At 47.7% G+C, this 461,373-nt stretch carries 348 protein-coding genes, 3 tRNA genes, 3 rRNA genes, 1 pseudogene and 1 riboswitch (2 of these 356 cut by a window edge); of the genes and pseudogenes, 161 read left to right on the forward strand and 194 right to left on the reverse strand.

Translation table 11 applies throughout. From position 1 onward, the window contains the following. Positions 1–3,368, reverse strand: partial view of a hypothetical protein gene (locus ACOJUN_RS01990; protein WP_422135006.1) — the 5' portion only. The gene continues 913 nt to the left of window position 1, outside the view; 3,368 of the gene's 4,281 nt are visible here — the first part of the coding sequence; its start codon is at positions 3,366–3,368; its stop codon lies beyond the left edge, outside the window. A 380-nt stretch (positions 3,369–3,748) separates the two neighbouring features. Continuing rightward, entirely contained in the window at positions 3,749–7,645 is a 3,897-nt protein-coding gene (locus ACOJUN_RS01995) for a hypothetical protein (RefSeq protein WP_422135007.1), read from the reverse strand. A gap of 394 nt (positions 7,646–8,039) precedes the next feature. Between ACOJUN_RS01995 and ACOJUN_RS02000 the strand changes: the two genes are divergently transcribed. Further along, positions 8,040–8,477, forward strand: coding sequence for a hypothetical protein (locus ACOJUN_RS02000; protein WP_422135008.1), 438 nt, complete (start codon positions 8,040–8,042; stop codon positions 8,475–8,477). Here ACOJUN_RS02000 and metE read toward each other — a convergent pair. After that, positions 8,458–10,743, reverse strand: coding sequence for a 5-methyltetrahydropteroyltriglutamate--homocysteine S-methyltransferase (gene metE, locus ACOJUN_RS02005; protein ID WP_422135009.1), 2,286 nt, complete (start codon positions 10,741–10,743; stop codon positions 8,458–8,460). The two genes, ACOJUN_RS02000 and metE, sit on opposite strands and share 20 nt — an antisense overlap. 269 nt (positions 10,744–11,012) lie before the next feature. Between metE and ACOJUN_RS02010 the strand changes: the two genes are divergently transcribed. Next, on the forward strand, positions 11,013–11,966 hold the full coding sequence (locus ACOJUN_RS02010; protein WP_422135010.1) for a LysR family transcriptional regulator: 954 nt from the start codon (positions 11,013–11,015) through the stop codon (positions 11,964–11,966). Positions 11,967–11,987: 21 nt separating this feature from the next. Here ACOJUN_RS02010 and ACOJUN_RS02015 read toward each other — a convergent pair whose 3' ends face one another. Then, positions 11,988–13,577, reverse strand: coding sequence for an ATP-binding protein (locus tag ACOJUN_RS02015; protein WP_422135011.1), 1,590 nt, complete (start codon positions 13,575–13,577; stop codon positions 11,988–11,990). A gap of 30 nt (positions 13,578–13,607) precedes the next feature. Then, complete coding sequence (locus ACOJUN_RS02020; RefSeq protein WP_422135012.1) at positions 13,608–14,327, reverse strand: winged helix-turn-helix domain-containing protein; 720 nt, start codon at positions 14,325–14,327, stop codon at positions 13,608–13,610. Positions 14,328–14,782: 455 nt separating this feature from the next. Between ACOJUN_RS02020 and ACOJUN_RS02025 the strand changes: the two genes are divergently transcribed. From ACOJUN_RS02025 to yaaA, 12 genes are all read left to right on the forward strand, one after another. Continuing rightward, positions 14,783–16,579, forward strand: coding sequence for a hypothetical protein (locus ACOJUN_RS02025; protein WP_422135013.1), 1,797 nt, complete (start codon positions 14,783–14,785; stop codon positions 16,577–16,579). A gap of 920 nt (positions 16,580–17,499) precedes the next feature. After that, the gene (gene nrdA / locus ACOJUN_RS02030; protein WP_422135014.1) at positions 17,500–19,770 is read left to right on the forward strand and encodes a class 1a ribonucleoside-diphosphate reductase subunit alpha; all 2,271 of its coding nucleotides are present in this window, start codon (positions 17,500–17,502) and stop codon (positions 19,768–19,770) included. 100 nt (positions 19,771–19,870) lie between these two features. Continuing rightward, on the forward strand, positions 19,871–21,001 hold the full coding sequence (gene nrdB, locus ACOJUN_RS02035; RefSeq protein ID WP_422135015.1) for a class Ia ribonucleoside-diphosphate reductase subunit beta: 1,131 nt from the start codon (positions 19,871–19,873) through the stop codon (positions 20,999–21,001). Then, positions 20,976–21,332 carry a class I ribonucleotide reductase maintenance protein YfaE gene (yfaE, locus tag ACOJUN_RS02040; RefSeq protein WP_422135016.1) on the forward strand — a complete coding sequence of 119 codons (357 nt, stop codon included), beginning with the start codon at positions 20,976–20,978 and terminating at the stop codon, positions 21,330–21,332. Before nrdB ends, yfaE begins: the two co-directional genes overlap by 26 nt. 181 nt (positions 21,333–21,513) lie before the next feature. Continuing rightward, entirely contained in the window at positions 21,514–22,776 is a 1,263-nt protein-coding gene (locus tag ACOJUN_RS02045; protein ID WP_422135017.1) for a hypothetical protein, read from the forward strand. Between the two features lie 92 nt (positions 22,777–22,868). Beyond that, positions 22,869–24,713 (forward strand): extracellular solute-binding protein, encoded by a 1,845-nt coding sequence (locus tag ACOJUN_RS02050; protein ID WP_422135018.1) that lies wholly within the window; start codon positions 22,869–22,871, stop codon positions 24,711–24,713. Positions 24,714–25,092: 379 nt separating this feature from the next. Next, positions 25,093–26,013 carry an aspartate carbamoyltransferase gene (gene pyrB, locus ACOJUN_RS02055; protein WP_422135019.1) on the forward strand — a complete coding sequence of 307 codons (921 nt, stop codon included), beginning with the start codon at positions 25,093–25,095 and terminating at the stop codon, positions 26,011–26,013. A gap of 14 nt (positions 26,014–26,027) precedes the next feature. Next, entirely contained in the window at positions 26,028–26,483 is a 456-nt protein-coding gene (pyrI, locus tag ACOJUN_RS02060) for an aspartate carbamoyltransferase regulatory subunit (protein WP_422135020.1), read from the forward strand. Positions 26,484–26,791: 308 nt separating this feature from the next. Beyond that, entirely contained in the window at positions 26,792–27,079 is a 288-nt protein-coding gene (locus tag ACOJUN_RS02065) for a hypothetical protein (protein WP_422135021.1), read from the forward strand. Positions 27,080–27,581: 502 nt separating this feature from the next. After that, a complete protein-coding gene (gene rhlB / locus ACOJUN_RS02070) occupies positions 27,582–28,769 on the forward strand; it encodes an ATP-dependent RNA helicase RhlB (protein ID WP_422137137.1) in 1,188 nt (395 codons plus the stop codon). Positions 28,770–29,054: 285 nt separating this feature from the next. Beyond that, positions 29,055–30,458 carry a PhoH family protein gene (locus ACOJUN_RS02075; RefSeq protein ID WP_422135022.1) on the forward strand — a complete coding sequence of 468 codons (1,404 nt, stop codon included), beginning with the start codon at positions 29,055–29,057 and terminating at the stop codon, positions 30,456–30,458. 650 nt (positions 30,459–31,108) lie between these two features. After that, positions 31,109–31,882, forward strand: a complete 774-nt coding sequence (gene yaaA / locus ACOJUN_RS02080; RefSeq protein ID WP_422135023.1) for a peroxide stress protein YaaA — start codon at positions 31,109–31,111, stop codon at positions 31,880–31,882. 74 nt (positions 31,883–31,956) lie between these two features. On the opposite strand, the gene ACOJUN_RS02085 is transcribed toward yaaA, so the two are convergent. The 6 genes from ACOJUN_RS02085 to ACOJUN_RS02110 all read right to left on the reverse strand — a co-directional run bounded on the left by ACOJUN_RS02085 (position 31,957) and on the right by ACOJUN_RS02110 (position 38,756). Beyond that, positions 31,957–32,649: an MlaA family lipoprotein gene (locus ACOJUN_RS02085; RefSeq protein WP_422135024.1), complete on the reverse strand. Its 693-nt coding sequence runs from the start codon at positions 32,647–32,649 to the stop codon at positions 31,957–31,959. A gap of 79 nt (positions 32,650–32,728) precedes the next feature. Continuing rightward, complete coding sequence (locus tag ACOJUN_RS02090) at positions 32,729–34,135, reverse strand: hypothetical protein (RefSeq protein WP_422135025.1); 1,407 nt, start codon at positions 34,133–34,135, stop codon at positions 32,729–32,731. 7 nt (positions 34,136–34,142) lie between these two features. After that, entirely contained in the window at positions 34,143–34,715 is a 573-nt protein-coding gene (locus ACOJUN_RS02095; protein ID WP_422135026.1) for a hypothetical protein, read from the reverse strand. A gap of 78 nt (positions 34,716–34,793) precedes the next feature. Then, complete coding sequence (locus tag ACOJUN_RS02100) at positions 34,794–36,098, reverse strand: OmpP1/FadL family transporter (protein WP_422135027.1); 1,305 nt, start codon at positions 36,096–36,098, stop codon at positions 34,794–34,796. A 155-nt stretch (positions 36,099–36,253) separates the two neighbouring features. Beyond that, the gene (locus ACOJUN_RS02105; protein WP_422135028.1) at positions 36,254–36,970 is read right to left on the reverse strand and encodes a trimeric intracellular cation channel family protein; all 717 of its coding nucleotides are present in this window, start codon (positions 36,968–36,970) and stop codon (positions 36,254–36,256) included. Between the two features lie 151 nt (positions 36,971–37,121). Further along, on the reverse strand, positions 37,122–38,756 hold the full coding sequence (locus ACOJUN_RS02110) for an IS1634 family transposase (RefSeq protein ID WP_422135029.1): 1,635 nt from the start codon (positions 38,754–38,756) through the stop codon (positions 37,122–37,124). Positions 38,757–39,279: 523 nt separating this feature from the next. On the opposite strand from ACOJUN_RS02110, the gene ACOJUN_RS02115 reads away from it, so the two are divergent. Next, on the forward strand, positions 39,280–40,605 hold the full coding sequence (locus ACOJUN_RS02115) for an OmpP1/FadL family transporter (protein ID WP_422135030.1): 1,326 nt from the start codon (positions 39,280–39,282) through the stop codon (positions 40,603–40,605). 131 nt (positions 40,606–40,736) lie between these two features. On the opposite strand, the gene ACOJUN_RS02120 is transcribed toward ACOJUN_RS02115, so the two are convergent. Continuing rightward, entirely contained in the window at positions 40,737–41,042 is a 306-nt protein-coding gene (locus ACOJUN_RS02120) for a hypothetical protein (RefSeq protein ID WP_422135031.1), read from the reverse strand. A 648-nt stretch (positions 41,043–41,690) separates the two neighbouring features. Here ACOJUN_RS02120 and ACOJUN_RS02125 point away from each other — a divergent pair. Beyond that, a complete protein-coding gene (locus tag ACOJUN_RS02125; RefSeq protein WP_422135032.1) occupies positions 41,691–42,965 on the forward strand; it encodes an OmpP1/FadL family transporter in 1,275 nt (424 codons plus the stop codon). A 90-nt stretch (positions 42,966–43,055) separates the two neighbouring features. Here the strand turns inward: ACOJUN_RS02125 and ACOJUN_RS02130 are convergent, their stop codons facing one another. The 4 genes from ACOJUN_RS02130 to ACOJUN_RS02145 all read right to left on the reverse strand — a co-directional run bounded on the left by ACOJUN_RS02130 (position 43,056) and on the right by ACOJUN_RS02145 (position 47,311). Then, on the reverse strand, positions 43,056–43,817 hold the full coding sequence (locus ACOJUN_RS02130; protein ID WP_410493919.1) for an amino acid ABC transporter ATP-binding protein: 762 nt from the start codon (positions 43,815–43,817) through the stop codon (positions 43,056–43,058). Between the two features lie 39 nt (positions 43,818–43,856). Continuing rightward, on the reverse strand, positions 43,857–44,945 hold the full coding sequence (locus ACOJUN_RS02135) for an amino acid ABC transporter permease (protein WP_422135033.1): 1,089 nt from the start codon (positions 44,943–44,945) through the stop codon (positions 43,857–43,859). Positions 44,946–44,956: 11 nt separating this feature from the next. After that, positions 44,957–46,135: an amino acid ABC transporter permease gene (locus ACOJUN_RS02140; protein ID WP_422135034.1), complete on the reverse strand. Its 1,179-nt coding sequence runs from the start codon at positions 46,133–46,135 to the stop codon at positions 44,957–44,959. Positions 46,136–46,285: 150 nt separating this feature from the next. Next, positions 46,286–47,311, reverse strand: a complete 1,026-nt coding sequence (locus ACOJUN_RS02145; RefSeq protein WP_422135035.1) for an amino acid ABC transporter substrate-binding protein — start codon at positions 47,309–47,311, stop codon at positions 46,286–46,288. A 250-nt stretch (positions 47,312–47,561) separates the two neighbouring features. On the opposite strand from ACOJUN_RS02145, the gene folE reads away from it, so the two are divergent. Beyond that, the gene (gene folE / locus ACOJUN_RS02150; protein ID WP_317145386.1) at positions 47,562–48,119 is read left to right on the forward strand and encodes a GTP cyclohydrolase I FolE; all 558 of its coding nucleotides are present in this window, start codon (positions 47,562–47,564) and stop codon (positions 48,117–48,119) included. Positions 48,120–48,157: 38 nt separating this feature from the next. Here folE and ACOJUN_RS02155 read toward each other — a convergent pair whose 3' ends face one another. After that, positions 48,158–49,615 carry an RING finger protein gene (locus ACOJUN_RS02155; protein ID WP_422135036.1) on the reverse strand — a complete coding sequence of 486 codons (1,458 nt, stop codon included), beginning with the start codon at positions 49,613–49,615 and terminating at the stop codon, positions 48,158–48,160. Positions 49,616–49,847: 232 nt separating this feature from the next. Between ACOJUN_RS02155 and ACOJUN_RS02160 the strand changes: the two genes are divergently transcribed. Beyond that, positions 49,848–49,964, forward strand: a complete 117-nt coding sequence (locus ACOJUN_RS02160) for a hypothetical protein (protein ID WP_422135037.1) — start codon at positions 49,848–49,850, stop codon at positions 49,962–49,964. On the opposite strand, the gene ACOJUN_RS02165 is transcribed toward ACOJUN_RS02160, so the two are convergent. The 8 genes from ACOJUN_RS02165 to ACOJUN_RS02200 all read right to left on the reverse strand — a co-directional run bounded on the left by ACOJUN_RS02165 (position 49,942) and on the right by ACOJUN_RS02200 (position 62,605). Next, a complete protein-coding gene (locus ACOJUN_RS02165; protein ID WP_422135038.1) occupies positions 49,942–51,357 on the reverse strand; it encodes an RING finger protein in 1,416 nt (471 codons plus the stop codon). The two genes, ACOJUN_RS02160 and ACOJUN_RS02165, sit on opposite strands and share 23 nt — an antisense overlap. A 159-nt stretch (positions 51,358–51,516) precedes the next feature. After that, positions 51,517–52,791 (reverse strand): RING finger protein, encoded by a 1,275-nt coding sequence (locus tag ACOJUN_RS02170; RefSeq protein ID WP_422135039.1) that lies wholly within the window; start codon positions 52,789–52,791, stop codon positions 51,517–51,519. Between the two features lie 305 nt (positions 52,792–53,096). After that, a complete protein-coding gene (locus tag ACOJUN_RS02175; RefSeq protein ID WP_422135040.1) occupies positions 53,097–54,518 on the reverse strand; it encodes an RING finger protein in 1,422 nt (473 codons plus the stop codon). 333 nt (positions 54,519–54,851) lie between these two features. Then, complete coding sequence (locus tag ACOJUN_RS02180) at positions 54,852–56,279, reverse strand: RING finger protein (RefSeq protein WP_422135041.1); 1,428 nt, start codon at positions 56,277–56,279, stop codon at positions 54,852–54,854. Between the two features lie 326 nt (positions 56,280–56,605). Then, positions 56,606–57,889 carry an RING finger protein gene (locus tag ACOJUN_RS02185; protein WP_422135042.1) on the reverse strand — a complete coding sequence of 428 codons (1,284 nt, stop codon included), beginning with the start codon at positions 57,887–57,889 and terminating at the stop codon, positions 56,606–56,608. A gap of 390 nt (positions 57,890–58,279) precedes the next feature. Continuing rightward, positions 58,280–59,728 carry a hypothetical protein gene (locus ACOJUN_RS02190; RefSeq protein WP_422135043.1) on the reverse strand — a complete coding sequence of 483 codons (1,449 nt, stop codon included), beginning with the start codon at positions 59,726–59,728 and terminating at the stop codon, positions 58,280–58,282. A gap of 71 nt (positions 59,729–59,799) precedes the next feature. Further along, on the reverse strand, positions 59,800–61,263 hold the full coding sequence (locus ACOJUN_RS02195) for an RING finger protein (RefSeq protein ID WP_422135044.1): 1,464 nt from the start codon (positions 61,261–61,263) through the stop codon (positions 59,800–59,802). Between the two features lie 358 nt (positions 61,264–61,621). Continuing rightward, positions 61,622–62,605: a transposase gene (locus ACOJUN_RS02200; protein WP_422135045.1), complete on the reverse strand. Its 984-nt coding sequence runs from the start codon at positions 62,603–62,605 to the stop codon at positions 61,622–61,624. A gap of 316 nt (positions 62,606–62,921) precedes the next feature. Between ACOJUN_RS02200 and pstS the strand changes: the two genes are divergently transcribed. From pstS to pstB, 4 genes are all read left to right on the forward strand, one after another. Then, complete coding sequence (gene pstS / locus ACOJUN_RS02205) at positions 62,922–63,971, forward strand: phosphate ABC transporter substrate-binding protein PstS (RefSeq protein WP_422135046.1); 1,050 nt, start codon at positions 62,922–62,924, stop codon at positions 63,969–63,971. Positions 63,972–64,052: 81 nt separating this feature from the next. Continuing rightward, a complete protein-coding gene (pstC, locus tag ACOJUN_RS02210) occupies positions 64,053–64,979 on the forward strand; it encodes a phosphate ABC transporter permease subunit PstC (protein ID WP_422135047.1) in 927 nt (308 codons plus the stop codon). Continuing rightward, a complete protein-coding gene (gene pstA / locus ACOJUN_RS02215) occupies positions 64,979–65,821 on the forward strand; it encodes a phosphate ABC transporter permease PstA (protein WP_422135048.1) in 843 nt (280 codons plus the stop codon). The genes pstC and pstA overlap by 1 nt, the downstream gene beginning before the upstream one ends. Positions 65,822–65,913: 92 nt before the next feature. Beyond that, positions 65,914–66,663 (forward strand): phosphate ABC transporter ATP-binding protein PstB, encoded by a 750-nt coding sequence (gene pstB / locus ACOJUN_RS02220; protein ID WP_422137138.1) that lies wholly within the window; start codon positions 65,914–65,916, stop codon positions 66,661–66,663. Positions 66,664–66,798: 135 nt separating this feature from the next. On the opposite strand, the gene tdh is transcribed toward pstB, so the two are convergent. From tdh to ACOJUN_RS02245, 5 genes are all read right to left on the reverse strand, one after another. After that, on the reverse strand, positions 66,799–67,824 hold the full coding sequence (gene tdh / locus ACOJUN_RS02225; RefSeq protein ID WP_422135049.1) for an L-threonine 3-dehydrogenase: 1,026 nt from the start codon (positions 67,822–67,824) through the stop codon (positions 66,799–66,801). A 34-nt stretch (positions 67,825–67,858) separates the two neighbouring features. Further along, positions 67,859–69,058 (reverse strand): glycine C-acetyltransferase, encoded by a 1,200-nt coding sequence (locus ACOJUN_RS02230; RefSeq protein WP_422135050.1) that lies wholly within the window; start codon positions 69,056–69,058, stop codon positions 67,859–67,861. A 318-nt stretch (positions 69,059–69,376) separates the two neighbouring features. Continuing rightward, the gene (gene cysN, locus ACOJUN_RS02235; protein ID WP_422135051.1) at positions 69,377–70,996 is read right to left on the reverse strand and encodes a sulfate adenylyltransferase subunit CysN; all 1,620 of its coding nucleotides are present in this window, start codon (positions 70,994–70,996) and stop codon (positions 69,377–69,379) included. Further along, positions 70,996–71,952, reverse strand: a complete 957-nt coding sequence (gene cysD / locus ACOJUN_RS02240) for a sulfate adenylyltransferase subunit CysD (protein WP_422135052.1) — start codon at positions 71,950–71,952, stop codon at positions 70,996–70,998. The genes cysN and cysD overlap by 1 nt, the downstream gene beginning before the upstream one ends. A 154-nt stretch (positions 71,953–72,106) precedes the next feature. After that, on the reverse strand, positions 72,107–72,868 hold the full coding sequence (locus ACOJUN_RS02245) for a Nif3-like dinuclear metal center hexameric protein (RefSeq protein ID WP_422135053.1): 762 nt from the start codon (positions 72,866–72,868) through the stop codon (positions 72,107–72,109). 207 nt (positions 72,869–73,075) lie between these two features. Here ACOJUN_RS02245 and ACOJUN_RS02250 point away from each other — a divergent pair, with 207 nt between their 5' ends. Further along, a complete protein-coding gene (locus ACOJUN_RS02250) occupies positions 73,076–74,203 on the forward strand; it encodes a S1C family serine protease (RefSeq protein ID WP_422135054.1) in 1,128 nt (375 codons plus the stop codon). A 7-nt stretch (positions 74,204–74,210) separates the two neighbouring features. Here ACOJUN_RS02250 and ACOJUN_RS02255 read toward each other — a convergent pair whose 3' ends face one another. From ACOJUN_RS02255 to ACOJUN_RS02305, 11 genes are all read right to left on the reverse strand, one after another. Next, the gene (locus ACOJUN_RS02255; RefSeq protein WP_422135055.1) at positions 74,211–74,786 is read right to left on the reverse strand and encodes a hypothetical protein; all 576 of its coding nucleotides are present in this window, start codon (positions 74,784–74,786) and stop codon (positions 74,211–74,213) included. Between the two features lie 74 nt (positions 74,787–74,860). Beyond that, positions 74,861–75,604: a TVP38/TMEM64 family protein gene (locus ACOJUN_RS02260; RefSeq protein ID WP_422135056.1), complete on the reverse strand. Its 744-nt coding sequence runs from the start codon at positions 75,602–75,604 to the stop codon at positions 74,861–74,863. Then, the gene (hisD, locus tag ACOJUN_RS02265) at positions 75,570–76,874 is read right to left on the reverse strand and encodes a histidinol dehydrogenase (protein ID WP_422135057.1); all 1,305 of its coding nucleotides are present in this window, start codon (positions 76,872–76,874) and stop codon (positions 75,570–75,572) included. Before hisD ends, ACOJUN_RS02260 begins: the two co-directional genes overlap by 35 nt. 78 nt (positions 76,875–76,952) lie before the next feature. Next, positions 76,953–77,597 (reverse strand): ATP phosphoribosyltransferase, encoded by a 645-nt coding sequence (gene hisG, locus ACOJUN_RS02270; protein WP_422135058.1) that lies wholly within the window; start codon positions 77,595–77,597, stop codon positions 76,953–76,955. A gap of 194 nt (positions 77,598–77,791) precedes the next feature. Further along, entirely contained in the window at positions 77,792–79,054 is a 1,263-nt protein-coding gene (murA, locus tag ACOJUN_RS02275) for a UDP-N-acetylglucosamine 1-carboxyvinyltransferase (protein ID WP_422137139.1), read from the reverse strand. Positions 79,055–79,079: 25 nt separating this feature from the next. Then, positions 79,080–79,319 carry a BolA family protein gene (locus ACOJUN_RS02280; protein WP_317145347.1) on the reverse strand — a complete coding sequence of 80 codons (240 nt, stop codon included), beginning with the start codon at positions 79,317–79,319 and terminating at the stop codon, positions 79,080–79,082. Positions 79,320–79,566: 247 nt separating this feature from the next. After that, the gene (locus ACOJUN_RS02285) at positions 79,567–79,887 is read right to left on the reverse strand and encodes an STAS domain-containing protein (protein WP_422135059.1); all 321 of its coding nucleotides are present in this window, start codon (positions 79,885–79,887) and stop codon (positions 79,567–79,569) included. A 41-nt stretch (positions 79,888–79,928) separates the two neighbouring features. Further along, positions 79,929–80,600: an MlaC/ttg2D family ABC transporter substrate-binding protein gene (locus ACOJUN_RS02290; protein ID WP_422135060.1), complete on the reverse strand. Its 672-nt coding sequence runs from the start codon at positions 80,598–80,600 to the stop codon at positions 79,929–79,931. A gap of 47 nt (positions 80,601–80,647) precedes the next feature. Further along, complete coding sequence (mlaD, locus tag ACOJUN_RS02295; protein WP_422135061.1) at positions 80,648–81,109, reverse strand: outer membrane lipid asymmetry maintenance protein MlaD; 462 nt, start codon at positions 81,107–81,109, stop codon at positions 80,648–80,650. A gap of 1 nt (position 81,110) precedes the next feature. Next, positions 81,111–81,905 carry a lipid asymmetry maintenance ABC transporter permease subunit MlaE gene (gene mlaE, locus ACOJUN_RS02300; protein WP_422135062.1) on the reverse strand — a complete coding sequence of 265 codons (795 nt, stop codon included), beginning with the start codon at positions 81,903–81,905 and terminating at the stop codon, positions 81,111–81,113. Next, positions 81,902–82,717, reverse strand: coding sequence for an ATP-binding cassette domain-containing protein (locus ACOJUN_RS02305; protein WP_422135063.1), 816 nt, complete (start codon positions 82,715–82,717; stop codon positions 81,902–81,904). The genes mlaE and ACOJUN_RS02305 overlap by 4 nt, the downstream gene beginning before the upstream one ends. Before the next feature lie 395 nt (positions 82,718–83,112). Between ACOJUN_RS02305 and ACOJUN_RS02310 the strand changes: the two genes are divergently transcribed. From ACOJUN_RS02310 to mgtE, 12 genes are all read left to right on the forward strand, one after another. Continuing rightward, positions 83,113–84,063 (forward strand): calcium/sodium antiporter, encoded by a 951-nt coding sequence (locus ACOJUN_RS02310; protein WP_422135064.1) that lies wholly within the window; start codon positions 83,113–83,115, stop codon positions 84,061–84,063. Between the two features lie 245 nt (positions 84,064–84,308). Next, positions 84,309–85,283 (forward strand): KpsF/GutQ family sugar-phosphate isomerase, encoded by a 975-nt coding sequence (locus ACOJUN_RS02315; protein WP_422135065.1) that lies wholly within the window; start codon positions 84,309–84,311, stop codon positions 85,281–85,283. After that, positions 85,283–85,816 carry a KdsC family phosphatase gene (locus tag ACOJUN_RS02320; protein WP_422137140.1) on the forward strand — a complete coding sequence of 178 codons (534 nt, stop codon included), beginning with the start codon at positions 85,283–85,285 and terminating at the stop codon, positions 85,814–85,816. Before ACOJUN_RS02315 ends, ACOJUN_RS02320 begins: the two co-directional genes overlap by 1 nt. Positions 85,817–86,134: 318 nt before the next feature. Beyond that, positions 86,135–86,707, forward strand: coding sequence for an LPS export ABC transporter periplasmic protein LptC (lptC, locus tag ACOJUN_RS02325; protein ID WP_422135066.1), 573 nt, complete (start codon positions 86,135–86,137; stop codon positions 86,705–86,707). Beyond that, complete coding sequence (gene lptA, locus ACOJUN_RS02330) at positions 86,691–87,278, forward strand: lipopolysaccharide transport periplasmic protein LptA (RefSeq protein ID WP_422135067.1); 588 nt, start codon at positions 86,691–86,693, stop codon at positions 87,276–87,278. The genes lptC and lptA overlap by 17 nt, the downstream gene beginning before the upstream one ends. A gap of 100 nt (positions 87,279–87,378) precedes the next feature. After that, positions 87,379–88,104: an LPS export ABC transporter ATP-binding protein gene (gene lptB / locus ACOJUN_RS02335; protein ID WP_422135068.1), complete on the forward strand. Its 726-nt coding sequence runs from the start codon at positions 87,379–87,381 to the stop codon at positions 88,102–88,104. 257 nt (positions 88,105–88,361) lie between these two features. Next, positions 88,362–89,816, forward strand: coding sequence for an RNA polymerase factor sigma-54 (locus tag ACOJUN_RS02340; protein WP_422135069.1), 1,455 nt, complete (start codon positions 88,362–88,364; stop codon positions 89,814–89,816). Between the two features lie 170 nt (positions 89,817–89,986). Next, positions 89,987–90,298, forward strand: a complete 312-nt coding sequence (hpf, locus tag ACOJUN_RS02345) for a ribosome hibernation-promoting factor, HPF/YfiA family (RefSeq protein WP_422135070.1) — start codon at positions 89,987–89,989, stop codon at positions 90,296–90,298. Between the two features lie 14 nt (positions 90,299–90,312). Then, complete coding sequence (locus tag ACOJUN_RS02350) at positions 90,313–90,765, forward strand: PTS sugar transporter subunit IIA (protein WP_422135071.1); 453 nt, start codon at positions 90,313–90,315, stop codon at positions 90,763–90,765. 265 nt (positions 90,766–91,030) lie between these two features. Continuing rightward, on the forward strand, positions 91,031–91,888 hold the full coding sequence (gene rapZ / locus ACOJUN_RS02355; protein WP_422135072.1) for an RNase adapter RapZ: 858 nt from the start codon (positions 91,031–91,033) through the stop codon (positions 91,886–91,888). Continuing rightward, the gene (locus ACOJUN_RS02360) at positions 91,888–92,157 is read left to right on the forward strand and encodes an HPr family phosphocarrier protein (RefSeq protein ID WP_422135073.1); all 270 of its coding nucleotides are present in this window, start codon (positions 91,888–91,890) and stop codon (positions 92,155–92,157) included. The genes rapZ and ACOJUN_RS02360 overlap by 1 nt, the downstream gene beginning before the upstream one ends. Before the next feature lie 188 nt (positions 92,158–92,345). Further along, complete coding sequence (gene mgtE, locus ACOJUN_RS02365; protein WP_422137141.1) at positions 92,346–93,704, forward strand: magnesium transporter; 1,359 nt, start codon at positions 92,346–92,348, stop codon at positions 93,702–93,704. 74 nt (positions 93,705–93,778) lie between these two features. Here mgtE and ACOJUN_RS02370 read toward each other — a convergent pair whose 3' ends face one another. Genes ACOJUN_RS02370 through pmbA form a run of 3 tightly spaced genes read right to left on the reverse strand, consistent with a single transcriptional unit; the run spans position 93,779 to position 95,675 of the window. Next, on the reverse strand, positions 93,779–94,036 hold the full coding sequence (locus tag ACOJUN_RS02370) for a hypothetical protein (RefSeq protein ID WP_422135074.1): 258 nt from the start codon (positions 94,034–94,036) through the stop codon (positions 93,779–93,781). Continuing rightward, entirely contained in the window at positions 94,029–94,271 is a 243-nt protein-coding gene (locus ACOJUN_RS02375) for an AAA family ATPase (protein ID WP_422135075.1), read from the reverse strand. Before ACOJUN_RS02375 ends, ACOJUN_RS02370 begins: the two co-directional genes overlap by 8 nt. A gap of 48 nt (positions 94,272–94,319) precedes the next feature. After that, a complete protein-coding gene (pmbA, locus tag ACOJUN_RS02380; RefSeq protein WP_422137142.1) occupies positions 94,320–95,675 on the reverse strand; it encodes a metalloprotease PmbA in 1,356 nt (451 codons plus the stop codon). Between the two features lie 207 nt (positions 95,676–95,882). On the opposite strand from pmbA, the gene yjgA reads away from it, so the two are divergent. Next, positions 95,883–96,410: a ribosome biogenesis factor YjgA gene (gene yjgA, locus ACOJUN_RS02385; RefSeq protein WP_422135076.1), complete on the forward strand. Its 528-nt coding sequence runs from the start codon at positions 95,883–95,885 to the stop codon at positions 96,408–96,410. Positions 96,411–96,446: 36 nt separating this feature from the next. Here the strand turns inward: yjgA and ACOJUN_RS02390 are convergent, their stop codons facing one another. The 6 genes from ACOJUN_RS02390 to dacB all read right to left on the reverse strand — a co-directional run bounded on the left by ACOJUN_RS02390 (position 96,447) and on the right by dacB (position 105,934). Further along, the gene (locus tag ACOJUN_RS02390) at positions 96,447–97,160 is read right to left on the reverse strand and encodes a glycerophosphoryl diester phosphodiesterase (protein ID WP_422135077.1); all 714 of its coding nucleotides are present in this window, start codon (positions 97,158–97,160) and stop codon (positions 96,447–96,449) included. Positions 97,161–97,565: 405 nt separating this feature from the next. Beyond that, positions 97,566–97,641 (reverse strand) — tRNA-His (locus tag ACOJUN_RS02395). A gap of 584 nt (positions 97,642–98,225) precedes the next feature. Next, positions 98,226–98,341, reverse strand: a 5S ribosomal RNA gene (gene rrf, locus ACOJUN_RS02400). A gap of 196 nt (positions 98,342–98,537) precedes the next feature. Then, a 23S ribosomal RNA gene (locus tag ACOJUN_RS02405) occupies positions 98,538–102,020 on the reverse strand. Between the two features lie 345 nt (positions 102,021–102,365). After that, positions 102,366–103,922, reverse strand: a 16S ribosomal RNA gene (locus tag ACOJUN_RS02410). The 16S, 23S and 5S rRNA genes sit together here, the layout of an rRNA operon. A gap of 605 nt (positions 103,923–104,527) precedes the next feature. Beyond that, on the reverse strand, positions 104,528–105,934 hold the full coding sequence (dacB, locus tag ACOJUN_RS02415; RefSeq protein ID WP_422135078.1) for a D-alanyl-D-alanine carboxypeptidase/D-alanyl-D-alanine endopeptidase: 1,407 nt from the start codon (positions 105,932–105,934) through the stop codon (positions 104,528–104,530). 447 nt (positions 105,935–106,381) lie between these two features. On the opposite strand from dacB, the gene ACOJUN_RS02420 reads away from it, so the two are divergent. The 3 genes from ACOJUN_RS02420 to ACOJUN_RS02430 all read left to right on the forward strand — a co-directional run bounded on the left by ACOJUN_RS02420 (position 106,382) and on the right by ACOJUN_RS02430 (position 111,460). Further along, on the forward strand, positions 106,382–108,760 hold the full coding sequence (locus tag ACOJUN_RS02420; RefSeq protein ID WP_422135079.1) for a Lon protease family protein: 2,379 nt from the start codon (positions 106,382–106,384) through the stop codon (positions 108,758–108,760). A gap of 143 nt (positions 108,761–108,903) precedes the next feature. Further along, entirely contained in the window at positions 108,904–110,562 is a 1,659-nt protein-coding gene (locus ACOJUN_RS02425) for a hypothetical protein (protein ID WP_422135080.1), read from the forward strand. Between the two features lie 259 nt (positions 110,563–110,821). Continuing rightward, on the forward strand, positions 110,822–111,460 hold the full coding sequence (locus tag ACOJUN_RS02430; RefSeq protein ID WP_422135081.1) for a histidine phosphatase family protein: 639 nt from the start codon (positions 110,822–110,824) through the stop codon (positions 111,458–111,460). A gap of 40 nt (positions 111,461–111,500) precedes the next feature. Here ACOJUN_RS02430 and ACOJUN_RS02435 read toward each other — a convergent pair whose 3' ends face one another. Continuing rightward, entirely contained in the window at positions 111,501–111,668 is a 168-nt protein-coding gene (locus ACOJUN_RS02435; protein WP_422135082.1) for a DM13 domain-containing protein, read from the reverse strand. A 158-nt stretch (positions 111,669–111,826) separates the two neighbouring features. Continuing rightward, positions 111,827–112,327, reverse strand: coding sequence for a cupin domain-containing protein (locus ACOJUN_RS02440; RefSeq protein WP_422135083.1), 501 nt, complete (start codon positions 112,325–112,327; stop codon positions 111,827–111,829). A 435-nt stretch (positions 112,328–112,762) separates the two neighbouring features. On the opposite strand from ACOJUN_RS02440, the gene ACOJUN_RS02445 reads away from it, so the two are divergent. Beyond that, the gene (locus ACOJUN_RS02445; protein ID WP_422135084.1) at positions 112,763–113,371 is read left to right on the forward strand and encodes a hypothetical protein; all 609 of its coding nucleotides are present in this window, start codon (positions 112,763–112,765) and stop codon (positions 113,369–113,371) included. A 344-nt stretch (positions 113,372–113,715) separates the two neighbouring features. On the opposite strand, the gene ACOJUN_RS02450 is transcribed toward ACOJUN_RS02445, so the two are convergent. Next, a complete protein-coding gene (locus tag ACOJUN_RS02450) occupies positions 113,716–115,026 on the reverse strand; it encodes a WD40 repeat domain-containing protein (RefSeq protein ID WP_422135085.1) in 1,311 nt (436 codons plus the stop codon). A gap of 364 nt (positions 115,027–115,390) precedes the next feature. On the opposite strand from ACOJUN_RS02450, the gene ACOJUN_RS02455 reads away from it, so the two are divergent. Together ACOJUN_RS02455 and ACOJUN_RS02460 are read left to right on the forward strand one after the other, a co-directional pair. Continuing rightward, the gene (locus tag ACOJUN_RS02455; protein ID WP_422135086.1) at positions 115,391–116,212 is read left to right on the forward strand and encodes an HpcH/HpaI aldolase family protein; all 822 of its coding nucleotides are present in this window, start codon (positions 115,391–115,393) and stop codon (positions 116,210–116,212) included. Further along, positions 116,169–117,503 carry an FAD-dependent oxidoreductase gene (locus ACOJUN_RS02460; RefSeq protein ID WP_422135087.1) on the forward strand — a complete coding sequence of 445 codons (1,335 nt, stop codon included), beginning with the start codon at positions 116,169–116,171 and terminating at the stop codon, positions 117,501–117,503. The genes ACOJUN_RS02455 and ACOJUN_RS02460 overlap by 44 nt, the downstream gene beginning before the upstream one ends. Before the next feature lie 75 nt (positions 117,504–117,578). Here ACOJUN_RS02460 and amrS read toward each other — a convergent pair whose 3' ends face one another. Then, positions 117,579–118,673: an AmmeMemoRadiSam system radical SAM enzyme gene (gene amrS / locus ACOJUN_RS02465; RefSeq protein WP_422135088.1), complete on the reverse strand. Its 1,095-nt coding sequence runs from the start codon at positions 118,671–118,673 to the stop codon at positions 117,579–117,581. 63 nt (positions 118,674–118,736) lie between these two features. Between amrS and amrB the strand changes: the two genes are divergently transcribed. Beyond that, positions 118,737–119,516: an AmmeMemoRadiSam system protein B gene (amrB, locus tag ACOJUN_RS02470; protein ID WP_422135089.1), complete on the forward strand. Its 780-nt coding sequence runs from the start codon at positions 118,737–118,739 to the stop codon at positions 119,514–119,516. 63 nt (positions 119,517–119,579) lie between these two features. Next, complete coding sequence (gene amrA / locus ACOJUN_RS02475) at positions 119,580–120,167, forward strand: AmmeMemoRadiSam system protein A (protein WP_422135090.1); 588 nt, start codon at positions 119,580–119,582, stop codon at positions 120,165–120,167. A gap of 72 nt (positions 120,168–120,239) precedes the next feature. Here amrA and glgX read toward each other — a convergent pair whose 3' ends face one another. From glgX to ACOJUN_RS02490, 3 genes are all read right to left on the reverse strand, one after another. Beyond that, a complete protein-coding gene (glgX, locus tag ACOJUN_RS02480; protein WP_422135091.1) occupies positions 120,240–122,405 on the reverse strand; it encodes a glycogen debranching protein GlgX in 2,166 nt (721 codons plus the stop codon). A 15-nt stretch (positions 122,406–122,420) separates the two neighbouring features. Beyond that, complete coding sequence (gene glgB, locus ACOJUN_RS02485; protein ID WP_422135092.1) at positions 122,421–124,631, reverse strand: 1,4-alpha-glucan branching protein GlgB; 2,211 nt, start codon at positions 124,629–124,631, stop codon at positions 122,421–122,423. A 140-nt stretch (positions 124,632–124,771) separates the two neighbouring features. Next, positions 124,772–127,234: a glycogen/starch/alpha-glucan phosphorylase gene (locus ACOJUN_RS02490; protein WP_422135093.1), complete on the reverse strand. Its 2,463-nt coding sequence runs from the start codon at positions 127,232–127,234 to the stop codon at positions 124,772–124,774. 305 nt (positions 127,235–127,539) lie between these two features. Here ACOJUN_RS02490 and ACOJUN_RS02495 point away from each other — a divergent pair, with 305 nt between their 5' ends. Together ACOJUN_RS02495 and ACOJUN_RS02500 are read left to right on the forward strand one after the other, a co-directional pair. Then, the gene (locus tag ACOJUN_RS02495; protein ID WP_422135094.1) at positions 127,540–128,439 is read left to right on the forward strand and encodes an ROK family protein; all 900 of its coding nucleotides are present in this window, start codon (positions 127,540–127,542) and stop codon (positions 128,437–128,439) included. Positions 128,440–128,559: 120 nt separating this feature from the next. After that, positions 128,560–131,832: a hypothetical protein gene (locus ACOJUN_RS02500; protein WP_422135095.1), complete on the forward strand. Its 3,273-nt coding sequence runs from the start codon at positions 128,560–128,562 to the stop codon at positions 131,830–131,832. On the opposite strand, the gene ACOJUN_RS02505 is transcribed toward ACOJUN_RS02500, so the two are convergent. After that, positions 131,752–131,979: a hypothetical protein gene (locus ACOJUN_RS02505; RefSeq protein WP_422135096.1), complete on the reverse strand. Its 228-nt coding sequence runs from the start codon at positions 131,977–131,979 to the stop codon at positions 131,752–131,754. The genes ACOJUN_RS02500 and ACOJUN_RS02505 overlap by 81 nt on opposite strands. A gap of 235 nt (positions 131,980–132,214) precedes the next feature. Between ACOJUN_RS02505 and ACOJUN_RS02510 the strand changes: the two genes are divergently transcribed. Beyond that, entirely contained in the window at positions 132,215–135,157 is a 2,943-nt protein-coding gene (locus ACOJUN_RS02510; RefSeq protein WP_422135097.1) for a hypothetical protein, read from the forward strand. Between the two features lie 86 nt (positions 135,158–135,243). After that, positions 135,244–138,351 (forward strand): hypothetical protein, encoded by a 3,108-nt coding sequence (locus ACOJUN_RS02515; RefSeq protein WP_422135098.1) that lies wholly within the window; start codon positions 135,244–135,246, stop codon positions 138,349–138,351. 55 nt (positions 138,352–138,406) lie between these two features. On the opposite strand, the gene ACOJUN_RS02520 is transcribed toward ACOJUN_RS02515, so the two are convergent. Beyond that, the gene (locus tag ACOJUN_RS02520; protein WP_422135096.1) at positions 138,407–138,634 is read right to left on the reverse strand and encodes a hypothetical protein; all 228 of its coding nucleotides are present in this window, start codon (positions 138,632–138,634) and stop codon (positions 138,407–138,409) included. A 77-nt stretch (positions 138,635–138,711) separates the two neighbouring features. Here ACOJUN_RS02520 and ACOJUN_RS02525 point away from each other — a divergent pair, with 77 nt between their 5' ends. Continuing rightward, positions 138,712–141,804, forward strand: a complete 3,093-nt coding sequence (locus ACOJUN_RS02525; protein ID WP_422135099.1) for a hypothetical protein — start codon at positions 138,712–138,714, stop codon at positions 141,802–141,804. A gap of 77 nt (positions 141,805–141,881) precedes the next feature. Here the strand turns inward: ACOJUN_RS02525 and ACOJUN_RS02530 are convergent, their stop codons facing one another. Further along, positions 141,882–142,151, reverse strand: coding sequence for a hypothetical protein (locus ACOJUN_RS02530; RefSeq protein ID WP_422135100.1), 270 nt, complete (start codon positions 142,149–142,151; stop codon positions 141,882–141,884). 77 nt (positions 142,152–142,228) lie between these two features. On the opposite strand from ACOJUN_RS02530, the gene ACOJUN_RS02535 reads away from it, so the two are divergent. Next, complete coding sequence (locus ACOJUN_RS02535; protein WP_422135101.1) at positions 142,229–145,285, forward strand: hypothetical protein; 3,057 nt, start codon at positions 142,229–142,231, stop codon at positions 145,283–145,285. 501 nt (positions 145,286–145,786) lie between these two features. Here the strand turns inward: ACOJUN_RS02535 and ACOJUN_RS02540 are convergent. Further along, a complete protein-coding gene (locus ACOJUN_RS02540; protein ID WP_422135102.1) occupies positions 145,787–146,134 on the reverse strand; it encodes a hypothetical protein in 348 nt (115 codons plus the stop codon). A 194-nt stretch (positions 146,135–146,328) separates the two neighbouring features. Between ACOJUN_RS02540 and ACOJUN_RS02545 the strand changes: the two genes are divergently transcribed. The 8 genes from ACOJUN_RS02545 to ACOJUN_RS02580 all read left to right on the forward strand — a co-directional run bounded on the left by ACOJUN_RS02545 (position 146,329) and on the right by ACOJUN_RS02580 (position 159,589). Then, entirely contained in the window at positions 146,329–146,550 is a 222-nt protein-coding gene (locus ACOJUN_RS02545; protein ID WP_422135103.1) for a hypothetical protein, read from the forward strand. Between the two features lie 238 nt (positions 146,551–146,788). Then, on the forward strand, positions 146,789–149,932 hold the full coding sequence (locus ACOJUN_RS02550; RefSeq protein WP_422135104.1) for a hypothetical protein: 3,144 nt from the start codon (positions 146,789–146,791) through the stop codon (positions 149,930–149,932). A gap of 125 nt (positions 149,933–150,057) precedes the next feature. After that, positions 150,058–153,156, forward strand: a complete 3,099-nt coding sequence (locus ACOJUN_RS02555; RefSeq protein WP_422135105.1) for a hypothetical protein — start codon at positions 150,058–150,060, stop codon at positions 153,154–153,156. Positions 153,157–153,322: 166 nt separating this feature from the next. Then, a complete protein-coding gene (locus ACOJUN_RS02560) occupies positions 153,323–153,544 on the forward strand; it encodes a type II toxin-antitoxin system CcdA family antitoxin (protein WP_422135106.1) in 222 nt (73 codons plus the stop codon). Next, positions 153,545–153,856: a CcdB family protein gene (locus ACOJUN_RS02565; protein ID WP_422135107.1), complete on the forward strand. Its 312-nt coding sequence runs from the start codon at positions 153,545–153,547 to the stop codon at positions 153,854–153,856. Positions 153,857–154,025: 169 nt separating this feature from the next. Then, entirely contained in the window at positions 154,026–154,436 is a 411-nt protein-coding gene (locus tag ACOJUN_RS02570; RefSeq protein WP_422135108.1) for a hypothetical protein, read from the forward strand. Between the two features lie 85 nt (positions 154,437–154,521). Then, positions 154,522–156,369 carry a hypothetical protein gene (locus ACOJUN_RS02575; RefSeq protein ID WP_422135109.1) on the forward strand — a complete coding sequence of 616 codons (1,848 nt, stop codon included), beginning with the start codon at positions 154,522–154,524 and terminating at the stop codon, positions 156,367–156,369. Between the two features lie 157 nt (positions 156,370–156,526). Next, positions 156,527–159,589: a hypothetical protein gene (locus ACOJUN_RS02580; RefSeq protein ID WP_422135110.1), complete on the forward strand. Its 3,063-nt coding sequence runs from the start codon at positions 156,527–156,529 to the stop codon at positions 159,587–159,589. A gap of 127 nt (positions 159,590–159,716) precedes the next feature. Here the strand turns inward: ACOJUN_RS02580 and ACOJUN_RS02585 are convergent, their stop codons facing one another. Continuing rightward, the gene (locus ACOJUN_RS02585; RefSeq protein WP_422135111.1) at positions 159,717–161,519 is read right to left on the reverse strand and encodes a hypothetical protein; all 1,803 of its coding nucleotides are present in this window, start codon (positions 161,517–161,519) and stop codon (positions 159,717–159,719) included. A gap of 295 nt (positions 161,520–161,814) precedes the next feature. Between ACOJUN_RS02585 and ACOJUN_RS02590 the strand changes: the two genes are divergently transcribed. From ACOJUN_RS02590 to malQ, 18 genes are all read left to right on the forward strand, one after another. Next, positions 161,815–164,898: a hypothetical protein gene (locus tag ACOJUN_RS02590; protein WP_422135112.1), complete on the forward strand. Its 3,084-nt coding sequence runs from the start codon at positions 161,815–161,817 to the stop codon at positions 164,896–164,898. A 116-nt stretch (positions 164,899–165,014) separates the two neighbouring features. After that, positions 165,015–168,134, forward strand: coding sequence for a hypothetical protein (locus ACOJUN_RS02595; RefSeq protein WP_422135113.1), 3,120 nt, complete (start codon positions 165,015–165,017; stop codon positions 168,132–168,134). Further along, positions 168,131–171,166 (forward strand): hypothetical protein, encoded by a 3,036-nt coding sequence (locus ACOJUN_RS02600; RefSeq protein WP_422135114.1) that lies wholly within the window; start codon positions 168,131–168,133, stop codon positions 171,164–171,166. The genes ACOJUN_RS02595 and ACOJUN_RS02600 overlap by 4 nt, the downstream gene beginning before the upstream one ends. 91 nt (positions 171,167–171,257) lie before the next feature. Next, positions 171,258–174,311, forward strand: coding sequence for a hypothetical protein (locus ACOJUN_RS02605; RefSeq protein WP_422135115.1), 3,054 nt, complete (start codon positions 171,258–171,260; stop codon positions 174,309–174,311). A gap of 345 nt (positions 174,312–174,656) precedes the next feature. Further along, entirely contained in the window at positions 174,657–174,851 is a 195-nt protein-coding gene (locus tag ACOJUN_RS02610; RefSeq protein WP_422135116.1) for a hypothetical protein, read from the forward strand. Continuing rightward, complete coding sequence (locus ACOJUN_RS02615) at positions 174,848–177,877, forward strand: hypothetical protein (RefSeq protein WP_422135117.1); 3,030 nt, start codon at positions 174,848–174,850, stop codon at positions 177,875–177,877. Before ACOJUN_RS02610 ends, ACOJUN_RS02615 begins: the two co-directional genes overlap by 4 nt. A gap of 323 nt (positions 177,878–178,200) precedes the next feature. Further along, positions 178,201–178,332, forward strand: coding sequence for a hypothetical protein (locus tag ACOJUN_RS02620; RefSeq protein WP_422135118.1), 132 nt, complete (start codon positions 178,201–178,203; stop codon positions 178,330–178,332). Next, positions 178,329–181,382, forward strand: a complete 3,054-nt coding sequence (locus ACOJUN_RS02625) for a hypothetical protein (RefSeq protein ID WP_422135119.1) — start codon at positions 178,329–178,331, stop codon at positions 181,380–181,382. Before ACOJUN_RS02620 ends, ACOJUN_RS02625 begins: the two co-directional genes overlap by 4 nt. Before the next feature lie 141 nt (positions 181,383–181,523). Next, positions 181,524–184,610, forward strand: coding sequence for a hypothetical protein (locus tag ACOJUN_RS02630; RefSeq protein WP_422135120.1), 3,087 nt, complete (start codon positions 181,524–181,526; stop codon positions 184,608–184,610). 131 nt (positions 184,611–184,741) lie between these two features. After that, the gene (locus ACOJUN_RS02635) at positions 184,742–187,873 is read left to right on the forward strand and encodes a hypothetical protein (RefSeq protein WP_422135121.1); all 3,132 of its coding nucleotides are present in this window, start codon (positions 184,742–184,744) and stop codon (positions 187,871–187,873) included. A 128-nt stretch (positions 187,874–188,001) separates the two neighbouring features. After that, the gene (locus ACOJUN_RS02640) at positions 188,002–191,058 is read left to right on the forward strand and encodes a hypothetical protein (protein WP_422135122.1); all 3,057 of its coding nucleotides are present in this window, start codon (positions 188,002–188,004) and stop codon (positions 191,056–191,058) included. 177 nt (positions 191,059–191,235) lie between these two features. After that, complete coding sequence (locus ACOJUN_RS02645; RefSeq protein WP_422135123.1) at positions 191,236–191,403, forward strand: hypothetical protein; 168 nt, start codon at positions 191,236–191,238, stop codon at positions 191,401–191,403. A gap of 18 nt (positions 191,404–191,421) precedes the next feature. Further along, entirely contained in the window at positions 191,422–192,141 is a 720-nt protein-coding gene (locus tag ACOJUN_RS02650; protein WP_422135124.1) for a papain-like cysteine protease family protein, read from the forward strand. A 693-nt stretch (positions 192,142–192,834) separates the two neighbouring features. Further along, positions 192,835–194,052 carry a maltose/maltodextrin ABC transporter substrate-binding protein MalE gene (gene malE, locus ACOJUN_RS02655; RefSeq protein ID WP_422135125.1) on the forward strand — a complete coding sequence of 406 codons (1,218 nt, stop codon included), beginning with the start codon at positions 192,835–192,837 and terminating at the stop codon, positions 194,050–194,052. 129 nt (positions 194,053–194,181) lie between these two features. Continuing rightward, positions 194,182–195,732, forward strand: a complete 1,551-nt coding sequence (gene malF, locus ACOJUN_RS02660) for a maltose ABC transporter permease MalF (protein ID WP_422135126.1) — start codon at positions 194,182–194,184, stop codon at positions 195,730–195,732. A 6-nt stretch (positions 195,733–195,738) separates the two neighbouring features. After that, on the forward strand, positions 195,739–196,626 hold the full coding sequence (gene malG / locus ACOJUN_RS02665) for a maltose ABC transporter permease MalG (RefSeq protein WP_422135127.1): 888 nt from the start codon (positions 195,739–195,741) through the stop codon (positions 196,624–196,626). Between the two features lie 34 nt (positions 196,627–196,660). Then, complete coding sequence (locus tag ACOJUN_RS02670; RefSeq protein ID WP_422135128.1) at positions 196,661–197,794, forward strand: ABC transporter ATP-binding protein; 1,134 nt, start codon at positions 196,661–196,663, stop codon at positions 197,792–197,794. Between the two features lie 14 nt (positions 197,795–197,808). After that, entirely contained in the window at positions 197,809–199,998 is a 2,190-nt protein-coding gene (gene malQ / locus ACOJUN_RS02675) for a 4-alpha-glucanotransferase (RefSeq protein WP_422135129.1), read from the forward strand. A gap of 66 nt (positions 199,999–200,064) precedes the next feature. Here malQ and ACOJUN_RS02680 read toward each other — a convergent pair whose 3' ends face one another. Beyond that, entirely contained in the window at positions 200,065–201,141 is a 1,077-nt protein-coding gene (locus ACOJUN_RS02680; RefSeq protein WP_422135130.1) for a MalM family protein, read from the reverse strand. A gap of 465 nt (positions 201,142–201,606) precedes the next feature. Between ACOJUN_RS02680 and lamB the strand changes: the two genes are divergently transcribed. After that, positions 201,607–203,103: a maltoporin LamB gene (gene lamB / locus ACOJUN_RS02685; protein WP_422135131.1), complete on the forward strand. Its 1,497-nt coding sequence runs from the start codon at positions 201,607–201,609 to the stop codon at positions 203,101–203,103. Positions 203,104–203,655: 552 nt separating this feature from the next. Here the strand turns inward: lamB and ACOJUN_RS02690 are convergent. Further along, positions 203,656–204,639, reverse strand: coding sequence for a transposase (locus ACOJUN_RS02690; protein ID WP_422135132.1), 984 nt, complete (start codon positions 204,637–204,639; stop codon positions 203,656–203,658). A gap of 125 nt (positions 204,640–204,764) precedes the next feature. Next, entirely contained in the window at positions 204,765–206,546 is a 1,782-nt protein-coding gene (locus ACOJUN_RS02695; RefSeq protein ID WP_422135133.1) for a hypothetical protein, read from the reverse strand. A 354-nt stretch (positions 206,547–206,900) separates the two neighbouring features. On the opposite strand from ACOJUN_RS02695, the gene ACOJUN_RS02700 reads away from it, so the two are divergent. Continuing rightward, positions 206,901–207,041, forward strand: coding sequence for a hypothetical protein (locus ACOJUN_RS02700; RefSeq protein ID WP_422135134.1), 141 nt, complete (start codon positions 206,901–206,903; stop codon positions 207,039–207,041). Between the two features lie 50 nt (positions 207,042–207,091). On the opposite strand, the gene glk is transcribed toward ACOJUN_RS02700, so the two are convergent. Then, on the reverse strand, positions 207,092–208,063 hold the full coding sequence (gene glk, locus ACOJUN_RS02705; protein WP_422135135.1) for a glucokinase: 972 nt from the start codon (positions 208,061–208,063) through the stop codon (positions 207,092–207,094). Between the two features lie 107 nt (positions 208,064–208,170). Here glk and tcdA point away from each other — a divergent pair, with 107 nt between their 5' ends. Continuing rightward, a complete protein-coding gene (gene tcdA, locus ACOJUN_RS02710; protein ID WP_422135136.1) occupies positions 208,171–208,977 on the forward strand; it encodes a tRNA cyclic N6-threonylcarbamoyladenosine(37) synthase TcdA in 807 nt (268 codons plus the stop codon). A gap of 16 nt (positions 208,978–208,993) precedes the next feature. Here the strand turns inward: tcdA and ACOJUN_RS02715 are convergent, their stop codons facing one another. The 8 genes from ACOJUN_RS02715 to ACOJUN_RS02750 all read right to left on the reverse strand — a co-directional run bounded on the left by ACOJUN_RS02715 (position 208,994) and on the right by ACOJUN_RS02750 (position 216,109). After that, positions 208,994–209,980: a flagellar motor protein MotB gene (locus ACOJUN_RS02715; protein ID WP_422135137.1), complete on the reverse strand. Its 987-nt coding sequence runs from the start codon at positions 209,978–209,980 to the stop codon at positions 208,994–208,996. Then, the gene (motA, locus tag ACOJUN_RS02720; protein WP_317145266.1) at positions 209,977–210,828 is read right to left on the reverse strand and encodes a flagellar motor stator protein MotA; all 852 of its coding nucleotides are present in this window, start codon (positions 210,826–210,828) and stop codon (positions 209,977–209,979) included. The genes ACOJUN_RS02715 and motA overlap by 4 nt, the downstream gene beginning before the upstream one ends. A 4-nt stretch (positions 210,829–210,832) precedes the next feature. After that, a complete protein-coding gene (locus ACOJUN_RS02725) occupies positions 210,833–211,567 on the reverse strand; it encodes a sigma-70 family RNA polymerase sigma factor (RefSeq protein ID WP_422135138.1) in 735 nt (244 codons plus the stop codon). A gap of 16 nt (positions 211,568–211,583) precedes the next feature. Then, complete coding sequence (locus ACOJUN_RS02730; RefSeq protein WP_422135139.1) at positions 211,584–212,096, reverse strand: flagellar basal body-associated FliL family protein; 513 nt, start codon at positions 212,094–212,096, stop codon at positions 211,584–211,586. Between the two features lie 30 nt (positions 212,097–212,126). Beyond that, the gene (locus tag ACOJUN_RS02735) at positions 212,127–213,374 is read right to left on the reverse strand and encodes a flagellar hook-length control protein FliK (RefSeq protein ID WP_422135140.1); all 1,248 of its coding nucleotides are present in this window, start codon (positions 213,372–213,374) and stop codon (positions 212,127–212,129) included. A 13-nt stretch (positions 213,375–213,387) separates the two neighbouring features. Then, on the reverse strand, positions 213,388–213,789 hold the full coding sequence (fliS, locus tag ACOJUN_RS02740) for a flagellar export chaperone FliS (RefSeq protein ID WP_422135141.1): 402 nt from the start codon (positions 213,787–213,789) through the stop codon (positions 213,388–213,390). Positions 213,790–213,803: 14 nt separating this feature from the next. Further along, positions 213,804–215,153 carry a flagellar filament capping protein FliD gene (gene fliD / locus ACOJUN_RS02745; protein WP_422135142.1) on the reverse strand — a complete coding sequence of 450 codons (1,350 nt, stop codon included), beginning with the start codon at positions 215,151–215,153 and terminating at the stop codon, positions 213,804–213,806. 152 nt (positions 215,154–215,305) lie between these two features. Beyond that, the gene (locus ACOJUN_RS02750; protein ID WP_422135143.1) at positions 215,306–216,109 is read right to left on the reverse strand and encodes a flagellin; all 804 of its coding nucleotides are present in this window, start codon (positions 216,107–216,109) and stop codon (positions 215,306–215,308) included. A gap of 254 nt (positions 216,110–216,363) precedes the next feature. On the opposite strand from ACOJUN_RS02750, the gene ACOJUN_RS02755 reads away from it, so the two are divergent. The 7 genes from ACOJUN_RS02755 (at position 216,364) to fliP (ending at position 222,884) form a co-directional block, all read left to right on the forward strand. Beyond that, positions 216,364–216,633 carry a flagellar biosynthetic protein FliQ gene (locus tag ACOJUN_RS02755; RefSeq protein ID WP_422135144.1) on the forward strand — a complete coding sequence of 90 codons (270 nt, stop codon included), beginning with the start codon at positions 216,364–216,366 and terminating at the stop codon, positions 216,631–216,633. Further along, positions 216,633–217,406 (forward strand): flagellar biosynthetic protein FliR, encoded by a 774-nt coding sequence (fliR, locus tag ACOJUN_RS02760; protein WP_422135145.1) that lies wholly within the window; start codon positions 216,633–216,635, stop codon positions 217,404–217,406. Before ACOJUN_RS02755 ends, fliR begins: the two co-directional genes overlap by 1 nt. A gap of 10 nt (positions 217,407–217,416) precedes the next feature. Further along, positions 217,417–218,568, forward strand: a complete 1,152-nt coding sequence (gene flhB, locus ACOJUN_RS02765) for a flagellar biosynthesis protein FlhB (RefSeq protein WP_422135146.1) — start codon at positions 217,417–217,419, stop codon at positions 218,566–218,568. Further along, positions 218,565–220,670 carry a flagellar biosynthesis protein FlhA gene (flhA, locus tag ACOJUN_RS02770; RefSeq protein ID WP_422135147.1) on the forward strand — a complete coding sequence of 702 codons (2,106 nt, stop codon included), beginning with the start codon at positions 218,565–218,567 and terminating at the stop codon, positions 220,668–220,670. The genes flhB and flhA overlap by 4 nt, the downstream gene beginning before the upstream one ends. A 79-nt stretch (positions 220,671–220,749) precedes the next feature. Beyond that, positions 220,750–221,709 carry a flagellar motor switch protein FliM gene (locus tag ACOJUN_RS02775; protein WP_422135148.1) on the forward strand — a complete coding sequence of 320 codons (960 nt, stop codon included), beginning with the start codon at positions 220,750–220,752 and terminating at the stop codon, positions 221,707–221,709. 29 nt (positions 221,710–221,738) lie between these two features. Next, entirely contained in the window at positions 221,739–222,140 is a 402-nt protein-coding gene (gene fliN, locus ACOJUN_RS02780; RefSeq protein WP_422135149.1) for a flagellar motor switch protein FliN, read from the forward strand. 3 nt (positions 222,141–222,143) lie between these two features. Continuing rightward, the gene (gene fliP / locus ACOJUN_RS02785) at positions 222,144–222,884 is read left to right on the forward strand and encodes a flagellar type III secretion system pore protein FliP (RefSeq protein ID WP_422135150.1); all 741 of its coding nucleotides are present in this window, start codon (positions 222,144–222,146) and stop codon (positions 222,882–222,884) included. On the opposite strand, the gene ACOJUN_RS02790 is transcribed toward fliP, so the two are convergent. The 22 genes from ACOJUN_RS02790 to flgB form a co-directional block, all read right to left on the reverse strand. After that, positions 222,870–224,648 carry an N-6 DNA methylase gene (locus ACOJUN_RS02790; RefSeq protein ID WP_422135151.1) on the reverse strand — a complete coding sequence of 593 codons (1,779 nt, stop codon included), beginning with the start codon at positions 224,646–224,648 and terminating at the stop codon, positions 222,870–222,872. The genes fliP and ACOJUN_RS02790 overlap by 15 nt on opposite strands. A 114-nt stretch (positions 224,649–224,762) precedes the next feature. Then, the gene (gene flgA / locus ACOJUN_RS02795) at positions 224,763–225,491 is read right to left on the reverse strand and encodes a flagellar basal body P-ring formation chaperone FlgA (protein WP_422135152.1); all 729 of its coding nucleotides are present in this window, start codon (positions 225,489–225,491) and stop codon (positions 224,763–224,765) included. 59 nt (positions 225,492–225,550) lie between these two features. After that, positions 225,551–225,970, reverse strand: coding sequence for a hypothetical protein (locus tag ACOJUN_RS02800; RefSeq protein ID WP_422135153.1), 420 nt, complete (start codon positions 225,968–225,970; stop codon positions 225,551–225,553). Further along, entirely contained in the window at positions 225,967–227,295 is a 1,329-nt protein-coding gene (locus tag ACOJUN_RS02805) for a FliI/YscN family ATPase (RefSeq protein ID WP_422135154.1), read from the reverse strand. Before ACOJUN_RS02805 ends, ACOJUN_RS02800 begins: the two co-directional genes overlap by 4 nt. After that, positions 227,295–228,059, reverse strand: a complete 765-nt coding sequence (locus ACOJUN_RS02810; protein ID WP_422135155.1) for a FliH/SctL family protein — start codon at positions 228,057–228,059, stop codon at positions 227,295–227,297. The genes ACOJUN_RS02805 and ACOJUN_RS02810 overlap by 1 nt, the downstream gene beginning before the upstream one ends. Positions 228,060–228,110: 51 nt before the next feature. Further along, positions 228,111–229,133 (reverse strand): flagellar motor switch protein FliG, encoded by a 1,023-nt coding sequence (fliG, locus tag ACOJUN_RS02815; protein WP_422135156.1) that lies wholly within the window; start codon positions 229,131–229,133, stop codon positions 228,111–228,113. Beyond that, the gene (gene fliF / locus ACOJUN_RS02820) at positions 229,126–230,778 is read right to left on the reverse strand and encodes a flagellar basal-body MS-ring/collar protein FliF (RefSeq protein WP_422135157.1); all 1,653 of its coding nucleotides are present in this window, start codon (positions 230,776–230,778) and stop codon (positions 229,126–229,128) included. The genes fliG and fliF overlap by 8 nt, the downstream gene beginning before the upstream one ends. Before the next feature lie 14 nt (positions 230,779–230,792). Continuing rightward, positions 230,793–231,113 carry a flagellar hook-basal body complex protein FliE gene (fliE, locus tag ACOJUN_RS02825; RefSeq protein WP_422135158.1) on the reverse strand — a complete coding sequence of 107 codons (321 nt, stop codon included), beginning with the start codon at positions 231,111–231,113 and terminating at the stop codon, positions 230,793–230,795. A 98-nt stretch (positions 231,114–231,211) separates the two neighbouring features. After that, the gene (locus ACOJUN_RS02830; protein ID WP_422135159.1) at positions 231,212–232,105 is read right to left on the reverse strand and encodes an OmpA family protein; all 894 of its coding nucleotides are present in this window, start codon (positions 232,103–232,105) and stop codon (positions 231,212–231,214) included. 5 nt (positions 232,106–232,110) lie between these two features. Then, complete coding sequence (flgN, locus tag ACOJUN_RS02835; protein WP_422135160.1) at positions 232,111–232,620, reverse strand: flagellar export chaperone FlgN; 510 nt, start codon at positions 232,618–232,620, stop codon at positions 232,111–232,113. After that, the gene (flgM, locus tag ACOJUN_RS02840) at positions 232,592–232,900 is read right to left on the reverse strand and encodes a flagellar biosynthesis anti-sigma factor FlgM (RefSeq protein ID WP_422135161.1); all 309 of its coding nucleotides are present in this window, start codon (positions 232,898–232,900) and stop codon (positions 232,592–232,594) included. Before flgM ends, flgN begins: the two co-directional genes overlap by 29 nt. A 103-nt stretch (positions 232,901–233,003) precedes the next feature. Further along, positions 233,004–233,912: a flagellar hook-associated protein FlgL gene (flgL, locus tag ACOJUN_RS02845; protein WP_422135162.1), complete on the reverse strand. Its 909-nt coding sequence runs from the start codon at positions 233,910–233,912 to the stop codon at positions 233,004–233,006. A gap of 21 nt (positions 233,913–233,933) precedes the next feature. Then, positions 233,934–235,565 carry a flagellar hook-associated protein FlgK gene (gene flgK / locus ACOJUN_RS02850; protein WP_422135163.1) on the reverse strand — a complete coding sequence of 544 codons (1,632 nt, stop codon included), beginning with the start codon at positions 235,563–235,565 and terminating at the stop codon, positions 233,934–233,936. A 14-nt stretch (positions 235,566–235,579) separates the two neighbouring features. After that, positions 235,580–235,912 carry a rod-binding protein gene (locus ACOJUN_RS02855; protein ID WP_422135164.1) on the reverse strand — a complete coding sequence of 111 codons (333 nt, stop codon included), beginning with the start codon at positions 235,910–235,912 and terminating at the stop codon, positions 235,580–235,582. A gap of 27 nt (positions 235,913–235,939) precedes the next feature. Continuing rightward, a complete protein-coding gene (locus ACOJUN_RS02860; protein ID WP_422135165.1) occupies positions 235,940–237,058 on the reverse strand; it encodes a flagellar basal body P-ring protein FlgI in 1,119 nt (372 codons plus the stop codon). 11 nt (positions 237,059–237,069) lie between these two features. Then, complete coding sequence (locus tag ACOJUN_RS02865; RefSeq protein WP_422135166.1) at positions 237,070–237,810, reverse strand: flagellar basal body L-ring protein FlgH; 741 nt, start codon at positions 237,808–237,810, stop codon at positions 237,070–237,072. Positions 237,811–237,833: 23 nt separating this feature from the next. Further along, positions 237,834–238,619, reverse strand: a complete 786-nt coding sequence (gene flgG / locus ACOJUN_RS02870) for a flagellar basal-body rod protein FlgG (RefSeq protein WP_422135167.1) — start codon at positions 238,617–238,619, stop codon at positions 237,834–237,836. A 40-nt stretch (positions 238,620–238,659) separates the two neighbouring features. Next, the gene (gene flgF, locus ACOJUN_RS02875) at positions 238,660–239,394 is read right to left on the reverse strand and encodes a flagellar basal-body rod protein FlgF (protein WP_422135168.1); all 735 of its coding nucleotides are present in this window, start codon (positions 239,392–239,394) and stop codon (positions 238,660–238,662) included. Next, positions 239,394–240,614: a flagellar hook protein FlgE gene (flgE, locus tag ACOJUN_RS02880; RefSeq protein WP_422135169.1), complete on the reverse strand. Its 1,221-nt coding sequence runs from the start codon at positions 240,612–240,614 to the stop codon at positions 239,394–239,396. The genes flgF and flgE overlap by 1 nt, the downstream gene beginning before the upstream one ends. A gap of 21 nt (positions 240,615–240,635) precedes the next feature. Next, positions 240,636–241,277 (reverse strand): flagellar hook assembly protein FlgD, encoded by a 642-nt coding sequence (locus ACOJUN_RS02885; RefSeq protein WP_422135170.1) that lies wholly within the window; start codon positions 241,275–241,277, stop codon positions 240,636–240,638. An 11-nt stretch (positions 241,278–241,288) separates the two neighbouring features. Continuing rightward, positions 241,289–241,708, reverse strand: a complete 420-nt coding sequence (gene flgC, locus ACOJUN_RS02890) for a flagellar basal body rod protein FlgC (protein WP_422135171.1) — start codon at positions 241,706–241,708, stop codon at positions 241,289–241,291. Further along, positions 241,709–242,095 carry a flagellar basal body rod protein FlgB gene (flgB, locus tag ACOJUN_RS02895; protein WP_422135172.1) on the reverse strand — a complete coding sequence of 129 codons (387 nt, stop codon included), beginning with the start codon at positions 242,093–242,095 and terminating at the stop codon, positions 241,709–241,711. Between the two features lie 242 nt (positions 242,096–242,337). Between flgB and ACOJUN_RS02900 the strand changes: the two genes are divergently transcribed. Next, on the forward strand, positions 242,338–243,270 hold the full coding sequence (locus ACOJUN_RS02900) for a bile acid:sodium symporter family protein (protein WP_422135173.1): 933 nt from the start codon (positions 242,338–242,340) through the stop codon (positions 243,268–243,270). Here the strand turns inward: ACOJUN_RS02900 and ACOJUN_RS02905 are convergent. Beyond that, entirely contained in the window at positions 243,248–244,936 is a 1,689-nt protein-coding gene (locus ACOJUN_RS02905; RefSeq protein WP_422135174.1) for a SufS family cysteine desulfurase, read from the reverse strand. The two genes, ACOJUN_RS02900 and ACOJUN_RS02905, sit on opposite strands and share 23 nt — an antisense overlap. A gap of 667 nt (positions 244,937–245,603) precedes the next feature. Here ACOJUN_RS02905 and ACOJUN_RS02910 point away from each other — a divergent pair. From ACOJUN_RS02910 to ilvM, 5 genes are all read left to right on the forward strand, one after another. Next, positions 245,604–246,071 carry a hypothetical protein gene (locus ACOJUN_RS02910; protein WP_422135175.1) on the forward strand — a complete coding sequence of 156 codons (468 nt, stop codon included), beginning with the start codon at positions 245,604–245,606 and terminating at the stop codon, positions 246,069–246,071. A gap of 265 nt (positions 246,072–246,336) precedes the next feature. Next, on the forward strand, positions 246,337–247,563 hold the full coding sequence (locus ACOJUN_RS02915) for a BamA/TamA family outer membrane protein (protein WP_422135176.1): 1,227 nt from the start codon (positions 246,337–246,339) through the stop codon (positions 247,561–247,563). A 334-nt stretch (positions 247,564–247,897) separates the two neighbouring features. After that, on the forward strand, positions 247,898–248,104 hold the full coding sequence (locus ACOJUN_RS02920) for a hypothetical protein (RefSeq protein ID WP_422135177.1): 207 nt from the start codon (positions 247,898–247,900) through the stop codon (positions 248,102–248,104). Further along, positions 248,091–249,737, forward strand: a complete 1,647-nt coding sequence (gene ilvG, locus ACOJUN_RS02925) for an acetolactate synthase 2 catalytic subunit (protein WP_422135178.1) — start codon at positions 248,091–248,093, stop codon at positions 249,735–249,737. The genes ACOJUN_RS02920 and ilvG overlap by 14 nt, the downstream gene beginning before the upstream one ends. Continuing rightward, positions 249,734–250,012: an acetolactate synthase 2 small subunit gene (gene ilvM / locus ACOJUN_RS02930; RefSeq protein ID WP_422135179.1), complete on the forward strand. Its 279-nt coding sequence runs from the start codon at positions 249,734–249,736 to the stop codon at positions 250,010–250,012. The genes ilvG and ilvM overlap by 4 nt, the downstream gene beginning before the upstream one ends. A gap of 8 nt (positions 250,013–250,020) precedes the next feature. Here ilvM and ACOJUN_RS02935 read toward each other — a convergent pair whose 3' ends face one another. Further along, positions 250,021–250,983, reverse strand: a complete 963-nt coding sequence (locus ACOJUN_RS02935; RefSeq protein WP_422135180.1) for a LysR family transcriptional regulator — start codon at positions 250,981–250,983, stop codon at positions 250,021–250,023. A 278-nt stretch (positions 250,984–251,261) separates the two neighbouring features. Between ACOJUN_RS02935 and ACOJUN_RS02940 the strand changes: the two genes are divergently transcribed. Next, the gene (locus ACOJUN_RS02940) at positions 251,262–251,720 is read left to right on the forward strand and encodes a hypothetical protein (protein WP_317145220.1); all 459 of its coding nucleotides are present in this window, start codon (positions 251,262–251,264) and stop codon (positions 251,718–251,720) included. Positions 251,721–251,871: 151 nt separating this feature from the next. Here ACOJUN_RS02940 and ACOJUN_RS02945 read toward each other — a convergent pair whose 3' ends face one another. Together ACOJUN_RS02945 and ACOJUN_RS02950 are read right to left on the reverse strand one after the other, a co-directional pair. Continuing rightward, positions 251,872–252,678, reverse strand: coding sequence for a PTS sugar transporter subunit IIA (locus ACOJUN_RS02945; protein ID WP_422135181.1), 807 nt, complete (start codon positions 252,676–252,678; stop codon positions 251,872–251,874). 164 nt (positions 252,679–252,842) lie between these two features. Then, a complete protein-coding gene (locus ACOJUN_RS02950) occupies positions 252,843–255,641 on the reverse strand; it encodes a hypothetical protein (RefSeq protein ID WP_422135182.1) in 2,799 nt (932 codons plus the stop codon). Between the two features lie 229 nt (positions 255,642–255,870). Here ACOJUN_RS02950 and ACOJUN_RS02955 point away from each other — a divergent pair. Beyond that, positions 255,871–257,039 (forward strand): annotated as a pseudogene (locus ACOJUN_RS02955) (IS3 family transposase). Between the two features lie 260 nt (positions 257,040–257,299). On the opposite strand, the gene ACOJUN_RS02960 reads toward ACOJUN_RS02955, so the two are convergent. Both ACOJUN_RS02960 and ACOJUN_RS02965 read right to left on the reverse strand, forming a co-directional pair. Then, complete coding sequence (locus ACOJUN_RS02960) at positions 257,300–260,257, reverse strand: hypothetical protein (RefSeq protein WP_422135183.1); 2,958 nt, start codon at positions 260,255–260,257, stop codon at positions 257,300–257,302. Between the two features lie 283 nt (positions 260,258–260,540). After that, positions 260,541–261,185, reverse strand: a complete 645-nt coding sequence (locus ACOJUN_RS02965) for a WD40 repeat domain-containing protein (RefSeq protein WP_422135184.1) — start codon at positions 261,183–261,185, stop codon at positions 260,541–260,543. 488 nt (positions 261,186–261,673) lie between these two features. Between ACOJUN_RS02965 and ACOJUN_RS02970 the strand changes: the two genes are divergently transcribed. Then, on the forward strand, positions 261,674–262,801 hold the full coding sequence (locus tag ACOJUN_RS02970) for a linear amide C-N hydrolase (RefSeq protein ID WP_422135185.1): 1,128 nt from the start codon (positions 261,674–261,676) through the stop codon (positions 262,799–262,801). A 97-nt stretch (positions 262,802–262,898) separates the two neighbouring features. Here ACOJUN_RS02970 and ACOJUN_RS02975 read toward each other — a convergent pair whose 3' ends face one another. Continuing rightward, positions 262,899–263,573 carry a class I SAM-dependent methyltransferase gene (locus ACOJUN_RS02975; RefSeq protein WP_422135186.1) on the reverse strand — a complete coding sequence of 225 codons (675 nt, stop codon included), beginning with the start codon at positions 263,571–263,573 and terminating at the stop codon, positions 262,899–262,901. A 199-nt stretch (positions 263,574–263,772) separates the two neighbouring features. Here ACOJUN_RS02975 and ACOJUN_RS02980 point away from each other — a divergent pair, with 199 nt between their 5' ends. Then, complete coding sequence (locus ACOJUN_RS02980) at positions 263,773–264,531, forward strand: SDR family oxidoreductase (RefSeq protein WP_422137034.1); 759 nt, start codon at positions 263,773–263,775, stop codon at positions 264,529–264,531. A 411-nt stretch (positions 264,532–264,942) separates the two neighbouring features. Here ACOJUN_RS02980 and ACOJUN_RS02985 read toward each other — a convergent pair whose 3' ends face one another. Beyond that, entirely contained in the window at positions 264,943–265,158 is a 216-nt protein-coding gene (locus ACOJUN_RS02985) for a hypothetical protein (protein WP_422135187.1), read from the reverse strand. A 441-nt stretch (positions 265,159–265,599) separates the two neighbouring features. On the opposite strand from ACOJUN_RS02985, the gene ACOJUN_RS02990 reads away from it, so the two are divergent. Beyond that, positions 265,600–267,621: a protein-disulfide reductase DsbD family protein gene (locus ACOJUN_RS02990; protein WP_422135188.1), complete on the forward strand. Its 2,022-nt coding sequence runs from the start codon at positions 265,600–265,602 to the stop codon at positions 267,619–267,621. A 258-nt stretch (positions 267,622–267,879) separates the two neighbouring features. Continuing rightward, a complete protein-coding gene (locus tag ACOJUN_RS02995; RefSeq protein WP_422135189.1) occupies positions 267,880–268,599 on the forward strand; it encodes a DsbA family protein in 720 nt (239 codons plus the stop codon). 106 nt (positions 268,600–268,705) lie between these two features. On the opposite strand, the gene ACOJUN_RS03000 is transcribed toward ACOJUN_RS02995, so the two are convergent. Both ACOJUN_RS03000 and ACOJUN_RS03005 read right to left on the reverse strand, forming a co-directional pair. After that, entirely contained in the window at positions 268,706–269,131 is a 426-nt protein-coding gene (locus ACOJUN_RS03000) for a hypothetical protein (RefSeq protein WP_422135190.1), read from the reverse strand. Between the two features lie 270 nt (positions 269,132–269,401). Further along, positions 269,402–271,114, reverse strand: coding sequence for an AMP-binding protein (locus ACOJUN_RS03005; protein ID WP_422135191.1), 1,713 nt, complete (start codon positions 271,112–271,114; stop codon positions 269,402–269,404). 380 nt (positions 271,115–271,494) lie between these two features. Between ACOJUN_RS03005 and ACOJUN_RS03010 the strand changes: the two genes are divergently transcribed. The 4 genes from ACOJUN_RS03010 (at position 271,495) to ACOJUN_RS03025 (ending at position 277,106) form a co-directional block, all read left to right on the forward strand. Beyond that, positions 271,495–273,195 (forward strand): hypothetical protein, encoded by a 1,701-nt coding sequence (locus tag ACOJUN_RS03010; RefSeq protein WP_422135192.1) that lies wholly within the window; start codon positions 271,495–271,497, stop codon positions 273,193–273,195. Between the two features lie 169 nt (positions 273,196–273,364). After that, on the forward strand, positions 273,365–274,540 hold the full coding sequence (locus ACOJUN_RS03015) for a hypothetical protein (RefSeq protein ID WP_422135193.1): 1,176 nt from the start codon (positions 273,365–273,367) through the stop codon (positions 274,538–274,540). A 314-nt stretch (positions 274,541–274,854) separates the two neighbouring features. Beyond that, positions 274,855–275,847, forward strand: a complete 993-nt coding sequence (locus tag ACOJUN_RS03020; RefSeq protein WP_422135194.1) for a hypothetical protein — start codon at positions 274,855–274,857, stop codon at positions 275,845–275,847. 278 nt (positions 275,848–276,125) lie between these two features. Continuing rightward, the gene (locus tag ACOJUN_RS03025) at positions 276,126–277,106 is read left to right on the forward strand and encodes a hypothetical protein (protein ID WP_422135195.1); all 981 of its coding nucleotides are present in this window, start codon (positions 276,126–276,128) and stop codon (positions 277,104–277,106) included. Between the two features lie 22 nt (positions 277,107–277,128). Here ACOJUN_RS03025 and ACOJUN_RS03030 read toward each other — a convergent pair whose 3' ends face one another. Then, positions 277,129–277,431, reverse strand: a complete 303-nt coding sequence (locus tag ACOJUN_RS03030) for a GIY-YIG nuclease family protein (protein ID WP_422135196.1) — start codon at positions 277,429–277,431, stop codon at positions 277,129–277,131. A 425-nt stretch (positions 277,432–277,856) separates the two neighbouring features. Between ACOJUN_RS03030 and pgtP the strand changes: the two genes are divergently transcribed. After that, a complete protein-coding gene (pgtP, locus tag ACOJUN_RS03035; RefSeq protein ID WP_422135197.1) occupies positions 277,857–279,212 on the forward strand; it encodes a phosphoglycerate transporter protein PgtP in 1,356 nt (451 codons plus the stop codon). Between the two features lie 67 nt (positions 279,213–279,279). On the opposite strand, the gene ACOJUN_RS03040 is transcribed toward pgtP, so the two are convergent. From ACOJUN_RS03040 to ACOJUN_RS03055, 4 genes are all read right to left on the reverse strand, one after another. After that, positions 279,280–279,711 (reverse strand): DUF2147 domain-containing protein, encoded by a 432-nt coding sequence (locus tag ACOJUN_RS03040; protein ID WP_422135198.1) that lies wholly within the window; start codon positions 279,709–279,711, stop codon positions 279,280–279,282. A gap of 108 nt (positions 279,712–279,819) precedes the next feature. After that, complete coding sequence (locus ACOJUN_RS03045; protein WP_422135199.1) at positions 279,820–281,031, reverse strand: aromatic amino acid transport family protein; 1,212 nt, start codon at positions 281,029–281,031, stop codon at positions 279,820–279,822. Positions 281,032–281,268: 237 nt separating this feature from the next. Continuing rightward, a complete protein-coding gene (hisA, locus tag ACOJUN_RS03050; RefSeq protein WP_422135200.1) occupies positions 281,269–282,027 on the reverse strand; it encodes a phosphoribosylformimino-5-aminoimidazole carboxamide ribotide isomerase in 759 nt (252 codons plus the stop codon). Between the two features lie 408 nt (positions 282,028–282,435). Continuing rightward, the gene (locus ACOJUN_RS03055; protein WP_422135201.1) at positions 282,436–283,182 is read right to left on the reverse strand and encodes an META domain-containing protein; all 747 of its coding nucleotides are present in this window, start codon (positions 283,180–283,182) and stop codon (positions 282,436–282,438) included. Positions 283,183–283,370: 188 nt separating this feature from the next. Here ACOJUN_RS03055 and ACOJUN_RS03060 point away from each other — a divergent pair, with 188 nt between their 5' ends. Then, positions 283,371–283,502, forward strand: coding sequence for a hypothetical protein (locus ACOJUN_RS03060; RefSeq protein ID WP_422135202.1), 132 nt, complete (start codon positions 283,371–283,373; stop codon positions 283,500–283,502). A gap of 183 nt (positions 283,503–283,685) precedes the next feature. Here ACOJUN_RS03060 and ACOJUN_RS03065 read toward each other — a convergent pair whose 3' ends face one another. The 3 genes from ACOJUN_RS03065 to ACOJUN_RS03075 form a co-directional block, all read right to left on the reverse strand. After that, positions 283,686–284,066 carry an SET domain-containing protein gene (locus ACOJUN_RS03065; RefSeq protein ID WP_422135203.1) on the reverse strand — a complete coding sequence of 127 codons (381 nt, stop codon included), beginning with the start codon at positions 284,064–284,066 and terminating at the stop codon, positions 283,686–283,688. A gap of 143 nt (positions 284,067–284,209) precedes the next feature. After that, positions 284,210–286,012, reverse strand: a complete 1,803-nt coding sequence (locus ACOJUN_RS03070) for a DEAD/DEAH box helicase (RefSeq protein WP_422135204.1) — start codon at positions 286,010–286,012, stop codon at positions 284,210–284,212. A 720-nt stretch (positions 286,013–286,732) separates the two neighbouring features. Then, the gene (locus ACOJUN_RS03075; RefSeq protein ID WP_422135205.1) at positions 286,733–287,308 is read right to left on the reverse strand and encodes a lysophospholipid acyltransferase family protein; all 576 of its coding nucleotides are present in this window, start codon (positions 287,306–287,308) and stop codon (positions 286,733–286,735) included. Between the two features lie 755 nt (positions 287,309–288,063). Here ACOJUN_RS03075 and ACOJUN_RS03080 point away from each other — a divergent pair. Together ACOJUN_RS03080 and ACOJUN_RS03085 are read left to right on the forward strand one after the other, a co-directional pair. Then, on the forward strand, positions 288,064–288,243 hold the full coding sequence (locus ACOJUN_RS03080; protein ID WP_422137035.1) for an RING finger domain-containing protein: 180 nt from the start codon (positions 288,064–288,066) through the stop codon (positions 288,241–288,243). Positions 288,244–288,791: 548 nt separating this feature from the next. Further along, positions 288,792–289,076 carry an RING finger domain-containing protein gene (locus ACOJUN_RS03085; protein WP_422137036.1) on the forward strand — a complete coding sequence of 95 codons (285 nt, stop codon included), beginning with the start codon at positions 288,792–288,794 and terminating at the stop codon, positions 289,074–289,076. On the opposite strand, the gene ACOJUN_RS03090 is transcribed toward ACOJUN_RS03085, so the two are convergent. After that, a complete protein-coding gene (locus tag ACOJUN_RS03090; RefSeq protein ID WP_422137149.1) occupies positions 289,031–289,159 on the reverse strand; it encodes a hypothetical protein in 129 nt (42 codons plus the stop codon). The two genes, ACOJUN_RS03085 and ACOJUN_RS03090, sit on opposite strands and share 46 nt — an antisense overlap. A gap of 906 nt (positions 289,160–290,065) precedes the next feature. Here ACOJUN_RS03090 and ACOJUN_RS03095 point away from each other — a divergent pair. Beyond that, positions 290,066–290,665 (forward strand): RING finger domain-containing protein, encoded by a 600-nt coding sequence (locus ACOJUN_RS03095; protein ID WP_422135206.1) that lies wholly within the window; start codon positions 290,066–290,068, stop codon positions 290,663–290,665. Positions 290,666–290,698: 33 nt separating this feature from the next. Here ACOJUN_RS03095 and moaA read toward each other — a convergent pair whose 3' ends face one another. After that, complete coding sequence (gene moaA, locus ACOJUN_RS03100) at positions 290,699–291,679, reverse strand: GTP 3',8-cyclase MoaA (RefSeq protein ID WP_422135207.1); 981 nt, start codon at positions 291,677–291,679, stop codon at positions 290,699–290,701. Next, positions 291,668–291,822: riboswitch (molybdenum cofactor riboswitch) on the reverse strand. (Overlaps the previous gene by 12 nt.) 154 nt (positions 291,823–291,976) lie before the next feature. Between moaA and moeA the strand changes: the two genes are divergently transcribed. Further along, positions 291,977–293,215: a molybdopterin molybdotransferase MoeA gene (gene moeA / locus ACOJUN_RS03105; RefSeq protein ID WP_422135208.1), complete on the forward strand. Its 1,239-nt coding sequence runs from the start codon at positions 291,977–291,979 to the stop codon at positions 293,213–293,215. 408 nt (positions 293,216–293,623) lie between these two features. Here the strand turns inward: moeA and ACOJUN_RS03110 are convergent, their stop codons facing one another. The 5 genes from ACOJUN_RS03110 to ACOJUN_RS03130 all read right to left on the reverse strand — a co-directional run bounded on the left by ACOJUN_RS03110 (position 293,624) and on the right by ACOJUN_RS03130 (position 299,344). Next, positions 293,624–294,178: a recombinase family protein gene (locus ACOJUN_RS03110; RefSeq protein ID WP_422135209.1), complete on the reverse strand. Its 555-nt coding sequence runs from the start codon at positions 294,176–294,178 to the stop codon at positions 293,624–293,626. A gap of 574 nt (positions 294,179–294,752) precedes the next feature. Beyond that, positions 294,753–295,085, reverse strand: coding sequence for a Rha family transcriptional regulator (locus ACOJUN_RS03115; RefSeq protein WP_422135210.1), 333 nt, complete (start codon positions 295,083–295,085; stop codon positions 294,753–294,755). Between the two features lie 686 nt (positions 295,086–295,771). Next, positions 295,772–296,509 carry a ParB N-terminal domain-containing protein gene (locus ACOJUN_RS03120; RefSeq protein WP_422135211.1) on the reverse strand — a complete coding sequence of 246 codons (738 nt, stop codon included), beginning with the start codon at positions 296,507–296,509 and terminating at the stop codon, positions 295,772–295,774. Then, entirely contained in the window at positions 296,506–297,405 is a 900-nt protein-coding gene (locus ACOJUN_RS03125; protein ID WP_422135212.1) for a hypothetical protein, read from the reverse strand. Before ACOJUN_RS03125 ends, ACOJUN_RS03120 begins: the two co-directional genes overlap by 4 nt. Before the next feature lie 376 nt (positions 297,406–297,781). Further along, positions 297,782–299,344 carry a recombinase family protein gene (locus ACOJUN_RS03130; protein WP_422135213.1) on the reverse strand — a complete coding sequence of 521 codons (1,563 nt, stop codon included), beginning with the start codon at positions 299,342–299,344 and terminating at the stop codon, positions 297,782–297,784. Between the two features lie 114 nt (positions 299,345–299,458). Here ACOJUN_RS03130 and ACOJUN_RS03135 point away from each other — a divergent pair, with 114 nt between their 5' ends. The 6 genes from ACOJUN_RS03135 (at position 299,459) to ACOJUN_RS03160 (ending at position 306,899) form a co-directional block, all read left to right on the forward strand. After that, a complete protein-coding gene (locus ACOJUN_RS03135; RefSeq protein ID WP_422135214.1) occupies positions 299,459–300,628 on the forward strand; it encodes a Na/Pi symporter in 1,170 nt (389 codons plus the stop codon). A 105-nt stretch (positions 300,629–300,733) separates the two neighbouring features. Then, a complete protein-coding gene (locus ACOJUN_RS03140) occupies positions 300,734–301,480 on the forward strand; it encodes a TonB family protein (RefSeq protein WP_422135215.1) in 747 nt (248 codons plus the stop codon). A gap of 237 nt (positions 301,481–301,717) precedes the next feature. Then, positions 301,718–302,473 carry a hypothetical protein gene (locus ACOJUN_RS03145; protein WP_422135216.1) on the forward strand — a complete coding sequence of 252 codons (756 nt, stop codon included), beginning with the start codon at positions 301,718–301,720 and terminating at the stop codon, positions 302,471–302,473. Positions 302,474–302,664: 191 nt separating this feature from the next. After that, positions 302,665–304,677, forward strand: coding sequence for an esterase-like activity of phytase family protein (locus tag ACOJUN_RS03150; protein WP_422135217.1), 2,013 nt, complete (start codon positions 302,665–302,667; stop codon positions 304,675–304,677). A 260-nt stretch (positions 304,678–304,937) separates the two neighbouring features. Continuing rightward, positions 304,938–306,641: a type IV-A pilus assembly ATPase PilB gene (gene pilB, locus ACOJUN_RS03155; protein WP_422135218.1), complete on the forward strand. Its 1,704-nt coding sequence runs from the start codon at positions 304,938–304,940 to the stop codon at positions 306,639–306,641. A 78-nt stretch (positions 306,642–306,719) separates the two neighbouring features. Next, positions 306,720–306,899 (forward strand): hypothetical protein, encoded by a 180-nt coding sequence (locus tag ACOJUN_RS03160; protein WP_422135219.1) that lies wholly within the window; start codon positions 306,720–306,722, stop codon positions 306,897–306,899. Positions 306,900–306,971: 72 nt separating this feature from the next. Here the strand turns inward: ACOJUN_RS03160 and putA are convergent, their stop codons facing one another. The 7 genes from putA to ACOJUN_RS03195 form a co-directional block, all read right to left on the reverse strand. Next, positions 306,972–310,142, reverse strand: a complete 3,171-nt coding sequence (gene putA / locus ACOJUN_RS03165) for a bifunctional proline dehydrogenase/L-glutamate gamma-semialdehyde dehydrogenase PutA (RefSeq protein ID WP_422135220.1) — start codon at positions 310,140–310,142, stop codon at positions 306,972–306,974. A 276-nt stretch (positions 310,143–310,418) separates the two neighbouring features. Continuing rightward, complete coding sequence (locus ACOJUN_RS03170; protein WP_422135221.1) at positions 310,419–312,911, reverse strand: hypothetical protein; 2,493 nt, start codon at positions 312,909–312,911, stop codon at positions 310,419–310,421. Continuing rightward, positions 312,904–315,150 carry a hypothetical protein gene (locus tag ACOJUN_RS03175; protein ID WP_422135222.1) on the reverse strand — a complete coding sequence of 749 codons (2,247 nt, stop codon included), beginning with the start codon at positions 315,148–315,150 and terminating at the stop codon, positions 312,904–312,906. Before ACOJUN_RS03175 ends, ACOJUN_RS03170 begins: the two co-directional genes overlap by 8 nt. Positions 315,151–315,324: 174 nt before the next feature. Next, entirely contained in the window at positions 315,325–317,469 is a 2,145-nt protein-coding gene (locus ACOJUN_RS03180) for a hypothetical protein (RefSeq protein ID WP_422135223.1), read from the reverse strand. Between the two features lie 100 nt (positions 317,470–317,569). Continuing rightward, positions 317,570–319,936, reverse strand: a complete 2,367-nt coding sequence (locus ACOJUN_RS03185; RefSeq protein WP_422135224.1) for a hypothetical protein — start codon at positions 319,934–319,936, stop codon at positions 317,570–317,572. Positions 319,937–320,041: 105 nt separating this feature from the next. Continuing rightward, positions 320,042–321,949, reverse strand: a complete 1,908-nt coding sequence (locus ACOJUN_RS03190) for a hypothetical protein (RefSeq protein ID WP_422135225.1) — start codon at positions 321,947–321,949, stop codon at positions 320,042–320,044. 108 nt (positions 321,950–322,057) lie between these two features. Further along, complete coding sequence (locus ACOJUN_RS03195) at positions 322,058–324,001, reverse strand: hypothetical protein (RefSeq protein ID WP_422135226.1); 1,944 nt, start codon at positions 323,999–324,001, stop codon at positions 322,058–322,060. Positions 324,002–324,307: 306 nt separating this feature from the next. On the opposite strand from ACOJUN_RS03195, the gene ACOJUN_RS03200 reads away from it, so the two are divergent. Then, complete coding sequence (locus ACOJUN_RS03200) at positions 324,308–324,451, forward strand: hypothetical protein (protein ID WP_422135227.1); 144 nt, start codon at positions 324,308–324,310, stop codon at positions 324,449–324,451. Here the strand turns inward: ACOJUN_RS03200 and ACOJUN_RS03205 are convergent. Then, a complete protein-coding gene (locus ACOJUN_RS03205; protein ID WP_422135228.1) occupies positions 324,436–326,178 on the reverse strand; it encodes a hypothetical protein in 1,743 nt (580 codons plus the stop codon). The two genes, ACOJUN_RS03200 and ACOJUN_RS03205, sit on opposite strands and share 16 nt — an antisense overlap. A 112-nt stretch (positions 326,179–326,290) precedes the next feature. After that, positions 326,291–328,036, reverse strand: coding sequence for a hypothetical protein (locus tag ACOJUN_RS03210; protein WP_422135229.1), 1,746 nt, complete (start codon positions 328,034–328,036; stop codon positions 326,291–326,293). Positions 328,037–328,186: 150 nt separating this feature from the next. Between ACOJUN_RS03210 and ACOJUN_RS03215 the strand changes: the two genes are divergently transcribed. Further along, the gene (locus tag ACOJUN_RS03215; protein WP_422135230.1) at positions 328,187–329,320 is read left to right on the forward strand and encodes a hypothetical protein; all 1,134 of its coding nucleotides are present in this window, start codon (positions 328,187–328,189) and stop codon (positions 329,318–329,320) included. 29 nt (positions 329,321–329,349) lie between these two features. On the opposite strand, the gene ACOJUN_RS03220 is transcribed toward ACOJUN_RS03215, so the two are convergent. Genes ACOJUN_RS03220 through tsaD form a run of 3 tightly spaced genes read right to left on the reverse strand, consistent with a single transcriptional unit; the run spans position 329,350 to position 331,257 of the window. After that, positions 329,350–329,847: a 2-amino-4-hydroxy-6-hydroxymethyldihydropteridine diphosphokinase gene (locus ACOJUN_RS03220; RefSeq protein ID WP_422135231.1), complete on the reverse strand. Its 498-nt coding sequence runs from the start codon at positions 329,845–329,847 to the stop codon at positions 329,350–329,352. Then, positions 329,844–330,209 carry a dihydroneopterin aldolase gene (gene folB, locus ACOJUN_RS03225; protein ID WP_422135232.1) on the reverse strand — a complete coding sequence of 122 codons (366 nt, stop codon included), beginning with the start codon at positions 330,207–330,209 and terminating at the stop codon, positions 329,844–329,846. The genes ACOJUN_RS03220 and folB overlap by 4 nt, the downstream gene beginning before the upstream one ends. Continuing rightward, positions 330,202–331,257, reverse strand: coding sequence for a tRNA (adenosine(37)-N6)-threonylcarbamoyltransferase complex transferase subunit TsaD (gene tsaD / locus ACOJUN_RS03230; protein ID WP_422135233.1), 1,056 nt, complete (start codon positions 331,255–331,257; stop codon positions 330,202–330,204). Before tsaD ends, folB begins: the two co-directional genes overlap by 8 nt. Positions 331,258–331,941: 684 nt before the next feature. Here tsaD and rpsU point away from each other — a divergent pair. From rpsU to ACOJUN_RS03270, 8 genes are all read left to right on the forward strand, one after another. Further along, positions 331,942–332,157: a 30S ribosomal protein S21 gene (gene rpsU, locus ACOJUN_RS03235; protein ID WP_034839300.1), complete on the forward strand. Its 216-nt coding sequence runs from the start codon at positions 331,942–331,944 to the stop codon at positions 332,155–332,157. Between the two features lie 86 nt (positions 332,158–332,243). Further along, a complete protein-coding gene (locus ACOJUN_RS03240; RefSeq protein WP_422135234.1) occupies positions 332,244–332,693 on the forward strand; it encodes a GatB/YqeY domain-containing protein in 450 nt (149 codons plus the stop codon). A 143-nt stretch (positions 332,694–332,836) separates the two neighbouring features. Then, positions 332,837–334,786, forward strand: a complete 1,950-nt coding sequence (gene dnaG, locus ACOJUN_RS03245) for a DNA primase (RefSeq protein ID WP_422135235.1) — start codon at positions 332,837–332,839, stop codon at positions 334,784–334,786. Positions 334,787–335,248: 462 nt separating this feature from the next. Continuing rightward, on the forward strand, positions 335,249–337,072 hold the full coding sequence (gene rpoD, locus ACOJUN_RS03250; protein WP_422135236.1) for an RNA polymerase sigma factor RpoD: 1,824 nt from the start codon (positions 335,249–335,251) through the stop codon (positions 337,070–337,072). A 266-nt stretch (positions 337,073–337,338) separates the two neighbouring features. Further along, the gene (locus ACOJUN_RS03255; RefSeq protein WP_422135237.1) at positions 337,339–338,748 is read left to right on the forward strand and encodes a hypothetical protein; all 1,410 of its coding nucleotides are present in this window, start codon (positions 337,339–337,341) and stop codon (positions 338,746–338,748) included. A gap of 203 nt (positions 338,749–338,951) precedes the next feature. Beyond that, complete coding sequence (locus ACOJUN_RS03260) at positions 338,952–340,346, forward strand: cytochrome P450 (protein ID WP_422135238.1); 1,395 nt, start codon at positions 338,952–338,954, stop codon at positions 340,344–340,346. A gap of 51 nt (positions 340,347–340,397) precedes the next feature. Beyond that, positions 340,398–341,789 (forward strand): hypothetical protein, encoded by a 1,392-nt coding sequence (locus tag ACOJUN_RS03265; protein ID WP_422135239.1) that lies wholly within the window; start codon positions 340,398–340,400, stop codon positions 341,787–341,789. Positions 341,790–341,977: 188 nt separating this feature from the next. Then, a complete protein-coding gene (locus ACOJUN_RS03270; RefSeq protein ID WP_422135240.1) occupies positions 341,978–343,369 on the forward strand; it encodes a hypothetical protein in 1,392 nt (463 codons plus the stop codon). A 32-nt stretch (positions 343,370–343,401) separates the two neighbouring features. Here ACOJUN_RS03270 and ACOJUN_RS03275 read toward each other — a convergent pair whose 3' ends face one another. From ACOJUN_RS03275 to rlmE, 21 genes are all read right to left on the reverse strand, one after another. After that, positions 343,402–344,943: a hypothetical protein gene (locus tag ACOJUN_RS03275; RefSeq protein ID WP_422135241.1), complete on the reverse strand. Its 1,542-nt coding sequence runs from the start codon at positions 344,941–344,943 to the stop codon at positions 343,402–343,404. Between the two features lie 308 nt (positions 344,944–345,251). After that, positions 345,252–347,351 carry a polyribonucleotide nucleotidyltransferase gene (pnp, locus tag ACOJUN_RS03280; protein WP_422135242.1) on the reverse strand — a complete coding sequence of 700 codons (2,100 nt, stop codon included), beginning with the start codon at positions 347,349–347,351 and terminating at the stop codon, positions 345,252–345,254. 688 nt (positions 347,352–348,039) lie between these two features. Beyond that, a complete protein-coding gene (rpsO, locus tag ACOJUN_RS03285; RefSeq protein ID WP_422135243.1) occupies positions 348,040–348,309 on the reverse strand; it encodes a 30S ribosomal protein S15 in 270 nt (89 codons plus the stop codon). Between the two features lie 166 nt (positions 348,310–348,475). Beyond that, positions 348,476–349,420 (reverse strand): tRNA pseudouridine(55) synthase TruB, encoded by a 945-nt coding sequence (truB, locus tag ACOJUN_RS03290; RefSeq protein ID WP_422135244.1) that lies wholly within the window; start codon positions 349,418–349,420, stop codon positions 348,476–348,478. A 3-nt stretch (positions 349,421–349,423) separates the two neighbouring features. Further along, positions 349,424–349,828: a 30S ribosome-binding factor RbfA gene (rbfA, locus tag ACOJUN_RS03295; protein WP_422135245.1), complete on the reverse strand. Its 405-nt coding sequence runs from the start codon at positions 349,826–349,828 to the stop codon at positions 349,424–349,426. 90 nt (positions 349,829–349,918) lie between these two features. Continuing rightward, positions 349,919–352,495, reverse strand: a complete 2,577-nt coding sequence (infB, locus tag ACOJUN_RS03300) for a translation initiation factor IF-2 (protein WP_422135246.1) — start codon at positions 352,493–352,495, stop codon at positions 349,919–349,921. Positions 352,496–352,521: 26 nt separating this feature from the next. Then, positions 352,522–354,015, reverse strand: a complete 1,494-nt coding sequence (gene nusA / locus ACOJUN_RS03305) for a transcription termination factor NusA (RefSeq protein ID WP_422135247.1) — start codon at positions 354,013–354,015, stop codon at positions 352,522–352,524. A gap of 173 nt (positions 354,016–354,188) precedes the next feature. Then, complete coding sequence (gene rimP / locus ACOJUN_RS03310) at positions 354,189–354,656, reverse strand: ribosome maturation factor RimP (RefSeq protein WP_422135248.1); 468 nt, start codon at positions 354,654–354,656, stop codon at positions 354,189–354,191. A 220-nt stretch (positions 354,657–354,876) separates the two neighbouring features. After that, positions 354,877–354,953 (reverse strand) — tRNA-Met (locus ACOJUN_RS03315). Positions 354,954–355,083: 130 nt separating this feature from the next. Then, positions 355,084–355,170, reverse strand: a tRNA-Leu gene (locus ACOJUN_RS03320). A 35-nt stretch (positions 355,171–355,205) separates the two neighbouring features. After that, a complete protein-coding gene (gene secG, locus ACOJUN_RS03325) occupies positions 355,206–355,649 on the reverse strand; it encodes a preprotein translocase subunit SecG (protein ID WP_422135249.1) in 444 nt (147 codons plus the stop codon). 2 nt (positions 355,650–355,651) lie between these two features. Then, complete coding sequence (gene tpiA, locus ACOJUN_RS03330) at positions 355,652–356,398, reverse strand: triose-phosphate isomerase (protein WP_422135250.1); 747 nt, start codon at positions 356,396–356,398, stop codon at positions 355,652–355,654. 250 nt (positions 356,399–356,648) lie between these two features. Continuing rightward, positions 356,649–358,526 carry a TRAP transporter permease gene (locus tag ACOJUN_RS03335; protein WP_422135251.1) on the reverse strand — a complete coding sequence of 626 codons (1,878 nt, stop codon included), beginning with the start codon at positions 358,524–358,526 and terminating at the stop codon, positions 356,649–356,651. 16 nt (positions 358,527–358,542) lie between these two features. Further along, on the reverse strand, positions 358,543–359,460 hold the full coding sequence (locus ACOJUN_RS03340) for a TAXI family TRAP transporter solute-binding subunit (protein WP_422135252.1): 918 nt from the start codon (positions 359,458–359,460) through the stop codon (positions 358,543–358,545). Positions 359,461–359,679: 219 nt separating this feature from the next. Beyond that, a complete protein-coding gene (gene glmM, locus ACOJUN_RS03345; protein WP_422135253.1) occupies positions 359,680–361,017 on the reverse strand; it encodes a phosphoglucosamine mutase in 1,338 nt (445 codons plus the stop codon). A gap of 314 nt (positions 361,018–361,331) precedes the next feature. Then, positions 361,332–362,174: a dihydropteroate synthase gene (gene folP, locus ACOJUN_RS03350; protein ID WP_422135254.1), complete on the reverse strand. Its 843-nt coding sequence runs from the start codon at positions 362,172–362,174 to the stop codon at positions 361,332–361,334. 302 nt (positions 362,175–362,476) lie between these two features. Further along, positions 362,477–365,725 (reverse strand): CHY zinc finger protein, encoded by a 3,249-nt coding sequence (locus ACOJUN_RS03355; RefSeq protein ID WP_422135255.1) that lies wholly within the window; start codon positions 365,723–365,725, stop codon positions 362,477–362,479. Between the two features lie 572 nt (positions 365,726–366,297). Continuing rightward, entirely contained in the window at positions 366,298–367,653 is a 1,356-nt protein-coding gene (locus ACOJUN_RS03360) for an AAA family ATPase (RefSeq protein ID WP_422135256.1), read from the reverse strand. Continuing rightward, complete coding sequence (locus ACOJUN_RS03365; protein ID WP_422135257.1) at positions 367,646–368,599, reverse strand: reverse transcriptase domain-containing protein; 954 nt, start codon at positions 368,597–368,599, stop codon at positions 367,646–367,648. The genes ACOJUN_RS03360 and ACOJUN_RS03365 overlap by 8 nt, the downstream gene beginning before the upstream one ends. A gap of 439 nt (positions 368,600–369,038) precedes the next feature. Then, positions 369,039–371,027, reverse strand: a complete 1,989-nt coding sequence (ftsH, locus tag ACOJUN_RS03370; protein ID WP_422137037.1) for an ATP-dependent zinc metalloprotease FtsH — start codon at positions 371,025–371,027, stop codon at positions 369,039–369,041. Positions 371,028–371,351: 324 nt separating this feature from the next. Beyond that, positions 371,352–371,972, reverse strand: coding sequence for a 23S rRNA (uridine(2552)-2'-O)-methyltransferase RlmE (gene rlmE, locus ACOJUN_RS03375; protein ID WP_422135258.1), 621 nt, complete (start codon positions 371,970–371,972; stop codon positions 371,352–371,354). A 262-nt stretch (positions 371,973–372,234) separates the two neighbouring features. Between rlmE and yhbY the strand changes: the two genes are divergently transcribed. After that, entirely contained in the window at positions 372,235–372,540 is a 306-nt protein-coding gene (gene yhbY / locus ACOJUN_RS03380) for a ribosome assembly RNA-binding protein YhbY (protein WP_422135259.1), read from the forward strand. A 35-nt stretch (positions 372,541–372,575) separates the two neighbouring features. On the opposite strand, the gene ACOJUN_RS03385 is transcribed toward yhbY, so the two are convergent. Further along, positions 372,576–373,217, reverse strand: a complete 642-nt coding sequence (locus tag ACOJUN_RS03385; protein ID WP_422135260.1) for a hypothetical protein — start codon at positions 373,215–373,217, stop codon at positions 372,576–372,578. Between the two features lie 394 nt (positions 373,218–373,611). Between ACOJUN_RS03385 and ACOJUN_RS03390 the strand changes: the two genes are divergently transcribed. Beyond that, on the forward strand, positions 373,612–374,496 hold the full coding sequence (locus tag ACOJUN_RS03390; protein ID WP_422135261.1) for a trypsin-like serine protease: 885 nt from the start codon (positions 373,612–373,614) through the stop codon (positions 374,494–374,496). Positions 374,497–374,737: 241 nt separating this feature from the next. Here ACOJUN_RS03390 and ACOJUN_RS03395 read toward each other — a convergent pair whose 3' ends face one another. Further along, positions 374,738–375,334, reverse strand: coding sequence for a CPBP family intramembrane glutamic endopeptidase (locus ACOJUN_RS03395; RefSeq protein ID WP_422135262.1), 597 nt, complete (start codon positions 375,332–375,334; stop codon positions 374,738–374,740). A gap of 430 nt (positions 375,335–375,764) precedes the next feature. Here ACOJUN_RS03395 and ACOJUN_RS03400 point away from each other — a divergent pair, with 430 nt between their 5' ends. Further along, positions 375,765–376,997, forward strand: a complete 1,233-nt coding sequence (locus tag ACOJUN_RS03400; protein ID WP_422135263.1) for a hypothetical protein — start codon at positions 375,765–375,767, stop codon at positions 376,995–376,997. Between the two features lie 120 nt (positions 376,998–377,117). On the opposite strand, the gene ACOJUN_RS03405 is transcribed toward ACOJUN_RS03400, so the two are convergent. From ACOJUN_RS03405 to ACOJUN_RS03455, 11 genes are all read right to left on the reverse strand, one after another. Further along, a complete protein-coding gene (locus ACOJUN_RS03405; protein WP_422135264.1) occupies positions 377,118–378,176 on the reverse strand; it encodes a hypothetical protein in 1,059 nt (352 codons plus the stop codon). Positions 378,177–378,340: 164 nt separating this feature from the next. Beyond that, on the reverse strand, positions 378,341–379,399 hold the full coding sequence (locus ACOJUN_RS03410) for a hypothetical protein (RefSeq protein WP_422135265.1): 1,059 nt from the start codon (positions 379,397–379,399) through the stop codon (positions 378,341–378,343). A 174-nt stretch (positions 379,400–379,573) separates the two neighbouring features. Beyond that, a complete protein-coding gene (locus tag ACOJUN_RS03415) occupies positions 379,574–380,140 on the reverse strand; it encodes a hypothetical protein (protein ID WP_422135266.1) in 567 nt (188 codons plus the stop codon). A 292-nt stretch (positions 380,141–380,432) separates the two neighbouring features. Further along, positions 380,433–381,503 (reverse strand): SPFH domain-containing protein, encoded by a 1,071-nt coding sequence (locus ACOJUN_RS03420; protein WP_422135267.1) that lies wholly within the window; start codon positions 381,501–381,503, stop codon positions 380,433–380,435. A 445-nt stretch (positions 381,504–381,948) separates the two neighbouring features. Then, a complete protein-coding gene (locus ACOJUN_RS03425) occupies positions 381,949–382,794 on the reverse strand; it encodes a hypothetical protein (RefSeq protein WP_422135268.1) in 846 nt (281 codons plus the stop codon). A 218-nt stretch (positions 382,795–383,012) separates the two neighbouring features. Beyond that, on the reverse strand, positions 383,013–383,489 hold the full coding sequence (gene greA, locus ACOJUN_RS03430; RefSeq protein ID WP_422135269.1) for a transcription elongation factor GreA: 477 nt from the start codon (positions 383,487–383,489) through the stop codon (positions 383,013–383,015). Next, positions 383,486–386,707: a carbamoyl-phosphate synthase large subunit gene (carB, locus tag ACOJUN_RS03435; RefSeq protein ID WP_422135270.1), complete on the reverse strand. Its 3,222-nt coding sequence runs from the start codon at positions 386,705–386,707 to the stop codon at positions 383,486–383,488. The genes greA and carB overlap by 4 nt, the downstream gene beginning before the upstream one ends. Before the next feature lie 94 nt (positions 386,708–386,801). Further along, positions 386,802–387,956 (reverse strand): glutamine-hydrolyzing carbamoyl-phosphate synthase small subunit, encoded by a 1,155-nt coding sequence (carA, locus tag ACOJUN_RS03440; RefSeq protein WP_422135271.1) that lies wholly within the window; start codon positions 387,954–387,956, stop codon positions 386,802–386,804. Positions 387,957–388,579: 623 nt separating this feature from the next. After that, complete coding sequence (locus tag ACOJUN_RS03445; RefSeq protein WP_422135272.1) at positions 388,580–389,584, reverse strand: calcium:proton antiporter; 1,005 nt, start codon at positions 389,582–389,584, stop codon at positions 388,580–388,582. A gap of 378 nt (positions 389,585–389,962) precedes the next feature. Continuing rightward, positions 389,963–390,394: a hypothetical protein gene (locus tag ACOJUN_RS03450; protein WP_422135273.1), complete on the reverse strand. Its 432-nt coding sequence runs from the start codon at positions 390,392–390,394 to the stop codon at positions 389,963–389,965. Positions 390,395–390,418: 24 nt separating this feature from the next. Further along, positions 390,419–390,886, reverse strand: a complete 468-nt coding sequence (locus ACOJUN_RS03455; RefSeq protein WP_422135274.1) for a hypothetical protein — start codon at positions 390,884–390,886, stop codon at positions 390,419–390,421. A gap of 429 nt (positions 390,887–391,315) precedes the next feature. On the opposite strand from ACOJUN_RS03455, the gene ACOJUN_RS03460 reads away from it, so the two are divergent. The 5 genes from ACOJUN_RS03460 (at position 391,316) to ACOJUN_RS03480 (ending at position 398,438) form a co-directional block, all read left to right on the forward strand. After that, the gene (locus tag ACOJUN_RS03460) at positions 391,316–392,821 is read left to right on the forward strand and encodes a hypothetical protein (RefSeq protein WP_422135275.1); all 1,506 of its coding nucleotides are present in this window, start codon (positions 391,316–391,318) and stop codon (positions 392,819–392,821) included. A 143-nt stretch (positions 392,822–392,964) separates the two neighbouring features. Further along, positions 392,965–393,225 carry a hypothetical protein gene (locus tag ACOJUN_RS03465; RefSeq protein WP_422135276.1) on the forward strand — a complete coding sequence of 87 codons (261 nt, stop codon included), beginning with the start codon at positions 392,965–392,967 and terminating at the stop codon, positions 393,223–393,225. Between the two features lie 150 nt (positions 393,226–393,375). Then, positions 393,376–395,427: a hypothetical protein gene (locus ACOJUN_RS03470; protein ID WP_422135277.1), complete on the forward strand. Its 2,052-nt coding sequence runs from the start codon at positions 393,376–393,378 to the stop codon at positions 395,425–395,427. A 25-nt stretch (positions 395,428–395,452) separates the two neighbouring features. Further along, complete coding sequence (locus ACOJUN_RS03475) at positions 395,453–396,889, forward strand: hypothetical protein (protein ID WP_422135278.1); 1,437 nt, start codon at positions 395,453–395,455, stop codon at positions 396,887–396,889. Positions 396,890–397,022: 133 nt separating this feature from the next. Beyond that, on the forward strand, positions 397,023–398,438 hold the full coding sequence (locus ACOJUN_RS03480) for a hypothetical protein (protein WP_422135279.1): 1,416 nt from the start codon (positions 397,023–397,025) through the stop codon (positions 398,436–398,438). A gap of 70 nt (positions 398,439–398,508) precedes the next feature. Here ACOJUN_RS03480 and dnaJ read toward each other — a convergent pair whose 3' ends face one another. The 3 genes from dnaJ to grpE form a co-directional block, all read right to left on the reverse strand. After that, positions 398,509–399,648 carry a molecular chaperone DnaJ gene (gene dnaJ, locus ACOJUN_RS03485; protein WP_422135280.1) on the reverse strand — a complete coding sequence of 380 codons (1,140 nt, stop codon included), beginning with the start codon at positions 399,646–399,648 and terminating at the stop codon, positions 398,509–398,511. 205 nt (positions 399,649–399,853) lie between these two features. After that, the gene (gene dnaK / locus ACOJUN_RS03490) at positions 399,854–401,776 is read right to left on the reverse strand and encodes a molecular chaperone DnaK (protein ID WP_422135281.1); all 1,923 of its coding nucleotides are present in this window, start codon (positions 401,774–401,776) and stop codon (positions 399,854–399,856) included. 191 nt (positions 401,777–401,967) lie between these two features. Continuing rightward, positions 401,968–402,552 (reverse strand): nucleotide exchange factor GrpE, encoded by a 585-nt coding sequence (gene grpE, locus ACOJUN_RS03495; RefSeq protein WP_422135282.1) that lies wholly within the window; start codon positions 402,550–402,552, stop codon positions 401,968–401,970. Positions 402,553–402,810: 258 nt separating this feature from the next. Here grpE and recN point away from each other — a divergent pair, with 258 nt between their 5' ends. Further along, the gene (recN, locus tag ACOJUN_RS03500; RefSeq protein ID WP_422135283.1) at positions 402,811–404,496 is read left to right on the forward strand and encodes a DNA repair protein RecN; all 1,686 of its coding nucleotides are present in this window, start codon (positions 402,811–402,813) and stop codon (positions 404,494–404,496) included. A 2-nt stretch (positions 404,497–404,498) separates the two neighbouring features. On the opposite strand, the gene ACOJUN_RS03505 is transcribed toward recN, so the two are convergent. Continuing rightward, positions 404,499–404,981: a hypothetical protein gene (locus ACOJUN_RS03505; protein ID WP_422135284.1), complete on the reverse strand. Its 483-nt coding sequence runs from the start codon at positions 404,979–404,981 to the stop codon at positions 404,499–404,501. Between the two features lie 89 nt (positions 404,982–405,070). Then, positions 405,071–406,798 (reverse strand): GspE/PulE family protein, encoded by a 1,728-nt coding sequence (locus ACOJUN_RS03510; RefSeq protein ID WP_422137038.1) that lies wholly within the window; start codon positions 406,796–406,798, stop codon positions 405,071–405,073. 328 nt (positions 406,799–407,126) lie between these two features. On the opposite strand from ACOJUN_RS03510, the gene ACOJUN_RS03515 reads away from it, so the two are divergent. Further along, complete coding sequence (locus tag ACOJUN_RS03515) at positions 407,127–408,443, forward strand: GntP family permease (RefSeq protein ID WP_422135285.1); 1,317 nt, start codon at positions 407,127–407,129, stop codon at positions 408,441–408,443. Here ACOJUN_RS03515 and ACOJUN_RS03520 read toward each other — a convergent pair. Continuing rightward, complete coding sequence (locus ACOJUN_RS03520; protein ID WP_422135286.1) at positions 408,386–409,045, reverse strand: inorganic triphosphatase; 660 nt, start codon at positions 409,043–409,045, stop codon at positions 408,386–408,388. The two genes, ACOJUN_RS03515 and ACOJUN_RS03520, sit on opposite strands and share 58 nt — an antisense overlap. A 256-nt stretch (positions 409,046–409,301) precedes the next feature. On the opposite strand from ACOJUN_RS03520, the gene ACOJUN_RS03525 reads away from it, so the two are divergent. The 6 genes from ACOJUN_RS03525 (at position 409,302) to argA (ending at position 414,582) form a co-directional block, all read left to right on the forward strand. After that, on the forward strand, positions 409,302–409,982 hold the full coding sequence (locus ACOJUN_RS03525; protein ID WP_317145111.1) for a TIGR00153 family protein: 681 nt from the start codon (positions 409,302–409,304) through the stop codon (positions 409,980–409,982). Positions 409,983–410,006: 24 nt separating this feature from the next. After that, a complete protein-coding gene (locus ACOJUN_RS03530; RefSeq protein WP_422135287.1) occupies positions 410,007–411,278 on the forward strand; it encodes an inorganic phosphate transporter in 1,272 nt (423 codons plus the stop codon). 190 nt (positions 411,279–411,468) lie between these two features. Beyond that, positions 411,469–412,623 (forward strand): acetylornithine deacetylase, encoded by a 1,155-nt coding sequence (gene argE / locus ACOJUN_RS03535; RefSeq protein ID WP_422135288.1) that lies wholly within the window; start codon positions 411,469–411,471, stop codon positions 412,621–412,623. Positions 412,624–412,728: 105 nt separating this feature from the next. Beyond that, the gene (gene yefM / locus ACOJUN_RS03540; protein ID WP_422135289.1) at positions 412,729–412,980 is read left to right on the forward strand and encodes a YoeB-YefM toxin-antitoxin system antitoxin YefM; all 252 of its coding nucleotides are present in this window, start codon (positions 412,729–412,731) and stop codon (positions 412,978–412,980) included. Then, positions 412,977–413,231, forward strand: coding sequence for a Txe/YoeB family addiction module toxin (locus tag ACOJUN_RS03545; protein WP_422135290.1), 255 nt, complete (start codon positions 412,977–412,979; stop codon positions 413,229–413,231). Before yefM ends, ACOJUN_RS03545 begins: the two co-directional genes overlap by 4 nt. Positions 413,232–413,277: 46 nt before the next feature. Next, complete coding sequence (gene argA, locus ACOJUN_RS03550) at positions 413,278–414,582, forward strand: amino-acid N-acetyltransferase (RefSeq protein ID WP_422135291.1); 1,305 nt, start codon at positions 413,278–413,280, stop codon at positions 414,580–414,582. A 22-nt stretch (positions 414,583–414,604) separates the two neighbouring features. On the opposite strand, the gene ACOJUN_RS03555 is transcribed toward argA, so the two are convergent. The 3 genes from ACOJUN_RS03555 to thiI all read right to left on the reverse strand — a co-directional run bounded on the left by ACOJUN_RS03555 (position 414,605) and on the right by thiI (position 419,168). Beyond that, entirely contained in the window at positions 414,605–416,980 is a 2,376-nt protein-coding gene (locus ACOJUN_RS03555) for a hypothetical protein (protein ID WP_422135292.1), read from the reverse strand. 206 nt (positions 416,981–417,186) lie between these two features. After that, the gene (locus tag ACOJUN_RS03560; protein ID WP_422135293.1) at positions 417,187–417,699 is read right to left on the reverse strand and encodes a dihydrofolate reductase; all 513 of its coding nucleotides are present in this window, start codon (positions 417,697–417,699) and stop codon (positions 417,187–417,189) included. 8 nt (positions 417,700–417,707) lie between these two features. Next, positions 417,708–419,168: a tRNA uracil 4-sulfurtransferase ThiI gene (gene thiI / locus ACOJUN_RS03565; protein ID WP_422135294.1), complete on the reverse strand. Its 1,461-nt coding sequence runs from the start codon at positions 419,166–419,168 to the stop codon at positions 417,708–417,710. Positions 419,169–419,912: 744 nt separating this feature from the next. On the opposite strand from thiI, the gene glnA reads away from it, so the two are divergent. The 6 genes from glnA (at position 419,913) to ACOJUN_RS03595 (ending at position 426,438) form a co-directional block, all read left to right on the forward strand. Beyond that, entirely contained in the window at positions 419,913–421,316 is a 1,404-nt protein-coding gene (glnA, locus tag ACOJUN_RS03570) for a glutamate--ammonia ligase (RefSeq protein WP_422135295.1), read from the forward strand. Between the two features lie 245 nt (positions 421,317–421,561). After that, positions 421,562–422,083, forward strand: a complete 522-nt coding sequence (locus ACOJUN_RS03575) for a DUF4124 domain-containing protein (RefSeq protein WP_422135296.1) — start codon at positions 421,562–421,564, stop codon at positions 422,081–422,083. A 194-nt stretch (positions 422,084–422,277) separates the two neighbouring features. Next, positions 422,278–423,384 (forward strand): nitrogen regulation protein NR(II), encoded by a 1,107-nt coding sequence (gene glnL, locus ACOJUN_RS03580; RefSeq protein ID WP_422135297.1) that lies wholly within the window; start codon positions 422,278–422,280, stop codon positions 423,382–423,384. Between the two features lie 3 nt (positions 423,385–423,387). Beyond that, positions 423,388–424,815, forward strand: a complete 1,428-nt coding sequence (gene ntrC / locus ACOJUN_RS03585; protein ID WP_422135298.1) for a nitrogen regulation protein NR(I) — start codon at positions 423,388–423,390, stop codon at positions 424,813–424,815. A gap of 166 nt (positions 424,816–424,981) precedes the next feature. Continuing rightward, positions 424,982–425,536, forward strand: coding sequence for a hypothetical protein (locus ACOJUN_RS03590; RefSeq protein WP_422135299.1), 555 nt, complete (start codon positions 424,982–424,984; stop codon positions 425,534–425,536). Between the two features lie 191 nt (positions 425,537–425,727). Continuing rightward, positions 425,728–426,438 carry a molecular chaperone gene (locus tag ACOJUN_RS03595; RefSeq protein ID WP_422135300.1) on the forward strand — a complete coding sequence of 237 codons (711 nt, stop codon included), beginning with the start codon at positions 425,728–425,730 and terminating at the stop codon, positions 426,436–426,438. A gap of 1 nt (position 426,439) precedes the next feature. Here ACOJUN_RS03595 and ACOJUN_RS03600 read toward each other — a convergent pair whose 3' ends face one another. After that, on the reverse strand, positions 426,440–427,318 hold the full coding sequence (locus ACOJUN_RS03600) for a hypothetical protein (protein ID WP_422135301.1): 879 nt from the start codon (positions 427,316–427,318) through the stop codon (positions 426,440–426,442). Positions 427,319–427,452: 134 nt separating this feature from the next. Continuing rightward, the gene (locus ACOJUN_RS03605; RefSeq protein WP_422135302.1) at positions 427,453–429,870 is read right to left on the reverse strand and encodes a TcfC E-set like domain-containing protein; all 2,418 of its coding nucleotides are present in this window, start codon (positions 429,868–429,870) and stop codon (positions 427,453–427,455) included. On the opposite strand from ACOJUN_RS03605, the gene ACOJUN_RS03610 reads away from it, so the two are divergent. Continuing rightward, positions 429,869–430,078, forward strand: coding sequence for a hypothetical protein (locus ACOJUN_RS03610; RefSeq protein ID WP_422135303.1), 210 nt, complete (start codon positions 429,869–429,871; stop codon positions 430,076–430,078). The genes ACOJUN_RS03605 and ACOJUN_RS03610 overlap by 2 nt on opposite strands. On the opposite strand, the gene ACOJUN_RS03615 is transcribed toward ACOJUN_RS03610, so the two are convergent. The 10 genes from ACOJUN_RS03615 to ACOJUN_RS03660 form a co-directional block, all read right to left on the reverse strand. Next, positions 430,067–430,603 (reverse strand): hypothetical protein, encoded by a 537-nt coding sequence (locus tag ACOJUN_RS03615; protein WP_422135304.1) that lies wholly within the window; start codon positions 430,601–430,603, stop codon positions 430,067–430,069. The genes ACOJUN_RS03610 and ACOJUN_RS03615 overlap by 12 nt on opposite strands. Positions 430,604–430,977: 374 nt before the next feature. Continuing rightward, complete coding sequence (locus tag ACOJUN_RS03620) at positions 430,978–431,385, reverse strand: hypothetical protein (protein WP_422135305.1); 408 nt, start codon at positions 431,383–431,385, stop codon at positions 430,978–430,980. A gap of 495 nt (positions 431,386–431,880) precedes the next feature. Continuing rightward, on the reverse strand, positions 431,881–432,417 hold the full coding sequence (locus tag ACOJUN_RS03625; protein WP_422135306.1) for a hypothetical protein: 537 nt from the start codon (positions 432,415–432,417) through the stop codon (positions 431,881–431,883). A 384-nt stretch (positions 432,418–432,801) separates the two neighbouring features. Next, positions 432,802–433,704 (reverse strand): hypothetical protein, encoded by a 903-nt coding sequence (locus ACOJUN_RS03630; RefSeq protein ID WP_422135307.1) that lies wholly within the window; start codon positions 433,702–433,704, stop codon positions 432,802–432,804. A 25-nt stretch (positions 433,705–433,729) separates the two neighbouring features. Next, the gene (locus ACOJUN_RS03635) at positions 433,730–434,689 is read right to left on the reverse strand and encodes a hypothetical protein (RefSeq protein WP_422135308.1); all 960 of its coding nucleotides are present in this window, start codon (positions 434,687–434,689) and stop codon (positions 433,730–433,732) included. Between the two features lie 106 nt (positions 434,690–434,795). After that, on the reverse strand, positions 434,796–437,135 hold the full coding sequence (locus tag ACOJUN_RS03640) for a TcfC E-set like domain-containing protein (protein ID WP_422135309.1): 2,340 nt from the start codon (positions 437,133–437,135) through the stop codon (positions 434,796–434,798). A gap of 286 nt (positions 437,136–437,421) precedes the next feature. Beyond that, on the reverse strand, positions 437,422–437,970 hold the full coding sequence (locus ACOJUN_RS03645) for a hypothetical protein (protein ID WP_422135310.1): 549 nt from the start codon (positions 437,968–437,970) through the stop codon (positions 437,422–437,424). Positions 437,971–438,675: 705 nt separating this feature from the next. Further along, positions 438,676–438,843: a type II toxin-antitoxin system RelE/ParE family toxin gene (locus ACOJUN_RS03650; protein ID WP_422137039.1), complete on the reverse strand. Its 168-nt coding sequence runs from the start codon at positions 438,841–438,843 to the stop codon at positions 438,676–438,678. Further along, a complete protein-coding gene (locus ACOJUN_RS03655; protein ID WP_422135311.1) occupies positions 438,844–438,975 on the reverse strand; it encodes a type II toxin-antitoxin system RelE/ParE family toxin in 132 nt (43 codons plus the stop codon). It lies immediately after the preceding gene. Continuing rightward, positions 438,965–439,225 carry a type II toxin-antitoxin system ParD family antitoxin gene (locus ACOJUN_RS03660; protein WP_422135312.1) on the reverse strand — a complete coding sequence of 87 codons (261 nt, stop codon included), beginning with the start codon at positions 439,223–439,225 and terminating at the stop codon, positions 438,965–438,967. Before ACOJUN_RS03660 ends, ACOJUN_RS03655 begins: the two co-directional genes overlap by 11 nt. 264 nt (positions 439,226–439,489) lie before the next feature. Between ACOJUN_RS03660 and ACOJUN_RS03665 the strand changes: the two genes are divergently transcribed. After that, positions 439,490–440,512 carry a hypothetical protein gene (locus ACOJUN_RS03665; RefSeq protein WP_422135313.1) on the forward strand — a complete coding sequence of 341 codons (1,023 nt, stop codon included), beginning with the start codon at positions 439,490–439,492 and terminating at the stop codon, positions 440,510–440,512. Between the two features lie 510 nt (positions 440,513–441,022). Continuing rightward, positions 441,023–441,487, forward strand: coding sequence for a tRNA (uridine(34)/cytosine(34)/5-carboxymethylaminomethyluridine(34)-2'-O)-methyltransferase TrmL (gene trmL / locus ACOJUN_RS03670; protein ID WP_422135314.1), 465 nt, complete (start codon positions 441,023–441,025; stop codon positions 441,485–441,487). An 85-nt stretch (positions 441,488–441,572) separates the two neighbouring features. On the opposite strand, the gene secB is transcribed toward trmL, so the two are convergent. The 3 genes from secB to ACOJUN_RS03685 all read right to left on the reverse strand — a co-directional run bounded on the left by secB (position 441,573) and on the right by ACOJUN_RS03685 (position 442,909). Beyond that, complete coding sequence (gene secB / locus ACOJUN_RS03675; protein WP_422135315.1) at positions 441,573–442,037, reverse strand: protein-export chaperone SecB; 465 nt, start codon at positions 442,035–442,037, stop codon at positions 441,573–441,575. 138 nt (positions 442,038–442,175) lie between these two features. Further along, positions 442,176–442,427, reverse strand: coding sequence for a glutaredoxin 3 (grxC, locus tag ACOJUN_RS03680; protein WP_422135316.1), 252 nt, complete (start codon positions 442,425–442,427; stop codon positions 442,176–442,178). Positions 442,428–442,492: 65 nt separating this feature from the next. After that, a complete protein-coding gene (locus tag ACOJUN_RS03685; RefSeq protein WP_422135317.1) occupies positions 442,493–442,909 on the reverse strand; it encodes a rhodanese-like domain-containing protein in 417 nt (138 codons plus the stop codon). Between the two features lie 445 nt (positions 442,910–443,354). On the opposite strand from ACOJUN_RS03685, the gene gpmM reads away from it, so the two are divergent. Continuing rightward, positions 443,355–444,884 (forward strand): 2,3-bisphosphoglycerate-independent phosphoglycerate mutase, encoded by a 1,530-nt coding sequence (gpmM, locus tag ACOJUN_RS03690; RefSeq protein ID WP_422135318.1) that lies wholly within the window; start codon positions 443,355–443,357, stop codon positions 444,882–444,884. 61 nt (positions 444,885–444,945) lie between these two features. Here the strand turns inward: gpmM and ACOJUN_RS03695 are convergent, their stop codons facing one another. After that, complete coding sequence (locus ACOJUN_RS03695; protein ID WP_422135319.1) at positions 444,946–445,566, reverse strand: FKBP-type peptidyl-prolyl cis-trans isomerase; 621 nt, start codon at positions 445,564–445,566, stop codon at positions 444,946–444,948. Positions 445,567–445,805: 239 nt separating this feature from the next. On the opposite strand from ACOJUN_RS03695, the gene ACOJUN_RS03700 reads away from it, so the two are divergent. The 4 genes from ACOJUN_RS03700 (at position 445,806) to ACOJUN_RS03715 (ending at position 451,204) form a co-directional block, all read left to right on the forward strand. Then, the gene (locus ACOJUN_RS03700) at positions 445,806–447,269 is read left to right on the forward strand and encodes a hypothetical protein (protein ID WP_422135320.1); all 1,464 of its coding nucleotides are present in this window, start codon (positions 445,806–445,808) and stop codon (positions 447,267–447,269) included. Between the two features lie 197 nt (positions 447,270–447,466). Beyond that, on the forward strand, positions 447,467–447,772 hold the full coding sequence (locus ACOJUN_RS03705) for a HigA family addiction module antitoxin (RefSeq protein ID WP_422135321.1): 306 nt from the start codon (positions 447,467–447,469) through the stop codon (positions 447,770–447,772). A 286-nt stretch (positions 447,773–448,058) separates the two neighbouring features. Beyond that, positions 448,059–449,498 carry a hypothetical protein gene (locus ACOJUN_RS03710; RefSeq protein WP_422135322.1) on the forward strand — a complete coding sequence of 480 codons (1,440 nt, stop codon included), beginning with the start codon at positions 448,059–448,061 and terminating at the stop codon, positions 449,496–449,498. A 260-nt stretch (positions 449,499–449,758) separates the two neighbouring features. Then, the gene (locus ACOJUN_RS03715; protein ID WP_422135323.1) at positions 449,759–451,204 is read left to right on the forward strand and encodes a hypothetical protein; all 1,446 of its coding nucleotides are present in this window, start codon (positions 449,759–449,761) and stop codon (positions 451,202–451,204) included. 39 nt (positions 451,205–451,243) lie between these two features. Here ACOJUN_RS03715 and ACOJUN_RS03720 read toward each other — a convergent pair whose 3' ends face one another. Next, positions 451,244–452,191, reverse strand: a complete 948-nt coding sequence (locus tag ACOJUN_RS03720; protein WP_422137040.1) for an MBL fold metallo-hydrolase — start codon at positions 452,189–452,191, stop codon at positions 451,244–451,246. A gap of 246 nt (positions 452,192–452,437) precedes the next feature. Between ACOJUN_RS03720 and ACOJUN_RS03725 the strand changes: the two genes are divergently transcribed. Next, complete coding sequence (locus ACOJUN_RS03725; protein ID WP_422135324.1) at positions 452,438–453,586, forward strand: murein hydrolase activator EnvC family protein; 1,149 nt, start codon at positions 452,438–452,440, stop codon at positions 453,584–453,586. A 371-nt stretch (positions 453,587–453,957) separates the two neighbouring features. After that, positions 453,958–455,442 (forward strand): S41 family peptidase, encoded by a 1,485-nt coding sequence (locus ACOJUN_RS03730; protein WP_422135325.1) that lies wholly within the window; start codon positions 453,958–453,960, stop codon positions 455,440–455,442. Positions 455,443–455,528: 86 nt separating this feature from the next. Here ACOJUN_RS03730 and ACOJUN_RS03735 read toward each other — a convergent pair whose 3' ends face one another. Then, on the reverse strand, positions 455,529–456,023 hold the full coding sequence (locus ACOJUN_RS03735; protein ID WP_422135326.1) for a hypothetical protein: 495 nt from the start codon (positions 456,021–456,023) through the stop codon (positions 455,529–455,531). Between the two features lie 346 nt (positions 456,024–456,369). Between ACOJUN_RS03735 and focA the strand changes: the two genes are divergently transcribed. From focA to ACOJUN_RS03760, 5 genes are all read left to right on the forward strand, one after another. Then, positions 456,370–457,257, forward strand: coding sequence for a formate transporter FocA (gene focA / locus ACOJUN_RS03740; RefSeq protein ID WP_422135327.1), 888 nt, complete (start codon positions 456,370–456,372; stop codon positions 457,255–457,257). Positions 457,258–457,555: 298 nt separating this feature from the next. Beyond that, on the forward strand, positions 457,556–458,935 hold the full coding sequence (locus ACOJUN_RS03745; protein ID WP_422135328.1) for an MFS transporter: 1,380 nt from the start codon (positions 457,556–457,558) through the stop codon (positions 458,933–458,935). A gap of 133 nt (positions 458,936–459,068) precedes the next feature. Then, positions 459,069–460,958, forward strand: coding sequence for a DNA topoisomerase IV subunit B (parE, locus tag ACOJUN_RS03750; RefSeq protein ID WP_422135329.1), 1,890 nt, complete (start codon positions 459,069–459,071; stop codon positions 460,956–460,958). 145 nt (positions 460,959–461,103) lie between these two features. After that, entirely contained in the window at positions 461,104–461,226 is a 123-nt protein-coding gene (locus ACOJUN_RS03755; protein ID WP_422135330.1) for a hypothetical protein, read from the forward strand. Positions 461,227–461,315: 89 nt separating this feature from the next. Further along, positions 461,316–461,373: the beginning of a transposase gene (locus ACOJUN_RS03760; protein WP_422135331.1), read on the forward strand. Its footprint extends 926 nt past the window's final position; only the first 58 of its 984 coding nucleotides appear in the window; the start codon lies at positions 461,316–461,318; the stop codon falls past the right edge of the window.

Genomic DNA, 461,373 nt, shown 5'->3' on the forward strand with positions numbered 1-461,373 from the left:
CGCAACTGATGATCCTTTGTTAAGGGTTGCAGGATTTCCAGATAGAGCCCTTGCATATATTCGAATTTCAGCACTCCTGACAATGGTTGCAACAGGGCTGAGTATTGCTCCCATAATCTTTTATCTGGCAATGACTTCAGCCGCTTGGCAAAATAGACAAAACGCTCCCTGTCTTCATCGGAAGAACACAGGAACATTGCTCTATTTAACACGCGCAAAGGCACGGTTTTCATTGAATGACGCCACAAAAAATGCCGCTCCAGTTGATTAGCCTGAAGGTAGCGTTTGACGCTTTTCCCTCCGGAAGAAGATAAAAGTCCTATCAATGATCCCAGCATCAGAACCGTTTTAGTCTGTTCATGAAATTGGCAGAACTGTTTTAAAACCGTCCATTTTAGCGACCAGTCTGCCTTGGGGGTGGAAAGATAAAGGGCGACTGTTTTTATCTGGTGATTGTATTTATCCTCTCCTTCATTATCCGAGTTGCTGTGTTCTCCGGTAAGTTCTGCAGGCAGTAACTGTTTCAGTTGTGTTTCCCAGTGTTGCAACAGCTTGATAGCAGGAAGCCCTGCCGATGCCCAAAGCCTGGGCATGATTTGCAGTAGCCTGTGATTGGGCGCCCCCCGGCAATCTATCCAGTCCAGCACCTCTTTTACTTTCTCTTGTTTGAGCATTCCTTTACCATTGTTCATGGATGAGAAGGAGCGGAATAGCTCAATGTTGAACTCGCCATCCCTGTCTTTCCATTCCGACCAGGCCAGCACCTCTTTCACTTCCTCATGTTTAAGCACGCCCTTGCCATGACTCATAGATGAGAAGGCGCGGAACAGCTCCATATTGAACTCACCATGCCTGTCTTTCCATTCCGGCCAGCCCAGCACCTCTCTCACTTCCTCATGTTTGAGCATGCCTTTGCCACCATTCATGGATGAGAAGGCGCGGAACAGCTCAATGTTGAACTCGCCATGCTTGTCTTTCCATTCCGACCAGGCCAGCAGCTCTTTCACATACTCATGTTTGAGGATGCCTTTGCAATGATTCATAGATGAGAAGGCGCGGAACAGCACCATATTGAACTCGCCATCCTTGTCTTTCCATTCCAGCCAGCCCAGCACCTCTTTCACTTCCTCATGTTTGAGCATGCCTTTTCCACTGTTCATGGATGAGAAGGCGCGGAACAGCTCCATATTGAACTCGTCATCCTTGTCTTTCCATTCCGGCCAGCCCAGCACCTCTTTCACTTCCTCATGTTTAAGGATGCCCTTACCATGATTCATAGATGAGAAGGCGCGGAACAGCTCTATACTGAACTCACCATCCTTGTTTCTCCATTCCAGCCAGCCCAGCACTTCTTTCACTTGCTCATGTTTGAGCATGCCTTTGTCATGATTCCTGGACGAGAAGGCGCGGAACAGCTCAATGTTGAACTCGCCATCCTTGTCTTTCCATTCCGGCCAGCCCAGCACCTCTTTCACTTGCTCATGTTTGAGGATGCCTTTGCCATGATTCATAGATGAGAAGGCGCGGAACAGCTCCATACTGAACTCGCCATCCTTGTCCTTCCATTCCGGCCAGCACAGCACCTCTTTCACTTGCTCATGTTTGAGTACACCCTTGCAATGACTCATAGATGAGAAGGAGCGGAACAGCTCCATATTGAACTCGCCATCCTTGTCCTTCCATTCCGGCCAGCCCAGCGCCTCTCTCACTTCCTCATGTTTGAGGATGCCTTTGCCATGATTCATAGATGAGAAGGAGCGGAACAGTTCCATACTGAACTTGCCATCCTTGTCTTTCCATTCCGGCCAGCTCAGTACCTCTTTCACTTGCTCATGTTTGAGCATGCCTTTTCCATTGTTCATGGATGAGAAGGAGCGGAACAGCTCCATACTGAACTCGCCATCCTTGTCTTTCCATTCCAGCCAGCCCAGCACCTCTTTCACTTGTTCATGTTTGAGCAAGCCTTTGCAACTATTCATTGACGAGAAGGAACGGAACAACTTCGTATTAAACTCGCCATCCCTGTCTTTCCATTCTGGCCAGCCCAGTGTTGCTTTCACTTGCTCATGTGTGGGCACGCCTTTCCTACTATTCATGGACGAGAAGGAATTCAATACATCCAGACTTGCTAAATATTCGAGTTCACTCAGGCTACGTTCTGCGAAACTACGGATATGTTTTTTTTTATTACCCAGCATGCCGGTCAGCATGCCTGTATTTTTGACGTTTTCAGAAAGATGCCCAAAAAAAGCGGTGGCATTATCGAAGAAGCCATTAAAAGAATCTCTATCCACGAAACCAAGCAGCTTATAAAAAGTGTTTTTTACAGTGACGTTTTTTTTCTTGAATACCGCCATCAGGGTTTGCACTTTTTTCAGCTCTTCCTGACTTAATTCGTACTTGATATTTGCTTTTATTTTTTCTAACGGATCATCGGGAATTTGAGTGTCTGGCAGTTTCTTTTTTTTGGCCGGTGATTCAGCAACAGCTGTTGAACTACTTCTTTTTCTACCCGGGCCTTTCTTTTTTTTCGGAGCGGGTTCTGGTGGATCCGATTCTGCTTCTTCCCGGATTCGTCTTACCCTTTCGTAACCTTGAATGCCCGACAGGCACTTGTTGCACAACAACGCTGAAGCTGTTGTCTGATTTGCTACACGTCCTAATTCCTGTGGATTCAATACCTTGTCACACTTCGAACAAGCTACATGCGAATGTCCGGCATCCTGCCCAGCTGAGGGTTTCAGTGGGTCATCGCCTCCACGACCATTGGCGCCTGTCGAACCGGTTCCCCTTTTACGGGCAGCAGGTCTCCTTGTCTGGCCAGTCTGACCTGTTGCTGCGGTCGTTGATGTTTTGGTCGTTCGGGAGGATGAATTCTTTTTCCCGTTACTCACCTGCCGACCAGAATATTTGCCAGAAACTATCTCACGGTAAACTCTGAGTTCCTGACCATTCTCTGCCAGCCATGTTTGAACCAGCCCCGGTTGAATCGTGCCTGGGTCTAACCTTTCCAGATCAAGAAGATCGGCTTCAATCACCATGATCCGGTCTGACAAAATCCGGGCCAGCGTGGTCTGGCCAGCCATAATAGCCCATAGTCGTTTGATTTGTAATATTATAAGCAGTTGCTTTTTTTGCTGCAGACAAGTTTGGACAGGATCAGGAATAGCTCTGAGGTCGTCATTCCCGCGAAGGCGGGAATCCAGCGCCAACGGTGGCTCCCTGCCTTCTCGGGGATGACAAGGCCAGGGGGGCACCGGGCAGTATGGTTCTGGTGGTGAGTCAGTGTGGATTCCCGCCTTCGCGGGAATGACGAGAATGAAGCCGGGAATGAAGCCGGGAATGAAGCCGGGAATGACGGGAGTCAACTCGTGACACCCTCGAAGAGGATCGGGCCGTTCAGGTTCAGCCAACTTATTGGAAGACAGGAAATCAGCTGGTAGCGGGCTTGAGCCAACTAATTCCAATGCCTGCAGCGAATCTCCAAACAACATCGTCACTAGCACAAGCAGTGATCGGACCATCGAGCAGGCAGCTTTTTTTTGTTGTGAGCGTCTCATAGATCCAGGCTAATAAAATCAGCTTCTGTGAATCCATTCGCTAGTGGAAAAAATTCGTACGTCATCCGGCTTGGGCATGCGGATTCAGGTTTGCGCTAGATTTTATAGCACCGCACTGGCAAGCTTGCCATGAACGGAGTTGGCAGACAGTTTGTTTTTAGAAGCTTCATCAGACGACACAAGTCTTTTTAGAAAATACTCCCGCATCCATCAAGCAGCTCCAGTTCCTGACAACCCTGATAAACAACAGGATCAACATCGGATAATAAAGGGTCTTGCTTTTTTAACTGTTCTATTTTGTTGCACGCCCGTTGCCGCCATGCTTCCAGTATGTGGGTAGCGCTATCGATTCTGGCTTTTTTAAGGAGGGTCACTGTATGCATAAGCTCCATTTCACTCTCATACTCCTCCAGTAAATTCAGTATTTCGCTGCCAAAAATTTCTGTCTGGTTGAGCTTTAACCATAAACTGCCAAACGCCTGTTTTTGCGGTTCCAATTCATTCTCTGGTTGACATGCTACAGCTTGCCTGGATTGAACGTTATCCACTTTCTGCCATTGATCTGCAGTCAAATAATAGTGTTCAGATATCCCGGTGATTTTCAAAAAAGTCCGGAACTGCTCCTCTGACCAGTTGCTGATGGCCATTTTTTCATCCTGTATTTCCAGAAGTGGCATTGGAAAGCGGTAGTTTTGAACTCTGCCACTTGGTACTTCAACCTCAAGCCATTGCCCTTTGACGGAAAAAGACATCTCATTGAGGTTCTGCATCAATACAGCAATATAGCTCAGGGCCAACTGTTCTCCTGTTTGGATAAGACCGGAGACAGATATCTCAACATGGTTATTGTCGTTTGTTCGCATCCCGGACAAAAAGTGATCGGGAATATCGTTATCCCAGGGTAGAAGACTATGGGTTTTGAGCAGCGCTTCAAACAGTATCTGGATGCCTTCTTTGGTGATGTCATGGGTTTTTAGTTGCAGGCAGGCTTCAAGCAGCTTGCTTAACCAATGGGAAGAATGCTCTTTGCTGAGTTTTTGCAGGGCGCTTAACGAGGGAAACAGGTCGAACACAACGCGGGCGTGGCTGGCATCCAGAAAACGCAGCTGATCATCCTTTGTTAAGGGTTGCAGGATTTCCAGATAGAGCCCTTGCATATATTCGAATTTCAGCACTCCTGACAATGGTTGCAACAGAGCTGAATACTGCTCCCATAATCTTTTATCTGGCAATGACTTCAGCCGCTTGGCAAAATAGACAAAACGCTCCCTGTCTTCATCGGAAGAACACAGGAACATTGCTTTATTTAACACACGCAAAGGCACGGCTTCCATTAAATGACGCCACAAAAAATGCCGATCCAGTTGATTAGCCTGAAGGTAACGTTTGACGCTTTTTCCTCCAGAAGAAGATAAAAGCCCTATCAATGATCCCAGCATCAGAACCGTTTTAGTCTGTTCATGAAATTGGCAGAACTGTTTTAAAACCGTCCATTTTAGCGACCAGTCTGCCTTGGGGGTGGAAAGATAAAGAGCGACTGCTTTTATCTGGCGATTGTATTTATCCTCTCCTTCATTATCCGAGTTGCTGTGTTCTCCGGTAAGTTCTGCAGGCAGTAACTGTTTCAGTTGTGTTTCCCAGTGCTGCAGCAGCTTAATAGCAGGAAGCCCTGCCGATGCCCAAAGCCTGGGCATGATTTGCAGTAACCTGTGATTGGGTGCCCCCCGGCAATCTATCCAGTCCAGCACCTCTTTTACTTTCTCTTGTTTGAGCATGCCTTTACCATTGTTCATGGATGAGAAGAAGCGGAATAGCTCAATGTTGAACTCGCCATCCCTGTCTTTCCATTCCGACCAGGCCAGCACCTCTTTCACTTCCTCATGTTTATGCACGCCCTTGCCATGACTCATGGATGAGAAGGCGCGGAACAGCTCCATACTGAACTCACCATGCCTGTCTTTCCATTCCGGCCAGCCCAGGACCTCTTTCACTTGCTCATGTTTGAGCACTCCTTTGCCATTATTCATGGATGAGAAGGAGCGGAACAGCTCAATGTTGAACTCGCCATGCTTGTCTTTCCATTCCGACCAGGCCAGCAGCTCTTTCACATGCTCATGTTTGAGGATGCCTTTGCAATGATTCATAGATGAGAAGGCGCGGAACAGCACCATATTGAACTCGCCATCCTTGTCTTTCCATTCCAGCCAGCCCAGCACCTCTTTCACTTCCTCATGTTTGAGCATGCCTTTTCCACTGTTCATGGATGAGAAGGCGCGGAACAGCTCCATATTGAACTCGTCATCCTTGTCTTTCCATTCCGGCCAGCCCAGCACCTCTTTCACTTCCTCATGTTTGAGGATGCCCTTGCCATGATTCATAGATGAGAAGGCGCGGAACAGCTCTATACTGAACTCGCCATCCTTGTTTCTCCATTCCAGCCAGCCCAGCACTTCTTTCACTTGCTCATGTTTGAGCATGCCTTTGTCATGATTCCTGGACGAGAAGGCGCGGAACAGCTCAATGTTGAACTCGCCATCCTTGTCTTTCCATTCCGGCCAGCCCAGCAGCTCTTTCACTTGCTCATGTTTGAGAATGCCTTTGCCATGATTCATAGATGAGAAGGCGCGGAACAGCTCCATACTGAACTCGCCATCTTTGTCTTTCCATTCCGGCCAGCCCAGCACCTCTCTCACTTCCTCATGCCTGGGTACGCCGTGGCCATTATTCATGGACGAGAAAGAGCGGAACAGTTCGATATTGAACTCGCCATCTTTGTGTTTCCATTCAGACCAGCCCAGTATTGCTTTCACTTGCTCATGTGTGGGCACGCCTTTGCGATTATTCATGGACGAGAAAGAAGTCACTGCATCTAACCTCGCTAAATATTCGAGTTCATCCTGGCTACGCTCTGCAAAACTACGGATATGTTTTTTTCTACTATGCAGCATGCCGGTCAGCATACCTGTATTTTTGACGTTTTCAGAAAGGTGCCCAAAAAAGGCGGTGGCATTATCGAAGAAGCCATTAAAAGAATCTCTATCTACGAAACCAAGCAACTTATAAAAAGTGTTTTTTACAGTGATGTTTTTTTTCTTGAATACCGCCAACAGGGTTTGCACTTTTTCCAGCTCTTCCTGACTTAATTCGTACTGGATATTGGCTTTTACTTTTTGTAACGGATCATCGGGAATTTGAGTGTCTGGCGGTTTCTTTTTTTTAGCCGGTGGTTCAGCAACAGCGGTTGAATTATTTCTTTTTCTACCCGGGCCCTTCTTTTTTTTCGGAGCGGGTTCTGATGAATCCGATTCTGCTTCTTCCCTGATTCGTCTTACCCTTTCGTAACCTTGAATGCCCGACAGGCACTTGTTGCACAACAACGCTGAAGCTGTTGTCTGATTTGCTACACGTCCTAATTCCTGTGGATTCAATACCTTGTCACACTTCGAACAAGCTACATGCGAATGTCCGGCATCCTGCCCAGCTGACGGTTTCAGTGGGTCATCGCCTCCACGACCATTGCCGCCTGTCGAACCGGCTCCCAAGTTTCGGGCAGAAGGTCCGCTTGTCTGGCCGGTCTGACCTGTTGTTGTGGTCGTAGATGCTTTGGTCGTTCGGGAGGATGAATTCTTTTTCCCGTTAGCTGTCTGTCGGCCAGAATATTTGCCAGAAACCATCTCACGGTAAACTCTGAGTTCCTGACTATTCTCTGCCATCCATGTCTGAACCAGCCCCAGTTGAATCGTGCCAGGGTCTGACCTTTCCAGATCAAGAAGATCGGCTTCAATCACCATGATCCGATCTGACAAAATCCGGGCCAGCGTGGTCTGGCCTGTCATAATTGCCCAATGTCGTTTGATTCGTAATATTAGAAGCAGTTGCTTTTTTTGCCGCAGACAAGTTTGGACAGGATCAGGAATAAGGGTAAGGTCAGGTTGGGGTTCTGGGTCAGGACTCCCGCTGTTTCCGTCAGGTGGCTTATCGCCGCCACCTCCCCCGCCAGCGCCCGTGGCGATCAGCATATTGGAATTATTCACCAGGACTTCAAGGGGCTCAGCAACAAGATCAATGCGGTGTGTTGGCTTCATTGATAACACCGGGGAGAGAGGCCGCTTGAGAGACTGAAGAGGTCTGTTATTCGGCAGCAACTGCAGCAAACTGAGAGTGAACTGCATAAAATCAAACGGAAGAGGAATGGGCTGTTCAGGATCAAACAACTTATCAGTATACAAGAAATGTGCTGGCATCGGGCCTGAGCCGACTAGTTCCACGGCAGGCAGCGACTCCCCAAACATTATTGTCATTAGCAGAAGCAGTGATCGTACCCTCGAGAAGGCAGTTTTGCTTTTTTGTGAACGTTTCATAGATTCAAGCTTAAAATTTCAGAGATTAGTTTCTCTGAAGCGTCTATCTTTAGGCATGAATATATGTCACGAACAATGTCTCAGAGACAAAAACACTAAAGCTAAGGACTTTTATTTGATGTCGAACAAAAATGCTCAACACTTGGATAGCCTGTATAAGAAGTTCCTGATCATCCCCCTTATACTGCTGTTATCAGGGTGTTCAATGCCGGGCCGTAACAAAGAAGCTACCCAAACCCAATACCGGTTGGATACAAACCTGATCGTTGACGAGCGCCCCCTGGAGCCCCGGAGCCTTATCATTTCGGCGGACCAGGGAGCCACTCTCTATTTCGAGGATGCGGAAAAGAGCCGAGTCTATAAAGTTTTCTACCTTGTCAAGCCTGGAGAGCAAGAGGGAGAGGTAGAAATTCTCACCGGTGTCCATGCCGAAGTGATGGCTCCCTCATTCCTGACTTATGAAGGGCAAGAGGCTTCCTACACCGCTTCCCCTCCAGAACTTCCCATTATTGAAGTCCAGGTCAAGGCATCACCGGTTAAGCCAGCTCATCCCTGAGTTCGTTAGCCACCTGCACCATATTGCTCAGAGCCGCTTCTACTTCGGGCCAATCACGGGTTTTAAGACCACAGTCCGGATTGACCCATAAACGTTGCGGCGGGATTTTTTCGGCGGCTTTCTTCATCAACTGTTTCATCCACTGTGACTCCGGAACATTAGGCGAGTGGATATCATAAACCCCCGGGCCGATCTCATTGGGGTATTCAAACTGTTCAAAAGCATCCAGTAACTCCATGTCAGATCTGGAGGTCTCAATGGTAATAACATCAGCATCCATTGCCGCGATGTATTCAATGATGTCATTGAACTCGCTATAACACATGTGGGTATGAATCTGGGTTTCATCCTGAACGCCACTGGCAGCAATCCTGAAGCTTTTTACTGCCCAGTTCAGATAGTCAGGCCAGTCTTCTTTGCGCAAGGGTAAACCTTCGCGAATCGCCGGCTCATCAATCTGGATGATGCCAATGCCCGCCTTTTCCAGATCCACGACTTCATCTCTGAGCGCCAGAGCAAGTTGCAGGCAGGAAACACTTCGATCGACATCTTCCCGCAGGAAAGACCAGCAGAGTATTGTTACCGGACCTGTGAGCATACCCTTCATCCACTTACTGGTCTGGTCTTGGGCAAAGCGACTCCAGTTCACGGTCATGGGCTCTGGTCTGGAAACATCACCAATGATGATGGGAGGTTTTACACAGCGACTGCCATAGCTTTGAACCCAGCCATTGCTGGTAAAGGCAAAACCATTGAGCTGCTCTCCAAAATACTCGACCATGTCATTACGTTCGGCTTCGCCATGAACCAGAACATCGAGTCCCAGCGCCTCCTGTCTGGCAACAGTGTCCAGAATCTCCTTCTGCATGGCTGCTACGTAGTCACGCTTACTCAACTCACCTTTTCTGAATAAACGACGCTGCTTTCTGATAGCAACCGTCTGAGGAAAAGAGCCGATTGTGGTAGTTGGAAACAACGGTAATTTAAGTCTGGATGCCTGAACGACAGCTCTTTTTTCATAAGGCAGGTTTCGCTGGTCATCGCCACTGCTGATTCCGGCAACCCGCTTCTGAACAGCCTTATTGTGTATCCTTGATGACTGACTCCGGGTTTCAATCGCTCGATCCGAAGTAGCCAGAGCAGCCTGAACCTCGGGGCTCTGATTGCCTGAAAGCAAGCTGGCTATGGTTGCTACTTCCTGACACTTCTGAACGGCAAAGGCAAACCAGGATTTCAACTCATCATCCAGATCTGTTTCACATTCAAGATCAACCGGCGTATGCAGAAGTGAACAACTGGGGGCAACCCAGAGACGGTTACCCAGACGCTCACTGGCTTCCTGAAGTTTACTGACTATAGAACGGATATCCGCTTTCCAGATATTTCTGCCGTTCACGACACCAGCTGAAAGCACTTTGTAGGAAGGCAGCCTGTCAAGGATTGCTGTCAGTTGCTCAGCATCACGAACCAGATCAATATGCAGCCCCTCAACGGGTAGATTGACTACAGTCGTCGTTGTGCCATTAAGACCTCCAAAATAGGTCGCCAGCAGGATCTTCAGATCTTTGCCTTGCAGCCTGTTGTAGGTGGACTCAAAAGCCTGATGCCACTCGGTAGGAAGATCCAGTACCAGGATAGGCTCATCAATTTGAACCCACTCAACACCCAGTTTGGCCAGCTCATTGAGTACCTGTCCATAGACCTCTATAACATCATCCAGCAGTTCCAGACGATTAAACGCTTCTCCTTTTACCTTCCCAAGCCACAGCCAGGTAAGTGGACCTATCAGTGTTGGCTTGACCTTAAATCCTGCGTCCAATGCTTCGCGGGTCTCGCGAATAATTTCTGTAGACGACAGCTTTAAGGTCTGGCCTTTGTGCAACTCCGGAACAATATAGTGATAGTTGGTATCAAACCACTTGGTCATCTCACACGCTGCTGCCGGAGTCCCGCCAGGTGCCCTGCCCCGGGCCATGCGAAACAGGGTGTCAACATCTTCACAGTCAGAATCTGCACCAAACCGTGCCGGAACAGCGCCCAGCATGAGTGAGTGATTTAACATCTGGTCGTACCAGGCAAAATCCCCAACCGGGATCAGATCCAGTCCGGCTTCCTTTTGCACAGCCCAGTGTTGCAACCTGAGGCGTTTACCTTCCTCTAAAAGCCTTTCTTTACTCAGTTCACCCTTCCAGTAGGCTTCCTGCGCTTTTTTCAACTCGCGATTGGCACCGATGCGTGGAAAGCCACCGCTGTGTGAAATTGCCATAACCGGATTCTCCAGAGCATCCACTCTTGTTGATTTAGAGAGATTTGTTCATCCCATGGCGACGACAAACTACCCTGCCGCTCATGGCTTCCTGTTGTTTATGCGAAAACTGCCGTAGTTGCGAAGTCATTGTCAACACACCCGGCTGCTCATGGAGTATGAGTCTGGCTCACAAAAGAAGTTGAATCAAACTCATTTTACTAATGATAAAAGTGAAAAAAATTGATAATCTTTTGGAAAATCAACCTCCGTACGAAACATTGCTTATCATGACAACCAACATAGGATTGGAACTGAGGCACCTGAAAACACTGCTTGCTCTAAAGCAGACCGGGAGCCTGGTTGAAGCAGCCAGAAGCCTGCATCTGACTCAGTCAGCCCTGTCTCACCAGATCAAGGAACTTGAAGCCCGGATTGGCATGGAGTTATTCATCCGTAAAACCCGTCCTCCCAGATTTACATCAGCCGGTCTGCGTATCCTGCAGTTGGCAGATGAACTTCTTCCCCAGCTAAGGCACGCTGAGCAAGACCTGTTCAGGTTGGCAGGAGGTGAGTCCGGACGCCTCAACATTGCCATTGAGTGTCACAGCTGTTACCAATGGCTGATGCCAACCATTGACGCCTATCGCCAGCAATGGCCGGAAGTCGAAATGGACTTTGCCACCGGCTTCAACTTTGCCCCCTTACCCGCTTTATCCAGAGGAGAGCTCGATCTGGTGGTTACCTCTGACCCGATAGGCGTTCCTGGTCTGACGTATATCTCGTTATTTCGCTATGAGATGTTACTGGCTCTCTCCAGACAACATTACTTGCTGGAAAAGGAGTGGATTGAGCCTGCTGATCTCGAAGCAGAAACACTGATTATCTACCCCATTGATCACAACCGGCTTGATATCTTCAATCGCTTTCTGGATCCGGATGACATAGAACCCAGCCAGGTCAGAACCGTTGAGTTGACCCTGATGATGTTGCAGCTGGTTGCCAGTCAGCGCGGCGTTTGTGCACTGCCTAACTGGGCTTTGGCGGAATATCTTGAAAAAGATCATGTAGCAGCGAGAAAGCTGGGCAGTGGAGGGCTCTGGTCAACACTCTATGCGGGTATCCGGGTGGAACAGAAAGAACAACCCTACATCGCCGACTTTCTGGAAACAGCCAGGGAAACCTGCTTCAAAACGTTATCGGGAATTCTTCCAGCCATATCGGAAAAAACCTTAAAGCCGTGATGGAAGGAAACAAACAGTCGGTTAGCGTCTTTGTTTACGAGGCAAAACCAGACTGAACCGGGCACCACCCAGAGGGCTGTGACTGACCATTGCCCGACCGTTATGCCAGTACATAATTCGCCTCACAATAGAAAGTCCAAGGCCGTAGCCACCTGATTTTCTGGTACGACTGTCATCCAATCTTGAAAACGCTGAAAAGACTCGATCCCATTGATCCTCTGGAATACCGGGACCATCATCATCCACATCAACCCGACAGGTGTCCTGTGTTGCGGAAAACCTGACCTCCAGTTTACTGTCTGCGTAGCGACAGGCATTACCCACCAGATTCTGGATGGCCCGGTGCATGTAGCGACGATCAATGTCTGCAAAACGACGTGGATCCAGTATATTGCAGGGAACATGCTCAATCGCCACACGATCCTGAAGACGCTTGTGCTCACCAACGACCTGACCAATGACCTTATCGACATCATGCCGCTTGAAACGCACCTCGGGCGCACCCTGTTCAAGATTGGCATAGGTCAGAATCTCATCCACCAGGTTATCCAGTTCCTGAATATCCTTATCCATACCTTCTAACTGATGATCTCTTTCTTCAGGCGTTCTGGCATCGGCCACCAGGTCCAGACCAAACCTGAGTCGGGCGACAGGTGTCCTTAACTCGTGTGAGACGCCTCTGATCATTTCTTTTTGCAGGCTCAACAGTCTCTGGATATGACCTGCCATGGCATTAAATGCCTGAGCCAGACGACCAATGGAGTCAGCACCGTACAGAGAGACCCGGACATCAAAGTCGCCATGACTGAAACGTGTCGCTGCTCTCTCAAGCTTGCGCAGACGTTTCTCCATTCCCCGAACCAGGATGTAAATGGCCAAACTCAGGGAAGTCAACACGAACAAACCAATGGTCAGCATCAGCTTGAAAGGATAAGGGTTCAGCAACCCTAATGGTCCCATTCTGAGCAGTCGGGTTTCATCCGGCAGGCTTGTGTAGATAGAGACCGTCTGAGCCTCGTCATCCAGCAGCATCATCACGCTGCCTTCACGGAGCTGCTCCTGCTGCACAGGGAGCAATCGAGTCTGAGAAGGTTCCACCAGATGGACAGGATAACTGAAGCTATTGACAGACAACTCTTTCAGTTTGTCTGCTCTACTTGCGACAGGAAAACGCATCAATTTAGCTTTCAGAAGACTGAGAGTACCACTGGCTGTTTGTTCTGATATAGACGACACCACACCTTCCAGAAGGATATCTCCCTCCAGAGGTGTCAGAACCAGAGCTCTGTTCTGATCCAACATGCGAACCCAGATGCCATCAGGCTTCAAAGATTTGAACTGTTCCTGATCCAGCCCTGAATCTTTCACGCTCACCAGCTCGAAGGGAATAGCAAGACGCTCTCCCCAGTCTTCCAGCCAGGAGTTACGTTCAGCTTCAGGCAAGGTTTCAACCGTCTCTGCGATCAGACGAAAGGTGCCCCTGACCATATCTTCTCGATAGTCAGCCTGTCTCATCCCATTGATCAGCGTGACGGAAATACCTGACAGAACAGCGACGAGCACCAGCGTAAACAGGAGCCCTCCGTATATGCGTAAGAAAATACTACTCACAGGTTTCTCTACTTAAATAGCTCAGAGCACTTATTCACTTTTAACGAAGAGGTAACCTTTACTGCGAACGGTTTTGATCAAACGGGGATGCATGGGATCATCGCCAATCTTGGGTCGAATACGGGACACCCGAACATCAATGGAGCGATCCTGCCCGTCGTACTCTATACCACGCAGCTGAGAGAAAATTTCTTCCCGGCTCAAAACCCGACCCGCATTGGAGCAAAGCAACCACAGCAGATCAAACTCGGCACTGGTTAACTCTACACTCACATCCTTCAGCCAGGCTTCTCGCATAGAGTTATCCACAACCAATGGACCAAACGTCAGGCGGCTGCTGCCTTGCTCTTCCTGTTCTTCCATGGGGCCCTGATTTCGGCGCAGCAAAGCCCGGATTCTGGCCAACAGCACTCTTGGACGTACCGGTTTGGCAACATAATCGTCTGCCCCCATTTCCAGCCCCAGAACTTCATCCAGGTCATCGGTCCGTGCGGTCAGCATCAAAATTTGTCCAGCATAATGCCCACGAACACGGCGGCAGATGGAAACACCATCTTCTCCTGGCAGCATCAAATCCAACACCACCAGATCGGGACGCTCTTCAAGAATACGATCAACCGCTTTACCACCATCACCTTCTATTGAGACCGAGAGTCCATTGTTCTCGAGATAGTCCCTGGTGAGTGTGGCCAACCGCTCATCGTCCTCAACTATCAGGATTCGACCTGTTTCTGAATTCTCCACAGCCAAACTTCCAAAGATTATAAAAATGAAGACTACAAGCCCGACGTGAATGGTCGGGCTCAGGTAACGGATACTACTACAGCATTGCGTTAGAGTCCCTAGGTGACCTGAAAATTCCCCAAAAGGTCATTTTCCTGCCCTGAACGCTGATGACCGGCAGCGTCAGTCATGAGCCTTTAACATGCGTTTTTTTTCGGTTACTCACATCATGGAAATCCTGTCGTGGTTCTCATTCGGCTCGTTCAGAAAAGATCACGAGGAATTGTGTCAAAGCCTCCAGTCATTACCCTCGTAGATAGTCTATAGAGGAAGACTCAGGCCTAATGGTTGCAATGATTACCTGGAGCGAAATTATCGTGGCAGATAAGTGAAACACCTCTGCTGATTTGCAGCTATTCTTGCTGAGGCTTACAAACATCAGAAAATGGTAGAAAGCAGAATGAGCTTGGGAGAACTTAAAAATGAGCAACATAGCCAGATCGATGGCATTGATTTTATTTTTGATGGCACTGTCACTAGCTGCAAGTGGTAATAGGACACTCACTAATATCGATGAAAATCCGGTCTGCACTACTATTTCGAGCCAGAGAGTACTTTATTTATTGAAAGCAAAGACCCACACTCTTGCTCATTCAGCCAAAATGGTAAAAAGTCAGGAACTGGTATCACTTGGCATAGACCAACAACTTGCTGCCAGTATTGCTGAAGACGAAAAATCAACTCACTATCAAGGTACTACATGGGCCCGTGATGACAACATGATGGCTGTTGATCGGGTGCTCACACAGCCAGAGGTTCTGGAGGTCGTTGGTAAGATCCTGCTTGCATTTGCCAACCGCCAGGTAAACAAACTGGAACCCGACAGTAACGAGAGCTTTCCGGGTTTCCAGCACAATAATCTGGGAGCACTCCCAATCGTTCTGGTAAACAATCCCACTCACTTTATCATTGAACGGGTTATCAGGCGAAGATATCTCACACAAGTACAGGAATTCTTTGATCAACACCCCCACTTGTTATTCGGGATGCAATTACCCGAATTATTTACTCTGGATGTCGAAAGGGCAATTACTTATGTCAAGATAACAGCTCCCGAAAAACTGAAAGCGCAAGTCACTTCGGTATATCGGCATATTGAAAACTTGAAAACAACAACGCCGAACGCATCGCAATTCAAGTTTCCAAAACCCAGTTTCCTGTTGGATAACTATGTAAAAGAAAATTTGGACAGGTTGACACCAGGCACCACTGACCCGGAAATCAATATACTCGCGCTCTGTGGCAGATACCTCAAAACGCTGGCAACTTACGACCCGTCGGAGGCACAAGCCAGGGGTCATCAGTTAACACCCATGATTGCAAGAGCACTTATCTACGTTTACACCAATGTTATGGATGAGCAGGGACTGCCTGTCGGGGCTGACTACCTTGATATTTTTAATGACTTCCTCGCCGACAGCTGTCTGCTGACCAATGCGTCAATTCTTCTTGATGGCCTGAAAAGTCTCCAGAGTGCTTCGAGCTATCTTGATAATGCTGCGTTCAAGCAGGAATTGATCAGGGCTAGCCCATATCTGCCACCCTTGCTTAAGTCGCTGACAGATTCAGTGACCAGTGTTGAAACAATGCTTGTCAGTTTAAGTCAGCAGCTACAAAATAATCTGAGAACCCATTTACTCTTTGATGCCAACCAACAATTTAGCCCCCGCTGGTTTGTGCGCAGCAAGCATAAGGCTAGCAACCCTACACAACCAGGCTTGATCATTAAAGATATGATTGCTCAAAGAGAAGCGCTACCGGACGCACAAAAATTCAAAGATGGCAGTATCACAGACCCCTTCGGTCTGGCCTGGGCCATCATTTCCGGTGCGGTACCTCAGGAAAATTATCCGGATGTCGCCGATCTATTTGAGGAATTCTACAACAATGATGGTCAGTTATTTATTCCTATGGGCAACAGCGGTCCGAATGAGCACTTAATGAGAGCAAATAACGGCTACACATTATGGCCCGATAAAATACTGCGCTGCGGCATTGCCCTTATGGATATGTACAATACCACCGATGATGCGCGCTACCTCTCTCTGGCGCAGAAGATACACGACAAAGTGTCAAGGCTTGAGAATTTCAATGAGTATTACCTGAAGGATCCAGCAACAGGATTGTTCGTGCCTTCCGGCGCTGAAAACCAGGGATGGCATGTGTTCACTTACTATCAGCTATCAGATATGCTCGAAAACAGTTCTATTGAAAAATGAGCGGATAGGGAATAATCCCTAAACGCTCATGACTGGCAGAGCCTGGGGTGTGGCCGCAGATTTTCAGTGCTTGCCATTGAGCCTAAACTGACTTGGGAGTGATCATCCGTATCCTCGCTTATCCAGAGACGCCTGGTTACCGGTGGTCAGGCAAGAAGTCCCAGAGTTAATCAGCTAAACAAAGCAAATCGCGCCCTGCAACGGAGCAGGGATGGTATTCTTCGACTTGATTCCGGGGATTTTCACGGTAAACCTGGCATTTGTAAAACACTCAATGTTGTGGGTTACACCGTTTTGGTGCGTCTTTTCGAATACTACCTATTTCTTATTGATTTATACTTATTTATGACTTTTTATTATATATAGAGTCTGGCCTGTGTCGGCAGATCTGTAGAATACTGAAAGCCGTGTCAGCAAAAGCAGTCAGGCCGTTTGCAAGTACTAACACTGCAAAAAACTCACAAGTTATACACAATTTTTCCACTAAATTTCCAACTTGAACTTCTGCTAATAGCGCATTATCTTGTGTATATAAAAGGTCGCCACACAACATATTGTGTTGTTTAGTCGGGCAGTTAACCAGATAGTTAAATGAAATGGCTGGTGCGTGCTTATTACATATTAGATAGTGTGCCGAACTGAAAGACAGAATCTGTGAAGCCGCTAACGAAAGGGATTTGTGGCGCAGGCGCTGCGGTATCAGGGAAGAAAAGCTGACAGGTCACTCAGGACAGCATCTGACTCCTGAACACACCTCTTCGAGACGTTTTTACTGCGGGATCAGTGAACTGCAGATTTTTCTCGGCTCAACCCTCTGCGACACAACTCCTGCACCCAAGACAGGGGCTGGCATTCAGTAGTAGCCGAAACATAAAAATACAATATCTTGAGTTTTATTTTTTTACTGGTAAGGACTTTTAATGAACAAAGATATCCTGGTCACCAAGCGCGATGGAGACAAGGAGCAGCTGGATCTGGAGAAGATCCACAAGGTTATCACCTGGGCTGCTGAAGGACTGAACAACGTTTCCGTTTCCGAAGTTGAACTTAAATCACAAATCCAGTTCTACGATGGCATACAGACCACAGATATCCACGAAACACTGATCAAGTCAGCCGCTGACCTGATCTCCGAACAGGCTCCTGACTACCAGTATCTGGCAGCTCGTCTGGCCATCTTCCATCTGCGCAAAAAAGCCTACGGCCAGTTCGAGCCACCTGGACTCTACGACCACGTTGTCAAACTGGCAGAAATGAAGAAGTACGACGCTCATCTTCTCCATGATTACAGTGAAGCTGACTTCAATGCCATGAATGGCTTTATCGATCACAGGCGTGACATGGACTTCAGCTACGCTGCCGTTAAACAGCTGGAAGGCAAATATCTGGTTCAGAACCGGGTCACTGGTGAATACTATGAAAGCCCCCAGATGCTTTACATGCTGATCGGTGCCTGCCTGTTTGCCAGCTACCCTGAAGAGACCCGGCTGGATTACATTGAGCGTTTCTACAAGGCTGTCTCTACATTCAAGCTTTCTCTGCCAACACCAATTATGGCCGGTGTTCGCACACCTACCCGCCAGTTCAGTTCCTGTGTATTGATTGAGTGCGGTGACTCGCTGGATTCTATCAATGCGACATCCAGCGCCATCGTTAAGTATGTTTCCCAACGTGCAGGCATTGGCATCAATGCCGGCGGTATTCGTGCCATTGGCAGCCCGATCCGTAACGGTGAAGCTTTCCATACAGGCTGTATTCCTTTTTACAAGCACTTCCAGACAGCCGTTAAGTCCTGCTCACAGGGGGGGGTTCGTGGCGGCGCAGCGACTCTTTTCTACCCGATCTGGCACTATGAAGTTGAGAATCTGCTGGTTCTGAAGAATAACCGGGGTGTTGAAGAAAATCGTGTTCGTCATCTGGATTACGGCGTTCAGTTCAACCGCCTGATGTATCAGCGCCTGATCACAGGTGGCAACATCTCTCTGTTTTCTCCGATTGATGTTCCGGGATTGTACGATGCTTTTTTTGAGGATCAGGAAAAGTTCGAAGCCCTCTACGTCAGGTACGAACAGGATCCTGACATCCGCAAAAAGACTCTGAAAGCAGTAGAGCTTTTCTCCCTGTTTGCATCCGAGCGTGCCAGTACCGGTCGTATTTACCTGCAGAATGTTGACCACTGCAACACTCACAGCCCATTCGACCCGACAGTAGCTCCGGTTCGCCAGAGCAACCTCTGCCTGGAAATTGCACTGCCTACCAAACCTCTCGAGCACGTAATGGATGAGGAAGGTGAAATCGCACTGTGCACCCTGGCTGCTTTCAATCTGGGTAAGCTTGATAGCCTGGACGAACTGGAAGAGATGAGTAACCTTCTGGTTCGTGCGCTGGATAACCTGCTGGACTATCAGGATTATCCTCTGCCAGCGGCTTACAATGCCACCATGGCACGCCGCCCTCTGGGAATTGGCGTGATCAACTTTGCCAACTACCTGGCTAAAAACGGTGTTCGCTATTCTGATGGCTCAGCCAACGGTCTGACTCATAAAACCTTTGAAGCTATTCAGTACTATTTGCTGAAAGCTTCTAACCAGCTGGCAAAAGAGAAAGGCACCTGCACCAAGTTCCATGAGACCACTTATTCCCAGGGCATACTGCCTGTAGATACCTACAAGAAGGACCTGGACGAAGTCTGCAGCGAAGCACTTCACCTGGACTGGGAAGCTCTGCGTAGCGAGATCAGGAATCACGGTCTGCGTAACTCAACATTGACTGCCCTGATGCCTTCCGAGACTTCATCTCAGATCAGTAACGCCACCAACGGCATTGAACCGCCACGTGGCTATGTCAGCGTCAAGGCCAGTAAGGACGGTATCCTGAAGCAGGTGGTACCAGACTTCGAAGAGCTGCGTAACAGCTATGAACTGCTATGGGATATCAACAGTAACGACGGTTACCTGCAGCTGGTTGCGATCATGCAGAAGTTTGTTGACCAGACCATTTCGGCCAACACCAACTACGATCCTGCTCGTTTCGAAGGTGGCAAGGTACCTATGAAACTCCTTCTTAAAGACCTTCTGACAGCCTATAAGCTGGGTGTGAAGACCCTTTACTATCACAACACCCGTGATGGTGCGTCGGACGGCCAGGAAGAAACAGATGACGGCTGTGCAGGCGGCGCTTGTAAAATTTGACGAAAGTCGGAACCGGGACACTGAAACAGTGTCCCACTTATAACAGAGTTAACAGCAACTGGACGAGGCCGGCCCTTCCTGGCCCAGAAGCAGAGAGAACATGAGCTACTCGACTTTCAACCAAGAAAAGTTCAATGCCACTCAGGAACCTATGTTTTTTGGACGGGGTGTTAACGTCTCCCGTTATGATGTCCAGAAACACCCGATCTTTGAAAAGCTGATCGAAAAACAGCTTTCATTCTTCTGGCGCCCGGAAGAGGTGGACTTATCAACCGACCGCAGTGACTTCGCTCATCTGCCAGAACATGAAAAACACATCTTCCTGAGCAACCTTAAATATCAGACCCTGCTGGACTCTGTACAAGGTCGCTCACCCAATGTCGCCCTGCTGCCCATTGTTTCCCTGCCTGAGCTGGAAACCTGGATTGAGACCTGGGCCTTTAGTGAGACGATTCACTCTCGTTCTTACACCCATATTATTCGTAACATCATCACCGAACCTTCCGTGGTTTTTGATGATATTGTGAATAACGAGGCCATTGTCAAAAGGGCAGCAGACATCACCCGTTACTACGATGACCTGATCGAAGGAATCTGCCAGCTCAACATGCTGGGTGAAGGCACTCACCAGATCAAAGGTAAGGAAGTACTGGTTTCCGTCAGGGATCTGAAGCGAAAACTTTACCTGACCCTGGTATCAGTCAACGTTCTCGAAGCCATTCGTTTCTACGTCAGCTTTGCCTGCAGCTTTGCTTTTGCTGAGCGCTCCACTATGGAAGGCAATGCAAAAATCATCAAACTGATCGCCCGTGACGAAGCCCTGCACCTGACCGGCACCCAGCACATCCTGCAAATCATGGCCGAAGGTAAAGACGATCCGGAAATGGCTGAGATTGCTATTGAGCTTCAGGCAGAAGCCAGACAAATCTTTATTGCTGCTGCTGAACAGGAAAAAGAATGGGCTGAATACCTGTTCCAGAATGGCTCAATGATTGGTCTGAACAAAGACATTCTCAGTCAGTACGTGGAATACATCACCAATCAGAGAATGGTAGCCCTGGGCTTTGAACCCGCTTTCCCATCCCGTCAAAACCCCCTGCCCTGGATGAATAGCTGGCTCAATAGCGACGCTGTTCAGGTAGCACCTCAGGAAGTGGAAGTCAGCTCTTACCTGGTGGGCCAGATTGATAACGAAGTCCAGACCGATGACTTCAGCAACTTCTCACTGTAAGAGAGATAACAAGGTGGCCGGAAGACTGGCCACCTTTCACCGGGAGACCCTCATGGCCAACATCGTCAAGATACTGGATGGCTTCAGCTTTATTTCCAGAAGTGATCTCAACTTGCTGGAAGCGCTTGAATCACAGAAGGTGGATATTGAATACCAATGTCGTGAGGGATTCTGTGGTAGTTGTCAGGTTGAACTGGTGGCTGGTGAAGTGGAATACTTTGCTGAGCCCGTCGCTTTTGTCCCCGATGGAAAAATCCTGCCCTGTTGCTGCCATGCCAAAAGCGACCTCACTATTGAGATCCCCGGTGGCTGTCATATCAAAAAAGAGTAATGACCGGAAAAAAGCAGACCTCTTTTTAATAAAAAGAATTTAAACTTAATTTTATATAACTATTAAAAATAAAAAACGTTTTGCCTTACCCCCAATCAACCAGTCGCCTCCCTGAACTAAAGCACTCTTGCTCTGTCTAATACTTTATAAGCGGCAGAGTTTTCAGGGAGGAATCGTAACTATGACAGGAAAATTGGCATCACTGCACCCTCGTTTTATGCTGCTTATTCTTCTGGTCAGCGTATTGCCAACGCCTGGATTAAGCCATAACGCATTCGCTGTGGGCGACAGTCCTGAGGATTATCAGGCAGGAGTTCTCAAAACAGACGCCCCTTTGTCTGTTCTCAACCTGAAATATCCTCGCCCGGCAGACAGCATTCCTTACGTTGGGTCTTTTGATCCTGAAAAGCTCAATTTCAACAAGATCCCGGAATCCGACCCCATTCGACGTTACATCCATTCTCCTGCCGAAAGAGAAAACGTTGAGCGCTGGTATCGCGACAATGTTCAGTTTATGGATGAAGAAGTGGCCAGGATGGCTGAGTTCAGGCAGCGCCTGAAAGCACTCTATCCCTATGCATTTGCCAGTTACCTGTCTTATCGCTACAAAGTTAGCAGTGACAAAGCGGGTACCAAAGAGGCTCTTGAAGATCGCCTGACTTACATTCAGTATCGCAACGCAGTCAAGACAGATGTCCCTGAAAAATGGCTGACACAGGGAGTATTTGACACCCGACGCGAAACAAACCGAATCCATGACCACAAGGATTCCGGGCTGAAAGCCAGAGTTCTACTCCACACCTCACAAAAGAAGATTCTCATAGCTTTCACCGGGACAGAATTTGACAGCCTTAACTCTCTGGCTAACGCAGTCTGGACACAGGGTGGCTACGGATATGGCTATCTGGCTCAGATCACCTCCAGCTTATACCGCTTCATCACTGGCAGCGGTTATTTTCCATTGGAAGTCCCCATGCTGAGAAGAGCCCTGGAACTCACTGTCGATCTTTATGAGCACTACCCTGACCATGAGTTTGAGCTGACGGGTTCTTCTCTGGGTGGCGCAATCGCCCAATATGTTTCGTTTAAAACTCGATTCAAGGCAGTGGTATTTAACAGTCTTGCCCTGAACTCAGCCATCTACTGGCAAGTTCAAAACGAAGAACCTGACCTGAGACCCGAAGCTCTGATCACTCATGCTTATCTGGACGGGGAGCTCTTGAACGATACCCTTCAGGGACATTTTATCCAGGGTCCGGCTCACGCAATCTATGCCCAGGGCAGCCTTCCTGTTGAAGGGCTGGAGATCCCCGTACCCGCTTCTGAGAAGTCGCTGCATGGATTAGCTCAGTTCTGGTCTCGACACCTTGCCAGTGGACTGCTCACAGCGCTTGAAGCCAACATCCAGCTTAACCTTCCACCACTGCAGCCGGGTCAGTCATAGGCCTGAGCAAAGAGCAGAGCAGCTGAGCTATAGTTCCCCCAAACGTTCTTACCCCGTGAATCCACCTCGACACAAAAAAGGCTGAAGATATTGTGAGCAGAGTTGTTTCCAGCAACCATTTATACAAGATTTATGGCTCCAGAATCAGAATAATAAAAAGCCTTCTCTTCAGTCTCTGCCTGACAAGCTCTCTGTCGGCCCAATGTCAGGTACATATTCAAAAGTCCTTTACCCTGATCGGTACCCACAAATATCCGGACAGCTTTACTCATTTTGCTTACACAAACCCCAATGCACCTAAAGGTGGTGTCCTGAGACTGGCCAGGACAGGATCATTCGATACCCTGAACCCGTTTAACGGCAAAGGAACTGTTCCCGATTACGTTTACCACACCTACGGCTCATTAATGACCCGGTCAGCCGACGAACCCCACTCGCTTTATCCCTTTCTGGCCGAAGCCATCGAATACCCTGACGACTTCAGCTGGGTCGCCTTTCATATCAACCCGGCAGCAAAGTTCAGCGACAACCACCCTCTCACTTCAAAAGATGTTGTATTTACCTTTGAATTATTCAAAAAGGAAGGCTCACCCTTTTTGAAGAACCTTTATAAAGACGTAGTCAGAGTTGAAAAAACGTCACCCTACCGAGTCGTTTTTTATCTGGACAAACCCGGCAGAAAACAGCTTGCCCTGCTGGCTTATCTGCGCGTACTTCCGCATCATTACTGGCACACCAGAAACTTTCAGGACAAACACCTGGACAGCCCGGTGACCAGTGGCCCCCTGAAGATCAAGCAGGTCAGATTAGGTCAAAACATCACTTTTGAGCGAGTCCGGAATTACTGGGCAGTCAATCTTCCGAGCCAGAAGGGGAGATACAATTTTGATGAAATCAGGGTGGACTATTATCGTGACCATCAGGCTGTAACCGAAGGTTTCAGAGCGGGGCTTTACGATGTTCATCAGGAGACAGACACTCAAAAGTGGCATCGGTCATTCAGTTTCCCGGCGGTAAAGGAAGGTCGCGTGCTGAAACAAGACATTGCCATACTCTATCCACCTGGCATGAGTGCCCTGGCCTTTAACCTTCGCAGGGATAAGTTCAAAAGCCCGGCTCTTCGTCAGGCTTTAATCATGGCCTTCGATTTCGAATGGATTAACAGAACTCTGATGAATTGTGATTTTCAGCGTACCAGGAGTTTTTTCTCCAACTCGCCTCTTGCAGCCAATGGCTTGCCTACGGAAGAAGAACTCAAGCTGCTGGAACCGTTTCAGGAGCAGTTACCCGATGAACTTTTCAAGCAAGCTGTCAGTGTCCCTGTTTCAGACGGAAGCGGTACAAACAGGGAGAATGTCAGAAAAGCTCTGGCGCTCTTTAAAAAAGCAGGATACCGGCTGGAAAACGGTCGAATGATAGAAACAGAATCAGGCAGACCTCTCACTCTCAGCCTCCTGACCGAGGACCCTAGACAGGAGCGTCTATTACTTTCTTATCGCAAAAGTCTTGCTGACCTTGGCATAACATTGAATATAAATACGCTCGACAAAAGCCTGTTCCGAAAAAGAGTCAGGGCTTTCGATTTCGAACTGGTGGACTGGTATTTCTGGCAATCCACTTACCCGGGCAACGAGCTTTATCACATGTGGAGCAGCAGAGTCGTAATGGAAAAACACAGTGGTAACATTGTCGGCATCACCAACCCGGTCATTGACCACTTGCTGGCCGCAACTACAAAAGCGGACAGTTACGAAAAACTGACACCCATTATCAGGGCTATGGACCGGGTGCTGATGTGGGGTCATTATGTCATTCCCAAATGGCATACTCAAAAGACTCACCTGGCCTACTGGCATTATCTTGATCATCCACCACAAGACCAGCTTTACTGGCTCGACCTGAATAACTGGTGGTACAGACCAAACCAGAGTCTATAGCCAAACAGAAAAACACTGCCAACATGTTCTTGATTTGGGGGTTGGCATCGGTAGAATACGTGGCAACTTGCTTAAGAAGGCTTGCCTGAAAACAGGAGCTTCTTTAACTTAGGTTTAATGGTGCTTTAATGCACAGAGGCTGTTAAAGCTGAAACGTATACTGTTACGGACACACGCTAATGACATCCGAAACTGGCTGTTATGCTTCAGACTCACTTCTGAGCTGGATGCCAGGCGACATCAGCAGTGATCCGTTTTTCAGAAAAAAAAGCCCCTTTATCAGGGGCTTTTTTTTGGCTTGTGCTGTCCATATAGCTCCAAAGGCTATTTGGCACCAGCGCCCAACTCTACACCCTTACTCAGGAACAGGTAATTCTTGATGGAAAACCAGCTCTATCTGAGGGACATCATTTCCATAGCAGACCTGAATCGTTCAGACCTTGAACAAATTCTGAAGACTGCCGCCCAGCTTAAAACAAAGCCACGTCCTGATCTTTTGAAGGGCAAGGTGATCGCCAGTTGCTTCTTCGAGGCTTCTACCCGCACCCGTCTCTCATTCGAAACCGCTGTTCAGAGGCTGGGAGGAACCCTGATTGGTTTCTCTGACAGCAGTAACACTTCTGCCAGAAAAGGCGAAACACTGGCCGACTCAGTGAAAATCATCAGCTCCTATACCGATGCCTGCATCATGCGTCACCCTCAGGAAGGCGCAGCACGACTAGCCTCTGAATTCGCTAATGTCCCCATCATTAATGGCGGTGACGGTGCCAACCAGCACCCGACACAGACATTGCTGGACCTGTTCAGCATTAAAGAATGTCAGGGGACGCTGGACGAACTGACCATTACCTTTGTCGGTGACCTTAAATACGGCAGAACCGTTCATTCCCTGGTTCAGGCTATGTCACTGTTCGGTGCCAAATTTAACTTTATCGCACCCGAAGCCCTTTCAATGCCCGATTACCTGCTTGAAGAGCTGGACGAAAAAGGCATTCACTACCGCAAAACCGAGACTATTGAAGAAGTGGTACCAGAGTCTGACATTATCTATATGACTCGGGTTCAAAAAGAGCGCTTTGATGAAACTGAATACATGCACATGGCCTCTAAATATATTCTGGGTGTCGAAAGTCTGAAGGGAGCCAGAGACAACCTGAAAATTCTTCACCCCCTGCCACGGGTCGACGAGATAGAAATGGCTGTCGATAGCACACCTCATGCCTACTATTTTCAACAGGCCGAGAATGGGGTCTATGCCCGTCAGGCGCTCCTGGCTCTGGTTTTGAACGAAAGTATCTGAAGGGAGACACAGCAATGACCAACAAGCTTCAGGTTGAAGCCATTCGCAAAGGCACCGTCATTGACCATATACCCGCAGGTCAGGGTGTTAAAATTCTGGATCGCCTGCAATTGCTGGACTCCAATGTCAGCATTACCGTGGGCTTTAACCTGCCCAGCAAGGCTCAGGGTCGCAAAGATATTATTAAAGTGACTGGCCTGAAGTTCACTGAACAAGAAGCCAGTCAGCTGGCCCTGTTCGCACAGGGAGCCACCATTAATGTCATCGACGAATACCAGGTCGTTGATAAATTCAAAATGACGGTTCCCGAGACGCTCAGAGGCGCTTTTCCCTGCCCTAACTCAAATTGCATCACTCACAATGAGCCTGTGAGCAGCTATTTCTACCTGCGGGAAAAAGACGACGATATTCGACTGAAGTGTCATTATTGCGAGAAGTCATTCAGCAAGGATATTGTTTCCGAGCTCTGACTATTGACAAGGAATCCCCCTCTGGTTTCTTGTGAATTATTAAGGGATTCCCTGTCAATTCGATAAGTCTGCCCTGCCCCGACAGAACTTCCGATTATCATTTGTTCCGCTATTCCGGGCGGTTCCTGAGGAACCATTTCCCCAAGACCTATGTCTAATGGTTGTATGAGAGAAAATTGCGTATCTTTAGAATTGTTCTTCATGAAAAAGAGGTTACCCGGTCACCATTAGCGGATTTTCTTGGGTAACAGAGCATACAGTTCCTAACATTGAGGTGCCCTATGGAAATAGCGCCAGTGCAATACATTATGAACATACTTAATCAGGGTTATGAGAAGAGCCCGGAGACCGAGACCGAAACGCTGGCTGCCAAAATCCAGAAGTTCGCCGAAGAAGTGAGCTTTTTTTTCAAGGGACGTCCCCTGAAACCTATGCCTGATCAACCTCTGATGTTAATACTCTATAAATCGAAGCTCCGCAGAAAAAACAGAAAAATCAGCAAAAAAGGTAAGCTGGACAGACTCTTCATGCGTAAAAGAAAGCACGAAGAGCAGGACAGCCCGGATTATAGCGACGTGGATGAGCAATCATTTTAGCAATCACCCGCCAGATACCTTAGAATCCCTCTGGAATGCCGCAGCCTTGCAAATCCAGTTTCCTGCGGCGCGTTGCTGCTGAGTAGGTAACTGACTATTAACAGCTAGTTACCTGAAGGCCTCTTTCTCTTTCTGTTTGCCCGACTCTTTAACACCAGGGCGGAGATACCCGTCGTCAGCAGATTCAATCCCCGGTTCCGAGACACTCTCAGGACACGGCAGCCCAACGCTGCAGACCGGGATACCGATATCGTATTGGAACGAGATTAAAGCATTGAGCGGTTTACTAGGTCTTTTCAGAAAGAAAAAAGCACCTTCATCCGGTGGACAAAAGCCTTCACCGGCACCAAAAAACCCTTCTTCCAAGCCCCGGGGCGGGAAGAAAAACAGCAAAGCTGTCGGAGCCCAATCCAGAAACCCCAAGACTCAGAACACTGCTCGACGTAGCCACTCTCACAGCTCTCATCGCTCAGCCAACAAGAGTTCCGAGCCTTCCTGGCATATCAGCCAGTTCCAGGTAGAGCCAGAGCAGGGTAAAACCCGCTTTCATGACTTTGATCTGCCTGATCAACTGATGCGAGCCATTCAGGAACTGGGCTACAAGTACTGCACCCCCATTCAGGCAGAAGTACTGGGCAGCACGCTGGCAGGTAGAGACGCTATTGGTAAAGCTCAAACCGGCACGGGTAAAACGGCCGCCTTTCTTGTCAGCACCATCAAACAACTGATCGATATCCCACCACCGGATCAACGCTACCTCGGCGAACCCCGTGCCGTCATCATTGCCCCTACACGGGAACTGGCATTACAGATTGGTCAGGATGCTGAAGCCCTGACCAAATACCTGCCCCTGAATGTGCTGACGGTTGTTGGTGGAATGGATTATGAGAAGCAGCGCAGCCGCATGAGTAATGGCTTTATCGATATCCTGGTGGCTACCCCTGGCCGACTTCTGGATTACTGCGAACGCAAAGACCTGCATCTGGACCTCACCGAAACACTGGTCATTGACGAAGCCGACCGAATGCTGGATATGGGCTTCATTCCCCAGGTTCGACGCATTATCCGCATGACACCCCGTCCTGGCGATCGCCAGACCCTGCTGTTTTCAGCCACCTTCACGGATGAGGTACTAAGACTCGGTGCACAGTGGACCTGGAAGCCTGTGAAAGTTGAAATCGAACCAGAAAGCGTTGCCACAGAGACCGTCGATCAGAAGGTTTACATTGTCACCAATGAACAGAAAGTTCCTCTTTTGATCAACCTGATCAATCAAAACAACCTGGAGCGGGTGATTGTGTTCACCAACCGTCGGGATGAAACCCGTCGACTGACCGAGAAGCTACAAAAGAAAGGCCTCAAAGCTGATCAAATTTCCGGTGAAGTACCTCAGAAGAAGCGCCTGAAGACGATGGATAACTTCAAGAATGGCAGGCTGACGGTTCTGGTAGCTACCGATGTTGCGGGCCGTGGCATTCACATCGACGGAATAAGTCATGTGATCAACTACAACTTGCCTGAAGACCCGGAAGATTATGTCCACCGCATTGGCCGGACAGGCCGGGCTGGAGCCAGTGGTACCAGCATCAGCTTTGCCTGTGAAGAAGACTCTTTCCTGATCCCCGACCTGGAAGAAATGCTGGGTGCAAAGCTCAACCTGGAATACCCACCCGCAGATCTGTTGAAATAATCATTAACGTGCTACTCACCACCAGCGAGTGTTCGATAGAAGGTTCGCTGGCGAAAGCCTCTAAAAAGCGATGTAAACGGAAAAGTTCAGGACAGTTTCTGGACGAAGTATTTGGCAGAAATAAGAATGCAATCCTCTAATACTAGAATCAAACTTCACTTAATAAAACAATAAAATCAGTATTTAAATTTTTTTAATCCTATCTGAAATTTAAACTTGCCGACTTGCTTCTTTTCGATAAAAATCAACTATGAGAGCCCCAAAAAAAGGACGAGGAAGCCGCCTATGGGAAACGCCTTGGAAGCCAGGCCGATCATCTCAACCCAAACAACCACCTACATTCTCGACAGCAATGTTCTGATACACGACCCTAACTCAATCCTCAACTTTGAAGAGCATCAAGTGCTCATCCCCATGACCGTTCTGGAGGAACTGGACAAGCTTAAGAACGGAAAGCAAACCATCGCTGCTGACTGCCGACAGGCCATCAGACTGATTGACCAGATATTGGGTACCGCCTCACCCTCGGAGATCGAAGCAGGCGTTCCTATCAGACGTGGTAATAAATCAGAGCCTCAGGGTACTCTCTCAATCCTGAGCTCTCATTATGTAGAGAACATTACCACACTGCCCACCAGCAATAACGATAACCGCATCATCAACGATATCTGTCATTTTCAGGAAACCCACCCGGGTGCACCGGTTGTTCTGGTGACTAAAGATATCAATATGCGTCTGAAAGCCAGGGGATGCGGAATTCCAACGGAGGATTACCACAGCGATCAACTGGTTTCAGATATTGGTTTGCTCAGTAAAGGTTACCGACTGTTCGAAGGCAACTTCTGGGACCGCGTTTCCCAGGTTCAGACAGAGCAGCTGGAGGGTATTACCTACCATCGACTGTTGAAAGAAGAACTTGGTGACGATATCTATCTGAACCAGTTTTTCCTGGACGACACTGGATTTGTAGCCCGGGTGAACGCCATCACTCCGGACGAAGTCCAGTTGCAACACTTCTGTCGTGAAGCATTAATGAGTCAGGAAGCCTGGGGGCTTCAGCCTCTCGATATTCATCAGGCCATAGCCCTGAATCTTTTAATGGACCCCGATATTCACCTGGTCAACCTGACCGGTGCTGCGGGCTCAGGTAAAACCATTCTGGCTCTGGCCGCCGCAATAGAGATGACAGTCGCCACCAAACAGTTCCGTCGAATCATAGCGACCCGCTCAACCCGGGGGCTGGATGAAGACATTGGCTTCCTGCCGGGCACGGAAGCTGAGAAAATGGAGCCCTGGCTGGGTGCCATTACTGACAACCTAGAAGCCCTGCACTATGACGATGAATCCACCAACAGCAGTGTGGACTACATTCTTAAGCAGGTCCCACTCCATTTCAAATCCCTGAACTATATCAGGGGACGAAGCTTTCAACAGAGCCTGATCATCATTGATGAATGTCAGAACCTGACACCGCACCAGATAAAAACCATTATCACCCGTGCGGGTTCAGGCAGTAAGGTCATCTGCCTGGGCAACCTGGCCCAGATTGATACCCCTTACCTGGCACCGACCAGTTCAGGACTGACTTACATGACTGAACGATTTAAAAACTTTCCACACGGTGGCGCAGTCCAGTTACAGGGGGTCCCACGCTCGCCGCTGGCCGCATACGCTGAAGAAAACCTTTAATTTTCACTGACCTCAGAGAGATAGCCAGACTTGATCGTCTGGCTATCAAAAATTGACAACCATGGATCACCAACCTCTCCCTGAAGCCCTATCCTCCTGATTAACGACTTACCTCAACCGCACAACTAAACCCCCTGGCAGCCTGTCGGACTTAAGCGTCCGTAGCGAGGATTGCAAGAAATTGAGGATAAAAATCTCTGTTTCTGAGGAGAATAGCGAGCTATTTGACGAAGAAACAGGGATTTTTAGACCAATTTATTGCAACCGCACGACTGCATGGATGCAGGAGCTAGAGCAACGCAGGAGCAGTTGCCGTGTAGGACAGTCTTAAGTCCGACAGGCTGCTAGGAGCCTGACCGAGAATAGACTGCCCTACTGCGGCGGCAGCAAATTGGTCTGAAAATCCGCTTTTGTTCGTCAAATAGCTCGCTATTCTCCTCACAAAACCGAATTTTCATCCTCAATTTTCTGCCGTCCTCGCTACGGGCGCTATTCTCGGTCAGGCTCCTAGCCTGACCGGTCTATCAACATAATAGAGATAATTCACTACCAAACACCTCCTCCCTCTACTAGGATGTGTTCCATAGTGCTAAAGCTGAACACTTCAGCTTGTTAGGGGTAGAACCGGAATTCAGAAGGAAGAAAAAACCATGCTTTTTGTCGTGTCACCTGCCAAAACCCTGGACTATGACACCGCTGTGGTGACGAAAAAGTTCAGTCAGCCAGAATTTCTGGACCAATCCCAGAACCTGATTGATCAACTGCGTGAGCTGAGTCCGGCGGATATCAGCAGCCTGATGAGCATCAGCGATAAACTGTCACAGCTGAATGCTGCCCGTTACCAGGCCTGGCAACAGCCTTTTACCCAGGAAAATGCCAAACAGGCAGTCCTGGCCTTTAAAGGTGATGTTTACACGGGGCTTGATGCTGAGACCATGAATGCCAAACAGTTTGATTATGCCCAGAAACACCTGCGCATTCTCTCAGGACTCTACGGTCTGTTGAAACCTCTCGACCTGATGCAGGCATACCGTCTGGAGATGGGCACCAAATTTGCCAATAATGCCGGAAAAGACCTTTATGCATTCTGGGGCGAACAGATCACCGACAAACTGAACGAAGAAATGGCCGCTCAAAAAGATGATATTCTGGTTAACCTGGCCTCCAATGAATACTTCAAGGCCGTTAAGCCCAAACTTTTGAAAGGTCAGATCATCACCCCGGTCTTCAAGGATTGGAAAGGTGACAAATACAAAATCATCAGCTTCTACGCTAAAAAAGCCAGGGGCCTGATGTGTCGTTACGCCATTGATAACAACCTGAAAAAAGTCGATGACCTGAAAGGTTTTGATTACGAGGGCTACAGCTACAACGAAGCCATGTCGAATGACAAGGAATGGGTGTTTATTCGCAAAGAAGCCTGAGTTATTTTCTTCCAGCTCCGACATTGCCTGCGAGCTGGAAGACATCTCCCTTCTATTGCAGACACATTGGAGCTTTACTTGTTAACGCCCACTTCCAACTCCCGCCTTTTGGTATACAAAAAGCGAATGATGTCGTAGCTAAAGGGCGAACTGAAGTCATCATAGCTCATGGGAACGGTATAGCGATAGTTAATTCCATAGATGGCAAACAGGTCAGGCTCGGAAAACACCTGTGAAGGCACCCCGAGAAAATCAATATAATCTTCTGCGGCCAGATCAACGACCAGACCACTCACATCCCTCAAACTGAATGGACCAACGACCGGAACCACCAGATAGGGTCCGGGCGCCACCCCATATTTTGCCAGTGTATTGCCAAATACATTGCGCTGATGGGGCAAGCCCATACTTTCAGCAGGATCAAAAAAGCCTAAAATACCCAGAGTAGTGTTGATGAATAACCGACCGACCGACTTAACGGCTCGCTCACCTTCAAACTGAAGCAGGTTGTTCATAAGGGTGGAAACTTCTTTCAGATTCTGAAAAAAATGGGCTATTCCGATCCGAACAAAAAATGGAGTCACCGTTTCATAAAGCTGCATTACGGGCTCAAGAAAATAGCGATCCAACTGCCGGTTGAAAGCAAACACCTCGCGATTAAAGGGCTCCAGTGGGTCATAAACATCCATAAACGACATTGAATTCATATTGTGATGCCAGTCTTCCAATAACTCATCATCAGGGTCTCGGTACTTCAAAGTATCCATAGGATCTGAATAAGGGATACTATGATCAGCCGGGAGACTGCAGACTGTTAGAGAAAACAACAAGAGCAGGCATCCGGCTCTAAGCATCGGGAAAGCCCTTACCTTTGATAAAGCTGAGCATATCCTCCACGTTTTGTGGATACTTCAGATTGCCCATATGCCCACCCCGAGGGTAAATTTTTATTCGCCCATCGAAGGTATCATAAAGAAAGTCGAGCCCTTTCTTGTCAATAATAAAGTCATCCACATTGTGCATCACACCTATATGCCGGGCTTTCTTCAACCACAACTTAAGGCGAGGCAAACCGTTCTGCTCAAATATAAGAGCACGCTGCGCAGCGAGGGATTTTTTCTGATCAAAGTAGATTCCCTTCTGCTTCTCTTCATAAGGAATCAGTACCTTATCTATATAGCATTCAAAGCTGCAAAACATAGCCCGCTTAAAATAAGGAGTTCGGCTATCACTCAGGGTGAATTTAAAAAACCTGGGAATCAGGCTGATGTTCCAGGTCATGACAGCAGAAGTGAAATACAGGGACGCTACTACCAACCTGAAATTGACGCCTATCAGCAGTGCCAGCTCTTCCCTGCTCAGGGCATAAGCGCTTTTTGCCACCTGAACCAACATGGATTCATCGATATCAATACTTTTATGCGTCCGAAAATAAGCAGCCAGCTTGTCAAAGAAATGATTAAAAAGCGTTTTTGCATTATCAACGCCCCGCACGTCGACCAGCAGTAAGCGATCAAGACTATCGACGGTGCGCCGCAGGTCAACAGGAGGATTCACTAACAACACACGATTAAAGCCAAAGGCGTTCTTTTCGCTGTCTATTCTGGCGATATAAGCAGCGTTCAGCGCACCAAGGCTGTAACCTGTCAGATACCAGCCTTTAATCTGAATTTTTTTAAAGGAGCGAACCCGCCTGACAGACGCTTTCATCAGACGATAAAGATCTTCTGAATCCTGCTGCGTCAGACCGGGTCGATGGGATCGGGAGCCGGAAACAACAAAGTCGTAGCTGGTGGGAGATGAGATCTGAATGACATGAAAGCCTGCCTGATAGTAAACCTTTTTCAGGAACTCGACCTTGCTGGTATCGAAACGACCACCGGTGCCGGCAATAATAAAAATCAGTGGAGCAGGTTTCTCCTGCCAGGCCAACTTGAAACGGGGTTTGATCACATCCCAGAATATACCCGGTGCACCCTTAACGGTTTCGTCAGCCAATCCTAAAATCGCCTCGCGGACAATACCTTGCCGAAGCTTCACCTGTTGCCCGGGCGGGGTGCCAACGACGGTCGCAAGGAATGGGTCCTTAATAGGGAAGCCATAAGCCCACAGAGTGCCCTGATAGAGAAGAAGCACTAATAACGGAAGCTTTTTCAGGATGGAGATTAAACGACCACGGCCTTTCGAAAAACATTTTGCCCACGCCACAGTGTCCGTGAGTATTTCCGGACAAAATGCCTTTCTTTTACCCATAACATTGCTACTGAGTATTTTCCGGTGATGAAATCAACAGGTAAACTGTCCAGTCATGGGTAAACAGTCCGCCTGTACTCACATTTTCCAGAGAACCCCTGACCTGCCCATTGAAGGAATACTGAATTTTTTCACCTTTGTTGTCAGGCAATGCCACCTGCTTTTGCGCCCAACTCTTCGGCAGACATTGACCAATGACGCGGTTGGCTTCGTCAAAAGCCTGAGCCGCAGTCTGTTCATCAGGCAGAACACGACTGCATACATAGCTGTAACGATTCGACCACTGCCAGACCTCACAGCCACCGTTCAGTGGTTGATAGTCTGTCTGCCATATGGTGATCTTGTTGTAAAAAGAAGGTTGCTTACGTATGTCCGAAAAACCATTCTGACTTTTGGTGAAAATATGCCCGAGATCCTGACAGATCTTGTCCTGATCAACAGTAGGCTTTTCGGTAATCACTTCATCTTTGTTGCTGGCTGGCTGGTCTGCATACCCCGAAACCGGAGCACCTCCTGTCGCCATTAACGCGGACATCACAAGACTAATTTTAATCGTTTTTTTGTTAAAGACTGATTTCATCGACTTATTCCCTGGTTCTGAAAAACCTCTACCAAGACCTTGCCTGTAAAAACAGGCAAGGTCTCAGACTCAACAAGTCTAGAAAATATAATTCAATTGTGCAGCCACAATACTGGAGCAGTTGTCATATTCCCCTGTTATTACGCCGAAACTATCAATAGGAGTGCCTTGATTTGGCGGTTTGTTGTACTTGGCTTCATCTATTTTTCCTTCTTTCAAACTCACGTACGCATAGGAAATGTCGATGGAGAGATTGGTATCAGGCCTCCAGTTTGCTCCCACAGTAAACCAATTGCGATCGGAATCCGGTGTACGCACAGTACGATTGTCATCATCGACAGGAGACTCATCAAACATATAACCTGCCCTTAGCTTCCACTCTGGTAGCACTTGCCATGTCGCACCAAAACTCCAGGCCCAAGCATCTTTCCAGTTGATTGGGACATAACTGGACAGATCAGAATTATCCGCTCTGACATAAAACTCCTCGAAACGGCTCCAACGAGTCCAAGTGGCCTCAGCCATCAAAGTCCATTCATCGTTGAGCTGATGAGTCAGGCTCAGAGCTGCTCTCTCAGGCATAGTAATTTCGAGCTTTGCATCTGATTTCCTATTAACAGGACCTGATAGCTTTACATCTCCCTCGAGTTCAAAATCAATCTCAGAGAAGTAAGCAAGGCCGACATAGGTTCTATCATAAACATTCCACAGTGCTCCCAGAGTCCAAGCCAATGTTTTATCATCACCTTCAATCTTTGCTTCAGCAGCAGGAAGACCTTCCCTCAGGAAGTTAGTGACATCTGTATTCTGGGTTAATTCCCCTTCTACATAAGAACCTATCAACCCAAAACCAATAGAGAAGTCTTCCTGGAATTTATAGGAAACCGTCCCCTGCAAGTTAACGGTTTTAAAGCTGGTTTTAATGCCAAAGTAACGACCCGCCCAATCATCGTCATACTCCAGCTCAATACCATTAGGAGCATATCCACTTATACCAAAGCTGATTTGATCATTCAGCGGCATAACAAAATGCCCAAAAGGCACCCCGCTTGTTGACACGAAATCTTCCGTTTTACCTTGAGCAACCACCGTTCCAGTAGGAAGAGTATGCTGCCCCTCAAACTCACCTCCCTCAAGAATGATGGCGGAGCCCACTGAAACCTGAGTACCCTCAACATAAGCTATACCCGCCGGGTTATTGGCTGCAATGGAAGCATCCTGAGGGTTGGACGCTCTGCCCGCATAGGCTGTACCCATGTAGCTGGCTGAGTTTTCATTAATACCGTAACCTGCAGAGAAAGCATTACTGGAATGAAAGGAAACTGCCATGGCGGCAAGAAGAGGTGACAGAACAGCCAACCTCTGTCGTAAACACAAAGTCATCTTCAAACCTCATTGTGTGTGTTGTTCTGAAAGGTATAGACGCAGAAACGCTTCCATGCTTTTTTTTTAGAGGCATTAACGACGATTAGTAATCAAGAGATATTAAAAACACGAGAGCTCTGAGCAAATAGCTATATCTCAAAGCTCCTTTCAAGTCAGCGGGCGGTGGGAGGCAGGTCAAAACGGGGGAGAGATAATTTCTTGTAAAGAGCCAAAAGTCTGAGTAACAGAACCAAACCTGCAGACAGCAGTGTTGCCATATTGACTCCAATATAAGATTCCAATACAACAAAAAGAGCACCACCCGCCATAGCGGCAAAGGCGTAGACCTCTTTTTTTAGCACCAGCGGCACTTCACCGGAAAGCAGATCACGGATAGCCCCTCCACCACAACCGGTAAGCACCCCCATCATGACAGAGACAATAGCCGAAGCACCGAAATCCAGAGCTTTGGTGACACCAATCACGGTAAATACAGCCAGACCCAGCGCATCAGAAAGCAACATCATATGATGGGTTTTCTGATGCCAGCGCCTTACCAGAATCGCCAACAACGTTGAGGCAAGAGTGACCAGAACATAATCATGATTCTGTACCCAGAAAACCGGCGTTGCTCCCAGAAGAACATCGCGAATCGTGCCACCCCCCACGGCAGTGGCAAACGCCAGAACCATTGCCCCAAAGATATCCATATCCTTGCGACAGGCGAGCCAGGCACCGCTGATGGCAAACACTGCAGTACCAAATAAATCCAGAATATAGAGCAGCATGAAAGAGAGAATGAATCCGATGAATGAATACCCAAAGTATACGTTCCAAATCGCATAGGCCACATCAGGGCGCTTACTTAATTCAACAGGAACTTTCGTCAAACTCCGAAGCCTTATGCAGGTTCAGATGACACCATGAGTGCCTGTCTTTCAGTTTATATAAAAAACATCTTAAGTATTCAACATGGCCCGATTACTGACGCCTACACAGCAATCAGAGACTCGATTGTATATCCGCCTTTCACCACCCCTATCAGGAATACATGGACTCGTAAAAAATGCCCAAAATTTGAATGATCGTCCACTGCCTTTCCTTCAAGCCAATCACATGTTCCTCCTGATTATTGACCGTTAATACACTAAGCCCCTGGAAACAGAAAAATACCCATCTTGCTGTTGGGTTCTGGCAGGGCTTTTTTTTCTGGTCTGGAAATACACGACTTTGCTTTTTCAGTTCCTGCCTGATTCTGTGCTGGATAGCAGCATAGACCATCAGGCATAGAGTCATCACCATTAACAGGGCTTCAATACGTTCCGCTTTCTTCAGATAGAGCGAAGAGACCAGAAAGTCCGGGCTCTTCAGGAACCGAAAGCCGCCTTCAACTTTTTGTTGCGACTTATAAGTAGACAGCAGCTCAGAGGCATTCAAACTATTTTTATCCAGTTCATTGGTGCTTAGGATAAAACAACCCAGTGAGGCTTCTGCATGCTCCCTTTTCTCGCAGGAAACAAAGCATTCAGCCTGCACAAAGTACTCGAAGTGATCAGGCTTGCTATCCGGCGATGGTCTTCCTTTGCCCGAATAGCAGGGTTTACGGATAACCTCTGGCTCTGTTTCGCTTTGGCAAAGTTTCGATTGTTTCTGCCACAAGGCAAAAGCCTTCAATGCATCGTCCCGGCACAAAAAGGCCTTTTTGCTCAGCTTCTCCAGATCACGGGCCTCTTTCAGTGACTGCTTTTGCATCTTCCGGGTCAATGTTTTCCGTTCACTAAGCCCGCGCTTTTTGTTGAGAAACAGGAACCATCGTTGCTGAACCCCTCCGTAGCAGGAAGGCACTTCAGCTGAGTAGTAATCTTCATAGCCTTCAACAGGCACCAGCGACATGGTTGGCGCTTTGCAGACCAGCTCCTTTGCCTCCTTGATGTTCAGGGGCACCCGGGAGATAAACAGCTGCTTTTGCTCATCAAGCAACTGAAGGGTTTCTGCAACATACATGGCAGCATCAGCAACCAGATAGCGGCTATTCAAAGCGGCCTTAAAACATGACAGATGATTTTTGATAATTTCCTGAAAACAGGTTTTGTCGTTTACATTACCGCTGGCAGGGGCCATAAACACAGGGATGCCCGCCTGATTTTCAGTCATTAACTGCAAGACTACCTGATTCAGGTCAGGCCGGTGGTCACGGCTGTAACCTTGGCAGATATGAATACAATTTAAGTCGTCTGGATTGTCATGACTGTTATAGACTCCATCCACATGAAAGCTGGTGCCATCCAGATTTAATGCCTTGCAAGGAAGTTTCAGATGATTGACGACCTTGACGGCCAGATTGAGATACAAGTCGCTAACACCAGCGTCGTACAAACTGTCGAGAGCCCGACCAAGTACCTTGTCGTTCAAGTGTTCGGCCTGTATATCTTCCCCGATAAGGCGGTCAATCGGCTTATCCTCAAAAAACTCAGGGAGCATGTACAGAGTTTGCCCCGTAAAGCCCAAGCCATTGATGATCATTGCGACTACAGCTTGTCCAATAGTGACATTACGAACATCGGAGTCATTTGTGATACGGGCATCAATGTATTCGGCTATCTTTAACTCCCGACACATAGCGGCAACCAAGCCAAGGTGGTTGAGGTTCTTAGACTGGTATTGAGCTTGAGGCATGTTGGTGCACCTGAATGTCTGTTTATTTCTTTGACAACAGATTTTAGGCAAATATCAATCGGGGTGGTGAAAGGCAGGTATATTTTTTTAAAATTTTTTTTCTTCTTTTCTCGATACTGTTCCGGATCTCAACCTTCCAGAAAAACCATTAAATATCATTGAGTTAGTTATAAAAAGCGGCATCAAAATACCTTAAATTCATTAAAATAAAAATCGAATACTATTCGAATTACAATTAACACCCACCCCTGTCTTGACTCGACACCTCTAAACAGAGATATTTCGTACTGTCGTTTCAAACATCCATTGCAGAGCACGTTTAAAACGGCAACAAAAACTAATAATAAGCATAAATAGACCAGCGGTCTTTCGACCAGCGAACCGGAAAAGACTCAAAAAAGAGCAAACAAAGTTCGCAATCAGGCAGCCTCACATCACTTGTTAATAAAAAAAGAAGCCATTTCTTAGTGGCATTCTTTGCAACAAGCAGCCGCCTCAGGTCTTGCCACCGCCAGGAGTTATAATGAAAAGCCACACTCGTTCCTCGCATTTTTCTCTCTCTCCATTAGCTGTAGCCTCCTCCCTGGCTGTTGCACTTTCAGCAGGTCAGGCGGTAGCCGGTGGATTTGAAAAAGCGACTCTCTGGGATGCCGAATACAGTGCACTGGCAGGTGCTGCTGTGTCTTCTGTTAATGATTCCAGTGCCATCTTCTTTAACCCGGCCGGTCTGGCTTTTGCGGAGTCTAATGATATTGCTCTGCATGTGTCTCCTACCATTACCCATACGAAAGGTCCTGCGGGTGGTGAAGGTACCTTTATCGATGGTGAGAAAAACTTTTCTCCTGTTGGAGGTCTGACAGGTCTGTTCAGACTGGATGACAAGTTCACCATGGGTTACGGTATTTATGCTTCTGGTGGTGCTGCTGCCAGTTATGAAGATGTAACGGTTGGCAGTACATTTACTATTCCAGGTGCCGGTATACCAGTTACACCAGTCACAGGCGACTACTCTACTGACATCAAAATTATTGAAGCTGGTCTGGGCTTAGCTTACCGCATCAACAACAACTGGTCCGTTGGGGGTACTTATCGCCTGACCTACGCCACTGCTGATATCAACTTGCTTTCGAGTGTATCGGGGGTAGGTGCTTCGGTGGGCTACAACGACCTGAGCGGTTTCAACACCTTCGGTGTGCGTCTGGGTGCCATGTATCGCTCAGATGACGATCGTTGGGGCTGGGGTATCAACTACCGTTCTGAAGTAGATATAGAAGCAGATGGTGATTACAAATACCGAAACGGCACACCCGCAGCCACCGTTACTGGTGATGCAACCGCAGAAACCGCACTGCCCATGCAGATCTCTACCGGTATCGACTACAAGGTAGATCCACACTGGACTCTGTTTGGTGAAATCACATACACCGACTACAGCAACAATGAACAGATCGACTTTTCCGTCAAAGACACCAGCGATGGCTCCAGTGCGGCTGTACCTGCAATCTATTCCAACTGGGAAGATCAATACAACTACCGCATCGCTGCCGAGTACACTGGTATCGAAAACTGGGCTCTGAGAGCCGGTTACATTTATACAACAGCTGTTGTACCCGAAGAGTATGCTGCGCCTACCTTCTCTGCTCCAGCCGATGCCCACAGCTTTACTCTGGGTGCTGGCACCAGCATTCTTGATGGACAGGTGGATCTGGACTTCGCTGCTGTATACGACACAGTTAAGAATGACGACGTGAAAGGTGGTGGTCAGCTGACCGATACTACCCAATCCTACGCGGGTAAGTATGAAGGCACTTCATACTCCCTCCATGCTTCTGCAACCTACCGCTTCTAAGCCGGTTTGTTAGTCGCATAATAAACAAGGCCGCTGATCAAAAGATCTGCGGCCTTGTTTTTTTCTGAGATCATTATTTAACCCCCTTCCGTCCAATAGATGTTTAACCTCTCATAAATACAGTTAATGTATTAACCACCCGGTCCGACCTCATTATCGAATGAGCGTAAAACCCCGTACTTTGAGAGGATGTCGCAAAACTCCAATAGCTCGTTCCCATGCTCTGAGGTCGTCATTCCCGCGAAGGCGGGAATCCAGCGCCAACGGTGGATCTCTGCCTTCTCGGGGATGACAAGGCCAGGGGGCACCGGGCAGTATGGTTCTGGTGGTGAGTCAGTGTGGATTCCCGCCTTCGCGGGAATGACGAGAATGAAGTCGGGAATGACGAGAATGAAGTCGGGAATGACGAGAATGAAGTCGGGAATGACGAGAGTCAACTCGATCGCACGTTGGAGAGAGTTTTGCGACACCCTCTGGAGCATGGGAACCAGAGTTTTACGACACCCTCTTGAGGACGGGGATGAAAGCTCGGCTTGCAGAGCAAGCCTCTTGTGCTATTTTGCCATCCGTCAGGCGTTTCTAGCGATTACGCTACCTGACAGGAAAAGTAAAATACCTTCCGCTTTCTGCCCGTGTTTCTTGACGGGGTCGCCTAGACGGGGTCGCCCAGACGGGGTCGCCCCGGGTCTTCCGGAGAAGAATTCCAGTAACGCATCTTAATCAAGGTGCATGGAATTAATTGCAACAATAACTCGAATAATATTCAAATTATTATTAACAAAAAAATTCACCTTGAATTAGAAAGTTAGAAATAGAGTTACTGCTCACAATAATTTCAAAGCTTGTTTTGAAGCACTTTTAAAAGTTTTTTTAATAGCTAATTATTTACAAAAAAATAACATTAATTTCGATTAAGAATAAATAAAATAGCCCTCGTTCGACCAGCGAACCAGCAAAAATCCACAAGAGCTCACAAGGTTCGCAATCAGGCAGATTGATGTCACTTGTTACGACTTGTTAATAAAAAGAAATCCTTTTTTAAAACAGGGAGCTGCCTGAGGTCTTGCCACCATTAAGGAGTAATAATGAAAAGCCCTACACGTTCCTCGCCTTTTTTCCTCGTTTCAACTCTCGCTGTTGCTGTTTCTTCAGGTCACGCGGTAGCCGGTGGTTTTGAGAAAGCGACTCTCTGGGATGCCGAATACAGTGCACTGGCAGGTGCAGCCGTTTCTTCTGTCGACGATTCCAGTGCCATCTTCTTCAACCCGGCCGGTATGGCTTTTGCGGAGTCCAATGATATTGCTCTGCATGTGTCTCCTACCTTTACTCAGGTAAATGGTCCTGCGGATGGAAATACTTTTATTGAAGGTGAAACCAACTTTTCCCCTGCGGGCGGCCTGACAGGTCTGTACAAACTGAACGACAAGTTCACTATGGGTTATGGTGTTTATGCTTCTGGTGGTGCTGCTGCCAAGTATGAAGATGTAACGGTTGGCAACGATCACTCCATCACAGATGAATACTCTACTGACATAAAGATTATTGAAGCGGGTCTGGGGTTATCTTATCGCATCAATAACAACTGGTCCGTTGGGGGCACTTATCGCCTGACTTATGCCACGGCCGATATCAACATGGTGTCAGCAGCTCAAAAACCACCTTTTGGAGAGGTTGGAGCTGCCGTGGGTTACAACGACATGAGCGGCTTCAATACCTTCGGTGTCCGTCTGGGTGCAATGTACCGCTCAGACGACAACCGTTGGGGCTGGGGTATCAACTACCGTTCTGAAGTAGATATTGAAGCGGATGGTGATTACAACGAGCGAACCGGCCTCACTCCAAGTAGGTCAGCAGACGCGACTGCAAAAACAGCACTGCCTATGCAGATCTCTAGTGGTATCGATTACCAGGTAGCTCCAAACTGGACCCTGTTTGGTGAAGTCACATACACCGAGTACAGCAACAACGAGCAGATCGAGTTTACCTCCGACGACAGCCTGCTTGTACCAGCAATCAACACCAACTGGGAAGACCAATACAACTACCGCATTGCAGCCGAGTATACCGGCATTGAAAACTGGGCCCTGAGAGCCGGTTATATTTATACAACAGCTGTTGTACCCGAAGAATATGCTGCGCCTACCTTCTCTACTCCAGCCAATGCCCACAGCTTCACTCTGGGTGCCGGAACCAGCATTCTTGATGGACAGGTGGATCTGGACTTCGCGGCTGTCTACGACACCGTTGAGAATGACGATGTAAAAGGTGGTGGTCAACTAACTGAGGACACTACATCTTACAGTGGCAAGTATGAATCCAGCTCATACTCCCTCCATGCATCTGCAACTTACCGTTTCTAAGCCGGTTTTTCAGTAGAAACATAACAAGGCCGCTAATCTTTCGATCAGCGGCCTTGTTGTTTGGAATTCACACTGAATTCAAACAGGCAATTAGTGATTAAGAATCTGCCCCAAAAACTCCCTGCTACGCTCGGACTTCGGATTATTAAAGAAGACTTCCGGTGTCGCCTCTTCCACGATTTGCCCCTGATCCATAAAGATCATGCGATCCGCTACCGTTTTGGCAAAGCCCATTTCATGGGTCACGCAGAGCATGGTCATGCCTTCATTGGCCAGCTCGATCATGACGTCCAGTACTTCCTTGATCATTTCCGGGTCCAGCGCCGAAGTCGGCTCATCAAACAACATGATTTCCGGGTTCATGCACAGGCTTCGGGCAATTGCCACACGCTGCTGCTGACCTCCCGAGAGTTGTCCGGGATATTTATCCGCCTGATCGGGAATACGGACGCGCTCCAGGTATTCCATCGCTGTTTTTTCCGCTTCTTTTTTAGCGGTTTTTCTGACCCAGAGCGGCGCCAGCGTGCAGTTTTCAAGCACCGTCAGATGAGGGAACAGATTAAACTGCTGAAACACCATACCGACTTCACGACGGACCTTCTCTATATTTTTCAGGTCCCGGGTCAGCTCTGTGCCATCAACAATAATCTGGCCTTCCTGATGCTCTTCCAGCGCATTGATGCAGCGAATCAACGTCGACTTACCCGAGCCGGAAGGCCCGCAGATCACGATCTTTTCGCCACGCACCACATCCAGATTAATATCTCTGAGGACATGAAAGCTGTCGTACCATTTATTAACCCCATTCAACCTGATGACAGGACTTGCAGGGTCTTTAACTTCCCGGACCATCTTATCCATGAAGACCTCTCATTTTCATTATTCTTGAATTCAATTCTTTTCCAGGCGCTGGCTGTATTTGGACATACCAAAACAGAACAACCAGAACACAAATCCGGCAAACAGATAACCTTCTACGGCACTGCCCAGCCACTCGGGGTCATTCAGGGCCGCCTGAACAATCGAAAGCAGATCAAACAGACCAATTACCAATACCAGACTGGTGTCTTTGAACAGGGCAATAAAGGTATTCACAATGCCGGGAATCACCAGACGAACAGCCTGGGGCAGCACCACCAGCAACATACTCTGCCAGTAGCCCATTCCGAGACTCTGACAGGCTTCTACCTGGCCTCTTGGAATCGCCTGCAATCCACCCCGCACTACTTCTGCCATATAAGCTGACTGGAACATAACGATGCCAATCAGGGCCCGAACCAGTTTGTCGAAAACAATTTCTTCCGGAACAAACAGAGGCAGCATAACCGACGCCATAAACAGGACAGTAATCAGCGGAACGCCACGCCAAAGTTCAATATAGGCGGTACAGAAAGTTCTGATAACCGGCATGGAAGATCGTCTGCCAAGGGCCAGCAAAACGCCTACCGGTAGTGATGCCAACATGCCATAAAGCGCCAGCACCAGTGTCACCATCAAGCCACCCCACTTGTGGGTTTCAACCTCGGGCAGACCGAAGTAGCCTCCGGACAGCACCAGCCAGGAGGTCACAGGCAACACCAGCAGTCCCAACCCCAATGCCAGCTTCTTGCCGGGTATGGCCGGAATCATCAGCCAACCCAGAATCAGTGCCAACTGCGCAAAAAACAGATTCACCCGCCAGATTTCACTCTCGGGATAGAAGCCGTAAATAAACTGATCCAGTCGTGCAGTAACAAAAGCCCAGCAGGCACCGTCGACATTACAGGCCGAGCGACTTTCGCCCGTCCAGGTGGCGTCCATGACCGCCCACTGCCAAAAGGGAGGAAGGATCAGATAGAGCCCGTAAATAATGGTCAGTGTCATCAGTGACTGTAAGGGCGTCGCAAACAGCTTCTCCCGCATCCAGCCTAAAACACCCCTCGAGTTGACCGGGGGCTCTCTTGCAGGAATCATTTTTTCTTCCATCTTCGTGCTCTTCATAAAGAGAGTCCTTATCGCTCTATCAGCGATACCCAGCGGTTATACAAGTTCATCAAGACGGAGACGGTCAGACTGATCGTGAGATAAACGACCATGGTCATAGCAATCACCTCAACGGCCTGACCGGTCTGGTTCAGTGTGGTTCCCGCAAATACACTAACCAGATCCGGATAACCTATAGCCGTCGCCAGTGAAGAGTTCTTGATCAGGTTCAGATACTGATTGGTCAGGGGCGGAATAATCACCCGCATGGCCTGGGGAATCACCACCAGACTCAAAACTCTGCGGGGCTTGAGACCCAGAGCCGCAGCGGCTTCCTTCTGACCTTTGCTGACGGACTCAATACCAGAACGAACGACTTCAGCAATAAAAGCCGCAGTATAAATACTCAGAGCAAACCAGAGCGCAGCCAGTTCGGGGATTAAAACCAGACCACCAGAGAAATTAAAACCTTTTAATTCCGGTATCTCCCATTGCAACTGTGCATCTACCAGAAAGCTGGTCACCAGTGGAATCAGCACAACGAATGAAGCCATTGCCAGCTTGATAAAAAGAATCGTTCGCCCGTTGTTTTCGCCATGTTGACGGTTAGACAACCATGGGCGCATAAAGAATCTCAACGTCAGAACAACAGCCAGACAAGCGACGAACACCCAGACAACCGTCACCATGCCAGCATTGAATTCGGGCCAGGGAAGAGAGATACCACGGACATTAAGAAAGACGGCATCAAACAGGCTGATGCTTTGACGGGGGTTGGGCAGAATGCCCAGAACCGCAAAGTACCAGAAGAAAATCTGCAGCAGCAGGGGAATATTCCGGAAAACCTCAATATAAATACTGGCCATTTTTGACAGCAGCCAGTTAGAGGAGAGGCGGGCGACACCGATCAGGAATCCAAGAACGGTGGCAAAGATAACGCCCAGCAATGAGACCAGCAGAGTATTGAGCAAACCCACCAGAAAGGTTCTGCCAAAGGTGTGGCTTTCGTCGTACTCCACCAGCGTCTGGATAATGCCAAAACCTGCGGATTGGGATAAAAAATCAAAGCCGGTACTGATACCGCGATGCTCTAAATTCGACAGGGTATTGTTCACTACCCAGGCGACCATTGCCACGACGGCAAGGATCAACAGAACCTGAAAAAGAACAGCCCGCCAGACCGGGTCTCGCCAGAGTCTTACTAACATAGGGTGCCTTTTTTATTAGCCATGAAGAATCCTTTCATGGCTTTACTTTTATTTTGCTAAAGGTATTTTGCCAGAGGTATTTTACTATAGGCATCTGATAGCAGAAGGCTGACAACCCTCTTTATTGGGGCTGTCGGCCTTTCAGAACTCTTAGCGGAAAGGAGGTGCGTAGAGAATACCGCCCTGGTTCCACTGGGCATTGAGGCCACGCTCAATCTTCAGAGGAGAGGATGCACCGATATTACGCTCAAAGACTTCACCGTAGTTACCCACTTGCTTCACTACCTGGTAAGCCCAGTCGTCCTTGAGACCCATGCCTTTGCCTTTTGGACCTTCAATGCCCAACAAACGGCGAACGGAAGGATCGGTTGAGGACTTGCTCTTATCGATATTGGCTGAAGTCAGACCCAGTTCTTCGGCATTGATCATAGCGAACAGAGACCACTTCACAATGTTAAACCATTGATCATCACCCTGACGAACCAGTGGCCCCAGAGGCTCTTTCGAAATCACTTCGGGAAGAACGACAGCCTGATCCGGCTTGGACAGACGCAGTCTCAGGGCATAAAGCTGGGATTGGTCAGAAGTCAGGACATCACAACGACCTGAATCAAAACCTTTGGCCGTACCGTCGGAGGTATCAAAGACAACAGGCTGGTATTTCATGCCATTGGTGCGGAAATAATCGGCCAGGTTCAGCTCGGTAGTCGTACCGGACTGAATGCAGATCGCAGCACCATCCAGTTGTTTGGCACTGGTCACACCCAGCTCTTTTTTCACCAGAAAACCCTGACCATCGTAATAACTGACACCGGCAAAGTTGAGACCCAGCGACGCGTCACGGGTGAGTGTCCAGGTGGTATTACGGGAAAGCATGTCAATTTCACCAGACTGCAGAGCGGTAAAACGCTCTTTGGCGGTCAGGGGAATGAATTTAACCTTGGAGGCGTCACCCAGTACCGCAGCGGCTACGCCACGACAGACATCGACATCAATGCCGGACCACTTGCCTTTCTCATCAGGTGTCGCAAAACCCGGCAGACCGGTGTTTACACCACAACTCAGGTAACCTTTGCTTAACACGGTTTCCAGGGTACCGCTATCGGTCTCAGCCTGAGCACCGGTAGCTGCCAGCATAAGAACAGGTGCAACCCATTTTTTGAGTTTTCTTATCATAATCGATCCCGTTTGTTATTTTTTTACTACTTTACAGTAGGCATCTGATACTCGCTGTAACTTACCTAGATTGAGCAGAGCTGACAAGTCCGCCAACAAATAAATCTCTCAGAGACTCAAACCGTTCCACATGGCCCCCTTTATGTTAAACTCTGGCCAATTTTTTACATGAACTACCCATGAAGGACAGACAGTATCCGCCCCCTGCCCTCTTCATGCCACTACTTTTCATGTCACTATTGAGCGATCCATGACCGAACATCTGAGCGAACATTACAAAGCCATTCTCGAATCCCTGGGAGAAGATATTCACCGTGATGGCCTGAGAGAAACCCCGAAACGTGCCGCCAAGGCCATGCAGTTCCTGACACGCGGTTATGAGCAAAGCCTTGAGGATATTGTCAATAACGCGGTGTTCGAGTCCGATATCAGCGAAATGGTGGTCGTCAGGGATATTGAACTCTACTCCATGTGCGAACACCACATGCTGCCCTTTATTGGCAAGTGCCACATTGGTTACATCCCTGATGGCAAAGTGCTGGGCTTGTCCAAGTTCGCCCGCATCGTGGATATGTTTGCCCGTCGTCTACAGATTCAGGAAAACATGACCAGGCAGATTGCCGACGCAATTGTTGAAGCTACGGGTGCAAAAGGGGTGGGTGTTGTCATTGAAGCCAAACACATGTGTATGATGATGCGTGGTGTCGAAAAGCAGAACTCTTCCATGACCTCCTCTGTCATGCTGGGCCTGATGCGTGAAAACCAGCCTTCCCGTCAGGAATTCCTGCAGTTTATCCGTAACAAATAATCCGCTGTCGTATAAGGGAGCCTTAACGGCTCCCCTTTTCAGGGCCGTGGCACGAGGTATATATTCCTGTAAGATTGCGTTATTTTCCGACAAATGGGACACCCCCGCTGCTCCCGTATAAATCGCTCAGCACAATTCTTGCACAAACCAGCGTGTCCACAAGGCTCTAGTGCCGTCATTTCATGCGGTGGTTCGAAACAAACTGGACATTTAGCGGTTTCACCTGGAGTGCCCCCAACGGCTCCAGCTTCCTCAGTTAGAGTTTGGCTTGCTAATTCCTGTCTCAGCTGGGCTATCAGTTCATTTTGTTGTTGAATGACTACAGCCGGGTTTTGCTGCGCAGAATCTGGATCCTCACCAGAAGCCTCAAACTCAACTTCAAACTCCCTGCTGTCGTCTGAACCTCGAAAATAATTCGATAGATAGTCCAGATTTTCTGACGATTCTGCCTGCACTGGCACAGAGGGTGTGGTGCAAATACCCATAATAGCCTCTGTAAACTCTTGCATACCCTCCATGGTAAACATGACCTGAGGTACAGGGCGTAAATGCCCAGTGGGGCAAAAACCAGCCAAGTTCCAGTAGATAGTAGCCATAATCTCGTAGGGTAAGTACCCTCGCAGCAATGCTTCCAGTGTCCCCGGCCATTCCCGCCCTGAGTTGATGCTGTGGAAAGCTGCTGATGCCATTGCAGTCAGACCAATTAGAAGTGCTATTTCCGTGTCGAATCCGGCTGCCATAAATTGACCGGCAATGCTGCTCGGTGAACTGTATTCATTAATATTTTCAGAAAGCCAACCAAGGAAAAATGCCCGATTGTAGGTTATTCCGGTATATCTCTTACGCAGCACGGTAAAATAGTTAGTAAAGTCATTGCCAGAAAGAAAATGAGGACCAAGAAAAGCCAGAAGCATCAGGACTAAATTGTTATTAAGTCCAACATGATTGGACTGACTTGCTCCCCAATCTGAAGAGAAATAATGAAAATAAGGATTTCTCCAGCCACCTCTCATTACAGACGAAAAAAAATGTTCAAAGAGGCTTTGTGCTATTGCTTTAATTAGCGCTTTCTTGTCAGGACTTTGTACATTGGTCTGATTTATATTTATAGCGAACATATAATGTATTAGTCTCAGCACTCTTTGAATGCGAGTTTTTTGATCATATCCATCGTGAGTCCTGTTCACATAATGAAAATAAAATCTGATCAGACGTCCAAAATCTTGCTCATCAACCTCGTAATTTCCGCTGATTTCAAATCGCTCATCTCCAGACAGGTCGTCAGAGGTTAAATTAAGTCCGACAAAACCAATGCGGATGTTTTCAAATAGGCTTTGATCAGCGTGCCTTTGTTGTTCGTTTAAAGGTGGATTTGTGTTTGCCTTACGATACCTGCGAAATTCTTCAAGGCCGTAGGTGTCGTTTGCCAGCACCTGCTGATAAAAAAACAAAAATACTGAAAACAAAAGTGTCTTTAAGGCACATCCTATGGTCATACTCTCACCTGCATTCGTTAAAACAGCTGCACAACTATTAATGAGCTTTACGTGAGCCCCCCCTCAGTGCCTATTTATATAGGCCATGGAGACCCATAGAAAAAGCTGACCCGGATGTTGCCATTACAGCAATCGCCTCAAGCCTGCTCTCGGGTGTATCCCGATGGAGAGAAAGCAGTGACTTTTTAGCCGGACAGAAGATGGGGCAAACAGCATTAGTCTGCTCCAGACATTGATCGTCAGTTGTCTTCTTGCAGGCATTGATCCATACAACTACTTCGTAGATTTGCTCCAGCGCATCAGGCAATCTGGCACTGTGCACACATTCAAGGAAGAGACATGTCGATAACTCTAATGACTGATAAGCTAGCTTCCCGACAAAAGGGACAGTCCCTCTGCTCGTTTATAATTCGCTCAGCACAATTCTTGCAGAAACCAGCATGCCCGCAACTTTGTAACAGCATAATGTCTTCCAGTGGTGTGCGACATAGTGGGCATTTTTTGACTGCTCCTGAGGCTCCTCCAACTGCACCAGCTTCCCCCCTCTCGGACTGGATTGCTAATTCCCGTCGCAGTTCGGCTATCAGTTCATTTTGTTGTTGAATGACTTTTGACGCATCCTCATGCTCCGTATCTGTTTCCTCAATATGACCATCACTGTCCGAGCTCTCAGAAGAATCCACTGAGTGGCCCCGCCTTTCTGGCGGTGATACAGGTGTGGGGTCAATACCCAAAATACTGTGTGTAAACTCATGCATACCATTCACGGTAAACATAACGATAGGTACTGGATACGATCGTCCAGCGTGGCAATGAATGACTATATTTCTGTAGACAACATCCAGAAGATCGTATGGCAAGTAATTTATCAACAAGGTTTCCAGAGTCTCTTGCCATTCCCGTCCTGAATTAATGCGCTGGATAGCCGCTGATGCCATTGCAGTTAATCCGATTAAAAGTGCTGTTCCTGCGTCCAATTCAGCTGTATCTAATTGATTGGCAAGACTTTGCGGAGAATGATATTCATTAATATTTACAGAAAGTAATTCACGTTCAAATGCATGATAGTAGCTTGTTCTGGTGTAACTGTTATGCAGCACTTTAAAGTGGTCATATAATTCATTCTGTAAAAGAAAATGGGGACCAAGAAAAGTCATCAGAAATAAATCTTTATTAACATCGTCATAACTGTAATGACTCGCTGTAAATTCAAAATCATAATAATGGAAATAATGTTCACTCCCGCCATTTATACTTTCAGACAAAAAGTTTTTCTCAAAGAGGCTTTCTGCTATTGCATTTATTCTTCGTTTATCTTCGGGGTTTTTCCCATTAGTCCTATTTATATTTATAGTGAATATAAAATTCATTAGTCTCAGCATTCTTTGAATGCGAAGTTTTCGAGATTGTTCAGTCACGTTCACATAATCAAAATAAAAGTTATTCAAACGATTAAAGTCTTGCTCAGAAATCTCGTAATCATCACAGATTTCCAGTCGCTCATCTCCCGATACAGTGTCAGAAGCTAAATTAAGCCTGACAAAACCAATACGAATGTTTTCAAGAGGGGGTATGGCGGGCTGACCTGTGCAACTTTGTTGTTTTTCTGAAGGCGGTTTCCAGTTTTTCTTTTGATGCTGGCGGAATTCTTCAAGGTCATAGGTGTCGTTTGCCAGCCCCTGCTGATAAAAAAACAAAAATACTGAAAACACAAGCATCTTTAAGGCACATTCTATCGTCATACTTCCACCTGAATTCCTTGAAACAGCTGCCATCCGATCTCGACAAATAGCGGGGTCTGAACCCCGCTCGAACGCTTTCTCTTGATAATGGGTACAAACTGACTCTATCGTTCCCATGGAGTCAGAGTATCAGGCAATAAACTTGCACTGCATACACATTCAATGAGGGGGCATTAAGAATATCTTTCTAAATGATTCAGGTTCTTTCCGACAAACAGGACATCCCCTCTGCTCCCGAACAAATCGCTCAGCACAAACCCTGCATAAACCCGCGTGTCCACAAGTTTCTAATAACGTTATTTCTTGCAGTGGTTCGAAGCAAACCGGACATTCTATGACTTTTTCTGGGGCTCCTCCCACTGCACCGGCTTCCTCCGCTCTGTGTTGGCTTGCTATTTCCTGTCGTAATTGGGCTATCAGTTCATTTTGTTGCTGAATGACTATTGACTGATCCTGATGCCCGGAATCCAGCTCCTCACCAGGCTCCTCAACCTCATTGTCTGAACCCAGTGAATAATCCGATTGATAGTCCAGGCTTTCTGACGATGATGCCGATGATATTGCAGGTTCAGGGTTAATAGCCAAAATACTATGCGTAAAATCTTGCCTGCCACTCAAGGTGTACATAACCGTAGGGACAGGGAAGATGCGTCCGTTGTGGCAAAGGCTGGCTAAATTGTTGTAGATAATGGCCAGAAGTTCGTCTGGCAAGTGACTCATCAACAAGGTTTCCAGTGTCTCTGGCCATAACTGTTCTGAATTTAAGCACCGGGAAGCGGCTGGTGCCATTGCGGTTAAGCCAATTAGAAGTGCTGTTTCTGTGTCCAGTGCGGCTGCAGTCAATTGATTGGCAATGCTTTGCGGAGAATTATATTCATTGACATCTCCAGCAAGCAGCTCACAGGAGAATGCTCGACCGTAGCTTTTTTTGGTATAGCGTCTTTGAAGCACGCTAAACCATTCAGACAAGTCAAACCGGGAAAGATAATGGGGACCAAGAAAAGCAAGAAACATCAAGATTAAACCGTTATTAACACCTGCATTATAAGACCTATCGTCTGCTGAAACTGAATGAAAATAAAGGAAATAAGGATTGCTTCGCCCGTTTACATTGTCAGATAAAAACATTTGCACAAAGAGGCTTTTTGCCATTGTATTTATTAATTCTTTCTCTGCCGGGCTTTCTCCCATGAACGTATTCATATTGATATCGAACATACGGTGTATGAGTCTCAGTGCCGTTAGAATATGTGTTTTTCGATAGTTAGGATCACCTATGTTCATATAGTTAAAAAAAAAGTTTAGCAGTCGTTGAAAGTCCTGTTCAGAAACCTCGTAATTTTCACAGATTTCCAGTCGCACATCTCCAAACAAATCGTCAGATTCTAAATTAAGCCTGACAAAGCCAATGCGTATGTTTTCAAGTGGGCCCATGACAGGTCGGCCTGATTGCCTCTGTTTTTTCTTTGAAGGCGGTTTCCAGTTTGTTTTTTGATACTCGCGAAATCTTTCAAGATCATAACTATCGTTTGCCAGCCCCTGGTGAGAAAAAAACAACAACATTGAAAACAAAAGTGTCTTTAAGGAACATGGTCTTACCATACTTTCACCTGTATTCGTTATAACAGCTGCACTGCTATTAATGAGTTTTGTATGAGCGTCCCTGGCAACTACTTATGGTCATAATGACCAATAAAGAAAGCTTATTCTGATGCAGCCGGAGAGATGACAACCCATTTTCAATGAGAAGACATATCTAAAACCCTCTTGTATGATTCCGATTTTACCCGACAAAAGGGACAGCCGGTCTGCTCCCGTATAATTCGCTCAATACAAATCTGGCACAAACCAGCGTGTTCACAACTTTTAAAACCCATTACTTCTTGCAGTGGCTCGTGACAAACTCCACATTTTTTGGTGACTCCTGCTGCTCCTCCAATTGCACCCGCTTCCTCCGTTGCAGTTTGGCTTGACAACTCACTTCGTAACTGGGCTATCAGTTCATTTTGTTGTTGAATGACTATTGATTGATCCTGATGCTCAGGATCCGATACCTCAAGAAAAAACTCAGTCTCTGAACTCTCAGAATAATCCGATCGATTGTCCGGGCTTTCTGACGATAATGCGTGGGGGTCAATACCTATAATACTGTGTGTAAACTCTTGCATACCGCCCGCTGTAAACATAACCATAGGTATAGTGTACGATGACACAGGATGACAATGGTCGTCTATATTGCTGTAGATAACGGCCAAAAGTTCGTCTGGCAAGTGTCTTCGTAACAAAGCTTCCAGTGTCTCATGCCATTCCAGTCCTAAATGCATGTGCCGAAAAGCTGATGCTGCCATTACAGTCAAACCGATTAAAAGTGCTATACCTGCGTCCAATTCAGCTGCTTTTAATTGATTGGCAAGACTTTGCGGAGAGTCATATTCATTGATATTTTCAGAAAGCAATTCACGGTCGAATGCTTGCTCGCAGCTTTTTTCGCTATAGCTATTATGAAGTACGTCAAAGTAGGCATATAAGTCATTCTGAAAAAGAAAGTGGGGCCCAAGAAAAGCAAGATACATCAGGACTAAATCATTATTAACACCGAGAAAATTCGACTGATTTTCTATCGAATCCGGATAGAAATAATGGAAATAAGGATTGATTCTGTCGTTTACCCTGACAGACAAAAACTTTTTTTCAAAAAGTCTTGTTGCTTTTGCATTTGCCAACGGTTTCTTTTCCGGGCTTTGTTTATTGATCATATTTATGTTCATAGCGAATATACGATTCAACAGTCTAAGTACTCTTTGAATGCGATCTTTTCGATGCTGAAGCTCACCCATATTCACATAATCAAAATAAAAGTTGTTCAGCCGATTAAAGTCTTGCTCATCAACTTCGTAATCTTCACAGATTTCCAGCCGTCTATCTCCAGATACATCGTCAGATTCCAGATCGAGTCTTACATAACCAATACGGATGTTTTCAAGTGTGCTCACTGCGGGTTGACCTGTAAGCCTTTGTTGTTTTTTTGAAGGCGGCTGGCAGTTTGTCATATGATGCTGGCGAAATTCTTCAAGGTTATAGGTATCATTTGCCACCCCCTGCTGATAAAAAAACAAAAACACTAAAAACAAAAGCGTCTTTAAGGCGCATAGCATGGCCATACTTTCTCCTTCACTGATTGAAACAGATGTACCACTACCAATAATGAGCCTTGTGTGAGCGTCCTCGGCACATATTTATACTGGCTACGGAGAGCAATAGAAAAAGCTGATCCGGATGTGACCATTGACGCTAATCATATGTAGTCTAGCCTCTGATGTATCCCGATGGGGAGAAAGAACTGACTTTTTTGGCTGAACAAAAAGAACGTTCAGATAACCCTGCCCTGTTCCAGACATTATTTGTCAGCTGTCTTCTTTAAGGCATTAATCCTTACAAGTACTTCGTCGATGTGCTTCAAAGCGCCGGGCAATAGACCGGCACTGTTCACACATTCAGGGTAAAGACATGTCGAGAATCTTCATGCATGACAAGGGTACGTTCCGACAAAAAGGACATTCCCTCTCCTCACGTATGAGTCGCTCAGCACAATTCCTGCAAAAACCAGCGTGTCCACAACTATGTAACGCTACAAGGTCTGTCAGGCGGTCGGTACAAAGTGGGCATTTTTTGGTTTCTGCTGAGGCTCCCCCGACAGCACCCGCTTCCTCCGTTGCGGATTGGCTTGCCAATTCCTGTCGAAGTTGGCCTATCAGTTCATTTTGTTGCTGAACGACGATTGACTGATCCTCGAAATCCGATTCCTCAAGAGAAGAATCACTGTCTGAAAGCTCATGATAATCCACTAAAAATTCCAGACTTTCTAACGATGCTGCCTCCGATAAAGGCACGGGGTTAATACCCACAATGCTGTGTGTAAATATTTGCATACCATACACGGAGTACATAAGCGCAGGTTCAGGGCGTGAGTTTCCAGAGCGGCAATGCCTGGCTATATTGCTGTAGACAATCGACAGAAGCTCGAACGGCAAGCATCTTATCAATACGGTTTCCAGTGTTTGCAGCAATTCCAGTCCTGAATTCATGCGCTGGAAAGCGGCTGATGCCATTGTAGTTAAACCGATTAGAAGCGCTGTGCCTGCGTCCAATCCGGCTGCATTTAATTGACTGGCAAGGCTTTCTGGAGAATGATACTCATCGATATTTTCTGAAAGCAATGCACAATCAAATGCTTGATTGCAGCTTACTCCGGTATATATGTTTTGCATTATCCTAATGCCGGTATACAAGTCATTCTTGGAAAGAAATTGAGGACCAAGAAAAGCAAAAAACATCAGGGCCAGACCGTTGTCAACATCAGCATAACTGGATGAATGTTCGTCAAGAAATATATAGAAATAATTCAAATATGGATTGCTTCTGCCATTTATGTTGACAGACATAAACAGTTGGTCAAAAAGGCTTTTTGCCATTGCATTGATTGACATTTGCTCTGCTCGACTTTGAACAGTAAATCTATTTATATTAATAGCGAATATACGATGTATGAGTCTCAATACACTTTGAATGCGAACTTTTCGACGTTGAGGTTCACCCATATTCACATAATCAAAATAAAAGCTCTCCAGACGTTTAAAGTCTTGCTCAGCAACCTCGTAATTTTCAAAAATTTCCAGTCGCTCATCTCCAGATACATCGTCAGAAGCTAAATTAAGCCTTACAAAGCCAAGACGCATGTTTTCAAGTGGTTTCATGGCCGGTTGACCTGTACTGTTTTGTTGTTTTTCCGAAGGCTGTTTCCCGTTTGTCTTTTTATGATGGCGATATTCTTCAAGGTTGTAAGTATCGTTTGCCAGGCTCTGTTGAAAAAAAAACAAAAATACTAAAAACAAAAGTATCCTTAAGGCGCATAGCATGGTCATATTTTCACCTTCACTCGTTGAAGCTGTACTACTGTTAACGTTCTTTTTGTGAGTTCCCAGGCACATATTTACACAGGCTATGAAGAGCAATTGAAAAAGCGGATCCGTATGTTGCCATTGACAACAATCACATGCAGTCTAGTCCCCAATGTATCCCGATGGGGAGAAAAAACTGGCCTTTTTAGCTGAAGAAAAAGAACGTTCAGATAACCCTGCCCTGTTCCAGACGTTACTTGACAGTTGTCTTCTTTCAGGCATTGATTCTTATAAGTACTTCGTCGATGTGTTTCAAAACATCAGGCAATAGACTGGTGCTGTGCAGAGATTCAGCGTAAAGACATGTCGAGAATCTTCATGTATGACAAGGGCACGCTCCGACAAAAGGGACATTCCCTCTCCTCACGTATGAGTCGCTCAACACAATTCTTGCAAAAACCAGCGTGTCCACAGCTTTGTAACGCTATAACGTTTGTCAAGCGGTCGGTACAAAGTGGACATTTTTTGGTTTCTGCTGAGGCACCTCCAACAGCACACGCTTCCTCCTTTTCAGTTTGGTTTGCTAATTCTTGCCTCAGCTCGGCTATCAGTTCATTTTGTTGTTGAACGACTATTGACAGATCCTGATCCCCTGAATCCGAATCATCAACAGAACCCTCGCTGTCTGAACCTTCATTATCTGAAAGCACAATATAATCCACGAGAAAGTTCAGACTTTCTGCCGATGATGCCAATGATAATGTAGATGTAGGGTCAAAACCCAAAATACTGTTTGTAAACTCTTGCATGCTATATAAGGTATACATAACCCCAGGTACAGGGCACGAGCGTCCAGGGCGGCAATGGCAGGCTATATTGCTGTAGATAATGGGCAGAAGCTCGAATGGCGAGCATCTTATCAACAAGTTTTCCAGTGTCTCCTGCGATTCCAGTTCTGAATTCATGCGCTGAAAAGCAGCTGATGCCATTGCAGTTAAACCGATTAGAAGCGCTGTTCCTGCGTCCAGCCCAGCTGCATTTAATTGATTGGCAAGGCTTTGCGGAGAATTATATTCATTGATATTTTCACAGAGCAGCGCACTGTCGAATGCTTGATCGAAGCTTTGCCCGGTATATATGCCAGCCAACATAATAAAGCTGGTAAAAAGTTGTTCCTTGTAAAGAAAGTGAGGACCAAGAAAAGCAAGAACTATCAGAACCAGATCGTTATTAACATCAGCATAATCAGACAGAGGGGCCTCCGGAATTGAATAGAAATAATTGAAATAAGGATTGCTTTTGCCATTTATGTTGACAGTCGAAAAAAACTGTTCAAAAAGGCTTTGTGCCGTTGTAATGATTATCTTTTTCTCTTCCCGGCTTTGTTCATTGGTCATATTTATATTCATAGCGAATATACGATGTAATAGTCTCAGCATTCTTTGAATGCGAACTTTTCGATATTGAGGATCACCCATTTCCACATAATCGAAATAAAAGTTGTGCAGACGTTTAAAGTCTTGCTCAGCAACCTCGTAATTTTCACAAATTTGCACTCGCTCATCTCCAGACACATCGTCAGAGACTAAATTAAGCTTGACAAAGCCTATGCGGATATTTTCAATAGGGCTCATGCCGAGCTGACCCGTGCATTTTTGTTGCTCTTTTGAAAGCTCTTTCCAGTTTTTTATTTGATGATCGCGAAATTTTTCAAGGCGATAGGTGTCGTTTGCCAGCCCCTGCTGATAAAAAAAAACACTGAAAACAAAAGCGTTTTTAAGGCAAATGATATGGCCATACTTTCACCTGCATTCGTCAAAACAGCTGCACTACTATTAATGATCTTTCTGTGATCTTCCTTAGCACATACTTTTATAGGACATGGAAAGCAATAGAAAAAGCTGATCCGGATGTTGCCATTGATACCAGTCACCTGCAGCCTGGTCTCAGGTGTATATGCCGGGGAAAAGTGCTGACCGCACTGAACAGGAAGGAGAAGCATCAGACTGGCACTGCGCGTACATTCAAGGTAAAGACATCTCAGGAGCCTTCATGTATGACAAAGGTACGTTCCGACAAAAGAGACATTCGCTCTGCTCATATATAAGTCGATCAGCACAAGTATTGCAAAAGCCGGAGTCTTCACAACAATCCAACACGATAATATCTGTCAGTGGGTCTGCACAAAGTGGACATTTTTTGGTTCCTGCCGTGGTTCCTCCGACAGCACCCGTTTCCTCCGTAGCAGGTTGGTCTGCTGATTCCTCCCGTAGTTCGGTTATCAGTTCATTTTGTTGCTTTATGACTATTAGCTGATCCTGATGCTCAGAATGCGGCTCCCCGTCAGGGTCCTCAGCCTGATTGTCTGAACCCTGAGAATAATCCGATTGACAGTCCGGACTTTGAGAAGATTCTGCTTGCAATAATGCAGACTCAGCCGTGTCGTCAATACCCAAAATAACCTGTGTAAACTCTTGCATACCCTCTACGGTAAACATGACCTCAGGTACAGGCCATGAACGTCCTGCAGGAAAAAGGCCAACCAAACTCCAGTAGACAGTGCCCAGAATCTCGCAGGGTAAGTATCTTTGCAACAAAGTTTCCAGTGTCTCTGGCCATTCCTGCCCTGAGTTGAGGCTCTGGAAAGCTGCAGATGCCATTGCAGTTAAACCAATTAGAAGTGCTGTTTCTGTGTCCAATCCGGCTGCAGTGAAATAACTGGCAATGCTATGTGGAGAATTTTCATTGATATTTTCATAAAGCGATCCACGGGATAATGCCCGATCGTAGCTTTTTTCAGTATAACTGTTACGCAGCACGGTAAAGTAGTTATCAAAATCATTGCTGAAAAGAAAATGAGGACCAAGAAAAGTCAGAAGCATCAGGACTAAACCATTATTTAAACCGACATAATCGGACTGACTTGCTAGCGAATCTAAAGAGAAATAATGGAAATAAGGATTTTTCCCGCCATTTCTCATTTCAGAAGAAAAAAAACATTCGAAGAGGCTTTGTGCTGCAACTCTGATTAGCTCTTTTTTGTCAGGGCTTGCTCCATTGATCTGGTTTATATTTATAGCGAATATATGATGTATCAGTCTCAGTACTCTTTGAGTGCGCATTTTTCGATCATTTTGAGTATCAGTACTGTTCACATAGTTAAAATAAAAGTTGACCAGAAGCCTAAAGTCTTGCTCAGTAACCTCGTAATTTTCACAGATTTCCAGTCGGCCATCTCCAGATACATCGTCAGATTCCATATTAAGTCTGACAAAACCAATACAGATGTTTTCAAGTGGACTCATGGCGGGTTGACCTGTGCAACTTTGTTGTTCTTTTGAAAGCGGTTTCCAGTTTTTCATTTGATACTTGCGAAACTCTTCAAGATCATAGGTGTCATTTGCCAGCCCCTGCTGATAAAAAAACAAAATTACTGAAAACAAAAGCGTCTTTAAGGCATATTGTGGGATCATACTTTAACCTGCACTCGTTAAAAAAGCTTCCTGTTGTTAATGGGCTATGTATCAGCATCCTTGGCACACATTCAGGGCAAAGACATATCGATAAACTTCATGTATGACAAGGGTATTTCCCGACAATAGGGACATTCTCTCTGCTCATTTATAAACCGCTCAGCACAAGTCTTGCAAAAACCGGCATGTCCACAACGATTTAACACTGTAATGTCTGTTAATGGGTCGGTACAAATTGGACATTTTTTAGTTCCTGCTAAAGCGCCTCCGACAGCACCCACTTCTTCCGTTGCTGATTGGTTTGCCAATTCCTGTCGTAATTGACCTATCAGTTCATTTTGTTGCCGAACGACTACTGACTGATCCTGATCCTCAGAATCCGACTCCTCAAGAGCAAACTCATTGTTTGAACCTAAACTATCTGAGCCTTCACTATCTGAAAGCTCAATATAATCCATTAGAAATTTCAGACTTTCGAACGATGATGCCTCCGTTAAAGGTGTGAGGTTAATACCCATAATACTGGATATAAATTCTTGCATGCCATTCACGGTATGCATAAACGCAGGTACAGGGCATGAGCGTCCCGGGCGACAATGCCTGGCTGCATTACTGTAGATAATCGGCAGAAGCTCGTAGGGCAAGCATCTTATCAACAAGTTTTCCAGTGTCTCCTCTGACTCCAGTCCTGAATCAATGCGCTGGAAAGCCGCTGATGCCATTGCAGTTAAACCGATCAGAAGCGCTATTCCTGCGTCCAATTCGGCTGCTTTCAACTGACTTGAAAGGGACTGCGGACAATCATATGCATTGATATTTTCACAAAGCAATGCACGGTCGAATGCTTGATCGCAGCTTTCTCCGGTGTATATGTCAGCCAAGATACAAAAGTAGGTATAAAGTCGATCCCTGGAAAGAAAGTTGGGTGCAAGAAAAGCAAGAAACATCAGGACCAGACCGTTATTAACCCCAACATAATTGCACTGTTTTTCCCCCTGAACTAAATGAAAATAATTGAAATAGGGATTACTTCTGCCATTTATGTTGACAGACAAAAACAGTTGATCAAAAAGGCTTCTTGCCGTTGTATAGACCACCCCTTTCTCTAAGCGGCTTTGACTATTGAACCTGTTTATATTAATAGCGAATATACGATGTATGAGTCTCAATACTCTTTGAATGCGATTTTTTCGAAATTCAGGATTACCCGTGTTCACATAATTAAAATAAAAGTTGGTCATACGATTAAAGTCTTGCTCATCAACTTCGTAAGTTTCACAGGTTTCCAGTCGCTCATCTCCGGATAGGTCATCAGATTCTAAGTTAAGCCTGACAAAGCCAATACGAATATTTTCAAGTGGGCTTATGTCGGGTTGATCTCTGCAGTTTTGTTGCTCTTTTGAAAGGGGTTTCCAGTTTTTCATTTGATAGTTACGAAATTTTTCAAGACGATAGGTGTCGTTTGCAAGCCCCTGCTGATAAAAAAACAAAAACATTGAAAACAAAAGTGTCTTTAAGACACATGTTATAGCCATACTTTCACCTGTATTCGTTAAAAAAGCTACATTGCTATCAGTGAGCCTTATGTGAGCTTCCTTAGCACATATATTTATAGGCTATGAAGACCCATAGAAAAAGCAGGTCTGGATGTTGCCATTGAGGCCAGCCACAGAAAAAAATAAGACACCCATAAAAATAAAAACAAGACCTTCAAAAACTGTATTCCCAAAAAGGATCAGAAAATCTATCTTCAAGTAGCGTATCATTGAGCCACACATCGCCATCCAACGAACAGAGGCTGTTCAAGCCATAATTCAGACAATGCAAATTCATTCCGACATGAGTCGAAGAGAGATAAAGAGAGGGTCTTTGACGTCTTAACTGACTTCTACGCTAACCTATCATATACAAACGACTACAGACATTTAAACCTCGAAGCCACTTCTGTCCGGCTTCAAGTGCATAAGCCTTCATCGCCTCCAGACGGCCAACTGCCCGATAAAAACGATTATTCCATTGCATGGTTTTCAGCCACTCATCCGGATCAATTTCCAGTCTTTCAAGAATACGAGGGATATGCGACGGGATGGAACCTTTCTTATCTGTCCTGACAATGCGGCCACTCCAGTCAACCAGTTCCAGATAGTCGTGAAGAAGGTAGGGAAGGGCAACGTCCGTTTCCTGTCCCTGCAAACAGAAAGGTTTCAGGGTCAGCGGCTGTTTTTTAGTCTCAGAATGTGTAACCTGCTCCACCCGTTCCTGAATCGACGTGTAGTTCGACTCTTCCGGTATTTCTGCCTTTCCAGCCCGAATCGGATTCAAGTCAACGTAGGTCATGCAGGTCAGTAACGCTGCTTCGTCCAGCAATGCCTGGCTTTTAAAGCGACCTTCCCAGAAGCGTCCTTTACACTCGTCTTCTTTATTAGCCTCACGAGCAAGATGTTCATTCAGGCAGCGCATAAACCAGCTGATATCCGCTAAACGACGCCGGTATTCCTCAGCATATTCATCAATACGGGCCAATTCAGCGCTGCCCAGTTTGTCAGCGGCCAGATGCCTTTGCACCAGAAGTGGACCTCTGAACAAGGTCGTCCAACGATGCAGCACTTCATTCCGTGACCAGCTCCTGGCAGATGACTGATTGATGTGCAAAACCACATGATAATGATTCGACATGACAGCGTAAGCGCAAACTTCGATAGCAAAGACTGAAACCAGTTCCTGAAGTTTATCCACCACCCATTGGCGGCGATGCTCGTAATTCTTGCCAGTCAGGTGGTTCTCTCCACAGAGGTAAGCCTGACGAACACATCTTGCCATGCAGTGGTAATAAGGCGTTGAGCCGGGGTCAATCAGAGTATTGCGGGCCTGAGCCATGAACTCACCTGTCTGGGTAAAAAATCAGTGATGGGTGAAAAAGTAGACCAGGTGGATGGGGAAGCAAATTTATGGGTGTCTTTTTTTTCTGCCAAAAAGACAGGACAGACACCCTGGAGTCAAAAACTGTCATTTTCATAAAATCCAAACAAACCTGTAACATTACTGAAATATTCACCCCCTATCCTTGCACCCATCAAATTTTGAGGTAACAGAAAAATATTTTGCACAACCCACTGACAGATTAAGGCACGGCAAAAGATTTTTCTTTGTAAACGCAAGTACACTCCAAGCGAGTTTCTCGGGGAGAATAGAAGTGAAGTTTCTGAAGTCTATTGTAATGTCCTCCATGTTGGCTGCAGCGTCCTTCTCTGCATCTGCCAAGACAGAAGTTATCAACGGTGCGGGAGCCAGTTTCCCACATCCGATCTATGCCAAATGGGCTGAGGAATACCAGAAAGAAACCGGTATTCGCATCAACTACCAGGCCATCGGTTCCGGCGGTGGTATCCGTCAGATCACTGCCAAGACCGTCGACTTTGGCGCCAGCGACGCACCTCTGAATGAAGAGCGACTGGATAAAGAAGAGATGATCCAGTTCCCAATGGTGATGGGCGCTATTGTTCCAGTGATCAACGTACCTGGCATTGAGTCCGGTGCTCTGAAGCTGACCGGTGAAGTTCTGGCAGACATCTACCTGGGTAAAATCAAGAAGTGGAATGACGAGCGCATCACTGCTCTGAACCCAGATCTTGAGATTCCTGCCCAGGCTATCTATGTCGTCCATCGTTCCGATGGTTCCGGTACCACCTACAACTTCACCGATTACCTGAGCCAGATCAGCTCGGAGTGGAGTGAGAATATCGGCAGAAACACCGACATCACCTGGCCAAAAGCAGCTACCACTATCGGTGGTAACGGTAACGCTGGTGTCGCCAACTTCGTGGGCCGTACCCGTGGTGCTATCGGTTATGTAGAATATGCCTTTGCAAAACAAAACGACCTGACCTACACCCAGCTGGCCAGTGCTGATGGCAAGTTCCTGAAGCCAAGCATGGAAACCTTCCAGGCTGCCGCTGCCAATGCCGACTGGGAGAATGCTCCGGGCTTCGAATTGCTGCTGAACAACCAGCCTGGTGCTGACTCCTGGCCTATGACAGCAGCGACCTTCATCCTGATGCATAAAGATCAGGCTGACGCCGAGAAAGCTGAGCAAATCATCGACTTCTTCGAGTGGAGCTACGAGAAAGGCGGCGAACTTGCAGAAGGTCTGGACTACATCCCAATGCCGGAAAGCGTAGTTAACATGGTAGAGAATGTCTGGAAAGAAGACTTGACTAGCAACGGACAAACCATTATCAAGTAACCGGTTATTCTAGCCTTTCTTAAACAGGAAACGAACGACAGCTGATCAGCATAGCGCTGGTCAGCTGTCTTGTTGTAGCTTATGCTTTTAACTGCGATGCCCAGCGCTATAAAGGGTGACTCAATCTTCTACAGACTGAGCTTCACCAGCGCCATTCTGATTTTTCTGGTGTTGATCGGGATTATCCTTTCCCTGATCGACGGCGGTTGGCTGGCTCTCTCCGAGTTTGGCCCCGGCTTTGTATTTCGTAATGTCTGGGACCCGGTAAACAGTGAGTTTGGTGCCGCTTCTGCTATTTATGGCACCCTGGTTTCTTCGCTTATCGCCATTATTATTGCCATTCCTGTCGGTCTGGGCACGGCGATCTTCCTGGCCGAGCTGGCCCCCGACTGGATCAGTCGCCCCGTGAGCATGGCCATTGAGCTGCTGGCCGCTGTACCCAGTATTATTTACGGTATGTGGGGTCTTTTTGTCTTCGCACCCTGGTTCTCAGAAGGCTTCCAATTCTGGGCACTGGAAAACCTGGTTGGCCTGCCTCTGATTGGCCACTGGTTTGACGGTCCCCCCATCGGTATAGGTCTACTAACGGCGGGCATCATTCTGTCGTTCATGATTTTGCCCATTATTACGGCTTTAACTCGTGACGCCCTGAAAACCATTCCCAATGTGGTCAGAGAAGCAGCATACGGTGTTGGCGCTACGCCCTATGAAGTCATTACCCGAGTGCTGCTGCCAAGTATCAAGAATGCCGCAGTGGGTGCCGGAATCCTCGGCCTGGGTCGTGCCCTGGGAGAAACCATGGCAGTTGCCTTTGTAATAGGCGGCGCCAACCGTATAGAGACTTCACTGTTCATGCCTGCGAGCTCTATTTCTTCTACGATTGCGCAGCAGTTCAACGAAGCGACTAATGAGATGCACATCTCGGCTCTGATCAGTCTGGGCCTGGTACTGTTTGTACTCACCTTTATTGTGATGGGTACTGCCCGTCTGCTGTTGAGGAAGCGATAATGCCAGTCAGGAAACTCAAGAACTACGCTTTCATCGGCTTCTGTACCTTCTGTGCACTGTTTGGCCTGGTGGTTCTGGCCAGCGTACTATACAGCCTGGTCGGAAAAGGTATTTCCGGCATGGGTCTGCATGTCTTCACCGAACTCACTCCCGGACCCGGTAGCCACGGTGGCCTGAAAAACGCCATTGTTGGCAGTTTGATTCTGACCGCTCTTGGTATTCTGATCGCCGCACCTCTGGGTGTATTGGCTGGTACCTGGCTGTCTGAATCCGACAAGAGTTCAAAAATTGCTGAAGCACTGCGCTTTCTCAACGGTATGTTGATGAGCGCACCTTCTATTCTGGTCGGCCTGTTTGTCTACAAGGTTGTGGTGGTCACCACCGGCTCCTTTTCTGGTTGGGCAGGTGCCATTGCACTGGCTATTCTGGCACTGCCCATTATCGTCAGCACCACAGAAGAAATGCTGCGCCTGGTTCCCACCACCTTGAAAGAAGCAGGTAGCGGACTGGGCGCTCCGCGCTGGCGAGTCATTACCCAGCTGTGCTATCGGGCAGCCGGCCCCGGTATTATGACCGGTATTCTGTTGTCTGTAGCGCGGATTACCGGTGAAACAGCCCCCCTGTTGTTTACCGCCCTCAACAGTAACTTCATGAGCACCGATCTGGACAAGCCTATGGCTAACCTGCCGGTGACCATTTATCAGTATGCTATGAGCCCTTTTGAATCCTGGAATCAACTGGCCTGGGCCGGCGCACTGCTGATAACCGTATTTATTCTGATTATCAATATTCTGTCCACTGCTTTACCGCGTTGGATCAAAGCTCGAAAGGCAGCCAAATGAACATGAACATTGCTACTGCTCCTGCGGCTACAGAAAGCCTGAGTCAAATCAAGACAGAATCCGGTCTGGCCGATGATATTCTGCAACCCAGAATGGAAGTAAAAGACCTCAGTTTCTTTTACAGCAAAGGTTCTGAACCAGCCCTGAAGAACATCAACATGCCGATTTACAACAACAAGGTAACGGCTCTGATTGGTCCTTCCGGCTGTGGTAAATCCACCCTGCTGCGCACCATGAATCGCATCTTCGACCTGTATGGCAGTCAGTCGGCTGAAGGTGAGATTCTGCTGGATAACGAAAATATCCTGCAACGTGGTGTGGATCTGAATGAATTGCGCTCCAAAGTCGGTATGGTTTTCCAGAAGCCTACGCCTTTCCCTATGTCCATTTACGACAACATCACCTTCGGTCTGAAGATGAAAGGTGGACTGAGCAAGCCGGAAATGGCTATTCGTGCCAGAAAGGCCCTGAAGCGAGCCCATCTGTGGAAAGAAGTGAAGGACAAGCTGAATGCCGATGCCAGCAGCCTGTCCGGTGGTCAGCAGCAGCGTCTGTGCATCGCCCGCACCATTGCCCTGGAGCCGGAAGTCATCCTGATGGACGAACCCACGTCGGCTCTCGATCCACTGGCCACCAGCGCCATTGAAGAGCTGATTACTGAACTGCGTCAGAAGTACACCATTGTGATCGTGACTCACAACATGCAACAGGCCATGCGTATCTCTGATTACACCGGCTTTATGTATCTGGGTGAGCTGGTTGAGTTTGATAAAACCGGCAAGATCTTCAACAAAGCTGAAAATCAGAAGACCCGTGACTATATCGCGGGTGACTTTGGTTAAGCATTAACTTCTGATCGTGGAGCCTTTCGGCTCCACATTTTCTTTTACAGAACCAGAGGTTTTAAGACACCCACCGAAGCATGGGAACCAGAGCTAAGTCGTATTATGGCGTGGACAGGTCGATGTTAGAGATGGTCAACTCCAATCAAGAATCACTTTGCCAGACTGGCCGGACCCCATGATTTCAAAACCTTTCTGGAAATCATCCACCGGCATCCGGTGAGTAATCACCGGGGAAATATCCAGACCGGACTGGAGCATACTGGTCATTTTATACCAGGTTTCGTACATCTCACGGCCATAAATACCCTTGATGACCAGACCCTTGAAGATCACCTGATTCCAATCAATAGTGGTATCGCTGGAAGGAATACCCAGCAGGGATACCTTGCCACCGTAGTTCATGTTTTCCAGCATCTGTTGGAAAGCACGACCATTACCAGACATCTCCAGGCCTACGTCAAAGCCTTCTACCATCCCCAGTTTTGCCATGACCTCTTGCAGATCTTCAGTGGCAACGTTAACAGCACAGGTAGCTCCCATTTTACGGGCCAGATCCAGACGGTATTCGTTGACGTCAGTAATGACAACATTACGAGCACCGACATGCCTGCAGATTGCAACCGCCATAATGCCGATAGGACCGGCACCGGTGATCAATACATCTTCACCCACCAGATCAAACGACAGAGCAGTGTGTACAGCATTGCCAAAGGGATCGAAGATGGAGGCCAGATCATCACTGATGTCATCGGGAATCGGGAAAGCATTGGTCGCTGGTATGCAGAGGTACTCTGCGAAAGCTCCTTCCCGATTGACACCCACACCAACCGTGAAATTACAAAGGTGGCGACGGCCGGCACGGCAATTACGGCAGTGGCCACAGGTAATATGACCTTCACCGGACACACGCTGACCTATTTCAAAGCCGCGCACGCCTTCGCCCATTTCCACAATATCACCAATAAACTCGTGTCCTACATGCATTCCAACAGGAATGGTTTTTTGTGACCACTCATCCCAGTTATAGATGTGCATGTCGGTTCCACAGATCGCTGTTTTGCGAATCTTGATCAGAACATCGTTGTAGCCAGGTTCCGGCCTGGGCTTGTCGGCCAGCCAGATGCCTTTTTCCGCTTTCAGTTTTGCCAGGGTTTTCATGTCAGCTTCCTATTCACTCAGCTCCGCAGGTCCTTCAGGAGATAACGCCCAGCTCACGGCCTACTTTAGCAAAGGCTGCAATCACTCGATCCATGTGTTCCTGGTTATGAGCAGCTGACATCTGGGTACGAATTCGGGCTGCGCCCCTTGGAACAACAGGGAAAGAGAATCCTACTACATAGATTCCCTCGTTCAGCATTCGTTCCGCAAACTCGGCCGCCAAAGAAGCATCGCCGAGCATGACGGGAATGATTGCATGGCCATTACCCGCCAGGGTAAAGCCCAGCTTTTCCATCTCGGTGCGGAAGTAATTCGAGTTGTGGCGCAGCTTCTCACGCAGCTCACCGCCCGATTCCAGCATATCCAGCACCTTGATAGAAGCGCTGGCAATGGTTGGACTCAGGGTGTTGGAGAACAGGTAAGGACGGGAGCGGTTGCGCAGCCAGTCGATGACTTCCGGGCTGCGGGCAGAGGTATAACCACCGGAAGCACCACCTAAAGCTTTGCCAAGAGTACCGGTAATAATGTCAACACGATCCATTACACCGCAGTGTTCGTGGGTACCACGGCCATTCTCACCGACAAAACCTGCGGCATGACAGTCATCTACCATGACCATGGCATCGTACTTGTCCGCCAGATCGCAGACACCTTTGAGGTTGGCAATCACGCCATCCATGGAGAATACACCGTCCGTTGCGATCAGCTTGTAACGGGCGCCTGCTTCTGCAGCTTCTTTCAGTTTGGCTTCCAGGTCTGCCATGTCGTTGTTGGCATAGCGGAAGCGCTTCGCCTTGCACAAACGTATACCATCAATGATGCTGGCATGATTCAGAGAGTCACTGATGATAGCGTCTTCAGGGCCCAACAGGGTTTCAAACAAACCGGCATTAGCGTCAAAACAGGAGGAATACAGGATAGTGTCATTCATGCCCAGGAACTCGGAAATACGCTTTTCCAGCTCTTTGTGAACATCCTGGGTTCCACAGATAAAACGTACGGAAGCCATACCGTAGCCATATTTATCCAGCGCCTGCCTGCCTGCGTCTATCAGCTCAGGGGAATTGGCCAACCCGAGATAATTGTTAGCACAAAAATTAATCACTTCTTCGCCAGTATCAACAGTAATATCAGCCTGCTGCTGCGAGGTAATCACTCGCTCGCTTTTGTACAAACCTTCTTTTTTAAGGTCTTCCAGCTGCTCACGCAGTCCAGCATAAAAGTTGGCTTTCATTTCGGCTCCAGAAAACTAAGAATATGAGGGGCTGGCCGGAACAGGCAGTTGCTGCTCTCTTCACAGTCAGACTCTGAGGGAAGCAGTCCCGATTCAACCTCCAAACATACCTCAGGCTGAATAAGGTGCCAATTCCCCATTGTAGAAGAGTTGCAATATTGAATCAGGGTGTCGAGACTCTGTACCAGCATTTGTACGTATTTCAGCTCTCAACCTTACTTGGCGTGCCTATATAAAGAATGATAAATGATCAGACAGTGTCCCGGAGGGAAGGAAAAAGGGCTATCGCAACCGGACAACTGCGACAGCCCGTTTCAGCTACAAAGACAGAGAATTAACAAGAGCCGACAGACTATCTGACTCATTAATGCTGTGTAAAACTTCAACCTGCAGGTCTTTCAGTTCAGTCCTGGCCACCAGAACAACCAGTCCCGCCTGAAGCAGGGCTTCTGTTTTCTGAACCCAGTGTTGGTCCTGATGATCAACGACGACCGGTAAAAGCCCACCATCAAACAAATGACGCTCTACTTTCTGCAGATAACCTTCAGAGCCATCAACCATAACCAGAGCGGCGCCCTGACCCAGTCGATTCGCCCTGTCGCTGGCCAGAACCGTCTCTGCGGTAGCACCCTCGTTCGCAGCAGATTCAACCATGCCTGCGGCAATGGTCGCATTGCTCAAGCGATCAATAACAATAAAAGCACCGGTTTGACGGTTATCCTCATAACGATCAAAAACAACAGGTTGTGTCAGCACCAGCTGGCAGGAGCCTATCTCATTCAGAGCCAGTTGATCGGCCTCCTGTTGTTCCAGGGTATTGATATCCACCCTGTGATTAATGGCTGTGAAACTTCCCGCTACTTTGGTGGTGGCAAATTTGATCAGGTACTGGCGCCCGGGCTTCATGGCCTGCTCTGCCATCCAGACAACACTGGCATTCAGGTGCGAAGAGACCGAAATATCATCCCGGGCATGCACCAGCATATCACCGCGACTGATATCGATCTCGTCATCCAGCGTCAGGGTTATAGCCTGACCCGCAAAACCCTTTTCCAGATCGCCGTCGTAGGTCACCACTCGTGCGACAGAACTTTCCAGTCCGGAGGGTAATACCTTTACTCTGTCGCCGGGCTTAACCACACCGGAAGCGATAGTGCCTGCATACCCCCGGAAATCGAGGTCGGGTCGGCTCACATATTGAACCGGAAGACGGAAGTCATCGAGGTTACGGTCATTCGCCACCTCAACGCTTTCCATCACTTCCATCAGAGTCTGCCCGGTATACCAGTCAGCCTTGTCACTGCGATGAACAACGTTGTCTCCGTCCAGAGCCGATACAGGAACAAAACGAACGTCCCCCAGGTTCAGTGATTCAGAGAAGTCCAGGTACTGATTACGAATTTCCTCAAAACGTGCCTGACTGAAACCCACCAGATCCATCTTGTTGATCGCTACTACCAGGTGTTTGATACCCAGCAGGCTGGCAATGTAGGTATGACGACGGGTTTGTGTCAGCACCCCCTGGCGGGCATCTACCAGAATAATGGCCAGATCACAGGTGGAAGCTCCGGTAGCCATATTTCGGGTGTATTGTTCGTGACCCGGAGTATCAGCAATGATGTACTTCCGGTTTTCTGTAGAGAAGTAGCGATAGGCCACATCAATAGTAATGCCCTGCTCCCGCTCAGCCTGCAAACCGTCCACCAGCAAAGCCAGATCAACTTTTTCGCCCTGGGTTCCTACACGTTTGCTGTCGTTCTCAACAGAGGCCAGCTGATCTTCGTAGATCATGCTGGTGTCATGTAAAAGTCGGCCAATCAGGGTGCTTTTACCGTCGTCGACACTGCCACAGGTCAGGAAACGCAGAATCTCTTTCTGCTCGTGCCTGCGGAGATATTCCTGAATATCCGAAGCAATCAGATCAGACTGATGAGACATTAGAAATACCCCTCTTGTTTTTTCTTCTCCATTGATCCGGCACTGTCGTGATCAATGACCCGCCCCTGACGTTCAGATGTTTTGGTGAGCAGCATTTCCTGAATAACATCAGGCAGAGTGTCAGCTTCTGACTCAACGGCTCCCGTCAATGGGTAGCAGCCCAGAGTACGAAAGCGGACTTTCCTCATCACTGGTTTCTCGCCGGGTTCCAGAGGCATACGTTCATCGTCAACCATAATCAGGTTGCCATCACGTTCTACCACCGGGCGTTCTTTAGAAAGATAGAGAGGAACAATAGGAATATTTTCGCGATAGATATACTGCCAGATATCCAGCTCAGTCCAGTTGGACAGAGGGAAGACCCGAATGCTTTCGCCCTTTTCTACTTCACTGTTGTAGATATTCCAGAGTTCCGGCCGCTGGTTCTTGGGATCCCAGCGGTGGTGCCTGTCACGGAAAGAGTAAACCCGCTCTTTCGCCCGTGACTTTTCTTCATCACGACGAGCGCCACCGAATGCAGCATCAAAACCGTGTTTGTCCAGAGCCTGTTTCAAGGCCTGGGTTTTCATGATATCAGTATGTTTCGCGCTGCCGTGGGAAAAAGGGCCAACGCCCTGTTCTACGCCGTCCTGATTGATATGCACAATCAACTCAAGACCCAGGTCATCGACCAACTGGTCACGGAACTGAATCATTTCCTTGAATTTCCATGTGGTATCAACATGCATGAGCGGAAAAGGCGGTTTACCCGGATAAAAGGCTTTCATGGCAAGATGCAGCATTACCGCTGAATCCTTGCCAATGGAATAGAGCATAACCGGGTTATCAAACTCGGCAGCAACTTCCCTGATAATCTGAATGCTTTCTGCTTCGAGCTGCTTCAAATGGTTGAGGCGCTCTCCAGAAAGCTCGATAGCACGTTCTTTAGTGCTCTCCTGAGTGGCTGTGTCAGACATGAATGCTAAACCCGAAGCTGGCTAAGAGTTGTTCTTAGTTCGAATACTAGCAGCATCAATGGAATATAAAACAAAAAAATTATACCAATAATTCATAACATTATATTAACCCTGAAACGCCATAAACTATCGGTCTGCCTGTTTGATCAAAAGCTCAGACAGGAGAGTCAATATCGACAAAGGTATGTTCAACACCTTGCTGTTCTTCCAGCCATTCACCTAAAGCCCTGACACCGTAGCGCTCAGTAGCGTGGTGTCCGGCGCTGATGTAGTGAATGCCATTTTCGCGAGCAAAGTGGACTGTGGACTCGGAGATTTCACCACTCACAAAAGCATCTACCTTCAGATCCAGGGCCAGATCAATCATGCGCTGGGCCGCACCAGTACACCAGGCCAGAGTTTTAATCTCATGGTCACCGCCCGCAATCAGCAGGGGTTTACGACCCAGTTTTTCTTCAATCTGCCTGCCCAGAACGTCCAGAGAAACAGGTGTCTCAGGCCTTCCCCAGCTGCCTACCGAGCGAGCTTTTCCCGGCTCCATGCCACCTTCTGTCTTCCAGCCGAGGAGTCTGGCTAGCTGAGCATTGTTACCCAACTCCTGATGCCCATCCAACGGCAGGTGATAGCCGATCAAACTGATGTTGTGCTTGAGAAGTGTTTCAATCCGGCGCTTCTTCATGCCGACAATAGCAGAATCTTCACCCTTCCAGAAGTAGCCGTGGTGAACCAGAATAGCGTCGGCTCTGAGCTCAACGGCCTTATCAATCAGGGCCTGACAAGCCGTCACACCGGTCACAAGACGTTTAATCTGTTCACTTCCTTCGACCTGTAGACCGTTGGGGCAGTAATCTTTGAACAGCCCCGGTTGTAGTTCATCTTCGAGAATCTTCACCAGCTGCTTCAGCGTGATGCTCATTTTTCACTCCACTGTTTATTGGATTCGGGAAGCTGTCACATCATGGTCATGACCAGCTTCCCATAAGTTCGGGGGCTATCTATCAGCCACAAAATACAGGTATATTAGAGGATTATACTGCTGGCTTTCGGGTTTCAAGAATTTTTATTTCCAGCAGCAGAAATCTCGGCCCACAATCATTGACCCACAATCATTGACAAGCACAGCATGAAAAGACTCCTCAACCAGCTCATCTATCCCGCCCTGTCAGGCCTGATTGTTGCCTTGCTGGTGATGTTGCTTGCTCCGAAATGGCTGGGCCTGCCTCATTTGAGTCTCAGTAATGTACTCAGCAGGGGCGAACAACTATTGGGCATTGGCGAGGTTTCCTACAGCTCGGCAGTCAAGGAAGCAGCGCCTGCCGTGGTTAACATTGCTACCGCCACACTGATCAATGAATCCAGCCCCTCCAGAATGCCGAAAAGTCCCTTCACAGAAAACAACCTTGGCAGAGCCAAGGTAGAAACCAGCCTCGGCTCCGGAGTCATTATCAGCCCTGACGGCTACCTGCTGACTAATAATCACGTTATTGAAGGCGCTGACCGTATTGTGGCTGTGCTGAAAGATGGCAGAGAAGAATCCGCAACCATTGTCGGCAGGGACCCAGAGACGGATCTGGCGGTACTGAAAATTGATTTAAACAATTTACCCAGCCTGGATCTGGCCGATTCTGGCCAGGCCGAGGTGGGGGACGTGGTTCTGGCTATAGGTAACCCCTTCGGACTGGGTCAAACAGTCACCATGGGAATTATCAGCGCTACTGGCAGGAATGACCTCAGTCTCAATACTTATGAAGATTTTATTCAAACCGACGCCGCCATCAACGTGGGTAACTCAGGGGGCGCCCTGATCAACGCCCGTGGTGAATTAGTGGGCATTAACACGCTGCTGTTTTCCAGGGGAGGAGGTAATGAAGGCGTTGGCTTTGCGATTCCCTCCAGCATGGCACGATTTGTCACTCAGTCCATCATCAAATACGGTCGTGTTGTGCGAGGCTGGCTGGGCATAGAATCACAGCCACTCACCAGTCGACTGGCGCAAGCGTACGGTGTTGAAAGCAATGTTGGCATTTTGATTTCGGGTGTCTACGACAATGGTCCAGCAGATTTGGCCGGCCTGAAACGTGGAGACATTCTGATGGCCATCAACAACATAAGCACCAATGATGGCAGGAAGGTCATGAATATGGTTGCTCAGGAAGCACCCGGGAGTGAAGTCACCCTACAAATTCTGCGCAACAACCACCCTCTTGAAATGAAGGCGGTTGTCGCGACCCGACCCAATATGGTCAACTGATTCAGGTTTATGACATTAAAGCCAGAAATAAAAAGGAACCAAAAAAACCAGAAAATAAACTCACAGTATGACCCAGCCCCCACCAAAGCCATCCCCTGTAATTGGTGCTGTGACGTTTCAATAATTCCGGGGTTACAGGCTGGAGTCTCGACAGATCTTCTAATAACAGCTGGTTAAACAGTTTGCCTTCAGGACTCTCAAAGCGATCCTCCTTCGTCACTTCTATCTCGACGATCAAAGCCTGCTTTTTATACCCTCTGCCGAGCATGTAATGACTCCAAACCAGCCTGTCATCTGATTTTTTTCGGAGATTTATTCCGAAACCATCAAACTCGCTCAGATGTTCCAGCGGAAAAAACTGTTCCACAAAAGCATCATGATAATACTCGCACCTCAAATCGCATGATGTGGAAAACCAAAGCCACTTTTCATAAGAAGTGGTCTTTTCAACAGTCACACACACCTTTTTTCCAGAAACGTGACAAACGGCTTCTGTTTCAGAATAGCCCAGAGCCCAACTATTGAGACACATTAAAATCAGACATACACTTCCAAGCAGTGGCCGCAGAACAGTCCTACACATAATTGCCCCTCTTTATTCGACTGAGAGTGACAAACATAGCAGTTAGTGAGAAAGCTCATCTGATACTCTTCCTGTTATATCGTCTTTGCCTGTTTTACCGCACGACTCAACAGAAAGAACAACCCTGCAACAGACAGGACGACCAGCAGCATGACCAACCAGCTTGACTGAGACGCTATTGCTTCACTATTCATCAGGGAAACAATGTCGTAGGTTCCGAGACCCAGCCAGATGGAGAAAAGCGTTCTGGGCAACATGCCAAGGAACCCACCCAGCAGGAAAACCGAAAACGGGACTTTCAATGCGGGCATCAACAGGTTCATTAATGCAAAAGGCAAAACGGGCGAAAGCCTGACCAGAAACATAAGACTCCAGCCGCTGGCATTGAGGGTTTTCAGTGTTTTTTTGACACGCGGGCTGTTTCGAAAGGTATGCATCAGGTGTCCACCATCCAGAAGTGCTCCCGCACAATAGCCCATTACTGAAGCCATCAGATAAGCTGACAACACATAGGGAATAGCATCCCAGCCAAGAAAAAAACCGGCTACCAGTGCCACAAAAGTGCTGGGCGTCAGAGCCAGAGCCATGGTCACAGCACTCAATAGAAAGAAAGGTAACCACTGCCCAACACTGAGGGCTGAAAGGTCAGCCTGATACCGGATTAATAGTGAAGCCGCCCAGGAACTGAATAGTAGTGGTGTACAGCTGAGCATAAGCGCAGCTATAACAGGCTTTCTGTTTTTCCTGAAGAGTGATAACAACGACACACCAGAAGTCGATGCTTCATTTCTTGATGCGGTATTCTGCTGAACGGGCATGAGCTGTCAGGGATTCTCCTCTTGCCATTACAGAAGCCACTTTACCTATTTCTGAAGCCCCTTCGGGTGAAAAGTGAATCAGTGAAGAGCGCTTCTGAAAATCATACACCCCCAGCGGGGAGGAAAACCGGGCCGTGCCGGATGTGGGCAATACATGATTAGGACCGGCACAATAGTCACCCAAGGCTTCGGCCGTATAACGACCCATAAAAATAGCACCGGCATGACGAATATCAGACAACAAAGCCTGAGGATCTTCTACAGACAACTCCAGATGTTCGGGAGCAATTCGGTTGCTGACCTCACAGGCGGCTTTCATATCCGGAACATGGATCATAATGCCTCGGTTATTCACCGATTCTGCAATGATCTTCCTGCGCTCCATGTCAGGCAACAAGCGGCGCATACTTGCTACAACCTGATCAAGAAAAGCCTGATCCGGAGACACCAGAATTGACTGAGCGTCTTCATCGTGCTCAGCTTGTGAAAACAGATCCATGGCTATCCAGTCCGGATCCGTGTGACCATCGCATAGGATCAGGATTTCCGATGGACCTGCGATCATATCAATGCCCACCTGACCAAACACCTCACGCTTGGCGGTGGCGACATAGATATTGCCAGGGCCAACGATCTTGTCGACGCCGGGAACGGTTTCTGTACCGTAGGCTAGAGCAGCCACGGCCTGAGCTCCACCAATGGTGAACACTTTTTTGACGCCAGCAACAGCGGCAGCGGCAAGCACCATGTCATTGACTACACCATCCGGTGTGGGCACCACCATAATAATTTCTTTTACGCCAGCAACATGAGCCGGAATGGCATTCATTATTACGGATGAAGGGTAGGCAGCCTTCCCTCCGGGCACATAGAGACCAACGCGATCCATAGGCAACACTTGTTGTCCAAGCACGGTTCCGTCCTCTTCCTGGTAAGTCCAGGAAGATTGCACCTGTCGCTCGTGATAGCTTCTGATTCTGCTGGCCGCTGTTTGCAGAGCCTGCCTCTGCTCCTGCGGGATGGTTTCCAGCGCTTTCTGAAGTTGCTCTTCTCCCAGAGTAAGATCTCCCATACCGGAAACAGAAAGGCGATCAAAACGATGGGTGAACTCTACCAGAGCCTCGTCACCACGGGAGCGCACTTCGGCGATGATATACTTAACACGATGCTGAACCTCTTCGTCAGAGACACTATCCCAGGCCAGTAGACGACCCAGCTGCTCATTAAAATCCCGGTTTCCGTAGCTCAGTTGTACAGGATTCACCGTCATCGTATTACTCCGTCGCACTTTCTATCATAAAAACTTTTCATCCCGGATTGGAACAAGAATGCTCTTCCGTCATGGCAGTTAATGGGTTTGGGCGTCTACTGCAGCTCTAAACTGCTGAATCAGTGCATTAATGGCTTCAAACTTTACTTTCATGGAAGCCTTGTTCACCACTAGCCTGGAGGATACCTGAGTGATCAATTCTCTTGGCTCCAGCCCATTGGCCCTCAAGGTATTACCGGTATCCACGACATCAACAATGATATCTGCCAGGCCCACCAGTGGCGCCAGCTCCATAGAACCGTAGAGTTTGATAACATCGGCCTGACGCCCCTGGGATGCATAGTAGCGTCTGGCAACATTCACAAACTTGGTCGCTACTTTGACCCGACCGGTTGTTGGCTCTTCATGCCCGGTTTTACCAGCAGTCATGAGTTTGCATTGAGCAATTTGCAGGTCCAAAGGCTCATAAAGCTCGGTCGATCCATGCTCCAGCAACACATCTTTTCCAGCCACACCGACGTCCGCAGCGCCGTACTCAACATAGGTGGGTACGTCACTGGCTCTGACAATCAACAGATTGACGTCTGGATGAGTAGTAGAAATAATCAGCTTCCTGCTCTTGGCAGGGTCTTCAGCTAGTTCAATACCCGCCGCCTTGAGAAGAGGCAGTGTATCTTTGAGTATGCGCCCTTTGGAAAGCGCTATTGTGATCTGACTGGACATCCGGGACAGGCTTCCTTTGCTTTAAGTGGCGTAGTTTACACCAAACAGAAGATAACGTGGGTGTCATACACCCGTGCCGACTGAGGATTTTTATACTTTTATGAGAGAGAAAGATTCAGAACTGATCTAAGAGGCTCAGCAGGGACAAGCTTGAAGCTTGCCCCTGCTACATAGCTGCAATGAACAGAATGCTATCAGGCAGGTACACGCTGAATTTTCGCACCGAGCTGCTGAAGTTTCTCTTCAATACACTCATAACCACGATCAATGTGGTAAATACGTTCCACAACCGTGTCACCTTCAGCAATCAGGCCCGCAATCACCAGACTGGCTGATGCTCTCAGATCAGTCGCCATAACCGGAGCTGCCTTCAGTGAGTCAACCCCCTTAATCACAACGGTATTGCCTTCTACTTTGACGTCAGCTCCCATCCGCTTCATTTCCTGAATGTGCATAAAGCGGTTTTCGAAGACGGTTTCTGTGATGCTGCCTACGCCATCAGAAATCAGGTTCAACGCCGTAAACTGGGCCTGGATATCGGTTGGCATGGCAGGGTAGGGAGCTGTCCTAAGATCAATCGCTTCCGGACGCTTACCTTTCATGTCCAGCTCAATCCAATCCTCACCCCATTCTACGGTAGCACCAGCTTCGCGCAATTTAATCAGAATCGCATCCAGCAGATCAGGTTGAGTGTCCTTGAGACGAACGCGGCCTCCGGTTGCAGCCGCGGCGATCAGATAAGTACCGGTTTCAATTCGATCAGGTAGAACGGAATAGGTGCACCCTTTAAGACGCTCAACCCCCTGAACACGTATAACATCGGTACCAGCACCCTCAATTTTGGCCCCCATGGTTTTCAGACATTCTGCCAAATCAACCACTTCCGGCTCACGGGCAGCATTCTCGATAATGGTTTCACCATCGGCCAGACAGGCTGCCATAAGAATGTTTTCAGTTCCGGTTACGGTCACGGTATCCATGAAAATACGGGCACCTTTCAGACGATCCCTGATACTGGCCTTGATATAACCATCTTCAACCAAAATATCAGCACCCATAGCCTGCAGGCCACGAATATGCAGATCCACAGGTCGACTGCCGATGGCACAACCGCCGGGCAAAGAGACTTCAGCACGACCGAACCGGGCCAGCAAAGGCCCCAGAACCAGAATGGAAGCCCGCATGGTTTTTACCAGCTCATAGGGCGCTTTCAGCTGCTTGATGGTGCTGGCATGAACTTCAACGTTCATACGCTCATCGACCATCAGATCGATACCCATGCAGCCAAACAGCTCAAACATGGTAGTGATGTCGTGTAAATGGGGAAGGTTGCAGACAGTAACAGGATCATCCGCCAGCAGGGTTGCTGCCAGAATAGGCAGTGCAGAGTTCTTGGCACCGGAGATACGGATTTCGCCATCCAGACGCGTACCACCAGTGATAATCAGTTTATCCATCATAGTTTCACCTGTGATTCGCTGGTTAGGCCTGACGCTGCGCTTCTGAAGGTGTCTGGGTGATCATGGTCACCGCATGAATGGCACCACTGGCGATCAGTTCATTGAGGTGTTTGTACACCATCTGCTGACGTTTGATAGGCAGGGCCCCTTCAAACTGGTCACTGATAATGGTCAGCCGAAGGTCACACCCTTCTCCTTCTACCAGAACCTCTGAACCCGGGAAACTCTCTTCCAGCAGCGCCTTCACTTCGGTGGCTTGCATGCATTCACCTCTCAAAACAGTCATGAGCCGGAAAGACCGCCTCACGCCTTAAAAGCATAAACACAAAAACACCACCCAACAGCGGTATTTTCATGAAAAAATAACAACCACTCAACAAGCCCGTACTCTTTGTACGTACTCGCGGGCAAATCGATGGATCATATCGGACATTGACTGTACTGACCAGTCCCGAAAGGAGACTGGTAGCGAATAAACAGGCAAAAGGGCGTCACTCACTTGCATTTAATCAGGAAGCAGAAGGGCAAGTGCTTTCCTGCAGAATCGACGCTATTCCACAGACCTTGGCCAAGGCAGCAAGCTCCTCCGGTATGTCAGAAAGGCAGAGATGACCACCTCTACTCTGAGCCAGCCTGATCCAGGACAGGCAAACAGACAGGGTTGAGCTATCCCCTTTATGCAGTTGCCCAAGGCTGACTCTCAGGACGCCTCCGGGAGCTACGTCCTCTTCCAACAGCTTACGCCCCTCACTCTCCACCTCGACAGCATTATCAAAATTAACAATCCCGTTAAGAGAAAACTGTCCCGGTGCCAATCGTTCAAGCTGCATGATTTTGATTCCTGAATGCTCATAGCAAAAAATGGACAAAACTACTTCTTGCTGCTGCCGTCTGCTGAAGCCGACATGATAGCAGCCCAGTTATCTATCACGTAGGATACTTTCTTGTGCTTTTTCATAGCGTCTGCAAACTGGCTCTGGAATTGCTTGGCAATATTGATTCCTTCGATTGTCACGTTACGCAGCTTCCAGCGACCATCAACATGCACCATTGAGTAAAAGATCTCGACCGTGTTGGTGCTGGTACGAACCTTCATCCTGACGGGTATACGGCTGATTTGACCTTCCTGATATTTTTTCAGCAACTCAGGTGAGGTTTTATCCACACTCTCGATAACCAGACTAGTGTCGTCCAGAGACAACAGTGCCTTGCCATAGAAACGGATTAAACTATCCTTAAATACCGACTCAAACTTCTCAACCTGTTCAGGATTGCGATGAGCGTACTTGCCCATGACATAGCGGGCTACCTGGTCAAAAGCCACCACCGGAGATAAAAGACGATCGACTTCCTTGAAAAAACCTTCAGGATCTTTCTGGTACTGCTTCTTGTTCTTATTGAAAGTATCCAGCAACTCGGAGGTAATCTTCCTGACTTCCACTTCCGGGGGCTGCAAAGCGGGCGCAGCATAAGATACACCCATCACCATCAGACAGACCAGGGTCGTCATGAATTGTTGAACAGACTTTACCATTTTCATCATTGATTCCATCATCCTCTACAGGCTTTATATATTGGAGTTAATAGCCTTTAGTCCTTATCGACTGAACCCAGAAGGAATTTGCCAATCAACTCCTCCAGGATAACAGCTGACTGGGTATCCTCGAAGCGACCACCGGGCTTGATGTAGTCAGTATCTCCACCAATGCTGATACCAATGTATTTCTCTCCCAGCAGCCCTGCCGTCACGATAGAGGCAGTGCTGTCGACAGGAATGTTATTTATATGGGAATCGATTTCCATATCGACCTTTGCCATATAGGTCTGCTTGTCGAGCTCAACCTTGGTGACCCTGCCAATGATGACACCGGCCAGGGCTACTTTAGCTCTCGGCTTGAGGGCTCCAGTGTTATCAAACATGGCAGTCACGGTATAGGTTTGCTTGCCGCTTTCCAATGAAAGACCACTGACTTTTAGCGCCAGTACAACCAATGCCAGCATCCCGGCCAACATGAAACCGCCGACACTTATCTCTACCGTTCTCATCCGCATCTTAGAGTTCTCCAAACATGACAGCGGTCAAAATGAAATCCAGCCCCAGAATGGCCAGCGAAGAATAAACAACAGTCCTTGTTGTGGCCCTGCTGACCCCCTCTGAAGTGGGGATGGCATCATATCCTTGGAATACCGCTATCCAGGTCACGACAAAACCAAATACAAGACTTTTGATCAGCCCATTCCCTATATCCGCCGCCAGACTGACCGAAGCCTGCATAGTGGCCCAGAAAGAACCTTCATAAATACCCAGCCAATCCACGCCAACCATCACAGCTCCCAGTATACCGACCAGACTGAAAATGGCGGCCAGCAATGGCATGGAGATCACCCCTGCCCAGAAACGAGGCGCAATGACGCGCTTGAGTGGATCAACCCCGATCATTTCCATACTGGACAGTTGTTCTGTGGTTTTCATCAACCCTATTTCAGCCGTCAGAGCCGAACCTGCTCGTCCAGCAAACAACAAAGCTGTAACTACCGGCCCGAGTTCTCTCAAAAGGCTGAGAGCCACCATCTGCCCCACGGCATCTTCTGAGCCGTATCGTATCAGTATGTTGTAGCCCTGCAAGGCCAGCACCATACCAATAAACAGCCCTGACACGGTAACAATAATCAGCGACATGACACCGACACTGTATAACTGCTGAATCAACAAGGAGAATCGGTTACTGAAACCGGCTCGGGAGAAAATAGCCAGTACCAGAAAAATGCCTGCCCGGCCCATGGATTGAATCTGATCCAACCCAAAACGGCCGAGCTGCGATAATCTGTCAAGAATACCTGTGCTCATCCGGTCTCCCCACCCAGCAATACTTCTTTATAATCCGGTGCCGGATAATGGAATGGCACAGGACCATCAGATAGTCCGTTCATAAACTGTTTAACCCGGGAATCATTGGAATTCATAAGACGCTTCGGCTCACCCTGGCCAATAACTTCACCATCGGCTATCAGGTAGAGGTAGTCGGAGATTGACGCTGTTTCATGAAGATCGTGTGATACCACAATACTGGTAATATTCAGTGCTTCGTTCAACATTCTGATCAATTTTACCAGCACACCCATGGCTATAGGATCCTGCCCTACAAAAGGCTCGTCGTACATCACCATAGCCGGATCCAGTGCAATGGCTCTGGCCAGTGCCACACGACGGTTCATTCCACCTGACAGTTCTGCCGGCATCAACGACCAGGCCCCCCTTAGCCCTACCGCCTCCAGCTTCATAAAGACAATATCCCGAATCATCGGCTCAGCCAGTCTGGTATGAATGCGCAGAGGAAAGGCAACATTTTCAAACACCGACAAATCGGTAAAAAGCGCACCACTCTGAAAAAGCATGCCCATCTTACGACGGGTACGAAACAACTCTTCACGGGAGAGCAGATCGAGATTCTGGCCATCCACAAAGATCTGTCCGGAGTCAGGGCGAAGCTGACGTCCGATCAAACGTAATAACGTCGTTTTACCAGTACCCGATGGCCCCATAATACCCACCACCTTTCCTCTGGGAATGGCGATATCAACATTCTTGAAAATCGTTCGATCGCCTCGATGAAACGTCAAACCACGGATCTCAATAAAGTTATCACTTGCCTTTGTCATTGGAAGGCTATTCCTTGTCTATGTGTGGACTGCACTCAGTAGCAACCGCCGTCCCCTGGTAGCTTACCACCAACCCGCATCTAATTATGGCGACTTTCAGCTACCTTTTGAACTGTGGGAACGTATCCTTATCAGTATCACTGCATCCAAACAGCTTCTTTACCGGCTTTTTACTATCTTTTCACTATCAACAGACTTAGACTGGGCTTTTTTATCTAGAGTCCGTACTGGCAGAACAATGCTATATGAACCGATCCGTTCCGAGAATGACTGCTCCCTTTCTGATAATGGTTTTTTCACACAATAATGACTGAATAAAATCATCTTGCCGCTTCCAAGGTAAAAAAAAAAGTATCTCAGCCAATCATCCTGAATTAGAGAAGAGAATTTATCCTATGCTCATTGCCCTTGCTGCCATCCTGGTGGGTTTCATTATCCTGACCTGGAGTGCAGACCGTTTTGTTGCCGGTGCCGCTGCTACGGCCAGCAATCTGAACGTCTCAAGAATGTTAATCGGCCTGACAGTGGTCTCCATAGGCACCTCTGCACCTGAAATTCTGGTCTCTCTATCGGCTGCACTGCAAGGATTCCCGGGACTGGCCGTGGGCAATGCCATGGGTTCAAACATCGCCAACATCGGCCTGGTTCTGGGTGTTACTGCCCTGATAGCCCCCCTGCCTGTTAAAGCGGCTCTGACCAAGAGAGAAATTCCCCTTCTGTTGGTGATAACTATTATTTCCGGTCTCTGCATTGCCAATGGTTATCTGGGTCGAATAGATGGTTTGATTCTGCTGGCAGGCCTCGTCATTACCCTTTACCTGATGATCCACTGGCAGAAACAACACCCGGATGAGGCAGTGGTGGAAGATGAAGACATTCCAGAGCTGTCCTCAGCAAAAGCCTGGTTTATGCTGGGTTCTGGTCTTTTACTGTTGCTGGGCAGCTCACAGCTACTGGTATGGGGGGCCACCGAGATTGCTAAGGCCATGGGCATCAGCGACCTTGTGATCGGGTTGACGATTGTTGCCATTGGCACCAGTCTGCCAGAGCTGGCCGCATCCATCACCAGCGCTCTGAAAGGCCATCATGATATTGCCCTGGGTAATGTGATCGGCTCAAACACGTTTAACCTTCTGGCGGTTCTCTCCATGCCCGGACTCGTAGCTCCCGGAGCACTGGATCAGGCAGTTATCCTGCGGGATTATCCTGTTATGCTGGGCATGACAATATTGTTGACCCTGGTCTGCGTGATTGGCAGGAAACCTCGACATTTGGGCAGAATGACAGGCATTGCGCTGCTCTCAATATACTTTCTCTATGGTGCCTGGTTATTCATTCAGCACTGACTTTTTCAGGCAGGGCTGACCGGTCAGCTCTGCCTCCCGGGCTTCTCCATTTTAGCCCGTGTTAAGACTATCCTGCACGGCAACTGCTCCTGCATCCATGCGGTCGTGCGGTTGCGATAAGGTCTATAGTATCGGAATCAGGAGGAACTGATCATAGTGCACAGGTTTTAATGCAGAAATCCCGAACTGTTACTGTGGCGAAAGGCACTATAGAATAGCCGTGTCACAACTAATCTGTACGTAATATGACTACTGACGAGCCGTTCATCTCAATTGGTCGCCGCACCGTTACCATGGAACTGGAAGCTGTTCAGAGCCTGATAGACAGGATCGACAGCAGTTTTGCCAGTGCCTGCCGTGTTATGCTTGAATGCCGTGGCCGGATTATTGTCGTTGGCATGGGCAAGTCGGGACATATTGCCCGCAAGCTTGCTGCAACCCTCGCCAGCACCGGCACCCCTGCCTACTTTGTACACCCCGGGGAAGCCAGCCATGGTGATATGGGAATGGTCACCCATGAAGACGTGGTTCTGGCTCTTTCCAATTCTGGCGAAACCAGCGAAGTCATTACTCTATTGCCCCTGCTGAAAAGACTGGGCACCCCCCTGATCAGCATGACCGGCAACCCGAATTCAACACTGGCGAAAGATGCTGAAGCCCATCTCAACACCGGGGTGGAAAAAGAAGCATGTCCTCTGGATCTCGCGCCTACCTCGAGCACGACCACAGCCCTGGTAATGGGCGACGCACTGGCCATTGCCCTGCTGGAAGCCCGCGGGTTTACTGCAGAAGACTTTGCTTTCTCTCACCCTGGTGGCTCTTTAGGTAAACGACTGCTTCTGAAAGTAAAAGACATCATGCACATTGGCAGACGGGTACCAGAAGTTCCCCTGGGCACACCAATGAGCGAAGCCCTGCTGGAAGTTACTCGCAAAGGCCTGGGCATGACCGCCATTGTCGATAACAAACGCCATGTCATTGGCATTTTCACCGATGGTGACCTGCGTCGGGCTCTGGACAAGGGCGTCGACCCCAAATCCACACTGATTGATGAAGTGATGACCAGCCACTGCAAAACCATCCACCCCGAGATTCTTGCGGCTGAAGCCCTGAAGATTATGGATGACCGGAAAATCAATGCTCTGATCTGTGTTGATGATGACAATGAACTGATCGGTGCCATTAATATGCACGACCTACTGAAGGCGGGCGTTGTATGATCAGTTCTTCACTACAATCTGCCGCCGCCAGGGTTCGTTTGGCTGTTTTTGATGTCGATGGTGTTCTCACTGACGGCAAACTGTTGTTTGGTGAGCATGGCGAATCAATGAAAATATTCAATACTCTCGACGGTCATGGCCTGAAAATGCTCAAGCAGTCGGGTGTAAAAACGGCCATCATCACCGGCCGTCGATCCGTATTTGTTGAAAAACGAGCCTCCGACCTGGGCGTAGATTTTCTCTATCAGGGCCGCGAAGACAAGTTTGTCGCTCTGAAAGAATTGCTTCAGGAAGAAGGGCAAGGTCTTAGCCTGGATGAAGTGGCCTACATCGGAGACGATCTGCCAGATCTTCCAGCCATTCGACAGGTTGGTTTTGGCTGCAGCGTTCCTAACGGGCACTACTACGTTCGTGAACACTCACCTGCTATCACTACTAATCGTGGCGGCGAAGGTGCAGCCAGAGAATTTTGTGATTTCATTCTTAAAGCCAAAGGCAAGCTGGATGACATGCTGGCCAGTTACCTGAAATAGAGAGTTAAAATACCCAAAATATCGCTGTGATAGTTTTCCACCATTACAGCGATACCTTTCCATTCAAGCGTTTCTTTGACGACAAGAAAGCACTACCGTTCAACTCTTCTTACGTAAGGCCGACAGCGAGTGTCTAGTATTTGAAAACATTCGTCTGCAGCCCCTGATGATCAAATAAAATCATGGTAAACTGAATTCATTTGCTGCGAAAATGCTGCCGACTGCACAAACCGGGCATCATTTTCCTGAATGGCCTTCTTTTGTCGGTATCTGCCTTTGCAGACTCTGACCAGATTGTGACCCGGAGCCAATGATCTGATGCCCAATCGGAACCTGATAATGATTGCTTTTCTGATGCTGATAATGGTCGGCGTTGGCTATTGGGCTTATGACAGCAAACTCCATGTTGGGGTTCAGAAAAAACAGCCTCTGGTTCGTGAGAACGCTGACTACTATTTCATTGACACCAGGGTCACCCAGTACAACAAAGAGGGCGAACTGGATTACATACTGGTCTCAGACAGTATCACCCATTACCCGCACAATGACACAACGTTGCTGCAAACCCCTCATCTGGAGAATTTCAATACCCCCGGAAAACCCATGGTGGCCGACGCCCTCTATGGCAAACTGTTGCCCGGCAGCGAGGATATAGAGCTCTGGGATGATGTGGTGATGACCCAGACGAACCTCGGCAATGGTAGTAAGGTTCGAATAGACACTGATTTCATGACCATATACTCTGAAAAGGATCTGGCAGTCACTGATCGACCGGTACTGATCACCAACGACACTGGACGTACGCGCGCCATTGGTATGGAGGCTTTCTTCAAGGAGAGTCTGGTTAAACTCAAGTCTAGGGTAAGAGGATTTCATGAGCCAAAGCCATGAACAGGCCAAGCGCCTTGATCCAAATGAGCGGCCAGACAGAAAGAGTCGTCGCAGAGGGGTCGAATATTACCTGATGCTGGGGGCCACGGCTCTGCTTCCAGTCATGGCACAAGCATTGCCATCTGACCGGCAGAAGCCTATTGAGATCGAGTCCAACACCGCCGATATCGATAACAAGAAAGGTGTATCCATCTATAAAGGCAATGTTGTGATGATTCAGGGCACCACCCGAATTACCGGAGACAAGGTGACCATCTATTCCGTCCAGCAGGAAGTTAAAAAAATTGTGGCAGAAGGCGACAAGGAAAGAGCTTACTACGAAGAACAGCAACCTGATGATCAGGGCATTCTGAAAGCCTGGGGTCATACTATCGATTATCAGGTGGCTGGCGATAAGATCCAACTGATCAAGCAGGCGCAGTTGACCCAGAAGGGTGATACCTTCACAGGTGAACGCATTGATTATGACCTGACCAAGCAGACCGTGAATGCCAAGGGCAGTGAGAACAAAAGCAACCCGGATGGTCGGGTCAAAATGATTTACCAACCCAAACCTGAGAGCAAGCAGTAATACTCATATCCCATTACACTCACTGCTCAACGACTGAACAGGCTTGAAAGGGCTGCCAGAAAAACGACAGCTAACTTTTAAACAGGAAGACAAACTCCGGATGGCAACGCTTAAGGCAGAACATCTCAGTAAAAGCTACAAAGGCAGACAGGTCGTCAAAGATGTATCTCTGGCTGTCGACAGTGGTCAAATTGTCGGACTTCTTGGCCCCAACGGGGCAGGTAAAACTACCTGCTTCTACATGATTGTAGGTCTCGTAAAAGCAGACGGTGGACAGGTTGACCTTAGTGGCCAGAGTTTAACTCACGAACCTATGCATGGCCGGGCCAGAGCTGGCGTAGGTTATCTGCCACAGGAAGTTTCTATTTTCAGGAAATTGACGGTCACCGATAACCTGCTCTCGATATTGGAAACCCGTTCCGACCTTTCCCGGAAAGATCGCATCGCAAAAATGGAGTCATTGCTGGAAGAGTTTAATATCAATCATATCAGGGACAATCCGGGTATGAGCCTTTCCGGTGGTGAAAAGCGCAGGGTAGAAATTGCCCGAGCTCTTTGCACTGACCCAAAATTTATTCTGCTCGATGAACCCTTTGCCGGTGTTGACCCCATTTCTGTTGGTGACATCAAGGCCATTATCACGCACCTGAAAGCCCGGGACATCGGAGTCCTGATTACCGACCACAATGTCCGGGAGACACTGGATATCTGCGAGAAGGCCTACATTGTCAGCGAAGGCACTATTATTGCCGAGGGTGATAGTCAGACTGTCCTGGCTAATCAAAAGGTTCGTGACGTTTATCTCGGGCATCAGTTCAGTCTCTGATCATCTCTTGACTGGTCTCGCGAAAGAAGCGGGCAAAGATGTTGAGCTGATTTATTTTCATACTCTTGTTCTGAATGTTGCATGGCTGACTTGATGAATCACTTTCCCGAAGCTTCAGATGTGATTATAATCCCAGTGACATGGAGAGTAGCCCAATCAAAATAATGAGCAGACACTGAGATATAACTGTCAGGCGCTGATGGCATCAAATCTGGCACCCTCAGTGCAGACACCGAAGTAAAGGTATACAGTTGCCTATGAAGCCATCCTTACAGCTAAAAATGGGCCAGCAGCTGACCATGACACCTCAGCTGCAGCAGGCCATAAGGCTTCTGCAACTTTCCACTCTGGACCTTCAGCAGGAAATCCAGGAAGTTCTTGAATCCAATCCGATGCTGGAGTCTGAAGAGTCCGTTGAAGAACCACCTGCATCTGGTGATGAAGGGGAACAGCCTGTTGACTTCAATGAAAAAGCAGAACAGCCCCCGGAACCAGAAGAGCCCCAGTGGGCTGACAGCATACCCAATGACCTGCCCGTTGACTCCGGATGGGATGATGTCTATTCCAGCCTGCCCGCTGCAACCGATGAAGAACATGATCCTTTTGCCCGCTCCCGGGCCAATGAGTCCCTCCAGGACTATCTGGAATGGCAGTTAAACCTGACTCCCATGACTGACAGAGACAGGCTGATGGGCCTGGCTGTGATCGAAGCCATCAATAATGACGGGTACCTCACTCACTCCCTGGAAGAAATTTATCTCTCGCTACAGGAACAGGTAGAGGAACTGGCGTTTGAAGAACTTCAGGTCATGCAACGACGGATTCTTCACTTTGATCCGGTGGGTTGTGCCAGCGCCAACCTGAAAGAATGTCTCGAAGTTCAACTCAATCAACTGCCACAAGAAACCCACTTCCTGAAAGAAGCACGTCTGCTGATCCAGAATCATCTACAGGCTCTGGGTAGTCGTGACTATGCCCAAATCATGCGGCGTACCCGTCTCAAAGAACATCAACTGAGGGAAGCCCTTAGCCTTGTTCAAAGCCTCAACCCGAGGCCCGGATCAGAAATCGGCCAGGCGGACACGGAATACGTCACCCCCGATATTTCGGTCACCAAAGTCAGGGACCGCTGGGCGGTTGAACTGAACTCAGAATCCCTGCCCAGACTTCGCATCAACAACAATTACGCCTCAATGGTGCAACGTGCCAACAACAGTCGTGACAATGTCTTTATGAAGAATCAGCTGCAGGAAGCCCGCTGGTTTCTGAAAAACCTGCAAAGTCGTAACGAAACCTTACTGAAAGTAGCGGGCAAGATTGTTGAATTTCAGAAAGATTTTCTGGAGCAGGGTGAGCAGGCCATGAAGCCCCTGGTGTTGGCAGACATTGCTCAGGCAGTGGATATGCACGAGTCCACTATTTCCAGGGTCACTACACAGAAATACATGCACACTCCAAGAGGCGTGTTTGAGCTGAAATACTTTTTCTCCAGCCATGTCAGCACAGCCACTGGTGGAGAGTGCTCATCAACAGCCATCAGAGCCTTGATTAAAAAACTGGTATCCGATGAAAACCCTAAAAAACCACTGAGTGATAACAAAATCGCCGGCTTGCTGGGGGACCAGGGGATCAAAGTGGCCAGGAGAACCATCGCCAAATATCGTGAATCAATGAATATACCGCCATCGAATGAACGCAAGCAGCTTATCTGAGCCTTCAGCGATTGAGGTAACAAGCCCTTATACCACAAATCGCCCCATAGATTTTTTGTCTCAGAACAGCGCTAACTGTCATTGACAGTGATAGACTTTCAATCAGGGTTGCCCGTACAATCCCGGGGGCAGTCCAATGTCGAGAATCGGGATCAGCAGGAGAGCGTTACATGCAAGTCAACATCAGTGGACATCATGTAGAGGTGACTGAGGCTCTGAAAGATTATGTCACCAAGAAACTCGACCGCCTTGCCGCCCACTTTGATCAGATTACAAACGTTCAGGTCACTCTGAGTGTTGAGAAACTGAAGCACAAAGTGGAAGCGACTCTACATGTTCGTAGGGCGGATATTAATGCAACCGCTGAGGCTGAAGATATGTACGCTGCCATTGATGACATGTCGGACAAACTGGATCGACAACTGGTAAAACACAAAGAGAAAACGCTTGACCGGCTACAGGGTGCCAACGGCCGCCTGTAAGCATCGATCGTTGTATGATTATTGAAAACATTCTAACCCCCGGGCGCACCCTCTGCGATGTGCAGGGGGCCAGCAAAAAGAAAATCCTGGAAATTGTTGCGGAAATCATCAATGAGCATGTTCCCGCTATCAAAACCAAGGATCTGTTTAACAAGCTGATTAACAGAGAGCGACTCGGTACCACCGGTTTGGGCAAAGGCATAGCCCTGCCTCACTGTCGCTCCAGTGCTTGTCAGCATCCTACCGGACTTCTGATCAAACTGTCTGAACCCATAGATTTTGACTCTGTGGACAAGCAGCCGGTCGATCTGGTGTTCGCACTTATTGTTCCGGAAGAAAATACTCAGGAACATCTCAATATATTGCAGGCTGTCGCTGAGCGCTTTCAATCAGAAGTATTGTTAAGTCAGATGCGAGCGGCAGAAAATTCCGAGGCACTTTACAGCATCATCTGTTCCCCCATTTAACGACTGTAGATAAAAAATATTTTGCTTGCTGATCTGATAACAGAAGCAGGCAAAATGTTTCTTGCTCAGAAATCCTTTCTTCTTCACTTTTGTCACTACAAAGCCTATTTATCCTTCAAAACTGCATGGAATAGAAATATCCGGACTATGCTAGAAATAAAAGAAAGCGACTGGTTCTAATCTCATTAGGTTTTGATAGACTTGCCTCACTCGGAACCAGGTGAGAGACCTGTTTACACAGTCAAACAATCGGGAAGGACACACCATGAAGCTGGTCATCATCAGTGGACGTTCAGGCTCCGGCAAAAGCTCCGCCCTTCACGCCCTTGAAGATGAGGGTTTTTACTGTGTAGACAACCTTCCTGCCAGCATGCTGAATGATCTGCCAACCAATCTTAAAAGCAACCTGGTCGAACCGCACCGTATGGCTGTCAGCCTCGATGTTCGTAATGTGCCCGGCTCTCTGGAACGCTTCCCGACATTGTTGGAAAAGTTGAAAAAACAGGGGGTTGAGTGTCAAGTAATCTTTCTCGACGCAGACAGCAACACCCTGATGAAGCGCTATAGTTCGACACGCCGTCGCCATCCTCTGAGCAATGACAAGGTTTCCCTGACAGAAGCCATTAATCTGGAAAAGAAACTGCTGGCCCCACTGGCTGAAGAAGCTGATATTAGGCTGGACACTTCGCCACTGTCTGTCCATGAAATCAGAGAACAGATAAGACAACGACTCTGCGGCTCCACCAGCAAAAGTATGACCCTGATGATCCAGTCCTTTGGCTTCAAGCACGGTATGCCAGTTGATGCCGACTACGTCTTTGATGTTCGCTGTCTGCCTAATCCTTTCTGGGTTGAAGCCTTAAGATCCTTCACTGGTCAGGATCAGCCAGTTAAAGATTTTCTGGCATCAGAACCCATGGTGAATGAGATGTTTGAAGATCTCAGCACATTCGTGGAAAAATGGTTACCAAGGTTCGAATCCGGACAGCGCAGTTATATGACGATTGCGATCGGATGTACCGGGGGGCAGCACCGTTCCGTATTTATTAGTGAAAAACTGGGCGAGTGGCTCAAAGAACGTTTTGACTGTGTTCAGGTCAGACATCGGGAGCTTTCCAAATAATGATCCAGAAGCAGATCACCATTATTAATAAACTTGGTTTACATGCTCGGGCAGCATCCAAATTTGTTTCTACAACGACGGCTTTTGCCAGCCAGGTGAAGGTGAGCTTTAACGGCCGTGAAGTGGATGGGAAAAGTATCATGGCCGTCATGATGCTGGCTGCTGGAAAAGGCTCTGTCCTTGATTTGACATTTGAAGGCCATGATGAAGAAGAGGCCTGTTCGGCTCTGTGCAATCTGATCAATGATTTTTTTGAAGAGGGTGAGTAGTCACCCTTTTCATCATTAAATCCCTGTTTATACTGGTCTCTCGAAAAGCTTTGCCAGAGATTGAAAGCCCGGCAAAGCTAACAAAGAATGACATGTGAAATGACTGAGTCTGACTATCAGACTTGATGGTTAAAAGAACAGAAGTTCGATACTCAGACACTTCTACCAAAAAAACCGGATACGCATCTATGGTTCAACAGCTACAACTGAGTATCGGAGACAAGGCATTTCAGGAGCTCAACGAAGCCCTTGAGCACGGTGTTTCTCCTGAACTCAGGCGTATGCTGAATGGTCTTCCGGCTCCGGATGCGGCACACCTGCTTGAATCTTCCCCTCCCAAACTTCGCAGCCTTCTCTGGCGCCTGATCGATCGAGAGATGGAAGGCGACGTATTGCAGGAGCTGAGCGACGAAGTCCGGCAGTTTTTCCTGGACAGGATGAATGTGGCAGAACTCAAAGTCATTACCGAAGGTCAGGACGTTGATGACATAGCTGACTTGCTACAGCAGCTACCCGACGCCATCACCCGAAAAGTGCTGGATTCTATGGACAGCCAGGACCGGCAACGGGTAGAAGCCGTTCTCTCTTATCCGGAAGACACAGCCGGTGGACTGATGAATACTGATGTCATCACCATCCGACCCAGCAGTACGCTTGATGTTGTGCTTCGTTACCTCAGGCGTCACAAGGATATTCCGGAGATGACAGACAGTCTGTTTGTCGTCAACCGCAGAGACGAATACATTGGGGCATTGCCTTTATCCGTTCTCCTGACCACATCCCCTTCAGCCACAGTTTTTGAAGTAATGCAGACCGATCTGAAACCTATCGCTGCCGATATGGAAGACAGCCAGGTTGCGCAATTGTTTGAACGGCAGGATCTGGTATCAGCACCAGTAGTTTCGGAGCATGGTCAGCTTCTAGGCCGCATTACGATTGACGACGTGGTAGATGTTATCCGGGAAGAAGCCGAACACTCCATGATGAGCATGGCAGGCCTGGATGACGATGAAGACACCTTTGCTCCCGCACTGAAGACAGCCCGTCGGCGTGCAGTCTGGCTGGGTATCAACCTGATAACAGCCTTTATTGCCGCTTCTGTCATAGGTATGTTTCAGGCTACCATCGACAAGGTCGTTGCCCTGGCTGTCCTAATGCCCATTGTTGCAGGAATGGGCGGCAATGCTGGCGGACAGGCTCTGACCCTGGTGATTCGGGGCATGGCACTGGGCCAGATCAGTCGGACCAACCTTCGATGGCTGCTCAGTCGTGAATTAATGGCAGGGTTTCTCAATGGCATACTCTGGGCTGCTCTGGTTTCCCTGATTGCCTACTTATGGTTTCATGACCCGGTCATTTCTCTGGTGATCGCCTGTGCTATGATCATCAATCTCAGCACTGCCGTTATTGTCGGTGCCAGCCTGCCCGTTGTTCTCAAATCCATGAACATAGATCCCGCATTAGCTGGCACCATAATACTAACGACAGTGTCCGATGTTGTTGGATTCCTATCCTTTCTGGGACTGGCGGCCTTGTTTTATGGCTGACACTGCAGTCTGTCTGCTAACTCTTTATCATTGAAACAGCTTTAACTGATCCTCAGTAGTGACATACAGCGGTGTCATCCCCAAAACCCTGGCTGCTGGACATTTGCAGGTCGGTTTTTTGGCAGTATCACTTGACTCACTATCAAACCCGCTTCCAGTGCTTTATTTTCAGCTTTGCTGACTGTTCGGATCTGGCTACCCTCTCTGCCGGGCTCCAAAATGATCACACTATTTGGATCAATACCCTCATTATTCAGTATTGCTTCACTGTGGGTACTTATGATGACTTGCCTTCTCCTTGTTTTTGTCTTTCTTTGAATTCGATCAATCATCAGGGGAGTTTGCTGCACTATGGAGTGATAATTCTGGCTCTTCCAATAGCAGAACCCCCATACCTTCCATCAAACTCCAAAGAATACCCAACAATCTCAACGTTCCATCAGAAAAGTGCTCTTCTGATTGCCACCCTGCATTTGGACGATGATGTTCATATTGTGCTTCCAGATGAGGTTGACCTCTTTCGTTCCGGATATATCTCAAACCTTTAAAAATGTGATTATCATTCATTTAACCTGCTTTTATACTCAGCCAAATAGATAACAGGCTGAACCCTTATCACTCACCCGCCAGAGTCATCTCACTGATCAGAATCGAACCGGTCTGAATACTCCCTCTGCGATCATAATCACTCCCTGCAGCCACCATATTCATAAACATATCTTTCAGGTTTCCAGCGATAGTCACTTCAGAGACAGGATGCTGTATTTCGCCATTTTCAACCCAATAGCCGCCCGCACCTCTTGAGTAATCACCTGTGACAATATTCACACCCTGCCCCATCAACTCGGTCACCAGCAAGCCCGTTCCCATCTGTTTCAATAACTCTTCCCTGCCGCCTGCATTGCAGTCAAGGAACAGGTTATTGACACCCCCGGCATTAGCCGTACTCTTCATGCCCAGCTTACGGGCAGAATAAGTACTCAGGAGATAGCTGGCCAGAACGCCATCAGAGATAAAATCCTTGGCCCGGGTAGCCAAACCGTCATTATCAAAACTGGCCGAACCCAGTGCTTTTTTCAGGTATGGCTGCTCATGGATGCGCACCCAGTCAGGAAATATCTGCTTACCCAGATGATCCAGCAGAAATGAAGCCCGACGATAAAGGCTGCCACCACTGATACTCTCCAACAAGTGTGACACAAGGCCTGAAGCCACTTCTGCTGCAAACAGCACGGGCACCTGACCCGTAGGGACTTTACTGGCACCCAGCCGGGCCACCGTTCTTTCCGCTGCCTTGCGACCGACATCCGCAGCAGACTCAAGATCATTACCATCACGGGCGACGGTGTACCAATAATCTCTCTGCATTTCACCGGCTTTTTCACCAATCAATATACAACTCAGACTATGACGACTGGAAATATAGCTGCCTACAAAGCCGTGACTGTTCCCATATACACGACAGCCTTGATGAGTACCGACATTGGCACCGTCAGAATTCTTGATTTTACTACTAAACGATCTGCCAGCTTCCTCACACTTCAAAGCCAGCTCTATAGCCTCTTCTGCACCAACACCCCAAGGGTGATAAAGGTCCAGCTCTGGCAGTTCAGTCGCCATTAACTCTGCATCGGCAAGACCGGCACAGGGATCTTCCGAAGCATATCCAGCAATATCACAAGCTGCCTTCACCGTCTCCCTGATGGCTTCAGGTGTACTGTCTGAAGTACTGGCTGATCCTTTTTTCTTCCCCTGATAAACGGTGATACCGAAACCCTGATCACGGTTAAACTCCACTGTTTCAACATCACCCATTCTGACGCCCACCGAAAGACCTGCATCGAGACTGACACCGACTTCACAGGCATCTGTGCCCTGACGTCGGGCTTCAGCCAGAATATCCCTGACCAGGGTCTTCAGGCGATCCTCTTCAGAGCGGGGATCCAGTACAGCGTTGGTTTTATCACCCATGAAATTCCTGCCTTTCAGAATTATACGTGTAAGTCCTATTGTGCCGTGCCCAGCCACAAATGCCCATAGCGAAAGAAAAACAAACCATTCACCATAAACACTATCACCATTGGCCCAAAACAAGTCTGGCAGCCTTCCTTCTACACTCATAGCTGAATATCCGTAACTGGAGTAAAATGCCTGCATCTCTCTAAGTAGACCTGAACCATGTCAGATCAAGACCTCTCCCCATTTGAAGACGACGCTGAAGAAATCATTTACGTCAGCAAATCCGAGCTCAAACGCGATATGGACGAGCTCAAGGCCATGGGTGCCCGCCTGATGGATATGAAGCCAGCCATGTTGGACAAGCTGCCCCTGAATGAACGCCTCAGGGAAGCGCTGGATGAGAGCAAGCGAATTAAAAGCAATAATGCCCGCAAACGGCACTTGGGCTTCATAGGCAAATTAATGCGAGACCAGGAGCTGGAACCCATCCAGAAATATCTCGACAGCCTGGATTCCACCAGTGAGGAATACAGCCGTCGCTTTCATCAATTGGAGCGCTGGCGTGACCGGTTGATAAACGAGGGGCATGAGGTGCTCACCGAATACCTCGACAAATACCCTGAAGCCGATCATCAACACATACGACAACTGGTACGTAACGCTCAAAAGGAAGCCGTACAGGACAAACCTCCCGCAGCTTTCAGAAAACTATTCAAATACTTGAGAGAAGTAGACGAAGAGCACTAATCTTCATTCGCAACCGAGTGCCTGCCCGGCACTCTGTCAAGCGATTAAAGCAGGATTATCCGAAAAGACGCCATCAACACCCCAGGCTCTTAATCGATCAGCCATATCCTTGTCGTTAACGGTATAGCAATACAGCTCATAACCTGCCGCTTTGATGTCATGCGCGTTTTTCTCTTTGAGTTTTTTGCCATTCAGATGAATCGTTTTGGCACCAACCTGTCTGGCTTTGTATTTCCAGTTTCGAGGCAGCGACTCGAAAAGACAACCAATCCTGCTGCCAGCTTTTGCCCGATACAGAACCAGAAGTTTATGATTAAAGCTCGATACCAACAGTTGATCCTCGGGGAAATCAGCTGCTTCTATGGCTGCAACCACCTCCTCAACCAAAAGCTTTAAATCGCAGCGATTGGGCTTCAACTCAAGATTCAGGCTCAGCTTCAGTTTCTTGATCAAAGCCAGTGTTTCAAGAAGTGTTGGCACCTTTTCACCGGCGAACGCCTCCGAGAACCAGCGTCCGGCATCCAGAGTAGCGACCTGAGCCAGATTCTTTCCCCTCAAATGCCCATTTCCTGAAGAAGTCCTGCTCATTGTTGGGTCATGAAACATCACTGCTGAGCCATCTCCCAGCAGTGTCACATCGAGCTCTATCCATTTCAGCCTCAAATCGGCCGCCTTCCGAATACCAGCCAGAGTATTCTCCGGAGCCAGAGCAGCTGCACCTCGATGCCCGATCACTGAGTCCATAATCATCTGCTTATCTCTTCAAAGCCCGCTGAATTACTCGTCTACTATTATGCTTGTTTTTGCGGCAAAAAAACCCCAGACACTAAAGCTCTGGCAGACTTCTGACACAATAATGCAGCCCTCTGATGACATCTTATGCCTTCAGCCCTTGAAGGCTTTTAACACAACGTTGTTGTTCGATCAGTGTCGGGAGCATTGATTGACCACCTGCCAAGCAGTCATCTTTCCTATGCTGAAGGCTTGAATGAAGCGAAAAGAAACGCTATCTCCTGACACATCGCTTGCAGAAGACTATGACAGAAAATACAGGATTTATCTTGAGCTGAGTGAAGATCAGCAGAAGTATTAGAAAATAATGAGTGCTAAGTTCAAAAAAAAGGCCTGACTTGATAGTCAGGCCTTTTTTAAAAGTGGGGTGGACGATGGGGTTCGAACCCACGACCACCGGAATCACAATCCGGGGCTCTACCAACTGAGCTACGCCCACCACTTCGTTGCTTCGAGGAAGAAATGCCATCCCTGAAGACGCGGCTGATTATAAGGAAAGCCGAGTTCCTTGCAAGCAAAAAATAGCACTTCTGGTAAAAACCGAAATCTTTTTGTTCTGTCGGCTTGAAATATTCCGGATACATGTTGCCCTTGTAAGCACCGCTACGAGAGACCTTTCATTCAGGCGCTTTTTTCTACCGTCATAATCAAACCCCAGTTAAAAGCAAAACATTAACCGGAGTTTTTGACGATGTCGATTAGGGGGATTTAGCGCTTATTTATCGCCGATGCCAGTGCGACTTTTCTCTGTGATGGGTATAAGGTCGCAAATCACTGAATAAAAAAAGCCCAACGAATTCGATCTTGGGCTTTTTTTTATTCAATGCCTGACAGTGACTGACTCTCACATGAGGAAGCCCCACACTACCATCGGTGGGGCCGCCGAGGTGGGGCCGCCCAGGTGGGGCCGCCCAGGTGGGGCCGCCCAGGCATGTGTCGTTTCACTTCTGTTCTGCCACACTCCTTTGCCCACAAAACAAAAACCCCGGTCAATCTCTCAACCGGGGTTCTGCTTTATTCAATGCCTGGCGATGACCTACTCTCACATGGGGAAGCCCCACACTACCATTGGCGATGTGTCGTTTCACTTCCGAGTTCGGGATGGGATCGGGTGGTTCCAACACTCTATGGTCACCAGGCAAAACTGGTTTGAACCGGAGGCTCAAAAGCTTTAAGGCTTTAAAGTTGATTTTGAAACCGGTTCTGGAATCCTGTCTAAATAAGCTTTCTCTTGCTTCACACTCTTTATGTATGGCTTGTCTTAAAACCTTACAGCCTTACAGCTTTAAAGCCTTAAAACCCGCAGCTTCGCTGCGCAAATCGCTTTGGCGTTATATGGTCAAGCCTCTCGAGTCATTAGTACGGGTTAGCTCAACGCCTCACAACGCTTACACACCCCGCCTATCAACGTCGTAGTCTTCAACGTCTCTTATGGGCCTTGCGGCCAGGGAAGTCTCATCTTGAAGGGGGCTTCCCGCTTAGATGCTTTCAGCGGTTATCCCGTCCGAACTTAGCTACCGGGCAATGCGTCTGGCGACACAACCCGAACACCAGTGGTTCGTCCACTCCGGTCCTCTCGTACTAGGAGCAGCTCTCCTCAAACTTCCAACGTCCACGGCAGATAGGGACCGAACTGTCTCACGACGTTCTAAACCCAGCTCGCGTACCACTTTAAATGGCGAACAGCCATACCCTTGGGACCGGCTTCAGCCCCAGGATGTGATGAGCCGACATCGAGGTGCCAAACACCGCCGTCGATGTGAACTCTTGGGCGGTATCAGCCTGTTATCCCCGGAGTACCTTTTATCCGTTGAGCGATGGCCCTTCCATTCAGAACCACCGGATCACTATGACCTACTTTCGTACCTGCTCGAGATGTTCCTCTCGCAGTCAAGCTGGCTTGTACCATTACACTAACCGCACGATGTCCGACCGTGCTTAGCCAACCTTCGTGCTCCTCCGTTACTCTTTGGGAGGAGACCGCCCCAGTCAAACTACCCACCACACAATGTCCCCGATCCTGCTAAAGGACCTGGGTTAGAACCTCAATATTGCCAGGGTGGTATTTCAAGGTTGGCTCCATGCAGACTGGCGTCCACACTTCAAAGCCTCCCACCTATCCTACACAAGCAACATCAAGATCCACTGTGAAGCTGTAGTAAAGGTTCACGGGGTCTTTCCGTCTAGCCGCGGATACACTGCATCTTAACAGCGATTTCAATTTCACTGAGTCCTGGGTGGAGACAGCGTGGCCATCGTTACGCCATTCGTGCAGGTCGGAACTTACCCGACAAGGAATTTCGCTACCTTAGGACCGTTATAGTTACGGCCGCCGTTTACCGGGGCTTCGATCAACCGCTTCTCTTGCGATAACAGCATCAATTAACCTTCCGGCACCGGGCAGGCGTCACACCGTATACGTCCACTTACGTGTTAGCACAGTGCTGTGTTTTTAATAAACAGTCGCAGCCACCTGGTATCTTCGACCCCCTTCAGCTTACGGAGCAAGTCCGGTCACCAAAAGGGGCGCACCTTCTCCCGAAGTTACGGTGCCATTTTGCCTAGTTCCTTCACCCAGGTTCTCTCAAGCGCCTTGGTATTCTCTACCTGACCACCTGTGTCGGTTTCGGGTACGGTCCCTTTTGACCTGAAGCTTAGAAGTTTTTCCTGGAAGCCTGGCATCAACCACTTCCCCACCTTGGTGGGTTCGTCATCAGTTCTCGGCTTTGTGAACCCGGATTTGCCTGAGTCCACAGCCTACGACCTTAAACAGGGACAACCATCGCCCTGCTGGCCTAGCCTTCTCCGTCACTCCATCGCAGTCAAAAGGGGTACAGGAATATTAACCTGTTTCCCATCGATTACGTCTTTCGACCTCACCTTAGGGGCCGACTCACCCTGCGCCGATTAGCGTTGCGCAGGAACCCTTGGTCTTCCGGCGAGGGAGCCTCTCACTCCCTTTATCGTTACTCATGTCAGCATTCGCACTTCTGATACCTCCAGCCCACCTTCCGGTGAACCTTCAACGGCTTACAGAACGCTCCTCTACCGGTTCAGTTGTCAGTTTGCAGTTGTCGGTTGTCAGTTTGAACTGAGTTATTTAAAACTCTTGTGCAAACTAACCAACATCTTACTGACTTGGTTGTATTCGGTTTTGAGGTCTTGCCATTGCTGATCGTCAATGTAATTGACGATCAAGGCAGTACCTTAACCAAACTCTCATTTCGTCAGATGATCCGATAGCCATCAATATGAACCTTCGAAACTCTGCTTTTGAGATGATCAGTTTCCCATGTCCTTCAGCAATATTTGCACAGATTCCTTTACTGGCTCTGCGCATCTGATCAGCAAGTCCATGCATTTGTTCAATTCTCGGAAATTCCAGCGAGAGCTTGTGAACTTTCAAAGAAAGCTTATAGGCCCGTTGAAATACTTCTAAATCTTCAAATCGCTGCATACTTACTTCTCATACTGCCAACTGACAACTGTAAACTGACAACTGAACCCCGTAGCTTCGGTGAATAGTTTGAGCCCCGTTACATCTTCCGCGCGAGCCGACTCGACCAGTGAGCTATTACGCTTTCTTTAAAGGGTGGCTGCTTCTAAGCCAACCTCCTGGCTGTCTGGGCCTTCTCACATCGTTTCCCACTTAACTATTACTTTGGGACCTTAGCTGACGGTCTGGGTTGTTTCCCTTTCCACGACGGACGTTAGCACCCGCCGTGTGTCTCCCGTGATTGCACTCATCGGTATTCGGAGTTTGCATGGGGTTGGTAAGCCGGGATGGCCCCCTAGCCCAAACAGTGCTCTACCCCCGATGGTGAGACACGAGGCGCTACCTAAATAGCTTTCGAGGAGAACCAGCTATCTCCGGGCTTGATTAGCCTTTCACTCCTATCCACAAGTCATCCCCTGGCTTTTCAACGACAGTGGGTTCGGTCCTCCAATCAGTGTTACCTGATCTTCAACCTGCTCATGGATAGATCGCCCGGTTTCGGGTCTATTCACTGCGACTGGACGCCCTGTTAAGACTCGCTTTCGCTACGGCTTCCCTATACGGTTAACCTTGCCACAGAAAATAAGTCGCTGACCCATTATACAAAAGGTACGCAGTCATCAGTGGCCAGTTGTCAGTTGTCGGTGGTCAGTTTTGTTCAGCGTCAATTTCAACACCTCTGCAAATCTGCCCGTATTTTCCAACTTGACGACCTGGTAATCAGTCATCTGCTGTCGCTTGCCTACTGGCAACTGACAACTGACAACTGACCACTGACTCCCACTGCTTGTACGTACACGGTTTCAGGTTCTGTTTCACTCCCCTCAACGGGGTTCTTTTCGCCTTTCCCTCACGGTACTTGTTCACTATCGGTCAGTCAGGAGTATTTAGCCTTGGAGGATGGTCCCCCCTTGTCTCCGAAAAGACGGTTCAGACAACATTTCACGTGTGCCGTCCTACTCGATTTCACAATCAATGGCTTTTCGCGTACGGGGCTATCACCCACTATGGCCACACTTTCCAGAGTGTTCCGCTAAACCAAAAATTGCTTAAGGGCTACTCCCCGTTCGCTCGCCGCTACTGGGGGAATCTCGGTTGATTTCTTTTCCTCCGGGTACTTAGATGTTTCAGTTCCCCGGGTTCGCCTCCTAAACCCTATGTATTCAGGTAAAGGATACTCACTTGTGTGAGTGGGTTTCCCCATTCGGACATTCCTGGATCAACGCCTGTTTATCGGCTCCCCAAGACTTTTCGCAGATTACCACGTCCTTCATCGCCTCTGACTGCCAAGGCATCCACCGTGTACGCTTAGTCACTTGACCATATAACCCAAAACGATCTCTTCGAGATCTCAGTTGTCAGTTGTCGGTGACCAGTGGTCAGTCGATTCGTGGCAACTGATGGTTATAGGCAATAACTACCTTTAACGATCTTCAGTAACCGGCAACTGTCAACTGACAACCGGCCACTGATACGCCCTACACTTGAGAGTGTCTCAGCAAGAATTTCATTAAAAGACTAATGCCTTTTAAATCAACTCAGCTTAATTTAAGTTTGGATTCCACATTGTTAAAGAACAAAACTAACAACTGACAACTGGTCACTGACCACTGTCAACTGATAATCAAACAATTCGTGTGAACGCTTATGGAAGGTCGGCCTTCGTTTAAGGAGGTGATCCAGCCCCAGGTTCCCCTAGGGCTACCTTGTTACGACTTCACCCCAGTCATGAATCACTCCGTGGTAACCGCTCTCCCGAAGGTTAAGCTAGCTACTTCTGGAGCAACCCACTCCCATGGTGTGACGGGCGGTGTGTACAAGGCCCGGGAACGTATTCACCGTGACATTCTGATTCACGATTACTAGCGATTCCGACTTCATGGAGTCGAGTTGCAGACTCCAATCCGGACTACGATGCACTTTCTCAGATTAGCTCCACCTCGCGGCTTGGCAACCGTCTGTATGCACCATTGTAGCACGTGTGTAGCCCTGGCCGTAAGGGCCATGATGACTTGACGTCGTCCCCACCTTCCTCCGGTTTGTCACCGGCAGTCTCCCCAGAGTGCCCACCCGAAGTGCTGGTAACTGAGGATAAGGGTTGCGCTCGTTGCGGGACTTAACCCAACATCTCACGACACGAGCTGACGACAGCCATGCAGCACCTGTCACTGCGTTCCCGAAGGCACCAAACTATCTCTAGTAAGTTCACAGGATGTCAAGGCCAGGTAAGGTTCTTCGCGTTGCTTCGAATTAAACCACATGCTCCACCGCTTGTGCGGGCCCCCGTCAATTCATTTGAGTTTTAACCTTGCGGCCGTACTCCCCAGGCGGTCTACTTATCGCGTTAGCTGCGTCACCAGAAATGCAAGATCCCCGACGACTAGTAGACATCGTTTACGGCGTGGACTACCAGGGTATCTAATCCTGTTTGCTCCCCACGCTTTCGTACCTCAGCGTCAGTGTCAGACCAGAGTGTCGCCTTCGCCACTGGTGTTCCTTCCTATATCTACGCATTTCACCGCTACACAGGAAATTCCACACTCCTCTTCCGCACTCTAGCTTGCCAGTTTTGGGTGCCGTTCCCAGGTTGAGCCCGGGGCTTTCACATCCAACTTAACAAGCCGCCTACGCACGCTTTACGCCCAGTAATTCCGATTAACGCTCGCACCCTCCGTATTACCGCGGCTGCTGGCACGGAGTTAGCCGGTGCTTCTTCTGCGAGTAACGTCACAGCTCAAGGGTATTAACCTTGAACCTTTCCTCCTCGCTGAAAGTGCTTTACAACCCTAGGGCCTTCTTCACACACGCGGCATGGCTGCATCAGGCTTGCGCCCATTGTGCAATATTCCCCACTGCTGCCTCCCGTAGGAGTCTGGGCCGTGTCTCAGTCCCAGTGTGGCTGATCATCCTCTCAGACCAGCTACGGATCGTCGCCTTGGTAGGCCTTTACCCCACCAACCAGCTAATCCGACGCAGGCTCATCCGATAGCGCAAGGTTCCGAAGAGTCCCCTGCTTTCCCCCCTCTTCCGAAAAAGAGTAGGACGTATGCGGTATTAATCCGGATTTCTCCGGGCTATCCCCCACTACCGGGCAGATTCCTACGTGTTACGCACCCGTCCGCCGCTCGTCATCTTCCAGCAAGCTGGAAATGTTACCGCCCGACTTGCATGTGTTAGGCCTGCCGCCAGCGTTCAATCTGAGCCATGATCAAACTCTTCAGTTTAAATCGTTTTGCTTCCTGTCCGAAAACAGTCCGCTGCTCAATCATTTGCAATTAAACGTACATGAAACTCTTTATGAGAAGATAAATTCTCATAGAATTTAAGGGTATGTTCGCTTGCTTGATCAGCATTTAAATCATTTCAGAGCAAAGCTCTGTTGACCGATGCTATTCACACAAGCGCCCACACGAATTGTCTGATAATTTGTTAAAGAACTGGATTAAAACAAGAAGGTTTTAACCGGCTGAACCAGCGGTCAGCGCTGTTCAGCGAGGCGCTCATCTTACCTTGGCGCTGGTTGTTGTCAAGCACCTGTTTTTCAAGCCACTTTTCAACTTGCCGGGACCGCATTCGTTCACTCAGTGAGCGTTGCGTTTCTGTCTCAGCGGCGGTGCATTCTACGCTGTTCGATACAATTGTCAATCACCGTTTTAAACGTTGTTGCAATGGATCGTTGCGTGCCCGTTAAGAGCCATGCACCATTCAGTGGAGGCGCATTATAATTGCGGGATCAAAGATAGCAACAACGGCAAACACCTACCGCAGACAACAATGACTCACTCATGGATAATGGAAGCCACTTCGAAAGGGGGGGGGAAAGCATGATTCAGACCTTTCCTTCCTTGGACAAAGCTTTTAGAAATGAACGACGGAAAACTCTGATGTCTTTGCGAAAAGCTTTCATTTGTTCACGACTGGCTGGTAGAGGAGGCATCAGACCATTAAGGATCACAGCAAACACCAAGGGCTTTCCATCAGGCTGGAATACATAACCAGCCACACTGCTGACGCCACTCATATAACCGGTTTTGAACCACATTTCCTTACGATCACGAGCGCTCAGCCAAGGACTTTTTTCCCCCCATCGTGACCAACCAAACATCAGCACATCAACCAGGGTCGACGCACTGATAAAGTTGTATCGGGAAAGCCCGGAACCGTCTACCAACCTGCTGGTTCGAAAACCAACACCTTTGCCTCCCAGAACTTCCCGCGCTGTTTCAATACCTGAGGCATAAGATCCCGGCTTGCCAGAGGTTTCGTAACCTACTGTTTTCAGAATGCTGTCAGAGTACAGGTTGTCAGAATTCTTTAACACCGGTTTGAGTAGCTGCGGTAAAAACTCGGATCTATGTTCTGCCAGAACAAAAGGCAAATCCATCCCGGGACGACCCACAATGACTCTGCCTTTTAATTCGACACCCTTTTTTTGCAGCCGATCTTTCACATACCGCTTAACCGTTCTCTCTACATTGTTCACAGAAAAAGCGAGGCGAACAGGCGATGATTTGGGGCTGATACAGCCCTGTAGACGGTACTCCTTATCCCTTGAGGGGCGAACTTCAAGACGGCAATTTTCTTCAGAATGGGTGCGTACCTGATTATCAATGGCCAGAAACCAGTCTGGCTGATCGTATTGGATGGACGTTCTGGAACCTTCTTTTTTGCCTGGTTTCAGCCAGCCGTAGAAACAGTTCCGGTCCAGAATCATGGCGGCTGCCGGTGCTGCAAAACAGATGTTCAGATCATCCCAGCTGACGCCACCAGCGCGGTCATAGCCTGTAAAGACAGCTCCATCCAGCCAGAGGTCTCCATGAATAGATTTGACCCCCCGCTTTTTCAGCTGGCCAACAAGCTCATCCAGATGTTTCCGTCTCAAAGAGGGATCACCACTGAACACAAGAGCTACGGGCCCATTAACAATACCTTTTCGGATAGGTCGGTCGCGGGTTACGAGCTGGGTAGTGTATTGAAATTTATCGCCCAGAACCTCATAAGCCAGTGTGGCCGTCACTACTTTCAGAACGCTGGCAGGCACCAGATTGTGATGAGCCCCCTGTTCAAAAACAACCCGGCCACTGGCAGGGTCTTTGACCTGAATGGAGTGAACACTACCCGGTGGTAACCCCCCTACCAGTTTCTGCAACTCTTTAACCAGCTGCGGTGAAGCCTGAGCACTGTGAAATGAAAAAATAAAAAAAACTGTTAGCAGGCATGACAGAAATCTCAACATGATGACCTCAATTTCCTGGCAACCTCAGAGGACCTTCGCAAAGATGCATACACAAACGATATAAAACTTACGTACTACATTTTGTTCTGAAGCAATCCCACACTTTTACTCAATGTCACTTCAACGATCGACACTGAACATCTCATCATTTAAGTTAACGCTATTACTCAGAAAATTAGAAGCAAGTTCTTGTAACAAATAACCGCTAAAAAAGCCGCTTTTATCCTCCAACCTCAATTGGCAACAGAATTCATGACAGTTAGATAAAAAAAGCATTATGCTATCCGTACGGGTTATCCAAAGAGACTGATGACCTGGCAGCCTACCGGCTAATGGTTTTTCCGGCAGGTTAAGAATCCATCAAAGCAGAGCGGCTTATGATTGATCCTATGGTGCTCTGCGACGTAGAAATGACCCAGAGAACTCATTAGTTAACGGCAGGCCTTAGTGAAAAAGCTTAAACTTTCAACCAGTCAACTCATTGCGAAACAGCCGGTCAAAGAACTTGGGTTCAAGTCCACCGACGATCTTGAGAAATATGCGGGTATCCTCGGCCAGGAAAGAGCAACCAGTGCCATTCAATTCGGCGTAGCAATGCACCGAACGGGCTACAACATCTATGTGATGGGGGAGTCCGGTACAGGCAGGATGTCCTACCTGAGAAAATATCTGGAATCTGAAGCCAAGCTCCAGACGCCACCTGACGACTGGATTTATATCAATAACTTCGACACTCCTCGTGAACCAAAGATTTTGACGCTTCCCGCAGGAGCGGGCGAGCCTTTGCAGAAAGATTTTGATCAGTTTGTTGACAGTCTCATGCTGACCTTTCCGGCAGCGTTTGAAAACCCGACCTATCAGCAAAAGAAAAGCGTTATTGAGCGTGATTTCAACCGAAGCTATGACCACGCCATTGATCAGATTGAACAGGAAGCCCTGAAACGGAACATTGCCTTGTTTCGCGAAGCGGGTTCCCTCAGCTTTACCCCTATGCATGAGGGTAAGGCGATGGACGAAACCGAATTTGCCCAGCTCCCGGATAAAAAACGGTCCAAATTCAATAAAGACATCAGTGAACTGGAATCAATACTGAACGACTCACTGGTTGAACTTCCGCAATGGAAAAGGGAATCCAACGAGAAACTACAAAAGCTCAATCAGGAAACCATTGACCAGGCCCTGGAACCTCTGCTCAAACCCCTGAATAAAAAGTACAACAATCAGAAGTCGGTGCTGGGGTATCTTGAGGCCGTTAAAAATCACCTGCACCGCACCGTTATTGATATTCTTGCTGATGACCGCAACATGGAGTCCAAGGATGACTCAAGCAAACGACAGTCACTGGTTGAACTCTATGCACCCAACCTGCTGATTGGCCATTCTGCCAGCGGTGCTGCACCCGTCGTGTATGAGTCTCACCCTAACTACAAGAACCTGTTTGGTCGTATTGAATACGCCAGCGAGATGGGTGCCCTGGTGACCAATTACCGACAGATTTGCCCTGGTTCTCTGCATAAAGCCAATGGTGGCTACTTGTTGCTGGACGCTAACAAGTTGCTGGAAGAACCTTTTGTCTGGGAAGCACTAAAAAGAGCCCTGAAACAGAAAGAGCTGACTATTGAATCTCCGTACTCAGAGATGGGGCTGCTCAACACCATTACCCTGAACCCGGAGTCCATCCCTCTCAACATCAAGATCATCCTTGTCGGTTCCAGAGATATTTATTACCTCTTGCAACAGCTTGATCCGGATTTCCACGAAATATTCAGAGTTCTGGTCGATTTTGATGACCGGATTACACGAGACAGGGAATCGGTACATGCTTTTGCCCAACTGTTAAAAAACCGTGCAGATGATGAAAACTACCCGGCCCTGACGGCTGCGGCCGTTGCCCGCCTCGTCGAACACAGTTCGAGAATGGCTGAACACCAGGGTGAGATGTCTGCCAGGATAGGCGATCTGTTCGACCTGCTGGCAGAAGCAGACTTCATTCGTCGTATGAGCCGTGGCCGCAAGATCAACAACGAACATATTGACCGGGCCCTGGCCGCCAAGTCTGAGCGCACCGGACGTGTCAGCCAACAGATTCTCGACGAGATGATTGAAGGCAGCATCCTGATCGATACCAAAGGAGAAAAGATCGGCAAGATCAACGGGCTCACTGTCATGTCTATCGGGGATACCAGCTTTGGTTCTGCAGCCAGAATTACGGCAGCCGTCTACCCGGGATCCCAGGGGATTGTCGATATTGAACGGGAAGTCTCTCTGGGTCAGGCCATTCATTCAAAGGGGGTTATGATCCTGACTGGCTATCTGGGCAGCAAATACGCCCAGAAATTCCCTCTGGCTATCTCGGCCAGCCTGACCATGGAGCAATCCTACGGTTATATTGATGGTGACAGCGCCACTCTGGCTGAACTTTGCTGCCTGGTGTCCGCTCTGACCAATACGCCTATCAAACAGGGTTTTGCCGTCACCGGCTCCATGAACCAGCATGGGGAAGTTCAGGCAATTGGCGGTGTTAATGAAAAGATTGAGGGCTTCTTTGATCTTTGTAACGCCCGTGGCCTGACAGGTGAGCAGGGCGTCATTATCCCTGCCACCAACCTCCGAAACCTGATGCTCCACCAGAAAGTGGTCGATGCTGTAAAAGCAGGCAATTTCAGTGTTTATGCAGTCAATCATGCTGACGAAGCCATGGAGCTTCTGACCGGTTGCAAGCCTGGCACACTGAACAGTCGTGGTCAGTACACAAAAGACTCCATCAATTACAAAGTTCTGGAGCGCCTGAAAGAAATTTCTGAACTCTCCAAGGAAGGCAGCTGACGCCAATCGCGCTTGACCGACTTTAGCTGGTCAAGCGCGAGAATCATCGTGCCTTATCCTCGAAAACTTGCGCATAATTTGGATGGATAGATATAGCTACGGCGTCTAGGCTTCCCTTCTAAATTTCTTTGGAAGTTCAGAACATGATTAATCAGCAGTGTTTGTTGACCCGATTCATCGCCCCAGTATTCCTGTTACAAACTCTGATTCAACAGCTCGAAGCGTCGACTCAATCTCCAACGGTCTCCTCTTCTACACCCCTTACGATAGTCGACTGCGACTCTCTGCTTGACCCCAAGCCCCTCCTCTCAGAGCATTCGACGGTGCTTCAGCAACGGCTAAAAATGGATTCAGCACTTGTTAACAAACGACAGTGTACTATTCTCAGTGCCAAACCGACCGAGAATTTAAATGAGTTGATAGAACGGATACCTGAGAACACTGTTATACTGCTCTCCTCTGAAATGGTCATGCCAATGACACCCTCTCCATCGGATAGCTCTTTACATACGACAGCACCTGTTGTAACTCCGGTTGAATACTTTATTAGCAGTGCAATACGTTTGAAAAACGGTCAGGACATTATTGGAGCAGCCGAAAATGGTTTTGATATCATCATCAGGGATCGACCGGGATATAAAGACAAATATATGGTCAGGATCGGAACCACTGACAATTTCCAGCCTGGTGAAACAAAAAACAGCAATATAAAACACGTTAATTTTCAGCCAGACCGAGAGAATAACCACCCCTCAATTGACTCCATTGTTTTTGCAGAGTGCTACAACCGGAAACTGATTTTAGAAGGGAACATTTTTCATCTTCCCATCCGTGCCGCAGTTGTCCTTGACTGCAGAAAATCTCTGGATGCGTCTGCCAATGGTGAGATCCGGGGTCCGGGCTTGCAGTTCTCTGTCAACCTGATCACAGGTGAAAAATACAGCACGATTAACAACCACTATTTCCCACATTTAATTCCGGATCATGGGATATTTATTAATCTTCCCGAGATCAGCAACCAGTCAGAGCCATTAGTTGTCAAGTCGAACAGTTTCATCGGCAATATGGCAGAAGCGGGTGAGTTTAGAATAGCATCTGGAAGCAGCATGGATATTATCAGCAACGAAGTCGACATTTCCAATGTCGGCTTCAGTCGTCACGACCCTGCTCGCAAAGGTGGTTTTGTTCTTACCGGAGATATCGAAGGTTCCGAAATAATCAAAGCAGGACTTCCACGTTTTTACATGATTGCAAATCATATCGGTGTAACATGGACAGCTATAACCATTTGGGGAGGGCTTGAACTGAACCTGGTTTGTAACCATCTGCAAGCAGTCAATCCATGGTGGCAACCCCTGAAACCATTCAGCCTGAAAGCAGTTCACAAATCACTGGAAGATCTTGGCGAACAAAAACTGTCAGAACATAAAGTACGAGAACTGTGCGAAAGACCTGTGAGTTCCAGCATTGTCATGTCAACCCCCACACGCAACCCGATGGTGAATACATGGTCTGCTATCAACGGTTCCACTCTTTCTGCCTGCAGAGGACTGTTCAACCTTGAAGGCAAGCTATTCTTTGACACAGAAATCTGCCAGCCAGTCGCCCCACCCTATGATTCCGGAGCAAGCTCAAACCCCGGTACAAAAATAGCCCAGGATAAAAGCGCACTCAATAGTTCATCTGCGAGAGCCACTGCTGTTATCTTTGCTTTGAATGCTACTGCTACCTTTGTTTTGAATGCTGTTATTATCGTTACTTTGGATTTCGCGGTCTGTCTGACCGCAATCTTGGCTCTGTAACCTGAATTCAATCGTCTCTGCGATTTCAGAGCAGGGGCGATGGAGTCTGAACTGCGTCAGTATAGAAAACAGCAAGCTACTTATACCTATTCTTTAGTGCACCACGCCCAAACCCGACAAGTGGCATTTCTCTATCCATGTGCGCTTCCGTCATAAATCCGTAATATATGTGGCTTACTCTGCGTTGATTAACACTGTTTTGGAGAGGCGGTGATTCGATACATTACCTCTCTCAAAGAATTGTCGCACAACACCTTATATGCTTAAAAAGACATTGATTGCCCTGGCTGGTCTGACCGTTTCAGCGTCAGCAGCCTGGTCCTTTCTGCAGCCTGAGCCCACTGTTAGCCTGGCTGAAAATGATAAAAGACTGTTTGATCTACAGGTTCACTGGGTTCAAGGTAATGTCGTTGCACTGGTCAGACACGCTGAACGCTGTGATCGCTCCGACAACCTGTGTCTTGATGGGGAAACCGGTATCACCGTTCCCGGCAAGGCAGAGGCTATTGCCGTCGGCCAGAAATTTAATCACTTACCCGAGCAAACAACCATCGTCTACAACAGCCCTGTCAAACGAACCCACCAGACTGCTGACCTGATGTTTGGTGAGGAAGCGACCATTACTCAAAACTGGCTTCGTGAAGGCTGTAAAGAGAACCTTTATAGCGATATTTTCAAATACAAGGAAGAAGGCAAAAACCTGATTCTGGTGACCCATAGCACCTGTATCGACAAGTTAGGTGAAGCCCAGAACGATGATCTCGTGGTCATGGACATACACGACAAGTCTACATACAACGCAACCATCTTCCTTGCGGTCAATAAAGAAGAAAAAAATGCCCACACCCTGGGTTATCTTTTTGCCGATGAATGGGACGAGGCGTTTAACGAGAGTTAAGCCATGAATTTTGCCGGACTTCAACAAGTCCGGCTCCATTCTATCGATACCTGGCCGCAGTGATAAACTCGCCAAAGGTCTCACACCAAACGACAACAGTATTGTATGAATTGATATTGATATTGATATTCGAGGGGACAGTTACATTGACATCCTCCCCGCCGTGAAGAGGGTGTCGCAAAAGGGTATGGTCAGCAGGATATATCAAGATCGTCGTTCCCGCGCAGGCGGGAACCCACCACGAACAGTGGATCTCCGCCTTCGCGGAGATGACGGTTTGAAGCTTGAAGCGTTTTAATTGACCTTTTGCGACACCCTCTCAAAGTACGGGGTTTTACGCTCATTCGATAAATGTTTTCATAGCTTTTACCGTGTCAATCGCTCAATCAGAACAGCATGCTCAGGGAAGCTATTCAACAGCTGCTCAGCTGAAGGCATTTCAAAGTCCGCAAAGTCAAAGCCCGGAGCAACGGTACAACCAGAAAGAACGTACGAAGAAGGATCACTTACCTCTACCGCAAAAAAACAGCCTGCAGGTACTATAAACTGTGGAACTTCACCATCCAGAATGGTGCGTCCGAGCCTTGCAGTGGAATAGCTTCCTTCCGGATCAATAATATGGATAATCAATGATGCACCGTCATAGAAATGCCAGACTTCATCTTGCTGAATTCGATGAAACGCGGAAAAATCCTTACCCTCCAACAAATAATAAATAGCCGTCGAAAAGTTTCGTTCTCCTGAAAACCGATCCGGCAGACTACCATGGGCTAATACTTCATCAGAGCGATAAGTTTCCCGAAAAAAGCCGCCTTCCGGATGAGGCTCAAGCGACAGCGTTTCAATCCAGCCGTTCGCATCCTTCACTGTATGCACCTCCCTTTGATGGAAAGCTTTATAGTGAGTCAACCAGAACAATTCGTAAAGTCAAAACGCTTTCACTTTTCAGAGGCGGCGCCGCACGACTGCATGGATGCAGGAGCTAGAGCAACGCAGGAGCAGTTGCCGACGACTGCATGGATGCAGGAGCTAGAGCAACGCAGGAGCAGTTGCCGACGACTGCATGGATGCAGGAGCTAGAGCAACGCAGGAGCAGTTGCCGCGTAGGACAGTCTATTCCCGGTCAGCCTCCTGAAATACCAGGCAGAGGCTTAGTTAAAGACAGAATTTGAATTAATCAGGGAAAGTTTAACTGCGCTCACCACCCTTGCTGCAAGCGCTATGTTTTCCAACAGTCTGCAAAAATAATAAAAAAGTGCTACGTTTCGGGGGTAGTTTTCGAAGTCACTAAACCTGAATCACATGAAAAATCACAGAGCAACTTTAATATGTCGAATTATTTTTATTATTTCTGTTTTTTATTCATATAATGCCAATGCATCACTCAACAGTGCGGTCAATAGCTTAATCTCCCTTATTGACGAGATAAGATTAAAACAACATCAATTAAATCAATCAGACACACCTATTTCTTCTGATTTAGAGTTAAATAACAATATTGCATTAATGAGGATATATCACGCATCATTACTTGCCAGACAGAAACCAGGCACAGCGTCTTCAAAAGACATCTTTATAGAAGAAACAAAAAAACAAATTTTTCGTCCCCTCCCTGATGCTTATGCTCAATTTATCATGCAAGTTTTAACTGGGCTAATGTCGTCTGGTGAAGGGGGGAGTTACTTTACATTTCATGGGCATAAAGAAAAATATGGTATTCCACAATCTGAACTTTTTTTTGAAATAGACAGCTTCAATGACGAAGAAATCTCCGAAAAAACAAAAGAACACTTATCAAAAATTTACGAATCATTAAAAAATGATCAGTTTTTTTTAACAACATGCACTAATTTTGACTTAGAAAGTGAGTATAAAACAACTATTGAATTAATAAGCACAGCATTACATTAACATTTAAAATTCAACAAAATATAAGTATCACCTCTAGGAGCCTGACCGAGAATAGACTGCCCTACTGCGGCGGCAGCAAATTGGTCTGAAAATCCGCTTTTGTTCGTCAAATAGCTCGCTATTCTCCTCACAAAACCGAATTTTCATCCTCAATTTTCTGCCGTCCTCGCTACGGGCGCTATTCTCGGTCAGGCTCCTAGGGCGGATTCAAGAGAGAAGAAAAAACCATCATGTTACTGAATAGGTTAATCTGATAAATGAGAGCCACTGATTTTGACAGTTGTTAATGAAATACAACTCAGCCACCAGCTGGCTCTCATATCATTTTTACGATCGAGCCGTCGTTACTTACAGTGGCCGAAAATAGTGCACATTGAGTACTCAGTAGTCAAGTTGGATGGTTCAGGTGTTGTGGATTTATTGACCAGGTTAACTTCTTCTTGGTTAACTTCGTCAGAATTGTCTTCGACCGGATTAATTTCGTATAACCAGATTTTTCCCTCAACCCCGGCCACCGCCATCAACTCACCGTCAGGACTGAAGCTGACGCTATTAACTGTTGATTTTGGATCTTTGATAGAATGTTCTATGGACCACCCATATCCCTGTTTCGATAAAACACTAACATATCCGGAGCCATCATTAATGTCGCTTCCACCTACGACCAAAAGAGACCCATCATTATTGAATGCCATACTGGTTGTGAAACTAGTATCCAGGTAGACAATATCCTGATTGAACATACTGTTGCCGGAACAGGGTGAGTATTCTTCAGATATCATAGGAGTGAAAGACGTTTGATACGGATCTCCTGGTTGACAAGTTCTATTATCTATAAACCTGATTCCACCGAAAGCAGTTGGGGCTGCCAATAAATAACCATCTGGACTCGAAGCGAAACCTCGATAAAACCTTCGTTTTTTCATTTTGGAAGTTTTCACAACTTCACTGGTTGCAAATTCATCGTTTGAATGAAAAGTTTTTATCTGAGAGAAAGTCTTGACAGCCAGTATGTTTTTATCGGAAGTAAAAGTCATTTCAACTGGCTCAATATTATTAATCGTACCAGTGTGCAGAAAATCACCCTTCAAACTGTACACTTTTACATCATGACTGCGTGCAACCGCAAATAATGAACCATCGGAGTTGAAAGAAAAAGGTGGATTCGGGCGAAAATTATCATCAAGCTCATGCACATGCTTGAGTATAAAACCTTTATGGGCATCATAAAATCTGATGACCTTCTCGTTCGTAGATACCGCCAACAATGAACCATCGGGGCTAAATACGGCATTGACTTTATCAAAATTTTCACCAGATGGAATACGAATATATAAACGAATCAATGTATCCTTTTGTAATAGTTGTACATGAGCGGTATTCGAAATATGCTTATGTTTGCACGATACTCCAGCTGCCAGCCAGGAAGCGTCATGATTCCATGAAGTTGAGTGCACGTTACACATAGAGCTCTGACCATCATAGGGATTCACGAACTCAGCGGGAGGATTCGCGTTCATTTCAAGGGCCAATTCAATATCCACTTTTTTTGGTGGCTCCTGCGCAGACGTGTCAGCATTAAGTCCTGTAATAGCGACGCAGGACAGTCCAGCCAGCACTGAACAGTTAATCATTTTTCTCCAATAAGACTTCATAATAAGTTTCTCCATTTCGTTTTAATAAAAAATCCATTTAATCAGGACTCCTTAATTATTTGACCAAGAAACTACAGGTAAGTTCCTTCATTTTCCGAATGATTTTTATTAGAAATTCAAGAATATTGACCATGCAATACGTTTTAACAGGAATTAAAAATCCAGAAGGAGTACAACCGGTTGCTTAAGTACTTACAGGTCATTTTGGCTCATGGTTTCGTGACAGGACAGTGATTGACGCATCCCTGCCAACAACGAATGAAGACGGAATCAGGAATCGGGATTCAGGACCTGAAATCGCGAATTTGGAAAATTCTGTCAATGCTGCCTAGAATTTCAGGATGTCTGAATACAGGACTCTCTGATGCGCAAAAATCTAACGTTATTGAGCTTAAGACAGGGTAAGTTTGCCATCGGAACCTGGCTACAAATGAACAGTTTTCATGCAGCCCGGTTGCTCGCTGGCCAAGGCTTCTTCCACTGGCTACTGCTTGACCTGGAACACACGCCTTACGACTATCCCACTGCCGCCATCATCATGTCGACCATATCTGATATCAGTGACGGGCGTATTACCCCTCTTGTCAGAGTACCGGTTGGCTCCATTGAACATATTAAAAGCGCTCTGGATTGTGGTGCACAGGGCATTATCGTGCCAATGATAAATACCGCTGATGACGTTAAACGAGCAGTCGCCTATGCCCGCTTTCCTCCTGATGGCAAAAGAGGTGGAGGTGGCTTGGCCCCACACCTGGGTTTTGGCGTCAATCGCCCACAATATCTGAGTGCAGCCAACCAGGAGATTCTTGTCGGAATCCAGATAGAAACGAAAGAATCCATTGATAACCTCGACGAAATATTAGATGTGCCTGGTGTAGATCTTTTTTTCATCGGTCCAAATGACTTACACATGTCCCTTGGATTACCCGCCAGGTTCTGGAGTGATGAGCCCACTTTTGTCAGTGCTACCGAGAAAGTCATCAAAGGTTGTAAGAAACGCAATATCCCGGTGGGAACGTTATGCCGTGAAGCATCCCAGGTCAAAGAAAGGATGCAGGATGGGTTGACATTTCTGGGCATGGGCAGTGATGCTCATTTCATGTTAACGTTTGCCGGTCAACAATACGGCCAGCTAAATAACCTTGAAGAACCAGCAGAGACCTGGTGTAACAGCGTTAACCTTTGAGCCTGACCCCATGCTTACCTGTCGCACGCTACATGCTCCTGACAAACAGGATGTTGTCATAGTCGGTGCTGGCCCCGTTGGACTATTGGCAGCAAAATTTTTGGCTGAGTTGGGATTTTTTGTACATGTACTGGAAAAGAATATCAACACCGAAACTACTAATAATTGCAGAACCATCAATTTGTCAATTTCACCAAGAGGTCTCAAAGCACTGAGAGCAGCAGGGCTGGAAACGGAATTCAAAGATATTGCGTTACCGATGGACAGTCGAGCCACTCATCGGAAAGGCAGACCCATAAGTTTGACAAAATACGGAAAAAATTCCTGGTTCAACTATTCAGTAGAAAGAAGTCAATTGCATAAATTATTATTAAAATCAGCGAAAGAGACTCGCAATGTATCAATATTTTTAAATAGTGAGTGCATCAATATTGATAATTCACAAAAAAAGAATAATGTGACTTATATTCAGGCTGGCAAGAAAAATACCCTTGAAGCTGATGCCGTCATCGGTGCAGATGGTGCAAAATCCATAACTCGTAGTTTGATGGCAAAAAGAAACTCTTTTAAACACCAATTTTCATTAATAGATTCTACTTATAAAGAAATTACCATCAAAGAAAAAAACAATTCCTGGGCCATTGATCCAGGTGCCATCCACATTTGGCCTCGCAAGGACTTTTTTATGATTGCGCTTCCCAATTTAAACCACTCCTTCAGAGCTAATTTATTTCTACCCTCAATGGGGAAAATCAGTTTTTCATCCCTCGATTCACCCAAAAAGATTGAAGATTTTTTAAAAGCACAGTTTCCTGACATTTACCCATTCATCAAAGAATCCGGGAGTGAGATATTGGAGAAACAGCAAGGATATGTGTTTAAAGCAGAGTGTGACCGTTATGTTTTTAGAAATAACATTTTATTGATCGGTGATGCTGCACATGCCATCGTTCCTTTTATGGGGCAAGGAGTCAATCTTGGCTTTGAAGATTGCCAATTCTTATTTGATACTCTGAAAAAATACAGCAATAACCTCGATCAAACATTTCAAAAGTTTAACGATGACCGACAGCCTGAAGGATTTGCTGCCAATGTACTCTCGGAACGTAACTACCAAGAGCTGACTGACGCAAAAACCTCCCTATTTAACCTGACCGTAAAAGCAGTCATACCAATTATTAGAAGGCTGTTTCCATCACTGTTACCCCCCCCAGCCATTACCATGGTCAATTTCTTAGATCTCTCATATAGCGAAGTGTTAAAAAAAATCAACCAACGTCATTTCTTTTAGCGGCTATTTCTGAGAAGCCCGCCCGCAAGGTATGACTGCTAAAGGAGGATCACAAACCACTGTCTTATAAAGAGTTCAGGACTTCATTCTCACAGGAATTCTTTTGCTCCCCCAGTCACCGGGCAGCTCTTCAAAAACACCGGCCACCTTTTCACCGCATTGATGGCAGCAACCCGACTTCAGGTTCCAGACACCCATCTGATACCAATCTCGCTCAATCAACAATTGCCCGCAGTTATGACACCAGGTACTCCCCCCCTGACTGTCGTGTACATTGCCGGTGTAGGCATAACGAATGCCTTTTTTGATCGCGATATTTCTTGCCCTGGTAAGGGTATCAGCGGGTGTGTGAGTGTGCTCCATCATTTTCCAGTCAGGATGAAATGCGGTGAAATGTACAGGCACATCAACACCCAGATGTTCAACGATCCATTCACACATACTGTTAAGCTCATGATCAGAATCATTCTCTCCGGGAATCAGCAGAGTGGTTATTTCAAACCATACCTTTGTCTCATGCTTTAGATACTTCAGAGTCTCCAGCACGGGCTGCAAAGACCCGCCACAAATCTTTTTATAGAAAGACTCAGTGAATGCTTTCAGGTCAATATTGGCTGCATCCATACATTCAAAGAAGGCTTCTCTGGGGGCTTCACAGATATAACCGGCACTGACGGCGACAGAGCGGATACCCTGCTCATGAGCGGCAAGCGCAACATCTCTGGCATACTCCAGAAAAATAACCGGGTCGTTGTAGGTAAAAGCCAGACTTCTGCAGCCCGTTGCCAACGCAGCCTGAGCCAGCTGTCCGGGCATGGCCTGATCGGCCAGAGTATCCATTTCCCTGGACTTGCTCATATCCCAGTTCTGGCAAAACTTGCAGGCAAGATTGCAACCTGCCGTGCCAAATGACAACACCGGAGTGCCGGGTAAAAAGTGGTTCAGTGGCTTCTTTTCTATGGGGTCAATGCAAAAACCGCTGGAGCGCCCGTAACTGGTCAACACAATCTGATCCTGATGCCGGGCTCTGACAAAGCAAAGCCCCTGCTGGCCTTCTCTTAACTTGCAGGCTCTGGGGCAGACATCACACTGAATTCGACCATCTTCGAGACTGTGCCAGTACCCAGTGGGAAAATAGTCAGGTGGAGATTGACGAATTCCATTCATCATCACAGTGCCTCGCTCGGTTCGCTGACTATAATTATAGGGCCGTTCATCCGGGGGGTAAGCTCAATGAATATTCGACAACCCGCTGTGTCTGGTGTTTTCTATCCCGACCAGCCAGAACTGCTGAAAACCGTTGTCAATAATCTGATGTCCGAAGCCACTGAGAGAGAACTGTCGCCTAAAGTCCTGATCGTACCTCATGCCGGATACGTCTACTCCGGAGCTGTTGCCGCATCCGGCTACAAACAGTTGAAGACCTACCGCAGCAAGATTAAAAGAGTGGTATTGCTGGGTCCTTCTCATCAGGTTGCGTTTGAAGGGATAGCCCTTCCGGACTGTGAAGCCTACTCAACCCCCATGGGAGATATTCCGCTGGATACCGATATAATCAAAAGTCTGAGTCGGTTCAATCAGGTACATACTCTGGATGCAGCTCATGCCAATGAGCACAGTCTGGAAGTCCAGTGCCCCTTTCTGCAGAGCACCCTGGACAATTTCACGCTGATTCCTCTGGTCGTGGGTGATGCCTCCCCCTTCGCCGTTGCCGAGGTTATAGACTTTCTCTGGGGCGGCGATGAAACCCTGATTGTCATCAGCTCAGACCTCAGTCACTATCTCAGCTACGAAGAAGCCAACCAGCGTGACAGTCTGACGACCAAAGCAATAGAACAAATGAGCGGGTGTCTGACCGGAGGACAGGCCTGCGGCAGCTATCCTCTCAACGGTATGCTGAAAATAGCCCAGCGCAGAGGCATGGAAGTCGTGACTCTGGATGTCCGAAACTCCGGCGATACGGCCGGTGATAAAAAACGGGTCGTCGGATATGGAGCCTATGTTATCCAGTAAAAATTGCTCGAGTCGATATTACCAGATGTGCACTTATTTACTGTTCAAGAGACTGGCCATAACATGAAAGGATCGAGTCAGATGGATCTGAATCTCACAGAACTGGATAAAAAAAACCTGTTACGTCTGGCCAGACACACTATTGCCAAAATCTGCATTGACGGTGAACCACCCAAACTTGATTTAACTCAGTTTCCAACAACATTGCAGGTCCATCTTGCTTCATTTGTGACGCTTCAAAAGTTTGGCGAACTCAGAGGCTGTATCGGCACACTGATTCCTCAAAAACCCCTGATAGAAGATATCGCATACAATGCTTTTGCCAGTGCGTTCAGAGACCAGCGTTTTTTTCCTGTCACCGAAAATGAGCTGGCCGATCTGCGTATTGAAATATCTATCCTGACGCCCATGACGGCTATGAAGATTGAAACTGAAGAAGATCTTCTGGCGCAGTTACGCCCGGGAATTGATGGCCTGTTGATCCAGGGAGATCATCACAAGGCCACGTTCCTTCCCCAGGTATGGGAACAACTGACCGAACCTGACCGGTTTCTCCTTCACCTCAAACACAAAGCCGGACTTCAGCCTCATGAGTGGCCCGCAGATATGGAGTGTTTTTCTTATCAATGTCTCAAATTCAAAGAAGATTAAAACAACAAAAAGAGGATCATAATCATGTGAGCAAAACGAGAATACAGGAGCCATCCCTGCCTCTATCAAAAGTCACCGTCGCTCTTCAATAACCACCAGTGAATTTGCTTCCATCTCAACCCAGCCCCGGGTAAGCAAGGCTTCCCTGGAAAAAGGTGATTCCGAACCAGTATCCAAAAGGCGGGTCCAGTACTTATGGGGTTCGACCTGAGGCAAAGTCACTTTTCTGGACTGCGCTTCATTATTGATCAAAATGTAGAGGTTTTTTTCATCCTCAGAGGTGACCACTGAACTCAGCTTGATACAGAGACAACCCCCACCCAGTTCTCCCAGTTGTGCTTCCGTCAGCTTACTGCCATCCGGCGAATACCAGGCCGTAGCTTTACGACCACCGGCACCACCCAGCAAGAAGTGAGTCTTACGAAAGGATATCAGCTGCCGGACAAATGACTGTAAAACAGCACCATCATCTTCACTGCCCTGCATCCAGCTCCAGTCCAGCCAGGATAAGGGTGAGTCCTGACAGTAGGCATTATTATTACCCTGCTGGCTGTTACCGAACTCATCTCCGGCCATCAACATTGGCGTTCCCCGGGAAAGCATCAGTGTTGCCAGCATGTTTTTTCGAGCCCTCAACCTTCTCGCTTTGATATAGTGATCTTCCGTTTCTCCCTCTACGCCATAATTCCGCGAAAAGTTGTGCTGGTCACCATCCCTGTTCTCCTCGCCATTGGCATGGTTATGACGCTCCTCGAAGGAACAGAGGTCGTTGAGGGTAAAGCCATCGTGGCTGCAAATGTAGTTGATACTGGCTAATGGACGACGTTTACCAAATACATCTTCAGAACCGGTTATCCGCCAGCCCATCTCTGCCAGCCTTCCCCCATCGCCACGCCAATAAGCTCGTGTACTGTCCCTGAAACGATCACTCCACTCCTGCCACGCCTGTGGGAATCCGGACAGTCGATAACCTTCGGGGCCAATATCCCAGGGTTCTGCAATTAATTTAGTGCGGGAAATAACCGGGTCTTGATGTACAGCGCGGAAAAAGGCGCTGTCAAAGCGGAACGCTCGATGCTGTCTGGCAAGTGCAGGAGCCAGGTCAAAGCGGAAACCATCAACCTGATATTCTTCTGCCCAAAGACGCAACGCATCCATGGTCAGCTTCAGGGTCTGGGGACTGTCAAAATTCAGAGTGTTGCCACAACCCGTATAGTTGACGGCAGACAGACGACCATTATGATTGTCCATCAGATAGTAATCACGTTCTGCCAGGCCACGCATACTCAAGCTGGGACCCCCATAACCTGATTCACAGGTGTGGTTGTAAACCACATCCATAATAACCTCGATACCCGCCCTGTGCAGCTCACGAATCATAGTCTTCATTTCAGTGACCGGGTCCTTGATCGCCAGTGAAGGTTCCGGAGCCATCATACAGAGAGGGTTATATCCCCAGTAATTCCTGAGTCCCATATTTTCAAGGCGTTCTTCATTGACCATAGAGGTCACCGGAAGCAACTCAATTGCGTTGACTCCCAACCTTTTGAGGTAGTCAATCACACTGGGATGGCATAGCCCCAGATAAGTGCCTCTCAATGCTTCCGGTACGTCCGGATGCTGCTGTGTAAACCCTTTTACATGCAGTTCATAAACGATACTGTCGGCTCTGGAAATAGCTGGCTTCTGAACGGACTGCCAGTCGAAAGTCTGTTCTCTCACAACACTTCGTGGCATCAAGGCGGCACTGTCCAGCTCACTCTTGAGCCACTGTTCAGCACTGTTTGCCGATGAAAAACGCTTTACCCTGTAAGTATTGTCTTCAGAGGGGGTATGCCACTGGTAGTCAAATAACGCTTCTGACCACTGGACCTTTCCCCGCACTTCGCGGCTATAAGGGTCCATCAATAGTTTGTGACTGTTAAACCGGGGAGAAATAGAAGGCGACCAGGCTCCTTCGGCACGAAAGCCATAACGCTGACCGACCTCAATACCTTTTACCAAAAGATGCCACACCCCCTGATCAGAAGGCATCATTGCCAGCCTTTCTTCCTCATCATTCTGGCTGAACAGGCAAAGGTAGAGTTGACTGGCATCAGGGGCATAGACGGCAAAGTTAACACCTGTTGCTTCATGGTCAGCTGTTGGCAGGAAATCATCATTTACCCTTGTTGCCCCTTGCAGCTCGGGACACCCCGCAGAAACAGAAATATCTGTCATCACAATCGTTTTTTTCACTCACGGCTGTTGTCGTTAAAAGTTATGGTCCTGTGAAATGGGAAGAGCGCGAGAATCCGGAGCAAGAAACAGGGTCGACAAAGGAGGTAGTGTGACCAAAAGAGAGTGATCATAACTGTGGGTGTGAAAATGCTCGGTATAAAGTACCTTGCTGTTAGCAACGCCACTGCCACCAAAGCTCTGTGCATCGGAATTCAATATTTCTTTCCAGACACCCTCGATGGGTACTCCAATCCTGTAATCTTTCCTTACTTCCGGTGTCATATTGGCCACGACTATAACCGGAGAACCTGAAAAGCTTTTTCGAATAAATACAAATACACTCTGCTGCTGATCGTCAGCCACCACCCAGGCAAACCCATTCTGGTCATAATCGGACTTATACAGCACAGGATAAGACTTATACAGGTGATTTAATGTTTTAACCAGAAGACTGAGCCCCTGACTGTAATGGTTTTTATTGAGCAATGCCCAATCCAGCTGGCCATCATGATCCCACTCCCGGGTACTGCCGATCTCAGAACCCATAAACAGCAACTTCTTACCGGGATGCCCGAACATAAAGCCCAGACAGGCACGCAAGTTAGCGTACTTTTGCCACTCATCTCCCGGCATTTTTCCCAGCAGACTGCCCTTACCATGCACCACTTCATCATGAGACAGCGCCAGAATAAAATGTTCGCTGTAGTGGTAGGTCATGCTCTGCATCATTTCCCAATGATGATGGTATCGATAAATGGGGTCACGGGCCATATAGCCGAGGGTGTCGTGCATCCACCCCATATTCCATTTGTAGCCAAAGCCCAGCCCCCCGTCGTAGGTAGGCATGGAAACCTTGGGCCAACTGGTAGATTCTTCGGCAATCGATATCTGATCCGGGTAGTGCAGATAGAGTGTTTCGTTCAATTCCTTCAGGAACTGCACCGCTTCAATATGCTCGTTTCCACCCATGCAATTAGGCTCCCACTCCCCTTCGCTTCTGGAATAGTCGAGGTAGAGCATAGAAGCCACCGCATCCACCCGCACACCATCCAGATGAAAACGATCCAGCCAGTACATGGCATTGCTGATCAAAAAATCCTTTACCTCCGGTTTTCCATAGTCGTAGATATGAGATTGCCAGTCAGGATGCCAACCTCTTTTGGGATCAGCATATTCATACACGGCTGTTCCATCAAAATGACCCAGACCATGGGGGTCGGAAGGAAAATGGGCAGGTACCCAGTCCAGAATGACACCAACACCGGACTGATGGCAGGCATCAATGAAGGCTTTGAAATCATCCGGATTGCCAAAGCGGCTGGTAGGAGCGAACAGTCCCACCGGTTGATAGCCCCAGGAGCCTGTAAATGGATGTTCCATAAGGGGCATCAGTTCAATATGAGTAAACCCCATCTCGACAACATAAGGGATTAACTGTTCGGCCAGCGCCTTGTAAGTGAGGCTTTTACCCTGTTCCTGGCGCCAGGACCCCAGGTGTACTTCATAGATACTGACCGGCCTGTCCAGACAGGAGTGATGCTTCCAGTGACAGTCTTCCCACTCATAGTTCAGGTGATCGTAAACAATGGAAGCATTACCGGGTGGCTGCTCGGCATAGTAGCCATAGGGATCGGCCTTGTGAGGCAGTAAATCCCCCTGCTGGCTGCGAATTTCATATTTGTAGAGATCACCCGCCTTCACATTCGGGAGAAAGAGACACCAGACCCCGTCGTCCGAGATGGCCATGGGGTGAACTCTGCCGTCCCAGCCATTAAAACTGCCCACCAGACTGACGCTTCTCGCATGGGGTGCGTAGACCCTGAAGATCACCCCTTCTATGGAAACTTTCTCCTCAGGGTGCAACGAAACCAGGTGCGCGCCCATATAACGATAGTTTCGATAAGGCTCACGGTGAACATGACTCAGGGTGTAAGACTGAAACTGGTAGGGGTCCATTAATGTATACGACTGATGATCTTTATTTGTGATCACCAGTTGATACAGAAAAACAGAACAGCATTCTGGCGGTACCAGCTCGAACAATCCCGGAGCGATCTGAACCATTTCACCTATGGCTTCACCGGAAGTAAAGGCGATGACACTGACAGCACTGGCATCTGGCCTCCAGACCCTAAGCAACAGGCCGCCGCCTTCAGGACGCTCATGAAACCCCAGAATATTAAACGGCTCGGCACAGTGACAATTCAGCAGTTGACCGACCAGCGCTTCGACAGAATCAGGCATACAGGGAACGGCTTCTGTTTATTCAGTCTGAGGTATTATAGGAGCCCACTCAAAAATCGACAGGCTCCTGAAAAAAATGCTCTAAAGCAGCGAATCACTATAAGAAGTGGCTCATTCAGGAGTGACTCGCTGCTTTCAGCTCAGGCCATATTCCAGATGATCTTGCTGTAATCCTGAATGGACCGGTCGGATGAGAACTTGCCCATTGAAGCCGTGTTGATGATCGCCATTCGCCACCAGAGTTCCGGCTTTTTCCAGGTTTCAACAATGCGATCATGGGCATCACTGTAGGCCTGATAATCCGCCAGTGTCAGGAAGTAGTCTCCCTTGTTCAGCAGGGCTTCAACCAGAGGCCGGAAGGCATCCGGCTCTTCGGGAGAAAGATCTCCGGAATCCAGCCAGTCAATGACACTGCGCAGCTCTTCACAACGGTTGTAGACATCCCGGGGGTTATAGCCACGGTGACGAAGCTCTGACACCTGTTCAACCGTCAGACCAAAAATAAAGATATTATCGTCGCCTACCTCTTCGGCAATCTCGACGTTGGCGCCATCAAGAGTACCCACGGTCAAGGCACCGTTGAGAGCAAACTTCATGTTGCCCGTACCGGACGCTTCAAATCCGGCCGTAGAGATCTGCTCGGAAACATCCGCAGCAGGGATAATTTTTTCCGCCAGACTGACTCGATAATTAGGCAGGAAAGCCACCTTCAGCTTATCTTTGATACGACGATCATTATTCACTCGTTCAGCCACCCGGTTGATGGCATGAACAATGGTTTTGGCCACTTTGTAGCCAGGCGCTGCCTTGGCACCAAAAATAAAGACCCGCCGGGGTACATCCAGATCCGGGTTATCCAGAAGTCGACGATACAGCGCCATGATGTGAAGCAGGTTCATTTGCTGACGCTTGTATTCGTGGAGACGTTTGATCTGGACGTCAAAAATGGCATCAGGGCTTACATCAACATCACAGAGTTCCCTGATAACTGCTGCCAGATGCTTTTTATTGTCATGTTTGATAGCCGCAAAGCGTTTCTGGAATGCCGGATCATCGGCATGAGCCTTCAAAGCATCAAGTTTGTAAAGGTCTTTTCGCCAGTCGCTTCCAACAGTCTCGTCGATCAGGACTGCCAATGCCGGATTGCAATAGTCCAGCCAGCGCCTTGGAGTAACACCATTGGTCACATTGACAATTTTATCAGGCCACATTTTATGAAATTCGGGGAACAGTTTTTCCTGAACCAGTCTTGAGTGCAGGGCAGCCACTCCGTTGACTTTGTGGCTACCAACAACCGACAGGAATGCCATACGAACCATCTGATCATCCCCCGGACGATCCGGCTCTTCGATAATGGACAGGCGACGTTTCATAGCGTCATCGCCCGGCCAGACTGCCTCTACTTCAGAATGCAGAAAGTGGTAGTTAATCATATGAATGATCTGCATATGGCGGGGCAGTACTCTGATAATCAAACTCTGAGGCCACTTTTCCAGCGCTTCTGGCAACAAAGTGTGGTTAGTGTAGGTAAACACCTCACGAGTGATTTCCAGCGCCCTGTTGAATGCAAAACCTTCCTCATCCATGAGGAAGCGCATGAATTCAGCCACAGCGATGGCAGGATGGGTATCGTTCAGCTGAATGGCGACCTTGTCGGCAATAGGTTCCAGGCTTTCACTGTTTTCACGCTTGTAACGTTGGATCAGATCAGCCAGTGAACAGGCGACGAAGAAGTACTGCTGAATGAAGCGCAGCTCTTTTCCCGCAGGATGATTATCGTTGGGATAGAGCACCTGACTGATGTTTTCGGCGCTGATTTCCTGTGAACGGGAATCCTCATAGCGGCCAGCATCAAAGCTGTTCAGATCAAAACCCTGAGCGGCACGACTTTCCCAAAGACGCAGAGTGTTAACAGTCTCTGTGCCATAACCGGTGACAGGCACATCCCAGGGCATACCTAAAATTTCCTGAGTATCTTCCCAGACCGCTTTACCAGCATGTTCTCTCACGGTGCCATAGAGTTTGACGCGCTGCTTGCGCTTGGCTCTCTCAATACCCCATGGGAAACTCTCCTCACGCCAGGCGTCAGGCGTTTCCACCTGTTTGCCTCCGGCAAAGCTCTGACGAAAGAGACCAAATCGATAGTTAATGCCGTAACCCATGGCAGGCATATCAAGGGTGGTCATGGAATCCAGAAAGCAGGCAGCCAGTCTTCCCAGACCGCCATTGCCCAGTGACGGATCAGACTCATACTCAAGAATATCAACCAGAGATATTCCCAGGCTGGCCATGGCTTGTTCTGTCTGCCTGAAGATTCCCAGATTGTGAAGATTGTTACCCAAAAGGCGGCCAATCAGGAATTCCAGCGACAGGTAATAAATGCGCCGGGCTTTGCCTTCACGCTCTCTCTTGCGTGTTGCGCGGATACGTTGCAGACCCATCTCACGAACCACCAGGCTCAGGGCTTCCCAATACTCTGCGGGCCCGGACTCTTCAGACTCAACACCCAGTGATTGTTGAAGATGTTCGACCACCCGCCGGGCAATCTCTTCACTGCCCAAAACGGGCATTGCATCATTTTGCCCAGCCTTGTTTGCACTCATGTTTTTCCACCTGCACTATCAACCATGAAAAACTTTTGGCCATGAGAGGCATTCAATCGTTGCCTACAATCAGGGCTGTTTACTTAACCAAACGTGATGGCATGACCTGTGGATAATTATAATTCTGATTTCAGGTCATTTCGGTTTAGTTGTCATTAATTCCTGCTCAGTCGGACGATGAAAAGACATTACGCCCTGTGTACGATTTCAACATTTATACGACAAAGATTTTTTAATAATGATACCTTCAGTTATTCGTTTAAACTCAGATGCCAAGCCAACCGATCCATAAACGAGGTAATTCTGTGCGATTTGGCATTGATGTGGGTGGCACCAAAACAGAGATTGTGGTGCTTTCCGATAGCGGGGAAATGATTCATCGGGAGCGACAAGCTACCCCAAATAATTACCCTGACTTTCTCGATAGCATTCAGGTATTAATCCGCGTCACTGAAAGACAGTATGGACCTGCCAGCCATATCGGTCTCTGCCTGCCGGGCGCTGTCAGTCCTGATACAGGTCGCATGAAAAATGCCAACACCCTCTACCTGATCGATCAGACTGTTGCGGAAGACCTTGAGCAGCGATTGGGTAGAGCCGTGAAGCTGGCCAACGATGCCGACTCCTTTGCCCTGTCAGAAGCAACCGATGGGGCGGCAGCGGGGGCCAGAAGCTGTTTTGGCGTCATTATCGGGACAGGCTGTGGTGGCGGACTGGTGTATAACGGCCAGCTTGTTCAGGGACCCAACGCCATTGCCGGAGAGTGGGGCCACAATCCTCTGCCCTATTACCATAACCACACCGACGGTCCGGACCAGAACTGCTACTGCGGCCGCAAGAACTGTATTGAAACCTTTGTATCCGGCACAGGAATGGCCAAACGTTTCCGTGAAGCCCATGGCTTCAGCGCCCGTGAAATTCCTGATGCAAAATCAGTGATGGCAAGAGTTCAAAATGCTGATCAACCGGCTATTGAGCATTTCAATCATTATGTGGATGCATTGGCCCGTGCGCTTGCCGGCGTCATCAACATTTTTGATCCGGAGGTCATTGTCCTCGGTGGCGGCATGTCGAATATCGAGGCGCTGTATACCGAACTTCCGGGAGCTGTCGCAAAGTATGTTTTCTCCGATCAGCTGAATACCCGGATCGCACCCGCCAAACACGGTGATTCATCGGGTGTCAGGGGCGCTGCCTGGCTTTAAATTAAATAATTGACATCCTCAGACAGTGGGAACGGAACTTTATTACCAGCTAGTGACTCTAAGACTCAGGACTCACCTACAGGGAAGTGGGTAAATAATAACTTTTAAAGGGCTATAACCATGAATGTAACTCAGGGAGTGAGAAGCTGTTCGCACCTAAGCTATCAACATCAACCCGATTTTGACACCCAGTCAGAATCAGATTTTGAATCAGATTTTGAATCAGATTTTGACACCCAGTCAGCAACAGCCTCTGGCCAGTGGAAAGTCTGCAAGTCAACCAGCAAGCTGCTGCCCAGTCCTGCCAGGGAGTCTGAGCGACAAGAGCTACTGCTGGCCGCTGAGAGCGGACGTCTGGGACTTCGGCGAATTGATATATTTAAAGAAGAAGAATACCTTTCTGGCAAGAGAGCACCAAGGCCCTGCACCCTCGCCCTGCCGGGGGCAATGATGCCCACCCAGCGCGTGTCAGAAAATCATGGCGAATGGATGGTTGGCATTGTTGATCCACAATGCCTGTATGTCTATAAACGTAACGCATGGACCAGCAGGCTGCTGGAGCCTGGCTTTACTCCGGAAGGACTGCAGGTAAAACTACTGCCTGATCTACAATCTGCCCTTGATAGACGTTTTGAGCGTGGCGAACAAGTCATCTGGAGAGTTTATCCCCGTTTCACCTCGGGACATCTGCAAGCAGATGGAACGTTCACTTTGCCAAAATTCAAACCGGGCCAATGTACCCGCTCAAAGGATTTCCCGGAACTGGTGCTCACCCACTACAGAAGAGAAGACATCAAATGCTTCTGTGTTTATAACGATGCACAGAAAAATATTTCCGATATCCTCCGGGACAAGCGCGAGTGTGAAGAGGAATTGGAGCTTGACCCCTTGCCTCTGGTTGTTTATTGCCACCGCACAGGTTCTGTTCAGGTCTATTTTGAAGATGAGCTGGACAATATGCTCCTGGCCGAGAATGAGCGCTCACTGAAAGATTTTGCGATCTTTCACAAGTTATTCCCAGACACTTTCAGAGCCCTGTTGAATCTGCTGCCAATGTCTTTGCGGGCAAAGACATTGGGTTCGAAATTAACCTTTTCACCTGGTCTTAAGGACAAATTGGAACAGGCCATCGAATTACTGACTGATCCCTGTTCATACAGTTATGAGAAGCTTCTGGAACTAAAACAAAGTGGCTTACCCATTCACAAGCATTTTATTTATGGAGGCGGGTATGTATCTTTGCTTGACCTGTTGCTGCTTACCGAAATGGGCAGAAACGGTGAGCCAGAGCATGAGCAAACCCGGGAACATGAAAAAGAAGCCTGTCGCTTACTGCAACTGCTTCTGCAAAGTGGAGCAAGGCTGGAGAGCGCCATCCCCTACATTAAAAGCATGAAAGATTGCACATCTCAGGTAATACCAGCGAGTGCAATGAATTATATCGTGGCTGCCTTTGACCCATTTGATTTTCTGACCCTGAAACATCTCGAGAGAATACCTTTAATCGGTTGCCCAGGGAACGTCGTTGAATTTAACCGAATTTGTCAGGGGCTCAGTCAAGAACAAATACAGCAACGTATGATAAAGGTATTGGATGTGAGTTTTGAACCTCCACCCCTCGACATGATCAAATCCCACTTGCTGGCCCTCTTTCATTACGGCGCTTGCCTGGACGAAGTGAATCTGGATTCTCTTGTAGTATTTCTGGACTATTATTGCCATCGCACTAAGAAGATTGCTGATAATTTTACTGTGGCTGATTTTATCCCGTGGGTTAAAAAACTCTGGGACGAAAGGAACACCTATCCTTTATTCCGGAATTGGCCAGAACATCTGGAGCAGGCTGAGAAGGAGATCAAGGATCTGAAAAAATCTCTCAACCTGAACGACTCTGGCCCATCCGGGCCATTGGCAGACGAACCACCATCGGCATTAAAGTTTATCGAGGATGCGTTCAGCACAGCGCCGGTCTTGCCTGATCTTGTCGGCGATAATGAAAAAACCATCCTGAAGGTATTGCAGCATTACTACCGCCGTCCGGGACCAGAACGGGTGATCAAGAGCCTGCGCAAACCAACCTTGCCAACCCTGTGGAAACCACTGCACAGTTGCAGTCATGTCCTGCGGGCCAGGAATAATGGGCACTGGTATATGGAATTGCTGGAGAAATTTCAGCAATGCTCCTTGCGCCAGGACGAAAAAGAACTCCTGTCGCTGGCGATTATCTACCATGATGCGGCTGCCGAAGATGTCGACAAATCAGCTGAAGAAACACGTTCAGCTGAATATTTCAAACGGGACCTGGCCGGATACTACCCTGAAGCGCTGCTGGCTGATATGGCCGAGGCAATGATCAGCAAGGAAAACGATGTTCAGGGTAAAGACGAGCAGAACCTGTCTGTGTCAGTGCGTTGGTATCTGCGCATATTACGCTTTGCAGATCGCACGGACGTTATCCGTGGTTGCGGGGTTGGGGCTGATTTTCCCGGATTAACGGTGACTCCAACCCGGGGTTTTAACGCTGGACTTCTTGACTTACCAACGCAGCTGACTGAAGAGTTTACCTCCGAGCCTGACAACAAGAGTGAATTCCAACGTCATCTGGAAGCCGCCATGCATGGTGCGGCTGATCTGGCGCGGGTCACCGGGCGACTTAACGATCAGCGCAACAAAGATTACACCAAAGTCTACGGTCTGATTGGCAATGGCTCAAAAATCTCTGAAAACTTCGAGTGGACCACTGAGCCAGTCAAAAGAATGAACCAGTTTATTGACGACAATGTCCGCCGCAAAATAGCTCGGGAGGCCGGAATCATTGTCTGTTCAGATGCTGAACACCGGGCCTGCAAGGCTGATCAGGACAAAGGGATTACTTATGGTATCCATAACAGCTGGTATGACCTGAGGCAGGTAGAGCTTCCGGCCGGCATGACGCTGCTGGAAAAAATGCAATACGAACATGACCCGTCGCTGCTGAGCCCGGCAACTCAGCAAGCATTGGAACAAGAGGTGCAGCGGCTCAGGAGGGAAGGGATACGGATGAATCCGGGCACCTTGACGAAGGAAACACTGCTTTCGCCGAAGGCCCAGTCAGTGCTGGAAGACCGGCGTATTACCGTGGTCAGCGATAAGCGTCCCTACTTCAACAACGAGGGCAAGCCGGAAGAATGGGAAATGCCGGTGCCAAAGAAGATGCCAAAGCCTGATGCCCGGAGCAAACCAGCAGGGGATGCCGATAGCACGAATGGTATAAGAGATGGAACTTTTCGCCAGCCAGTGACTCCAAATATCGTAAGCACCCCGTATGGGAGGCTACCGCAAAACTCCAACAGCTCGTTCCCATGCTCTGAGGTCGTCATTCCCGCGAAGGCGGGAATCCAGCGCCAACGGTGAATCTCTGCCTTCTCGGGGATGACAAGGCCAGGGGGGCAGCAGGCAGTATGGTTCCGGTGGTGATTCAGTTTGGATTCCCGCCTTCGCGGGAATGACGAGAATGAAGCCGGGAATGACGAGAATGAAGCCGGAAATGACAGGAGTCAACTCGTTCCCACGCTGGAAAGAGTTTTACGACACCCTCATGAAAATGGCTAAGTAATTTATTTTACAGGAGTATTACCATGGATGTTGCTCAGGGAACAGGGATCTTTGCAAGCCTGTATCCTCCCCCGCAATCAAAATCTAATCAAAATCTGACACCCAGTCGGTAACGGCCTCTGGCCAATGGCAAGTCTGCGAGTCAACCAGCAAGCTGCTGCCCCCTACTTCCAGGGAGTCTGTGCGACAAGAGCTACTGCTGGCCGCTGAGAGCGGACGTCTGGCGCTTCGACGAATTACGTCCAGAGAAGAAAAATACCTTTCTGGCAAGGGAGCACCAAGGCCCTGCACCCTCGCCCTGCCGGGGGCAATGATGCCCACCCAGCGCGTGTCAGAAAATCATGGCGAATGGATGGTTGGCATTGTTGATCCACAATGCCTGTATGTCTATAAACGTAACGCATGGACCAGCAAGCTGCTGGAGCCTGGCTTTACTCCGGAAGGACTGCAGGTAAAACTACTGCCTGATCTACAATCTGCCCTTGATAGACGTTTTGAGCGTGGCGAACAAGTCATCTGGAGAGTTTATCCCCGTTTCACCTCGGGACATCTGCAAGCAGATGGAACGTTCACTTTGCCAAAATTCAAACCGGGCAAATGTACCCGCTCAAAGGATTTCCCGGAACTGGTGCTCACCCACTACAGAAGAGAAGACATCAAATGCTTCTGTGTTTATAACGATGCACAGAAAAATATTTCCGATATCCTCCGGGACAAGCGCGAGTGTGAAGAGGAATTGGAGCTTGACCCCTTGCCTCTGGTTGTTTATTGCCACCGCACAGGTTCTGTTCAGGTCTATTTTGAAGATGAGCTGGACAATATGCTCCTGGCCGAGAATGAGCGCTCACTGAAAGATTTTGCGATCTTTCACAAGTTATTCCCAGACACTTTCAGAGCCCTGTTGAATCTGCTGCCAATGTCTTTGCGGGCAAAGACACTGGGTTCGAAATTAACCTTTTCACCTGGTCTTAAGGACAAATTGGAACAGGCCATCGAATTACTGACTGATCCCTGTTCATACAGTTATGAGAAGCTTCTGGAACTAAAACAAAGTGGCTTACCCATTCACAAGCATTTTATTTATGGAGGCGAGTATGTATCTTTGCTTGATCTGTTGCTGCTTACCGAAATGGGCAGAAACGGTGAGCCAGAGCATGAGCAAACCCGGGAACATGAAAAAGAAGCCTGTCGCTTACTGCAACTGCTTCTGCAAAGTGGAGCAAGGCTGGAGAGCGCCATCCCCTACATTAAAAGCATGAAAGATTGCACATCTCAGGTAATACCAGCGAGTGCAATGAATTATATCGTGGCTGCCTTTGACCCATTTGATTTTCTGACCCTGAAACATCTCGAGAGAATACCTTTAATCGGTTGCCCAGGGAACGTCGTTGAATTTAACCGAATTTGTCAGGGGCTCAGTCAAGAACAAATACAGCAACGTATGATAAAGGTATTGGATGTGAGTTTTGAACCTCCACCCCTCGACATGATCAAATCCCACTTGCTGGCCCTCTTTCATTACGGCGCTTGCCTGGACGAAGTGAATCTGGATTCTCTTGTAGTATTTCTGGACTATTATTGCCATCGCACTAAGAAGATTGCTGATAATTTTACCGTGGCTGATTTTATCCCGTGGGTTAAAAAACTCTGGGACGAAAGGAACACCTATCCTTTATTCCGGAATTGGCCAGAACATCTGGAGCAGGCTGAGAAGGAGATCAAGGATCTGAAAAAATCTCTCAACCTGAACGACTCTGGCCCATCCGGGCCATTGGCAGACGAACCACCATCGGCATTAAAGTTTATCGAGGATGCGTTCAGCACAGCGCCGGTCTTGCCTGATCTTGTCGGCGATAATGAAAAAACCATCCTGAAGGTATTGCAGCATTACTACCGCCGTCCGGGACCAGAACGGGTGATCAAGAGCCTGCGCAAACCAACCTTGCCAACCCTGTGGAAACCACTGCACAGTTGCAGTCATGTCCTGCGGGCCAGGAATAATGGGCACTGGTATATGGAATTGCTGGAGAAATTTCAGCAATGCTCCTTGCGCCAGGACGAAAAAGAACTCCTGTCGCTGGCGATTATCTACCATGATGCGGCTGCCGAAGATGTCGACAAATCAGCTGAAGAAACACGTTCAGCTGAATATTTCAAACGGGACCTGGCCGGATACTACCCTGAAGCGCTGCTGGCTGATATGGCCGAGGCAATGATCAGCAAGGAAAACGATGTTCAGGGTAAAGACGAGCAGAACCTGTCTGTGTCAGTGCGTTGGTATCTGCGCATATTACGCTTTGCAGATCGCACGGACGTTATCCGTGGTTGCGGGGTTGGGGCTGATTTTCCCGGATTAACGGTGACTCCAACCCGGGGTTTTAACGCTGGACTTCTTGACTTACCAACGCAGCTGACTGAAGAGTTTACCTCCGAGCCTGACAACAAGAGTGAATTCCAACGTCATCTGGAAGCCGCCATGCATGGTGCGGCTGATCTGGCGCGGGTCACCGGGCGACTTAACGATCAGCGCAACAAAGATTACACCAAAGTCTACGGTCTGATTGGCAATGGCTCAAAAATCTCTGAAAACTTCGAGTGGACCACTGAGCCAGTCAAAAGAATGAACCAGTTTATTGACGACAATGTCCGCCGCAAAATAGCTCGGGAGGCCGGAATCATTGTCTGTTCAGATGCTGAACACCGGGCCTGCAAGGCTGATCAGGACAAAGGGATTACTTATGGTATCCATAACAGCTGGTATGACCTGAGGCAGGTAGAGCTTCCGGCCGGCATGACGCTGCTGGAAAAAATGCAATACGAACATGACCCGTCGCTGCTGAGCCCGGCAACTCAGCAAGCATTGGAACAAGAGGTGCAGCGGCTCAGGAGGGAAGGGATACGGATGAATCCGGGCACCTTGACGAAGGAAACACTGCTTTCGCCGAAGGCCCAGTCAGTGCTGGAAGACCGGCGTATTACCGTGGTCAGCGATAAGCGTCCCTACTTCAACAACGAGGGCAAGCCGGAAGAATGGGAAATGCCGGTGCCAAAGAAGATGCCAAAGCCTGATGCCCGGAGCAAACCAGCAGGGGATGCCGATAGCACGAATGGTATAAGAACCTGATGGAACTTTTCGCCAGCCAGTGACTCTAAATAACAGTAGACCCCAAATGGAAATGGGTAAGTAATTTGTTTTACAGGAGTATTACCATGGATGTTGCCCAGGGAACGGGGACCTCTGCAAGCCTGCACCCTCCCCCTCAATCAAAGTCTGACACCCAGTCGGTAACGGTCTCTGGCCAATGGACAGTTTGCGAACCGACCAGCAAGATGCTATCACGTGATCGCAGGGAGTCTGCTCAACAAGAGCTACTTCACGCTGCCAAGAGTGGGCGCCTGGCGTTTCGGCGAATTAAATTGACCAATGAAGGAGATTACTTTTCGGGTAAGGGAGCACCAAGACCATTCACCCTCACCCTGCCGGGAGAGATGTTGCCTACTATGCCCACTCCAAAAACGCTCGGTCAATCAATGATAGGCATTGTTGACCCCCAATGCCTGTTCGCCTATAAACGCGATGCAGAGACCGGAACTGTGCTGGTAGCGCGTAACGTAACTCCGGAACAACTGAAAGTAAAACTACTGCCTGATCTGCAATCATTGCTCCGCCGTCGTTTTGAGCGTGGCGATCAAGTCATCTGGACAGTTTATCCTCTCCGTTTCACCTCAGGACATCTGCAAGCGGATGGGACGTTCAGTTTACCAAAATTGAAATCCGGCGATAAACCCGACATATTTGATTACCCGGAACTGGTGACCGCCAAATATTGCAAAAAAGACATCAAATGCTTTTGTGTATACAACGATGCACAGATAAATATTTCCGATATCCTCAGGGACAAGCACGAGTGTGAAAAGGTATTGGAGCTTGCCCCATTACCTCTGGTCGTTTATTGCCACCGCACAGGTTCTGTTCAGGTTTGTTTTGATGATGAGCTGGACAGTAAACACTTGGCCGGGAATGAGGATTCTCTGGATGATTTTGCGTTTTCACTAGGCATAGAACCAAAACATTTCAGAGCCATATTAAATCTGCTGCCAATGTCTTTGCGGGCAAAGACACTGAGTACGAAATTAACCTTCTCACCGGATGTTATGCGAAAATTGCAACAGGCCATCAAGCTGGTGAGTGATCCCCGTTATTACAGTTATGAAAGGCTTCTGGAATTACAACAAAGCGGCTTGCCAATTCACCGGTCATTCCTTCATGAAGGATGTGTTCGATCCTTGCTGGACATGTTGCTGCTTTCCGAAATGATCAGAAACGAAGAGCCAGAGGATGAGCAAACCCGGGAACAGGAGAAAAAAGCTTGTCGCTTACTTCGTCTGCTTCTTCAGAGCGGTTCAAGGCTGGAGGGGGGGGGGTGTATTTATCATATTGACAGGATGAAGGATGGCTTTGGATTGGTAATGCCAGCATTCATAATGAATTACATGGTGGCTGCCTTTGCTCCCTTCAATTTTCTGACCCTGAAACACCTCCGCAGAATACCTTTTACCGGTTGTCCCGGAAGCGTCGTTGAATTTGACCGAATCTGTAAGGGTCACAGTCAAGAGCAACTGCAGCAACAAATGAAAAAGGAACTAAAATCTCGATCCAGACACACTCCCCTGAACATGCACAAATCCCGCTTACTGGCCCTCTTTCATTACTGTTCTTACCTGGACCCGGAGATTCTACACAGGGTTAAAGAAACTCTGGAATGGCATCACCCTGACGGTAGGAAGGTTATTGATAATTTGTCTCCGGATGAATATATCCAATGGGTTAAAAAACTGTGGGAGCAACGGAAAACAAATCCTTTCTACCAGAATTGGCCAAAGCGTGTCCGGCAGGCTCAGCAGGACATCAGGGCTCTGAGACAATCTCTTGGTCTGGACGATTCTCACAACCTGGCAACACCATTGGCAAACGAAACACCAGCGGCATTAAAGTTTGTGGTGGACGCCTTCAGCACAGCGCCAGTCCTGCCCGATAATGTCGGCGATAATGAAAAAACCATCCTGAAGGTATTGCAACATTATTACCGCCGTCCGGGACCAGAACGGGTGATCCAGTGCCTTGGCATGCAAACCATACCAAGGGTGTGGAAACCTCTGCACAGCTGCAGTCATGTGCTGCGGGCCAGGAATAATGGGCTCTGGTATATGGAATTGCTGGAGAAATTTCAGCAGTGTTCCCTGAAAGAACAAGAAAAAGAACTCCTGTCGCTGGCGATTATCTACCATGATTCAGCTGCCGAAGATGTCGACAAATCAGCGGAAGAATCAAGTTCAGCTGATTATTTCAAACGAGACCTGACCGAGCACTACCCTGAAAAGCTGCTGGCTGATATGGCAATGGCGATAGTCAGCAAAGAAAACGATGTTAAGGGTAAAGAGGAGCAGAACCTGCCTGACCCTGTGCGCTGGTATCTGCGCATACTACGCTTTGCAGATCGCATGGACGTTATCCGTGGTTGCGGGATCGGGGCTGATTTTCCCGGATTAACGGTGACTCAAACTCTGGGTTTTGATGCTACACGTCTTGACTTACCATCGCATCTGACCAGTGAGTTTAGCTCCCGGTCTTGCAACAAGACTGAATTCCAACGTCATCTGGAAGCCGCCATGCACGGTGCGGCTGATCTGGCGCGGATAACCGGGCGACTTCTGGATCAGCGCAAAAAAAACTACACCCAAGTCTACGGTCTGGACGACAATGGTTCAAAGATCTCTGAAAACTTTGAATGGACACCTGAGCCAGTGCGGAGAATGAACCAGTTAATTGATGACAATGTTCGGCGTAAAATAGCCCGGAATGCCGGAATTATTGTCTGTTCAGACCCCAGCCACAAAGCCTGCAAGGCGGATCAGAACAAAGGGATCACTTACGGTATTCATAACAGCGGGTATGACCTGGGGCAGGTAGAGCTTCCAGCCGGAATGACGCTGCTGGAAAAGATGCAATACGAACATGACCCGTCACTGCTGAGCCCGGCAACTCAGCAAGCATTGGAACAAGAGGTGCAACGGCTCAGAAGGGAAGGGATACGGATGAATCTGGGCACCTTGACGCAGCAAACACTGCGTTCGCCGAAAGCCCAGTCAGTGCTGGAAGACCGGGGTATTACCGTGGTCAGCGATAAGCGTCCCTACTTCAACAACGAGGGCAAGCCGGAAGAATGGGAAATGCTGGTGCCGAAGAAGATGCCAAAGCCTGATGCCCGGAGCAAACCAGCAGGGGATGCCGATAGCACAAATGGTATAAGAACCTGATGGAACTTTTCGCCAGCCAGTGACTCCAAATAACGTAAGCACCCCGTATGGGAGGCTACCGCAAAACTCCAACAGCTCGTTCCCATGCTCTGAGGTCGTCATTCCCGCGAAGGCGGGAATCCAGCGCCAACGGTGAATCTCTGCCTTCTCGGGGATGACAAGGCCAGGGGGGCAGCAGGCAGTATGGTTCCGGTGGTGATTCAGTTTGGATTCCCGCCTTCGCGGGAATGACGAGAATGAAGCCGGGAATGACGAGAATGAAGCCGGAAATGACAGGAGTCAACTCGTTCCCACGCTGGAGAGAGTTTTACGACACCCTCATGAAAATGGCTAAGTAATTTATTTTACAGGAGTATTACCATGGATGTTGCTCAGGGAACAGGGATCTTTGCAAGCCTGTATCCTCCTCCGCAATCAAAATCTGACACCCAGTCGGTAACGGCCTCTGGCCAATGGACAGTCTGCGAATCCACCAGCAGGCTGCTGCCCGGTCCTTCCAGGGAGTCTGAGCGACAACAGCTACTGCTGGCCGCTGAGAGTGGACGCCTGGCGTTTCGGCGAATTAATTTGTTTGAAGAAGCACAATATTTTTCAGGCAAGAGAACACCAAGACCTTTCACCCTCGCCCTGCCAGGGAGAATGATGCCCACCCAGCCTGTGCCAGAAGGTTATGGCAAATGGATGGTAGGCATTGTTGATCCACAATGCCTGTATGTCTACAAACGTAATGCAGGGACCAGATCGCTGATGATGAAAGTGCCTGGCGTCACTCCGGAAAAAATGCTGGCAAAAATGCTGCCTGATCTGCAATCACTGCTCGATAAACGTTTCGAGCGTGGCAATCAAGTCTTCTGGAAAATTTATCCTCCTTATTTCACTTCGGGACATCTGCTGCCAGACGGGACGTTCAGTTTGCCAAAATTGAAATCTGGCCCTTATAACACCCATGATGATTTCCCGGAGCTGCTGCTCACTCACTACAGCAAAGAAGACATCAAATGCTTTTGTGTTTACAACGATGCCCAGAAAAATATTTACAATATCCTATGTGACAAGCGTCGGTGTGAAGAGGAATTGAAGCTTGGACCCTTGCCTCTGGTGGTTTATTGCCACCGCACAGGTTCTGTACAGGTCTATTTTGGTGATGAGCTGGAGAGTTCACGGCTGTATATGAATGAGCTTTCTCTTAATGATTTTGCCTACTCGCAGGGCATAACTCCGGAACATTTCAGGGCCATGTTGAATCTGCTGCCAATGTCTTTACGGGCAAAGGCACTGAGTTCGAAATTAACCATCACACCAGATGTCAGACAAAAATTGCAACAGGCCATCGAGTTGGTAACAGATCCTCGTCGCTACAGCTATGAGAAGCTTCTGGAATTAAAACAGGCTGGATTGCCCATTCACCAGTGTTTTATTTATAACGGATCTTCTGGTAATTCGTTGCTTGAAATGTTGCTGCATTCGGAAATGAAAAGGCAAGATGTGCCAGAACATGAGCAAACCCGGAAACAGGAAGAAGAAGCTTTACGGTTACTTCAGCTGCTTCTGCAGAGCGGAGCGAGGCTGAAGAAGTATACTTTTTATATTGACGTCATGGCAGCTTTCCTGGGACCAGCAATGCCAGCAAGAATATTCAATTGCCTGGTGGCTGCCTCTACTCCACTTGAGTTCCTGACCGTGCAACATCTCAAGCGTTTACCCTTGACCGATTGCCCGGGAAGCGTCGTTGAATTTGACCGTATCTGCCGAAGAAACAAACTGAACCTGCGGGAATCCCTGAAAGCAGTATTGCGTTATTTGATCACCTTACCGACTAAAAACCTCGAACATATTCAGTCCAACCTACTGGCCCTGTTTCATTACAAGGTTTCAGTGGATGAAAACATTCTGCGTAGTCTTAAATGCGACCTGAAGATCTTTTACGACGAAGGTCAGAAAGTTATTGATGATTTTTTTCTGGATGATTATATCGAATGGGTTGAAAAACTATGGGAACAACGGGAAACATATCCTTTCTACCAGAATTGGCCAAAGCATGTCCGACAGGCACAGCAGGACATCGATAATCTGAAACAATCTCTCGGTCTGGACGATTCTCACAACCTGGCAACACCATTGGCAGCCGAAACACCAACGGCATTAAAGTTTGTGGTGGAGGCGTTCAGCAGACCGCCTGTCCTGCCTGACAATGTCGGCGATAATGAAAAAACCATCCTGAAGGTATTGCAGCATTATTACCGCCGTCCAGGACCGGAACGGGTGATCCAGAGCCTTGGCATGCAAAACATGCCAACCGTATGGAAACCTCAGCACAGCTGCAGTCATGTCCTGCGGGCCAGAAATAATGGTCACTGGTATATGGAATTGCTGGAGAAATTTCAGCAGTGTTCCCTGAAAGAACAAGAAAAAGAACTCCTGTCGCTGGCGATTATCTACCACGATGCGGCTGCCGAAGATGTCGACAAATCAGTGGAAGAAACAAGTTCAGCTAACTATTTCAAACGGGATCTGGCCGAACGCTTCCCTGAGCAGCTTCTGGATGATATGGAAGAGGCAATGGTGAGCAAGGAAAATGATGTCAAGGGTAAAGACGAGCAAAACCTTTCTGTGTCAGTGCGTTGGTATCTGCGCATCTTACGCTTTGCGGATCGAATGGACGTTATCCGTGGTTGCGGGGTTGGGGCTGATTTTCCCGGATTAACGGTGACTCGAATCTGGGGTTTTGATGCCAGACGTCTTGACTTACCATTGCAGCTGACCAGGGAGTTTAGCTCCGAGCCTGACAACAAGAGTGAATTCCAACGCCATCTGGAAGCCGCCATGCACGGTGCGGCTGATCTGGCGCGGGTAACCGGGCAACTTCAGGATTGGCGCAAAAAAAACTACACCCAAGTCTACGGTCTGAGCAACAATGGCTCAAAGATCTCTGAAAACTTTGAATGGACCACTGAGCCAGTGCAGAGAATGAACCAGTTTATTGACGACAATGTCCGCCGCAAAATAGCCCGGGAGGCCGGAATCATTGTCTGTTCAGATCCTGACCACAAAGCCTGCAAGGCTGATCAGAACAAAGGGATTACTTATGGTATCCATAACAGCGGGTATGACCTGGGGCAGGTAAAGCTTCCAGCCGGAATGACGCTGCTGGAAAAGATGCAATACGAACATGACCCGTCACTGCTGAGCCTGACAACACGACAGGCATTGGAAAAAGAAGTAGAGCGTCTGAGGAGCGAAGGTATACGGATGAATCCGGGCACCTTAAAGCAGAAAACACTGGCTTCGGAGGAAGCCCGAAAAGTGCTGAAGGATCGGGGTATTGCCGTGATCAGCGAGAAGCGTCCCTACTTTTTTACCAACAAAGGCGATCTTAGAGAACCGGAAATGCTGGTGCCAAAGAAGATGCCAAAGCCTGATGCCCGGAGCAAACCAGCAGGGGTGGGCCGATAGCACGAATGGTATAAGAATCTGATGGAACTTTTCGCCAACCGGTGACTCTAACAAAAGGGAGACCCCCGTATGGGAGGCTACCGCAAAACTCCAACAACTCGTTCCCATGCTCTGAAGTCGTCATTCCCGCGAAGGCGGGAATCCAGCGCCAACGGTGAATCTCTGCCTTCTCGGGGATGACAAGGCCAGGGGGGCAGCAGGCAGTATGGTTCCGGTGGTGATTCAGTTTGGATTCCCGCCTTCGCGGGAATGACGAGAATGAAGCCGGGAATGACGAGAATGAAGCCGGGAATGACGAGAATGAAGCCGGGAATGACGAGAATGAAGCCGGGAATGACAGGAGTCAACTCGTTCCCACGCTGGAGAGAGTTTTACGACACCATCATGGAAATGGTTAAGTAATTTATTTTACAGGAGTATTACCATGGATGTTGCCCAGGGAACAGGGACCTTTGCAAGCCTGTATCCTCCCCCGCAATCAAAGTCTGACACCCAGTCGGTAACGGCCTCTGGCCAATGGACAGTCTGCGAATCCACCAGCAGGCTGCTGCCCGATCCTTCCGGGGAGTCTGAGCGACATAAGCTACTGCTGGCCGCTGAAAGTGGACGCCTGGCGTTTCGGCGAATTAAATTGACTGAAGAAGACAATTACTTTTCAGTTCAGGGGGCACCAAGACCCTTCACCCTCGCCCTGCCGGGGGAAATGATGCCCAATGAGGCCATGCCAGAAGGGTTCGGTCAATGTATGGTAGGCATTGTTGATCCAGAATGCCTGTATGTCTATAAACGTGATGCAGAGACCAGATACCTCCAGTACGGCAAATCTCCGGAACAACTGTTAATAAAACTACTACCTCACCTGCAATCATTGCTCGATGTACGTCTTGAGCGTTGCAATCAGGTCATTTGGAAAATTTACCCTCATCGTTTCACCTCAGGCCATCTGCAAGCGGATGGGACATTCAGTTTACCAAAATTGAAACTCGACGATGGCACCCGCTTATTTGACTTCCCGGAACTGTTGCTCAACAAATACAGTAAAAAAGACATCAAATGCTTTTGCGTATATAAGGATGCACAGATAAATATTTCCGACATCCTGAAGGACAAGCACCAGTGTGAAAAGGTATTGAAGATCGGACCTTTGCCTCTGGTTGTTTATTGCCACCGCACAGGTTCTGTACAGGTCTATTTTGCTGATGAGCTGGACAGTCCATATCTGACCAGGAATGAGCGATCTCTGGATGATTTAGCGTTTTCACAGGGCTTGGCTCCAGATCATTTCAGAGACATCTTGAATCTGCTGCCAATGTCTTTGCGGGCAAAGGCACTGAGTTCGGAATCAACCGTCTCAGTTGATCCGGATGTCATACACAAACAACAACAGGCCATCGAGCTGGTAAGTGATCCCTTTGTTTACAGTTATGAGAAGCTTCTGGAGTTAAAACAAAGTGGCTTGCCAATTCACCAGTGTTTTTTTCATAAAGGAAAAGTTCAATCTTTACTTGGCATGCTGCTGGATTCCGAAGTGTTCAGAAACGACCAGCCAGAACACGAGCAGACCCCGAAACAGGAGGACGAAGCCCGGCGCTTATGTCAGTTGCTTCTGCGCAGCGGTGCGAGGCTGGAGGAGTATTTTTATCGCATTAAGAACATGGATGGTCCCCGCGTACCTGTAATCCCGGCTGGAATATTCGATTGTTTTGTGGCTACCTCTGCTCCATTTGAGTTCCTGACTCTGGAACATCTCAAGTGGTACCCTTTGACCGGCTGTCCGGGAAGCGTCGTTGAATTTGACCGTATCTGTCGCGGTCTCAGTAAACGGCAGCAGCAGGATTGCCTGAGAAGGGTATTAAAATATGTGGTAACTCTCTGGAATATAACCCTCAAACATATTCAGCTCAGCTTATTGGCCCTGTTTCATTACCAGATTTCCGTAGACAAAAACGTTCTGGATAGTCTTGAATCCTATCTCGATAGGTATTGCGAAGAAGATGAAAATATCATTGATGATTTTTCCGTGGCTGATTATGTCAAATGGGTCAAAAAACTATGGGAGCAACGGGAAACATATCCTTTCTACCAGAATTGGCCAAAGCATGTCCGGCAGGCTCAGCAGGACATCAAAGATCTGAGACAATCTCTCGGTCTGGACGATTCTCACAATCTGGCAACACCATTGGCAACCGAAACACCAGCAGCATTAAAGTTTGTGGTGGACGCCTTCAGCAGAGCGCCAGTCCTGCCTGATCTTGTCGGCGATAATGAAAAAACCATCCTGAAGGTATTGCAACATTATTACCGCCGTCCGGGACCGGAACGGGTGATCCAGAGCCTTGGCATGCAAACCATGCCAACCGTGTGGAAACCACTGCACAGTTGCAGTCATGTCCTGCGGGCCAGAAATAATGGGCTCTGGTATATGGAATTGCTGGAGAAATTTCAGCAGTGCTCCTTGCGCCCGGACGAAAAAGAACTCCTGTCGCTGGCGATTATCTACCATGATGCGGCTGCCGAAGATGTCGACAAATCATTGGAAGAATCAAGCTCAGCTGATTATTTCAAACGGGACCTGGCCGGACACTACCCTGAAAAGCTGCTGGCTGATATGGCAAAGGCGATAGTCAGCAAAGAAAACGATGTTAAGGGTAAAGAGGAGCAGAACCTGCCTGACGCTGTGCGCTGGTATCTGCGAATATTGCGTTTTGCAGATCGAATGGATGTTATCCGTGGTTGCGGGGTTGGTGCTGATTTTCCCAGATTAACGGTGACTCGACCTCTGGGTTTTGACGCTACACGTCTTGACTTACCATCACATCTAACCAGTGAGTTTAGCTCCTGGTCTTGCAACAAGAGTAAATTCCAACGACATCTGGAAGCCGCCATGCATGGTGCGGCTGATCTGGCGCGGATAACCGGGCAACTTCTGGATCAGCGCAAAAAAAACTACACCCAAGTCTACGGTCTGGACGACAATGGCGCAAAGATCTCTGAAAACTTTGAATGGACAACTGAGCCAGTGCGGAGAATGGACCAGTTTATTGACGACAATGTCCGGCGCAAAATCGCTCAGGCGGCCGGGATTATTGTCTGTTCAGACCCCAACCACCAAGCCTGCAAGGCGGATCAGAACAAAGGGATCACTTATGGTATTCATAACAGCTGGTATGATCTGGGGCAGGTAAAGCTTCCGGCCGGAATGACGCTGCTGGAAAAGATGCAGTACGAACATGACCCTTCGCTGCTCAGCCAGACAACACAACAGGCCATGGCACAAGAGGTGCAGCGACTGAAGAGCGAAGGTATACGGATGAACCCGGGCACCTTGACCCAGGAAACGCTGTATTCGGAGGAAGCCCAAAAAGTGCTGAGGGAGCGGGGTATTGTTGTGGTCAGCGAGAAGCGTCCTTACTTTAACAACGATGGCTTCCCGAGAAAACGGAAAATGCTGGTGCCAAAAAAGATAGCCAAGCTTGATTGAGAACACGCCAGCAGGTTGGCATGAACAATCCTTTGATCTCGCTATGAAGTCCATGACCAGGCAATAGGACCTTGCCGGAACTTTTTCCCAGATAATCACTCTAACTATTGAGGCCATTCGCAATGAGCCTGTCCGGTTGATTTAATAAACAGGAGTTCAACTTGAATAGTGTTGGCAGCAAAGCCGGTATACGCCGCTCATTCCGGTTAAGTGAAGATGAATCTAACAATAGGGAGAAAAAAAAGGAAATACCAAAAAAGTATGGAAGACATCAAAAACAGACAAAAGTTTCTGAAAGAATAATCTCATCGAGTTCCGAAACTGATAGTCTTTCGTCAACAAAAACTCGTTACGGATCTGATAGCAGTCATTGGTCAGCGTCTCACTCTGAGACTGAAAGCTCTTCGTCATCAAAAACTCGTTATGGATCTGATCGCAGTTATTGCTCAGAGTCTGACTCTGAGGCTGATAGCCCTCCGTCAAAAAAAACTCGTTACGGATCTAAACACACTCACTGGTCAGAGTCGGATTCTGAGGCTGAAAGCCATTCGTCTGGAAAAACTCCTTACGGATCTGATCACAGTCATTGCTCAGAGTCGGACTCTGAGGCTGATAGCCATTCGTCAAGAAAAACTCTTTATGGATCCGATCACAGTCATTACTCAGAGTCTTACTCTTCTGAGGCTGATAGTCGTTCATCAAGAGAAACTCGTCCCGGATCCGATCACAGTCATTACTCAGAGTCTTACTCTTCTGAGGCTGATAGTCGTTCATCAAGAGAAACTCGTCCCGGATCCGATCACAGTCATTACTCAGAGTCTTACTCTTCTGAGGCTGATAGTCGTTCATCAAGAGAAACTCGTCCCGGATCCGATCACAGTCATTACTCAGAGTCCTACTCTTCTGAGACTGATAGTCCTTCATCAAGAGAAACTCGTCCCGGATCCGATCACAGTCATTGCTCAGAGTCTTACTCGGACACTGAATCTGATAGCCGTTCGTCAAGGTCAGATAACTCATACAAAACTTATGAATCTGTTGAAATGAGTGACAGAGCTCAGTTACTTGAGAGGTACAATCGTCTATTAATTGACCCCAACTTATCCGATTTTAAAATACAAGGAATACCAAGCAGAGATGAGTTCAGGAAAAAATATAAAAAGCTGTTATTAAGAATACACCCAGACAAAGCAGGGAAGGATAACGAGGAATTATTTAAAACAATTTTTCCTATTTGTGAAGAAATTATGAAAAAATTAAAATAACCTGATACCAAACAATTACTTCAGAAAAGCAAAAGAAGAAGAAACAAGGACAACCATAAATTTGATTGACCATCCACCCGGAAACCCAGTCAAGAGCAACAACAACAATTCATTAAAGAGGTACTATGTGAATTCATACTCTCCCCCCTCGATCATGGAACTTTTTTCCAGCCAGTCACTCTAAAAGCGCAGAAATCACCTTTACGAAAGTGGTAAATATTAATTTTGGAGATTTCCAATGAATGTTACTCACGAAACGAGAACCTCTGCAAACCTTTACCCTCCCACGCAATCAAAGTCTGACACCCAGTCGGTAACGACCTCTGGCCAATGGACAGTCTGCGAATCCACCAGCAGGCTGCTGCCCGCTCCTTCCAGGGAGTCTGAGCGACAAGACCTACTGCGAGCCGCAGAGACTGGACGCCTGGCGTTTCGGCGAATCAGATTGAATATAGAAAACGATTACTTCTCGGGTCAGAGGGCACCAAGGCCCTTCACAATCGCCCTGCCGGGGGGAATGATGCCCACTAGGCCCATGCCAAAAGCAGATTTTGGTAAATGGATGGTAGGCATTGTTGATCCACAATGCCTGTATGTCTATAAATATGATGCATCTACTGGACGTGTGCTGATAGAGCCCGGCGTCACTCCGGAAACACTGCGTGCAAAACTATTGCCTGATCTGCAATCATCGCTCAATAGACGTCTTGAGCATGGCAATCAGGTCATCTGGAGAGTTTATCCTCATCGTTTTACCTCAGGACATCTGCAAGAGGATGGAACGTTCAGTTTACCAAAATTGAAATCCGACAATGACACCCCTTTACTCGACTACCCGGAACTGGTGCTCACCCAATATGACAAAAAAGACATCAAATGCTTCTGTGCATACAAAGATGCACAGATAAATATTGCCGAGATCCTGGGGGACAAGCGTCAGTGTGAAAAGGTATTGAAGATTAAATCCCCCCTGCCTCTGGTTATATATTGCTATCGCACAGGTTCTGTTGAGGTTTATTTTGATGATGAGCTGAACAATAAACACCTGGCCAGGAATGAAGATTCTCTGGATTATTTTGCGATTTCACAGGGCATAGCCCCGGAAAATTTCAGAGCCATGTTGAATCTTCTGCCAATGTCTTTGCGGACAGAGGCACTGAGTTCGGAATTAACCGTCTCTGCAGATGCCAGGCAAAAGTTACAACAGGCCATCAAACTGGTCAGTAATCCTCGTTTTTACAGTTACGAGGAGCTTCTGAAATTAAAACAGAGTGGCTTGGCAATTCACCAGCCTTTTTTTCAGGAAGGAGATTTTGAATCTTTGCTTGAAATGCTCCTGACTCAGGAAATGATCAGAAACGAAAACACTGTTCTGGAAATGATCAGAAACGAAAACTCTGCTCAGGAGCAATCTCAGCAACAGGAAGAAACAGCCTACCGAATGTTTCGGCTGATTTTGCAAAGTGGGGCAAGTTTGCCGAAAAAGTGGTGCCTGTATTTCATTTACCGAATGGACAGCTTTCTCTCTTACATAATGCCACCGGGCATAATGAATTGTATGCTGGTTGCCTTTAGACCCATTCAATTCCTGACTCTGCTCCATCTCAGGAAGATCGCTTTGTCCACCTGTCCGGGAGCCCTTGTTGAATTTGACCGCATTTGCCAGGGGCTTAGTCAACAGCAACGGCAGGACGCTCTGGAACAGATATTGCGGCAACATTTGAACGATTGTTACCGTCCCACTCTCGACACCGTCGAGTCTCAGTTGCTAGCCCTGTTTTCCTTCGGAGCTTCCCTGAACAAAAACTTTCTGAAATCTTTTCAATCCTATTTGCGTAAGGAATATCCTGAAGGTAAGAAAGTTATTGCTGATTTTTCTGCGGATGATTACATCACATGGCTTAAAAAACTGTGGGATCAACGAGCAACACATTCTTTGTACCAGAATTGGCCGGAGCATGTCCGGCAGGCTGAACGGGACATCAGGGACCTGCAACAATCTCTCGATCAGGTCGATTCAGGCCCATCGGCAACAGCATTGTCAGCTCAGGCACCGGCGGCATTAAAGTTTGTGGTGGACGCCTTCAGCAAGCCGCCGGTCCTGCCAGATACTGTCGGCGATAATGAAAAAACCATTCTGAAGGTATTGCTGCATTATTACCGCCGTCCGGGACCGGAACGGGTGGTCCGGAGCCTTGGCAGACAGACCATGCCAGCAGTGTGGAAACCCCTGCACAGTTGCAGTCATGTCCTGCGAGCCAGGAATAATGGGCACTGGTATATGGAATTGCTGAAGAAATTTCAGCAGTGTTCTCTGGGCAAAGAAGAAAAAGAACTCCTGTCTCTGGCGATTATCTACCATGACGCTGCTGCCGAAGATGTTGACAAATCAGTGGAAGAAACAAAGTCAGCCGAGTACTTCAAACGGGACCTGACCGGGCACTACCCCAAACAGCTGCTGGAGAATATAGTGCTGGCAATGGTCAGCAAGGAAAACGATGTCGAGGGTAAGGATGAACAGAACCTGCCTGACTCTGTGCGCTGGTATCTGCGCATATTACGCTTTGCAGATCGAATGGACTTTATCCGTTGCCGTGGGATTGGGGCTGATTTTCCCGGATTAACGGTGACTCGAACCCTGGGTTTTGACGCTACACGTCTTGACCTGCCAGCGCAGCTGACTCGAGATTTTACCGCCGAGCCTGACAACAAGACTGAATTCCAGCGTCATCTCGAAGCCGCCATGCACGGTGCGGCTGATCTGGCGCGAGTAACCGGGCAGCTTCAAGATCGGCGCAAAAAAAGCTACACCCGGGTCTACGGTCTGAATAGCGATGGTTCAAAGATCTCTGAAAACTTTGAATGGACAACTGAACCAGTGCAGAGAATGAATCAGTTTATTGACGACAATGTCCGCCGCAAAATGGCTCAGCAGGCCGGCATTATTGTCTGCTCAGACCCCAGCCACAAAGCCTGCAAGGCGGATCAGAAAAAAGGGATCACTCGTGGTATTCATAACAGCTGGTATGATCTCAGGCAGGTGACGATTCCTGCCGGAATGACGCTGCTGGAAAAGATGCAGTACGAACATGACCCGTCACTGCTGAGCCCGGCAACACAAAAAGCATTAGCGAAAGAGGTGCAACGGCTGAGGAGCGAAGGTATTCGGATGAATCCTGGCACCTTGACGCAAACCACGCTGGCTTCGGAGGAAGCCCGAAAGGTGCTGGAACAGCGAGGTATTGCAGTGGTCAGCGAGAAGCGTCCCTACTTTACCAACCAAGGTTTCCCGAAAGAACGGGAAATGCTGGTGCCTGAGAAGATAGCAAAGCTTGATGCCCAGCAAAATGCGCCAGAAGGGTGGACGTGCTCAGTCCTTTGATCTCGCTATGAAGTCAAAGTGGAACTTTTTGCCAGCCAGTTGGAACTTTTTGCCAGCCAGTGACTCCAAAAAAAGGTAGCCCCACAGGAAAGCAGGTAAGTAATAAGTTTTACAGGAGTATTACCATGAATGTTGCCCAGGGAACGGGAACCACTGCAAACCTTTACCCTCCCACACAATCAAAGTCTGACACCCAGTCGGTAACGGCCTCTGGCCAATGGACAGTCTGCGAATCGACCAGAAGGCTGCTACCCGCTCCTTCCAGGGAGTCTGAGCGACAAGAGCTACTGCGGGCCGCAGAGACTGGACGCCTGGCGCTCCGGCGAATTGATTTGTATGAAGAAAAAGAATACTTTTCGGGTAAGGGGGCACCAAGGCCTTTCACTCTCGCCCTGCCGGGGGGAATGATGCCCACCAGGCCCATGCAAAAAACGGATTTTGGTGAATCGATGGTAGGCATTGTTGATCCAAAATGCCTGTATGCCTATAAATATGATGCAGCTACTTCACGTTTGCTGATAGATTCAAGCGCCACTCCGGAAACGCTGCGAGCAAAACTACTGCCTGATCTGCAATCATCACTTCTTAGACGTCTTGAGCATGGCCATCAAGTCCTCTGGAGAGCTTATCCTCATCGTTTCACCTCGGGACATCTGCAAGAGGATGGAACGTTCAGTTTACCAAAATTGAAAATCGGCAATGTCACCCCTTTACTCGACTACCCGGAACTGGTGCTCACCCAATATGGCAAAGAAGACATAAAATGCTTCTGTGCATACAACGAAGCACAGACAAGTATTGCCGAGATTCTGCGTGACAAGCGTCTGTGTGAAAAGGAATTGGAACTTGACCCCCTGCCTCTGGTTGTTTACTGCTGCCGCACAGGCTCTGTTCAGGTCTATTTTGATGATGAGCTGGATAATAAACACCTGGCCAGGAATGAGGATTTTCTGGATTATTTTGCGATTTCACAGGGCATAGCGCCGGAAAATTTCAGAGACATGTTGAATCTGCTGCCAATGTCTTTGCGGACAAAGGCACTGAGTCTGGAATTAACCGTCTCACCAGATGCCGAGCACAAATTGCAACAGGCGATCACGCTGGTGCAAAATCCTCGTTGTTATAGTTACGAGGGGCTTCTGAAATTAAAACAGGGTGGCTTACCCATTCACCAGCCTTTTTTTCATAAAGGACGTTTTCAATCTTTGCTTGAAATGCTCCTGACTCAGGAAATGTTCAGAAACGAAAAGACTGATCAGGAGCAAACTCAGAAACAGGAGGAAACAGCCTATCGAATGTTTCGGCTGATTTTGCAAAGTGGGGCAAGTCTGCCGAAAAAGTGGTGCTTGAGCTTCATTTACCGGATGGACGACTCTCTCTCTTTTACAATGCCACCGGGCATAATGAATTGTATGCTGGTTGCCTTTAGACCATTTCAATTCCTGACTCTGCTTCATCTCAGGAGGGTCTCCTTGACCGCCTGTCCGGGAGCCGTTATTGAATTTGACCGTATTTGCCGGGGGCTAAGCCAACCGCAACGCCAGGACACTCTGGAACAGTTATTACGGCAATATCTGAATGATCGTATTCTCCCTTCTCTCGACACCATCCAGTCTTTCTTGCTGGCCCTGTTTCACTTCGGAGCTTCTCTGGACAAAAACGTTCTGAAATCTTTTGAATCCTATGTGCAGAAGGAATATCCCAAAGGTAATAGAGTCATTGCGGGTATTTCTCAGGATGATTATATCAACTGGCTTGAAAAACTATGGGATCAGCGAGAAACACATGCTTTGTACCAGAATTGGCCAGAGCATGTTCAACAGGCTCATCGGGACATAGAGAATCTGAAACAATCGCTCGGTCTGGGCGATTCTGGTACATCGACAACACCCATGGCGGCCACGGCACCAGCGGCATTACAGTTTGTGGTAGAAGCCTTCAGCAAGCCGCCGGTCCTGCCAGATAATGTCGGCGACAATGAAAAAACCATCCTGAAGGTATTGCAGCATTATTACCGCCGTCCGGGACCGGAGCGGGTGATCCAGAGTCTGGGCAGACAGACCATGCCAGCAGTGTGGAAACCCCTGCACAGTTGCAGTCATGTCCTGCGAGCCAGAAATAATGGGCACTGGTATATGGAATTGCTGAAGAAATTTCAGCAGTGTTCCCTGAGCAAAGAAGAAAAAGAACTCCTGTCTCTAGCAATTATCTACCATGATGCAGCTGCCGAAGATGTTGACAAATCAGCGGAAGAAACAAGGTCAGCCGAGTACTTCAAACGGGATCTGACCGGGCATTACCCTGAACAGCTGCTGGCTGATATGGCAATGGCGATGATCAGCAAAGAAAACGATGTCAATGGTAAAGATGAACAGAACCTGCCTGACCCTGTGCGCTGGTATCTGCGCATATTGCGCTTTGCGGATCGAATGGACGTTATCCGTTGTTTTGGGGTTGCGCCCTATTTTCCCGGTTTAACAGTGACTCGACCTCCGGGTTTTGACGCTACACGTCTTGACTTACCAGCGCAGCTGACTAAAGAGTTCAGCTCCGAGCCTGGCAACAAGAGTGAATTCCAACGTCATCTGGAAGCTGCCATGCACGGTGCGGCTGATCTGGCGCGGGTAACCGGGCATCTTCAGGATTATCGCAGAAAAAACTACACCAAAGTCTATGGCCTGAACGACAGTGGCTCCAATATCTCTGAAAACTTTGAATGGACAACCGAGCCTTTGCAGAGAATGAACCAGTTTATTGACGACAATGTCCGACGCAAAATGGCACAGGAAGCTGGCATTATTGTCTGTTCAGATCCCGGCCACAAAGCCTGCAAAGCTAATCAGAAAAAAGGGATCATTCGTGGTATTCACAACAGCTGGCATGATCTGGGACAGGTTGAGATTCCAGCCGGAATGACGCTACTGGAAAAGATGCAGTACGAACATGACCCGTCGCTGCTGAGTCCGGCAACACAACAGGCGTTGAAGAAAGAGATACAGCGGCTCAAGAGCGAAGGGATACGAATGAATCTGGGCACCTTGACTCAAAAAACACTGGCTTCCGAGAAAGCCCGAAAAGTGCTGAAAAAGCGTGGTATTACCGTGGTCAGCGAGAAGCGTCCCTACTTCAGCAACGAGGGCTTCCCGAGAGAACCGGAAATACTGGTGCCAAAGCTTAATGCTCAGCAGAATGCGCCAGCGGGGCGTGCATGTGCAATCCTTTGATCCCTCTATTGAAATTCATCTTCGGGCGGTGGCCCCCTGGTGAAACTTTTTACCAGACAGTTACTCCAATGAGCAAGCTGTCTGCTGAAGCGGTTGGGAAGTATGGGAAACAGTTCTGATATGCACCTGTTATACTAACCAAAACACTGAATAAGTAGGTATTAGCATGAGCAAAAGTAAAACCACAGTGACCATTGATGACGAGGTGTTAGAGAAGGCTCGTGAGTTGAACATTAATATTTCTTCTGCCGCCGAACAAGGCGTTAAGGCTGAAGTCAGAAGTTTGGAGGAAGAGCGTTTGAAGAAACTTTACAAGGAAGCCATGGAAGAAATTGAACAAGTCATTAAAGAAGATGGTTTGTTCAGTGATGGCATGAGGACATTCTAAATGACACAGTTCGATGTGTGTTTGAACACCGCCGATAATGCAGACAAGTATCCTTATGTTGTAGTGCTTCAGTCGAGTTTAATTCAGTTCGACGACCAATCGATTGTTGCTCCTCTAAGCCGCAGTCACCGTTACAAAAAAGCATTGCAGGTATGCCCCCAAACTGTTGTGGACGATGAAGAATGGATGCTGGTTATTCCGCAGCTGGCATCTATTCCCAATCACTTCATCGGCAAAAAAGTGGCCAGTATGCAGGAGCAGCGTAGTGATATTATTTCTGCCATAGACCGCCTGTTCACAGGCATCGGCTAACACTGACAGCAAAAACTGGGGATAAAAATAATCTATCCCCATAAGCACCATGTATAAGGCTGACAGGATCAGCAGCAGCCCGCTGAGTGTTTTCATATCTGTCCAGCCCCCCCCCTCTCAATGTCTGCTATGCTGACTGCTCCTTCAACAAATGATAATGGTACGCAGTATGTCACTGGAATTTCGTGTAGAGAGACTTGAATCCCATTTTGAATCGCTGGATAACGCTGTACACCGGCTCATCGAGATTACTGGGGAAACACAGAAGATTGTGCTCGAAAACCAGCGAGAGACCCGGCTCATGTTTGAGCGGCAAGACCGCAAGATCGAGGCTTACCAGTCTGAGAACCGCAAACGTTTTGATCAGCACGACAAACGTTTTGACCAGCATGACAAACGTTTTGACCAGCATGACAAACGTTTTGACCAGCTCGACAAACGTCTTGACCAGCACGACGAACGTTTTGACCAGCTCGACAAACGTCTTGACCAGCACGACAAACGTTTTGACCAGCACGACGAACGTTTTGACAAAATAGAAAAAACTCTCGCCATCATCGTAAACCACGTTCAGAAATAACTACGCCACCCAACAACAAAATCCAGTGGATTGCCTTTTGACAACCACTGGTTTAAAGAGTGAATGGCAAGTTTGGAGTATTTCAATGAATGTTGCCCAGGGAACGGGTGTCTTTGCCAGCCAATGCACTCCTTCTCAAGCAAATTATGACACCCGGTCGGTAACTGCCTCCGGCCAGTGGACAGTCTGCGAATCAACCCGCAAGCGGCTACCCTGCCACCCCAGGGAATCAGAGCGACAAGAGCTACTGTGGGCCGCTGAGAGTGGGCTTCTGGCGTTCCGGCGAATTGAATTAACTAAAGAAGACAATTACTTTTCGGGTATAGGAGTACCAAGACCCTTTACCCTCGCCCTGCCTGAGGGGATCATGCCCACCGGGCCCGTACCACAAAGGTATGGTAAATGGATGGTAGGCATTGTTGATCCGCAATGCCTGTATCTCTATAAACGTAACGCATCCACGAGACGGCTGCTGGCGGAGTCTGACGTAACTCCGGATACTCTGAGAGTGAAATTACTGCCTGATCTGCAATCGTTGCTCGCTAGACTTGTTGAGCATGGTGATCAGGTCTTCTGGAGAACTTATCCTCACCGTTTCACCTCGGGGCATCTGCTAGCCGACGGGACGTTCAGTTTACCCAAATTGAAGCCTGACGATGTCGCCCACTCAATTGATTACCCGGAACTGGTGCTCAGCAGCTACGGCAAAGAAGACATCAAATGCTTCTGTGTTTACAAGGATGCAGGGATAAATATTGCTGATATCCTGCAGGACAAGCGTCAGTGTGAAAAGGAATTAAAGCTTAAATCCTTGCCTCTGACTGTTTATTGCCAGCGCACAGGTTCTGTCGAGGTCTGTTTTGAAGATGAGCTGGACAGTAAACAATTGGCCAGAAATGAGCAGTCTCTTAATGATTTTGCGTTTTCACAGGGCATAGCCCCGGAGCATTTCAGGGCCCTGTTAAATCTGCTGCCAATATCTTTGCGGGCAGAGGCACTGAGTTCGGAATTAAGCGTCCCACCTAACCTGGTGCACAAAATGCAACAAGCCATCAAGCTGGTGAGTCATCCTCGTTCTTACAATTATGAGGGGCTTTTGAAATTAAAAGAAAGTGGCTTGCCAATTCACCTGGATTTTTTTTACAAAGGAAAGGTTCGATCTTTACTCGACATCTTGCTGGTTTCCGAAAGGTCCAGAAACGAAGGGTCTGGGGAGGAGCAAACCCGGCAGGAGAGAGAAGCTTGTCGCTTACTTCAGCTGCTTCTGCAGAGCGGGGCAAGGCTGGGGACTGCTATTTCAAGCATTCACGCCATGGCGGATGACATGCAAACGGTCATACCAGCGAGCACAATGAATTATATGGTGGCTGCCTTTGCTCCATTTGATTGTCTGACCCTGAAACATCTGCGCAGAATATCTTTAATCCATTGCCCGGGCAGCGTCGTTGAATTTCACCGAATCTGTCGGGCTCAAACTCAAAAGCAACTTCAGAAATGCATGAAAGAGGTACTCTATGATGTCTGTTTACACTCTCGCCCCCTCAAAATTATCAGGACCCGCTTACTAGCCCTCTTTCATTATACTGACCTGGACTTGGAGACTCTGTATAGAGTTAAACGAACGCTGGACTGCTATTACCCCGACGGCAAGAAAGTTATTGATGATTTTTCCGTGGCGGATTATATCCAATGGGTTGAAAAACTATGGAAGCAAAGGGAAACGCATCCTTTCTACCAGAAAACGGCTGAAGAGCGAAGGTATACGGATGAATACGGGCACCTTGACGCAGGAAACGCTGTTTTCGGAGGAAGCCCAGACAGTACTGAAACAGCGAGGTATTGTCGTGGTCAGCGAGAAGCGTCCCTACTTTACCAACGATGGCTTCCCGAAAGAACGGGAAATGCTGGTGCCAAAGAAAATAACCAAGCTTGATGCTCAGGACAAACCAGCAGGAAAAGACTGACAAAATCCTTTGATCTTGCCTTAAAAATTAGCTGAGATGGAACTTTACAGCAGCCAGTTACTCTAAGGACTTCAGAATCTCTGCAAACGAGAGCAGGTAAACAATAAGTTATACAGGAGTATTAGCATGGATGTTGCCCAGACCGCTGCGAGCCCGTGCCCACCATCTCAACCCGAATCAAACTTTGACACCCGGTCGGTAACAGCCTCTGGCCAATGGACAGTCTGCGAACCGACTGGCAAACGGCTGCTGCATCATCCCAGAGAGTGTGAACGGCACAAGCTACTGCAGGCTGCCAAGAGTGGACGTCTGGCGCTCAGGCGCATTGATTTGTCCAGAGAGAGAAAATACTTTTCTGGCAAGGGAGCACCAAGACCCTTCACCCTCGCCCTTCCGGGGAGGATGATGCCTAACGCGCGCATTGGGAAAGGGTTTGGGAAATGGATGGTAGGCATTGTTGATCCACAATGCCTGTATGCTTATAAACGTAACGCGATTACCAGGAAGCTGATGATAAAGCCTGACTTAACTCCGGACAAACTGGGAGTAAAACTACTGCCTCACCTACAATCTTTGCTCGATAGACGTCTTGAGCGTGGCGATCAGGTCATCTGGAGAGTTTATCCTCGTTTCACCTCGGGGCATCTGCAAGCGAATGGGACGTTCAGTTTGCCAAAGTTGAAATCTGGTCCATGTGCCCGTACAGATGATTTCCCGGAACTGTTACTCGCCCACTACAGGAAGGAAGACATCCAATGCATTTGCGTTTACAAGGATGCAAAGATGAATATATCCGATATCCTGCTGGACAAGCGTGAGTGCGAGAAGGAGTTGCAGCTTGGATCCTTGCCACTGGTCGTTTATTGCCACCGCACAGGCTCTGTTCAGGTCTATTTTGACGATGAGCTGCACAGTGAACACTTGGCCAGCAATGAGCATTCTCTGAATGATTTTGCGTTTTCACAAGGCATAGCCTTTAAACATTTCAGAGCCCTGTTAAATCTGCTGCCAATGCCTTTGCGAGCGAAAGCACTGAGTTCATCAGAATTAACCATTCCTCCGAATCTTGTGCATAAACTGGAAGAAGCCATCAAGCTGTTGATTAATCCCTCTTGTTACAGTTACCAGCAGCTTCTGGCATTGAAACTCAGTGGTCTGCCTCTTAAGTCCCCCTTTTTTTTCCGTACGGCGGGAATCAGATCTTTGCTTGATCTTCTCCTGCATAGTGAAATATTCAGACACAATGAGCTTCAGGAACAGCAAATCAGGGAGCAGCAGGAGAAAGAAGCTTGCCGGTTATTTCAGCTGCTTTTGCAGAGCGGGACAAGGCTGACTGAATTTGGTGTGAAGCTCATCAGCCGCATGGAATATGAGGATGAATCTGCAATGCCAGCGGGCCTATTCAATTGTCTGGTGGCTGCTTATGCTCCATTTGACTTCCTGAACCTGGAACATCTCAGTCAGTTACCTTTAATCGGTTGCCCGGGGAGCATCGTTGAATTTGACCGAATCTGTCGGGGCAACAGTCAACTGCAAAATCAGGCTTGTTTGAAAGAGGTATCACTCTATACAAAAACCAGGCTGGGTCTGACCCTCGAACATATTCAGTCCCACTTATTGGCTTTGTTTCGTTATGAGGCTATCCCGGACGAAGACTTTCTGAATGATCTTGCAGAGGATCTGGAGTATTACTGCTACGAAGGCAATGAGACTATTGCTGATTTGTCTGTGGCTGATTACATCAAATGGCTTGAAAATCTGTGGAAGCATCGGGAAACCTATCCTTTGTATCAGAATTGGCCAAAGCATGTCCTGCAGGCTCAGGAGGACATCAGCAATCTGAAACAATCACTGGGTCTGGACGCTTCTCACAACCAGGCAACACCATTGACAACCGAAACACCAAAGGCATTACAGTTTGTGGTGGACGCCTTCAGCAAACCACCAGTCCTGCCTGACAATGTCGGCGATAATGAAACAACCATCCTGAAAGTATTGCAACATTATTACCGCCGTCCCGGACCACAACGAGTCATCAAGAGCCTTGGCAGTCAGACCATGCCAACCATGTGGAAACCAGAGCACAGTTGCAGTCATGTCCTGCGGGCCAGAAATAATGGGCACTGGTATATGGAACTGCTGGAGAAATTTCAGCAATGTTCCCTGAAACCGGATGAAAAAGAACTCCTGTCTCTGGCCATTATCTACCATGACGCGGCTGCCGAAGATGTTGACAAATCAGTGGAAGAATCAACGTCAGCTGAGTATTTCAAACGGGACCTGACAGGGAACTACCCTGAACAACTAGTGAAGGATATGGCACTGGCGATGACCAGCAAGGAAAACGATGTCATGGGCGGCGATCAGCAGAATCTGTCTGAGTCCGTGCGCTGGTACCTGCGCATACTACGTTTTGCGGATCGAATGGACGTTATCCGTGGTTGCGGGGTTGGGGCTGATTTTCCCGGATTAACAGTGGCTCGACCTTCGGGATTTGACGCCAGACTCCTTGACATACCATCGCAGCTGAGCGAACAGTTTGCCTCCGATACTGACAACAAAACTGAATTCCAACGGCATCTGGAAGCCGCCATGCACGGTGCAGCCGATCTGGCCCGGGTAACCGGACTACTCCGGGATTGGCGCAAAAAAAACTACACCGAAGTTTACGGTCTGATTGGCAATGGTTCAAAGATCTCTGAAAACTTTGAATGGACCACTGAGCCAGTGCAGAGAATGAACCAGTATATTGACGACAATGTCCGGCGCAAAATCGCTCAGGAGGCCGGAATCATTTTCTGTTCAGACCCAAGCCACCAGGCCTGCAAGGCTGATCAAAGTAAAGGGATCACTTATGGCATTCATAACAGCTGGTATGACCTGAGGCAGGTGGCGATTCCGGCCGGAATGACGCTGCTGGAAAAGATGCAGTACGAACATGACCCGTCGCTGCTGAGCCCGGCAACACAACAGGCAATAGAGCAAGAGGTACAACGGCTGAGTAGCGAAGGTATACGAATGAACCTGGGCACCTTGACGCAGGCAACACTGCTTTCGGAGGAAGCCCGGGGAGTACTGAAACAGCGAGGTATTGCCGTGGTCAGCGAGAAACGTCCCTACTTTACCAATGACGAACTCCCGAAAGAATGGGAAATGCGGGTGCCAGAGAAGATGGCAAAGCTTCATTGAGAGCACGACTACATGTATGCGCAGTTGCCGTGCAGGACAGTCTTAAGTGCCAGCAGCATGCCGGGGAGTCTGCTGCTGGCAGCCGGTCTGGAAGAAGGTTAAGGGCCGGTCACGCCCAGTTACCATATTAACAGCCGAACCGAAAGTAGAAATCGTCCAGGTATTCTATCCTTTCTCTCAGGTATTTTCTCTTCTTCTCTTCGTTGCTGAGCTCTTTTCTTTTCTGCGCCTTGGCTGCCTTGTCATGTTGGGCTTCATCAGCCTGTTCTCTGGTATGAGTGTCAATAGCTGGCTTAAGCATTTCCAACAGAGCCCTCGATTGTTTCCGCAGGTCAGAAAATCCATGGACAAGGTTTGAAAATATGACTTGGCGATCAACTTCATGCATAAACATTTTTTCTAAATGTTGCGATAGGTATTTTTCTATGGCGAGAAGCAATTCTTGAAATAATTGAGGGTTTTCATTTCCCGGGTTTTCTTTTGCATCAGTGATTACCTTTTTGAATACATCAAATAATTTCTGTTCTTTCCCTTCAGAGTCAGTAATGGTCTGATCCCAATTTGATTGGCTGAAATAGCTCGACATGTTGTCTATAAGTTCGTCAGCGTCTTGTATCTTGAATGGGTCAAGAATAAGGCTTATGGCATTCATCAAAGTGGTAAACTGATTATTCGAGGCAATGATTACAGGTCTGTTTTCAGCCTGTTCTTTTATCACTTCTAACGTTCGTTCAGTTGAACTTATAGTACGCTCGTAAAACGGTATTTCGTACATATCAAGGCAACGGTTGAGCATAGAGGATGCGTATTCTAGCGTTGGATCTGGGGGTTCCTCGAATTTCTCGAATTTTAGAATTCCTGAGGGGTTCAATATTCGCCGGAAAAGACTGAGTGTTCTTTCTGAGGGGGTTGCGATTCGTTGCAAATGCTCAAGGAGCTCTTCAGTTTCCATGGGGATCTCCAGACGTTGCAAATATCTAAAGAGATTTATGGATTCTGAGGGGGCCCACAGTCGTCGCAAAAGCCTGAGGCGCATTTTTTGCAACAACTTCAGTCCAGAGAAGACGGATGCAGATTCTTTAACATTTCCCATTATTAAGTGACTTTCTATGGGTTCTTTTGTACCTAACAGCTCTCCTTTTCTGGCCTCGAGCCTCTCGATACCCGACAAGCCAGTGGCATACAGCAGGAATGAGTCAAAAAAATCATAAGCCTCCTGGGATGCTCCTCTTGAATGGATGGCCGCATAGTAACTCACCAGTAACCTTGCCAGGCTCTCTCGATCTTCAGGTTTGGTCAAATCGACTGGCGATTCAGTACCCTGGATAGAAGACAGAACTTCCATCATCTCTTCCTGCTCTGAGTCAGGCTCAATGTTGAGTGTTTGTTTCACCTGCTCAATCATGTCTGCAATGGTCAGGTTCCCACTGTGGGAGGCTTCCGGGAGCCAGGCCAACAGAGTGTCGAGGGTGGCTTGACCAAGGCCGGTATCCAGCCCCTGGATAATGGCAGTAATTTGTGCATGGGACATTGGTGGGAGCGGAATGGTCATTAAAGGCTGCTGCTGTTGTGCCCCGGCTCCCTCCGGTTCTTCTGAATGCTCACCCATTTTTTCGCCCTGCTCATTGTCATGGTTCATGGCGAAAACAAGATGGGTTGCATTTGGGTCGAGAGCAAAAGGAGCGGTTAACCCCATGTAAGCATTATGGTTAATCAAGTCGTCCAGGAAGTTAGTCTCTTTTGTTGTTTTATCTCCGGCAAGTACCTCTACAACTGGCGTTGGTAAAGGATTTTTTGCCAGCACTTTAGAACAGAGGCAAGCCATAGCGGTGAGGTTAAGGGCTGTAACAATCCAGTATTTAACCTTGCCACGATAAAAAAATGTCATTCGCTTTGCTGTCTCAGGCAATCGGGAAATGGAGTGATTCATCAATGGCTACCTTCTCCGGTTTATCAGTGCCCAGACAAGATAGTCCATGGTTTGCAGCAGTGCTCAACTATCAGTGCCCGGGCACAGAGCAGACACCTGAAAGTGGATTTCCTTTGCTCTCGCTATGAAAAAGTAGGATCACCAACGCAGGATTAAGGCCCAAATCTTCAGCGCAATAGGGAGTTAGAAAGCACGATTGGTATGAAATGGAACTTTTCACCGGCCAGTTACTCTAAGGATGAAAGGAATCCCCAAACGAAAGCAGGTAAATAATAAATATTAAAGGAGTACTACCATGGATGTTGCCCATACCGCTGCGAGTCAGTGTCCACTTTCTCAACCCGAATCAAACTTTGACACCCGGTCGGTAACGTCCTCTGGCCAATGGACAGTCTGCGAAGCGACTGGCAAACGGCTACTGCATCATCCCAGGGAGTGTGAACGACAAAAGCTACTGCAGGCTGCTGAGAGTGGGCGCCTGGCATTTCGGAGCATTACATTGACGAATGAAATAGATTACTTTTCAGGCAAGGGAGCACCAAGACCCTTCACCCTCGCCCTGCCGGGGCGGATGATGCCTACCAAACGTATGTCGAAAGGCCATAGTAACTGGATGGTGGGCATTGTTGATCCAAAATGCCTGTACGTCTATAAACGTGATGCACGGACTAAAAGGCTGACGAGGGAGCAAGGTTTTAGTCCGGATACACTGCAAGTAAAACTACTGCCTGATCTGCAATCTCTGCTCAATAGACGTCTTGAGCGTGGCGATCAAATCATCTGGAGAGTTTATCCTCGTTTCACCTCGGGGCATCTGCAAGCGGATGGGACGTTCAGTTTGCCAAAATTGAAACCCCGCGAGAAGTTTTTCTCAATTGATTACCCAGAACTGGTGCTCGCCAAATACGCTAAAGAAGACATCAAATGCTTGTGTGTTTACAAGGATGCAGAGATGAATATATCCGATATCCTTCTGGAAAAGCGTGAGTGTGAAAAGGAATTGCAGCTTAAACCCTTGCCACTGGTCGTTTATTGCCACGAAACAGGTTCTGTTGAGGTCTATTTTGACGATGAGCTGGACAGTAAACACCTGGCCAGAAATGAGCATTCTCTGAATGATTTTGCGTTTTTAAGGGGCGTAGCCTCAGAAAATTTCAGAGCCGTGTTAAATCTGCTGCCAATGTCTTTGCGGGCGCAGGCACTGAGTTCAGAATTAAACATCCCGCCGGATCTTGTCCACAATCTGCAAGAAGCCATAGAGCTGTTGAGTAGTCCCTGTTGTTACAATTACGAGCGACTTCTGGAATTAAAACGTAATGGCTTGCCGGTTGAGCAGCCTTTTTTTTACATCGCGGGTATTAGATCTTTGCTTGATTTTCTCATGCACAGCGAAATATTCAGACACAATGGTGTTCAGGAACAGCAAATCAGGAAGCAGCAGGAGGAAGAAGCTTACCGATGTTTTCAGCTGCTCTTGCAGAGCGGGACAAGGCTGACTGAATTTGGTCTGGAACTCATCAGCAACATGGAATCCAAGAATGATTCTGCAATGCCAGCGGGCATATTCAATTGTCTGGTGGCTGCTTATGCTCCATTTGATTTCCTGAGCCTGCAACATCTCTGTCGTTTACCTTTAATCGGTTGCTCGGGGAGCATCGTTGAATTTGACCGAATCTGTCGGGGCAACAGTCAACTGGAAAATCAGGCCTGTTTGAACAGGGCATCATTTTATGTGACAACCAGGCTGGCTCCAACCCTCGAAGATATTCAGTCCCACTTATTGGCCTTGTTTCGTTATGAGGCTATCCCGGACGAAGACTTTCTGAATGATCTTAAAAACGATCTGGAGTGGCTTTACCCTGAAGGCAAGAAGGTTATTGGTGATTTTTCCCTGGCTGATTACATCGAATGGATTGAAAATCTGTGGCAGCAACGGGAAACCTATCCTCTCTACCGGAATTGGCCAAAGCGTGTCCGGCAGGCTCAGAAGGACATCAGGAATCTGAAACAATCACTCGGTCCGGACGCTTCTCACAACCAGGCAACAGCATTGGCAACCGAGAGGACCAAGGCATTACAGTTTGTGGTGGACGCCTTCAGCAAAGCGCCGGTCCTGCCTGAAAATGTCGGCGATAATGAGGCAACCATCGTGAAAGTATTGCAGCATTATTACCGCCGTCCGGGACCGGAAAGAGTCATCAAGAGCCTTACACAGATCATGCCAACAGTATGGAAACCAATGCACAGTTGCAGCCATGTCCTGAGAGCCAGGAATAATGGGCACTGGTATATGGAATTGCTGGAGAAATTTCAGCAGTGTTCCCTGAAACCGGATGAAAAAGAACTCCTGTCTCTGGCCATTATCTACCATGACGCGGCTGCCGAAGATGTTGACAAATCAGTGGAAGAATCCAAGTCAGCTGATTACTTCAAACGGGACCTGACAGGGCATTACCCTGAACAGCTACTGAAGGATATGGCACTGGCGATGACCAGCAAGGAAAACGATGTCATGGGCGGCGATCAGCAAAACCTGTCTGAGTCCGTGCGCTGGTATCTGCGCATATTACGCTTTGCGGATCGAATGGACGTTATCCGTGGTTGCGGGGTTGGCACTGATTTTCCCGGATTAACGGTGGCTCGACCTTCGGGATTTGACGCCAGACGTCTTGACATACCATCGCAGCTGACCGAACAGTTTACCTCCGACACTGACAACAAAACTGAATTCCAACGGCATCTGGAAGCCGCCATGCACGGTGCGGCTGATCTGGCGCAGGTCACCGGACCAATGCGAGATCAGCGCAAAAAAAACTACTCCCACGTCTACGGTCTGATTGGCAATGGTTCAGAGATCTCTGAAAACTTTGAATGGACCACTGAGCCAGTGCAGAGAATGAACCGGTATATTGATGACAATGTTCGCCGCAAAATCGCTCAGGAGGCCGGCATTATTGTCTGTTCAGACTCCAGACACCGAACCTGCAAGGCGGATCAAAACAAAGGGATCACTTATGGCATTCATAACAGCTGGTATGATCTCCAGCAGGTAGCGATTCCGGCCGGAATGACGCTGTTGGAAAAGATGCAGTATGAACATGACCCGTCGCTGCTGAGTCCGGCAACACAACAGGCAATAGAGCAAGAGGTGCAGCGGCTGAGGAGCGAAGGTATACGGATGAATACGGGCACCTTGACGCAGAAAACACTGCTTTCGAAGAAAGCCCGAAGAGTACTGAAACAGCGAGGTATTGCCGTGGTCAGCAAGAAGCGTCCCTACCTTAACAACGATGGCTTCCGGAAAGAATGGAAAATGCTGGTGCCAAAGAAGAAAGCGAAGCTTGATGCTCAGCAGGAAAAGACCGATAAAATCCTTTGATCTTTCTATGATAATGCCACTATGAACATGGAACTTTTCGCCAGCCAGTGACTCTAAATTACTGTAAACCCCCATATGGAAGTGGGTAGGTAATTTGTTTTTGCAGGAGTATTACCATGAATGTTGCCCACGGAACGGGGACCTCTGCGAGCCCATACCCTCCCTCTCAATCAAAGTTTGACACCCCGTCGGTAAAAGCCTCAGGCCGATGGGCATTGCGCAAATCGACCAGCAAGCTGCTACCCAATGATCGCCGGGAGTCTGCTCGACAAGAGCTACTTCACGCTGCTGAGAGTGGACGCCTGGCGTTTCGCCGAATTGAATTGACTGAAGAAAAAAATAACTTTTCAGGTAAGGGGGCACCAAGGCCCTTCACCCTCGCCCTGCCGGGGAAGATGGCGCCCACTGGGACCGTATCAGAAAGATGCGGTAGATGGATGGTAGGCATTGTTAATCCTCAATGCCTGCATATCTACAAACGTGATGCTAACACCCAGCAACTGGCGTGGGGCACTGGCCCAAATCAACTGGGTGTAAAGCAACTGCCTGATCTGCAATCATTGCACGATAGACTTCTTGAGCGTGCTGATAAGATTGTCTGGGGAGTTTATCCTCGTTTCACCTCGGGACATCTGCAAGCGGACGGAACGTTCAGTTTACCAAAATTGAAACTCGGCGATGGCACCTTCTCAGCTGATTACCCGGAACTGGTGCTCACCAAATATGGCAAAGAAGACATCAAATGCTTTTGTGTATACAACGATGCTCAGATAAATATTGCCGATATCCTGCTGGACAAGCATCAATGTGAAAAGGAATTTCAGCTTGACCCCCTGCCCCTGGTTGTTTATTGCCACCGCACTGGTTCTGTACAGGTCTATTTTGATGATGAGCTGGACAGTAAACGCCTGGCCAGAAATGAGCACTCTCTGAATGATTTTGCGTTTTCACTGTGCCTGGCCCCAGAACATTTCAGAGCCCTGTTAAACCTGCTACCAATGTCTTCGCGTGCAGTGGCGCTGAGTTCAAAATTAACCGACTCAACGAAGGTTATGGGTAAATTGCAACAGGCCATCAAGCTGGTGAGGAATCCCCGTTTTTACAGTTACGAGAAACTTCTGAAATTAAAACAAAGTGGCTTGCCAATTCACCAGAGTTTTATTCATCACGGAAGTGTTCGATCTTTGCTGGACATGTTGCTGCTTTCCGAAGCGTGCAGAAACTCTGAGCCAGAGCACGAGCAAACCGGGGAGCAGGAAAAAGAAGCGTGTCGCTTACTCAAGCTGCTTCTGCAAAGTGGTGCAGGGCTGGAAAGAACTGTTATTCAACACATTGCCTCTATGGAAAGTGCCTTACAACCGGTAATGCCGACGGGTGTCATAAATTATTTGGTGGCTGCCTTTGCTCCATTTGATTTTCTGACCCTGAAGCATCTCAGCAGAATACCTTTAACCGGTTGCCCGGGGAGTGTTATTGAATTTGACCGAATCTGTAAGGGTCTCGGTCAAGAGCAACTAAAGCAATATATGAAAGAGGTTATATCTGATGTGGGTTCATACCCACACCTCGACATGCTCAGGCAACGCTTACTGGCCCTCTTTCGTTACGGTGATTGCCCCGACAAAAAAATTCTGCTCAGGCTCAAAGGAAGTCTGGAATGGTCTCACCCAGAGGGTAAGAAAGTTATTGATGATTTTTCTGTGGCAGATTATATCCAATGGGTTGATGAACTATGGAAGCATCGGGAAACACATCCTTTCTACCAGAATTGGTCAAAGCATGTCCGGCAGGCTAAGCAGGACATCCGGGAACTGAAACGATCTCTGGATCCGGGCAATTCTCACAATCTGGCTACCCCATCAGCAGCCATAACATCAAAAGCATTGCGGTTTATGGTGGACGCCTTCAACAGGCCGCCGGTCATGCCAGATCATACCGGCGATAATGAAAAAACCATCCTGAAGGTATTGCAGCATTATTACCGCCGTCCGGGACCGGAGCGGGTAATCCAGAGCCTTCACAGAAAAACCATGCCAACAGTGTGGAAGCCGCAGCACAGCTGCAGTCATGTCCTGCGGGCCAGAAATAATGGGCACTGGTATATGGAATTGCTGAACAAATTTCAGCAGCGTTACTTTAGCGAAGAAGAAAAAGAACTCCTGTCGCTGGCGATTATCTACCACAATGCGGCTGCCGAAGATGTCGACAAAACAGAAGAGGAAACAAGTTCAGCTGAATATTTCAAACGGGACCTGACCGGACACTACCCTGCCCCCCTGCTGGCTGATATGGCAGAGGCAATGATCAACAAGGAAAACGATGTTAAGGGTAAAGACCAGCAGAACCTGTCTGTGTCAGTGCGTTGGTATCTGCGCATATTACGCTTTGCGGATCGCACGGACGTTATCCGTGGTTGCGGGGTTGGGGCTGATTTTCCCGGATTAACGGCGACTCGAACCCGGGGTTTTAACGCTGGACTTCTTGACTTACCAACGCAGCTGACTGAAGACTTTACCTCCGGGCCTGACAACAAGAGTGAATTCCAACGTCATCTGGAAGCCGCCATGCATGGTGCGGCTGATCTGGCGCGGGTAACCGGGCGACTTCACGATCAGCGCAACAAAGATTACACCAAAGTCTACGGTCTGATTGGCAATGGCTCCAAGATCTCTGAAAACTTTGAGTGGACAACCGAGCCAGTGCAGAGAATGGACCAGTTTATTGACGACAACGTTCGCCGCAAAATAGCTAAGGAGGCGGGAATTGTCGTCTGTTCAGATCCCAGCCACCAAGCCTGCAAGGCTGATCAGAATAAAGGGATCACCTATGGCATTCATAACAGCGGGTATGATCTGGCGCAGGTGAAGATTCCGGCCGAAATGACGCTGTTGGAAAAGATGCAGTACGAACATGACCCGTCGCTGCTGAGCCCGGCAACACAACAGGCAATAGAGCGAGAGGTGCAGCGGCTGAAGAGCGAAGGTATACGGATGAATCCGGGCACCTTGACCCAGGAAACGCTGACTTCGGAGGAAGCCCGAAAAGTGCTGAAGGAGCGAGGTATTGCGGTGGTCAGCGAGCAGCGTCCCTACTTTACCAGGGATGGCCTGCCGGGAAAACGGGAAATGCTGGTGCCAAAGAAGATGGCGGTACCTGATGCTCAGAGTATGCCAGCAGAGGAAGTAGATCCATATGGAAGTGAGCAGGTAGTAAGTTTTACAGGAGTATTACCATGAACGTTGCCCAGGGAACGGGGACCTCTGCGAGCTTCTACCCTCCCCCTCAACCAAAGCTTGACACCCGGTCGGTAACAGTCTCTGGTCAATGGACTGTCTGCGAATCGACCAGCAGGCTGCTTCACCCCGGAGAGTCTGAGCGACAGAAGCTACTGCAGGCCGCTGAGACTGGGCGTCTGGCGTTCCGGCGAATTGAGTTGACCAAAGAAAACGATTACTTTTCGGGTAAGGGGGCACCAAGACCCTTCACCCTCGCCCTGCCGGGAGAGATGATGCCCACCGGGCGCGTGCCAGAAGATTATGGTGAATGGATGGTGGGCATTGTTGATCCACAATGCCTGTACGTTTATAAACGTGACGCAGGGACCAGAAAACTGCTGCTAGAGCCTGACTTAACTCCAGAAACACTGTCAGTGAAATTGCTGCCTCATCTGCAATCATTGCTTAACAGGTGTCTTGAACGTGGCAATCAAATCTTCTGGAGAGTTTATCCTCTTCGTTTCACCTCGGGGTGTCTGCGAGCGGACGGGACGTTCAGTTTACCTAAATTGAAGCCCGACGATACTACCCGCTCAGATGATTTCCCGGAACTGGTGCTTGGCAAATATGGTAAAGAAGACATCAAATGCTTCTTTGCTTACAACGATGCACAGATAAATATTTCCGACATCCTGAGGGACAGGTCTCAGTGTGAAAAGGTATTGAAGATTAAAAACTTGCCTCTGGTCGTTTATTGCCACCGCACAGGCTCTGTACAGGTCTATTTTGATGACGAGCTGAACAGTGTAAACCTGAACACGAATGAGCGTGCTCTGAATGATTTTGCGTTTTCACAGGGCTTAGACCCAGACCATTTCAGAGACATGTTGAATCTGCTGCCAATGTCGCTGCGAGCAAAAGCACTGAGTTCGGAGTTAACCGTCTCATCGGATGTAAGGCATAAACTGCAACAGGCCATCAAATTAGTCAGTGATCCCTGTCATTACAGTTATGAAAAGCTTCTGGAATTAAAACAAAGTGGCTTGCCGATTCACCAGCGTTTTTTCCATGAAGGATTTGTTGATTCTTTGCTTGACCTGTTGCTGTTTTCCGAAATAGACAGAAACCGTGAGCCAGAGCATGAGCAAACCCGGAAACAGGAGGAAGAAGCTTGTCGCTTACTTCACCTGCTTCTGCAGAGCGGGGCAAAGCTGGGAACTGCTGCTTCCGAAATTGACAACATGAACAATAGCTCAGAACCGGTAATGCCAGTGGGCGTAATGAATTATCTGGTGGCTGCTTTTGCTCCATTTGATTTTCTGACCCTGGAACATCTCAGCAGAATACCTTTAACCGGTTGCCCGGGAATCGTCGTTGAATTTGACCGAATCTGTCAGGGTTACAGTCCAGGGCAACTAAAGCAGTGTATGAAAGAGGTATTATCTGATGTGTTTGTCGACTCTATATCGCTCGACATGATCAAGTCACGCTTGCTGGCCCTTTTTCATTATGACGTTTGCCCGGACGAAGAGATTCTGCTTGATCTTAAAGACATTCTGAAATGGTATTACCCGGACGACAGGAAAGTTATTGGTAACTTTTCCATGACTGATTATATCCAATGGATCAAAAACCTGTGGCTGCAACGGGAAACACATACTTTCTACCAGAATTGGCCAGAGCATGTCCGGCAGGCTCAGCGGGAGATCAGGGACCTCAGACAATCGCTCGGTCTGGACGATTCTGGCGCATCGGCAACAGCATTGGCAGCTCAGACACCAGCGGCATTAAAGTTTGTGGTGGACGCCTTCAGCACACCACCGGTCCTGCCAGATAATGTCGGCGATAATGAAAAAACCATCCTGAAGATATTGCAGCACTATTACCGCCGTCCTGGACCGGAACGGGTGATCCAGTGCCTGGTCAGACCAACAATGCCAGCAGTATGGAAGCCGCAGCACAGCTGCAGCCATGTCCTGCGGGCCAGGAATAATGGGCACTGGTATATGGAATTGCTGGAGAAATTTCAGCTGTGCTCCCTGAGCCCGGATGAAAAAGAACTCTTGTCTCTGGCGATTATCTACCATGATGCGGCTGCCGAAGATGTCGACAAATCAGCTGAGGAATCAAAGTCAGCTGAGTATTTCAGGCGGGACCTGACCGGACGCTATTCTGTGCAGTTGCTGGATGATATGGAACAGGTGATGACCAGCAAGGAAAACGATGTTGAGGGTAAAGACCAGCAGAACCTGCCTGACCCTTTACGCTGGTACCTGCGCATATTACGCTTTGCGGATCGAATGGACGTTATTCGTGGTTGCGGGGTTGGGGCTGATTTTCCCGGATTAACGGTGACTCAACCTCCGGGATTTGACGCCAGACGTCTTGACATACCATTGCAGCTGACCAGTCAGTTTACCTCCGAGTCTGGTAACAAAACTGAATTCCAACGTCACCTGGAAGCCGCCATGCACGGTGCGGCTGATCTGGCGCGAATAACAGGACAACTTCTGGATGAGCGCAAAAAAAACTACACCCAAGTCTACGGTCTGAACGACAATGGCTCAAAGATCTCTGAAAACTTTGAATGGACAACTGAGCCAGTGCAGAGAATGAACCAGTTTATTGACGACAATGTCCGGCGCAAAATAGCTCAGCTGGCCGGTATTATTGTCTGTTCAGACCCCAGCCACCAGGCCTGCAAGGCGGATCAGAACAAAGGGATCACTTATGGTATTCATAACAGCTGGTATGATCTTGGGCAGGTGACGATTCCGGCCGGAATGACACTGCTGGAAAAAATGCAGTACGAACATGACCCGTCACTGCTGAGCCCGGCAACACAACAGGCAATAGCGCAAGAGGTGCAGCGGCTGAAGAGCGAAGGTATACGGATGAATACAGGCACCTTGACCCAGCAAACGCTGGATTCGGAGGAAGCCCGGGAAGTGCTGAGCAAGCGTGGTATTGCCGTGTTCAGCGAGCAGCGCCCCTACTTTACCAACGATGGCTTCCCGAAAGAACGGAAAATGCTGGTGCCAGAGAAGAAATAAGACCGGAACTTTTTCCCGGTTAATCACTCTAATGATGAACGTATCCACTCTCAGGGAATTGGAGAATAACAACTATTATTGGAGTGACATCATGAATACTTTAAGTGGTATAAATTGTTTTTCCTGCCTGCGCCCGCAGCCAAACCCTCACACACAGTCAGTAGCGGCGTCTGGCCAATGGACAACCACCGAACCGACCAAACGCCTACCCCCGCCTTCCAGAGAAGATCAGCGACAAGCACTGCTGGAGGCTGCAAAGAGTGGTCGCCTGGCGGTTCGGCAAATTGAATTAGCTGAAGAAGCCAGTTACCTGGATAGCAATAGCACACCAAGAACCTTTACCCTTGCCCAACAGGGGATGCCCTGCTCGAGCCGGAAAGCTGAGCAGAAATGGACGGTAGGCATCGTCGATCCAAACTGCCTGTACGTCTACAAAAAAAATGCCGCCAGCAAGTGGCTGGAATATGGCCCAGCTGCGGATAAACCGGACGAAAAACTACTGCCTGATCTGCAATCATTGGCTGAAAAATCTGATGAGACAAGGGAACGAACCTGGTGGGATATTTATCCTCCTTTTACCTCAGGACATCTGGAGCCGGACGGGATGTTCAGTTTACCAAAACTGAATGAGTACAAATATGATGCCTCTATGCCTACTTCACTTTATTTTTATCACCCCGCGCGTTCAGAAATCGTAGTCACCCACTATGGAAAAGCAGACATCAAATGTTTTTTTGTTGTCAGTGATACCTTTAAAAATATTTCGGATATCCTGCAGGATAAAAAGCAGTGTGAACAGGCACTGAAAATTGAACCACTGCCAATGGTTGTTTTTGACCACCACACCGGGTCTGCAGAGGTCTGTTTTGATGATGAACTTGACTTTGAACATCTGGCCCTGGTTGAGCATTCTCTGGATATTTTCAAGTCTTTCTGGAATATACGCTTTAACACTCTCAAGAGCATGATGAATTTGTTGCCAATGCGTACGCAAACAGAAGCACTGAGGTCAGGATTTACCATCCCGCCGGATGATCAACATAAATGGCAACAGGCCATCGAGCTGGTGAGTGATCCCTGTTCTTTCAGTTGCCAGAGACTTTCGGCATTAAAAGAGAGCGGCTTACCCATTCACCGCTGTTTCTGTCATGAAGGAACGGTTACTTCTTTGCTTGATATGCTTCTGATTTCAGAGCTGAAAAGATTCAATAACGAGCCCCGGGAACAGAGCGTTCCGGATCAGGAGGACGAAGCTCTGCAAGTACTTAAGCTGCTTTTGAAGAGCGGGGCAATACCGACTGCACGAGGCTTGTCCATTATCAAAACGATGGGATCAAATGGTCAACTTTTCATGCCACCGGCCCTATTCGATTGTATGGCGGCTGCCTTTGCTCCATTCAGGTTCCTTACCTTGCAAAACCTTTGGAATATACCATTGACCAGTTGTTGGGGAGGCATCGTTGAATTTAACCGAATCTGCAAGGAATACGATCATCAGCAATTGCAAAGTTGCCTGAGAGAGGGGTTATCTCGTGAGCGACTTTTTCAGAAACCAACCCTTGATACCCTGGAGTCCCACTTACTGGCCCTGTTTCATTTCGGGGCTGTCCTGGACGATAAGGTTCTGGATAGGGTTAAACGCGATCTGGCGCATTGCGATGACAACATGAGGGTTATTGATAATTTATCCGTGGCTGGTTTCATCGAATGGGTTCAAGGTCTTTGGTGGGAACGCAACACCCACAGTCTATACCGGAATTGGGAAACACATGTCACCGAGGCCCGTGAGCAACTTGCGAAACTGAAACAATCCCTGGATCTGCCGAACTATCGCCACGCATCGTTAAAACCGATGTTACAGTTTTTGGTAGATGCCTTTAGCAAACCCCCGGTCTTGCCGGATAATGTCGGCGATAATGAAGACACCATCCTGAAGGTGTTACAGCATTATTACCGTCGCCCGGGACCGGAGCGGGTGATTGCCAGCCTGGGCTACTTCTTCCCGGATACGTGGAAACATGACTCCTGCAGTCATGCGCTTCGGGCCAGGAATAATGGGCTCTGGTATATGGAATTGCTGGAGAAATATCAGGCATATTCTTTTACTCCACAAGAAAAAAGTCTTCTGCCGCTGGCCATTATTTATCAAGGGGCCGCTTGTGAAGATGTCGAAAGATCGGCGGAAAAAACAAAGTCAGCTGATTACTTCAAACGGGACCTGACCGGGCACTACCCTGAATCGCTGTTGAATGACATGGCACTGGCGATAGTCAACATGAAAAACAAGGCCGGTGATAAAGCTGAGCAGAACCTGTCTGAATCCGTAAGCTGTTATCTACACGTATTACGCTTTGCTGTTCTTATGGACAAAATTCGCTCTAAAGGGGTTAGCCCTAATTTTCCGGGATTGACGATGGCTCAACGTCGGATTCCTGATGCTTCAGACCTTGACCTGCCACCGCATTTGGCTACCGATTCTGCCAGCGAGCAAGACTTCAAAACTGAATTCCAACAGCATCTTGAAGCCGCTATGCACGGTGCGGCTGACCTGGTGCAGGTGCAAACCAAGCACCCATGGAAGCCGACTTTAGACAAGCGTGAAAATCCTTACATCCAAGTCTACGGCCTGGTTCCTGATGGCAAAAAAATCACTATGCAATTTGATCTGACAGCGGAGCCCGTGCAGAGAATGAACCGGTTTATTGATGATAATGTTCGCCGCAAAATTGCCAAACAGGCCGGAATTATTACCTGTTCAGACCCCAGTCACAAAACCTGCAAGGCGGATCAGAACAAAGGGATCACTTATGGTATTCATAACAGCTGGTACGATCTCAGTCAGGTGAGGGTTCCGGCCGCAATGACGCTGCTGGAAAAGATGCAGTTCGAACATGACCCGTCGCTGCTGAGCCCGGCAACACTTCAGGCAATAGAGGAAGAGGTGCAGCGGCTGAAGAGCGAAGGTATTCGGATGAATCACGGCAGCTTGACCCGGGAAACACTGAATTCGGAGGAGGCCCAAAAAGTGCTGAAGGATCGGGGTATTGCCGTGATCAGCGAGAAGCGTCCCCACTTTAGTAGCGACGTTGGCTTTACGCAAGAACCGGAAATACTGGTGCCAAAGAAGATAGCAAAGCCTGATTGAGAGCATGTCGGCAGGTTGGCATGGACAATCCGTTGACCACACTATGAGTGAATACCGCTTCGGGCAATAAGATCCTGACGGAACTTTTTTACCAATCAGTCACTCTAATAATAAGAGTATGGGCTCTCAGAGGCTGTCGCAAAACTCTAAGAACTCGTTCCAACGCTCTGAGGGTGTCGCAAAACTTCAACAGCTCGTTCTCGCGCTCTGAAGTCGTCATTCCCGCGCTCTGAAGTCGTCATTCCCGCGAAGGCGGGAATCCAGCGCCAACGGTGGATCTCTGCCTTCTCGGGGATGACAAGGCCAGGGGGACACCGGGCAGTAGGGTTCTGGTGGAGAGTCAGTGTGGATTCCCGCCTTCGCGGGAATGACGAGAATGAAGCCGGGAATGACGAGAATGAAGCCGGGAATGACGAGAATGAAGCCGGGAATGACGAGAATGAAATCGGGAATGACGGGGGTGAAGGCGGGAACCAGAGTTTTACGACAGCCTCCTCAGGGAAGAGGGAAATAATAACGATTATTGGAGCATCATCATGAATATTTTCAGAGGCATAAAACTCCCATCCTGGCTCTGTCATCAGCCAAACCTTAACACCCAGTCGGTAACAGCCTCTGGCCAATGGACAGCGACCGAACCGGCCAAACGACTACCGGGGCCTTCCAGAGAACCTGAGCGTCAGGCACTGCGCCTGGCGGCGGAGAGTGGGCGTCTGGCGATCAGGCAAATTGAACCCGCCGAAGTAGCCAGTTACTTTAATGACAATGGCACACCAAGATCCTATACCCTTGCCTTGCAGGGGATGCCCCACGGGGACCTGAGAGGTCGATGGATGGTAGGCATCGTCGACCCGGATTGCCTGTATGTCTACAAACAAAATCCAGATACCTGGCCGCTGAAACAAGGCGCAGAGGCGGATAAACTGAACGTAAAACTTCTGTCTGATCTGCAATCATTGGCTGAAAAAGATAAAGAGATACAAGAACAAGCCGGTTGGGAGGTATATAAACGTTTTACCTCAGGACATCTGGGGGCGGACGGAAGGTTCAGTTTGCCAAAACTGAAGCCCGGCAAATACGATAGCCACAAACCTAGTACATTATGTCGCGGTGGCTCCGTACCCCCTCCGCAACTGCTGGTCACCAACGATGGAAAAGCAGACATCAAATGCTTTTTTGTTGTGAGTGATGTCCCTGGAAATATTTCGGATATTCTGCAGAAAAAGCGTGAGTGTGAACGGGCATTGAGCCTGCCGCCCCTGCCACTGGTTGTTTTTTGCTGCGAAACCGGGTCTGCAGAGGTCTGTTATGACGATGAACTTGACTCTGAACATCTGGCCCTGATTGAGCATTCTCTGGATTGTTTTGATCCTTCCGGGAATATATCTATAGAAAAAATCATGGACAGAATGAAATTATTGCCAATGCATTTGCAAGCAGAGGCACTGAGGTCAGGATTTTCCATCCCGCCGGAAGATCAACATAAATGGCAACAGGCCATCGAGCTGGTGAGTAATCCCTGTCCTTACAGTGCCCAGAAACTTCTGGCATTAAAGGAGAGAGGCTTGCCCATTCACCGCTGTTTTTTTCATGAAGGAAAAATGACTTCTTTGCTTGATCTGTTCCTGTTTTCTGAAATAGAAAGATACAATGCCCATGACCATGCAACGGAATTCCGGGTTGATGAAGTTGACCCATTACTGCGGCTGCTTTTGAAGAGCGGGGCCAGACTGACTGCATGGGGCCAGGACCATATCAGACAGATGGGAGGTTGTACTTCACCATCTTTGCCACCTTACCTGTTCAATTATATGGTGGCTGCCTTTGGTCCATTTAAGTTCCTTACCTTACAAAACCTCTGGAATATACCATTGACCCGTTGTTCGGGAGGCGTCGTTGAATTTGACCGAATTTGCAAGAACTACAATGATCAGCAACGGCAGATCTGCCTGATAGAGATATTATCTCGTAAGCGGTTTTATCCGAATCTAGCCCTCGATACCCTGGAGTCCCAGCTACTGGCCTTGTTTCGTTACGAGGCTATCCCGGACAAAGATGTTATGGATTCGTTTAAACGCGATCTGAAGACCTATCACCATGACAATGCAAAGCTTATTGATAATTTATCCGTGGCTGGTTACATCGAATGGGTTGAAGAACTCTGGAAGAAACGGGAAACCTGCACTCTTTACCAGAATTGGCCAGCACATGTCGAGGAGGCCAATCAGCAAATCGCGAAACTGAAACAATCCCTTGATCTGCCGGTCGATCGCTTCGCATCGGTGAAACCGGCGTTACAGTTTATGGTGGATGCATTCAGCAAACCGCCGGTCTTGCCAGATAATGTCGGCGATAATGAAGACACCATCCTGAAGGTGTTACAGCATTATTACCGTCGCCCTGGACCGGAGCGGGTGTTGGCCAATCTGGACAAACTCTTTCAAAAAACGTGGAAAGAGGAACACCCTTGCAGTCATGCTCTGCGGGTCAGGAATAATGGGCTCTGGTACATGGAATTGCTGGAAAGATGTCAGGTTCACTCTTTTAATCCAGTCGAAAAAAGTCTCCTGCCACTGGCCATTATTTATCAGGGTGCCGCAGCTGAAGATGTCGACAAATCGGCAGAAAAAACCAGGTCAGCTGTTTACTTCAAACAGGACCTGGCGGGGCATTTCCCTGAAAAGCTACTGGATGAGGTCGCTCTGGCGATAGTCAATATGGAAAACGATATCGGTGGTACAGCGGATCAGAAGCTGTCTGAAACCGTGCGCTGGTATCTGCGCATATTACGCTTTGCCGTTCATATGGACTTTATTCGCCATATCGTTGAGCCTGAATTTCCCGGGTTGGCGACTCAGCCTCAGTTTTTCAACACTTCCGACCTTGACCTGCCGCACCTGTGGGCCAGGGATTTTACCAGCGAGCCAGACCACAAGACTGAATTCCAACGGCATCTGGAAGCCGCCATGCACGGTGCGGCTGACCTGGTGCAGTTAACAACCACACACCCCATGGACAGGCGCAAAAATCCCTACACCGAAGTCTACGGACTGGTGCCTGATGGCAAAAAAATCACCCTGCAATTTGACCGGACAGCGGAGCCCGTGCAAGGAATGGAGCGGTTTATTGATGATAATGTTCGCCGCAAAATTGCCAAACAGGCCGGAATTATTACCTGTTCAGACCCCAGTCACCAAACCTGCAAGGCGGATCAGAACAAAGGAATCACTTATGGTATTCATAACAGCTGGTACGATCTGAGGCAGGTGAGGGTTCCGGCCGCAATGACGCTGCTGGAAAAGATGCAGTTCGAACATGACCCGTCGTTGCTGAGCCCGGCAACACTTCAGGCAATAGAGGAAGAGGTGCAGCGGCTGAAGAGCGAAGGTATTCGGATGAATACGGGCACCTTGACCCGGGAAACGCTGGATTCGGAGAAGGCCCAGGAAGTACTGGAGGATCGGGGTATTGCCGTGGTCAGCGAGCAGCGTCACTACTTTGGTGCAGATGGCTTCCCGAAGGAACGAAAAATGCTGGTGCCAAAGAAGATAGTAAAGCCTGATTGAGAGCATGCCGACAGGTTGGCATGGACAATCCTTTGACCCCGCTATGAGTGAATACCGCTTCGGGCAATAAGATCCTGACGGAACTTTTTTACCAATCAGTCACTCTAATAATAAGAGTATGGGCTCTTAGAGGCTGTCGCAAAACTCTAAGAACTCGTTCCAACGCTCTGAGGGTGTCGCAAAACTTCAACAGCTCGTTCTCACGCTCTGAAGTCGTCATTCCCGCGAAGGCGGGAATCCAGCGCCAACGGTGGATCTCTGCCTTCTCGGGGATGACAAGGCCAGGGGGACACCGGGCAGTAGGGTTCTGGTGGAGAGTCAGTGTGGATTCCCGCCTTCGCGGGAATGACGAGAATGAAATCGGGAATGACGGGGGTGAAGGCGGGAACCAGAGTTTTGCGACAGCCTCCTCAGGGAAGAGGGAATTAATAACGATTATTGGAGCATCATCATGAATATTTTCAGAGGCATACAACTCCCCTCCTGGTTCTGTCATCAACCAAACCCTAACACCCAGTCGGTAACAGCCTCTGGCCAATGGACAGCGACCGAGCCGACCAAACAGTTACCGGGGCCTTCCAGAGAAATTGAGCGTCAGGCACTACGCCAGGCGGCGGAGAGCGGGCGTCTGGCGATTCGGAAAATTAAACCAGCCGAAGTAACCAGTTACCTTAACGGCAATGGCACACCAAAATCCTTTAACCTTGTCTTGCGGGGGTTGCAACACGGGAACCTGACAGGTCGATGGACGGTAGGCATCGTCGACCCGGATTGCCTGTATGTCTACAAACAAAATCCGGGTACCTGGCCGCTGAAACAAGGCGCAGAGGCGGATAAACTGAAGGTAAAACTTCTGTCTGATCTGCAATCTTTGGCTGAAAAAGATAGAGAGATACAAGAACAAGCCGGTTGGGAGGTTTATAAACGTTTAACCTCAGGACATCTGGGGGCGGACGGAAAGTTCAGTTTACCAAAACTGAAGCCCTTCAAATACGATAGCCACAAATCTGCTTCAGCATATTTCGGAGGCTCCGTACCCCCTCCGCAACTCGTGGTCACCAACGGTGGAAAAGCAGACATCAAATGCTTTTTTGTTGTGAGTGATGTCCCTGGAAATATTTCAGATATTCTGCAGAAAAAGCGTGAGTGTGAACAGGCATTGAGCCTGCCGCCCCTGCCACTGGTTGTTTTTTGCTGCGAAACCGGGTCTGCAGAGGTCTGTTATGACGATGAACTTGACTCTGAACATCTGGCCCTGATTGAGCGTTCTCTGGATTGTTTTGATCCTTCCGGCGAATCTTTATCCAAAATCATGAAGGTAATGAATTTATTGCCAATGCATTTGCAAGCAGAGGCACTGAAGTCAGGATTTTCCATCCCGCCTGATGATCAACATAAATGGCAACAGGCCATCGAGCTGGTGAGTAATCCCTGTCCTCACAGTGCCCAGAAACTTCTGGCATTAAAAGAGAGAGGCTTGCCCATTCACCGCTGTTTTTTTCATGATGGAAAAATGACTTCTCTGCTTGATATTTTCCTGACCTCTGTAGTAGTCAAATACAATGTGCATGACCGGGCATCGGAATTCCGGGTTGATGAAGTTGCCCCATTACTTCGGCTGCTTTTGAAGAGCGGGGCCATAATGACTGCATGGGGCTGGCACCTTTTCAAACAGATGGGAGATTGTGATCAACTTTATATGCCACCGGACATGTTCAATTATATGGTGGCTGCCTTTGGTCCATTCAAGTTCCTAACCATGCAAAACCTTTGGAATATACCATTGACCGGTTGTCCCGGAGGCATTGTTGAATTTGACCGAATCTGCCAGAAGTTCAATGATCAGCAACGGCAGAACTGCCTGAAAGAGGGATTATCTTTTCTCCGGCTTTATCAGAAGAAAACAACCCTGGATACCCTGGAGCCCTTCCTGATAGTCTTGTTTCATTTCGGCGCTGTCCTGGACGAAGACGTTTTGGATTCTATTGGAAGCGATCTGAAGCTGTATGGCGGTGAAACGCTTATTTGTAATTTATCCGTGGCTGGTTACATCGAATGGATTAAAACACTCTGGCATGAACGGAATACTCACCCCCTCTTCTGGAATTGGCCAGCACATGTCGAAAAGGCCAATCAGCAACTCAAGGAACTGAAACAATCCCTCGATCTGCCGGTCGATCGCTTCGCATCGGTGAAACCGGCGTTACAGTTTATGGTGGATGCATTCAGCAAACCGCCGGTCTTGCCAGATAATGTTGGCGATAATGAAGACACAATCCTCAAGGTTTTACAGCATTATTACCGTCGCCCGGGACCGGAGCGGGTGATGGCCAGCCTGGACAAATTCCTTACAAAGACGTGGAAAAAGACTCACTCTTGCAATCATGCCCTGCGAGCCAGGAATAATGGGCTCTGGTATATGGAATTGCTGGAGCGATGTCAGGTTCACTCTTTTAATCCAGTCGAAAAAAGTCTCTTGCCACTGGCCATTATTTATCAGAATGCCGCAGCTGAAGATGTCGACAAATCGGCGGTAAAAACCAGGTCAGCAGTTTACTTCAAACAGGACCTGGCCGGGCATTTCCCTGAAAAGCTACTGGATGAGGTCGCCCTGGCGATGGTCAATATGAAAAACGATATTGATGGTGCAGCGGATCAGAAGCTGTCTGAAACCGTGCGCTGGTATCTGCGTATATTACGCTTTGCCGTTTGTATGGAATTTACTCGCAATATCGTTGAGCCTGAATTTCCCGGGTTGGCGACTCAGCCTCTGTTTTTCAACGCTTCCTATCTTGACCTGCCGGACCCGTGGGCCAGGGATTTTACCATCGAGCCTGACCACAAAACTGAATTCCAACGGCATCTGGAAGCCGCCATGCACGGTGCGGCTGACCTGGTGCAGGTAACAACCACGGACCCTGAGGACCAGCGCAAAAATCCCTACACCGAAGTCTACGGACTGGTGCCTGATGGCAAAAAAATCACCCTGCAATTTGACCGGACAGCGGAGCCCGTGCAAGGAATGGAGCGGTTTATTGATGATAATGTTCGCCGCAAAATTGCCAAACAGGCCGGAATTATTACCTGTTCAGACCCCAGCCACCAAACCTGCAAGGCGGATCAGAACAAAGGAATCACTTATGGTATTCATAACAGCTGGTACGATCTGAGGCAGGTGAGGGTTCCGGCCGCAATGACGCTGCTGGAAAAGATGCAGTTCGAACATGACCCGTCGTTGCTGAGCCCGGCAACACTTCAGGCAATAGAGGAAGAGGTGCAGCGGCTGAAGAGCGAAGGTATTCGGATGAATACGGGCACCTTGACCCGGGAAACGCTGGATTCGGAGAAGGCCCAGGAAGTGCTGGAGGATCGGGGTATTGCCGTGGTCAGCGAGCAGCGTCGCTACTTTGGTGCAGATGGCTTCCCGAAGGAACGAAAAATGCTGGTGCCAAAGAAGATGGAGAAGCCTGATGCTCAGACTTCGCCAGCAGAGGATGGCCGATAAAATCCTTTGATCTCGCTATAAAAATGCAGCTGCGAACTTCAATGGGACCCTAATGGAACTTTTTGCCAGATAGTTACTCCAAAGACTCTTAGGTTTACCTTCAGGAAATGGTTAAGTAATAGGTCTTACAGGAGTATTGCCATGAATATTACCCATGGAACGGGAACCTCTCAGAGCCTGTGCCCTACAACAAATTTTGACACCCAATCGTTAACGGCTTCTGGCCAATGGACAGTCTGTGAATCGACCAGCAAGCTGCTACCCCCTCATCCCAGGGAGTCCGAACGACAACAGCTACTTCGGGCAGCTGAGAGTGGACGCCTGGCGTTTCGGCGCATCAGATTGACTGAAGAAAACGATTACTTCTCGGGTAAGAGAGCACCAAGAGCCTTCACACTCGCCCTGCCGGGAGAGATGATGCCCTCTATGCCCCTGCCAGATGATTGCGGTGAATGGATGGTGGGCATTACTAACCCCCAATGCCTGTTCGTTTACAAGCGTGATGCCACCACCCGGTATCTGGAGTTGGGCGCAGATGCGGATAAACTGGATGTAAAACTACTCTCTGATCGGCAATCATTGTTCGACGGACTCATTGAGCATGCCAATAAGGTTACCTGGGGAGTTTATCCGCGTTTCACCTCGGGACATCTGCAAGCGGACGGAACCTTCAGTTTACCAAAATTGAAAACTGGCAATTATTCCCACCTGGAATGTTACCCTGAACTGGTGCTGACTAATTACCGCAAGAAAGACATCCAATGCTTTTGCGTTTACAACGATTCAAAAACAAATATTTCCGACATCCTGCGGGATAAGTATCTCTGTGAATTTTTATTGCAGATTGACCCCTTGCCTCTGGTTGTTTATTGCCATCGCACAGGTTCTGTACAGGTCTATTTTGCTGATGAGCTGGACAGTCTGTATCTGACCAGGAATGAGCGTTCTCTGGATGATTTTGCGTTTTCACAGGGCCTGGCTCCAGATCATTTCAGAGACATCCTGAATCTGCTGCCCATGTCTTTGCGGGCAAAGGCACTGAGTTCGGAATCAACCGTCTCAGTTGATCCGGATGTCATACACAAACAGCAACAGGCCATCGAGCTGGTCAGTGATCCCTTTCTTTACAGTTATGAAGAGCTTCTGGAGTTAAAACAAAGTGGCCTGCCAATTCACCAGCGTTTTTTTCATAAAGGAAGAGTTCGATCTTTACTTGGCATGCTGCTGGACTCCGAAATACGCAGAAACGAGCGGCCAGAACACGATCAGACCCGGAAACAGGAGGACGAAGCCCGGCGCTTATGTCAGTTGCTTCTGCGCAGCGGTGCGAGGCTGGATGGGTATGTATATCTCATTGAGCGCATGGCGGGTATCTTTGGACCGGCAATCCCGGCTGGGATATTCAATTGTTTGGTAGCTGCCTCTGCTCCATTTGAGTTCCTGACTCTGGAACATCTCAAATGGTACCCTTTGACCGGCTGCCCGGGTAGCGTCGTTGAATTTGACCGTATCTGCCGTGGTCAGAATAAACTGCAACGGCAGGAATGCCTGACAAGGGTATTAAATTATGTGGTAACTCTGAAGAATAGAACCCTCAAACATATTCAGCTCAGCTTATTGGCCCTGTTTCATTACCAGGTTGCCGTGGACAAAAACGTTCTGGATAGTCTTGAATCCCATCTGGATATGTATCGCCAAGAAGATGAAAATATCATTGATGATTTTTCCGTGGCTGATTATGTCAAATGGGTCAAAAAACTATGGGAGCAACGGGAAACATATCCTTTCTACCAGAATTGGCCAAAGCATGTCCGGCAGGCTCAGCAGGACATCAAAGATCTGAGACAATCTCTTGGTCTGGACGATTCTCACAATCTGGCAACACCATTGGCAACCGAAACACCAGCGGCATTAAAGTTTGTGGTGGACGCCTTCAGCACAGCGCCAGTCCTGCCCGATAATGTCGGCGATAATGAAAAAACCATTCTGAAGGTATTGCAACATTATTACCGCCGTCCGGGACCGGAACGGGTGATCCAGAGACTTGGCATGCAAACCATACCAACCGTGTGGAAACCCCTGCACAGCTGCAGTCATGTCCTGCGGGCCAGGAATAATGGGCACTGGTATATGGAATTGCTGGAGAAATTTCAGCAGTGTTCTCTGAAAGAACAAGAAAAAGAACTTCTGTCGCTGGCAATTATCTACCTTGATGCGGCTGCCGAAGATGTCGACAAATCAGTTGAAGAAACAAGTTCAGCTGAATATTTCAAACGGGACCTGGCCGGACACTACCCTGAAAAGCTGCTGGCTGATATGGCAATAGCGATAGTCAGCAAAGAAAACGATGTTAAGGGTAAAGAGGAGCAGAACCTGCCTGACTCTGTGCGCTGGTATCTGCGCATATTACGCTTTGCAGATCGCATGGATGTTATCCGTGGTTGCGGGGTCGGGGCTGATTTTCCGGGATTAACAGTGACTCGAACTCTGGGTTTTGACGCTACACGTCTTGACTTACCATCGCAGCTGACCGGTGAGTTTAGCTCCTGGTCTTGCAACAAGAGTAAATTCCAACGACATCTGGAAGCCGCCATGCATGGTGCGGCTGATCTGGCACGGGTAACCGGGTCACTTCTGGATCAGCGCAAAAAAAACTACACCCAAGCCTACGGTCTCAAAGACAATGGCGCAAAGATCTCTGAAAACTTTGAATGGACAATTGAGCCAGTGCGAAGAATGGACCAGTTAATTGACGACAATGTCCGGCGCAAAATAGCTCAGGAGGCCGGAATTATTGTCTGTTCAGACCGGAGCCACAAAGCCTGCAGGGCCGATCAGAACAAAGGGATCACTTATGGTATTCATAACAGCGGGTATGATCTGGGGCAGGTGACGATTCCGGCCGGAATGACGCTGCTGGAAAAGATGCAGTACGAACATGATCCGTCGCTGCTGAGCCCGGCAACACTTCAGGCAATAGAGGACGAGGTGCTGCGGCTTAAGAGCGAAGGTATTCGGATGAATCTCGGCACCTTGACGCAAAAAACGCTGACTTCGGAGCAAGCCCAAAAGGTGCTGGAACAACGGGGTATCGCCGTGGTCGGCGAGAAGCGTCACTACTTTACTAACGAAGGCATCCCGAGAGAACGGGAAATGCTGGTGCCAAGGAAGATAGCGAAGCCTGATGCCCAGAGCGCGTCGGCAGAGTGGGCCTGTAAAATCCTTTGATCTGGCTATGAAAATGCAGCTGCGGACTTTTTTGGAACCCTGATTGAACTTTTTGCCAGATAGTTACTCCAAAGCCCCTAAGGTTTACCCATAGGAAAATGGGTAAGCAATGAGTCCACGAGAGTATTGCCATGAATGTTGACCTCGGAACGGAAACGCCTCAGAGCCTGTGCCCTCAAACACAATTTGACACCCAGCCGGTAACGACTTTTGGCCATCGGACAGTCTGCGAATCGACCAGCAAGCCGCTGCCTCCTCACCCCAGGGAGTCTGAGCGACAAGAGCTACTTCGGATCGCTGAGAGTGGGCGTCTGGCGTTTCGGCGAATTGAAGTGCATGTAGAAGAAGATTACTTCACTAACAAACGTTCACCAAGACCTTTCACTCTGGCTCTGCCGGGGGAGATGATACCCGTCGAGCCAGTGCCAGAAGCGTTAGGCAGGTACATAGTAGGTATCATCGATCCGCAATGCCTGTTCGTCTACAAACGTGATCCACGGACTGAGCGTTTGCTGGAGGAGCCAGACATGACTCCCGATACACTGCCAAAAAAACTACTATCAGATCTGCAGTCATTGCACGACAAACGTCGCGAGAATGCCAATCGAGTCAACTGGAGACTCTATCCTGCTTGTTTCACCTCTGGACACCTTCGAGAAGATGGGACGTTCAGTTTACCTAAATTGAAAGACGGCGAATATAATCCCATATATGATTTCCCGGAACTGGTGCTCATTAACTACAGCAAGAAAGACATCCTGTGTTTCTGTGTATACAAGGATAAAGAGACCAATATTTCCGATATCCTGCAATATAAGCACCGTTGTGAAGAGGTATTGAATCGTGAATCCTTACCTTTGGTTGTTTATTGCCATCGCACAGGCTCTGTGCAGGTCTGTTTTGATGATGAGCTGGACAGCATGCACCTGGCCGATAATGAGCGTTCTCTGGATGAGTTTGCGTTCTCACAGAGCATAGACCTGGACAATTTCAGAGCCCTGTTAAATATGTTGCCAATGCCTCAGCGGGCCCGGGCGCTGAGTTCAAAATTAACCGTCCCACCCGAGGTTATGCACAAATTGCAACAGGCTATAGAGCTGGTGAGTGATCCCTGTTGTTACAGCTATGAAAGGCTTCTGGAATTGAAACAGGGTGGATTGCCCATTGACCAGCGTTTTTTTCATGACGTGGCTGTTAAATCTTTGCTTGATATTCTCCTGGATACCGAAATATTCAGACACAATGGGGCCCTGGATTTCGGAAGAACGAGAGAGGATTTGCTTAAGGGACAGCCAATTCGGGTTCAGCAGGGGGAAGAAGCTTACCGATTATTTCAGCTGCTTTTGCAAAGCGGGGCAAGGCTGACTCAATGGGGCCTGAGCCGCATCGACGGTATGGAACGGTATTTGGAATATGTATTGCCAGTGGGTCTGTTCAATTGTTTAGTGGCTGCCTTTGCTCCATTTGAGTTCCTGAACCTGCAACATCTCAGACAACTACCTTTGACCGGCTGCCCGGGAAGCGTCATTGAATTTGACCGTATCTGCCGGAGCAACAGTCCAGCGCAACACCAGGAAGGTCTGAAAGGGATATTACATTATGTGATCAGTCTGCCGAATCCAACCCTCGAACATATTCAGTCCAACTTATTGGCTCTTTTTCATTACCAGGTTTCCCTGGAAAAAGACGTTCTGGATAGTCTTGAATTCAGCCTGAAGAGGTTTTATTGCCCGAATGGCAAAAAGGTCATTGATGATCTCTCCGTAGATGATTATATCCACTGGCTTGAAGAACTTTACAAGCAACGAAAAACGCATCCTTTCTACCAGAATTGGCCAGAACATGTCCGTCAGGCTCAGCAGGAAATAACAGATCTGAAACAATCTCTCGGTCTGGACGATTCTGCCACATTGGCGACACCCCTGGCAGCTGCAACACCAACGGCGTTGCAGTTTCTGGTGGACGCCTTCAGCAAACCCCCGGTCCTGCCTGATAATGCCGGCGATAATGAAAAAACCATCCTGAAGGTATTGCAGCATTATTACCGCCGTCCGGGGCCGGAACGGGTGATCAGGAGCCTTGGCAGACAGACCATGCCAACACAATGGAAACTCCAGCACAGCTGCAGTCATGTCCTGCGGGCCAGGAATAACGGGCACTGGTATATGGAATTGCTGGAGAAATTTCAGCAGTGTTCCCTGAGCAAAAAAGAAAAAGAACTCCTGTCTCTGGCGATTATCTACCATGACGCTGCAGCCGAAGATGTCGACAAATCGGAGGAAGAAACAAGATCGGCTGATTATTTCAAAAGGGACCTGGCCGGGCACTACCCCGAACAGCTGCTGGAAGATATGGCACTGGCAATGATCAACAAGGAAAAAGATGTCGATGGTAGCGATGAGCCGAACCTGTCTGAGTCTGTGCGCTGGTATCTGCGCATATTACGCTTTGCGGATCGAATGGATATTATCCGTTGTTGCGGGGTTGGGGCTGATTTTCCCAGGATAATGGAGACTCAACCCTGGGGTTTTGATGCTACACGTCTTGACCTGCCGACGCAGTTACCCAGGGATTTTCACTCAGGCTCTGGCAACCAGACTGAATTCCAACGTCATCTGGAAGCCGCCATGCACGGTGCAGCTGATCTGGCGCGGATAACCGGGCAACTTCAGGATCAGCGCAAAAAAAACTACGCCCTGATCTACGGTCTCCGCGACAATGGCGCAAAGATCTCTGAAAACTTTGAATGGACAACTGAGCCGGTGCGGAGAATGAACCAGTTTATTGACGACAATGTGCGCCGCAAAATGGCTCAGGAGGCCGGAATTATTGTCTGTTCAGACCCCAGTCACAAAACCTGCAAGGCCAATCAGAACAAAGGGATCACTTATGGTATTCATAACAGCTGGTACGATCTGGCGCAGGTGGCGATTCCGACCGGAATGACACTGCTGGAAAAGATGCAGTACGAATACGACCCATCGCTGCTGAGCCCGGCAACACAACAGGCACTGAAGCAAGAGGTGCAGCGTCTGAAGAGCAAAGGTATACGGATGAATACGGGCACCTTGAAGCAGGAAACACTGGCTTCGGAGGAAGCCCGAAAAGTGCTGAAACAGCAGGGTATTGCCGTGGTCAGGGAGAGGCGTCGCTACTTCACCAACGATGACCTCCCGAGAGAACGGAAAATGCTGGTGCCAAAGAAGATAGCGAAGCCTGATGCTCAGAGCGCGTCAGCAGAGTGGGCCTGCAAAATCCTTTGATCTGGCTATGAAATGCAACTTCAGACAGCAGTAACCTGGCGGAACTTTTCGCCAGCCAGTTACTCTAAGGACTCTAAAGTTTACCTTCAGGAAAATAGTTAAGTAATAAGTCTTAAAGGAGTATTGCCATGAATATTGCCCATGGAACGGGAACCTCTCAAAGCCTGTGCCCTCCAACAAAGTTTGACACCGAGTCGCTAACGGCCTCTGGCCAATGGACAGTCTGCGAATCAACCAGCAGGCTGCGATCCCATGATTCCAGAGAGCCTGAGCGACAGAAGCTGAAGGAAGCTGCTGCCAGTGGACGCCTGGCGTTTCGGCGAATTCAATACACCAAAGAAAAAGATTACTTTTCGGGTAAGGGAGCACCAAGACCCTTCACTCTCGCTCTGCCGGGGAAGATGATGCCCACCGGGCCCGTAACAGATGGTTTAGGTAAATGGATGGTAGGCATTGTTAACCCCCAATGCCTGCATGTCTACAAACGTGATGCCGACACCAATCATCTGGCGCAGGGCGCTGATGAGAATAAACGGATTGAAAAACACCTGCCTGATCTGCAATCACTGCACGACGCACTTCTTGAGCGCAGCAATAAAGTTTTCTGGGGAGTTTATCCTCGTTTCACCTCGGGACATCTGCAAAAAGACGGAACATTCAGTTTACCAAAGTTGAAATCCGGCAATAAATCCCACCTTTTTCATTACCCTGAACTGATACTCACCAACTACCGCATGGGAGACGTCAAATGCTTTTGCGTATACAAGGACGCACAAATAAATATTTCCGATATCCTTAGACGTAAGAATCAGTGTGAAATTTTACTGGAGCTTGGCCCCTTGCCTCTGGTGGTTTACTGCCACCGCACAGGTTCTGTAGAGGTCTATTTTGATGATGAGCTGGAAAGTCCGCACCTGGCCAGCAATGAGAATTCTCTGAATGATTTTGCCTTCTCACAGGGCTTAGCCCCAGAGCATTTGAGAGCCATGCTGAATTTGCTGCCAATGCCTTTGCGGGCAAAAGCACTGAGTTCGGAATCAACTCTCTCAGCTGATCCAGATACCATGCAGCTACTGCAAGAAGCCATCGAGCTGGTAAGTGATCCCCGTCATTACAGTTGTGAGAGGCTTCTGGAATTGGAACAAAGTGGCTTGCCAATTCACCAGTTTTTTCCTCATGAAGGACGTGTTGAATCTTTACTTGGAATGTTACTGGTTTCCGAATTGATCAGAAACGACCGGCCAAAGCACGAGCAAATCCAGAAACAGGCGGACGAAGCCTGCCGCTTATGTCAGCTGCTTCTGCAAAGCGGTGCAAGACTGGAGAAGAATTTTCCACCCATTTTCAATATGGATGAAAGCTTAAACTCATTAATACCACTGAGCATTATGAACTATGTTTTGCCTGCCTTTGCTCCATTTGATTTTCTGACCCTGAATCATCTCCGGAGACTACCTTTAACCGGTTGCCCGGGAAACGTCATTGAATTTGACCGAATCTGCCGGGAAACCACCCAACAGCAGCGGCAAAGCTTTTTGGAACAATTAATAATACACCATGTGGTTGACTTTAATCCTCCAACTCTCAACGCCCTCGAGTCCCTCTTACTGGCCCTGTTCCATTACGGAGCTTCTCTGGACAATGACGTTCTGAATCGCGTTAAAGTCTATCATGCGAGCAGATATGGTAATGGTAAGAAGATTATTGAAGATTTATCTCTGAATGGTTATATCAAATGGCTTGAAAACCTTCGGGATCAACGGGAAAAATATCCTTTCTACCAGAATTGGCCAGAGCATGTCCGGCAGGCTCAGCGGGAAGTTAAGGACCTGAAACAATCTCTCGGCCTGAACGATACCGGCGCATCGGCAACACCATTGACAACCGAAGTACCGGCGGCATTGCAGTTTGTGGTGGAAGCGTTCAGTAAACCGCCGGTCCTGCCTGACAATGTCGGCGATAATGAAAAAACCATCCTGAAAGTATTGCAGCATTATTACCGCCGTCCGGGACCAGAGCGGGTGATAGAGAGCCTTGTCAGACAGACCATGCCAGCCGTGTGGAAACCACTGCACAGTTGCAGTCATGTTCTGCGGGCCAGGAATAATGGGCTCTGGTATATGGAGTTGCTGGAGAAATTTCAGCAACGCTCCTTGCACCCGCAAGAAAAAGAACTCCTTTCTCTGGCGATCATCTACCATGACGCGGCTGCCGAAGATGTCGACAAATCAGTAGAAGAAACGAGTTCAGCTGAATATTTCAAACGGGATCTGGCCGGGCACTATCCTGAAAAGCTGCTGGCTGATATGGCAAAGGCGATAGTCAGCAAGGAAAACGATGTCAAGGGTCAAGAGGAGCAGAGCCTTTGTGAGCGAGTGCGCTGGTATCTGCGCATATTACGCTTTGCGGACCGAATGGATGTTATCCGTGGTTGCGGAGTTGGGGCTAATTTTCCCGGATTAACGATGACTCGACCTCTGGGTTTTGACGCAAACCGTCTTGACTTACCCTGGCAGCTGACCAAAGAGTTTAGCTCCGAGCCTGACAACAAGAGTGAATTCCAACGTCATCTGGAAGCGGCCATGCACGGTGCGGCTGATCTGGCGCGAATAACCTGGCAACTCCTGGATCGGCGCAGAAAAAACTACGCCCAAGTCTACGGTCTGATCGACAATGGCTTAAAGATCTCTGAAAACTTTGAATGGACTACTGAGCCAGTGCAGAGAATGAACCAGTTTATTGATGACAATGTTCGCCGCAAAATCGCTCAGGAGGCCGGAATTATTACCTGTTCAGACCCCAGCCACAAAGCCTGCAGGGCCGATCAGAACAAAGGGATCACTTATGGTATTCATAACAGCGGGTATGATCTGGGGCAGGTGACGATTCCGGCCGGAATGACACTGCTGGAAAAGATGCAGTACGAACATGACCCGTCGCTGCTAAGCCCGGCCACACAACAGGCAATAGAGCAAGAGGTGCAGCGGTTGAAGAACGAAGGTATTCGGATGAATCCGGGCACCTTGATTCAGGAAACACTGCATTCGGAGGACGCCCGGGAAGTGCTGAAGAAGCGGGGTATTGCTGTGGTCAGCGAGAAGCGTCGCTACTTTAACAACAATGGCTTCCCGGGAGAAAAAGAAATGCTGGTGCCAAAGAAGATACTGAAAAAGCCACGAGAATAGCTCCGGTAAACAGGGGTACACCAGCTCTGTGGCATAAAGCCGGATTCTTCCCTCGCAGTCATTTTAAGTATTATGGCGGGAATCGCTTCCCGATCCATTCCATTCTGCAATTTGTCCCGTGCATAGGTTTTTGCTATACAACTAGTAATAGAAAAAACCCATGAAAAGGAATTCGCGATGCCCGGTATTGAAAACAAAAGAGATTTACCTCCCTCACTTCAGTCACTGAATGAAACACCTGACAAGAAGAAGCGAAAAAAAGAACAACCCGTTCCCACGCTTCGACTTACAGGGCCTGAAAGCGTGGCAACCAGAGTTTTACGACACCCCCTGAAAATTCGATAACTAAAAAATGGATAAAATATGAAACTAAGAGGACCGCTCAGAGCAATTTGGGGTTTTAATGCTACTAATGACACAACAAATTTAGAAGCTGAACAGAAAAAGTTCAAAGGAAGGAGTGTAGAGCTCAAAAGTCACATTCACCCTGTTAAGTACATTCATCAAGGGCATGTTAATCTCTGTGGTGATGCCTGTGTAGAAATGCTCAGAAGGTTTTATGGTGACGATCCATTATTTGTTACCAGTATAAATCCAGAAAAAGTTGAATCACTTTCTACTAACCCGAGAAGAATATTTAAAGGATTCCCCTTAGAAGAATTTTACGAAGAGTCTATTCGTTCAAATTTCAAATTATCTGAGTTGCAATTTCCTGATTCTTCATACACTAGAGAAGCATTAGTTGAGTCTTTAACTGAACTCATTGCCGAGACACCTATTCTTCTTAGATATCAAGAAAATTGCTTCTATGGTCATTATGCCCTGTTAATAGGCATTATGGGTGATAAATTAGTCATTCATGATCCTTGGTCCGGAGGTAGTCAAATAGAAACTGTAGAGTGGTTACAGTCACTGATTTCAGAAAATGAATTAGAAGCATTTCTTGCACAAAACAAGACGGCTGATGACATAATTCCAACAGGCATTATTACAATAAAAGTTGATTCAGAAGATCCAGAACCTTCAGAGGATTTTGATAGCTTAGTTGCCAGAGTAAAAGAGCGCCTTAACCGTCGACAATGATGTAACTGGTTCCTATGCTGGAGCGGCTGTCGCAAAACTCAGGTTCCCAAGCTGTCGTGCCCTTTGGGCCCCAGCGAGGGAACCCGGACTAAACCCAGCTCCCTGTCTCCAGAATCAGAACGAGATGAAAACGACTTCCTTTTTTCGCCTCAATTAATTAGCTATCGTCGTATATTTTGATTTAATTCTCAAAAATAATATTAACTTGCTTTTTTAGAAAATTATGAATAAGTACCTGGCCAGTTGGTTTCGCATATTCTGGCGAGTGGATTTTTTCATCCTTTAAGGCGCAACGACGGGCGCGTAGCCATAGCTACGCAACCAGAGTTGGAACGCAGAAGGATGGAAAAAGCCGTCGGCCAGAATATGCGAAACCAACTGGTTAGGTACTTAAAACCTTGCCTTGATGAAAAATTCTTCTCCACATCATCATTACCTTCCGATTCTGCCGCTATTATTGAATAAGTTTTTCTTTCATCTCAGACAGCAACCCAATGGGTCTGTCTGTGAAAACAAATCTTCACTCTTGAGCGAACTTTCAAGCCGTGTAGGGGAATCATCATTAGGCTGACCGGAGAGGTTCACGTCCGGGTGCGTATGAAGCTTGTCCTACAGAACGCGCCTGCGGTTTATCACTGCGAGTGGCCGCTGCGCTTTAACTGAATAGCTAAATTGATCAGGAGCCGTTGACTGATGATCAGATTACTGGGTACTCCACTTGGCAAAACCATAGCTGCAGCTGCAATCACTCTCGGGACTGCCCTCAGCCCTTTCCAGGCCTTCTCCTTTGAGGATGATGAACTGGTGATCTGGGTAGGCGGTGACAAGGCCTACAATGGTATCCGGGAAATCGGCAAGGAGTTTGAGGAAGACACCGGCATCAAGGTTAAAGTTGAGATTCCGGAAAATATTACCGATCGTTTTCAACAGTCGGCAGCGTCCGGTGGTGGACCAGACATTCTCTTCTGGGCCCATGACCGATACGGTGAATGGGCCCAGAGCGGCCTTCTTTCGCCTGTAAACCCAGCTGCGGATTTCAAAAGCAAGATTGACGATCTGGGCTGGCAGGCGATGACGGTTAGCGGCAAGATCTATGGTTACCCTGTCTCTATGGAGGCTATCAGCCTGATCTACAACAAGGATCTGTTGCCAGAGCCTCCCGGCTCATTTGAGGAAATGTTTCCTCTTAAAGACAAACTGGCCAAACGCAAAGTTACTACCATTATGTGGGATCAGATCCAGCCTTACTTCACTATGCCGATGCTTGCTGCAGATGGCGGCTATGTCTTCAAAAAAACACCGACTGGTTATGATATCAAAGACACCGGAGTCAATAACGCCGGAGCCATGGCCGGTGCCAAAATGCTGACCGAGCTGATTGACAAAGGCGTTATGCCCAGAGGCGTTGATTATGGTGTTATGGAGTCCAGCTTCAACAAGGGCCAGACAGCCATGATGATTACCGGCCCCTGGGCCTGGTCAAACCTGGACAAAACCAAAATCGACGGCAAAGATCTGAATTATGGTGTGGCCGCTTTGCCCAGCGTCAATGGCCAGCGTTCCAAGGCATTTGTTGGCGTCTGGGGAGCCACTTTGAACAGTGCCAGTCCCAATAAAGCCCTGTCTAAAGAGTTTCTTGAAAACTACCTGCTAACAGACGACGGTCTTCGTACTATGAACAGCGATGTTCCGCTGGGTGCTGTGGTCAATAAAAGCTACATGAAGGAACTGGAAAAAGACCCTCGCATCAAGGTTACCTACGAAAATGCCGTCAACGGTTTGCTCATGCCCAATGTACCGGAAATGGGCAAATTCTGGTCAGCCATGGAGTCTGCTCTGATGAACATTACCTCCGGAAGACAGGACTACAAGAATGCGCTCAATGAAGCAGCCAGGCAAATTGTCAACTAGGCTGTCTAGATCCCCTTCTACTTATCTCAATGCAGTGAAATACGACAAGTGATTTCGAGAGCGATTTATGCAGTTTCAAGCCCACCGGATCAGAGTATGTGAGCTAAATCTGCTTCAGGAGTCGACTTTATGGAGGCTGATCAGAAAGCAAAGAGCCCATTGACCTGGTTGGTATGTGGATTAATTGGCATGATTGATCTTGTGCTGCTCTATGGCGTGGCCCTGATGTACTTTCAGGGAGAGTTTGCTTTTGCCCTGATCATTCTGGTGATTGTCTGCGTCGGCACCTGGGTGTTCATAAGCGCTGATGGCTACAACTACCGATATGTTTTCCCTGCAATTCTGGGCGTATCGATATTTATAGTTTTCCCCCTGATCTATACGGTATATGTCGCATTCACAAATTACAGTTCCAGTCACCTTTTATCCTTGGAGCGCGTAAAAATCCTGCATCTGGGCAAAACCTATAAAACAGAGGGTGAGTCCTATCATTTCAGTGTTTATCAGCAGGGGGCTGATTACCGGGTTCTGTTTATCAGTAACAAGGAGACAGACAAGTACCTTATAAGTCAGCCGTTCAACGAAACCGTCATTCCAGTGCCATTGAAAGCTGACTTTTCACCGGACCTTCCTGAAGGCAATGAGCTCCCCCTCAAGGAGACCATAAAGCTACGGAGTACCCTCAAAAAACTGGACGTAGAACTGCCTGACAAGACTGAGCTAACAATGACCAGCCTGAGAAAATTTGGTCCCATGTCAAAAATTTACCGTGACATTGGTAATGACACTCTGCAGGACACGCGTAATGGCAACCTGCTAAAGCCTGATCATACAACGGGCTATTATATCGAAGTGCCTGAAGGGCAGCCTGATTCAGCGGGCAAGCAGGTAAGACCGGGCTTTGTCGTTTATAACGGCTGGGATAATTTTGTTCGGGTGCTGAAAGATCCTGGTATTCAGGGTCCTTTCTTAAAAATTTTCCTCTGGACCCTGGTATTTGCAGCTCTCTCGGTGCTCTTTACCATGACTGTAGGGTTGCTGATGGCCTGTCTGGTGCAGTGGGAACCCCTGAAAGGTAATAACTTTTACCGGCTGCTGTTAATTCTTCCTTATGCAGTGCCAGCCTTCATTTCTATTTTGATCTTCAGGGGCCTGTTTAATCAGAATTTTGGTGAGATCAATATGCTGCTAAACCTGCTCTTTGGGGTTCAACCCGAATGGTTCAGCAACGAGTATCTGGCAAAAACCATGGTCCTGATCGTTAATACCTGGCTGGGTTATCCTTACATGATGATTCTCGCCATAGGCCTGTTGAAGTCTATTCCAGATACTCTTTATGAAGCTTCAGCAATAGACGGCGCCTCTCCCATCCAGAACTTCTTTAACATCACTTTGCCCATGATCATAAAGCCTCTGACACCGCTGTTGATTGCCAGTTTTGCATTCAACTTCAACAACCTGGTTCTGATTGCACTGCTGACTGACGGTGCTCCCAATATCATTGGTGCCAGCACTCCGGCAGGTGCCACCGACATTCTGGTGAGCTATACCTTCCGGATCGCATTTGGCCAGTACGGGCAGGATTACGGCCTGGCTTCTGCCATAGCCACCTTCATCTTCATCATGGTGGGTATCATAGCCTGGGTGAACCTGAAAGCGACTAAACAGGTACTGGAGTGAACGACTATGATGGTACAGCCAAGAAACCTTAAATGCCGGGTGTGGTCTGCCAGAATCTTTATGATTCTCTTTCTCTGCCTGATCATGTTTCCCTTCCTGATGATTATTTCGGTGTCTTTTCGTTCCGGTAACTTTGCTACCGGCGACCTGATACCCAGTAATCCCAGTCTGGAACACTGGTATCTGGCTTTTGGTATTCCCTGGGAAAATGCCGACGGCTCCATCACCCAGTCTCCCTTCCCTGTTCTCCTCTGGTTATGGAACTCTATCAAAGTAGCGTTTATTTCCACGCTGTTGATCCTGCTACTATCAACCACGGGCGCCTACGCATTCGCCAGACTGAGATTCCGATTCAAGGAATCCATGCTTACTGCCATGATGATTCTGCAAATGTTTCCAGCTGTACTGGCACTGGTTGCCATATACTCCCTGTTTGAGCAGATCGGCAACTATGTTCCCTGGTTAGGTCTGGACACTCTGGGTTCGGTAACTGTCGCCTACCTGGGTGGTCTGGCTCTGCACATCTGGTTAATCAAGGGCTACTTCGAAACCATTGATTCATCCCTCGAAGAAGCTGCAGCGATTGACGGAGCAACGCCCTGGCAGGCATTTCGTTTTGTGTTGCTACCGCTATCAACACCCATTCTGGCGGTGGTTTTTATTCTGGCTTTCATTACCAATATTGCTGAATATCCCGTTGCTTCAGTGCTTTTGCAGAGCATGGATAATCTGACGCTGGCGGTTGGCTCGAGACAATATCTGAATCCACAGAATTATCTCTGGGGCGACTTTGCTGCGGCAGCCGTTCTGTCAGGTCTGCCCATCTCTATTATTTTCCTGTTGTGCCAGCGCTGGATTGTCGGTGGTCTGACTTCAGGTGGTGTAAAAGGCTAGGGCCGGGTTCAGCGTATAAAAAACGGAAAACCTTATGGCTGAAGTTAAGCTTGTCAATATTTCCAAAAGCTATGACCAGGGCAAGACCTGGGTTCTCAAGAATATCAACCTGAACATTGCAGAGGGTGAATTCATTGCGTTTATCGGGCCTTCTGGCTGCGGTAAGTCCACTCTGCTTCGAATGGTCTGTGGTCTTGAAGATATCACTGAAGGAGAAATGTACATTGCCGGAGAGCAGGTGAATGACTGGCCACCGAACGAGCGCAGGGTAGGCATGGTCTTCCAGTCATACGCTCTTTATCCACACATGTCGGTGGCCGAAAATATGGCCTTTGGTCTGAAGCTGGCAAGAGCCGATAAATCGTTAATCAAAAGCCGGGTTGAAGAAGCCGCCCGAATTCTCCAACTGGAAGCCCTGCTGGATCGAAAGCCAAAAGCCATGTCCGGAGGTCAACGACAAAGGGTGGCTATCGGCCGCTCCATCGTGCAGCAACCAAGGGTCTTTTTGTTTGATGAGCCGCTGTCCAATCTCGATGTCGCACTCCGGGTTCAGATGCGGCAGGAAATAGCCCGACTCCACAACCGTCTGCAAACAACGTCTATCTACGTCACCCATGACCAGATTGAAGCCATGACTCTGGCAGACCAGATTGTTGTCCTGAGCCCTCTGGCTCAGGGGGCAAAAACTAACCTGGAGCAGGTTGGCAAGCCATTGGAGCTTTATCACCAACCCGCCAACCTGTTCGTTGCCGGATTTATCGGTTCACCCAAAATGAATTTCTTTGACGGTTTTATTGAAGAGACCGGCAACAGCGAAACCCGAGTCAAATTAACCACCGGTGAAGTACTCCGGACAAATGTTGACTGCCAGGATGCCAAAAAGGGTGACAGGGTCGTGCTGGGCATTCGACCCGAAGATGCTCTGGCAGAAACGGATAATGGCAACGCTGTCGAAGGCAAGGTTGAGACGTTGGAGCGTCTGGGCGCCGAATCTTACATATACATGAGCCACGATACCATTCGTGAAAACTTTATTGTCCGGGTAGAAGACTCAAAAAAACGTGATGCAGGCAGCAAGATGAAAATTGAGCTTCCGGTTCAGTTTTGTCACCTCTTCAACGCTGAGGGCAAGGCTTTTCCTCGTACCCAGGCGCCAGCCCACGACTGATAAGAGAGAGCGTTATGTCTGATCCTGATCTGATTGAACAGCTGGCCGGGTACTATCGCGTTTCTGGAGAATACAGTGACTGGGCGGGTGAGCCTGTCAGCGTCCCTATCGAATACAAATTGCCAATTCTCGCCGCCATGGGATTGAACGTTGAATCTGACGATGCGATAAAACAGGCGATCACAGACTTTGAACAACAGAGGTGGCAGCAACTGTTGCATCCCGTTTCTGTCTTCACACAGGGACAAGCCTATCAGGTCAGTCTGCACCTTGAAGATCAACAGCTGGGTCAGCTGTTCAAAGGCGAAATAATACTGGAAACCGCTGGCCACCACTCACTGAATCTGAATACTGACGATATGCCCATAGAGGAAAGTTGCAATTTTGGGGGTAAAATCTATCATCACCTGACGTTCAAATTACCGGATACTTTGCCCCTTGGTTACCATCGGCTCTCGCTGCAAAGTAACAATACGCAAGACTGTGCACTGATAATTATTGCTCCTGAAACCTGTTACGAACCTGAAGGACTGGGCAGTGGCAATAAGATATGGGGCAGTGCAATCCAACTTTACACACTCCGAACTCGTCATGATTGGGGTATGGGTGACTTTTCAAGCCTGAGTCAGTTGGCGACTCAACTGGCAGAGCAGGGCGCAGATGTTATTGGTCTGAATCCTATTCATGCCCTTTACCCTGCCAACCCTCTTCATGCCAGCCCCTACAGCCCATCAAGTCGAACCTTTATTAATCCCTTGTATATCGATATCACAGCTGTGCCGGACTTCAGGGAATGTGACGAAGCCCGGACGCGATTTGAAGAGCCAGAGCTCAAAGAACAACTGCAACGGGCAAGAGATCAGGAATACGTAGACTACAGCCTGGTAGCGTGGCTGAAGTTTGGTTTTCTGAACACACTGTTTGAACACTTCTATCAACAGCACCTTAACCCCGAAAGCTCAAGGGGAAAAGCTTTTCTGGATTTTTGCAGAAACCGTGGCCCGGCTCTGGAGCAACATGCCCTCTATGAAGCTATTTATGAGCATTACAAAAAGCTGAACATCAATAACTGGGGATGGCCATGCTGGGAGCCTTTGTTCCAAAACCCGGAATCCAGTGCCGTTAAAGCGTTTGCCAGCGATAACCGAAAACGCATTCAATACTATATGTACTTACAGTGGCTGGCTGAAGATCAGCTGGCCAAAGCCCAGGAAGCGGCCATTGAAGCCGGTATGCTGGTGGGCATCTATCGTGATTTGGCCGTAGGTGTGGACAGTGGCGGCTCTGATGTCTGGAGTCATCGCAGCCTGTATTGTCTGGATGCAGGCGTTGGTGCGCCCCCGGACGGTGTCGCTCCCCAGGGACAGAACTGGGGTTTGCCTCCCTTTAATCCGCAGGTGCTAAGGGCTCAGCAGTACCAGCCCTTTATTGAAATGGTTCAGGCTAATATGAGCCATTGCGGGGCTTTGAGAATTGATCACGTCATGGGACTACTGAGACTCTGGTGGTGCCCCAAGGGCAAAACCGCTGACTATGGTGCCTATGTCTATTATCCCCTTGAGGACTTACTCGGCATCATCAAACTGGAGAGCCATCGTCGTCAGTGTCTGGTATTCGGAGAAGACCTCGGGACAGTTCCGCCTGAAATTCAGGCCACTTTGCCACCGGCCCTGTTCTATTCCAATGAAGTGGTTCTTTTCGAATGCCTGGGTGATCATTTTACGCCACCTCTGGACTATAAACCGATGGCTTTGACCTGTATCAGCAACCATGACATCCCTCCTCTGAAGGCCTGGTGGAATTGTCTGGATCTGGATTTGCGTCTGCAATTGGGTATTTATGATCACAACCGGACACTGCAAGAGAAAGAGGCAAGACACAGGGAAAAGCTGGCTTTACTGAAAACACTTTCGAGTATCCATGAGTTTCCTGCAGGCATGAACCCACACGATATTTCCACCATGGGATACTCAAGGGACTTAATGGAAAAAGTGCATTATTACCTGACTAAAACAGCTTCAAAAATCACCGTGGTTCAGCTGGAAGAGGTTTTGCAAATTGACTCCCCGGTGAATATTCCCGGGACCAGCGAAGAGTATCTAAACTGGCGCAGGAAGTTGACCGATACTCTGGAAAATATTTTTGCTGATGAATCCAATCGGTCGTTTTTTAACAACATGACGGTGATTAGAAAGAGCGGTTAAGTTTAACGCCATCAAAGTGCAAAACAGAATGCGGCCGCTTTAATAGGAAACGACAGGCTGCAAGTGTTAACTGTTCGTCTGTCGCCTATAATCAAACAGCTTATCCACTTCATCCAAGGCAGCCTTGATCTGATCAATGACCTTCAATGCCGCAGCTCCCTGACCGGCCTTCAGGTGCTCGTATATTTGTAATTGATAGTGATACAGGACTTTCCCGCCATAACCAACTCTAACATCAGTTTTAGGGGCATTCAGTTTATCAACGGGCTTACCATACTGTTCAACAAAGTACTCCTCTGTATCCCTGACAATACTGCCCAATTCAGCCCTTGAGACAAGAGCCCATCCAATATCGCATGACTTAAGGCCTTTATTAACAGCATCAACATAATACTGCAGAACTTCTTTTGTAAAAGGGTCCTGTACCGCTTTTGGAAGTGCTGTAGCAGAGACAGCTACAGGAGCAATGGTCGTTGAAGCATGAGCCACCTCTGAACTTTTTATACTGATGGCCAGATACCCTTTGTTTCCATGAATGGCTACAGGATCTGAAACTGGCGGAGCTACAACGCCGTAAGCTCTGGCATATGCCCTGGCCTCATTCATCAAAGTAGTTCTTCCTTTCCTCAGTTCATCGGTGGTGTAGATAAGCATACAAACAGCTTCCTCATTGGAGCGTTTGTCATTATCGATGACGAATTGGGCTTCAATACTTTCAGGGCTGGTAAACCCGGGCTTTTTGTACTTGATCTGACTTTCAGGTATATGGGCTATGATATTGTGCGACTGATCCAGAAGTGCAACAGCCGGATAGAACAGCTGTTCTTTGTCGCCATCCTTGACCACGTAGCTGTTAATATTCACTTTATGAATACCCGTTGGCGGCAGACTGAAAGCCAGTACCGGAGTCTCTCCGGTGGATTGTTTTAACCTTGAAGTAAAGTCATTAACGACAACGTTAGTCTTTTTTTTATCGCCGGGATAACTGATTGGCTGACAGGTAATATGTTTAACCGAGTTGTACACTTTGCCTTCTGAGTCTGGCTGCCTGACTATCTCTTCGCGGCTATTGAAAAAAGTACAGCCCGTCAGGGTTATCACAGGGACAATAATACACAGCGAAAGAATCTGTTTTTTCCGCATTCCAAACACATCCCGTCGTTTATAAGATCTTCTTAATGCTGCGTTAATTTGGCCGCCTGGAGTGCCAACTGTTCTGATACCTCTCAACAAACTCATAAACTGTATACCTGAATTCACGATCAACAAAAAATTGCAGCATTTTTTCACTATCAGTAACAGTATTGCCGCACAGGCTCTGGGAGCCTGTCTGCAAACATAGTCGTATTTGTGTCAGACAGGATAAAAAACTCTATTATCTGCTATTTTTTCCTGTTTACTTTGCTGATTGCGAATCTCTGGTCTAGATTTTTTACGGGTATGCCGAAAACATAATTCTCAAAGTCATTCGGTTTATTTACTCAAGCCGCCATGAATATGTGATGGCTTCAGGATCTTGGGAAACCGCATCTTCATGGCAACAGGCCAGAGCAACTTAGCCAACGGTTAGCTCTGGTCAACTGTCGTACACACACAAGGTAAATAGCAATGATTCAGATACAGAGTACTCTGTCTGCTCTGGGTCGCAGTATTGGGGTTATTTCTCTCGCTTCCCTCCCTGCACTTTCCTGGGCCTTTGAAGAAGTTAACGTTGATTTTCACGGCTATGCCCGCTCTGGCGTAGGTCGTTCAGCAGAAGGAGGAGATCAGGCCTGCTTTAAAGCGGCTGGGGCACCCGCCAAGTACCGCTTGGGTAATGAGTGTGAGACCTATACCGAGCTGAAGTTTGGTGCTGAGTTGTCTAATGATAATAATACCTCGTTCAGGCTGGATACCAATATCGCCTACAAGGTTTACCAAAACAATGACTGGGAAATGCCCGGGATGGGTGACGATTATTATGGCAACAATGAGTTTGCCCTGAGGGAAGTCAACTTACAGGCCACTAATATCATTGAGGGTATGCCGGAGGCTATGCTCTGGGCGGGCAAACGCTTCTACCAGAGACATGATGTTCATATGAATGACTGGTACTACTGGGATGTTTCTGGCCCCGGAGCCGGTATTCAGGATATCGATATTGGCATAGGCAAGTTTGATATTGCTTGGCTAAGACATACACCCATCGTTGAATATTTTGACAGCAGTGGGTCTTACGAAAAGCAAGCTGTTGAAACCGATGTCATAGATCTCAGACTAAAGGATTTGAGACTAATGGATAATCTCAGCCTTGAACTGGGAATTGACTACGGGAAGGGAAATCCTCCTGACAAGTATGAAAGCAAGGAGGCCCTTGATAAGGACGGATGGATGCTTACAGCTGAGTTGACTTGGGAGGTTCTGGATGGCTTTAACAAGTTTGCAGTGCAATACGCTAGTGATGGCATGACGGGTCCAGGTGTTGGCTCAACCGGACGAGATATTGTCTCAGCAGAATGGTACAAAGGTAACAAGCTCTTCAGGGTACTTGATCATGGCTCGTTCTCTCTGAGTGACCAGATGGACATCATGTACGTTGCAGCATGGACTCAGGTCGAATACGACGAAGAAGCTCAAAGACTGAGTGGGTTGCCTGATGACCCCCTCTCCTTGCCTGACAAAAGAACTTGGATAACCGCAGGTATCAGACCCATCTGGAAATGGACTGAAATCACCAGTACTGCAATTGAGCTGGGTTGGGACAAAGTAGAAAATGCCTTTTATGATAGCTCTTTAAACGGTGGTAAAGGTCAGGGCTTTGATAGTCAAGTGACCAAATTTACTATAGCTCAGCAGTTCCATCCAAAGTTTGGAGCGTTTGTCAGACCCGTTATCAGAGTGTTTGCCACCTATGCCAAATGGGATGGGATCGAACAGGACTTGGATCTTCCAACAGAGGCTGATCCAAACGCCAAGTGCACCGCTAGCTTCTCTGCAGATCAGTGCTATAGCGCTGCTGGTCTGGGATATTTCGATACAGGCACTTCTGCGACTCAAATCATAAGAACCTTTGGCGCTGAGACCGACGGCTGGACATACGGCGTGCATTTTGAAGCTTGGTGGTAATGGTTAATCCGTAACCTGAAATAAACAAAGACGCAGGTTTTATGCCAAACGGTTAAGCAAAGTGTGGCAAAAAAACCTAAATAATAATGTGTTTCTTATGACCAAAATAAGGCTGCAGTGAGGTGGCCTTATTTTTTCGGGTATTCGAAACAAAAATATAAAATATAAGACACCCATAATATATAAAATATAAGACACCCATAATATAAAAAATATAAGACACCCATAAAAAATGGCTCTTCAGGGATATCTGTGGAACAAGAATATAAGACACCCATAAAAAATAAGACATTCAAAAACTGCATCCCCAACAAGAATATAAGACACCCATAAAACAAGAATATAAGACACCCATAAAAAATAAGACATTCAAAAACTGCATCCCCAAAAAGGATCAGAAAATCTATCTTCAACCAGCGTATCAACGAGCCACACAGCGCCATCCAACGAACAGAAGCTGTTCAAGCCATAATTCAGACAATGCAAATTCATTCCGAGATAAGTCGAAGAGAGATAAAGAGAGGGTCTTTGACGCCTTGACAGACTTCTACGCTAACCTGTCAGGTACAAACGACTACAGGCGTTTAAACCTCGAAGCCACTTCTGTCCGGCTTCAAGTGCATAAGTCTTCATTGCCTCCAGACGACCAACTGCCCGATAAAAACGATTATTCCATTGCATGGTTTTCAACCACTCATCCGGATCAATTTCCAGTCTTTGAAGAATAGGAGGGGTATACGACGGGATGGAACCTTTCTTATCTGTTCTGACAACGCGGCCACTCCAGTCAACCAGTTCCAGATAGTCGTGAAGAAGGTAGGGAAGGGCAATGTCCGTATTCTGTCCCAGCAAACACATAGGCTTCAGGGTCAGCGGCTGCCTTTTGGTCTCAGAATGTGCAATCTGCTCCACTCGTTCCTGAATCGACGTGTAGTCGGACTCTTCGGGTGTTTCTACCTTTCCAGCCCGAATCGGATTCAAGTCAACGTAGGCCATGCAGGTCAGTAACGCTGCTTCGTCCAGCAGTGCCTGGCTTTTAAAACGACCTTCCCAGAAGCGTCCTTTACACTCGTCTTCTTTATTGGCCTCACGAGCAAGATGTTCATTCAGGCAGCGCATAAACCAGCTGATATCCGTTAAACGACGCCGGTATTGCTCAGCATATTCATCAATACGGGCCAACTCAGCGCTGCCCAGTTTGTCAGCGGCCAGATGCCTTTGCACCAGGAGCGGACCTCTGAACAAGGTCGTCCAACGATGAAGCACTTCATTCCGTGACCAGCCTCTGGCAGATGACTGATTGATGTGCAAAACCACATGATAATGATTTGACATGACAGCGTAGGCGCAGACTTCGATAGCAAAGACTGAAACCAGTTCCCGGAGTTTATCCACCACCCATTGGCGGCGATGCTCGTAGTTCTTGCCAGTCAGGTGGTTCTCTCCACAGAGGTAAGCCTGACGAACACATCTTGCCGTGCAGTGATAATAAGGCGTTGAGCTGGGGTCAATCAGAGTATTGCGGGCCTGAGCCATGGACTCACCTGTCTGGGTAAAAAATCAGTGATGGATGAAAAAGTAGACCAAGTGGATGGTAAAGCAAATTTATGGGTGTCTTTTTTCTTTCCTTTCACTTTTAATTTATGGGTGTCTTTTTTCTTTCATGAATAAAACAAGTGTTTAATATCTTTCTGAATGCTTTTCGGAAGCATTGTCAATTCCTGTCCTCTTGAATGTCTGTCTACAGCACAAATGCAGCGATACTCAAGAGGGCGAAAACAAAAATGGGCTTTGTGCTTTTCTAACGTATCGTTAAAATAACACTTCAATTTTGGTTTTTTTTCTGTAGGCCCTTCTAATTCATTTTCTTCTAAAATAGGGAGAACTCCATATCTGAAAACGCTTCTAAGAGCTAACTTAGAATACTTTATTGGAGATTTTGACATAGCTAAAAGTAGAGGTTTGCCTTTAACCTTAAGAGACTCTGGTTCAATTCCATTATTTCTTATTTGTTCTAACGCAAGCTCTCTGAGTTGTGGAAAGTTATCCCATTTTTTTAAAAAAAGTAGTTCTAGCGCATTGTCACGAACCCTATCTTTTTGATAGCAATCTGCCCCATTCTTAATCAAAAGCTCAATAATATTTGCTAGCTTTTTAGAAATAACTTTGTCCGAAGAATTACTTTTTATTACTTTAATCAATGGGCTCATTCCTGCATCGTCAGAAACATTAGGGTCCAGCCCTTTGTGCAGCAAAGTTTTCCATGCCTTTAAAGAATATAATTCTGGATATCTTGACATGGCTAAAAGTAGAGATTGGACATCAACCATAATAGAGTCAAGTTCAATTCCATTATTTCTCATTTGTTCAAGTGCAAATTCTCTTAGCTTTGGAAAAACATCCCATTTTTTTGAGCAAAGTAGCTGTAGCGGAGTTTCACCAGAGCCACTTTCTTGATTGCAATCTGCCCCATTATTAATCAAAAGTTCAATAATAGTTACTAGCTTTTCAGAAGAAGTCTTATCCAAAGATTTACTTTTTATTACATTAATCAATGGGCTCATTCCTGCATCGCCAGAAACATTAGGGTCTAGCCCTTTATGCAACAAAGTTTTCCATGCCATTGAAGAATAATAATCTGGATAGTTTGACATAGCTAAAAGTAGAGGTTTGCCAACAGCCATAATAGAGTCAGGATCAATTCCTTTATTTATTGTTTGTTCAATTGCAAGCTCTCTGAGCTTTGGAAAGTCATCCCATTTTTTTGAACAAAGTAGTTGTAACGGAGTTTCACCAGAGCCAATTTCTTGATAGCAATCTGCCCCATTATTAATCAACAGTTCAATAATAGTTGCTAGCTTTTGATTAATAACGTCATCCATAGACTTGCTTTTTATTACATTGGTCAATGGGCTTTCTCCAGCATCAGAAACATTAGGGTTTAGCCCCTTTTTCAACAAAATTTTCCATGCCATTGTTGAATAATTTCCTGGAAATGTTGACATATCCAAAAGTAGAGGTATGCCACGAACCATAATAGAGTCAGGTTCAGTTCCATTATTTATTATTTGTTCAAGGGCAAATTCTATGAGCTGTGGAAAGTCACCCCATTTTTTTTTGCAAAGTAGTAGCAGCGGAGTGTCACCAGCGCCATTTTGTGGATTGCAATCAGCCCCGTTCTTAATAAAAAGTTCAATAATAGTTGCTATCTTTTCAGAACGAGCTTTATCCATAGAGTCATCATCTGCCGCCCATATTACATACATCAGTGGACTGATTCCCAGATTATCAGAAATATTAGGATTTATTTTATTCAAAGTTTCTTTCCATACTTCTAAGGAGTATCGATCAGGCTTTATACTCATTGATATAAGGTCTGCTCCTCCAAGCCCACAACCAGGATATTGATACGTCCCAACACTTTGACCAATTGTTCCAAACATGCTGCATTCTTCCTTCTTAAACTCTCAAGTTATAACTTTTGATTGTTTGAATGCTTATTAGTTTCCTGAATAGCCTAACCCTATAGTTACATCAACTGACATATAACTACTCAACCATACGAAATCATATTTTCTGACTCATTGTTCAGGCACTCGCGGCAACTGCTCCTGCGTTGCTCTAGCTCCTGCATCCATGCAGTCGTGATGCGTTGCAACTCTGGTCACATAGCTTGCTATGTTCCCGTCGTTGCGCCTTGCAGAGCACCTGCCCAATAAGCCAGAAATATTCGATTCCGTATGGCTGAGTACTCATGAGCCGTAGCCCCGTCAGGGGCAAATACAAACCCTCTAGAAATGCTGCAGGACAATGAAATTGCTGAATTCCTGGCCGAAGCCCATCTGGACGATGATCCTGCCGTGTTCACTGATCATTTTTTAACCACTTATTTGCAGTTTGTTACTTCCCTGAAGTTTGAGAAACCACCCAAAGGTTAATCCCAGACTTATCCACAGCCTCTGGGGATACTTTTAGAAGACAGCTGACTTTAATAATGACCTGAACGGTTCAAATAGGCCGCCGCTCCGGTTAACCCGGGATTTTCAGACAATATGAGCCATGTTGGTATGCCTGACATGTAGTCTTTCATCTTGTCTCTGTTCTCAAAGGCCTTACGGAACGTTCCTCTGGCAAACAGCGTTTTAACTTTGGGGATAATGCCGCCCGCAATGTAGACACCACCCCTTGCTCCCAGAATCAGTGCAGCATTCCCGGCGGTATTACCCAGAATCTCAAAAAAGTGATCCAGCACTTCGTAAGCGAGAGAATCCTGTTCTTCCAGAGCCTGAACTGTAATATCTGCCGCCTGCAGTTTATCCATCCGACCATCCAGGCTCGAGTGCGCTTCATAAAGTAATTCCAGACCTGAGCCGGAAAGTATTCTCTCAACTCCCAGCAACCCCCCAACTTCTTTTCGGATAAATCTCCAGACACTGATATCTCTTTCAGTAGAAGGTGCAAAGTCGGCATTGCCCCCTTCACCGGGCAGAGCTTGCCAACCCACAGGCGTTTCGATCAATCCACAAAGCCCCAGACCGGTTCCGGGACCAATGACCAGCTTGACGGCATCAGGATCAAAGTCCAGCTCAGGCCCAACAGGCATGAGTTCGCTTACAGGAAGGTGAGGGACCGCCAGAGCCTGTGCGGCAAAATCATTGATCAGCGCCATCACTTCCAATTCAAAGTCTTGTTTGAACTGTTGCTGATCAATTTTCCAGTGGCTGTTGGTGAAACTTACCTTTCCACCAACGACCGGGCCTGCAACAGCAAGACAGGCCCTGGCAATGGTTTCAACCCGCTGATTTTTCAGATAGAGCCGAACGGCATCTTCCAGATCGGAATAATCAATACTCGACATCGTCTGAATGCCTTCCAACACCAGACTGTCAGGTTTCACCAGGGCAAAGCGGGCATTGGTACCACCAATATCCCCCACCAGAGATTGCAATACTTCAGTCATCGGATACATCCAGGCCAACAGGCTTCATGACAAGTGAGGATGTCAGTATTATAATCCTGCGCCCGAACTCCTGACCTGAAAATGCCTGAAAAGCTCCCGGACTCTCTATGACAGTTGCTTCAGAAAACTCAACCAATGGCTATGACGCCCGTTTTGGAGGAAGCCGCAGGCTCTATGGCAACGATGCTGTAGACCGACTGAGACAATCTCATGTCTGCGTCACAGGCATTGGCGGAGTCGGCTCATGGGCAGCAGAGGCTCTGGCCAGAACCGGGGTAGGGACTATTACTCTGATCGATCTGGATGATGTCTGTGTCACTAACATCAATCGTCAGCTTCATGCCACCACTGAAACCATTGGCCAGTCCAAATGTGAAGTGATGGCCAGCCGCATTCAGTCCATTAATCCGGACTGCCAGTGCCATGTTATTGAAAACTTTGTAACGACCGAAAATGTGTCTGAACTGATCAGTCCGGACTTTGATTATGTATTGGATGCCATAGACAGTTTCAGAATCAAGGCCGCCCTGATTCATCACTGCAAAAGAAACAAGATTCCTGTCATCACAACCGGTGGCGCGGGCGGTCAGGTCGATCCTACCCAGATTCAGATTGCCGATCTTACCAAAACCTGGCACGACCCTCTGGCAAAAAAAGTCAGAAACCATCTGAGAGATTTCCACGGCTTTACTAAAAACAGCAAGCGGAAGTTTGGTGTCGATTGTGTCTTCTCTTCAGAACAGGCCGTTTATCCTCAGCCCGATGGCACAGTGTGCCAGCAGAAGCCTGCTGATATGGGTTCTACAAAAATGGATTGTGCCAGTGGTTTTGGCGCCACCACTGTTGTGACGGCTACGTTTGGCTTTGTGGCTGTGTCTCGAATCATTAAAAAAATCATCGATAAGAAAACTTAAGAAACTGGTCAGATGCTTAATTGTCTCCCCAGTTTATATCATCTTTCATTTCTTCCGGAAGCTGATTGTCCCGGGCTTTGTCCAGAGCTGTGCGCATTTTCTGCGAGTCTTCATCACTCAGTTTTTCGGTGCCTTCCTGAATTACATCTTCGGTACCTTCTTCAACCGGTGCAAACATATCTTCAATCCGCTTTTCCATTTCCTCGTTCAAAAACAGAATTTCAATTCTACGATTGGAGCTGGATTCAGGGTTTTCAGGGTCGCGCAGTACCCGGTCAGCCATACCCAACACCATCATAATCCGGGACTCCTCCAGTCCTCCGAAAACCAGTGTTCTTCTGGCAACCTGAGCCCGGGCTGATGACAGTTCCCAGTTTGAATAGTTATTCCTCTGAAAGCCTGAGCTGTCGGTATGACCGCTGATCATGAGACTGAAAGAAAGTTTGTTCAAAATAGGGGCCATCTCAAGCATTAAATCCTGAAAAAATGGCTGCAGTCTCGCGCTCCCCTTTTCAAACATATTCTTCTTGTTATTGTCCAGAATGACAATGCGTAAGCCTTCCGGTGTTTTCTCCAGATCAATGTAATCTTCATATCTTCCAGCTGATTTACTGCCGCCTACCAATTTTTGTAATTCATCGGACAGCTTGTCGAAAATCAGCGTGTTATTCAGGGTTTTGTCCATATCCTCAGCAATAACTTCAGTCTCTTCCCTGCCTCGATTGTTTGCCCCTGGTCTGGGAATATTCACCAAAGTATTCATTCCCCCAAAATTAATGGGCTTGGAACTGCTTGGATGGCGGAATGAGCCCGGATCTTCAAAATAGGTGGCAATGGCTTTCTTCTGTTCCTTGTCCGTGGCGCTCATGATCCAGAGCAAAAGAAACAAAGCCATCATGGCAATGGCAAAATCAGCAAAGGCTACTTTCCATGAACCGCCATGATGTCCATCGCCATGACCGCCATGTTTCTTTTTAATGACAATGACATGATCTTTACTCATGAGCCGTCCAGCAACTCTTCCAGTTCACTAAAAGTGGGGCGTTTGTCCGCAAAAAGCATTTTCCTGCCGGAATCCACTGAAACAACAGGAGGAAAACCGGACTTGTTACTGCCCAGCCCCACCCTGATGCAATGAAATGCTCTAATCTCCTGATCGATTGAGTGGCCAATGGCCGTTGCACAGGGTCCTACTAATCCGTAGGCCATAAATATGCCAAGAAAAGTACCTGTCAGAGCCGCAGCAATCAATCGGCCCAGTTGATCCATTGGGCCATCTATCGCACCCATAGTAATAACGATACCCAGTACTGCCGCGAGAATACCGAAACCCGGCAATGCATCAGAAATCAGCTGCAGAGCATCCGCCGGACGCATCATTTCTGACTCCATGGATTCAATTTCTTCCTCAATAATGGTTTCGTATTCGTGGGGCTCAATGCCGTCTACCAGTGACAACCTGAGGTTTTCAGTAATGAAGTTATAGATATGAGGGGTCTTCATTATCAGAGGGTATTTGGAAAAAACATCGCTGTTTTCAGGGTTTTCTATATGCTCTTCAAGCGCCTTGGTCCCTCCCTTTTTTTTCGCCATATTGAACAACGTATACAAAAGAGAGAGCAGCTCATCAAAATATTCACGATTAAAACCTGAATTATTGACGGTATAAACCAAATGTCGCCCGGCCGCTTTGACAACATTCGTTGGGTTGGCAATCATAAACGCCCCCAAGGCGCCACCACCAATCATCACTATTTCTGCTGGCTGCCAGATAGCCCTCATTTCACCACCCGCAGCCATAAAGCCACCAAAGATGCAGCCTAGCTGGATAAGCAGCCCCAAGATTTTCATAACACTATTCCCTGTTCCATTCTTCCAGCAGCGAGCGCAGTCTTAGAACAGCCTGACGGTGTAACTGACAAATACGGGCCTCCGTCAGATCCAGAGCTTCTCCAATTTCTTTCATATTCAGTTCATGAACATAATAGAGATTCATCAAATGTTGCTCTCGTTCCGGTAACTCCTTTAAAGCATTTGCCAGGGCCCTGCTGCGCTCCCCTCCCATGGCAACCACTTCTATAGAGTCATCCTGATTAACCTCTATGATTTTGCTGTCAGCCTCACCCTGCATCAGCCCATCCAGACTCAGCAGATTGTCGGAATTACTGCTCTGCAACATGCGGTGGTATCGCTCAAGGCTGACACCAAGCTCTTTTGCAATTTCTGACTCGGACGGAGCCCGTCCCAGCTTTGTATTAAGCGTCTGAATTGCCTTCCTGATCTTCTGTCCGTGTTCCCGATCTGTTCTGCTGCGCCAGTCCCACTGTCGTAACTCATCAATCACTGCGCCTCGAATCCGGGTTTTGGCAAACTGTTCAAAGGGGACTTTGCGGCCCGGATCGTAACGACTGGCAGCATCCAGAAGCCCCATCATCCCGGCTTGCAAGAGATCATCCCGGGAAATGTTACTACCCAGACTACTGGCCAGATGCAGCACAATCTTTTTGACCAGAGACAAGTGCTGTTTAACCAGAACATCCCGCTGATTTCCTGCCTGTTGGCGATAAGCGTCAAGTCCTTTTTGCTGCATCTCAGCCACTAAGTTGCTACTGGATCACAAGATCCGTAATCAGACAGTCATCCACCCTTGCTCCCACCCTCTCTTTCTCGAGCAGGGCATTGACTCTTGCCAGCGTTTCAGCACGGATAATCTCTGTAACTCCCCCGGCTTTAACCTCTTCAAACGAGAGTGAGCCCAGATAGTTGATGACTTCATTACGAATAAGAGGCCGGTAGGCTTCCAGTGTTGCGATCACGGTTTCATCCCGTACCATCAATGACTGTTTTATCTGCATATATCGAGGTCGGGCATCACTTTTGAGAGTGATAATAAATGGCTCAAGCACCATAAAACTGGGTGGTCCCAATGCTGCAGCTTGCGGTTGCGGCTGCTGTTGCTGTTGCTGTTCCTGTTGCTGCGGCGGATTCATCATTGTCATTGCCACAAAAGCGCCACCACCCGCCAGCAACAGCACCAGAAGAATAATGATGATGATTAATAACTTGCCGTGGCCTGAATTTTTGTTTTCAGAGTCACTGCCTTCTTTTTCATCTGCCATGAGTCCAGAAACTCCTTTTCCGATGATCTGTTAAACGAAATGATCCAATAATCTGCCGCCATGAAGCCTGAATTGTTCCTGGGCGCTCTGATAACCATTTGATTCAAGACAACCATCGGCGGTGGGCAGATATTCTGAAGATTGTTCCGACGTATCAGCGTCTTTCTGGCTACCCACATCCACTGACATTTGCCCCAGAGTCAGTGATTCACTATTAAGAGCTTCCCGCAGGCGATCTCCGTGAAGCAGCAGCAAGTCTCTGGCAGCGGGTGTTGCTGTTATCACCTGAAGGCTGACAGCGTCTCTGTCAACGCTAACCGTCAGCGTTACACGACCCAATTCCGGTGGGTCTAACCGAAACTCCATTTTCTGCTCACCCTGCTTAATCATTTGCACCACTGTCTGCCCGAAGGGTCGCTGAGCTACTTCAGGTTGCAGGAAAGGTTGCTTAACTGTGGCTGACTGGGCTGCTGATGATGGCTCAGTCATCTGAATGGAAACAGGCTGTTGGGAGGTTTGAGGCGTCTGATTAACGATGGCCTGTATTGACTCGGTCTGCTGTACCAGCGCAGGCGCTGTTTTTAAAGAAACCTTCCGTTCCACTTCGAAATTGAACAGAGACAGCGGAGCTGGAATTTCTTTTGATCCATGGTGATTTTTTATCTCCGGCGCTTTGGCTTCTGTCTGGATCTGATCCGGTTTCAGAGTGATTTCCGGCTTAAATTTTCCTGTCTGGTGATCGACTTCCTCTACCAGATTAACATCCGTTAATGGTTTTTGAGTCTGAGACACCCACTGAGTATTAACCGGAGTCAGAGAGACCTCTGATTCCTGTGGTCGAACAGGCAGGCGGAGTTTTTCAGATTTTCCGGGCATTGACAGATTTAAATCAGGCCGTTCAGTAACCCCTACTGTTAAAGAGGTACTTTTTATTTCTACGGCGGACTGTTCAGGTTTTGCTTCTCTGGTCAGTATCGGTAAGCTGGTGACGGGAATATGCTTTGTCAGCTCTGAAACGTCAGGGTTTGCCAAGGGTAAATTTGTTTTTGCCTGCCCATCAACAGGTATCAACCCTGCAGCCAGAAGCTCCGGAGAGACTAACTCTGTGGATGCAGATTCTATTGAGGAAAACTGTTGAAGAACAGTTTCAAATGTCAACTCAGAAGAAGTAGTAACTGTCTCAGCAGCCGCCATGACCTGCGGTTGAGCACCATCAACCGATGGCGCTGAACTCGATAGAGATAACAACGAAAAAACTGGCAGAGCCTGGTTTTCCATTCAAACCGCTCCGTTACTGAATAGTGGCAATCGCAGCTTGAGGAAGGGAAATATGGGCCCAGGCTTCCTGTATTTCTTTTAGCAGCCCCATAACTTCACTGATAGCAGTCAAATCATTTTTTGCATTGGCCTCAGTTAAACGTCTGATGCAATAGAGATATAACGATTGGAGATTTCCGGCCAAGTCACCACCTCTTTCAAAATCCAGAGACTGTTCCAGCACCAGCAGAATTTCGATAGACAGGGAGAGGCGATCAGACTTGTTGGTCAGATCCTTTCGCTCAATGTGGTGGCTTGCTTTAGCCAGATTGTCCATCAGTTTGGTAAACAACACACCCACCAGCTGAACAGAATCAGACGCTTCTACACCCGCTTTTTCCTGTTGCTGATAAGCACCCAGACCTTTTTTCTTCATGACCCTCTCCATGATCAGGAATTATTGTTATTCAGACTATTCAGACTGCTGGTGATCCAGTCACTGGTTCCACTCAGTGAGGCCAGAATACTTTCCATCGCCAGGAACTGATTCTGGTAATAGCTGCGGGTCCGCTCCAGTCTCAGCTCCAGTGCCGCACGATCATCTTCAATATCACTCAAGCCCTCTTCAATCCTGTCCTCTCGACTGTCAAGCGTTCCGCTACTTTCAAGGTGGGGAGTGAGAACGGCTGCCATTTGATTCATTAAGCCATCTTCACCAGCCAGTACCTGCGCCAATTCATCAAAGTTGTTAATCAGGGCGTCATCCAGACTATCGTTATCCAGGGTTATTGAGCCGTCTTCGGTAGTCGTCAGACCCAATTGCCCGAGTGTTCTGAATGTGTCACCGTCTTCACCATATAAAGAACTGATGACACTTCTCAACTGACCCTCAATAGCCCGGGTCTGGCTATCACCATTGAGAGGCCCCGCTGAAACACCGTTGAAATCTGTGAGAGTATCAAGGGTAGACTTAACATTGTTCCAGGCATCCACAAACTCCTGCATGGACTCTTTCAGGCTGTCTTTGTCTACGGAGATATTCACGGTAACCGGATCTGTGCTGACGGCTTTCAGATTGAGCGTGACGCCATCAATAAGGTTTTCCAGTTGGTTATCTTCGGAAGTAATAGTGATTGCAGAGGCTCCTGCACCAAACCGGATACTGGCATCCACTGCCACCTGTAAATCGGTAAAGGAACCCAGGGTTGCTGAGCCACCGGAAAGGCCACTGAAGTCACTCGTTATGGTGTTTGCTGCTCCGGATTTCTCACTAGTCAGCATCAGACGTTGCTGACCGTTTTCATTAATAATCGCTGCCTGAACCCCGGTGTTATCGGCTGCGCTGTTTATAGCATCGCGTAAATTAGTCAGGCTTTCTGAACCCGGTTCGACCGTAACGGAGAAGCTTTCACCGTTAACCGAGAGATTGACCGTTCCGGAACCAATAGTGGCATCTGTAGCGATAGCTGCGGATACAGTCTGGTGGCGAGTCGCCAGCTGATCCACATAAAACTGATAACTGCCTTCCCCGGCGCTGCTGGAAGCGGTTGCGCTCAGAACGGACTCATTACTGACACTGACGGCTCTGGGACTGAATTTACTGATGCTGTTCAGGCTTTCTACCTGAGTATTAAAATCATTCAGTGCAGACTTTAGCGTCCCGACGGCAGACAGTTCTACATTAAAGGCCTCCTCTCTGCGGGCATAACGGTTTTCACTGGGAGCACGCTCGGCCTCCACCAAAGTGTCAACAATGGAGTTAACATCCAGCCCTGAATAGATGCCACTTAAACTGAACATAATCAGCCTCTGATTAATGCCTGCTTTTATTCAGTCGGCACCGCTTTGAGAAACATAACCGAATAACAGACAGCTCTATAAAAAATGGGAGCTCACTGGCTCCCACAAAGACCATCAGCATTAAAGCTGACTGAATGTTACCTCTCCAGCGATTAACGCAGCAGAGACAGAATGTTCTGAGGGATCGCGTTAGCCTGAGCCAACACAGCAGTACCGGCCTGTTGCATAACCTGATACTTACTCAGATTCGCTGTTTCTGAAGCAAAATCAGTATCCACGATACGGCTTCTGGAAGCACTCAGATTTTCACGGATATTTGAAAGGTTATTGACGGTAGTGCTCAGTCGGTTTTGGGATGCACCCAGACTGGCTCGAACAGCGTCATAAGCAGCAATATCCACATCCAATGCACCCACTGCTGTTTGAGCGGTAGCGGCATCGGTAAAGGTAACAGCGGTCAGCGCAACGGCAGTAAAGTTAAGGTCTATGTTATTGGTGGTAGCATCGGTATAGTCAACTGCAATTTCGACGGTACCTGCGCCAAGAACGGTTGTCCCGTTAAACTCAGTCGTTGCGGCAATACGGCCAATCTCAGCCAGTTGAGCATCGTATTCGGCTTGCAGGGCGGTAACATCAGCAGCCTCATAGGTACCACTTGACGCCTGCAAAGCCAGATCCCTCATACGCAGCAAAGAGTTAGTGATCTCGCTCATAGCACCTTCAGCAGTCTGGGCCATGGAGATGCCATCGTTGGCATTACGGATAGCGACACCAAGTCCACCAATTTGTGCAGCCATTTTATTCGCAATCTGCAAACCGGCAGCATCATCCTTAGCACTGTTAATACGCATACCAGAAGACAGACGCTGCATGGCGGTCTGAAGACCTGCCTCGGTCTTACTCAGATTACGCTGAGCATTCTGAGAGAAGATATTGGTATTTACGGTCATTGCCATTTTACTAATTCCTATTCATGGTTTTACTCGCTTAATAACTTCAACGTACTGCCTGTTGATAAGTACCACTCGGGAAGGCTTCTGGATTTATTAAATAGACTTGCCATTCTTTTAAGTCGTTTTTAAAGTAAAAAAATGTTTTTATATATCTATTGCGAATTCATTTTAGAAAACTATGCTCTTGGTTAATTTCTTCGGGTTGCAGTCTGTTTTGCAAAGTTGCGAAACAACCTGAACTATTCAGAGGAAACCCCATGACACCGGAAGTTGTGGCAGACCTTTTTCGTGATGCGCTGACCCTCATTGTTCTGATGGTATCGGTGATTGTGATGCCCGGACTGCTGGTGGGTCTGGTGGTCAGCACACTGCAGGCAGCGACTCAAATCAATGAGCAAACCCTCAGTTTCCTGCCCCGTCTGCTGGCAACACTGGTTACTATAGGCATGACGGGCCCCTGGCTGATTCAGGAATTTATGGATCTGTTTCTCCGGCTGTATGAATTTATTCCTGAGATGCTGGCCTGATGGGAACCTTTACCTTCTCTGAAGTGGTGGGCTGGATTGGTCAGTACCTCTGGCCGTTTTTTCGTATCGGAGCCCTCTTTCTGGCAATGCCCATTATCAGCAGTCAGGTAGTGGCACCCAGAATCCGGGTAATTCTGGCGATGGCCATCACTATTATTGTGGCCCCCATGCTGCCTGCGGTACCCGCAGTAGAGCCACTGTCGGGTGAAGCCCTTCTGATCACTGCACAACAGCTGGCTGTCGGGCTTTTAATGGCGATGGTACTGCAAATCTATTTCGCTATTTTCACCTCCGCCGGACAAATGCTCTCCCTGCAGATGGGTCTGGGTATGGCGGTCATGTTTGATCCGATGAACGGCGCCCAGATTCCGGTAATCAGCCAGGTATTCCAACTGCTGAGCTTTCTGATGTTTCTGGCATTTGATGGGCATCTGGTCGTCATTTCTATTGTTGTGGAGAGCTTTAATACCATTCCCATTGCGCCCTTTTCTATTCGCCAACTGGATATTGACCGGCTTCCCGCCATGGGCGGCTGGATGTTTGCCAGCGCACTACTGATGGTTCTTCCCGCCATTGTTGCATTATTAATTGTCACTTTTACCTTTGGTGTAATGAACCGCTCGGCGCCGCAATTCAATATTTTCAGTCTGGGCTTTCCTCTGACCATGCTGGCAGGCATTTTTATTCTGATGCTGATCAGTTCCACCCTGAACGGTGTCTTCACACGATTTACCCGGACTGTTCTGGACATTCTACGATCACTGGTTCTTTAGGAATTTTCAGATGGCAGAAGAATCACAGACTGGCGAACGCTCAGAAGAACCCTCCGAACGAAAACTTCAGAAGAGCCGTGACGAAGGCCAGGTTCCCCGATCCCGGGAACTGGTCACCTTTGCTTTGCTGGCTTCAACCCTGGTTGCTTTATGGCTCAGTGGTGGATTAATTCGCGACCAGCTGTTTCAGGTTATGTACAAAAGCTTCAGGTTTGAAAAAGACGTATTGCGTCAGGAAAGCTGGCTGACGGATCACCTGATCGTCAGCATGACTCAGGGGTTCTCCGGCTTGCTGCCCTTTATGCTGATTGTCATTCTGGCCTCAATAGCCGCTTCAGCGGCTTTAGGAGGCTGGATATTCTCAAATAAACAGATACGACCCAAGGCTGAGCGCATCAGTTTTCTCAAAGGCATTAAACGCATGTTTTCTGCCAACTCCATGATTGAGTTGTTAAAGTCCATTGCCAAAATCTCTCTGCTGGCTTTTTCCCTCTGGCTCATAAATCAATGGTTCTTTCGGGATGTGCTCTGGCTCAACCGGCTGCCGATATTTCAAGCAGTTTCAGAGGGCCTCAGCCACCTTACCATGGCCATCACCATTCTGGTCAGTGCCCTGCTGTTGATCTGTTTTATTGATGTACCTTTCCAAAGATGGAACCACATGAAAAAACTGCGCATGACACACAAGGAAATGCGTGATGAAATGAAAGAGTCTGAAGGTCAGCCAGAGCTTCGTTCAAGACTGCGGGAGAAGCAACAGGAAATTGCGGGTCGCAGAATGATGCAGGCCGTTCCTTCGGCGGATGTCATTATCACCAACCCAACTCACTTTGCAGTGGCTCTGAAATATGATCTGGACAAGGCCAGAGCGCCCTATGTCGTAGCAAAAGGCGTTGACAGAGTAGCCCTGCGTATCTGCGCTGTGGCACGGGAATACAATAAGCCGGTGGTACAGTCACCCACGTTAACCCGGGTGATTTATCATACGACACAGTTAAATCAGGAAATTGCCGACGACCTGTTTTTGGCCGTTGCCCAGGTTTTGGCTTACGTCCATCATCTGAATGACTTTCAGGCCGGACGCAGAAGCAAGGCACCCGATTTACCAACACCGGAAGTCCCCAGCGCCTTCCGGGAAAAATGGGATAAGAAGAGACAATGATCAAGGAAGCTCAACGTCTGCTATACATGATGTCGCCCAAAAGCGGCAACCTGAATATCGGGATTCCGCTGATCGTTCTGATGACGCTCGGTATGGTTACACTGCCGATGCCGCCTTTTATGCTGGATGTATTCTTTACCTTCAACATCGCACTGTCTCTGCTCATCCTGTTAGTTAGTATTTACACACTTCGACCTCTTGAATTTGCGGTGTTTCCAACCATCCTGCTGGTTTCCACTTTGTTGCGCCTTGCCCTGAACGTGGCATCAACCCGGGTGGTTCTTCTGAATGGACATACTGGCAATGGCGCTGCCGGAAAGGTGATTCAATCCTTTGGTGAGGTTGTTATTGGCAACAGTTACGTTGTTGGTCTGGTGGTGTTCTTTATTCTGGTGATTATCAACTTTGTCGTGGTCACCAAGGGTGCTGGTCGTATTTCTGAGGTGACCGCCCGCTTCACTCTCGATGCCCTGCCAGGCAAGCAGATGTCCATTGATGCAGACCTCAATGCCGGCGTTATTGATCAGCAGGAAGCGCACGACCGCCGGGAAAGTGTACGCCGGGAGGCAGACTTCTATGGCTCAATGGATGGTGCCAGTAAGTTTGTCCGGGGTGATGCTGTGGCCGGCCTGCTTATTCTTGCCATCAATATCATAGGTGGAATGCTGATAGGCACCATTGGCCAAGGGTTATCTGCCGGGGAAGCCTTTGCTGTTTATTCTCTTCTGACGATTGGTGATGGTCTGGTGGCCCAGATTCCTTCGCTGCTGCTCTCCACCTCTGCGGCTATCATGGTAACCCGTGTCTCTGAATCTGCGGATGTAGGGCATCAGGTTTCCGAACAGATGTTCTCTTCTCCGAAAGCGTTGGGCCTCACAGCCATGATTTTAATGGTGATAGGCATTGTTCCCGGTATGCCCCATGTACCCTTTCTCAGTCTGGGCCTGATCGTGGCGTTTCTGGCCTGGTGGACCACCAACAAACATCAGAAGGATGAACCCGAATCCAGCCACTCTGCAGCCAATACAGAAGATGTCAGTGAGTCATCACCCTGGTCCTGGGGAGATATTCCGCCAGTGGATACCCTGGGGCTTGAACTGGGTTATAAACTCATTCCTCTGGCAGATGAAAATCAGGGCGCTCAACTACTCACTCAGCTAAAAGGCATTCGCAAAACCCAATCCCGGGAGCTGGGCTTTCTGATTCCCAGCGTGCATGTGAAAGATAATCTGAACCTGAAACCTGATAGTTACAATATACTGCTCAAGGGTGTCATTGTTGCCGAAGGACAGATTGAGCCCATGCGTTTATTGGCGATCAATCCCGGTGAAGTATTTGGTGAGATAAATGGTATTGCAACTTCAGAGCCTGCTTACGGACTGGAAGCACTCTGGATTGAAACCTCAGAGCGGGAACATGCCGTCGGACTGGGCTACACGGTAGTCGACGCTGCTACGGTTATCGCTACACACCTTAATAAAATTATTGATGAGCACGCCAGTGAGCTGCTTGGGCATGATGAAGTAGTGCAACTGCTGGATAAGCTGACTCACTATTCCCCCAAACTGGCTGAAGATCTTATTCCCAAAAAGCTGTCCATGAGTGTGTTTTCCCGAATACTCAGAGATTTGCTGACCGAAGATGTCTCTGTCAGTGATATTCAAACCATTGCCAGCACCTTACTGGAGTCGTCTGAACGGATTACAGAACCACACCTGCTGACCTCTGAAGTTCGAATTGCCCTGCGTCGCAGCATTATCCAGAACCTGGTAGGCAACACCTCTGAAATACCGGTTGTCACCATGAGCTCAGAGCTGGAGCAGGTCATTATGCAAAGTTACCAACAAGCTCGTCAGAGTAACGACTTCTCCCCTGACACACTGCCACTTGAACCCCGAATTGCGGAGCAACTTCAAGTTCAAATGCCAGAAGTCTCTGCCAACCTTGCTGCTGAAGGAAAAGTGCCTGTCATGCTTGTCAATGCATCATTGCGCCCGGCCATGGCCAGATATGCTCGTCTATGCACCGAGGGTATGCATGTATTGTCGTTTAATGAAATTCCTGAAAATAAAGAAGTCATAGTGGTTGGCAAGATTGGCTGATTGTCTTTATCAGCTAATAGCGGTATGTTTTTTAATAACAAGAATTATCTGGTGATAAGCCAGTTATATGGAATTTCCCATGGAACGGAAATCTTTATCAAACAATACCGAATCCAGCCTGTCGGGTGAAACAAAGACTCGCCGGGTTCATCCGCCTTCAAAATTCAAGGATCTGACGACTTATGATCTGACTAACCCGGATTATAAGATTCACGACCTTTTGCCGACACTTGAATTGATCTACCGGCGTTTTTCCCAATTATTTCGTCACAGTCTCACTGCTGTTTTTCGTCGCCCGGTAGATATTCATTTCGAATCGGTCGATTCCCTGGCAATCGGTGATTATCTGCATCAGGAAAATATACCTGATGTACAGTATATCTACCGTTCAACAACACTGAAGTGCGCTGGCTTCATGGCCCTGGAGACACCGCTTTTATATTCTCTTGTAGACATTTTTTTCAGTGGTACCGGTGAGTTTAACGAAAACCATGAAGAGGAACTGACCAACGCCGAAATTCGTATCATGGAACGCCTGCTAAAATCTGCAGCGGATGACCAGACCGAAGCCTGGAGCAGTATTCTTTCTTTCAAGATACGTCTTGCTGAAAATCACAACCGCCCCATATCCACCGTTTTTCGCTCAGATACTGAGATTATTCTCCTGAGCCGCTTCACTATTTCCCTTGGCTCCACAGAAAGTCCATTTCATATCATCATGCCTTATCAGGCTCTGGAACCGGTCAGAGAAAAGCTGCAGGCCTTTAAATTTACAGAACAGGATCCCACCTGGCAACGCAACATGATGGCCGGGGTTATGCAGGCTCCACTGGAAGTCTCTGCCCGATTGTGCGAGTTGAAGCTGAGCCTTCGCGATGTGCTGAGACTGAAAACGGGACAGATCATTCAGGCAGATATTCCCAGCAGTGTCACTGTCAAGTTTGCAGGCATTCCAGCCTACCGTGCTGACGTCTGCACTGTGAATAATATGCTGGCCATGAAAATTCTTAACTCTCTGTATCCAGGCCAGAAAGAGTAGAGATCCACCAGCCCGAGGAAATATCATCCATGAGTAATGAAGAAAATGAAAACGAGCAGGAACTGGCTCCGCCACAACCTGCAGGTGATGGTGTCAGTCTTCAGGACAGTCTGGAATCAGAAACCACCTCCAGAGAGCTACTGGAAGATACCAATAACCCGCCGCAGTCAGTCAGTGATCTGGGCATGATACTTGACATTCCGGTGACACTGTCTCTGGAACTGGGCAGCACCGAAATTAACATTGGTGAACTAATGCACCTTAATAAAGGCTCAATTGTAGAGCTGGAGAAAGAAGCCTCCGAGCCTTTGGAAGTGAAAGTCAATGGTACTCTGGTCGCCTACGCCGAAGTTGTGGTGATCAACGATAAGTACGGCATTCGCCTGCTGGATGTCATCAGCGAATCAGAACGTCTGAAAAATCTGGCCTGACCCATGACTATAAGGTTGCTGATCTATGTCGGCCTGACATTTCTCCTGACTCCGTCACTCAGCTGGGGGCAGGAAGGCTTTCCATTAATGACTGTCACCAGTAATGGTGATTCTCAGGAATACAGCGCCAGTCTTCAGATTCTGATTCTGATGACAGCACTGAGTTTTATTCCTGCTGCGCTGCTGATGATGACGTCCTTTACCCGGATTATTATTGTTCTGGCCATTCTGCGTCAGGCTCTGGGTTTACAACAGACTCCCCCAACTCAGGTTTTGCTTGGCATATCGCTGGCACTGACCCTGATTATAATGCAACCATTATTTGGGCTTGTTTACAGCCAGGCGGTTGAACCTTATCTGGATGAGCAGTTGACAATGATAGAGGCTTTAAAAAAGGCAGAAGTTCCTGTCAAAGATTTTATGCTGCGCCAGACCAGAGATACGGATCTGGAATTGTTTTATCAAATTGCCGATATAACGCCACCGATCGATGTTGCTGAAACGCCTTTCTCCATCGCCATTCCTGCTTTTGTTACCAGTGAATTAAAAACTGCTTTTCAAATTGGCTTTGTTATATACATACCCTTTCTGGTGATTGATCTGGTAGTGGCCAGTGTTCTCATGGCCATGGGTATGATTATGCTGTCGCCCCAGATGATTTCGCTGCCTTTCAAATTGATGCTGTTTGTTCTGGTAGACGGCTGGGCCATGATTATGGGTACTCTGGCATCAAGCTTCTTTTAACAACTCACTTTCTATCATTCGCGCTTTATCGCGAATAAACCGAACCTGGGCATAGAGTTTGAGAATTTCTCTGTGCGACTGTTCTGCCTGCCTTTGTTCAATGGAAGACCACTCGGGAACAGGAAGTTGTTTTAAATCATTGCCATGAATAAACGGCACCTGACTTTCTGTACAAATACTATCAAGCAACATTTTTCCGGTTTGCGAACGCAGGAATCGAAACAAAACAATAGAGCTATTGAGATAAGTATTTTTCTTCAGTCGAAGAATGACAAAGGACTGATTGGCCACCCAGTTTAACCCACAGACATCCGGTACAATGGCAATTCGCCCTGCCTGTCCCTTGATAACCAGTAGAACATCGCCTGGTCGCAATAACTGTTGTTTTGCCCGCTTCAGCCCTTTTTCATCAACATGAATTTCTTTTTCAGGGTGCTCAATCTCTCCAGCCTCATTAATGTCATTGGCTGTTACTTCCAGAAATACCTGTTTTTCCAGACTATTATCACGCAGAGCTTGAGCTCTTATGATATCGACCTGTGACTCTAAATGACTGGCAGCTAAAGGCTTACCGAGTAAATCAATGCGTCGGGTGTCAGCACAATAATGTCCGGGATCAAGAATGACGCTCCCCTGAATCAGCTGCCTTTTGTCCAGCTTTTTGGAGAAACGAGGGTTTACTGTTTCTTCATTCATTTGTTCAAGAATGACATCAACATTATTCAGCTGAATTTTAGCTGCTCCCTTTTTGCGCACAGGGGTAACTTTGAAGTAGTCGCTGCTGGCGTCTATCAAATGCACATTATCAGTAACTTGTCGTTTTGCCACCAGCACATAAAGTGGCGTGGCTCGTCCGGGAAGCAGTCCTTTAGGCAGTTTAATAATAGCGTGCAGCCTGTTCTGTTTTAATAACCAGCGGCGAAAGGCAATATGATGCTCGGTATTTTTCTGAAGAAATACCCCCGGCACAGCAATGACAACCTGTTCGGAACAGCGCCAGAACATATGCCGGATAAACAACATTTCTTCATTACGGACCTGGGTATCCAGCCGTTGGAAAATATCTCGAACTTCATTCACTTTATAACGGTGGTCCGCTGTCAGAAGACCCACCCCATGATCAAACTTTTGTAGCTGGCCCGATTTAAAAAAAGCAGGTTCAAGTACCGGATGCCCCTGGGCAATATGAATATCCGGATTAATCAAAACACTCAAAGCATCCAGAGTATTGATAGAAGGCTGCTCAGAATAAATCTCGCCGGTGAGCGCAAGATCCGCTCCCAGAATAAAACTGTCTGCATTGGGCAGGTAGCAACTGCCAACTGATTCGGACAGTGCCTCCAGCAGTCCACCAATGGCTTCGGGCAATGCCGAGGAGAGAGGTCTGAAGCGACGATGCAGGGCCAGAGGAATCTCATTGTACTTCAGTAGCTTATGCCTCTTTGCAGTCATCACTGAGTGGCAGGCTCGGGTGATTTCATCTGTCGGAATCTGTCCAGGTAATTCATCGCTCTGTTGCCAGGCTATTTGCCAGATACGTTGATCTGTATTGGCAAATGTCACCGGTACTTTTTTCTGCCCGATTTCTCTGAACAGCTGCTCAAGTTCAGAATGATTGTCTGGTAACTCTCGCTCCGGCAAAAACTCCATTTCACACAACCTTGCCCAGGCAAAGAGCTGCCCCAGCAGAACCAGGTAAGCCTGATACCAGTTTTTATTCTGTAACGTACCCGGAATAAGGGCATTAACAATGTCGCGGCTCATAAAATCATTCTCTGACAGGGTTAATTTAATCGTTATTGACTAAATCATCTGCTGATTAGTTAATTTTTTGATAAAACATCTAATCAGACGCTGATTACTGTATTCAGCAAAAAATTAATGATGAATTCGAACCTTTCCTGTGCTGATAACTTCTGCGTGCACAATTTTGCCAGAAGACCGGTTTCTTACCCGAATGGTTTCCTGTAATTCGCCATCATCCAGAGACATCCCGGACATAGAAACCTCCAGTCCATTCCCGCCGGCAATAATCTGGACGACTTCCCCCTTGCGAATCACATAGTCTTTTTCGAGCATATTGGCTGAAATCAGTTTCTGTGCACCTATACTGCGCTTGATAACTCTCCCCCTGATTTCATTGATTTCAGTAAAAAACTGACCTCTCAGCCTGCTGTAATCGGCTTCCCGAAACACAAGAGCATCGCTGGTCAGCCTCTGCCCTCTGGCCAAAGCACGAGCACTGTGAATAACAGGCACCAAAATCTTACTTTCAGTCATCACTGTCATTCGCCATTCCCCAGGGCATTCTACTGTTCGTTTGACCACTCCCACAGGCGGACGGGTTCCGGAAACTGCAGAGACGGACAGGTTGCCTTTGCAGGTTCTTCGGGACTTACTGGCAGAAAGAGGGCGGACTTTCAGTTCATAGCGGGCACCGGGAATTGATTGAATAAAACCGGCCACTGCTTTTTCAACGGATTGATAAACAATGCGTTCAATCTCTTTTGCGAGGTCTGTATCAGAAGAGGTGTGAGGAGAAAATAGCGAGGCGATGAGTATGGATGATCTGAAAAGCGGTCTGAAATGCGGTATCAAAAGCGGCATGGATGCTTCCCTGCATAAAGTACCTGACGAAATGTCAGGTTAACACAGGCAAGCCAGAATTATCGAGGGGAGCGCTGCAGCAGTCGATCTGTCTCCTGAAGTTCATCCCGAAGCTGTTTTTGCTGCTGTTGTTCGGTTTCTTTATTTTTTATATGTTCAACACCGCTGGTCATTCTGCGTTCTTCTTCCAGCCGCTGATTAATTTGCTCGAGATTTCCAGACTCTGCTTTTATCTTCTCTTCCAGTAATACAGAAACATCTTCAAGCAATTCAACAAACTGATTGCGACCCCAGCAGGATAGTGATGAAAGTTTTTCTCCAGGACGACTATCGCAGGATTTCCGGGCATCATTCAACAACTCTTTCTGGGCGTTGAGTGAAGCCAGACTCTGCTCAGCATGCTGTTTCTCTCTTTTAGTTAGCTGGCTCTTTTTCTCCAGTGCGGACTGTGCTTTTTCCAGACGCCGGACTTTGTTCATGATGTAACAACCTGATCAGATCGCCAGATATGTATCAGCTGTTCAATACTGCCGGTGAGATCAACCTGTTCATAACGGCTCTGCTGCAGAAAACGCTCCATCTGCGGACGGTATTCAATCGCTTTATCAAGCTCAGGATCAGCACCGGGTTTATAAGCACCTATCGCCATAAGTTCTCTGAACTCATTATACCGGGCATGGAAGCGTCGGAACGCCTGGGCGCACTTTTCATGTTCTTCTGTTATCAACTGAGACATTGTTCTGCTGATGGAGGCTTCCAGATCAATGGCCGGGAAATGCCCTCTTTCCGCCAACTCACGACTGAGCACAATATGCCCATCCAGGATGGAGCGGGCAGTGTCTACTACCGGCTCCTGCATATCATCACCTTCTGCCAGTACGGTATAGATGGCCGTTACCGAACCTTCGCCGGTTCCCGTTCCAGCCCGCTCCAGCAGTATTGGAATCTTACTGAATACTGAAGGAGGAAAACCTTTCGCTGCCGGAGCTTCACCCACAGCCAGGGCAATTTCACGGTGAGCCTGGGCATAGCGGGTGAGGGAGTCCATCAGCAGCAGAACCGTTTTGCCCTGGTCTCTGAAATACTCGGCAATTTGATGACAATAGAGTGCAGCACGAATTCTTCGGACGGGCGACTCATCCCCGGGGGAGGCCACCACAACCGCTTTTTCCCGACCGTCCATACCCAGAATCTGGTCCACAAATTCCTTTACTTCCCGACTGCGTTCACCGATCAGACCAACAACTGTAACATCAGCCCGGGTATTTCGGGTCATCATACCCATAAGCGTGCTTTTGCCAACGCCACTGCCGGCAAACAACCCTACTCTTTGTCCTTTTCCCAGGGTCAGCAGACTGTCGATAACTCTCACTCCCACTTCCAGTGGCTCATCGACCGGCTTTCTGGTCATGGGATTAAGAGGGGAGGAATGAATTGAAATTCTGTCAGACAGGCTCAAGGCAGAGGAATCAAGCGGCTTACCCATAGCATCCACTACCCGCCCTAACAGTTCTTCCCCCACAGGCATGGTGTGATTGTGAGAAACGGGAATAATTTTGTCTCCCGCTGCCAGGCCTTCCATTGTCGTTGACAGGGGCATCAGAAACTGACTGGCCCCGTCAAAGCCAACCACTTCTGCTTCTACCTGACGACCACTGCGCATATTGATATGACAAAGTTGGCCAATGGGCAATCGCAACCCTTGGGCTTCCAGAAGAAGACCTTTTATGGCTGATACTTTCCCGGATAATTTGGCAACAGGTACTGTCTTCAGTTTTTCAATCAGATCATCAGAAAGAGACATTAACCTGCATCCTCCATTGCGGCAGGCAAGTTTTCACGAATGATATCGAGACACTCCACCAACCGGGATTCCATGCGCGCTTCCGCTTCTGTCTGGCTGGACATAATACGGCAGTCATTTATTTGTAATTCGTGATCTTCGACAACCTGCCAGGCTGCACCAAAGTCAGGTTTGAGTGTCTTGAGCAACTCCGCATTGACCGGATTCACATGAATGGTGTACTGAGTATCCTCGGGCATGATACTCAGAGTTTCCCTGACAACAGAGACTATCTGTTCCGGAGAAGTCATCAGTTCCCGGCGCACTACCTGACGACAGGTTTCTTCTATAACTTTTCCTAGCCAGCTGATCTTTTCGTCACGACCATAATTGCCACCAGAGCGAAATTCAGACATTTCTTTTCGCAGCAGGGATACCAGTTTTTTCTGTTCTTCAGTGGCAATACGCCCACCTTCTTTGACGCCCAGTTCTCTGCCTTCTTCAAAGCCCATTCGGCGGCCTTCTTCCACACCTTTGGCATAGCCTTTCTCAATACCCTGCTCCAGAATACTCTGTAATACTTCAGGAGAGGGCTCAATGGATTCCTGAGGTTTCGGTACTGTATTCTCAACCGTATCGACAGACTGGGAAGCACTATAGTCAGGTTGTTGATCTACCTCTGAACGCTCTGAATTCTGAGATTCACCGGGCTTCTGGTGAACCGGAAAGAGAAACCGTTTGAAGGCCGCTGTTTCAGGCTGCCATATTTTTTGTCTGTTTGTCATGAACCAACCTGTTGTTAGTATTATGAAAAACGTGATGGATATTGGTTTGCATTACCCGATCATCTCGTCCTCATCATTAAAGCTCAGCTCTATCTCACCGGATGCCGCCAGCTGTCGCGCTGCCCGAAGCACATCATTTCGGGCAGACTGAACCTGGCTGGCACGCACCGGGCCGAGGTTTTCAATATCTTCAAGCAGGAATTTGGCGCTTCGTTTGGTCATGGTGCCTACCACAGAATCAACCATCTCCTGAGCAGCCCCCTTGAGCGCCAGAGCCAGAATATCCTGGCTGACCTCCGCCATGACCTTACGCAGCGCATCTTCATCCAGACGCATAAGGTGTTCAAAGAGGAACATCTGTTGTTCAATTTGCTCAGCCAGTTTTTTGTCCTGCTCCTTAAAGTAACTCAACAGACTCTGCACCGAAGTATCATTCATCCGGTTCATTATATCGGCCACCTGACGAAGACCACTGACGGTGGTATTCTGGCTGGTGCTCATTTTGCCGACATTGGCATCAAATATAATGTTAAGTTCTTCAATAATGGATGGATGTAATTCCTGCAGTCGGGCGACTCGTGACAATAGATCCTGATGACTCTTGGCTGGAAGGCGCATTAATACATCGGTAGCCTGCGTGGCTCCCAGATAGGTCAATACCACTGCCTGAAGTTGTGGGTGCTCATCAACAATCAGTTCAGTAATGGTTCCCGAGTCCATCCATTTCATCGCTTCCAGGCTATTGCTCTCACCACCAAAAATAGAGTCCATGACCCCTTTTGCTTCTTTATCACCCAGAGCCAACTTCAAGGTCTTGTTGAGATAGCTTTTTGAGGAGCCGGACAAGGCACTATCGTAGCGATAGGTGTGGAAAAACAGGTCCAGCACTTCCTGAACCTGATCTCTTTTCAATGGTGAGATGGTCGCCATGTTCGTGCTGATCTGTCGAACTTCCCGCTGGCTAAGGTGTTTGAATACCTGCGCCGCACCTTTTTCCCCAAGACTGAGCAGCAGAATGGCTATGTCTTTGGGCGTCGGCTGCCTTGATGGCAAGACTCTCGGATTATCACTCATGACTGTTCATCCATAGCTTGATCACCTGTGCAACCCTGGCAGGAGCCTTCGAGGACAGCTCTCGCATCTGAGTCACCTGAGTTTCAAAATCGGCTAACTCAGGTGGCAACAGATCAAAGGTGTCGTCAAAGATCACTTTCCTGCCTTTCTGGTCAAACTGGGCACCACTTTCCTCGGGCGTTGGAGGAGGTAATGCTTCGGGCTCCTCCATCTTGACGGTGATCTGTTTCATCATGGGTCTTAAAAGAAACATAATCACCAAAATACCCAACAAAGTGCCGCAACCATATTTGACGAAGTAGAGAACCTGCGGCTGTTGCCACCAGGCCAGCCCGATAGGTTCAACATGAGTGACTGGCACAAAGGGTGCGGTGTGAATACTGATCTGATCACCACGGGCCTGATCAATACCTGTTGCATCAATGATCATTTGTTGAATCGTGGCAATTCTTGCCTGGTCCCAGTTACCAATACCCAGAGCTTCATCAGGCTGCTCATTGAGAACGACTGCAACGCTCAGTTTTTGTACTCTGCCCTGCTGATTGGCCACCTGCCTGATAACTTTATCTACTTCATAATTGCGGACAAACTCTGACTGGACATTATTGTTTTGCTCTGCTTCAGCCTGACCTTCTTCTTCCGGAGGCTGATTGCTGAGAGCTCCAGGTATGCCTCTGGCTCCCTGCCCACTGGTTGCCACTTCCCTTCCCTGCTCGCTTCTCAGCACCGGAGCACCAGGCTCATATTGCTCAACCGTCTGTACTACCTGTTCAAAATCCACATTGGCGCTGACTTGAGCTCTGAAGTTGACAGCACCCACCAGTGGCTCTAGCAGGGCACTAATGCGCTGTTGAAAATGAGCCTCAACCTGGCGCTTAAAGTCCAACTGTTTACTGGCTTCACTGAGCGCACTGTTGCCCAGTAAAATATCGGAAGAGAGCAGTTTGCCGGACTGGTCAATGACAGAAACATCGCTGCGATTCATATTGGCGACACTGGCGGCCACCAGATTCACGATGCCTTCAATCTGTTCATTGCTCAACCTGTACCCCGGAAACAGATCGACAAACACCGAGGCCGACGGTTTTCCCTGCTTGCGAATAAAGCTGCTCTGTTTGGGCAGAGCCAGGTGGATTCGGGCATTGCGGACGGGTTTCAGGCTGATAATGGTTTGAGCCAGCTCACCTTCGAGACCGCGCCGGTAACGAACATTTTCCACAAACTGGCTGGTACCGATCTCCTGCCCATCCAGAGTTTCCAGTCCTTCCGGCATTCTTGCCTGAACGCCTGATACAGCCAGCTGCATTCGGGCATCAGCAAGCCTGCCGACATCCACCATTACCTGTCCCGAAGCCGGGTGAATTTTATAAGCAATATTGTTTTGTTCCAGCACATTGGCCACACTGGCCACATCATAGAGTTCCTGATTGCCATACAGTGGCTGATAATCCGGAGATTGTGACCAGAGCCAGAAAACCGACATCAGGGCAACAGAAACTGCAAACAACACCATCAGCACCACTTGATAGCTGCGATTGTTTTTCAGAACTCCGGTGACTCTGTCCACTGCTTCGCGCCACACAGGCTTCACTTCTTTTTCTTCTGGTGTCGGCTCCGGGGCAGCCTTTTTATCTGATTCTGCCATGGTATTTTTCTACCTTAAATCTGCATACGCATGATGTCTTCGTAAGCAGTCACTGCCTTATTACGGACCTGCATCAATGCCTGAAAGGAAATACTGGATTTCTGCATGGCAATCATGGTGCCCATGAGGTCATCACTCTCCCCGGTTTCAATGTTGTGCATCATGCTGCTGGAATGTTGTTGCAGATCATTAACCTTTTCGATGGCCTGTTGCAGCAGATTGCCAAAGCCGGTGGTAGTCACAGCTTCAGATTCAATTGCGGAAGGTAAAATCGGAGCAGGTCGGTTTTTCAGGAGTACACTGAGGGAATCCGGGTTAAGACCTTTGATGTCCATTGAGCCGCCATCCACTATTGTTCTGTGAAATATTGTTCTGTAAAAGTGCCTGGTGAGAACAGGCTCTTTCGTAGTTGACGATTTATTGTCAGAATTATTTATCGGCGGCTCAGGGTAATCTTTACCCGTCGGTTTTTATTTCTTCCTTCAACAGTTGCATTGGTGGCGACAGGATAGCGGTCACCATGAAAGCGCATGGTAAGACGCTGTTCGGGAATACCTTTTGATCGTAAATATCTATAAATACGGCTTGCACGCACTTTTGACAGCTGAAGGTTTTCCAGCCTGTCACCCCGAGAATCTGTGTGAGCGTCAATGGCGACATTGGTTACACTTTTATCCACCAGAATATAAGTGGCCAGATCATCAAGATGTGATAACTGCTCAGAGCTTATACGAGAGCCTGAAGAGGAGTAATAGAACAGTGTTTCTTTTGCCTGTTCGTAGTTCAGAGCCAGCAATTCTCCATAACATTTATAAAATGTTGCTGCTGTTTTTTGGAAATTCATAGCGGGTATTTTAATATGAACAGGGTTAACTGCCTCCCTCTCAATCTCAATAACCAGCTGATGACCCTGTTGCATATCTTCCACAACACGGGCAACATTGATTCTCATTTCAAACTGTTTATCCGGCTCTGCTTCAACACCTCCGAGAGCGTTCAGATAATGGCTATGACGCCAGGGTGATTGCTGAACCCCAACACGAATATGTCGGGCTTCTTTAATGAAAAAATCCGGTTCCAGGGTTATATAATGAATGCCTCCGGCAGCCGCATTCAAAACGATACTACCCAGCCCCGTCACTTTGCTGTTCATGCGACACTCGAAACGGGAAGTGGTCAACTCCCATTTATGGAGACTGAGTTCCTGAGGGAATTCTCTGACTGAGTTGGCTGATGATCGGGAAAGCAGCAGCAAGGAGAAGCCAAAAATCGTGAGGCCAAAAATCAACAGTTTCTGAAATCGCCGCAAATCATCAGAAAACCACATGCTGATCAGCCCAGCTTTCTTTCGCAGATGCCCTGTTGGTTATAGGGCACAGGTTCCTGACTGGAAAAAACCACATCAATAATCTGGTTAGTACTGGCAGCCAAACGACTCAGCAGTTTGCCGTTTGCCTGATTCAAACTGCGGCAGCGACCTGCTGTGATTTCCAGTTGATGCCATTGTTTCAGTGTGATTTCAGACTTGGGAGTAGAAGCTATAATCTGCAGAAAAGTTCGTATACCTGCCGGGTCCGGTGACAACCCCGCTTCTTTCAAATAATGCTCTCGCAGGGAAGCATTCAGATGCAGCATGTCCAACAGTTTGACCTGAGTTTCCAGATGAGTTTCCAGAGCTGCAATATCCCTTTCCAGCATCAGGTTATGGGCCTTGCTCAGAACAGCTTCAAGTTTGCGGGTTAAAGCCAGTGCATCTCGAATATTATCCAGCAGTTTTTTTTCAGCAGAGACGTTGTAGGTACCACTTTTATTGTCATTCTTTTCTGTGGTCATCAAAGTCATCGGAAAGCTCCAGAATTTTATTGGCAAGCACTTGATAATCGACCGGCATCTCACCTTTTTTAATGGCGCGCCGAATGCTTTCCACTTTTTTACTGTCAATTTCATCTATGGCTGACAGAGACTGGAACAGTTCTTCAATATTCTGGGCTTCACCGCTCAACTGCAAACGATCATTATTGACTTTAGGGGGCTCGACAGCTTTCGCATCATTTTTAACTGCACGCTGACTTGCTATTGGACTAGCCGCTTTTTTTGGCCCGGTGCGATTTATTCCTGGCATCCTTTTCACCACTCGTATGTGATGGGTACAGAACTCCAATCGGCAAGGTGTCAAAAAATATTAAAATCCCCTGAAATGAGGATTTTTTTTTGCCCATGGCCCGTCAGAAATAATTGAACAGAGACAACTGCTTGATGTTGGCATAAACCTGCTGACTGGCATTGAGCAGGGTCTGCTGCTGAGCCAGATCGGTAGCAGCCTTTGTCATATCAATATCTTCAAGGGATGAATGAAGTTTTTCCAGCATGAGTTTGATATCGGCATGGCTTTCACCCACCCGGTCAAGCACACTCTGATTACTGCCAGCCTTGGTCTGGGCGATCCCTATCCTGTCCAGAGTGTCGTCAATCCATGTCAATGCGTCAGAAAGAACGGTGTTTAAACTCACAGGGTTTCTCAGTTCATCCACTGCATCAGACAGAGCATCAAAGACACTGTCCGTTGGTGGTGTAGCGGTTGGGTCAAAAAACAGATTTTCTCCCGGCTCATTAACCGGTATCTGGGCAGAGCCGCTGATATTGACCTGGCGAAGGTTATTATTGCCATAGTATGAATAATCACCAGCGACCTCATCAACAGGCTTCTGGGTGCTCAGGGTTCCGGAGAAAATATATTGCCCGTCTGCCTGCTGATAATTGGCCAGGCTTAACAGAGACTTACTGACCGTATCCAGCTCCTCTGCCAGTGGCACATAGTCCTGATCAGTCAGGGTTCCGTTGCTGGACTGCAAAATAATGTCTCTGGCACGCCGCAGTTGCTCAGTCATTCCACTGTACAAAACATCTTGCTGTTGCAGCATTCTCCTCGCCGAATCAATATTATCTTCATACTGTCCTATTGCCGTTAATTCATTATTGATCTGAAGAATTTTTACTGTGTCAACGGAGTCATCTGATGGTTGCAAGATACGCTTTCCGCTTGCCATCTGGTCAGTGGTTACAGCCAGTCTGGCCATACCGTCCTGCATAGCCCTGAGCATAATATTATTGAAATTGATGCTGCTGATACGCATGTTTTCGGCTTCCTGTTTTAATCAGAACATTCTCAGCAATGAATCAAATGTCTGCCGGGCCACTGAAATTACCTGAGCATTGGCACTGTAAAGTTGCTGAAAGCGCAGAAGGTTGGCGGCTTCTTCATCCAGATTGACACCGCTATAAGCATTTCGGCTCGCTTCAGCCTGCTCAAACAGCTTTTTACCCCCATCGGCTTCTGTTTTCGCCTGAGAAGTCTGTACCGCAATATCGCCAATAAACCGGGTATAGCTTTCAGTCAGACTACTTTGCCCTTCTATCAGAGCATCATTCTGAAGCTGAATAATTGTCTGCAAGTTTGAATTATCGGCCACGCCGCCACCTGGTGCTGCCAGAGCCAGAGCAAAAGGTTCCGTCAGAACCGCATCAAGATCTCTGGCACCATAACGCACCGGTGACAACCGGTAAGCCTGGTCAGTAGCGGTGCCGTCGATATCAATTTCAACACCATCAAAGTTCAGGGTATCGGTACCGGCACCGGATAAGCTGCCACTGAATTGAACCCCGTCGTTCAAACGGGTAATAACATAGTTGCCGGTGTTATCTACCCGCAGATCATAGTCGCTGGCTTTGACTTGGGAACTATCCGTAATTCTCATATCAGACACTGCGGTAGAGACAACGTCCAGGGAAAATATACCACTGGCAGGATTTGTCAGATCAGAAAAAAGGTCGACACCGGCGTTGCCATTAACATCTTCCCCAAGTCGAAGCTGGGCATTGATCGTCGATGATATGACTACTGCCAGGCGCCCAATCTCATTTTGAGCCTGTGTTAAAGTGCCATTCTGGTAATTCAGGATGCCACCAATGCTGCCTCCCGGATCACCGTGTACCTTTAGAGAGGCAGAATCACTTTCAAACTCCAATGAAAAGCCATCAGGGTTGCTGGCTGATCCGCTCACATTCAGGTTGTTTCTCTGATCACCAACCAGCAGTGGCTGCCCTGATTTCAGATAAATATTAATACTGCCATCTGACTGCTCCAGAACATTGATGCCCATCAGCTTTGATAATTCTTTGACGGCCAGATCCCGCTGGTCAAACATCTCGTTAGCAGCCTCACCACTGGCACTGATCTTCTTCAGCTGGTCATTAAAGCCGACAATATTTGCCAGCAAACCATTCGCTTCTGCCACCGCAGCCTCCAGCTGCCGCCCGACCAGCCCCTGATGACCCGCAATTTGGTTATTCAGTGTCGTAAACTGCTGAGCCAGCTTACTACTTTCGCTAAGTATGACCTGCCTGGCAGCACTGGAATAAGGATCAACCGTTGCGCCATTGAGCGTCGTAAAGAAACTCTCGAGGCCTGAGGTAAGAGAGGTGCTGTCATCGCCCAACCACTGGTCCAGCGAATTGATGTATTCTGAAAAAGTGGCTGTTTTTTCTGCCAGAGATTGGCTCTCCCACATCTGGGCAGTAAGAAAACTATTGGCTATTCGCTCGACACTGGATGCATTAACACCGGTTCCCTTGGTACCGATTCCCGGATGCAAAGTGTAAGTCGGGTACCAGTAAACCCTTTGACGGCTGTAGCCTTCTGTTTCGGCATTGGCAATATTATTACTGGCGACATTAAGCGATGCCTGGCTGGCCTGTAATCCAGAAATACCTATCTGTGTCAGACTCATGTCATCTACCCCGATTAACGTTCAGCATCAAGCCCGTCGTCTTTATCACCCAGCTGCCTTACCAATGCCTCAGCGATACCCAGCCCGCCTTCTTTACCCAGATGTCCGGCAATCTGGCTGTCAAACATCGACTGAAAAAACTGCACATCCTTGCCCGACGTCGGCAAGTCTGAGCTGCTCATCATCGCTTCATTGGCCCTGCGCATACTCTTGAATAATTCGTTAACAAATATGGCTTCAAAGGCTTCTGCTGCTTCTTTCAAATCCTCGGGAGCTTTCCCCTGACCGGGGTCCGGCTGATAAATACCGGCCAGATGTTTAGCCGACAGAGTGCTGCCAATATCCATATCGAACGCCCTTATCGTAAATTCTATTTAAATCACAATTAATTCGGCTTCCAACGCCCCGGCTGCTTTGAGCGCCTCAAGAATTGACATCAAATCTGTGGGTGTCGCCCCGACACCGTTAATAGCCATGACCACTTCCTGCAAAGTGACTCCTTCCTTAACCATATAGATAGCGGCATTCTGCTCTTCTATTGTCACATCACTGTTTAATATGACTTCTGTGCCTCCTCCCTGAGAGAATGCACCAGGCTGTGATACCGAAGTTGCCTGCCGGACTTTGACGACCAGGTTGCCATGACTGACTGCAGCCGGACGAACACGAACATGCTCGCCCATAACCACAGTGCCTGTTCTGGAATTGAAAATAATACGTGCCGCAGGATCTGCCGTTTCAACATTCAGCCCTTCGAGCATGGACATAAAGGCCACCCGCTGGCTACTGTCTTTGGGAGCCGAAACCAGAATAGAGACACCATTACTGGCGTTGGCGACTTTGGGGCCAAAGTGATTATTAATGGCCGTCACTACCCTGCGAGCATTGGTATAACTCGGTTCTTTTAAATTCAGTACCAGCTGTTCCCCAAAGTTGAAGGCGCTCTTTACTGAACGTTCAACCAATGCACCTCCGGGAATGCGACCGGCGTTAGTACTGTTAATCTGTATAAGGCTACCAGCGACCGGAGCATCCGCCGTTCCTGCCAAACCCTGAGCAGAGACTCCGCCCACAATCAGACTGCCCTGGGCTACAGCAAACACCTCGCCATTAATACCTTTCATCGGTGTCAGCAGCAGAGTTCCACCTCTGAGGCTCTTGGCATCACCAATAGAAGAGACGGTTACATCGATTTTCTGACCCGGACGGGCAAAAGGAGGCAAACTGGCATGGACGGTGACCGCTGCAATATTTTTTGAATTCACATCAGAACTGCTGATGGTCAATCCAAACTCTCTCAGCATGTTCACCAGCGACTGTTTGGTAAACGCCGATTTATCTCCGGTGCCATCAAGCCCCACCACCAGACCGTAACCAATCAGCTGATTATTTCTGACACCTTCAACATCCACCATATCCAATAAACGACGGGCACTGGCATTACCTGCCACAACGAGCATAAGAAAAATGATTCCCCATCGTGTTAGAGACATAGTGACTCCTGTCAAAAAGGAAACCATGGACTGTTAAGCATCTTGCTCACCCAGCCTGGTTCATGGGCATCCGAGTTAATGCCTAATGCCACGTAATCAATTTTTGCTTCCGCCAGTCGCTCAGACGAAACCTTGTTATCTGTTTTGATATCTTCTGGCCGGACCAGTCCGCTGATCTTGATCAGCTCCTTACCCGAATTGATGGTCAGCCATTTTTCTCCCTCGACCCTGAGGGTGCCATTGTTGAAAACCTCGACCACCTTCACGGCAATATTACCTTTCAGGCTATTACCACGACTGGCGGAAGTATTGCCTCCGTAAGTTCTGGAAGGCTGAATTTCAAAGGCCAGAGATCTGCCCCCGCCAAGAATCGATGCACTGCTTTTACCAAGCAGAGTGGGATCAGGAATGCTGATGGCATTATTTTTGTTGACATTACTTAAACCACTCATGCTGATATTCGTGGTACCTTCCAGCTCGATGGTAAGAATATCGCCCAACCGATAGGCACGACGGTCGGAGAACATAAAATACCCGTAGTTGGCATTAAACAGGCTGCCGTTGGGATAAACAGCCTGGTTGTGGGAGTTCCCCTTTTGAAAGGCAACTTTATCGAGAGCCATTTTTTCCGCTTCAGGTTCAGGACGCTCTGTCACTTGCTGTTGATTACCAGCAGATCGGGTGTCCCCCTGACGGGGTGCAGTCGAACAACCCAACAACATAAAAATAGCTATAAAACACAGAAGTCTCATTCCCTGCCCTCTATCCAGCCCTGTTAAAGAGTCTGGTTAACAAACTGCATCATTTCATCAGCCGCTGCGATGACCTTGGAATTCATTTCATAGGCCCGTTGTGCTGATATCATATTGACCAACTCTTCCACTGAGCTGACATTGGATGTTTCCAGAGTAAACTGTTTCAGCGAGCCCAGACCTCCCTCACCCGCAGTGCCTTCTACCGGATCACCACTGGCGTTGGATTGCAGGTACAGATTCCCCCCCAGAGCCACCAGGCCAGCCGGATTAACAAAATTAACAACGGTGATCTGGCCTATTTCTGTCGGTTCAACCTGCCCCTGAATGGTTGCCATAACAATGCCATCTTCACTGATACTGATTCCGGTAGCGTCAGCGGGCAGGGTAATGCCAGGCTCCAGGGGCAAACCACTGGCGTTCACTATTTGACCATCTCCATTCAGATGAAACTGACCATTTCTGGAGAATGCAGCGGTTCCATCAGGTTGAGTAAACTGAAAAAAACCATTCCCGATGATCGCCACATCCAGTGCCTGTTTCGTGGTTTCATAACTACCGGGAGTAAACACTTTCTGGGTTCCGGTAATTTTTACGCCGGTTCCTATCTGCAGGCCGGAAGGCAATTCGTTGTCCTGGTCTGACAGCGCCCCCGGCTGTTTTCCAATGTGATAAAAGAGATCTTCAAAGCTGGCCCGATCCCGTTTAAAACCGATGGTATTGACGTTGGCCAGGTTGTTGGAAATGATGGCCATCTGCTTTTCCTGAGCAGCCAGCCCAGTTTTACTGACCCATAATGAGGGATTCATAGACTCATCCTCTGAGCTATAAGTTGTTATCTGCTGTCAGTTACTGATCTCTGACTAAACGGTCACCTGCAGAAGCCATGTCGCCAGCGGTTTTCATCAGCTTCATCTGGGCCTCAAACTGTCGGCTGAGGCTTAAAAACGACACCATTTCTTCCAGAGCATTAACATTACTGCCTTCAAGAAAACCGCTTCGTAACCTGACTTCCGGATCCGCCTCCAGCTCTCCACCCTCAATCGAACGAAAAAGCCCGTCTGCGCCTTTGGTAATTTCTGTAATAGTCGGGTTCACCAGCTTTAACTGGCCCACCTGAACAGGATTGCCGCCCTCAGCAGGTACAATACTTATCGTGCCGTCTACACCAAAGGAGACAGACTGATTATCCGGTAACTGAAGAGGCCCGCCATCTCCGATAACGGCATACCCCTGGGCGGTCAGTACGTTACCTTCGTCATCTATTTTTAACTGTCCGGCTCGGGTATAAGCTTCATTGCCATCACTGCCCTGGACTGCAAACCAGCCACTGCCACTGATCGCAACATCCATTGCACGACCGGTAGTCTCCATTGCACCGCTGGCAAAACGACTACCGAGTCCTCGCATTTTCGGCATCACCCGGGCTTCAAGGCCATCACCCTTCATTTCCACGGCCATACTGCTAACAAAGTCCCGGCGGAATCCGGGGGTAGAGACATTAGCCAGATTATTGGCATGTACCTGCTGGGCTTGCATGGCCAGATTGGCTCCGGCTGTGCTGATATATAGAACTTTATCCATCAGATAATATTCATCAGTGCCTGAGTAAGGTTGTTACTGGTTTCAATGGTTTTGGCATTGGCCTGATAGTTACTCTGGGCCTCAATCAAACGCACCAGTTGCAAAGAGATGTCGACATTGGATTGTTCCAGTGCTCCTGACTCCAGGGAACCCATAACACCCGCTCCCGGAATACCCAAAGCAGCATTACCTGAAGCAAAGCTTGACTGCCAGAGGCTGTCCCCTATTGGAATCAAACCACTGTCGTTAGCAAAATCGGCCAGAACGATCTGCCCCTGAACCTGGGTTTGTCCGTTGGAGTAAAGCGCCTGAAGAATACCGTCAGCAGTAATCTGAATACCGTTGAGTGAGCCCGGAGGAAAACCATTCTGGGTTACCCGGTTTACCGATGAGTCAGTGCCCAACTGAGTGAAATCTGAAAAATCGATGTTGAAGCTCATCGCGTCAGCACCGGACAGCCGGGCATCCCCGGCTGGAATACCCAGAGTGACCGCGCCGCCAACAGGGGTTGCCAGGGTTCCATCGTTATTAAATGTGACCGGCTGAGTCAGGTCCGGCCCCTGCCCATCAAAATAATATTCAATGTTCCAGGCGTTATCTGCAGTTTTTGCAAAATACATACTGACGGTGTGCGATCCACCCAGACTGTCATTAACATTAAATGCCATAGTGGAATTAAAGGTAGACCGGTTGGTTGGGTCTATTGCCACAGCAGGCGTAATGGCATCCGTTCTGGCATCCAGATTGGCAAGCGTCACCACATCGGTAGTTGCCTGAGCGGGTATAGAGGTCTGGTTGATTTTCAGGTCAGTCTGGGTACCGGCCAGTACGTTGCCTGATGCATCCGCTGAATACCCCTGAAGCCTCAGGCCCTTATTATTGACCACATTATTATTGGCATCTAACTGAAAGAAACCGGCTCTTGTGTAATTCATTTGGCCATTGTCATTCACGACAAAAAAACCCTGACCATTAACCGCCATATCAAGCGCATTATCTGTTGAAGTGATACTGCCCTGTGAGAACTGCTGACTGATAGATGCCACCTCAACACCTGCCACCTGACCATTACCACTACCTATCGAAGAGGCATAAACATCAGAAAATTCTGCACGGGACCCTTTAAAGCCAATGGTATTACTGTTGGCAATATTATTACTGACTATTTCCAGATCCTGCTGTGCAGCATTTAATCCGGTCAACCCGATTCTAAACGACATTCTCCACCCTCCCTGACAGTCTTATTTGCCAATTGTTGAGATAGAAGACAGTGGTACAGATCCCATGCCTTCAAGCCTTAATTCACTTCCGGAACTGGTCATATTGATACCGGTGACCGTAGATTTCATAGACAACTTACCGCTATAGGCTTCATTACCATTGACTCCGGTCGCAGTGACCGTGTATTGCCCGGGAGCAAGATCATCCAGAGTGAATGGAATAATGCCTGCCGACTGTTGTCCCAGTGATTTGGACTGAACCAGACTACCATCCGGCGTATAAATCCGAATAAGAACGTCCGAAGCATTAACCTGCAACTCGGTTTTCCCGCTGTATTGACCTTCCTCTTCTATCGACAGGCTATTGGAGTCAACCCAGACTTCTTTCCCTACCAGTCCGGCTGCCCCCAGAGACTGGGACTGCTGAAGTGAACTGGTCAGACCACCAATTCGATCATCAATAGAGTTCAGGCTTTCAACAGAGGATATTTGCGAAAGCTGTGTCAGCATCTGGTTGGTGTCCATCGGCGCCAACGGGTCCTGGTTGTTCAATTGTGCGATGAACAGTTCGATAAACTGATCCTGGTTGACCTGTAGCGTTCTGCTGTCATTGTTCACAGCGTTAACGCTGCTGCCTGATGAGACCGAATTAATGCCTGTCATAGTTCTCCTTTTTACTCACCAAGCGACAGCAGTCGTTGCTGTAATTTCTTGGCGCTGACCATAACTTCCATACTGCTCTGGTAGCTGCGAGTGGCCGACAGCATGTCAGCCATTTCCTGCATCACATTGATGTCGGGATAGAAAACGTAACCCTCCTTGTCAGCCAGAGGGTTATCAGGTTCGTATCGTTTATTTTTGGCACTGGGTGGCATTTCCAAAACATCATCAACCTGCACCAGGGCAGCTCCTCTATTTTCTCCAACAGCCTGCTTGTAAATGGCAGAAAAAACGGGTTTAACAGGGCGGTAAGCTTCTTCAGCAGTGCTGCCTGCACTGGAGATATTAGCCAGATTACTGGCAATGGTATTCAGACGAACCATCTGGGCATTCAATGCCGAACCGGATATTTCATAGAGGTTGTCCAGTTTCATTTATCGACCCCCCTTAATAGCCTGCTCAAGGGAGCCAAGCTTTTTACGGAGAAAAATAAGACTGGTTTGAAAGTCCATGGCATTCTGAGAGAAGTATGCCTGCTCAACGCCCAATTCTACCGAGTTGCCATCAGTAGTTTGATGGAATGGAATGCGATACAACATTGAATTGTTTTGCCCAGTGGGTGGCATGTCCAGATGCCTGCCGTCGGTGGTGGCATCTCCGGAAAGCTGCCCATTCAAGATGGTTTTAAACTCTACATCCCGGGCTTTAAATCCCGGTGTATCAATGTTTGCCAGGTTTCCGGCAATCACTTCAGCACGGACTCCCCGAAACGCCAGAGCCCGGGGATGAACACCCAACGCAGCTTCAAAACTGATGGCCATAGGAGTTAAGCTCCTGCTTTATCGTTATTGATTTACTCCTGATCAACGACAATCCGGTTTTTACTCATTGCCAGACTAAGCAGCTTGCAGCAAAAACAGATTGTCGGTTTCAATGCTCCCTCTGTTACTCAACTTGCTCTGAGTGGTCTGTCACCCGGGTTCACATTGGTTTAAGATTTATCTAGCGACTCAAGAAAATCTTTAGCTGCCAATGATTAACGGTTGGCGTGGAAAAATCCTTCATGCTTTTGAATACGATGACACGACTTTTTCCTTTATGGGCGGTTATCTTTTCGGCCCTCGCTTATTCCTTCCCAGAGGGCTTTGACCACCTTGGTTACCTGATTACTCCGGGACTCAGCCTGATCATGTTGTTTATGGGACTGACCTTATCAGTGACCGACTTCGCCCGAATCAAAAATCGTTTACCCGCGCTCTCTGCTGGAGTGATTCTGCAATTCGGTATCATGCCTTTTGCCGGGTTATTGATTGCACAACTTCTGAGTCTTCCCGTGGATTTGACAATAGGCATGATTCTGGCTGGCAGTGTTGCCGGGGGGACCGCTTCTAACGTGCTGTGTTATCTGGCCAGGGGAGATGTTGCACTGTCCATTTCAATGACCGCTGCATCAACTCTGATAGGCGCTTTCGCTACTCCCCTGTTAATCAGTCTTCTTGCTCACCAGTATATTGAAGTGGAACCACTGGCAATGATGTGGAGCCTGGCCAGGATAGTTGTTTTACCGGTGGCTCTGGGGGTTCTGATCAACCATTTCTGCGATGGTTTCGTGCAAAAACTGAGCCCTCTGTTTCCACTCTGTTCCATGGCTAGCATCCTTCTGGTCATTGCCGTGGTCGTGGCGTCTAATGCTCAGGAGCTGCCAGAAATTGGACTCATTACTATTCTGGCAGTGGCTTTGCACAACGGCACAGGACTGAGTCTGGGTTATCTGGCAGCGTACCTGTCAGGCTTTGACCGGAAAACCTGCAAGACCGTCGCCATTGAAGTCGGGATGCAGAACTCCGGTCTGGCTGTTGTACTGGCTACCAAATTCTTTATGCCTACCGCTGCTCTGCCGGCTACATTCTTCAGCATCTGGCATAACATCACAGGCTCTGTTCTTGCAGCCTGGTGGGCAAAGACAGATACCGTTATTCAAACCGGTGAGCAATAGATCTGATCTCTTCTATAATCGCCCTCAGCCCATTGCCCCGTGATGGGCTCAGATGGTTGTACAGGTCCAGACTGGCAAACCATCCATCGATATCAAAACGACTGATGTCTTTTGGTGTACAACCATTAAAGACGGAAATCACGATAGCGATGAGCCCCCTGATCACTCTGGCATCAGAATCCGCAGCGAAGAACAGCTTCATGGACTGCTCGTCATAAAAATGATGCAACCAGACGGTACTTTCACAGCCATGAAGTCGTGACTCTTCGGTTCTCATCGTTTCTGGCAGAGAAGGCAGTTTCTTGCCAAGCAGCATAATATGAAGGTACTTTTCCTGCCAGCTTCGGGCATTGGTGATTGTCTGGAAAATCTGATTTTTCGTAAACTCGGCAGCATGCTCACCTTCAAGCTGGTTGAAGAAGGCTGAATCGGCTTTAATCTCTTTGCTCAGGGGAGAAGCATCAAACTCGCCGTTCACAATACGGGTCAGCGCTAACAGGAAGGCATCCACATCAGCAAGTGTGTTATAGAGAGAAAAAGAAGCTCTGACGGTTCCTGACAATCCCAGATGCTCCATCAACGGCATGGTGCAATGATGGCCAGTCCTTACGGCAATACCCTGTTGATCCAGCAATAGACCAATATCCTGATTGTGAAACCCTTCGACTACAAAAGAGACGACAGACACTTTCTCTCTGGCTTCCCCCACCAAAGTGACTCCGGGAATTTTTCTCAAACCAGCTTCCGTTTTTCTTCTCAGCCTGTCTTCATGCTCAGCAATCTGTCCCATATCCAGTGACCTCAAAAAACGGATGGCTTCCCCGAGTCCGATCACGCCCGACACATTGGGAGTACCCGCTTCGAATTTGAAGGGTAAGTCGTTGAACGAAGTGCCGCTGAAACTGACCCGCCGAATCATTTCTCCCCCGGCCTGCCAGGGTGGCATGTCTTCCAGTAAGGCTTTACGACCGTATAAAACACCGATACCGGTTGGGCCAAATACTTTATGGCCGGAAAAAACATAGAAGTCACAGTTAAGTTTCTGTACGTCAATAGCAGAATGCGCCACTGCCTGGGCGCCATCCACCAACACCAATGCGCCCCTGGCTTTGGCTTCAGGAATAAGCGTTTGAAGCGGGTTCACTGTTCCAATCGCGTTGGAGACATGGGTAATAACAAGAATCCTGGTTCTGTCCGTCAACTGTTCGCGAAAACTCTTGCTATCAAGTTCTCCCTGCCTGGTGACACTGATGACTTTGATCACAGCGCCTGTTTGTTCGGCCACCAGTTGCCAGGGCACAATATTGGCATGATGCTCCATGGCCGAAAGCAGAATTTCATCGCCCGGCTGCAACTGACTTCTTCCCCAACTTTGAGCGACCAGATTGAGAGCTTCTGTCGCGCCCCGCGTCCAGATAATTTCGTCAGAACTGGCGGCATTCAGGAAATGCTTAACCTCCTCCCTTGCTTCCTCAAAGGCATGAGTTGAGCGAGCACTCAGGTAGTGTGACGCACGATGTACATTGGCATTGGCTTCCCGATAAAAACGATCTATGGCTTCAATGACCGGGAAAGGTTTCTGGGTAGTGGCAGCATTATCCAAATACACCAACGGATGGCCATGGGCATGCTGTTCCAGAATGGGAAACTGCTTTTTCAGGTTCATATGAGCCTTTCCTGATTCGATTCGGGCATTGTAAGCACTCAGCCATACGGAATCGAATATTTCTGGCTTATTGGGCAGGTGCTCTGCAAGGCGCAACGACGGGAACATAGCAAGCTATGTGACCAGAGTTGCAACGCATCACGACTGCATGGATGCAGGAGCTAGAGCAACGCAGGAGCAGTTGCCGCGAGTGCCTGAACAATAAGTCAGAAAATATGATTTCGTATGGTTGAGTACTTATTGATGAATGCGGATTATTATCAATTGACGGTAGCGACAATATGTTAGCGACAATATTAAAGTCAGGATTTGTGACGATGCTCAGTCTGTAAATTATGAAGAAACGAGATGCTATCCACCTTATGGTTGACTGTTTCCAACATTAACCATTTGTGCTCGCATAAACGTCAGGGTGTTCTAGCAGCCTGTCGGACTTAAGCGTCCGTAGCGAGGATTGCAAGAAATTGAGGATAAAAATCTCTGTTTCTGAGGAGAATAGCGAGCTATTTGACGAAGAAACAGAGATTTTTAGACCAATTTATTGCAACCGCACGACTGCATGGATGCAGGAGCTAGAGCAACGCAGGAGCAGTTGCCGTGTAGGACAGTCTTAAGTCCGACAGGCTGCTAGAATACAGGCTGCAGCAATGCAACCGGAGATTTAATTATGTCGAGGCAAAATGCAAACCAAACCGTTACGATAGCATTTATCATGGTTTTGTTATCGCTCTGCTCCATGAATGCCTTCTCCGTTGGTCAGGCACAGATAGAATTCATACAGGGAGGCGGCGAGGATACTTTCACAGTGACTACGGGAGTTCCAAGAGAATGCATTGACCATGTCTCGCCGTGGTCTGTGCAAACCACTGCAGGAAACGAAAAAATCATGAATATTTATTACCGTCAGGAGGCGCCCTACTGTGACATAGATCCGTCCATCCTGCTTTTCGAGGTAAAAAGTAATCAACACTCTGACAAGCTTGCCCAATTTAAGTGGTTGAAAGATGCGGATGAAGACCCGACTTTGGTCGAAATCTATGACCCTGATCATTTATTAACGGTTGATGCTGGCGATGTCTATCGTATCAAGGTCACGGCTAGCTATGGTGGTCGGCCTCAACAAGAACTCAGGTAAATCAGAACACTTCAGTGTGAAACAAACTACGAGCTGGCCAGAACATTATCAGGGTAACTAACTGTCAACTCAGATTTTTTTATCATACTGAGAGAGGGTCGACTGCATAATCCAAAGTTCAGCAGGTCAATAGGCACAACCTCTTATTCCAGAACGTTGGAACCAATTAGAAAATAGCGCATTACCTTAAGGATCTGCTGCACACACAATGCGCAACAATACCCAACGCGGACAAAAAACAAAGCTTGTTGGAGCTTCTTTACTCTTGACTGCCGGGCTTCAAAGCGCGTTTGCTGCGACGCCTGCAAGTGAAGAATTCGATTTTGCCGGAATCCCCTTCCTGTTCAGTTCTGAAGACTGGGGCACCGCCTTGGGTGGTGCCGGACTTATCAAAGGCATTGGACAACCACAGGCCTCTCTGTTCGGAACCGCCATTGCCTCCAGCAATGGTTCCGCGATGGCCTATGCCGGTCTTTATAATCTCATCATTCCCGGTTTTGATCAGATGCTGGTGAGTGTCAATGGGCTTTATGGTGATTACACACAGTCCAGATATTATTTGCCCGGCAACCCTGACTTTTCCGGAGAGCAACCCGGCAGCAATGAGTCGAGTAAGGAAAACTTCATAACCCCTGGCAGTATTGAACAAAGCTATTCAGTCCGTTTCAAATACATTTTTCCTATTGCAGAAGGTCGAAACGGTGCACTGTCCAGCCTGAAACAGGATGCACTGGGCAATGCCGCTGCGGGTAAAGTCTGGAACCCTCTGATATCCGGTATCAGCTCTTTCGACATTCAGCCTTTTTACGAAAGTGTGAAACTTGAAGACCACTCGACAGATTCTGCAGACGAAGCTGCCGGTATCAGGCTTACTCTGGATTATGACAATCGTAACGCCAGTCAATTGCCGACCCGGGGCAGTCAGACAACCTTCACCTACACCAGGGACTGGGGTAGCGAAAGCCGTGCCGACTGGACAACCTGGCAATTTGAGTTCAGCAAGTTCTTTAACCTGGGTAGCAATGACTATCTTGACCAGCAGGTCATCGCCTTGAACGCCTGGCTGGCTGATACGCCTACCTGGAACGACACTACCGATGTCAACGGCGTAGAGGAGTACAAGCGCCCCCCTTCTTTTGCCGGAGTCTCTCTGGGCGGCTGGGATAAGCTGAGAGGTTACAACACTGAGCGTTTTCATGGCCGATCAGCAGTGTCTTATAGTCTGGAGTACCGGGCAGTTCCTCTCTGGCAGCCACTTGAGAATCTAGCTGTCATCGGACCTCTGTACGATATTCCCTGGTGGCAATGGACCCTGTTTGTTGATGCTGGCCGCGTTGCTGACGACTTCGACCTGAGAGAACTTCACACCGATATGAAATACAGCGTGGGCGGTGGTATCCGCTTTAAGGTGGAAGGTGTCACTGTAAGAACTGAAATCGCCAGCAGCAAAGAAGACAACCGGCTTCGCATATTTATTAACCAGCCTTTCTGAGGATTTACCAGTGAGGACACTCTGCCTCAGTGGCTCTGCCACCTTTCCGAGATTTTATTTTTTTCTGGCAGATGCTGACTGCGTGTGTTATACCTGACAACACGTTAAATAACTTGATATGTATTTGTCAGCCATGAAAACCAACCCCATAAGCAACATCATTCTGCTACCAGTCGTGGTGATTATCGTCTCTGCGCGGGGGTCTGTTGGCTGACAGATCAGAGTTTCGAGGAACCCCCCGCACCGAAAGGTTCGGGGGGTTTTTTCGTATTTGGGGCCTAAAAACCCGGCAAGTATAAACAAGATAAAAACTCCAAACAGAGAGGATAGAACCATGCTAAACGTAAACAACAAACTGATTCTTGCTATTCTGAGTCTGGCCACTGCGGCAGTCATCAGCCTTCCTGAACTGCTGCTGATTATCCTCCCTGTTGCCGTATTTTTCTTTGCGCAGCAATGGTTTGAGTTGAACACTGGCAAGCCTGTTCGCATCAAGTCTGAAGTTCATCCCGGGCGAGGTCAACCCCATGAACGGCGCTAATGTACTGGTAAGAAATCTTACCCAACGCGGAGTCCGGCATGTTTTCGGTTATCCCGGTGGCACAATTATGCCAGTGTATGACGCCCTTCTGGATTCCAATATTGAGCACCTTCTTTGCAGACATGAACAGGGAGCCGCTTTCGCTGCTATTGGCTATGCCAGAGCCAGTGGCAAAACCGGAGTCTGTATTGCTACTTCCGGTCCTGGCGCAACCAACCTGATCACCGCTTTATCTGACGCCATGCTGGACTCCATCCCCCTGGTAGCCATTACAGGCCAGGTGCCTGTTGCCATGATGGGAACGGATGCCTTCCAGGAAATCGATATTCTGGGTATGACACTGGGTTGCACCAAGCACAGCTTTCTGGTGACAGACCCGAATGATATCTGCGAAACCCTGAACAAAGCTTTCGATCTGGCTCAATCTGGCCGCCCGGGTCCTGTTCTGGTTGACCTGCCAAAAGATATTCAGCAAGCAGAAGCTCACTATGCACCACCGCTCAACGTGATAGAAGAGAGAGCTGCCGAAAGTTATGACAAGATTGATACAGCCCTCTCATTGCTCTGCAAGAGCAACAAGCCTCTTGCTTATATCGGTGGTGGAGCAGGCATGGCTGATGCGGTAAACGAACTCAGAACATTCCTGACAGAAACCTGTCTTCCCAGTGTTTGTACTTTGAAAGGTATCGGAGCGGTTTGTCCTGAGGATCAGGGCTACCTTGGTATGCTAGGTATGCATGGAACCCGGGCTGCCAATCTGGCAGTGCAGGAATGCGACTTGCTGATAGCCATCGGAGCCCGCTTTGATGACCGGGTCACAGGCAGGCTTGAGAGCTTTGCACCCGATGCGAAAGTCATCCATCTCGATATTGACCCGGCAGAATTTGGTAAGCGTCGCCTGGCTGATGTCAGCCTCGGTGGTTGCTTAAAGAAGAATCTCAAAAGCCTGACCATCGCCTTAGAAAAGGGTGACTGGTTACAACACTGTATAGCCAGCCGCGCTGCCAGCCAGTGGGTTTATGACAAACCCGGTAAGGATATTTTTGCGCCTCTGCTTCTGAAACAGTTATCTGAAGCCTCCCGCGAGAATTCTGTCATCAGTTGTGATGTGGGTCAGCACCAGATGTGGGTAGCCCAGCACATGAGCTTCTCTCATCCTAACAACCATCTCTCCAGTGCCGGGCTTGGCACCATGGGCTTTGGTCTGCCGGCAGCGATAGGCGCGGCCATTTCAAGACCGGAAGACGATGTGATACTGGTTTCCGGAGATGGCTCTTTCATGATGAATGTGCAGGAGCTGGCTTCGATCAAAAGAAAACAGCTCCCCATCAAAATTGTCATACTCGACAACCAGCGGCTAGGCATGGTGAAGCAATGGCAGGAACTCTTCTTTGACCAGCGCTACAGTGAAACTGACCTTTCGGACAATCCTGATTTTGTTACGCTGGCCAATGCATTTGGCATTGAAGGCAGAATGATTACCGAACGACATGAAGTGCTCCCGGCCCTGGAAGAAATGCTTCTGGCTCCGGGACCAAGAATGCTTCATGTCTGTATTGATGAGCGAGAAAACGTCTGGCCCCTGGTGCCACCCGGCGCCGCCAACCACGAAATGATGGAGGCAAGAGCATGAGCGATTCCAAAACCCACTACTCTCTGACCATCCAGTGTCATAAAAAACCAGAGGTGATGGAGAGACTCCTGCGGGTAATCAGACACCGGGGATTTGATCTCGAGAGCCTATCCATGAGCAGCTCCGAGTGTGGGAAAATGGTTTCTGCTGCACTTGATGTCTCCGGTGAGCGACCTGTTGAGATGCTCACCCGTCAGATAGAAAAGCTATATGATGTTCTTCAGGTGTGCCAGCCCCCGACAACGGAAGCAATCGCCCGGGAAAGTATCATTTGAGAACAGGGTCAGGAAAGGCGTGCACCTGGCCTTTTCCGACTTTCTTCTGACTCATTGGCAAACATATACAGCTCTTTGCTCCGGATATGTTCCAGCAATGCATCACTGATGAACTCCCTCATCCAACGATGCGCCCTGTTCATCTCCCAATACTCTGGCCAGACAATATCGAAGCTGACTTCCGGGATAATTTTTGGGCAATCACGGATCACATAGCCTGACAGATCGTCCAGGAACATGGACAGTGAAGCCGGAGCCATGAGCACACAGTCTGTTCCCTTGATTAACGCCAGACTGATCGAAAGACCGGGTGACCAGGTTTTCACCTGCACCTTGCTCAGGAAATGGTTGATCTCGCTCTGTTGATGCAGATTGATATTGTCCCGTTGTACCACAAAGGAAAAAGACTTCAGAGCCTCTTCTGAAAAAGACTCATGGGCCAAGGGATGGTTTTCACAGAGAATCAGGCACATCCGATCTTTCATCAGTGAAAAGCTGGATAATCCTTCTTCCCGAACGCCCATATAACCAATGGACAGATCCAACTTTCCGGCTGCAACATCAACAGCGGGATTGATGGCTTGCAATTCAAAGGTCAGCCCGGGTGCCACCGCCCATATTTTTTGCAGTACTTCTGGCAGAATTCGCTCCAGCACCGTGTGCCCCGAAGCAATCCGGAAATGTCGCTGGGTAGTCGCAATATAAAATTGCTGGTTTTCAAAAATACTGCTCGCTTCCGTGACCACTCTGTTCACATCTTCATGCAGTGACGTAGCTTTCTCGGACAAAAAAATCCGATTGCCTTTTCTCACCAGAATCGGATCATTCAATGCTTCCCGCAACTGGGCCAGAGTTCGACTCATGGCAGACTGGGTAACACACATCATCTGCGCTGCTTTGGAAACACTCTGGGTGTCCAGCAGGGCTTTCAGGCCGGGCAGCAGGTTCAGGTTCAGTCTGGAAAGGTTCATAAATACAGCAGAAGGATTGATAGAAAATAAAAGTATGGCCAAACAGCCCTACATTACGAATAAAAAAAACCTTTCAGAAAACCTTTCATGAAAGCTATGGTGGCCAAATGTATCACCTTAAATCAACTGTTAGAAGATCTACTTGATGCCTTTAGGTAACACCCGAAATTCGTAAAAGTACAAATACTTATTTAACCTTTCATTTGATCCGCAATCAGGTACACTGGAATTGTGCACTCGTTTACAGGCATTACTGAAAGCGCAGTTAAGGAGGGTCCATGAACCATAACAAGTACAAAGAACTGCAGGATCTGGTAGACAACTACCTGGACTCGGGGTTATCAGCCAGAGAGTATGTTGAAGCCTGTGTGGATGCAGGCGATATCAGCGCTGCAGAAGCCCTGAAGTTGCTGTCTGTTCTCAGGGAAGCTCAATCTGTTACCTTCAAGTTGGCCGAAGTCGCGGACTATGAGAACCCCGGACTTCAAATGACACTTATGCGCAAGGGAGAGGAGTATGAACATGATAACCCTCTCTTTAATATCACTTTTGATGAAAGCCTCGATCCTGACAGGGAGGAAGTGATCGATCTATTGCAGAGCTTTGCCAAGGATCTGGCAGTGCTGGCAACCCGTGGGGAGCTGAACGAAGCCGAAGCAGTGGACTCTATTGATGAGAGCCCTGAAGAGTGGCTCGATCACCCGAACATAATGCCCGCCAGTGAAACCCGTCATTAACCGGATACTTTATGTTCATCACTGAGGTAGATGAAACTAACAACTTCCTGGAGGCCTGAGCTCCAGATAGAATTTGCAAAAGCGCCCGTTCAAGGGCGCTTTTTACTTTGGGAGCCTTTCGGACTGAACTCAAAAGCGCGCCAGACCCAGATCAAAAAAAACTCTTCTGAAACAACTGATCAAGACGCTTTAACGCATCAAATGCGTGAAGACCAGAAAGTCTGATACCCAGAGTCTCACCACAGACCAGCTCAAGACCCAACAGTTTGACCAGACTTCTTCCATTGACATAGTCACCATTCTTACTGACATTGCGGACATAAACACGGGCATCATAGTGCGTCAGGGCAGCAATAAAGGCACTGCCGCACCGGGCATGTAAACCATTAATGTTGTGGATAAGATACTCTCTGGTCAGTTCATTGCTTTTCGTGCATGTACGACTGACCCAGCCTCTCTCACAGGTTTCCTTCTGGCTCTGGTTCAAGTAAGCCTTTTGCCATTCACTGAGACTGCCCAGCCCCGGTAATGGTTTGCCCTCAAGTGCATCGACAATAATTTCAGGCTCACGGGTGCGGGCCAGATAATGACAGAGAGGACGATTGTCCAGAACCCTGGTCAGACCGCCCAGAATCCTGAGGTGTTCATGGCAGTGGGCAGCTATGCCAAAGGCCAGAAAAACAGGTTGATTCACTCCCCATTCAACACCTTCAGGAAACTGAATGACAACCACGCCCGTCTTCTTAATGGCGCGGCGAAGTTCTGGCATGCCGTGAGGTATAGCGATACCGTTATCCAGAAATGTGGAAGCAAGGCTCTCCCGGGCGTGGATACCCGGAAGGTAGTCGGCTGAAACCAAACCGGTTTCCAGCATTTTTTTGCCAGCTAACTGTAAAGCCTCCTGCTTGCTATCAGCCTCCTGCTGCAAAAAGATCTGTCTTTTTTCGAGTTTTAACATCAGTGAAAGAACCGCGCTAAACCGTCCCAGCCAACATACTATAGCCGAAACACAAGAGGGCATTATAGCCAGTTATCCTTCCGGTCAGAGTTTTTATAGTTAACGCCTCTACAACGGTAGACCGGGTCGGGACAGAATTCACTGTCGAGGTACAAATCCTGACGTCAGGCTGAGTCAACTCTCAGCAACTGCAGGCCCGCCTGCCCTTCAACCTGATGGGTGTTAATTGCTAACTGGCCTCTGGCCATTGCGCGTTTTAACCAGAAATTGGCCAGCCAGGGACCCAGTAGAGGTACTCTGGCACCACGAACCTTAATGAAGGGTTGCCTGAACTGAACAATATCCTCTTTCAGGGGAGCCTGAACAGACAGAGCCAGGTCAGATCCCACCAGCCAGCTAAACAGCAAAGGCAGCTTCCCAAGCACCTTGAGGGCAGGTACTTTCAGAGCAAAACTCACTTGCGGTGTATCCCCCTTGACCGCTAATTTCACCTGACTGACCTCTGGACAATGGCTAAGATCACCCAAATAAATTTCTGTCCCTGGCAGTGCTGCTTTTTCAGGGTTTTCCTGAAGCGTGTTGAATGCTGGCTCCTTACGTTCGGGCTCAGGTTCAGATTCAGGTTCTGACTTTATATTGCTATGACTCACGGAACTTTCGGATAGAGGAGCCGGTATCTCTTCGGGTATTTGAGGAGGCAAGCCGGTGCTGATGTCAGCCTTTTCATTGATTACAGGAGTCACTTCAATCTCTTTGGGAAAGGATGACGGTATCTCATGGGTCGACAGTTCTTTCTGTTCGTCCGGAGCAGAAAGCGGTTCCGGTTCGCCCAGCAAGCCCAGGCAAAGCAGGTTCATGACCTGATTGGACGACTGAGGATTCATACCCATTTTTTCCTGGAACAGCTGATCCAATTTACTGACCTCATGCGGCTTCCCCATCAGATCAGAGATAGCAAGGGCCACCCACTCCTTATCTGCAACCGGGCGCTCTCTGGCTTCGACACGAACATCTCCGGCAGCCAGACAGGCCACGCTGCCCAGGTCGACAGAAAGGTAACTGCCGATACCAAGAGGATTATGGGTACCAATGGAGTTGTAATGTTCAGAGGTACAAGCCTGATACTGTTTCCATAACCGTTCCAGTTTCCGAAACTCAAGAGGAAAGTCCAGTTGCAGTAATTGGTGAACAATCTCTCCCATTGGCGGATTCACTTTCACAGAGACCTCTTTCAAGCTGACGGGAAACGCTTCACGGGTATCTGACACTTCGTTGACCAGCCCCAGGTTCAGGACGACATCGGGCATTTTGATTTCAAGCACACCCTCCTCACCCAGACGGAATCCGGAAAACTTCAGAGAGGCGGACGATAACTCGACATGGGCTGTGTCTGTAAAGTCGATGCGCTGCTCACCAAAACCCATGGATGCAGAGGTAGAAGGGTCTGATGCCTGCTTTTTGGCAAGTCCTCTTAAGGTATGAAAGAGCTTCAGGGCATTTTGGTAAGAATGGATGGATTGGCCAGCATTGGCTTCGCGATACATCATAGCCGCAGTCCGCTGTTTCTGCTTCGACAACTCTTCTTGCCTCTGCTTAAGCAATTTCCGGGCGCGTTGCAGATCTTTCCGGCAAGAGGCCAACATGACCTGGCAAGCCTTTTTCGCCTTGCTTTCCTTCATCCCCGGAAGATCTTCTTCGAGCATCTTTACCGTCTTTTCTCTTGACTGATACAGACCGACCGTAGCGTTGGCTTTTACGGCAAAGCCATCTTCCCGCTCTCTGGACTTTTTAAGACTGTCAGCACCCAGCTCTTTTTTCCAGGTCGTCACCATCGGAGCAAATAATCGGATGAGCGCTTCTCCCATCGCTTGCATGAACAGGTCTGACTTCACCCCTCTCTCTTCCGTTTCCAAGCCATCAAGCGAGCATTGAATAACATCACCCAGATGCCTTTTTGCATCCGATCCTGATGTCTCTGCATAGAGAGTTCCAAAGGCCTCAGAGCATTTTTTGTAGGCGCTGAAAGTCTCTGTCTTTCTACAGGTCAACAAGTGGTTCAATGGCTCGGCAAGGGGTTCGCCAATGCAAACACGACAGCTCCCCTTCATTTTGATGGGGCCAACCGCTTTATCTTCTTCCAGGGAAAAGCAATCGGCAGAGATTTCGGGTACTTCCAGCTCCAGCTGCCCCTTCTCAAAACAGAAACGACTGGTATTAAGGACCAGATTTTTCACCTGAAAGTCATAACGGTCAGGATCGGTCACTTTCACATCACCCAGACGCATTTCAAACACCTTGCCCCGGTGCTTGTCCTTCCTGTTTCTTTTGAAAACATCTTTCATTAGTGCAAGGGCTTGGATACCGGTTGAAATATTCTCTTCCAGTACCTTCATACTCTGCTCAAGTTTTCTTTTACTGACTGGCAGCGACTGCTCATAAGAACGCACCTGTTCAGCGGATCTTGTTAAATAAGCCTTTTTGAGAACCAGCTGTGCCTTTATGCTCAGTTGCTTTTTAACCAGAATAATGTAGTGATCCATCTGCTCAGGCGTCAGGACCTCAATACTTTTGCGTAGCCTTTGCAGTGACTCCTCAGCAAGCTTCAGACTGTGCTCCAAGTCTTCGATATCCCGCTTGAATGACTCCTGATTCTCAAGCTCATCATTGATTAAATTGCGAAACTCTTTCTGAGTGGCACCGGTAACCGATGAAATGGCAGAGCTGAAAAAAGAGATAAAACTGGACGACAGTGAACTGAGCGCACGGGTCAACAGGCCGGGTTTAACCGGGACTGTCTCTATTCCCCTTTCAGCCAGTGATCGGAAAGGTTGATATTCTGAACGAGACAGGATCTGTTTGCGGGTTGTCTCTTCCTTGCGAACCCCCTGAACCTCATTATCCAAGTCCGAAGACGGAGGCAGATGCAGGGGCTTTCTGCCGGTTACTTTATTGCCTAATTTCATTACCTTTTATTAACCATTTCCCTGGTAGACGAGTGTCTGAAACACTGGTTTAATACGCCTGCAACGTTAGTGTAACAATTTAAAAAGCCTGACATGGACAGACTCAGCTCAACGACCGATTGCGGCGGGTCTGCATGTTTTCGCTAACGTGTTAGCGTGGTTGTGAAGTGGTCTAATGACACCGGACACCTCGTTAAGCACAATAGTGCAACCAGTAACGAGGTTCATAATGGCAACGCGAAAACATTATTCTCAGGAATTCAAACTCAAAGCTGTAAAACTGGTTACTGAACAAGCTCAGTCGCCTACAGCAGTCGCCAGAAGTCTAGGAATTTGTGCGACTAACCTCCGTCGTTGGGTTCGACTCAGTGAAGAGAAGAAAGAGCTGGCTTTCCCCGGCAAAGGCCATCAGGCCCTGACGACTGAACAGCAGAGAATCAAAGAGCTTGAAGCTGAAAACAAACAGCTGAAAATGGAACAGGAAATCTTAAAAAAAGCCATGGCCTTCTTTGCGAAAGACCAGCTGTAAGATACGCCTTCATACAGCGGGAGAGGAAGGCCTATCCTGTCGTAACGCTATGCAAAGCACTAAAAGTTAGTCGCAGTAGCTTCTACGAATAGAATAAACAACAGGCAAAAAATCAACAGATTGACCCGGAGATGTTTCGCCTGGAGGCAGATGCCCGAGAGATTTTTGCTCAATCAGGTGACCCTTATGGAAGTCGTCGAATGGCGAAAGCCCTGCGTTCAAAAGGTTACAGCATAGGGCGTTATCAGGCCAAAACCCTGATGCAACGGCTTGGCCTGCGGGTTCGGGCGGTCAAAAAATTCAAGGTGACAACCAACAGCAAACACAAACTGCCAGTGGCGGCAAACCTTTTGAATCGTGAGTTTTCAGTTTCAGCACCCGACAGAGTATGCGTAGCTGATATCAGCTACCTCTGGACTCGTGAAGGCTGGGTTTATCTGGCGGCTGTCGTTGATCTGTTTTCGCGGAAAGTCGTCGGTTGGTCGATGAGTAACCGTATGACGACAGAGCTGCCCCTGGAAACTTTGAGAATGGCTTACTGGGGCAGAAAGCCTGGAGATGGTGTGATGCACCATTCAGATCGTGGCAGCCAGTACGCGTCTCTGGAGTATCAGAATCAACTCAGGGAGTATGGGATGGTCTGTAGTATGAGTCGCAAGGGTAATTGCTGGGATAACTCTGTGATGGAGCAGTTCTTTGGCAGCCTGAAAAGGGAAAGAACGGATCATTATATTTATGATACTCGGGCAGAAGTAGAGGCACATGTTATTGATTACATTTTGTTCTACAACAATAACAGATTGCATTCCTATCTGGACTATATGAGTCCAGTAGACTTCGAGAAGCAAAAATTGAAAAAAGCAGCTTAATCAGGTGTCCGTTTTTACTTGACCACTACAAAGCAGTGAGGCTTAACTGCACCTGCCAAAAACGCTCAAGGCTGGCTTGAGCGTTTTTTGTTGGCCTAATGTCTGTTCAGTTATACGACCAACCCATCTCAGTTGTCTGGTGCGACACTCTGAGGAATGCCTTCACTTGATTTTCACTCACCCATTCTACAAACCAGTTAGTCAGGTTTGCCATATATCCCAGCGCTTTCTGCTCTGCCCCGCGATCCGGACTCCCGGCATCAGACAGGCCTAACCCGAGACTTTTGAACAAGATTCAAACGCTTCTGCTGCTCAACACGGTCCAGCTCCAGCTGATACTGCTGCTTCCTGAGCCTGCGATTAACCAGAGAAGTCGCCAACCAGACAGCCGGGTTTAAGGAAGTTCGCTTCTTCAATTGAACAAAAGGTGACTGCAGTTGCAATTCTGAACTTTTTCGGTCAATCGGCAGAGTTACCTTTACAGCCACCTCTTTTTTGCCGAGGAAAAAGCCCATCCACCAGGACAGCTTTTTCATCAAACTCCGAGGAGCAATACGCATTTCAAAATCAGCGACTCTTTTTCCTTTTTCTGTCCGGAACCTTGGATTAATCACTCCGATGCACTCGTCCAGGTCTTTGAACTTTAAACCTTCTGGTGGTTTTTCTACGGGTGGTTTAACTGAGGCCCGGGACAGGGGCCGATTGGTCGCTGCATTTGCCACTTCGGACGGCTTGACTTCTTCGGGTAACGATGTAGAGGATGGAGTAACTGCCCGGGTTTTTCGAGAATTCACCAGGATTGACTCAAGCCTTTCCGGCTCAGCGACGGAAGCATTTACCGTTACATTCCGGGGAGACTCAGGATTTACCGCCGCTGTGCCTGTTGAAGTGGGTAAGACAGGTTCAGACTCTGAGATCTCAGCATTCGGGGTTGTATTCTCTGCTGGCTCAGTCTCTGGAACAGGGGTCGCCACTTCCGAACTCTGAGTGACCTCTTGCTCCGGCAGTGGGGAAGTCAGCGGTATTGGTAGCTCTTGTCCAGAGAATGGCAAGACCAGATGTTCCAGTTTTTCAGGTGCAAAAACAGCACTGTCAGCAAAAACACCTTCCTCACAAAGCTTCCAGACTTTCTGCTGAGACTCTTTGGTTAAACCTGCCGATGCCAGTGCTGACGCCATAGCCCCGGCATCAACATTCGCCGAGAGAAGTTCTCCGGTTTTCTCGACAAACGTCTGCCTGTGCTGCTGATACGGGCTGGCTTCCTCTCCTGAGAAAGCCACCTCTCCCTCGCGGGTCAGGCAGGCAACCTTCCCCAGATCAATCTCTAAATAATCGGAGGTTTGAGTCCCACCCGAGTGCTTCTTTTTCTCCACCTCCCTGTAAATGGGCAGAACGACTTTTTTCAGCGTTTTGGAGTCCACTGGAAACTTCAGCTGCAACAGTTCCTTCACCAGAGGTCCAAAGGGTGGCTGAATTTTGATCGATGCACCTCTAACGATGACCGGTACCGACTTTTTCTCTCCCGTCACTTCATTCTGAAGAGTGATATGGCTGGCCATTTCCGGAATAGTCAGCTCCGCGACACCGGATGGACTGAAAGAAAAATCAGACGCGTTGACCTTAAGCTGGCTCAATTCAACAGAACTGGTATCCGATACGGGAATCTTCATTCCCGGAATAGCAATATGCTTTTGTCTGCCTGTCGGGCTGCCATTAGCCACAGCTGCCAGCCCGTAGACCAGATCGATCATCCCCCGGTTCATATCAAATGACGAGTCAATATTCTTTGATCGTTGTTGCTGTACGCTTCTTAACTGTTTGCTGTGGGTTAACTCACGGATTTTGACTTCTCTCAGTTCCGCTACCGCTTTCAGAGCTTTGGTCGCTTGAATACTCAATTGTTGACAGTAGTCTTTTGCTTCACCTCCAGGCAGGCTTTTTATATCTTCCAGCAGTTGATGAAGATCGTCTTTGCGCTCTTTTTCTTCTTTGCCCAAACTTTCGCAAACCACTTCCAACCCTTTATGCTTCCATTGCTTCTCAACGTGCAGTGCAACAAGAGGAAGCTCGGGGCTTCCCGACATGAACGGGATCATCAAATCAAGCAGCGAGTGAGCAAACGAAGCGTCTTGCAGCGCCAGGGTTTGTCCATCTTTTTTTTCTAACTGAAGGCTTTTAATCGACACTTCAGCCATATCAGCCACATTGGCAGGCTTCAGCTCGTTGCTCATGGCATTAATATATATGGGAGCTTTCAGGATGTTCTCGGTCAACACCTTGCGCAAGTGTTCACTGATCGGTGGCTTCAGTTTGATACTGATTCCTCCGGACAAAGTCATTGGCTCAACCTCGCCACTGGCCCCCATTGACGATAAGTCTGCCCTGATATCGGCAATATCCAATATCAGCTCTTGCGTGGGAGACATATAACACTGCTCAATAAAGACACCGATGTTTTGTACCTTCAGCTCAGCACCGGAGGACAGTGTGGTCGACAGGTTCCCCAGGTTGAGGTGATAAACCTTGCCAGCAGGCAGTCCTTTTTTGGACTTCCCAAAGACCTCTTGAAGCCCATGTATCAGTTTAAGTCCGGGACCCATTTGCTTTTCGATCAACTTCAGGAAGTCCTGTGTCTCTTTCCTGATCGCCGTATCCCAAACTTTCAGGAGAGGCTTCGTCTCCTCTATCTCATTTAAGTTTCGCTCTAGCCTGCTCAGCTGAGCTCTTAATTCAAAAAGCCTTTTTTGGAGTTTTGAAAATTTATCCTGCTTTTTAGTTTCCAGACGGGGAAGCTTTTTTCTCAATCCCTTCAGCTCAGTCTGAATGGATTTCATCTCATACTGTAATTTCTTCAGTTTCTTTTTGTTCTCGTTGGCAAACTGTTCATTTCTCTTTAAATTATCATCGGCCCTGTTGCCAGTCTTACCGACTCCGGCTCGGATAAACTTCATCGCTAACTTGGAAAAACCTGTCAGGAGGGTGGTCCAGAAGCCTCCCTCCACATTCTCAATGACAACATCCCGTTTGTGGATAGGCACATACTGGAGGTGCAGACCTGCTTCCCCCTGCAATAGCGAGTCGGTGGTTTCGTCAACAGAGACATCCCGAGGCCCCATTTTAGCCTTGGTTGGTTGAGTATAAGGTAGCGATTGACTTTGAACTGTTTGTTGCCTGCCCCCGGGGCCATTAACAGGTAGATTGGAGCCACCAGTTGCCATATCATCATCCATGCTCAGAGAGTTTTTTTTTATATCGCCACTTTGCCACTGAGCTTGAAACAGACCATCTCGCCACGACTTTGATGAATTAGCCGTGACCCACCAACAGAGTCTCTGGAGCACAAACAGTTAAGAGCAGGTAATTGCGGCAGGTTCCGGGAGTTTGTCAGTGGCGTCAAAGTACCAGGGTACATCACTGCCCACTCGGCGGGTTGCGTTAATTAAGGTGAGTTGTCAAGAACTGTTGCCTGACACCATGAGTGAGCGCAGGCAATCAATCATTTCACTTCAGTTCAGTGACTTGCCTCGTTCCATTCTCACTGCTGGTCACCAGGCGGAAGCCATCGTCGATGAAGTCTACGAAATTGACCGGCCCATCATGTTGAACGGTGGTTTTTTCTACCCATGATCCGTCGACCATCTTGTCACAGACTTTTGCCGTGTGATCGTCACTGGCGGTCACCACATGCATTTCATCAGCGCTGAAGGTTGCTAATGTGATCGGCCCGTCATGGGAAATGGCAGTTTTGGTTACCCATGCTCCGTCGGCCCCCAAGGCATGAACTCCCGCCATGTTATCGTCGCTGACAGTGACCACATGGAGCTTATCGTCGCTTAAGGTGGCTGAGTTGACAAGACCTTTAGAGGCAATGCTAGCCTCTTTTGCAAATGACCCATCGGCCTTCCGATTGTAGATATTCGCTATGCCATCGGTATTGATGGTCACCACACGGCGGTCATTGGCTCTGTCACCCTGAAGCTGGGAGCCTGCCTGTTGTAAACCTTGATGACTTAAAAGTTCACCCTGGTCAGCTTTAGTAATAACCCATCCGAAACCAGCACCTGTTTGTTTGCTCTGTGGCTGAACAGGTTTTGTCAAGTCTGGGGTTGAAACCCCAACAGCGGCGGGTGTATTTACGTTATTCATATAAGTTCCTTTCATTAAGTTAGTTTTATCCTTGATTGCAAGGATATTTGATTTGAAGATCATCCAACATTGATGTCCTTCGGTAACTCAGAGTTGCCTTCAGGATAAAAGTTCATAACATTGATGTAAGCGCAACTAACAAGAAGACAGGACGCTGATGATCTGCTTAAAAAACGTGAGTTCGACGCAAAAAAAAGACAAGGAAACCCATTTGATTAAACTATCTTTTATAAGTACTCAGCCATACGGAATCGAATATTTCTGGCTTATTGGGTAGGTGCTCTGCAAGACGCAACGACGGGAACATAGCAAGCTATGTGACCAGAGTTGCAACGCATCACGACTGCATGGATGCAGGAGCTAGAGCAACGCAGGAGCAGTTGCCGCGAGTGCCTGAACAATGAGTCAGAAAATATGATTTCGTATGGTTGAGTACTTAAGACGCTATACTTCGATCGCGCCTTACTCATCACAAAGAGCGCTTTTTTATGAACACTACTTCATTAAAAGTATCGGTCATCGCAGCCTTTCTTCTCAGCGCCATGGCTCTTGCCGCCGTTGTTCAGATCCCAATCGCTCTGGCCTGTACGGGCATTACACTGGTTTCAGAGGACGATGCGGTCATCCAGGCTCGCACTGAAGAGTGGGGATCCTTTGATCTGGAATCAAAAATTATGGTGATACCACGAGACACCGCCTTCACGGGTCTCACGCCTGATGGCAAACCGGGCTTAAAGTGGAAAGCCAAATACGGTGTTGTCGGCATCAATGGCCTGAATAAACCAGCGCTTATTGATGGAATGAACGAAAAAGGGTTAGCCGTTTCAGTGCTTTACTTGCCAGGCACTGCCGAGTTTCCACCCTATGACCCGGCCAAAGCAGCAAACACAATTGGCCCTCAAGACATCAGCAACTGGGTACTTTCTACCCAGTCGACAATAAAAGATATAAAGCAAAATCTTCCAAAAATAGATGTAGCCCCCGTCAAGGAAAAAGGCTTAGGCAATATCGTGCCTCCGATCCATTTCATGATCACAGATCGCTCAGGAGCATCAATCGTGGTGGAGTACACCCATGGCGGCCAGCTGAATATTTATGACAACCCCGTCGGCGTGTTAACTAACAATCCTGAATTTCCCTGGCATCTGCAAAACCTGAAAAACTACATCGGCCTTACCGCTAAAGCCAAACCAGACATTAAAGTAGGCGATCTGGAGTTAACGCCACACGGTGCTGGTTCGGGCATGATTGGCCTGCCTGGCGATTACTCACCCGTATCTCGATTTGTTCGCGCAGCGGCACTTCGAAACACAGCACGCCCCGTCGAAAATGGCTATGCCGCCGCAATGGAATCACTGCGCATCCTGAACAACTTTGATATTCCTTCTGGTGCAGTATTCGCCAGAGATGAACTCCCCAAAGACGACACACTGGGCTCCACTCAGTGGACGACGGCTATGGATACCAAAGACCTGAAATACTATTACAAAACCATGTTTAACAGCCGTATTCGGGAGATTGATTTCGCATCGGTAGACTTTGATAAACCCGGGATTCGTTATCGCGATTTAGATCTGAAAAAACAGCAGGATTTGAAGGTCGTCGATATTAAATAGTCCCTGTGACACAGGAATCATCAACCCCCGTCTGGCCAGTGAGTATTTTCATTGAGCTGTAATTCTGTTTCTGCACTTACTGACTACTGGCTACTGGCTACTGGCTACTGGCTACAAAACGAGCGACACAACCGGTCACCAGAATGTCCACATCGGTGAATCTTGAGCGCAATTCCTGCTCCAACCCATCCAGATAATCTTTCTGATTGCTGAAGATCCCTTTTCGGTTATAAAGGCCAATAAGAGCTTTTGCCACCAGAGTACGAGGTACATTAAGAATGGTGGAGCCAAACAGTTTTCCCCCTTCATTCAGCAAGGGCTTAACGTGATCGAACACGACAGCTTTGCTATGGATGCTGCCTGGCAGGCAGTGCAGTAAATAGTTCATGCTGATAGAGTTGAAGGCATTGACCGGCAAGGAGGTAAACGGTTTGAAAACGTTATGCACCAGGGTAATGGGTTGATAACGGTTTACTCGCTGCCCGGCATACTCAAGTGTGTTTACGTTCAGGTCTACCAATGTCAACGATGGATGATCGGTTGGGAACTGGCAGCGGTCAGGGAAATAACCGGTGCCAACCCCTATATCCAGATGCTGGTCGCTGACGTGCTGATTAAACCAGTCCAGGATTATAGGTGTCGGACACTGCCAGATAAAACGGTTGGAAATGCCCAGCACGGCAATATCATAGATATTGAGAACCCGCTTTGAATAAACGGCCTGACCCCTGTGAACTTGTTCTTCCGTTATCTTACCGCCTGGTAAAGTCATAGTAGAGTACCCCACCGAAGGAAAACAGTGAGTAACAGTAATGCCCAACAATCTGACTCTGTCCGCATTCGAAAGCATATTTTCATGCGCAGGAAGTCAGTCAGCAGCCTCACTGAGACTAAAAAAATAATAGCTCTGAGAATCTGACATAATAAGGAAAGAGAAAAGACCCACTCTGACCAGGAGTCCCCCCTTGAGCTTGAAAACTGTGTTTATCACCGGAGCCACTTCCGGTTTTGGTGAAGCCTGTGCCCGTCGTTTTGCCAGTGAACAAGGCTGGCAGCTGGTAATTACCGGCAGAAGAAAGGAACGTCTGGAAGCACTGGCCAGAGAACTCTCGGCATCCTGTCCTGTTCACTGCCTTGTTTTTGATATAAGAGATGAAGATGCCATTCAGGATGCGCTGAGCAGCCTCCCGGAAGCTTTTTCAGACATTCATACTCTGATCAACAATGCCGGTCTGGCTCTGGGCACTAAACCGGCTGACCAGTGTGATACACGACAGTGGATAAACATGATCGACACCAACATTAAAGGGCTGGTTCTGATCACTCATGCGCTTTTACCGGCCCTGAAGAAAAACAACAGTGGCAGTATTATTAACCTGGGATCAGTTGCCGGTAATTATCCTTACCCTGGTGGCAATGTTTATGGCGGCACCAAAGCATTTGTAAAACAGTTTTCCCTGAATCTTCGTTCTGACCTTCTGGGGAATGGCATCAGAGTGACCAATATCGAACCCGGAATGGCTGAAACTGAATTTTCACTCGTGCGTTTCGAGGGTGATCAATCAAAAGCCGATGCAGTGTATAAAGGTATGAAGCCTCTTTCAGCAGAAGATATCGCAGAGAGCATCTACTGGGTCGCAAGCAGACCAGCCCATGTCAATATTAACGCCATGGAAATCATGCCCGTTCAGCAGGCTTTTGCAGCTTTTGATGTGGATCGCAATCAATGATATCTCTGTCTGGAGCTTGCTCTCAGCAGGCTCCTGCTTTAAACACACGCTCTCAAAAAACAACTGTTGAAGCAGGTTATACACAAAATTTTGTAGCCTTATAAACAACAATTAACGTATAAATACGGCTTTCAAAAGGCCCAACATATTCAAGAGACTCTCGTCTGATTATTTTTCAACCAATGCATAAACGCCTTGTAATTTCAGGCACCTCATGAGTTATCCACAAGTAATTCAGTGTGTTAATCAGTTATTTTGTTGAAAACACACCTCAACCCTTTCTACCATTGAGTGCCAGCTACACACCGACCCCAGCGAATGGGTGCATTTCTCCAAACAGCCAACCGGACTCAAAAAATTGACCGCAACGGAGTATTTCTGACTACTGGATACATTGTCAGCCTCCCAAAGCTAAAGAGGGTGCTGCAAAACTCCAACAGCTCGTTCCCATGCTCTGAGGTCGTCATTCCCGCGAAGGCGGGAATCCAGCGCCAACTGTGGATCTCTGCCTTCTCGGGGATGACAAGGCCAGGGGGGCACCGGGCAATATGGTTCTGGTGGTGAGTCAGTGTGGATTCCCGCCTTCGCGGGAATGACGAGAATGAAGCCGGGAATGACAGGAGTCAACTCGTTCCCATGCTGGAGTGAGTTTTGCGACAGCCTCAGAGCGTGGGAACGGGTTGAAAATATCAAAGAAAAATCATTTTTCCTGAATCCAGGTACTGAAGTCCAGCGTATCATTCACAGGATCAATAGAGAACGGTCACTGACCGGCCACATTTACCCTGACAATGTTTTTTCAGGCAAAGTTTCGCCAATGTCGAGATAGACTCATGCTTTTTTGCACTGTGCAGTCTTTGACAATAATCGACTTTTTAAGGTCTGCCTGAATTTATCGGGATATACATGAAGATACGATCACTTAATCTGCATTCTCAGATAAGCTGCACTGCAACAGTTTCAAAAAACAGCAGACAGAATACCCTGCTAGTGCTATTCAGCTTATGTCTGGTATTCCTTCTTTTATCGCTCAATCGACCTGCACATGCTCTTTCAACTGAATGGTTAGTGAACCCTCAGCAGCCTGAGGCCAGGGTCAGGCTACACTTTTCTGGTGAAGCAGACCCGACCACCCGTCAACTTTATGCGGCACTGGAAGTCCAATTATCAGGTGACTGGAAGACTTACTGGCGATCACCCGGTGAGGCTGGTATTCCACCTGAAATCGACTGGCGTATAGAACAGCCACAAGGCAGCAGTAATATAGAAACGGTTGAGTGGCTCTGGCCCGCTCCAGAGCGTATAGAAATGCTGGGACTGCATACCCTTGGCTATAAAAATGGTACGGTTTTTCCTCTTCTGATTCAGGTTAAAGATTTGAATCAGCCGGTCTCCATCGATGCCAGGCTGAGGTTGTCTTCCTGCACCACGGTATGCGTACTGACAGATTACGAGATTCAACTGGATTTCACACCCTCTGATCTGAAAGCAGACCCGCAAGCGTCATTCCTGATTGATAAAGCCCTTTCCCGGGTTCCGACGACTATGCCGGACTCAGGGCTGAGCGTGGAATCTGTTGTATGGAACAAGGAAAACAACAAGGTTGTTGCCACTGCCCACTCTGAGACTGGCTGGGAAAAGGCCGTTGACGTCATCATCGATGGTCAGGAAGAGATTACCTTCGGACTGCCGGAATTTACCATTGAGGGCAACCAGCTTCAGGCCGTCATGAATGCATCAAGCTGGCTGGGTGAATACAACCTGTCAGATGAACCTGTCACCGTTACCCTTCTTAATGGCGACAATGGCCTTGAAAAAACCCTGTCCGTCAAGGAAGTCGCTGCCAGTTCACTGCCAGCAGACACCCGTTCAGCAAGCCTGATGGTGTTACTGGGTCTGGCACTTCTGGGCGGCCTTATCCTCAACCTGATGCCCTGCGTTCTGCCCGTCCTCGGTATGAAGCTTTCTTCCGTACTCCATGCTTCAGGCCAGGAAGCCAAAGTCACCCGCAAGCAGTTTCTTAGCTCTGCGGCAGGCATTGTTTTCTCCTTCTGGTTACTGGCGACGTTTCTCTGGATACTCAAGCTGACCGGCAACAGTATTGGTTGGGGCATCCAGTTTCAAAGCCCCTGGTTTATCGGTTTCATGGTGGCGGTAACTGCCCTTTTTGCTGCCAACCTGATAGGCCTGTTTGAAATCCATCTGCCCTCATTCCTGTCGACCAGGCTGGCTACAGCAGGTGATAACAGTACAGCAGGCCACTTTGTTCAGGGTATGTTCGCAACGCTTCTGGCAACGCCCTGTTCAGCGCCATTTCTGGGAACCGCCGTCGCCTTTGCCCTGTCCACCAACAGCTTCAACCTGTTTGCCATATTCACGGCTTTGGGCATAGGTCTTGCCCTTCCGTATCTGCTGATTGCAGCCAGACCCTCTCTTTTGAAGTGGATGCCAAAACCCGGTCAGTGGATGATCAACCTTCGTCGTTTACTGGCACTGATGCTGCTGGTGACTTCGTTGTGGCTAACCAGCCTGCTTCAGGCATTCCTGCCAGTCTATCTGCTTCTGATGATTGCCCTGATTCCTACTGTACTGGTCCTGCATCGCCTGTTGATCAGCTTGATGCCTCAAGCTGGAAAAAGACTATTGCTACTGCCCTCACTGTTCCTGTCAATGGCGATAGTGCTCTTCGGAGCTTGGTCGACCGGTTTGTTCAGTCCGGAACAATCGACATCAGACAATCTGATCTGGAACCCCCTGAATGAGCAGGAAATTGCCAGCTCGGTGGCTGAAGGCAAAGTCGTCTTTGTCGATGTCACAGCTGACTGGTGTATCACTTGTAAAGCAAACAAGATCAGGGTCATCGACAGGGATCCAACCAACAGTCGCCTGCAAAAAAACTCTATGATAACTATGAAAGGAGACTGGACCCGGCCTTCAGAAGAAATTAATGCCTACCTTCAGAAGAACGGGCGATTTGGTGTACCTTTCAATATCGTCTATGGTCCGGGTGCTCCTGAAGGAATACCACTGCCGGTTATTCTCGACCATGACAGTGTTGCAGCGGCTATTGAGAAGGCATCGTCCAGGTAAACCCGGGAAATCAGCCCGAAAAGCTTCTCATAGAATCATAATGGAATGCTTTTTCGCTGTTTACCGACCAACCTGAGCCCTGAAGTTTCACCAACAGATGGGCTCCATAGCCAGACAGCCTGGCCTATAAGTCTTTGCCATTGCCATTTAATCATGACAAAGTGGCAGTCAAAGCTATTTCGCCCCTGAAGTGAATCTCACTCCCATGAGCTTCAGCAACAACTCAGGGAAACAAATACTGACTCAAAGATGAGCACGATGAAAAAAACTTTTATTCTCGCCACTACCCTATTGATGGGCTCGCTCAACATTCAGGCACAGTCTCTGGATGATCAGCAGAAGCAGGAAGTCAGAGAGCTGGTTCGTAAAACACTGGTAGAAAACCCTGACATCCTGGTTGAAGCTATGAACGAACTGAGAAAGCGAGAAATAGCTGCCCAGCAAAGTGCCGAAACGCAGATGCTGGAAGACCGTCAAAAGCAGCTATTCGAAAACCCTGAGAACCCCATTATGGGCAACCCTGAAGCCAAGGTAACTATTGCCTACTTTGGTGATTACAACTGTGGTTTCTGCAAGCGTCAGGATCCTATCCTGAAGAAAATTGTTGAAGAGAACCCTGATGTAAAAATTGTTGTCAAGGAACTCCCCGTTCTTGGCCCGGAATCACGTGAAGCTGCGGAAATGGCTCTGGCCACCTTCAAGCTGGACAAGGATAAATACCTGTCTGTTAACCAGCGTCTGATGTCCAGACCCGGCAGACACACCAGCAGCTCCATTAAAGCGGCGCTGAAAGCAGAGGGAGTAGACTCCGACAAACTGAAAGTAGACGAGTCTGTAACTCAGCAGCTTGACGAGAACCTGCGTCTGGCACAGGAGCTTGGCATTCGCGGAACACCTGCACTGGTATTCCCCGATGAAGTGTTGAGAGGCTACACCGAAGAAGGCGTACTGAAAGAAAAAATCAAGCAGCGTCTCTGACCTGCAATTCAACTAATAAAAAACCGGAATCATCCGGTTTTTTATTTGACTTGCTGGCTATTACATTTCTCAGGCCATTTAGTAATAACTTTTGCGCTGATGAGTATTAAAGCTCAGCCACAATACAGTCTTTACGTTCTTTTCCTGTCTTTGACAGATATTCAGTAAACTCCGATGGAATACGACCCATGGTAGCGCCTTCCCAGTTAACCACAGAGCCGTCTTCTTTTTCGTATTGAAATTGATAGCGCTGTCTTGGCTTTCCTTTTCTGGTTTTCTCTACAACAGTAGAAGCCATCAGATCTTCAATGGTCAGACCTTTCTCCTGCATCTGACCAAGAATGCTTTCAACAGCTTCTCTTTTGCGACCTTGTTGTTCCTTCTGCTCATTGTGCTCACGCACTTTTTCTGCATGGATCGCTTCTACACGTCTGATAACGTTTTCTATATCTTCAACATGCATGCCCTGAAACAGTTTACGTAACTGTACTTTTGATTTCAGGATATTCAGGGACTCTTCAAAAATATTCATTATAGAACCAGGGTGGGCAATATTTGGAAAGCATCAAAAGTACCATTGCACTGACTAACTGTAAACAGTGTCGTACATAAATTATGATGCAAAACTAAATAACGACTAACGAATTAAGAAAAAAATAATCATTTCTTTTTCAATAGCCAATCCTACGAACAGTCTAATTAAATCATACGACTGGCTGTCATCGTTTTTATTACCAGATAGTGGCATAGACTCATTACGAGTCTATGCCATGCTCCATAAAACAGATCGCTGCAATTATAATCAGGCTGTTTCCAGCTTCTTCAGTTCCTGCGCACGGAGATCTTTTCTTAAAACCTTACCGACGGGGGTCATCGGAAGCTCTACCCTGAACTCCACCTGTCTGGGCACTTTGTAAGCCGTCATATTTTTACGACAGTAATCCTTCAACTCCTGCTCGGTAATACTGTCATCCTGTGGAATAACAAACAGTTTTACTGCCTCTCCTGTTTTTTCATCAGGTACTCCGATCACCGCACAGTTTTGCACTTTTTCATGCCTGGCCACGACATCCTCAATCTCGTTAGGATAGACATTAAAACCGGATACCAGCACCATATCTTTCAGACGGTCTACGATACGTATATAACCGTCTTCACCAATAATGGCTACATCACCCGTACGGAACCAGCCTTCGTTGTCCAGCACTTCGGTAGTCGCTTCAGGGCGTTGCCAATAACCTGCCATGACCTGGGGACCTTTTGCACAGAGTTCGCCGCGTTCACCGAATGGTAACTCGTTGCCTTCATCATCAATGACTTTCAGAGCAGTACCCGGTAGGGCAATACCCACTGTGCCATCCTGAACAAAGTCACCCGCAGGATTGGCGGTCAAAATAGGAGAGGTTTCGGACAAACCATAGCCTTCACCAATTCGGCAGCCAGTCAGTTCGAGCCAGCGATCTGCTGTCGCCTGCTGAAGCGCTGTCCCCCCCGAATTGGTCACCCTCAGGTCAGAGAAGTCAATGTTCTTGAACTCGGGATGATTCATCAGGCCGACAAACAGAGTGTTGAGGCCAATGAATGCATTGATACGCCATGGCTTGATGGTTTTGATAAAGGTATCAATATCCCTGGGGTTAGCAATCAGGATACTGTGCCCTCCCAGAGAGAAGTATGACAACAAGTGAACCGAGAAGGCATAGATGTGATAAAGAGGCAATGGCGCTACCACAGTATCACCTTCAGGATTGCAAACCGGACTACCATCAGCATTCACCTGTCTTCTCAACTCAACTGTCTGGAGAACATTGCCGACCAGATTGGCATGAGTCAACATCGCACCCTTGGCGACACCGGTAGTCCCCCCAGTGTACTGCAGAGCAGCCAGATCTTCTCTTTGTGCTGGCTTGGGTGGCTTATAGGTTCCCTTGCTACCCAGTGCCAGGGCCTTCCTGAAAGTTATGGCCGTTGGAAGGCTGTAAGACGGCACCATTTTCTTGACGTGCTTAACGGCAAAGTTGATTAAGGAGCGTTTCGGCCAGGGCAACAGATCCGCCAGATCAGTCACAATCAGGTGCTCAACACCAGTCTCCGATAAGACTTCTTCGACCAGATGTCCAACGATATTGACGCAGACCAGTGCTTTCACACCTGCGTCATTGAACTGATGTTTAATCTCTCTGGCAGTATATAGAGGATTCGTATTAACAATGACCAAACCCGCTTTGATGGCACCAAAGGCCACCACTGGATACTGCAAAATGTTAGGCATTTGCAGAGCAATGCGATCACCGGGCTGCAATCCGGTGTGCTGCTGAAGGTAGGCTGCAAACTGATCGCTCAGGCGATCCACCTCATTAAAGCTGAGAGTTAATCCCAGTCCTGTGAAGGCGGGCTTGTCTCCATGTCTATCGACAGCATCTGCAATCACTTCCCCAAGATTAGAGAAAGCTCCGAGGTCAATATGATCAGAAATACCGGGTGCGCGTTTGCCATCCCAAAAAGCTACTTCCATGGAGAGCTCCTCGTCTTATTGTTGTGAATGTCGTCCGGGCTGCCACCGGTTACATATACATACAGATTGTTCAAACCTTAATCGGGTGCGCATTATACTCGCTTCACCGTCAGTCTTGAATTATTTTTGTAAGATTTTGTTAATTGGCGGGAAGTTTTCAGCATCAGAAAACTGCTGTTTTTATCGGGTAAAGTTAAGGCAGCAGCAGGCTTCAGAGGTATTGCCGTCTCATGAAAAGTGGACGTAACGTTACACTGTGGTTTCTATTTTCTGCCCGTTAAGCCCGGATATTTGCAGGCAAAGTTAAAAATCTCCGGGCTTTCGAAAGATGCACTGGCCTGTCTGCTACTTTAACACTGACATCTTGTCAGAGATCAATTATGCAATTTGTCTTAATCGTATTCTTGTTGTTATCCCATTTGCCCCTGACCTGCCATGCTAGTCGCCAAGTCTACCAGAGCACCTGGTGGATTGACGAGTTATATTCCCGCGACGAAAATAAGAGCGTATCGGTAAAGTTAAACTCACATATGTATTTTGTTTGTCCCAATATTGCCACCGTGGTAAAGATGCGTACTTCCATCAGACAAACCTCCAACATGTATGAAAATATATGGTTGACGGATAACAAGACCTACTATGAGAATTGTGAGATACCGAAAATCACCTCAGATGAAACATCTGTCCATCTATGTCGCGATCCCCTTCGCCTGGGCTTTCTGAGTATACTGTTTCTTGAGCATGCTGCCGGAAGGGACGACAGAACGTTTAAAGGCGGGCAACATTACTACTTTATGTCCACGTCAACCGGTTTTAAGGACTCACTTGAGAGTAAAAAAGACGGACATTGTCGAACACACAACATGCGCCTCAAGGTTTATATCTGTAAAAATTATAATGAAACGGACCCCAGCTGCAGTTATCCGGACCCTCAGTTAAACTGGTATAATGCAACGGGTGCTTTTCTTTCTGCTCCCATAAAGACACCTTTAACAAATCCTGTAACGACAGCTGTCCCTGCAACTGCCACTGACAACGGTACCGCAATAATTAACACAACCGCTAATGGAACGGTCCCTGTCACTATGGCTGACAACGACACTGCAATAGTTGTGACAACCGCCACTGGAACGGCTCCCGTCACTATGGCCAACAACGAGACAGCAATCGTTATCACAACCGCTCCCGGAACGACTCCGGTGACTATGGCCGACAACGAAACAGCAATTGTTATGACAACCGCTTCAGGAACGGCTCCCGTCACTATGGCCGACAACGAAACAGCAATCGTTATGACAACCGCTCCCGGAACAGCTCCCGTCACTATGGCCGACAACGAAACAGCAATCGTTATGACAACCGCTCCCGGAACGACTCACGTCACTGTGGCCAATAACGAGACAGCAATCGTTATGACAACCGCTTCCGAAACGGCTCCGGTGACTATGGCCGACAACGAGACAGCAATCGTTATGACAACCGCTTCCGGAACGGCTCCCGTCTCTGCCACTGACAAGAGTACCGCTACAGTTATGACAACCGCTTCGGGAACGGCTCCCGTCACTACCACTGACAAGAGTACTGCAATAGTTACGGCAACCGCTTCGGGAACGGCTCCTGTCACTATGACTGTCAACAATACTCAAACCGATTCCGAAACAACTTCAACCAGACATGAACATTCACAGGCACAGCCCATTCGTTTAGTTTGGATGATGGGCTACAACCAGACCCGAACTGCAAATATCTTTGAAGAAGAGCATTATCCGGTGATTGCAAAGTGTAAAGAGCCCAGCACCAGGATCAATCTGCTGAACGACAAAGGAACCATTGTCAATAGCTGGCTATGCCAGAAAGTCGGTGAGCGCCTGACGATACTTAAACCCAAATACCGGTATGGCGACGTTTATCTATTTGAGGCTTCACCGGAATATCGCCGTATACTGGCACCGAAATCGAAGCTGTCTGTCAATGTGGTTAGCTCCAGAGATTATCATAACAATAACGCAGACACCTTTTATAACCCACAGGTATTGGCGCTTTTGATCTCTGTGTATCTTATTATTACAAGCGCACTCTGACAGGGTTAAGAACCAGATGATTTAAGCGGATTAGCAAGAACCAGGCACAACTTCTTTGTTTCAACAAATGATGAGTAAACTCTATGAATGTCTTTTTATTGTCTTATTTACTAAAAATCTGCAGAGTTGTCTGCTATTTCTTAATCTGAATTTGTACTAGAGAACAATTATGCAACTGGTCTTATTCGGGTTCATTTTGTTGTTATGTCTATTTCAGACATGTGATGCCGGTGATACCTACACAAGCGCTCTATGGGTGAAAGATTTATATTCACACGCAGAGAACAAAACCGTAGGCGTACGGTTAAACGGAAAAATATACTTTATTTGCCCCAACCTTCCCACTGTGATAAGGCAACGCAGATTTGATAAACAAATCTCAGATATGAATGAAAATCTATGGTTAGTAAGAAACGAAACCTTCTACGAAAACTGTGAGATACCGGAAAATCCCTCAAGCAGGGTTTACCATTTTGTTTGCAATGATGCCAATAAACTGTTTTTTGTAAATCTACAGTTTCTTGAATTCGCTGCCGGTAGAGACGATATGACTTTTGAAGGGGGGAAATATTACTATGCATTTTCCACATCAGATGGCGACCTGAGTTCACTTAACAACCGAAAAGGCGGTCATTGTCGGACACACAACATGCGCGTCAAGTTTTATGTCTGTAAAAGGAATAACGACCCTCATCCGCTGTGCAAAAACATAGACCCTAAGTTAAACATTATTCCTCCAAGTGATCCTTCTACGAATTCTCATTCCATATACAGTTTTATAAATCCTGTAATTCCCGCTGTTCCTGCTATTACTACTGATCCCTATAACGATGCTAATACCAAAACTGCTATGAAAGTGACTACTGAAGCGGATATTACAAAGGCTACTGAAGCAGTTACGACAGAGTCTAACGAAGCAGCTCCCATCGGGGATAATGATTCACTGGATGACCCCATTGAGTTAATATGGGAGATCGGCCACAACCAGACCCAAACAACAACTATCTCTAAAGAAGAGCATTACCCCGTGGTTGCATTGTGTCATGAACCCAACATCAAGATCAGCCTGCTAAATGATAAAAACAAAATTCTCGATAGCTGGTTATGTAACAAAACAGATCAGCGTCTGACGATACTTAAATACGAAAACCGCAATGATGCGTTTTATTTATTTGAAGCATCGCCCGATTACAGCCTTACACAGCTATGGAAATCAAAGCTGTCTGTTAATGTGCGTACTATAAGGCATCAAACAATCAATAACAATAATGCAAACGCTCTCTATGACTCATCGGCATTAGCGCTTCTTATTTCAATGTATCTTATCGCTGCAAACCGATTCTGAAAGGTTTAAGAACCTTTCCATAGATTTTTCTGAAGCATACGGATACATCTGCTACTTTTATCCTGACTAGTTGTTGGGAAAAAAGTATGCGAGTTATCTTATTTGGTTTTCTGTTGTTATTCCTGTTGTTATTCCATCTGTTTCAGACCTGCAATGCTCGTGATATCTACCAGAGCCTCTGGTGGTGGGACGAATTATTTTCTGATGCTGAGAACAAGAGCATAACAGTAAAGTTAAACTCACAGATATATTTTATTTGTCCCAATTTCCCCACCGTAATAAAGCTACGGGGCCACGATAGACAAACTTCAACCATGTATGAAAATATATGGTTAACGGACAATGAAACCCACTATGAGAACTGTGAGATACCTGAAGATCTTCCCTCAACTAAAAAGAATCACTTTATTTGCGACGATCCCGTTGAGCTGGATTTCCTAAGTCTACTGTTTCTTGAACATGCGGCAGGGCCGAACGACAGAACCTTTAAAGGCGGGAAACATTACTATTTATTGTCCACATCAAACGGGACTGAGTCATCAGTTAACAACAGAAAAGGCGGACATTGTCTAACCCATAACATGCGCCTCAAGATTTATGTCTGTAAAAAAAAGCTTATCAATGAAACAAATCCCGAATGCAGAGGCATTACAGATCCTCAGCCAAACTTTTACAGTCCAACGGATGCTTTTATTTATGCTCCTTTGAAAAGCCCTTTAACCACCCCTTTAACAAATCCTGTAACAAACCCTGTAACGACGACTTTGCACATCATTATTAACGACACAGATTCCGATATTGATGATGAAACTGAAACAATGGTACCAAAAACCACTGGTGTGGCTCCTGTCATTATGACTGATACAGAAACGGTGATAGCAAAGGCCACTGCCGACTATGATGGTCATTCACTGTCGCGGCGCTTTCAGTTAATTTGGCAAATGGGCTATAACCAAACCCGAACTGCACAGCTCTTTGAAGAAAAGAGTTACCCAGTGGTTGCACTTTGTAAAGAGCCCAACATCAGCATCAGCCTGGTGAACAATAAAGGAGCGATTGTCGATAGCTGGTTATGTCAGAAGGTCGGCGAGCGTCTGACGATACTTAAACCCGAATACTACAATGGCGACATTTATCTATTTGAGGCATCACCCGAATATAGCCATACCCGGGTATGGAAATCAAAACTGTCTGTTAATGTGGCTAGCTTCAGACATCACATGACCAATGAAGAAAACCCTCTCTACCACTCACCAACATTGGCGCTTTTGATCTCAATGTACTTTATTGTGACAAACGCATTCTGACCAGATAAAGGTGTGCATATAGGGCTACTACTTTTATTCTAACTTTACATTAGAGAAATATAATGCAAGTTTTCTTATTTTCGCTCCTGTTGTTATTCCATCTCTTGCAGACATCTGATGCTCGTGATGTTTACACAAGTGTATTGTGGGAATATGATTTATATTCCAAAGCTGAGAACAAAACCATAGGGGTAAGGCTAAACTCGCAGATACAGTTTCTTTGCCCCAACCTTCCTACTGTAGCAAGGGTACGCAGCCACGATAGGCAAACCTCAGACATGAAAGAAAATATATGGCTCACGAACAACGAGACCTACTATGAAAACTGTGAGATACCGGAAGATTTTCCCATTACCCGGCAAGATTTATTTATTTGCGACGACCCTACTCGCCTGATTCACCTTAGTTTACTGTTTCTTGAAAATGCTGCCGGAATGAACGACAAAACCTTTGAAGGTGGGAAATATTACTATCTATTCTCCACTTCAGATGGCCGTGCGAGTACACTCTATAACAGAAAAGGTGGGCATTGTCTGACACACAACATGCGCATCAAGATTTATGTCTGTAAAGCAAAGGGTGACACCAGCCCGCTCTGCAAAAAAACAAACCCTCAGTTAAACTGGCTTCCAGGAACTTACCCTTTTACTCCTGCTCCTATAACAAACCGTGTAAAAGCTCGTTTAACAAATCCTTTAACGACAACTATTCCTGCCATTACTGATCATACTGATACTGGAAACAATACCGAGACGGTCATGACTAATACGACTGAAAAAGCGGCTGCTGTTATTACTGACATCTATACCGATGCGGTAACAACAAAGGCCACTGAAACGGTACCCACTGACTATGATGTTACACAGGCAGACTCCGTTCAGTTAATGTGGGAAATGGGCTTTAACCAGACCCAGACTGAAACTCTCTTTGAAGAGGAGAATTACCCGGTGGTTGCACTGTGTAAAGAACCCAACACAAAAATCAGTCTTCTGAACGACAAAGGAAACATTGTCGATAGCTGGTTATGTCAGAAAGTCGGTGAGCGCCTGACGATACTGAAACCCGAATACCAAAATGGCGACGTTTATCGATTTGAGGCATCACCGGAGTACAGTCCTGCGCGGTTATGGAAATCAAAACTGTCTATCAATGTGGGTAGCTTTAAGTATGAATACATCAGTAAGGCAAGCTCACTTTATGACTTACCGGCATTGACGCTTTTGATGTCGATGTATTTTATTGGTTTAGGCGCATTCTGACAGGGTGAGAAATTTCTGCGGATCAAAGCCTTGTTTCGACCGGAAGGACTTCAGCATAGTTGGAAGCAATGTTTTGCTTTTCTTTCAGCAGAGCCTCCTTCTGAGTGCGAGTCATTTTTTTAATGGCGGCTTCCCGCCTGCCTGCGGTTGAACGGTTATGACCTGCTTCCAGATACATCAGGGCAGCAGGTTTTTTACCATTAAAAAATCGGGCGCCGCCTTTCTTTTTGCCTGAGTGTTCTTTCCAGCGCCGCTCGACATTGGTGGTAATGCCGGTATACAGACTGTTGTTGCTTGCCAGAATGATATAAACGAACCAGTTCATGAAACCTGCACAAAAAAGATAAACAACAGCAGTTTACCGCACTGGGCAGGTTAGCACTATAAAACAAAACGAAAGTTCTATTTAAAGAACATCATTGTGATATTAAGTTTTTTTTGGCTTTCGACTTGCTAAATCACAAATCTGAACTGGAATTAACAGTTGCTACCCTCCCACAGGAACATCTTTGCACAGAGTTTGTGGGACTTAATAAAGCGGCTTTTGTTTTTTGATACCGGTGAGTCTAACCATCGTTTTGCCAGTTACCTGTAAAAATGATGCTCACTGAAATGAGAGCAAAGCTGTTCGATCATTCAGCCGTGAACCCAATTGCCGGCCAAAGGAATGTTTGCCGAAGCTCTTGGCCGCCCGAACGAGCTCTTGTTCGGGACAAATGGCTATAACGAATAAATTCGGGAGTACTTCCTATGTTGAGCTTTCTCAGTCCTCCTGCTCATCAAGAGCAGATTGCGTCCAAAGAAGTTGATGAAACTTATAAAAAACTTCGTATACAGGTTTTGTTAGGCATCATTGTTGGCTATGCCGCTTATTACCTGATTCGCAAAAATTTCTCTCTGGCCATGCCCGACCTGATTGAGCAGGGTTTTACCAAGTCCGAACTGGGTCTGGCTCTCTCAGCGGTCTCTTTTGCCTACGGCTTCAGCAAGTTTCTTATGGGCAACCTCTCTGATCGCAGTGACGCTCGGAAATTCATGAGTATTGGCCTGATTCTCTCGGCCCTGACCATGATATTTATGGGAACCGTTCCTTTTGCCACCACCACAGTCACTTCCATGTTTGCCCTGCTGTTTCTCAATGGCTGGTTTCAGGGTATGGGCTATCCGGCTGGCAGCAGAGTCATGACACACTGGTTCTCTGTGAGAGAGAGGGGCGTTAAATGGGCTTACTGGAATACTTCTCACAACCTGGGAGCCGGTCTGGTAGGTCCCATGGCTATTTTTGCGGTCTATCTGTTTGGTGACTGGCAATCACAGCTCTGGTTCCACGGAGTCGTAGCCCTCGTCCTGGCCGGTATCACCTGGACCTTATTAAGAGATACTCCCCAGTCCTGTGGCCTGCCCAGTATCGAAGCATGGACTGGTGACAAGCTTAAATCCTATGACGAGCACCACCATGAGCAGGAGATGTCGGCCAAAGATATCTTTTTCAAATATGTATTTAACAATAAATTGCTCTGGTATCTCTCGCTGGCTAATGTCTTCGTTTATCTGGTTCGTTACGGAGTACTGGATTGGGCGCCAACTTACCTGAAAGAAGTGAAAGGTTTCTCAATGGCTCAGAGCGGTCTGGCCTATTTCCTCTATGAGTTTGCCGGCATTCCCGGCATCCTGCTCTGTGGCTGGGCCAGTGACCGTTTCTTCAGAGGCTGTCGTGCCCCTGTCAGTATGTGGATGATGGCACTGGTCTGTGTTGCCATTGTCATTTACTGGCAGAACCCGGCTGGACACCCGATGATTGATAACCTCTGCCTGATATTTGTGGGCTTCCTGATCTATGGCCCCGTTGTGCTGGTAGGTCTCCAGGCCGCTGATTCAGCCCCCAAGAAGGCAACCGGAACCGCCACTGGCCTGACCGGCCTGTTTGGTTATCTCGGTGGCGCTCTCTTTGCCAACCTGGCTATGGGAGTTATTGTTGATGCGATGGGCTGGAGTGGTGGCTTTATGCTGATTCTGGCTGCCTGCGTCATGGCGATTCTGTTTCTGGCAATGACTCTGAAGCAGGAAAAAGAAGACAAAGCCGAACTCTTCAGTCAGTACAAATGATACAACTTCTACCCGGCAGTCATTTCTGCCGGGTAACCGGAGCCTCTGAGCCTTAAGGCAATTGCGACTAATCAGCCTTCACCCAAACCGAAGTTCGACCCAACAATGAAAAGCCCAGATACCCCCTCAGCTCAAGTTTTTGACCCCCGTCAATCAACTTCATGCTGCCGCTGTATACTCTACCTGACTTCGGATCGAGAACATTTCCGTTGTCGTATTTAGAACCATCTTTTTTCATTCCCCAAAGAAAAGTCATCCCTTCTATCTTTTGGTTCTTTTTGTCGCCTTTGCATTTTTCACAGACCGCATCTCTGGAAGCAGGATCAAGGATCTCCACAATCTTACCTTTCAGCTGATCACCTTCTTGCCAGATAGTCACCAGAGATTCCTTTTTATTGGTTTCTTCGTTAACGGTGTACCACTCACCAACGTATCCATTGGCAAAAGACAGAACCGGGATAAGCAGTGCAGAAGCTGCCAGAAGAGTTTTTCGTAACATGAGGAGTTCCTACATTTCTCGTTTGACGAAACGATAGTAATCGGATCAATGCTAAAGAACCAGCTAAAAACATTTGAGTCATCAAGACTCCGGATTCTCATAAACGGATCAGGAATCCAGAGCTGGCAGCCAGCCGGAAACAATACCTGCCTGGGCAAGAATCACGGCCAGCCCGATCAAACACATGATGACCAGCAACGGATTACCTCCGGCAACCTGATAGGGCTCTTCAAGATGCTCCTTCCGCACTTCCCAGACCAGCATGACGGGAAGAAAAACCGCCAGAATCACCAAAGCTACTGCGGCATAACCCAAAGTCGTCACAAAACCTCCCGGAAAAAAAACCGCCACCAGCAACGGCAGCCCCAGAGTCAGGCAGACAGTTTGAATACGACCGATGATGGTATCAGGTCTCTTACTGACTTCAGCCAGATAATCAAAGAGACCAATGGCTACCCCCAGAAACGAAGTGCCCAGTGCACAGGCTGTAAAAGCACTGATAAGATGGTTAAAGCCGGAATAATGGCTGGCTTCACCAATGCTGTTGATAAGCTGGTCGACAGCATCCGGACTGCCCTGCAGGTTGTTGATCAGACTGGATGACAAAGTGCCGTTGGTGGCAAACTGCCAGAGTGAATAGACCAGAAGGGGCACGATACTGCCCAACACCAGTGCCATACGAAAATCTCCAGGCTTGCCTTTTACATACCGCACAACTGTAGGTACTGCACAATGATATCCGAATGAGGTGTAAAGTACTGGCAAAGCAGCAAAGAGCATACCGGGTTGACCGACCCCAAGGGTGAGATTTTTGGCTTCAGCTTCTGGCAATAAAAGCACCATGATGAACATCATTAACATCATCATCAGAAAGAACATGGCTCGATTGGCGTAGTCCACCACGACCGTCCCGACAACCACCATTACAGCAATAATCACTGCCACTAACGTAGCTGACTGAGAAAAACTGAGAGCCAGCCCCATTTTTTGAGTGATGGCGACCGCTTGCCCTGCGCCGGCTGTGATATAGGCTGAACAGAGTGAGTAATACAGAAACAGCATGGCCAGAATAGCGACAGCCTGACCGGGTTTCCCCAGCAGCCGTCCCACCACACCATGAAGATTATCAGCCTCTGGCACGGCACGGCAGGCCTCGGCGATCAGCAAACCTCCATAGCATGCCAGTGAGGCCATTAACATCATCAGCAGAATTCCTGACCAGATACCCGTAGCAGCAGAAACCAGAGGCAAGGCCAGCATACCTGCTCCAATTGATGTACCTGCTACCAGCAGAGTGCTTCCCAGTGTTTGACTGTTCATGTGTTAATTCATCGTTTCCTTTCCAAACACCAAGGATAGACAAGAATTAACAAGAATTTATAGGGTGATCTTTCTCTCTTTTTCTGTTAAGAGCCTTTGATAAGCTTCTTCGACTCATTTTCCCAAAAAAACAATTTAACATGCCTCACTGCATTATCGAGTACTCTTGAAACGTTGAGCAGAAATATCCAAAACGGATAATTCAGAACCACCCGGCATGAACGTCAAACCTGCGGCTTAATCGGTTTTACAGCGCGCGACTACATCCATAAATGCCAGCGAACCACCAAAAATATCCAAGGCGCTGCCTATGGTAATGTGTACCTGACCGTTACCGGCTTTTCTGACTGCTTCAATGTCTTCCAGAGTGGCAATGCCTCCCGCATAGGTCACAGGAACAGGTGAATATTGAGCCAGCAGCGAAACCAGTTCCAGGTCAGGCCCTGCCATCAAACCTTCAACCGATGCCGCATGAACAAGAAACTCATCACAATAATGAGCCAGCCTATTCAATGTCTCAGCATTGATCCGGGTATCGGTAAACCTCTGCCAGCGATCCGTCACAATAAAATAGTCATCATCTTTTTTCTTACAAGAAAGATCCAGCACCAGACGCTCACGGCCTATTGCAGCGAGTAATTTGTCCAGATTATCAAAATCTATCTGACCATCTTTGAAAACGTAGGAGGTCACGATGACATGTGAGGCTCCCATATCCAGATACCGAACAGCATTGTCTGCTGTAATACCGCCGCCAATCTGAAGACCTCCGGGCCATGCTGACAGGGCAGAAGCGGCGGCATCCTCATTGCCGGGCCCGAGTTTTATGACATGACCACCCGTTAATTGTTTCTGCCGATAAAGATCCGCAAAATCAGCCGCAGAGCGGTCACTTTCAAAATTCACCAGAGCCGAATTATCACCATCACGCAGAGAGCTTCCCACTATCTGTTTTACCTTGCCTTCGTGCAGGTCAATACAGGGACGAAACTGCATAATGGAACCTCCTTGATGTGCTTTAACAGTGAAATGAAAGCGCTAAACCTATCACATTTAAGGTCAATTAAGAGAGCGTTTCCTGCTTTGCGCTGTCATGTGAAAAGAAAGACTCTTCTGGTTGGCAAGCCTGTTTTCAGCCAGACCCGGACCAAAGGATCAGCAGCAGGATAGCTTTAATGTTGCTTTGCAACTCGTTCCCACGCTGGGACCCAGAGGACCTGAAAGCATGAGAACCAGAGTTTCGCGACAGGCTCCTAAGGAGCGAGCAGTGACTTCATAAGATCATATTTGCAGTCCCCTCCAGCAAAGTGAATTTGCTGGAGGGGATAGAGGGTTGCAAAAGAAAGGAGGGCGAGTTCAGGTTATTGTCTGGCTGAAATTCTGAACCTGACTTTCAGCCCGTGATCACTGACCTTTGAATTCCAGAGGTCTGGAGAAATCAATTATTTTGTTAGAAGTAGTGTGGGAAACCAGTTTTCCATTTTGTCTGACTTCTACAGAGACAGAATACGTACGGTTTGGCTGAATCAGTGAAGGCGCATAAGGAACATCAAATTTTAAGGGTCCATCAACACGCTGATTCAGCTTGATTTTTTTCTCACCAATCAGGTTCGAATGCTTATCCTTATTGCTGATATCTTTCATCAAAATCAGAACATCTGCGCCAGCCGGGAAACTGCCTGTGGATGATTTGATGATCCCTCTCACTTTGGCACTCTCTGCAAAGAACGTCATCGTCTCATCATTGTGACGCCCCTTCAGAGTCATTACCAGGCCGTTGGACATCATGGTGTCAACCTGCTGAAGCCCTTTGAAATAAGCCATTTCCTGTTTCATGTAAGGTTCCGGGCAGGCCATCATAGTGGAACCTACTCTGCCAAACTGCAACTCATCCTGTTGCATCGTATAGCTGCCAAAGTAACCGTTACAAGGGCCACGACCACTGATTTGACCATCCTTGCCAGAAGCAGATTGAAACTCAAGAGTGACTCTTTTGCCATTAACCGGTGGCACGCCATTCAGGGAACGCAGCACCCAGGTCTTACCCTCAACGTCGGTGGGTGTTACCACCACACTCTTGTCCGGTGTACTACAGGCAACAAGAAAACCTCCTGCTGCCAGCACCAGAACATAACGGCCCATGGTTCTCATGATTTTACCTTATACCTCACGTGAGACGGTTCTTGATTTCTGCCCCGGCAGAAAAGCCTGAGCATAAACCCTGAAGCTGCTCATTGAAAACCGCCAGAAACCTTTATTACCAAGGTCTGACACAAAATACGGAGCTATATACGGAGCTATATACGGAATGCGAATCGATACAAAGATACAGCATCCTAATGAAACCCACGAATGAAGTGACATCATTAACCCGGATAGAAGCGCCACCTATACACGACAAAGAAGTAGCAAACAGTAGAACATCGACCGATACTCGTCTGGCTGACCACCTCAAGGTAAAACATCACTAAGTGTAGCAGCCAAATGATTCGCGATATAAATCAATCACGCTAACTGACGACACCTGAATTCAGGTGTCTAGGAGCCTGACCGAGAATAGCGCCCGTAGCGAGGACGGCAGCAAATTGGTCTGAAAATCCCTGTTTCTTGCAATCCTCGCTACGGATGCTTAAGTCCGACAGGCTGCTGGGTTTTCAGGGCTCCCATTGAATTCCTTGCCAAAGAGGTGATTGATCGTTCGGTGAGCCGTTGTAATTAATTGTTATCTCTTCATTGGGTCGAATTTTTTTAATGGCAATGAATTCAATCACCCGATCTTCCATATCATATCGGTAGAGTGCATTGGGTGTATAAGAGTGGTTGTAAATTGAACCCAGCCCCAAAGCAATAGCGGCTGAATCCATTGCCTCACCCCAGGAAAAGTAGTAGTTGTATATCGTCGTTTGATCAATGTGTTCAAGATCTTCAGGAGGCAATTCAAGAACAGGGCAACGCTCGATGACTGTATCTCGCTCAATCTTTTTACGTGTAAAGACTCCTCGCCCTTTCGAACCAGAAAATGCTACGTACAGCATAAGCGAGACCTCTTTAATTTTTGTTTCCTGACAGTCTACCTGCCCTTTAGCGGTCTGTTAATTGTCTTTTTGCAGTGCTCCACCCAAAAAAAAGCAGAAGTACCAGACTTCTGCTTTTTCATAATCAATGAAAGATGATTGACTTATGCTTCACGGCGAGGCCTGCGAGAACCCTGACGCCGGTCCCCACCACGATTGTCACGATCTCTTCTGAAACCTTCGCCATCACGACCACGGCCACGTCGGGGACGATTGTGATCACGACGACCGTCATCAGCCCAGATTTTCAGATCCAGAGCCTTGTTGCGGACCTTGACGTTTTTCAGAGCATCCAGGATGGAAGCATCCACACCTTCTGGCAGGTAGACGGAAGAGCAGGTGTCAAACAGGCGAATGTGACCGATATTCTTGCCTGAAATATTACTTTCGTTGGCAATCGCACCGACCAGGTCTCCGGGGGTAATGCCCTGATCGCGACCTACATCAACACGGTAACGAACCATACCTTCATTGTCTTCTTTACGATCACGACGTGGACGCGCACCGCGCTCACCACGATCGCCTCTGTCTCCACGATCACGTCGCTCACGCTGTGGACGCTCAGGCTCTTTACCATCCGGGAACGGACGTTCCTTCTGGGCCATAAAGCAGAGAACAGCGGCCATATCTTCGTGGCTCAGAGCATGTTCGGTTTCCAGCTCAGCAATGATTTCACGGAATACATCCAGCTCTTCGCCCATTTCCAGAGATTTCACCACTTCTTCCTTGAAGGCACGAATGCGCATATCACGAACATCACGCATAGACGGCAGACGCATAGTCTCAATGCGCTGGCGAGTGGCGTGTTCAATAGCTCGCAACATACGACGCTCACGGTGCGTAGCAAAAAGAATAGCTACACCCTGACGACCTGCACGGCCAGTACGACCAATACGGTGAACATAAGCTTCTGTATCATAAGGAATGTCGTAGTTTACAACGTGAGACATTCGCTCAACGTCAAGACCACGGGCCGCTACATCTGTAGCGATCAGAATATCGAGAGAGCCTTTCTTCAGTCGATCTACTACTTTTTCACGCAACCCCTGGCTCATGTCACCATTCAATGCAGCAGCAGCAAAGCCTCTGGCCTCGAGCTTTTCAGCCAGCTCTACGGTTGCAGTTTTGGTGCGCACGAAGATTATCATGGCATCAAAAGGTTCGACTTCAAGGATTCGTGTCAGTGCGTCCAGCTTGTGGAAACCGCTGACCATGCAGACTTTCTGGGTGATGGTATCAACAGTGGCGGTTTTCGCCTTAATCTCAACAGTGGCAGGATTTTTCAGGTGCGTATCCGCTATCTTGCGAATCTGTCTGGGCATAGTGGCAGAGAACAGGGCCACCTGACGCTCTTCCGGTGTCTGTTCCATGATCCATTCAATGTCATCGACAAAGCCCATGCGCAGCATTTCATCGGCTTCATCCAGAACAACTGCTTTCAAAGCATCCAGCTTGAGGCTCTCTCTGCGAATATGGTCCATGACACGACCCGGCGTGCCCACAATAACATGAGCACCACGCTTGAGGCCTCTCAGCTGACCACGCATATCCTGCCCACCGTAAACCGGCAGCACGTGAAAGCCCTTCATGTGACGCGCGTAACGCTGAAAAGCTTCAGCCACCTGAATGGCCAGCTCGCGCGTAGGTGTCAGCACCAGAACCTGAGGATCACTGGCCTTCATATCCAGACTGGAAAGCATAGGCAGGGCAAACGCGGCAGTTTTGCCAGTACCGGTCTGAGCCAGACCCAGCAGGTCTCTGCCCTCAAGAATCCGGGGAATACTCTGAGCCTGGATAGGAGAAGGTGTTTCATAACCGACATCCTTTACCGCCTTGATTACTGCCGGGGAAAGAGGCAGTTCAGCGAAGGTAATTATTGACTCAGCAGGGGTTGTGTCGTCAGACATCAAGTACTCCAATAAATTAGGCATTGATACAATCAGTGTTCTCCCTTTAGATACTCTGACAGGCAGCCGACGGGGTAGCGCCGGTCTTAAGCCGTGAGAATCACCCATGGGCCAGTCGCGGGTAGAAAGTCGGTCACCATGTTCTGTGGAACAGGACAGATTTCAGAGAGTCAGACAAGTGATTGCTTAGCTTGAATAATTCAATGAAAGCGTTGATCGTTCTTTTCGGACCTTGCGACCTGAGCCTGCAAACAGGCTCCCATGTACACTGATCCACCGCACGGTCCTTTTCGTAACGCGCAGTGATTATTAACCATGTTCCGGCCACCGGGTTCACAAACAGGCGGTGGCCTTTTCACTCATGGCAGTTGGGTGTCCATGACTTCGTTGAAGATCTCGAAAGAACTGACAGGATCGGCATCCGATGAGAGTTCAATATGCAAACCGATCACAGAGGTAAACGGAGTACCAGGACATCTGGGAGGCAGCCCGGGAACGCCTGCAGAGCATTCTCAGCCAGTCTCCCTGGAAGGTCTTATTAACAGCCCTTCCACAAAAGGTCGGTTATTCTATCGCTATTCGCTCAACATAGATAGCTGTATTTCAAGCAACCTCCCTGTATTTAACCGATAGGACAGCAGGATTTACAACTACTCGTTATTTATTTGCGGCCATTGACCTCAGCTACGCAAAACGCGCGAAGAACACTGCGGGCTCCTTTCAGAACCTGTGAGGCCTTTTGCCCGTCATCCCTTGGTAGAAGTGCTGAATTTTTTTCAGGTCACTCTCATAGTGATCCGAAGGGAAGAACATGGGGCCGAAACCTCCCACTCTGGTTTTAAAATCCAGAAATCCCAGAGCAATGGGGACACCGGCTCCAACCGCAACATGGTAAAAACCACTTTTCCATTGGCCCACCTTGCTGCGCGTTCCCTCGGGAGGAATGGTAACGATAAGATCCTCGGAAGCATTAAACCGGTTGACAACTTGCTGCACCAGTCCGGTATTACGGCTTCGCTCCACAGGTATGCCGCCCATCCAGCGCATTATGGGGCCCATGGGGCCTTTAAAAAGATTGCTCTTGCCCATCCAGGAAATCTTGAGACCGAATTTAAAGGCAATGGCAATCACCAGAATAAAGTCCCAGTTACTGGTATGGGGAGCAGCAATAAGGACGTACTTTCGAGCATCCGGCTTTTTACCCGACAACTTCCAGCCCGCCAGCTTCAGACCCAGAGTAGAGATTAAACGAAAGAGAGTATTAATAATGGGAGTATCAAAGATCGTATGAGTCATCAAGAAGGTTACCACAGGCAGTCGAGATCAAGACTGACTCAGTGTCCATAACAAATAAATGTCTTTAAAAATTATATTCGCCCGACCAGCCTTGGAACGTGATTATACCTGCCTTAAACAGAATGTACACGCCAGTAAACATTTTTATGTTTAGCCAATTTCGCGAAAAATATTGCCCAGCCGGGCCAGGCCCTGCAGGCATTGATGTAAGGGATCAGTCCGGAGGACTGTTCATTCAGTGGATATTCGCAGGTGCAGCATGCTGGATTGTTTGTTGCACAACCTCCCACAGTCTACCATGACCGAGTACTCCGTAAAATTACCACACAATTAATATGCTCTGTTTATACAAATCAGTAATATTTATCTTGCTCATATCTTATGGTGCTTCTTATGGGTCTCAAGATAATACTTATAATGATGAACATGTAAATTCCAACCAAACTATTTCATATAAAGATTACGAAGGGAGTTTTTCGAGTAACCTGTTAAATTTATTAAGCACTCTCTCTTTATATTATGATGGGTTCAGGCTGCCTCTACGTGCGACTGAAATAGCAGCTGTTGTTTTTTTTGATTTATATATATTTAAAATGCGTAGAGCAACTACTGAAACATGTCGTATGATTTTTTCATATAGCCTTGCATCAAGCCATCTTGCTAATGGTATATACGACACGAGAATGAATGTTAAAAATCATGGAATCTCATTATTATCCTTAGCCAAATTCATTGCACAAAGAATAGAGCACATAATGTCTTTAGCAATTGCCGAACATTTGTTAGTAATACTTTTCACAGAACCATGTCCTATTTGTTTAGAGTCCTTAAGATTTCCTGTCCAATTTGCAACTTGTGCAAGACATTTGTTTTGTGCGGCCTGCATTGGTCAATGGCGGGCGCATTCACCTTTTTGCCCTGTATGTCGTCAGTAAGCCGCCAATGAACTAAAGAGAATAGCGGTCAGCCTGTACAATAAATGCCTATTTCGGAAACGGAACGACTTTTGGCTGGAGCATCTTTTTATCCAGCCATATTCAGCCGTTGCTCGCAGGTGCAGCGTGCTGGATTTTTGTGATATGACTTTTCGTAATCTACCATGACCAAGTGTTCCTAAAATCCCCAGACAATAGATATGCTTTATTTATGTAAATCAGTGATGTTTATCTTACTGATATCTTATGGTGCTTCTTACGGGTCTCAAGATAATACTTATAATGATGAATATCTAAATCCCAACCAAACTATTTCATACGAAGACCATGAACAGAGTGCTTCGAGTAACCTGTTAAATTTCTTAAGCGGTCTCTTAATATATTATGATGGAGTCAGGCTACCGCTGCGTGCTGTTGAAATCGTATGTCTTTTATTTAATATCCATCTATTTGAAATAGGTAGAGAGCCTCCTCGTAATATATATACTGAAATTTTATCATTTATTTTTGGATCAAGTTTTTTGTTTCATATTATATACGACATAAGCATGAATATTAAAAATCATGGAAGATCATTATTATTATTCTTACCTAGATTCATTGCACAAACAACGGAGCACATAACTTTTGTAGTCATTGTCGCAGCATCATGTTCTTTTTGTTTAAAGCCCTTAATATTTTTAGTAAAAATTCACACAGAATCATGTCCTATTTGTTTAGAGCCCTTAAGATTCCCTTTCCGATATGCACGTTGTAGAAGACATTTGTTTTGTGCAGACTGCCTTAATCAATGGCTGGCACATTCACCTTTTTGCCCTGTATGTCGGCAGTAACCCACTGATGATAAAGAATAATAGCGATCAGCCTGTTCAATAAATGCCTTTTTCAGAAACTGAATGTTTTTTGGCTGAGGCATATTTTGTTCCAGCCATTTTCAGCGGGTGCTCGCAGGTGCAGCCTGCTCGATATTTGTGACATGACCTTTCGTAATCTATCTTGACTACTTGTTCCCTAAAATTCATAAACATTAGATATGCTCTATTTAGGTAGATTAGTGATATTTATCTTACTAATATCATGTGGCACTTCTTACGGTTCTCAAGATAATACTTATGATGATGAATATAAAAATCCCAACCACACTATTTCATATGAAGATTACAAACAGAGCCTTTCAACTGGCCTCTTAAATTTATTAACCTTTCTCTCGTCACATTATGATGAATTCAGGCTACCTTTACGTTTAACTGAGATAACATCTCAGTGTTTGTTGAATTTCTGTCTACTTAAGCTGAGCAGTACTTTTCATCATGAGTATCTTTTTGTTTATTTATTAAGCGCTGTCGTTAACTTTTCATATGACCTAAGAACTAATCAGCATAATTACGAAGATCTATCATTATTCATATTTACACTCATCGCACAAAGGATGGAGCACGCATTATCTCTATTTATTACCTATTATTTGTCAGTAAAACTTTTTTCAGGAATATGTCCTATTTGTCTGGAACAAATGAGTACCTTTATCAACTGTGCAGGCTGCAGAAGGCACTGGTATTGCAGTGCATGCCTTCGCACATGGGAGGCGCAATCACTTTTGTGCCCTGTATGCCGACAGTAACCTCCCGATAAAATAAATAGAATAGCGATCAACCCGTTCAATAAATATCCATTTCGAAAACTGAATGGATTTTGGCTGAAGCACCTTTTGCTCCAGCCATTTTCAGCGGGTGCTCGCAGGTAAAACCTGCTCGATATTTGTAACATGACCCTTCGTAATCTATCTTGACTGAGTGTTCCCTAAAATCCATACACAACAGATATGCTCTATTTATGCAAATTAGTGATATTTGTCTTGCTAATATCTTGTGGCACTTCTTACGGATCTGAAGATAATACTTATAATGATGAATATGTAAATTCCGACCTGACTATTTCACATAAAGATTACGAACAGAGCTTTCTCAGGGACCTGTTAAATTTATTAACTTCTCTCTCGTTATATTATGATGAAATCAGGCTACCTTTACGCTTAGTTGAATCAACAAGTGCTTCTTTTTTAATTTACCATCTACTTAAATCGGGTAATGTTTTTCGTCAAGAGTTAGCTTTTGCTTTTTCAATAAGCTTAATATCATGCTTTTATTTTAACTTCATCTACGACCTGATAGCATTTTTCAGTAGTGATGAAAACTTACCACTAGCCTTTTGCAGTCTCGTTGCCCGAGTAACAGAGCACGCATTGTCAGCAAGAATTACTGACTATCTGGCAGTAAAACTCTTTGGCGGATTATGCTCTATTTGTATGGACCCCATAAGATACCCTATCGCCGCTGGGGAGTGTTTAAAGCACTTCTACTGTGCAGCATGCATTCACGCATGGACGACACAATCACCTTTGTGCCCTGTGTGCCGACAATAACCCCCAGTCACCTAAAGCGAAGGCCGAGCTATATCAGCCACCAATCTGGGCAAGATTGCGAGTACCTCCGGTATACCCCTGTTCCAGAAAATGACCGTCTACTTTCAACCTCAGTGCTGATCGAATTTCCTGAATCAATTCATCCTGCTGGCTGTCGTCCTGTAAGAAATGTCGAAGGTCATGGCCTGATTCCGAGAACAGGCAAAGTTGCAGATGCCCCTGACTGCTAACCCTCAGACGATTGCAGTCTTTACAGAAATCTCTTGAGTAGGGGGTAATCAGTCCAATGCGCCCCTGATACTCAGGATGACAATATTCGTAAGCCGGACCCGCATCTTTATTTCTGGCCATTCTGACCCAGCCCTGCTCCAGAAGCTGATCCCTTATTTGTTTTCCGGGGACATGGTATTGATTGAAAAAGCGACTATTATCACCCGTCTGCATCAACTCAATGAAACGCATGGTAACAGGCTGGTGCTTAATCCATTCCAGAAACGCCTCCAGCTGGATGTCGTTGACCCCTTTCATCAAAACCGCATTGACCTTGATAGAAGGAAGACCTTTTGCGAAGGCCTTGTCAATACCCACCAGTATTTCCTGAAGGCGGTCGTGCCCGGTTATTGCTGCAAAGGCTCGGGGGTCCAGACTATCGATACTGACATTAATCTGATCAACACCAGCAGCCAGCCAGGACTCAACTCTCTGGTCCATTTTGTAACCATTTGTGGTCATAGCCACTTTCTGAATCCCCGGAATGGACTTAAGAGTACTGACAATATCCATGAAGTCAGAGCGCAGGGTAGGCTCACCGCCAGTGAGGCGAACCTTCTCAACACCCACCGCCGAAAAAGCGGTCACCAGACGTTTAATTTCGGCAACATCCAGCGACTGCTTGTGACGATGCTCATCACAGCCATCAGGCAGGCAATAGTTGCAAGTGAAGTTGCACAGATCAGTCAGAGACAGTCTGAGATAGGGAAACGTTCGTCCCTGTTGGTCTTGTAATGGTCGCATTTCACACCTTTCCAAACACGGGAGGCCCAGACATTTCTGTGTGAACCCTGGCAACCCTGCGTGTAACACGCATCAGGTCACGGCCAGACAACCGTACCTTCATGGTGAGGGTTAGGTTGCGAAGCTCGGCGCTTTATTAAAATTAATTAGGGGCTCATCCTAACCCTAACCCGATAAAATAGCCATGCCTTAAAGGACAATATCGAGTGATACAAATAACAAGAAACAGATTGCTGAATTCATTTATAGCTTTTACTTTAAGAGCAGTTTCAAAAACTGTATCGAGGAGACCTTTCAATGACTGACTGCTGTTCTGCCCCGGGGCTCATGCCCCTGCACGAAGGGCTTGAGAAACTGATGACAGAAACACCGGTCGTCACTGAAACTGAAACAGTGGCTCTGGCTGACTCCCTGGACAGGGTTATCTCTGAGGCAATTATTTCGCCGGTTAACGTTCCGTCCCATGATAATTCAGCCATGGACGGGTATGCAGTCCGTTTCAGTGACCTGGCACCACATTCAATACTGCCGCTGGCCGGAAAATCTCTGGCCGGACATCCCTATCAGGGTTCTATGCCCGCTGGCCACTGTATAAGAATCATGACAGGTGCTTCCATTCCTGTAGGTGCCGATACGGTCATCATGCAGGAGCAGGCCGAGATAACCTCACAGGGTATTGCTTTCAGCAAGCTACCCTCTCAGTCAGGCAATAATGTTCGCCGTGCCGGTGAAGATATTCCTCAAGGTTGTCAGGTTTTTGAAAAGGGACACATCATCAAAGCCCAGGATATAGGTCTGCTGGCTTCATTGGGAATCCCTGAAGTTCCAGTCATTCGCAGAATAAAAGTAGCGCTCTTTTCCACGGGTGATGAACTGAAGCTGCCCGGCGAGACTCTCGGACAAGGTAATATATACGACAGCAATAGGTTTGCAGTATCAGCGATGCTCAAGCGACTGGGTGCAGAAGTGATTGACCTTGGAAAACTCCATGATGACCGCGACGAGATCCGGAAAGCTTTTCTGAAAGCTGATCAGCAGGCTGATGCAGTTGTTACCTCTGGTGGGGTATCCGTAGGTGACGTCGACTTTGTCAAAGATATTCTCAGTGAAATAGGCCATACTTCGTTCTGGAGGCTGGCCATTAAACCCGGCAAACCCTTTGCCTTTGGTAAACTTCCCAACAGTGTTTTCTTTGGGCTACCCGGCAATCCGGTTTCCGCTACGGTAACTTTCCAACAATTGGCAGCGCCCGCATTGCAACATATGATGGGAGCAGAACCAACTCCTGCTGCTGAACTACCAGCAACGTGCCTCACTCCCCTGAAGAAACAACCCGGTCGCCTGGAATTCCAGAGGGGCATTCTCTCAACCAACGAGAGAGGAGAAGCCGAGGTAGTCACATCGGGCAGTCAGGGGTCGGGGATTCTCCGATCCATGAGTATGGCTAATTGTTACATCATTTTGCCCGCTTCCCAGGGAAATATTGAGGCAGGAGAAACGGTTAGAGTGCAGTTGTTCGATAAACTTCTCAGGTAACTACTCCCTGTTCTGCAGGCTGTCGCATCACTCTGGCTCCCATGCTTTTGGGACCTCCGGGTTCCGACATGGAAAAGGGTTGCCCCGAAAACGAGCACTGTCATATTTCTGCAGTCTTTGCCCTGGTGAGGGTGTCGCAAAAGGGTATGGTCAGCAGGATATATCAAGATCGTCGTTCCCGCGTAGGCGGGAACCCACCACGAACAGTGGATCTCCGCCTTCGCGGAGATGACGGTTTGAAGCTTGAAGCGTTTTAATTGACCTTTTGCGACACCCTCTGGTCCTGGAGGGCTTTTTAAATATTTCAAAAAAATGTCATAACTGTAATATTTCTGAAACAGAACACCTATATTTTCGCCATCATCTCTATCCACGGATAACAACCAATAGTACAGGAAAATAAAGTGACTAACCTTGTTGCTCCTCAAGCACTCTATAGACAGTCTTTCGGGCTATCCCTAGCTCCTTTGCAATAGCAGTGGCTCCCATGCCACCCGCTTTCAACTCCCTTACTCTATCCCTATCGACTGATTGCTTACGGCCTTTGTAGACTCCTTTAGCTTTCGCCTTGGCTATCCCTTCAGCCTGTCTATCTTTAATCCTTGCTCTCTCGAACTCAGCTACAGCCCCAAAGATTTGAAGCATGAGCTTTGACATTGAATCATTCTTATTGGAGGAGAAGGTAAGACTCTCCTTATGGAACACTACAGTAACTCCCTTCTCATTAAACTCATTAACAAGGCTCTGAAGGTCTAACAAGTCTCTAGCCATTCTATCAATGCTGTGAACGTGTACTGTGTCTCCTTCTCTTAGCCAGTTCTTAAGCTCACCTAAAGCTGGTCTATTGGTTGTGCTTCCGCTGCATTTATCCTCAAATACTTTTACTCCTTCTTTAACTATCTCGTATTGTCTCTCTGTGTTCTGGTCAGTGCTGGAGACTCGTATGTATGCTGCTTCAGACATTGCTGTGTGTACCTTATTAGTGTGTCATTAGGCTTTAGACTTTCGGCATTATACGTGTGTCATTATCAAAAGCAACCCTATTGATACATCTATTTGTGTCACTGTCGGTGTGGCTCAAGGGTGTACCCTAGTGATACAGGAGAAGATAGAAGGGAGGAGAGGTAGAAGGAGAGGGAAGGAGAAGAATTAATTACTCCTCCTATTACAAAGAATGATTAACCCTAGGGGCGGCCTTTGGCTTTGGCCTATGGGGACATTCAGCCAGCCGCTATATATAAAGAAAGGGCTCAGAAATTTGTGGTAAAAATATTCAAGGGGTACTTGCTGGTGGTTTGGCTGGTGGCTCTCAGAGAAAACCCTTGGTTCTCTCAGGTAAATCCAAAAGTAGGTTCCCTTTTGAGTTCCTTCAGTACTACATGCAGAAGATCGGGAGTAGCGCAGCTGTTGCACCCAATAGCGCGCCAATCACGCAAGCTCCAATGATGCACCAGACTCCCGTTGGTACTGATTTAAATTTCATAAGCCTACCCCTACTGTTAATGCTTATTAGTGTCGCTGCTGTTTCAGTTAAGGATTACACCAGTGTTTGAATCAAAGCGTCAAGCACTGCGTTACCAGTGGAGGTAGGGATAACTTGCTGTGCCTGCTGTGCTTGTTGCTTCTCCTTCTCCAACTGCATCCATCTATCAATGACTGCTGCTCTGCGAACTACGTCATAGCCTGTTACGAGGATTTCACATTCACGACGTGGGAGGAGGTATTCCTTAGCCCGCTTGTTTTGTAGGGTTAGGTAGGAGGACTTAAATTTAAGGCGTCCTACTTTAAGTGTGTCTAACATCTTTTCAATGGCAGCAATAACGTTATCGTGCCGCTTACCAACCAACTCAGCAATCTCACGGGAAGACATAGTTGTCTGTTGGTTTGGCTGTGTGTTTGGCTGCGTGTTTGGCTGTGTGTTTTGGCTGGTGGTTTGACTTTATTACTCCTCCCATTACCACCACCTACTAACTGAAGTCAATAGCAAATCAGGGTATAAAGTGTAATTACTTAGAGCACTATGTGATAACCCAGTCGTCAAGATGGATATTGTTGTTGAATATTTGTGATAGAGCCTAATGGATAATGGGTCATGGTTGTTGTATGAGGAGATAGTTAAAACCTCCAGATTTGGATGCCTGTAGGAGCGATTGAAGGAGCGTAAGAAGGAGTTGCTGAAGGGTCTTCAGCTTCCCTTTATTACTCCCACTCCTGTATTAATCAATGTGTACCCAAATCTGGACGGACATGAATCTCATTCCTTTGTATCAATCAATAGTTGTAAGTAGGAGGAGGTGTACATAGACCATCAGGAGGGAGCCTTTAGGGAACCTCTTCAGAGCCTCGTAGCCTCCCTAAGAGCTTTTCTGTTTCGGTGGTGAGATAGGTAGGAGTGAGTAGGGTTTTCTGAAGGGTTTTCCTTAAAGTGTGGCTATGCACCCCCTGAACTCCACCAGTCACCTACAGCCCTCTCCAGTGTTCCCAAGGGCTACAGGTCAATCTGTAGGCTGTTCTGGTGCATTTCTGGGCTACTACTAATCGGGAATAGTAGTACTATCAGAAGTCCTCAAATTCATCTTCTCCTTGGTAGAAGGATTGAACCTCAGATAGAACCTTGTCATACCTTATGCCTCTACCAGAGAGCAATCGGTGTATCTTCTTTACAACCTTCTTCTCTTCCTTACTCAAACCATTCTCAGGAGTAAACTCAGTCTCTCCATACTTCAAAGCATGACTAAGCTTTTCCTTTATGGGGTATCCAGTTATCTCGTTGCGCTCTATTGCGTCTTCCCAAGCGTTTTCATTCTGTGCATCTTTAAGAAGCTTGCGCCAGCTCTGCAAGGTTCTAACAGCTATCCCAAGCTCTCCCGCTAGTTCACTGTTTTTTGGCTCGCTGTTTTCTTTAAGAGTCTTTACAAGGAACTTTTGCCACTTGAGTTCTGAAGTTTGAGCGGATGTAAGTGGTCGGCCTTTATGTTCACTATTGAGATTGAAGTAGTACTCAAGGCTCACATTCTCCAATACATTGACACTAATTCGTGGTCTCTCCAGTTTCTTCTGAGCTTTGAACCTGTGCCATCCATCAACAATTACATACTTCCCCTTTTCTCCTTTCACTACATCAATGGGTGGAAGTCTCCTATTTGTCTCAATTGCTTCAACAATACGCTTGACGTGCTGTCTTTCCTCAAGTTCACACGCTAGGGCATCATTAGATGAACCAGTGCGGTTATCTCTTACCTGATAGCGTGTATCGTCTTGGTCAATAGCTGTTATTGATACTTGTTTGCTCATAGGTACTGCGCTTGCTCCAGTGCTCCAATGCTTATGTAATACTCCTTTAATTCTTCCCTTGTCATTGTACTTGTATCAGGCTGCATAGGAGTGGTGATAGGAGTTGTTTTATGATTAGCCTTAGCTTCCCTACTGCTATCCTCAGCGTCCCTCTCAAGCTTCTCTACAGCAGCCTTAAGGAGCTTCAAATCTTTATCCTTGGCTCTCTCTTCAGCATCCCTCAGATACTTCTCAAAAGACTCCCTCCCATTAAGCCCTTTGTTCCTGTCGTAAGCTCTAGGCTCGCTGGGTTCTTTCAGCCACTCAAGTACTACAGGCCAGACATAAGACTTTCTATAGCCATCCATAAGCCCCTGAAGCCTTTCATGTGGTTTACCTAAGACATGGGAAGTTTCAATATTAGGAGTTTCAAAAGCTGTTCGCATCCAGTAGAACAGTTGCATCTTGGGTAACTCTGGAATGTAACCTTTTTCCTCTCCTCCATATTCATCCACTAATATCATTTCAAGGTGAATACGTACTAAGTTCTGAGCTAAAGCTTCTCTGCCTTTAAGCTTACTTAAGCCTCCAATGTACGGCCTAAGCTCTCTCCCATAGCGAATAAGTCTTTTCCATATTGGGTAGCTTCTCTGCTTCTTGTTTTCATCAAGTGTGCTGTTGTGGAAGAAGGTAGCAATGTTCTTTCTCTCTCCTAACTCCTTCTCACAATTCCCTAACCAATGAATCAATCTATGGCGGCTCTCGAGTGTCTCCCAACGTGTTTCAATGTTCCTCTTCAGCCAAGCTCTTTCATACGTGCCGAGCCTTCCAATCTTCTTAGTGGGGTGTGCGTGGTACTGATTGTGTGCGTTGTGTTTACTACAGTACTTCCCGATACTCACTCCCATTACAGGCATTGTCTGCTTAACTGGCTTCCTGCATCCTTCGACAGCGCATGGTTTCTTAGGTGTGGCTGGCAGTGATGATAGGTGTCGGCTAACGTGGCTGCTAATCCGGCTCAGGAGTTCGTGTTTACTCAAGGATGTCAAACTATTTAATTAACCTCTTAAATTATATTGATAGTGCTAGTGGGACAGAAATATACGGGAAAAGATTTCAATACAGCAGTGGATAAAACCCCTAGAAATCTGTGTGTAATCTGTAAAGCAATCAGGCTTTCATAGAGTTCTTCTAAGCGTCTTTCTATTTAGGTGGTACGATAGTGGTAGGTAGGAGGAGAAAGCCTCTCAGGGAGGCTCTATAGGGAGGTCTTAGGCGACAGATTAATGATGACTATGCTCTTATCTTCAGCCCTGATGTTCTCCTCACTCCAGACTCAATAGCTTTGATTACCTCAAGCTGTCTTAAGTCCACTGAAGCTACTTCCTCGCTTTGTTCCAGTAGCGTCACCTTGTCTTCCTTACTGTTCAGTACTAGAGTAATCCCGAGCTGTCTAAGTCTCGCATTAACCTTGTTAGTGACAGAGGAGTCATTGTAGGAGGAGTCAATGTCTAGCATCACTTCAGCATAAGCTTTAATCCTCTCATCAATATCTAATTGCCCTGAAAGTTTAGCTTTGTAGTCCTGAAGCTTATCTTGAGCTGAACGTGAGGCATCAATGCTTTCTTGTAGCTTGGCTACGAGGCTTGGTATTGAGCCATCAGCGTTGCCTATGGCTTCCTCATAGTTCTCTACAGCCTTCTTATGCTTACTTACTTCTCCTTCCAACTCAGAAATAATACTGTATTGCTCACTTGTTTGTTGAGCTGGTGGACGTGTGTCAGTGCATGAGAGGAGGTACTTAAGTGCATCCAGAGCTTTGCTATAGTCGAACATGCCACGGCTAGCGCACTCTATGTTATCCCTGTATGTGTTACATGAGAGGTAACGGTATTCGTACGCTTTGCCCTTGTATAGCTTCCTTGACTTTGAATACTTGACTGAGCCGCTACAGCCTGAACACCTAATGATTCCTTTAAACACGTTCTCAGTGTTCACTGATTTACCTCTTAAGGCTCTCTCGCCGTTGCGTCTATTGCGGAACTCCTGAGCCACATAGAATAGCTTTTCTGTAATGACGGGAGGGTAGACTTTTATCGGCTCTCCTGTCTGCTCTTTAGTTTCACCGCTGCGTGGAATCCATAGCCCTATCACAGCGTAACTCGTTAATAATGACCTAATGGCTGTTGCTGTCCATGTCTTATCGTTAGCTATGTGTGAGTTCATGTGTTCTATTAGTTCTCTTCCGCAAACTCCTCCTATGTACAACTCAAATAACTCCTTCACAAGCTTTGCTCTATCTTCTATAACAGTGTATATGCCTTTGTTGTCACGCTCTAACCACCAAGGCACACGGCCTCCACGTTTAACTAGACGGCCTTCTCTGGCTGCCTCCCAATAGGCTTTAGCTCTATCAGACTTAATCTTGCTTTCTTCGTGCGCACGGTGGAGATTCACCATAGCGACCATACTAGAACCTAAGTCATCCTTTGCGGAGGGAGGGTATACCTGATTGTCACTGACTGTAGCTATAGTGACATTGTTCGTTAGGAGGAGTTGGAAGGTGCTTAAAGCTTGAGATAGTTTGTCCCTTGATACACGGTCTAGTGATTCAACTATCAATACGCAAGGTGTAGCAATGGCTCCACTTTGAACAGCCTGAAGGAAGTCTGATAGCTGCCCTCGTTCAACGTTATTGCCATTGAAAGCTGATACACCTAGATCATTAAATGTGGTGTCTGATAGTGTCCAGCCGTGGCGTTTAGCGAACTCCTGACTTGCTTTAGTCTGTCTCGTAAGGGAAGTTCCTTTAGATTGCTTCTTGCTGGAGAATCTACGATAGCTGTATGCTTGCATCGGTTTTTATCTTACGTATTGAGGGACGGTGTTATTCTACAGCCGTCCTATAGATAGGAAATTAGTATTTCTTACACCATCGTTGATTATCCACACAGCACCAAGGTGCAGAAAATGTCTGAAGCAACAAGTCAAGCCAGCACCAAAGCTGACTATAAATACACCAGCAGGCACTATGGCCGTATCTGGCTGAGAGTTATCCTCTGGATCTATGCTCTCCTGGTTGCCGTCAGCGTAGTGGGCTCTGGTTTTAAAATGGCCGTAGGTGGCGCAGAAGCAGCTGCAGAGCTGTTCAGCTTTGCCAACAACACTATGCTGGCACTGATAGCCGGTACCCTCGCCACAGCTCTGGTTCAGTCTTCCAGTACAGTAACCTCTGTTATCGTTGGCCTCGTGGCTGGCGGCCTGCCGGTAGAGATGGCGATCCCCATGATAATGGGAGCCAATATTGGTACCACCATCACAAATACTCTGGTCAGTCTGGGTCACATGGGTTGCGACAAATCCTTTAAGCGAGCTTTTGCTGCTTCGACAGTTCACGACTTCTTTAACTATCTGGCGGTTCTGATTCTGTTGCCTCTGGAATTGATGACCGGCTTCCTGAGCGATATTTCACAGCACGTAGCCGCACTGTTGGTGGGTGGCTCTGCTATTGATATGGGCAGCCTGAATTTCGTCAAACCCCTGACCAAGCCGGCCGTGAATATTGTCAAGGATTTTGCAGGCCTTCTGCCCGACAGCACACTGGCTGGCCTGACCATGATCGCCTTCGGTATCTTCCTTATCTTCAGCTCGGTCGTAAGACTGGGCAAGCTGCTGAAAAAAGTTATGGTGGGACGTGCCAGGGACATTCTGCACAAGTCTATTGGTCGTGGTCCGATTTCCGGTATTGCCTCCGGTACTGTTATGACCGTAATGGTGCAATCCTCTTCTACTACCACCAGTCTTATGGTTCCTCTGGTAGGCAGTGGCGTCTTCACCGTTCGTCAGATGTACCCTGTCACTCTGGGTGCCAACATCGGTACAACCATCACAGCGCTGCTTTCAGCAACGGCCATCGTCGGTGCAGACGCAGAGCACGCAATGACCATTGCTCTGGTACACTTGTTCTTCAACGTGTTTGCCGTAGCCCTTATCTATGGCATCAGGTGGCTCCGTGAGATTCCTCTCTACGCTGCAGAAAAATTGTCTGATCTGGCTATAAAAAACCGCGCTTATGCATTCCTGTATCTTTTGCTGGCCTTCTTTGTCATACCGGGCCTCGGGATTTTGGTAGCCCGGTAAAGCCTTCCTGATATTCTTAAGAAGCCCTGACCATGTCGGGGTTTCCTCTACAGACCTGTTTCTTTAATTCCTGTTTAAATTGCTATGCTCTGTGGGTTGCCAATCATGGAACAGGAAACCACCATCAGGCATCTGGTCATCCCCCTGACGTTGTCAGTTGTCTTTCACACCTTACTTTTGGGCTATAGCGGGAGTAGTTGGTTGACTGCTGCAAAATCACCCGGCATTCAAATCAAACTGGTGTCTCATCAACCCGACATAACACCTGCCATTGAAAAAAACCTGACCGCTACAGAAGCAATGACCGGCTCGGAATTGACAAAGCCAGATTCTCAGATTGAAAACACTGAACACATTCAAAGCACTGAAAAAACAGAACAGGCTGAAAAAGCAGAGAACAAGAAAGTCATAACGACCAGAGCCGAAAAGAAAAAGATTCAGCAAGAGTCGGCCAATCAGGAAGAAAACAAACACAGGCACGCAAAACCGGGTGAGCCTCCGGTATCTGCTCTCAACCAGCAGACATCGGGAGAGCCCGTCGAAGAACTCATCACTTCAAAAGCCGGGCATTTGGAGCCTGATGAATTTCAGAAATGGGTGGCTCAACTTCAATACCGGATCAATCGCTACAAAGTGTATCCCTACCAGGCTAAAAGAAGGCGACTGGAAGGAGAAGTAAAAATCAAAATTGAAATCAACTCTGACGGAACACTGGAAAAGGCGACTGTACTGGCCGGTAAAAAGGCATTCGAAGCCAGTAGTCTGAAAGCCATTGAGCGCTCCCTGCCCTTACCGACACCTCACAAGAAATCGGTTACGGTGATTCTCTCCATTAAATATCAGCTGCTGTGACCGGCCAGCTCCTTAAGTTCATTACTCAATCTCACAATTTCGCTGTAGCTGCCGACGCATCAGAGGTTCCCGGAGATTTACCTGGCGTATCAGGGCCTCACTGCCAGCACATCACCACCCAGCTATCACTGATTACACTATAGTTATCGCGTAATTCTGCCAATTCTATCCCGAGGCTTCACCTCTCTTCCCGACGTGCTTTGCCCGCGTGGTGAAGCAGGGGTTAGCTGGCAGAACATGAGCAAAAATGCAAACCGAAAAGAAGTTGAAACACCTATGCAAACTTTTACCACAGTTTTTATTTCGGTTATATTGATCGTTTCATCTCCCTTTGTCTTTGCGATTAAAATAAGCGAAGAACACTTAAAGCAAGGACGACAGCTTATAGATGACATGGACAGGAGAGGAAGTGAGTTTCTGGAACTGGCTGAAAGAGTTCAAACTATCATAACAACCTTTGGGTCTCAGTCCATTTTCACCATCATTCCTCACTTAGTATCTATGAACGAATCTTTAGAGAGAGTTTTTTCATCGTTATCAATGAGCAAAGCTTATTTAGCCACACTCACAAAAACAGTCACGAATGATTCTGAATTGCTAGCAAAAAAGGCTTTTGAGCGGATGAAAGTTTCAGCTGGCAATCCAGGGCAATCAGTAGCAATGGGCAGGCTGTTTAGTGTTGCTGGCGTCTCTGGGGACGCAAGTTTTTCAGGCACTTTTCAAGAGCACAAGTGTGGCACCCTAACGGAATTAGCTGATAAGGCGGATAAAGATAGTTCTGAATTTTCACAGAAAGCCTTGTCATACCAGATTTTAAACAACAAGCTAAAAGAATATCTTGACCAGAACGACACAATTGACGTATCCGAGACTTGGAGTTATCTGGAAGAAATAAATAAGCTATTAAATGAATTAACGACTCTTACAAAGTCTTTTCCAAACAGCTTTAAATTATTTTTAGAGCAGGCTTTGACTTATTTTGATTGTAACTGAATCGAATAAGCCGGTAGATAAGTACCTAACCAGGTACTTAAACCTGCTAAATCGGACAGTCGGACGTTTCTAACCTCCGGCTTCCACATCAACTCCTTAAGCGGGTCCGCACCTGGTCCGATCACGTTTCAGTGCCGCGTTTTCGGCTTGCGCCGACGTATCCATTGATCCAGCTGCTGCATCAGACGGTAATGTCCGTTTATTCTGAAGAAGCCCAGCTAAGGATAGACCTGTTAAGCTTTCGCAAGCGGAGGCTCATTGAGACTCCCTGGCTACAGCTGATCAGTTTGAGGACTTTCTGCCTGAAGCGGTGGGAGCTCTTGTCTGACCACCGGATCTTCTTCCCTGTGTTATCGTGCTCTTCATCTGCATTCATGCAGGCGACTGCCGCATTATATCGCATCTCTATAACCGAGAGCTTTGTGATCGATGGCTCACTTGCCCAAGCAACCCAATCAAACCCTGACTATCAGACTTTCAGGTACTCCCTTCCCGTCTCTGGTGCTTTAGAAGCGACTTCAGTCAAAAATACACCTGCAATGAAAAATTATGGCTATCTTTATGGGGTTGTTTCATTTCAGGTGTTTTTATCAATGATGAAAAGAAGAAGTGCCCTGGTTGGCTTAACGCTTTGCTTGACTCTTTCGACTCCCGGATGGTCAGCAGAATCCCCAGGGAAATCAGCCCCTCATAAAAGCGTCAGGTATCTGGGAAGTCACCTGTTGCGCCCGGACGACCAGAAAAGGGTCACTCATATTACTGGTGCTCACTTCGCTCATGTCGGAAATGGTTCAACAGGGACACTCTACCTGCTTTCTGGAGATGCCGGAGCAGGCTTCACCGGTCGTCATGGCTGGGGGGTCTTTTCCAAGCCCCACTACTACGAGCTGGATATGAGCAAGGTGGTTTTGGATCGTCAGAATCCTAATCACGGCGGACCTTTACCCAGTGAAGTGTTCGAATACCCTATCACCGAAGGCAAGAATGCCAAAACCCATCCCCTCTGGCTGAACGATGGTCATATTGCCCCCAGCGCCATCACTCTGACCAAAGACGGTGAGCTGATGATTTCCTCCAGTCAGAGTGATAGAGGCGTTACCGGCGTTATTGACTACAGGGCAATCGACATCCCCGCCTATGCAGGCTACGGCTACAGGCACGCGAATCGTGACGAAACCAGTCTGGCCACCCGAAACAATGGTTTTCTGAAAGCCTGGTATGATGCCCATGAGTTCTTCCCTGTACCTGTGCTTGACCTGATTCCGGCAGCCTTCCTGCATACCTTCAGGGAAATTCCCCTGCAACTCTCCAAAGGTGTTCACCACGTCGATATCGGACTGTCATCAAAATTCCTGCTCACAGAAAATGATCACAGACCCGGTCAGGTAGATAGCGCATTCAAACTGCCTAAACATTTTGAAAACAACAACTGGATTCCTTTCCACATGGGATTGAAGGGTATTCAACAGGGATTAGGTGTGAAAAGTCTTGACCGTATTCCCAAGAGCAACCATTACGTTGCAGCAACCGCCGGAGCTCTGGTTCAGGATGCCAAACAATGGAATATCAATGAACATGTCCCACCTGTCAGGGTGGTGACCTTTACTACAGAACAACTGTCTAACAATGGCGAACCGCTGCCAGGAAAATACCTGAACAGCCAACAGCTTCCTGCCAAGGGTGAAGTAACAATTCTGTCAGAGAAGCTCTATAACTTTTCTCTTCTGGGTTTAAGCCCTTCTGCAATGAAACAGCTGAAGAGCAGCCCGATTCGTACAGTCAGCGATATTGCGGTTCTCAATAAGAAAGAGGCTCTGTTCCTTGAGAAAACAGTGCTCCCTTATCGAAGTTCTGAATCCAATTTTATTACCCGGGTTTATCTGGTCGACCTGAGCAGTGGCAAGAATGTCAAAGGCAGTGAAATGTTTGCTGACAACGAGCTGAACAAGGCATTCATGGATGCACCAGACTACTTTATGTCCAAGACCCTTATCTTTGACAGCCTTCAAGAGGACTCCCTGAAATTATTCGAAGATGGAATAGGCTTTGATATTCACGAAACCTCTTTTGAGGCGATTGCTCGGGGTCCTGAAACGGTACAAGGGGGCAAAACATTTATGCTGGTCAGTTACTATGACGGTGAAGATAGTAAACGGGGCACCCCAACCCGCCTCATGTATTTTACCTTGCCAGCCAGTAAATAAAATCCGACACTTGGCATCTGGAAAAGCATGTAAAAAATGTACAAGAGTGCCGCAAAAGCCATTATCCCCCTGGTAATGGCTTTGTTCATTGTCAGACTCCGACATTATAAAATTCAGCTTCCTTCTACCAGACCGTATACTCTGTGAACGCCACACCTTCTTCAACACTTTATGAAATATCCTGTTTATGCTCTCGTCTCAGTGCTGATATAGTAGAAATCAGAGAACAGACCCAAGAACAATAAACGGATAGACAAGGCATGGTCGATAAACCTTTGACAGGACTGGCTGCTCGACTGGTTGTCGACCAGCTGATCGATGAAAAGACACTCCGCTCCGCACTTTCACAGGCAGAAAAAACAAAGCAGCCCCTTGCCAGCTACCTGGTCCAGGAGAATTTACTCAGCGCCAAAGACATATCCCTGGCTACCGCAGAAGAATTTGGCATGCCAGTTATGGATCTTGATGCCTTTGACCCTGAAAACATCCCGAAGGAACTGATTCAGGAAAAGCTGATTCGCAAGCATAAACTGATCCCGTTAATAAAGAGGGGGACCAGACTGTTTGTCGGGGTAATTGATCCCAGTGATCATACAGCTATTGATGAAATCCGATTCAGCAGCGGTCTTATGGTGGATTCGGTACTGGTTGAAGAAGACAAGCTGGACAGATTCATTGATCAACTGCTGGATAGCAATGTTGATGCCCTGTCGAATTTCGATGATGAGGAATTTGATAACCTTGAAGAGCTGGAAGTGGGTGCCGTCGAAGACAACGATGAGGAAGTAGCAGGGGAAGATGACGATGCCCCTGTCGTAAAATTCGTGAATAAAATGCTGCTCATTGCCATCAAATCAGGCGCATCGGATCTTCACTTTGAACCTTATGAAAAAACCTATCGGGTTCGATTTCGCACCGACGGCGTTCTTCATGAAACCGCCAAACCACCTGCTGGCCTGGCACCCAGAATTGCATCCCGTCTGAAGATAATGTCTGCCATGGATATTTCAGAACGACGTAAGCCCCAGGATGGTCGTATTAAAATGCGCCTGTCCAAAAGCAAATCCATCGACTTCCGGGTCAATACCCTGCCTACCCTTTGGGGTGAAAAAATCGTACTTCGGATTCTCGACCCTTCCAGTGCCAAAATGGGCATTGATGCCCTGGGTTATGAAAAAACCCAAAAAGAAATGTACATGGAAGCCTTGCACCAACCCCAGGGTATGATTCTGGTCACAGGACCCACCGGTTCCGGTAAGACCGTCTCTCTCTATACGGGGCTGAATATTCTGAATACTCCGGAAAGAAACATTTCCACCGCCGAGGACCCTGTAGAAATCAACCTGGAAGGTATCAACCAGGTGAACGTTAATCCGAAGCAGGGGATGGATTTCTCTCAAGCTCTGAGAGCCTTCCTTCGTCAGGATCCTGACATCATTATGGTGGGGGAGATTCGAGATCTTGAAACGGCCAACATCGCCATCAAAGCGGCCCAGACAGGCCACATGGTCATGTCCACGCTACACACCAACAGCGCTCCGGAAACACTGACACGTCTGCAAAACATGGGGGTTCCTTCCTTCAACATTGCCACCTCTGTCAGCCTGATCATTGCCCAGCGTCTGGCCAGACGCTTATGCAACCACTGTAAGGAAATAAAAGACATCCCAAAAGAAACACTGCTGGAAGAAGGTTTTACCGAAGAGCAGATCAAGTATGCCAAAATTTATGGCCCCAAGGGATGTGATCAATGCAGCAAGGGCTACAAAGGCCGTGTGGGTATCTATGAAGTCGTAAAGATCACACCGGCTCTGCAGCAAATCATTATGGAAGAGGGCAACTCCCTCCAGATTGCCGAAATTGCACAGAAAGAAGGATTTAATAACCTTCGCCAGTCTGGACTGTTAAAGGTTTTGGAGGGTGTGACCAGTCTCGAAGAAGCTAACCGGGTAACGCTTGAGTAATTGATTTCCCAACCTCCTGTCAACTCGTTCCCACGCTCTGAGAGTGTGTCGCAAAACTCTCTCCGGCGTGGGAACGCGTTGACTCCCATCATTGCCGGCTTCATTCTCGTCATTCCCGCGAAGGCGGCAATCCACACTGACTCTCCACCAGAACCATACTGCCCGGTGTCCCCCTGGCCTTGTCATCCCCGAGAAGGCAGAGATCCACCGTTGGCGCTGGATTCCCGCCTTCGCGGGAATGAAGACTTCAGAGCGTGAGAACGAGCTGTTGGAGTTTTGCGACACCCTCGCTCTGCATGGGAACCAGAGTTAAAGAGCAGGCAATGACGATCAGAGACCAGCCCCAAGGGACAACAGTGTGGCATTACCTCCGACAGCCGTCGTATTGATGGTGCGGGTACGTTCAGTAGAAAAGCGATACAGGTAGTGAGGCCCACCGGCTTTTGGACCGGTACCGGAGAGTCCCTGTCCACCAAATGGCTGAACACCGACCACCGCACCGATCTGATTACGGTTTATGTAGGCATTACCCACTTTAAGGCTTTGCTCAATGTAGGAGGAGGTCGCTTCGTTGCGGCTATGCACTCCCAGAGTCAGACCGTAACCTGTGCCGTTGATTTCCTGAATCACTTTATCCAGCTCAGAAGCCTTGTAGCGAATCAGGTGAAGAATCGGGCCAAAGTGTTCTTTTTCCAGTTGGCTGATGCTCTCAATCTCAAAGGCAACCGGCGCAATAAAGTAACCTTCATTGCATTCAGCCCCCAAATCCACTTCGGCAATCAGGCGGGCTTCCTGCTTCATGCGATCAATATGAGCCTGGAGTCCTTTAAGGGCGATTTCACTGATGACAGGGCCAAGGTCTGTTTCCTGCAGGGCTGGGTGACCCACCTTCAGTTCTGCCATCGCACCGACCAGCAAGTCTTCAATACGATCAGCAATATCTTCCTGAACATAGAGCACTCGCAACGCTGAACAACGTTGCCCGGCACTGGCGAAAGCAGACTGAACAACGTCATTAACGACCTGCTCAGGGAGAGCAGTAGAGTCTGCGATCATGGCATTCTGACCACCGGTCTCGGCAATCAGAGGGATAATAGCGCCCTCTCGCGCAGCCAGAGTCTGGTTTATTAATCTTGCAGTCTGGGTTGAACCTGTGAAAGCAACACCGGCAATACGAGGATCAGCGGTCAACTGATGACCAATATCCTTACCTTCACCCGGTACCAGTTGAATCACATCGGCAGGCACGCCGGCTTCCAGCATCATCTCAACAGCTCGTGCAGCAATCAGAGTGGTTTGCTCGGCGGGCTTGGCTACAACCGTGTTACCACAGGCCAGCGCGGCAACCACCTGACCCAGGAAAATAGCCAGAGGGAAGTTCCAGGGACTGATGCACAGAAAGACGCCTCGACCGGTCAGGTAAAGCTCATTGGATTCACCGGTAGGTCCTGGCATAACCTGAGGTGCTGAGAATTTTTCACGCGCCTGGTTGGCATAATAACGACAGAAATCTACCGCTTCACGCACTTCATCGATACTGTCGTGAATCGTTTTACCCGCTTCTTTATGACAGAGTGCCACCAGCTCTTCAAGGTTGGCCTCCAGCAGGTCGGCCAACTTCTCCAGACTCTGGGCACGGGTTTCTACTGGTATCTTGTGCCAACGGTCAAACGCTTTGTGAGCCACTGAAATAGCCTGGTCCACTTCCTTTTCTCCGGCGAAGTGCAGACGACCTGCGAGCTCGCTGAGCTGGTAAGGACACTGCACATCAACCACTTTTTCAGTTTCAACCTTTTGGCCGGAAATCACGGGACCTTTGTGCCACGTTTGGCCCATAAACTTCTGTACCGATTCAGAAAACGGCTGCCACTGTGACTCAATATCGATATTGACACCCATGGAATTAACTCTGTCTTTTCCAAAAATATCGACCGGTAAAGGAATTCGGTCATTGGCCAGAGAACTATGCTTCTCGAGCACAGTGACAGGATGATGAACCAGGTCCTTTACGGGTGTCCTGGCATCCACCAGACGATGAACAAAAGAGGAGTTAGCACCATTTTCCAAAAGTCGACGCACCAGATAGGGCAGCAAATCTTTGTGACTACCCACAGGTGCATAAATGCGAACGTCCGGTTTTTCCTGATCCAGTACCGTGTTATAGAGCGCATCACCCATTCCATGCAGACGCTGGAATTCATAATGTTTATGTTCTGCGATGCTCAGAATGCTGGCAACAGTATGAGCATTGTGGGTAGCAAACTGAGGGTAAATAGCCCCTTTAACAGGATCACTCAGCAGAAAACGGGCACACACCAGATAAGCAACGTCTGTTGCTTCTTTGCGCGTGTATACCGGGTAGCCGGAATAGCCGGATTGCTGACACAGTTTTATTTCACTGTCCCAGTAGGCACCTTTTACCAGACGCACAGGAATTTCATCACCCTGCTCTTTTGCCAGAGCTGCCAGCCAGGCAAGAACGGGGAGTGCTCTTTTACCGTAAGCCTGTACAACCAGTCCGAAAGCACCCCATCCCTGACAATCAGGATGACGGTAGAGTTTCTCGAACAGTTTCAGAGACAACTCAAGGCGGTCCTGCTCTTCGGCATCAATGGTGATTCCCACATTCAGGCTTCTGGCAGTGCGAATCAGTTCCAGCACGCTGTCGAACAGTTCTTTCAAGACACGGGTTTCATTGGCCACTTCATAACGGGGATGCAGGGCAGACAGTTTGATCGAAACGGTAGGACGAGGGCCTTTGTAGCCACCCTTCTGCTCCTGACCAACGGAACTGACAGCCGCCAGGTAGGAAGCGAGATATTTCTGAGCATCGCTTTCGGTCAGTGCCGCTTCACCCAGCATATCGAAAGAATAGGTGTAACCTTTCTCTCTTGGCTTTCGACCATTCCTGAGTGCTTCTGCAATAGTGCGACCCAGTACAAAATGCTCACCCATAATTTTCATCGCCTGGTTCACAGCCTGACGAATCAAGGGTTCACCCATTTTTTTAACCAGTCGACCAATCACGCTAGCCGGGCGACCGTCTTCCGATTTGCCTAATGTCACCACTTTACCGGTCAACATCAGACCCCAGGTGGAGGCATTCACCAATAGCGAATCGCTCTGTTTGAGATGCCTTTCCCACTCAGCGACACTGAGTTTGTCACGAATCAGGGCATCGGCGGTTTCAGAGTCAGGAATTCTCATCAGGGCTTCTGCCAGACACATCAGCAGAATACCTTCACGGGTATCCAGGCTGTATTGCAACAACATAGAGTCAATCATATGAATGGAATCTTCCCGGGCTCGAACCTGCTCGACCAGATCGGTAGCTCGTCGGGTTACCACAGCCAGCTGCTGCGGACTGGGTCTGGCCAAATCGGCCAGCTGTGCCAGTAAGGCTGACTCATCCACACTGTATTGTGGAGAGATAGTCTTCCAGAGCCTGGTTGGGCTCTGCTGGATGAATTCAGGCTCAAATAAGGCCTTAGCCTCAAACATGCGGTGTCTCCCCCAATGACGGCAAACCTGATCCTGTGCCGTATGATCAATCTAATCGGGAAATGCCTATGACGATGGCATCTCCAATTAAGGCAAATGAGCAGCCTCCAGTGGCTTTTGGCCAGCCCGCAATCATGCACAAAATCAAACAGAATTCCCAGATACAGAAGACAGATTTTTGTACAATCCCTGTACACTTCCCGCTGCTGATCTGATTTATTTGCCCATGGACTGTCGCATAACCGCTAACCCAATAAAAGGGCGGCAGTCAGATCATTATTTATTCACTATACCTTTTTGATGACTGAAGTCATCGTTCTTGTCCACCTCAGCAGGCTTACGTTTTCGGTGCATTCTTTTGTGCCTGGTCAGGGCTATAGCATTTTTGCAGAGCTTCCCACATCGCTGCTGCAGGCCATTCTCCCCGAACTCGATCACATCACAGGTTTTTTGCCCGCTGTGGTTTCTTCTTTTGTGATCCGCCAGGCTTCTGACACTGTTGCAGACCTCCCCACATGGCCGCTGCAGGCCATCCTTCCCCATCACGCTCAGGTTACAGGTTTTCTGCCCGCTGTGGTGTCTTTGTTTGTGCCCCTTCAAGGCTGTTTGACTCCTGCAGACAAACCCACATCGCCGCCGCTGGCCATCGTCTCCGACCAGGGTTACAGCACAGGTTTTCTGTTCAGTATGGGAGTTTCTTTTGTGATCTAACAGTGTTTTGGCATTCTTGCAGACCTTTCCGCATGGCCGAGGCTGGCCATCTTCCCCTGCCACTTTTACATCACAGGTTTGGTCAAGGATATGGTTTATTTTTATATGGTCGCTCAGGGCTTGAGCACCCCTGCAGACTTTCCCACATGGCCGCTTCTGACCAGTGTTACCGAGTATTGTTACATCACAGGTTTTTTGCCCGGTGTGATATCGGCTTTTGTGAGATGAAAAGGCTTGAGCACTATTGCAGACCATCCCGCATGGCCGCCGCTGACCATCTTCTCCGACCAGGATCAGTTCACAGGTTTTTTGTCCACTGTGCTCTCTTCTTTTGTGATCCGAAAAGGCTTTTGCATTCTTGCAGACTTTCCCACATGATCGCTGCTGGCCATCCTCACCGACCACGGTTAGCTCACAGTTTATTTGCTCACTATGGTATTGGCTTCTGTGCTCCAACAAGGCTTTTATATTCCTGCAGACCATCCCGCATGAGCGCAGCTGGCCATCCTCCCCTGACACGGAATAGCCACAGATTTGTTGTCCGCTGTGGTGTATTCTTTTGTGAACCGCCAGGCTCATGGAATTCTTGCAGATTTTTCCACATGGCCGCTTCTGACCTCCTTTATCGACCATGGTTAAGTCACAGGTTTTTTGCCCGGTGTGATATCGTCTTTTGTGAATTGAAAGGGCTTTAGTATTATCGCAGACCTTCCCACATGGCTGCGACTGGCCATACTCATCCAACATTGTCAGTTTACAGGTTTTTTGCCTGCTTTTGTTTCTGGCCGGTATTGCGCCGGTTTGCGAAAGATGAGACTGTCTCTGACCCAACTTGGGTGATCCAGTGATTGTTTGCTGTGCTTCAGAATGATTTAGCGTTGAGGAAATTCCCATTTCTTCTAAAAGACTTACTGGATCGAGTGGCCCGTTAATAACTTCAAAATCATTGACAGTACAAGGCAAACTCCCGGACATTGGCAAATCATCACCCATTGACCCGATAAAGTCAGTTGTCTCGGCGACCCCGTCTAAGGCGACCCCGTCTGAGGCGACCCCGCCTAAAAAGATGCAACCATTGGCTGTATTGCCATCAATACTATTTCCCTGTGTCTGTAAAAGTGGATCAAGATCGAATCGGCTTTGAATCGTAGGAAGACCGATCGACGTGTCAAAAAGCGGGTTTTGTTGGCAATCTTCAGTGTTTAAAGGAGCAAAATGATATGAGCAAATAAAGCAATGTCCACTGAACAAATGGGGGCATAAACCCTTTAGGGAGTCCAGCGTCCATTCAGAAGATCCACTGCTATCAAATAATGTTCGGAATCGACAAACGCCGTGACAGGGATAGACAAGACAATTTAAACCCAGACTATGCCGATGTTGTTGAGGATCTCTGTTATCACCGCCAGAGCCAGAATTCAGAAGGCTGGTTATAGACCCTGTACTTTGGAGGGTGGCTTGGGAGGCTCGCTGGCCTGATGATTTTGATGGTGAGTATTGTGGGGAATTTTCTCCAGAACCAAACATCGCAGTGATGATAGCAAACGGATGGCAATGATTCAGTTCCTGTTGTGCAATCGATTTAAATAGCGGTGAATCAAGGTTCCAATAGTTTTTTAAAAACCAACCGACAGCGACGACCAGATCCAAAGGTTGCCGTGAATAAAGGCTGGTGCCTGAAGAGAAATCTTTGCTGCTCAGGATCAGTTTATAAACAACCAGCAACTGTGTGGCATAAAACAACCGCCATGAAATCGACTCAATAAGGGGCGTTTTTAACCGGTAACTGCCAAGCCTGTGTCGTTTTTTATCAGAAAATAAATCTGATCCTGCATAGCCGCTTATATCGGTAATGTCTGACGGATTGCCCGGCAAGGTATGCTGGTCAGGTTTTATAGAAAAGTTCTTATTTGGAAGTCCGGAATTCTGTTCAAGCTCGACAATAAAACTTTGTGTGAACGCTTTAGTTTGAAAGGCAACAGACAACGACATTAGCAAGAGCAGTGCCGTAAAGACTGAGTGTTTAATAATTCTGTCCTTGCTCTCTGATTCAGTCATTACCCTGATCCACCTCAGCGAGCTTGCGTTTTTGGTGTTTTCTCTTATGCTCCTTCAGGCATTTAGTATTCTTATAGATCTTCCCGCATGGCCGTCGCTGGCCATCCTCCCCTGTCACCATCACATCACAGACTTGTTTCCCGGTATGATCTATGATTTTGTGATCCCTCAGGTCTCGATTATTCTTGCAGACTTTCCCGCATGGGCGCTGCTGGCCATCCTCACCGATAATGACCAAGTCACAGGTTCTTTGTCCGCTGTGGTAGCTGCCTTTGTGAGTTGATAGAGCTGAAGCATTTTTGCAGACCCTACCGCATGGGCGCTGCTGGCCATCTTCCCCGACCTGGGTAAGGTTACAGATTTGTTGCCCGCTGTGGTCTTTTCTTTTGTGATCCGCCAAGGCTTGAGCGTTATCGCAAACCTTCCCGCATGGTCGCTGTTGACCATCCTCACCGGCCACATCCTGTTCACAGGATCGTTGTCCACTGTGGTATTTGCTTTTGTGAAATAATAGCGCTAAAACATTTTTGCAGACCTTGCCGCATGAGCGCGGCTGACCATTTGCCCTGACCACTGTCATGTTACAGGTTTGTTGTCCGGTGTGGTCTCTTCTTTTGTGACTTAACAGGGCATTTTTATTCTTGAAGACTCTCCCGCATGGCCGCTGCTGACCTTCTTCCCCGGCAACCACCAGGTCACAGTTTTGTTGCCCTCTGTGGAATTTGCTTTTGTGAGATGACAGAGCCAGAACATTTCTGAAGGCAATGCTGCATGGTCGCCGCTGGCCATCTTCTCCAACCACGACCACTTTACAGACTTGTTGCCCGGTGTGGTCTCTTGCTCTGTGAACCGACAGGTCTTGAGCGTTCTTGCAGACCTTCTCGCATGGCCACTGTTGGCCATCTTCCCCGACGAGTAACACATCACAGATTCGTTGCCCGCTATGGAATCTGGATTTGTGCGATGACAGGGCTATAGCATTGTTGCAGACCTTGCCACATGGGCGCTGCTGACCATCCTCACCAACCAGGTTCAGACTACAGATTAATTGTCCGGAGTGGTCTCTTCTCCTGTGACGCCACAGAACATTATCATTCTTGCAGGCCATCCCGCATGGCCGCTGCTGGCCATCTTCCCCGACCACGGTCAGGTTACAGATTTGTTGCCCGGAGTGGTCTCTTCTTTTGTGATGCCACAGAGTATTTTCACTGCTGCAGGCGACCCCGCATGGCTCTAGCTGACCATCTCGACCGACCACCATCGTGGCACACGATTGTGGCCCGAGGTGACACTTTTTTTTGTGATCCAACAGGCCTTGAGCACTCTTGAAAACTTTCCTGCATAGCCGCTGCTGGCCATTATGTCTGACCACTGTCAGGTGACAGCTTTCTTGTCCGCTGATATCTGTGACTTTTATTTCGCCTGACTGTGAAAGTTGAGGTTGGCTCTGACCCAATTGAGATGATTCAGTGGCTTTTTCTTGTCTTTCTGAAGAGGTAAGCATTGTGGAAATTCGAATTTCTTCGGAAAGAGTCTGTGGTGGTTGATCAAAATTGCACAATTGACAAACACCACGACAGGGAAAGACAAAACAGTTTAGATCCAAAGTATGCAAATGCTGTTGAGGGCCTCTGTTACCGTCACCATTGTCATTAGTATTCGGGGGGCTGCTGAAAGAGCCTGCAAAATTGGTGTTTGCTGCTGAGGGTAGCTGACCAAGCGACTGAGGTAACTGGCCTTTTGGAGGGTTATGCCCGGAACCTGGCATCACAGTGATGGTGGCAAACGTGAGGTTCTGAGTCACCTCATAATGTTCGATTGAGCTAAACGAAGGTAAAACAGGGTTCCAATAGCTTTTTAAAAGCCAACTGACAGCCACAATCACTTCTCCAGGTACCCATAAATAGAGATTGGAGCTTAAATGGGCATCTTTGGTGGTCAGAATCAGTTCGTTAACAACCAGCAGTTGAGTAGCGTAAAGTAACGGCCATGAAATCGAATCAACAAGGGTTGTTTTGATCCCGTAACTGTCATGTCTGTGTCGTTTTTTATCAGGGAGTAAACAGGATCCTGCACGGTCGTTTGTTTCAGAAATTTCTGACGAGCTACCCGTAAACATATGCGGGTCAGGCTTTATGGAGAAGCTCTGTTTTAGAGAGCCTGCATTCTGTTCAAGCTCAACAATAAAACGTCTTGTTAACAATTCGGCCTGGCAGACGACAGAAAACGACAGCAGCAATAGCAGTACCGCATTGAGTGAGTGTTTAATAATTTTATCCTTGCTTCCTGATATACAGAGAGGAAGAATAGTTCAAGAAAACAAGCGTGCTTTTATTTCAGAGAGCCTCTGTTAAAAATAAAGATTGTACAGGCAAAACCTCGTGAAATGAGGTTAGATCAGTTCGCTACTTCTTCACTTTAACTTCTTGGAGACTGATTCATCACCCTGACCCACATCAACAGGCTTGCGTTTTCGATAGACTCTTTGTTTGCTGTGGTATCTTTTTTTGTGACCCAACAGGGCAATGGCATTCTTGCAGACGGTCTCGCATGGTTGCTGCTGCCCATTCTGATCGACCACTGCCAATTCACAGTTTTTTTTTCCTGTATGGTATTTTCTTTTGTGATCCGACAAGGCTCTGATATTCTTGCAGACCTTTCCGCATGGTCGCTGCTGCCCATCCTGCCCGACCACGACAAAGTCACAGTTCTGTTTCCTTGAGTGGCATCTGCTTTTGTGCCCCGAGAGGGATTGAAGATTTCTGAAGACTTCCCCACATGGCCGCTGCTGGCCATCTTCTCCTACCACGGTCACGACACAGGTTTTTTGCTCTGAGTGATAGTTGCTTTTGTGAAGTAAAAAAGCTCGAGCATTTTTGCAGACCTCCCCGCATGGCCGCTGCTGTCCATCCTTCCCTACTACTGCTCGCTCACAGATTTTTTGCCCTGTGTGGTATTTGCTTTTGTGATCCGTCAGGGATCGAATATTTTTGAAGACCTTCCCACATGGCTGCTGCTGGCCGCCCTGCCCAACCACACTGATGTCACAGGTTTGTTGCCCGCTATGGCATTTGTTTTTGTGATATGACAGGGCTTGAGCATTCTTGCAGACCACCCTGCATAGTTGCTGCTGACCATCCTGCCCGAGTGATGTCAGGTCACAATTTTTTTCCCCTGAGTGGTCCTTTTTTTTGTGATTCCTCAGGGCCATGATATTGTCAAAAACCTTCCCGCATGGCTGCTGCCCATCCTGCCCCAATACTGCCAGTTCACAGATTTTTTGCCCTGTGTAGTATTCACATATTAATTGCCCTCTGCTGTCTGTGGCTGGTGTTGCCTCTGCCCGGGATGGATAGGGTTGGCTCTGATCCAATCGGGATGATTCAGTGGTTCTTTGTGGTGTTTCTGAATGGGAAAGCGTTAGGCAAAAACCGTTTTCTTCGAGCAGATCATTTAAATTGATTGACCCATTAATGATCTCAAAACCATTAGCGATGTCCAAATCCCCGGGCATTTGGACATCGTCATTGAGAGGCCCGGCAGGATAGGTTGTATTGGCGCTTCCTGAACTCAATAAGTCCAGGATTAACTCTTCCTGAGTGGTCCCGTCTTCTGAGTTGTCATCAAAGAATAGGGCAGAATCGAATGAAAGTTGAATGGCAGAAGGATCATTCACTGTTTTGTAAAAAAAGTCTTTCCGGGAATCAGTGGCGTTTTCAGGATCAAAACGACCTATGCAACCCAGACAGTGTCCATTAGCCAAATGAGGGCAAAAGATTTCTTCGAAATTCAGCGGCCAATCAACGGGCTCTCTTTTCTCGATCAATGGTCGGAATTGACAAACACCGTGACAGGGATAGACGAAACAATTTAAACCCCACGTATGTTGGTGTTGTTGGGAACCTCCGTTACCGTCGCCAGAGCCAGAATCCAGTGGACTGGTTAAACTGCCTTTATGTTGGATACCGGTTTGTGAAGCCTGCTGGCCAGATGATTCCGGGGCCGGGTATTGTGATAAGTCATCTCCAGAACCAAACATTGCAGTGAAGGTTGCAAATGGGAAATACTTCTGTATCAACATAGATGCCGACTGTTGTTTAATTGGATTAAACAGAAGTGAATCGCGTTTCCAGTAGTTTTTTAAAAGTACGCCGACAGCGACAACCGCTTCTACAGATAGCCATGAATAGGGGGCTGGGCCCGGAGGTGCGTCTCTGGTGGTCAGGATCAGTTGGTAAACAGCCAGCAGCTGATAGGCATAAAGCAACTGCCATGAAATCGACTCAATAAGAGGCATTTTTAATCCGTAACTGACAGCTCTTTGTCGTTTTTCATCAGGCGGTAAACCAGATACTGCATAGTCGTTAGTTTCAGGAATAACTGTTGGGTCGACCGGAAATGAATGCCGGGCTGGTTTTATCGAAAAGCTCTGTTTTTGAGAACCAGCACCCTGTTCAAACTCGACAATAAAACATCTTGTCAGCGCTTTGGTCTGACTGATAAAAGAAAACGACACTAGCAGCGACAGCGATGCAGCAAAGAGTGATTGTCTAATCATTCTATCCCTGCTTTCTCGTTTACAGGGAGGGAGGGTAGATTAGCTTATAAACAAGCGTGTCGTAAAAACCTGATCCCCATACAACCAGATTGTTACTTATTCATTTACCTTCTTGAGGGCTGAGGTCATTGTCCTGGTCCAGGGCAGCAGACTTGCGTTTTCGATGACTTCTTTTGTGATTATAAAGAACGCCTGTATTCATACAGACCTTCCCACATGGCCGCTGCTGGCCAAAATCACCGACCACGATCACGTCACAGCTTTTTTCATTGGTATGGGATCTGATTTTGTGTTGTGACAGATTTTGAGTATTCTCACAGACTCGCCCGCATAGCCGTTGCCGACCATCTTTCCCAACCATGACTGCGTCACAGATTTTTTGCCCGGTGTGGTCCTTTCTTTTATGTTCCGACAGGCTTCGGGCATTACTGCAGACTTTCCCGCATGGCTGCAACTGACCATCATTTCCGAGCACGGGCAAGCCGCAGGTCTTTTGTCCGGTATGGTAGTTGCTTTTGTGAATCGTCAGGGCCAAAGCACCGTTGCAGACCCTACCACATGGATACTGTTGGCCATCCTTTGTTATCACCATTCTGTCACAGGTTTGTTGGCCTGTGTGGGCATTTCTTTTGTGACTTTTCAGAGCGACAATACTCTGACAGACTTTTCCGCATGGTCCCCACTGACCACCCTCCCGGATCACACTTACGTTACAGGTTTGTTGTCCGCTATGGTTGTTTCTTTTGTGCTCCATCAGGGCTTGGAGATTCTTGGAGACCTTCCCGCATGGTCGCTGCAAGCCATCGTCTGTGACCACCGTTTCGTCACAGCTTTGTTGCCCGGTGTGTTTTCTTCTTTTGTGATCCGATAGGGCACGAGGATTCTTGCAGACCGTCCCGCATGGCAGCAGCTGGCCATCGACCCCAATCATGGTTTCGTCACAGGCTTGATGCTTTACGTGGTTTCTTCCTTTGTGATCCGACAGGGCTTTTACATTCTTGCAGACCACTCCACATGGCCGCAGTTGACCATTCTCCCCGAACACGTTTACTTCACAGGTTTGTTGCTCACTGTGGCTTCTTCTTTTGTGATTGAACATGGCTTTGGAATTCTTGTAAACTTTTCCGCATACCTGTCGCTGGCCATTCACTCCGACCAACATTTCATTACAGATTTTTTGCCCGCAGTGGGCTTTTTTTTTGTGATCCAACAGGCCCTGCTGACAATGTGTGGCTGTGAATATAACATTATCAGGTGCTGCCGGGACTTGTACTGTATTTGTCTGGGTAAGGGGAAAAGAAATCTCGCCTTCTTCGGGAGGACTGTTTAGATCGAGCGCCCCATTAATGCCCTCAAAATCACCAGTGGTGAAAGTAAAAGTGTCGAACATTGGTACATCATCATTGAGTGGCGCGTTAGCATCAGTTTTATTGGCGGTCACTGCACTCATAATGTTCAGGGTGGCTTCGTCTAAGTCAAACTCGTCTAAGTCAAAATCATCTGAGGCGACCCCGTCTAGGGCGACCCCGTCTAGGGCGACCCCGTCTAAAGAGCTGCCACCAATATCATCTGTCCGTGGCTGAAAGAACTGGCCAGAATCGAAAAGGCTTTGAGTCCCGGAAAGATCATTCAATGTTTTTAAAAGCGAGCCTTCTCGGGAGTATGCAGGACATACAGGCTCAAATCGATCTTTGCAACTTATGCAGTGTCCATTGGTCAAATGGGTACATGAGTCTTCTGAGAAGTTCAGTGGCCAGTCAGCAGGTGCTTCGCTATTGCTTGAGGGCCTGAATCGACAAACGCCATGACAGGGATAGAGGAAACAATTCAGGCTCAAAGTATGCTGGCGTCGATGAGGGCCCCGGTTACCTTCGCCAGAGCCAGAATTCAGAAAGCTGTACAGAGAGCTTGAACCTTGGTTGGTGGCTTGTGAAGTTTGCTGCCCATATGATTTAGATAGCGGGTATTTTGGTGGGTTATGTCCGGAGTCAAACATCACAGTGATGGTCGCAAACGGTAGTTCCTGGCTCGCCTGTTGTTCAATCGGTTTAGACAGAGGTAAGTCTGGATACCAATAGCGGTTTAAAAGCCAACCGACTGCAACAACCCATCCTAAACTTACCCATGAGTGGGAATCGTAGCTCAGGGGAGCGTCTCTGGTGGTCAGAATCATTTCGTAAGCAACCGCAAGTCCAGAGGCGTGAAGCAACTGCCATGAAAACAATGCAATGATGTTGGTATTTACTCGGTAACCATCAGATTTGTGTCTTTTGTCATCAGGCAAAGAATCGGATTCTGCATAGGCTTTGGTAGCGGCAATGCCAGACCAGTTGCCGGGCAATGTATGCATATCGCGATTTTTCGAAACGTTCTGTTTTGGTGAATCTGCATCCTCTTCAGGCTCGACAATAAAAGATCTTGTCAAGGCTTCGGTCTGGCAGACACCAGAAAACAACAGTAGCAGCAACAGCGATGCTGCAGAGAGTGAGTGTTTAATAATTCTATCCTTGCATCCTGAATTACAGAGAAGAAGGATAGATCAAGAAAACCTTGCGAAAGAACGGGTGCCAGATCAAGGACGGGGATCAGCGTCCTGCTCGACATCAACAGGCTTGCGCATTCGATGCATTTTTTTGTGATAGATCAGAGCTTGAGCATTCTTGCAGACCTTCCCGCATGGTCGCGACTGCCCATCTTTTCCCACCAGTGGCAAGTTACAGCTTTTTTGTCCGGAGTGATATTTTCTTTTATGATCCAACAGGGCATTAGAATTCTTGTATGCCCTCCCACACAAGTGTTGACGGCCATCGGGCAGAACCAGGTCACAGATTTGTTGCTTGGTATGAGCTCTTTTTTTGTGATCCGACAGGGCTTGAGCATTGTTGCAGACCTTTCCGCATGGCTGCACCTGACTATCCTTTCCGACCACTATCACTGCACAGGTTCTTTGCCCGGAGTGGTATCTGCTTTTGTGAACTGACATAGCGCGAGCATTCTTGCAGACTGACCTGCATGGCCTCTGCAAGCCGTGCTCCCCGAAAAAGGCTAAGTCACAGGTTTGTGGCCCGCTGTGTAATCTTTTTATGTGATCCGACAGGGTTTCATAATTCTTGATGATCTTTCCGCATGGCTGTTGCTGACCATCCGTCCCGATGACAGTCTCACTACAGATCTGTACCCCAGTGCGGTATTTGCTTATGTGATTTGATAGAACCAGAGCACTCTTGCAGGCCTTCCCAGGCAGACGCTGCTGGCTATCTTCCCCTGCCACAGTCGCGTAGCATATTGTTTGACTACTGTTGTTTGTCGCTTGTATTGCCACCGTCCGGTAACGATGATGTTGACCCTGATCCAATTGGCTTGATGCAGCAGTTGTTTGTAGTGTTTCCGGATGGGTAAACGGCATAGAAAAACCTGTTTCTTCATGAGGAATCTGCAGATCAACGGACCGATCAAAAAGCACGGAGTCATGAGCGGCCGAAAATGCATTCCCAAGCACTGGATCTTCATGATTGAATAATCCGGCAGTTTCAGTTTTATAAGTGACTCCGTCTATAGAGTTAACGTCAATGCCATGGGCCCAGGGCTCAAATAGTTGGTCTGCAATGAATTGGGTTTTAATGTCAGGCAAACCATTCATTGTTTCGAGAGGCACATTTCCCAGGGAATATTTAACGTTTTCAGAGTCAAAATAACCTATGCAACCCATGCAGTGCCCATAAGCCAGATGCGGGCATGAGCTTTCTCCGAATTTCAGTGGCCATTCAGCAAGTCCCGTGTTATTGGATAAGAGCTGGAATTGACAAACACCATGACAAGGATGGATGAAACAATTTAAACCCAACGTATGCAGGTGTTGTTGATGACCTCCGTTACCGCCGCCAGAATCAGAATTCACCAGCCTGATTGGAGCGCCTGTCGGTTGGGTGGTGGTTTGTGGAGCTTGCTGGCCGGGTGTTTCTGATGGCGTGTGTTGCGGTGCGTTATGTTCAGAACCAAACATCGCAGTGATGGCTGAAAACGGGCAAGACCCCTTTAGCAGCATAGAAGTCGACGGTTGTTCAAGCGAGTTAAACAACGTCGAATCAGGATTCCAATAACTTTTTAAGAGCCAACCAACAGCGACGGCAGCTTCCATAGATAGCCATGAATATAGGGTTAAACCCTGAGATGTGTCTCTGGTGGTCTGGATGAGCTCGTAAAGAACCAGCAAATGAGTAGCGTGGAGCAAATGCCATGAAATCGACTCAACAAGGGGTATTTTGACCCTGTAACTATATAATCTTTGCCGTTTATTATCAGGCAAATCGGGTGCTGCATCATAGCCTCTGGCGACGACAATGCCTGATGGGATGCCCGACAATTTACGCCGGTCACGCTTCACAGAAAAGTTCTGCTTTAGAGAATTTGCATCCTGTTCAAGCTCGACAATAAAACTTCGTATCAACGCTTCGGCCTGACAGATGTCAGATAGCGACATCAGCAGCAACAGCGATGCAGCAAAGAATGTGTGTTTAATAATTCCATCCTTGCATTCTGTTCGACAGAAAGGAAGGATAGATCACCACATGAAAAGACGGGTATGAGATCAAGAACCCGGACCACCGTCCTGACCCACATCAACAAGCTTGCGTTTTCGATGTATTCTATTGTGATGCAATAGTGCTCTACCATTCTTGAAGACCCTCCCACATGGCCGTTGCTGGCCACACTCTGTGAACAGGGTCGCGCTGCAAACTTGCTGTCCGCTGTGACTTGATTTTTTGTGATGCGACAGTACTTGAACATTCTTGAAGACCTTCCCGCACGATCGCGGTTGACCACCCTCCCCGATCACAGCCACTTTGCAAGTTTGTTGCCTGCCATGGAAGTTGCTTTTATGATTCGACAGAGCTTTAGCATTCTTGCAGATCTTCCCGCATGGCTGCGGTTGAGCATCCTCCCCAACCACAGTCAGGTTACAGATTGACTGGCCTCTGTGGTATCCGCTTTTATGAGCCGACAGGGCCAGAACATTCCTGCAGACCATCCCGCATGGCCGCAGCTGACCATCCTCGCCAATCACGGTAAGCTTACAGGTTTGTTGCCCGCTGTGGCTTCTTCTTCTGTGTTCCGACAGGGTTATAGGATTGTTGCAGACTGTCCCGCATTTCCTCAGCTGGCCATCGTCGCCAACCACCGCTGCGCTACAAGTTTGTTTGCCAGAGTGATCTCTTATTCTGTGATAAGAGAGAGCTTGACGATTCTTGCAGACCATTCCGCATGGCCGCGACTGGCTATCCTCGCCGATCACACTCACCTCACAAATTCGTTGCCTAGTGTCGTCTTTTATTTTTTGATGCGACAGGGCTTGAGCATTCTTGCGGGCCTTACCACATAGCTGCGGCTGGCCATCTTCCCTGACCATGGTCATACCAGAGGTTTCCTGTTCGCTTTGGTCTTTCGTTTGTACTCTAACTGCCTTGGAAAGACGGTGTGGGCCCTGAACCAGTTGCGATGATTCTGTTTTTGTTTGTAGTGTTTCCGGAGCTTCCATTCGAGGTCTGAAATGGTTCAGAGTAGAGGGCATCCCGTTTTTTTCGTGAAGACTTTGACGCCCCAGATTAAGTAAACCACTAATTATGATCAGGTCATCAGCGGTGGCAGGCCAACGTCGGGGCATTGTCAGATCATCATTAAGTGGCCCGTTATAATCTGTATTTGCTACTCCGGTCTGGCCTGTCGAAGGTTCAATGGCATTCAGCAACCATTCAGCAGGCCTTCTGCTATCGGATAATGATCGGAGTCTGCAAAAACCCTGGCAGGGATGTACGAAACAATTTAAACCAAAAGTATGCTGGTGTTGTTGAGGGTCTCTGTCACCGTCATCAAACTCGGAATACAGGAAGCTGGTGAATGAGCTTGCAGGGCAGGTGACTGTTCCCGGACTTTGCTGGCCGGATGATGCTGATGGCGAATATTGTTGCTGGTTATGTCCGGAGCCAAACGCCGCAGTGACGGTTACAAACGGGAGATCCCCCTGTGTCAGCATGGATGTCGCCTCATGCTGTTCAATCGGGTTAAAAAGTGATGATTCAGAGTTCCAATAGCTTTTTACAAGCCAACCGGCAGCGACAACCACTTTTACAGGCAGCCATGAATATCGTTTGCAGCATACAGGAGCGTGATTGGTGGTCAGGATCAGTTCGTAAGCAACCAGCAGTTGAGTGGCGTAAAGTAACTGCCATGAAATCGACTCAATAAGATTCATTTTGAGCTCGTAACTGCTCAATTTGTGTCGTTTTTCATCGGGCAGTGAATCTGACCCTGTACAGCCGTTTGTATCAGCAATGTCTGACGGGTTGCCCGACTTTGAGAGCAGATCAGACTTTATAGAAAAGCTTTGTTTTGGAAAGCTTGCATTCTGTTTAAACTCAACAACAAAACGTCTTGTCTGCACTTCGGCCTGACAGATGACAGAAAACGTCAGAAGCAGCAATAGCGATAACGCAAAGAGTGAGTGTTTAATAATTCTATCCTTGAGTTCTGGCATACAGAAAGGAAGGATAGATCAGGAAAACAAGTATGCTTTTCTTTTAAAAACCTTCTATTAAAAAAGCCAAAGGTTGCCCCGGGCAAAACCATATGAAAGATCTGCTGCCAGACCCGATCATTAGCAAAATCGTCGTAAACCCTCGCCCAATCGAGGGTGTCGCAAAACTCCAACAGCTCGTTCCCATGCTCTGAGTTCGTCATTCCCGCGAAGGCGGGAATCCAGCGCCAACGGTGGATCTCTGCCTTCTCGGGGATGACAAAGCCAGGGGAGCACCGGGCATTATGGTTCTGGTGGTGAGTCAGTGTGGATTCCCGCCTTCGCGGGAATGACGAGAATGAAATCGGGAATGACGAGAATCAAGTTGGGAATGACGGGGGTGAAGGCGGGAACCAGAGTTTTGCGACACCCTCGACAGGGCGGGGAGCAGTCACTTATTTACTTTCGTGAGGTTCGGGGCCATCATCCTGGTGCACTTCAACAGGCTTGCGTTTTCGATGTAATCCTTTGTGTACCGAAAGGGTATGAGCATTCTTGAAGACTCTTCCGCATCGCCACTGTTGGCCATCCTCTCCGACGACCGATACGTCGCAGGTTTTTGGCTCGCTGTGGACGCTACTTTTATGTTGCGACAAGGCAAGAGCATTCTTGCAGACTTTCCCGCATGGCCGTTGCTGACCGTCCTCACCGGCCACTGTCACGACACAGCTTTTTTGCACACCGTGGTCTTTTTTTTTGTGCGTCGACAGGGCCTGAGCATGCTGGCAGACTTTCCCACACGGCTTCTGCTGACCATCCCTTGCAAACACGGGCAGGTCACAGGTTTTTTGCCCGGTGTGATAATTGCTTTTATGAATCGACAGGGCCGCAGTATTCTTGCAAGCCTTCCCGCATGGCCGTTGCTGGCGATCTTTTGCGACCACTTTCACTTTACAGATTTGTTGAACACTGTGCTCTCTTTTTTTGTGAACCGACAGGGCTTGAGCATGCTTGCAAATCTTCCTGCAAGGCCGTCGCTGACCATCCTCTGCAACCAGAATCTCTTTACAGGTCTTTTGGCCAGAGTGAAAGCTGCTTTTGTGACTCGACAGGGCGCTGGCATTCTTGCAGACCTTATCGCACCGCCTCTGTCTGCCATCCTCTCCGACCAGGATAACTTCACAAGTCCGATGACTACTGCGATCTGCAGTTTTTAACCTGCGTGCCCTGGAAATACGGGGTGGATATTGACCTGATTGGGATGATCCTCTTGCTGTTTGTTGTGTTTCTGAAGTTTCCATTGGAGGTGTGAAATAACTTTGCGTAGATGAAATCCGGCGTTCTTCCTGAAGACAATGACCACCCAGATTGAGTAAAACACTGGCTATAAACCAGTCATTACTGTTGACAGGAAAATAACTCGGCATTGGCACATCATCACTGAGTTGCCCTGTGCTGCCTGTCGAATGTTCTACCGAGTTCAGCGGCGATTCAACGAACTCCCTGCTATCGGGTGACAGTTGGTATCTACAAACGCCATAACACGGGTGGACGAAACAATTTAAACCTAAAGTATGTGCATATTGTCGAGGGCCACCGTTACCGCCGCCAGAGTCAGAATACAGGAGGTTGGTGAGATAGCCTGTATGATGGACGGCTGCCCGAATCGCTGGCTGGCTGGATGATTCTGATGGTGGGTATTTTTCCGGGTTTTGTCCGGAGCCGAACATCATGGTGATGGCCCTGAGTGGATAATCCGGACGCATTTTTTGTTGTTCAATTGAGTTTAAGAGCAATGAATCGGGGTTCCAATAACTTTTTATAAGCCAACCGATAACGACGACCGCTTCTAAAGGTAGCCATGAATAAAGAGGGACATCTTTGCCAGTCAGTTTCAATTCATAAGCGACCAGCAAGTCAGTGGCACAGAGCAACTGCCACGAAATCAATTCGATGAGGGTGGTTTTTACACTGTAACTGTAAGATCTATGTCGTTTGTCATCGGGCGGCGAATCAGATTCTGCATTGCCGTTGGTAACAGCAATATCTGATGGGTTGACCGGCAATTCAGGCCGATCATGTTTGATCGAAAAGCCCTGTTTTAGTGAAGCTGTATCCTGTCCAAGATCGACAATAAAACGCCCTGTCACCGCTTCGACCTGACAGACGACAGACAACGAGAATAGCAGCAACAGCATTACGGCACAGATTGAGTGTTTAATAATTCTGTCCTTGCATTCTCTTTTACAGAGAGGAAGGATAGATCAAGACCCCCTAAAAGGTTTGATTGCGGACCTGATTATTAGTTATTCACTTTATCTCCCGAGAACGATTGTCCTTGTCCTGGTCGAGATCTTCAGGCTTGCGCTTTCGATGCATTCTTTTGTGCCCGGTCAAGGCTTTAGCGTTCTTGCAAACTACCTTGCATGGGCACTGCTGATTCAGACCGGCTATTGTCAGGTCACAGGCTTGTTGCCCGCTGTGCTCTTTTTGTTTGTGATCCCTCAGTTCGCGAGCAGTCATGCAGGTCACCCCGCATATCCGTCGCTGACCATCCTCCCTGACCACAGCCACCAAACAAGTTCTGTGTCGGATGTGGAAATTGTTTTTGTGAAGATAAAGAGCGTAAAGATTCTTGAAGACCTTGCCGCATGACCGCTCCTGGCCATCCTCTCCAACCACTGTCAGGTCGCAGGTTTTTTGTCCGCTGTGTCTTGCGCTTTTGTGAGAAGACATGACTCGGGCATTCTTGCAAATTTTCCCGCATGGTCGCTGCTGACCATCTTCCCCGATCACGATCACCTCACAGATTCGTTGCCCGATGTGAACTCTGCTTCTAAGATTCGACAGTCCTTTGGCATTCTTGCAAACTGTTCTCAATGTCTGCGGCTGGTGACCTTCCGCGAGCACTGCCAGGTTAGGTTTTTTTTGTCCTGTATGGTCTGTGGCTTCTACTGTGTCTGCCCGGAAAAGGGGTGGTTGGCCCTGACCTGATCGGGATGGCTCGGTGATTATTTGTTGTCTTTCTGAATCGGCAGGAGTAAAGAAAATCGGTTCATCTATGAGAAGACTCTCTCGACCGGGCAACTCATTATTAGCTGCCAAATCATTAGCAGTGTAAAACCAGTCTCCTGGCATTGTTAAATCATCATTGAATAACCCGCTATCGCCAGCTGTAAAGGTTGTACCTGTGCTCATCGAACCTGAAGCGCCCCCATCGATAGGGTTGCAATCAAACTCATGGGCCTGAGGTCCAAATACGACATCAGAATTCAATAGGACCGGAATGTCAGGAACATCATCTGTCTGGTCTGTCGAACGCTCTTCGCAATACTGCGACCAAACTGCAGGCTCTCTGATATTGGATGATGGTCTGAATTGACAAACGCCATTACAGGGATGGAGGAAACAATTTAAACCTAAAGTGTGCGGGTGTTGTTCAGGCTCACCGTTACCATCACCAAAGTCAGAATAAGAGACCTCAGTAACATAGCCAGCAAGGGAGGGGGTGGCTGCCGATACTTGCTGAGTGGATGATGCTGATGGCGAGTATTGTGTCTGTCCGTGTCCGGAGCCAGTCGTCCCGGTAATAGCCGTAAACGGGTAATCCCGGCTCGCCTGCTGTTGAGCCCAATCAAACCACTTTGAATTAGTGTTCAGATAGCTTTTTAAAAGCCAGCCGACAAGAAGAATTGCTTCCAGAGGTAGCTGTGGATAAAAGCTTGCACCACGAGCGGTGAGGCTGGAGGGCAGGATCAGTTCGTAAACAACCTGCAGGTGAGCGGTGTAAAGCAACTGCCATGGAATCGACTCAACAAAGGTCATTTGTAACCCATAACTGTCAGATCTGTGTCGTTTTTCATGAGGTGCTAAAGCGGGTCCTGCATAGGCGTTTGTGTCGGCAATATCTGATGGCTTGCGTGACAACGCAGGCGGCTCACGTTCTATGATAGAGTTCTGTTTCGGAGAACCTGCATCTTGTCCAAGCTCGATAATATAATGTCTTGTCAGTGCTTCGGTCTGGCAGGCGATCAACAACGCCAGTAGCATCGACAAGGGTACTGCAAAGATTGAGTGTTTAATAATTCTATCCTTGATTTCTGGTTTACAGGAAGGAAGGAAGGATAGATCACCTGATGAAAGAAGGTTCTATAACAGCTTCCTTGCAGTTAATGTATTTTATTCAACGAAATAGATTGAGATGACATGGACATTTTTCTGGTCGGCGGTGCCGTTCGAGACAGGTTATTAGGCCTTCCACTCAAAGATCACGACTGGGTAGTGGTTGGTAGCAGTCCTGAGCAAATGACTGAACAGGGCTTTCAGCCTGTTGGCCAGGACTTCCCTGTCTTCCTTCATCCGGATACCAAAGAAGAATATGCGCTGGCTCGTACCGAAAGAAAGTCCGGTCATGGTTACACTGGCTTTGTTTTTCATACCGCCCCCGATGTCACTCTGGAAGAAGACCTGATCCGCAGAGACCTGACCATTAATGCCATGGCCCAGGATGATCTTGGCAATATCTATGATCCCTACGGTGGTCAGAAAGACCTCGAACAAAAACTGCTTCGCCATGTTTCCCCGGCATTCCAGGAAGACCCCCTGCGCATTCTTCGTGTAGCTCGATTTGCCGCCCGCTTCCATCACCTGGGGTTCAGGGTGGCTCCCGAGACTCTCGAATTGATGTCCTCTATGATCGACAGAGGTGAAGCCTCCTATCTGGTTCCCGAGCGAATCTGGCAAGAAACCACACGCGCCCTGTCTGAACCTGACCCTGAGATATTTTTTGAAGTATTATCTGAGTGTCACGCCATAAACGCCGTTATGCCGGAATGGGCTCCTTTCCTGAGAGAGAATTCGACAGGCATAAAAGCACTTCGCACGGCAGCCATTCAACAGGCGTCTTGTGACGTTCGATTTGCAGTCACCTTCGCTTCTGAAAAAGAACTCTCCAGAGACTTACTGACTGCACTGAGTAAACGACTGAAAACACCTTCCCAGTTTTCAGAGCTGTCCAGCCTGACTTTTCAGCACAGTGCTTATTTAATCGAGCACGCCGAAGCCCTAGAAGCAGAACAGCTAATGATTCTGTTTGAAAACACCGATGCATTCAGGCGGTCAGAACGTTTTGACGCCTTTCTGAAAGCCAGCCGCTGCATTGCCGTAGCTCAGAAAAAAACACTTTCTGAAAGCCATCAGAGCCAGATAAAATCCTTGCTTTCTCTTTGCCTTTCGACCAATGCCAAAGAGATTGTTGCCCGGGGCTTTAAGGGCAAGGCGATAGGTGAAGAACTGAGAAAAACGAGAGTATTACGAATGCAGGAACAACTGGATCACTAGAATTATTCAGCCCATGAACGGGCTGCTGATCAGATGGCTTCGAACTCCAGCTCAGGCAGAAGACGAGGTTGACTACCCAGCTTAACGCCTGGTTCAAATACCAGATTAATAGCGCCGGTAAAAACACTGACTGGCCTGCCCATCTGAAAATTCCATAACTGCTTTACCAGGGGTCGATAGTAAACTTCTTCGATGCTGCTGATCCTCACATCGCGAACATCATCAACCACCTGTAAAATATCGAGATCAGCCCGGCATTCAAGACTGCCTCTGACTCTTCCTAGCCGGTCTTCTACCTGCTTGCACCAGCCATTAATCGATGCGGATGACACTTCGCTCTCAAAGCAAGCGACAGCATTATAGTAATCAGCCGCTCTCTCCTTAGCCACAGCACCACCCTCGGCAGACGTTTGAATCAGACTGCTGACCAATAAGGTACCAAACTGCTGACGGAGAGTCTGTATCATTTGCCAACAGTTTTGCTCGGCCTCATCATTGGACCCTACGCCAATGTAAAAAAGTGTCATGGCTGACGCATCTCTTCCCTGGTTCGTTCGCACCACACGGAGGCTAAAGCACCTTTCAATGCCTGTGGTTTTCGGATCAGTACTCCGACCCTGTCAACATTGAAATTCGCCTGAATTAACTGAATGATGCCACCTGCCAGGGCTTCGAGCAAAGCATATCGGGATGCTTCGCAAAAAGCACGAACGGTCTGGCTGATAGCATCGTAATCCAAGGCATCGTTCAGGTCGTCAGATCGAAATGCCCGGGAAAAATCAGTTTCCAGCTCTAAATCAATGATCAAAGGCTGGGCCGCTTCGTGCTCAAATTCGTAAACACCAATCACAGCCTGGGTTTCCAGCTGTTCAATTCGAACCTTATCCATTCACCCTGCCCTCTGGTTTCAGGTTAACGGCTTCCAGTGTTTCCATGTTCCAGCGTGGCATCGGGGCCACTTCAAGGGGCTCCGTCTGACCGGCAAGCAGACGCTGGCAACCGGCATAGGCGATCATTGCACCATTATCTGTACAAAACTCAGGTCTGGCATAACGAAGGCTGCCACCTTCTCTTGCCGCCATGGCTTCAAGCTGATTTATCAACCGGCGATTGGCACTGACACCTCCGGCAATCACCAACTGTTTCAAACCGGTCTGCCTGAGAGCCCGACGACACTTGAATGCAAGAGTATCAACCACGGCATCTTCAAAAGCCCAGGCAATATCCGCTCGATCCTGCTCACTCAGCCCACCTTCTTCTTTACAGGCTGCTATGGTATTGAGTGTAAAGGTTTTCAAACCACTGAAGCTGAAATCCAGACCGGGACGATCGCACATAGGCCGTGGGAAGCGGAAACGCCCTTCAGTCCCCTTCTGTGCAAGATTGGAAACCCTTGGACCACCGGGATACCCTAATTCCAACATAGCGGCTACTTTGTCAAAAGCCTCACCAGCAGCATCATCAATAGACTCGCCCAACAGCTGATATTGCCCAATACCATCAACCCGCACCAATTGGGTATGACCACCCGACACCAGTAAGGCAAGGAAAGGAAAATCAGGTGGATTTTCTTCCAGCATAGGAGCCAGCAAATGACCCTCCATATGATGGACACCCACACAAGGAACACCCAGCGCCCAGGCCATGGAACGACCTATACTGGCTCCCACCATCAGGGCACCAATCAGACCCGGGCCTCTGGTGTAGGCCAGGGCATCAATCTGTTTGCGTGTGATGTCGGCTTTTTCCAGCACCTGGCTGATCAGTGGGAGAACCCTTTGGATATGGTCTCTGGAGGCCAGTTCAGGCACGACACCGCCATACTCGGTATGCATTTCAATCTGACTGTACAGAGCATCCGCCAGCAACCCTCTCTCGCTGTCATAAAGTGCAATGCCTGACTCATCACAGGATGTTTCAATCCCGAGGACTATCATCTGTTAGACCCACTACTGTTTTCAAAAAAAAGCTGTTTTCATTAAGGCAATGCCACGATCCGTTAGCATTGGCCTGTCAGATACAGCTGACACTTCCCGCTGGTTTCTGAAAGAAACTGTGGATTACCGTCATTCAGACAGCTTTTCAGCTCATCAACCTCAGCACAAATAACAGGCACCCTGATAATAAGAATCTGCCTATAAGGCTATTATTCGCTACCTGCTGCAGGATCTCGGGATGATACTGCAAAGCGGCCTTTACAGGAAATGCCAAACACCGCAACCCCGGGGACTCTTAAAGGAATGAAAGCAAGTCAGGTTTTTGCATTTATTGAAAATAGTCTATAAAATTCCCACCCTTAAAAATACGCGGCTAGTCTGAACATTTGTTCAGACTTATTTTGCGGGTCGGAATTAGCTTCTTCCCACGGCTTTCAGGGCATCAGATTAACTGTACTCCGGAAAAAAGTGTGAATGCTCAACCGCCTGCTCTCGTTTGGCGTGATTCATTGATATGAAAATCGTCAGGTCGAAAATAAATCCTTGCCAAGCCATCCCTGGCTTGTGAACAACAGGGCAGAATTTTCTGAAAGAGAGTAGATGGTACTAATAGCAGATGTTGTGATGCCGGGCTGCAAACCTTTATTAATGTACTCACTATTTTTATAGGAAGGTGATCTCTGCATGCCTGCTGTTAAAGTTAAAGAAAATGAACCGTTTGATGTAGCACTGCGCCGCTTTAAGCGCTCTTGCGAAAAGGCTGGGGTACTGGCTGAAGTACGTCGTCGTGAACACTACGAAAAGCCTACCTCCGTTCGCAAGCGCAAGGCCGCTGCTGCTGTCAAGCGTCATTTGAAAAAACTGCAGCGCGAACAGCGTCGTCGCGAGCGTCTGTATTAAGAACGGATTTCCGGCTTTAATAACTTCGATTCCCAAATTTCTGCTCGAAACTTTCTTTCGGGAAAGAATCGTATTGAGGTAAGAACATGAGCGAATGCCAGGTCAGGGAACAACTGACTGCTGCAATGAAGGATGCCATGCGCAGCCGCGACAAGGTTCGATTGGGAACGATTCGCCTGGCTCTTTCCGAGCTTAAGCGAATAGAAGTAGACGAAAAGTCGATTGACGACACCCGCGCCCTTGCAGCACTTGACAAGATGGCCAAGCAACGCCGCGATGCCATCAACCAGTTCGAGTCTGCAGGGCGCACTGATCTGGCTGATCAGGAGAAACTGGAACTGACCATTCTTCAGGGCTTCCTGCCCTCGCAGCTCAGCACCGAAGAAATCAGCCAACTCGTCTCGGAAGCCATTCGCGAAACCGAGGCACAAAGCATGCGCGACATGGGAAAGGTCATGGGCATTATCAAGCCTAAAGTTCAAGGCCGGGCAGACATGAGTCAGGTCAGCCAGACCATCAGACAACTGCTTAACTGAGTCAGCTCTGCGCAAGTCTGCCATCAACATTGGCAACAATCACTGACAACCGTCCATTAGCGATGATAACATCAGCACTCTGTTAAGATTTCTGGCAGCGGCCTTTTCACTTCAATGGCTGGCACTCACATTTATGGGCATTTATGGCCGGACGCATCCCCCAGACATTTATTGATGACCTGCTGAACCGGCTGGACATCGTGGACGTTGTCGATAGCCGGGTAAAGCTTAAGAAGACCGGTCGAAATTACTCCGCTTGCTGCCCTTTCCATCAGGAAAAAACCCCATCATTCACTGTCAGCCCGGACAAGCAGTTTTACTATTGCTTTGGCTGCGGTGCCAGCGGCAACGCCCTGGGCTTTGTCATGGATTTTGACCACCTGGACTTCCCGACAGCAGTTGATTCTCTGGCCAGCCAGGTTGGACTGGAAGTTCCCAGAGAACAGCACAGTCAAAAACGCGGCCCGGATCACAGCCCGCTTTATGAGCTGATGACCAAAGCCAACGTTTTTTTCAACGAACAACTGATTAAAGCTTCTGATGCACCCAAAGCCATTGAATACCTTAAGCAGAGAGGACTGGATGGCCAGACCTGCAAACGTTTCGGTATCGGCTTTGCCCCGCCTGGCTGGGACAACCTGAAGAATCATCTGGCAGAGAACCAGGAGAAAGAAGACCAGTTAGTTACCACCGGCATGCTGGTGGAAAAAGAAGAAACCAAAAGCCGCTATGACCGCTTCCGCGACCGAATCATGTTTCCCATTCATGATACCCGAGGCCGAATCATCGCTTTTGGTGGCCGGGTACTGGGCGACGCCAAACCCAAATACCTCAACTCACCGGAATCCCCCATTTTCCAGAAGGGACGGGAGTTATATGGACTGTATGAAGCCAAAAAGCATAATCGCCACCTTGAACGCATTCTTGTTGTCGAAGGCTATATGGATGTTGTTGCCCTGGCCCAACAGGGCATTAACAATGCTGTCGCCACCCTGGGTACAGCAACAACCCCGGACCACATACAGAGACTTTTTAAAACCGTATCAGAAGTTGTGTTCTGCTTTGACGGCGATAATGCTGGCGGACGCGCAGCCTGGCGAGCCCTTGAATCCACTCTTCCCCATATGAAAGATGGCAATCAGGCACGTTTTCTGTTTTTACCCCAGAGCGAAGATCCGGACAGCATGGTCAGACAAGAAGGTGCCGATGCCTTTCTGGAAAGAATAAAAACCACCGCCCTCAGCCTCGACACTTTCCTGTTTCAGGAACTCAGTAACGGTATCGACCTGAATACCATGGACGGACGTTCACGACTGGCCACCGATGCACAACCTCACCTCCACAAGATTCCCGACGGTCTGTTCAAACAGATGTTGATGCAGAAACTGTCAGAGATCACTGGTTTGAATACCGATACTCTTGAAAATTATTTAAACAAAAAGAGTGAGCCTGAACCTGCCGCTGATAACGCATACGACGATTACCCTATACCTGCTGAAACCGACTATTATCCGCAAGCGCACTATGAGCCTGAGTCTGCCCAGCACTTCCAACCTCAGACGTATAGTTTTGAGCGCAAACCCTTTAAAAAGGGTTTTAAGGAAAAGAACGAACCGCCCGTTCCTGCGCCATTAAAAGTGGGTCGATCTCTATATGCCATCCGGCACCTGCTTTGTAATCCTGAATTAGCGACCAGCGTAAAAGCAATCAATGAACTGGAAGGTGACGGGCATCCTGATACACAACTGTTAATTGCTCTGATAAAAACGCTTCAGGAACAACCTAAACTGGCCACTATTGCCCTGATCGCACAATGGCATGGTACTCACCACGGCATTCGACTTCAGGAAATCGCATCGTTGGAACTTGGGCATCAGCCCAACGACCAAGAATTCCATGAAGCTATAGAACGAATCAGGGATACGGTCCGGGAGCTTGAGCACAAACAGACGGCCAACTCTCTTAAACAAACTTTTTCACAGAAAAAACCCGGTCAGATAGACTCGGCACAACGCAGTGTTCTGGAAGCCCTGCTTGAAAAGAAAAAGAAAAAACTCGGTATCGAGTCCACGAACACCAGTACCAAGAAATAACGTTCTGAAAACCCGGAAAAATCCCAGACTGAACGACAAACGCCTTATTTTTTAGCAATAACTGTAAGTAAAATGTAAATTGTTTTTTATCACTTTATTTATGGCGACGCACATATTTTTAGGTATATACTTGAACTTCACTGTGCTATGTGGGAAGCCGTTATTAACCACACACCTGATTCTGAAACCGGTCTGAAACAGCCATGAGCGAAGAAGGCATCTTACTGACTCACCTGTTGTGAGAGGGTGCTTTTACGGTAAAAAGCCAAGGAAGGGGACCCTCACCATGCGTAGTTTTTCATGGACCGTTTTTCCGGTGCCCCATCCACTGAACATCGTGCAGATCCGCGAGAGTGTACTCTTTTACACTTTATTGTGGAAAACCTCATGTTTTTTGAGCTATAATTGCCTGCTTACGTTTTTTTTCGTCCGGCACTCCACTTTCGCTGTTAAAGGGTTGATATGTCAGCTAACTCGCAACAACAATCCCGACTGAAAGAGCTTATCTCTCGCGGTAAGGAACAGGGATACCTGACTTACGCTGAGGTAAATGACCATCTTCCTGAAGACATCTCCGACCCTGACCAGGTTGAAGATATCATTCGCATGATCAATGACATGGGTATCACCGTCTACGAAACAGCGCCGGACGCCGATACCCTGTTGTTGTCAGAAGCGGACACTGATGAAGCTGCTGCCGAAGAGGCAGCAGCAGCTCTTGCAGCTGTTGAACAGGAAGCAGGCCGAACCACTGACCCTGTGCGCATGTACATGCGTGAAATGGGCACGGTCGAACTGCTGACTCGCGAAGGCGAAATCCAGATCGCCAAACGCATTGAAGAAGGGCTGCGTGAAGTCATGTCAGCCCTGGCCAGATTTCCTGGCTCGGTTCAGATTGTTCTGGACGAATATGACCGGATTATAGAAGAAGAAGGCCGCCTGACTGATCTGATCAGCGGCTATATCGATCCTGATTCTGATGAGCCTGTCGCCCCCCCCTCTCCTGCTGTCGAGAACATCGAAGAAGACTTTGACGACGATGACTCTGATGACGATGACGATGACGACGCTGGCGGTCTTGATCCGGAAGAAGCCAAAGAGCGCTTTGATCTCCTTCGCGCTGGTCATGAGAAGGTACTGAGCACTTTGGCAAAGCATGACTTTGGTTCCAAAGAAGCCAAAGCTGCAATGGATGAACTGACCACAGCTTTCATGCCTCTGAAACTGGTTCCCCGTGTTTTTGACATGCTGGTTTTCCGCATCAGGAATACTCTGGACACCATTCGGGGCAATGAGCGCGCGATCATGCAATTCTGCGTACGCCGCGCGAAAATGCCTCGCAAGATCTTCCTCAGTACTTTCCCGGGCAACGAGACCAGCCTGAAATGGATTGATGACATCACTTCTGGCAGCGCCGGCTATGCTGAAGCCATCAATCACTACCGGGATGAAATCATACGTGCCCAGAAGAAGCTGATCACTATTGAGAAAGAGTTCGGCTGTACGCTGGTCCAGATCAAGGACATCAATCGCAGAATGTCTCTGGGCGAGGCCCGCGCCCGTCGTGCCAAGAAAGAAATGGTCGAAGCCAACCTGCGTCTGGTTATTTCTATCGCCAAAAAATACACCAACCGTGGTCTGCAGTTCCTGGATCTGATTCAGGAAGGCAACATCGGTCTGATGAAAGCGGTAGACAAATTCGAATACCGTCGCGGATACAAGTTTTCGACCTACGCTACCTGGTGGATCCGTCAGGCTATCACCCGCTCCATTGCGGACCAGGCCAGAACGATTCGTATCCCGGTTCACATGATTGAAACGATCAACAAACTGAACCGTATTTCCAGACAGATGCTCCAGGAGATGGGGCGTGAACCGACTCCTGAAGAACTGGCTGTTCGCATGGAAATGCCAGAAGACAAGATCCGCAAGGTACTGAAAATCTCCAAAGAGCCTATCTCCATGGAGACACCCATCGGCGACGATGAAGACTCCCATTTGGGTGATTTTATCGAAGACGCGACCATTCAGTCACCTATCGATCGGGCTACCGGCACTGGTCTGAAAGAATCTACCCGCAACGTACTCTCTGGCCTGACGGCTCGAGAAGCGAAGGTACTACGCATGCGTTTCGGTATCGACATGAACACTGACCACACTCTGGAAGAGGTGGGCAAGCAGTTCGACGTTACCCGTGAACGTATCCGTCAGATCGAAGCCAAGGCTCTGAGAAAGCTGCGTCACCCGACGCGCTCGGATCACCTGAGGAGCTTCCTGGACGAGTAATATCTTCCAGTTCCAAAGTACCAATAAAGCCGTGCTTTTCACTTTTGAAAGCACGGTTTTTTTGTATCTGGCTGCCACCAACTGGTCAAGACAGGTGACCCATCGTGGGTCGCTTCAATAACAGGTGTGTCCATTTTACTGACCTATATATGAACTCTTTGGAGCTTTTTTGCCTCTAATAATTAGACGGGTTGTATCGCAACCTCTGATCTCTCCAGAGGGAGTTGCGTAACACCAATAATGTTCTTTAAAAGGGGGATAACATTATGGACCCATTACGCGCTTTATTACTGACCATTCTGATCTTTTTTCCTGTCCAGGCTTCTGCTGGAGAATTTTCACCCGGCTACTCGACGGCATACCGCCACTTTCCAGAGCTGGTAACTGCACTTGATAAAAACTTTGATGGCCTGCTCTCCTACGATGAACTCATTGATGGCTACCATGCACCGTATCTGAACAAAGACCTTTATCAAACCATCAGGCTTTACCTCGTTAATTTCGAGTCGTGGCAAAACCCTGTTGCCGTCTCATTAAGCAGGGATAGCATTGAGTTGGCCGAACTGTCGGGACAAGTGGCAAAGTATCACCACGAGCGGGACAACACTTTTTGGGATGCCTGGCTTGCACAACCGGAACGGCAACCTTATGCAGACGCTTATAGACGACTTTTCCCTCATGGTCTGACCAGTATTACTCCGGATAATCTTGTGCAAAAGTATTTTCCAGACTGTGTTCTGATTGCCTCGCTGGCCTCAATAGCCAGCTCCGAAACCGGAAAAAGACTGATATTCAATTACTTCTATAATACGGCTGATGAACAGGTATTTAGCATCGTTTTTCGCGGCAGTAATGCAAGTATACCGATTCGATTCAGAGAAGTTGAGCACTACAAATTTGCCGAAACACGTGATGGCGGTATCTGGCTGGCTATGCTGGAAGCTGCTTACGCAGAATCGTCAAAAAGTTTCGTTAAAAAATATCGACAAGCCGACTGGTCACGGTTTGACTATCGCAAATATTCAAAGCTGGACGGGGTAGACCAGATGCAAGCTATTGATGTACTTATGGGATCCTATTCCGATTACATCAACCCGCAACTTCAAAGTCAGGAGCAGTTGAAGGAGCTACTCAACTCTTTTGTTGATAATGAAAAAGTTGCGATTTTTTCTGTTAACCCATCAATTTCAACTTTACTGAAGTTAAGGCCATTCGCTAGAATCAAAAGCTATCACGCCTATAGCCTGATCGGCTATGACAAAGAAAAAGATATTGTTTATATTCGTGACCCTCATGGCTGGTCTGCTACGCATACAAACCTCTATACCATTAACCAACATATTCAGCCTCTTTCCTCAGGCAACAGTGCAATATTTGAAGTCATAAAGAGCCACCCTTGGGACCCTGACTATAAACGCGCTTATGGACTGACGGATCCTGAACTAAACGACTTCCTCAACCAAACCGCACCACAGGCGCTGGACATCATAGCCAAAGGCGAAATCCTTTCCGATATTTCATTACCCATATCTACTTCTGAGAGAAGCCCTGCCAGGACCGGCATCATTGAAATGACCGTAGAACAGTTCATTGATACATTTAATGTCCTGTTCATCAGCCAGTGCGGCCCCTATCAATGCCCTAATATCAATAGGAGCCTGACCAGCCGGATATAAACTACTCTTTGGACTTGCTGTTATCTAATGGCTAATTAGCCTTGTCGAAAATCACCATCAGACCAGAAGGTGTCACGTGTAACAAGCTGCTTTTTACAGGGGTTAAGTCGCTCCGACGCTTTTGCGTCTCTTTGGCATTGATGCGCCGTACGAATGGGGTGGGAAATCGCTGATCGAAATCAATGAGTAAAAAAGGAGGGGTCATGACCCGTTTAAAGTTATTTGGCCGCAAAGAAAGCATGTCGTCCGCGCCTCAAGTCCCTGGGCCGACTGGGCTTGAAATGCTCAAGGTGATGAAGGAGGGGCAGCGCGATATCCTCAGCACGCTGATGAGCTTGAGCAATCAGTACGGTGATATTGTGCGTTTCCGCTATGGGCTTTGGCCAGCCTGTTTGGTGACGCACCCAGACCATGTTCGTCATGTGCTTCAAACAAATAATCGTAACTATGACAAAGGCAATCCCCTCTGGGATATGTCACGCTGGTTTTTTCGTGAGGGCTTGCTGACGAGCGAAGGGGAGTTTTGGCGACGGCAGCGTCGTTTGGCGCAACCCGCCTTTCATCATAAGCGTATCGCGACCTTTGCGGAGCTGATGGTTGAGGAAACGGTCAAGATGCTTGCGGCCTGGGTGCAAAAAGATCAGGAGGAAGAGGAAGCGGCGTTCGATATGGCTGCGGAAATGGGACACTTGACAGCCCGCATTGTCAGCACAACCCTCTTTGGAGTAGACGTTGAAGAGCAAGCCGAGGCGATCCATCGCCAAACCTTGCTCATTAATTCTGAGATTGGCGAACGATTCCGGGCGCTTTTGCCACTGCCGCCCGTGCTGCCCACGCCGCGTGACCGTCGTTTCCGAGCGGCACAAAAAGAGCTGAATGACGCCGTGGAACAAATGATCAGCAGGCATCGCCAAGACAATACAGAACGCGGCAACTTGCTCTCGATGCTAATGCACGCCCGTGATGAAGAAACGAACGAACAGATGACCGATCAGCAACTACGCGACGAAGTGCTGATTTTTTTTACCGCCGGGACTGAGACGACAGCCAATGCCCTGGCGTGGTGCTCTTATCTGCTTTCAACACATCCCACCGTGCGCCGCCGCCTTTGGGCTGAAATAGATGAGGTGTCAGGGGGGCGACGTGCCACGCTGGATGATTTGCCAAAGCTTAGTTACACGCGCATGGTCTTTCTCGAAGCGATGCGCCTCTTTCCACCCGCCTGGCTCATCTCGCGCCGCGCCGTCGCCGATGATGAAATCGCGGGCTACCACATCCCCGCCGGCACGATGATATTCACCAGCCCCTACGTCACGCACCGCCATGCCACCTTTTGGCCAAACCCTGAAGGCTTTGAGCCAGAGCGCTTTGAAAAAGAACGCGAAATCAAGCGCTTTGCCTACTTTCCCTTTGGCGGCGGCCCACGTCAGTGCATTGGCAACCAGATGGCCATGATGGAAGGCAGCCTCATCCTCGCCACCCTCTGCCAGCAATACCGCCTTGACCTCGTAGCTGGCCATCCCATCGCCCTCGAGCCCCTGATCACCCTCGCCCCACGGCATGGCATTATGATGACGCGCCATCGACGGCAAAGATGACGCGAATCCCTGACCACAAATCAAGAGAATGACGCGAATCTTTGACCACCAATGAATATGCTAGATCGATTACGCACTCTATTAATGGCCAGTCTGCTGTTTTTTTCTGTCCAGGTTTTTAGCGGGCAATTCGCACCCGGCTACTCGTCGGCATACCGCTACTTCCCGGAGCTGGCAGGCGCACTTGATAAAGACTCTGATGGTCTGCTCTCCTACGATGAACTGATTGAGGGCTACCATGCCCCGTATCTGCACAAAGACCTTTACCAAACCATCAGGCTTTACCTTGTTAATTTCGAGTCATGGCAAAACCCTGTTACTGCTTCATTAAGCAGGAAGAGCATTGAACTGGCTGAACTGTCGGGGCAAGTCGCAAAGTATCATCACGAGCAGGACAACACCTTCTGGGATACCTGGCTAGCAAAGCCGAAACAGAAAGCGTTTGCCGACGTTTATAGACGACTTTTCCCCCATGGTCTTACCAGTATCACCCCGGATAACCTCCTGCAGAAAGATTTTCCAGATTGTGTTCTGATCGCTACTCTGGCCTCATTAGCCAGTTGTGAAACCGGAAAAAGGTTAATATTCAATTACTTCTATCCCATTGATGAACAGGCATTAAGTATTCTTTTTGAAGGTATTAGTGAGGGCGCCCAGATTGAATTCAGAGAAGTTGAGCACCATTCATACTTTGCCAAAACACGGGATGGTGGTATCTGGCTGGCTGTGCTGGAAGCCGCATACGCCCACCTGTCGAAACGTTTCATTAATAAAAATCGACATAATGACCGGGCACAATCCAGATATCATCAATACTCAGAACTGGATACAATCAGGGAGTCAGATGCTTTTCACATACTAATGGGATCGCATAGCAATCTCATCAATCTGCAATCTGTGACTCAGGGGCGATTAAAGGAACTGCTCAACACTTTTGTTGATAATGAAAAAGCAGCAACTATTGCTATTATCCCATCTTATTCAGCTCCCCTCGGGCTAAAGCCGTTCGCAAAAATTATAAACAATCACGCCTACAGCCTGATTGGCTATGTCAGGGAAAAAGAAGTTGTCTATATTCGTGACCCTCATGGTTATTCTGCTGCGGTTGAAAATCTCATTACCATTATTCGACATAATCAGCATCTTTCCATAGGAGATAACGTAATATTTGAAGCCATGATGAACTATCCCAGCCATCCTGACTACGGAGTCGCCTATATCTTGACAGAGTCTGAAGTAAACAACTTCCTTAAACTAAATGACCCTAAGACGATTAAAATGGAGAAAGACATAATCAATATTGAACGACTCAGGTCTTGGTCTGAGAAAAGCCCCGCCAATACCGGCATCATCGAAATGAGCATAGACCAGCTTATTAGCACCTTTAATATCATGCACATTAGTCAGGACGGGCCGTATCAATGCCCTATAAACCATAACTAAGGACCTGGCCAGTTGCTCATTCTGCTAACAGGAATCTCCATTTCTCTCACCTGTAAATGAACTTTTTGAACTTCCTGTCATCTAAGTACCTAACCAGGCACTTAATGGTTAAGAAGCCGTGTCACAACCCATGACAAAACCAGAGGGCATGGCTTAACAGCAGGATGCTTATTACAGGAATTAACAGGATGGACCATTTACGTACTTTATTATTGACCAGTCTGCTCTTTTTTACTGTCCAGGTATTTAGTGGCGAATTTTCACCCGGTTACCCTTCGGCATACCGCTACTTTCCGGAGCTGGCAGGTGCACTTGATAAAGACTCTGATGGCCTGCTCTCCCAAGATGAACTGATTGAGGGTTATCATGCTCCCTATTTGAACAAAGACCTTTACCAGACCATCAGGCTTTACCTTGTTAATTTCGAGCAATGGCAAAACCCTGTTACCGCTTTATTAAGCAGGGATAGTATTGAGCTGGCTGAACTGTCGGGGCAGGCCGCAAAGTATCACTACGAGCAGGACAACGGATTTTGGGATACCTGGCTTGCCAGGCCAGAACGGCAACCGTTTAACAACGCCTATAAACGGCTTTTCCCCCACGGCTTGACCAGTATTACTCCCGACAATCTACTGCAAAAACATTTTCCAGATTGTGTTCTGATTGCCTCACTGGCCTCAATTGCCAGCTCTGAAACCGGAAAAAGACTAATATTCAATTACTTCCATACGACGACGGATGAACGAACATTTGACATTGTTTTTCCGGGGATTGATGATGGCACGCTGATCCAATTCAGAGAAGTTGAGCGCTACTCACACTTTGCCGAAACACGTGATGGTGGTGTTTGGCTGGCTATGCTGGAAGCCGCTTACGCCCACCTGTCGAAACGTTTCATTAATGCAAATCGATATAATCGCCCGGCAAGATTCAAGTATCATCAATACTCAGAACTGGACGGGTTAGATGAAGAATCAGTTTTGACTGTACTGATGGGATCGCTTACCGATTTCGTCAACCCGCAACTTCAAACTCAGGAGCGATTGAAGAAGCAACTTAATTCTTTTGTCGATAATGAAAAAGCAGCCACTGTTTCCATTAGCCCACCCCATTCAGCTCTCTTGGGGCTGAGACCGTTCGCAGAAATTAGAACCGAACACGCCTACAGCCTGATTGGCTATGACAAAGAAAAAGATATCGTTTACATCCGAGACCCTGAAGGTGAGTCTGATGCAGTTGAAAATCTGATTACCATTAATCAACATACTCAGCCTCTTTCCTCGGAAAATAGGGTAATATTTGAAGTCATGAGGAGTAATCCGGGGCATTTCAGCTATGGAGTCGCCTATGGCCTGACAAGGCCGCAAGTGAAGGACCTCCTGAAACATGCTGTACCGTACATATTCGACATAACCAAAGACACAATCCCACTTAACATCGAAGGACTCAGGTCTACTTCTGAGAGAAGCCCTGCCAGTACCGGCATCATTGAAATGAACATAGGGCAGTTCATTGAAACGTTTAATGACTTGTTCATTAGCCAGTGCGGGCCGTACCATTGCCCAAATAACGACAATTGACATTCCGTCTGCAGCCTTCCTGGTTCTGCCCGTCACTTCCTGACTAGAATTTCAAAGGTATCTGAAGTAACCAGGGCGTTGGAGTCTCCGCAGGGCGTTGCAAATGATGCTTTACAGACTTTGCCCTCCTTAAAATACTGGCCGAAGGTTTTGAAACCGTTATTCATAAAACGACAAAAATATACCGGTACCCTGTCTATTCTTCTGCTAAAACCTGCAACGCTGTAACCGGCAATAATAGCCTCGTCAGGCAGATTATCCTCAAAAGCCTTCCAGCCAATCCTACCATTAATCACAGGTTTCAGGTAATCAGTAGCAATACTGCCATCCTGATTGGTAGCGACGTAGCCACTTTTTCCACTGGTACCTATATATCCACAATACTTATCAGATCCCTGCCCTGCCAGTGAGCCCAGGATAAACTCTTTGTAAGGCCTTCTGGGGGAGCAAAAGTATTCATAAACATCAAGATTGACTCCTCTGATATCTTGTTCAGATTCCATTGCTTGCCATACAACAGGAGACTGCTTGACTGGAAGGGCCTTCTTTCGTATAGGGATAAAATGGAGCATAGAGCCTGATGGGTTAGCACCAGCTATCAGTCCTGCACATCCATCTCCGCTTTCACGAACCCCATCGCTGTAATCGCTGTACCATTGGGTTCCGGGGCTGGCATCATTTTTACACAAAGTTTCATGACGCAGACTCCCAGACAAGAGTACTGTCGATGCAAAGAGTACCGGATGCCTAGGCTCTTTCCGAAATCGGTAGGAGCCTCTGCGATAAGTAACATTGATCTGATAATATTCTTCGTCAGTGACCAGAATGTCTCTGGGTAGCAGAGCCTCAACCCCCAAGGATACCAGGAAATTATCTGTTATTCTACCCGATAAAAGGCATCCGCTGAAATCATCGGGTGTGTTGGCCAGCATACCAACGAGGGTATAGACCCCTCCGTCCCACTCTAACTTGACTCGACAGAATCCGGTCGCTTGCTGATCATTGCAGCGACCCTTTTTGGTTAAAGGTGCCGGCAGTGGGGAACCACACTTTACGACCGCAGTCCCGAAGGGATCGGCCCGGTTATAGGAAGTGTTTAACGGAAATAGTGCCGGCCGGAGATCACCTTCATTAAGGTGAGGGGGGTGCTTTTTTTTAAGAAATGTCGCCCTTGCCCAAAGAAGCGTTGGCTTTTTCTCAGCGTCAGTGTAGTTATCCTCATCGACATCAAAAGGAATCAGGTTGTTCTGATCGATGATCGCTCTCTGAGAATTCTCAGGAAGCTGTATGCCCTCTACTAACGTGCCCTTTAATAGCGCAAATAGCTCACTGGGGCTGTTTTTAATATCACTTTGACTTGATGAGGAATCAACAGAACTGCTTTTCCCAGCTCTTGAGTCGCCCGACGGCAATGTCGGATCCAAATCGGATGGAAGAAGCGTTCCATTTTTTGATTGCTTTGAATCTGAGTGCGTAAGCCCTCCCTGGCGCTGCTCAACGGCAAAAGCAATTGCACTGTGATTCACAGCGATGGATAAGACCAGCACGGGTAGAGCCCCTAAAACTCGTTTCATGCTTAAGCTCCTCGACCATAGTTACGGTAAAACCCGGTTAAAAGCCTGTTCGTAACACTCAACAAGACGACAGTATAGTTTTTATTTCAATGATAAATAGAATATAAATGACTTATAAAAACCGATTCTTATGAGCTCTGGCTCTGAGTTTGTAGGTTTAATAGCAAATTATATAAATGACTTATAAAAACTGGTTCTAATGAAGTCTGACTTACAGCTTGGGAGTTCAGCGATTTAGCGGTGTGATAGGGAGATAATAAAACAGGGGCCACTGGCTCCTGTTTTATTAGAAAGTTACGCACTCAAGATCAGCCCTGCTGTTCTCTTGCACGCTCAACTTCTTTAATGCTGAGCTTAATACGACCACGGGAGTCAATATCCAGCACCACAACGTCGATAGTCTGGCCAACTTTCAAGTAGTCGGTCACATTCTCAACACGCTCATTGGCGATTTGAGAAATGTGCACAAGACCGTCTTTACCGGGCAAAACACTGACGAATGCGCCAAAGTCAAGAATACGAGTCACTTCACCGGTATAGATCTTACCAATCTCGGCTTCGGCAGTTATGCCGTAGACCATGTCATAGGCAGCCTTGGCTTTCTCGCTGTTCTCGGCAAAGATCTGTACCATACCGCTGTCGTCGATATCAACGGACGCACCCGTTTTATCGCAGATGCTGCGAATAGTAGAACCCCCTTTACCGATCACGTCACGAATCTTGTCCGGGTCAATTTTCAGAGACATGGTCATAGGCGCATTCGGGTTCAGTTCCGTACGAGCAGAACTGATGACCTTGTTCATCTCGCCCAGAATGTGCAGGCGGGCCTGCATAGCCTGCTCCAGGGCAATCTCCATGATCTCTTCCGTAATACCGGCAATCTTGATATCCATCTGCAGGGCAGTAATACCTTCAGAAGTACCCGCTACTTTAAAGTCCATATCACCCAAGTGGTCTTCATCACCCAGAATGTCGGTCAGAACAGCGAACTGATCACCTTCTTTAACCAGACCCATGGCAATACCGGCTACAGGTGCTTTCAGAGGCACACCTGCATCCATCAGGGCCAGGGAAGAACCGCAAACCGAAGCCATGGAGCTGGAACCGTTGGATTCTGTGATCTCGGAAACAACACGGATGGTGTACGGAAAATCTTCCTGAGTAGGCAGAACCGCCTGAACACCACGACGAGCCAGACGACCATGACCAATTTCACGACGACCAGGCGCTCCCATACGACCACACTCGCCTACAGAGTATGAAGGAAAGTTGTAGTGCAGCATGAATGGATCTTTGACTTCACCTTCCAGATTGTCAACGATCTGAGCGTCGCGAGTCGTCCCCAGAGTGGCGGTAACGATGGCCTGAGTTTCACCGCGGGTGAACAGGGATGAACCATGGGTCTTCTGCAGAACGCCGATCTCGACACCAATGTTACGGACCGTCCTGGTATCACGGCCATCGATACGAGGCATACCGCTGATGATGTTGCCACGTACAACATTTTTCTCCAGCTTGCCGAAGGCTTTTTCAACATCAGAAGTGTCGAAAGCACTGTTTTCACCAGCAATGGCTTCCAGCACTTCCTGGCGCAGCGATTTTACGGCAGCAGTACGATCCTGCTTGATGGTGATCTGGTAAGCTTCACGCATTTTGCCTTCGAAGGACGCTACTTTTTCTTTCAGCTCAGTGTTCTCAGCTGGCGCTTCCCACTCCCAGCGAGCCTTGCCAGCTTCTGCAGCCAGCTCTTTAACGGCCTGGATGACGGTCTGGTATTCCTGATGAGCAAATAAGACTGCTCCCAGCATTTCGTCTTCTGTCAGCTCCTGGGCTTCAGATTCAACCATCAGAACAGCGTCGTTGGTACCCGCTACTACCATGTCCAGCTCTGAAGTCTTCAGCTCTTCATAGTCAGGGTTCAGCAGATAGCCTTTCTCTTCATTGAAACCAACGCGCGCAGCACCAATAGGGCCATCGAAAGGAATACCTGATACAGCCAGAGCCGCAGAAGTAGCGACCATGGCGAGGATGTCCGGGTCGTTCTTTTTGTCAGTAGACATGACAGTACAGACAACCTGCACTTCATTCATGAACCCCTTAGGGAACAGAGGACGAATAGGACGATCGATCAAACGGGAGGTCAGAGTTTCTTTTTCGCTTGGACGGGATTCGCGCTTCAGGAAACCACCCGGTATTTTACCAGCAGCGTATGTTTTTTCCTGATAGTGCACAGAAAGCGGAAAGAAATCCTGACCTTCGTTTGCCTGCTTGGCACCCACTACGGTTGCCAAAACAGCAATATCGCCCATCTTGGCCAGGACGGCACCTGAAGCCTGACGAGCAACACGGCCAGTTTCCAGAGTGATGGTCTGATCACCGAACTGAAATGTTTTAATTACCGGATTCACAACGTTTTCCTATTGAGTGTGAATGAACCAATACAGTACCCGGTCATAGTGGCGTGACAGATGCAATTCTAAACCTTCTGGATAATGTACAGACCCCGCCTATCCAGACAGACTTGGAATTGCACCCTCTACTGACGACCAGAGTGCTGACATGTAATACCAATCGAACTTTCTAACTCCCTATTGCGCTGAAGATTTGAGCCTTAATCCTGCGTTGGCGATCGTCGCCATAGCTAAGGCTATGACTCCTCACGCCGCCTTGTCTTAAGGCTCAAATCTCCATGCTCATTGCGGGAGTTAGAAAATACGATTGGTATAAGTACCTGGTCAGGCACTTGAGAGGGGTAATCCCTCTCTTTAAAACCGTAAAAGCAATGTCGTCTTTATGGTTTTTTTAACCACAAGAAAAGTCAGAACCTTATTATACACTTATTTGCAATAAAGATTTCACAGCTTATCAGCAACACCTTGCTGCTTTTTACAACACACTGATTTTTCTTTTTTCCTGTGATCAACAATGCAAAAACACCGCCTGCCTCACAACGGAAGCCGGCGGTGCTTTAGCTGCACAGAAATACATTTATCAGACACAAAACTGTTCAATGTATCCTGTTCAACCCTGAGTTGAACATGACAGAACAACCCAAAGTAGAATCCTGAATCCAGGTCAATAGCGAGACAGGCGCTATTAGCGACGCAGACCCAGACGCTCGATCAGGGAACGGTAACGCTCAACGTCTTTACCCTTCAGATAGTTCAGCATGCTGCGACGCTGGTTTACCATGCGAATCAGACCACGACGGGAGTGGTGATCCTTGTGGTTTGCCTTGAAGTGCCCCTGCAGACCTTCGATGTTTGCAGTCAGCAGAGCAACCTGAACTTCAGGGCTACCGCTGTCGCCTTCAGTGCGACCGAATTTCTTGATGATTTCCGCTTTCTTTTTGGCAGTCAAAGCCATTGTTTTGTACTCCAGTTAATATGCATTCACAATCAGGCAAGACCGTGCATATTTACAGCCAGCCTTCAAAGTTTAACAGCACCTGCTGTCAACCAAGCGCGGCATTCTAACACCAACTTCCAACCGGAAGCCAGTCTGTTAAAACCACCACGCCAGAAAATCTGCCTCAGTTTCCAGAATTGATCAGCCGCCTGGGAGCGACACGACCGTCTTCATCAATCTCACCAATCCCCAGGAATCGAAAGACTTCCTGCCCTTCAACCTCTTCCTGGCCATAAATACGGACATTCCCTTTGGTTGGCGCCTGAGGTACCTGAACAGGCTGCCCCTGACTGATGTAGTAGCTGCTGGTTGCCCCCAGACGGATCTGAGGCCAGTCACTGACGGAAGTATCCAACGGTAATAAGAGCTCATCCAGAGCCCTGTGACCACCGCCGTCACGAATGTCTTCGAGCTCTTCCAAAGTGTGAGACTGGTGTTCAGTATATGGACCGGCTTTAATTCTGTGAAGTTCGGCAACATGCCCCAGACAACCAAGAGCCGCACCAACATCTTCAGCCAGTGTACGGATATAGGTGCCCTTGGAACAGTCCACTTCAAGGATTAACCTGTCACCTTCAAAATCCAGCAGTTCAAGACGATAGATAGTGATTCGGCGAGACGGACGCTCAACAACAATCCCCTGACGAGCCAGCTTATAAAGGGGCTCACCATTGTACTTCAACGCTGAATACATACTGGGAACCTGATCAACCTCACCACGGAAACGATCAAGGACAGTCTCGATATCAGAGCGGGTAACATTCACCGCACGCTGCTCAACAATCTCACCTTCACGGTCACCGGTCTCCGTCTGGATACCCAGCTTTACTTCCGTCCTGTAGGACTTATCGGACTCCAGCAGATACTGTGAAAACTTGGTCGCCTCACCCAGACAGATCGGCAAAACGCCTGTGGCCAGAGGGTCAAGACTGCCGGTATGACCGGCCTTGGCTGCACCATAAAGCCCCTTGACGCGTTGCAGAACGTCATTGGAACTGGCACCTTTGGGCTTATTCACAACAACAATACCGTCCACCCTGCGGCCACGGCTACGTCTGCGTTTAGACATCCATTACTCCTCAGACTCACCCTGATGATCACTGTCACCAGAACGAGCTTTTGCAATCAGCTCACTCATATACGCCCCACGCCTCAGGCTATTGTCATAGCGGAAACGCAACTGGGGAATGCTACGTAACTTGATGGAACGGGCCAGCTGGCTGCGCAGGAATCCGGCAGCACTCTGCAGCACCTCAAGGTCCTCATCAGCGCTTTTCTGGTTACTGACGCCTTTCTGGTCGTCTACACCCAGGAAAGAAACAAAAACATCGGCAAAGGCCAGGTCGCGGGAAACTTCTACCGCACTGACAGTGACCATACCCAGACGGGGATCTTTCATCTCCAGCTGGATCAGCTGTGCCAGTTCTTTCTGAATCTGGTCCGCCACCCGCTGGGTTCGACTGTATTCTTTAGCCATTGGGGATTCAATCCTGCTGATATGAGAAAGCCCGCAATCATTTCTGCGGGCTTCTTTGACGGGCAACCGAATGAGATCGGCCGAGCCTGATTAAAGAGTACGCTTGACCTCAACAGTCTTGTACACTTCGATCTTATCGCCTGGCTTAACGTCGTTGTAGGACTTAACCGCGATACCACACTCCATGCCTTCGCGCACATCCTGCACGTCATCCTTGAAGCGACGCAGGGATTCCAGTTCGCCTTCAAAGATAACCACGTTGTCACGCAGAACACGGATACGGTCGTTGCGGTAAACAGTACCTTCAATAACCATACAGCCAGCCACCGCACCGAACTTCGGAGAACGGAAGACGTCACGCACTTCTGCGGTACCAACAATCTGCTCACGGGTGTCGGAGCCCAGCATACCGCCCAGAGCCTTCTTAACATCTTCGATGATGTCGTAGATGACGCTGTAGTAGCGGAGATCCAGTTCTTCTGCCTCAATCACCCTGCGGGCAGAGGCATCAGCACGAACATTAAAGCCGACAATAACAGCGTTGGAAGCCAGAGCGAGGTTAGCGTCGGTTTCAGTGATACCACCTACGCCGCCAGAAATAACCTTAACCTGTACTTCATCATTACCCTGCTCTTCCAGAGAAGTCGTCAGAGCTTCCAGAGAACCTCGTACGTCTGCTTTCAGAACGATATTGAGAGTTTTCTTCTCTTCAGAGCCCATGCTGGAGAAGATATTTTCCAGCTTGGAAGCCTGCTGACGAGCCAGTTTGACTTCACGGTATTTACCCTGACGGAACAGTGCGATTTCACGAGCCTTACGCTCATCCTTAACCACAATCAGCTCATCACCGGCATCAGGCGTACCGTCCAAGCCCAGAATTTCAACCGGGATGGAAGGACCTGCATCCTTGATCGCCTTACCGTCTTCATCCAGCATCGCACGAACACGACCGTACTGCTGACCTACCAGAATGTTGTCACCCTGTTGCAGGTTACCGGACTGAACCAGAACCGTAGCGACAGGGCCACGACCTTTATCCAGACGGGATTCAACCACCACGCCTTTAGCCGGACCTTCGTCAGCAGCAGACAGTTCAAGAACCTCAGCCTGAAGAAGCACCGCTTCCAGCAGCTCGTCAATACCCTGACCGGTCAGAGCCGATACATGAATAAACTGGGTGTCACCACCCCACTCTTCAGGAATGACTTCCCTCGCAGCCAGTTCATTCTTCACACGATCAGGATCTGCAGCTTCCTTATCGATCTTGTTCACAGCAACAACCACAGGAACACCGGCAGCCTTGGCGTGCTGAACCGCTTCTTCGGTCTGAGGCATAACACCATCGTCAGCTGCAACCACCAGAATGACGATATCCGTTGCCTTGGCACCACGAGCACGCATAGCGGTAAAGGCCGCGTGTCCAGGAGTATCCAGGAAGGACACCATACCGCGTGGCGTATCTACATGATAAGCACCAATGTGTTGAGTAATACCACCGGCCTCGCCAGCTTGCACACGACTCTTGCGGATATAGTCCAGCAGGGAGGTCTTACCGTGGTCAACGTGACCCATTACCGTGACAACCGGTGCACGAGGCCTCTCTTCAAACTCGGTTACGCTACCTTCCTGATTTTCAGTCAGGGAGTCTTCAATGCTGTCAGCCTTAGCCAACTTGAAGGTGTGACCCATCTCTTCAACCACGATGGACGCTGTATCCTGGTCGATCACCTGGTTGATGGTCACCATGGAGCCCATCTTGAACATTGCCTTGATGACGTCAGCGGCCTTCACGGCCATTTTTTGCGCCAGTTCAGCAACAGTGATGGTCTCAGGAATTGAGACTTCACGTATCACCGGAGCGGTTGGCTTGGTGAAGCCGTGAGCGGCCATGGATTCAGGCGTGATAGTTCGAGCTGCCTTACGGCCGCCACGACGATCGTCTTTACGACCGGCGCTACGTCCGCCACGCTTCTCACCACGACGACCGCGCTCTTCACGGGGCTCATCACGGCGATCTTTGGCTTTACGATTACGACCTCGCTTATCACCTTCCGGAGTCGGCATTGGCGCTGCTGCTGGATCAAAGCCAGGTGCAGAAGGACCATCACGACGAGCCGGACGATCTCCGTCACGGCGCGGTGGGCGGTCGCCATCACGACGTGGTGGGCGATCACCATCACGACGCTGAGGACGATCACCATCACGACGCTGAGGACGATCACCATCACGACGCGGTGGGCGATCGCCGTCACGACGCTGCTGAGGACGATCGCCGTCACGACGCTGAGGACGGTCACCATCACGGCGTGAGTCACCACGAGCCCGCTTTTCTTCCGGCTTCTGCTCTTCCGCTTTTTCGTTCTTGACGTAGGTACGCTTCTTGCGAACTTCTACATTGACAACTTTTTTCTTACCAGCGCCACCACCGCCAGATACTTTCATCTGACTGACAGTTTTGCGCTTGAGGGTGATCTTGGTTGGCTCAGCAGTACCTGTATGATCACCGTGAATGCTTTTCAGGTGAGCCAGCAACTGCTTCTTTTCTGCATCCGACACGGCTTCCGAAGCCTTTGTCTGCTTCAGGCCCGCATCCTGCATCTGCTGCAGCAACCTTTCGACCGGAGCGCCGACCACCTTCGCGAGTTGTTCTACGGTTACTTCTGCCATTAACACTTCTCCTCTCAGTGGCCCGCTCAGTTACCAGCTTCCTCGAACCAGGGAGCACGCGCCGTCATAATCAATTCACCCGCACGCGTCTCGTCCATACCTTCAATTTCGAGAAGGTCGTCAATGGACTGCTCCGCCAGATCTTCCATAGTAATGACACCCAGGCTGGCCAGCTCCAGTGCCAGCTCCTCATCCATACCGTCCATAGTCAGAAGGTCTTCAGCTGGCTGTGCGCCATCTAGCTTTTCTTCTCGAGCAATGGCCTGGGTCAGCAGCTTGTCTTTCGCACGAGTGCGAAGCTCTTCCACGATGTCTTCATCCATGCCTTCAATTGCCACCATCTCTTCCAGTGGGACATAGGCAATTTCTTCAACGGTGGTGAATCCTTCGTCGACCAGCAGCTGCGCCAGTTCTTCATCAATGTCGAGCAGATCAATAAAACTCTGTTTAAACCTGTCCGCTTCCTTTTCCTGTTTGGCAGCGGCTTCAGCTTCTGTCATAACGTTCAATTTCCAGCCAGTCAGCTCACTGGCCAGTCGAACATTCTGACCACTACGACCAATGGCCTGGGCCAGATTATCTTCACTGACTGCGATATCCATAGTTCCGGAATCTTCGTCAACGATGATGGAGGCAACCTCTGCAGGCTGCATGGCATTAATCACATACTGGACAGGGTTTTCGTCGAACAGAACAATGTCGATACGTTCATTACCCAACTCGCCGGATACCGCCTGTACACGAGCACCGCGCATACCTACGCAAGCACCTACCGGATCAATGCGACCGTCATTGGTTTTAACGGCAATCTTTGCCCTTGAGCCCGGGTCACGGGCAGCCGCCCTGATCTCCAGAACCTCTTCAGCAATTTCTGGCACTTCAATGCGGAACAATTCAATCAGCATTTCAGGCGCAGTTCGGGACAGCATCAGCTGCGGTCCACGACCTTCCGTGGAAATTTCACTGAGCAGTGCCCTTACATGACTTCCCATACGGAAGTTCTCACGTGGCAAGACGCTATCCTTACGCATGACTGCTTCAGCATTGTTGCCAAGGTCAACAATAATACTGTCACGAGTCGTTTTCTTTACGGTTCCATTAATCAGATCGCCCAGCTTGTCACGATATTGCTCAACCATTTGGGCACGTTCAGCTTCACGCACTTTCTGAACAATAACCTGTTTGGCAGTCTGGGCTGCTATCCGTCCAAATGCTACAGACTCAACCTGCTCTTCCCAGACACCACCGATTTCCAGTGACTCATCCTTTTCCTTACCCTCATCCAGGGTAAAGTGCATGCCAGGAAACTCGAAATCTTCGTCAGCAACTACAGTCCAACGACGGAAGGTATCGTATTCACCACTGCTGCGGTCAATCGCCACCCGGATATCAACTTCGGTTTCGTAACGCTTTTTGGTCGCGGTCGCCAGAGCAATTTCCATAGCCTCGAAGATCACTTCGGGTGGAACGCCCTTCTCGTTGGAAACGGACTCAACGACCAACAGAATTTCTTTACTCATGCTCTGCCTCGCCTATGCTGAACCAGTCCATGCCTTTGCCAACACTTCCCTGGCCGTTAACCGGGAAGACCCCTGCCTGTAATCAACTTTGTTATTGCAGACAACGGCTAACAACCCGGCCTGAACCTTGTTCTCAATCTTTTATCTGGTCATTACCAGTTTTGAGTCTGAAGTTAGTCGAATCTCGGTATCACCTGAGCCTTGTCTATGCTCTCAATGGGAAGAAGCAGTTCGTGATCATCGACAACTAACACCACGTCCTGATCTTCAACCCCTCTTACAATACCCCTGTACTTGCGACGCCCTTCAAAAGGCACCCTCAAACGCACATTAACTTCTGCCCCCGCCCAGGCTACAAAGTGCTCAAGAGTAAACAGCTGCCTGTCCACTCCGGGCGATGAGACTTCGAGGGTATATTCTTCCGTAATGGGATCTTCCACATCGAGAACCCCACTGACCTGGCGACTGACGACCTCACAGTCATCCAGTTGAATTCCCTTTTCTTTATCAAGGGAATCAATATAAATGCGAAGCATTGACTGCTTACCCTGAGATTTGAACTCAACTCCCCAAAGCTGATAGCCAAGGGATTCAACCACGGGTCCAATCAATGCTTCCAGCTGCGACTGCTTGCCTGCCACGTTGGAAACACCTGTCTGCAAAAACAAAAAAAGGGCTTAAAAGCCCTGTCTCTTCTATGCACCCAGTTTTCCAGCTGGACGCAACTAATTAACCTACCAAAGTCACGCCATCAGACATGAATTCAATAGACTCCCAGAGCCCTGTCGAGACCGACACCTCAAGCCCAACAAAAGACTCTGACGCACCTAATAAAAAACCCCATAATGGGGTTTAATTATTTGGTAGCGGGGGCCAGATTCGAACTGACGACCTTCGGGTTATGAGCCCGACGAGCTACCAGGCTGCTCCACCCCGCATCAAACCTACTCCAGTATACTGCCAGCTAAAAACCTGCTTCACAAGCCATAACTGTAGATACGCCTTTTAATCATTACAACACTAAACCAAATTCTTTTCTTCCATTTACTGAAAAAGTTAATGGCAATTTGGTGCCCAGGGCGGGACTTGAACCCGCACGACCGTTAGGCCACCGCCCCCTCAAGACGGCGTGTCTACCAATTCCACCACCTGGGCAAACACCACCACTACATCCTGCTTAAAGCTAGTCCTTACTGGACTGGAGGCAGAGACAGATCTTTATTCTGCTCGTCGCTTTCGACGGGTTGTGATTCTATCACAGGAGCATCGCTCTCGACACCCTTTTCTGAGCCTATACCTGAGCTCGTTTCTGAAGCGGCTTCCGGAGCGATCGGTGCATCACCGGCCGGAACGGACTCCTCAACAACTACAGCTGGCACACCTGCATCACCGATACTGTCTGCCTTTTGCCTGGCCACCATAGCCAGAGCAAAACTGGTCACAAAAAACACCGTTGCCAGAATCGCCGTAGTACGACTCATAAAGTTGCCAGTACCCTGACTACCAAACACTGTTTGTGACGCACCGGACCCAAAACTGGCACCGGCTTCCGCACCCTTACCCTGCTGCAACAAAATCAGACCGACTACGGCAGCAGAGGCAAGAACATGAACAATAAGAATTATGGTTTCCATCACTATCCTGCAGCGCGACAGATCGCCTGGAACTCTTCAGCAACCAATGAGGCTCCCCCCACAAGACCACCGTCAACATCCGGCAAAGCGATCAGGTCTGCAGCATTAGCTGCTTTCATGCTACCACCGTACAGAATACGAGTTCTGCCAGCCATAGCCTGATCATGTTCTGCCAGCAAGCTGCGAATCACAGCATGCACTTCCTGCGCCTGTTCCGGTGTTGCAGTCAGCCCGGTTCCAATAGCCCATACAGGCTCATAAGCGATCACAAAATTTGCCAAACGCTCCGGACCAGCAGTCCGCAGCACAGCTTCGACCTGAGCTGTCACCACCTTCATGGTGCTGCCAGCTTCTCGCTCTTGCAGAGTTTCACCCACACAAAGGATAGGCACCAAACCCTGATCAGCCAGAGCACAGAATTTCGCAGCAACTTCCTCATCACCCTCTCCAAACAGAGAGCGACGCTCAGAATGACCAATGATCACGTATTCAATACCAAGATCTTTGACCATCAGAGGCGAAACCTCGCCAGTATAAGCGCCAGATGTCTTGTCAGAGACATTCTGCAAGCCAACTTTTATAGCACTAACAGCCAATATTTCGCAAATGCCTTGAGCATAAATCGAAGGAGGACAAACCAGGACTTCAGCTTTAGTATCAAGACCGGAAACAAGTTTACCCAGTAATTGACGGTTCTCTTCGAGAGATCCATTCATCTTCCAATTACCGGCAACCAGTGGCTGGCGCATACTGCTCACCTCAACATTCGCGAGGTCGGCATACTAACCCAAGTTCCTTTGTTATACAACTGTGCTGACACCTTTCACTGGCAATTTTCCAACAGCGGATGAAAATCAATAAACTCATAACCAGTCAAGCACTTAGAGAATCACTCCTGCTCATTCAAGGCCAGTGCATGAATAGCCTTCAAGAACGTTAACTTTATATCAGAGTACTGCACATTAGCTGATGAATGAGAGCGCGACCGGCCCATATCACTCAACTCGAATGAGAACGCAACACAGCCCCAATTGCTCGCCACTGCATTAACAACAGCATCATTACAAGAAAAATACCCAAAAAGCCTAAACCCGCAGGATTAAACAGTAGAACTGGTAAACTGCTGAAGGCCAAACCTCTTTCCAACAGGCTTAATCTTCTAATCAGGTAACCTTCGACAACAACAGCCATGCTAATAATGATGGCTATTGTCCGGGCAACCGCGATAACCAATCCGGCAAAATCCTCTCCAGTATTAATTAAACCGGTATAGGCCATCATAATCGGAATCAAAAATAAGCCCGCCGCCAACTTGAACGCCTCAACGGAAGATTTAATTGGACTGGCATTAGCAACACCCGCTCCCGCAAACGCTGCCAGAGCGATAGGAGGCGTTACATTGGAAGTCTGAGACAACCAGAAAACCATCAGATGCGATGTCAACAGAGGCAATCCAAAATCACCCAACAAAGGTACAGCCATTACCGCCAATACTATATAGGCAGCAGTGACAGGCAATCCCATTCCAAGCACCAGGGCAACAAGACTGATGAGAATCAGCGCAGTAAACATATACCCACCGGAAAGTGCCATAACGAACTGCGTAAACTGCAACCCAATACCGGTCTGTCCTACTACCCCAACAATAATTCCTGCCGCTGCACAGGCAACAGAGATAGGCAAGGCCAGCAGCGCACCCGACTTAAGCCCTTCAATGATCTTGCTGACACCTATACGACTATGACTTCTCAGTGACGCCGCCACCAGAATAGCCGCACAACCGGCCACGCCCACCAGAAGAGGCGAGTACCCGATCATCAGCAGGCTAGTAATCAGGGCCAGGGGAAGAAGGAAGTGAGCACCCTGCTTCATGACACTCCATACCGCTTCAGTCCGACTGACTGTTGGCAATTCAAGTTTGCAGGCCATGATATGGACGTACAACAGTGTACAGAAGAAGTAGAGCAGTGCAGGCGCAATGGAGGCAATCATGATGTCGCTGTAGGGCACACCGGTAAATTGCGCCATCACAAAAGCACCTGCCCCCATAATAGGTGGCATTATTTGCCCACCGGTTGATGCAGCGGCTTCGATACCTGCAGCCTGTTCTGGCTTATAACCCAGTTTTTTCATCATCGGTATGGTGATGGAGCCAGTGGTCACCGTATTGGCAATAGCAGATCCGGAAATAGAACCCAGACCAGCGGAAGCAATAACGGCTGCCTTGGCAGGCCCTCCCCGGTATTTACCGGCAATAGCAAATGCCAGATCAATAAAGAACTTGCCTGCGCCTGTTACCTCAAGGAAGGCTCCAAACAGAACAAAGATAAAGACAGTGGTGGCCGCAATGCCCAGCGCAGAACCAAACACGCCATTACTGGAAAAGATCTGAAACTGCACCCATTCCTGAACACTGTAACTCTTGGTTGCCAGAGCACCTGGCAGCATATCCCCAAAACCACTATAAGCCAGGAACAACAATGCTATGAACACCATCACCCAGCCTACAGCCCGACGACAGGCCTCCATCATCAGCACCACATAGACGACACCAGCATAAAGGTCATAATCGGAAAGACCATACAGAAGATAGTTAACATCGTTGTAGTCAAAGTTAATAATTCGAAAGCCCGCCACCACAGTAGCCAGGGCCAGAATCAAATCAAACAGCCTGACTGGCACAAAAAAACGACTCTCTTCGTTTTTCAGCAAAGGATAATGAAGAAATATCAGCACCATGACCCAGGCCAGATGAACCGGCCTGAAATAGGTGGCAGAAATCGTCGAGGTAATCCCCTGCCAGATCTGAAACACAGACAGAAGTACTGCACAGACAAGAACCAGATAACCCAGCGCTTTGATCACGACTTTATTCATTCGGCCACCCGAAAACTCAATTGATGGAATTCAGGTATTTTTCAGCACCCGGATGCAAAGGCACACCGGACAGGCGAGTGGCATTGCCTTTGGTAGTGGCTTCGGCCACTTTTACCACCTTGCGAACATCATCCATGTTTTCAAAAGCTGCTTTAGTCAGGCTGAAAGCCATGTCGTCAGACATATCAGCTCGCACGACGAGGACATTCCAGATACTCAGGGTATCAACCGCCTCAACGCCGTTGTATACATCACCCGGAATGGTATAACTGCTGTAAGCAGGGTTTTCAGCAATGAATTTCTCACGCTCTTTTTCAGAGACTGGCAGGACACGAATCGGGTGAGTCAGAGCGACTTGGGTTACAGCGCCTACTCCCTGACCACCGACAATAAAGCCCGCATCAACCTGACCATTAGCCAGTGCATTGGTGGTTTCAGAATAATTCAGGTAAACAGCGCGGATATCTTTTTTGGGATCAACACCCACACTCTCCAACAGTGCAGCAGAGGTAACAGCGGTCCCGGAACCCGGTGCACCCAAAGAAACCCGCTTACCTTTGAGGTCAGACAGTTTGGCGATGTCAGAACTTTGAAGGGTCAAAGCGTGAACCAGATTTGGATAGAGGGCAAACAACACCTTTACCGGCATCTCACCGGGAAACTTGCCTTCACCCCTGTATGCATCGAGAACCACATTCCCCATGGCAATGCCAGCCAGCATATCGCCACGAACAACCTTGATAGTATTTTCAACAGAAGCGGCAGTAACTTCTGCTTTTACATTAACCCCATGAACCTTATCAGACCAAACTTTTGCCAGTGCACCACCGAGCGGATAATAAATACCACTTTGACCACCGGTACCAATGGAGTAGTTCTGTGCAAAAGAGAACGCTGGCAGGATCAGCATAAAGAGGGCAGCGACAAAACGCATGATATTTCCCCTGTAAAATATTTTTTATTTTTCTTTCGAGCAACAGCAGTCAAGTCCGGGTAGACTGACCCGTACAAATTTGACACGCCGGTTTTTTATCCTACCTAAGGAAAGTAATTCAGAGAAGCAAGAGGTTGCTTAAAACTGTCGTAGATCAATAATAAACTTCAAAAGCAACAGACTGACTGGAAATCATCCAGCCAGCCTGTAAAACGAGAATCAGGACATTTCCCGTTCAACCACCATGGCCAGTCTTTCGGTGTGAGCACGAACTTCTTCGGCATTCTCACCCTCTACCATGACACGGATAACAGGCTCAGTGCCGGAAGGCCTCAAGAGCACACGACCACGACCTGTCAGTTCAGTTTCAGACTGTTGCACAGCGGCAACAATACCCGGTACTTTATCAGTGTCTTTTTTCTCTTTTACCCGGACATTAATCATGGTCTGCGGGTACTTGCTCATTCCTCTACGCAGCTCAGACAGTTTTTTACCTGAACGAACTACGGCCTTCAAAACTTGCAGCGCAGAGACAATACCATCACCGGTGGTGGACACATCTCTACAGATGATATGACCGGAGGACTCACCACCTATCTGCCAATCATGCTCCAGCAGTAACTCATTGACATAACGATCACCGACTTTGGCTCGGGCAAAAGGAATATTGTTGGCTTCCAGAGCTTTCTCCATTCCCAGGTTTGTCATCAGAGTGCCGACAACCCCTCCCTTCAGCTCATTATGTTGACGACGATCCAGAGCAATAGCGAACAGCAGCTCATCACCATCAACAATCTCACCATTGTCATCCACCATGATGACTCGATCGCCATCACCATCAAAAGCAATTCCCAGATCAGCTTCACGTTCTTTGACAATTTCAGCCAGATTGTCAGGCTGGGTAGAACCACAACCCTCATTGATATTCAAACCGTTCGGGTTAATTCCAATGGCTTGAACATTGGCACCCAGCTCTCTGAACACAGCAGGACCCACCTGATAGGTAGCACCATGACCGGCATCAATCACGATATTCATGCCACGCAAGTCGAGAGGGTAGACAGTACTGGCTTTGCAATATTCGATATAACGACCGGAAGCATCATCCAGTCGGGTCACTTTACCCAGCTCACCAGAGTCAACGACCTCAATAACACCTTCTATCAGAGCCTCGATTTTTGCTTCAACATCGTCTGGCAATTTGCTGCCATTACCGGTAAAGAACTTGATACCGTTGTCGTAGAAAGGATTATGAGAGGCACTGATTACAATTCCGGCCTGACCATTAAAAGTGCGGGTCAGATAAGCGATAGCAGGTGTCGGCATAGGGCCGGTCAAACATACGTCAATACCCGCCGCAGACAGACCGGCCTCCAGAGCAGACTCAAACATGTAGCCGGAGATACGGGTATCCTTACCAATAACGACTTTACCCTCGCCCTCTGCTGCCAGAACCTTACCCGCAGCCCAGCCCAGCTTGAGAACGAAATCCGGGGTAATAGGAAACTCACCCACCTTGCCTCGAATACCATCGGTGCCGAAAAATTTGCGACCCATAAAGCAACCCTTATGCAATAATCTGGCGCCTGAATCCGCTGTCAGACAGCACTCTCAAATGGCTAGACAAAAAGGAGTGACAGGTGAAAACAGGCGATATTCTGCTTTGCCATGATGGCGTCGCAGAACAAAAAATACTGAAGATATACTCTGAATTATGACATGACTGTCATACAGACTTAATAGAAATGATTGTCTTACAAATGACAAAATTCTCCCTACCTGCGCTTAGAGCCAACGCTGCGAAAAAAGGGAGAAATAGAAAAAAGAATCAGAGCCAATGCCTGCCCACAAGAGCAGGCGATTAAAACACCTTAAGCATTCCTGACTGCATCTACCATACGAACTGCATCAACGGTTTCAGCAACATCATGAACTCGAATAATTTGAGCCCCTGCCCGGGCAGCCAGAGTAGCAACGGCAAGACTTGCACTTAACCTCTGCTCTGCAGGCTTATTCAACACAGCACCAATGAATGACTTTCTGGACATTCCTGCCAACACCGGGAAGTTAAGAGCAAGCACACGATCCAGATGTTTGAGTAACTGCAGATCATGGGCAGGTGTTTTTCCAAACATGCCGCCACCAAATCCCGGATCAAGTATCAGTCGATCTCTGGTAATACCCGCCGTTTCACAGGCACTGACACGCTCAAGCAGATACTCATTCACTTCGCTGACCAGATCATCGTATTGAGGCACAAAGCCTGGTTCTGTCTGTTCAACCAGCGAATGCATCAAAACGACAGGAAGGTCGGTGGCGGCCGCCGCCTCAAGAGCTCCGGGCCTCAACAGAGCACGCACATCATTAATCATGCCTGCACCGGCTTTGCTGGCTTCAGAAATAACCAGGGCAGAACTGGTATCCACAGAGACCACCTGATCAAAGTTCGTTCTCAAAGCTTCCACAACAGGCACAACCCTCTCAAGCTCCTGCTCACTGGTGACTGTTCCGTCTGCTCCTGGCCTTGTGGATTCACCACCCACATCCAGAATATCGACCCCATCGCGAACCATTTGCTCAGCACTACTCAGCACCTGATCCAGACTCTGATAACGACTGCTTTCATAAAAGGAGTCCGGGGTAATATTCAATACTCCCATGACCAGCGTTCGGTCAAAAGTCAGAGACTTTCCGGCACAATTTAACGTCTTCATTTTTTTCATATACCCAATCTACGAATACCACTAAAAATCATCCAGACTCAGCTACTGCCTGATTTTACAGGCCAATTGTTGAGACTCTCTTTCATTCTGCCCATCAATCAGGCTTTACAGCGCCCGTCTGGAAACTCTCAAACACCTGAGAATAGAAGCTTATAGCCGAAGCGAAGATTTTCCACAACAGACCGTTTCCACACTCAAACCTCAGGCCATTAATCCACAAATACAGCCTGGCAAGGTTAATATTTCCACCACTGCATTCAATCTCCAGGCCAGGGGTGACGAAGATGTGGTATTCACCTTAACCGGAAGGGATCCCTGCACACTGGGCAGCTTGTCACTCCGTTTTGAATCATCGCATCAGCGCATTCCCTATGGACTCTGTGGGAGCAGGGTAGTATCTGGCAGCCGCCGAAGGCGTCTTCCAGACAGATACAGCATTCATCGTGCCCTGAATCGGGTCGGCATATGTGATCACCTTTTAACTTTTTATTCAGGCAGATGTTGCAAACATCACAGTGATAGTTTTTCTCCTCATATACTCGACAAATGCCGCATTTATCACAGTGGTACGGATTTAGTTCTGCACTGATGAAGTGTTTACACTTTGCACAGAAAAAGTCAGACATCCGCTCGTTGCATCCCGGGCATGTCTGGGAACCATCCGTAATTTCACCTTCATATTCACAGACTGTACATTGAAGGTGTGTTGCGTCAGAAGCCTTGCAATTTTCAGCTTGACAGCGGGGGCTTGCGTTATGACATCTATGGCAGGGGAAATAAAGGCCACAGCACTTGAATTTCACAAGGCAGCGCCTGTGGTAGTGTTCGCACATTGGCTTTATGCTTTCTTGCCGAGATAGCGGTAACTCCCCACCCGACCGGTTTGCCTTCACATCAGGGAGGCTCGACTGCGGGCAAGAAGCAGAACTCTTCGGGTCACTGGCTGACATCGCTGGACTGGCTGCTGCCACCTGTTGGAGGGCTTGCTGGATCATTAAGTCTATTAATTCTTGTTGTTTCCCGAGCTCTCCCTCCAACTTTTCGATATTTTCCCTCAAACGTTGGTTCTCAGTGTCTGACTGGGTCACCCGTTTCCAGAGCCTTTGAGCTACTGCAGTAAGATTTTGATTCTTTATAGCCAACTCCTGATTCTCTGCTCTTACCCCCTGAACCTCCTGAGTTAATCCTTGATTTTCTATTGTTAACCTTTGAACCTCTACTGTTAACTTTTCAGTCTGTTGTCTTTCTATCTGTTGTCTTTTTTGCTCTTCTTTTTCCTTAGCGATTCTTTTCAGATCAATTGCTTTTCTAAGCCTGAGGTAATTACTTACAACACCTTCTAACTTATTCAATTTATGTTTCAAATTTTTAGCCCGATGATCGTCGGGGCTATTGTCAGCATTCACTGCATTTCCCGGAGTAATCGTCGGGAAGTCTGGAGGTTGTCCAAGGCTGGCTCTCTTTTGGGAAGAGTCATTTTGCCGATCAGCAAACCCGGGCTGTTTTGGCCTTGCTCCCTGCTGTAAGTATCTATCAGCTGTTAGATTAGAGGAACTGCCCACAGAGCCCGAGGTACTCTGGTAGCTATCAACCTGCTGGATGGGATCTGTGAATGTATTTGCATTGATGGCAATTATTTCGTTGGCAATATTATCACTGTTACTGATCAGAGGCTCTTGTGGCGAAGAGCAAGATTGCAACTGCATGTACAGTTTCTCTGAGAAGCTTATTAATTCATGGGATGACGGGTGCTGATCAAATCGTATAAGGGTATCCAGAAAAGAGGTGGAAAATGTAAATGATTGCGCATAAATCATGATATCGTGACTTATAGCGACATCTGATATTTTCCCTAACAGATTACGAATAAGTTCAATGGGGTTTGAATAGTTCAGGAACAAGTGAACGAAGTACTCAGTAAAGCAACATTTTTCAAATTGTCCTATAGGTGGCTGTTGATCAGGTTGATTGACCCTATGAATGATGTCCTGAACAATCTTATGCAAAATCATCAGGTTGTTTTCGCCGACCTTGAGCAGTGTCTCGTCAGTTGGAATGATCGGTTGCAGTGAAGACAGAATACCAAGGTCATTCAAAGTCTGTTTTGTATCGCTCGTGGCTTCTATCAGCTGCTCGATAAAACGGTTGCGCAATGAATTCTCTTTGCAAGAACGCGGCAGTGCCAGTACCGCCTCAAGAGGAGTGACAGTATTCCCCCTGATGTTCGTGCCTTTTGTTTCCAAAACCTGTAAACGTTGAGGCTTGTCCAGTTCATCCAGTATTTGCCTCAGCTTATAAACTGCATTGCGATCGCTGCCCTCAATAATGGCAATAAGCTGGTCAGCAAGTTCCTGAAGGTCTTGAGTCGTCGCATTTTTTTCACTCTTGTCACCATCATCGTCTTTTCTGTTATTTTCATTTCCGCTACCATCACTGTCTTCTCCAGATGATTGGCCCTCCTGATCTTCAGGTTCTTCTCTTTCCTCCTCTTGATGGTCGTTATTTCCGTTCTCAGGTCCTGCATCGGATACGCTATAAGAGGGTTGTCCATCCCCATTACCTGCCTTCAAGACAGCACTCTCAAGAAATAGTTTGAAACAGCCAAGCTGCCACTGAAGACTTTCGCTGGCAGGACAGGTATTGGCTGCACGCCGGAGAAGAGTATTCCAGAAATCAACATCGATCAATTGTTCAATATCGAGAAAGTCAAGCCAGCTAACGGGTATTGTGACTTCGCTGGAAGAACCATCGCCATTAACGCGTGTAATTTTCAGGTGTGCCGGGGATGACTGCTGGTCAAACGAAATAGAATCCTTGCCAATGGACATCAACCATGTGATGACGGGTTTCAGGATAAGCAGGTCTATTTCGAATAACCCCGACGGCCTGCCGCCGCCTCCGGGCGGAGGCGGGGGTGGGAGCGAATAGAAAAAGCCACCACCCCCGTCACTGGAAAAATCAGCAATGCCAGTGAGCTTGCCTCCTGTCAATGTCATTGTGTTATTCAGGGCTTGCTGCGTTTCCAGCCCACTGACAGTCATGTTGTCGGAATAGGCCAGAAGAATAAGTGAGGTAGCATGGGGTTTGTTATTCAGAAGCGGATCGGTGTTTACTGAAGTAAGCTCAGGTCTGTCTGCCGTCGTGGATTTCAAATGAACAGTTATGCCATTTTCCGAGACTCCTTTTGATACATGCTGGAAAATGGGTATTTGTCCCTCTGACAGTATCGTTAGCTGATAGCAATAGTTGCTCAAGTCGTTCGTGACTAATATTGCGATACTGTTCGAATCTGCTGGCGCCACAGGTGCATTAAAGCAAAGAATGCTGTTTCGGTCATTGAAGCCTTCGAGGAGCAGCAAAATCAATTGCCACTGAACCTTATCCTGCGGATCTGCATCATCATTGATTTCAATCCGAACCTTGTACCCATCAGGACTATGCCGATCAATAACGGTTGAGGAATAGCATAACTGTGCAACCACCGTTGTTATTAATGAAAGAACAAACGCTATTAAGGCTACCAATGAGCGGTAAAAATGCACTAAAGTCTCTCTGTACAATTTGGTCAATAATACCAAATCCGCCCTTTTTGTCTGATAGAAAACCAATTCAATCTGTGTTGACTTTCTGCTCTGGAAAAATAAAGGAACGCCATTGGCTAATTTCATTATTCGAAGTACAGAGAGAGAATAGCCAAGAATTTCTGAATCGCTATATGGATATGATTGCCATGTGCCAAAAAAGCTTCCGTAGACCGACCTCTTCACCTTAAAAATACTTATCCAGCAGGTCAGTAAGGCATTTGCGGGGAGGGCTGGGTTGGTAACGTGAAAATCACGGGCCAATAAAGGGATATTCATAATAAGTCTACAAGTTGTCAACTTATTTCAGGACGGGACACATCATAAAAAAAAGGGATCAATGTTAGCCAGCGGGTTCACGGATAACACCATCCCGAACCATCTACAAAGCAAGACTCAGTCCCTGATCCAGATCCTGGTAACGACAGCTTTGACAAAAGGATTCTGGAATAGTATTCAATATTCCCATGACCAGCGCTTGGTCAAAGGTCAGAGTTTTTCTGGAACAATTCAACTTACTTTTTTAAAAAACGCTAAGCACCACCCAAGTTCAAGAACAAGTCAATTTCGTTGACTAACTTTCTAGTCTCTATTTCATTATGCTCAACGATTAATAGGTATAACTTATTGAGATTTAGACCTTTATCCGCTACCAAATACTTCCAATACGATTTTGAAGCTTTCTTGGCCTGACTCGACTCCTTATAGGAAGGGAGCTTGACTTCTGGAAACAACTCATCTCGATTCTCATAGATAAATAGCTCTAGATCCTGAACAGGAGAACAAAGTATTCTTGACTCACCACTGTAACCTTTGCACATTTCAGAAAACACATCCCTGTCCACAATAGCTAAAACATTCTTAGAATCTGAAAAAATTTGATCACTATCATTTTTTTCAACAATCATTCTCAACTGGTTGACACCACCCAAACCAATCGTTTTATGCTGATAATATGGAATTATTGAGAAATGTCTGATAATGAACTCTATAAAACCTTCCAATACGGAATCTTCTGTTAAGATGTAACGATCAAACCCTTTAAATCCGTATAGGTCAGCCTTGATATAGCCAAATGAACGCTGCTCCAAGCTCACTTGATCATTGTTACTCTCAAGGTAATACAGCCCTCCATCATCTACAGTATTCATAAAAGCTAACGAATGAGAAATAACAATCAAGCGTGAATCGCGTTGTCGTAACAAAGACTTTAAAGCATGGAATAATTTCACCTGTGCAGCCGCATCCAGAGCTACATCCAACTCATCAACAATAATGAGCTTTGCCTTTGATGTCACAAGCCTGAATATCTGTATAAGAAAATACTCTCCAGAGCTTAAGTGATCTTCGCGTATATAGGTAGCATCGTCTTTTGGAATGAAATAATAATTCTTTTTCCCTATATTAATCATTTTCAGGTTATCAAACTTATCATCCCCATAAACCTCATGAAGAAACTTGATTAACTCTTCAGCCCTCTCATAATCTTGAGTTGCATTACGAACAGATATTTCAGAGTTCTGAGCTGCTATTGCTGAAAAATGCTGAAACCTTTGCCCATCAGGAATAGGTAACTCCGCTAAAATCGCTCCCTCTTCAGGCAGAAAATCTTTAGTGTCAATTACACCCAATTTACTTTGATAGGCATAAGAAAAGGGAGAAAAACCATCTAGATCAAATTTAATTTCACTTCCTTCGCTTATTGCTTTATGCACGGTAGAGCTTTCAAAAACCTTTGGATTTACGATAGTTTTAAATGCTTTAACCAAAGTTGTTTTACCTACACCATTCTTTCCAGTAACAACTATTATATTCGAGTCAGGAAAGTCAAAACTAACTCGCAACTCCGAGACATTTTTAATGTTTCGAATTACAACAACATCAGCCATGCCACTTATCCTCCATCAAAGAACGTAAGGCATAAGCACCATATTTTCTTTGCAATTTTTCCAGATAGCCTGGATCAATGGATCTGGCATAGTGTAACAAACCAAATAAAGAATGTTCCTTTCCAGTCAACGTCTCATCTAAAACCCGGTTAAAACGTTTTCTATCAGTCACATAAAAATGTAATAACATTTCAAGCTGTCTTTTATACTTAGAATCGATTGTGACTTTCCCTCCTTGAGTCACAACAAGCCCTAAAACTTTAACTTTATTCCCTGTATGTGTGAAACGAGTTTTATCATCATTCAACGTCAGTAACGGTGAAGCATTAGAATCCAGTAGAAGCTGAATAGTTTCAGATAAATGTTCAAAACCATCGAAAGTCTTAGCAGAGATAACAATATCGTCAGAGTATCGAGTATAGGTATAACCCCTACCAGCACAATAAACACTCAATTTTTGATCAAAACTCAATAAGAAAGCATTACTTAGTTGAGGCGACGTAGGAAACCCTACTGGTAAAGACCCCTGCCATGTCATCATGCCCACTAACAGAGGTATATACTCTTTTATGTCTGATATCGGTACATTAGCTTCATTTCTGGCTAATATTTCTCTGACATCGACGTTTGAAATATTCGAGAAAAAAGCCTTAAGATCCGTCATAAAAAAATGAGAGTTGCCTGCATGAGCCTGAACAGCCGTAAGAGCACTTTTACCTTTGACATATGAATGGACAACATCATCAGCCCTCTTGAGATACCTCAAGATAACTTTATCAATAAATCTGAGATACTTTTTGAGTTTTACCGATGGGCGGAAAAGATCCCGAGAATTCGCAGAAAAGGCTAGCACCTCCTGACTCTGACTCATTACACAAAAGTCATTGAAAGATTCTTTCTCATGAAACACTGCATTAAATGCCTGCTCCAGCGTTCTTTTGTTCACGCAACCTCCCGACAATATGCAAAAACACATTCTCCCTAATAACAATAAGCTACAACATATCAGTATTGATATATACAAAATGCAAAAAGAAACGATAGAGTACAGGGACGACAGTCAGAATAGATTAAAGACAAACTAGCCAGAGAGGGTAGCAGTATTTTCAACCATCAACCCTCTCAAAAGAGGGTCGTGGAAGAAATGACATGAAGGCCACTAGGGACCAGCTTTACGACTGGAGCTACTCCTAGTCACTGGTAGCAAGAAGTATAGCTTCAACACTTATTTAAGGTCAATCTACAGCAACTTCATGCATTACTGTCATTTTTTGCCCCAAAAAAAGTCGGACTCAGCACAAACCAGCCAACAAACTTAGCCTCTTCTCAAGCCATACAAAAAAGGCAGGATAACAATCCTGCCTTTTTTGTTTCATAAGAAGGGATCAATGTTCGCCAGCCGGCCCACCAATAGGTCCTTTCTTATCATCATTGTCGCTGTTGGCATTATTATCACCGTCAGCACCTTTTGACTTGGATGCTTCAGGAGTCTCTTCTGCCTTGATACCCGCACCACCATCACCGTTGGATGAAGAGCCGGAAGATTCCTTGGGTGGCCGAGGCTTCTTGCCTTCCATAATGTCATCAATCTGATCAGTATCAATGGTTTCGTATTGCATCAATGCATCAGACATCAGATCCAGCTTGTCGCGGTTTTCCTTTAGAAGTCTCTCAGCAGTGTCATAGCACTCATCAATGATGCTGCGCACTTCTTCGTCGATCATCTTGGCAGTTTCGCCAGACACATTCATGCGTCCGCCACCACTGCCGTAGTTCTTGCCCAGAAACACTTCTCCTTCTTCATCATCATACTGAAGAGGACCCAGCTTCTCGGATAGACCCCACTTGGTCACCATATTCCTGGCAATCTGGGTTGCACGCTGAATGTCATTGGAAGCACCAGTGGTGACACCCGATTTACCCAGGGTCATTTCTTCGGCGATACGACCACCGAACAGTGAACAGATCTGACTCATCAGAGCCTCTTTGCTCTGACTGTAACGGTCTTCCTCGGGCAGGAACATGGTGACACCCAGTGCTCGACCACGAGGAATAATGCTGACCTTGTATACAGGATCATGATCAGGCACCAGACGGCCAACAATAGCGTGACCGGCTTCATGATAGGCCGTATTTCGTTTCTCTTTCTCACTCATCACCATGGATTTGCGCTCGGCACCCATCATGATTTTATCTTTGGCAAGATCGAACTCATGCATACCTACCGTGCGCTTGTCGGCGCGGGCAGAGAAAAGTGCCGCTTCATTGACCAGGTTGGAAAGATCTGCACCGGAGAAACCGGGAGTACCACGGGCAATCACTGCCGGCTCAACGTCATCTCCAATAGGCACCTTGCGCATATGAACTTTCAGGATCTGTTCACGACCACGGATGTCTGGCAGACCTACCACAACCTGACGGTCAAAACGGCCGGGACGCAGCAGCGCCGGATCCAGTACGTCGGGACGGTTCGTTGCCGCAATTACGATAATACCGTCGTTTGCTTCGAAGCCATCCATTTCTACCAGTAACTGGTTAAGTGTTTGCTCACGCTCATCATGACCACCACCCATACCAGCACCACGGTGACGACCTACAGCATCAATCTCATCGATGAAGATAATGCAGGGTGCCTGCTTTTTAGCTTGTTCGAACATGTCACGGACACGGGAAGCACCCACACCCACGAACATTTCAACAAAATCAGAACCAGAGATGGTGAAGAACGGAACCTTGGCTTCACCTGCAATAGCCTTGGCCAGCAGAGTTTTACCAGTACCCGGAGGACCTACCATCAGGACACCACGGGGAATGCGGCCACCCAGACGCTGGAACTTGCCCGGGTCTTTCAGGAAATCCACCAGTTCCTGTACGTCTTCCTTGGCTTCTTCAACACCCGCTACATCAGCAAAAGTCGTCTTGATCTGATCTTCCGACAACAATCGGGCTTTGCTCTTGCCAAAGCTCATTGGGCCACCACGGCCACCGCCGCCGCCCTGCATCTGTCGCATAAAGAACATGAAGACGGCAAGAATCACCAGAATCGGGAAACTGGCAACCAGCAACTGTGTCCAGATGCTCTGCTTTTCAATAGGTTTGGACTCAATTTGAACATTGCCGCGCAATAGCTCGTCCATCAGCTGATTATCGGGCACTGCCGGGGGCAGGTTGGTCTCAAAACGCTCACTGTTGTTCATTAGTCCAGTAATGGTAAACCCGTCAATCACTACCTTGCTGACCTGACGGTTTTCTACTGCACTGATGAAATCTGAATAACTGAGCTTCTGAGTAGAAGACTGCATGCCATCGAAGTTTTTGAATACGGTCAACAGCACCAAGGCAATGATGACCCATAAAATCAAGTTTTTTGCCATATCATTCAAAGGGCTACCCTCACTTGAGCGTACTGAAGCCTGTGGCTAACGGTTTTAAAGGGCATAATTACCGGCTCTGCTCTCTCTTATGGTTAATCCGCAGCTTCTACCATACACGAATGGCAGTGAGGGTGACAGTCATCAGCTGGCTATTGGGCAGATAGAAAAAATCTATAATGCCGACAGGTCTGCTTGAAACTGCGCTGCGACAAGGTTTTTCGCGTTTACCTAACGGGTTGTCAGGTTTCTGTCAAGATTCGATAGCGTTTAACCATCACCCTTGAACAGACAAAACATTGCAACGTCCAGGTTAAAGCAATGTTCTCAAGATACAAAATTTCTGGCCAGCAGAAACACCTCTCTGGATCGTGCTCTTGAGGAGCCCGGTTTTCGGGTAATCACTTTTTGGAATGAGGTTTTCATATCCTTGTGATACTCCTGATACCCTTCACCCTGAAATGTTTTGGTCAGAAAAGAGCCATTTTTCTTCAGCACCTGTCTGGCCAGATCCAGAGCCAGCTCAGCCAGATACATAGCTCTGGGCTGATCAACCGCCAGTGTACCACTCATATTGGGGGCCATATCTGAAATTACAAGGTCTACTTTATCACTTCCGATCGTCTCGAGGATTTTTTCCAGTACAGCGTCCTCGGTAAAATCGCCCTGAATAAAGTCGACTCCGGCAATGGGGTTCATGGGAAGAATGTCTGAAGCCACCACACGACCGTTATCCCCTACCATTTCGATAGCCACCTGAGACCAGCCGCCAGGAGCCGCCCCCAGATCAACGACCTTCATCCCCGGCCTGATCAGCTTGTCCTTCTCCTGGATTTCAATCAGCTTATAGCTGGCCCTGGATCGATAGCCGTCTTCCTGTGAACGCTTTACGTATTTGTCTTCAAAGTGCTCCTGCAGCCAGCGGGCACTGCTTTTGGATCTGGCCATTTCTACCTTACATTACCTAGCTTAAAAAGCATTATTCATGACTACTGGACTTGTGAGCCACAGAGAATAAAGTACAATGATGAACTTTTGATCAACAGTTTCCAACCCGGTTTTTCCCAATCTTATAAAAACCGGGAAACGAGCCCCGATTCAGGTCTGTAAAATACAACCTTGTTTAATCGCTCATCAGGAATCTGTTGCCCGATTGCCATGGCTGTAGGCAATCGGCTTACTGGATAAGCAGCCTCAGGATTCTGAAATCATGAGCATTAGTTCTGAAAAAAAGAGACACTACCGTTCCCTCGGCCATAAACTGAAGCCTGTTGTCATGGTAGCGGGCAACGGTTTGAGTGACGGCGTTATTGAAGAAACACAGCGCGCCTTGCACGATCACGAGCTGATCAAGGTGAAGTTTGCAGTAGGTGACCGTGAAGTCAAGAAAGAAGCTATTAACGAGCTGTGCAACCAGACTCAGGCAGAACTGATTCAGACCATTGGTAACATTGCTCTTATCTTCAAAGAGAATAAAGACGCCAAGCCCAACCTGTCTAATATCAAAAGCTTCTGACTTTTGAGGGTGCCTGTATGTTTCAGGCGCCCTGATCAGTTCTTTTTCGTATAACTTTCAAAATGAGCTTTAGCTTTTAGATATTCCATACCTCCAGGGAAGCCTTTGTTTTTGTCTGGGGGTAATAGTAAAAGCTCTCGTAAAACTTCATTGTTTTTTCTTTTCCACTTAATTTCATACCTTGGCAATATAAGTGACAAGAAGTCTCCCGCCTCCTTTGTAAATCCAAACCAACGGCCTGTAGCCCAGTACAAATCATCATCCAAGCACACATGTATTGAAAATTTTAAACATTCATGTTTTATTGTATTGAATATAGGGAAGGAACCAAAAAATCCGTTCAAATAAAGATTTTCAGGCAAATCAAAACTAAAAAACATGCAACCTCCTCCGTATGCAGAATTTATTTCTGAGACAGAATTAATTTCCAAATAGCTATATTCAAAAAAGTCGTTAGATAATTCTTCAGGCAACTGCTTTATAAGGTGAAGATCTATTCTGCTTCCCGCATCATCTTCCAAATAAAATTTATTCTCAGATTTATTACCTTGTTGTCTGATTTCTTGTCTTGTCGTTTCGCCTAGCTTTAAAATCAGATAACCTTTTTCACATTGGTCAGGAGAAGCCTTAACTGCGCTGACCACTGCAAAAAATAATAAAAAGAAAAAGTAATACATTGTTGATACCTTTCTGAATCAATATAACGGGCCTGTAGAAAAAACATTTCTAAGGCTACTCTCTCCAAGACACTCACTTTGAATATTAATTTAATCCTTTTGCAGTCATCCAATTATATCAAAGCCGCTCTATCAGATTAAGCACTTGTAAACTTCTCTCTCAGAAAACCGTATGCCCATCAAGTGGATCTGGAAGTATTGAAAGCAGAGTACGGTGTGAGGGATTATCAGGGTTTCCTGACTTCTGAGAGAGAGTGTTTCAAACGCAAAATCCGTTTCAGCCTCTCTTGAAGATAACAGCTTTTATGGTATTTTTTTCTAAGAATTCGTTATATTGCCAAATCAGGGAAAACAGCTAATCTTGAAATTTTGCAAGTTGATGGATTGATTTTTCATGAAAGCAGCGTGTAAAATTTTTGTCCTTGTAGCTCTTTCATCAATTTTACAGGCTCAGGGAATTGTAAAAAGCTACTCTCATACAAGTATTAAAGTACCAATTAATAAATACCCTTGGATAATCCAGACAATCAATCAAAGGGGTCGTCAGTCCAGCGGATTTTTAATCAACAACCGATATGTATTAACAGCGGCACACGTAGTTGATAATATTGAGAAAAGGAGATGCTTATCTATACACTTTCTTAATTATCAAAACCCATTCTTCATACAGATAAATAGAATCGCATTATCCCCTTTATATAATCACAATAAAAATATATTTAATGACATCGCTGTTCTTGAATTATCAACTCCTGTTGAAGAAAAACTAATACTATCATCAACCCCTGCTATTGACTTTCAACCCTATACATGTAAAGAGCTATACAGTTTTCAGAGTCTCATTGGTTCAGGATATGCAATGCGAACTTCTCTGAGAGAAGCTAATTTAACATGGGAAACAAATCAAGAATGTGCTGAGCCTAATGGTCCTTATAAATACTATTTATCCTATGATGGCTACTCTGAAAGAGGCGATTCAGGCTCGCCATTATTCTATTGGGAAAATAATTCTTACCATGTTTTAGGCGTAGCAATTCAAAGTTTGTTTTGCAATAACTGTGGTAACATTTATGAAACTATGATGCATAATGTTGATTTCATACAAAATGCAACAAGCCACTTCCAAAACTCTGAAGATGCAGCTCAATTTCAACCCCAAATCGAGTGGATTTCTTTAGAATGCCCACCGGCTTCAACTGCCTCATCAACATCAAAGGCTTCAACGACTATGCTTTTTTTAGTTGTGTTTTTAACACATTCTACATGGCATTTACGATAGTAAGTACTCAGCCATACAGAATCGAATATTTCTGGCTTATTGGACAGGTGCTCTACAAGGCGCAACGACGGGAACATAGAAAGCTATGTGACCAGAGTTACAACGCATCACGACTGCATGGATGCAGGAGCTAGAGCAACGCAGGAGCAGTTGCCGCGAGTGCCTGAACAATAAGTCAGAAAATATCATTTCGTATGGTTGAGTACTTAACTATCTTGCTTTCACAAGCGTCAGTTGCCTTTTATCTTTTAAGGTAGGGTCTCAGAGCAAGCCAGATAAGATTGTGTGTGGCATGACAGGTGATTACAGCGATTGGACCATGATGGTTATATATATATGAAAAGTAAAAACCTGCTACTGTAGCACTAAAAGCTTGGACAGTTGACCAGTTTGGACCTAATAAATGACAAAATCCAAAAAAAATGTTGCTAAAACATAAAGAGAGATCACTGGCAATACAACGTTGGCTGACAAATAAAGTATCAATGAATGATCGGGGACGGCACAATCTTCGGCACAGGACATAATTCAGCATTGGCTGCAAATAAAAGCGAAAAAAGACTTCTTCCATGGCTGACCCAACAACAAGCGCTAAACCCCTGATAAAAACAGGCCGACTGGTTGCACAATCATCGCATATCCTTTGACCTTCAGGAAGGAATATAGAAGCTATCGGGACTACAATACAAGTTGAAAAAGTAAATTCAATGGTACCACAGATCACACCAATCATTATCTGTCTGCTTATGATCCTTACTGAAGACTCTGGTTTCTCTTCATAGACAGAGCTTGCGATTAATGGGCACAGCAAAAGTGTAATAAGTAGAAAAGTTTTCATTGGCAGCTATTCATATACAAATCAGGAAGTTTAGCATCTAAAAAAAAATTCCGGCATTAAATCCAACTGAAACGAGAGCCATATTCCTAAAGCTCGTCAGAAACGCTGAAATGGTCCTCTTCTTCGAAACCTTGAAGGTGAAGCTCGTGTTCGTAAAGACGTTACGGATAATCCAGCATCTTTGAGATGCTATAGCGGGATACAGACAGCATTTTTATAATCGAGTTCAATGTCATTCAAGCTTCAATAAGCGATCGCCGGTAGAATACGAGCTGACAACTTAGCTATAGACCTATGTCGATTTTTTCGGGGTCTATTTTATCGGGGAAGATGATAGTTCATTGTATTCGCCTCCTTTGCTGCAAGTCTTAGACACAAGATAACGCTTACAACTTTGAACTAAAGAATAAAAAAATTGTCTAAGTGATAAATGGATAACAGGGATGTTAATAAAATGAACCATATTTCGTCTTTATCATTATCAACAGAGAACGTACAAGCAAGTTATAATCTGGAGCCTGAAACCAGGCCTCCTTGTAAGTTTGCTGGGTTTAATGTTTCCAGAGTTGCTGACAGACTTGCAAACCGATTTCCAATTTCAAAATTAGAAAATCATTCCCTGAAAAGTCATTTCTGGTTTACAAATGAAATTTCATCAGTTTATGCATGCGAACATGTTTCGTTAGCATCAACTATTGCTGGGATTCGTAACTCACCCCCAGTAAATGAAAGAAGAGTATCCATTGTAACGGGTGAGTCAGGTTTACTATCTTGTATACCAGAGCTTTCAAGAATATCAAAATTGATCATACAAGTTGACTGCGACCCTGTTCTTTTAAAATTCATTGAAAAAATATTGGAAAAATTGACCTTCTTAACTTTAATCAATCCCGAAATTTTTGATGAGTTAGTCCAGTCATCTTTAGAGCTTTTAAAGAAATCAGGATGTATAGCAGACGAAGTAGAATCAGAAATTTTAGAATCAGCGGCAATGTATAAAGAAGCAATGGGAGAGCTACACTGTCTCTCATCGCAAAGCAGATTAGAGGAATTCAAATCAGCTTTAAGTGAATGCCGTATACAAGCCATAGAGGCAAACTATTTCTCAAAAGATGACATGGATAGTCTAATTAAAATACTGGTAGAGGAAAATCTAGAAGTCTCTTATTTTAACATATCTAATGTAATTGAATACTTTGGTAACTTCTATTCGATGAACCCTTTCAATGGTTTAGTTCAAGGCGTGGAAAACACTAGATACATTAGAGCTATTCCACTGGCTGAAGATGCAATTTGTGCTTATTCATCTCTCATTTCAAGCCAAGATCACACCGGGACTTGCACAAGAAACGAATTATTTGAGCGTTTGTATCAATTAAATAAATCCAAGACTTTTCGTAAAATTGCACGCTATGCTCGTCAATCCAGATCAGATGTAAAAGATACAATCTCTGCTTGTGAACATTTAACCAAAGTCAGATTGATAAATGCTGAGACAGCCATAGACTTTTTAAGGTTGATTTTGGCACACATTACTAAGGAGGAATCTATAATTCTATCTTCCCGATCCAGTGATATTGATCGCAGCTTGAGTGAAAATACTGTTTATAATGATCAAGACAGAATAAAATTTATGCAGATAATCAGAGCCGCAGAGAGTTAATAGTTTTGATCTTAAATGACAGGCCTCCAGTAGAACACGAGATGGACAACTTTGCTACATGTCCATTTTATCTCGAGAAAATCATTACGTTCGGCAACTAGCGCTTTAAAGGTTTATGCTTCAAAGCTTATCATCAACGAGAACAGCCCCCATAGATGATAACTCATCAGGTGTGAATCGATGAAAGTCTTTAGGTGTTAAATTTTTTGTCAATTCCTTTAGCAAAACGGGGTAACCAAGAGTTTCTCTTAAATCGTTGAACATTAATTGCTGGTCACTAAATTCACTTCCTGGTTGGCCCTGTTCAATAGTATCTGCCTGCCAACCGTGATCTTCTAATATTGCTCCACTGTGAAAAAATTTGTTTGCACCTGACAAAAACAATATTACCCCGCCAGAATAAACGAGACTGTCTTTTCCTATGTATGTATCTAAAGAGAAATATCGAACAAGTAAAGCTGCCTCGAACACAAAAACTGCGTCGTTAGTTCCGGGTATTTTATCTAAATACAATTGTTCGATAACAGGAAAATATTGTCGCAATAAGGCAATAAGATGAGGTGTATTCTTATGCAGTTTTCCAGAAAGCGATGCTACTTTTTCAGAAGCATCTACCTTTACTCTAATTCTCGATAAATACTTTGAAAATCTATTTTTTATAAAAACTTGATCCATAGGAATGCCAAGTTCTGAAAGGACTTCTGGAAAAGCCATTGCCAAATGCTTATTCTTTAATTTATCTTCGAGCTTATTAATATATGAGCTTGAAAATCCTGAATCTTTCATTACAAGAATAAGATCATAAACATCTGGGAACACGATCAATCCATCATTAAAGACTACAGCTGAATACTCAGTTATATCTTTTGAAAACGTTCTATTTTGATCACGCACGACTACAAATAATCTTTCTGTAGATTTGCCATTACTTAGCCTTTTGGACAAAGATCTAATCTCTAAGAAAGATGATTTTATAGAGGCGTTTATTTTCTTCTCTTTCAATGGGCGTTTTTCGATATTGGACAGAATCTTTTTAGCTTTTTCTTCGATAGACAGAGGTTCCTTAGTACAAATGGCCTCTGACCTGTAGCCTTTGTAGTTATCACTTACAAGACACGGGTATGAATAACTTGAGAACGCCAGAGAAAGAATTAATAATAAGTAAGTTTTATTTTTCATAGGTAAACATCCTTTTAATTTTGATCATATATCTTTGATTATGTGTGTAGCAATGACCGACCTAAAGTAGAACACGAGATGGTTAACTTAGCTAGTAAACCTATGTCTATTTATCCTGAGAAAATCATTACATTTCGTCAACCGGCGATTTGAAGGTTTATGCCTCAAAGCTCATCATTAACGAGAACAGCCCCCATAGATGATAACTCATCAGGTGTAAATCGATGAAAGACGTCAGGTGTTAAACTTTTTGTCAATTCCTTAAGCAAAACAGGGTAACCAAGAGTTTCTCTTAAATCGTTGAGCATTAATTGTTGGTCACTAAATTCACTCCCAGGTTGACCCTGTTCAATAATTTTTGCCTGCCAACCGTGATCTTTTAATATTGCTCCACTGTGAAAAAATTTCTTCGCACCTGAGAAAAACAATATAACACCCCCAGAATAAACCTGACTGTCTTTTCCTATGTATGTGTCTAAAGAGAAATAACGTACAAGTAAAGCTGCTTCGTACACAAAAACCGCGTTATTAGTACCGGGTATTATATCCAAATGTAGTTGTTTGATATCAGGAAAATGACATCGCAATAAAGCAATAACATGAGGCGTATTCCTATGCAACATTCCAGAAAGCGATGCTTCTTTTTTAGAAGCGTCAATCATTACTTTAATTCTCGATATATACTTTGAAAATCCATCTTTTATAAAAATTTGATCCATAGGAATGCCAAGATCTGAAAGGACTTCTGGAAAAGCCATTGTCAAATGCTTATTCTTTAATTTATCTTTATTTTTATTAATATATGAAATTGAAAATCCTGAATCTTCCATTACATGCATAAGATCATATGCATTCGGGAACAGGACCATCCCATCATTAAAGAGTACGAGTGAATACTCAGTTATATCCTTTGAAAACGTTCTATTTTGATCGCGTACAACTAAAAATAACCTTTCTGTAGATTTGCCATTACTTAGCCTATTGGTCAAAGATCTGATCTCTAAGTAAGCTGATTTTATGGAGGCGTTTATTTTCTTCTGTTTCAATGGACGTTTTTCGATATTAGCCAGAATCTTTTTAGCTTTTTCTTCGATAGACAGAGGTTCCTCAGTACAAATGGCCTCTGACCTGTAGCCTTTGTAATTATCACTTACAAGACACGGGTATGAATAACGTGAGAACGCCAGAGAAAGAAATAATAATAAGTAAGCTTTATTTTTCATGGATTAGCATCCTTTCAATTTCTTTGATCATACATCCTTTGACCAAAACTCTTGTAAAAAGTTCCCTTGTTTAATATATCAATAAGATAATAGAATCCTTGTGAACTACCTCAAGATACATGCCACCTGACAATGAATCCGGCATCACCTGTCCCCATAAACTGACTCAATAGGTTAACTGCTTGAATTGACTGCGCATTCGTATATTATTTTCACACTATTTGAAGGCGCCGTATCATCCACAACTGTCAGGGTAAGTGCATTATTTTCGATAATAAATGTTATTGAGTAAGTCATTTCATTGTTTACTTTAATAGTCGAACGGTAGGTTCTATCCGGAACTGTTGTTGTAAATCCCGCTTCGCAAGCTGGGTTACTGCATGTACAAATAGCATTCTTACCTTGTATCCAGTCTTTAAAATTTTCAAAAACACCTGCACTCATTTCAGAACCAGTTAAATAAAGCAACCCTTTGTTCAATTCAATTTCATTTCTTAAGAAAACTTTAACCATTCGGCCAAAATTAGACTGCCAGCCATCTTTGTTTGCAATATAAAATGTGCGCCCCTCACTCGTTTGAACTTTTTTTCCACCTTCATAATCAAGAAAATTGATCCATTCAGGAATATTGAATTCAAGCCAACCAGATTTATATACAAGCTTGGGGTTTATAAACCGTTCATTTGAAAGTGCGACATGACAAAAACATAGAGCAAAAAAAAAGAAGTAATGTTTTTTCATATTCAATACTCTACTACTTGGAAAATCATCAGTTCTGCAGCTTTACCGATTTTCATGATCATATTCCCTGCAGCTCTACAGCATTTAAAAGTTGCATAAGCATTGATGTTGCCAGTAAGGCTTAAATTGGCAAAATCCATAACCAGAAAAGAGCAAAGAAAAGGATATCTGCAAGTTCTGTGTATCAATCAACCTTGTCCAAGCTGACAGGGCTTCGAAGTTAGTAAATGGGTAGCTCATTTCGCTCTCCACCCCGTCTGCCAGCGTTAGCTGACTCTAAAAGATACTTGCGTTAATTTGCAAACTTTCTTACTTCTTCTGAGTCGATAAAGCTTGGATATACAGTTTTAGGAATATTTTCGCCAAAATATATCAGTTTAGAGTTGTTATTTCTCCAAAATGCCTCTGCCTGTTTTAGATCAACATATAAAGGTGTAATGAGCCTTTCATTGGCTATTGCTTCTTGCAGCGTAGCATTGGCACGAGCTTCACCACTAACTTGTATTACATAGGCTTCAGCTTCACCCTTTTGCCTGAGTATAAGCGCTTCTGCTTCAGCGTCTTCACGTAACTGATGAATTCTAACAGCCACTCGAATCTTCTCTAATTCCATTTTATTTTTTTCTTCAGCAAGTTTTTTTTCATTCTCTATTTCAGCTACCATTTTATCTGTTTGAGCCTTTTTTGACCGTCCCAATTGTTCGGTTTCAGCTTCCTTTAATTTCCTGGCTTGAATTTGTGAAACAGCTACAAGCTTGCTTTTCTCTTCCACAATAACTTCGTAGTTTTTTCTTATGTTTCCCGGAAGAACGGGCTTAGAAACAACTACTTTATTTATTTTTAATTTAGAATTACTTTTTGCTTGCTCTTCAACCAGATGTTGTAACAAAAAATCGTTTATAGTAGGAAACTTATCAATATATATTTCCTGTGCTGTCATAGTCGTACACAGCTCTGTTACAGCCTGAATTGTAGGTTCTGTTATTAAGTAATGATCATAATCTTCTCCAAAATTTGAGACAATATTTAATACCTCTTCTTTATGGAGCTGATTATAAACGGCAATTCTAGGAAAATGGATTGTGAGACCGTCCATAGTACCACATGCTATATCCTCAATAATATCTATCTGTGGTCTTACATTTATTCGCATTCCTTTGGTAACAGGCCATGTGAATAATCTGTGTATTCCCGGCTCATAAACCTCCTTATAAAATCCACCTCTGAAAAAAATACCAACACTTCCTTCTGGTACCGTATATGTAAAAGGCATCCAACTGTATAACCAGTGAACTGAAATTTCATCAGAAAGGGCAGATTCAACACAAAGTAATGAAAATATCAAGGCAGCTATTTTTCTCATAATCCAAGTTTCCAAAAATTTTGAATTTTCAGCTACAAGATAGCAAAGCTGACATGAGGTATCGGATTATTTTAAAAATAAAAAAGTACGCTTCTGACTGTCTTCACTTTACAAATACACCGAATTCAAAGCCAACAGTATAGACATAACTCTGACTTCTGATTATTTATCGGAAGTCGAAGAAAGAATGTTGCAATATCAGTCAAAGGAAAAGCCTGATTTCGTTGATGTTATTCGTGGCAGCAGCAGTGTCCTGAAGGTGCTTTGAACTATTGAAGCAATAAAAGCTTTTGAGCCCGCTCAAGGATAAGGTTCCACAAGAGCTATTCAGAGAAATGAGAGAAGACTTATTAGTCAAATATTCGATACTCTTACCGTTATGAAACTGGAGAATTTGAAGGTGTGAGCAGCTGATCATCTCACACCTTCAAGTTCTGAGTGTCAATCAGAGCAAGCAGGCCAGAAGGGTGATGCCGACAACGGCAAGCACAATACCTAAAACAATCTTCAGTTTACGAGCTTTTTTAGCGGACTTTTGCGCTGAATCCAGAGAATCCCCGGCATCTTTGACATTCTCACTGCTTCGAGTGATATTATCTTCAATCCGGCTCACTTCCTCACCCTGTTTATGAACCAGATCTTGCAGTGTATGCATCATCCTGCACACATCAGCAACATCTTTTTCTATTTGGATCATCTGCTGATGTCGATTGCGTAGCTGGCCCAATTCATCAAATTTAATGTCCAGCAACACCTTCTGAAGACTGTTGGCAGCCTCGTGGACATGGTTATCAGCTGCAGATGACGCATCAAGCAGATTGGCCGCTGTGTTCAGTTTCTCAAGAATTTTGCCCGCCTCTGGATGATCCTGAAGCTTTTTTCTGGCATCGTTTAGCAGATCTGTGGTTTTCTGCTTCATAGCCACCAGATCCTGCCCGGAATGTGCCCGAGAGCAGTCACTTTTGAGACTCTCAAGTCTGGTTGCCAGATCGTTGCCATTGTCACTGCCCGACTGGGCAGGTTTTGAAACCGGCCTGATAACACCTCTTTCTGAAGGCGGTCTGGCAATAGCACGCTCTGAAACCTGTATGGTGCCGTCTGAGCTGATTGAGCTTTGCTCAGAGTAGTGGGTGTGCGAAAAGTCGCCGCTCTTCATATGGCCATAAGCGTTTTTGAGCTTACCGACCGTATGGCGTCCAAGCTTGGAGACAGCGCTTCCAAATTGCTCCAATTTTACGGCAATCGTTTTCTTACTGAATGGCACTGAGCCTGTTTCCAGAAAATTCATCATAACACTCCCTCCATGAATCCTTGTTGTATTGTTTTTCTGGACACAAGAATGCAATCAATGGCAGGAAAGGTCACTAACAGGCATGTCAGTTATGCTGACATAGCTATGAAAACCCACTGGCCAGGTACTTATACACAGAGGATGAGAGCTTCAGGGAGCGCAGAGGGGGAAACCAGCTTCTCTGCACAGGCCTTGACCCATGCAGAGAATCGAGATCTTCAGATGTGCTTAACCTCATCGATCTCATATTCAACATTGCCAGATGGTGTATTCACAACCACCACGTCACCTTCTTCTTTACCAACCAGGGCACGGGCAATCGGTGAGTTTACAGAAATCTTGTTATCCTTGATCTCTGCTTCATCATCACCCACGATCTTGTACTCAACTTCATCGTCCGTATCCAGATTAACCAGTACAACCGTAGTACCAAAGACAACCTTACCGGTTTTCTTGATCGTAGTAATATCGATAACCTGAGCGTTGGATAACTTGCCCTCAATATCGTTAATACGACCCTCAGTAAAACTCTGCTGTTCACGGGCTGCGTGATATTCAGCGTTCTCTTTCAAGTCCCCCAATTCCCGGGCCTCGGCAATTGCCTGGGAAATGCGTGGTCTTTCCACGGTTTTCAGTTGAGCCAACTCTTCTCGGAGAGCTTTTTCGCCCTCCACTGTCATTGGATATCGATTCATCCAGTCTTACCTTCGTGTAAATCCTGAAGTCTTCTGACTGTTTTCTCCGAACCAAAAGCAATGGCCCGGGCAATGGCTTCCGCACCTGCCATGGTAGTGGTGTAGAGAACCTTATTGGTCAGGGAAGATCGGCGAATTTTATAGGAGTCTGCAATGGCCTGACGACCTTCGGTAGTATTGACCACAAAGGCTATATCACCATTGACGATGCTGTCCACCATATTTGGTCGACCTTCCATCACCTTTTTGACCCGGGTCACGGGCAGACCGGCATCTTCGATCACCTGGGCAGTACCACTGGTAGCCACCAGTTCAAAACCGGTATCCATTAACAGACGGGCGATACCAGGCACCATGGGCTTGTCCTGATCACGGACACTGATGATGACACGGCCACCTTCCGGCAGTGCCATATTTTCAGCCAGCTGAGCCTTGTAATAGGCTTCAGGGAAAGAAGCACCAACACCCATCACTTCTCCAGTAGACTTCATTTCAGGGCCAAGAATCGGGTCCACACCCGGGAACTTGTTGAATGGGAAGATGGCTTCTTTCACGCAGAAGTATGGAGGCACGATCTCTTTGGTAAACTCCAGCTCTTCCAGAGTCTTGCCCATCATGACACGAGCGGCAATCTTGGCCAGGGAGTGACCAATGCACTTGGACACAAAAGGCACTGTACGGGATGCACGAGGGTTAACCTCGATCACATAGAGTTCACCGTCCTGCAACGCCATCTGAACATTCATCAGACCAACAACACCCAGTTCCATAGCCATGGCTTTCACCTGCCCACGGATCTTGTTCTGGATACGGGGACTCAGACTGTAGGGAGGCAGAGAGCAACCGGAATCACCCGAGTGAATACCTGCCTGCTCAATGTGTTGCATGATGGCACCAATGACCACACGCTCGCCGTCGCATACTGCATCGACATCCACCTCTACGGCACGGCTCAGGAACAGGTCCAGCAGTACCGGACTGTCATTGGAAACCTGAACGGCTTCCTTCATGTACTTTTGAAGTTCATCTTCGCCTGCCACGATTTCCATGGCACGACCACCCAGGACGTAAGACGGACGCACAACCAGCGGATAACCAATTTCCTTGGCTTTAGTTACAGCTTCTTCAGCACTGCGCACGGTAGCGTTTGCAGGCTGCAGCAGACCCAGCTTCTGGATCATGCCCTGGAAACGTTCACGGTCTTCGGCACGGTCAATTGCGTCCGGACTGGTACCGATAATTGGCACACCCTCAGCTTCCAGAGCACGAGCCAGCTTAAGAGGAGTCTGACCACCGTAGTGAACAATCACACCCTTGGGCTTTTCAACATCAATAATGGCGAGAACGTCTTCCAGAGTAACTGGCTCAAAGTACAGTCGGTCAGAAGTGTCATAGTCTGTAGAAACCGTTTCGGGGTTACAGTTAACCATGATGGTTTCGTAACCGTCTTCACGGGCAGCCATGGCGGCATGCACACAGCAATAATCGAATTCGATACCCTGACCGATACGGTTTGGACCACCACCGATAACCATGATCTTTTCATTATCGGTTGGCACAGCTTCACACTCTTCCTCGTAGGTGGAGTACATGTAAGCTGTCGTGGAGGCAAACTCGGCCGCACAGGTGTCCACACGTTTGAATACCGGCTTTATGTTCAGCTGACGACGATGGTTACGCACTTCTGTTTCAGCGACGGCCATCACTTCAGCCAGACGTGCATCACTGAAACCCTTGCGCTTGAGTCTGAACAGAGTGTCGGCATCCAGTGCAGACAGATCTTTACCAACCAGGTTTTGCTCTTCTTTAACAATGTCTTCAATCTGGACAAGGAACCAATGATCGATCATGCAGCTGTTAAAGACTTCCTCACGTGTCATACCGGCACGAAAAGCATCTGCCACGTAGTAAGGTCGATCCGCTTTTGGAACAACCAGCTCTGCCTTGATCTTGTCGATAGCACCTTCATCAGAAACATCCAGCATTGGATTGAAACCAGTAACTCCGGTTTCCAGACCACGAAGGGCTTTTTGCATGGACTCCTGGAAAGTACGACCAATAGCCATGACCTCACCCACCGATTTCATCTGGGTAGTGAGGCGGTCGTCAGCCTGAGGGAATTTTTCAAAAGCAAAACGGGGAATCTTGGTAACGACGTAATCGATGGTAGGCTCGAAAGAAGCCGGGACCACACCACCGGTAATTTCGTTTCGCAGTTCATCCAGGGTATACCCTACGGCCAACTTGGCGGCCACTTTGGCAATGGGGAAGCCAGTCGCTTTGGAAGCCAGAGCGGAAGAACGGGATACCCGGGGGTTCATCTCGATTACGACCATACGGCCGGTGTCCGGGCAAATACCGAACTGAACATTGGAACCACCGGTTTCAACGCCAATCTCTCGCAGCACAGCAACAGAGGCATTACGCATGATCTGATATTCTTTATCGGTCAGCGTCTGGGAAGGAGCGACTGTGATCGAGTCGCCGGTGTGAACGCCCATTGGGTCAAAGTTCTCGATAGAGCAGACAATGATGCAGTTGTCATTACGGTCACGGACCACTTCCATCTCATACTCTTTCCAGCCAATCAGGGATTCATCGATCAATAGCTCACTGGTGGGTGACAAATCCAGACCACGCTTGCAGATCTCTTCAAATTCATCCTTGTTATAAGCAATGCCACCACCGGATCCACCCATAGTGAAAGAAGGACGGATAATACAGGGGAAGCCCACCTGATCCAGCACAGCCTGAGCTTCTTCCATGGTGTGAGCAATGCCGGAACGAGGTGTTTCCAGACCAATGTTCTTCATTGCCCTGTCAAACATTTCACGATCTTCAGCCTTATCGATGGCATCACGGCTGGCGCCGATCATCTGGACATTATATTTTTCCAGAACGCCCTTATGGAACAGATCCAGGGCACAGTTCAGAGCGGTCTGACCGCCCATGGTAGGCAGTACCGCATCCGGACGTTCTTTCTCAATGATCTTGGCGACGGTTTCCCAGCGAATGGGTTCAATGTAAGTCGCGTCTGCCATACTGGGGTCGGTCATGATGGTGGCCGGGTTAGAGTTCACCAGAATGACACGATAACCCTCTTCTTTGAGGGCTTTACAGGCCTGGGCTCCGGAATAGTCAAATTCACAGGCCTGACCAATGATGATAGGACCCGCACCCAGGATCAGGATGCTTTCAATATCTGTACGTTTCGGCATCGTTGCTCTCGTAACTTGTCTCAGGCTTGCGGAGTTCTTCGCTCACGAAAGCCTGTTGAGTCTGTACTGTATGTCTCTCTTTCAAGCGACCTGATCAGGATTTGGAAGCGGCTGTGTGCTTTTCCAGCATAGTGATAAACCGGTCAAACAGCACTGCGACATCATGCGGCCCCGGGCTGGCTTCAGGGTGTCCCTGGAAACTGAAGGCGGGCCGGTCTGTCAGCTCAATACCCTGAAGACTGCTATCAAACAGGGATTTGTGAGTGACCCGGATATTTTCAGGCAGATTCTCTTCAGCCACGGCAAAACCGTGATTCTGACTGGTAATCATTACGACACCGGAATCCAGATCCTGCACTGGATGGTTGGCCCCGTGGTGTCCAAACTTCATCTTTATGGTGGCAGCACCACTGGCCAAACCCAGCAGCTGATGACCCAGACAGATACCAAAGACCGGGATACGGGTTGCCAGAATATCCTGAATGGCCTTGATGGCATAATCACAGGGCTCCGGATCACCAGGACCGTTGGACAGGAAAACACCGTCCGGGTTCATGGCCAGAACCTCTTGTGCAGGAGTTTCAGCGGGCACAACCGTCAAACGACAACCACGCTGGGCCAGCATTCTGAGTATGTTGCGCTTGACACCAAAATCATAAGCCACAACGTGGAAGGGCTGCTCATCAACAGTCTGGTGATCATCGGACTCCAGAGACCAGACACCTTCTTTCCATTCATAAGACTCCGAAACTGTCACCTCTCTGGCAAGGTCCATGCCTTTCAGGCCGGGGAATGCCCGAGCCTTTTCCAAAGCTGCCGCTTCATCAATATGACCGTTTTCATCGGCCACCAGGATACAACCATTCTGGGCACCCTTCTCTCGCAGGATACGAGTCAGGCGACGGGTATCAATATCAGCAATGGCTACGATTTGATTAGTACGAAGGTACTCATCAAGAGGCATCCTGTTCCGCCAGTTGCTGGCGAGAAGAGGAAGATCACGGATAACAAGGCCAGCGGCATGAATTTCAGTAGACTCTTCGTCTATGGGAGTAATGCCGGTATTACCAATATGGGGGTAGGTGAGAGTCACAATTTGACGAGAATAAGAAGGATCGGTGAGTATTTCCTGATAGCCAGTCATGGCTGTATTGAAAACGACCTCACCACTGGTCTCTCCGTCGGATCCAATGGCAATGCCCCGAAAAAGACTTCCGTCTTCCAGAGCCAGTACGGCTGACTTAGTCAATGATTCCTCCCACATTCACCTCATGAAAATCATCTTATTCATGGGCAAAATGATTTTCTACGCTTAAGGCTGTTCGACCTGTTCCCAATCAGGTCAGCAAGGGTAAAACCTGATGGGTGAAGTACGCAAGACAGCAATGTTATAACCCTGTTTCCTTAGAGAGCACGCTCAAAAAAAGCGAGAGGTAAATTGAATCACCGTCTCGCTTTTTTTATCCGACTTTTATAAGGAGTCTCGGGGGCACGCCAGCTGCCTCAACAAATCTAATGCAAATTTTTCGCATTCAAACACAACATTTATAAAAAGACAATATTTTTCTTCCAAAAAACACCTGAATTCAGGGCATTTCTGAACCAGTTTTCTTATGAGAGATCAAGAGCCAATGAATCGAAAAGAAAAGCAGTTAAGTACTCAGCCGTAGGGAATCAAATATTTCTGGCTTATTGGGCAGGTGCTCTGCAAGGCGCAACGACGGAAACATAGCAAGCTATGTGACCAGAATTGCAACGCATCACGACTGCATGGATGCAGGAGCTAGAGCAACGCAGGAGCAGTTGCCGCGAGTGCCTGAGCAATAAGTCAGAAAATATGATTTCGTATGGTTGAGTACTTATGAACCAGGATCAGTCAAAAATCAGAATGATGTAGCAGAAAAACAGTGTCAGATGAGTCACTCCCTGGAAAAGGTTACTTTTACCTGAGGAAAAGTTCACAATGGAAACCAGTAGCGTCAGAACCAGCAATAGTGCATCGACATTGTTCAAACCCAGAACAATGATTTTGGAGGTCAGAACCCCGATCAGTAGCACGGCAGGTATGGTCATACCTATAGTGGCCAGAGCCGACCCCAGACAAATATTGATAGAGCGCTGAAGATTATTAGCTCTTGCTGCTTTGATCGCCGCCATCCCTTCCGGCGACAGCACCAGAATTGCCACAATCATTCCGCCCAGGTCTGTGGGTGCTCCCAGTTCAGAAATCCCATAATCCACAATCACTGCCAGCTTCTTCGACAGCAAAACAATGGGAACCATGTAGCAGAGCAAAAGCAGGGTATGTGACGGGACAGACAACCTCTTTTCATCACTGTGATCAGAACCCTCATTGTCACCCACAAAATAGTGCCGGTGTCTCATGGCCTGCATTCCCAGAAAAGCCAGGTAGAGGACAACATTCATAACAACAAGAAAGACTATTTGCTCAAGGGAGAAAGTACCTATGGACGTTGATTCTGTAAAATTCGGCAGAATCAAACCCAGCACAGAGAGAGGAACAAGAATTCCCAGAAAGGAGTTGGCTCCCTGCAAATTAAACGTCTGCTCAACATGTCTGACCCCTCCCAGAAGCAGCGACAGCCCGACCAATCCATTCAGTACAATCATCAGGACAGAAAACATCACATCCCGACCCAGCGTTGGATTATGACTTCCGGTGAGCATCACGGCTGAAATCACAATGACTTCGATACTGATCACTGACAGGGTCAATATCAGAGTGCCGTATGGCTCACCCAACTGTTCAGCCAGACCATCAGCATGGCGAACCACGCCGAAGGAAGACCAGAGCATAACAACGAACAAAATCAGAAACAGAGCCGCACTGACCCAGTTGGGAGATCCTGTCGTCAAAAAGCAGTTGCACAACGAATAGAATAATATTGATGCAGCAAAACCTGAATAAAGGCCAGGCTCGGATTTTAACACCAAAGGTAGTTTCATCACTGCTCAAGCTACCCGCAAAAAATGTTTTTTGAATGTTATTAACACGACAAAAGCAGTCACTTAGCCGTACATGAAGAATAGATGAGCGGTAAAAATCTCCCCACTCTTTCCCGGCTTATTTTGCTGTAACTGTTTTATATTTCTCTTGGGGGAACTACAGGCTCTCCCGAAACTCCATTCTCCAGCGAGCTATTAAACCCGACAGGAAAGGAGCATGCCCTTGAACGTTTCAAGCTGCATTCGAACAAGGGCTATCGACAGAGCAACTGTCCAGATACAAAGTACCTATGTCATCGTTTCCAAAGTAGCATGCTTTTTCTTCTCTTCGCATTCTTTGAGATCTTTTTGAAGCCATTCACAAGAAGCTTCTTCTCCGGGTTCTGGTAACAACTCACCGCCTTCCATCACCCAGGATGCTGGCACTTCAAACAGGGTTACTGATACCCCGGAAACATCGATCCCAAAAAAATCAGCAATATTATTCTGCATTTCCAGACTAAGTCGGTCGTTGACGTCTGATGTCCTGCCTTTGCGGACGTTAGCTTGTACGTGAATGGCAATACCTTTTTGCAATGGAATATTTTGATTAAAGAGCACATTTACAAGACTCTCAGGAGCACTCGTTAAACCACAGTGGGTATCCATAATGAGTTTTGACAAGGGTTGTCTTTTTGACATCTCTACCGCACCCGGGGTTGAAACATTGTACAGGGGCATGGCTGTTCTCCTGCGGGCTAAGGTTTAAAAGTTAATGGACGTGGAAAAGTGTCGTGTAATGATTTTCGACTTTGCCAATCGGCCCAACATCTGAAGTGTAACCAGAGGTCTTCTGGAGGGACGGATTCGGGTCTGAGTCAGCTTCAATAAATCTTGTTGTGCCTGAAAATCCATCGCCGTCAGCATGATCTCGTTTTTATTGCACCCGGTATAGTTCATCCAAAGTTCACTGAATTCACTCATAAATGCATGACGAATGTCGTTGGGAAGATCGTTTTCCACGCCAATGGAAATGGTGGTCGCATTGCTCGGGCGAGCTGCTAAAAAAGCCTGTGAACGCGGCACTTCCACCCAGATCGGAAAGAGCTTGTAATGTTTGCCGAAGTGATTCTGGTAAAGCCTGGTACAATCCTTTTCAAGCGTCTTCCTGAGTGTTGTGGCAATAGATCCATTCAATACCAGAATTGCCATTAAGACTCGTTGTTGAGACATAATTTTCTCCGGTTAACTTCTTCCTGCCCTCGAACCCGTTTGATTTTTCGCCAGCGTTGCTAAAAACGGTATAGCACACCTGCTGCGGGAATGGTGCCCCAAAGGAAGATCAAAGTATGATAACGAGCAGCACATAAAAAGGAATCCGAGCCTTGACTGCAAGACTGATGAAATACTGACAGAAGCCTATGGAATAGCCAAAAAGGGCTGAATTGAACGGAGACTGAAGAGAGTAGGCGAATGGTCAGGCCCCCCACTGCGAATAAAGCGGCACCCCCACGTAGCATTCCGGGCAGAGCCTGCTGCTTGTAATCTCTCCCGGCTTCTTTACCCGTAATTCTTCTATATTTCTCTCCCGGTGGAACTAATCACTCTCCCGAGACTCTGAGTTCTATGGACTATTGAACCCGAGAGTAGAGGATTACGCCAATGAACATTACAAGCCATGCCATCAAGCTGATATTTGCATTACTCATAACGATGAGTTTTTGTGTCAACGCTGATATTACAGAACAAGAAGAACATTGCCTGAACGACGCACTGGCCGGTTATGATATTGAGCGCCTCACAGCGGTGGGAACCACGGCAGAAGAAGTCTTTCTTTTTTCTCAAAAAGCCCCAATGATCAGCCCGTATGACATTCACCGTTTTACCCGGCGCAACATTACTCCGGAAGTCGTTGCATCGTTTCATCCTGAAGTGGCTGGTGAACCGGCTTTTATAGATAAAATTCTACAGGCAGGGTTAAGCCCCCAAAAGGCAAATAGCTACCTAGAAGCCGGCGTTGATCAGGCCAACATTTTGACCAGTTACTTCAAAAATGGAATAGCTCCTGATCTTGCAGGCGCCTTATACAAAAGTGGCTACTATTTCTACACTGACTCTGACTATTCGAAGGTTTGGCTTCAAGAAACAATGGAAAAGGGGCTAACCATGGAAGATCTGCCCAGATACAAGGGACTCGCCTCAACAACCAATGAATTAAAAAGACTCTACGTTTCAAAAGTACCTACTGATTTTCTTCATAGAGTCCTGAGTATGGATATAACCCTGGACACGGAAGATGCAAAATCTCTTTACTTCCGTGGCATTGACCTGGACACCTATCCATCTCTAATCTCTGACGAACGGACCTGCACAGCATATCCCACAACCCATCTTGAGTTTGAACACCTTGGTAATCTTGCGGGCTACCAGAGCAAAAAAGAGCCTATTCCTCTACCAAAAGCTTTATTTTTCCGGCTTAATACAGTATTTTCTGGCAGGGATTTTACGCAAGAATTTATGGGACATTTTTCAACCGACGATCAGGAAGAGATTTTCAAGTACGTTGAAAACAAAGCCAAACGTGTAAAAAACCCAACGATCTATAATTTACTCTACCTGACAGCGGAGATTGTTTCTGAAAAGCTTCACTACGAATTAGTGGATGAAGGAGAACTGGAGCAGACTTTCCCGATAGATTGTTCAATAGCTGAATATTGGCGAAGGGGAATTGGCGACTGTGATAAATACTCGGCATTGGGAACGGTTGTTTTTGCTCAACTGAAACAATTGTTTCCTGACGTAATGGCAAATGTTTACCTAATCAATGAACTGTTTGCAAAATACAACAGACATTCCTGGAATACCGTCGTCATTGCAGAAGAAGATCGCCTGATATTCAGCTACATTGACATAACATACTACGACCCCGGTGATTACTATTATCTAAAGCTTATTTATCGGTTTTATCTACAACTGTATGAAGTTCTTGAGAATCTGCGTGAGGCAGCTGGCTACACCCCGAATCCATACAGAAACAAAAACGAAGCCTTGGGAGCGATGTACCCCGAGAACTTCAACAAGGAACACTTTCTTAGCGAATACAAGAAATATTTCTGTCCACACGATCAGAGCAATCCGGACATAACAACTGCTCAGACAGATGAATGATAGATGAGCTGAGAAAATCCCCCCAATCTTTTCCGGCTTCTTTACCTGTAACGCTACTATATTTCCCTCCTGGGGGAACTAATCACTCTCCCGAGACTCTAAGTTCCATGGACTATTGAACCCGATAGTAAAGGATTACGCCAATGAACATTACAAGCCATGCCATCAAGCTGATATCTGTATTACTCATAACGATGAGTTTTTGTGTCAACGCTGATATTACAGAACAAGAAAAAGAACGCTTCCTGAACGCCTCGTTGGCCAATTATGATATTGGCCGCCACATAGAGGTGGAGACCACGGCAGATATTGCAGGCACCTTAAAACGAAACGGCTTTAGTACAATCACTGACTTTGAATGGACCGACCTTCATGACGCATTTAAACTGGAGCTTAGAACCTAAATACAAAGGACTCACCCATTCAATGCTAAGTAGTTGGCCGTATGGAATCTTATATTTCTGGCTAATTGGACAGTTATCAACACGACAGATCGAAATACACCTATTAACGCTTTCTCAGCCAGTAACGGGAAATTGGTTCGGAGGTTCATTATGATTAATAGTCATCTTCCAGTTCAGCCCAGACTTACCAGTGAACTGTCAACACAAGAAAAAACAATTAATGTAGAAAAAGGTGACCAAACTACTACTGATACCTTTGCCAGTCAGGAACACCATAATATAAACAAAATCTTTAAGAATGATGTTTGTGCAACTTCTGCCATAAACCAAGTACACAAACCGGAAAATACCTTGGAAAAATCTTTTCCTGAGCCCCCGACTAAACTGGAGCATTATTATGTTTCAACTAATGAAGGAATTACCTGGCATGATGAAAAAAGAACAGCCTGTGAAAGTTCGTCCGCAGAGGTGCTTCCAAAAAAGTTAAAAAACACTAAAGAGTCTTCTATTATCGAAAGTAGTGCTCTCCAGCAAGTTGGTTGTTTGATACCAAAGGACAAGCAATGGATATCTTTTCTTCAGGATTTTTTCAGGCAGATACCGATTCATGCATCATCTATGAATAGAATCACCTCTTTGCAAAGTAAAGCTGGGAAAGTTAAAGAAATAGTTTTTCTGGTAGAAGCTAGCTCCCCCACTCAGGGCTATGGAAATTTAAACCTGTATATAGAATTCTTAAGGAATTTTGTCAGACTTTCCCCTGGCACTTTAAATCTGGTTCGCTTTTCTGGCTATGAACCTACTCTTAGCAACAAATTACCAAATCTTCTTTCTGGTTTACCTGCGCGTGACATTGATGAGTCTATCATTCACGGGGATCACAAATTATCGTCACCAAAAATAAGACCAGATAAAATATTTGGTATTCCATACATCATAGAACAGACAATACCAACCCATCTTTTATCAAAAAACACACTACAAATTTACACCGTTTGGGACTCGTATAAAACATCAACAAAAGCTCCATTATTTCAAATAACTAACTATAGATGGTTCACTGAATGTACGAAGGAAATACCCCTGAAAAACCGAGAAAATCATCTACCCATTTATCCGTACGAGATCAATAAAGATACGTCAACACCAGAGTTAATGAAAAGGGATATAGCTAACAGCTTACAAAAGCCAGTAATACAAGGTTATGATACTGAAAAATTAGCTCAATTTTTTACCGAATTATTGCAATCGGCCAAAGAAAATAAAATATATTTAGCCCTTTCTTATCATGCTTGGGGAATGTTAAAACATGAGTATTACAATTACACAAATGCTGCTAAAGCGTGTTTTGGTGATAAGCCTATCATTATTATTGCACCACACAGCGAGAATATCAGTCTGTCTGAGAAAGGAAAAAAAGAACTCAGTGATACTGGTAATATACAGTTTTCAACTAATTACTCCCTGGACTTTACCACTGAGAAATCACTTATAGATAAGGTCACCGTATTTGAATTTACTTTTTTACCGAAGCGACTGTTTGAGTTGGTTTGTTATTTTTCCAACATCCCCATTTATGCACCGGGAGCCAGCACCGCTAATATTGCACAATGCTTAAATAAACCCTACCTTGGACTGGGCAGATGTGGTCATAGAGTACCAAAAACAGGCAACCCGAAACTATTAGGCCGCTGGAAAGTAGCTAATAGTGCATTCCATTTAAATCCATTCCTTATGCAAGAGGTTAAATCGGCTCTGTTAACAATGAGCAAAGAGCAAATAGAATTATGTGACAGAAAAAATAAACATGATTTCTGGTATGACCCTGAGAATGCCCATTTAGAACTCGATAAGATATGCAGAGCAGTCACCGACGATATCCTGAGATATCCTGGGCTAATCCCAACGTTAATTCCGCATTTTTTTAATGGAACGGATACCTCAAAAATCCATGAATACACTGATCTCTCAGCTGACGATCGGCAAAGTTACTTTACCCGGTTATTAGACAAAGGTAGATTACCCGAGTTTTGCCAGTACGTCTGTGATAAATCAAGTGAAATAATGCTTGATTATATGTCTCAAACAACTAAGCCAGGAGATAGTTTTTATGAACTGGCCAGAGAATTACAAAAAAAGGCATTGCATCCTGATAACAACATGATGTTGGAAGTATTAGAAAGTAATCTTCCGGATAACTGAAACCCGGCAATAAAGGAGTATGCCAATGTACATTACAAATGCCATCAAACTGATCTCTGCATTACTCATATTGATGAGTTTTAGTGCCGACGCTGATATTACAGAACAAGAAGGACATTGCCTGAAAGACGCACTGGCCGGTTATGATATTGAGTACCTTACAGAGGTGGGGACTACGGCAGAAGAAGTCTTTCTTTTTTCTCAAAAAGCCCCAATGGTCAGCCCGTATGACATTCACAGTTTTACACGGCGCAACATTACTCCGGAAGTCGTTGCATCATTTCGTCCTGAAGTGGCCAGTGATTCGTTTTTTATAGATAAGGTTCTACGGGCAGGGTTAAGCCCCCAAACGGCAAATAGCTACCTCGACGTCGGCATTAATGCGGCCTTCTTTATCATCGGGTACGCCAAAAAACGAATATCCCCTGATCTTGCAAATTCTCTATACAAAAACCTCTTTTTCGTAATCATGAGCAGTGATCGTATCCCTATTCAAGATGAATTTAAACAGTGGATAACGGCAGAAAACCTGTCTAAATACAGAGGGCTCACCACATCAATCGATCAGTTACAAGATCTCTACTTTTCCAAAGTGCCCCCAGATTTTCTTCATGAAGCTAAAAGTAAGGGTATAAAACTGTATGATGCAATGTCTCTTTACTTTCTCAGCATTGACTTGGACACCTACCCGTCTTTAATCTCTGACCAAAATACCTGCACTGTGTATCCCATTTCTCATCTTAAATTTGAACACTTGGGTAATCTTGTAAACTACCAGAGTAAAAAAGAGCCCATTCCTCTACCAAAAGCTCTATTTTCCGAGCTAAATTCCATATATATCCAATACGATATGTACCACTTTTCAACAGACGATCAAGCGGAAATTTTCAAGTACGTTGAAAAGGCTGCAAAAGATGTAAAAACCCCCACGATCTATAGTTTGCTCTACCTGACCGCAAAAATTGTTTCAGACAAGCTTCACTACGCATTAGTGGATGGCGAGCTGAGTCTTACCTTCCCGGAAGGCTGTTCAATAGCTGAATATTGGCGAAGGGGCATGGGTGACTGTGATAAATATATGGCATTGGGTGCGGTTGTTTTTGCCCAACTAAAACAACTGTTTCCTGACGTACTGACCAATGTTTACCTAAGCAAGGAATGGTTTTCGACATACAAAAGACATTCCTGGAATACCGTCGTCATTGCAGAAGAGAATCACCTGATTGTTACGTACATTGACATCATAAGATACGACACTGATTCCAATGTTCTGCGCCTTATTCTTCAGTTTCTTATACAACTGCATGACGCCTTGCACAATCTGTATGAGGCAGCTGGCTGCATCCCGAGCCCACTCAGAAACAAAAATGAAGAACTGGGAGCAATGTACCCAGAGTACTTCGAGATGCGAAACTTTCTTAGCAAATACGAAGAATACTTCTGTACGACGCAATCGAAGTAGGCTGGGCGTCAAACCAGGAGCCTGCAAGGTCGGCTTTACCTGTAAATCATCTATACCCCTGGGGGAACTTCTCGCTCTCCAGAAACTCTAATAAATAGAGGACCATTAAATCTGCCAGTAAAGGAGTACGCCTATGAACATTGCAAAACGTGCCATAATACTGACAACTGCGCTGCTCATAACGACGAGCTTCTGCGCCGAAGCTGATATTACAGAACAAAAAAAACAGGCTTTCTTGAACGCCGGGCTAGTCGATTATGATATTGAGAGCCTCATAGAAGTAGGAACCACGCCAGAAGAAGTCCTTCTTTTTGCTCAAGATGCCCCAACAATCAGTCCAGACATTATTTACTATTATACTCACTTCAACATTACTCCGGGCGTTGCCGCAATGTTTCATCCCAGAGTCATTTCCAAACCATTTTTTATTGCAGATATTCTCGAGGCAGGACTAACTCCCCAAACGGCTAACAGCTACATCGAGGCAGGTGTTTATCGTGCCAGGTCTATTATCGCTTATGTTAAACATGGAATACCTCCCAATCTTGCAGACTCCCTAAACAAGAACGGCTTGTATATCGCTACGGATACTGAACAGAGAGATTTTCATGAAACATTCGAAAAAGGCTTAACAACAAAAGACCTGCCCAGATACATCGGGCTCGCCCGCACACCCTTTGAATTAAAAAAACTCTACTCTTCAAAAGTGCCTACAGCTTTTATTCATGAAGCCATGAGCAAAAACATAACGCTGAGTGATGCAACTTCCCTCTACTTCCATGGCATTGACCTGGACACTTACCCTTCTCTAATCTCAGACCAGCCAACCTGCAGTGTATACCCCGCTAATCATCTTGAATTTGAGTACATCGGTAATCTGGCGGGCTACCAGAGTAAGAAAGAGCCCATCCCTCTACCAAAAGATTTATTTTCCCAGCTTAACTCAATACATGTTTATAACAGCATGAACCTTTTTTCGACAGACGACCAGGCGGAAATTTTCAAGTACGTTGAAAACATAGCTAACTATGTAAAAAAACCAACGATCTATAATTTGCTCTATCTGACAGCTCATATTGTTTCACAAAAGCTTCACTACGAGACTGTGGATGAAGGCGAGCTGGCAATGACTTTCCCGGAGGAGTGTTCAATCGCTGAATATTGGCGAAGGGAGATTGGCGACTGTGATAAATACACGGTACTGGGAATGGTTGTTTTTGCCCAACTGAAACAGCTGTTTCCTGACGTACTGGCAAATGTTTACCTGACCAGGGCATTGTTTTCACCCTACAAAACACATGCCTGGAATACTGTCGTTATTGCAGAAGAAGATCGCCTGATTTTCTCCTACATTGATATAACAAACTTCGACAATGATGCCGATACTCCAAACTCTGATTACCGGGATTTTCTGGAACAGAAAGAACTAGCTTACAAAAACCCGTTCAGAGACAGAAACGAAGCGCTGGGAGCCATGACCACAAAGTACTTCAATCATCAATACTTTCTTACCGAGTACGATAAATATTTCTGTAAGCCTACGCATTAATTGAACAACGCTGGACATAAAAAAAGTGGCACTGAAGCCACTTTTTTTATTTTCCATTCTGACTGACCGATCACTTGCCCATATCGTCGAAGAACTTTTTAACCCCTTCAAAGAAAGAGGTTTTCTTAGGCGACTGACGATGCTCACCTTCGGCAGCAAAGGTTTCCTTCAACTCTTCCATCAGCTCTTTCTGGCGTTCAGTCAGATGCACCGGCGTTTCTACCACAACACGACACATCAGGTCTCCACGACTACCGCCACGCACCGGTGTGACACCTTTATCGCGCAGACGGAACAACTTGCCAGTCTGGGTTTCTTTTGGAATCTTGAGTTTTACCCGGCCGTCGAGGGTCGGAACTTCCAGTTCGCCACCGAGGGCTGCATCAACAAAGGTAATAGGCACTTCACAGTAGAGGTGCTTGCCATCACGCTGGAAGATCCGATGGTCTGCTACGCTGACCTGAACGTAGAGATCACCGGCTGGACCACCATTGACGCCCGCTTCACCTTCACCAGCCAGACGAATACGGTCACCGGTATCGACGCCGGCAGGAATTTTTACAGACAGAGTCTTATATTCCTGAACCCGACCTTCACCATGACACTCACGACAAGGGTCTTTTATCATCTTGCCGGTGCCGTGACAATCAGGACAGGTTTGCTGAACAGAGAAGAAACCCTGCTGCATACGCACCTGACCCATGCCTCCACAGGTGGTACAGGTAACCGGAGAAGTGCCTTTCCTGGCACCAGAACCGTCGCAGGACTGACAGACTACCAGGGAAGGAATCTTGATTTTCTTGGTAGTCCCCTTAACCGCTTCTTCCAGACTCAGCTCCAGCTGGTAGCGCAGATCAGCACCTCGCTGAACAGAGCTGCGGGAGTGGCCGCCGCCACCAAAGATGTCTCCAAAAACATCACCGAAGACGTCACCGAAACCGCCAGCTCCACCGAAGCCGCCAGCTCCACTGCCGCCCATATTGGGATCGACACCGGCGTGACCGTATTGGTCGTAGGCGGCACGCTTCTGATCATCAGAGAGGATTTCGAAAGCCTCGTTTACTTCCTTGAAATTCTCTTCTGCCTCTTTGTCATCAGGGTTACGGTCAGGGTGGAACTTCATAGCCATGCGGCGGTAGGCCTTCTTGATCTCCTTGTCAGAGGCCCCCTTTTCTACGCCCAGTACTTCGTAAAAATCACGTTTTGCCATCAGTAACACCCTGTGGTCAGGTTCCGTCAGATCACCTGACCGAAATAATCCAAATCGCTTTCATACATCGGGATCGATCCCGATTTATTGAATCAGAGACTGTTTGGAAAATCAGCGAAACTTTTCAGACAGCCTCTTAAACACAAGAGCGCGGGAGAAAGCTCCCGCGCCGCCAAATCAACTCATACCGCAGCGCGGAATGGGTTTACTTCTTGTCATCTTTCACTTCTTCGAACTCGGCATCTACGGCGTCGTCCGCAGCAGCGGAAGAAGATTCAGCTTCCTGAGCACTCTCAGCACCCGGCTGCTGGGCTTCAGCGTACATCTTCTGAACCAGACCGGAAGAAGCTTCAGAGAGTGCCTTGGACTTCTCTTCAATCAGATCCTTGTCGTCACCCTTCAGCGCTTCTTCCAGAGCAGTCAGAGCTTCGTTGATCGCACTCTTCTCTTCTTCAGTGGCCTTATCACCGGCTTCTTCCAGAGTCTTGCGGGTAGCATGTACCAGACCATCGCCCGTATTACGGACAGCCGCCAGCTCTTCAAACTTCTTGTCTTCAGCCGCGTTAGCTTCAGCGTCCTGAACCATTTGATCAATTTCATCGTCAGACAGGCCGGAAGAAGCCTTGATCACAATGGACTGCTCTTTGCCAGTAGCCTTGTCCTTGGCAGAAACATTCAGGATACCGTTGGCATCCAGGTCGAAGCTGACTTCAATCTGAGGCATGCCACGTGGAGCCGGTGGAATGTCAGACAGGTCAAAACGTCCCAGAGACTTGTTGGCAGAAGCCTGCTTGCGCTCACCCTGACAAACGTGAATGGTTACAGCACTCTGGTTGTCATCAGCAGTAGAGAACACCTGAGACTTCTTGGTCGGAATCGTGGTGTTCTTTTCAATCAGGGCAGTCATAACTCCACCCATGGTTTCGATACCCAGAGTCAGTGGAGTGACGTCCAGCAGCAGCACGTCTTTAACGTCACCCGCCAGAACCGCACCCTGGATGGATGCACCCATGGCTACCGCTTCGTCAGGGTTCACATCTTTACGAGGTTCCTTGCCGAAGAAAGCAGCAACTTTTTCCTGAACCATTGGCATACGGGTTTGACCACCCACCAGAATGACTTCGTCGATGTCAGACAGATCCAGGTCGGAGTCCTTAACCGCCAGACGACATGGCTCCAGAGAACGCTGAACCAGGTCTTCAACCAGAGACTCCAGTTTAGAGCGGGTGACTTTAACGTTCAGATGTTTAGGACCGGTTGCATCGGCAGTGATGTAAGGCAGGTTAACATCAGTCTGCTGAGCAGAAGACAGCTCAATCTTGGCTTTTTCAGCAGCTTCTTTCAGACGCTGCATGGCCAGAGGGTCACCTTTAAGGTCGATACCCTGGTCTTTTTTGAACTCTTCTGCCAGGTAATCGATCAAACGCATGTCAAAGTCTTCGCCACCCAGGAAAGTGTCACCGTTGGTGGCCAGTACTTCGAACTGGTGCTCGCCGTCAACATCGGCAATCTCGATGATTGAGATATCAAAAGTACCACCACCCAGGTCGTATACAGCGATGGTCTGGTCACCCTGCCTCTTGTCCATGCCGTAGGCCAGAGCAGCAGCAGTTGGCTCGTTAATGATACGCTTGACATCCAGACCGGCAATACGGCCAGCATCTTTGGTTGCCTGACGCTGAGCATCGTTGAAGTATGCAGGTACGGTAACCACCGCTTCAGTAACAGACTCGCCCAGGTAGTCTTCAGCGGTCTTCTTCATTTTCTTCAGGATTTCAGCAGAAATCTGAGGCGGCGCTTTTTTGTCACCTTTAACTTCAACCCAGGCGTCGCCATTGTCAGCTTCAACAATCTTGTAAGGAACCATCTGGATGTCTTTCTGAACCACATCGTCTTTGAAACGACGGCCAATCAGACGCTTGATGGCAAACAGGGTATTGTCAGGATTGGTAACGGCCTGACGCTTGGCTGGCTGACCTACCAGAGTCTCACCATCGTCAGTGAAGGCGATGATAGAAGGCGTTGTACGACCGCCTTCAGCATTTTCCAGAACCTTGGCTTTTTCACCATCCAGAATAGATACACAAGAGTTAGTGGTACCCAGATCAATACCGATTATTTTACCCATTGTTCAATCTCTCCATTGCCCTGATTCCAGGACGAAATTCTTTAGTTCAATTCTTTAATTCTTCAGCTGAGGGCTGCTTGCCAGTGTCTGGTGAGCAGCTGTTTTTGGCCTTTGAAATCAATATGGGATCAATCGATTTGATTTCAAGGCTGTTGAAATATTCTTTTTTGAATATTCCTCAGCAAAATCACTTATTTGGAAACAACAACCATAGCCGGACGAATCAAACGACCATTCAGCTTGTATCCTTTCTGGAAAACATCAATCACGGTGTTGGCTTCAACATCGGGATTCGGAACCATCGACATGGCCTGATGGAAGTTCGGGTCAAAAGGCTGACCACTGGGGTCTTCCTGAACTACCGCGAAGCGTCCCAATGCATCCAGGAACTGCTTCAGAGTCAGCTTCATACCTTCTACCAGGGCTTCGTGAGACCCTTCTGCCTGTTCGGCACTTTCAATGCCTTTTTCCAGGCTATCAACCACTGGAATCAGTGCGTCAACAAATTTTTCCAGAGCAAATTTGTGAGCCTTTTCAACATCCTGCTCGGCACGACGCTTAATGTTCTGCATTTCAGCAGCAGTACGCAGAGTCTGATCTTTCGCCCTGGCAAGTTCTTCGTTGAGTGCTTCCAGCTGACTCTCAAGGCCGTCGGTCAGATTACCTTCACTGTCGAGTTCAACACCACCCTCTTCGTTCAGCAGGCTTTCTTCTGCCTGCTGCTCTGTGGCTTCTTCCGTTACCTGCTCTTCAGGTTTGCTGCTTTCTACTGTCATTCCAGAATCTCCGACCGGGAGGCAATCATTTAGATGAAACGTATATTGGGTCACGAATTCCGGATTCAAGACCTGAAAAACAGTTTTTTTAACGCAAGCGATCATTTCGCAAAACACCGGGCCGCAAAACAAAATCACAACGGCCCCCCATCTCATTCAGTTCAGGATCAGTGGATTTTTTCAGCTCTGACTTTACGAATCGCACACTTCAGGTTACTGTATATATAAACAGTAAAGCTACAGTAGCGGGTATTTATCATGCTGACCCAACTGTCCATCAGCAACTTCGCCATCGTTGACCAGCTGGATCTGGACATCCATTGTGGAATGACTGTCATTACCGGCGAGACCGGTGCCGGTAAGTCCATCATGCTGGATGCTCTCGGTCTGGCAACGGGTGACAGAACCGATAGTCACTGTGTTCGTCAGGGTACTGACAAAGCTGAGATTCACGCTTCTTTTGATATCAGCCAGTGCACTGCGGCAAAAGCATGGCTGCAAGAAAAAGATCTGGCCAGTGATGATGAGTGCATTCTCCGAAGAGTCATTACCAAAGAGGGACGGTCCCGTGCCTATATCAATGGGACTCTTTCTCCCCTTGCGGATCTTCGGGCCATTGGTGAACGGTTAATTGATATCCATGGCCAGCATGAAAGCCAGTCGTTACTGAAAAAAAGCAACCATCGACTGCTTCTGGATGATTATGCCGACATACAAAAACTGGCCTCCGAAGTGGCTCGCACTGCCCATCAGTTCAACCAGACACATGATGAACTGACCACTCTCAGCCATAATCGCAGGGAGCAGGATGAACGAGTGCAACTGCTCAGCTATCAGCTTCAGGAGCTGGAACAGCTATCGCTTCAGGAAGGAGAGCTGGAACAACTTGAGCAGGAACTCAAACAGTTATCCCATGCTGAAGGCACTCTTTCCGTGTGTCACGAAATCAATGCTATCTGCTCAGACAACGAGGCAGGTAACATTCTCCAGAAACTCTCCACCTGCCTGCAGCGCCTGAGCGATCTGCAAATAGATCACCCAGCCATCAACAACACAATTGAAATGATGTCCTCTGCCCAAATTCAGGTCGAGGAAGCGGTAGGAGAAATCAATCACTTTATCGATCATTTTGATGCCGATCCCGCCAGAATGCGGGATGTGGATGAACGCCTCAGTGCTATTTACGACCTTGCGAGAAAGCACAGGGTTCAACCCGAAGCGTTATTGGAAAAGCAAAGCACGCTTGGCTCTGAGCTGGAGAGCATCCAGTTCAGCGATGAACGGGTTGAAGCATTACAACAAAAGCTGATCGAACTAAAATCCGAGTTTCAGAACCAATGCGAAAAACTCTCCAGAAAACGTCAGTCTGCTGCCAGACAACTTGAAAAAAAAATCACTAGACGCATGGCTTTGCTCGGCCTGCCCCACGGAGAGTTCATCATTGCCCTGACACCGATAGAGGGCAGCATGCTCTCAGCCAATGGTGCTGAAGAGGTCGAATTCCTGGTGACGACTAACCCGGGTCAACCACCCAGAGCACTGGCTAAAGTGGCCTCTGGTGGTGAACTATCGAGAATCAGTCTGGCCATTCAGGTGATAACCGCTCAAACCTCTCACATTCCCAGCATGATCTTTGACGAAGTGGATGTCGGCATTGGCGGTGGCACCGCAGAAATTGTCGGAGCCATGCTCAGGGAGCTGGGAGAAAGAAGTCAGGTAATTTGTGTCACCCACCAGCCTCAGGTAGCATCCCAGGGGCATCAGCATTTGCATGTCAGCAAGAAGGTTCGCAATGCTAAAACCTCCACTGAGATCGTCGGCCTGAAAGGCGATTGTCGTGTTAAAGAGGTGGCCCGAATGTTGGGCGGTGTAGAAATGACCGAGTCCACACTCAACCACGCAAAAGAGATGCTTAGTCTCTGTGTTTCAAGGTCTGCCGCCTGAAATTACCTTTGCAGCTCCTTAATCAGTAACCCCATTCCTTTAGCCAGTTCCTTCACGGCTTTGGGTGCATATTCTATTTCAACCCAACGTTCATCCTTATCGGGATATAAAATCCAGCAACGCTGCTCAATACTGGAACAGTCTGACTCCAAAGTATGGCCAACGCCGAACACTGTCAGGGTGTTATTGTTTCGGACCAGCCCCCGCTCCAGTTGCTGATGCCGAGTCACCACCAACTCCCCTTCCCGGTTGGCTCTTACAGAATACTCTATGGATGAGTTTCTGGCTCCACCTTTAATTGCGTTAGCCTTGAGCAGGCTGTTCAAATAAGACTCCAGCACGAGATCAGCCACAGCCGGATCAAAATTCTGCTGCATCTGCTCAACAAATGATTGGGGTTTTTCGGCAGGCTTCAGTTCCATTACCTTCTGCGCTTGTATTGCAAAGGGTAATAGCAGCAAGCCTGTAAGGATAAGTGTTTTCATTATTATCTGACTGTTCCACTGCCACTTCACATATTAATATCGAATAGTCAGTGGGAGACTGCAACCATTTCTTCTTAAAGCTGAGTCAATCAATGCTGCTGGTCTGGTGTCACTCTCATCACTTCTTCGATGGTTGTTAATCCTGTTGCTACTTTCTGAGCTCCGGAAAGGCGAAGACTGTACATACCTTCTTTGATGGATTGACGACGAAGGATTTCTATATCAGAAGTCTCTGCCAGCATGTCCTTAAGAGATTGAGACATAGGCATTAACTCATAAACACCCGCTCGCCCCCTGTATCCGGTATCCCTGCATTCCAGACAACCCACAGGTTGAAAGATCTGCGAAGGCGCGGGGGCTGTCCAGGGACGAGTCAGGGATTTCCAACCAGACTTATCGAGTTTTACAGGCTGTTTGCAAGAAGGACACAGTGTTCTGACCAACCTCTGTGCCATAACTCCCAGAACCGTTGCTTTGATCAGATAGTGGGGAACACCGAGTTCCAGCAGACGGGTTATGGCAGACGGCGCGTCGTTGGTGTGTAAAGTGGAAAGCACCAGATGCCCGGTCAGCGCCGCCTGAATCGCCATTTCAGCGGTTTCCAAATCCCGAATCTCACCCACCATAATGATATCCGGATCCTGACGAAGCAGCGCACGCAGGCCGCTGGCAAATGTCAGATCAATATTATGCTGAACCTGCATCTGATTGAAGCTGGACTCCACCATTTCAATAGGATCTTCAATAGTACAAACATTCACCTGATCAGAAGCCAGACTTTTCAGCGTCGAATAGAGCGTAGTAGTTTTACCTGAACCAGTAGGGCCCGTGACCAGAACAATCCCGTTGGGCTGCGCGGTCATATGAGTCCAGCGACGTTCGTCTTCTCTGGAAAAACCCAACTCGCCAAATCCCTTGACCAGAACATCCGGATCAAAAATCCGCATCACCAGCTTTTCCCCGAAGGCGGTCGGCAGGGTTGAAAGTCGCAGTTCAACTTCATTGCCATCCGGGTTGCGGGTTTTAAGTCGGCCATCCTGTGGCTTTCTTTTCTCTGCCACATTCATACGACCCAGAATCTTAAGGCGACTGGTTACGGCAGCCGCCACCTTGGCAGGCATCTGGTAGATCAGGTGTAGCACCCCATCAATTCGAAAACGCAGGTGAGTCTGCTCTCGTCTGGGCTCAACATGAATATCACTGGCCCTTTGTTCAAAGGCATACTGGAGCAACCAGTCGACAATATTAACTATGTGCTGGTCATTGGCGTCCGGAGCCTTCATATTGCCCAGCTCAAGCATCTGCTCAAAGCTGTTCAACTGAGTGGACTGGACGCCGTTGTGTTCATTAGCACCCAGGACAGACTTTGCCAGTCGATAAAATTCCGAAGTGTATCTTCGAATATCGGTTGGATTGGCGACCACCCGCCGGATTTCCTTGCGGTTAATATGTCTGAGATTATCCTCCCAGCCAATGTGCCACGGCTGTGCTGAAGCGATCACGAGCTCGTCAGCCGAGACTTCTACTGCCAGAATCTGATGACGTATGGCATAAGCGTGAGACATGACCGGAGTAATGGCAGTAGCATCAATTTTCAGAGGGTCAATGTGAAAATACTCCTGGCCTGACAGATCTGCCAACCAATGCATCAGGGTATCGAGATCGAGAGAGCCGCCACTGCGGGCGTCCTTCAGATCCTGTGAGGCAATGTACTCCAGAGGGTGAAGCTTAAGTTGATCAGCATTTCGATGACGAGCCAATATTTCATTGGCTTCCGATTGCCTGATCCGACCCGTCTGAATCAGATCAGAGACCACTGTCTGCAGATCCAGAAGGAGTTCTCTGTTGTTGAGTGAGGCCCTGAATTTATTGGCGTTTGACTTCGGCTCACGGACACTGGACACTGTCGTTTCCTTTTACCTTGAAAAGCTTTCCATCTCGCTATTCTCCACTAAACCGTCAGCTTATGCCTATAAGAAAATTCAGGCTTTTAAGCAGAAGTTCAATTCAGCAATGGTTCAACTAAGTATATCGCCAGAATAAACCGCGACTGATGTCTGTTATAAATGGCTTTCTGGATACGAGGTGACCCATTCCCCTCTATACTGACTTTTACTCAATACCATTCTCTCAAGACACTCCGCTGTGACCCCATCAATACTGCATAGTTTTCTGTTCGTCCTTTCACTGACAGCCCTCATTCTGATATTGATTGGTCGTCTCAGGTTTTCGCCATTCATCGTCTTGCTGCTCAGTGCTTACGCCACAGGTTTTTTTTCAGGCCTGCCGATCTCTGAACTGACTCCCCTCATATCCCGTGATATGGGCAAGACGTTCGGCGACGTCGCTCTGCTCATCATTTTTGGGGGATTACTGGGAAATATTCTGGAGAAGTCGGGCGGAGCCGTCCTTCTCGCAGAGAAGCTGATTCTCTCTATCGCCAGGCGCTTTCCTGCGTTAGCCATGGGTATAGCCGGATATATTATTTCTATTCCCGTTTACTGTGACTCTGGATTTATCCTGCTCAACAGTATCAGGCAGTCTATTGCCCGGAGAGTGCAGTGCAACCCGATCTCTCTCAGCGTTGCTCTGGGTGGAGGCCTGTTTGCAACCCATTCTCTGGTCCCTCCCACACCCGGGCCCGCAGCGGCAACCCTGATTTTGGAAATATCTCCGAGCCTGACAATTCCCTGGGCGCTGGGAGTGGCTCTCCTGGTCACTTTTGTAGCTATTCTCTGGGGTAAATGGGTCACCCGCTGGCTGAATGATGAGAGCCAAGTGGTCAGTGACCCTCCTCAATCCCCCCCTGCTCATCAAAAGAATGTCTGGACAGCGATTATCCCTATCCTTCTGCCTTTGCTACTGATGTCCATGGCTAACTTTCAAACAGGCAATAAAGAGCAAAGCTGGACTGCTTTCCTTTCACAACCTGCCAATGCTCTGTTCCTGGGTTTGCTGGCCAGCCTGCCTTTGATTCGACACTGTAAGACCGGACTGACTGAGATGTTCAGTGAGAGTATTCACTCATGCGCGATGATTATCTTGATCATTACAGCCGGTGGGGCGCTTGCGGGAATGCTGGCTCAGACCGGACATATAGCCAGAATTGCTCAAGGACTGCCAGAGAGCCTTGGACTGATTTTGCCTTTTCTCGTAGCCGCTCTCTTCAAAACCGCCCAGGGTTCTAGCACCGTGGCCTTAATCAGTGCGGCTTCGATGATGGACCCCTTGCTGCCTGGCTTGGGTCTGGACTCCCAAAATGGTCGACTGTTGACCTTTTTGTCGGCGGGATGTGGCTCCATGATGGTTACCCATGCCAATGACAGCTATTTCTGGGTAGTCACCCAGTTTTCCGGAATCAGCCCGGCCACAGGCTTTAAGTCATTCACCCTGGCCACCCTGCTTCAGGCTTTTACTGGACTGGCAACCGTGCTAGTGCTGGCTGGATTCCTGAAGATCTGAAGCAGTTCAAATCCTCTCTCGGCCTTGCTCTTGTCTGCAGGCTTCAAATCAATGGTTTTTGCCAGTTCATCGGCAATCATTTGCAGTGCATTTTCATCACCCTTCACCAGCTCGAGCTCCAACTCACAGATGACACTGCTCTCATCTCCTGAGCGGACAAACCCGTAATCCAGAGCAACTTCAACCCTGGCATCTGGCTCAGACCACTCCACCAGCCAGCAGGTACGATCAAAATCGGTCGAGAAAAGCGGTATCAGGGACTCTGGAGGAAAAGCTCCCAATGATTCTGGCCAGACTTTTTTTAACCCTTCCATATCCAGTTCCGGTCGCTCTATTGACCACTCCCACTCCCCCCGGCGAGTCAGTCCGTCAAGACTCTCACCTTTGGTTTTAAGCGTTTGAAAAAGCTGACCATTTTTCTCTCTGATACGCAAGGCAACCCGAGCCTGATTTAGTGTCAGAGAGGCCGTGTCAAAGTAGGTATTGCCCAAATGAAAGGTTTCAGGTGACGAGCTGGCGAACTTTTTCCAGAAAGTCAGTGTCTTAAGAAGAGGTATCTGCTCTTTTGGCAGCGACAACTTTAACTCTGTTTCAGTATTCATGGGTTATCTGACCGACGGCTTAAAAGGGTCATTTTACCTGTAACAACAAGGGCTTGTTATGAAAAATGAGCGTCAGAATGGCCACAGCACTTCCAGTGCAGGTGGCGTTTCAATGCATAATTTTCAGCCAGCTCCTATAATTTTTGGTCAGCCGCCCTCTTCCAGGGAACGGGATGCGATGTTAGTTCTGTAAGTCGTTCGCCGCAAACGACGAGGAGTCTGACCCCTAGAAATTTAATCCGACAGGTCTGCGACTATGCCAACCAGCAATCTACTATCGAGTGTATTTGGCCGATCTCCTATTGGTCCGATACAAAAACACATAGCCAAGGCACACGAATGTGCCATACAGCTGGAACCATTTTTCAAAGCAGCATTTGATGGCGACTGGCTGGAAGTTGAAAGTATTCAGCAAACCATCGTAGAGCTGGAGCACGAGGCTGATCTCATCAAAAAGAACGTTCGACTCTCCCTTCCCAAAAGCCTGTTTTTGCCAGTGCCCAGAAATGATCTTCTGGAGATAGTGACGGTGCAAGATAAAGTAGCAAACAGGACCAAGGATATTGCCGGCATTGTGCTGGGCAGACAAATGATGATCCCCCAGGAGATGAGGGAGGCTTTTATGGACTACCTGAAACGCTCCATTGCCACTTCAGCGCAAGCAGTCAGGGCCATGGATGAACTGGATGAACTGCTGGAAACAGGCTTCAGGGGAAGAGAAGTCAATCTGGTGGAAGAGCTCATTGAAGAGCTCGACCAGATAGAAAGCGATACCGACAAGCACCAGATTGAAGTCAGAAAAATTCTGTTCAAACTGGAAAAGGACCTCCCCCCTGTGGAAGTCATTTTTCTCTACAAAATTATCGACTGGGTCGGTGACCTGGCAGATCGCGCCTCAAGAGTTGGCAGTTATCTTCAATTGCTGCTTGCCCGTTAACTCTAATGATTGGAAATAACATCCATGAGCATTATCGCTGAGTATGGAACGATACTGCTGATTCTCGCCTGCCTCTTTGGCTTTTTCATGGCCTGGGGCGTGGGAGCAAATGATGTCGCCAACGCCATGGGAACCTCGGTCGGTTCCAAAGCTCTGACCATCAGACAGGCCATTGTCATTGCTGTCTGCCTGGAGTTTATGGGTGCCTACCTGGCCGGTGGATCGGTTACCGATACGATCAGAAAAGGGATCATCGATCCCGACATGCCATTACTGCTGGAGCATCCACAGCTGCTGGTTTACGGAATGATGGCAGCCCTGCTGGCTGCGGGCACCTGGCTGTTAGTTGCCACCCATTATGGCTGGCCTGTGTCGACAACACACTCTATTGTCGGGGCAATTGTCGGTTTTGCCGTTGTCAACGTCTCGGCAGATGCCGTGAACTGGGGGAAAGTCAGCTCAATCGTAGCCAGCTGGATCGTCTCTCCCATCATGTCCGGCTTTATTTCTTTCATGATTTTCATGAGCGTCCAGAAACTAATACTGGATACCGACAACCCTTTTAGAAATGCCAAAGTTTACGTGCCCATTTATATGTTTCTGGTTGGCTTCATGATGGCTATGGTGACCCTGACTAAGGGGCTCAAGCATATTGGCCTGCCGCTGGATTATCAGGAAAGCAGCCTGATCTCGCTACTGATTGGCCTGCTGGTCATGCTGGCCGGAAAAATAGCGCTTTCCAAAATCAAGGAAGATGCACAGGCCGACAAAGCTTTCCATTTCTCCAGTGTCGAGCGAGTCTTTGGCGTAATGATGATCTTCACCGCCTGCTCGATGGCTTTTGCCCACGGTTCCAACGATGTTGCCAATGCAGTAGGTCCTCTGGCAGCAGTGGCCAGTATTGTTCTCAGTGGCGGAGAAATCGCAGGCAAGGCAGCCATGCCAAGCTGGGTTTTGCTTCTGGGGGCTGGAGGCATAGTGGTGGGTCTGGCTACCTATGGATATAGAGTCATGGCGACCATAGGCACAGCGATTACTGAGCTAACCCCCAGCAGAGGTTTTGCAGCAGAACTGGCAGCAGCGACCACCGTCGTTCTGGCCTCAGGGACCGGGCTTCCTATTTCCACCACACACACTCTGGTGGGTGCCGTGTTAGGGGTTGGCCTTGCCAGAGGAATTGGTGCACTTAACTTGAGAGTCATCGGCACTATTTTTATGTCCTGGTTAATCACACTGCCCGCCGGTGCCTTCCTTGCTATCGTCTTCTTCCATATTTTGAGGCTTATTTTTGGTTAACTAGAGGGCTCTTCTACGCACCCTCTTCCAGCATTTTCGTTTCAGTCTCTCGTACCTATCCCGAGGCAGGGCTGTTATCATGCTGAAAAAGGCTGTTAATTTCGGCACTGGAAGGTTGACAGTCAGATGATCTGGCAGATTTGATTTATGCCTATCCAATTTTCCAACAATTAGAACCTGGGGCCTGATAATGTCTGGAATCCAGCAACCTGATCTGAAAGCAGTCCTGTCGCGGTTGATAGAGATTCCCTCTGTCAGTTCCACACAGCCTGAGCTGGATATGGGCAATATGCAGGTGATTCATGAACTGGCAGGCTGGCTTGAAACCATGGGCTTTTGCTGTGAGATCATACCCATTCCGGAAGCACCGCTGAAAGCCAACCTGATTGCCACTCTGGGCTCAGGTCCTGGTGGATTAGTTCTGGCAGGCCATACCGATACCGTGCCATACAATGAAAATCTCTGGCAATTCGACCCTTTCTCACTCAATGAATCCGATAACCGGTTTTACGGTCTGGGCATCTGCGATATGAAGGGATTCTTTGGTCTCGTCATGGAAGCAGTAAAAGATTATCTGAAAGTGCCTCTGAAGGCCCCCTTGATTATTCTGGCAACAGCAGACGAAGAATCCTCCATGAGTGGTGCCCGGGCCCTGGCTGCTGCAGGTAAACCCAGGGGGCGTTATGCGGTGGTGGGTGAGCCTACCGGTATGCAACCAGTCTATATGCATAAAGGTATCATGATGGAACGCATTCGGATTCTCGGACAGTCCGGTCATTCGAGCAACCCGGCCCTTGGCAGGAATGCCATGGAAACAGCCCATAAAGTAATCACTGAAATCATGGCGTTCCGGGAAGAACTGGCCGGTAAATACAATAATCCCGGATTTGCTGTGCCTACCCCTACCATCAACCTCGGTTGCATTCATGGTGGCGACAACCCTAACAGAATCTGTGGCCACTGTGATCTGGACTTTGACGTGCGCCTCCTGCCTGGTATGGACAGCCGGGAGCTGAGAGAAAGCCTGAAACAGCGTCTTCTCCCCATCGCCAGAGCCGATAATGTAAAACTTTCTCTGAACGCGATTCACGACAGTATTGATCCATTTACAGGCTCTGCCGACTCTCCCCTGGTGAAAACCTGTGAAAATCTAACCGGCTATTCAGCAAAATCCGTTGCTTTTACTACGGAAGCGCCTTTCTTCAGCCGAATGGGGATGGATACAGTCGTGCTGGGTCCGGGTGATATCGATCAGGCTCATCAGCCTGATGAATACCTTTCTATGGACAGAATTCACCCAACCATTGAGCTACTGAGATCTCTGATACGGCAATTCTGCCTCTGATTAACCCTTCTATCAGCCTTCAGCGAAACGAATCGACTGGATAAATTCGTTATGCTGCGCTAACTTATTGTACAGAATAATGAACATGTACGATATAGGTGAACTATGGATACGATTAGTTATACATCAGCAAGAAATAATCTGGCAAAAACCATGCAACAGGTGTGTTCCGATCATGCTCCGGTCATTATTACCAGAAAAGGGGAACAACCCGTCGTTATGATGTCAATGGAAGACTATAAATCACTGCAAGAGACAGCATATTTACTGCGCAGCCCGAAAAATGCTCGCCGTTTGCTTGAGTCTATTGCTGAGTTAGAAAGTGGAAAAGGTACTGAAAGAGAGCTCATAGAATGAAGCTCACTTTCTCAGAACGAGCGTGGGAAGATTACCTTTACTGGCAAAAAACAGATAAAAAAATTGCTAAACGGGTCAATTCATTAATTAAAGAAATCAAGAGAACGCCCTATGAAGGAACCGGGAAGCCAGAGCCGCTAAAACATGGACTATCAGGTTATTGGTCAAGACGCATCAATGATGAGCACAGGGTTGTATACAAGTTTGAAGACGATTCTATTTTGATAGCCAGTTTACGCTATCACTATTGAGTTTGATTCAGCAACGTAACATCAGAATGAAGATAAACAAACAGCCATGAACTTGAACAAGAACTACGTAAAATTTTTCCGACAGAGTTCGCCCTACATTCATGCCCACCACGGCAAAACGTTTGTCATTACTCTGGGCGGTGAGGCTCTGGCAAGCCTTAATCTGAACAATATCATCAACGATATTGCCCTGCTCAACAGCCTGGGCGTTCGACTGGTTCTTGTCCACGGAGCCCGGCCTCAGATCGAGGAGCGTCTCAGAGCCAGAGGCCTTGAGTCCAGATTTCACAACGAAATACGGATTACGGATCGTCAGTGCCTTGAATGCGTGATGGACGCTGTGGGTAATCTTCGCGCACGAATTGAATCCAAGCTTTCACTCGGTCTGGTTAACTCTCCCATGCACGGGGCCAGCATTCGAGTTATTAGTGGCAATTTCGTCACTGCAAAACCTCTGGGTGTGATCGATGGGCAGAATTTTCTCCACACCGGTGCTATTCGCAAAATAGATAAAGAAGCAATCCAGCAGCAGCTCGACAGTGGCTACATAGTTCTTCTCTCCTGCCTCGGTCATTCACCGACTGGCGAGCTTTTCAACATGGAGGTGGAAGAAGTCGCTACCCACACAGCCATCCACCTTGAAGCCGAAAAACTACTTTTGTACTCAAGGTTTGAAGGTGTAAAGGATCAGCAGGGGCAACAGATCAGCCGTCTTTCCCCCCAGGAAGCTGAAAAAGTCCTCAAGCACCTTCATGGGGAGGACAGAAGACTGCTTTCCTCAGCCATTACCGCCTGTCACGGTGGTGTGGAACGCTCACAGCTGATCAGCTTCGAGCAGGACGGTTCTCTGCTAATGGAGCTTTTTACCCGTGATGGATCTGGCACGATGGTTTCTCGTGATCGTTATGAAGAAATTCGTGTGGCCAGCATTGAGGATGTGGGGGGAATCCTGGCGCTTATCAGGCCTCTGGAACAAAAAGGCATCCTCAGAAGGCGTTCAAGAAAAGAGCTGGAGCGTGAGATTCGGCTGTTCCGGGTCATTTCCCTGGACGGCATGATTATTGGCTGTGCAGCTATCCATTTGTTTTCGGGAGAAAAGGTCGCGGAGCTGGCCTGTCTCGTCGTACACCCTGATTACCAGAAGAAAAACCGAGGCGACCTTCTTCTCAGTGCTATAGAAGAACAGGCTGCCCAACAGGGAATGGATACGCTGTTTGTATTAACGACCCAGACCAGCCATTGGTTTCTGGAACGAGGTTTTTCTGAATCCACCCAGAAGTCTTTGCCTATGGAGAAGCGCAATCAGTACAATGAGGAGAGACAATCCAAAGTTCTGGTCAAGAAGCTTTGAGGCATAGAAAAGCTTATTGCGCTCAAATAGGGGTCTGTGGGGGAATAATATGGCTCATTTTCTGATCCCAGGAAGCGGTTTTGGTCATAACGCTCTCATAGTATTTACCAATAGCTCCCATCATCATTTCAGAAATGATTTGATGGTGATATTGCCTTCGTAGAATTAACACAGCTGCCTCCCGATCATCCATATGATCAAACATGGGAGAGCCAGGGTTAACCTGGCTCAGCTGCTGTTGGAGCCTGACTTCTTTCATAATGTCTTTATGGGAATCATGCAGTTTCAGCATACGATCAACAAAGTCTTCCAGCTGATCTTTAGCCAACCTTCTCATGGTATTCATTTCTTCCCGTCCGGTTCTTTTTCTCTGACCCTGCCAATCCCAGACCATACTTTTGCCTGTCTTCTTTCCGGTAATGCGTTCAAATCGCTCTTTATTGACTGCCTCGTTGTAACGATCAACAAAAAGATCTGCCAGAAAGAAAAAACCAAAGATAATTAATCCATCCACAGTGGGCTTGGGCACGTGAGGTGAGATTTCCAATGCTGGTCTCCTTTCAGAAGCATGCCAGACCACTTTAAAGCCATGGAGCATGGTTGATTTAATGGCTCCCTTCAACCAGACATTCAAATAACTTCTGACGCCATTCTCAGCCAGTATCAGGGCATTGGCCACCCTGTCGGCGTGAGTGTTAAAGCGACTCTTTTCTTCTTCGCTCAGCTCTATATCGGGCATTTCTTCTGCCAGTATCCGCTCCAGCTCTTCCACAGCCTCTTTGGAAGCAATAGAGCCGTCACTGGTTAAATCATCGGTCATTTTCGGGAACACTTTTTGCAGCCATCCCGTCTGCTTGGTCTTGAAATGATATGACTTGCCAATCACTCGAGGATCATTGGCCGCATGGCTGAACAAGCGTTCTCTTTTCTCCGGGTCCATGTTTTTGAATTTACCGTTCCACAGCTGATCCAGAACCGGCTCCCACTCTTGATCCATTCTCTCAACGTCGCTGACGGCTGCTGTGTAGAAACGTCTGTAAAGTTTGAAAGCATCTTGCAGGTTGCGTCTGCGATACAGGTATCGAGCTTTGCCTTCCTCCAGACGTATCACGGCTTCAAGATTGCTCTCATCTTTCTCTCTTTCCATCTCCAATCTCATCTGAGCGTCTTTTTCCAGCGCAGAATAGGCAGTGAAGATGCGGGTTAAGGTTTCATGACTGCAGATGTATCTCAGGCTTTTCAGGAAGACCCGAAATTTCTTGTCATCCATCTCTGACAAGACACCCAGATCATTCACCTCCAGTTTGTAATCAGCGGATGCTTCTGCCCTCTGTAAAGCCCTGATCGCTTTGGTCATCCGAATCAGCTCTGTACCACCACTCCATACACCGTACCAGGCAATATAACTGAATAGAGCCGCTGCAGCGGCAATCCCCCCTGACACCAGACCTATCAGCACGGTACTGACCACTATGGCAGCAGAATTAAGACTAAAGTACCTTTTATTCCTGAGAAAATGGCGTTTGATCCTGTCACGGGTATCCGTATTCTTTAGCTTGATACCCCCCCCTTTATCTACAACATTCTGAATATGGGTCCTGTCGACTTTATCCAGGTGGTAACGAGTCGCTTTGGGTCTTTCAAGTCCGGGAGGAGTTGCTGCAGGAATAGAAGGGTCAAACCTGCTGACGGGACCTTTACCTCTTCTGCCCGGTAACTGCTCCACCTGTGTGCGAGTCTCTGGTGCAAACCGCCAGCGCAGCGCATTCTTGATTTCAAGAATACGTTCAAAGGTGATATCCGTATCGTTGAGCAGCCCTGTATCCTGTGCCAGTTTGACAATCGTAGCTTCCGCTGTGTCAGCATCCACATTGAAGTCTCTCACGGTGCTCTGAATTAAGTCCGGTATCAGAGCCCTTTTCAAAAAGCCAACGGGCAGAGTTCGATCTTCTGCAAGGTATTTATAAGTCAACTCAACGGTAGAACAAGAAACGGTTTTTCTGACTTCAGTGAGAACCTGTTCACTGATTTTTTCACTGCCCCCTGACAGCACCAGTTTCATTGCTTCACCTTTTTTCTCTTCACCCAGCACACAAACATGGTGATAGGCCATGGCACAGGCAATATGGTAGTCACGCAGACTGCGCTGGATAGGAGAAGAGAGTTCTTCGTGGGCAGCATAACGGAATGAGTCGTAAACCCTGAGTGCCTTTGCTGCTGAGGGACCTCCGCCAAATAGACGCTTGATAAAACCGCCTATGCGCGAGAAAACAAAGCGACCCCGCCACCGACCGTAATCAATCTGACCCAGGCTGGAATCTTCTGAAGTTCTAACGGTCTCTTTTCGCTCTGTAGCAGAGAGAGGAGAACCTCTTTGGTTCCTGATCTCTGATGGCATGCCTCTCAATCCCTGAGAAATAGATGATGAATCGAAACGTTTTTTATTAGATAAGATGATTAAAAAATACAAAAGCAACAATATTTAAACTATAGCCGCCTCAGGGCTGCTGTGGTTTTGTTTTACGCTTGTACTGACTAAAAACAGCTGTAAATAAGAAAAGCCAACTTGATTTAGCTGGCTTATACGGCAGGGAGACCAAGACCTCAGACGGACTTGCGATCGAGCACCTGATAACTGAACTCCAGAGCCTGCTCATCTTCAGAGACCTGATCTTCCCTGGCGGTAATATCCCATTCACTGTCATCGATTTCCGGAAAAAATGCGTCACCATCAAACGATTTGAAGACTTTGGTCAGATAAAGCCGATCAGCTCTGTCCAGGGCCTGACGATAAATCTGCTCACCACCAATCACCATGATTTCTTCATTGCCATTGATCATGGATACATCTTCCGCCAAAGAAATGGCATCCTCAAGACTGTGCACCACCCTGACCCCTTCATGATGCCAGTCTTTGTCACGGGTAATGACAATATTGGTACGACCCGGCAGAGGCTTGCGCAGTGAATCAAACGTCTTGCGTCCCATAATTACAGGCTTGCCCATGGTGACAGCCTTGAAATAGCGGAGATCTCCGGGCAAGTACCAGGGCATTTTATTATTGATGCCGATGGCATGGTTTTTGGCAACGGCGGCAATCATGGCAATTTTCATCATCTTATCGGTTACTTTTTCCCTGGGTTGTAGACGCCGACATTCTCATGCCCTTCGTCACGAAGGTGCATGGCGTGCAACTGACTCATCACCCCTTTTTCGCAGTAGAGCAGGTAGTGCTTATCTTTATCCAGTTCAGCAAATTTTGTCCTGAGCTGATAGAAAGGAATCGTCAGCACTTCTCGGTCATTGAGATCAAAAGGCTTGATCTCTTCTTCATCCGGATGGCGGATATCAACAACAATGTCGTCTTGTTCTGCGGTCTCGAACACCTCAACTTCTTCACGGGTCAGGTCATCGGCAATGATATCAGAAACGGAAACCTTACGACGATCGACAACCGCCGCATCCAGAATGGAGAAATCAAAACGGGCTTCTTGCGCTGCAATTTTTTCCGGCTTGGCCCTGGTGGTCGGATTTTTCGAGATCACCGCACAATACTCGGGAATATTTTTTACCAATTCCTCTGAACCGATCCTGACTGAGATATCAATGATGTCCTGCTTATCCATGGCAATAAGCGGACGCAAGACCAGATGATCGGTAGCCGAATCAATAACCGCCAGGTTGGTGAGTGTCTGGCTGGAAACCTGGGCAACGGCTTCTCCGGTGACTACGGCTTCAACATACATCTCTTTTGCGACCCGGGTTGCAGCTCTCAACATCATCCGCTTGAGAACAACACCCATCTGGGAGTTATCTACCTTGGTCAGAATCTCTTCGACAACCCCTTCAAAAGGAACCGTAACAAAGTTGACGTTATGGGACGAGCCAAAGCGGCTCCAGAGATAATAAGCCACCTCTTTCACCGCCAGCTCATGGGCATGGCCACCCAGATTGAAGAAACAGAAGTGGGTTCTGATACCCCGTTTCATGGTCAGGAAACTTGAAACTGTCGAGTCAAAGCCACCAGAGATTAGCGATAATACGGGCTCCATAGAGCCCAGTGGGTAGCCACCCAACCCATTACCACGGTTCGTGACCAGGAAATAACGGTCGCCCCTGATCTCAATTTTTACGACAACGTCCGGATTTTTGAGCTTGACACCCGCCGCTTCAGTTCGGGCATTCAGGCCACCACCCACGTATCGCTCCACATCAATAGACTGAAAGTCATGTTTACCTGAGCGTTGACAGGTAACCCGGAAGGTTTTCCCGGCCAGCAATTCACGATTCACTGCCAGAGCATTATGCATAATGTCATCCAGGTCAGTCAGCGGATACTCAACCACCTGTTGCCAGTACGCTATACCGGGAATATGGCTCAACAGATCGGAGACCTGAGCCACCAGCCGAGAATCATCATGACCAGTGGCCAGCTCGATAAAATCCCAGGTGCCAGCCACCTCAATGTCTTCATCAACCCGTTTGAGAATGGTACGAATATTCTTGCGCAGCTGCTTAATAAAACGCTTTCTCACCGGAGGCGTCTTAATGGTAATTTCAGGAAACAGCTTGATGATGAACTTCATAGAATTGTATGTCCGGTGCTCTCCCATCGGAAAAATGTCACCACAGAAAAGTGCCACTGCAAGTCAGGAAGAGAACCCGGTCCAGATGCCAGTTAGGAAAATTAAGAAACGAATCCACACGATTATACAGAAGACTCCCAGACACCGGTAACCCCGGCTGGTAGCAGACAATTCGCTTAGACACCTCGTAAAGGCCACATGGTTGTTAGTAGTCCCTGCAGATTCACGCTACACTGGGCACCGCCTGGGAATGGTTTTGCGGATATTTAACGGGCAAATGCACCAAACCGAAACACTCTCAAAGTCTGGCGCACTTTTTTTGTGCACTTATTCGATTTAATGAGATTCTTTTCGGTGCAACCACCTGCATTCGGCTTATACTCAGGCATGTTCACGTTTTAGAACTCAGCAAAATCAACCGGTTTTCGATACTGGCACAGCAATTGCTGAGACGGTGTCGGCACAGCCGCCAATGCGGCACAATACGACTAAATGTTGGTAAACCGCCATAACGATTGACAAGTCTCTAGGAGCCTGACCGAGGGTAGCGCCCGTAGCGAGGACGGCAGAAAATTGAGGATGAAAATTCGGTTTTGTGAGGAGAATAGCGAGCTATTTGACGAACAAAAGCGGATTTTCAGACCAATTTGCTGTCGCCGCAGTAGGGCAGTCTATTCTCGGTCAGGCTCCTACAATCGACCTGCGGTGCTCAACGAGAGCTATAGTCCTTTGGAGGAATAATAAATGTCCAAGACCCTGAATTTGATCAAGGATCACGATGTAAAATGGGTTGACCTTCGTTTTACCGATACCCGTGGTAAAGAACAGCATGTTTCCCTGCCGGTCGGCGAAGTCGATGCCGAATTCTTCGAGCTGGGTAAAATGTTCGACGGTTCCTCCATTGCTGGCTGGAAAGGCATCAATGAATCCGACATGATCCTGATGCCTGATGACAACAGCTCAGTCATCGATCCTTTTACTGACGAAACTACTCTGAACATTCGTTGCGACATCATCGAGCCTTCAACCATGCAGGGCTACGAGCGTGACCCACGTTCTGTTGCCAAGCGTGCTGAAGAGTACCTGAAGTCTACTGGTATTGCTGACACGGCTTTCTTTGGTCCGGAGCCGGAATTCTTCGTATTTGACGATGTTAAGTGGAACGTTGACATTTCCGGTGCTTCATACCAAATCAACTCTGAAGAAGCGGCCTGGTCTTCCAGCAAGTCTTTCGAAGGTGGCAATATCGGCCACCGACCAAAAGTTAAAGGCGGTTACTTCCCGGTTCCTCCCGTCGATTCACTGCACGATATTCGTGCTGCCATGTGCACAGCGATGGAAGCTCAGGGCCTCGGCGTTGAAGTACATCACCACGAAGTAGGTACTGCGGGCCAGTGTGAAATCGGTGTTAAATTCAACACCATGGTAGCCAAGGCTGACGAAGTTCAGATCCTGAAATACGCCGTACACAATGTTGCTCACGCTTACGGTAAAACTGCCACCTTCATGCCCAAGCCTCTGGTGGGTGATAACGGCAGCGGTATGCACGTTCACATGTCCCTGAGCAAAGATGGTGAAAACCTGTTTGCTGGCGATGGCTATGCCGGTCTGAGCGAAAACGCTTTGTACTACATTGGTGGTGTCATTAAACACGCTAAAGCGATTAACGCTTTTGCCAATGCTTCCACCAACTCCTACAAGCGACTGATCCCGGGCTTTGAAGCACCTGTTATGCTGGCTTACTCTGCCCGTAACCGTTCTGCTTCCATCCGTATTCCTTACGTAAACAGCCCCAAGGCCCGTCGTGTAGAAGTTCGCTTCCCTGACCCAACAGCTAACCCATACCTGGCGTTTGCTGCTCTGTTGATGGCTGGCCTGGACGGCATCAAGAACAAGATCCACCCTGGCGACGCTGCTGACAAGGATCTTTACGACCTGCCTGCAGAAGAAGCGGCTGAAATCCCGACCGTTGCAGAAAGCTTCGAAGAAGCTCTGGCCGCTCTGGATGCCGACCGTGAATTCCTGACTACCGGCGGTGTATTCACTGACGACATGATCGACGCTTACATCGAACTGAAGAAAGAAGAGTGTGTACAGGTAAGCCAGACCACTCATCCTGCTGAGTTCGATCTCTACTACAGTGTGTAAACGAATAGGGCAGTAACTACTACTCCTGTTATCAAAAGCCCAAATGCTGGAGTGTCTATCGCCACAGATAGCACTCCGGCTGTTATTCAAGTCCCCTCTATTTCATATCCCCAATACTCGCTTTAAAGTCCTTTCATCGCCTTTTTTTGTCCTTTCTTGACCGCACGGATGCAAACAGGTGCGCTCTACAGTACTCTAGGAGAACCCGGAATCAGCCTTAGATCACCATGAAAAGAATAATATTTATGTTATTGCTGGCCCTACCCCTGCCTGGACAAGCCTCTGAAATTTATAAAACGGTCGACAAGAATGGCAATGTCACATTCACTGACAGCCCTGGCGCCCGTGAAAAGGCTGAGCCGGTAGAACTCACTCCCATTACCAGCATACCCTCTACCCAGACAACAGGTCGCTCGTCCATCAAGCCGTTGAATAACCATAAAGAGGGCATTTATCCAGTCTTCACGATTACCGAACCTGCCAATGATTCAACCGTCAGAGATAATGGCAACTTCACCGTTAAAGTCAGCCTGAAACCAAGACTGGTAAAAGGTCACACTTTGTCCTTGTCAGTTGATGGCGTTCAGCAGGGCCCCCCCCAGAGAAACCCTCAATTCAAGCTGAAAAATGTCGATCGAGGTACTCACCAGCTGTCAGTGACCATTCTTGACCCTAAAGGCAAAACCTTAAAAACCGCCAAAAGCACTGTGCATGTGCAGAGAACGGTTTTCAGACCTCCCACACCGGTTCCAACACCAGCCCTCTGAAACTACTGATCGCACTATGTTAGTGCGCTTTGATAAACTGACTTATAATTCGGAGCCTCTCGACTCTTTTCAGTAGTGCGACCTGATGCAAAAAGGTCACACACTGAAAGAGATTGGCAACAGTTGGTTCAATTCTTGCGTAATGTTTTACCAGACCATGAAATAACAACCACCACTTATCCGGGTGTCAGTCGGTGATCAATGAATTTGTACTGGAAAATCTAAACACGGCCATTATTGCTCTGGATCAGGAGCTTCGTGTCTCCTTCATCAACCATGCTGCTGAAGCACTCCTGGATATCAGCGAAAAGAGCGGTCTGCAATTGCCCCCGCCGCAGTCGCTTGACCATGGCTCCATGATGAAAGACCTGCAGCGAGCCCTGGAGCAGAACCAGCAATTTACCCGCAGAGAGTCAGAAATAGTGATTCATGGAGCCCCAGTACTGGTTGATTACACGATTACTCCCGTGGAAAACCAGCACGCCTGCCTGCTGGTAGAGATTCACCCAAGAGACAGGTTGCAACGCATCACTCGTGAAGAATCTCTGATTGCCAAGCAGGAAACCTCACGTATTCTCGCCCGTGGACTCGCTCATGAAATCAAGAATCCACTGGGAGGTATAAGAGGCGCAGCCCAACTATTGGATAAACAACTGGATGACAAAGAACTCAGTGAGTTCACACAGATCATCATTGAGGAAGCGGATAGACTCAGAGACCTGGTTGACCAGATGCTCGGCCCCATCAAACCCCCGAGCATGAACAGTCTGAATATTCACGAGGTGCTGGAAAGGGTTATCCAGCTGATACATGCAGAGACCGGTGGTCAGCTGTCTATTGTGAAAGATTATGATCCCAGTATTCCTGATCTTCCTGCTGACAGGGAGCGGCTGATTCAAGCCATTCTCAACCTAGTGCGTAACGCCATGCAGGCCATAGAACAGCACATGCCTTTAAGTGATGGTCAAATAGCCATTCAAAGCCGTATATCCAGACAGTTCACGATTGGCAATCAACGACGGAAGCTCGTTTGTCGTCTATCCATTATTGACAATGGTCCCGGTATTCCTGAGCACCTTAAGGAAAATATTTTTTACCCCATGATTAGTGGCAGAGCAGAAGGAACCGGCCTCGGGCTACCCATGGCCCAGTACATTATCAGCCAGCATCAGGGGTTAATTGAATGTGACAGTAAACCGGGGCAGACATGCTTTCACGTCTATCTCCCGCTAACGATTAATCAGCCTTCATCCCAACCGTCTTACATCAGACAGTCTTCAGCGGATAAACAACAGGAGTAATTAATGAGTATGGACTCTAAAGTCTGGATTATTGATGATGATCGCTCTATCCGCTGGGTGCTAGAAAAGGCACTGGCCGGAGAGCAGATCGCAGTCGATGTGTTTGACTCTGCCGACAAGGCTCTGCGGGAACTGCAATACTCTCAGCCTGAAGCCATAATCAGCGATGTCAGAATGCCCGGTACCAATGGGCTGGAATTCCTCAAGGAAGTTCACGAAACCTACCCGGATCTGCCTGTCATCATTATGACCGCCCACTCAGATCTTGAAAGCGCTGTCTCCTCCTATCAGGGTGGCGCTTTTGAATATCTTCCCAAACCCTTTGATATAGACGATGCCGTTTCATTGGCCAAACGTGCCATTGAGCACAGCTGCCAGAAAAAGACAGAACAGGTGATTGAGGCGGTTGATAACGGTACAGAGATTATCGGTGAGGCACCTGCCATGCAGGAAGTCTTCCGTGCCATTGGCAGGCTATCGCAGTCCAATATTACTGTACTCATCAATGGTGAATCTGGCACAGGTAAAGAACTGGTTGCCCAGGCACTGCACAAGCACAGCCCCAGAGCCAATAATCCTTTTATTGCCCTGAATATGGCAGCCATACCCAGGGACCTGATTGAATCAGAACTCTTTGGCCATGAAAAAGGGGCATTCACCGGTGCCAGTGCCATGCGCAAGGGGCGCTTTGAACAGTCTCAGAACGGCACACTGTTTCTTGACGAAATAGGAGATATGCCCGCAGAAACACAAACCCGTCTACTTCGGGTACTTGCAGACGGTGAGTTCTATCGGGTGGGTGGTCATACTCCGGTAAAAGTCGATGTCCGCATTATTGCAGCCACTCACCAGAATCTCGAAAAACTGGTTGAGGAAGGCTCATTTCGTGAAGACTTATTCCATCGACTCAATGTGATTCGTGTTCACCTGCCAAGACTCAGAGAACGCTCAGAAGATATCCCTGTTCTGGCCAGACATTTCCTGGACAGGGCCGCCAAAGAACTGAACGTTGAGCCCAAAGTACTCACCCAGGAAACAGCGAAATTTATTGCCAGTCTGGAATGGCCCGGTAATGTCAGACAGCTAGAGAACACTTGTCGCTGGCTGACGGTGATGGCTTCAGGCCGGGAAGTACTGATCTCTGACCTTCCACCTGAACTGTTGAGCCAGCCCGACAGTGGCCCGGTCACTCCCCAGTCAGGCAACTGGGAGCAGCAGCTTCGTCTCTGGGCAGACAGAGAGCTTGCAGCAGGACACAGCGGCATTCTGGACAAAGCTATCCCGGCTTTTGAAAAGATCATGATTGAATCAGCTCTGCAACACACAGGAGGTCGAAAAAGAGATGCTTCCGAGCTACTAGGCTGGGGCAGAAACACCCTCACCCGTAAAATAAAAGAGCTGGAAATGTCCGACAAAGCTTTGACAGAATAACGCTTATGGAATCGGGGGGAGCCGTTTCTCTGACGGTATCCCTCCATTGGACACATCAACATGCCCGAATATCTTCCGCTACTACCCGATAAACTGTCCTGCCAAACAAGTCTCTGAGAATTTCTATACTCCACTTAGGTAACACCAGACAGGAAGTAGGTGTAATATGAAACTCTCAGCAATGGTCTGCAGAGGCTTAGTCGCCTCATTAGTTATTCTCATCACGTCTTCGAGTTATTCTGCGCAGCAGGGCAATATTGGAAAAACATCCACAGGTTCTTTCGGTATTCGCCTGGTTATAAAGCCTAACTTGCAAGCCTCCATAGCAACTCCCTCCACATCACAAACGGATGACACGAATTCAAACGCTGCCAACCTCAATGACGCAACATCAACTGTTGCTAAATTCAATGAGGTGGAGCCTATTTGCATCAGGGGTACGGGAATTAATCAGTACTCTGTTGTCACAGAAGGTTCAGGAACAGGTGGCTCCTATGCGCTCAGAAATGATCAAAGTTCCTATAACTATGAAGTCGACCTCTGGTCTTCTAATCGCGAAGCCCAGGCCCTTAACAGTGGACAGAACAGTAACCCGATCAATGCACTGCCACGCAGCTCAGACTGTAATAACAGTGAAACGGGTTTTATGGTGAAACTACCTCAAGACGTGGCTCAGCAGCCTCTTGAAGGTGAGCTAAACTTGATCATCAATGCCGAATAAGACGCTTTATCAAAGGCTGTTTACCACAGGCGATAGTACCCGTAGAATGAAGGCCGAAGACTATTGCCTGATATTCAAACTCTGGTTCCCGTGCTTTTAGACCCACTGGGTCAAAACCGGGAACCAGTCGTGATGAAAAAGAGATCACTTCAGTGACTGGATCAGATTACAGAAACACAAGAGCCCAACAGATGCGGTCGTGGCTTAAACTTTGTCGTCTATCGATATTATTGGCTTTGGCACCTCTGGCTATAACCCTCAATGCTTTCGGCGCCATGTCCCTGGATAAAATGATTGTTTATTTCGAGCCGAACAAATCCCCTCGTCAGGACATAGTCGTTACCAATCCGGATAAGGAAAACCTGTATCTGCAGACTGAGGTCTACAAAGTCGTTAATCCCGGCACCAAACAGGAAGAAAGGGTTCGTATTACCGACCCTTCCGAGCTGAAATTACTCAGCACGCCACAGAAAACCATTGTCGCCCCCAACAGTCGAAAAACCGTTCGACTGGTCAGCCTTGAGACACCAAAAACAACTGAGTCAGTCTACAGAGTAACCTTCAAACCCGTCGTCGGTGATCTGGAAGCCACCCAGAATGCCATTAAACTGCTGATTGCCTACCAGGCTCTGGTCTTTGTTCGCCCGGAAAATCCGGAATACAAAGTGACAGCCAGACGAGAGAAAGACTCAATCACTTTCACCAACAGTGGCAACGTTAATGTGGTATTGCGCAATGGACAATTTTGCTCAGACCAGAAAGGCAAACGTCAGTGTTCTGATATTGATGAGATTAAACGACTGTATGCTGGTCAGAGTTGGACATTGAAAATTCCCAGCAGCAAAACCCAAGTGGAATACGGTTTGTTCAATGGCAGCACAGAGGAAAGGAAAAAGTTCTAACTTACAGAACGGTTACTGTTACCGTTACCGTATCTTTATAGATGCCGGGCTCAAGTCCTGATACTTCTGATGGAGGTACGGTTACCTCAAGATTCATATTGGAGCCACCGCCACAATACTGCTGAGTAGAACCTTTCCAGGGCTGCCCATCCACTCCCGGCGTCAGGGTTTCCAGAGAGCCCCCCTGCCCTACTCTTAACTGATAGCCCACCCGACCTGATAGTAGAAAAGTACTGCTGAGTCCCATCGCTCTGACCTTGAAGTCAGATCCACTTTGAGTGTAAACACAAAAGTCCATATAACCCTTAAGACTCTTGTCACTGAGTGACATGTCTTTCAAGCCACTGATCTGGATACGATCAGGAATTTTCACATCAAAGATAAGGTCACTATTATCTGTGTAAGGGATTAAACCACCACTTTCCATACCTTTGAGCTTTAATGTTGCCTTATAACTTCCGGGTTGACGCCCTTCTAAATCAATCGCATTCACCTTAACCGATACTTTCCCTCCTACCTGTCTCCAAGTCCTTGGAGTCAGGAATGTCGAACTCGTATCCGGAATATTACTGCCATCTTTTAGCAACAATGAATTTATCCCCTGCTCAAAGACCACACGAGACATTTCTATAGAAGGAGCGCTCCCTGAAGAGACGAAATCAAAATCGGTAGCTTCAATGGTGTAATCTTCAGCTCGCCGATACCAGCCACAACGAGGAAAGCGTGGCCCAAGACCGGTGCCATTGCACGATTGCAGCTGCAAAGGCAGGTCGATATCAACATCTCCACCGGTCCAGGTAACAGGCAGCGCAACATATTGCGGCTGACCAAAAACGAAAAAGCCTAAAGCTGTGTTAGCTAATGTCAGTGCAATTAGCACAAGTATTCCTCTGAGACATATCATAAGAAAACAACATCTGTTCTTATCTTGACTGGACCTTAACTCTAACCATCATAATATCTCCGTATGACCGAGTATTACTGATGCACAGCCGCTGTCCTGTTCGCCATTGGTCAACTGCCTGACAGCTTGGGAACGCAATCATACTCGGAAAGATCCACGGTTCCCATTCTTAGTATGTATTGCTTATCATCCGTTTCAACGGGCACTGTGCATTGCAAACCATTCTCCAGTTCAACCCTCAACTCATGAATATCTGAACGGGCTTCTATCTGGAACATGCCAATATCGTCAGTGCTGGAGGGATAAAGTCCTCCGATAATCCGGGCTCTGTCCAGAGGCTCACCCTTCATTAACAAACGACCAAAGAGCAGTTTCAGGGGGATAGCCTTATAGTCGAGTGTCACGACATTTCCGGGATACAGGGTGACCCGGCGCTCACGCTCATCAAAGCTGTAAAGGGTATCCCCTGAAGGCGACAGGGTAACGGTATATTGCTCAAAAGGCGCCAGCGGGATCACCGAAGGTCTGTCCGCTACGGCATAACCCCTTTTATGACCATCAATGGTTACATCAAACACGTCGCCTTCACGACCTTCCAGATTGACCACCAGAGCACTCTCTGCCAACTGCTCTCCTCCCATAGCCACAACATTGCCATCGGTCAGGAAGCTGGTACTGAAACTGCCGTTATAATTAGTAACCTGGTTATCCTCTGTTGAGCTATGGTTAACTGTCAATGCGGCTTTGCCAAACCGGTTGCCGTATTGCAAAACACCATCGAGTCTGCGTTCACCGCTGCCAGCTTCTGCGGTGACAGTGGAAATCAGTTGACCATCATAAAGATCACCATCATCCCAGGTTGTTGAAAGCCTCAATTTTTCTGTTCTGTCTTCTGTGCCGTCAGTGTTTTGAACTTCAGCCCGGGGGTTAACCCGGAAAGTCCATCGATCCTGACGCAATCGCCACTCCAAACTCAACAGAGCTACGGAGTTGCCTTGCGACTCACTAAAACTGAAAGTAACGTTTGTATCGCAATCCAGCGTTCTGAAAACAGTGGCGGTGTAACTTATTCCGTGGGTTTCCGTTCTGTCACTGTTATTATTTCTGTTGCTGCTGAATCGATAATTGGCGCTACCTCTCCAGAGGGGTACAGAAACAGAAAAACTGCTTTGCTCAAAAGCATCACCAATCAGTGCTGGGCGATCAGCATTGTCCACTTCATTATCATCTCTCCAGAGTCGACGATAGTTGCCATACAGGGAGACGTTGCCCAGCCAGGCCTGTCCAATCAGTGTCATACCATAGCTTCCGTTATCCGCCAGCATCACCGAAGGTGATAACTGATAACGATAGCCCAGATGAAACAGACCCAGCTCAAGCAATGAAGTGTCTAAGGTAGCAGCGCCAGAGAGAGTAACCGCCACAGTATCAAGAATTCTTCGACTGACACCGGCCCGGGTCAACCACTGCTGGGTACTATCAGGAAATACCCCATCAAAAACGGATGTCATTACACGTCCCGTCTCAGCAAAAAGCAGCCATTCACCTTCAGGGGGCAGTTGAAACTGCTTAGCAAAGAAACGGGTTTCCTGAGACTCAAGGTTGCCCTGCTCATCCAGAATCCGAATGTCTATATCATAGGCACCCGACGGAAAAGTGGTAGTATTAAGAGCTTGAAGACCGGCTTCAAGGAAATAAGATGCAATCAGTCGTCCATCTTTTCTGACTTCAACCCTACCCCTCGTCGGCATAAAGATTTCAACGGGCATGCCACCACTAAAATCGGTATCGTCTCTGGTGTTATCAGAACTTTGAAAGCGAGCTCCGACAAGGCGCTGATCGGACGTGAAATTTAAGCCAAACCCCTGACTCGAAAGCAAGCCAAAATCGTATTCAAGGCCTTCAAAGTCCCTCTGGCCGTAAAGCTGATTGACCGAGAAGTCTTGAGACTTTGAATAGTCCCAACTCCACAGAACATTGTTTTCGTAATAGGACAACAGCGTCAGACCATATAAAGTGTAGTCACTGCTATTAACGTCATCAGATGTACCGGTGGCTACTGCTGCAAAGTTTTGCATCATGGCAAAACCAGAGTCGGAAGGCGGCAGGTATTTTCTGACATCCGCACCTCGAGTTAACAGGAAGCGGGGATTCACAAAAACATCGACCCGGAAGCGGGATTCATCAAAAATCACACCGGCAACGGGAGGATTAAGAACACCACAATCCCTGGTGACATTGGGCGGACAGATTGCCTCAGTATGGGTATTGAGCTCGCCCGATAAAGCCGAAGCCAAAAAAGCAGGATCATTCACCGAACCGATCAGACGAACCACTTCATTAACATTAGATAGGGCAATTTTACCGGGTTGGAAGGTGGCCAGCTGGGAAGTTAAATAGCGCTTACCATAATAGATATCTACTACTGAATTCTGGGGCTCACTCAGCGTCTCAAAACCCGCTGGGACTTTATTCTGGGCAAGAAATAACGTCTGACTGGCCATAGCTTTCGAGCAGATAAAAACCATGGGCAATGCAATACACAAAATGTCAATGCATTTCCACCTTATCATGGCCCGGAACAATCCTTTTGTTGATGCTCTGGTGCTTAAGAAAATGAAAATCTATACCATGGGGTTCGCGCAGGACGCTTACTCACAGCGACTTATATATTTTGGAAAGCCAGCGAAAATACCCGAGTCAACTCCGCTGGGTATCTGGGAATTAGATAGATGAAACTGTCACTGTCACTGTATCTGAATAAACACCTACACTTTTACCTTTATAATCCGCTTCTTTAATGTCTACAGTAATTTTAGAGTCCAGAGCCGCGTCACAAGTGTCACCACCAATGATGCCATCTCTTGCAAATTCACCCGCCGCAACACCTGACGCCAAGTGGCCTTCTCCCCAGACCTGATCCGCCGCACCCCTTTTCTGAGAATAGGTCAAAGTGTAAGGGATATTACCTATTGCTGCACCCGACCCCGGCGATAATGCGAAGGAATTGCTGCTCGTCAGACTGACTTCGTATTTTTCAACGTTTGAATCAACACAAGAGGGAGTGAAACCGGTGAGATCACCGGTAGTGGCAGAAACGGTATTGAAAGTTACGTCTTCCAAACCAAAAAGCTTTATTAAAACATCGTTTCTGAGAATGATGTCAAACTTGCCGGTAGACGAGTCTGCTGTGGGTCCTGTTGGGTTTTCAGCCGCATGAAGCCCATAAGTGGCCAATCCTATTGATAGAACAGCAGCCACAATTACTTCTTTAATTTCATCTATTTCTCCTTTACCTAATCAGTTTGTAAACTGTTTTGCTTCTATGTTTAGGGAGTTTTATGACACCTCAGACATTCGAGCCTCAGCCCAAACTCTAATCAGGTGGAAAGTATAGCAGACATACAGAAGAACACGTGCTCAACAGGTGCCAATATCACTTAAGTCTGTCGTTTAACTTAATCTTCATCTTCGGCTAATGTGTTTTTTCGCAATGTGCAATTCTGCTCGAGCCAGAACAACAACAGACCGCAGCAATCCTAATGCGTGTCGGCACAGGACTTTAACCACAGCCGCTTTAAATATTATCTGGAAAGCCAGTGAAGATATCGAGGCCAATTCGCGACAATTTGTGACTAGATTGATGAAACCACCACTGTAACTGTGTCTGTATAAACGCCTTCAGGTTTACCGGTGTAATTCACTTCTTTAATGTCCACAGTAATTTTAGAGTCTACAACACTGCAAATGAGATCAGTAAGTATAGGGCCATCTCTTTGAAAATCTCCCGCAGTAGCACCTGACCCCAAGTGGCCAGCCCCCCAGACCTGATCTTTTGCACCCAGCTCCTGAGAATAGGTTAACAAATAAGGGATATTGCCCGTTGTCGTACCCGATCCTGCCATCAATGCGAAATCATTGCTGCTTTCCAAGCTGACTTGGTATCGCTCAACGTTTGAATTAACGCAAGAAGGAGTAGAACCTTTGAGATCACCGCCAGAGGCGGCATTGAAAGTTACGTCCTCCAAACCAAAGAGCTGCATTTGAACATTATTTCTAAGAACGATGTCGAATTTGCCGGTTGACGAGTCTGCGGTAGGCCCTGTTGGGTTTTCAGCTGCCTTGATCTCGGGAAAGGCCAGCCCTGAAGATAGCACAACGGCTGTGACAACTTCTTTAACTTCATATCTTCCTCCTTAATCTAACCTAGTACGTATCCTGTTTTCCTTCTATGCTACAGGTGCTCTTCGCGACACTCAGACTTCGCTCCCCCTTTCAGGATTGACCTTGGACATTGTAGCAGAGATATAGAAACGCAGATGGGCTCAAAAAATGCCGACCATAAATTAATCTTTGTCGTTTATTTTAATCATTCGTCAATCTGATATTTCGCAAGGAACTATTCTGCTCAGGCCAGAACGACAAATGACGTTGGAAATCTATGCAGTGGGTTGGCTCAGGGATCTTACTTAGAGCCACTTTTATATTTTTCCCCCGTTAGCAAAGATAGCGGAGTTAACTTCGTTGGCTAATAGGGATTATATAGATGAAACCACCACTGTAACTGTGTCTGAATACACGCCTTCAGGTTTACCGGTGTAATCAGCTTCTTTAATATCCACAGTAATTTTAGAGTCCAGAGCGGGGTCGCAAGTCTTACTATCAATAGGACCATCTCTTGCAAAATCACCTGCTGCAACACCTGGCCCCAGATTGCCTTGCCCCCAAACCTGATCTTTTGCACCCTTTTTCTGAGAATAAGTTAGTGAATAAGGGATCTCGTTTGATCTTGGACCACGCCTTGCAGTCAATTTGAAATCATTCCTGCTATCCAGACTGACTTCGTAACGTTCAATGTTAGAATCAACACAAGAAGGGGTTGAACCTTTGAGATCACCCATAGAAGCAGAGGATTTATCAAAAACAACGTCTTCCAGACCAAAGAGCTGTATTTGAACCTTCCTTCTATAGACGATCTCGAAGTTGCCGGTAGATGAGTCTGCAGCGGGCCCCGCTGGGTTTACAGCCGCCTGAAGCCCCGATGAGACCAGTCCTGCAGAGAAAGCGACAATCATAGCTACTTCTTTAACTCCATTACCTTCTCCTTTATCTAGCCAGTTCGTGATCTGTCTTGTTTCTGCGCTTCAAGTACTTTGTGGCACCCCGACCTCAGCGCCTCTTTTCAAGCTTTGATTGCGACAGTGTAGCAAACAAATAAAAACACAGGTGGGCTCAAAAGATTCGGACATGACTTAAACTAAGTCGTCTACCTCAATCATTGGGAAATGTTGTATTGCCTAAAAAAGCTATGCTCAGGCCAGTAAAAAAACGTCATTGTTATAATATTGATGATATCAAACGACTCTGACCGCGAAAGAGCTAGACATTGAAAATCCCCCGGCAACGACACCGAAGTCACGTAAGGTTTGTTCAATGGCAGCAAAGAAAGACGTTTTAACTTATTGAACCGACACTGTCACCGTTACCGTATCTTTATAAACGCCGGGCTGAAGTCCGGATATTTCCGATGGAGGTACTGTAACCTCAAGATCCATATTGGAGCCGCCGCCACAATACTGCTGAGTGGAACCGTTCCAGGGCTGCCCATCCACTCCCGGCACCAGAGTTTCCATAGAGCCTCCTTGCCCTACTCTTAACTGATAACCCACCTGACCCGATAAAAGAAAATCATTATTCAGCCCGGTAGCCCGGACAGTGAAGTCAGATCCACTTTGAGTGTAAACACAAAAATCTATATCACCCTGAAGACTCTGGTCAGTGAGCGCCAGGTCGCTCAGGCCGCTGATCTGGATGCGGTCAGGAATGTTCAGATCAAAGATGAGATCGCTGTTATCGGTATAAGGTATAAAACCACCGTTCTCCATGCCTGTGAGCTTTATTACAGCCTGATAATTTCCGGGTTGACGACCCTGTAACTCGATAGCATTCACCGTAACCGATACGTTCCCATCTACCTGCCTCCAAGTCCCCGGATCTAAAAATGTCGAACCCGTATCGGGAACATTGCTGCCATCTTTTAGCAACAATGAATTGCTCCCCTGCTCAAAGATCACCCGGGACATTTCTATAGAAGGGACACTCCCTGAAGCAATGAAATCAAAATCAGTCGCTTCAATAGTGTAATCTTCAGCTTGTCGAAACCAGCCACAGCGGAGAAAGCTTGACCCAGTACCGATACCATTACACGATCGCAACTGAATAGGCAGATCGATATCAACATCGCCACCGGTCCAAATAACAGGTGTCGCAGTATATTGCTGCTGACCAAAAACGAAAAAGCCTGCAGCCGTATTAGCCAATGTCAGTGTAATTAGCGAAAGTATCCATCTGACATATATCATAAGAAAACAACATCCATAGTTATTTTTATCGTGCCCTTACTGTAACCGTCATGGTATCGCTGTATACACCAGAATCGATATTATTAAGAGCACTCTGCATGATCCTGACCTGCAACGTCATGTTATCCTGACCACCGCAATCCTGCTGATTACTGGCATTCCAGATCCTGTTAGGTCTTTGCCCCTGACGGCTATAAGTCCGCCGAAACTGGCCGGGCGTCCGGACCCTGATACGATAATCAACACAATCCGAAGGGTTCACACATTGTCCCTGTTTACTCAGCATAAAGTTACCGCCCGGATTACTGCTGCTATCGAAGTCTACAGAAACGCCACCTGTGTTACTGAATACGCAGACACCAAATTGAGCTGTCAGGTTATTACCAGAAAGATCATTAACATCCAGGGCAACATCTTCCAGACCTGATATTTGCACGAACTCAGGTACAACGATCGGAATAGTTACCAGAATACTGTCCAGATGGCGTGTATCGAACATGTCTTCGCCAGCAATATAAAAACGGAAGTTGTATGTGCCAGCTTCAAGTTGTTGCAGCCGATTCTGGTTGAATGTAAAAGTAAACGAACCCATCACTGTGCCATTGGTAGTAGTCTGAAAAAATGAGGATGAGCTATCGGAATGTGTCCACTGACCGGGTACTAAACTCCCCTGATTTTCCAGCTGACTATATTGAGCACTGATCAAAAACTCTGACAACTCATCCGCCTGATAACTATCAGGAACATTACTCGAAGGGCTCTGGCTGCCGGGATCAGAATCAGAGAGAGCCAACCGATAATCCTGACCTACACAGCCCGAATTACAAAATGCACTGAAGGAAACCGTGAAGTTATAGGTGGGGTTTGCACTGCCCGAGGACACGTTGAGCGGGTCAGCGACAAAACCTGAGAAATCAAAGAACGCCTGTGACCCTGACGAAAAGAATATCAGTACCGCAAAAAACACCTTGATAAAATACTTCAATGTCTTCAATCCCGGGCCTTTATACGACAGACCTTCTTGTAATCAATGCAGCTGAACACTGCAGGATCCCATTATCCTGTTATCTATTTTTTTCTGAAAATCCCGCTCAGGAATCATCGCGTTTACCGATGGCCAGCTGACCTTCCAGCTCGGGAACACAATCAGACTCGGAAAGATCCAGAGTTCCCATTCTCAATATGTATTGTTCATCATCCGGTTCAACAGGTACGGAACATTGCCAACCATTCTCCAGCTCAATCCTCAATTCGTTAATATCTGAGCGAGCTTCTATCTGGAACATGCCAATGTCGTCTGAGCTGGAAGGATAAAGCCCTCCGGTTATCCGGGCTCTGTCCAGAGGTTCACCATTCATTAACAGACGACCAAAGAGCAGTTGCAGGGGGATAGCTTCATAGTCCAGTGTCACCACGTTTCCGGGATACAGGGTAAAACGGCGCTCCCGCTCATCAAAACTGTAAAGGGTATCTCCTGAAGGCGACAGGGTAACGGTATATTGTTCAAAAGGCGACAGTGTGATCACCGACGGTCTGCCCGCCACGGCATAACCTCTTCTCTGGCCATCAATTCTCACATCAAAAACGTCGCCTTCACGACCTTCCAGATTGACCACCAGAGCACTTTCAGCTCTTTGCTCTCCCCCCATGGCAACAACATTGCCATCGGTCAGGAAGCTGGTACTGAAACTGCCGTTATAGTTAGTAATCCGGTTAGCTTCTGTTGAACTGTGGTTTACCGACAATGCCGCTCTGCCAAACCGGTTACCATACTGCAAAGTACCATCGAGTCTGCGTTCGCCGCTGCCCGCTTCTGCGGAGACACTGGAAGTCAACTGGCCATCAAAAAGATCACCGTCGTCCCAGGAGGCTGACAGCCTCATTTTTTCTGTTCTGTCTCTAACACCGTTATTGTCTTGAACCTCAGCCCGGGGGTTAACCCGGAAATTCCAACGGTCCTGACGGAATCGCCACTCAAAACTGAACAGAGCTACCGTGTTACCTTCTGATTCACTCAAACTGAAGGTCGCACTGGTGTCGTAATCCAGTGTTCTGAAAACGTTAGCGGTGTAACTCACTCCGTGGGTTTCTGTTCTACCGTCGCTATTATTTCTGTTGCTGCTGAATCGGTAATTGGCGTTACCTCTCCAGAGGGGTGCAGAAACAGAAAAACTGCTTTGCTCAAAAGCATCACCGATCAGTGCCGGGCGATCCGTGTTTTCCTCTTCACTGTCATCTCTCCAGAGTCGGCGATAACTGCCGTTGAGAGAGACGTCGCCCAACCAGGTTCTGCCAGTCAGGGTCATACCATAGCTGCCGTTATCTGCTACCATCACCGACGGTGATAACTCATAACGATACCCCAGGTTAAACAGACCCAGCTCAAGCAATGCAGTGTCCAGAGTAGCGGCAGCAGAGAGAGTACCTGCCATAGTATCAAAAATTCTCCGACTAACACCGGCCCGGGTCAGCCACTGCTCGGTACTTTGAGGCAGGGCGCCATCGAAAACCGATGTCATCACACGCCCTGTTTCGGCAAAGAGCTGCCATTCACCTTCAGGGGGTATTTGGTACTGCTTTGAAAAGAAACGGGTTTCCTGAGACTGCAGGTTACCCTGTTCATCCAGAATACTGATTTCTATATCGTAGGCGCCACTGGGAAAATTAGTGGTATCCAGAGCCTGAAGACCCGCTTCGTGGAAATAAGAGGCAATCAGTCGTCCATCTTTTCTGATTTCAACCCTGCCTCTGAGGGGCATAAAGATTTCAACCGGCATACCACCGCTGAAATCGGTGTCGTTCCGGGTATTATCAGAACTCTGAAAGCGGGCTCCCACAAGAGGCTGGTCGGACGTGAAATTCAGGCCAAACCCCTGACTTGAGAGCAAGCCAAGATTGTATTCAAAACCTTCATACTCCCTCTGACCATATAGCTGATTGACCGAGAACTGCTGTGACTTTGAATAGTCCCAGCTCCACAGCACACTGTTTTCATAATAAGACAACAGTGTCAGACCATTCAGAGTGTAGTCATTGCCATTAGCGTCTTCAGTGTTACCCGTGGCCGCTGCCGAAAAGTTCTGCATCATGGCAAAGCCTGCATCGGATGGCGGCAAATATTTTCTGACATCTGCAGCCCGGGTTAACAGAAAGCGGGGATTAACAAACACATCGACCCGGAAGCGGGACTCATCAAAAATCACACCGGCAATGGGAGGATTAAGAACACCACAATCCTTCGTGACATTGGGCGGACAGATCGCCTCGGCATGGGTATTCAACTCGCCCGATAAAGCTGTCGTCAAAAAAGCAGGATCATTCACCGAACCAATCAGGCGAACCACTTCATTAACATTGGAAAGGGTAATTTTACCGGGTTGAAAGGTGGCCAGCTGGGAAGTTAGATAGCGGTTGCCATAATAGATATCCATCAGCGACTGCTGGGGCTCGCTGAGCGTCTCAAAACCTTCGGGGACTTTATTCTGGGCAAGGAAAAGCGGCTGACTGGCCACAGCTTTCGAAAAAATAAAAACCATGGGCAATGCAATACATAGAATGTCAATGCATTTCCGCCTAGTCATGACCCGGGAAAGTCCTTTTTGTACTGCTCTGATTCTTCTACCGTGGGTTGGCTCAGGGCTATTACTCACGGCTGTTTTTTATTTTTTTGGAGAGCCAGCGAAGATACCGGAGACAACTTCGCTGGCTTATTTGAGATTAAATTGGAGCTACTTCTACAGTAACTGTATCGGCATATAAACCATCAGCAGCACCAGTGTAGTCAGGAGTTACAAGAATGCTATAAGAGCCAGAACATCCTGAAGCCACATCAGCGAAATTACCAGTTGTTCTTGCCAAATCAGTTGAACTTTGCTCGCCATTAGAGTTTTGACCTACGCCCCAAACGCCGTCAGCAATTGCTGTTCCACCACTATCTTGCAAAGTCAGTGTGTAGGGAATATTAGAAGCTCCACCAGCATTGGTAAGATTAAACGCGCTTGTAGAACTCATTGAAATATTGAAATTATCGACATTAGCAGCCACACAAACTGGCGTAGTACCAGTAGCATCTGCAGTTCCAGTATCTACGATCTCAACATCATCAAGGCCGTATATCTGAATCTGGGTACTGTTGTATAGAGTTATATCAAAATCACCAGAAGAGGTAGTGTCACTTGGACTCCCGGGATTGGTTGCAGCCTGAAGCCCAAAAGAGGCCAGCCCTGCAGACAGTGCTAAAGCCACAGCTACTTTTTTAAATTCCATCACTTTCTCCAATATCTAGAACTAGTCCGTTGTCTATTTTTCTTCAAAGCTTCAGGTGTTTTCCGACACCTGATCTCGAAGCCACTTTTCAGGCTTCTTTCGGAACATCAAGGCAGACATGGAGAATGACAAAAAGAACTAAACAACCACTGTCTTTTTATTATTCTTATGACTGACTTTACCTGAAACCGATACTTCTTATTTTCTCTACACGCTTTAGTTAGCCCAAGGCTGACTAATGTACGTATTTTCCGATAAGGCTAACATAAATAATTGCTCACAAAAACATCTATTGGAGATATATTGATCCATGTCAATACCTCATATTCAAAGATTTTGAAAACAGGTACTTCCCGCACAAATGTAAGCGGATTCATCAATATAAATTTATATTTTAAACTTTGAGCAGATTTTTTTAGATAAAGATTTGTTTTCAGGTCGTCAACTTAATCGTAAGTGTCCTGATGCTCGTTGCCTGTATCCGCAAAAACAGCTGAACGTTACTAATCGCTCCTGCTTACAGTCGTTCCTTTGCCAGTGACGCCAGTGCAGTTGAATCCTTGCCACCTGAGAGATTGAGAATGTGAGCAATGTCTTCCATGACTCACCTTTTTTCGGGCATAAAAAAACTGTATGAAGCCGACTTTTGAATGTTAGTTGTTAAAGCAAAAAAACACCCGCAGTCGTTTTGTTAAATATTTATTCTTATTCCCGCAGTTTGCGTTTTATGTCTGCAGACTGGTGAATAACCGCCACAATGTCAGGCTGGTTATTAACAATATCGTAAAGAACGATGTGCATCCCTACCGGTGTAGCATACAGTTCAGGGTCTACGTCTTTTCTCTGTGTGCCCGCTCTGGGGTTCTCAGCCAGCTATTCAAACTTGTCCCTGATTTTACGCAGATACCTGTTGGCCTGTTCAGTCCCCCAGCGCTCCACTGTATAAAACCAGATGCTCATTACATCGTCTTTTGCTCTCTGGCGAACAGTGTAACTACCCGACATCACGCCTCCCGTTTAATTCATCAAGCAAACGATCCATATCAAAGTCTTTTACAATCGGGCTGTTACGACCGGCTTCTATTTTGTCCTTCAGAACCTGTAACCTGGCTTCATATTCTTGCTCTTCTTTTTCAAAGACCCTGAGCGCTGCCCTAACCGCCTCACTAACAGACTGAAAACGACCCTTTTCTATAAGATCATTGATGAAGTCTTCGTAATGCTGGCCTAATGTTACCGATGTTGTTCTTGCCATAGCTCCGCACCATTTGTGTTAATAATTAACACATATTACTACATTCTGGCGATTCAGCTTTCTATTCTTTTGTTGGGTTGAACGCACAAGACGCCAAACGAGCTTACGGTGATCTGATTTCTGCTACCAAGCAGCTGGCAGCCTGTCGGACTTGAGATTGTCCTTCGCGGTAAGTGAGGAAGATGAGCACAAACACACTATAAAATGAACTTTTTCCCAGCGAGGAACTCAGAATGAATATGATTTATTTAAAGGGAGTCGATAATGGATCCACTAACCACCACACAGCAACAACCGGGCCTGAGTACTGTCTCACCTGAAAACAAGCCCTCTGCTGACATTGAATCGTCAAAGTACCTTCCTGACGCCAGTAACGCAGAAACAGGCAGTGAAACATCTCTTGTAAGCCGAAAAACAGAGCTGGCTCCTGAAAGCCTGTTGAAGGGTGCTCCTTTACCTTTGTACGTAAGTAAGTTTGCTAAAAACAATATGCTGCTTCCTGCTGTATTGAACACACCTGCGACTTCCTCCTTACTCAGGCCACTGGTTCAGTCACAGCAAACCGGTCAGCTGCCTAAGTTGACAGCGGCTTTATCTACGGCCGGCTGGGCTCCAGCCATTGCCCGCACTGTTACTCGTTACGCGATTGCCGATACGGTTCGAACAATATCTGCGCAATTGCTTTATGGCGTGTCTTCTACAATGGAGCTGCCTGAAGGCACCCAGGGTAAAGCTAATTTTGCAGTCAACGGCACTACTGCCACACTAATGACAGTAGCCAGCCAGCCTTTTGCAGCGATGCAAATTAAACAGCAGATGAGAGATCGCAATGTAAAAAAAGCTCAGGAATCTAAAACTATTCTGCAACGAGGCTTCAAAAGAACGCTAACATCGCATTTTCGAGGAGTTACAAGCAATTGCCTTTCCGCTCTGCTGATGTTTTCGATGGATTCAATGGACAGGCAGCAGGTAAAACGACGGGATGAAGGGAAGCTTGGTGATTTTGAAATGAGGGCAACACAGTTTGGTGTGGGTGCAACAGTGGGTTTTATCAATAATATTCTCAAAACCCACGCCAATGGCCGGATACTGGGCAAAACCCATCAGGAAATTTTCAGACAACTGGCTGCTACTGCCGCTAAAAACCCTAAGGTTTTTGTTGCCCAGTTAGCTTATGCAACGGCCATGGGAGGTGTCTCCAATCTGATGTGGAGCGGCACTCTTCAGGCACTGACTGCTACCCATGAAAAGGTTGCTGAATATTACGCTTCGAAAGATGAAACCTAAGTCCGCACTTCCTCCGGGGTGAGGTGAGATGGATTGAGCATACATTTCATCGAACACGCCAGAAAAGCAACAGCCATCAAGATAATCCTGAAAAACCCCTGAAAAAATAGTATTATCCCGACAGATTTATTGGGGCAAGAAATTTTCTTTCGGCCCTGACAAGCTTTACTAGTATTAAATTGTGTAGCTTCCAAGGCAGAGCAGTATTCGAAGCGTGTATCAGCAAACCCTCAGGAAATTTAAAGAGGCTTCTGAAGATGAATCTGTCACCTTACGACCAATGCCGCTGCGATGAAAAACAATGTAGCGTCGGACGCAGCTGTAACATTGTTGCTCTCCTGTTAACCATGGTTCTGATCTCAGGTCTGGCTCAGGCTTCTGTCTGAAAGGTTAACAACCGTTTCTGTATCCATCGCCTTTAAAGATGTAGTGATGGGTATAGATTCACTCACAACCCAAGCTAAAAGCCTTATAATTCCACCTCGATGTACTGAATCAGTTCCCTCCAGCATGCTTGATATCGTTCTCTACCAGCCAGAAATTCCTCCCAATACAGGGAATATCATCCGACTCTGTGCCAATACAGGTTTTCGCCTGCATCTGATCAGGCCTTTGGGTTTTGATCTTGATGATCAGCGTCTGAAAAGGGCCGGGCTGGATTACCATGAGTACGCCAATTTGCAGATTCATGATCACTATCAGGACTTTCTTCAAACAGTGAAACCCAAAAGAGTTCTGGCTTTGAGCACCAAAGGTACCACCCGCTACTCGAAACATGCCTTTGAACCCGGAGATGCCTTGATGTTCGGCCCGGAAACCAGAGGCCTGCCAGCCGATATTTTGAATAGCCTGCCAAAGGATCAGGTACTGCGTTTACCGATGTTGCCTGAAAGCAGAAGCCTGAACTTATCCAATACTGTGGCCGTTATGGTTTACGAGGCCTGGAAGCAGCTGGAATTTATTGGGGGTGAGTGAGAGAAGAGTGTGCCGGTCAACGCCCGGCACACTCTATTTATGAGCTATCTATTTATGAGCTATCTATTTATAAGCTATCAGTCCGTCAGTTAACGGTAGCTTCCTGCTGTTCACGCGCCTGCAGGTAGAGGGCGTCAAAATTGACAGGTGCCAGCATCAGCGGAGGGAAGCTGCCACGCAGAACCAGGTTATCAATGGCTTCACGTGCGTATGGAAACAGAATGTTCGGGCAGAAAGCACCCAGAGTGCGGTGCAATTCCTCATCACCCAATCCTTTGATGAGGAAAACTCCCGCCTGCTGAACTTCAGCCAGGAAAGCCGTTTCTTTCTCTTCTTCAGTGCCGTTCTGGACAGTAATGGTCAGAGACAGTACGACTTCATACATGTCATCGTGCAGCAGACGGTTAGTGGTGTTCAGGTCCAGCTTAACTTCTGGCTGCCACTGCGCCTGAAACATTTCCGGAGACTTTGGCGATTCAAAGGACAGGTCCTTTACGTAAATACGCTGCAGCGCAAACTGCGCCTGATCTTGCTGCTGATTCTCAGCCATTATCTTTTCCTTAAAAACATCGGTTCTAAATTCGCTTCCCACTTATTAGTGGGGATAAAAATACCAGTATCAAGTCTGGTAACCAGCTACTTTCAAAAACGGGCTCGATCCCATGAAGCTTCAGGATACGAGTCCATTTTACTTCAGCAAGTCGTCCAGTCTGCCAGCAGATTCCAGAGCATACAGGTCATCACAACCCCCCACGTGGGTGTCTCCGATCCATATCTGGGGAACTGTGCGCGCACCTGCCTTGCGTGTCATTTCCTGACGGACATCGGGCTTACCGTCGACGCTGATAGTCTGGTAGCTGACCCCTTTGCTGTCCAGCAGCCTGAGCGCCTGATGGCAAAAGGGGCAATAAGCAGAAATATAAAGGGTAACCTGAGCCATCTGTTTTCCATTGTTGCTGACAATGATTCACTCGTCTATCCGGGAGTGAATCATTCTCTGTTAATCTACTTCTTAACCAGAGGGAGACTATCGGCCGTCCAGGTGCCAATACCACCTTTCAGTCGGACAACCTGCTCAAACCCGGCGTCTTTCAATTGCTTGCCAACGGTACCAGCATGCTGCCCCATGGCATCGACGATAACAATCGGCTTGTCTTTGTGTTTGTTCAGCTCGCCGATACGCTCAGCCACTTTGCCATAGGGCATGCTCACGGCATCAACGATATGACCTTTGCTAAAGTCGGTTTTTTCCCTGACGTCAAGTACTATAGCCCCCTGGTGGTTAATCAGCTGAGTCACTTCCTGAGAACCGACGCTCTGTCCGCCCTTACGCATCTCGGTAAAGAGCAGTGCACACACCAAAGCCACCAGAGAACCCACCAGCAGAGGGTGGTTGCCTATAAATTCAATAATCTGTTCCATACCGAACCAGTACTAATATGCCTTAACGAGGGGAAAACAGCTTACTGTCTCTCTATTTAAGGAGAGAACCGCGCCAGTTTTCGTAATTATTTTCCTTGAGGCGACAAGTATACAGGCTGCTAAATAGAGTTACGACTGTGTGAACTAAAAGTGCTCGCTAGTAAATGTCAGCATAACAGGTTATGTATACCCCTCTGAAAGCAGAGAAAATCAGGCTTTGGCGAAAACAATTGTTCTATTCTGCAAATTGTGAATTTCTATCTATCTGTCTCTGGAAACCAGCCGTAAAGCAGGTAGAATTCATGGCCTTCACCTCTCAAAACAGTCCTGAGCCAAAAATGCTGCTCAACCCGGTTTCTGAGAATAGCTGCAATGTTCGCAAAAGCAGTATTTCAAAGACACTATTTTGACCACCATTTTGGCCTTTATGCCCAAGGTTTGATCCATGACTGACAAGCGCAAAACCACCGCCCTGATCATCCTCGATGGTTATGGTTACCGAAAAGAACCTGATTCCAACGCTATCCTGGCTGCCAATACACCGGTCATGGACCGACTCCAGAAGGAGCATCCTTTCAGTTTTGTCTCAGGCTCCGGTATGGATGTGGGCCTGCCCGATGGTCAGATGGGTAACAGCGAAGTCGGCCACATGAACCTCGGTGCCGGTCGGGTGGTTTACCAGGACTTTACCCGTATCACAAAGTCCATTAAGGACGGTGACTTCTTCGAGAATAAAGCATTCACAGACACTATCGACAAAGCTGTCTCAGCAGGAAAAGCGGTTCACATCATGGGACTGTTATCTCCTGGCGGTGTTCACAGTCACGAAGATCATATCAACGCCATGGTGGAACTGGCTGCCAAACGAGGCGCCAAAGAAGTCTATGTTCACGCATTTCTGGATGGCCGCGATACACCACCACGCAGCGCCGAAGCTTCTCTGGCAAAAGCCGACGCTCTCCTGAAGGAAAAAGGTATTGGCAGAGTGGCCAGCCTGATCGGTCGCTATTACGCAATGGATCGTGATAACCGCTGGGAACGAGTCCGGGAAGCCTATGACCTGATGACTCTGGGCAAAGCAGACTTTTCTGCCAAAACTGCTGTAGAAGGACTGCATGCGGCTTATGAGCGTGATGAGAACGACGAATTTGTAAAAGCTACCACCCTTGGTGAAAGCCCGGCCACCATCAATGACGGTGATGCGGTTCTGTTCATGAACTTCCGTGCCGACAGGGCCCGTGAAATCACCCGCGCCTTTGTAGAAAAAGATTTTGACGGTTTCCCACGCTCCAAACAGCCCGCAATGGCCGGATTCGTGATGCTGACTCAGTATGCTGCCAACATCGATACGATCTGTGCCTACCCACCGTCAGAACTCCCTAATACTTTGGGTGAATACATAGAAAAGCTGGGTAAAACACAGCTGCGTATTGCCGAGACTGAAAAATATGCCCACGTCACCTTCTTCTTCAGTGGCGGCAGGGAAGAGCCTTACAAAGGAGAAGAAAGAGTTCTGGTTGCTTCACCCAAAGTAGCCACCTACGACCTCAAGCCTGAAATGAGCGCTCCGGAAGTGACTGAAAAACTGGTCGCTGAAATCAAGAGCGGCAAGCATGACCTGATTGTCTGCAATTACGCTAACTGCGACATGGTGGGTCATACCGGCGTTTTTGATGCCGCTGTGAAAGCCGTGGAAGCCGTCGATCAAGCCATTGGCAGAGTTATTGCCGCGCTGGATGAAACCGGTGGTCAGTGTCTGATTACCGCCGACCACGGTAACGCTGAGCAGATGGTTAACCCTAAAACCGGTCAGGCTCACACAGCCCACACCTGCGAGCTGGTCCCTCTCGTTTACTTTGGACCCAAAGCCATTGACTTGAAAGACGGTATTTTATCTGACATTGCCCCTACCCTGCTGGACCTGATGGGTCTCGAGCAACCTGAAGAGATGACCGGTAAGTCGCTGGTGGGCTGATGCTTCCAGAATATTGGCAAAACAGGACTGGGAGCAGGACGCTGCCAGTCCAGAGCTGTTGTCAGGAGACAGCCAGCAGCTCAACTTCGAAGACCAGAGTTGCATAAGGGCCAATAGCACCACCTGCACCCTGGGCACCGTAAGCCAGATTGTATGGAATAAACAGTTTCCATTTGGAGCCGACGGTCATCAGCTGCAGGGCTTCTGTCCAGCCTGCAATAACGCCGTTAACGGGGAATTCGATAGGCTCACCTCGATCAACAGAACTGTCAAACACAGAACCGTTGAGCAAAGTACCATGGTAGTGAGTGCGAACAGTGGAGTTGGGTCCCGGCTTTTCGCCATTCTCATCACCGGCTACCAGCACTTCGTACTGCAGGCCTGATTCAGTAACAGTAACCTCCTCACGCTTGGCATTTTCAGCCAGGAACTTTTCACCCTCAGCAGACAGCTCCTTGGCTTTCTCGGCTTCCCTGGCCTGGATGCGCTGATGCATTTCATTGAACGCTTCCTGCAGAGCAGAATGCTCAACGGCACTTGGAGCCCCATTCAGGGAGTCAGCCAGACCGGCCAGAACGGCATCGATGGACAGACCTTCAACAGGATTGCTGGCCAGCTGGTCGCCCATTTGACGGCCAATACCATAGCTTACGCGCTCTTCGACACTTGTATATTCGGACATTGAATTATTCACTTTGGGTGAAACTGGTGTAAGCGACTCACATCGCTCAAGGTGACGCCACAAGCCTGCCTTATTCAGTATTCTTACGGCGAAAGGAAGCCATTGTACCACGAACCTGCCCGACTTCAGACTTAAAACCATAAGTGTTGGTAAAACAAAAATGTCGACAACGGGGGAACTAAAAGCCTGAAACTTCTGTCTGAACTTCGAGTCTTTAACAATTTTATAAGGAGTAACTCGTGATTATCAGGAAAATGCCTATTTTGTTCGTGGCCGTGTTATCCATAAGCTTTAGTGCCATCCTCCAGGCTCAGGAAGAGCTGGTCTATGTACTCTGGAGCCTGGATTCCCGTGCCGAAATGTATCTGGTTCAGCGTCTGGACAATGAAAAACCCAGAGTTCTGGTCTCGATCAAGCGGGACATGTACATCGACGATGCGTATCTGGACCATGTTGGGAACATTGCTTACAAACGAAGCCGCACCGACATGATGAGGGGGGATTATGACCCCTCCCGAAACGCTGTGGCTGTGGCCAGAAAAATGGCCCGGGAAATGCTTGCAGAGCAGAAGCCGGTATTGGCCCAAAAGGGGATAGACCCTGCAAAAACACCCATTTCGTTCCTCTATGCAGTGGCTGGCTTTGATGCCGCTACGGCCAAAGAAGGAGATCTACGACACATCTTCTATGACCCACAGGATGCTATCGTCGTTCAGGAACATGCAGAAAAAGCCATTAAGGAAACCTTTCAGAGTAGCGGAATAGCTCTGACAGACATCAGGACTACCTACCATACCGCATTGATCGGGGAAGCTATGAAACTGATGAACGCAGAAGATGAGCTGTTCGTTTTTAAAACCACCTACGATGTGGTCTGTTCTATGGAGCAGGGCGAGTTAGAAGCCCTCGATATGAAAATGCTGTACAGTGATGACTTGGAGCGTGCCGCTGAAACCCCTGGCATGCCAATGATGATTCCCAAACCCGTTCCCAGTGGCAGCGTTCACAGCATCGGGGCCTTCGCCAGTGACGAGCTTTTTGCCAATACCGAAACAACAATAACATCTTGCAAAGACACTCTAACGGCATGTAAGGCAAAGCAGACACAATGGAAAGAGAAACTGGCACAATGGAAAGAGAAACTGGCACAATCGGAAGAACCTATCTCTCCCCAACAGTATCAGGAGATGGATTCAGAATTATCTGCCTGCGACGCCGATGTAGAGACCTGTCTGGGAGAAGTGGATCTGCTGCTAGGCCACAAGTATCTAAAACTACACATTGATCCAGAGGCGTCAGACACTGAGTTCTTTGACCGCTATTCGCAACGCAAGAGAAATAATGAGCTGGGCTACAAAATCCTGATGCTCAGACTGCAGGATGCAGAAGCGCCAACAGCTCTCAAAATGTGGTACGTTGATCAAATGAAAGACAACATGATACCCACTCTGAGTCAGATAGAGAAACTTGCTACAAGCATGATTGCCAAAGCGGCAGAAAAGGGAAAATCCAATCCGCCCAATGTCTACTTTCTTGGGGAGTACGCCGAAATCATCGAGATTAATTTTGTCAATGCCTTGTTCAGAGAGTTCCTTGAGAATTTGGGGCTGACATACTCCTACATCAACAAGCAGGAGACTGATCAATTGATAGTGGCTGGAGCTCTGAGGATTATCGACTCACTCCGTCAGGCTAATCACTAAGCCCGATAAGCGGGAGAGGTGCTATAAAGCTCTTCCGCGTTATTCCATTTGAGTTAGTTTTCTTTCCCTGTCCAAAGCCCATAATCTGAGTCTTAATCGCTTGGTCCATGTAAACGGGCCTTGGTGCATCACCTTTGAGTTTGAAGGGCAGGATGCAATCAGAGTTGATTATGAGCAGTACCACTGAGGAAGAAATTATGTCCAAGAGAATCAGAAGCAGAAAGCCGACCCATCCCGGACAGATTGTAAAAATGGATGTGCTTGAGCCTTTGAATCTTTCGGTCACTGAAGCGGCAAAAGTTCTGAATGTTTCCAGAAAGCATTTATCCGCTTTCGTGAACGAACGAATACCATGCAGCAAGGATATGGCTAAGCGCCTGGCTATTGCTCTGGGTACCTCTGTAGATGTATGGCTCGGAATGCAAAATGCTCTGGATATTTGGGAAATGGAAAACAGTAATGATGAGTGCTATCAGGCCGTCGGAAAACTGGCTACCGGCTGAAACGAATTCTGCACAGTCATCCACTTACGCGCTCTTCGACACTTGTATATTCGGACATTGAATTATTCACTTTGGGTGAAACAGGTGTAAGCGATTCACATCGCTCAAGCTGACGCCACAAGCCTGCCTTTTCAGTATTCTTACGGCGAAAGGAAGCCATTGTACCACGAACCTGCCCGACTTAAGACTTAAAACCATAAAACAAGAATGTCGACAACAACGGAACTAAAAGCCTGAAACTCCTGTCCAATCTTCGAGTCTTTAACAATTTTATAAGGAGTAACTCATGATTATCAGGAAAGTGCCTATTTTGTTCGTGGCCCTGTTTTCCATAAGCTTCAGTGCCATCCTCCAGGCTCAGGAAGAGCTGGTCTATGTACTCTGGAGCCTGGATTCCCGTGCCGAAATGTATCTGGTTCAGCGTCTGGACAATGACAAACCCAGAATTCTGGTCTCGATCAAGCGGGACATGAGCATCGACGATGCGTATCTGGACCATGATGGAAACATTGCTTCCAAACGAACCCGCAGCGACATGGAGAGCGGTAATTATGACCCCTCTAGAAACGCTGTGGCTGTGGCCAGAAAAATGGCTCGGGAAATGCTTGCACAGCAGAAGCCGGTATTGGCCCTAAAGGGGATAGACCCTGCAAAAACACCCGCTTCGCTCCTCTATGCTGTGGCTGGCTTTGATGCCGCCACGTCCAAAGAAGGAGATTTACTGCAGGTCTTCTATGACCCACAGGATGTTATCGTCGTTCAGGAACATGCAGAAAAAGCCATTAAGGAAACCTTTCGGAGTAGCGGAATAGCTCTGACAGACATCAGGACTACCCACCATACCGCATTGATCGGGGAAGCTATGAAACTGATGAACGCAGAAGATGAGCTGTTCGTTTTTAAAACCACCCACGATGTGTTGTGTTCTATGGAACAGGGCGAGTTAAAAACCGTTGATATGAAAATGCTGTACAGGGATGACATAGAGCGTGCCGCTAAAACCCTTAGCATGCCAATGATCGCTGCCAAACTGCCCCTTCCAAGTGGCAGCGTTCACAGTATCGGGGCCTTCGCCAGTGACGAGTTTTTTGCCAATGCCGAAACAACATATTGCGAAGACACTTATACGGCATGTAAGGCAAAGCAGACACAATGGAAAGAGAAACTGGCACAATCAGAAGAATCTATCTCTCTCCAACAGTACCGGGAGATGGATTCAGAATTATCTGCCTGCGACGCCGATTTAAAGGCCTGTCTGATAGAACAGCGACTGATACTAAGCCGCCAGTATCTGAAACAACAAATTGATCCAGAGGCGTCAGACACTGAGTTCTTTGACCGCTATTCGCAACGCAAGAGAAATAATGAGCTGGGCTACAAAATCCTGATGCTCAGACTGCAGGATGCAAAAGCGCCAACAGCTCTCAAAATGTGGTATGTTGCTCAAATGAAAGACAACATGATACCCACTCTGAGACAGATAAAGAAACGCGCTGCAAACATGATTGCCAAAGCGGCAGAAAAGGGAATATCCAATCCGCCCAATGTCTACTTTCTTGGGGAGTACGCCGAAATCATCGAGATTGATTTTGTCAATGCCTTGTTCAGAGAGTTCCTTGAGAATTTGGGGCTGAAGTACTCTTACATCAACAAGCAGGAGACTGATCAATTGATAGCGGCTGGAGCTCTGAGGATTATCGACTCACTCCGTCAGGCTAATCGCTGAGCCCGATAAGCGGGAGAGGTGCTATAACGCCCTTCCGCGTTATTCCATTTGAGTCAGTTTTCTTTCCCTGTCCAGAGCCCATAATCTGAGTCTTAATGCTTTTGTTCACTACCCCCCCGATGGGTTGTACCACGAACCTGCCCGACTTCAGACTTAACACCATAGGTATTGATAAAACAAGAATATCGACAACAAAGGAACTAAAAGCCTGAAATTCCTGTCTAAACTTTGAGTCTTTATGAATTTGTAAGGAGTAATTCATGATTATCAGAAAAGTACCTATTCTGTTCGTGGCCCTGTTTTCCATAAGCTTCAGTGCCATCCTCCAGGCTCAGGAAGAGCTGGTCTATGTACTCTGGAGCTTGAATTCCCGTGCCGAAATGTATCTGGTTCAGCGTCTGGACAATGACAAACCCAGAGTTCTGGTCTCGATCAAGCGGGACATGAGTATCGACGAAGCGTATCTGGATCATGTTGGGAACATTGCTTCCAAACGAACCCGCACCGACATGAAGAGCGGTGATTATGACCCCTCCCGAAACGCTGTGGCTGTGGCCAGAAAAATGGCCCGGGAAATGCTTGCAGAGCAGAAGCCGGTATTGGCCCAAAAGGGGATAAATCCTGCAAAAACACCCGCTTCGTTCCTCTATGCAGTGGCTGGCCTTGATGCCGCCACGGCCAAAGAAGGAGATGTACTACACATCTTCTTTAACCCACAAGATGTTATCGACATTCAGAAACAGGCAGAAACTGCCATTAAGGAAACCTTTCAGGATAGCGGAATAGCTCTGACAGACATCAGGACTACCCGCGATACCGCATTGATCGGGGAAGCTATGAAACTGATGAACGCTGAAGATGAGCTGTTCGTTTTTAAAACCACCTACGATCTGGTGTGCTCCATGGAGCAGGGAACCTTAAAAACCGTTGATATGAAAATGTTCTATAGAGATAGCAAAGAGGATTTCAGAGATAGTTTCAAGATGCCAGTAATGAGGGTTCCCAAGCCACGCAAGCCCCCCAAATCCATTCCCAGTGGCAGCGTTCACAGCATTGGCGCCTTCGCCAGTGACGAGTTTTTTATCAATACCGAAACAGATTGCAAAGACAATTTACAGACATGTCGGGCAAAGATGAAACGATGGGAAGAATACAAGTCTGACCAACAGTTCCAGGAGATTACTTCAGATGCATATGCTTGTCTTGAAGGAACAAAAACCTGTATGGAAGAGCTGAAACTGCAAGCAGACAAGATCGCTGCCTACTTCTATCTGAAGCAAAATATTGATTCAGAGGCATCAACCTCTGAGTTCTTTGACCGCTATTCCCAACGCAAGAGAAAAAATGAGCTGGGCCATAGAATCCTGTTACTCAGACTACAGGATTCAGAAGCACCAGTGGCTCTCAAAGAGTGGTATGTTGACCATATGAAAGCCACCATGGAACCCACTCTGAGAGAGATCCAGAAACGTGCTGCAGGCATGATCGCCAAAGCGGAAGAAAAGGGAAAATCCAATCCGCCCCATGTTTACTTTCTGGGAGAGTACGCCGAAATCAACGAGATTGATTTTGTCAATGCCTTATTCAGAGAACGCTTTAAGGAATGGGGGCTGACTTACTCCTACATCAACAAGCAGGAGACTGATCAATTGATAGCGGCTGGGGCCCTGAGGGTTATGCACTCACTCCGTCAGGCTAATCACTGAGACCGATAAGCGGGAGAGGTGCTATAAAGCTCTTCCGCGTTATTCCATTCGAGTCAGTTTTCTTTCCCTGTCCAAAGCCCAACAGGCAAAATCTTCAGCCAACTCAATCTGCCCACTGAAAACCGATTGAGCTTCGCTTCTGAGTGCTTCAACCGATGAGGCAAAGTCAGACGCATGTTTTCGATAACGACCACTGATGTGAGTCAGGATGATATGACTGACTCCACCTTTTTCCGCTGCTTCACCCACCATTCTGGCGGTACTGTGCATATATTGGGGTCCGACTTTTTTCAGAACAGGTTCCGTAAAGGTGGCTTCATGCACCAGCACATCAACACCTTTCATGGCGTCTATCAGCAGATCAGGCTGGTCATTATCCCCACCAATAATAGCCACCCTGCCTGACCGGGGCGGCTGCCTTACATCTCGAGGATGAATAACCCTGCCATCCGGTGAGGTGACACTATTGCCATTTTGCAATGCACCCCAAAGCGCTCCCCTTGGCACGCCCAACGCTTCCAGTTTGTCCTGATCCATTGATTGCATTACAGGCTTCTCTGCGAAGCGATAGGCATAGCTGGGAACGCGATGGGACAGCTCATGGGAAGTCACTTTAAAATTCTTATCCTGAAAGTGAAAACCCGATTGATCACTGCGAATAAAATTCAGTTCAAAGGGCATATTGCGAACGGCAGCACATTTGAGTGAGTGTCTGACAAAACTTTCCACGCCTTCTGGTGCACAGATTGTTAAGGGGGCTCTCCTGCCCTGCATACTGGCACTGGTGATCAAGCCTGGCAATCCAAAAATATGGTCACCATGAACGTGGGTAATGAAAATACCTGCAAGATTGGACAGCGTGTAACGGTTCTTTGTTCGCTGAGGGCTTTCTATCTGCTGAGGGCTCTTTATCAACAGTCGCTGCTGAGTTCCTTCACCACAATCAACCAGATACCAGTCTCGACTTTCATCCAGAGCCAGGGCCATTGCGGTCACATTTCTGTCTGCGGTAGGAGACCCTGCCGAGGTTCCGAGAAAAGTAAATCTCATAAAATCGTCGTTTACCTGCACAGTATTCCCAGATGGGTTATGCCGTCTTTCTGCTTTTGAAACAGCATAACACGTTACAGGGAGCGGAAAACAAATCGGAAGCAACCTGCATATAAGTATGTGAAAGCCCGATCATTCAGGGCATACTGAAACATCTACTAAAAAAATCAATGGCATTTGAGTATGAGAATCACGGCTGCAAACCTGATGTTCGCCGTAGTCCTGACTCTGTTCAATTTTATGAACAGCGGAACGGCCCACGCAGAATCCGTGGAAAAAGAATCACCCCAGACTCAGCTGGAGGCGATCAACGGGGACATTAAACATCTGAAAAAGCTGCTGGACAAGCTCAACAACGAACGCTCATCTGCCGAGAGGCACTTGCAATCTACCGAAACAGAAATAAGCCAGCTGCAAAACTCTATTCGTAAAATAGAAAAAGCTCTTGAGCAGGGGCAAGCCGACATAAAAAAGCTCGAAAGCCGTCAGCAGGCTCTGACGGCGCAGAAAAATAAAGAAAAAAGTCGCATCGCCAACAGTGTACGCTCCATTTATTTTGCCAGCCGCGACAATCGGCTGAAGTTACTATTGAATCAGGAAGATCCGGAAGAAGTATCCAGACACCTGACCTACCTGAAGCATCTTCAGAAAGCTCAGCTGGAGGCTATCGAAGCTTTCGAGAAAACGCTGACCGACATAGAAGACAACAGACAACAGCAGCAGGCTCTGAACGACAGACTGGAAAAACAGCAAGCGGACCTTACCCAAAAACAGGACCGGTTGATTAAATCCAGAAATGACCGGAAGCAGTTAATCTCCAGAATCAATGATCAATTCAAAAGCAATGACCGGGAGCTGGACTCCCTCAATCGACAAAAGCAACAGCTGCAGGCACTTCTGGCCCAACTGGCTGCCAGAAAACCAGCCAGTTCTCCTATTCAGCAGTCCAGGGGAAAACTTTCCTGGCCGGTTAAAGGTCGGGTTTTGTACGGTTTCAACCAGCAGCGACCAGATACTCGAATTCGCTGGAAGGGGATTCTTATTTCGGTAAAAGCCGGAACCAAAGTCAATGCCATACACGACGGCACTGTCATTTTTTCTAACTGGCTAAGAGGTTACGGTCAGCTGATTATTGTAGACCATGGTAATCACTACCTGTCGCTGTACGCACACAACCAATGGCTACTGAAGAAAGAAGGTGAGACAGTTCTGGCCGGAGAGGAACTGGCACTCAGCGGTCAGTCAGGGGGGCAGAACGAACCCGGAGTCTATCTGGAAATCCGACACAGGGGAAAACCGCAGAATCCAGTTCCATGGTTATCAAAATTGTAACAGAGGAATCATAAAACATCGTCCCATAAAAGATTGCAGAAACGGTGGGTTGAACCGATAAAACAGAGAGCTTTGGGTTTTCTTATCCCTTATTTTTCCGGCTGAACCTGGAGCTTGAAAGACAGTGCACAGCGCAGTCTGTTAAATAAAGCTGCCTATACTTCAGTACCGGACCACCGGGATGTCGGCCACCGGAATCGGACCACCAGAATGCCGGACCACCGGAATGCCGGACCACCGGGATGCCGGACCACCGGGATGCCGGACCACCGGAATGCCGGACCACCGGGATGCCGGACCATCCAAACCACGAACATTGCCGCAGGATCAGAAATAGCGGCATTTTCACCATAAATGTGCAGGGAGAATTCATGACAACATCTTTTTCTACTTCCCGGCAGCCGATGCCACAATGGATAAAAGCCGCTGTGCTGGCATTGGCATCCGGGTTTGCCCTGCAAGGCTGGTCAGCCCCTGTTGACCGGGGAGATAAGCCCGCCCCGGCAGCGGTTGAACCCGCCGAGTCAGAAGCCGATGACAAAGCGGCAAAGGAAGAGAAGAAAGGCGCACTGCCACTGGAAGAATTGCGTACCTTCACCGAGGCCCTGCAACTTATCAAAAGTGCCTATGTTGAAGATATAGATGACAAGACGCTTCTGGATAATGCCATCCAGGGTATGGTTTCAGGCCTGGACCCCCATTCCTCTTACCTGAAACCAGACGAATTTAAAGAACTTGAAATCAATACCTCCGGCAAGTTTGGCGGACTGGGTATCGAAGTCGGAATGGAAAATGGTTTTATCAAGGTCATCGCTCCTATTGATGACACCCCGGCCCAGAAAGCCGGTGTAAAGGCAGGCGACCTGATCATCAAGCTGGATGACACTTCCGTGAAAGGTATGACTCTGATGGAGTCTGTCGATAAGATGCGTGGCAAGCCCGGAGAGCCTATCAAGTTAACGATAGTTCGTGAAGGGGCGCCCAAACCCATCAACCTGGTTGTCAAACGCGACATCATCAAAGTACAGAGTGTCAAGTCCCGGGTTCTTGAGGATGGCTATGGTTACATTCGCCTGAGCCAGTTCCAGTCTGAGTCTGACAAGGAGCTGGTTGAACACCTTAACAAACTCAAAAAATCTCAGAACGGGAAACTGAAAGGTCTGGTACTGGATCTTCGAAATAACCCCGGCGGTGTTCTTCAGTCAGCAGTGGGAGTTGTAGACGCCTTTATCAAAGAAGGACTGATCGTCTACACCAAAGGAAATATCCCCAACTCTCAGCTCAGCTTTAAAGCCAGCAAAGATGATCCTTCCGAAGGTATGCCCCTGGTAGTGCTGATCAATGGTGGTTCAGCATCGGCTTCTGAAATCGTCGCTGGAGCCCTGCAAGACCATCACAGAGCCGTTCTGGTCGGCACCGAATCTTTCGGCAAAGGCTCCGTTCAAACCGTACTACCTCTGAGAAATAATAAAGAGAAAGGTCTGAAACTTACTACGGCTCTCTATTACACGCCCAATGGTCGTTCAATTCAGGCCGAGGGTATAAAGCCTGATATTTTTGTACCAAGGGCTAAAGTGACACCTGAAGAAGACGTATCCGATTACAAGGAGGCGGACTTGCAGGGTCATCTTACCAACGGCAATAAAAAGACTGAAAAAGGCAAACACAAGAAAAGCAAACAGCTCAAAGACAAGCAGAAGGACGAGTCGGGTTCTCTGGCCGAGCAAGATTATCAGTTAAGCCAGGCTCTCAATGTTCTTAAGGGCATTCATATAAATGCTACCCGGGACAAGAAAAAGCCCTCTGCATTGGCCGAAGAACCCAAAGAGACTATAAAAACAGCAACGACTCTTTAAGCTTCGTAAAAAAACCGTCTGGAACCGTTCAGACGGTTTTTTTACAAGCCATTAAAAAACAGAAAGCCAGATGCATTCACCGCATTTCAGAACCTGAATTCAATCCCCAGACTGATGACAGGCTGATCTCTACTGTCAGACCTGGTACGTTGCAATAACGTGTTGGCTGTAGACTCCGAAACAGTGCTCTCTACCGCTTCAGGCCCTGTGTCCAGAAAAGTACCTAAGTCAACACTGAGATCGACTCGTTTTGCATCATCAAGAAGTTTTTTCCAACCGACACCGACATAGGCTTGCTGCCCTTCACCAGAAAAATAGGCCTTCCCCAGTTTCTTCGAGTCACCCGAAAATGCTCCTGCAGAGACCCTGAAGCCACTTTCAAAGGGGTAGTAATCAATCAACAGACCGTTTTTTGAAGCAGAGCTGTGAGTATCGGGAACAGAAAGACCATCACCGATCAACGAATAAGCACGAAGACCAAAAGTGTGGCTGCTTGCTGGTTGTTGGCTGCTCAAAACCTCACCGCCGGTTTCTACAGGGATAAAGTCGGCATCATCTGCCAGAGTATTTACGGAAAGCATGATGCAGACTGCGAAGATTGAAGGACCGCCGTTCATTATCCTTTCTCCGGGAATCACGATTTGGAACAGGGATCTTTCCCCTATCCTCTCCGGAAAAGCCGAAGCAAGTCAACCATTCAACGAGTGAATCCTGAAAGCAACTCACGAATTCTCCTTCTGATCATCTGACTCCCATATTGATAAACTATCTTTTCTTAATGAAAAAACTTCTCACCATTTTCATCAACGATGGGTGACGAGAAATAGTTTTACTCGAAATAGTTTTACTCGAAATAGTTTTACTCGAAATAGTTTTACTCGAAATAGCTTTACGAGAAATAGCTTCAATCGCTCATGGTCATTAAGTTTGGCCGTTCTTTCCCTTCTGGACCCCGACATGCAAACCGACAACAACCCACAATCTGGCTGCGTACCTCCTTCTGAAATTGCCCGTCTGGCAGAAGACGCCGCTGTGGGTAAAACTCAAAAGCACCCTGAAGTGACCTTTGTCCTTGCCGTTCTGGCCGGTATTTTTATCTCTCTGGCGGGCATGTTTTACACCATCGTCACCACAGGAACAGAGGGCCTGCCCTATGGTATGACCAAGCTGGTCGGTGGACTGACTTTCAGCATGGGTCTGATGATGGTCGTACTCTGTGGAGCCGAACTGTTTACCAGTAATACCCTGTTGCTGATGGGTCGCGCCACCCGTCGTCTCAACATAGCCCAGATCACCAGGAACTGGGCACTGGTCTACTTCGGTAACATGACCGGTGCCTTTTTCATGGTGGTCATGCTCATGGGAGTGAGTCAATACCAGGGCGCTCATGGTGAGGTAGGCATCAACTACATGTACATTGCCAATGCCAAAATGGGTCACAATTTCATTCAGGCCATGATGCTGGGTATCCTCTGTAATCTTGTTGTCTGTCTCACTTACTGGATGACTCTGAGCGCACGTTCTGCAGCCGGAAAAATGCTCGCTTGCACATTACCCGTCGCCTGCTTCCTGGCAGCCGGATTTGAGCACTCCATTGCCAACATGTTCCTGCTGCCTATGGGCTTGCTGATCAAAAACATTGCCTCGCCTGAATTCTGGGCAGCCACAGGCTATAGTGCTGACTCTTTCAGCAATATCACTGCCTTCAACATGATTGTCATGAATATCATCCCTGCAACCATCGGCAACATTATTGGTGGTGGTGTCATGGTAGGTCTGAGCTACTGGTTTGTTCACCTTCGCGAACGTGACTGAGCCCTCATTAAGATAAGGCTGCATTGACGCAGCCTCCCTGCTCAACCACAGTGGTCTTATATCTGGTTTTCATGACATCACCCTTATAAGACTTTAATTCGACAGGCGTTTTTTCTGAATGGTGCTACATTATTCCCTAAGTTGACTTTGAGTCTGAACAGATGAACGACAAAGATAATCTTTCGTCTCCTCCGCTGGTAAAAGATTTTTTTTCCGTAAAAACACTGCCACCTTTGTTTTTTCGGCCCCTTCTATCCTGACGTGTTCCACTCTTTCTTAAAAGTTCATGGAAGTTTTCATGAGATCTTTCCTTAAATGCTCTGTTGTCCCTGATGGCTACTCCAAAGAGCAGCACGAACGCTATTCAAGATTAAGATTGCAGATTCTGCTCGGGGCTTTTCTATCTTATTCGGCCTATTACCTGGTTCGGAAAAACTTTGTCATGGTCATGCCCGACCTGATTTCAGAAGGCTACAGCAAATCTGAACTCGGAATGGCGCTATCAGCGCTGGCCCTCAGTTATGGAATCAGCAATCTGGCCATGGGATATCTGGCAGACCGTATCGATGTCCGAAAGTTAATGCCTTTGTGCCTTCTGGGCTCGGCGATACTCTCTCTGGTTCTTGGCTTTTCACCATTGCTTCAGTTCCCGCTGATAATGATAGTGATCACCCTGGCCCTCAATGGCTGTATACAGGGTTCAGGATGGCCATGCAGTGCCAAACTGATTGCTCACTGGTTCGTCAGGCAAGAGCGTGGCACAGCCATGAGCATTTGGAACCTGTCGCATAATGTCGGCTGCGGCCTGCTGGGGCCCATTGCCATCTTGGCAGTAACACTCTTCGGTAGCTGGCAAAGCAAGTTCTTCGTTCCAGCTTTTATAGCCATCATTATTGCCATACTGGGGTATCTGCTCTTACGGGACAGACCTTCTCAATGTCAGCTACCGTCGCCTTCTGCGGAATTGCCGGAAGAACTGGAGATAGAACGACACAAGACGTCCTTTGTCCGAACGCTTCAGCTGTTCAGCCAGCATTGCCTGACTCTGCCACCGCTCTGGATTCTGGCCGTCGTGAACGCCTGCACTTATTTCATTCGTTACGGTGTTATTGATTGGGCTCCAGTCTACCTGACAGAAACCAAAGGCTTTAGCTTCAACGCCTCCAGCTGGGCTTTCTTCGCTTTTGAGTACGCCGCTATTCCCGGAACCCTTATTTGCGGCTACGTGAGCGATAAGCACTTCAAAGGCAAGCGTGCTCCCATGAATGCACTTTTTATGGCACTGGTACTCATTTCGGTCATTGCATACTGGAACTCACCACCGGGCGACACCACTCACGCCGTACTCTCGCTGATCTCCACCGGCTTTTTAATCTACGGCCCGGTCATGCTGGTACACGTTCATATTATTGATCTGGTACCTTTGCCCTTTGCAGCCACTGCGGCCGGTTTCTGTGGTCTCTTTGGCTATATTTTCGGAGCCACTTCCGCCAACCTGTTACTTGGAAAAGTACTCGACCTCTACGGCTGGGATGCCTGCTTCCAACTGCTAGCCGGTGCCAGCTTCCTGGCTCTGCTATTGCTTTTACTGCTCTGGCTATGGGAAAACAGGCACCCTGACCCTACGTTCGAGTTCAGCCCGACCACACCGCAATCCATGACCCTTTCATCAAAATAAAAAAGGTCTTCCCTGAACTAAAATCCCGAGAACAAATACCCATAACAATGATAAGGTGCTCTCAACACTGACTAACGCCAAGGCTTTAGGTACACTTATGAGTTAACGCGCAATCAGACCCAACAAGGATTTCATGCGTAACGACTATACAGCGGAAGCCATTGAGGTACTCAGTGGCCTGGACCCGGTTCGCAAACGTCCGGGCATGTACACAGACACAACCCGGCCCAACCATTTGGCTCAGGAAATCATCGACAACAGTGTCGACGAGGCGCTGGCCGGGTTTGCCAGCAAGATCAAGGTTATCCTGCACAAGGATAACTCTCTGGAAGTCACTGATGATGGCCGGGGTATGCCCACGGATATTCATCCGGAACACGGAATAACCGGCATAGAGCTGATCCTGACCCGGCTGCACGCCGGTGGTAAATTCTCCAACAAGAACTACCAGTTCTCTGGTGGTCTGCACGGAGTGGGGGTATCGGTTGTTAACGCACTGTCGACACGTCTTGAAGTCACTGTTCGCAGAGATGCAAAAGTCTCCCTGATTACCTTCAGGGATGGCTACAAAGACCAGGATCTGCACGAGATCGACACCTGTGGACGTCGCAATACCGGCACGACAGTTCGTTTCTGGCCCGATGCCAGCTACTTTGATTCAGCCAAATTCTCGGTCAACAAACTCAAGCACGTACTGCGTGCCAAAGCCGTACTCTGCCCCGGCCTGAACATCGAGTTTGTCGATCACCACACCGGCGATAGCGATGAGTGGTACTATGAAGATGGCCTCACCGACTACCTGAAAGGTTCGACCCGGGAATACGAAACCCTGCCACAGGAACCTTTCACAGGTTCACTGCAGGGTGAAAAAGAAGCGGTAGACTGGGCAGTACAATGGCTTCCTGAAGGTGGTGAATTGCTGACAGAAAGTTACGTCAACCTGATTCCAACTCCCCTGGGCGGGACACACGTCAATGGTTTAAGAACCGGCTTGCTGGAAGCGATTCGCGAATTCTGTGAATTCCGTAACCTCTTACCTAAAAGCATCAAACTGGGCCCGGACGATATCTGGGAAAACTGCTCCTACGTTCTCTCAGCCAAACTGGCTGACCCGCAATTCTCAGGTCAAACCAAAGAACGTCTGTCCTCAAGAGAATGCGCTACCTTTATTTCCGGCGTTGCCAAAGATGCTTTCAGTCTCTGGCTCAACCAGCACCATGCAGAGGGTGAGCTGCTGGCAGAACTGTGCATCAATAACGCCCAGAAGCGGATGCGCAAGTCCAAAAAAGTAGCCCGTAAAAAAATCACTCAGGGACCTGCCCTGCCCGGAAAGCTGGCAGACTGTTCAAGCCAGGATTTGAATTACACCGAATTGTTCCTGGTCGAGGGTGATTCTGCAGGGGGCTCTGCAAAACAGGCCAGGGATCGTGAATATCAGGCGATTCTGCCACTGCGCGGTAAAATCCTGAACACCTGGGAAGTGGATTCGAGCGAAGTACTGGCCTCTCGTGAAATTCATGATATTTCTGTAGCCTTGGGCGTTGACCCCGGTTCAGACAAACTCGACGGTCTGCGCTACGGTAAAATCTGCATCCTGGCGGATGCCGACTCTGATGGTCTGCACATTGCCACGCTACTCTGTGCACTGTTTGTACAACACTTCAGAGCTTTGGTAGAACAGGGACATATCTATGTAGCCATGCCTCCCCTTTACCGAATCGATGTCGCCAAAGAAGTTTACTACGCTCTCGATGAAGCAGAAAAAGAAGGCGTTCTGGAACGAATCAGGGCCGAAAAGAAACGGGGCAAAGTCAACGTACAGCGTTTCAAGGGTCTGGGTGAAATGAACCCGTTACAGCTTCGTGAAACCACCATGTCTGCCGACACTCGTCGTTTGGTTCAGTTAACGCTGGAAGACTTTGAGCTGACCCATGAAGAGATGGACATGCTACTGGCCAAAAAACGGGCTGGCGATCGCAAGAGCTGGCTGGAGGCTAAGGGGGATTTGGTGGAGATTTCCTGAGTGTGGATTTTTAGGTAAAGATTACTTAAACAACCAGAGTGTGCTTGAGATCTGTTTTGGAGGTTGGCAGTCAACCTCTAATAACACCTACCGATGAAATATTCATAATGATACCGTTCCAACCATTACACGATGGACGCCAATAATGAACGAAGCCATGATCAATCCGGAGATCGTCCATTGGGCCCGGGAGCGTGCCGGGATGGCTCCTGCTGATCTGGCGAGAAGAAAAAAAGACACCCATAAATTTGCTTTCCCATCTACCTAGAGAAAAAAAGACACCCATAAATTTGCTTTCCCATCCACCTGGTCTACTTTTTCACCCACCACTGATTTTTTACCCAGACAGGTGAGTTCATGGCTCAGGCCCGCAATACTCTGATTGACCCCGGCTCAACGCCTTATTACCACTGCA

It is taken from the genome of Endozoicomonas sp. ALD040 (assembly GCF_049275945.1).
Lineage (GTDB): Bacteria > Pseudomonadota > Gammaproteobacteria > Pseudomonadales > Endozoicomonadaceae > Endozoicomonas_A.

Coding starts and splice junctions, on each gene's coding strand:
- greA (WP_422135269.1), bottom strand. CDS start 383,489: ATGAATCGATATCCAATGACAGTGGAGGGCGAAAAAGCTCTCCGAGAA.
- infB (WP_422135246.1), bottom strand. CDS start 352,495: ATGGCAGAAGTAACCGTAGAACAACTCGCGAAGGTGGTCGGCGCTCCG.
- ACOJUN_RS03255 (WP_422135237.1), top strand. CDS start 337,339: ATGGACCCATTACGCGCTTTATTACTGACCATTCTGATCTTTTTTCCT.
- ACOJUN_RS02255 (WP_422135055.1), bottom strand. CDS start 74,786: ATGTGTAGGACTGTTCTGCGGCCACTGCTTGGAAGTGTATGTCTGATT.
- ACOJUN_RS03450 (WP_422135273.1), bottom strand. CDS start 390,394: ATGCCCCTGTACAATGTTTCAACCCCGGGTGCGGTAGAGATGTCAAAA.
- fliP (WP_422135150.1), top strand. CDS start 222,144: ATGACTATAAGGTTGCTGATCTATGTCGGCCTGACATTTCTCCTGACT.
- lptB (WP_422135068.1), top strand. CDS start 87,379: ATGGCAACGCTTAAGGCAGAACATCTCAGTAAAAGCTACAAAGGCAGA.
- ACOJUN_RS03190 (WP_422135225.1), bottom strand. CDS start 321,949: ATGTCGCTATCTGACATCTGTCAGGCCGAAGCGTTGATACGAAGTTTT.
- parE (WP_422135329.1), top strand. CDS start 459,069: ATGCGTAACGACTATACAGCGGAAGCCATTGAGGTACTCAGTGGCCTG.
- pyrI (WP_422135020.1), top strand. CDS start 26,028: ATGACCAACAAGCTTCAGGTTGAAGCCATTCGCAAAGGCACCGTCATT.
- ACOJUN_RS03220 (WP_422135231.1), bottom strand. CDS start 329,847: ATGACACTTTTTTACATTGGCGTAGGGTCCAATGATGAGGCCGAGCAA.
- ACOJUN_RS03525 (WP_317145111.1), top strand. CDS start 409,302: ATGCCAACCAGCAATCTACTATCGAGTGTATTTGGCCGATCTCCTATT.
- dacB (WP_422135078.1), bottom strand. CDS start 105,934: ATGTTGAGATTTCTGTCATGCCTGCTAACAGTTTTTTTTATTTTTTCA.
- ACOJUN_RS03725 (WP_422135324.1), top strand. CDS start 452,438: ATGAGAATCACGGCTGCAAACCTGATGTTCGCCGTAGTCCTGACTCTG.
- truB (WP_422135244.1), bottom strand. CDS start 349,420: ATGTCTAAACGCAGACGTAGCCGTGGCCGCAGGGTGGACGGTATTGTT.
- ACOJUN_RS03625 (WP_422135306.1), bottom strand. CDS start 432,417: ATGATTGTCGCTTTCTCTGCAGGACTGGTCTCATCGGGGCTTCAGGCG.
- folP (WP_422135254.1), bottom strand. CDS start 362,174: ATGAAGACGTTAAATTGTGCCGGAAAGTCTCTGACTTTTGACCGAACG.
- ACOJUN_RS03665 (WP_422135313.1), top strand. CDS start 439,490: ATGGATCCACTAACCACCACACAGCAACAACCGGGCCTGAGTACTGTC.
- ACOJUN_RS02945 (WP_422135181.1), bottom strand. CDS start 252,678: ATGTTAAAACTCGAAAAAAGACAGATCTTTTTGCAGCAGGAGGCTGAT.
- ACOJUN_RS02350 (WP_422135071.1), top strand. CDS start 90,313: ATGATTATTGAAAACATTCTAACCCCCGGGCGCACCCTCTGCGATGTG.
- ACOJUN_RS02590 (WP_422135112.1), top strand. CDS start 161,815: ATGGATGTTGCCCATACCGCTGCGAGTCAGTGTCCACTTTCTCAACCC.
- ACOJUN_RS02755 (WP_422135144.1), top strand. CDS start 216,364: ATGACACCGGAAGTTGTGGCAGACCTTTTTCGTGATGCGCTGACCCTC.
- yefM (WP_422135289.1), top strand. CDS start 412,729: ATGGATACGATTAGTTATACATCAGCAAGAAATAATCTGGCAAAAACC.
- ACOJUN_RS02640 (WP_422135122.1), top strand. CDS start 188,002: ATGAATATTGCCCATGGAACGGGAACCTCTCAAAGCCTGTGCCCTCCA.
- lptA (WP_422135067.1), top strand. CDS start 86,691: ATGAGCCAAAGCCATGAACAGGCCAAGCGCCTTGATCCAAATGAGCGG.
- ACOJUN_RS03640 (WP_422135309.1), bottom strand. CDS start 437,135: ATGGATATCTATTATGGCAACCGCTATCTAACTTCCCAGCTGGCCACC.
- hisG (WP_422135058.1), bottom strand. CDS start 77,597: ATGTCCAGTCAGATCACAATAGCGCTTTCCAAAGGGCGCATACTCAAA.
- ACOJUN_RS03630 (WP_422135307.1), bottom strand. CDS start 433,704: ATGATATATGTCAGATGGATACTTTCGCTAATTACACTGACATTGGCT.
- nrdB (WP_422135015.1), top strand. CDS start 19,871: ATGAGCTACTCGACTTTCAACCAAGAAAAGTTCAATGCCACTCAGGAA.
- nrdA (WP_422135014.1), top strand. CDS start 17,500: ATGAACAAAGATATCCTGGTCACCAAGCGCGATGGAGACAAGGAGCAG.
- ACOJUN_RS02525 (WP_422135099.1), top strand. CDS start 138,712: ATGGATGTTGCTCAGGGAACAGGGATCTTTGCAAGCCTGTATCCTCCT.
- flgN (WP_422135160.1), bottom strand. CDS start 232,620: ATGACTTTGATGACCACAGAAAAGAATGACAATAAAAGTGGTACCTAC.
- pgtP (WP_422135197.1), top strand. CDS start 277,857: ATGTTGAGCTTTCTCAGTCCTCCTGCTCATCAAGAGCAGATTGCGTCC.
- ACOJUN_RS03695 (WP_422135319.1), bottom strand. CDS start 445,566: ATGTCCGAATATACAAGTGTCGAAGAGCGCGTAAGCTATGGTATTGGC.
- ACOJUN_RS02545 (WP_422135103.1), top strand. CDS start 146,329: ATGAGTGACAGAGCTCAGTTACTTGAGAGGTACAATCGTCTATTAATT.
- flhB (WP_422135146.1), top strand. CDS start 217,417: ATGGCAGAAGAATCACAGACTGGCGAACGCTCAGAAGAACCCTCCGAA.
- ACOJUN_RS02975 (WP_422135186.1), bottom strand. CDS start 263,573: ATGACTTTACCAGGCGGTAAGATAACGGAAGAACAAGTTCACAGGGGT.
- ACOJUN_RS03090 (WP_422137149.1), bottom strand. CDS start 289,159: ATGCCTCAGCCAAAAAACATTCAGTTTCTGAAAAAGGCATTTATTGAA.
- dnaK (WP_422135281.1), bottom strand. CDS start 401,776: ATGGGTAAAATAATCGGTATTGATCTGGGTACCACTAACTCTTGTGTA.
- ACOJUN_RS03065 (WP_422135203.1), bottom strand. CDS start 284,066: ATGCTGTACGTAGCATTTTCTGGTTCGAAAGGGCGAGGAGTCTTTACA.
- mlaD (WP_422135061.1), bottom strand. CDS start 81,109: ATGCGGATGAGAACGGTAGAGATAAGTGTCGGCGGTTTCATGTTGGCC.
- ACOJUN_RS03080 (WP_422137035.1), top strand. CDS start 288,064: ATGTCTTTAGCAATTGCCGAACATTTGTTAGTAATACTTTTCACAGAA.
- ACOJUN_RS03195 (WP_422135226.1), bottom strand. CDS start 324,001: ATGCCAGAACTCAAGGATAGAATTATTAAACACTCACTCTTTGCGTTA.
- ACOJUN_RS03400 (WP_422135263.1), top strand. CDS start 375,765: ATGGATAACAGGGATGTTAATAAAATGAACCATATTTCGTCTTTATCA.
- ACOJUN_RS02565 (WP_422135107.1), top strand. CDS start 153,545: ATGACACAGTTCGATGTGTGTTTGAACACCGCCGATAATGCAGACAAG.
- ACOJUN_RS02900 (WP_422135173.1), top strand. CDS start 242,338: ATGCTTTTGAATACGATGACACGACTTTTTCCTTTATGGGCGGTTATC.
- ACOJUN_RS03045 (WP_422135199.1), bottom strand. CDS start 281,031: ATGAACAGTCAAACACTGGGAAGCACTCTGCTGGTAGCAGGTACATCA.
- yhbY (WP_422135259.1), top strand. CDS start 372,235: ATGAGCATTAGTTCTGAAAAAAAGAGACACTACCGTTCCCTCGGCCAT.
- glk (WP_422135135.1), bottom strand. CDS start 208,063: ATGACTGAAGTATTGCAATCTCTGGTGGGGGATATTGGTGGTACCAAT.
- rpsO (WP_422135243.1), bottom strand. CDS start 348,309: ATGGCTTTGACTGCCAAAAAGAAAGCGGAAATCATCAAGAAATTCGGT.
- ACOJUN_RS03260 (WP_422135238.1), top strand. CDS start 338,952: ATGACCCGTTTAAAGTTATTTGGCCGCAAAGAAAGCATGTCGTCCGCG.
- gpmM (WP_422135318.1), top strand. CDS start 443,355: ATGACTGACAAGCGCAAAACCACCGCCCTGATCATCCTCGATGGTTAT.
- ACOJUN_RS03120 (WP_422135211.1), bottom strand. CDS start 296,509: ATGAGCAAACAAGTATCAATAACAGCTATTGACCAAGACGATACACGC.
- ACOJUN_RS03000 (WP_422135190.1), bottom strand. CDS start 269,131: ATGAATATTTTTGAAGAGTCCCTGAATATCCTGAAATCAAAAGTACAG.
- ACOJUN_RS02305 (WP_422135063.1), bottom strand. CDS start 82,717: ATGACAAAGGCAAGTGATAACTTTATTGAGATCCGTGGTTTGACGTTT.
- ACOJUN_RS03140 (WP_422135215.1), top strand. CDS start 300,734: ATGGAACAGGAAACCACCATCAGGCATCTGGTCATCCCCCTGACGTTG.
- hpf (WP_422135070.1), top strand. CDS start 89,987: ATGCAAGTCAACATCAGTGGACATCATGTAGAGGTGACTGAGGCTCTG.
- ACOJUN_RS02165 (WP_422135038.1), bottom strand. CDS start 51,357: ATGACGATAGAATGTGCCTTAAAGATGCTTGTGTTTTCAGTATTTTTG.
- moeA (WP_422135208.1), top strand. CDS start 291,977: ATGACTGACTGCTGTTCTGCCCCGGGGCTCATGCCCCTGCACGAAGGG.
- flgE (WP_422135169.1), bottom strand. CDS start 240,614: ATGTCGTTTAGAATCGGGTTGACCGGATTAAATGCTGCACAGCAGGAT.
- motA (WP_317145266.1), bottom strand. CDS start 210,828: ATGAAAATCTTGGGGCTGCTTATCCAGCTAGGCTGCATCTTTGGTGGC.
- cysN (WP_422135051.1), bottom strand. CDS start 70,996: ATGTCTCATCAGTCTGATCTGATTGCTTCGGATATTCAGGAATATCTC.
- ACOJUN_RS02155 (WP_422135036.1), bottom strand. CDS start 49,615: ATGACCATAGGATGTGCCTTAAAGACACTTTTGTTTTCAGTATTTTTG.
- ACOJUN_RS02425 (WP_422135080.1), top strand. CDS start 108,904: ATGATTAATCAGCAGTGTTTGTTGACCCGATTCATCGCCCCAGTATTC.
- dnaJ (WP_422135280.1), bottom strand. CDS start 399,648: ATGGCAAAACGTGATTTTTACGAAGTACTGGGCGTAGAAAAGGGGGCC.
- hisA (WP_422135200.1), bottom strand. CDS start 282,027: ATGCAGTTTCGTCCCTGTATTGACCTGCACGAAGGCAAGGTAAAACAG.
- flgF (WP_422135168.1), bottom strand. CDS start 239,394: ATGGATAAAGTTCTATATATCAGCACAGCCGGAGCCAATCTGGCCATG.
- ACOJUN_RS02025 (WP_422135013.1), top strand. CDS start 14,783: ATGAGCAACATAGCCAGATCGATGGCATTGATTTTATTTTTGATGGCA.
- ACOJUN_RS02725 (WP_422135138.1), bottom strand. CDS start 211,567: ATGCAGCAAAAAGGACTTGACGCTTATCGCCAACAGGCAGGAAATCAG.
- ACOJUN_RS03085 (WP_422137036.1), top strand. CDS start 288,792: ATGAATATTAAAAATCATGGAAGATCATTATTATTATTCTTACCTAGA.
- ACOJUN_RS02095 (WP_422135026.1), bottom strand. CDS start 34,715: ATGAAATCAGTCTTTAACAAAAAAACGATTAAAATTAGTCTTGTGATG.
- ACOJUN_RS02360 (WP_422135073.1), top strand. CDS start 91,888: ATGATCCAGAAGCAGATCACCATTATTAATAAACTTGGTTTACATGCT.
- trmL (WP_422135314.1), top strand. CDS start 441,023: ATGCTTGATATCGTTCTCTACCAGCCAGAAATTCCTCCCAATACAGGG.
- amrA (WP_422135090.1), top strand. CDS start 119,580: ATGAAAGGATCGAGTCAGATGGATCTGAATCTCACAGAACTGGATAAA.
- ACOJUN_RS02670 (WP_422135128.1), top strand. CDS start 196,661: ATGGCTGAAGTTAAGCTTGTCAATATTTCCAAAAGCTATGACCAGGGC.
- ACOJUN_RS02600 (WP_422135114.1), top strand. CDS start 168,131: ATGAACGTTGCCCAGGGAACGGGGACCTCTGCGAGCTTCTACCCTCCC.
- ACOJUN_RS02455 (WP_422135086.1), top strand. CDS start 115,391: ATGCGCAAAAATCTAACGTTATTGAGCTTAAGACAGGGTAAGTTTGCC.
- ACOJUN_RS03055 (WP_422135201.1), bottom strand. CDS start 283,182: ATGAGAACCATGGGCCGTTATGTTCTGGTGCTGGCAGCAGGAGGTTTT.
- ACOJUN_RS02175 (WP_422135040.1), bottom strand. CDS start 54,518: ATGGCCATGCTATGCGCCTTAAAGACGCTTTTGTTTTTAGTGTTTTTG.
- ACOJUN_RS02250 (WP_422135054.1), top strand. CDS start 73,076: ATGAAAAGACTCCTCAACCAGCTCATCTATCCCGCCCTGTCAGGCCTG.
- fliD (WP_422135142.1), bottom strand. CDS start 215,153: ATGTTCAGTTTAAGTGGCATCTATTCAGGGCTGGATGTTAACTCCATT.
- pstC (WP_422135047.1), top strand. CDS start 64,053: ATGCTTTTAACTGCGATGCCCAGCGCTATAAAGGGTGACTCAATCTTC.
- ACOJUN_RS02555 (WP_422135105.1), top strand. CDS start 150,058: ATGAATGTTGCCCAGGGAACGGGAACCACTGCAAACCTTTACCCTCCC.
- ACOJUN_RS03735 (WP_422135326.1), bottom strand. CDS start 456,023: ATGCTTTCCGTAAATACTCTGGCAGATGATGCCGACTTTATCCCTGTA.
- ACOJUN_RS02090 (WP_422135025.1), bottom strand. CDS start 34,135: ATGGGTAAAAGAAAGGCATTTTGTCCGGAAATACTCACGGACACTGTG.
- amrB (WP_422135089.1), top strand. CDS start 118,737: ATGAATATTCGACAACCCGCTGTGTCTGGTGTTTTCTATCCCGACCAG.
- ACOJUN_RS03005 (WP_422135191.1), bottom strand. CDS start 271,114: ATGGAAGTAGCTTTTTGGGATGGCAAACGCGCACCCGGTATTTCTGAT.
- carB (WP_422135270.1), bottom strand. CDS start 386,707: ATGCCGAAACGTACAGATATTGAAAGCATCCTGATCCTGGGTGCGGGT.
- ACOJUN_RS03335 (WP_422135251.1), bottom strand. CDS start 358,526: ATGAATAAAGTCGTGATCAAAGCGCTGGGTTATCTGGTTCTTGTCTGT.
- flgA (WP_422135152.1), bottom strand. CDS start 225,491: ATGCCGCTTTTGATACCGCATTTCAGACCGCTTTTCAGATCATCCATA.
- ACOJUN_RS02855 (WP_422135164.1), bottom strand. CDS start 235,912: ATGGATATTGGCAGCACTCTGTCGGCTAAACATCTGGCCGGTATTTAT.
- glmM (WP_422135253.1), bottom strand. CDS start 361,017: ATGGGTCGCAAATTTTTCGGCACCGATGGTATTCGAGGCAAGGTGGGT.
- folE (WP_317145386.1), top strand. CDS start 47,562: ATGACCGAACATCTGAGCGAACATTACAAAGCCATTCTCGAATCCCTG.
- yjgA (WP_422135076.1), top strand. CDS start 95,883: ATGTCAGATCAAGACCTCTCCCCATTTGAAGACGACGCTGAAGAAATC.
- ACOJUN_RS02625 (WP_422135119.1), top strand. CDS start 178,329: ATGAATATTTTCAGAGGCATACAACTCCCCTCCTGGTTCTGTCATCAA.
- pmbA (WP_422137142.1), bottom strand. CDS start 95,675: ATGGGTGATAAAACCAACGCTGTACTGGATCCCCGCTCTGAAGAGGAT.
- ACOJUN_RS03595 (WP_422135300.1), top strand. CDS start 425,728: ATGCGGTCGTGGCTTAAACTTTGTCGTCTATCGATATTATTGGCTTTG.
- grxC (WP_422135316.1), bottom strand. CDS start 442,427: ATGGCTCAGGTTACCCTTTATATTTCTGCTTATTGCCCCTTTTGCCAT.
- ACOJUN_RS02140 (WP_422135034.1), bottom strand. CDS start 46,135: ATGTTAGTAAGACTCTGGCGAGACCCGGTCTGGCGGGCTGTTCTTTTT.
- ACOJUN_RS02580 (WP_422135110.1), top strand. CDS start 156,527: ATGGATGTTGCCCAGACCGCTGCGAGCCCGTGCCCACCATCTCAACCC.
- ACOJUN_RS03170 (WP_422135221.1), bottom strand. CDS start 312,911: ATGACTGAATCAGAGAGCAAGGACAGAATTATTAAACACTCAGTCTTT.
- ACOJUN_RS02310 (WP_422135064.1), top strand. CDS start 83,113: ATGCTCATTGCCCTTGCTGCCATCCTGGTGGGTTTCATTATCCTGACC.
- ACOJUN_RS02195 (WP_422135044.1), bottom strand. CDS start 61,263: ATGGCTATAACATGTGTCTTAAAGACACTTTTGTTTTCAATGTTTTTG.
- ACOJUN_RS02075 (WP_422135022.1), top strand. CDS start 29,055: ATGGGAAACGCCTTGGAAGCCAGGCCGATCATCTCAACCCAAACAACC.
- ACOJUN_RS02700 (WP_422135134.1), top strand. CDS start 206,901: ATGCTGCAGGACAATGAAATTGCTGAATTCCTGGCCGAAGCCCATCTG.
- ACOJUN_RS03115 (WP_422135210.1), bottom strand. CDS start 295,085: ATGTCTTCCCGTGAGATTGCTGAGTTGGTTGGTAAGCGGCACGATAAC.
- ACOJUN_RS03420 (WP_422135267.1), bottom strand. CDS start 381,503: ATGAGAAAAATAGCTGCCTTGATATTTTCATTACTTTGTGTTGAATCT.
- ACOJUN_RS03655 (WP_422135311.1), bottom strand. CDS start 438,975: ATGTCGGGTAGTTACACTGTTCGCCAGAGAGCAAAAGACGATGTAATG.
- ACOJUN_RS02130 (WP_410493919.1), bottom strand. CDS start 43,817: ATGGTCCGGGAAGTTAAAGACCCTGCAAGTCCTGTCATCAGGTTGAAT.
- flhA (WP_422135147.1), top strand. CDS start 218,565: ATGATCAAGGAAGCTCAACGTCTGCTATACATGATGTCGCCCAAAAGC.
- ACOJUN_RS02315 (WP_422135065.1), top strand. CDS start 84,309: ATGACTACTGACGAGCCGTTCATCTCAATTGGTCGCCGCACCGTTACC.
- ACOJUN_RS03425 (WP_422135268.1), bottom strand. CDS start 382,794: ATGATGAATTTTCTGGAAACAGGCTCAGTGCCATTCAGTAAGAAAACG.
- ACOJUN_RS02500 (WP_422135095.1), top strand. CDS start 128,560: ATGAATGTAACTCAGGGAGTGAGAAGCTGTTCGCACCTAAGCTATCAA.
- ACOJUN_RS02390 (WP_422135077.1), bottom strand. CDS start 97,160: ATGATTATGGACTCAGTGATCGGGCATCGAGGTGCAGCTGCTCTGGCT.
- grpE (WP_422135282.1), bottom strand. CDS start 402,552: ATGACAGTAGAAAGCAGCAAACCTGAAGAGCAGGTAACGGAAGAAGCC.
- ACOJUN_RS02910 (WP_422135175.1), top strand. CDS start 245,604: ATGTCGAGGCAAAATGCAAACCAAACCGTTACGATAGCATTTATCATG.
- ACOJUN_RS02775 (WP_422135148.1), top strand. CDS start 220,750: ATGGAACGGAAATCTTTATCAAACAATACCGAATCCAGCCTGTCGGGT.
- ACOJUN_RS02010 (WP_422135010.1), top strand. CDS start 11,013: ATGACAACCAACATAGGATTGGAACTGAGGCACCTGAAAACACTGCTT.
- ACOJUN_RS02960 (WP_422135183.1), bottom strand. CDS start 260,257: ATGGCAACTGGTGGCTCCAATCTACCTGTTAATGGCCCCGGGGGCAGG.
- fliS (WP_422135141.1), bottom strand. CDS start 213,789: ATGAAGAAAAAAGGTCTGGGTGCTTATCAGCAACAGGAAAAAGCGGGT.
- ACOJUN_RS03135 (WP_422135214.1), top strand. CDS start 299,459: ATGTCTGAAGCAACAAGTCAAGCCAGCACCAAAGCTGACTATAAATAC.
- dnaG (WP_422135235.1), top strand. CDS start 332,837: ATGGCCGGACGCATCCCCCAGACATTTATTGATGACCTGCTGAACCGG.
- ACOJUN_RS02920 (WP_422135177.1), top strand. CDS start 247,898: ATGCTAAACGTAAACAACAAACTGATTCTTGCTATTCTGAGTCTGGCC.
- ACOJUN_RS03340 (WP_422135252.1), bottom strand. CDS start 359,460: ATGCGTTTTGTCGCTGCCCTCTTTATGCTGATCCTGCCAGCGTTCTCT.
- ACOJUN_RS02800 (WP_422135153.1), bottom strand. CDS start 225,970: ATGAACAAAGTCCGGCGTCTGGAAAAAGCACAGTCCGCACTGGAGAAA.
- ACOJUN_RS02885 (WP_422135170.1), bottom strand. CDS start 241,277: ATGACAGGCATTAATTCGGTCTCATCAGGCAGCAGCGTTAACGCTGTG.
- ACOJUN_RS02965 (WP_422135184.1), bottom strand. CDS start 261,185: ATGAATAACGTAAATACACCCGCCGCTGTTGGGGTTTCAACCCCAGAC.
- ACOJUN_RS02290 (WP_422135060.1), bottom strand. CDS start 80,600: ATGATGAAAATGGTAAAGTCTGTTCAACAATTCATGACGACCCTGGTC.
- lptC (WP_422135066.1), top strand. CDS start 86,135: ATGCCCAATCGGAACCTGATAATGATTGCTTTTCTGATGCTGATAATG.
- recN (WP_422135283.1), top strand. CDS start 402,811: ATGCTGACCCAACTGTCCATCAGCAACTTCGCCATCGTTGACCAGCTG.
- ACOJUN_RS02000 (WP_422135008.1), top strand. CDS start 8,040: ATGTCGAACAAAAATGCTCAACACTTGGATAGCCTGTATAAGAAGTTC.
- glnA (WP_422135295.1), top strand. CDS start 419,913: ATGTCCAAGACCCTGAATTTGATCAAGGATCACGATGTAAAATGGGTT.
- ACOJUN_RS03710 (WP_422135322.1), top strand. CDS start 448,059: ATGATTATCAGGAAAGTGCCTATTTTGTTCGTGGCCCTGTTTTCCATA.
- ACOJUN_RS03265 (WP_422135239.1), top strand. CDS start 340,398: ATGAATATGCTAGATCGATTACGCACTCTATTAATGGCCAGTCTGCTG.
- malG (WP_422135127.1), top strand. CDS start 195,739: ATGATGGTACAGCCAAGAAACCTTAAATGCCGGGTGTGGTCTGCCAGA.
- secB (WP_422135315.1), bottom strand. CDS start 442,037: ATGGCTGAGAATCAGCAGCAAGATCAGGCGCAGTTTGCGCTGCAGCGT.
- ACOJUN_RS02065 (WP_422135021.1), top strand. CDS start 26,792: ATGAACATACTTAATCAGGGTTATGAGAAGAGCCCGGAGACCGAGACC.
- fliE (WP_422135158.1), bottom strand. CDS start 231,113: ATGGACATCAAAGGTCTTAACCCGGATTCCCTCAGTGTACTCCTGAAA.
- rbfA (WP_422135245.1), bottom strand. CDS start 349,828: ATGGCTAAAGAATACAGTCGAACCCAGCGGGTGGCGGACCAGATTCAG.
- ACOJUN_RS03530 (WP_422135287.1), top strand. CDS start 410,007: ATGAGCATTATCGCTGAGTATGGAACGATACTGCTGATTCTCGCCTGC.
- lamB (WP_422135131.1), top strand. CDS start 201,607: ATGATTCAGATACAGAGTACTCTGTCTGCTCTGGGTCGCAGTATTGGG.
- ACOJUN_RS02995 (WP_422135189.1), top strand. CDS start 267,880: ATGAAAAAAACTTTTATTCTCGCCACTACCCTATTGATGGGCTCGCTC.
- ACOJUN_RS03385 (WP_422135260.1), bottom strand. CDS start 373,217: ATGTATTACTTTTTCTTTTTATTATTTTTTGCAGTGGTCAGCGCAGTT.
- ilvM (WP_422135179.1), top strand. CDS start 249,734: ATGAGCGATTCCAAAACCCACTACTCTCTGACCATCCAGTGTCATAAA.
- tdh (WP_422135049.1), bottom strand. CDS start 67,824: ATGAAAACCCTGGCAAAACTGAAAGCGGAAAAAGGCATCTGGCTGGCC.
- yfaE (WP_422135016.1), top strand. CDS start 20,976: ATGACTTCAGCAACTTCTCACTGTAAGAGAGATAACAAGGTGGCCGGA.
- mgtE (WP_422137141.1), top strand. CDS start 92,346: ATGGTTCAACAGCTACAACTGAGTATCGGAGACAAGGCATTTCAGGAG.
- ACOJUN_RS02110 (WP_422135029.1), bottom strand. CDS start 38,756: ATGCCTCAAGCTCAATACCAGTCTAAGAACCTCAACCACCTTGGCTTG.
- nusA (WP_422135247.1), bottom strand. CDS start 354,015: ATGAGTAAAGAAATTCTGTTGGTCGTTGAGTCCGTTTCCAACGAGAAG.
- flgG (WP_422135167.1), bottom strand. CDS start 238,619: ATGAATCCCTCATTATGGGTCAGTAAAACTGGGCTGGCTGCTCAGGAA.
- ACOJUN_RS01995 (WP_422135007.1), bottom strand. CDS start 7,645: ATGAAGCCAACACACCGCATTGATCTTGTTGCTGAGCCCCTTGAAGTC.
- ACOJUN_RS02430 (WP_422135081.1), top strand. CDS start 110,822: ATGCTTAAAAAGACATTGATTGCCCTGGCTGGTCTGACCGTTTCAGCG.
- ACOJUN_RS03465 (WP_422135276.1), top strand. CDS start 392,965: ATGAACATTACAAGCCATGCCATCAAGCTGATATCTGTATTACTCATA.
- ACOJUN_RS03605 (WP_422135302.1), bottom strand. CDS start 429,870: ATGGTTTTTATCTGCTCGAAAGCTATGGCCAGTCAGACGTTATTTCTT.
- rapZ (WP_422135072.1), top strand. CDS start 91,031: ATGAAGCTGGTCATCATCAGTGGACGTTCAGGCTCCGGCAAAAGCTCC.
- ACOJUN_RS03620 (WP_422135305.1), bottom strand. CDS start 431,385: ATGCAGCTCTTTGGTTTGGAGGACGTAACTTTCAATGCCGCCTCTGGC.
- tcdA (WP_422135136.1), top strand. CDS start 208,171: ATGACAGTTGCTTCAGAAAACTCAACCAATGGCTATGACGCCCGTTTT.
- ACOJUN_RS03180 (WP_422135223.1), bottom strand. CDS start 317,469: ATGATTAGACAATCACTCTTTGCTGCATCGCTGTCGCTGCTAGTGTCG.
- ACOJUN_RS02865 (WP_422135166.1), bottom strand. CDS start 237,810: ATGAGACTTCTGTGTTTTATAGCTATTTTTATGTTGTTGGGTTGTTCG.
- flgC (WP_422135171.1), bottom strand. CDS start 241,708: ATGAAACTGGACAACCTCTATGAAATATCCGGTTCGGCATTGAATGCC.
- ACOJUN_RS03270 (WP_422135240.1), top strand. CDS start 341,978: ATGGACCATTTACGTACTTTATTATTGACCAGTCTGCTCTTTTTTACT.
- ACOJUN_RS03020 (WP_422135194.1), top strand. CDS start 274,855: ATGTATGAAAATATATGGTTAACGGACAATGAAACCCACTATGAGAAC.
- metE (WP_422135009.1), bottom strand. CDS start 10,743: ATGGCAATTTCACACAGCGGTGGCTTTCCACGCATCGGTGCCAATCGC.
- ACOJUN_RS03010 (WP_422135192.1), top strand. CDS start 271,495: ATGCAATTTGTCTTAATCGTATTCTTGTTGTTATCCCATTTGCCCCTG.
- ACOJUN_RS02605 (WP_422135115.1), top strand. CDS start 171,258: ATGAATACTTTAAGTGGTATAAATTGTTTTTCCTGCCTGCGCCCGCAG.
- ACOJUN_RS02695 (WP_422135133.1), bottom strand. CDS start 206,546: ATGTTTGGAACAATTGGTCAAAGTGTTGGGACGTATCAATATCCTGGT.
- argE (WP_422135288.1), top strand. CDS start 411,469: ATGTCTGGAATCCAGCAACCTGATCTGAAAGCAGTCCTGTCGCGGTTG.
- ACOJUN_RS03395 (WP_422135262.1), bottom strand. CDS start 375,334: ATGAAAACTTTTCTACTTATTACACTTTTGCTGTGCCCATTAATCGCA.
- malQ (WP_422135129.1), top strand. CDS start 197,809: ATGTCTGATCCTGATCTGATTGAACAGCTGGCCGGGTACTATCGCGTT.
- ACOJUN_RS03730 (WP_422135325.1), top strand. CDS start 453,958: ATGACAACATCTTTTTCTACTTCCCGGCAGCCGATGCCACAATGGATA.
- pilB (WP_422135218.1), top strand. CDS start 304,938: ATGGTCGATAAACCTTTGACAGGACTGGCTGCTCGACTGGTTGTCGAC.
- ACOJUN_RS03240 (WP_422135234.1), top strand. CDS start 332,244: ATGAGCGAATGCCAGGTCAGGGAACAACTGACTGCTGCAATGAAGGAT.
- fliR (WP_422135145.1), top strand. CDS start 216,633: ATGGGAACCTTTACCTTCTCTGAAGTGGTGGGCTGGATTGGTCAGTAC.
- ACOJUN_RS02570 (WP_422135108.1), top strand. CDS start 154,026: ATGTCACTGGAATTTCGTGTAGAGAGACTTGAATCCCATTTTGAATCG.
- ACOJUN_RS03275 (WP_422135241.1), bottom strand. CDS start 344,943: ATGAAACGAGTTTTAGGGGCTCTACCCGTGCTGGTCTTATCCATCGCT.
- ACOJUN_RS03070 (WP_422135204.1), bottom strand. CDS start 286,012: ATGTCTGACGACACAACCCCTGCTGAGTCAATAATTACCTTCGCTGAA.
- ACOJUN_RS03475 (WP_422135278.1), top strand. CDS start 395,453: ATGTACATTACAAATGCCATCAAACTGATCTCTGCATTACTCATATTG.
- yaaA (WP_422135023.1), top strand. CDS start 31,109: ATGCTTTTTGTCGTGTCACCTGCCAAAACCCTGGACTATGACACCGCT.
- glgB (WP_422135092.1), bottom strand. CDS start 124,631: ATGCCTGATTCTGTCGAAGCGCTGGTCGGTCAACTGCTGAATTGTCAC.
- ACOJUN_RS02280 (WP_317145347.1), bottom strand. CDS start 79,319: ATGCAAGCCACCGAAGTGAAGGCGCTGCTGGAAGAGAGTTTCCCGGGT.
- ACOJUN_RS03415 (WP_422135266.1), bottom strand. CDS start 380,140: ATGAAAAAACATTACTTCTTTTTTTTTGCTCTATGTTTTTGTCATGTC.
- ACOJUN_RS02560 (WP_422135106.1), top strand. CDS start 153,323: ATGAGCAAAAGTAAAACCACAGTGACCATTGATGACGAGGTGTTAGAG.
- ACOJUN_RS03460 (WP_422135275.1), top strand. CDS start 391,316: ATGAACATTACAAGCCATGCCATCAAGCTGATATTTGCATTACTCATA.
- ACOJUN_RS02450 (WP_422135085.1), bottom strand. CDS start 115,026: ATGAAGTCTTATTGGAGAAAAATGATTAACTGTTCAGTGCTGGCTGGA.
- ACOJUN_RS03685 (WP_422135317.1), bottom strand. CDS start 442,909: ATGGAACAGATTATTGAATTTATAGGCAACCACCCTCTGCTGGTGGGT.
- ACOJUN_RS03060 (WP_422135202.1), top strand. CDS start 283,371: ATGAAACCCACGAATGAAGTGACATCATTAACCCGGATAGAAGCGCCA.
- rpoD (WP_422135236.1), top strand. CDS start 335,249: ATGTCAGCTAACTCGCAACAACAATCCCGACTGAAAGAGCTTATCTCT.
- ACOJUN_RS03405 (WP_422135264.1), bottom strand. CDS start 378,176: ATGAAAAATAAAACTTACTTATTATTAATTCTTTCTCTGGCGTTCTCA.
- ACOJUN_RS02595 (WP_422135113.1), top strand. CDS start 165,015: ATGAATGTTGCCCACGGAACGGGGACCTCTGCGAGCCCATACCCTCCC.
- ACOJUN_RS03360 (WP_422135256.1), bottom strand. CDS start 367,653: ATGGCTGATGTTGTTGTAATTCGAAACATTAAAAATGTCTCGGAGTTG.
- ACOJUN_RS02370 (WP_422135074.1), bottom strand. CDS start 94,036: ATGATTGATCGAATTCAAAGAAAGACAAAAACAAGGAGAAGGCAAGTC.
- fliF (WP_422135157.1), bottom strand. CDS start 230,778: ATGGCAGAATCAGATAAAAAGGCTGCCCCGGAGCCGACACCAGAAGAA.
- putA (WP_422135220.1), bottom strand. CDS start 310,142: ATGTTTGAGGCTAAGGCCTTATTTGAGCCTGAATTCATCCAGCAGAGC.
- flgK (WP_422135163.1), bottom strand. CDS start 235,565: ATGAGTCTGACACAGATAGGTATTTCTGGATTACAGGCCAGCCAGGCA.
- fliN (WP_422135149.1), top strand. CDS start 221,739: ATGAGTAATGAAGAAAATGAAAACGAGCAGGAACTGGCTCCGCCACAA.
- ACOJUN_RS02100 (WP_422135027.1), bottom strand. CDS start 36,098: ATGACTTTGTGTTTACGACAGAGGTTGGCTGTTCTGTCACCTCTTCTT.
- ACOJUN_RS03755 (WP_422135330.1), top strand. CDS start 461,104: ATGAACGAAGCCATGATCAATCCGGAGATCGTCCATTGGGCCCGGGAG.
- ACOJUN_RS02810 (WP_422135155.1), bottom strand. CDS start 228,059: ATGACAAACAGACAAAAAATATGGCAGCCTGAAACAGCGGCCTTCAAA.
- ACOJUN_RS02615 (WP_422135117.1), top strand. CDS start 174,848: ATGAATATTTTCAGAGGCATAAAACTCCCATCCTGGCTCTGTCATCAG.
- ACOJUN_RS02260 (WP_422135056.1), bottom strand. CDS start 75,604: ATGCCCGTTCAGCAGAATACCGCATCAAGAAATGAAGCATCGACTTCT.
- secG (WP_422135249.1), bottom strand. CDS start 355,649: ATGGAAACCATAATTCTTATTGTTCATGTTCTTGCCTCTGCTGCCGTA.
- ACOJUN_RS02540 (WP_422135102.1), bottom strand. CDS start 146,134: ATGAACGACTATCAGCCTCAGAAGAGTAAGACTCTGAGTAATGACTGT.
- ACOJUN_RS03150 (WP_422135217.1), top strand. CDS start 302,665: ATGTCCGTTTATTCTGAAGAAGCCCAGCTAAGGATAGACCTGTTAAGC.
- ACOJUN_RS02735 (WP_422135140.1), bottom strand. CDS start 213,374: ATGGAAAACCAGGCTCTGCCAGTTTTTTCGTTGTTATCTCTATCGAGT.
- ACOJUN_RS02375 (WP_422135075.1), bottom strand. CDS start 94,271: ATGAATGATAATCACATTTTTAAAGGTTTGAGATATATCCGGAACGAA.
- ACOJUN_RS03025 (WP_422135195.1), top strand. CDS start 276,126: ATGAAAGAAAATATATGGCTCACGAACAACGAGACCTACTATGAAAAC.
- ACOJUN_RS02490 (WP_422135093.1), bottom strand. CDS start 127,234: ATGAGTGCAAACAAGGCTGGGCAAAATGATGCAATGCCCGTTTTGGGC.
- ACOJUN_RS02145 (WP_422135035.1), bottom strand. CDS start 47,311: ATGATAAGAAAACTCAAAAAATGGGTTGCACCTGTTCTTATGCTGGCA.
- ACOJUN_RS02245 (WP_422135053.1), bottom strand. CDS start 72,868: ATGAGCATCACGCTGAAGCAGCTGGTGAAGATTCTCGAAGATGAACTA.
- malF (WP_422135126.1), top strand. CDS start 194,182: ATGGAGGCTGATCAGAAAGCAAAGAGCCCATTGACCTGGTTGGTATGT.
- ACOJUN_RS03390 (WP_422135261.1), top strand. CDS start 373,612: ATGAAAGCAGCGTGTAAAATTTTTGTCCTTGTAGCTCTTTCATCAATT.
- ACOJUN_RS02135 (WP_422135033.1), bottom strand. CDS start 44,945: ATGAAGAGCACGAAGATGGAAGAAAAAATGATTCCTGCAAGAGAGCCC.
- ACOJUN_RS03125 (WP_422135212.1), bottom strand. CDS start 297,405: ATGCCTGTAATGGGAGTGAGTATCGGGAAGTACTGTAGTAAACACAAC.
- ACOJUN_RS02935 (WP_422135180.1), bottom strand. CDS start 250,983: ATGAACCTTTCCAGACTGAACCTGAACCTGCTGCCCGGCCTGAAAGCC.
- argA (WP_422135291.1), top strand. CDS start 413,278: ATGAACTTGAACAAGAACTACGTAAAATTTTTCCGACAGAGTTCGCCC.
- ntrC (WP_422135298.1), top strand. CDS start 423,388: ATGAGTATGGACTCTAAAGTCTGGATTATTGATGATGATCGCTCTATC.
- ACOJUN_RS03455 (WP_422135274.1), bottom strand. CDS start 390,886: ATGTCTCAACAACGAGTCTTAATGGCAATTCTGGTATTGAATGGATCT.
- fliG (WP_422135156.1), bottom strand. CDS start 229,133: ATGAGTGATAATCCGAGAGTCTTGCCATCAAGGCAGCCGACGCCCAAA.
- ACOJUN_RS03715 (WP_422135323.1), top strand. CDS start 449,759: ATGATTATCAGAAAAGTACCTATTCTGTTCGTGGCCCTGTTTTCCATA.
- thiI (WP_422135294.1), bottom strand. CDS start 419,168: ATGAAGTTCATCATCAAGCTGTTTCCTGAAATTACCATTAAGACGCCT.
- ACOJUN_RS03215 (WP_422135230.1), top strand. CDS start 328,187: ATGGACATTTTTCTGGTCGGCGGTGCCGTTCGAGACAGGTTATTAGGC.
- ACOJUN_RS03075 (WP_422135205.1), bottom strand. CDS start 287,308: ATGACTCATACGATCTTTGATACTCCCATTATTAATACTCTCTTTCGT.
- pstA (WP_422135048.1), top strand. CDS start 64,979: ATGCCAGTCAGGAAACTCAAGAACTACGCTTTCATCGGCTTCTGTACC.
- hisD (WP_422135057.1), bottom strand. CDS start 76,874: ATGACGGTGAATCCTGTACAACTGAGCTACGGAAACCGGGATTTTAAT.
- ACOJUN_RS03015 (WP_422135193.1), top strand. CDS start 273,365: ATGCAACTGGTCTTATTCGGGTTCATTTTGTTGTTATGTCTATTTCAG.
- ACOJUN_RS02805 (WP_422135154.1), bottom strand. CDS start 227,295: ATGTCTCTTTCTGATGATCTGATTGAAAAACTGAAGACAGTACCTGTT.
- ACOJUN_RS03645 (WP_422135310.1), bottom strand. CDS start 437,970: ATGGAATTTAAAAAAGTAGCTGTGGCTTTAGCACTGTCTGCAGGGCTG.
- ftsH (WP_422137037.1), bottom strand. CDS start 371,027: ATGGCAAAAAACTTGATTTTATGGGTCATCATTGCCTTGGTGCTGTTG.
- ACOJUN_RS03110 (WP_422135209.1), bottom strand. CDS start 294,178: ATGTCTGAAGCAGCATACATACGAGTCTCCAGCACTGACCAGAACACA.
- ACOJUN_RS03560 (WP_422135293.1), bottom strand. CDS start 417,699: ATGATGAAAATTGCCATGATTGCCGCCGTTGCCAAAAACCATGCCATC.
- ACOJUN_RS02690 (WP_422135132.1), bottom strand. CDS start 204,639: ATGGCTCAGGCCCGCAATACTCTGATTGACCCCAGCTCAACGCCTTAT.
- ACOJUN_RS02515 (WP_422135098.1), top strand. CDS start 135,244: ATGGATGTTGCCCAGGGAACGGGGACCTCTGCAAGCCTGCACCCTCCC.
- mlaE (WP_422135062.1), bottom strand. CDS start 81,905: ATGAGCACAGGTATTCTTGACAGATTATCGCAGCTCGGCCGTTTTGGG.
- ACOJUN_RS02190 (WP_422135043.1), bottom strand. CDS start 59,728: ATGATCCCACAATATGCCTTAAAGACGCTTTTGTTTTCAGTAATTTTG.
- ACOJUN_RS02645 (WP_422135123.1), top strand. CDS start 191,236: ATGCCCGGTATTGAAAACAAAAGAGATTTACCTCCCTCACTTCAGTCA.
- ACOJUN_RS02680 (WP_422135130.1), bottom strand. CDS start 201,141: ATGCGGAAAAAACAGATTCTTTCGCTGTGTATTATTGTCCCTGTGATA.
- ACOJUN_RS03030 (WP_422135196.1), bottom strand. CDS start 277,431: ATGAACTGGTTCGTTTATATCATTCTGGCAAGCAACAACAGTCTGTAT.
- rlmE (WP_422135258.1), bottom strand. CDS start 371,972: ATGGCCAGATCCAAAAGCAGTGCCCGCTGGCTGCAGGAGCACTTTGAA.
- murA (WP_422137139.1), bottom strand. CDS start 79,054: ATGGATAAACTGATTATCACTGGTGGTACGCGTCTGGATGGCGAAATC.
- ACOJUN_RS03745 (WP_422135328.1), top strand. CDS start 457,556: ATGAGATCTTTCCTTAAATGCTCTGTTGTCCCTGATGGCTACTCCAAA.
- ACOJUN_RS03660 (WP_422135312.1), bottom strand. CDS start 439,225: ATGGCAAGAACAACATCGGTAACATTAGGCCAGCATTACGAAGACTTC.
- ACOJUN_RS02585 (WP_422135111.1), bottom strand. CDS start 161,519: ATGAATCACTCCATTTCCCGATTGCCTGAGACAGCAAAGCGAATGACA.
- ACOJUN_RS03145 (WP_422135216.1), top strand. CDS start 301,718: ATGAGCAAAAATGCAAACCGAAAAGAAGTTGAAACACCTATGCAAACT.
- ACOJUN_RS02950 (WP_422135182.1), bottom strand. CDS start 255,641: ATGAAATTAGGCAATAAAGTAACCGGCAGAAAGCCCCTGCATCTGCCT.
- ACOJUN_RS03410 (WP_422135265.1), bottom strand. CDS start 379,399: ATGAAAAATAAAGCTTACTTATTATTATTTCTTTCTCTGGCGTTCTCA.
- ACOJUN_RS02170 (WP_422135039.1), bottom strand. CDS start 52,791: ATGGGCCCACTTGAAAACATACGCATTGGCTTTGTCAGGCTTAATTTA.
- ilvG (WP_422135178.1), top strand. CDS start 248,091: ATGAACGGCGCTAATGTACTGGTAAGAAATCTTACCCAACGCGGAGTC.
- ACOJUN_RS03575 (WP_422135296.1), top strand. CDS start 421,562: ATGTTATTGCTGGCCCTACCCCTGCCTGGACAAGCCTCTGAAATTTAT.
- ACOJUN_RS02630 (WP_422135120.1), top strand. CDS start 181,524: ATGAATATTACCCATGGAACGGGAACCTCTCAGAGCCTGTGCCCTACA.
- ACOJUN_RS02790 (WP_422135151.1), bottom strand. CDS start 224,648: ATGAGCCGCGACATTGTTAATGCCCTTATTCCGGGTACGTTACAGAAT.
- ACOJUN_RS02285 (WP_422135059.1), bottom strand. CDS start 79,887: ATGCAGCTTGAACGATTGGCACCGGGACAGTTTTCTCTTAACGGGATT.
- ACOJUN_RS02125 (WP_422135032.1), top strand. CDS start 41,691: ATGAAAAGCCCTACACGTTCCTCGCCTTTTTTCCTCGTTTCAACTCTC.
- ACOJUN_RS02905 (WP_422135174.1), bottom strand. CDS start 244,936: ATGAACCTGAAAAAGCAGTTTCCCATTCTGGAACAGCATGCCCATGGC.
- ACOJUN_RS02045 (WP_422135017.1), top strand. CDS start 21,514: ATGACAGGAAAATTGGCATCACTGCACCCTCGTTTTATGCTGCTTATT.
- ACOJUN_RS02085 (WP_422135024.1), bottom strand. CDS start 32,649: ATGGATACTTTGAAGTACCGAGACCCTGATGATGAGTTATTGGAAGAC.
- ACOJUN_RS03520 (WP_422135286.1), bottom strand. CDS start 409,045: ATGAATACTGAAACAGAGTTAAAGTTGTCGCTGCCAAAAGAGCAGATA.
- ACOJUN_RS02730 (WP_422135139.1), bottom strand. CDS start 212,096: ATGGCAGATGAAAAAGAAGGCAGTGACTCTGAAAACAAAAATTCAGGC.
- tsaD (WP_422135233.1), bottom strand. CDS start 331,257: ATGATAGTCCTCGGGATTGAAACATCCTGTGATGAGTCAGGCATTGCA.
- ACOJUN_RS02180 (WP_422135041.1), bottom strand. CDS start 56,279: ATGACCATGCTATGCGCCTTAAGGATACTTTTGTTTTTAGTATTTTTG.
- ACOJUN_RS02860 (WP_422135165.1), bottom strand. CDS start 237,058: ATGTCTCTAACACGATGGGGAATCATTTTTCTTATGCTCGTTGTGGCA.
- tpiA (WP_422135250.1), bottom strand. CDS start 356,398: ATGCGCCAGCCACTGGTTGCCGGTAATTGGAAGATGAATGGATCTCTC.
- cysD (WP_422135052.1), bottom strand. CDS start 71,952: ATGTCTGACACAGCCACTCAGGAGAGCACTAAAGAACGTGCTATCGAG.
- ACOJUN_RS02940 (WP_317145220.1), top strand. CDS start 251,262: ATGAACCATAACAAGTACAAAGAACTGCAGGATCTGGTAGACAACTAC.
- ACOJUN_RS02750 (WP_422135143.1), bottom strand. CDS start 216,109: ATGGCAATGACCGTAAATACCAATATCTTCTCTCAGAATGCTCAGCGT.
- ACOJUN_RS03095 (WP_422135206.1), top strand. CDS start 290,066: ATGCTCTATTTATGCAAATTAGTGATATTTGTCTTGCTAATATCTTGT.
- ACOJUN_RS03480 (WP_422135279.1), top strand. CDS start 397,023: ATGAACATTGCAAAACGTGCCATAATACTGACAACTGCGCTGCTCATA.
- ACOJUN_RS02115 (WP_422135030.1), top strand. CDS start 39,280: ATGAAAAGCCACACTCGTTCCTCGCATTTTTCTCTCTCTCCATTAGCT.
- ACOJUN_RS03590 (WP_422135299.1), top strand. CDS start 424,982: ATGAAACTCTCAGCAATGGTCTGCAGAGGCTTAGTCGCCTCATTAGTT.
- ACOJUN_RS03040 (WP_422135198.1), bottom strand. CDS start 279,711: ATGTTACGAAAAACTCTTCTGGCAGCTTCTGCACTGCTTATCCCGGTT.
- ACOJUN_RS03610 (WP_422135303.1), top strand. CDS start 429,869: ATGGGCAATGCAATACACAAAATGTCAATGCATTTCCACCTTATCATG.
- ACOJUN_RS02715 (WP_422135137.1), bottom strand. CDS start 209,980: ATGAGTAAAGATCATGTCATTGTCATTAAAAAGAAACATGGCGGTCAT.
- pyrB (WP_422135019.1), top strand. CDS start 25,093: ATGGAAAACCAGCTCTATCTGAGGGACATCATTTCCATAGCAGACCTG.
- ACOJUN_RS03505 (WP_422135284.1), bottom strand. CDS start 404,981: ATGAAAACACTTATCCTTACAGGCTTGCTGCTATTACCCTTTGCAATA.
- flgM (WP_422135161.1), bottom strand. CDS start 232,900: ATGCCAGGAATAAATCGCACCGGGCCAAAAAAAGCGGCTAGTCCAATA.
- folB (WP_422135232.1), bottom strand. CDS start 330,209: ATGGATAAGGTTCGAATTGAACAGCTGGAAACCCAGGCTGTGATTGGT.
- ACOJUN_RS02230 (WP_422135050.1), bottom strand. CDS start 69,058: ATGAAAGCCAACTTTTATGCTGGACTGCGTGAGCAGCTGGAAGACCTT.
- ACOJUN_RS03720 (WP_422137040.1), bottom strand. CDS start 452,191: ATGGCCCTGGCTCTGGATGAAAGTCGAGACTGGTATCTGGTTGATTGT.
- ACOJUN_RS02635 (WP_422135121.1), top strand. CDS start 184,742: ATGAATGTTGACCTCGGAACGGAAACGCCTCAGAGCCTGTGCCCTCAA.
- ACOJUN_RS03555 (WP_422135292.1), bottom strand. CDS start 416,980: ATGCCATCAGAGATCAGGAACCAAAGAGGTTCTCCTCTCTCTGCTACA.
- malE (WP_422135125.1), top strand. CDS start 192,835: ATGATCAGATTACTGGGTACTCCACTTGGCAAAACCATAGCTGCAGCT.
- ACOJUN_RS03705 (WP_422135321.1), top strand. CDS start 447,467: ATGTCCAAGAGAATCAGAAGCAGAAAGCCGACCCATCCCGGACAGATT.
- ACOJUN_RS02445 (WP_422135084.1), top strand. CDS start 112,763: ATGAAAAATCACAGAGCAACTTTAATATGTCGAATTATTTTTATTATT.
- moaA (WP_422135207.1), bottom strand. CDS start 291,679: ATGCGACCATTACAAGACCAACAGGGACGAACGTTTCCCTATCTCAGA.
- ACOJUN_RS02830 (WP_422135159.1), bottom strand. CDS start 232,105: ATGTGGTTTTCTGATGATTTGCGGCGATTTCAGAAACTGTTGATTTTT.
- ACOJUN_RS02575 (WP_422135109.1), top strand. CDS start 154,522: ATGAATGTTGCCCAGGGAACGGGTGTCTTTGCCAGCCAATGCACTCCT.
- flgL (WP_422135162.1), bottom strand. CDS start 233,912: ATGCGTATCAGCAGCATCAATTTCAATAATATTATGCTCAGGGCTATG.
- ACOJUN_RS02340 (WP_422135069.1), top strand. CDS start 88,362: ATGAAGCCATCCTTACAGCTAAAAATGGGCCAGCAGCTGACCATGACA.
- ACOJUN_RS02550 (WP_422135104.1), top strand. CDS start 146,789: ATGAATGTTACTCACGAAACGAGAACCTCTGCAAACCTTTACCCTCCC.
- amrS (WP_422135088.1), bottom strand. CDS start 118,673: ATGATGAATGGAATTCGTCAATCTCCACCTGACTATTTTCCCACTGGG.
- ACOJUN_RS02970 (WP_422135185.1), top strand. CDS start 261,674: ATGAACACTACTTCATTAAAAGTATCGGTCATCGCAGCCTTTCTTCTC.
- ACOJUN_RS03470 (WP_422135277.1), top strand. CDS start 393,376: ATGATTAATAGTCATCTTCCAGTTCAGCCCAGACTTACCAGTGAACTG.
- ACOJUN_RS03205 (WP_422135228.1), bottom strand. CDS start 326,178: ATGCTGTTGCTGCTATTCTCGTTGTCTGTCGTCTGTCAGGTCGAAGCG.
- ACOJUN_RS02200 (WP_422135045.1), bottom strand. CDS start 62,605: ATGGCTCAGGCCCGCAATACTCTGATTGACCCCGGCTCAACGCCTTAT.
- ACOJUN_RS03545 (WP_422135290.1), top strand. CDS start 412,977: ATGAAGCTCACTTTCTCAGAACGAGCGTGGGAAGATTACCTTTACTGG.
- ACOJUN_RS02650 (WP_422135124.1), top strand. CDS start 191,422: ATGAAACTAAGAGGACCGCTCAGAGCAATTTGGGGTTTTAATGCTACT.
- ACOJUN_RS03130 (WP_422135213.1), bottom strand. CDS start 299,344: ATGCAAGCATACAGCTATCGTAGATTCTCCAGCAAGAAGCAATCTAAA.
- ACOJUN_RS02535 (WP_422135101.1), top strand. CDS start 142,229: ATGGATGTTGCCCAGGGAACAGGGACCTTTGCAAGCCTGTATCCTCCC.
- ACOJUN_RS02185 (WP_422135042.1), bottom strand. CDS start 57,889: ATGAGCCCTATTGAAAATATCCGCATAGGCTTTGTCAAGCTTAATTTA.
- rpsU (WP_034839300.1), top strand. CDS start 331,942: ATGCCTGCTGTTAAAGTTAAAGAAAATGAACCGTTTGATGTAGCACTG.
- flgB (WP_422135172.1), bottom strand. CDS start 242,095: ATGGCCATCAGTTTTGAAGCTGCGTTGGGTGTTCATCCCCGGGCTCTG.
- pstB (WP_422137138.1), top strand. CDS start 65,914: ATGGAAGTAAAAGACCTCAGTTTCTTTTACAGCAAAGGTTCTGAACCA.